Annotated in this window: 392 protein-coding genes, 4 tRNA genes and 2 pseudogenes (2 of these 398 cut by a window edge); 131 read left to right on the top strand and 267 right to left on the bottom strand. The window is 59.8% G+C overall.

Going from position 1 to position 461,373, the window contains the following annotated elements; translation table 11 throughout:
* Both MQW23_RS08625 and MQW23_RS08620 read left to right on the top strand, forming a co-directional pair.
* Positions 1-18 carry the 3' portion of a K+/H+ antiporter subunit F gene (locus MQW23_RS08625; protein WP_252107452.1) on the top strand. 252 nt of this gene lie to the left of the window's left edge, so the window shows 18 of its 270 coding nt (coding positions 253-270); its start codon lies off the left edge, out of view; the stop codon is at positions 16-18.
* Between the two features lie 31 nt (positions 19-49).
* Positions 50-436 carry a Na+/H+ antiporter subunit G gene (locus MQW23_RS08620; protein WP_252107451.1) on the top strand — a complete coding sequence of 129 codons (387 nt, stop codon included), beginning with the start codon at positions 50-52 and terminating at the stop codon, positions 434-436.
* Positions 437-513: 77 nt separating this feature from the next.
* Here the strand turns inward: MQW23_RS08620 and serB are convergent, their stop codons facing one another.
* From serB to pgi, 5 genes are all read right to left on the bottom strand, one after another.
* On the bottom strand, positions 514-1,443 hold the full coding sequence (gene serB, locus MQW23_RS08615) for a phosphoserine phosphatase SerB (protein ID WP_252107450.1): 930 nt from the start codon (positions 1,441-1,443) through the stop codon (positions 514-516).
* Between the two features lie 4 nt (positions 1,444-1,447).
* On the bottom strand, positions 1,448-3,694 hold the full coding sequence (gene parC, locus MQW23_RS08610) for a DNA topoisomerase IV subunit A (RefSeq protein WP_252107449.1): 2,247 nt from the start codon (positions 3,692-3,694) through the stop codon (positions 1,448-1,450).
* An 82-nt stretch (positions 3,695-3,776) separates the two neighbouring features.
* Complete coding sequence (locus MQW23_RS08605) at positions 3,777-5,747, bottom strand: methyl-accepting chemotaxis protein (protein WP_252107448.1); 1,971 nt, start codon at positions 5,745-5,747, stop codon at positions 3,777-3,779.
* A gap of 139 nt (positions 5,748-5,886) precedes the next feature.
* Positions 5,887-7,782 (bottom strand): DNA topoisomerase IV subunit B, encoded by a 1,896-nt coding sequence (gene parE, locus MQW23_RS08600; RefSeq protein WP_252107447.1) that lies wholly within the window; start codon positions 7,780-7,782, stop codon positions 5,887-5,889.
* A gap of 148 nt (positions 7,783-7,930) precedes the next feature.
* Positions 7,931-9,622, bottom strand: coding sequence for a glucose-6-phosphate isomerase (gene pgi / locus MQW23_RS08595; protein WP_252107446.1), 1,692 nt, complete (start codon positions 9,620-9,622; stop codon positions 7,931-7,933).
* 104 nt (positions 9,623-9,726) lie between these two features.
* Here pgi and cmoA point away from each other — a divergent pair, with 104 nt between their 5' ends.
* The gene (gene cmoA, locus MQW23_RS08590) at positions 9,727-10,470 is read left to right on the top strand and encodes a carboxy-S-adenosyl-L-methionine synthase CmoA (RefSeq protein ID WP_252107445.1); all 744 of its coding nucleotides are present in this window, start codon (positions 9,727-9,729) and stop codon (positions 10,468-10,470) included.
* A gap of 1 nt (position 10,471) precedes the next feature.
* A complete protein-coding gene (cmoB, locus tag MQW23_RS08585; RefSeq protein ID WP_252107444.1) occupies positions 10,472-11,485 on the top strand; it encodes a tRNA 5-methoxyuridine(34)/uridine 5-oxyacetic acid(34) synthase CmoB in 1,014 nt (337 codons plus the stop codon).
* A gap of 3 nt (positions 11,486-11,488) precedes the next feature.
* On the opposite strand, the gene MQW23_RS08580 is transcribed toward cmoB, so the two are convergent.
* The 9 genes from MQW23_RS08580 to MQW23_RS08540 all read right to left on the bottom strand — a co-directional run bounded on the left by MQW23_RS08580 (position 11,489) and on the right by MQW23_RS08540 (position 19,351).
* A complete protein-coding gene (locus tag MQW23_RS08580) occupies positions 11,489-12,163 on the bottom strand; it encodes a zinc metallopeptidase (RefSeq protein WP_252107443.1) in 675 nt (224 codons plus the stop codon).
* Between the two features lie 112 nt (positions 12,164-12,275).
* Positions 12,276-13,346 (bottom strand): App1 family protein phosphatidate phosphatase, encoded by a 1,071-nt coding sequence (locus MQW23_RS08575; protein ID WP_252107442.1) that lies wholly within the window; start codon positions 13,344-13,346, stop codon positions 12,276-12,278.
* A 62-nt stretch (positions 13,347-13,408) separates the two neighbouring features.
* Positions 13,409-13,972, bottom strand: a complete 564-nt coding sequence (locus MQW23_RS08570) for a type 1 glutamine amidotransferase domain-containing protein (protein ID WP_252107441.1) — start codon at positions 13,970-13,972, stop codon at positions 13,409-13,411.
* Between the two features lie 210 nt (positions 13,973-14,182).
* Positions 14,183-15,616: a sulfate adenylyltransferase subunit CysN gene (gene cysN / locus MQW23_RS08565; protein WP_252107440.1), complete on the bottom strand. Its 1,434-nt coding sequence runs from the start codon at positions 15,614-15,616 to the stop codon at positions 14,183-14,185.
* Position 15,617: 1 nt separating this feature from the next.
* Positions 15,618-16,580, bottom strand: coding sequence for a sulfate adenylyltransferase subunit CysD (cysD, locus tag MQW23_RS08560; protein WP_252107439.1), 963 nt, complete (start codon positions 16,578-16,580; stop codon positions 15,618-15,620).
* A 183-nt stretch (positions 16,581-16,763) separates the two neighbouring features.
* On the bottom strand, positions 16,764-17,501 hold the full coding sequence (locus MQW23_RS08555) for a metallophosphoesterase (RefSeq protein ID WP_252107438.1): 738 nt from the start codon (positions 17,499-17,501) through the stop codon (positions 16,764-16,766).
* A complete protein-coding gene (locus MQW23_RS08550) occupies positions 17,501-17,947 on the bottom strand; it encodes a DUF1249 domain-containing protein (RefSeq protein ID WP_252107437.1) in 447 nt (148 codons plus the stop codon). Before MQW23_RS08550 ends, MQW23_RS08555 begins: the two co-directional genes overlap by 1 nt.
* Positions 17,940-18,629 carry an NUDIX domain-containing protein gene (locus MQW23_RS08545; RefSeq protein WP_252107436.1) on the bottom strand — a complete coding sequence of 230 codons (690 nt, stop codon included), beginning with the start codon at positions 18,627-18,629 and terminating at the stop codon, positions 17,940-17,942. Before MQW23_RS08545 ends, MQW23_RS08550 begins: the two co-directional genes overlap by 8 nt.
* Before the next feature lie 80 nt (positions 18,630-18,709).
* On the bottom strand, positions 18,710-19,351 hold the full coding sequence (locus MQW23_RS08540) for a TRAP transporter TatT component family protein (protein ID WP_252107435.1): 642 nt from the start codon (positions 19,349-19,351) through the stop codon (positions 18,710-18,712).
* Between the two features lie 185 nt (positions 19,352-19,536).
* Between MQW23_RS08540 and greB the strand changes: the two genes are divergently transcribed.
* From greB to MQW23_RS08520, 4 genes are all read left to right on the top strand, one after another.
* Positions 19,537-20,070, top strand: a complete 534-nt coding sequence (gene greB / locus MQW23_RS08535) for a transcription elongation factor GreB (RefSeq protein WP_252107434.1) — start codon at positions 19,537-19,539, stop codon at positions 20,068-20,070.
* A gap of 83 nt (positions 20,071-20,153) precedes the next feature.
* Positions 20,154-20,513, top strand: coding sequence for an ArsR/SmtB family transcription factor (locus MQW23_RS08530; RefSeq protein WP_252107433.1), 360 nt, complete (start codon positions 20,154-20,156; stop codon positions 20,511-20,513).
* Positions 20,510-20,926, top strand: a complete 417-nt coding sequence (gene arsC, locus MQW23_RS08525) for an arsenate reductase (glutaredoxin) (protein WP_252107432.1) — start codon at positions 20,510-20,512, stop codon at positions 20,924-20,926. Before MQW23_RS08530 ends, arsC begins: the two co-directional genes overlap by 4 nt.
* Positions 20,927-20,932: 6 nt before the next feature.
* The gene (locus MQW23_RS08520) at positions 20,933-22,243 is read left to right on the top strand and encodes an arsenic transporter (RefSeq protein ID WP_252107431.1); all 1,311 of its coding nucleotides are present in this window, start codon (positions 20,933-20,935) and stop codon (positions 22,241-22,243) included.
* Between the two features lie 9 nt (positions 22,244-22,252).
* Here MQW23_RS08520 and MQW23_RS08515 read toward each other — a convergent pair whose 3' ends face one another.
* The 4 genes from MQW23_RS08515 to MQW23_RS08500 all read right to left on the bottom strand — a co-directional run bounded on the left by MQW23_RS08515 (position 22,253) and on the right by MQW23_RS08500 (position 26,480).
* Positions 22,253-22,978, bottom strand: coding sequence for an SIMPL domain-containing protein (locus MQW23_RS08515; RefSeq protein ID WP_252107430.1), 726 nt, complete (start codon positions 22,976-22,978; stop codon positions 22,253-22,255).
* Between the two features lie 84 nt (positions 22,979-23,062).
* The gene (locus MQW23_RS08510) at positions 23,063-24,049 is read right to left on the bottom strand and encodes a methyltransferase (RefSeq protein WP_252107429.1); all 987 of its coding nucleotides are present in this window, start codon (positions 24,047-24,049) and stop codon (positions 23,063-23,065) included.
* Positions 24,050-24,099: 50 nt separating this feature from the next.
* On the bottom strand, positions 24,100-24,903 hold the full coding sequence (locus tag MQW23_RS08505) for a methyltransferase domain-containing protein (RefSeq protein WP_252107428.1): 804 nt from the start codon (positions 24,901-24,903) through the stop codon (positions 24,100-24,102).
* A gap of 59 nt (positions 24,904-24,962) precedes the next feature.
* Complete coding sequence (locus MQW23_RS08500) at positions 24,963-26,480, bottom strand: amidase (RefSeq protein ID WP_252107427.1); 1,518 nt, start codon at positions 26,478-26,480, stop codon at positions 24,963-24,965.
* Positions 26,481-26,617: 137 nt separating this feature from the next.
* On the opposite strand from MQW23_RS08500, the gene MQW23_RS08495 reads away from it, so the two are divergent.
* The 4 genes from MQW23_RS08495 to MQW23_RS08480 all read left to right on the top strand — a co-directional run bounded on the left by MQW23_RS08495 (position 26,618) and on the right by MQW23_RS08480 (position 30,327).
* Complete coding sequence (locus tag MQW23_RS08495; RefSeq protein ID WP_252107426.1) at positions 26,618-27,619, top strand: LacI family DNA-binding transcriptional regulator; 1,002 nt, start codon at positions 26,618-26,620, stop codon at positions 27,617-27,619.
* Between the two features lie 18 nt (positions 27,620-27,637).
* Positions 27,638-28,609: a sugar kinase gene (locus MQW23_RS08490; RefSeq protein ID WP_252107425.1), complete on the top strand. Its 972-nt coding sequence runs from the start codon at positions 27,638-27,640 to the stop codon at positions 28,607-28,609.
* 72 nt (positions 28,610-28,681) lie between these two features.
* A complete protein-coding gene (locus MQW23_RS08485; protein ID WP_252107424.1) occupies positions 28,682-29,656 on the top strand; it encodes a 2-hydroxyacid dehydrogenase in 975 nt (324 codons plus the stop codon).
* Positions 29,653-30,327: an HAD family hydrolase gene (locus MQW23_RS08480; protein WP_252107423.1), complete on the top strand. Its 675-nt coding sequence runs from the start codon at positions 29,653-29,655 to the stop codon at positions 30,325-30,327. The genes MQW23_RS08485 and MQW23_RS08480 overlap by 4 nt, the downstream gene beginning before the upstream one ends.
* A gap of 99 nt (positions 30,328-30,426) precedes the next feature.
* Here the strand turns inward: MQW23_RS08480 and uxuA are convergent, their stop codons facing one another.
* The 8 genes from uxuA to MQW23_RS08440 all read right to left on the bottom strand — a co-directional run bounded on the left by uxuA (position 30,427) and on the right by MQW23_RS08440 (position 39,166).
* Complete coding sequence (uxuA, locus tag MQW23_RS08475; RefSeq protein WP_252107422.1) at positions 30,427-31,605, bottom strand: mannonate dehydratase; 1,179 nt, start codon at positions 31,603-31,605, stop codon at positions 30,427-30,429.
* 11 nt (positions 31,606-31,616) lie between these two features.
* A complete protein-coding gene (locus MQW23_RS08470; RefSeq protein WP_252107421.1) occupies positions 31,617-33,095 on the bottom strand; it encodes a mannitol dehydrogenase family protein in 1,479 nt (492 codons plus the stop codon).
* 2 nt (positions 33,096-33,097) lie between these two features.
* The gene (locus MQW23_RS08465; RefSeq protein ID WP_252107420.1) at positions 33,098-34,381 is read right to left on the bottom strand and encodes a TRAP transporter large permease; all 1,284 of its coding nucleotides are present in this window, start codon (positions 34,379-34,381) and stop codon (positions 33,098-33,100) included.
* A 2-nt stretch (positions 34,382-34,383) separates the two neighbouring features.
* Positions 34,384-34,962 (bottom strand): TRAP transporter small permease, encoded by a 579-nt coding sequence (locus tag MQW23_RS08460; RefSeq protein ID WP_252107419.1) that lies wholly within the window; start codon positions 34,960-34,962, stop codon positions 34,384-34,386.
* Between the two features lie 160 nt (positions 34,963-35,122).
* Positions 35,123-36,091, bottom strand: a complete 969-nt coding sequence (locus tag MQW23_RS08455) for a TRAP transporter substrate-binding protein (protein ID WP_252107418.1) — start codon at positions 36,089-36,091, stop codon at positions 35,123-35,125.
* Positions 36,092-36,174: 83 nt separating this feature from the next.
* Positions 36,175-37,197: a Zn-dependent oxidoreductase gene (locus tag MQW23_RS08450; protein WP_252107417.1), complete on the bottom strand. Its 1,023-nt coding sequence runs from the start codon at positions 37,195-37,197 to the stop codon at positions 36,175-36,177.
* 14 nt (positions 37,198-37,211) lie between these two features.
* Entirely contained in the window at positions 37,212-38,423 is a 1,212-nt protein-coding gene (gene manD / locus MQW23_RS08445) for a D-mannonate dehydratase ManD (protein ID WP_252107416.1), read from the bottom strand.
* The gene (locus tag MQW23_RS08440; protein ID WP_252107415.1) at positions 38,420-39,166 is read right to left on the bottom strand and encodes a GntR family transcriptional regulator; all 747 of its coding nucleotides are present in this window, start codon (positions 39,164-39,166) and stop codon (positions 38,420-38,422) included. Before MQW23_RS08440 ends, manD begins: the two co-directional genes overlap by 4 nt.
* Positions 39,167-39,277: 111 nt before the next feature.
* On the opposite strand from MQW23_RS08440, the gene MQW23_RS08435 reads away from it, so the two are divergent.
* Together MQW23_RS08435 and MQW23_RS08430 are read left to right on the top strand one after the other, a co-directional pair.
* Entirely contained in the window at positions 39,278-40,456 is a 1,179-nt protein-coding gene (locus MQW23_RS08435) for an alpha-hydroxy acid oxidase (RefSeq protein ID WP_252107414.1), read from the top strand.
* A 472-nt stretch (positions 40,457-40,928) separates the two neighbouring features.
* Entirely contained in the window at positions 40,929-41,483 is a 555-nt protein-coding gene (locus tag MQW23_RS08430) for a CAP domain-containing protein (protein WP_252107413.1), read from the top strand.
* 21 nt (positions 41,484-41,504) lie between these two features.
* On the opposite strand, the gene MQW23_RS08425 is transcribed toward MQW23_RS08430, so the two are convergent.
* Entirely contained in the window at positions 41,505-41,990 is a 486-nt protein-coding gene (locus MQW23_RS08425) for a CreA family protein (RefSeq protein WP_252107412.1), read from the bottom strand.
* Positions 41,991-42,123: 133 nt separating this feature from the next.
* Here MQW23_RS08425 and MQW23_RS08420 point away from each other — a divergent pair, with 133 nt between their 5' ends.
* The 5 genes from MQW23_RS08420 to MQW23_RS08400 all read left to right on the top strand — a co-directional run bounded on the left by MQW23_RS08420 (position 42,124) and on the right by MQW23_RS08400 (position 46,094).
* Positions 42,124-42,648: a hypothetical protein gene (locus MQW23_RS08420; RefSeq protein ID WP_252107411.1), complete on the top strand. Its 525-nt coding sequence runs from the start codon at positions 42,124-42,126 to the stop codon at positions 42,646-42,648.
* Positions 42,649-42,951: 303 nt separating this feature from the next.
* Entirely contained in the window at positions 42,952-43,860 is a 909-nt protein-coding gene (locus MQW23_RS08415) for a beta-keto acid cleavage family enzyme (RefSeq protein WP_252107410.1), read from the top strand.
* Positions 43,857-44,813 (top strand): L-carnitine dehydrogenase, encoded by a 957-nt coding sequence (locus tag MQW23_RS08410; RefSeq protein ID WP_252107409.1) that lies wholly within the window; start codon positions 43,857-43,859, stop codon positions 44,811-44,813. The genes MQW23_RS08415 and MQW23_RS08410 overlap by 4 nt, the downstream gene beginning before the upstream one ends.
* Positions 44,813-45,265, top strand: a complete 453-nt coding sequence (locus MQW23_RS08405; protein WP_252107408.1) for a thioesterase family protein — start codon at positions 44,813-44,815, stop codon at positions 45,263-45,265. Before MQW23_RS08410 ends, MQW23_RS08405 begins: the two co-directional genes overlap by 1 nt.
* Before the next feature lies 1 nt (position 45,266).
* Positions 45,267-46,094: an alpha/beta hydrolase fold domain-containing protein gene (locus MQW23_RS08400; protein ID WP_252107407.1), complete on the top strand. Its 828-nt coding sequence runs from the start codon at positions 45,267-45,269 to the stop codon at positions 46,092-46,094.
* On the opposite strand, the gene MQW23_RS08395 is transcribed toward MQW23_RS08400, so the two are convergent.
* The 6 genes and pseudogenes from MQW23_RS08395 to MQW23_RS19565 all read right to left on the bottom strand — a co-directional run.
* On the bottom strand, positions 46,085-47,062 hold the full coding sequence (locus tag MQW23_RS08395) for an ABC transporter substrate-binding protein (protein WP_252107406.1): 978 nt from the start codon (positions 47,060-47,062) through the stop codon (positions 46,085-46,087). The genes MQW23_RS08400 and MQW23_RS08395 overlap by 10 nt on opposite strands.
* A gap of 100 nt (positions 47,063-47,162) precedes the next feature.
* Positions 47,163-48,131, bottom strand: coding sequence for a GlxA family transcriptional regulator (locus tag MQW23_RS08390; RefSeq protein ID WP_252107405.1), 969 nt, complete (start codon positions 48,129-48,131; stop codon positions 47,163-47,165).
* A gap of 126 nt (positions 48,132-48,257) precedes the next feature.
* Positions 48,258-48,551 carry a hypothetical protein gene (locus MQW23_RS08385; protein ID WP_252107404.1) on the bottom strand — a complete coding sequence of 98 codons (294 nt, stop codon included), beginning with the start codon at positions 48,549-48,551 and terminating at the stop codon, positions 48,258-48,260.
* Positions 48,552-48,553: 2 nt separating this feature from the next.
* Positions 48,554-48,721 (bottom strand): hypothetical protein, encoded by a 168-nt coding sequence (locus MQW23_RS08380; RefSeq protein WP_252107403.1) that lies wholly within the window; start codon positions 48,719-48,721, stop codon positions 48,554-48,556.
* Between the two features lie 26 nt (positions 48,722-48,747).
* The gene (locus MQW23_RS08375; RefSeq protein WP_252107402.1) at positions 48,748-48,963 is read right to left on the bottom strand and encodes a hypothetical protein; all 216 of its coding nucleotides are present in this window, start codon (positions 48,961-48,963) and stop codon (positions 48,748-48,750) included.
* Between the two features lie 65 nt (positions 48,964-49,028).
* Positions 49,029-49,169 (bottom strand): annotated as a pseudogene (locus MQW23_RS19565) (BapA/Bap/LapF family prefix-like domain-containing protein); the annotation flags it as partial.
* Positions 49,170-49,766: 597 nt separating this feature from the next.
* Between MQW23_RS19565 and MQW23_RS08370 the strand changes: the two are divergent.
* Entirely contained in the window at positions 49,767-50,255 is a 489-nt protein-coding gene (locus MQW23_RS08370) for a pyridoxamine 5'-phosphate oxidase family protein (protein WP_252107401.1), read from the top strand.
* A gap of 76 nt (positions 50,256-50,331) precedes the next feature.
* On the opposite strand, the gene MQW23_RS08365 is transcribed toward MQW23_RS08370, so the two are convergent.
* The 4 genes from MQW23_RS08365 to MQW23_RS08350 form a co-directional block, all read right to left on the bottom strand.
* Positions 50,332-50,568, bottom strand: coding sequence for a DUF333 domain-containing protein (locus tag MQW23_RS08365; RefSeq protein WP_252107400.1), 237 nt, complete (start codon positions 50,566-50,568; stop codon positions 50,332-50,334).
* Positions 50,569-50,824: 256 nt separating this feature from the next.
* Positions 50,825-50,901 (bottom strand) — tRNA-Arg (locus MQW23_RS08360).
* A 60-nt stretch (positions 50,902-50,961) separates the two neighbouring features.
* Positions 50,962-51,909, bottom strand: coding sequence for an AEC family transporter (locus MQW23_RS08355; protein ID WP_252107399.1), 948 nt, complete (start codon positions 51,907-51,909; stop codon positions 50,962-50,964).
* Between the two features lie 119 nt (positions 51,910-52,028).
* Complete coding sequence (locus MQW23_RS08350; protein ID WP_252107398.1) at positions 52,029-54,014, bottom strand: sensor domain-containing diguanylate cyclase; 1,986 nt, start codon at positions 54,012-54,014, stop codon at positions 52,029-52,031.
* Between the two features lie 382 nt (positions 54,015-54,396).
* On the opposite strand from MQW23_RS08350, the gene MQW23_RS08345 reads away from it, so the two are divergent.
* From MQW23_RS08345 to rfaH, 7 genes are read left to right on the top strand one after another with little or no spacing between them, the layout of a single operon-like run.
* Positions 54,397-56,418, top strand: a complete 2,022-nt coding sequence (locus tag MQW23_RS08345; RefSeq protein ID WP_252107397.1) for a capsule polysaccharide biogenesis protein — start codon at positions 54,397-54,399, stop codon at positions 56,416-56,418.
* Between the two features lie 4 nt (positions 56,419-56,422).
* Entirely contained in the window at positions 56,423-57,655 is a 1,233-nt protein-coding gene (locus tag MQW23_RS08340; RefSeq protein WP_252107396.1) for a capsule polysaccharide biogenesis protein, read from the top strand.
* A gap of 8 nt (positions 57,656-57,663) precedes the next feature.
* A complete protein-coding gene (locus tag MQW23_RS08335) occupies positions 57,664-58,464 on the top strand; it encodes an SDR family NAD(P)-dependent oxidoreductase (RefSeq protein WP_252107395.1) in 801 nt (266 codons plus the stop codon).
* Positions 58,461-60,068, top strand: coding sequence for an LTA synthase family protein (locus tag MQW23_RS08330; RefSeq protein ID WP_319022799.1), 1,608 nt, complete (start codon positions 58,461-58,463; stop codon positions 60,066-60,068). Before MQW23_RS08335 ends, MQW23_RS08330 begins: the two co-directional genes overlap by 4 nt.
* Entirely contained in the window at positions 60,065-67,441 is a 7,377-nt protein-coding gene (locus MQW23_RS08325) for a type I polyketide synthase (protein WP_252107394.1), read from the top strand. Before MQW23_RS08330 ends, MQW23_RS08325 begins: the two co-directional genes overlap by 4 nt.
* Positions 67,438-68,772 carry an aminotransferase class I/II-fold pyridoxal phosphate-dependent enzyme gene (locus tag MQW23_RS08320; RefSeq protein ID WP_252107393.1) on the top strand — a complete coding sequence of 445 codons (1,335 nt, stop codon included), beginning with the start codon at positions 67,438-67,440 and terminating at the stop codon, positions 68,770-68,772. The genes MQW23_RS08325 and MQW23_RS08320 overlap by 4 nt, the downstream gene beginning before the upstream one ends.
* The gene (rfaH, locus tag MQW23_RS08315) at positions 68,769-69,293 is read left to right on the top strand and encodes a transcription/translation regulatory transformer protein RfaH (protein WP_252107392.1); all 525 of its coding nucleotides are present in this window, start codon (positions 68,769-68,771) and stop codon (positions 69,291-69,293) included. The genes MQW23_RS08320 and rfaH overlap by 4 nt, the downstream gene beginning before the upstream one ends.
* Before the next feature lie 34 nt (positions 69,294-69,327).
* Here the strand turns inward: rfaH and MQW23_RS08310 are convergent, their stop codons facing one another.
* From MQW23_RS08310 to MQW23_RS08100, 42 genes and pseudogenes are all read right to left on the bottom strand, one after another.
* Positions 69,328-70,245: a phytanoyl-CoA dioxygenase family protein gene (locus MQW23_RS08310; RefSeq protein ID WP_252107391.1), complete on the bottom strand. Its 918-nt coding sequence runs from the start codon at positions 70,243-70,245 to the stop codon at positions 69,328-69,330.
* Positions 70,246-70,488: 243 nt separating this feature from the next.
* The gene (locus MQW23_RS08305; protein WP_252107390.1) at positions 70,489-71,343 is read right to left on the bottom strand and encodes a UTP--glucose-1-phosphate uridylyltransferase; all 855 of its coding nucleotides are present in this window, start codon (positions 71,341-71,343) and stop codon (positions 70,489-70,491) included.
* Between the two features lie 85 nt (positions 71,344-71,428).
* Entirely contained in the window at positions 71,429-73,018 is a 1,590-nt protein-coding gene (locus MQW23_RS08300; RefSeq protein ID WP_252107389.1) for a phosphohexomutase domain-containing protein, read from the bottom strand.
* Positions 73,019-73,337: 319 nt separating this feature from the next.
* Positions 73,338-74,372, bottom strand: a complete 1,035-nt coding sequence (locus MQW23_RS08295; RefSeq protein WP_252107388.1) for a glycosyltransferase — start codon at positions 74,370-74,372, stop codon at positions 73,338-73,340.
* A gap of 60 nt (positions 74,373-74,432) precedes the next feature.
* The gene (locus MQW23_RS08290) at positions 74,433-76,670 is read right to left on the bottom strand and encodes a glycosyltransferase family 2 protein (protein WP_252107387.1); all 2,238 of its coding nucleotides are present in this window, start codon (positions 76,668-76,670) and stop codon (positions 74,433-74,435) included.
* A 105-nt stretch (positions 76,671-76,775) separates the two neighbouring features.
* Positions 76,776-78,167: an alginate O-acetyltransferase AlgX-related protein gene (locus MQW23_RS08285; RefSeq protein ID WP_252107386.1), complete on the bottom strand. Its 1,392-nt coding sequence runs from the start codon at positions 78,165-78,167 to the stop codon at positions 76,776-76,778.
* A gap of 20 nt (positions 78,168-78,187) precedes the next feature.
* A complete protein-coding gene (locus MQW23_RS08280) occupies positions 78,188-81,244 on the bottom strand; it encodes a glycosyltransferase (RefSeq protein WP_252107675.1) in 3,057 nt (1,018 codons plus the stop codon).
* Between the two features lie 137 nt (positions 81,245-81,381).
* The gene (locus tag MQW23_RS08275) at positions 81,382-83,187 is read right to left on the bottom strand and encodes a coiled-coil domain-containing protein (RefSeq protein ID WP_252107385.1); all 1,806 of its coding nucleotides are present in this window, start codon (positions 83,185-83,187) and stop codon (positions 81,382-81,384) included.
* Positions 83,188-83,313: 126 nt separating this feature from the next.
* The gene (locus MQW23_RS08270) at positions 83,314-84,012 is read right to left on the bottom strand and encodes a hypothetical protein (protein ID WP_252107384.1); all 699 of its coding nucleotides are present in this window, start codon (positions 84,010-84,012) and stop codon (positions 83,314-83,316) included.
* 150 nt (positions 84,013-84,162) lie between these two features.
* Positions 84,163-84,990 carry a glycosyltransferase gene (locus MQW23_RS08265; RefSeq protein ID WP_252107383.1) on the bottom strand — a complete coding sequence of 276 codons (828 nt, stop codon included), beginning with the start codon at positions 84,988-84,990 and terminating at the stop codon, positions 84,163-84,165.
* A 117-nt stretch (positions 84,991-85,107) separates the two neighbouring features.
* Positions 85,108-87,816 (bottom strand): glycosyltransferase, encoded by a 2,709-nt coding sequence (locus MQW23_RS08260; RefSeq protein WP_252107382.1) that lies wholly within the window; start codon positions 87,814-87,816, stop codon positions 85,108-85,110.
* A 252-nt stretch (positions 87,817-88,068) separates the two neighbouring features.
* Entirely contained in the window at positions 88,069-89,235 is a 1,167-nt protein-coding gene (locus tag MQW23_RS08255) for a nucleotide sugar dehydrogenase (RefSeq protein ID WP_252107381.1), read from the bottom strand.
* 76 nt (positions 89,236-89,311) lie between these two features.
* Positions 89,312-90,661, bottom strand: a complete 1,350-nt coding sequence (gene glmM / locus MQW23_RS08250) for a phosphoglucosamine mutase (RefSeq protein WP_252107380.1) — start codon at positions 90,659-90,661, stop codon at positions 89,312-89,314.
* A 247-nt stretch (positions 90,662-90,908) separates the two neighbouring features.
* Positions 90,909-91,655 (bottom strand): annotated as a pseudogene (locus MQW23_RS08245) (SIS domain-containing protein); the annotation flags it as partial.
* A 23-nt stretch (positions 91,656-91,678) separates the two neighbouring features.
* Positions 91,679-92,799 (bottom strand): IS3 family transposase gene (locus tag MQW23_RS08240; protein ID WP_252107379.1). Its coding sequence is split into 2 segments (ribosomal slippage): positions 91,679-92,541 and positions 92,541-92,799, totalling 1,122 coding nucleotides; the frame shifts between segments, so codons are not numbered across the junction.
* An 829-nt stretch (positions 92,800-93,628) separates the two neighbouring features.
* On the bottom strand, positions 93,629-96,160 hold the full coding sequence (locus MQW23_RS08230) for an FkbM family methyltransferase (protein ID WP_252107377.1): 2,532 nt from the start codon (positions 96,158-96,160) through the stop codon (positions 93,629-93,631).
* Positions 96,161-96,213: 53 nt separating this feature from the next.
* On the bottom strand, positions 96,214-96,864 hold the full coding sequence (locus MQW23_RS08225; RefSeq protein WP_252107376.1) for an HAD family hydrolase: 651 nt from the start codon (positions 96,862-96,864) through the stop codon (positions 96,214-96,216).
* Positions 96,861-97,601 carry a 3-deoxy-manno-octulosonate cytidylyltransferase gene (locus tag MQW23_RS08220; RefSeq protein WP_252107375.1) on the bottom strand — a complete coding sequence of 247 codons (741 nt, stop codon included), beginning with the start codon at positions 97,599-97,601 and terminating at the stop codon, positions 96,861-96,863. Before MQW23_RS08220 ends, MQW23_RS08225 begins: the two co-directional genes overlap by 4 nt.
* A 20-nt stretch (positions 97,602-97,621) precedes the next feature.
* Positions 97,622-99,223, bottom strand: a complete 1,602-nt coding sequence (locus MQW23_RS08215; RefSeq protein WP_252107374.1) for an aldolase catalytic domain-containing protein — start codon at positions 99,221-99,223, stop codon at positions 97,622-97,624.
* Positions 99,216-101,324: a DUF6270 domain-containing protein gene (locus MQW23_RS08210; RefSeq protein ID WP_252107373.1), complete on the bottom strand. Its 2,109-nt coding sequence runs from the start codon at positions 101,322-101,324 to the stop codon at positions 99,216-99,218. Before MQW23_RS08210 ends, MQW23_RS08215 begins: the two co-directional genes overlap by 8 nt.
* A 16-nt stretch (positions 101,325-101,340) precedes the next feature.
* Positions 101,341-106,578, bottom strand: a complete 5,238-nt coding sequence (locus tag MQW23_RS08205) for a glycosyltransferase (RefSeq protein ID WP_252107372.1) — start codon at positions 106,576-106,578, stop codon at positions 101,341-101,343.
* Between the two features lie 131 nt (positions 106,579-106,709).
* Entirely contained in the window at positions 106,710-107,990 is a 1,281-nt protein-coding gene (wecC, locus tag MQW23_RS08200; RefSeq protein WP_252107371.1) for a UDP-N-acetyl-D-mannosamine dehydrogenase, read from the bottom strand.
* 100 nt (positions 107,991-108,090) lie between these two features.
* Complete coding sequence (gene wecB / locus MQW23_RS08195) at positions 108,091-109,209, bottom strand: non-hydrolyzing UDP-N-acetylglucosamine 2-epimerase (protein WP_319022800.1); 1,119 nt, start codon at positions 109,207-109,209, stop codon at positions 108,091-108,093.
* Entirely contained in the window at positions 109,206-109,649 is a 444-nt protein-coding gene (locus MQW23_RS08190; RefSeq protein ID WP_252107370.1) for a hypothetical protein, read from the bottom strand. Before MQW23_RS08190 ends, wecB begins: the two co-directional genes overlap by 4 nt.
* 52 nt (positions 109,650-109,701) lie before the next feature.
* Complete coding sequence (gene rfbC / locus MQW23_RS08185; protein ID WP_252107369.1) at positions 109,702-110,247, bottom strand: dTDP-4-dehydrorhamnose 3,5-epimerase; 546 nt, start codon at positions 110,245-110,247, stop codon at positions 109,702-109,704.
* A gap of 116 nt (positions 110,248-110,363) precedes the next feature.
* Positions 110,364-111,260, bottom strand: coding sequence for a glucose-1-phosphate thymidylyltransferase RfbA (gene rfbA / locus MQW23_RS08180; RefSeq protein WP_252107368.1), 897 nt, complete (start codon positions 111,258-111,260; stop codon positions 110,364-110,366).
* A gap of 111 nt (positions 111,261-111,371) precedes the next feature.
* Positions 111,372-112,265, bottom strand: a complete 894-nt coding sequence (gene rfbD / locus MQW23_RS08175; protein ID WP_252107367.1) for a dTDP-4-dehydrorhamnose reductase — start codon at positions 112,263-112,265, stop codon at positions 111,372-111,374.
* Between the two features lie 75 nt (positions 112,266-112,340).
* Complete coding sequence (locus MQW23_RS08170; RefSeq protein WP_252107366.1) at positions 112,341-112,706, bottom strand: GxxExxY protein; 366 nt, start codon at positions 112,704-112,706, stop codon at positions 112,341-112,343.
* A gap of 108 nt (positions 112,707-112,814) precedes the next feature.
* Entirely contained in the window at positions 112,815-113,987 is a 1,173-nt protein-coding gene (gene rfbB, locus MQW23_RS08165; protein WP_252107365.1) for a dTDP-glucose 4,6-dehydratase, read from the bottom strand.
* A gap of 19 nt (positions 113,988-114,006) precedes the next feature.
* Positions 114,007-114,924 carry an ABC transporter ATP-binding protein gene (locus tag MQW23_RS08160; RefSeq protein WP_252107364.1) on the bottom strand — a complete coding sequence of 306 codons (918 nt, stop codon included), beginning with the start codon at positions 114,922-114,924 and terminating at the stop codon, positions 114,007-114,009.
* Between the two features lie 158 nt (positions 114,925-115,082).
* Positions 115,083-116,489: an MBL fold metallo-hydrolase RNA specificity domain-containing protein gene (locus MQW23_RS08155; RefSeq protein WP_252107363.1), complete on the bottom strand. Its 1,407-nt coding sequence runs from the start codon at positions 116,487-116,489 to the stop codon at positions 115,083-115,085.
* A gap of 261 nt (positions 116,490-116,750) precedes the next feature.
* Positions 116,751-117,848: a KpsE/RkpR family capsule polysaccharide export protein gene (locus MQW23_RS08150; protein WP_252107362.1), complete on the bottom strand. Its 1,098-nt coding sequence runs from the start codon at positions 117,846-117,848 to the stop codon at positions 116,751-116,753.
* Positions 117,849-117,851: 3 nt separating this feature from the next.
* Entirely contained in the window at positions 117,852-118,661 is an 810-nt protein-coding gene (locus MQW23_RS08145) for an ABC transporter permease (RefSeq protein ID WP_252107361.1), read from the bottom strand.
* A gap of 91 nt (positions 118,662-118,752) precedes the next feature.
* Entirely contained in the window at positions 118,753-120,513 is a 1,761-nt protein-coding gene (locus MQW23_RS08140; protein WP_252107360.1) for a polysaccharide biosynthesis/export family protein, read from the bottom strand.
* Entirely contained in the window at positions 120,510-120,917 is a 408-nt protein-coding gene (locus MQW23_RS08135) for an RT0821/Lpp0805 family surface protein (protein ID WP_252107359.1), read from the bottom strand. The genes MQW23_RS08140 and MQW23_RS08135 overlap by 4 nt, the downstream gene beginning before the upstream one ends.
* Before the next feature lie 266 nt (positions 120,918-121,183).
* Positions 121,184-122,176 carry a porin gene (locus MQW23_RS08130; RefSeq protein ID WP_252107671.1) on the bottom strand — a complete coding sequence of 331 codons (993 nt, stop codon included), beginning with the start codon at positions 122,174-122,176 and terminating at the stop codon, positions 121,184-121,186.
* A gap of 249 nt (positions 122,177-122,425) precedes the next feature.
* On the bottom strand, positions 122,426-123,514 hold the full coding sequence (locus tag MQW23_RS08125) for a porin (RefSeq protein WP_252107358.1): 1,089 nt from the start codon (positions 123,512-123,514) through the stop codon (positions 122,426-122,428).
* 262 nt (positions 123,515-123,776) lie between these two features.
* On the bottom strand, positions 123,777-124,607 hold the full coding sequence (locus MQW23_RS08120; RefSeq protein WP_252107357.1) for a ProQ/FINO family protein: 831 nt from the start codon (positions 124,605-124,607) through the stop codon (positions 123,777-123,779).
* 20 nt (positions 124,608-124,627) lie between these two features.
* Positions 124,628-125,164, bottom strand: a complete 537-nt coding sequence (locus tag MQW23_RS08115) for a dihydrofolate reductase (protein WP_252107356.1) — start codon at positions 125,162-125,164, stop codon at positions 124,628-124,630.
* Positions 125,161-125,937, bottom strand: a complete 777-nt coding sequence (locus tag MQW23_RS08110) for a thymidylate synthase (protein WP_252107669.1) — start codon at positions 125,935-125,937, stop codon at positions 125,161-125,163. Before MQW23_RS08110 ends, MQW23_RS08115 begins: the two co-directional genes overlap by 4 nt.
* Positions 125,938-126,685: 748 nt before the next feature.
* Positions 126,686-127,477 carry a prolipoprotein diacylglyceryl transferase gene (gene lgt / locus MQW23_RS08105; protein ID WP_252107355.1) on the bottom strand — a complete coding sequence of 264 codons (792 nt, stop codon included), beginning with the start codon at positions 127,475-127,477 and terminating at the stop codon, positions 126,686-126,688.
* 51 nt (positions 127,478-127,528) lie between these two features.
* A complete protein-coding gene (locus MQW23_RS08100) occupies positions 127,529-128,326 on the bottom strand; it encodes a sulfite exporter TauE/SafE family protein (protein ID WP_252107354.1) in 798 nt (265 codons plus the stop codon).
* Between the two features lie 213 nt (positions 128,327-128,539).
* On the opposite strand from MQW23_RS08100, the gene MQW23_RS08095 reads away from it, so the two are divergent.
* Positions 128,540-129,316, top strand: coding sequence for an NRDE family protein (locus MQW23_RS08095; RefSeq protein ID WP_252107353.1), 777 nt, complete (start codon positions 128,540-128,542; stop codon positions 129,314-129,316).
* 145 nt (positions 129,317-129,461) lie between these two features.
* Here the strand turns inward: MQW23_RS08095 and ptsP are convergent, their stop codons facing one another.
* Positions 129,462-131,723 (bottom strand): phosphoenolpyruvate--protein phosphotransferase, encoded by a 2,262-nt coding sequence (gene ptsP / locus MQW23_RS08090; protein ID WP_252107668.1) that lies wholly within the window; start codon positions 131,721-131,723, stop codon positions 129,462-129,464.
* A gap of 100 nt (positions 131,724-131,823) precedes the next feature.
* Positions 131,824-132,315 carry an RNA pyrophosphohydrolase gene (locus MQW23_RS08085; RefSeq protein WP_252107352.1) on the bottom strand — a complete coding sequence of 164 codons (492 nt, stop codon included), beginning with the start codon at positions 132,313-132,315 and terminating at the stop codon, positions 131,824-131,826.
* Between the two features lie 198 nt (positions 132,316-132,513).
* On the opposite strand from MQW23_RS08085, the gene MQW23_RS08080 reads away from it, so the two are divergent.
* Positions 132,514-133,170 carry a histidinol-phosphatase gene (locus MQW23_RS08080; protein WP_252107351.1) on the top strand — a complete coding sequence of 219 codons (657 nt, stop codon included), beginning with the start codon at positions 132,514-132,516 and terminating at the stop codon, positions 133,168-133,170.
* Positions 133,171-133,407: 237 nt separating this feature from the next.
* Here the strand turns inward: MQW23_RS08080 and MQW23_RS08075 are convergent, their stop codons facing one another.
* Positions 133,408-134,382 (bottom strand): malate dehydrogenase, encoded by a 975-nt coding sequence (locus tag MQW23_RS08075; RefSeq protein WP_252107350.1) that lies wholly within the window; start codon positions 134,380-134,382, stop codon positions 133,408-133,410.
* A gap of 200 nt (positions 134,383-134,582) precedes the next feature.
* Between MQW23_RS08075 and MQW23_RS08070 the strand changes: the two genes are divergently transcribed.
* Positions 134,583-135,698, top strand: coding sequence for an efflux RND transporter periplasmic adaptor subunit (locus MQW23_RS08070; protein ID WP_252107349.1), 1,116 nt, complete (start codon positions 134,583-134,585; stop codon positions 135,696-135,698).
* On the top strand, positions 135,699-138,785 hold the full coding sequence (locus MQW23_RS08065; RefSeq protein ID WP_252107348.1) for an efflux RND transporter permease subunit: 3,087 nt from the start codon (positions 135,699-135,701) through the stop codon (positions 138,783-138,785).
* 257 nt (positions 138,786-139,042) lie between these two features.
* Here the strand turns inward: MQW23_RS08065 and rsd are convergent, their stop codons facing one another.
* Entirely contained in the window at positions 139,043-139,522 is a 480-nt protein-coding gene (rsd, locus tag MQW23_RS08060) for a sigma D regulator (RefSeq protein ID WP_252107347.1), read from the bottom strand.
* Positions 139,523-139,835: 313 nt separating this feature from the next.
* Between rsd and MQW23_RS08055 the strand changes: the two genes are divergently transcribed.
* The 13 genes from MQW23_RS08055 (at position 139,836) to MQW23_RS07995 (ending at position 152,568) form a co-directional block, all read left to right on the top strand.
* Positions 139,836-142,121 carry a bifunctional salicylyl-CoA 5-hydroxylase/oxidoreductase gene (locus MQW23_RS08055; RefSeq protein WP_252107346.1) on the top strand — a complete coding sequence of 762 codons (2,286 nt, stop codon included), beginning with the start codon at positions 139,836-139,838 and terminating at the stop codon, positions 142,119-142,121.
* Positions 142,118-142,873, top strand: a complete 756-nt coding sequence (locus MQW23_RS08050) for an SDR family NAD(P)-dependent oxidoreductase (RefSeq protein ID WP_252107345.1) — start codon at positions 142,118-142,120, stop codon at positions 142,871-142,873. Before MQW23_RS08055 ends, MQW23_RS08050 begins: the two co-directional genes overlap by 4 nt.
* The gene (locus MQW23_RS08045; protein ID WP_252107344.1) at positions 142,870-143,322 is read left to right on the top strand and encodes a MarR family winged helix-turn-helix transcriptional regulator; all 453 of its coding nucleotides are present in this window, start codon (positions 142,870-142,872) and stop codon (positions 143,320-143,322) included. Before MQW23_RS08050 ends, MQW23_RS08045 begins: the two co-directional genes overlap by 4 nt.
* Positions 143,323-143,344: 22 nt before the next feature.
* Positions 143,345-144,157 carry an enoyl-CoA hydratase family protein gene (locus tag MQW23_RS08040; RefSeq protein ID WP_252107343.1) on the top strand — a complete coding sequence of 271 codons (813 nt, stop codon included), beginning with the start codon at positions 143,345-143,347 and terminating at the stop codon, positions 144,155-144,157.
* The gene (locus MQW23_RS08035) at positions 144,157-145,305 is read left to right on the top strand and encodes an acyl-CoA dehydrogenase family protein (RefSeq protein ID WP_252107342.1); all 1,149 of its coding nucleotides are present in this window, start codon (positions 144,157-144,159) and stop codon (positions 145,303-145,305) included. The genes MQW23_RS08040 and MQW23_RS08035 overlap by 1 nt, the downstream gene beginning before the upstream one ends.
* Positions 145,306-145,444: 139 nt before the next feature.
* Positions 145,445-147,106 carry a benzoate-CoA ligase family protein gene (locus MQW23_RS08030; RefSeq protein WP_252107341.1) on the top strand — a complete coding sequence of 554 codons (1,662 nt, stop codon included), beginning with the start codon at positions 145,445-145,447 and terminating at the stop codon, positions 147,104-147,106.
* Positions 147,107-147,132: 26 nt separating this feature from the next.
* Entirely contained in the window at positions 147,133-148,275 is a 1,143-nt protein-coding gene (locus MQW23_RS08025) for an ABC transporter substrate-binding protein (protein WP_252107340.1), read from the top strand.
* Between the two features lie 60 nt (positions 148,276-148,335).
* On the top strand, positions 148,336-149,256 hold the full coding sequence (locus MQW23_RS08020; RefSeq protein ID WP_252107339.1) for a branched-chain amino acid ABC transporter permease: 921 nt from the start codon (positions 148,336-148,338) through the stop codon (positions 149,254-149,256).
* Entirely contained in the window at positions 149,249-150,292 is a 1,044-nt protein-coding gene (locus MQW23_RS08015) for a branched-chain amino acid ABC transporter permease (RefSeq protein ID WP_252107338.1), read from the top strand. The genes MQW23_RS08020 and MQW23_RS08015 overlap by 8 nt, the downstream gene beginning before the upstream one ends.
* Entirely contained in the window at positions 150,285-151,037 is a 753-nt protein-coding gene (locus tag MQW23_RS08010) for an ABC transporter ATP-binding protein (protein ID WP_252107337.1), read from the top strand. Before MQW23_RS08015 ends, MQW23_RS08010 begins: the two co-directional genes overlap by 8 nt.
* Complete coding sequence (locus MQW23_RS08005; protein ID WP_252107336.1) at positions 151,030-151,710, top strand: ABC transporter ATP-binding protein; 681 nt, start codon at positions 151,030-151,032, stop codon at positions 151,708-151,710. The genes MQW23_RS08010 and MQW23_RS08005 overlap by 8 nt, the downstream gene beginning before the upstream one ends.
* Before the next feature lie 25 nt (positions 151,711-151,735).
* On the top strand, positions 151,736-152,158 hold the full coding sequence (locus MQW23_RS08000; RefSeq protein ID WP_252107335.1) for an acyl-CoA thioesterase: 423 nt from the start codon (positions 151,736-151,738) through the stop codon (positions 152,156-152,158).
* Positions 152,155-152,568, top strand: a complete 414-nt coding sequence (locus MQW23_RS07995; RefSeq protein WP_252107334.1) for a RidA family protein — start codon at positions 152,155-152,157, stop codon at positions 152,566-152,568. The genes MQW23_RS08000 and MQW23_RS07995 overlap by 4 nt, the downstream gene beginning before the upstream one ends.
* A gap of 53 nt (positions 152,569-152,621) precedes the next feature.
* On the opposite strand, the gene MQW23_RS07990 is transcribed toward MQW23_RS07995, so the two are convergent.
* The 5 genes from MQW23_RS07990 to MQW23_RS07970 form a co-directional block, all read right to left on the bottom strand.
* A complete protein-coding gene (locus MQW23_RS07990) occupies positions 152,622-153,470 on the bottom strand; it encodes an alpha/beta hydrolase (RefSeq protein WP_252107333.1) in 849 nt (282 codons plus the stop codon).
* Between the two features lie 51 nt (positions 153,471-153,521).
* Complete coding sequence (locus MQW23_RS07985) at positions 153,522-154,022, bottom strand: disulfide bond formation protein B (RefSeq protein WP_252107332.1); 501 nt, start codon at positions 154,020-154,022, stop codon at positions 153,522-153,524.
* Positions 154,019-155,659 carry a glutamate--cysteine ligase gene (gshA, locus tag MQW23_RS07980; protein ID WP_252107331.1) on the bottom strand — a complete coding sequence of 547 codons (1,641 nt, stop codon included), beginning with the start codon at positions 155,657-155,659 and terminating at the stop codon, positions 154,019-154,021. Before gshA ends, MQW23_RS07985 begins: the two co-directional genes overlap by 4 nt.
* A gap of 126 nt (positions 155,660-155,785) precedes the next feature.
* A complete protein-coding gene (locus MQW23_RS07975) occupies positions 155,786-158,125 on the bottom strand; it encodes a Tex family protein (protein ID WP_252107330.1) in 2,340 nt (779 codons plus the stop codon).
* 113 nt (positions 158,126-158,238) lie between these two features.
* Complete coding sequence (locus tag MQW23_RS07970; protein WP_252107329.1) at positions 158,239-158,478, bottom strand: DUF1127 domain-containing protein; 240 nt, start codon at positions 158,476-158,478, stop codon at positions 158,239-158,241.
* Between the two features lie 161 nt (positions 158,479-158,639).
* Here MQW23_RS07970 and MQW23_RS07965 point away from each other — a divergent pair, with 161 nt between their 5' ends.
* Positions 158,640-159,491 (top strand): LysR substrate-binding domain-containing protein, encoded by an 852-nt coding sequence (locus tag MQW23_RS07965; protein ID WP_252107328.1) that lies wholly within the window; start codon positions 158,640-158,642, stop codon positions 159,489-159,491.
* 122 nt (positions 159,492-159,613) lie between these two features.
* On the opposite strand, the gene MQW23_RS07960 is transcribed toward MQW23_RS07965, so the two are convergent.
* From MQW23_RS07960 to yrfG, 4 genes are all read right to left on the bottom strand, one after another.
* On the bottom strand, positions 159,614-161,170 hold the full coding sequence (locus MQW23_RS07960; protein WP_252107327.1) for a phosphoenolpyruvate carboxykinase: 1,557 nt from the start codon (positions 161,168-161,170) through the stop codon (positions 159,614-159,616).
* Positions 161,171-161,513: 343 nt separating this feature from the next.
* Complete coding sequence (gene hslO, locus MQW23_RS07955; RefSeq protein WP_252107326.1) at positions 161,514-162,389, bottom strand: Hsp33 family molecular chaperone HslO; 876 nt, start codon at positions 162,387-162,389, stop codon at positions 161,514-161,516.
* A 99-nt stretch (positions 162,390-162,488) separates the two neighbouring features.
* Positions 162,489-162,878 (bottom strand): RNA-binding S4 domain-containing protein, encoded by a 390-nt coding sequence (locus MQW23_RS07950; protein WP_252107325.1) that lies wholly within the window; start codon positions 162,876-162,878, stop codon positions 162,489-162,491.
* Positions 162,875-163,555, bottom strand: a complete 681-nt coding sequence (yrfG, locus tag MQW23_RS07945) for a GMP/IMP nucleotidase (RefSeq protein ID WP_252107324.1) — start codon at positions 163,553-163,555, stop codon at positions 162,875-162,877. The genes MQW23_RS07950 and yrfG overlap by 4 nt, the downstream gene beginning before the upstream one ends.
* 83 nt (positions 163,556-163,638) lie before the next feature.
* Between yrfG and nudE the strand changes: the two genes are divergently transcribed.
* The gene (gene nudE / locus MQW23_RS07940; protein WP_252107323.1) at positions 163,639-164,223 is read left to right on the top strand and encodes an ADP compounds hydrolase NudE; all 585 of its coding nucleotides are present in this window, start codon (positions 163,639-163,641) and stop codon (positions 164,221-164,223) included.
* A 167-nt stretch (positions 164,224-164,390) separates the two neighbouring features.
* Here the strand turns inward: nudE and MQW23_RS07935 are convergent, their stop codons facing one another.
* From MQW23_RS07935 to nrdR, 10 genes are all read right to left on the bottom strand, one after another.
* A complete protein-coding gene (locus tag MQW23_RS07935) occupies positions 164,391-166,496 on the bottom strand; it encodes a methyl-accepting chemotaxis protein (RefSeq protein ID WP_252107322.1) in 2,106 nt (701 codons plus the stop codon).
* A gap of 149 nt (positions 166,497-166,645) precedes the next feature.
* Entirely contained in the window at positions 166,646-169,099 is a 2,454-nt protein-coding gene (lon, locus tag MQW23_RS07930) for an endopeptidase La (protein ID WP_252107321.1), read from the bottom strand.
* Positions 169,100-169,240: 141 nt separating this feature from the next.
* A complete protein-coding gene (locus MQW23_RS07925) occupies positions 169,241-170,497 on the bottom strand; it encodes a DUF945 family protein (RefSeq protein ID WP_252107320.1) in 1,257 nt (418 codons plus the stop codon).
* 216 nt (positions 170,498-170,713) lie between these two features.
* Positions 170,714-171,187 (bottom strand): phosphatidylglycerophosphatase A family protein, encoded by a 474-nt coding sequence (locus MQW23_RS07920; RefSeq protein ID WP_252107319.1) that lies wholly within the window; start codon positions 171,185-171,187, stop codon positions 170,714-170,716.
* A complete protein-coding gene (gene thiL / locus MQW23_RS07915; protein ID WP_252107318.1) occupies positions 171,184-172,158 on the bottom strand; it encodes a thiamine-phosphate kinase in 975 nt (324 codons plus the stop codon). Before thiL ends, MQW23_RS07920 begins: the two co-directional genes overlap by 4 nt.
* 33 nt (positions 172,159-172,191) lie before the next feature.
* Positions 172,192-172,695, bottom strand: a complete 504-nt coding sequence (nusB, locus tag MQW23_RS07910) for a transcription antitermination factor NusB (protein WP_252107317.1) — start codon at positions 172,693-172,695, stop codon at positions 172,192-172,194.
* A complete protein-coding gene (ribH, locus tag MQW23_RS07905; RefSeq protein WP_252107316.1) occupies positions 172,692-173,177 on the bottom strand; it encodes a 6,7-dimethyl-8-ribityllumazine synthase in 486 nt (161 codons plus the stop codon). The genes nusB and ribH overlap by 4 nt, the downstream gene beginning before the upstream one ends.
* Positions 173,178-173,214: 37 nt before the next feature.
* Complete coding sequence (gene ribBA, locus MQW23_RS07900; protein WP_252107315.1) at positions 173,215-174,372, bottom strand: bifunctional 3,4-dihydroxy-2-butanone-4-phosphate synthase/GTP cyclohydrolase II; 1,158 nt, start codon at positions 174,370-174,372, stop codon at positions 173,215-173,217.
* A 130-nt stretch (positions 174,373-174,502) separates the two neighbouring features.
* A complete protein-coding gene (ribD, locus tag MQW23_RS07895) occupies positions 174,503-175,660 on the bottom strand; it encodes a bifunctional diaminohydroxyphosphoribosylaminopyrimidine deaminase/5-amino-6-(5-phosphoribosylamino)uracil reductase RibD (RefSeq protein WP_252107314.1) in 1,158 nt (385 codons plus the stop codon).
* The gene (gene nrdR / locus MQW23_RS07890; protein WP_252107313.1) at positions 175,660-176,151 is read right to left on the bottom strand and encodes a transcriptional regulator NrdR; all 492 of its coding nucleotides are present in this window, start codon (positions 176,149-176,151) and stop codon (positions 175,660-175,662) included. Before nrdR ends, ribD begins: the two co-directional genes overlap by 1 nt.
* Here nrdR and MQW23_RS07885 point away from each other — a divergent pair.
* The 5 genes from MQW23_RS07885 (at position 176,125) to MQW23_RS07865 (ending at position 182,570) form a co-directional block, all read left to right on the top strand.
* Positions 176,125-176,319 carry a hypothetical protein gene (locus MQW23_RS07885; protein ID WP_252107687.1) on the top strand — a complete coding sequence of 65 codons (195 nt, stop codon included), beginning with the start codon at positions 176,125-176,127 and terminating at the stop codon, positions 176,317-176,319. The two genes, nrdR and MQW23_RS07885, sit on opposite strands and share 27 nt — an antisense overlap.
* A 138-nt stretch (positions 176,320-176,457) precedes the next feature.
* Complete coding sequence (locus tag MQW23_RS07880) at positions 176,458-178,266, top strand: sugar phosphorylase (protein WP_252107312.1); 1,809 nt, start codon at positions 176,458-176,460, stop codon at positions 178,264-178,266.
* Positions 178,267-178,310: 44 nt separating this feature from the next.
* Positions 178,311-179,084: a thiol:disulfide interchange protein DsbG gene (gene dsbG, locus MQW23_RS07875; protein ID WP_252107311.1), complete on the top strand. Its 774-nt coding sequence runs from the start codon at positions 178,311-178,313 to the stop codon at positions 179,082-179,084.
* 122 nt (positions 179,085-179,206) lie between these two features.
* Positions 179,207-180,802 (top strand): methyl-accepting chemotaxis protein, encoded by a 1,596-nt coding sequence (locus tag MQW23_RS07870; RefSeq protein WP_252107310.1) that lies wholly within the window; start codon positions 179,207-179,209, stop codon positions 180,800-180,802.
* A gap of 151 nt (positions 180,803-180,953) precedes the next feature.
* Positions 180,954-182,570 (top strand): methyl-accepting chemotaxis protein, encoded by a 1,617-nt coding sequence (locus MQW23_RS07865; protein ID WP_286086885.1) that lies wholly within the window; start codon positions 180,954-180,956, stop codon positions 182,568-182,570.
* A gap of 79 nt (positions 182,571-182,649) precedes the next feature.
* Here MQW23_RS07865 and MQW23_RS07860 read toward each other — a convergent pair whose 3' ends face one another.
* The 3 genes from MQW23_RS07860 to MQW23_RS07850 form a co-directional block, all read right to left on the bottom strand.
* Positions 182,650-183,870 (bottom strand): glycosyltransferase family protein, encoded by a 1,221-nt coding sequence (locus MQW23_RS07860; RefSeq protein ID WP_252107309.1) that lies wholly within the window; start codon positions 183,868-183,870, stop codon positions 182,650-182,652.
* A 47-nt stretch (positions 183,871-183,917) separates the two neighbouring features.
* Positions 183,918-184,853 carry an HAD-IIB family hydrolase gene (locus MQW23_RS07855; protein ID WP_252107308.1) on the bottom strand — a complete coding sequence of 312 codons (936 nt, stop codon included), beginning with the start codon at positions 184,851-184,853 and terminating at the stop codon, positions 183,918-183,920.
* A 467-nt stretch (positions 184,854-185,320) separates the two neighbouring features.
* Complete coding sequence (locus MQW23_RS07850; RefSeq protein ID WP_252107307.1) at positions 185,321-186,358, bottom strand: OmpA family protein; 1,038 nt, start codon at positions 186,356-186,358, stop codon at positions 185,321-185,323.
* A 135-nt stretch (positions 186,359-186,493) separates the two neighbouring features.
* On the opposite strand from MQW23_RS07850, the gene MQW23_RS07845 reads away from it, so the two are divergent.
* Entirely contained in the window at positions 186,494-187,189 is a 696-nt protein-coding gene (locus tag MQW23_RS07845) for a hypothetical protein (RefSeq protein WP_252107306.1), read from the top strand.
* Between the two features lie 4 nt (positions 187,190-187,193).
* A complete protein-coding gene (locus MQW23_RS07840; protein ID WP_252107305.1) occupies positions 187,194-187,769 on the top strand; it encodes a FlgO family outer membrane protein in 576 nt (191 codons plus the stop codon).
* Between the two features lie 111 nt (positions 187,770-187,880).
* Here the strand turns inward: MQW23_RS07840 and MQW23_RS07835 are convergent, their stop codons facing one another.
* The 13 genes from MQW23_RS07835 to MQW23_RS07775 form a co-directional block, all read right to left on the bottom strand.
* Positions 187,881-189,389: a M14 family zinc carboxypeptidase gene (locus MQW23_RS07835; protein WP_252107304.1), complete on the bottom strand. Its 1,509-nt coding sequence runs from the start codon at positions 189,387-189,389 to the stop codon at positions 187,881-187,883.
* Positions 189,390-189,574: 185 nt separating this feature from the next.
* Positions 189,575-190,825: an O-antigen ligase family protein gene (locus MQW23_RS07830; RefSeq protein WP_252107303.1), complete on the bottom strand. Its 1,251-nt coding sequence runs from the start codon at positions 190,823-190,825 to the stop codon at positions 189,575-189,577.
* 350 nt (positions 190,826-191,175) lie between these two features.
* Complete coding sequence (locus tag MQW23_RS07825) at positions 191,176-191,388, bottom strand: DUF6447 family protein (protein WP_252107302.1); 213 nt, start codon at positions 191,386-191,388, stop codon at positions 191,176-191,178.
* Positions 191,389-192,335: 947 nt separating this feature from the next.
* Complete coding sequence (locus MQW23_RS07820; protein WP_252107301.1) at positions 192,336-193,139, bottom strand: SapC family protein; 804 nt, start codon at positions 193,137-193,139, stop codon at positions 192,336-192,338.
* A gap of 145 nt (positions 193,140-193,284) precedes the next feature.
* The gene (locus tag MQW23_RS07815) at positions 193,285-196,173 is read right to left on the bottom strand and encodes a DUF4214 domain-containing protein (RefSeq protein ID WP_252107300.1); all 2,889 of its coding nucleotides are present in this window, start codon (positions 196,171-196,173) and stop codon (positions 193,285-193,287) included.
* A 412-nt stretch (positions 196,174-196,585) separates the two neighbouring features.
* Complete coding sequence (locus MQW23_RS07810; RefSeq protein WP_252107299.1) at positions 196,586-197,476, bottom strand: NAD-dependent epimerase/dehydratase family protein; 891 nt, start codon at positions 197,474-197,476, stop codon at positions 196,586-196,588.
* Between the two features lie 31 nt (positions 197,477-197,507).
* Positions 197,508-198,539: a GDP-mannose 4,6-dehydratase gene (gmd, locus tag MQW23_RS07805; RefSeq protein ID WP_252107298.1), complete on the bottom strand. Its 1,032-nt coding sequence runs from the start codon at positions 198,537-198,539 to the stop codon at positions 197,508-197,510.
* A 114-nt stretch (positions 198,540-198,653) separates the two neighbouring features.
* Positions 198,654-202,157: a glycosyltransferase gene (locus MQW23_RS07800; protein WP_252107297.1), complete on the bottom strand. Its 3,504-nt coding sequence runs from the start codon at positions 202,155-202,157 to the stop codon at positions 198,654-198,656.
* The gene (locus MQW23_RS07795; RefSeq protein WP_252107296.1) at positions 202,157-203,473 is read right to left on the bottom strand and encodes an ABC transporter ATP-binding protein; all 1,317 of its coding nucleotides are present in this window, start codon (positions 203,471-203,473) and stop codon (positions 202,157-202,159) included. Before MQW23_RS07795 ends, MQW23_RS07800 begins: the two co-directional genes overlap by 1 nt.
* Complete coding sequence (locus MQW23_RS07790) at positions 203,470-204,264, bottom strand: ABC transporter permease (protein WP_252107295.1); 795 nt, start codon at positions 204,262-204,264, stop codon at positions 203,470-203,472. Before MQW23_RS07790 ends, MQW23_RS07795 begins: the two co-directional genes overlap by 4 nt.
* A 97-nt stretch (positions 204,265-204,361) precedes the next feature.
* Positions 204,362-204,733, bottom strand: coding sequence for a GtrA family protein (locus tag MQW23_RS07785; RefSeq protein ID WP_252107294.1), 372 nt, complete (start codon positions 204,731-204,733; stop codon positions 204,362-204,364).
* Between the two features lie 13 nt (positions 204,734-204,746).
* Positions 204,747-205,793, bottom strand: a complete 1,047-nt coding sequence (locus MQW23_RS07780) for a glycosyltransferase family 2 protein (protein ID WP_252107293.1) — start codon at positions 205,791-205,793, stop codon at positions 204,747-204,749.
* Positions 205,790-207,490 carry a DUF6311 domain-containing protein gene (locus MQW23_RS07775; protein ID WP_252107292.1) on the bottom strand — a complete coding sequence of 567 codons (1,701 nt, stop codon included), beginning with the start codon at positions 207,488-207,490 and terminating at the stop codon, positions 205,790-205,792. The genes MQW23_RS07780 and MQW23_RS07775 overlap by 4 nt, the downstream gene beginning before the upstream one ends.
* Before the next feature lie 155 nt (positions 207,491-207,645).
* On the opposite strand from MQW23_RS07775, the gene MQW23_RS07770 reads away from it, so the two are divergent.
* Both MQW23_RS07770 and MQW23_RS07765 read left to right on the top strand, forming a co-directional pair.
* A complete protein-coding gene (locus tag MQW23_RS07770; protein WP_252107291.1) occupies positions 207,646-209,049 on the top strand; it encodes an MBOAT family O-acyltransferase in 1,404 nt (467 codons plus the stop codon).
* 34 nt (positions 209,050-209,083) lie between these two features.
* A complete protein-coding gene (locus tag MQW23_RS07765) occupies positions 209,084-210,070 on the top strand; it encodes a hypothetical protein (protein WP_252107290.1) in 987 nt (328 codons plus the stop codon).
* 57 nt (positions 210,071-210,127) lie between these two features.
* Here the strand turns inward: MQW23_RS07765 and MQW23_RS07760 are convergent, their stop codons facing one another.
* The 7 genes from MQW23_RS07760 to MQW23_RS07730 form a co-directional block, all read right to left on the bottom strand.
* The gene (locus MQW23_RS07760) at positions 210,128-211,243 is read right to left on the bottom strand and encodes a glycosyltransferase (protein ID WP_252107289.1); all 1,116 of its coding nucleotides are present in this window, start codon (positions 211,241-211,243) and stop codon (positions 210,128-210,130) included.
* Positions 211,244-211,258: 15 nt separating this feature from the next.
* Positions 211,259-212,698, bottom strand: a complete 1,440-nt coding sequence (locus tag MQW23_RS07755; protein WP_252107288.1) for a mannose-1-phosphate guanylyltransferase/mannose-6-phosphate isomerase — start codon at positions 212,696-212,698, stop codon at positions 211,259-211,261.
* 47 nt (positions 212,699-212,745) lie between these two features.
* Entirely contained in the window at positions 212,746-214,122 is a 1,377-nt protein-coding gene (locus MQW23_RS07750; RefSeq protein WP_252107287.1) for an undecaprenyl-phosphate glucose phosphotransferase, read from the bottom strand.
* A 9-nt stretch (positions 214,123-214,131) separates the two neighbouring features.
* Positions 214,132-215,592: a TolC family outer membrane protein gene (locus MQW23_RS07745; RefSeq protein ID WP_252107286.1), complete on the bottom strand. Its 1,461-nt coding sequence runs from the start codon at positions 215,590-215,592 to the stop codon at positions 214,132-214,134.
* Entirely contained in the window at positions 215,592-216,971 is a 1,380-nt protein-coding gene (locus MQW23_RS07740) for an HlyD family type I secretion periplasmic adaptor subunit (protein ID WP_252107285.1), read from the bottom strand. The genes MQW23_RS07745 and MQW23_RS07740 overlap by 1 nt, the downstream gene beginning before the upstream one ends.
* A 1-nt stretch (position 216,972) precedes the next feature.
* Positions 216,973-218,733 carry a type I secretion system permease/ATPase gene (locus tag MQW23_RS07735; RefSeq protein WP_252107284.1) on the bottom strand — a complete coding sequence of 587 codons (1,761 nt, stop codon included), beginning with the start codon at positions 218,731-218,733 and terminating at the stop codon, positions 216,973-216,975.
* 153 nt (positions 218,734-218,886) lie between these two features.
* Positions 218,887-221,223: a DUF4214 domain-containing protein gene (locus MQW23_RS07730; RefSeq protein ID WP_252107283.1), complete on the bottom strand. Its 2,337-nt coding sequence runs from the start codon at positions 221,221-221,223 to the stop codon at positions 218,887-218,889.
* Positions 221,224-221,551: 328 nt separating this feature from the next.
* On the opposite strand from MQW23_RS07730, the gene MQW23_RS07725 reads away from it, so the two are divergent.
* Together MQW23_RS07725 and MQW23_RS07720 are read left to right on the top strand one after the other, a co-directional pair.
* Positions 221,552-226,330: an ExeM/NucH family extracellular endonuclease gene (locus MQW23_RS07725; RefSeq protein WP_252107282.1), complete on the top strand. Its 4,779-nt coding sequence runs from the start codon at positions 221,552-221,554 to the stop codon at positions 226,328-226,330.
* A 145-nt stretch (positions 226,331-226,475) separates the two neighbouring features.
* Positions 226,476-227,912, top strand: a complete 1,437-nt coding sequence (locus MQW23_RS07720; RefSeq protein ID WP_252107281.1) for a phosphomannomutase — start codon at positions 226,476-226,478, stop codon at positions 227,910-227,912.
* A 77-nt stretch (positions 227,913-227,989) separates the two neighbouring features.
* Here the strand turns inward: MQW23_RS07720 and glyA are convergent, their stop codons facing one another.
* From glyA to MQW23_RS07700, 4 genes are all read right to left on the bottom strand, one after another.
* Positions 227,990-229,255: a serine hydroxymethyltransferase gene (gene glyA / locus MQW23_RS07715; RefSeq protein WP_252107280.1), complete on the bottom strand. Its 1,266-nt coding sequence runs from the start codon at positions 229,253-229,255 to the stop codon at positions 227,990-227,992.
* A gap of 136 nt (positions 229,256-229,391) precedes the next feature.
* Complete coding sequence (locus MQW23_RS07710) at positions 229,392-230,789, bottom strand: hypothetical protein (protein WP_252107279.1); 1,398 nt, start codon at positions 230,787-230,789, stop codon at positions 229,392-229,394.
* A gap of 174 nt (positions 230,790-230,963) precedes the next feature.
* Positions 230,964-233,555, bottom strand: coding sequence for an ABC transporter permease (locus MQW23_RS07705; RefSeq protein WP_252107278.1), 2,592 nt, complete (start codon positions 233,553-233,555; stop codon positions 230,964-230,966).
* Positions 233,548-234,363 carry an ABC transporter ATP-binding protein gene (locus MQW23_RS07700; RefSeq protein ID WP_252107277.1) on the bottom strand — a complete coding sequence of 272 codons (816 nt, stop codon included), beginning with the start codon at positions 234,361-234,363 and terminating at the stop codon, positions 233,548-233,550. The genes MQW23_RS07705 and MQW23_RS07700 overlap by 8 nt, the downstream gene beginning before the upstream one ends.
* Between MQW23_RS07700 and MQW23_RS07695 the strand changes: the two genes are divergently transcribed.
* From MQW23_RS07695 to MQW23_RS07685, 3 genes are all read left to right on the top strand, one after another.
* The gene (locus MQW23_RS07695) at positions 234,362-235,018 is read left to right on the top strand and encodes an arylesterase (RefSeq protein WP_252107276.1); all 657 of its coding nucleotides are present in this window, start codon (positions 234,362-234,364) and stop codon (positions 235,016-235,018) included. The genes MQW23_RS07700 and MQW23_RS07695 overlap by 2 nt on opposite strands.
* Before the next feature lie 133 nt (positions 235,019-235,151).
* On the top strand, positions 235,152-235,856 hold the full coding sequence (locus MQW23_RS07690) for a transglutaminase-like cysteine peptidase (protein WP_252107275.1): 705 nt from the start codon (positions 235,152-235,154) through the stop codon (positions 235,854-235,856).
* A gap of 66 nt (positions 235,857-235,922) precedes the next feature.
* On the top strand, positions 235,923-237,833 hold the full coding sequence (locus tag MQW23_RS07685; protein ID WP_252107274.1) for an EAL domain-containing protein: 1,911 nt from the start codon (positions 235,923-235,925) through the stop codon (positions 237,831-237,833).
* 25 nt (positions 237,834-237,858) lie between these two features.
* On the opposite strand, the gene MQW23_RS07680 is transcribed toward MQW23_RS07685, so the two are convergent.
* The 8 genes from MQW23_RS07680 to MQW23_RS07645 form a co-directional block, all read right to left on the bottom strand.
* Positions 237,859-238,182: a tryptophan synthase subunit beta like protein gene (locus MQW23_RS07680; protein ID WP_252107273.1), complete on the bottom strand. Its 324-nt coding sequence runs from the start codon at positions 238,180-238,182 to the stop codon at positions 237,859-237,861.
* A 92-nt stretch (positions 238,183-238,274) separates the two neighbouring features.
* Positions 238,275-246,431, bottom strand: a complete 8,157-nt coding sequence (locus tag MQW23_RS19435; protein ID WP_286086884.1) for a retention module-containing protein — start codon at positions 246,429-246,431, stop codon at positions 238,275-238,277.
* Positions 246,432-246,619: 188 nt separating this feature from the next.
* Positions 246,620-247,249, bottom strand: a complete 630-nt coding sequence (locus tag MQW23_RS07670; protein ID WP_252107272.1) for a response regulator transcription factor — start codon at positions 247,247-247,249, stop codon at positions 246,620-246,622.
* Positions 247,249-248,676 (bottom strand): HlyD family type I secretion periplasmic adaptor subunit, encoded by a 1,428-nt coding sequence (locus tag MQW23_RS07665; protein WP_252107271.1) that lies wholly within the window; start codon positions 248,674-248,676, stop codon positions 247,249-247,251. Before MQW23_RS07665 ends, MQW23_RS07670 begins: the two co-directional genes overlap by 1 nt.
* Positions 248,676-250,844, bottom strand: a complete 2,169-nt coding sequence (locus MQW23_RS07660) for a type I secretion system permease/ATPase (RefSeq protein ID WP_252107270.1) — start codon at positions 250,842-250,844, stop codon at positions 248,676-248,678. Before MQW23_RS07660 ends, MQW23_RS07665 begins: the two co-directional genes overlap by 1 nt.
* Positions 250,845-251,162: 318 nt before the next feature.
* Positions 251,163-252,659: a TolC family outer membrane protein gene (locus MQW23_RS07655; protein WP_252107269.1), complete on the bottom strand. Its 1,497-nt coding sequence runs from the start codon at positions 252,657-252,659 to the stop codon at positions 251,163-251,165.
* Between the two features lie 285 nt (positions 252,660-252,944).
* Positions 252,945-253,820: a DMT family transporter gene (locus tag MQW23_RS07650; protein ID WP_252107268.1), complete on the bottom strand. Its 876-nt coding sequence runs from the start codon at positions 253,818-253,820 to the stop codon at positions 252,945-252,947.
* Positions 253,817-254,086 (bottom strand): Rdx family protein, encoded by a 270-nt coding sequence (locus tag MQW23_RS07645; protein WP_252107267.1) that lies wholly within the window; start codon positions 254,084-254,086, stop codon positions 253,817-253,819. Before MQW23_RS07645 ends, MQW23_RS07650 begins: the two co-directional genes overlap by 4 nt.
* A gap of 80 nt (positions 254,087-254,166) precedes the next feature.
* Here MQW23_RS07645 and MQW23_RS07640 point away from each other — a divergent pair, with 80 nt between their 5' ends.
* The 4 genes from MQW23_RS07640 (at position 254,167) to ettA (ending at position 258,284) form a co-directional block, all read left to right on the top strand.
* The gene (locus tag MQW23_RS07640) at positions 254,167-255,480 is read left to right on the top strand and encodes an MFS transporter (protein ID WP_252107266.1); all 1,314 of its coding nucleotides are present in this window, start codon (positions 254,167-254,169) and stop codon (positions 255,478-255,480) included.
* A 155-nt stretch (positions 255,481-255,635) separates the two neighbouring features.
* Positions 255,636-256,070 carry a PAS domain-containing protein gene (locus MQW23_RS07635; protein ID WP_252107265.1) on the top strand — a complete coding sequence of 145 codons (435 nt, stop codon included), beginning with the start codon at positions 255,636-255,638 and terminating at the stop codon, positions 256,068-256,070.
* 150 nt (positions 256,071-256,220) lie between these two features.
* Positions 256,221-256,433 carry a PA3496 family putative envelope integrity protein gene (locus tag MQW23_RS07630; RefSeq protein WP_252107264.1) on the top strand — a complete coding sequence of 71 codons (213 nt, stop codon included), beginning with the start codon at positions 256,221-256,223 and terminating at the stop codon, positions 256,431-256,433.
* A 189-nt stretch (positions 256,434-256,622) separates the two neighbouring features.
* On the top strand, positions 256,623-258,284 hold the full coding sequence (ettA, locus tag MQW23_RS07625; protein WP_252107263.1) for an energy-dependent translational throttle protein EttA: 1,662 nt from the start codon (positions 256,623-256,625) through the stop codon (positions 258,282-258,284).
* Between the two features lie 125 nt (positions 258,285-258,409).
* Here ettA and MQW23_RS07620 read toward each other — a convergent pair whose 3' ends face one another.
* The 6 genes from MQW23_RS07620 to phaR form a co-directional block, all read right to left on the bottom strand.
* Entirely contained in the window at positions 258,410-259,054 is a 645-nt protein-coding gene (locus tag MQW23_RS07620) for a 3-demethoxyubiquinol 3-hydroxylase (protein ID WP_252107262.1), read from the bottom strand.
* 31 nt (positions 259,055-259,085) lie between these two features.
* Entirely contained in the window at positions 259,086-259,427 is a 342-nt protein-coding gene (locus tag MQW23_RS07615; protein ID WP_252107261.1) for a histidine triad nucleotide-binding protein, read from the bottom strand.
* Positions 259,428-259,514: 87 nt separating this feature from the next.
* Positions 259,515-260,387 (bottom strand): phosphoribulokinase, encoded by an 873-nt coding sequence (locus MQW23_RS07610; RefSeq protein ID WP_252107260.1) that lies wholly within the window; start codon positions 260,385-260,387, stop codon positions 259,515-259,517.
* Positions 260,387-260,824, bottom strand: a complete 438-nt coding sequence (locus tag MQW23_RS07605) for an acyl-CoA thioesterase (RefSeq protein WP_252107259.1) — start codon at positions 260,822-260,824, stop codon at positions 260,387-260,389. The genes MQW23_RS07610 and MQW23_RS07605 overlap by 1 nt, the downstream gene beginning before the upstream one ends.
* Positions 260,825-260,879: 55 nt before the next feature.
* Complete coding sequence (purD, locus tag MQW23_RS07600; RefSeq protein WP_252107258.1) at positions 260,880-262,172, bottom strand: phosphoribosylamine--glycine ligase; 1,293 nt, start codon at positions 262,170-262,172, stop codon at positions 260,880-260,882.
* Positions 262,173-262,263: 91 nt separating this feature from the next.
* The gene (phaR, locus tag MQW23_RS07595) at positions 262,264-262,734 is read right to left on the bottom strand and encodes a polyhydroxyalkanoate synthesis repressor PhaR (protein ID WP_252107257.1); all 471 of its coding nucleotides are present in this window, start codon (positions 262,732-262,734) and stop codon (positions 262,264-262,266) included.
* Between the two features lie 131 nt (positions 262,735-262,865).
* Between phaR and MQW23_RS07590 the strand changes: the two genes are divergently transcribed.
* Positions 262,866-263,579, top strand: a complete 714-nt coding sequence (locus MQW23_RS07590) for a 16S rRNA (uracil(1498)-N(3))-methyltransferase (protein WP_252107256.1) — start codon at positions 262,866-262,868, stop codon at positions 263,577-263,579.
* 57 nt (positions 263,580-263,636) lie between these two features.
* Here MQW23_RS07590 and rloA3 read toward each other — a convergent pair whose 3' ends face one another.
* The 11 genes from rloA3 to hemH all read right to left on the bottom strand — a co-directional run bounded on the left by rloA3 (position 263,637) and on the right by hemH (position 274,676).
* Positions 263,637-264,194, bottom strand: a complete 558-nt coding sequence (gene rloA3 / locus MQW23_RS07585; RefSeq protein ID WP_252107255.1) for a retropepsin-like aspartic peptidase RloA3 — start codon at positions 264,192-264,194, stop codon at positions 263,637-263,639.
* A gap of 51 nt (positions 264,195-264,245) precedes the next feature.
* A complete protein-coding gene (locus MQW23_RS07580; RefSeq protein WP_252107254.1) occupies positions 264,246-265,499 on the bottom strand; it encodes a lytic murein transglycosylase in 1,254 nt (417 codons plus the stop codon).
* Between the two features lie 100 nt (positions 265,500-265,599).
* Entirely contained in the window at positions 265,600-267,153 is a 1,554-nt protein-coding gene (locus MQW23_RS07575) for a DASH family cryptochrome (protein ID WP_252107253.1), read from the bottom strand.
* A gap of 374 nt (positions 267,154-267,527) precedes the next feature.
* Positions 267,528-267,932: a monovalent cation/H(+) antiporter subunit G gene (gene mnhG / locus MQW23_RS07570; RefSeq protein WP_252107252.1), complete on the bottom strand. Its 405-nt coding sequence runs from the start codon at positions 267,930-267,932 to the stop codon at positions 267,528-267,530.
* On the bottom strand, positions 267,925-268,194 hold the full coding sequence (locus tag MQW23_RS07565; RefSeq protein WP_252107251.1) for an MrpF/PhaF family protein: 270 nt from the start codon (positions 268,192-268,194) through the stop codon (positions 267,925-267,927). Before MQW23_RS07565 ends, mnhG begins: the two co-directional genes overlap by 8 nt.
* Entirely contained in the window at positions 268,194-268,667 is a 474-nt protein-coding gene (locus MQW23_RS07560) for a Na+/H+ antiporter subunit E (protein ID WP_252107250.1), read from the bottom strand. Before MQW23_RS07560 ends, MQW23_RS07565 begins: the two co-directional genes overlap by 1 nt.
* Positions 268,664-270,265 (bottom strand): Na+/H+ antiporter subunit D, encoded by a 1,602-nt coding sequence (locus MQW23_RS07555; protein WP_252107249.1) that lies wholly within the window; start codon positions 270,263-270,265, stop codon positions 268,664-268,666. The genes MQW23_RS07560 and MQW23_RS07555 overlap by 4 nt, the downstream gene beginning before the upstream one ends.
* Complete coding sequence (locus MQW23_RS07550) at positions 270,262-270,609, bottom strand: Na+/H+ antiporter subunit C (protein ID WP_252107248.1); 348 nt, start codon at positions 270,607-270,609, stop codon at positions 270,262-270,264. Before MQW23_RS07550 ends, MQW23_RS07555 begins: the two co-directional genes overlap by 4 nt.
* A gap of 18 nt (positions 270,610-270,627) precedes the next feature.
* The gene (locus MQW23_RS07545) at positions 270,628-271,059 is read right to left on the bottom strand and encodes a Na+/H+ antiporter subunit B (RefSeq protein WP_252107247.1); all 432 of its coding nucleotides are present in this window, start codon (positions 271,057-271,059) and stop codon (positions 270,628-270,630) included.
* Positions 271,052-273,388 (bottom strand): putative monovalent cation/H+ antiporter subunit A, encoded by a 2,337-nt coding sequence (locus MQW23_RS07540; protein WP_252107246.1) that lies wholly within the window; start codon positions 273,386-273,388, stop codon positions 271,052-271,054. The genes MQW23_RS07545 and MQW23_RS07540 overlap by 8 nt, the downstream gene beginning before the upstream one ends.
* Positions 273,389-273,593: 205 nt before the next feature.
* Positions 273,594-274,676, bottom strand: a complete 1,083-nt coding sequence (gene hemH / locus MQW23_RS07535) for a ferrochelatase (RefSeq protein ID WP_252107245.1) — start codon at positions 274,674-274,676, stop codon at positions 273,594-273,596.
* 103 nt (positions 274,677-274,779) lie between these two features.
* Between hemH and MQW23_RS07530 the strand changes: the two genes are divergently transcribed.
* Together MQW23_RS07530 and MQW23_RS07525 are read left to right on the top strand one after the other, a co-directional pair.
* Positions 274,780-276,351 (top strand): cryptochrome/photolyase family protein, encoded by a 1,572-nt coding sequence (locus MQW23_RS07530; RefSeq protein ID WP_252107244.1) that lies wholly within the window; start codon positions 274,780-274,782, stop codon positions 276,349-276,351.
* Between the two features lies 1 nt (position 276,352).
* Positions 276,353-276,763: a thiol-disulfide oxidoreductase DCC family protein gene (locus MQW23_RS07525; protein WP_252107243.1), complete on the top strand. Its 411-nt coding sequence runs from the start codon at positions 276,353-276,355 to the stop codon at positions 276,761-276,763.
* A gap of 27 nt (positions 276,764-276,790) precedes the next feature.
* Here the strand turns inward: MQW23_RS07525 and MQW23_RS07520 are convergent, their stop codons facing one another.
* From MQW23_RS07520 to rnr, 9 genes are all read right to left on the bottom strand, one after another.
* Positions 276,791-277,093, bottom strand: a complete 303-nt coding sequence (locus MQW23_RS07520) for a DUF6482 family protein (protein ID WP_252107242.1) — start codon at positions 277,091-277,093, stop codon at positions 276,791-276,793.
* Positions 277,094-277,274: 181 nt separating this feature from the next.
* Positions 277,275-277,571: a hypothetical protein gene (locus MQW23_RS07515; RefSeq protein ID WP_252107667.1), complete on the bottom strand. Its 297-nt coding sequence runs from the start codon at positions 277,569-277,571 to the stop codon at positions 277,275-277,277.
* A gap of 153 nt (positions 277,572-277,724) precedes the next feature.
* Positions 277,725-279,110: a replicative DNA helicase gene (gene dnaB, locus MQW23_RS07510; RefSeq protein ID WP_252107241.1), complete on the bottom strand. Its 1,386-nt coding sequence runs from the start codon at positions 279,108-279,110 to the stop codon at positions 277,725-277,727.
* A gap of 300 nt (positions 279,111-279,410) precedes the next feature.
* Positions 279,411-279,857, bottom strand: coding sequence for a 50S ribosomal protein L9 (gene rplI / locus MQW23_RS07505; protein ID WP_252107240.1), 447 nt, complete (start codon positions 279,855-279,857; stop codon positions 279,411-279,413).
* A 15-nt stretch (positions 279,858-279,872) separates the two neighbouring features.
* Positions 279,873-280,724: a hypothetical protein gene (locus MQW23_RS07500; RefSeq protein ID WP_252107239.1), complete on the bottom strand. Its 852-nt coding sequence runs from the start codon at positions 280,722-280,724 to the stop codon at positions 279,873-279,875.
* A gap of 12 nt (positions 280,725-280,736) precedes the next feature.
* A complete protein-coding gene (rpsR, locus tag MQW23_RS07495; protein WP_009097135.1) occupies positions 280,737-280,964 on the bottom strand; it encodes a 30S ribosomal protein S18 in 228 nt (75 codons plus the stop codon).
* 34 nt (positions 280,965-280,998) lie between these two features.
* Positions 280,999-281,406, bottom strand: coding sequence for a 30S ribosomal protein S6 (gene rpsF, locus MQW23_RS07490; RefSeq protein WP_252107238.1), 408 nt, complete (start codon positions 281,404-281,406; stop codon positions 280,999-281,001).
* 228 nt (positions 281,407-281,634) lie between these two features.
* Positions 281,635-282,447 carry a 23S rRNA (guanosine(2251)-2'-O)-methyltransferase RlmB gene (gene rlmB, locus MQW23_RS07485; protein ID WP_252107237.1) on the bottom strand — a complete coding sequence of 271 codons (813 nt, stop codon included), beginning with the start codon at positions 282,445-282,447 and terminating at the stop codon, positions 281,635-281,637.
* 2 nt (positions 282,448-282,449) lie between these two features.
* On the bottom strand, positions 282,450-284,957 hold the full coding sequence (gene rnr / locus MQW23_RS07480) for a ribonuclease R (RefSeq protein ID WP_252107236.1): 2,508 nt from the start codon (positions 284,955-284,957) through the stop codon (positions 282,450-282,452).
* A 257-nt stretch (positions 284,958-285,214) separates the two neighbouring features.
* Between rnr and MQW23_RS07475 the strand changes: the two genes are divergently transcribed.
* The 3 genes from MQW23_RS07475 to MQW23_RS07465 all read left to right on the top strand — a co-directional run bounded on the left by MQW23_RS07475 (position 285,215) and on the right by MQW23_RS07465 (position 285,559).
* Positions 285,215-285,301, top strand: a tRNA-Leu gene (locus tag MQW23_RS07475).
* Between the two features lie 62 nt (positions 285,302-285,363).
* Positions 285,364-285,450: transfer RNA gene (locus MQW23_RS07470), tRNA-Leu, on the top strand.
* Positions 285,451-285,472: 22 nt separating this feature from the next.
* Positions 285,473-285,559: transfer RNA gene (locus MQW23_RS07465), tRNA-Leu, on the top strand.
* A gap of 166 nt (positions 285,560-285,725) precedes the next feature.
* Here MQW23_RS07465 and MQW23_RS07460 read toward each other — a convergent pair.
* Complete coding sequence (locus MQW23_RS07460) at positions 285,726-286,589, bottom strand: DNA/RNA non-specific endonuclease (protein WP_252107235.1); 864 nt, start codon at positions 286,587-286,589, stop codon at positions 285,726-285,728.
* A 76-nt stretch (positions 286,590-286,665) separates the two neighbouring features.
* A complete protein-coding gene (locus tag MQW23_RS07455) occupies positions 286,666-286,941 on the bottom strand; it encodes an Lrp/AsnC family transcriptional regulator (RefSeq protein ID WP_252107234.1) in 276 nt (91 codons plus the stop codon).
* Between the two features lie 274 nt (positions 286,942-287,215).
* On the opposite strand from MQW23_RS07455, the gene MQW23_RS07450 reads away from it, so the two are divergent.
* On the top strand, positions 287,216-287,530 hold the full coding sequence (locus MQW23_RS07450) for a high-potential iron-sulfur protein (RefSeq protein ID WP_252107233.1): 315 nt from the start codon (positions 287,216-287,218) through the stop codon (positions 287,528-287,530).
* An 84-nt stretch (positions 287,531-287,614) separates the two neighbouring features.
* Here the strand turns inward: MQW23_RS07450 and MQW23_RS07445 are convergent, their stop codons facing one another.
* From MQW23_RS07445 to MQW23_RS07435, 3 genes are read right to left on the bottom strand one after another with little or no spacing between them, the layout of a single operon-like run.
* Positions 287,615-289,192, bottom strand: coding sequence for a SpoVR family protein (locus MQW23_RS07445; protein WP_252107232.1), 1,578 nt, complete (start codon positions 289,190-289,192; stop codon positions 287,615-287,617).
* A gap of 28 nt (positions 289,193-289,220) precedes the next feature.
* Positions 289,221-290,510: a YeaH/YhbH family protein gene (locus tag MQW23_RS07440; protein WP_252107231.1), complete on the bottom strand. Its 1,290-nt coding sequence runs from the start codon at positions 290,508-290,510 to the stop codon at positions 289,221-289,223.
* 34 nt (positions 290,511-290,544) lie between these two features.
* Entirely contained in the window at positions 290,545-292,467 is a 1,923-nt protein-coding gene (locus tag MQW23_RS07435; RefSeq protein WP_252107230.1) for a PrkA family serine protein kinase, read from the bottom strand.
* A gap of 372 nt (positions 292,468-292,839) precedes the next feature.
* Between MQW23_RS07435 and MQW23_RS07430 the strand changes: the two genes are divergently transcribed.
* Positions 292,840-293,358, top strand: a complete 519-nt coding sequence (locus MQW23_RS07430; protein WP_252107229.1) for an invasion associated locus B family protein — start codon at positions 292,840-292,842, stop codon at positions 293,356-293,358.
* A gap of 52 nt (positions 293,359-293,410) precedes the next feature.
* Here MQW23_RS07430 and MQW23_RS07425 read toward each other — a convergent pair whose 3' ends face one another.
* Together MQW23_RS07425 and MQW23_RS07420 are read right to left on the bottom strand one after the other, a co-directional pair.
* Complete coding sequence (locus tag MQW23_RS07425; protein WP_252107228.1) at positions 293,411-294,460, bottom strand: threonine aldolase family protein; 1,050 nt, start codon at positions 294,458-294,460, stop codon at positions 293,411-293,413.
* Between the two features lie 163 nt (positions 294,461-294,623).
* A complete protein-coding gene (locus MQW23_RS07420; RefSeq protein ID WP_252107227.1) occupies positions 294,624-296,645 on the bottom strand; it encodes an NADPH-dependent 2,4-dienoyl-CoA reductase in 2,022 nt (673 codons plus the stop codon).
* A gap of 234 nt (positions 296,646-296,879) precedes the next feature.
* Between MQW23_RS07420 and MQW23_RS07415 the strand changes: the two genes are divergently transcribed.
* Both MQW23_RS07415 and MQW23_RS07410 read left to right on the top strand, forming a co-directional pair.
* Positions 296,880-297,794, top strand: coding sequence for a DMT family transporter (locus MQW23_RS07415; protein ID WP_252107226.1), 915 nt, complete (start codon positions 296,880-296,882; stop codon positions 297,792-297,794).
* 53 nt (positions 297,795-297,847) lie between these two features.
* Positions 297,848-299,416: a bifunctional GNAT family N-acetyltransferase/carbon-nitrogen hydrolase family protein gene (locus MQW23_RS07410; RefSeq protein ID WP_252107225.1), complete on the top strand. Its 1,569-nt coding sequence runs from the start codon at positions 297,848-297,850 to the stop codon at positions 299,414-299,416.
* Between the two features lie 230 nt (positions 299,417-299,646).
* Here the strand turns inward: MQW23_RS07410 and MQW23_RS07405 are convergent, their stop codons facing one another.
* Positions 299,647-299,949, bottom strand: a complete 303-nt coding sequence (locus MQW23_RS07405; RefSeq protein ID WP_252107224.1) for an MGMT family protein — start codon at positions 299,947-299,949, stop codon at positions 299,647-299,649.
* Between the two features lie 110 nt (positions 299,950-300,059).
* Positions 300,060-301,511 (bottom strand): alanine/glycine:cation symporter family protein, encoded by a 1,452-nt coding sequence (locus MQW23_RS07400; protein ID WP_252107223.1) that lies wholly within the window; start codon positions 301,509-301,511, stop codon positions 300,060-300,062.
* 380 nt (positions 301,512-301,891) lie between these two features.
* Here MQW23_RS07400 and MQW23_RS07395 point away from each other — a divergent pair, with 380 nt between their 5' ends.
* Entirely contained in the window at positions 301,892-302,629 is a 738-nt protein-coding gene (locus MQW23_RS07395) for a TVP38/TMEM64 family protein (protein ID WP_252107222.1), read from the top strand.
* Here MQW23_RS07395 and MQW23_RS07390 read toward each other — a convergent pair.
* Together MQW23_RS07390 and MQW23_RS07385 are read right to left on the bottom strand one after the other, a co-directional pair.
* Positions 302,611-304,854: a glycosyltransferase gene (locus tag MQW23_RS07390; protein ID WP_252107221.1), complete on the bottom strand. Its 2,244-nt coding sequence runs from the start codon at positions 304,852-304,854 to the stop codon at positions 302,611-302,613. The genes MQW23_RS07395 and MQW23_RS07390 overlap by 19 nt on opposite strands.
* A gap of 137 nt (positions 304,855-304,991) precedes the next feature.
* Positions 304,992-305,411: a secondary thiamine-phosphate synthase enzyme YjbQ gene (locus MQW23_RS07385; RefSeq protein WP_252107220.1), complete on the bottom strand. Its 420-nt coding sequence runs from the start codon at positions 305,409-305,411 to the stop codon at positions 304,992-304,994.
* A gap of 95 nt (positions 305,412-305,506) precedes the next feature.
* Here MQW23_RS07385 and MQW23_RS07380 point away from each other — a divergent pair, with 95 nt between their 5' ends.
* Positions 305,507-306,286, top strand: coding sequence for a M90 family metallopeptidase (locus MQW23_RS07380; protein ID WP_252107219.1), 780 nt, complete (start codon positions 305,507-305,509; stop codon positions 306,284-306,286).
* Between the two features lies 1 nt (position 306,287).
* On the opposite strand, the gene MQW23_RS07375 is transcribed toward MQW23_RS07380, so the two are convergent.
* On the bottom strand, positions 306,288-307,205 hold the full coding sequence (locus MQW23_RS07375) for a LysR family transcriptional regulator (protein WP_252107218.1): 918 nt from the start codon (positions 307,203-307,205) through the stop codon (positions 306,288-306,290).
* Between the two features lie 104 nt (positions 307,206-307,309).
* Between MQW23_RS07375 and MQW23_RS07370 the strand changes: the two genes are divergently transcribed.
* On the top strand, positions 307,310-308,383 hold the full coding sequence (locus MQW23_RS07370; protein ID WP_252107217.1) for a tartrate dehydrogenase: 1,074 nt from the start codon (positions 307,310-307,312) through the stop codon (positions 308,381-308,383).
* On the opposite strand, the gene MQW23_RS07365 is transcribed toward MQW23_RS07370, so the two are convergent.
* Both MQW23_RS07365 and wrbA read right to left on the bottom strand, forming a co-directional pair.
* On the bottom strand, positions 308,380-309,558 hold the full coding sequence (locus MQW23_RS07365; RefSeq protein ID WP_252107216.1) for an alpha-hydroxy acid oxidase: 1,179 nt from the start codon (positions 309,556-309,558) through the stop codon (positions 308,380-308,382). The genes MQW23_RS07370 and MQW23_RS07365 overlap by 4 nt on opposite strands.
* A gap of 117 nt (positions 309,559-309,675) precedes the next feature.
* A complete protein-coding gene (gene wrbA, locus MQW23_RS07360; RefSeq protein WP_252107215.1) occupies positions 309,676-310,275 on the bottom strand; it encodes an NAD(P)H:quinone oxidoreductase in 600 nt (199 codons plus the stop codon).
* A 170-nt stretch (positions 310,276-310,445) separates the two neighbouring features.
* Between wrbA and MQW23_RS07355 the strand changes: the two genes are divergently transcribed.
* The 7 genes from MQW23_RS07355 to MQW23_RS07325 all read left to right on the top strand — a co-directional run bounded on the left by MQW23_RS07355 (position 310,446) and on the right by MQW23_RS07325 (position 316,532).
* The gene (locus MQW23_RS07355; RefSeq protein ID WP_252107214.1) at positions 310,446-310,886 is read left to right on the top strand and encodes a hemerythrin domain-containing protein; all 441 of its coding nucleotides are present in this window, start codon (positions 310,446-310,448) and stop codon (positions 310,884-310,886) included.
* A gap of 237 nt (positions 310,887-311,123) precedes the next feature.
* Entirely contained in the window at positions 311,124-312,116 is a 993-nt protein-coding gene (locus MQW23_RS07350; protein ID WP_252107213.1) for a succinylglutamate desuccinylase, read from the top strand.
* 202 nt (positions 312,117-312,318) lie between these two features.
* A complete protein-coding gene (locus MQW23_RS07345) occupies positions 312,319-313,089 on the top strand; it encodes an ABC transporter ATP-binding protein (protein WP_252107212.1) in 771 nt (256 codons plus the stop codon).
* Between the two features lie 14 nt (positions 313,090-313,103).
* Entirely contained in the window at positions 313,104-313,805 is a 702-nt protein-coding gene (locus MQW23_RS07340) for an ABC transporter permease (RefSeq protein ID WP_252107211.1), read from the top strand.
* Between the two features lies 1 nt (position 313,806).
* Positions 313,807-314,538 carry an ABC transporter permease gene (locus MQW23_RS07335; protein ID WP_252107210.1) on the top strand — a complete coding sequence of 244 codons (732 nt, stop codon included), beginning with the start codon at positions 313,807-313,809 and terminating at the stop codon, positions 314,536-314,538.
* A gap of 121 nt (positions 314,539-314,659) precedes the next feature.
* The gene (locus tag MQW23_RS07330) at positions 314,660-315,430 is read left to right on the top strand and encodes a transporter substrate-binding domain-containing protein (RefSeq protein ID WP_252107209.1); all 771 of its coding nucleotides are present in this window, start codon (positions 314,660-314,662) and stop codon (positions 315,428-315,430) included.
* A 259-nt stretch (positions 315,431-315,689) separates the two neighbouring features.
* Complete coding sequence (locus MQW23_RS07325; RefSeq protein WP_252107208.1) at positions 315,690-316,532, top strand: TraX family protein; 843 nt, start codon at positions 315,690-315,692, stop codon at positions 316,530-316,532.
* Here the strand turns inward: MQW23_RS07325 and MQW23_RS07320 are convergent.
* From MQW23_RS07320 to purE, 3 genes are all read right to left on the bottom strand, one after another.
* Entirely contained in the window at positions 316,510-318,120 is a 1,611-nt protein-coding gene (locus MQW23_RS07320; RefSeq protein ID WP_252107207.1) for a diguanylate cyclase domain-containing protein, read from the bottom strand. The genes MQW23_RS07325 and MQW23_RS07320 overlap by 23 nt on opposite strands.
* Before the next feature lie 167 nt (positions 318,121-318,287).
* A complete protein-coding gene (locus MQW23_RS07315) occupies positions 318,288-319,403 on the bottom strand; it encodes a 5-(carboxyamino)imidazole ribonucleotide synthase (RefSeq protein ID WP_252107206.1) in 1,116 nt (371 codons plus the stop codon).
* A 10-nt stretch (positions 319,404-319,413) separates the two neighbouring features.
* A complete protein-coding gene (gene purE / locus MQW23_RS07310) occupies positions 319,414-319,926 on the bottom strand; it encodes a 5-(carboxyamino)imidazole ribonucleotide mutase (RefSeq protein ID WP_252107205.1) in 513 nt (170 codons plus the stop codon).
* Between the two features lie 205 nt (positions 319,927-320,131).
* On the opposite strand from purE, the gene MQW23_RS07305 reads away from it, so the two are divergent.
* Positions 320,132-320,410, top strand: a complete 279-nt coding sequence (locus tag MQW23_RS07305) for a helix-turn-helix domain-containing protein (protein WP_252107204.1) — start codon at positions 320,132-320,134, stop codon at positions 320,408-320,410.
* 62 nt (positions 320,411-320,472) lie between these two features.
* Here the strand turns inward: MQW23_RS07305 and chrA are convergent, their stop codons facing one another.
* Both chrA and ilvD read right to left on the bottom strand, forming a co-directional pair.
* The gene (gene chrA, locus MQW23_RS07300) at positions 320,473-321,654 is read right to left on the bottom strand and encodes a chromate efflux transporter (protein WP_252107203.1); all 1,182 of its coding nucleotides are present in this window, start codon (positions 321,652-321,654) and stop codon (positions 320,473-320,475) included.
* Between the two features lie 109 nt (positions 321,655-321,763).
* Complete coding sequence (ilvD, locus tag MQW23_RS07295) at positions 321,764-323,500, bottom strand: dihydroxy-acid dehydratase (protein ID WP_252107202.1); 1,737 nt, start codon at positions 323,498-323,500, stop codon at positions 321,764-321,766.
* A gap of 195 nt (positions 323,501-323,695) precedes the next feature.
* Here ilvD and MQW23_RS07290 point away from each other — a divergent pair, with 195 nt between their 5' ends.
* Both MQW23_RS07290 and recC read left to right on the top strand, forming a co-directional pair.
* Positions 323,696-324,058 carry a DUF5362 family protein gene (locus MQW23_RS07290; RefSeq protein WP_252107201.1) on the top strand — a complete coding sequence of 121 codons (363 nt, stop codon included), beginning with the start codon at positions 323,696-323,698 and terminating at the stop codon, positions 324,056-324,058.
* Between the two features lie 70 nt (positions 324,059-324,128).
* Positions 324,129-327,707, top strand: coding sequence for an exodeoxyribonuclease V subunit gamma (gene recC / locus MQW23_RS07285; protein ID WP_252107200.1), 3,579 nt, complete (start codon positions 324,129-324,131; stop codon positions 327,705-327,707).
* Positions 327,708-327,753: 46 nt separating this feature from the next.
* On the opposite strand, the gene pncB is transcribed toward recC, so the two are convergent.
* Positions 327,754-328,947, bottom strand: coding sequence for a nicotinate phosphoribosyltransferase (gene pncB, locus MQW23_RS07280; RefSeq protein ID WP_252107199.1), 1,194 nt, complete (start codon positions 328,945-328,947; stop codon positions 327,754-327,756).
* A 203-nt stretch (positions 328,948-329,150) separates the two neighbouring features.
* Between pncB and recB the strand changes: the two genes are divergently transcribed.
* From recB to MQW23_RS07265, 3 genes are all read left to right on the top strand, one after another.
* Positions 329,151-332,807 carry an exodeoxyribonuclease V subunit beta gene (gene recB / locus MQW23_RS07275; RefSeq protein WP_252107198.1) on the top strand — a complete coding sequence of 1,219 codons (3,657 nt, stop codon included), beginning with the start codon at positions 329,151-329,153 and terminating at the stop codon, positions 332,805-332,807.
* Positions 332,804-335,095 carry an exodeoxyribonuclease V subunit alpha gene (gene recD / locus MQW23_RS07270; RefSeq protein ID WP_252107197.1) on the top strand — a complete coding sequence of 764 codons (2,292 nt, stop codon included), beginning with the start codon at positions 332,804-332,806 and terminating at the stop codon, positions 335,093-335,095. Before recB ends, recD begins: the two co-directional genes overlap by 4 nt.
* Positions 335,096-335,212: 117 nt before the next feature.
* Entirely contained in the window at positions 335,213-335,968 is a 756-nt protein-coding gene (locus MQW23_RS07265; protein ID WP_252107196.1) for a phosphatase PAP2 family protein, read from the top strand.
* 187 nt (positions 335,969-336,155) lie between these two features.
* Here MQW23_RS07265 and MQW23_RS07260 read toward each other — a convergent pair whose 3' ends face one another.
* The 4 genes from MQW23_RS07260 to MQW23_RS07245 form a co-directional block, all read right to left on the bottom strand.
* Positions 336,156-337,094 (bottom strand): 5'-nucleotidase, encoded by a 939-nt coding sequence (locus MQW23_RS07260; protein ID WP_252107195.1) that lies wholly within the window; start codon positions 337,092-337,094, stop codon positions 336,156-336,158.
* A 280-nt stretch (positions 337,095-337,374) separates the two neighbouring features.
* A complete protein-coding gene (locus MQW23_RS07255; protein ID WP_252107194.1) occupies positions 337,375-338,187 on the bottom strand; it encodes an SIR2 family protein in 813 nt (270 codons plus the stop codon).
* Positions 338,184-338,729 (bottom strand): non-canonical purine NTP pyrophosphatase, encoded by a 546-nt coding sequence (locus tag MQW23_RS07250; RefSeq protein ID WP_252107193.1) that lies wholly within the window; start codon positions 338,727-338,729, stop codon positions 338,184-338,186. The genes MQW23_RS07255 and MQW23_RS07250 overlap by 4 nt, the downstream gene beginning before the upstream one ends.
* An 11-nt stretch (positions 338,730-338,740) precedes the next feature.
* Positions 338,741-339,748 carry an adenosine deaminase family protein gene (locus MQW23_RS07245; RefSeq protein ID WP_252107192.1) on the bottom strand — a complete coding sequence of 336 codons (1,008 nt, stop codon included), beginning with the start codon at positions 339,746-339,748 and terminating at the stop codon, positions 338,741-338,743.
* A 604-nt stretch (positions 339,749-340,352) separates the two neighbouring features.
* Here MQW23_RS07245 and MQW23_RS07240 point away from each other — a divergent pair.
* Positions 340,353-340,847: a hypothetical protein gene (locus MQW23_RS07240; protein WP_252107191.1), complete on the top strand. Its 495-nt coding sequence runs from the start codon at positions 340,353-340,355 to the stop codon at positions 340,845-340,847.
* 26 nt (positions 340,848-340,873) lie between these two features.
* A complete protein-coding gene (locus MQW23_RS07235) occupies positions 340,874-341,083 on the top strand; it encodes a hypothetical protein (RefSeq protein ID WP_252107190.1) in 210 nt (69 codons plus the stop codon).
* Between the two features lie 126 nt (positions 341,084-341,209).
* On the opposite strand, the gene MQW23_RS07230 is transcribed toward MQW23_RS07235, so the two are convergent.
* The 4 genes from MQW23_RS07230 to MQW23_RS07215 form a co-directional block, all read right to left on the bottom strand.
* On the bottom strand, positions 341,210-341,692 hold the full coding sequence (locus MQW23_RS07230; protein ID WP_252107189.1) for a hypothetical protein: 483 nt from the start codon (positions 341,690-341,692) through the stop codon (positions 341,210-341,212).
* A 123-nt stretch (positions 341,693-341,815) separates the two neighbouring features.
* On the bottom strand, positions 341,816-342,340 hold the full coding sequence (locus MQW23_RS07225) for a hypothetical protein (protein WP_252107188.1): 525 nt from the start codon (positions 342,338-342,340) through the stop codon (positions 341,816-341,818).
* Positions 342,341-342,433: 93 nt separating this feature from the next.
* Positions 342,434-343,777, bottom strand: a complete 1,344-nt coding sequence (locus tag MQW23_RS07220) for a carboxylesterase family protein (protein WP_252107187.1) — start codon at positions 343,775-343,777, stop codon at positions 342,434-342,436.
* Between the two features lie 153 nt (positions 343,778-343,930).
* Entirely contained in the window at positions 343,931-344,491 is a 561-nt protein-coding gene (locus MQW23_RS07215; protein WP_252107186.1) for an ankyrin repeat domain-containing protein, read from the bottom strand.
* 160 nt (positions 344,492-344,651) lie between these two features.
* Between MQW23_RS07215 and MQW23_RS07210 the strand changes: the two genes are divergently transcribed.
* Positions 344,652-345,620: a zinc-binding metallopeptidase family protein gene (locus tag MQW23_RS07210; RefSeq protein WP_252107665.1), complete on the top strand. Its 969-nt coding sequence runs from the start codon at positions 344,652-344,654 to the stop codon at positions 345,618-345,620.
* 109 nt (positions 345,621-345,729) lie between these two features.
* Here the strand turns inward: MQW23_RS07210 and MQW23_RS07205 are convergent, their stop codons facing one another.
* Complete coding sequence (locus MQW23_RS07205) at positions 345,730-346,518, bottom strand: hypothetical protein (protein ID WP_252107185.1); 789 nt, start codon at positions 346,516-346,518, stop codon at positions 345,730-345,732.
* A 61-nt stretch (positions 346,519-346,579) separates the two neighbouring features.
* Complete coding sequence (locus MQW23_RS07200; protein WP_252107184.1) at positions 346,580-347,476, bottom strand: LysR family transcriptional regulator; 897 nt, start codon at positions 347,474-347,476, stop codon at positions 346,580-346,582.
* 152 nt (positions 347,477-347,628) lie between these two features.
* Here MQW23_RS07200 and MQW23_RS07195 point away from each other — a divergent pair, with 152 nt between their 5' ends.
* Positions 347,629-348,588: an AEC family transporter gene (locus tag MQW23_RS07195; protein ID WP_252107183.1), complete on the top strand. Its 960-nt coding sequence runs from the start codon at positions 347,629-347,631 to the stop codon at positions 348,586-348,588.
* 10 nt (positions 348,589-348,598) lie between these two features.
* Here MQW23_RS07195 and MQW23_RS07190 read toward each other — a convergent pair whose 3' ends face one another.
* Genes MQW23_RS07190 through MQW23_RS07180 form a run of 3 tightly spaced genes read right to left on the bottom strand, consistent with a single transcriptional unit; the run spans position 348,599 to position 349,605 of the window.
* Positions 348,599-349,030 (bottom strand): GNAT family N-acetyltransferase, encoded by a 432-nt coding sequence (locus MQW23_RS07190; protein ID WP_252107182.1) that lies wholly within the window; start codon positions 349,028-349,030, stop codon positions 348,599-348,601.
* A 49-nt stretch (positions 349,031-349,079) separates the two neighbouring features.
* A complete protein-coding gene (locus tag MQW23_RS07185) occupies positions 349,080-349,364 on the bottom strand; it encodes a type II toxin-antitoxin system RelE family toxin (protein WP_252107181.1) in 285 nt (94 codons plus the stop codon).
* The gene (locus MQW23_RS07180) at positions 349,354-349,605 is read right to left on the bottom strand and encodes a type II toxin-antitoxin system Phd/YefM family antitoxin (RefSeq protein ID WP_252107180.1); all 252 of its coding nucleotides are present in this window, start codon (positions 349,603-349,605) and stop codon (positions 349,354-349,356) included. Before MQW23_RS07180 ends, MQW23_RS07185 begins: the two co-directional genes overlap by 11 nt.
* A 263-nt stretch (positions 349,606-349,868) precedes the next feature.
* Between MQW23_RS07180 and MQW23_RS07175 the strand changes: the two genes are divergently transcribed.
* The 3 genes from MQW23_RS07175 to MQW23_RS07165 all read left to right on the top strand — a co-directional run bounded on the left by MQW23_RS07175 (position 349,869) and on the right by MQW23_RS07165 (position 351,915).
* Positions 349,869-350,360 (top strand): GNAT family N-acetyltransferase, encoded by a 492-nt coding sequence (locus MQW23_RS07175; RefSeq protein WP_252107179.1) that lies wholly within the window; start codon positions 349,869-349,871, stop codon positions 350,358-350,360.
* Between the two features lie 88 nt (positions 350,361-350,448).
* Entirely contained in the window at positions 350,449-351,279 is an 831-nt protein-coding gene (locus tag MQW23_RS07170; protein ID WP_252107178.1) for a helix-turn-helix transcriptional regulator, read from the top strand.
* Positions 351,280-351,300: 21 nt separating this feature from the next.
* Entirely contained in the window at positions 351,301-351,915 is a 615-nt protein-coding gene (locus tag MQW23_RS07165) for a LysE family translocator (RefSeq protein ID WP_252107177.1), read from the top strand.
* Between the two features lie 54 nt (positions 351,916-351,969).
* On the opposite strand, the gene MQW23_RS07160 is transcribed toward MQW23_RS07165, so the two are convergent.
* From MQW23_RS07160 to MQW23_RS07150, 3 genes are all read right to left on the bottom strand, one after another.
* On the bottom strand, positions 351,970-352,437 hold the full coding sequence (locus MQW23_RS07160) for a 2TM domain-containing protein (protein ID WP_252107176.1): 468 nt from the start codon (positions 352,435-352,437) through the stop codon (positions 351,970-351,972).
* A gap of 199 nt (positions 352,438-352,636) precedes the next feature.
* Positions 352,637-353,101, bottom strand: coding sequence for a YpsA SLOG family protein (locus tag MQW23_RS07155; RefSeq protein ID WP_252107175.1), 465 nt, complete (start codon positions 353,099-353,101; stop codon positions 352,637-352,639).
* Between the two features lie 6 nt (positions 353,102-353,107).
* Complete coding sequence (locus MQW23_RS07150; RefSeq protein WP_252107174.1) at positions 353,108-353,761, bottom strand: TetR/AcrR family transcriptional regulator; 654 nt, start codon at positions 353,759-353,761, stop codon at positions 353,108-353,110.
* A 101-nt stretch (positions 353,762-353,862) separates the two neighbouring features.
* On the opposite strand from MQW23_RS07150, the gene MQW23_RS07145 reads away from it, so the two are divergent.
* Together MQW23_RS07145 and MQW23_RS07140 are read left to right on the top strand one after the other, a co-directional pair.
* Positions 353,863-354,918 (top strand): aldo/keto reductase, encoded by a 1,056-nt coding sequence (locus tag MQW23_RS07145; protein ID WP_252107173.1) that lies wholly within the window; start codon positions 353,863-353,865, stop codon positions 354,916-354,918.
* A 191-nt stretch (positions 354,919-355,109) separates the two neighbouring features.
* Entirely contained in the window at positions 355,110-355,844 is a 735-nt protein-coding gene (locus tag MQW23_RS07140; RefSeq protein ID WP_252107172.1) for an SDR family oxidoreductase, read from the top strand.
* On the opposite strand, the gene trpA is transcribed toward MQW23_RS07140, so the two are convergent.
* Together trpA and trpB are read right to left on the bottom strand one after the other, a co-directional pair.
* A complete protein-coding gene (gene trpA / locus MQW23_RS07135) occupies positions 355,841-356,692 on the bottom strand; it encodes a tryptophan synthase subunit alpha (protein ID WP_252107171.1) in 852 nt (283 codons plus the stop codon). The two genes, MQW23_RS07140 and trpA, sit on opposite strands and share 4 nt — an antisense overlap.
* A complete protein-coding gene (gene trpB, locus MQW23_RS07130; RefSeq protein WP_252107170.1) occupies positions 356,689-357,906 on the bottom strand; it encodes a tryptophan synthase subunit beta in 1,218 nt (405 codons plus the stop codon). Before trpB ends, trpA begins: the two co-directional genes overlap by 4 nt.
* A gap of 138 nt (positions 357,907-358,044) precedes the next feature.
* Between trpB and MQW23_RS07125 the strand changes: the two genes are divergently transcribed.
* Positions 358,045-358,944, top strand: a complete 900-nt coding sequence (locus tag MQW23_RS07125) for a LysR family transcriptional regulator (RefSeq protein ID WP_252107169.1) — start codon at positions 358,045-358,047, stop codon at positions 358,942-358,944.
* On the opposite strand, the gene mmuM is transcribed toward MQW23_RS07125, so the two are convergent.
* The 3 genes from mmuM to MQW23_RS07110 all read right to left on the bottom strand — a co-directional run bounded on the left by mmuM (position 358,936) and on the right by MQW23_RS07110 (position 362,126).
* Entirely contained in the window at positions 358,936-359,895 is a 960-nt protein-coding gene (mmuM, locus tag MQW23_RS07120) for a homocysteine S-methyltransferase (RefSeq protein ID WP_252107168.1), read from the bottom strand. The two genes, MQW23_RS07125 and mmuM, sit on opposite strands and share 9 nt — an antisense overlap.
* Positions 359,892-361,310: an amino acid permease gene (locus MQW23_RS07115; RefSeq protein ID WP_252107167.1), complete on the bottom strand. Its 1,419-nt coding sequence runs from the start codon at positions 361,308-361,310 to the stop codon at positions 359,892-359,894. Before MQW23_RS07115 ends, mmuM begins: the two co-directional genes overlap by 4 nt.
* Before the next feature lie 186 nt (positions 361,311-361,496).
* The gene (locus tag MQW23_RS07110; RefSeq protein ID WP_252107166.1) at positions 361,497-362,126 is read right to left on the bottom strand and encodes a LysE family translocator; all 630 of its coding nucleotides are present in this window, start codon (positions 362,124-362,126) and stop codon (positions 361,497-361,499) included.
* A gap of 155 nt (positions 362,127-362,281) precedes the next feature.
* Between MQW23_RS07110 and MQW23_RS07105 the strand changes: the two genes are divergently transcribed.
* Complete coding sequence (locus MQW23_RS07105) at positions 362,282-362,827, top strand: P-loop NTPase family protein (protein WP_252107165.1); 546 nt, start codon at positions 362,282-362,284, stop codon at positions 362,825-362,827.
* A gap of 16 nt (positions 362,828-362,843) precedes the next feature.
* Here the strand turns inward: MQW23_RS07105 and MQW23_RS07100 are convergent, their stop codons facing one another.
* Positions 362,844-363,917, bottom strand: a complete 1,074-nt coding sequence (locus MQW23_RS07100; RefSeq protein WP_252107164.1) for a zinc-binding dehydrogenase — start codon at positions 363,915-363,917, stop codon at positions 362,844-362,846.
* Positions 363,918-364,093: 176 nt separating this feature from the next.
* On the opposite strand from MQW23_RS07100, the gene soxR reads away from it, so the two are divergent.
* On the top strand, positions 364,094-364,537 hold the full coding sequence (gene soxR, locus MQW23_RS07095; RefSeq protein WP_252107163.1) for a redox-sensitive transcriptional activator SoxR: 444 nt from the start codon (positions 364,094-364,096) through the stop codon (positions 364,535-364,537).
* A gap of 95 nt (positions 364,538-364,632) precedes the next feature.
* Positions 364,633-365,559 carry a glycerophosphodiester phosphodiesterase gene (locus MQW23_RS07090; RefSeq protein WP_252107162.1) on the top strand — a complete coding sequence of 309 codons (927 nt, stop codon included), beginning with the start codon at positions 364,633-364,635 and terminating at the stop codon, positions 365,557-365,559.
* Between the two features lie 6 nt (positions 365,560-365,565).
* On the opposite strand, the gene MQW23_RS07085 is transcribed toward MQW23_RS07090, so the two are convergent.
* Genes MQW23_RS07085 through MQW23_RS07070 form a run of 4 tightly spaced genes read right to left on the bottom strand, consistent with a single transcriptional unit; the run spans position 365,566 to position 369,200 of the window.
* The gene (locus tag MQW23_RS07085; RefSeq protein WP_252107161.1) at positions 365,566-366,501 is read right to left on the bottom strand and encodes a LysR family transcriptional regulator; all 936 of its coding nucleotides are present in this window, start codon (positions 366,499-366,501) and stop codon (positions 365,566-365,568) included.
* A gap of 20 nt (positions 366,502-366,521) precedes the next feature.
* Positions 366,522-367,418, bottom strand: a complete 897-nt coding sequence (locus tag MQW23_RS07080; RefSeq protein ID WP_252107160.1) for a dihydrodipicolinate synthase family protein — start codon at positions 367,416-367,418, stop codon at positions 366,522-366,524.
* 38 nt (positions 367,419-367,456) lie between these two features.
* Positions 367,457-368,338: an SMP-30/gluconolactonase/LRE family protein gene (locus MQW23_RS07075; RefSeq protein WP_252107159.1), complete on the bottom strand. Its 882-nt coding sequence runs from the start codon at positions 368,336-368,338 to the stop codon at positions 367,457-367,459.
* On the bottom strand, positions 368,325-369,200 hold the full coding sequence (locus MQW23_RS07070; RefSeq protein ID WP_252107158.1) for an SDR family NAD(P)-dependent oxidoreductase: 876 nt from the start codon (positions 369,198-369,200) through the stop codon (positions 368,325-368,327). Before MQW23_RS07070 ends, MQW23_RS07075 begins: the two co-directional genes overlap by 14 nt.
* Before the next feature lie 166 nt (positions 369,201-369,366).
* Between MQW23_RS07070 and MQW23_RS07065 the strand changes: the two genes are divergently transcribed.
* Entirely contained in the window at positions 369,367-370,296 is a 930-nt protein-coding gene (locus MQW23_RS07065) for a LysR family transcriptional regulator (RefSeq protein WP_252107157.1), read from the top strand.
* Here the strand turns inward: MQW23_RS07065 and MQW23_RS07060 are convergent.
* The 6 genes from MQW23_RS07060 to MQW23_RS07035 all read right to left on the bottom strand — a co-directional run bounded on the left by MQW23_RS07060 (position 370,285) and on the right by MQW23_RS07035 (position 374,958).
* Positions 370,285-371,172: a hypothetical protein gene (locus MQW23_RS07060; RefSeq protein ID WP_252107156.1), complete on the bottom strand. Its 888-nt coding sequence runs from the start codon at positions 371,170-371,172 to the stop codon at positions 370,285-370,287. The genes MQW23_RS07065 and MQW23_RS07060 overlap by 12 nt on opposite strands.
* Before the next feature lie 28 nt (positions 371,173-371,200).
* On the bottom strand, positions 371,201-372,055 hold the full coding sequence (locus MQW23_RS07055; RefSeq protein WP_252107155.1) for a hypothetical protein: 855 nt from the start codon (positions 372,053-372,055) through the stop codon (positions 371,201-371,203).
* Between the two features lie 57 nt (positions 372,056-372,112).
* Entirely contained in the window at positions 372,113-372,520 is a 408-nt protein-coding gene (locus tag MQW23_RS07050) for a hypothetical protein (protein ID WP_252107154.1), read from the bottom strand.
* Between the two features lie 242 nt (positions 372,521-372,762).
* Complete coding sequence (locus MQW23_RS07045) at positions 372,763-372,912, bottom strand: NAD-dependent epimerase/dehydratase family protein (protein ID WP_252107153.1); 150 nt, start codon at positions 372,910-372,912, stop codon at positions 372,763-372,765.
* Between the two features lie 55 nt (positions 372,913-372,967).
* A complete protein-coding gene (locus MQW23_RS07040; protein WP_252107152.1) occupies positions 372,968-374,413 on the bottom strand; it encodes a sigma-54-dependent transcriptional regulator in 1,446 nt (481 codons plus the stop codon).
* Positions 374,410-374,958, bottom strand: a complete 549-nt coding sequence (locus MQW23_RS07035) for a heme NO-binding domain-containing protein (protein ID WP_252107151.1) — start codon at positions 374,956-374,958, stop codon at positions 374,410-374,412. The genes MQW23_RS07040 and MQW23_RS07035 overlap by 4 nt, the downstream gene beginning before the upstream one ends.
* Before the next feature lie 76 nt (positions 374,959-375,034).
* Here MQW23_RS07035 and MQW23_RS07030 point away from each other — a divergent pair, with 76 nt between their 5' ends.
* The 4 genes from MQW23_RS07030 to MQW23_RS07015 all read left to right on the top strand — a co-directional run bounded on the left by MQW23_RS07030 (position 375,035) and on the right by MQW23_RS07015 (position 379,351).
* Positions 375,035-375,313 carry a hypothetical protein gene (locus tag MQW23_RS07030; protein ID WP_252107150.1) on the top strand — a complete coding sequence of 93 codons (279 nt, stop codon included), beginning with the start codon at positions 375,035-375,037 and terminating at the stop codon, positions 375,311-375,313.
* 245 nt (positions 375,314-375,558) lie between these two features.
* On the top strand, positions 375,559-376,656 hold the full coding sequence (locus tag MQW23_RS07025; RefSeq protein WP_252107149.1) for a polysaccharide biosynthesis/export family protein: 1,098 nt from the start codon (positions 375,559-375,561) through the stop codon (positions 376,654-376,656).
* Complete coding sequence (locus MQW23_RS07020; protein WP_252107148.1) at positions 376,653-378,065, top strand: GumC family protein; 1,413 nt, start codon at positions 376,653-376,655, stop codon at positions 378,063-378,065. The genes MQW23_RS07025 and MQW23_RS07020 overlap by 4 nt, the downstream gene beginning before the upstream one ends.
* A gap of 35 nt (positions 378,066-378,100) precedes the next feature.
* Positions 378,101-379,351 (top strand): O-antigen ligase family protein, encoded by a 1,251-nt coding sequence (locus MQW23_RS07015; protein WP_252107147.1) that lies wholly within the window; start codon positions 378,101-378,103, stop codon positions 379,349-379,351.
* Here the strand turns inward: MQW23_RS07015 and MQW23_RS07010 are convergent.
* The 4 genes from MQW23_RS07010 to MQW23_RS06995 form a co-directional block, all read right to left on the bottom strand.
* Positions 379,308-380,333: a glycosyltransferase family 4 protein gene (locus MQW23_RS07010; protein ID WP_252107146.1), complete on the bottom strand. Its 1,026-nt coding sequence runs from the start codon at positions 380,331-380,333 to the stop codon at positions 379,308-379,310. The two genes, MQW23_RS07015 and MQW23_RS07010, sit on opposite strands and share 44 nt — an antisense overlap.
* On the bottom strand, positions 380,330-381,322 hold the full coding sequence (locus MQW23_RS07005; RefSeq protein WP_252107145.1) for a glycosyltransferase family 2 protein: 993 nt from the start codon (positions 381,320-381,322) through the stop codon (positions 380,330-380,332). The genes MQW23_RS07010 and MQW23_RS07005 overlap by 4 nt, the downstream gene beginning before the upstream one ends.
* 560 nt (positions 381,323-381,882) lie before the next feature.
* Positions 381,883-382,812 (bottom strand): glycosyltransferase family 2 protein, encoded by a 930-nt coding sequence (locus tag MQW23_RS07000; RefSeq protein ID WP_252107144.1) that lies wholly within the window; start codon positions 382,810-382,812, stop codon positions 381,883-381,885.
* Positions 382,805-384,085, bottom strand: coding sequence for an oligosaccharide flippase family protein (locus tag MQW23_RS06995; protein WP_252107143.1), 1,281 nt, complete (start codon positions 384,083-384,085; stop codon positions 382,805-382,807). Before MQW23_RS06995 ends, MQW23_RS07000 begins: the two co-directional genes overlap by 8 nt.
* Before the next feature lie 325 nt (positions 384,086-384,410).
* Between MQW23_RS06995 and MQW23_RS06990 the strand changes: the two genes are divergently transcribed.
* Complete coding sequence (locus MQW23_RS06990; RefSeq protein WP_252107142.1) at positions 384,411-385,790, top strand: WecB/TagA/CpsF family glycosyltransferase; 1,380 nt, start codon at positions 384,411-384,413, stop codon at positions 385,788-385,790.
* An 11-nt stretch (positions 385,791-385,801) separates the two neighbouring features.
* Here the strand turns inward: MQW23_RS06990 and MQW23_RS19430 are convergent, their stop codons facing one another.
* The 4 genes from MQW23_RS19430 to MQW23_RS06960 form a co-directional block, all read right to left on the bottom strand.
* Positions 385,802-387,547: a response regulator gene (locus MQW23_RS19430; RefSeq protein ID WP_286086882.1), complete on the bottom strand. Its 1,746-nt coding sequence runs from the start codon at positions 387,545-387,547 to the stop codon at positions 385,802-385,804.
* A complete protein-coding gene (locus tag MQW23_RS06970; protein ID WP_252107141.1) occupies positions 387,544-389,778 on the bottom strand; it encodes an ATP-binding protein in 2,235 nt (744 codons plus the stop codon). The genes MQW23_RS19430 and MQW23_RS06970 overlap by 4 nt, the downstream gene beginning before the upstream one ends.
* Before the next feature lie 506 nt (positions 389,779-390,284).
* Entirely contained in the window at positions 390,285-390,788 is a 504-nt protein-coding gene (locus tag MQW23_RS06965; RefSeq protein ID WP_252107140.1) for a hypothetical protein, read from the bottom strand.
* Between the two features lie 69 nt (positions 390,789-390,857).
* A complete protein-coding gene (locus tag MQW23_RS06960) occupies positions 390,858-391,124 on the bottom strand; it encodes a DksA/TraR family C4-type zinc finger protein (protein WP_252107139.1) in 267 nt (88 codons plus the stop codon).
* A gap of 367 nt (positions 391,125-391,491) precedes the next feature.
* Here MQW23_RS06960 and MQW23_RS06955 point away from each other — a divergent pair, with 367 nt between their 5' ends.
* On the top strand, positions 391,492-394,362 hold the full coding sequence (locus MQW23_RS06955) for a bifunctional diguanylate cyclase/phosphodiesterase (protein WP_252107138.1): 2,871 nt from the start codon (positions 391,492-391,494) through the stop codon (positions 394,360-394,362).
* Positions 394,363-394,372: 10 nt separating this feature from the next.
* On the opposite strand, the gene nfsA is transcribed toward MQW23_RS06955, so the two are convergent.
* The 4 genes from nfsA to MQW23_RS06935 form a co-directional block, all read right to left on the bottom strand.
* Complete coding sequence (gene nfsA, locus MQW23_RS06950) at positions 394,373-395,110, bottom strand: oxygen-insensitive NADPH nitroreductase (RefSeq protein WP_252107137.1); 738 nt, start codon at positions 395,108-395,110, stop codon at positions 394,373-394,375.
* 109 nt (positions 395,111-395,219) lie between these two features.
* The gene (locus MQW23_RS06945) at positions 395,220-396,626 is read right to left on the bottom strand and encodes a Na+/H+ antiporter NhaC family protein (RefSeq protein WP_252107136.1); all 1,407 of its coding nucleotides are present in this window, start codon (positions 396,624-396,626) and stop codon (positions 395,220-395,222) included.
* Between the two features lie 98 nt (positions 396,627-396,724).
* Positions 396,725-398,014: an NAD(P)/FAD-dependent oxidoreductase gene (locus MQW23_RS06940; protein ID WP_252107135.1), complete on the bottom strand. Its 1,290-nt coding sequence runs from the start codon at positions 398,012-398,014 to the stop codon at positions 396,725-396,727.
* 20 nt (positions 398,015-398,034) lie between these two features.
* The gene (locus tag MQW23_RS06935) at positions 398,035-398,832 is read right to left on the bottom strand and encodes an IclR family transcriptional regulator (RefSeq protein WP_252107134.1); all 798 of its coding nucleotides are present in this window, start codon (positions 398,830-398,832) and stop codon (positions 398,035-398,037) included.
* Positions 398,833-399,069: 237 nt separating this feature from the next.
* On the opposite strand from MQW23_RS06935, the gene MQW23_RS06930 reads away from it, so the two are divergent.
* Complete coding sequence (locus MQW23_RS06930; RefSeq protein ID WP_252107133.1) at positions 399,070-399,846, top strand: class I SAM-dependent methyltransferase; 777 nt, start codon at positions 399,070-399,072, stop codon at positions 399,844-399,846.
* An 81-nt stretch (positions 399,847-399,927) separates the two neighbouring features.
* Here MQW23_RS06930 and MQW23_RS06925 read toward each other — a convergent pair whose 3' ends face one another.
* Positions 399,928-400,983, bottom strand: a complete 1,056-nt coding sequence (locus MQW23_RS06925) for an NAD(P)-dependent alcohol dehydrogenase (protein ID WP_252107132.1) — start codon at positions 400,981-400,983, stop codon at positions 399,928-399,930.
* A 172-nt stretch (positions 400,984-401,155) separates the two neighbouring features.
* Between MQW23_RS06925 and MQW23_RS06920 the strand changes: the two genes are divergently transcribed.
* A complete protein-coding gene (locus tag MQW23_RS06920) occupies positions 401,156-402,043 on the top strand; it encodes an AraC family transcriptional regulator (protein WP_252107131.1) in 888 nt (295 codons plus the stop codon).
* An 8-nt stretch (positions 402,044-402,051) separates the two neighbouring features.
* Here the strand turns inward: MQW23_RS06920 and MQW23_RS06915 are convergent, their stop codons facing one another.
* Positions 402,052-402,477: a VOC family protein gene (locus MQW23_RS06915; protein WP_252107130.1), complete on the bottom strand. Its 426-nt coding sequence runs from the start codon at positions 402,475-402,477 to the stop codon at positions 402,052-402,054.
* A 117-nt stretch (positions 402,478-402,594) separates the two neighbouring features.
* Here MQW23_RS06915 and MQW23_RS06910 point away from each other — a divergent pair, with 117 nt between their 5' ends.
* The gene (locus tag MQW23_RS06910) at positions 402,595-403,464 is read left to right on the top strand and encodes a LysR family transcriptional regulator (protein ID WP_252107129.1); all 870 of its coding nucleotides are present in this window, start codon (positions 402,595-402,597) and stop codon (positions 403,462-403,464) included.
* 54 nt (positions 403,465-403,518) lie between these two features.
* Positions 403,519-403,752 carry a DUF3820 family protein gene (locus MQW23_RS06905; RefSeq protein WP_252107128.1) on the top strand — a complete coding sequence of 78 codons (234 nt, stop codon included), beginning with the start codon at positions 403,519-403,521 and terminating at the stop codon, positions 403,750-403,752.
* On the opposite strand, the gene MQW23_RS06900 is transcribed toward MQW23_RS06905, so the two are convergent.
* The 4 genes from MQW23_RS06900 to MQW23_RS06885 all read right to left on the bottom strand — a co-directional run bounded on the left by MQW23_RS06900 (position 403,749) and on the right by MQW23_RS06885 (position 405,915).
* The gene (locus MQW23_RS06900; RefSeq protein ID WP_252107127.1) at positions 403,749-404,087 is read right to left on the bottom strand and encodes a hypothetical protein; all 339 of its coding nucleotides are present in this window, start codon (positions 404,085-404,087) and stop codon (positions 403,749-403,751) included. The two genes, MQW23_RS06905 and MQW23_RS06900, sit on opposite strands and share 4 nt — an antisense overlap.
* A gap of 15 nt (positions 404,088-404,102) precedes the next feature.
* Positions 404,103-404,576 (bottom strand): metallophosphoesterase family protein, encoded by a 474-nt coding sequence (locus MQW23_RS06895; RefSeq protein ID WP_252107126.1) that lies wholly within the window; start codon positions 404,574-404,576, stop codon positions 404,103-404,105.
* Positions 404,577-404,582: 6 nt separating this feature from the next.
* Positions 404,583-405,212: an SDR family oxidoreductase gene (locus tag MQW23_RS06890; RefSeq protein ID WP_252107125.1), complete on the bottom strand. Its 630-nt coding sequence runs from the start codon at positions 405,210-405,212 to the stop codon at positions 404,583-404,585.
* An 88-nt stretch (positions 405,213-405,300) separates the two neighbouring features.
* Complete coding sequence (locus MQW23_RS06885; RefSeq protein ID WP_252107124.1) at positions 405,301-405,915, bottom strand: flavin reductase family protein; 615 nt, start codon at positions 405,913-405,915, stop codon at positions 405,301-405,303.
* Between the two features lie 176 nt (positions 405,916-406,091).
* Between MQW23_RS06885 and arfB the strand changes: the two genes are divergently transcribed.
* Positions 406,092-406,505 carry an alternative ribosome rescue aminoacyl-tRNA hydrolase ArfB gene (gene arfB, locus MQW23_RS06880; protein ID WP_252107123.1) on the top strand — a complete coding sequence of 138 codons (414 nt, stop codon included), beginning with the start codon at positions 406,092-406,094 and terminating at the stop codon, positions 406,503-406,505.
* A gap of 191 nt (positions 406,506-406,696) precedes the next feature.
* On the opposite strand, the gene MQW23_RS06875 is transcribed toward arfB, so the two are convergent.
* From MQW23_RS06875 to corA, 3 genes are all read right to left on the bottom strand, one after another.
* A complete protein-coding gene (locus tag MQW23_RS06875; protein ID WP_252107122.1) occupies positions 406,697-407,734 on the bottom strand; it encodes a proline racemase family protein in 1,038 nt (345 codons plus the stop codon).
* Between the two features lie 81 nt (positions 407,735-407,815).
* Entirely contained in the window at positions 407,816-408,982 is a 1,167-nt protein-coding gene (locus MQW23_RS06870) for an alcohol dehydrogenase catalytic domain-containing protein (protein WP_252107121.1), read from the bottom strand.
* Positions 408,983-409,080: 98 nt separating this feature from the next.
* On the bottom strand, positions 409,081-410,049 hold the full coding sequence (gene corA / locus MQW23_RS06865; protein WP_252107120.1) for a magnesium/cobalt transporter CorA: 969 nt from the start codon (positions 410,047-410,049) through the stop codon (positions 409,081-409,083).
* Positions 410,050-410,214: 165 nt separating this feature from the next.
* Here corA and MQW23_RS06860 point away from each other — a divergent pair, with 165 nt between their 5' ends.
* Complete coding sequence (locus tag MQW23_RS06860; protein ID WP_252107119.1) at positions 410,215-410,895, top strand: hypothetical protein; 681 nt, start codon at positions 410,215-410,217, stop codon at positions 410,893-410,895.
* Between the two features lie 22 nt (positions 410,896-410,917).
* Here the strand turns inward: MQW23_RS06860 and MQW23_RS06855 are convergent, their stop codons facing one another.
* On the bottom strand, positions 410,918-412,417 hold the full coding sequence (locus tag MQW23_RS06855) for a CoA-acylating methylmalonate-semialdehyde dehydrogenase (protein WP_252107118.1): 1,500 nt from the start codon (positions 412,415-412,417) through the stop codon (positions 410,918-410,920).
* A gap of 286 nt (positions 412,418-412,703) precedes the next feature.
* Here MQW23_RS06855 and MQW23_RS06850 point away from each other — a divergent pair, with 286 nt between their 5' ends.
* Positions 412,704-413,858: a zinc-binding metallopeptidase family protein gene (locus MQW23_RS06850; protein WP_252107117.1), complete on the top strand. Its 1,155-nt coding sequence runs from the start codon at positions 412,704-412,706 to the stop codon at positions 413,856-413,858.
* Here the strand turns inward: MQW23_RS06850 and MQW23_RS06845 are convergent.
* Entirely contained in the window at positions 413,855-414,856 is a 1,002-nt protein-coding gene (locus tag MQW23_RS06845; RefSeq protein WP_252107116.1) for an alpha-E domain-containing protein, read from the bottom strand. The genes MQW23_RS06850 and MQW23_RS06845 overlap by 4 nt on opposite strands.
* A 3-nt stretch (positions 414,857-414,859) precedes the next feature.
* Complete coding sequence (locus tag MQW23_RS06840; RefSeq protein WP_252107115.1) at positions 414,860-416,344, bottom strand: circularly permuted type 2 ATP-grasp protein; 1,485 nt, start codon at positions 416,342-416,344, stop codon at positions 414,860-414,862.
* Positions 416,345-416,603: 259 nt separating this feature from the next.
* On the opposite strand from MQW23_RS06840, the gene MQW23_RS06835 reads away from it, so the two are divergent.
* From MQW23_RS06835 to MQW23_RS19515, 3 genes are read left to right on the top strand one after another with little or no spacing between them, the layout of a single operon-like run.
* Positions 416,604-419,957: a transglutaminase family protein gene (locus MQW23_RS06835; protein WP_252107114.1), complete on the top strand. Its 3,354-nt coding sequence runs from the start codon at positions 416,604-416,606 to the stop codon at positions 419,955-419,957.
* Positions 419,958-419,998: 41 nt separating this feature from the next.
* A complete protein-coding gene (locus MQW23_RS06830) occupies positions 419,999-422,389 on the top strand; it encodes a circularly permuted type 2 ATP-grasp protein (RefSeq protein ID WP_252107113.1) in 2,391 nt (796 codons plus the stop codon).
* Positions 422,386-423,261: a transglutaminase family protein gene (locus tag MQW23_RS19515; RefSeq protein ID WP_252107112.1), complete on the top strand. Its 876-nt coding sequence runs from the start codon at positions 422,386-422,388 to the stop codon at positions 423,259-423,261. The genes MQW23_RS06830 and MQW23_RS19515 overlap by 4 nt, the downstream gene beginning before the upstream one ends.
* A 52-nt stretch (positions 423,262-423,313) precedes the next feature.
* On the opposite strand, the gene MQW23_RS06820 is transcribed toward MQW23_RS19515, so the two are convergent.
* Positions 423,314-424,021 carry a DUF3581 family protein gene (locus MQW23_RS06820; RefSeq protein WP_252107111.1) on the bottom strand — a complete coding sequence of 236 codons (708 nt, stop codon included), beginning with the start codon at positions 424,019-424,021 and terminating at the stop codon, positions 423,314-423,316.
* Positions 424,022-424,161: 140 nt separating this feature from the next.
* Between MQW23_RS06820 and MQW23_RS06815 the strand changes: the two genes are divergently transcribed.
* Entirely contained in the window at positions 424,162-427,053 is a 2,892-nt protein-coding gene (locus tag MQW23_RS06815) for a hypothetical protein (protein ID WP_319022803.1), read from the top strand.
* A 6-nt stretch (positions 427,054-427,059) separates the two neighbouring features.
* Here MQW23_RS06815 and MQW23_RS06810 read toward each other — a convergent pair whose 3' ends face one another.
* Positions 427,060-427,770 carry a trimeric intracellular cation channel family protein gene (locus tag MQW23_RS06810; RefSeq protein ID WP_252107110.1) on the bottom strand — a complete coding sequence of 237 codons (711 nt, stop codon included), beginning with the start codon at positions 427,768-427,770 and terminating at the stop codon, positions 427,060-427,062.
* Positions 427,771-427,918: 148 nt separating this feature from the next.
* Between MQW23_RS06810 and MQW23_RS06805 the strand changes: the two genes are divergently transcribed.
* The 3 genes from MQW23_RS06805 to MQW23_RS06795 all read left to right on the top strand — a co-directional run bounded on the left by MQW23_RS06805 (position 427,919) and on the right by MQW23_RS06795 (position 431,497).
* Positions 427,919-428,410, top strand: a complete 492-nt coding sequence (locus tag MQW23_RS06805) for an NfeD family protein (RefSeq protein ID WP_252107109.1) — start codon at positions 427,919-427,921, stop codon at positions 428,408-428,410.
* A gap of 2 nt (positions 428,411-428,412) precedes the next feature.
* Positions 428,413-429,474, top strand: coding sequence for an SPFH domain-containing protein (locus MQW23_RS06800; protein WP_252107108.1), 1,062 nt, complete (start codon positions 428,413-428,415; stop codon positions 429,472-429,474).
* Between the two features lie 244 nt (positions 429,475-429,718).
* Entirely contained in the window at positions 429,719-431,497 is a 1,779-nt protein-coding gene (locus MQW23_RS06795; RefSeq protein ID WP_252107107.1) for a GGDEF domain-containing protein, read from the top strand.
* A gap of 23 nt (positions 431,498-431,520) precedes the next feature.
* On the opposite strand, the gene MQW23_RS06790 is transcribed toward MQW23_RS06795, so the two are convergent.
* The 7 genes from MQW23_RS06790 to MQW23_RS06760 all read right to left on the bottom strand — a co-directional run bounded on the left by MQW23_RS06790 (position 431,521) and on the right by MQW23_RS06760 (position 438,317).
* Positions 431,521-432,825: a DUF2252 family protein gene (locus tag MQW23_RS06790; protein WP_252107106.1), complete on the bottom strand. Its 1,305-nt coding sequence runs from the start codon at positions 432,823-432,825 to the stop codon at positions 431,521-431,523.
* Between the two features lie 85 nt (positions 432,826-432,910).
* Complete coding sequence (locus MQW23_RS06785) at positions 432,911-434,386, bottom strand: sodium:solute symporter family protein (protein ID WP_252107105.1); 1,476 nt, start codon at positions 434,384-434,386, stop codon at positions 432,911-432,913.
* On the bottom strand, positions 434,379-434,606 hold the full coding sequence (locus MQW23_RS06780; protein WP_252107104.1) for a hypothetical protein: 228 nt from the start codon (positions 434,604-434,606) through the stop codon (positions 434,379-434,381). Before MQW23_RS06780 ends, MQW23_RS06785 begins: the two co-directional genes overlap by 8 nt.
* A 45-nt stretch (positions 434,607-434,651) precedes the next feature.
* Complete coding sequence (locus MQW23_RS06775) at positions 434,652-436,052, bottom strand: amidase (RefSeq protein WP_252107103.1); 1,401 nt, start codon at positions 436,050-436,052, stop codon at positions 434,652-434,654.
* 104 nt (positions 436,053-436,156) lie between these two features.
* Entirely contained in the window at positions 436,157-437,068 is a 912-nt protein-coding gene (locus tag MQW23_RS06770) for a LysR family transcriptional regulator (RefSeq protein ID WP_252107102.1), read from the bottom strand.
* Entirely contained in the window at positions 437,065-437,556 is a 492-nt protein-coding gene (locus MQW23_RS06765) for a GNAT family N-acetyltransferase (protein WP_252107101.1), read from the bottom strand. The genes MQW23_RS06770 and MQW23_RS06765 overlap by 4 nt, the downstream gene beginning before the upstream one ends.
* A gap of 32 nt (positions 437,557-437,588) precedes the next feature.
* Complete coding sequence (locus MQW23_RS06760) at positions 437,589-438,317, bottom strand: DUF1963 domain-containing protein (RefSeq protein ID WP_252107100.1); 729 nt, start codon at positions 438,315-438,317, stop codon at positions 437,589-437,591.
* A 203-nt stretch (positions 438,318-438,520) separates the two neighbouring features.
* Here MQW23_RS06760 and MQW23_RS06755 point away from each other — a divergent pair, with 203 nt between their 5' ends.
* Positions 438,521-440,026 carry a sensor domain-containing diguanylate cyclase gene (locus MQW23_RS06755; protein ID WP_252107099.1) on the top strand — a complete coding sequence of 502 codons (1,506 nt, stop codon included), beginning with the start codon at positions 438,521-438,523 and terminating at the stop codon, positions 440,024-440,026.
* Positions 440,027-440,072: 46 nt separating this feature from the next.
* Here the strand turns inward: MQW23_RS06755 and bluB are convergent, their stop codons facing one another.
* A complete protein-coding gene (bluB, locus tag MQW23_RS06750) occupies positions 440,073-440,780 on the bottom strand; it encodes a 5,6-dimethylbenzimidazole synthase (protein WP_252107098.1) in 708 nt (235 codons plus the stop codon).
* Positions 440,777-441,229: a GNAT family N-acetyltransferase gene (locus tag MQW23_RS06745; protein ID WP_252107097.1), complete on the bottom strand. Its 453-nt coding sequence runs from the start codon at positions 441,227-441,229 to the stop codon at positions 440,777-440,779. The genes bluB and MQW23_RS06745 overlap by 4 nt, the downstream gene beginning before the upstream one ends.
* A 178-nt stretch (positions 441,230-441,407) precedes the next feature.
* Here MQW23_RS06745 and MQW23_RS06740 point away from each other — a divergent pair, with 178 nt between their 5' ends.
* Entirely contained in the window at positions 441,408-442,364 is a 957-nt protein-coding gene (locus MQW23_RS06740) for an alpha/beta hydrolase (RefSeq protein ID WP_252107096.1), read from the top strand.
* A gap of 242 nt (positions 442,365-442,606) precedes the next feature.
* Here MQW23_RS06740 and MQW23_RS06735 read toward each other — a convergent pair whose 3' ends face one another.
* The gene (locus tag MQW23_RS06735) at positions 442,607-443,356 is read right to left on the bottom strand and encodes an NAD(P)H-dependent oxidoreductase (protein ID WP_252107095.1); all 750 of its coding nucleotides are present in this window, start codon (positions 443,354-443,356) and stop codon (positions 442,607-442,609) included.
* 104 nt (positions 443,357-443,460) lie between these two features.
* Between MQW23_RS06735 and MQW23_RS06730 the strand changes: the two genes are divergently transcribed.
* Positions 443,461-444,321, top strand: coding sequence for a LysR family transcriptional regulator (locus MQW23_RS06730; protein WP_252107094.1), 861 nt, complete (start codon positions 443,461-443,463; stop codon positions 444,319-444,321).
* Here the strand turns inward: MQW23_RS06730 and MQW23_RS06725 are convergent.
* Together MQW23_RS06725 and MQW23_RS06720 are read right to left on the bottom strand one after the other, a co-directional pair.
* Positions 444,309-444,650: a GlpM family protein gene (locus MQW23_RS06725; protein WP_252107093.1), complete on the bottom strand. Its 342-nt coding sequence runs from the start codon at positions 444,648-444,650 to the stop codon at positions 444,309-444,311. The two genes, MQW23_RS06730 and MQW23_RS06725, sit on opposite strands and share 13 nt — an antisense overlap.
* 12 nt (positions 444,651-444,662) lie before the next feature.
* Positions 444,663-445,166: a MarR family winged helix-turn-helix transcriptional regulator gene (locus MQW23_RS06720; protein ID WP_252107092.1), complete on the bottom strand. Its 504-nt coding sequence runs from the start codon at positions 445,164-445,166 to the stop codon at positions 444,663-444,665.
* Positions 445,167-445,251: 85 nt separating this feature from the next.
* On the opposite strand from MQW23_RS06720, the gene MQW23_RS06715 reads away from it, so the two are divergent.
* Positions 445,252-446,199: an EamA family transporter gene (locus MQW23_RS06715; RefSeq protein ID WP_252107091.1), complete on the top strand. Its 948-nt coding sequence runs from the start codon at positions 445,252-445,254 to the stop codon at positions 446,197-446,199.
* Positions 446,200-446,219: 20 nt separating this feature from the next.
* Here MQW23_RS06715 and MQW23_RS06710 read toward each other — a convergent pair whose 3' ends face one another.
* Genes MQW23_RS06710 through MQW23_RS06680 form a run of 7 tightly spaced genes read right to left on the bottom strand, consistent with a single transcriptional unit; the run spans position 446,220 to position 453,377 of the window.
* A complete protein-coding gene (locus tag MQW23_RS06710; RefSeq protein ID WP_252107090.1) occupies positions 446,220-446,645 on the bottom strand; it encodes a GNAT family N-acetyltransferase in 426 nt (141 codons plus the stop codon).
* Positions 446,642-447,127, bottom strand: coding sequence for a 2-thiouracil desulfurase family protein (locus tag MQW23_RS06705; RefSeq protein WP_252107089.1), 486 nt, complete (start codon positions 447,125-447,127; stop codon positions 446,642-446,644). Before MQW23_RS06705 ends, MQW23_RS06710 begins: the two co-directional genes overlap by 4 nt.
* 44 nt (positions 447,128-447,171) lie before the next feature.
* A complete protein-coding gene (gene astB, locus MQW23_RS06700; protein ID WP_252107088.1) occupies positions 447,172-448,527 on the bottom strand; it encodes an N-succinylarginine dihydrolase in 1,356 nt (451 codons plus the stop codon).
* Positions 448,524-450,011 (bottom strand): succinylglutamate-semialdehyde dehydrogenase, encoded by a 1,488-nt coding sequence (gene astD, locus MQW23_RS06695; RefSeq protein ID WP_252107087.1) that lies wholly within the window; start codon positions 450,009-450,011, stop codon positions 448,524-448,526. The genes astB and astD overlap by 4 nt, the downstream gene beginning before the upstream one ends.
* On the bottom strand, positions 450,008-451,051 hold the full coding sequence (astA, locus tag MQW23_RS06690) for an arginine N-succinyltransferase (protein ID WP_252107086.1): 1,044 nt from the start codon (positions 451,049-451,051) through the stop codon (positions 450,008-450,010). The genes astD and astA overlap by 4 nt, the downstream gene beginning before the upstream one ends.
* On the bottom strand, positions 451,051-452,124 hold the full coding sequence (locus MQW23_RS06685) for an arginine N-succinyltransferase (protein ID WP_252107085.1): 1,074 nt from the start codon (positions 452,122-452,124) through the stop codon (positions 451,051-451,053). Before MQW23_RS06685 ends, astA begins: the two co-directional genes overlap by 1 nt.
* Before the next feature lie 38 nt (positions 452,125-452,162).
* A complete protein-coding gene (locus MQW23_RS06680; protein ID WP_252107084.1) occupies positions 452,163-453,377 on the bottom strand; it encodes an aspartate aminotransferase family protein in 1,215 nt (404 codons plus the stop codon).
* A gap of 301 nt (positions 453,378-453,678) precedes the next feature.
* Between MQW23_RS06680 and MQW23_RS06675 the strand changes: the two genes are divergently transcribed.
* Complete coding sequence (locus MQW23_RS06675) at positions 453,679-454,473, top strand: SDR family NAD(P)-dependent oxidoreductase (RefSeq protein ID WP_252107083.1); 795 nt, start codon at positions 453,679-453,681, stop codon at positions 454,471-454,473.
* Positions 454,474-454,477: 4 nt separating this feature from the next.
* Here the strand turns inward: MQW23_RS06675 and MQW23_RS06670 are convergent, their stop codons facing one another.
* From MQW23_RS06670 to fabV, 4 genes are all read right to left on the bottom strand, one after another.
* Complete coding sequence (locus MQW23_RS06670; protein WP_252107082.1) at positions 454,478-455,455, bottom strand: GlxA family transcriptional regulator; 978 nt, start codon at positions 455,453-455,455, stop codon at positions 454,478-454,480.
* A gap of 158 nt (positions 455,456-455,613) precedes the next feature.
* Positions 455,614-456,609: a PRC-barrel domain-containing protein gene (locus tag MQW23_RS06665; RefSeq protein ID WP_252107081.1), complete on the bottom strand. Its 996-nt coding sequence runs from the start codon at positions 456,607-456,609 to the stop codon at positions 455,614-455,616.
* 130 nt (positions 456,610-456,739) lie between these two features.
* On the bottom strand, positions 456,740-456,952 hold the full coding sequence (locus MQW23_RS06660) for a hypothetical protein (RefSeq protein WP_252107080.1): 213 nt from the start codon (positions 456,950-456,952) through the stop codon (positions 456,740-456,742).
* A 75-nt stretch (positions 456,953-457,027) separates the two neighbouring features.
* The gene (fabV, locus tag MQW23_RS06655) at positions 457,028-458,230 is read right to left on the bottom strand and encodes an enoyl-ACP reductase FabV (protein ID WP_252107079.1); all 1,203 of its coding nucleotides are present in this window, start codon (positions 458,228-458,230) and stop codon (positions 457,028-457,030) included.
* A 187-nt stretch (positions 458,231-458,417) separates the two neighbouring features.
* Here fabV and MQW23_RS06650 point away from each other — a divergent pair, with 187 nt between their 5' ends.
* Positions 458,418-458,810: a DUF7079 family protein gene (locus MQW23_RS06650; protein ID WP_252107078.1), complete on the top strand. Its 393-nt coding sequence runs from the start codon at positions 458,418-458,420 to the stop codon at positions 458,808-458,810.
* Here the strand turns inward: MQW23_RS06650 and MQW23_RS06645 are convergent.
* The gene (locus MQW23_RS06645; protein ID WP_252107077.1) at positions 458,798-459,286 is read right to left on the bottom strand and encodes a glutathione peroxidase; all 489 of its coding nucleotides are present in this window, start codon (positions 459,284-459,286) and stop codon (positions 458,798-458,800) included. The two genes, MQW23_RS06650 and MQW23_RS06645, sit on opposite strands and share 13 nt — an antisense overlap.
* A gap of 51 nt (positions 459,287-459,337) precedes the next feature.
* Positions 459,338-459,961 (bottom strand): LysE family translocator, encoded by a 624-nt coding sequence (locus MQW23_RS06640; RefSeq protein WP_252107076.1) that lies wholly within the window; start codon positions 459,959-459,961, stop codon positions 459,338-459,340.
* 242 nt (positions 459,962-460,203) lie between these two features.
* Here MQW23_RS06640 and MQW23_RS06635 point away from each other — a divergent pair, with 242 nt between their 5' ends.
* Positions 460,204-460,935: a YebC/PmpR family DNA-binding transcriptional regulator gene (locus tag MQW23_RS06635; RefSeq protein WP_252107075.1), complete on the top strand. Its 732-nt coding sequence runs from the start codon at positions 460,204-460,206 to the stop codon at positions 460,933-460,935.
* Between the two features lie 7 nt (positions 460,936-460,942).
* Here MQW23_RS06635 and MQW23_RS06630 read toward each other — a convergent pair whose 3' ends face one another.
* Positions 460,943-461,373: the 3' portion of a mechanosensitive ion channel family protein gene (locus tag MQW23_RS06630; RefSeq protein ID WP_252107073.1), read on the bottom strand. It continues 418 nt past the right edge of the window; only the last 431 of its 849 coding nucleotides appear in the window; its start codon lies beyond the right edge, outside the window — the gene reads right to left on this strand; its stop codon occupies positions 460,943-460,945.

Here is a 461,373-nt window from a genome sequence, read left to right as displayed (position 1 = left end):
GGGGATATCATCGAATGAGGTTTCTTCCGACGTTACAAGGAGCGCTGATATGGCCTTTATAGCCGAAGCGCTGGTGTCGCTCATGCTGGTGACCGGCGGCGTGTTCGTGTTCATCGGATCACTGGGCATGGCGCACCTGCGAGACTTCTACATGCGCCTGCACGGCCCCACTAAAGCCTCGACGCTGGGCATCGGCTGTATGCTGGTCGCCTCGATGGGCTACTTCTGGGGCGTGGATGGCCATATCGACATTCAGGAGATGCTGATTACGCTGTTTTTGTTCATCACCGCGCCGGTCAGCGCCCACCTGCTGGCCAAGACCGGCCTGCACCTGCGCTTGAAGCACGCCAAAAAAACTGGCGGCGTGCCATTCGAGCTGCGCGACGAGGAAGTGGGCAAAAAGCCGGTCCCGCATCCGGATAAAGGCCACGGCTAGAAAAGCCTTCCCCCTTTCGCGAAAACGAAAAAGCGGCGCTCGAGGCGCCGCTTTTTTCATGAGCCGTTCAGCGTTGGTTAGCGCATCAGCGCGTCTTCCGCGTGGCCCAGAAGGTATAAAAGCCCGTCAAGCCCTACCGTCGATACCGCTTGGCGCGCCTCGGCGCGCACCAGGGGCTTGGCGTGATAGGCCACGCCCATGCCGGCCTTGGCGAGCATCTTCAGGTCGTTGGCACCGTCGCCCACCGCCACGGTTTGGGCAAGCGACAACTCTTCGCGGTTGGCGATCTCTTCCAGCAGCACCGCCTTTCGCTCGGCATCGACGATCGGCTCGCTCGTCTCGCCAGTGACCAGCCCCTCACGTATTGCAAGTTCGTTGGCGTGAATCTCGTCAAAGCCCAGACGTGTTTGAAGATGACGGGCGAAGTACGTAAAGCCGCCGGAGAGAATCGCGGTACGATAGCCCAGGCGCTTAAGGTTCTTCATCAGCCGCTCGACGCCGTCCATGAGCGGAAGTTCCAAAGCGATGCTTTCGAGCACGGTCTCGGACAGACCCTCGAGCTTGGCCATGCGCTCGCGAAAGCTCGCCTTGAAGTCGAGCTCGCCGCGCATGGCGCGCTCGGTCACCTCGGCGACCAGCTCGCCCACGCCGTGGCGCTTGGCCAGCTCGTCGATCACCTCGGCCTTGATCAGCGTCGAGTCCATGTCGAAACAGACGAGCTTGAACGAGCGCTCGCCGGCCTCAAACAACACAATATCCACCGGGTGCGCTTCGCTGACCGCGAGTGCGGCGTGTCTGAGCGCCTGCCACTGCGGGTCATCCTGCGCCACGGGAGCCTCTACCACGTATTCGAGAGCGTCCAGCGCGGCTCCATCCTTCTGACTCGCCAGGCGGGTGACGCTTTGCTCCGTGAGCTCAAAGCGCGCCATCAGCGCGGCCACTTCCGATTCGATGGCCGGTGTCAGTACCGGCGCCAGTACGGTCAGGCGTTTTTCGCTACGTGCCATGTGGCTACTCCCCTGCCTCTAGCCGATCCACTTTTTGAAAACCGCGGGGGAGCTTGCTGCCCCGGCGCCCGCGTTCGCCGCGATAGTATGCCAGATCGGCGCTCTTCAAGGTGAGCTTGCGCTTGCCGGCGTGGATGATGAGCTCGGCGGTTTCCGCCAGCACCACCACGTCGCGAACGAACTCTTCGCGCCGCGCGGCGCGGGCGCCGGGAATATCGAGCAGCTTATTGCCCTTGCCCTTGCTCATCTGTGGTAGCTGCTCCAACGGGAACAGCAGCAGCCGCCCTTCGTTGGAGACCAGCCCCACCCACAGTGCCTCGCCTTCCGGCACCGCCACTGGGGGCATGACGGCGCAGCCCTTGGGCAGGCTGAGCACCGCCTTGCCGGCCTTGTTCTTGCCGGTGAGATCATTAAGCGTTGCCACGAAGCCGTAGCCGCCGTCACTTGCCAGCACGTAGCGCTGGGTCGGCGGGGCGAGCATCATGCCGGCCATCTGCGCGCCGGCGGCGACGTTGGCGCGCCCGGTGATCGGCTCGCCCTGGCCACGAGCGCTGGGTAGATTGTGGGCGGAGAGCGTGTAGGCGCGCCCGGTATCATCGAGTAGCACCAGCGGCTGGTTGGTCTTGCCTCGGCTGGCCAGTTGGTAGCGGTCGCCGGCTTTGAACGAGAGCCCGGCGGGGTCGATATCGTGGCCCTTTGCGGCGCGAATCCAGCCCTTCTCGGACACCACTACGGTGATCGGGTCAGCGCCCAAAAGCTCTACTTCAGAAAGCGCTTTCGCCTCGGCGCGCTCGACCAGCGGCGAGCGACGGGCATCGCCGTGCTCCTTGCCAGCGGCGCGAATTTCCTTTTCGATCAGCGTGGTCATTTTGGCGTCGCTGCCCAGCACGCCGGTGAGCGTCTTACGCTCTTTTTCGAGCGCGTCCTGCTCGCCACGAATCTTCATCTCCTCGAGCTTGGCCAGATGGCGCAAGCGAAGCTCGAGAATCGCCTCGGCCTGGCGCTCAGTCAGCGCGAACGCTTCGATCAGCGCGGCCTTGGGCTCGTCCTCCTCGCGGATGATGCGAATCACTTCGTCCAGGTTCAGGTACGCGGTCAAAAGCCCTTCGAGAATATGCAGGCGCTCTTCCACCTTACCCAAGCGGTGCTCGAGCCGCCGTCTCACGGTGGCGCGGCGAAAGGTCAACCACTCCCCAAGCATGTCCGGTAGCGGCATCACCCGCGGGCGGCCGTCGAGACCAATCACGTTCATGTTCACCCGAACATTTTTTTCGAGGTCCGTGGTGGCGAACAGGTGCGCCATCAAGGATTCGACATCTACCCGGCTCGAGCGCGGCTCGATCACCAAGCGTGTGGGCTCCTCGTGGGTCGACTCGTCGCGCAGATCCGCCACCATGGGCAGCTTTTTGGCCTGCATTTGGGCGGCGATCTGCTCGAGCACCTTGGCGCCGCTCACCTGGTACGGCACCGCAGTGATGACGATGTTCGCCTCTTCGCGAACGTAGCGCGCGCGAAGCTTCACCGACCCGCGGCCGGCCTCGTAGAGCTTACGCAGATCCGCCGCCGGGGTGATGATCTCAGCGTCGGTGGGAAAGTCCGGCGCGGGGATGAATTCCATCAGGTCCGCGGTGGTGGCTTTCGGATTGCGCAGCAGATGGCAGGTCGCCTCGACCACTTCACTAACGTTGTGCGGCGGAATGTCGGTGGCCATGCCCACGGCAATGCCGGTGCCGCCGTTGAGCAGTACATGAGGCAAGCGCGCCGGCAGCACCACCGGCTCCTGCATGGTGCCATCGAAGTTGGGCGCCCACTCGACGGTGCCCTGGCCAAGCTCCGAGAGCAGCACGTCGGCGAATTTGGAGAGCTTCGCCTCGGTGTAGCGCATCGCGGCAAAGGATTTAGGGTCGTCGGGGCTACCCCAGTTGCCCTGGCCGTCCACCAGCGGGTAGCGGTAGCTGAACGACTGCGCCATGAGCACCATGGCCTCGTAACAGGCGCTGTCGCCATGGGGATGGAACTTGCCGAGCACGTCGCCCACGGTGCGGGCAGACTTCTTGTACTTGGCGTTGGCGTTGAGAGAAAGCTCGCGCATGGCGTAGATGATACGCCGCTGCACGGGCTTCATGCCGTCGCCGATATTCGGCAACGCCCGGTCGAGAATCACGTACATCGAGTAGTCGAGGTACGCCTTTTCGGTGTAGTCGCGAAGGGAGAGGCGCTCGACGTCGCCTTCCGCTACCTGAATATCCATATGATTCATACCCTGGCTGACAACAAGGCCGCCCTGCTCAGGGCGGCAAATGAGCGTGGACGTCGCCGGGTAAACCGGCGCGTCATGTTAATTGATAATGTCGAGCAGCGCCGTCCGCGGCGTCATCGTCGTGACCGAACGCCTGAGTGGCGGTGCCGTGAAACTCGTCAAGCAGGGCTTTTAACCGCTGCGCCTGGCCTGAAAGCTCGTTGGTCGCGCCGGCTGCCTGATTGACGAGACCCGCGTTTTGCTGAGTCACGCTGTCCATCTGCGTTACTGCTCGATTGATTTCGTCGATCCCGCTGGTCTGCTCGCTCGATGCCTGGCTGATTTCGCTAATCCGCGATGACACTTCGTCGATGGCGATAATGATCTCATTCATCGCCGATTCCGCTTCGCGGGCGTAGCCACTGCCCGAGGCAATTTGCTCGGAGGTATTCTTGATCAACGAGTTAATGCTTTTCGCTGACGCGGCGCTGCGCGATGCCAGCTGGCGCACCTCGCTTGCGACCACGGCAAACCCTCGCCCGTGCTCGCCGGCGCGCGCGGCCTCGACCGAGGCATTCAGCGCTAAAATATTGGTCTGAAACGCGATGTTTTCGATCACCTCGACAATTGAGGCAATTTCGCCGGAGCTTTCGTTGATCGACTGCATCGAGTTCGCCAGCCGCGATACCTGTTCACCGCCGCGTTTGACCCGGGTGGCAGACTCTTTCACGCGCTCTTCGGCTTTGCCTGCGTTGTCTGCGTTGCGCTTCACGGTTTCCGCCATCTCTTCCATGGTGGACGAGGTTTCTTGCAACGATGCCGCCTGCTGCTCGGTGCGGCTGGAAAGCTCGACGTTGCCTGCGGCGATCTCAGTGGACTCGCTAGCAATGGCGTCGGCGACGGTGCGTACATCGCTAAACAGATGCTGAAGCTTCTCAGCGTAGCGGTTTACCGCGTGGCGAAGCTGACCTATTTCGTCTTCACGATGAATCGTCAGCGCGCGATTCGCCCCCTCTTGCCCCAACTGGTCGATCTGGCGGGTGGTACTGCGGATCTGAGCGATCAGCGCGCGCCCGCCCAGCCAGCCGGCGAACAGCAACAGCGCCAAAAGCGGCATGATAAACAGCAGCAAGTCACGCGTTAGCGTGCGCGAAAGCGCCGTCACGCGCTCGCTCGGCGTCACCAGGCCCAGCGTCCAACCGGTGTTGGGCATATCGAATAGATGAATATCGGCCGGCTCATCGACCATGCCCGCACGCTCGACGCTGATTTGCGTTTCGCCGCTATCGAGCGCGGTCGAAACCGGCGCCAACCACGGCATGCTGGAGGCGACGTCACGTAAATTTTGCATCTCAGGCGAGGTCTGCTGCATACCGGGCAGGTCGATGATGTTGCGCTCTTTATCCAGCACGAAAGCGTAGCCGCCGGTGGCGCCGCCTGTTTCTGACAAAAGCGCAGCGATACCGCCGAGCTCCATGTCGAGAGTCGCCACGCCGGCAAAGTCACCTTCCAGATAGTAAGGGATGCTACAGGTCACCATCGCAACGCCGCTGGCCGGGTCACGATACGCCTCGGACCATACGCAGCGGCCCGGGGCCGCGCCGCGTGCACTTTCATACCAGGGCTCACGCTGGTAGGGCGAAGCATTCGGCGCATTGTAGTCATTTAGAAAATCAAGCCCCCCGCTTGCATTGCGCGCCCAGAAAAAGCTGGCTCGCTCGATACCGGGTAAAAAGGCGTTGGGTTCGGGCCACACGCCGCCCCCGGCGATGGCCTCGTTGCCGTTATCGTCGATCACGTTGGGAAGCGCCGCTTGGTATAGGCTTTCGTCCCGCGGTAGCGACTCGGCAAGGGCGGCGAGGCTCGCCGTATTGCCCTCTACACGGGCAAGCTCTCCGGAAAGCGCGTTGACGATCGAGCCCCCGGTTTGATCGATCAGTGAATTACTCGCCTGCATGGCCAGCGGCTGCCCCCGCCACGCCATCACGCCATAAATCCCCGCGGCCATCAGGAGTGTGAGTACCACCGCGGCAAACGTTAGCTGCCTGGAAATCGTCTTAAGCAAAGCTGTTCCCCTTATTTCCCGCCAATATCGTTGGTATGCGCCCCCATACTTTCGTATGAGCACCCAGCCGTATTCTATATTGGCGGATGGCTCGCTTACCCAAGAGGATCAAGCATTAATACGTCCATTTTGAGCGATATCACACCTCGATCTCGGCAAGATTGCCGTAATCTTCCAGCCACTTCTTGCGATCGCTGGCGCGCTTTTTGGCCAGCAGCATGTCCATCATCTCCAGAGTCCCGTCGCCATCAGTCAGGGTGAGCTGCACCAGCCGTCTGGTCTCCACCGCCATGGTAGTTTCCCGAAGCTGCAGCGGGCTCATTTCGCCCAGGCCCTTGAAGCGTTGAACGTTCGGCGTACCGCGCTTTTTGGCGAGGCTTTTGAGAATGGCGGCCTTTTCGCTCTCGTCCAGGGCGTAGTGCACCTCCTTGCCCAGGTCGATACGGTAAAGCGGCGGCATCGCGACGAACACGTGGCCGGCGTCCACCAGCGATGGGAAGTGCTTGACGAACAGCGCGCATAAAAGCGTGGCGATATGCAGCCCGTCGGAGTCGGCGTCGGCGAGAATGCAGATCTTGTGGTAGCGCAGCTTCTCGAGATCGGCGCTGCCCGGGTCGGCGCCGATGGCCACGGCGATGTCGTGCACTTCCTGGGAGCCATAGATGTCGTGGGTCTCGACCTCCCAGGTGTTCAGGATCTTGCCGCGCAGCGGCAAAATCGCCTGGGTTTCGCGGTTGCGCGCCTGTTTGGCGCTGCCGCCGGCGGAGTCACCCTCGACCAAAAACAGCTCGCTGAGCGATGGGTCCTGACCGGAGCAGTCGGCGAGCTTGCCGGGCAGCGCCGGGCCTGACGTCACTTTCTTGCGCGCGACCTTCTTGGCCTTTTTCTGGCGGCTTTGGGCGGCGCTGATGACGAGCTCGGCAAGCTGCTCGGCCTGGTCGACGTGGTGATTGAGCCACAGCGAAAAGGCGTCCTTGACCACGTTGGAGACGAACGCGGAAATGGTCCGCGACGAGAGCCGCTCCTTGGTTTGGCCGGCGAACTGCGGGTCGAGCATTTTGACCGAGAGCACGAAGGAGGCGCGCTCCCACAGATCGTCGGCGGTGAGCTTGATGCCGCGCGGCAGCAGGCTTCGGTACTCGCAGAACTCGCGCAGCGCGTCCAAAAGCCCGGAGCGAAAGCCGTTGACGTGGGTGCCGCCCTGGGGCGTGGGAATCAGGTTGACGTAGCTTTCCAGCAGCGCCTCGCCGCCTTCCGGCAGCCACTGGATCGCCCAGTCGACGCCGTGCTCATCGTCGCTGAAGTGGCCCACAAAGGGCTCACCCGGCAGCACCTCATAGCCATCGGTGGCCTGGGCGAGATAATCACGCAGCCCGTCCGCGTAGGCCCACTCGGTCTTGGTGCCATCGGGCTCGACCAGCGTTACCGCAAGCCCGGGGCAAAGCACCGCCTTGGCGCGCAGCAGGTGTTTCAATCGGCCAAGCGCGAGTTTGGGGCTATCGAAGTAGCTTTCGTCGGGCCAGAAGCGCACCAGCGTACCGGTGGCGCGTTTGGCAGCCTTGCCGATCTCGTGAAGCTCCTCGGCCTTTTCGCCGTGCTCGAAGGCGATGGCGTGGCGGGCACCGTCGCGGGTGACTTCGACCTCCAGACGCCGCGATAGCGCGTTGACCACCGAAACCCCGACGCCGTGCAAACCGCCGGAGAAGCGGTAGCTCGACGCCGAGAATTTGCCGCCGGCGTGGAGCTTGGTGAGGATTAGCTCGACCCCGGAGACGCCGTGCTCCGGGTGGATGTCGATGGGCATGCCGCGGCCGTTATCCTTGACCTCGATGGCGCCATCGCTTGAAAGCACCACCTCGATGGCCGTGGCGTGGCCCGCCAGCGCTTCGTCGACGCTGTTGTCGATGACCTCCTGGGCCAGGTGGTTGGGCCGCGAGGTGTCGGTGTACATACCGGGGCGCTTACGTACCGGCTCGAGCCCGGAGAGAACCTCGATCGAACTCGCGCCGTACTGAGAGCCGTCAAACTGGGTCATGGTGCATCAATTCCTGGGAAACGGTACTTGGGCCGCGCAAGGGTGAACGGCGCGGTGAAAAAGGCACAGGATAGCGTAAATGCAAACTACTGTATATCCAGCCATGAATGACCGACGATGCCGCCGGCCACATGCGCGATCGAATGGGTCAGGGTTCGCTTTGCTCGGCGGCCCAGAAGGCGCGAATCAGCCCCTGGCTCGAGGCGTCCAGCCGGCTCACGTCGCCCTTGCCTTCCATCAGCGCGCGGGTCTCCTTGGCGATCTCCTTGCCAAGCTCCACCCCCCACTGATCGAACGGGTTGATATCCCAGATCACCGCCTGCACGAACACCTTGTGCTCATAGAGCGCGATCAGCGCGCCGAGGGTATGCGGGGTGAGCTCGTCCATCAGCACCGTGGTCGAAGGCTGGTTGCCGCGATAGCGCTTGTGCGCCGGCGGTGCGCCCTCTTCGTCGACGGCGTCGTCGCCGAGCATCAGCACCCGCGACTGGGCAAAGCAGTTGGCCAGCGACAGCCGGTGCTGCGCTTTCAAGTGGCGCCGGGTATCCGGGTCCTCGACGTCGTCGTAGCGCTTGAGCGGGGCGATGAAGTCGCACACCACCGGCTGGGTCCCCTGATGAAGCAGCTGATAAAACGCGTGCTGGGCGTTGGGCCCGAGCTGTCCCCAAAGCACCGGGCAGGTCGAGTAGTTCACGCGCTCGCCCCGCCCCGTGACCGACTTGCCGTTGGACTCCATCTCGAGCTGCTCGAGATACGCCGCAAAGTACTCGAGGCGCCCGTCGTAGGGCAGAATTGAATGGGCGCGAATGTCGAGAAAATTGACGTTCCAGATGCCGGCAAGGCCCAACAGCACCGGCAGGTTCTGTTCAAGCGGCGCCTCGCGAAAGTGGTTGTCCATCGCGTGCGCCCCTGACAGCAGCGCGCGAAAGTGCTGCATGCCGACGATCAGCGCAATGGGTAGACCAATGGTGCCCCAAAGCGAATAGCGCCCGCCCACCCACTCCCAAAACATCAGCTGATGATCCTTAGCGATCCCCCATTCGCACATTTTCTCCGGGCTCGCCGAGACGCCGATGAAGTGCTGACGAACGATGAGCTCCGCGCTCACCGGTTTGGCGCCGGCCATATCATCGTGCTCGGAAAGCCGCCCTAAAAGCCAGTCCTTCGCCGTGTTGGCGTTGGAGAGCGTATCGATGGTAGTGAACGATTTCGACGACAAAATGAACAGCGTGGTTTCCGGATTGAAGCGGGCCAGATAGTCGGCGAGCTGCGAGCCGTCCATGGTCGAGGCGAAGTGCACGTCCACCGGGTGGATGTCCGCGGGCCGGTAATCCGCCAGCGCATGGGTGACCATCAAGGGGCCAAGGTCCGAGCCGCCAACGCCCAAGTTCACCACGTGGCGAATCGGCTTGCCGGTCGCCCCGCGCCACTGGCCGGCGTGGAGGCGCTGGACCAGCCGCTCCATCTGATTCAGGCTTTCATGAACACAGGCCACGACGTCTTCTCCCTCGACGTCGAGGGTGGCCTCCACTGGCAGGCGCAGCGCAGTATGAAGCGCCGGGCGGTTTTCGCTAAGATTGACCCGTTTGCCGCTCAGCAGCGCCTCGATGGCACTGGGTACGCCCGCCTCATCGGCCAGCGCCAGCAGGTGCACCAGGGTGTCGTCGTCAAAGCGCTGCTTAGAGAGATCGAGCGTGAGCCCGTGCACCTCGTGGCTAAACGACTCGAAGCGGTTTGGGTCGCCGAACAAATCCTTCAGGTGCATCGTTTTCAGCGTTTGCGCGTGCTGCTGGAGCGTTTGCCAGGCGGGCAGCGTATCGGGTGTGTCGTGTTGTGCCAAAGCCGTTTCCCTCTTTTTGGCGGGTATCCGAAAGCCCAGGACTGTCGCGTCAAAGCGCGGGGGCGTAAACTACGTCCCCTTCCACTTTTGATCCTGGCTTGCCCATGAGTACCGCATCTTACCGTGACGCCATCTTTTCGACACCCCTTGACCGCGTGGCGCGTTTCTCTTTCGACGAACAGGTAGTGGCCTGTTTTCCCGACATGATTCGAAGGTCAGTACCGGGGTACGGCCAGATTCTGGGAATGCTTGGCCTGATCGCAAAGCGCCACCTGCGCCACGGCGCCCACGTGTATGATCTGGGCTGCTCGCTGGGCGCCTCGGGCCTGGCGCTCGCCGGCGCCCTGCCCGCCGATGCGTTTCGCTATACCGGCGTCGACGTGTCGCCAGCGATGGTGGAAAAAGCGCGCCAGACGTTCGAAGCCGAGTGCCCCGAACACGCCATGACGGTGCTCGAAGAGGATATTCGAACCCTCGAGTATACAGGCTCAGGCATGGTCATCCTGAACTTCACGCTGCAGTTCCTGCCGCCTCAGGATCGAGACGCGCTGCTGGCGCGCCTCTATGCGGCGCTCGAACCCGGCGGCGTGCTCATATTGTCCGAAAAAACCATCGACCCGGACGAGCGCGACAACGCCTGGCGGGTCGAGCGCTATCATGACTTCAAGCGCGCCAACGGCTACTCGGATCTGGAAATCAGCCAAAAGCGCACCGCGCTCGAGAACGTGCTGATTCCCGACAGCCTCGACGGCCTGCACGAGCGGCTTTCCAAGGCGGGCTTCCCCCGCGCGGTGACCTGGTTTCAGTACCTGAACTTCGCCTCCTTGATCGCGTTCAAGGAGGGCTAACGTGGCCACCCCGCTACCCGACGACCACCAGGCGCTCTACCGGGCATTTCTCGACCAGGCCGCCCAAAACGACGCTCTACTCCCTTGGCTTGCGCGCCTGCCCGAGCAGCTCGCCCAGGGCCTGGATAAAAAGCGCCATGGCGATCTTTCCGCCTGGGAAAAAGCGGTCAAAAAGCTGCCGCCCCTGCCCCAAGCGCGAACGGTCGATCTCAACGCCGATTCGCTCATCGTGGACGTGGCGCTCGACGAAAGCCAGCGCCGCCAGTGCTTTAACCTTTTAAAGAAGCTCGCCCCCTGGCGCAAGGGCCCGTTCACGCTGGGCGGCATCGACATCGACACCGAGTGGCGCTCGGACTGGAAATGGCAGCGCGTGGCGCCGCACCTGTCGGATCTTCAATATCGCAAGGTGCTGGATGTCGGCGGTGGCAGCGGCTATCACGCCTGGCGCATGGCCGGCGCGGGCGCGGCTTTCGTGCTGGTGATCGACCCGTCGCCGCGGTTTTACTGGCAGTTTCAGGCGGTGCGCCACTTCGTTGGCGACGCCGATGGCAACCGCACCCACTTCCTTCCGGTGGGCATCGAGGACGTGCCGGAAAACCTGGGGTTTTTCGATACCGTCTTTTCCATGGGGGTGCTGTACCACCGCGCCTCGCCCTTCGAGCATCTCAACCAGCTAAAAGCCGCGCTGGCTCCCGGCGGCGAGCTGGTGCTGGAAACCCTGGTGGTGGAAGGCGACGAGCAGACGGTGTTCGTTCCCGGCGAGCGCTACGCGGCGATGCCCAACGTCTACTTTCTGCCCTCTTCGAAAGCGTTATGCCACTGGCTCGAACGCTGCGGGTTCACCAACGTGCGTGTCGTCGATGAATCGCCGACGAGCCTCGATGAGCAGCGCTCCACCGAGTGGATGACCTATCAGTCGTTGGCGGATTTTCTCGACCCCGAGGACCAAACGCGCACCATCGAAGGCTACTCGGCCCCGCGTCGTGCGGTGATCATTGCCAATAAGTCAGGCTAACACTCAGCGGCGTAGAATCATTAGCCAACGGCCCAGATTCAGAATACTGGCAAGCGATGCCGCCACGTAGGTGAACGCGCAGGCGGTGAGCACGTGGCGGGCGCCGTTCATGTCAGAAGGCGGGACATACTCTTTCAAAAGCGGCAGGGCTCGGTTGAAGCTGGCGTCGAACTCCACCGGCAGCGTGACCAGGTGCACTACGGCGGCGGTGCCAAAGCTGATCACCGCAACGGCGATTACGGCCGCGAGCCCGCCGGGAAGGCGCGTGAGAAGAAACAGAAACGGCGCGGCCATCATCAACAGCGCGCCGAGTTTCTCGGCTTTTTGCGCCACGCCGACCATACGGCTTCGGGCAATCAGCGGCGCATAGCCCTCGGCATGTTGTAGGGCGTGGCCCACCTCGTGAGCGGCCACCGTTACGGCGGTAAGCGAGCGGCCGTTGAAGTGATCCGGCGAGAGCCGCACCACGCGGTCGATCGGATCGTAGTGATCGCCCTGTTCGCTCACTTCCACACCGACACCGTTCAAATCGAAGCGGCGCAAAAGATGGCTGGCAAGTTCGGCGCCGGTGCCGGGGTAGTCATTGCGCCCTTTGGTGTGGCGCTTTAATACCCATTGCGCCCAGAGGTTGGGCAGGAGAAAAATAGCCAGCGCCAGCGCGATCAACAGTACGATCATGGTCGGATTTCCAAGTCAGCCGCTGGGTGATTGACCGTTGTACCATGACCGCGCCTGGTGTGCACTGGCGGTGGTTAGTGTGCAAAGCTGCTGCGACTTTTACTGACGGGGATTACAGGCTCGCTTCCTCTGCCTCTTCCTTGCGATGCTCTCGCACGTCGCGCTTGACCGCCTCGAGCCCGCGGGCGGAGATGCGGCCCTGCTCGTAAGCGTGCTCGGCCATCAGGACGCTGTCGGCGGCGAGGATCAGGTCGCAGTCGCTGCCTGTGAGCTCGTCGCGCAGGCGCTGAATCGCTTCCTGACGCTTGGGATCCTTATCCACCCGGCGAATATAGACCGCCTTGATGCGCCCGGGATAGGCCTTGACGACCTCAGTGTAAACTTCAGGATCGTGCTGGCCGCTGTCGCCGATCAGCACGCAGGGCATGTCGTCGTAAAGCGTCAGCATGCGGTCGATCAAGGCACGCTTGTGATCCTCGGCCTTACGCGGCCAGGGTTTGCGCCAAGAAATACCCCACTCACGTAAAAACAGAATCGGCCCGACCGGAATGCGGTTGAGCTGGAAAAAGGTTTCGAGCATTTCGTAAATCGCCCAGGGCCCGCGGGAAACGTACAAAATGGGCCGCTCGGCCTTGTCGCTTTTGCCGCGATAGAGCGACTGATAGAGCGACGCGACGCCGGGAAACGCGGTACGACGGTGGGGTTTGCGCACGAACAGCCGATAAAGCATCTTCAGCTTCTCCGCCACGCCGGTGAACATGACGGTATCGTCGATATCGCTGATCACCAGCAGATCCGCTTCCGGCGGCGGGACGTAAACTTCCGCACTGGTGCGCATGGGCGGGTGCCCTTCGGCGCGCACGAGAATATCGGCGCGATGCCAGGACACATCGATGGGAAGATCGTGTTCAATGGGAATATGAGCGTCGAAATAGCCATCGCGATCGGTGATCAGCGACAGCGCGTTTTCACCGATACAAATTTCGACCTGCGCCTCCTTGAAGCCGCGGCGAAAAATGCGTCGAGCCACGTCAGCGGTATCACGTAAAATGCCGCGCCGGGGAATGGCGCGGCCGAGTGCCGCCTGTCGAAAGACGCGGCCCATGACGAAGACTTCCTTTTGCGAACCGTAGCCGCGGTAAGGATGAACGACCATCCCCCCGCGGCCACTATCGCGCTTCATGGGCTTGGCGACAACGTGGACAAGCCGCTTAACGAAGCTTGCCCACGGGCTATACCATGGCATCAGGCGTGCTGGCCCGAGTGCTTGCCTTCCTGAATTTCTTCGAGAAGCTTGGAGCAGAAGGCGTCGAGGTCTTTCGGCGTACGGCTGGTGACCAGCGCTTCGTCGCAGACGACGGCTTCGTCGACCCAGTTCACGCCGGCGTTTTTCAGATCCTGAGCGATGCTGGGTACCGAGGTCATCTTGCGACCGTCGACCACGCCTGCGTTGATCAAAATCCAGGGTGCGTGGCAGATCGCGCCGACCGGTTTACCGGCCTGGAAGAACGCCTTGACGAAGCTCAACGCGTCGTCGTTGGTGCGAAGCTCGTCCGGGTTGAACAGACCGCCCGGCAGCATCAGGGCATGGTAGTCGGACTCGGAAACGTCCGATAACGCCTTGTCGGCCTCGTAGGTATCGCCCCACTCGGTTTCGGCCCAGGCACGGATGCCTTTGCCGTCCGGCGTCACGATGTGAACTTCGATGCCATTTTTTTGCAGCGACGCGCGCGGCACGCTGAGCTCGGACTCTTCGAAACCGTCCGCGGCCAGAATCGCGACGCGTTTACCATTCAGTGCTTGACTCATCGTGCTCTCCTTTTCGTGATGAACGTACCTTGGTGACACTGCGTTGCGCCATCTCCTACAACGCCTATCAAGTGTGGCTCATCCTGTACAATCGTCAAGCGCTCAAACCACTTAAACCGCGCCACCACCTCGTTATAAGTTGTACAAAAAAAGCCGGCCCTGTGCAAAAACGGGGCCGGCTTTAGCGCCTGAAACGAGCGCCTGCTTGCGTTAAAACAGCTTGCTGACGTCGCGGGCGTCCCAGTGCGGGAAGTGTTTACGCACCAGCGCGTTCAAATCGCGCTCGAAGGCGGCCCAGTCGGTGCCCTGATCCTGCTCGTTTTGGGCAGCCACGCCGCGAATCATGCCAGCCCCGACGGTGACGTTGGTCAGCCGGTCGATGATGATGAAGCTGCCGGTACCCGGGCTTGAGCGGTAGTCATCGAGCGGAATGCTCGCAGTGAGCTCGACTTCGCAGCGGGCGATCGCATTGAGTTCGAGCTGCTCGGCCGGATACTGCGCCAGCGTATTGACATCGACCTGATAGTCGATCGCGCGCACCTGGCCCGAGAGATCTCGGGTGGCGAGCTTGAAGTCATAAAGCTTGCCCGGCGTGAGCGCGTCTTCGTGCATCCACACGATGTCCGCCTTGAACGCGTTGGAAAGCGCGATATCGGCGTGCGCATCCACCAGCCAGTCGCCGCGGGAAATATCGATCTCGTCGTCGAGTGTCACGGTGATCGCCTGGCCCGGGTAGGCGGCGCTCAGATCGCCATCATAAGTGACGATGCGCTCGACAGACGATGTCTTGCCCGAGGGCAGCACCTTCACGCGGTGGCCCGGGCGCAAAATGCCTGCGGCGAGCGTGCCGCAGTAACCGCGAAAGTCGAGATTGGGCCGGTTGACGTACTGCACCGGCAGGCGCAGATCGGTCAGATTCTGGTCCTGGGTTAGCTCAACGCTTTCCAGAAGCTCGATCAGCGTGCGGGACTCGTAGCCGGGGCCGAAGTACCAGGGCGTCTGCGCGCTTTTGTTCACCACGTTGTCGCCGGTCAGCGCCGACAGCGGCACGAAGCGGATGTCCGGAGCGTTCAGGTTGGTGGCAAACTGCTGGTACTCGCGCTTGATCTCGTTGAAGCGCTCTTCCGAGAAATCGACCAGGTCCATCTTGTTGACCGCGATCACCAGGTGCTGAATACCGAGCAGGTCGGCAATGAAGCTATGGCGCTTGGTCTGGGTCTGCACGCCGTAGCGGGCGTCGATCAAAATCACCGCCAGACTCGCCGTGGAGGCGCCGGTGGCCATGTTGCGGGTGTACTGTTCGTGGCCCGGCGTATCAGCGATGATGAACTTGCGCTTGTCGGTGGAGAAAAAGCGGTACGCGACATCGATGGTGATGCCCTGCTCGCGCTCGGACTGCAGCCCATCGACCAAAAGCGCCAGGTCCACGGTGTCACCGGTAGTGCCGCTGGTTTTGGACGCTTGGGTGATCGCGGCGAGCTGGTCCTCGAAAATCATCTGCGAGTCGTGAAGCATCCGCCCGATCAGCGTGGACTTGCCGTCGTCGACGCTGCCGCAGGTGATGAAGCGCAAAAGGTCCTTGTTTTCATGCTCCTGCAGGTACTGCTCGATGTTGTCGGCGATCAAATTCGACTGGTGTGCCATGTTAGAAGTACCCCTCGCGCTTTTTCTTCTCCATCGACCCGACCTGATCGCGGTCGATCGCCCGGCCGCTGCGCTCGCTGGTACGCGTCAGCAGCATCTCCTGGATGATCTCGGGAAGCGTGGCTGCCGTGGACTCCACCGCCCCCGTCAGCGGGTAGCAGCCCAGCGTTCTAAAACGCACGGATTTCTGCTCCGGCACTTCACCCGGTTCCAGCGGCAGGCGCTCGTCATCGACCATTACCTGCATACCGTCGCGCTCGACGATCGGGCGTGGGGCGGAGTAGTAAAGCGGTACGATCGGGATCGACTCCAAATAGATGTACTGCCAGATATCGAGTTCGGTCCAGTTGGAAAGCGGGAAAACGCGAATCGACTCGCCCTTGTTGACCTTGGCGTTATAGGTGTTCCAAAGCTCCGGGCGCTGGCTCTTGGGATCCCAGCGATGATACTTGTCACGAAACGAGTAGACCCGCTCTTTCGCCCGCGAGGCCTCTTCGTCACGGCGCGCCCCGCCGAAGGCGGCGTCGAAGCCGTACTTGTCCAGCGCTTGCTTGAGCGCCTGGGTCTTCATGATGTCGGTGTACTTGGCGCTGCCGTGATCGAAGGGGTTGATGTTCGCCGCCCGCCCCTCTTCATTGGTGTGCACCAAAAGCTCCATGCCCGCTTCACTGGCCATGCGGTTGCGAAACTCGATCATTTCGCGAAACTTCCAGGTGGTATCCACGTGCAAAAGCGGGAACGGCGGCGGGCCCGGGTAGAAGGCCTTGCGCGCCAGGTGCAGCATGACCGAGGAGTCTTTGCCGATGGAGTACATCATCACCGGATTGCTGAACTCGGCGGCGACTTCGCGAATGATATGGATCGATTCGGCTTCGAGCTGTTTGAGGTGCGTCTGGCGCGCACTGTCGATCGCCACGGTGGGCGTGCGCCGTTCATCGACCGGCGCAGCGGTAATCTGGGTCATTGCCTACTCCCTCTCTAAGCACCGGGGTGCTCGCTAACGGTGCCTGCAAACGGTGTTTGCCTGATGATCGTCACTGCGGGTAGGGTAACGCCGAAAAGTAATAACCTGAAAGAATTAATAACTATCTTTTTATTCTTTAAAACACTATAGGCGCATGAGAAGACGAGCGCGAAACGGTGTGATCTACATGCCGACTCGCTCGATCCAGGTCTGCCATTCGCCAGCGGTGCGAAGCTCCACTACCCGGTATCCGGGTCTCGAGGCCTGGTCGACGGCGAACTCGAGGGCGCCGGGCATGAACTGATCCGCCAGCGCGGGGCAGCCATACACCGAGACCACGTGATCGCCAAGCGTACGTGTTTGCGCGAAGGCCTGGTGGGCGTGGCCAAACAGCACGAGGTGAACTTGAGGAAAGCGCTCGAGCGCCTGCCAGAAGGCGTCGCGGTCGAATAGACCGATGGCGTCCATCCACGCGGCGCCCACGTCGACCGGCGGGTGGTGCAGGCCGATCACCGTGGGCTGCTCGCTCGATTCGAGCCGCTCGACGAGCGCCTCGAGCTGCTCGGCACCCAGCTCCCCATGAGGCTTACCTTCAACCTGGGTATCGAGCAGCAGAAGTCGCCACTCGCCGAGCTCGACCTCGCTCAAAAGCGGGTGACACTCGGCCATGAACTCGACTTGATCGTGGTTGCCGGGAATCCAGAACCAGGGGCACGGCAGGCGCGCCAGTGCGTTGCAGGCGTGCTGGTAGGAGGCCAGCGTTTCGTCCTGACTGACGTCACCGCTTAAAAGCACAACGTCCGGGCGCTCACGGATGACCGCCTCCAGCACGCGCTCGAACTGACGCCAAGGGACGCCGGTGCGCGAGCGCGCGCGTTTATCGGCGTAAAGGTGGGCGTCGGTGATCTGGATCAGGCGCATCAAGGATACTCGGGGATATCGTAGGCGTGGCCGTGGGTCAGCCCGTGGGCCAGCCACTCGCCCAGAAAACGGTTGAGCTGCAGCTTCTCATCCGGCTGGTGCATTTTGGCATTGGGGTAGCGGTAGCGCCCGTTGAAGTGGCGCTCGCGCTGAAAGTCGGTGACCTCGGCCATGCGCACGTCGTGATAGAGGTGCACGCGCATTTTGGGCCCGTCCAGCACGCCGTCGAGCGGCCCGCTCTGGGTTACCTCGACCATCGTGGTGTAAGGGGCCTGCTCCAGCACGGCCAGGTGCAGCACACCAAGCTCCCGCCCGTCGCTGTGCAGGGTGATATCGCGCTGCTGGCCGGCGTCCATATCGCCCACCAGCCGCAGCAGGCGCGCGTAGTTGGCGCTGCACTCCCCTTGCAGAGATTTAAGGTCGGTGACGTAGGCGGCTCTAGCCATCTTCGCTCCTTTCGAATTCGTGGGTCGCGGGGGCCTTGGCAGTGGCGCGCAGCGAGGCGCGCTGGCCATTCAGCCAGTGAAGCCCGATCAGGCACATGGCGTTATCGAGTCGGCCCTGCTCCAAAAGCGCCCAGGCATCGGTAAAACTGACCACGTGAACGCGGATATCCTCGTGCTCTTCATCAAGGCCATGAATACCGCCCATGCCGACGGTGTCGACCAGCCCGCAAAACAGCGTGACTCGCTCGTTGCAGGCGCCGGGGCTTGGATAGTAGGTGTGAAGTTTGGTCAGCGCGCCCACTTTGCAACCCGCCTCTTCCTGGGATTCACGCCGGGCGACGTCCTCGAGGGACTCGTTCTTTTCGACCAGCCCCGCCACCAGCTCGAGTTTCCAGGGCGAGCGCGGGTCATCGATGGCGCCGGCGCGAAACTGCTCGACGAGCACCAGCGCGTCGCGGTGCGGGTCATATAACAGTACACCCACCGCGTCGAAACGGCTATGAATCTCGCGGCGCATGGTGGTGCTGTAGCCGCCCTCGAAAAGACGGTGGCGCAGCGTCAGCGCCTCGAGCCGGAAAAACCCTTGATAGAGCGTTTCCCGCGTCTCGAGCTCGACATCGGCACGTGTGAGTTCGGGGGCCGCAAGCTTGCTCGCCTGCGGCGACGTAAGGCTGGACGCCATAAGGCACTCCCGGTTGGCACAATCGCTCTATTATCAATGCTCGGTGCCGGGAATGCCAATTTGGGCGCGTTAGCGCGGGCTTACAGCGTCTGGAGAAAGGCCTGGGCTTCGCGGCGCAGCGCCTCATCGGAAAGCTGGCGGTTTTCGCGGGCGGTGCCCTCCACCGCGCGGGTGGCGTACTCGCGGGCGCCCTGGGTGTCGCCCTCTTCTTTTAGAAACGCCGCGTAGTAGAAGTTGACGTCGATCCCGTCCGGGCGGATTTCGAGCGCGCGCTGGAACATGCGCTCGGCGGTGTCGCTGTTACCGAAACCCAGCGGCCTGCCCGGCGCGCGGTCATAGAGCGCGCCCAACGTCACGTAGGCCGAGGCGTTGCTCCCTTGGGGGTCGAGCTCGATGGCACGCTCGAGCACGGCCCGCGCCTCCTTGGCGGTGCCCAGCGCCCCGAGCCCACCGCGTTCGCGCGCGTAGGACGCCAAAATGATGCCCTGCCACACCAGCACATCCGCCTCATTGGGGTTTTGGCTGGCAAGCGTCTCGGCTTCATCACTCAAAGCCTCCAGCGTGCTCTGGCGCTGGTTCGCCGGAAGCTCCGTCACGGTATGCTCCCAGCGGTTTTTGAGCGAAAAGAGTTCGTCCTGGTAGGCGCTAACGGTGAGCGGCGAAAGCGCGAGCGCCCCGCCAAGGGTCAATGCCAGCAGCCAGCGAGAAGTATGCGTGCGCATGAAAAGCTCCTTGGTTGTTTTTATTGCCTGATCGAGGCAGCCATCGGGCGGCCCAAACGGGCGCCCTGTCGAATAATGTAACGAACGTTTGAATGACTCGCCAGCGCTTTGCCCAGGATAATGCGATTGGGCGCATCAACACTTTCGATTAAGCTTGGGCACCAACACGCAAGGAGTGAATCGCGATGAAAGGCCGCAACATGACCCGCTGGCGCGACCCGGCCAAGGACCCGCGCCAGGAGCCCAAGAGCAACCTGATCACTGCTCAGGGCGCCGAGCGCCTGCGCGGTATTCTCGACCACCTTTCGCGGGTGAAGCGCCCGGCGCTTTCGACCAAAGTGGGCGAAGCCGCCGCGCTTGGCGACCGTTCGGAAAACGCCGACTACACCTATAACAAGAAAGAGCTCAACCGGGTGATCGCGCGCATCCGCTACCTGACCAAGCGCCTCGACGAGCTGCAGGTGGTCGACCGCCTGCCGGCGAACACCGACAAGGTCTTCTTCGGCGCCTTCGTCAGCCTCGAAGATGACGACGGCGAAGCGCTCGATATTCGTATCGTCGGCCACGACGAGATCGACACCCAAAAGCGCTGGATCAGCGTCGACTCGCCCATGGCCAAGGCGCTGCTGGGCAAGGAAGAAGACGATGAGATCACCGTCCAGACGCCCACCGGCGAGGCGTTCTACACCGTGACTGGCGTTCGCTACGCCAACCCCTGACTACAAACGCGAACCGCGCCATCGGTTCGTGAACATTCAATGACATGCTTGCCAACGCATAATATGTCCATAATACTGGACACATGGAAATAAACGATGCCACCTCAAGTTTTAGCGCGCTCGCCCAGCCCACTCGGTTGGAGGCTCTGCGTCTGCTGCTACGTCACGAGCCCGAGGGCCTAGCGGCGGGAGAACTCGCCCGGCGGCTGAACGTGCCCCACAACACGCTCTCAGCCCACCTTGCGATACTCGGTCGGGCGGGCTGGGTCAGTTCGCACCGCGAAAGCCGTTCGATCATCTATCGCGCAAGCCCTGGCCATATGCAACGCGTGGTCGCTTTCCTGATCGGCGACTGCTGCAACGGCGACCCCGCCCTCTGCGCGCCGCTCATCGATACCCTAACGACCTGTTCATCGCCCTCAACGAAGGAGCCAACACCATGACGTCCCTGATCTACCATAACCCCGCTTGCGGTACCTCGCGCAACACGCTGGCCATCATGCACGCCAGCGGCGAACACCCCGAGGTGATCGAGTATTTGAAAACGCCGCCCAGCCGCGAACGACTTTGTGATTTGATCGCTCAGATGGGCATTTCTGCGCGCGAACTGCTGCGTGCAAAGGAGACACTGTGTAAAGAGCTTGGCCTGGACGACCCCGCCCTCGATGACGCGGCGCTGATCGACGCCATGATCGAACACCCCCTTTTGATCAATCGCCCCATCGTCGTGACCGACAAGGGCGCGCAGCTTTGCCGCCCCTCCGAGCGCGTTCTGGCGCTTCTCGCGCGCCCCGTCGCTTCCTTCACGAAAGAGGACGGCGAGCGAGTGACCACCTCTTTCAAAGCCAGCGAGTAGGCCTATATGGTGGCACTTGCGATTTTTATCGCCACGCTGATTCTGGTCATCTGGCAGCCCCGGGGGCTTGGCATTGGCTGGAGCGCGCTGGGCGGGGCGCTGGTGGCGCTGGCGACCGGTGTGGTTGGGCTAACGGACGTGGGTGTCGTCTGGGCCATCGTTTGGGATGCGACGTTCACTTTCGTGGCGCTGATCATCATTTCGCTTTTGCTCGACGAGGCCGGCTTCTTCGCCTGGGCGGCGCTTCACGTGGCGCGCTGGGGCAATGGCCGGGGGCATCTGCTGTTTCCGCTGGTGGTCGTGCTGGGCGCGTTCATCGCAGCTTTTTTCGCCAACGATGGCGCGGCGCTGCTGCTTACCCCCATTGTGATCGCGATTTTACTGCGCCTTGATTTTTCGCCCCCCGCGGCGCTGGCCTTCATTATCGCCACCGGGTTCGTCGCGGACACCACGAGCTTACCGCTGGTGATCTCCAATTTGGTCAACATCGTCACCGCCAACTACTTCGGCATCGGTTTCGACCGCTACGCCCAGGTCATGGTGCCGGTCAATTTGGTATCGCTTGCGGCCACGCTGGGCGTGCTCTGGATCGCGTTCGGGCGCCGGATACCGGCCAGGTATTCAGTGGAAAAGCTCGAAGCGCCGCACGCGGCGGTGAAGGACCCGCTGGTGTTCAAGGCCGCGTTTCCGCTTTTGGCGCTGCTCATGGCGGCCTATTTCGTCACTGCGCCGCTGGGCGTGCCCATTGCGCTGGTCACCGGCGCGGCAGCGCTTTCGTTGATGGTGTTGGCCGGGCGCTGGTGGCGAGGCGGCCAGGGAGCCAGCGTGTCCGTTACTCACGCGCTGCGCGGCGCGCCGTGGCAAATCGTGCTGTTTTCGCTGGGCATGTATCTGGTGGTGTACGGGCTGGGTAACGCGGGTCTCACTGACCACGGCGTAAAGGCGCTGGAGTGGCTGGCGCGGCAAGGCCATTTAGTGGCCACGGTGGGCACCGGCTTTTTGGTCGCCCTCGTGGCGTCAGTGATGAACAACATGCCCTCCACGCTGGTGGCGGCGCTGGCGATCGACCAGGCCGAGCTTCCAGGACTGACCCAGGAACTCATGATCTACGCCAGCGTCATCGGCAACGACTTGGGGCCGAAGTTTACGCCCATCGGTAGCCTTGCGACGCTGCTCTGGCTGCACGTGCTCGCGGGCAAGGGGTATCGAATCGGTTGGGGGCAGTACATGAAGGTAGGGCTTTTGATCACCCCGCCGGTGCTGTTGGCAACGCTTTTGGCGCTGGCGCTGTGGTTACCAAGGCTACCGGCGGGCTGACGCTAGTAGCTACTCAAGGGCGTAGTCGACGGTGGTGACCACGCGCACGCGCTTGATCTGCGGGGTGTAGCTGTCGAGATCCTCGATCGAAAAGTAGCCTTGGGTGGCGCTGGTGATACCGCCCACCGCGCTTTGGGAGTCCTCGGCGAACTGCTGAGCGGCGCTTCTGGCATCCGCCGTGGCCGCGGCGATCATCTCCGGCTTGATCGCATCGAGCCCGGTGAACAGAAACTCGGTGCGGTACTCGTAGCTCGGCGAGAGCAGCACGCCGTCGCGCACCAGTCGCGTCGCCTCGGGTACCGCCTCGATGACCTCCTCTACTCGCTCGGTGCGCAGTAAAAGCGTCGCCTCGGCGCTAAAGCGCTCGTCCGGGCGCTCGCCGCCGTAGGTGTTGGCGTACTGGTCGGTGATGCGCGCCGGCGTCATGCTGATGTCGCCAGAATCGAAGCCGCGCTCAGCCAAAAAATCGCGCGCCAGCGCCTCGTCCTCGGAAAGCCGGCGCTCGAGCTCGGCCAGGGTGTTGGCGGTAACCGTATAGTTGAGCGGCCAGAGCACCAGGTCGGCGGGCACCTCCCGCTCGGCGAGCCCGCGTACGGTGACGCTGCGCGACGAGTGCTGCCAGACCTCGGCGGCGCTTTTCAGGTAGCTACCGCCCCAGCCAAGGCCCAGGGCGACCAGCCCGCCCAGCGCCACCGCGCTTGCCAGCGCTCCGATACCGCGCGTTTTCAACGCCATGCGTCACTCCTTACAGGGTTTAACACGTTCCGATCGCTCTTGGACCGCCGAATGGCTCAAAAGCGCCGCGCAGGCGCCTAAAAATCACGCTCCCGCACGGTAGACCCTGAAGCGGCGGTTATCCGCCAACGTCTCGAACTCGCCCATCGCGCGCTTTAAAAGCTCTGGGTACGGCAAAAAGCCGTTGGCCACCAGCACGAGCTCGCCGCGCGGGGTAAGGTGCTCGCGGGCCTTTTCGATCAGCCGGGCGCTCGGCCCGTAACTGATATCGCGCTCCTGGTGAAACGGCGGGTTGCTGACGATCAGATCAAAACGCTCGCTGTCGATGGCCGAGTAGACGTCGCTTTCGAGCACCCGCGCCGAGAGCGTATTGGCCGCAAGCGTCCGCTCGGTCGCCTGAACCGCGAAGGCGCTGACGTCGACGGCTGTCACCTCACAGCCGCGCTTGGCAAGCCAAGCGGTGATGATGCCGTCGCCGCAGCCCATGTCGAGTACGCGCAGCGGCGTTTTGAACCCGCGCGCATCGAGGACTTCGAGCAGCAGCGTGGTACCCTCATCCACCTTGCCGTGGCCGAACACGCCTGGGTGGCTAGCAAGCGTCAGCTCACCGGCAGCGAAGGTCGTCCAGGCGGCGTCCGGATCATTGAGCATCTTGGTGCGCGTGGAGTAAAGCGAGCAGCGCCGGGCGTTATCGAGCTTGTCCCACGTCAAGCCACGCTCATCGAGCCACTTGGGCACGCGCTTGATGCCGCCCTGATGCTCGCCGACGATATCGACGGCGGTGCCTTCGGGCAGCACCTGGCAGAGCCAGTCGAGCCACCAAAGTCCGAGCTGATGCGCCTTGGGCCAGAACAGCGCCACCTGGCCGTCGAGTTCGATATTTGGCGCGAACGGGCTAAACGCCGCCTTTTGGTGGGCCTGCCAGACATCGCGCAGGGCGACGCTGTCGCTGACCATGCTGGCGCTTTGCTGAACGAGCCACTCGTCGCTCCCTGGGGCGACCGGGCACAGCGCAGTTTGATCGCCGTAGTAGCGCTGTAGAAGCTGGCAAGCGGGAAGTTGGGCACTCATGAATCGGCCTCGGGTTGGGTCAATGTCTTGGTCACTGTCTTGATCACTGATTAGGTCAATGGTTTGGTCAACGTGTAGAGCAAATAGCGCCCCAGCCGCCAGTGCGGCTCGGCGCGGCAGTACGCTTTTTCAAGCGCCAAAAGCGTGGCCTGCTCCGCCTCGTTGACCGGGGGCTTGCGCAGGTAGTCCTGAAAGATGCGGATACCCGCCGCCTGTGAGAGCGAAAGGCCGTTCTCTTCGGCCCAGGCACTGATTTGTTCGTGCGTCACCGGCGAGATCGGCGTCAGCCGCTGGCGCTTACCTTTGCCTTCGAGCCGGTCGCTGAGCGCCTTTTCCAGGTTCCCCTTCACGGCGTTGGAAAAGCGCAGCGCGTCGCGGTTGAACACCATGAGACTCAGTTGGCCGCCGGGGGCCAGCAGCCCGGCCAGCGTTTTGATCGCGACTTGCGGCTCGCCCAGCCACTCGAGCACCGCGTGGCAAGTGATTAAAGGCCAGGGGCCGGGCGCCTCGAGCGCCAGCGCCTGAAGCGGGGCCTGAAGGTACTGGATGGCGCCGTCAAAAATCGCGTCGCGCTCGGCGTGCCAGCGCCGGGCGTAGTCGAGCATGTCGCCTGAAGGCTCGGCCAGCGTTACCCGGTGGCCGCGCTCGGCGAACCAGGCCGCCTGCTGGCCAAGGCCGCCGCCAACGTCAAGCACCGGCTGGGCCTCGAGGGTCAGCATGTCCGGCAGCAGGTGATCGAGCATTTTCAGGCGCAGCTCGCCGCGCGGGGCGTGATAGAGCGCGCGGGAGAACTTCTCGGTCATGCCGTCGAAGTAGCGATCGCCCGCCCCGGTCAATTCATAATGTGAGTGCATAGTCCAAGTACATAGTTTGACTGCATAAATTCCGACGAGCCGATTCAAAGCGGTGTAGTTTACGCTTGCTGCGCTGAAAACGCCTGGCATGGCAGGTGGCGCTGCCAGTTTTCGCACTCTTCGAGGTCATGAGCGAGCTGCAAAAGCGCCCTGTCATCACCAAAGCGGCCAACGATTTGCACGCCGATGGGCAGGCCCCCGGCATCGCGATGAAGCGGCAGCGACATGGCGGGCTGGCCGGTCAAATTCGCCAGTTGAGTAAACGGCGTGCGCGCGAGCGCTTCGGTCGCCAAATGCGTAAGCGCCCCGGCCCGCAGCGCCAGTCGGGAGAGCCCGGGTACTGCCAGCAGCGTCAAAAGCCGCTCTCTGGCAGCGGAAGGATAAAGCTCGCCCAGGCGCGGCGCGCTTGACGCCGTCACCGGCATCACCAGCGCGTCAAAACGCTGGTGAAATGCGCTCATTTGCTCTGCCGCCACGAACCACTCGCGCCGTCCAAGCTCGTACTCTCTGGCCGAGAGTTTGGCGCCAAGGCGGCCGATGGCCCGGGTGGCCGGCTCGATATCGAGCCGGCCAAGCGCTACTCCGGTTTCCCGGCTTACCCACTCCAGATCCGCGGCGACCTGGCCGAGATAAAGCGTCAGGTAGCTGCTGGCCAAACGGGCGCCGTCGACCGGCGGGTCGCACCAGCTCACCTCGTGGCCCATATCGGCCAGCGTTTTCGCGGCGTGTTCGACGGCCTTTCGCGTTTCTGGATCGAGCCGTGTGCCGAGGCTTTGGCTTAATGGGTCGCCAAAGGAGACCGCGATGCGCCGCCGCGGGCTGGGTGATGACAGCGCGGCCAGGTAGCCGGTTTCTCGAGCCACCGGGTAAGGGCCGCAGGGGCCTGAGCCGTTGATGTGCTCCAACAGCGCGGCGCTGTCGCGCACGCTTTTGGTGATGGCGTGCTCGACCACCGCGCCCTGCCACACCTCGGCCTGAGCGGGTGGAAGCGGCGTGCGCCCGCGGGTCGGCTTGAAGCCAAACAGACCGCAGTAGCTTGCCGGAATGCGGATCGAGCCACCGCCGTCGGCGGCCAGCGCCAGAGACACCAGGCCGCCGGCCACCGCCGCGGCGGCGCCGCCACTTGAGCCACCCGGCGAATAGCCGGCGCGCCAAGGGTTGTGCGGGTGGGGAAACGCTTTCGGCTCGGTAATGGCCATTAAGCCAAACTCCGGCGTGGCGGTTTGACCCAACACCACGAGCCCCGCCTGCCGCGCCCGTGTAATGAGCGGCGAATCCTCAAGGGGGCGCCACCCGGCAAGCGAAGCGCTTCCCGCCGCCAGCGGCTCACCGGCGATCGCCATCAACAGATCCTTGCCAAGAGTGGGCACGCCCGCAAAACAAGTGTTTTGATCCACGGCGCGGCTTTCGCGACGCGCCTGCTCGAAGCGGGTACGCACCACCGCGCGCAGCGCCGGGTTGCGCTGCTCGATCGCCTCGATGGCCACCTCGCAAAGCTCTTCACGGCTGACCTCACCGCGACGAACGAGCTCGGAAAGCCCCGTGGCGTCGAAACCCTGGTACTCCTCTACCCTCACCGAACGCCTCCCGGACCGGCCCGTTCACTTAAAAAGGCTACTCTACCACCATTGGCGATATTGCCCAGGGTGGGCGAACGCGATAACGTTAGCGCCATTAATGGGAACGTTCCCACACCCCTTTAACGGCCTTACGAATGACGATTCCCCGCGCTACGCTCATTGAAGTCGCCCGAGCGGCGAATACCTCGAAAACCAGCGTTTCGCGCTTTTTCGGGCCGGAGCGCGACAAGTTATCCCCAACGCTCAAAGCGCGTATCGACACCGCCGCGAGGGCGCTTGGCTATCAGCCCAACCTGATGGCACGCGGGTTGAAAGGCGGCGGCACCCGGCTTTTGGGCATGCTGGTGGCCGACATTCGAAATCCGTTTTCCGTCGCCGCCGTGCACGGCGTCGAGCAGGCCGCACGCACTCGGGGCTACTCGCTCATCGTCTGCAATACCGGAAATGACCCGGCCCAGGAGCAGCGCCACCTGGCGCTTTTGAGCGCCTACCAGGTGGAAGGTTTGGTGGTCAACGCCGTGGGCGCCCCTAACCAGGTGCTCGACTCGCTCACTCAAACCGGCGTGCCGGTAGTGCTGCTGGACCGAGAAATTCCCAGCGTCAGCAGCGCCGTGGTCGGGCTGGACAACGCGCTTGCCATCGATACCGCCCTGGATCATTTGGTCGCGCGGGGCTACCGCCAGGTACTCTACGTCACCAACGACCCGGCCACCGCTAGCGCCCGCCGGGAGCGCCTGGAGCGTTTCATCGACCAAAGTGCCAAGCGACAACTGACTGCGCACGTCCAGTCGAGTCTCGATCCTGCACGCCTTTATCCGGCGTTGAAGGCGCTCAAGACGCCGCCAGCGCCCACCGCGGTGCTCTGCGCCAACGGCACCGCGACGCTTAGCGCGGTGCAGGGCTTTCAGGCGCTGGGGCTCACCCTGGGTGCCGTGGGCCTGATGGGGATCGACGAGCTCGACTGGTGCGCCCTGGTCGGCCCGGGGATCACGACCCTGGCGCAGCCGTTTGACGCCATCGGCGAGGCGGCGATCGCGCGCCTGCTCGACCCGCTTGGCACACGCATTACCGATCGCCACGCGCCGCATCTGCTAGCGCGAGGCAGTACGATCCATCCCGATTTCCCCCTTATCTGACCCTTTGGAGAATCTCCCATGTCGACCCAATCCTCTGCGCTCTGTGTTCTCACCTTTGGCGAGGCCATGGGCATGCTCGTGGCCGACTCAACCGGGCCGCTGGCTACCATCGAGCACTTCCACCGCCGGCTGGCCGGCGCCGACAACAACGTCGCCATCGGCCTTTCGCGGCTCGGCTTTCAGGTCAGCTGGTTAAGCCGGATCGGCCGCGACAGCTTCGGCGAGTTCGTGCGCCAGACGCTGACCGCCGAGGGCATCGATGATCGCTATATCGTCACCGACCCGGAGCACCCCACCGGGTTGATGTTCAAGGAGCGCGCCGAGCACGGCGGCGACCCGCGGGTGGAGTATTTCCGCCGGGGGAGCGCGGCGAGCCATCTAAGCACCGTCGACGCCGACGCGGTGGATTTCGCGAGTCTCGACCATCTACACGTGACCGGCATTACCCCGGCGCTCTCGGATAGCGCCCTCGCGCTCACCCGCCGACTGATGGAGCGCGCCCGCGCCAACGGCGCCACCATCTCGTTCGACCCGAACCTGCGCCCGACGCTTTGGCAAAGCGAGGAGCAGATGCGTGATACGCTCAACGAGTTGGCGGGCCTGGCCGACTGGATACTGCCAGGCCTGGCCGAAGGCGAGCGCCTGACTGGCGAAAAGACGCCGGAGGCCATCACGGATTTCTACCTCGAGCGCGGCGCCAGCGCGGTCGTCATCAAGCTCGGGCCGCAGGGCAGCTACTATCGTGGCCGCCTGGGCGGGACGCTGGAAAGTTTGGACGTGCCCGGTCAGCCGGTAGCCCACGTGGTCGACACGGTCGGCGCAGGGGACGGCTTCGCCGTGGGTTTGATCAGCGCGCTGCTTGAGGGGTTATCGCCGGCACGGGCGCTGGCGCGCGGCAACCTGGTCGGCGCCCAAGCGGTGCAGGTCGTCGGCGACATGGAGGGGCTGCCCTCTCGCGAACGACTGCAAGCGCTCGAGGGTGACGTTTAAAAAATCGTTTACGAAAACGGTTTATAAAATCAATAGTCAGATAACGCGTACAGCCAAGCGACAGGAGAAAGCATGAAAAAACGCATCATTGTTCAGGGACGACTCAACGACGATCAGCTGGCAGAACTTAGTGAGCATTTCGAGCTGCTCGAGCCGCTTGGCTCTTTCGATCTGTCGGATGCCGGGGTACGTGAGACCCTTTCACAGGTTCATGGCATCATCGGTGCGAGCCTGCCGGTCACCCCTGAGTTTCTAGACGCCGCACCCAATCTCGAGGTCATCGCCACGGTGTCGGTGGGCTACGACACCGTTCCCGTCGACGAGCTGACCCGTCGCGGCATCCTCTTGTGCAACACGCCGGACGTGCTGACCGAAACCACCGCGGATACCGGCTTCGCGCTGATCATGGCGACCGCGCGGCGCATGGTGGAGCTGGCGACCTGGGTCAAGGCCGGTGCCTGGGAAGCCGGCGTGGGTACCGAGCTTTACGGCAGCGATGTGCACGGCAAAACGCTCGGCCTGGTGGGCTTTGGGCGTATTGGCCAGGCCGTGGCTCGGCGTGGGGCGCTCGGCTTCAACATGAAGGTGCTCTACTCCAATGCTTCGCCCAAGCCCGAAGTCGAACGTGAGCTCGGCGCCGAGCGCCGCGAGCTCGATCAGCTTCTGAGCGAAGCCGACTTCGTCTGTCTCACCGTGCCGCTGACCGAAGAGACCGAGAAGCTGATTGGCGCTAATGAGCTCGAGAAGATGAAGTCGTCGGCCATTCTGGTCAACATCGCTCGCGGCAAGGTGGTCGATGAAGGCGCACTGATCGATGCGCTGGAGCGCGGAGTCATTAAAGGCGCCGGGCTCGATGTATTCGAGAACGAGCCGCTTGGCGATACCTCGCCGCTGCCCGGCATGGCCAACGTCGTTGCCCTGCCCCACATCGGCTCGGCTACCCATGAGACGCGCACCGCCATGGCTCAGCGCGCCGTGGACAATATGCGCCTGGCGCTGACCGGCGAGCGCCCGCTAAGCCCGGTCAACGACGAGGTGCTGAAATGAGTGATGCGGGCCTGTGCCTGCTGTTCGACTCCGACGGCACGCTGGTGGATAGCGAGATTCTGCTGGCCGAGGTCATGGGCGAGCTGCTGCCCGAGTTCGGCTTGCCCTTCTCGGCAAACCAGTACATGGAGGAGTTTCGCGGCGTGCGCTTTCAAACCATCGTCAACGAGCTGGAGGCGCGCTTCACGCCGTTGACACCGGACCGGTTCGAGACGCTCGAAGCTGACATGCGTTCGCGCATGGAAGCGCGCATGCGCGCCGAGCTTGCGCCCGTGGCCGGCATGCCGGCCGCCCTCGATTTGCTTGCAAGCTACCCCAAGGCGGTGGTTTCCAACGGGCCGGAGCGCAAGATCCGCTGCGCGCTGGAGAGTACCGGCCTCGAACACCATTTCGCGGGCCGGCTTTTCAGCGCCTATACCCTCAACGTCTGGAAGCCGGACCCGGAGCTTTACCGCCAGGCGGCTACGGCCATGGGGTTCGCCCCACAGCACTGCATCGTGATCGACGACGCGGCGGTGGGCGTTGAGGCGGGGCTGGCCGCCGGCATGCGGGTGATTCATCTCAACCACTTTCCTGATGAGGAGCGCACCCCAAAAGGCGCGGTCGAGATTCGCCATGCAAGCGAACTTGCCGACGCCGTTCACCGGCTGCGCGAGGACATCGCGGTTTAGCACGCCCTGTTTCAAGAGCGCGCCGACAAAAAAGCCCCGCCGTAGCGAGCTCCGGCGGGGCTTTTTCGATGGCGTTCAAGGGCCTAACGCAGTAAAGGCCTATCTCGCCGTGAGGGCTTTCACCGCCACCTCCATGCCCCGAAGCTCGGCCAGGCCCCTCAGCCGCCCGTAGAGCGGGTAGCCCGGCGCTGTTTGGCGCTGCTGATCGTCGAGCATGTGGTGGCCGTGGTCTGGTCGGATCGGAAGGCGCGCCCCGCCTTCAACGTCGCGGCGGCGCTCCTCCTCGACCAGTGCCTGGACGACGCCGACCATGTCGACGTCGCCAGCCAGATGCGGCGCTTCATGAAACGAGCGCGGATCAGTCTCGCGCCTTGTCGAGCGCAGGTGAGCAAAATGAATATGTGGCGCGAAGTGGCGCGCCATGGCGACCAGATCGTTGTCCTCGCGCACCCCGTAAGAGCCGGTGCAGAAGGTGAGGCCGTTGGCCGGGCTCGGCGCGGAGTCGATCACCCACTGGGCATCGTCACGAGTCGAAACCACCCGCGGCAGGCCCAGAAGCGGTCGGGGCGGGTCGTCCGGGTGGATCGCCATGCGAATGCCGACCTCCTCGGCAACCGGAATCACCGCGCGCAGGAAATAGGCCAGGTGCTCGCGCAGCGCCTCGGCATCGATGTTCGCGTAGCCGTTTAGCGCTTCGCGAAACTGCGCCAGGGTGTAGTGCTCCTCGGCGCCAGGCAGCCCGGCGATCAGCGTGTCGACGAGCTTCGCGCGCACGGCCTCATCCAGGGTCTCGAGGTAGCGCTTGGCATCCCGCTGGTCGGCCTCGGAGTACTCCTCGAGCGCGCCGGGGCGCTCGAGCAGGTACAGATCGAACGCGGCGAAGGCGGTCTGATCGAAACGCAGCGCCCGGGCGCCATCGTTCAGGCGGTAGGTCAGATCGGTGCGCGTCCAGTCGAGAATCGGCATGAAGTTGTAGCAAACGATGTCGATCCCGCAGGCGGCCAGATTTCTGAGCGTCTGGCAGTAGGTGTCGATCAGCGCGTCACGCTCGGGTAGCCCCTTCTTGACCGCCTCGGGCACCGGCACGCTTTCGACCACCGACCAACTGAGCCCCGCCGCCTCGATCATCGCCTTGCGCTCGCGAATCGCCTCCACCGACCAGACCTGGTCGTTGGGCACGTCGTGAAGCGCGGTGACGATGCCGGTCGCGCCGGTCTGGCGAATCTCATCGAGTTGAATCGGGTCCTTGGGCCCGAACCAGCGCCAGGTATGTTCCATGAAATCTCCTTTTAGCAAACGCCCTGAGCGGCAAGCTCGGCAATGGCCGGCTCGACGCCGCGCTCGGTTAGCGTGAGATAAGCATCAAGCACCTGCTGCTTGAAGCGCTCGCTGCGCGCCAGGGCCTGGGACATGACCGCCTCAAAACCGAAGAAGGCGTCAACCAGTGCGCGAGGGTCGCCGCCGTGACGCTGATGAAGCGCTTCGAGCTGTTCGGCCATAGGATCGTCGACGCGAAACGCGCGACCGGCCAGCGTACTGCCTTCGGTGTAGCGAATCCAGCCGGCCAGGCCCAGCGCGACGCAGGCGGTGTCGCGCCCGCAAGCCAAATTGGCCTCGGCGACCTGCAGCCAGCGCTGGGGCAGCTTCTGGCTGCCGTCCATGGCGATCTGCTGAAGCTTGTGGCGCAGGCTGTCGTTGGCAAAGCGCGCCAGTAACGAATCTGCATAGGCGTCCAGGTCGATCTCTTTGGGCATATCCAGCGTCGGCGCGGCTTCCTGGCGCATGTAGGCGCTCAGAAGCGCCTTGTAGACCGGGTTCGAGACGGCGTCGAACACGGTATCGATATCGGCCAGCGACCCCAGATAGGCGAGCAGCGAGTGGCTGCCGTTGAGCATACGAAGCTTCATGGTCTCGAACGGCGCCACATCGGCGACCATGGTCACGCCCTCCTCTTCCCAGGCCGGGCGGCCCTCGGGGAAGTGATCCTCGACGACCCACTGGGAGAAGGCCTCGCACACCACGGCATTGGCGTCATCGACCCCAAGTGTCTGGAGCGCGGCGAAATCCTGCTCGGTCATTGCTGGCACGATGCGATCGACCATGCTGCAGGGAAACGCGACGCGCTCGAGAATCCAGTCGGCCAGCGCGGCGTCGTGAACGCGAGCAAACTGCGCCACCGCCTGACGGGTGCGCTCGCCGTTATCCGGCATGTTGTCGCAGCAGAGCACGGTGAACGGCGCCTGCCCTGCGTTCCGGCGCCGTTTGAGCGCCTCGACCAGAATGCCCGGCGCGGTACGCGGCGCTTGCGGCGCGGCGATATCCGCCTGAATCATCGGGTCATCGCGCAAAAGCTCGCCGCTGGCCGGGTTCAAAAAGTAGCCTTTTTCGGTGACGGTGAGCGTGACGATACGCGTTTTTACATCCGAAAGGCGTGCCAGCAGCGCCTCCAGGTCGCGCCCCCACTGCCCGTCCGGGCTCTGGCCGGTGAACAGCGTCTCCTCGATGGCGCCTACTTCGCGAACCGTCACGTTGTCGCTATCGCGGTACTCGGCCACGTGGTAGCGAAAGCCCGCCTCGGCCAGAGAATCGACCAGCGAGGCGCCGCGGCGCAGGTTCGCCGAACTCACGCCCCACTGACCGTCGCCGGTACGGCCCCGGTAGCGTTCGAGATACACCGCCTGGTGAGCGCGGTGAAACGCGCCCAGGCCCAGGTGGACGATGCCGATGCGGCCTTTTTGAGTAGCGGCGTCGATGCGTTGCGTCGTCACGGTTAGTTACTCCCCATCAACAAATTCGGCAGCCAAAGCGAAATGGCCGGTACGTAGGTGACCAGCAGCAGCACCGCCAGGTTGCAGAGCAGAAACGGGACGATGGCGCGGGCGACCGAGAGCATCGGCAGCTTACCGATCCCGGCGACCACGAACAGACACACCCCGACCGGCGGCGTGGTCAGGCCGATCATCAGGTTGAGTACCGCGATGACGGCGAAGTGCACCGGGTCAACGCCAACGCCGGTCGCCACGCCCACCAGCGCGGGAAACAGAATGATCAGCGCGGCGATGGTTTCCATAAACGCGCCGACGAACAGCAGAATCAGGTTGAGGATCAGAAGCACGATCAGCGGGTTTTCGCTGATCGACAGGATCAGCGTGGCGATCATCTGCGGAATCTGCTCGCTGGTCAGAATCCAGCCGAACAGGTTGGCAAGACCAACCATCAGAAGAAGCGACGACGAGGTCAGCACGGTGTCGACCAGAATGCCCGGCAGCTTGCGCCAAGTCAGCCCCTTATAGACGTACATGCCCACCGCCAGCGCGTAGACGCAGGCGACGATCGACGCTTCGGTCGGCGTGAAGAAGCCGCCGATGATGCCGTAGAGAATGATCACGGTCATCAGCAGCGCCCAAAACGCGGTTTTGGCCTCGCGCAGCAGCTGCAAAAACGGCACGCGCTGCTCTTTTGGATAGCCGCGGCGAACGGCGAGGATGTACACCGTGACCATCATTGCCACACCCATCAAAAGCCCAGGCACGGCGCCGGCCAGGAACATGCGGCCCACCGAGATACCGCTAAGCGACCCTGCGATGATCATCGGCACGCTGGGCGGAATGATCGGCCCGACCGTGGAAGACGCCGCGGTGACGGCGGCGGCGAAGGGTTTGTCGTAGCCCGAGCGCGCCATGCCGGGAATCATCACCGAACCGATGCTCGCCGAATCCGCTACCGCGGTACCGGAGATACCGCCAAAGATCATCGACCCGCCAACGTTGGCAAGTCCCAACCCGCCGCGAATGTGGCCCAGCAGCGCGTTGGAAAAGCGCACGATGTGCTCGGTGATGTTGCCCACGTTCATGAGATTGCCGGCCAGTACGAAGCCGGGAATGCATAGCAGCACGAAGGTATCGATACCCGCGAACATGCGCTGGGGCACGATGGTCAGCGAAATCCCCTCCATCAGCAGATAGGACATCGATGAGATGCCGAGTGCGAAGGCAATGGGCATGCCCACCACCAACAGCACCAGAAACACACTAAATAAAATGATGACTTCCATGCTCAGGACTCCTGTTCACGCACGGCGGGGCGACACATCGCCAACACCCCCTCGAGGGCACCCAGGGCGCTGTAAACCAGCAACAGCGCGTAGGTGACGACCGTCGAGAAGAAGATATACAGCATGGGCAGCTTGAGCGTCGGCGAGGTTTGCCAGGTGCCGTTCTGGGCGTACTGCCAGGCATAGGGCAGCACCATGAACGCGAACGCGCCGATCCCCAAACAGATCAGCGCCTGAAACAGTGCGCGCAGGCGCGGGCTCAGCATGTGATGGAACAGCTCCACGCTGATGTTGCGGTTCTGGCGCAGCACGACGCCAGCAGACAGCGACACCATGTAAATGAAGAGATAGCGCGAAAGCTCTTCGGTCCAGGAGATGGAGATCGGCAGAAACAGCCGCGAACAGATTTGCAGCAGGACGGTGCCGGCAATAGCGACCAGTGCCAGCACGGCGAGGGTCAAAAAGCAGGTATCGACCCAGCCGATCAGCCGACCCACCGGCCCCTGAAGTTTGGGTACCGTCGACATCGAATCCAGACTCTGTAGCGCTTCGTGCTCGAGCGCGTGTTGATCCGAGCTCATAAACGTATCCTCGAGGGGCTAGCCGCTCTAGAAGTTGAAACTCTTGCAATTCGGTTGTTGCAATTAGCTATCTTGCGATTCAGACGATTGCAGTTCTTGAGATGGCCTATACAAAAGTGGGCTGGCCTTGCGACCAGCCCACCTTGGTTGCCTACCGGCGTTACAGGTCCTGAATGGCCTCGAAGAGCTCACGCTGCTCCGGCGTCAGGGCCTCGAGCACCGCCGGGCGGGCCTGCTCGGCAAAGGCGTCGACGTCAGCCTCGATGAACTCCATACCGCGCTCGGAAAGCGCCTGCTCCAGACGCTCCTGGTCTTCGACGAACAGGTCGGCCTCGAAACTCTGCATGGTCTGCGCGGCGTCGCGTACGACGGTTTGCAGCTCATCCGGCATGCTTTCGAGCTGATTGCGGCCGATCACCACGTAGATCCAGCTACGCACGTGGCCGGTCATGTTCACGTAGTCCTGAACTTCGTTGAAGCTCGCGCTTTCGATCAGGCTCAGCGGATTCTCCTGACCTTCCAGCGTGTTTTGCTGAAGCGCGGTGAACACTTCGCTGAACGCCATCGGGGTCGGGCGGGCGCCGAGCGCCTGCCAGACATCGACGAACAGCGGCACGTTAGGCACGCGCAGACGCAGGCCGTCCAAGTCTTCCGGCGTGCGAATCGGGCGGTTGGAGGTCAGCTCACGCGGGCCGCGCTCGAACCAGGCCAGCGGCACCAGGTTGGTACGCTCGATGATCTGCTCTTCGATCTCGCTGCCGATTTCGCCATCGACTGCCGCGTGCAAATGCTCGGAGTCGCGGAAGGCGTAGGGCACCGCCATCATGGCCGCCTTCGGCGCCCAGTTCTGCAGGCTTTCGCCGGTGATGGTCATATCCGCAGTGCCGAGCTGGATGCTGTTGATCACATCCATTTCGTTACCCAACTGCTCGCTCGGGTAAAGGCGAACCTCGATCTGACCGTCGGAGTTGGCTTCCACCTCCTCCTTGAACTTCTCGGCGGCCTTGTGCCAGATGTTCTGCTCGTTGGCCAGATGGCCAAAGCGCAGCGTATAGTCCGCCGCCAGCGCCGACTGCGCGCTGAAAAGCATTGTGCCGATAACCGCGCTGGTGAGTAATTTCTTGATCATTTTCGTCACTCCTGCACTTTTGCGTTGTTGGTTGTTAATCGCGCGTGGGGTTGTTGAGTTAGCGTGATGGGTGCTCATATCCCTCAAGCGCCGATCTGAATCAGCACCTTGCGGGCTTCTTCCGGGCGATGGTCGAGCATCTCGATGGCGTCGGGCATTTCATCGAGCGGCAGCCGGTGGCTGACCAGCGCCAGCGGGTCCAGCTTACCGCTTGCCATGAGCTCGAGCACCTCCGGAAACTTGCGGTTGTTGAGCCGCGAGCCGACCAGGGTCAGCTCCTTTTTGATCACTTCGAGCTGCACTAGATCGCTTGGCTGAACGCTAAAGCCCAAAAGCCCGATGCGGCCAGCGGGCGACGCCAGGCGCAGCATTTGCGGCAAAAGCGCCGGCACGCAGGCGGCATCGGCGATCAACGGCACGCCCTCGCCTTTGGTCAGCGCCGTGATTTCCTGCTCGACGTCCTGGGTGCGGCTGTTGAAAACGTGGGTGGCGCCAAGGCTCTTGGCTGCCTCCAGTCGCTCGTCGATCACATCAGTAACGATGATCTCTTCGAGCCCCAGGGCTTTGGCCATCTGCAGGATGGTCATGCCGATCACGCCGGCGCCCAGAATCAGCAGGCGATCGCCCGGGTGCGGCTGCATACGATCCAGCACGTTGGCGGCGATGGTGTAGGGCTCGACCAGCGCGGCGGCGTCGAGGCCAATGTGCTCGGGAAGCTTATGCACGTTCGCGGCCGGCACGGCGACGAACTCCTCGAAGCCACCGTGACGGTGTACGCCGATCACTTCCAGCGCGCTGCACACGTTGGGGCGGCCAATGCGACACGGATAACATTCGCCGCAGCTGATGACCGGATCGACGCAGACGCGCTCGCCGGCACTCACGCCGTCGACGCCTTCGCCAACGGCTTCGATCACGCCGGCGAACTCGTGGCCGGTGATGCGCGGAAAGCGCACGAAGGCGTTGTCGCCGTGGATGATGTGCATGTCGGAGCCGCAGATGCCGGCGAACGCCACGCGCACCAGCACTTCACCAGCGCCGGGTGTCGGCGCGTCGATATCGGCGACGCGGTAGTCGTGGGGCGCGCTTACCTGAAATGCTTTCATGGGTAAAAAACTCCTTACCAGTGCCAGAGAGTGCCGTCTTCCAACCGGTTGACCGGCAGGCTCGCACGCTTGTAGGGGTACTGCTTGGCCAGTTCCTCGTCGATATCGACGCCGTGCCCCGGGTTCTCGCCGACGAGGAAGTGCCCATCCTCGAAGCGGTAATCGTGCGGGAACACCTCGTTGGTGGCGCTGGTGTGCGGCATGTACTCCTGAATACCGAAATTGGGCACCCAGGTATCGAAATGGATGGCCGCGCCCATGCAGACCGGCGAAAGATCCGTCGGTCCGTGGAAACCGGTGCGCACGTGGTAGAGACCGGCCAAATCCGCCAGACGGCGCACGTGGGTGATGCCGCCGGCGTGGGTGAGCGTGGCGCGAATGTAGTCGATCCACTGATTCTCGATCAGCGCCTTGGCGTCGAACAGGCTGTTGAACACCTCACCGACCGCCAGCGGCGTGGTGGTGTGCTGGCGAATCAGCCCGAAGCCTTCCTGGTTTTCCGCCGGCACGCAGTCCTCCAGCCAGAAAAGGTTATAGGGCTCCACCGCCTTGCCAAGGCGCGCGGCTTCGATGGGCGTCAGGCGGTGATGAACATCGTGCAGTACGTGCAGGTCGTCGCCAAAGCGCTCGCGCACGGCGGCGAAGAGTTTCGGTACGTGGTTCAGATATTTGGAGGTGCTCCAGACGTGCTCGGCGGGCAGGTCCGCATCCGCCGGCTCGTAGGGCTCGCCCTCTTTTTTGGCAACGCCGTAGATGCTGGCGATGCCCGGCACGCCAGCCTGAACGCGCACCGCCTTGTAGCCCTGCTCGACGTGGCGGGCAACCTCCTCTAGGCAAGCGTCGATGTCGCGGCCGGTGGCGTGGCCGTAAACCATCACCCGCTCGCGGCTCTTGCCCCCCAGCAGCTGGTAAAGCGGCATGTTGGCGAGTTTCGCCTTGATGTCCCAAAGCGCCATGTCCACCGCGGCGATCGCGCTCATGGTGACCGGCCCGCGCCGCCAGTAGGCGCCGCGATACAGATAGTGCCAGATATCCTCGATACGCTGCGGGTCACGGCCGATCAGCGCGGGAATGACGTGCTCGTCCAGATACGCGACCACGGCCATTTCGCGCCCGTTGAGGGTGGCGTCGCCGATGCCGTAGGTGCCCTCGTCGGTGACGATCTTCAGGGTAACGAAGTTACGCCCCGGGGAGGTAACGATGGTATAGGCGTGTTCGATCTTCATGGAGCTGCCTCTTCAATGAGGGATTGCGTTTCCTGAGCATCAAACATCTCGGGAAAGCGATGAACCAGGTCGGGTAGAGAAACGAGTATTTCGCGCAGGTGGCGCCGCATGGCCTGCTCGGCAAGCGTGACGTCGCGCTCTTCGATGGCGGATACGATATCAACGTGCTGGTCGACCAGCCGTGCGATGGGCGTGGTGTCGGGCACGCTCAGATAGCGCACGCGGTCGAGCTGTACGCGCACTTCCTCGATCACCTTCCAGGCCGCGTGCTGGCCGACGGCCAGCGACAGCGTTTTATGAAAGCGCTCGTCGAGCTGGTAAAAAAGCGTGGCGTCGTGGGGCTGAATGCAGCGGCGCTGACGCGCGATCAGCTCGTTGAGCTCGTCGATCACGGAGGCTGCAAGCCCCTTGGCGCTTGCCTGGCGAACCACGGCGACCTCGACGGCTTCGCGAACGAAGCGAGCCTCGAGCACCGCGCGTTGGGAAATCTTGACGACGAACGTGCCGCGCTGCGGGCGAACCTCGACGAGCCCTGACTCTGACAGACGAATGAAGGCCTCGCGTACTGGCTGGCGGCTCACCGAGAAGGCATCCGCCACTTCCTTTTCGGACAGCGCTTTACCCGGCGCCAGCACCATCTGAATGATGGACTGCCTGAGCACCTGGTAAAGGCGTTGACGTACAGACTCGGTTTCCGAAGTCTCCTGCCAAAGCGTTTGTAGCGTAAGATTGATGTCGCCCATGGATACCGCCTGAAAGAGGGTCTCGACCCAAAACCAATGGCGCTAGTATGGTAGTATGGCGAAACAAACAAAAGCCCCCGGACCCTATACTTTGGTTTAAGGTAAGCACACATGAAACGCCCGCGTTACACCGGCAGGAACTACAAAAAAGCGCTGAATATCGAGGATTTGGAGCGGATTGCGAAGCGTCGACTACCCAATTTCGTTTTCGAGTACGTTTACGGCGGAAGCGACGATGAGCATACGCTCAGACACAACCGCTCGGTATTCGACCAGTACCTGTTTGAACCCAAAACGATGACGAACGTCGGCCCGCGAAAGCTCGATACTACCCTTTTCGGGCACACTCATACCATGCCGCTGGCCATTGGCCCGACCGGGTTCAACGGTATGCTCACCCGCGACGGCGATTTAAAACTCGCCCGGGCGGCGCGAGACGCCGGCATTCCCTTCGTGCTTAGCAGCGTTTCCACCACCCGCCTTGAAGAGATCGCTGCCATCGAAGGGCTCACGGCGTGGATGCAGATCTACTTCTACCGCGACCGCGAGTTCGTCAAATCTATGATCCGGCGCTGCGCGGATGCCGGCTTCGACGCCATCGTGGTGACCACCGACAGCGCCATCTACGGCAACCGCGAGTGGGACGTGCGCAATTTCCGCCGGCCGATGAAACCCTCGCTTCCCAACCTGCTGCATCTGCTCACCAAACCCGGCTGGATGAGCGATGTCCTTTGGCCCGACGGCCTGCCCACGTTCAAGAACCTGGACGATCTGCTGCCGCCGGACAAACGCAACGCCCAGGGCGCCTCGCAGATCATCGGCCCGCAGCTCGACCCGACGCTCAACTGGGATGATATCGCTTGGCTTCGCGAGCTCTGGCCCGGCAAGCTCATGCTCAAGGGCATTCTCTCGCCGGATGAGGCCGAAGAAGCCGCTGAGCGCGGCGTGGACGCCCTTGTGCTTTCCAATCACGGCGGCCGCCAGCTCAACCACTCACTTTCGCCCATGGATACGCTGGCCGAGGTGAAGGCACGCGTGGGTGATCGCTGCCAGCTGTTCGTCGACAGCGGCTTTCGTCGCGGCACCGATATTATCAAGGCCCGCGCGCTCGGCGCCGACGCCGTTTGGCTTGGCCGAGCCACGCTGTATGGGCTGGCCTCCGGCGGTCAAGCGGGCGTGACACACGCTCTGGGGCTGCTCAAAAAGGAGATGGAATCGACGCTCGGGCTTCTCGGCCACACGCGCCTGGACGCGCTCGATGCCACGTGCCTGCGACAGCGTCACTTTTAATACCCACCCCGCCACCCGGTGCGCTGATCGCAAGAGTGCTGGCGCCCTTCGTTGAGGTCTGACAATTCCCCAATAAGCGGCTTTGAAGCCGCTCTTTTTTACGCCTGAACCTGCGCACCCTCTCAATTGCAGCCTCTGTTCTCAATGCCCACTTCACTGTTTCGAATTGCTAAAAGCCCTGTCGTTACGAGCTTTTGGGTGACTTTCAATCGCCCAAAAACTCATTAATTCGACTTACCCTCTTACCGTTCGAAACAAAGTCTTTCAACAAGGCAACTGACGCATCGAGCTTCAAAAAATTAATCTTCCGCCTCTAAACGCCGATTAAACGGGTATTCAAGGGCGTTCGTTAGTTATTTTCTATCCACCCATCGACTCGAAAACGTCTAATTAAAAAGAATTAGACATTGATATAGCCATCCGGTCGTGGACGAACACCTTGCCTGTTTCCACTCACTCAAGGTGTCGATACGTGAAGATCAAAAAGCTCGGCCTCTCCCACTGGATTTTATCCGGCGCCTGCGCGCTCACCCTCCTCACTGCCGGCAGCGCCGCCAGCGCAGAAGACTTTCTACAGAACAGCCGCGCGGAGAATCGCTGCGAGCTGACCGACCAGCAGCAGGAAATGCTGCGGCTGGTCAACGAAGCGCGAAGCCAGGCACGTCAGTGCGGTACCGAGTACTACCCCCCGGCCGCCTCGCTAAGCTGGAGCTGCCAGTTGGAAGTCGCCGCCGAAGGCCACGCCAAAACCATGGCCGAGTACGAATACTTCAGCCACACAGGCCTTGACGGCTCGAAGATTCAAAACCGCGCCGAAGCGACCGGCTACCGTTGGCGCGCGCTTGGCGAGAATATCGCCGCCGGCCAGCCTACCTCTTCGAGCGTGGTGATTGCCTGGCTCGAAAGCCCCAGCCACTGTCGCAACATCATGCTCGATGCATTTACCGAAATGGGCATGGCCAAGGTCGACAACACCCAGTCGCGCTATCTCACCTACTGGGCTCAGGCCTTTGGCAGCGCGCGCTGAGGCCAGCAGGCGCGTAATGGATCACTCGGTCGGCGTGAGCGCGCCGTAATGTACGGCGCTAATGGCGTTTTTAGGCGAGCCGTCGACCAGCCTGGTACTGTAGGTCAAATACACGAAGGTTTGAGCCTCGGCGTCGTGCATGCGTACGACGCGCATGTTTTTGAACAACGCCGAACGGCGCTGGGAAAAGACGACCTCCTGCTCGTCGACCTCATCCGGGTCGAAGGTTATCTCACCAACCTGGCGACACGCCACGCTCGCTTCACTGGCTTCTTCAGCCAAGCCTACCGCGCCGGAAATTCCGCCAATCTTGGAATAAGAGAGATAGCAGGCGATGCCCTGCACATCCGGGTCGTCGAAGCGCTCCACCTCGATGGTGTTGTTCGGCCCCAGCATACGAAACTCGGTGCGCACGCTGCCTATATGCGCATCCTGAGCCAGAACTGCCAGCGGCGATAGCGAGACAGCGATAGCAAGCGCGTTCAAAGTTAGGCGGATCTTGGTCATGGTAGCGAGCCTTTAACGAGTGACACAGGGTGATGAGAGGTCTTTGAAGAGAATCGATCTAGCATCCCATTGTTATGCGCTCGACCGCGTATAACAATGGCGGCGTCTATTATCCCGAGGAATACACGTCGCCATGATGCGTCGACTATCAACGCTTTTCGTTGTCTGTACCATGATTGCTCTGCCCGCTCACGCGGCGTGCCAGCGCGAGCCACAGCCAATCGAGCTATCCGCCCAGCCTCTCGGTAGAGCGCTCGAGCAGTTGGCCGTGCAAACGGGGTGTACGGTCGTGGGTGAATACAAGGGCAATCGCGCGCGCTTTTCTCGGCTGCACGCCTCGTCGGTTAGCGGCACTTACCGCCCCGAAGAAGCGCTCTGGGCGCTTTTGCAGGGCACGGGCTGGGAGGGCTATACCACCGACCAAGGGCTCGAGGTTTCAAAACGCCAGCAGCGCTGGGTGCTCGAACAAACGTCTGATCTGCGTGCGCGCATCGAGGAACACCCAGCGCTTTCACCGGACACGCGCCACGCCTACCTCGAGGAGCTCGACGCCGTCGAGCAAAGCGCGCAAGAGCTTGCTTTCGAACAGGGGTTCATCAGCGCCGCCGAGCAGGCAAGCTACCGCCGCAGCCTCTCAGCGATTCGTGGCGTTTTATAGTACCTAATGGTTAATCTCCACGCCCACGCGGCTGAAAAAGCCGCGTTTTTAATCAGCGTTTCAAACAGTATGCATAAATCAGCGCCGCGTGCCGGCGGAGGTTGGTAGCGCTTGGTCCGGGCTCAAGCATGAGCCATGAAAGATGAAAGGAGATCGAACGCCTTGAGCGTAGGTACTTTTATAGTGCGAGACCGCTTCATAAAAGTCTATTAATGCACACAAAACGTCGCATTTCGTCAACTCATCATCGTTCATCGCCCCATACTGTTGGCCTATTCGACAAAGCCAGCAAAGGAGCAAACGATGAACCAGAACGTCATACTCACCTGCGCGGTCACCGGCGCCGGCGACACGCCGGGGAAAAATCCCAACGTGCCGGTCACTCCCAAACAGATAGCCGATGACTGTATCGCCGCAGCCAAGGCCGGGGCGAGCATCGCCCATATTCACGTGCGCGACCCGGATACCGGTGGCGTAAGCCACGAGCTTGCGCATTTTCGCGAGGTGATGACTCGGGTGCGCGAGGCCGACGTGGATATCGTAATGAATATCACCGCCGGCGGCGGCGGCGACTGGATTCCCGATGCCGCTGATCCCACTCGCGGCGGGCCCGGCACCGACATTCAAACGCCGGCCGAGCGCCACGCGCCGGTGGGCGAGCTGCTGCCTGAGCTTTGCACGTTGGACTGCGGCAGCCTTAACTTCGGCGATATGGTCTACGTCAACCCCGCCGACTGGTTGCGCGAACACGCCCGCCTGGTGCAAGCCGCCGGTGTGAAACCAGAACTCGAGTGCTTCGATCTGGGCCACGTTTGGTTTGCTCGCCAGCTCCAGCAAGAAGGGTTGATCGATGGCGACCCGCTCTTCCAGCTCTGCCTGGGCATCCCCTGGGGCGCTGAGGCAGATACGGAAACCATGCTGGCCATGCGTAACAAGCTGCCGGACAACGCCCAGTGGGCGGCCTTCGGGATCGGCCGCGCCCAGATGCCGATGGTGGCGCAGTCGGCGCTGCTCGGCGGGCACGCCCGGGTGGGGCTCGAGGACAACCTCTATTTGAAAAAAGGCGTCATGGCGAGCAACGCTGGGCTGGTCGAGAAAGCCACCGCCCTGCTCGACAATCTTGGCGCTCGCGTCATGAGCCCGGCCCAAACGCGCACTGCGCTTTCACTCAATGCCCCGCACGTGAGCCAAGCTAAAGGAGGCACTCAATGAGCCATCGTCTCAGCGTCATCGGCACCGGCGTGATCGGCAACGGCTGGATCGCCCGGGCGCTGGCCCAAGGGTTCGACGTCGTCGCTTTCGATCCGGCCCCCGGGGCCGCCGAGCGTACCCGGGCTTTCGTCGACAACGCCTGGTCATCGCTTGCGCAGATGGGCCTCGCCCAAGGTGCGAGCGCCGACCGAGTGCGCTTCGCCGACACCCTGGAAGAAGCGATCGAAGGGGCGGATCTGATTCAGGAAAACGTGCCCGAGCGTTTGGCGCTCAAGCGCGACGTGCTCGCCCGGCTCGACCAGGCCGCCGATGAAACGGTTCTGATCGGCTCGTCGACCTCCGGCTTCAAGCCCAGCGAGCTGCAGGCCGAATGCACCCGCGCGCCGGGGCGCGTGATCGTCGCTCACCCGTTCAACCCAGTGTATTTACTGCCATTGGTCGAGCTTGTGGGCGGCAGCGCCACCACGAGCGAGCATCTCGACACCGGCCAAGCGCTCTATCAAACGCTAGCCATGCGCCCATTGGTGGTGCGCAAGGAGATCGAGGGGCACCTGGCCGACCGCCTGATGGAGGCGCTCTGGCGCGAGGCGCTTCACCTGGTCAACGACGGCGTGGCCACCACCGAGGAGATCGATGCCGCCGTGGTATACGGCTGTGGGCTACGCTGGTCGCTGATGGGGACGTTTCTCACCTTTCACTTGGCTGGCGGGGAATCGGGCATGCGCCACATGCTCGAGCAGTTCGGCCCGGCGCTGAAGCTTCCCTGGACAAAACTCGAAGCGCCGGAGCTAACCGATGAGCTGATAGAGCGCGTAGTCGAAGGCTGCGAGCATCAGGCCGCCGGGCGCAGCGTCGAAGCGCTGGACCGCCGCCGGGACGACTTTCTGGTCGAGCTGTTGGGTCTGGTACAAAAATATTGGCCCGAGGCCGAAGGCCTCGAAGGACGCATCTGATGCAGATATTCTCATCGCGCGTGGTCCCGGAATGGGTTGACTACAACGGCCACATGAACGACGCCGAGTACGCTCGGGTCTTCTCTCTCGCCGTCGATGAACTAATGGTGCATATCGGTCTGGACGCCGCGGGCCGGTTGCGCCATGGCTACACCCTCTACACACTGGAAACGCACCTTAGCTATCGCAAGGAGGCCCACGAAGGCCAGCCGTTGAGCGTCAACGTGTTACTGCTGAACCGCGACGCCAAGCGCCTTCACGTTTATTTCGAAATGCACTCTCACGAAGGCAACCTACTGGCTGCCAGCGAACAGATGCTGATGGGGATGGACAGCCTGAGCTCGCGCCCGGCGCCTTTTCCCGGGTCCGTGGAGGAAGCCTTGGGTCGACTTCCGAGGTGCGCGCCAGACGCCTGGCCTTCGCTGGCCGGGCGCAAGATCGGCCTCGGCTAACGTGGAGATCGCAACCTTCATTCGACACTTCGAGGCGGGGCTTAGAGCGCTGTCGTCACAACCGATGCCCGAGGCGCGCCGCAGCTATGAGGCGCTGTGCCAGCAATTCACGCCGCCAATCCCAAAAAGCATGCGGATCGAGGCGAGCACGCTTGCCGGCGTAGGCGTGACGCATTTCGTCCCCGCCCGCCGGGTACCGGGGCCGATAGTGTTTCTGCACGGCGGAAGTTTCACACTGGGCTCGAGCCGAAGCCATCGCGGCGTAGCCGCCAGTTTGGCCCAACGGCTAGCGCGTGAAGTGATCAGCGTGGACTACCCGCTCGCCCCGGAGGCCAACGTTGAGACGATGACCCAGCGCTGTTTGCTGGTTGTCGGGGCGGCCCACCCGGCGGCGCTGGTGGGCGACAGCGCCGGCGCGCGCTTGGCGATGGACCTGGCAACACGGCTGAATGGTGAATGGCCGCTTGGCTTGATCTACCCGCCGGTGAACGGCTTGAGTGAAGAGACGCTCGGCCCGGATGCGCCGTTGCTGAGTCGTCAGGACGTGCTTTCGCTAGGACTGCTGTATCCGGCGCTTCTTTCCCCTGCGCCAACGCCGCTGCCGGCCCGTGCGATCGAAGTATTGGCAGTAGAGAACGACCCGCTCACAGGCCCGCTCGAGCGCGACATTGAGCGGTGGCGCCAGCAAGGGGCTGCAATCGGCTATCGTTGCGCGCCAACGATGGTCCACGGCGCGCTTCATGCGCACGCCCTGCTCCCCAACATGCAAAGCGCTTGGCAGGATTTCTGCCAGGCGCTCGAGCAGCGGCTGCTCTTACGTCATTCGTAGGCGGCGCGAACGGCGTCGATGGCGGACGTGCCATCTTTAGCCTCGACGCCATCGAGCCAAACGCCGACCGTATCCAGATGGGCGGCAATCCACTCCGAGGCTACCTCGTCCGCCGGGCGATCGTCGAAACTATAGCCGTGCACCCACTCGTTTTGATCCTCGATGTCCACCGTGAACTGGGAAAAAAAGCGGTGAAGCGCCGGGTCCTCATCGGCAAGGGTGGCCGGCACGATCGTCCATACGGTGCTTTCGATCTGCGCGATTCCCGTGTCATCTGCATCAGCCAGATAGGCCAGATCGAAACTCACGTTCATCCAGTGCGGCTCCCAGCCGACGAACGTGACCCACTCCTCGTCATCCATTTTCTGTTCGGCCTGGGCCAGCATCGCCGAGGTCGAGCTTTCGCGCAGGCGCCAGTCGCCCAGGCCCGCCAAGTCGTTATCGATTGCGTTGAGCACCGCGTTATTGATCCCGGTGCCGGCTTCGATGCCCTGAATCTCGCCGTCGAAACGATCGCGATAGCGCTCCAGATCCGCCACGGAGGTCACGCCTGCCTCATAAACGTAGCGCGGCACGACGAGCCCCGAGTTGGCGCCTTCGATGTTGGAAACGAGCTTCTCGACCTTGCCCTGCTCGACCAACGGTTCGACCATATCGATCTGGACCGGATACCAGCCGCCCAGATAGACGTCAAGATCGCCGCGCGTCAGCCCTTCGAGAATCACGCTGACCGCGAGTTCTCGCTGACGGGTTTCATAGCCCATCGCTTCGATGAGCAGGGCGGCGACCTCGGATTTGACCGTTACCCCCGGCCAGGGCGGGACCCCGAAGCGTACCTCGTCGAGCGCGGCGAGCGCTGGTACGGAGGATATCAGACCGCCTAAACTCAAAGCGCCGACCGTGATGGCCTTGGGTAAAGCGTTTGAAAGAGAAAAAAGGGTAGGTAAAGCGGTACGATTGCCGGTCATACGCGTCTCCTGATTGAGGGTGAACCCTCGAGTATGACGCAACCCCGCGCTTTTAATCGACACCAAGCGACATATAACCGACACCAAGCGACGTTACTAGCTAAGGGTGCCCACGTCGGCGCCCTTCGATGGGTGAATAGCCGAACCGGGCGCGAAACGCGCGCGCAAAGCTCGAACTCGACCCGAACCCGCAGGCAACACCAATGGCCAGCACGCCCATGTCGGTGTCGATTAACAGCCGTTCGGCCCGATCCAGGCGAAGATTTAGATACCACTGACGTGGGGTAGCACCGAGCTGTCGCTCGAACAGCCGCTGTAGCTGACGCGTCGAAATATCGCTGCGCTTGGCGATCTCGATCAGCGGTAGCGGCTCCTCGAGATGGCGCTCCATCAGCGCGACGGCGTCGATCAGACGGCGGTTGTAGCTACCCAGACGCCTAGCCAGCGACATGCGCTGCTGGTCGTGATGGCTTCGCAGCCGCTCGTGAATGAGCTGCTCCGAGACCGCTACCGCCAAGCTCGCCCCGTGGCGCCTAGCGATCATTTCCAGCGACATGTCCATGGACGCCGCGCCGCCCGCGCAGAAAAAACGCCGCTCGCCGAGCTCAAAAAGTTCATCAGAGGTTTCGATCCAGGGAAAGCGTTCGCGAAAAACCGGCAAACTCTCCCAGTGAAGCGTCACGCGCTCCCCTTTGATCAACCCCGCCTCGGCCAGCAGGAAACCACCGGTATCCAGCCCGCCCAGCGCGCAGCCCGCCGCGTCCAGACGGTGGAGCCAGCCCGTCAGCGCCCGGTCGAGATTCCGGTCCGGCTCGAAGCCACTGCATAGCGCAAGCGATGAAAGCTCAAGCGTGCCGATGGGCGCATCGACCAGCAGCGTCATGTCGTTGCTGGCGGTGACAGGCTGACCATCCTGACTGAGTAGATGCCACTCGAACAGCGCCTCCCCACTAATGCGGTTGGCGATTCGCAGCGGCTCCACCGCCGAAAAGAACGCCATCATCGAAAAACGCGGAAACAATAGAAAGCCGATACGCTCGGGTAGCGGCCCGGAGTAATGAAGGCGCACTGGGGCTCCCTGAAGTGTGATGTAGTGAGGTGTTACAGCAAATAGCTGGATGATCACAGCGAAGAGACGCGAGCAAAACGCCGGCCCTCGCCTCTCGATCAAGGCCCCACCCTTTTTGCGTCGGTGCTAGTAAAGCCGCGCCTTGATCAGCGGTTTCAAAAGATAGCTCAAAACCGAGCGCTTGCCGGTATCATTGACCATCGCCACCTCCGTCGCGACCGGGGCGGTGGTGTCCACGGTGACAGTGCCAAGCGTCGAGGCCGCACTAGCCCGACCGCTGGCATCACTTTGGCGCCCCAGCACCAGCCCCGCGGGGTAGACGCCTTCGGGCAGCGTAAAGGTGTCGTCACTGCTCGGCAACCAGCTCGCGCCGCCGTTCAGGCTGTACTGCCAAGTGTCGCCTTCAAAGAGCCCGAGCACCTTTACCGGCCGTTTCTGGTAATACCGTCCACCACGCAAGTATCGGCGACCAGGGCCTGCGTCGGCACCTTGGGCGCGTCAGTAGGGGAAGGTTCAAGCGTTAAGTCCACCGTGATCGGCCCCAGACTCGCAGCCGGGCACGGGGTGCCGGTCGTGCTTAGCTGGCGCATCTGTATCTGACCTTCGGTGTAGCCCCCTATCCCAGCACGAAGGATTCGCCACCGCCGGGCTGCCAGCTAGCACCGCCATCGAAGCTAACTTCCCAGCGCGCGTTGGGCGCGAGATTACTCACCAAAACGGTGTCATCGACGACAACGCCTTCAATGCTCGGGGTTTCGACGAGTGTGAGCGTGGGGGTGGAAGGAATCGCCGTATCCACAACCACCCCATCCAGCGCCGCTGAATCCCCCACGTTGCCTGCCCTACCGGATACTGCGGGGCGAAGGACACCTCGCCACCGGAGAGCACCGTTTCATCGATCGGCAGAAACTGATCTTCCTCGCCGGTAAGGTAGAGCCTGCTTGACACATCTTCGGCAATGCTCGAATAAAAATCGGCAATGCGCAGGGTTTCTCCATTGGTCAACTCGATGATGAAATCGTTGCCGCTTCGCACCATGGAAGCAACGTCTTACGGTGCCACCTCCAAAAGCACGTGGCTGGGCTCGGACAACACCACATCGTTCGCAAACTCGAACGCTTGCGAAACTTGCACACTGTCATCTAATGGAGAAATTTTTGCCAAAAAAGAGCATTAAACCAACCTTTTATTTTCTCAAACACTACTGCTTGTAGAAGATAGCCACGAATCCATGTAGTGCTTAACCACCGGCCGGGATGCAGCAAACAAGCCTGCCTTGTATACAAAACTTGGTATTTAAACGCGTTTAGTCACGCAGTACTGCTGTTCTACTTATTAGAAAAAAATTAATTAGCGGAATAGCTAGTTATTTAAGCCAAATAAAATAATACTTTTAACCGCACCACCATGACGCTAATAAAGGTGATTTATAGCGTCAAATTAAAAGCCAAATAGAGAGAAATTTATGTTTAAAAAGCTTTCTAAATATATCTTAAGCTAACTTTAAGTATATGAATGTAACCTTGATAACATATTTTAAGAGGACGATTCCGCACGGCTCTTCTACACTCATGAGGAGCGAAGCGTGACACGGCCTTCGCTGTATCGAGAGCCATTCATAAGGAGTATGAAGCGATGTCGAGCCCCGAGCACAAGCAAAAAATCTGGTCAATGATCAAGGATATCAAGGTGGGTATGCTGGTCACCATCGATCACGATATGCCGCGCGCACGGCCTATGCACCTGGTACAGGAAGAGTACGATGGCACGCTCTGGTTCTTCACGCGCCGCAGTGCCGAAAAGGTTTTTGAGGCGGAAAAAGACCACGACGTCTGCTTGAGCTTTTCCGATCAGGAGCACGGCACCTACGTATCATTGTCAGGTACGGCCACTCTGTCAGATGACCGCGACCTGATGGCGAAGTACTGGAGCCCCTTCATCGCGGCATGGTTCCCGGAAGGCAAGGATGACCCGGACGTAGCGCTACTCCAAATCAAGATTCACATGGGCGAGCACTGGAAGGCCAACGAAAGCAAGGTGTATCAGCTTTACGAAATCGCCAAGGCCAACATCAAAAAGGATGAAACGCCGGACATGGGCGAGAACGAGAAGTTCGGCCACTAACGTCACCGCATGCAAAAACGCCAGCGAACGCTGGCGTTTTCGTTTTAAAGGCCGTCATAAACCGGGAGCATAGCGATCAATAAGGGGTCAATTCTTCGTCACGGTAATAGCGATTTACCTCCACTACCCGCCCTTCCATTAAATGACAGTACTGACGCGAGCCCGCCCCTTCCTGACGCGTAATCACTTCGCCGCCTTCACGCTCGCAAAAATTGACAGCGATTTGTTGCGCCTGCAGATCATTGCCATCACCGAGCGATGAACACCCTGAAAGGGCCATAAGGAATATGGCGAAAAGACTAAATCGCACCATTGCCTAACTCCTGTTTATTGAATTAAACCCTAGCCCTGGACATTTATTAATTCTTTACATTAATCATTTGCACACTCAATCAGCGTAAATGATTGATGAAGTAGAGCAAGGCCGATAACAAACGGACTATCTGGTCGGCATTAGATCCAGTTGGATGACGCGGGCTCTCCGTGGTATCGCTTGGTGAACAGCGAGAGCGTCGGCTGATTGACATGGGTATAAGGCAAACATCAGAAAGAGATGCAAATAATATTAATGGCGTCCCTGGCAGGAGTCGAACCTGCGACCTGCCGCTTAGGAGGCGGCTGCTCTATCCTACTGAGCTACAGGGACGTGGGCGGGTAAAGCGGCGCGTAGTATAGCGCGCCGGGGGAGTGAGGCCAACCGGCCCGCTTAAATCCAGCCCAATAGACGCAGTGCGAAGATGCCCAGTGTAATGGTCAGGCTCGCCATGATGGTCGTGAGCGCGATGATGTTCGCGGCAAGCGTCACATTGCCGCCCATGGCCTTGGCCATAACGAAGCTAGCAGCCGCGGTAGGGCTTGCAAAGAATAGAAATAGAAGACCCAGCTGCTCATTTGAAAACCCGCACAGCCAGGCCGCGACCGTCGATATCGCAGGCAGCGCGATCATTTTCATTACGCTGGAGCTCAGCGCAACGGCGCGGCCGTCGCGCAGGCTGGCCGCCGATAGCGTGGCGCCGATGCAGATCAGTGCCAGCGGCAGCGTCAGCGAAGCGAAGTAGTTGCCCGACGTCATGACCCAGCGGGGAAGCTCGACCGACAGCGCCGCAAACGGTATGGCCAGCAGCACGGCGATAATCAAGGGATTGGTGGCAATTTTTTTGAGCAGGCTGGGCCAGCGCGTGGTTTTGCCGGGCTGATAGGCCGAGAGCACCCATACTGACAGCACGTTATAGAGCACGATAACCAGCCCCAGCAACAGACTGCCCGCCGAGAGACCATAGTTACCGTACATGCCGGCGGCCAACGCCAGCCCTACCACCCCGCCGTTGCCGCGAAATGCCCCTTGCACATAGATGCCTCGCTCTTTATAGGGCACGCGGTAGCGCGCCCACAGCCAGCTGGCGAAAAATTGGGCGAGCGTGGCCAAGGCAAAGAACAGCAGCAACGGTATATCCAGCGCCACGCTCATGTCCGCTTTGATCAAGCTTAAAAAAATCAGCGTGGGGAGCGTGGCGCGAAACACGAGAGTCGACGCGGTGGAAACGAAGGTGCGATCGATCAGCCGGAGGCGTTTCAGCACGATGCCTAAAAACACCATGGCGAAAACCGGCAAGGTTATATCCAGCGTACGCGCAAATAGCTCTATCAGGTTCACGGATTCACTCTCATCAAGTGGCGCGCCGACGGCATGTTTTTAACGTTGCTCGTCGGGCCATAACATAGAATGGTCAACCGTACGCGCGATCCAACCCGGAAGAGGTCTACTCCCAGTCATCAAAAAAGCGTTATGGGATCGAACTCGCATGGGTTGCTCACAACCACATCGTTACGACCACGGTTCTTGGCTTCATAACTGGCGGCGTCGGCGCGGTTCAGGACGTCATCGATCGAGTCGTCGTCATCGTTGAAGCGAGTGACGCCCATGCTAAGCGTTACGTTATACACCTTACCGGCATGGGTGACCGATACTTCGCTAACCGCTTGGCGAAGCGACTCGGCGATGCGTTGTGCCTGCACGATCGTACAACTTGGTAGCAGTACGCCAAACTCGTCGCCACCCTGGCGCGCTACGTGATCACTGCGGCGAACCTCCCAGGCAATGACCTGTGCAACCCGACGAAGCATCTCGTCACCCAAGGCATGGCCGCCCTCATCGTTAATCGGCTTGAAGTGATCGAGATCGAACAACAACAACACAGAGGGCGTGCTGGTTTTTTGGAAATCGGCATAGGCTTCATCCAAGCGGCGCAAAAACCCGCGCCGATTCAGGAGGCCTGTTAGCGGGTCGTGCTCTGCTTCCCAGCGCTGGAGCGCCTCCTGTTGGCGGCGCTCGGTGATGTCCTTGACCACGCCAACCAGCCCCAGCGAGTGGCCGCTTTGCGATAGCATGACCACCCGGGCATGAATATCGAGCCAAAGGGTTTCGCTGTCGTTTTTAATGAATCGCAGCTGACGGATGTAATCCTGGCCGCTTTTAAGGCTATGCTGCCAAAGATCGATGGCGCCCTGATAATCGTCCGGGTGAATCTGTTTGAGCCACTCCTGCATGAGCGTCTCTTTGGGAATGTCCAGCATCGTCAAGAGCGCCGGGTTCATGTAAGTGATCGCGCCGTCGAAGTTGGCCACGAACATGCCTTCCGGGCTCGAGTTGAGCACCGAGTCCAAAAACGCCTCGCGCTCGTGGAGGTTTTTCAACAGCTGCTGGCGTTCGTCTTCGACGCGGTTGAAGGTATTCGCCACTTCCTGCAACTCGTGCATGCTGGTGGCGAGCTCCACATGGGAGCGCTCGGCGCGCCCAACTTCATCGATCTGCGCTTCCAGCCGATTCAGCGGTGACAGAATGCGCGCCAACAACCACCAAAGCAGCGGCATTAGCAAAAGCGCCAGCGCCACCCAGATCCACCATAGCCGATAGATAAAACCGGACAGCGGCGCCTGTGCCTGATCGACCGGCAAATAGAGCCCCACGATCCAGTTAGCGGGCCATACCTGAGAATAGGATTGGTAGGCGCTCTGGCCATTGAGAAGATCACCGAGACCGTCGCCCTCCCAGCCATCCAGCGCCAAATCGAGCCAGGGAAAATCCTCGAGGGAATTCACGGGTGTGTTCACGCGTGCGTTATCCGGGTGGTAGAGAATGTGTCCTGAGGCGGTAAAAATGGCCGAAAAACCGTTTTCTCCCAAGCGAATTTTGGCCAGCCGATTAAAAAGCCCGCCGGCATCGAGGCGTACAACGCCGCCCACCGTACCGCGAAAGTTACCGGCACTGTCCAGGCGCGGCACGCTGACCAATATCACCGGCGTATTGGTAGCCCGCCCCACGAAGGGCTCGCTGACGTAGGGGCTTCGCGTCCCCTGAAGCATCCTAAAATATTCCTGGTCGCGTGTTTCAAGACCTACCCGGCCGATCACGCTTGGCCAATCAGCGATGATCGTTCCGGCTTCATTACTGATCACGATACCTTCGAACCAGGAGAGCAGCGAGTCGTTTTTGGCCAACTCGTACTGAACCCAAGCGGGATCGTCAGCGGCACCAATGGCACTGCTGAACCGCTGCAGCGCATCGATGCGGTTCTCGACCTGCTGGGTCAGTTCATCGGCGAGAATATTGGCCTCGTAGCGCAAGTGGGTAACGTTGGACGCCTGAAGCATGTTCTTACCCACTTGCCAGGCAAGTCCCAACATGACGGCCGCCAGCACTAGCAGGGTGATGGAAAGCCCCATCAGCAGCCGGCCTTTTAGCGAGCGAAAGAGGGTCATTCTTGTTCGTAACGGGGCTGGCAGCACCGGGAATTCCTGCTCATTGATGAGTTTGACCGCCCTCTGATATAGGCGCTCGCGATAAAACGATGTGGCAAGGCGCATGGCAAGCGTTCGTTGGCCCAGCCAACTTTTCAACTGTCAAATAGATCCCATTGGTGAGATACCATGATAAACGTGCCGCAACTACCACATACCTTCTACTTTTATACTTACTCACGAGTGGTATATACCTTAATCGCTTATATGAGGAAGGTCACTAACCAAGCCATTGTTCATAAGATTCGTCCATCATTGTCATACACTCTCTGGCTTTCAAAGGGCCAAATTGCGTAACATTACACATTAACCAGCGCTTTTCATATTTAACTCATGGCATTTCATGGCAAAAAAAACAGCAGGATACACCTCATCAGGGATAGCCAACATCACCTCCCTTCATACGTTTTTGCCTGAATTCGATAAGTCCGTACGCCTTCGCCCTTTTATGCCCTTGCCAAACGCTGTAATGGGCTGGGGGCTCAAGCCTACCAGCCAAAAAGCCCGGCGCTTGGCAAGACGCCATGCCCTGCCCTACCTGTCGCTCGAGGATGGCTTTCTGCGTTCGCTCGGTCTTGGCGCGCACGGGTATCAGCCCCATAGCCTGGTCGTGGATTACAGCGGTATCTATTACGACGCTTCGCGTCCAAGCGATCTCGAAAACGCCTTGAACCATACCATTTTCGATGAAAGCGAACGGACCCTGGCCAAGCACTGCATGGCCCTGCTAAAGCGCGAGCGACTATCGAAATACAACCATGCCCCGGATACGCCTTTGGAAAGCGAACCAAAGGCCAATGTGCTGGTGGTGGATCAAACCAAGGGCGACGCCTCGATCAACTACGGCGGCGCGACGGCGGAAAGCTTTAATGAGATGCTTGAACGCGCGCTCGAAGAACATCCTCACAGCACGCTCTGGGTCAAGATTCATCCGGATGTCATCGCGGGTATCAAAGAAGGCCACCTGACACGCGCCATCGACCACCCGCGCTGTCGTGTGATCAGTGAGAACCTCAATCCTTGGGCGCTTTTTGATCGAGTACACACGGTTTACGTAGTGACGAGTCAATTGGGGTTCGAAGCGCTCATGGCCGGCAAAAAGGTGCACTGTTTCGGTTTACCCTTCTATGCTGGCTGGGGTTTGACGCAGGATCGGCTTACGTGCACGCGGCGACGCGTCAAGCGTCAACTGGATGAGGTATTCGCTGCGGCCTATCTGCGTTATTGCCGTTACGCCAACCCTTACACTGGCGAGCCCAGTACGCTGGTGGCCACGATCGCCCTGATCGCCGATCAGAAGCGCCAAAAGGAACGGCTGCAAGGCCAGTGGCAGGCTTGCGGCTTCTCACTCTGGAAGCGCGGTTTCGTCGCCGATTTTCTGGGCCCGGGTGCTGAAGTCGATTTTCAAAAAACACTTCCCAATGCCGCACATCCGACGGCGAATCGAGGCGCGACACACCTGCTGGTATGGTCGAGTCGTATCGATGAGGCGTTCAAACAGCGTCACCGCGCGCACCTCGATCGGCTATGGCGTATGGAGGACGGGTTCATACGCTCAGTAGGGCTCGGCGTCGATCTGACACGGCCACTGTCGCTGGTGATCGACCGCCAGGGCATTTACTACGATCCAGGCCAGCCAAGCGATCTGGAAACGCTTTTAAACGAAAGCGTATTCACCGATGCCGAGCTCGAGCGCGCCGCTACGCTCCGGGCACGGCTGGTCGCGCTCAAACTCTCGAAATATAATGTACCGGGAACCACCTCGCTCGAGCTCCCCGAGGGAGCGCACGCCATTTTAGTGCCCGGCCAAGTTGAGAGCGACGCCTCGATCGCCACGGGCTCGCCGCAGGTATCGACCAACAGCGCGCTGCTAAAAGCGGCGCGCGCCGCCTGCCCCAATGCGTTCATCATTTACAAGGCGCATCCGGATGTCCTCACCGGCGCTCGGGTAGGCAAACTCGATAAAGAAGCATCAAGCCTGTATGATCTCGACGCCAGTCAGCTGGACATTTCAGCTTTACTGGAATGTGTCGATGCGGTTCATACCATGAGTTCGCTGACCGGCTTTGAGGCTTTGTTGCGTGGCTGTCAGGTAACGACCTACGGGCTGCCTTTCTATGCAGGCTGGGGGTTGACCAATGACGCCATGCGCTGTCCCAGACGCAAACGGCGACTCGCTTTGAACGAGCTGGTCGCTGGTACGCTGATACGCTACCCCGTTTACGTCGATCCTCACACTCGTCAGCTCTGCAACGCCGAAACCGCAGTCACACTCATAGAGCAGGCGCGCAGGAAATCGACTGCACTTGGTATCAAGCAGCGACTCTATCGTTATTACCGTCATTTCTGGGTTGGAAGCCACTGAGTCCATGCAAAAGCGCGCGTTCTTATTTTTACAAGGCGTCTGTTCGCCCTTTTATCAGCGCTTGGCAAAAAAGCTTATCGATGACGGGCACCGTGTCGTCAAGGTGCACTTCAACGCCGGGGACATCGCCTACTGGCAAGGCACACTCGGCAAAAGCCATGTATTTCGCGGCCCCCTCGCCGAGCTGCCCGACTACCTTCGAACGCTCTGGCAGCGTTACGCCATTACTGACCAGGTACTCTTTGGTGATCGCCGCCCCGTTCACTTACCGGCAATCGAAAATGCGCAGGCAACAGGTATTCGCACCCACGTGTTCGAAGAAGGCTACTTTAGACCTTTTTGGATCACGCTAGAGCGCGAAGGTGTCAACGGTCATTCGCTGCTGCCCAAGGATCCGGCGTGGTTTTTCGAGACCGGCAAAATGCTTCCCGAACTGCCCAAACCGGTGCGCTTCAAATCCTCTTTCAAGCTCCGCGCTCGTCACGATGTGGCCTATCACTTGGCCGGGCTTGCCAATCCTATCGTTGCCCCGCGCTATCGTAACCATGCCGGCATCACCGCGCCCAAGGAGTACGCCGGCTACATCAAGAGGTTCACGTTGCTCAAGCGCTGGAAAAAACTGGACACCAAGCGTGTCAATCGCCTTATAGAGGGCAGCCGACCCTTTTTCTTGCTGCCGCTCCAGCTCAACACCGATGCCCAAATTCGCGATCATTCTCCCTACGCCGACATGGCCGAGGTCATGGATCACGTCATGGGCTCGTTTGCTGAACATGCCCCGAGCGATGCGCTTTTATGCATCAAAAATCACCCGTTGGACATGCTGCTGGTTAGCCATACGCATACCGTTCAACGATTGGCTCGGTTTTACGGTTTACAGGAGCGCATCGTCTATCTCGAATCCGGCGATCTCGAAGCGCTTCTTAGACATGCCGCCGGCACGGTCACGGTGAACAGTACCGTGGGAATCGTGTCTCTTGAAAACGCCTGTCCGACCTTTGCGCTGAGCGACCCAATCTATAATCTTTCGGGTCTCACCTGCGACGGTCTGTTGGATGAGTTCTGGCAGTCGCCACCCCCACCCAACGGCGAGCTGTTCGACCACTTCCGAAAGACAGTGATGCATACCGTTCAGGTCAACGGCGGTTTCTACTGCCAGCCCGGAATCGAGCTCGCGGTGAACAATTCCGCTAATACGCTTACAACCTGTCCGTCGCCGTTGGAGAAGCTGCTTTGAGCGACCCTATGCCATCTAACGCAAAAGATAATGAACACGCTGTTAACGCCACCCGCTGCGTGCTGATTACCGGCGCCACTGGCGCTATCGGTGGTGCGCTGGCAAAACTCTACGCCGCCCCGGGTTGCCACCTCGTGCTTCATGGGCGCCAGGCAACAGAGCTTTCTCTGGTCGCCGACAAGTGCCGGGCATCAGGCGCGCACGTTACCTGCTCAAGCATTGATCTGACCAATGAAAATGCCTTGGGCGAGTGGCTGCAGCACATCTGCGAGCAGCAGGTTCCAGACGTCATGATCGCCTGTGCAGGTAAAAACACCCACCCAACCGGCCCAGGCGAACTCGAAGACTGGGAAGACGTTTGCGCGCTATTGGATATCAACCTGAAAACACCCATCGACATGACACGTCACTTGGTGCCCGCCATGAAAGCGTGCGGCAAGGGACAGTTGGTTCTCATAAGCTCGCTCGCCGGTTGGCACGGGCTGCCCACTACGCCTAGCTATAGCGCCAGTAAAGCGGGCATCAAGGCGTACGGCGAAGCCCTTCGGGGCTTGCTGGCTCCTTACAACGTGGGAGTGACCGTGATCATGCCAGGCTACGTGACCTCGCGCATGTGCAACGCCATGCCCGGCCCGAAGCCTTGGGAGTGGCCGCCAGAGCGCGCCGCTCGCGTGATCAAGCGCGGTATCGACGCCAATCGCGCGAGGGTGAGCTTTCCCTTTCCCCTCAACTTCGGTAGCTGGTGGCTGGCAGTGCTGCCGGCGGGAATCTCGCAGTGGTTGGTCAAGCGTTTGGGGTTCGATCAGTGATCAGCGCTTTGATACACGATGTCGTTCTGGCGCTATGGGCGCCCTTTTTGATGGGATTGGTCGCAAGCTTCGTCATGGAAGCCTGCCTGCGCCCGCGGCCCACCTATTTTCTCAAGCGCTCGCTAGCGTTCAACGGCGTTCATGTGGGTAGCTGGTGTCTGCTCTTCGGCATTTTCAGCCTGGCGCTCCAGCGCCCCTGGTTTGCCGTCGTGCTTGCGCTGTCGCTGACGCTGGTGGTCGTACAGTCCAGCAACACCAAGTCGCGCACGCTCAAGGAACCTTTCATCTGCCATGATTTCGAGTACTTTTGGGATGCGATACGTCATCCGCGCCTCTATGTGCCCTTTTTCGGCATCGGCCTTGCCATTGCCGCAAGCACCGCCGGGGCGCTGGCCATCGCCGCGTTTTGGTATTTCGAGCTCCCGCTTGTCAGCCGTGCGAGCGCGCTGGCGGTACTGACTCCACTGCTAATTCTCACGGTAGCCGGTGCGTTTTTGGTGGTATGGGGATTGAAACAGTGCCCACCTCCCACCTTTGCACCCGAAGCAGACATGCACGCCTTCGGGCTCTTTACCAGCCTATGGCTATACGGCGTCGCGCTATTTCGCTCTCAGCCCCCTACCTCGACGCAGGCGCCGTTCAATCAACGGCCGATAAATCGCCGCGCTCAGCCAGAATGCCCTCACGTAGTGTTAGTGCAGTCTGAATCATTTTTCGATCCCAGGCCTTGGTGCGGCGAGATCCCTCAAGAGGTGCTGAGCCACTTCGACGAAACCCAAGCCCAAGCGTTGCAGCAAGGAGCGCTACGCGTACCGGCTTGGGGCGCCAACACCGTACGCACCGAATGCGCCGTGCTAACGGGCCTGCCCGCTAGCGCCTGGGGGGCACGCCAGTTCAACCCCTACCATACGCTCGCCCGCCAGGGTCTTCCCAGTCTCGCCTCGGCGTTCAAGGCCTGCGGCTATCGCACGATTTGCGTACACCCTTACCATTCCACCTTCTATAAGCGCGACCGAGTATTTCCCAATCTCGGTTTCGAAACCTTCATCGACGTCAGCGACTTCACCACCGAGGACAAGCTCGGTCAGTACACCGGCGACCTGGCCGTTGCACGAAAGGTTGGACGTCTGCTCGAAGATGACGATAATAGGCCGCTATTTATCTTCGTCATGACCATGGAAAATCACGGGCCGCTACACTTGGAAGCGCCCAACGAGCCAAGTGCCGCCAAACTGCTGCCTGCCGCTCGCTGGCCGCTGGCCACTCATTTGCGCGACCTTGCGGTCTACTTGAAGCACTTGAGCGAAGCGGACACGATGATCGAGCAGCTAAAGGCGTCGCTTACTCGCGCCCCACGCGCGGGCCTGTTGGCCTTTTACGGTGACCACGTGCCCATTTTACCCGAGGCCTACGCTCATTTTGGCGACCCTAGGGGTGAAACGCCCTACATGATATGGTCGACCGAGCGAAAGAGCCCTGTACATGGCTCCCCGGTCGATCTAAAGGCGCACGAACTGGGCTCTGCCTTGTTCGAGCGAGCAGTCGGGCGCGGTATGAGTAGCGAATGGAACAAGGCAGCCCCAGAACCGCAGGAGCAAGAATGACTAAACGCGTTGCCATCATTGGCGCCGCCCATCGTTTCCCCGGCACCACCCCTGAAACGTTCTGGCAAAATCTACAGGCCGAAAAAGATCTGGTAACACGCGTGGCACCCGACCGCTGGAGTCAGGAGACTTACTGGCACCCGGATAAACGCCACCCCGGTACCAGCGTGAGCTTCGCGGCGGGAAGCCTTGGCGATATCAGCGGTTTTGATGCGGACTTTTTCGGCATCTCCCCGCGCGAGGCGGCCAATATGGATCCGCAGCAGCGCATGCTGCTCGAACTTGCCTGGGAGGCCATCGAAAGCGCTGGCATCAAAGCCTCGACGCTTCGCGGCAGCGACTGCGGCGTGTTTCTGGGCGTGGCAAGTCTTGACTACTCATACCGCATGGCGGACGACATGGCGGCCATCGATGCCTCCACCGCGACCGGCAATACGTCGAGTATCGCCTCGAACCGGCTCTCCTACGTGTTCGACTTCCACGGTCCAAGCATGTCGTTGGATACCGCTTGCTCCTCCTCCATGGTGGCCTTTCACCAGGCCTGTCAGGCGATCAGAAGCGGCGAAACCAGCATGGCGCTGGCCGGAGGCATCAGCCTGCACCTGCACCCGTACGGGTTCATCATCTTCTCCAAAGCGAGCATGCTCTCGCCCACTGGGCGCTGTCAGGTGTTCGATGAGGCGGGTAATGGCTACGTGCGCTCGGAAGGCGCCGGGCTGTTCTTTTTGAAGGATTACGACCAAGCCCTGGCCGATGGCGACGACATCATGGCCGTGGTGGCGGGCTCGGCGGTGAATACCGATGGCTATAAATCGGGTATTACCGTTCCTAACCCCAGCGCGCAAGTCGCTTTGATGCGCCGCGCCTACGAACAGGCTGCCATATCCCCGGACGACATCGACTACCTCGAGGCGCACGGTACCGGCACCTCGGTGGGTGACCCCATCGAAACCCGTGCCATCGGGGAGGCGCTGGGCCAACGTCGTCGCACGCCGCTTTTGATCGGCTCGGTCAAGAGCAATCTGGGCCATTTGGAAACCGCCTCCGGGGTGGCCGGCCTGGCCAAGGCGCTGTATAGCCTCAAGCACCGCGAAGTGCCCGCTACCATCGGCATTCGCAAGCTCAACCCCAACATCAAGTTCGACGAGTGGAACCTAAGCGTCGTACAGAAGGCTCAGAAACTGAAGCCTGAAGGCCCGCTGGTGATCGGTGTGAACTCCTTTGGCTTTGGCGGCGCCAATGCCCATGTCATCCTGCAAAGCGCACCCGAAAAATCGGCGCGGGCCGCCACGCCAAACGAGGCGAGGCTACCCATTCGTATCAGCGCCAAAAGCGAAGAGGCACTGACGGCGAACGCCGCCTACCTGGCCGAGTACTTGAAGGGCTACGCTGAAAACGGCGAAAGCGATGCTAACGCACCCAGCTTCTACGATATTGCCCATACGCTTTTTCACCACCGCGAGCATCACCGTGCAGGCGCACTGTTCTTTGCCAGCAGCGCGGCCGAGGCTGAGCGCACGCTTCTAACGCTGGCCGAAGGCGCCCCACTGGGAATGGCCAAGCTCGACCGGCTCGAAAGCGCTAAAGGCCCGGTGTTCGTGTTCGACGGCAACGGCTGCCAGTGGGAGCGCATGGGCAAGGATTTGCTGGAGAACGCCACGTTTAGCGCTGCCATCGACGAGGTCGATGCGCTGTTCAAGCCGCTAGGCGGCTTTTCGCTGCGCAATGAGCTCAGCGGTCTTAATCCAGAGATCGACGAAGGCCAAAGCCGCCTGGAGCGCACGGAAATCGCCCAGCCGGCGCTTTTTGCGCTACAGGTCGCGCTGACCGAATGGTTCAAGGCCCATGGCATAACGCCTTCGGCGGTGTTCGGCCATAGCGTAGGCGAAGTCGCCGCAGCCTGGGCGGCCGGCGCCTTGAGCCTGGAAGATGCGGTTAAGGTCATCTACTACCGCAGCTTCTACCAGGGCAAGACCCGTGGGCTTGGCGAGATGAGCGCCGTGGCCATCAGCGCTGAGGAGATCGCCCCTTGGCTCGAGCAGCCCGAATTCGACCGCGTGAGCCTTGCTGGCATCAATAGCCCGAAAGGTATTACGCTGGCCGGCGATACTGAGCAGCTTGACGCCATCGAGCAAAGGCTCACCGATCAGGGTGTCTTCGCTAAACGACTGCCGCTGGATTACGCCTTTCACAGCCCGGCCATGGACAGTATTAGAGCGGGCGTCATCGATGCGCTAAGCGATATCAACCCTCAAGCGACGTCGATTCCGTACTACTCCACAGTGACCGGTGAGCTGTTTGAAGGAACTCGTTTAGACGCCCACTACTGGTGGCTCAATATCCGCGAACCGGTGCTGTTCGAGAGTGCCGCATCGAGCGTGATCGGGCAGGGTTTCAATGTGTTCGTTGAACTCGGCGCGCATCCCATTCTACGCCGCTATTTGAACGAAACGCTTCGCCAATGTGACGCCGAGGGGCTCGTGATGGGCTCGGTCGAGCGCCACAAGCCTGGTAATGAGATGCTCGAGAAGAGTTTGAGCGAGCTTCTCTTGAGCGGCCTGGTACTGGATACGCACACGTTCTTCCCGGTAGAGGGCCAGCGCGTCGCACTGCCTCGCTATGCCTGGCAGCGCACCTCCTACTGGGTACCCGGTACCAGCGATGGCCAAGGGCTGCTATCGCGCTACTATCAGCACCCGCTACTGGGTTATCGGATGGCGCAGCAAGCCAATACCTGGGAGAGCCAGCTCGACATCAAGCGCGAGCCCTGGCTTGCCGACCACGTGGTGGGTGAAGGCGCGGTATTCCCCGGCGCCGGCTTTGTCGAGTTGGCGCTGGCTGCCAGCGCTGCTCAACAGGATTTAAAGCGGCTTGATATCGAAGAGCTCGAAATTCGCGCCCCGCTTTTGCTGGACAGCCCCAACGGACGAACCGCGCGCACGCACCTTGACCCGGAAAGCGGCCACATCAGCATTCACTCTCGCGAAACCACCGGCGAAGGTGAGTGGCAACTCAACGCGGTGGCACGCACCATGCGCGAAAGCCGCGGCTTCATGCTCGAGCGCAAAGCGCCCGCCCGCCCGGAGCGCGATCCGGATTTCGATCTCGACACCCACCTGGCACTTGCGAATGCCATCGGGCTACATTACGGCCCTGCGTTTCAGGCCATCAAGCGCGGCTGGCTCGAGAACGATATGGTGCTTGGAGAGATCGAACTCGACGCGACACTGGATGCCCAGCGCGCGTCGCTCCACCTGCACCCGGGCATTCTGGATAGCGCCTTTCAGATGTTCATCCCGCTGCTTGCTCGTCACCAAGGCTTTGCCGACGGGCTGGCCTTCGTGCCGGTTCGCGTGGGCCGCATTCAGATCGATCTCGAAGCAGGCGCTCCTGCGCTCGCTCGGGCGGTCATGCGAAAGCGAGCGCCCCACTCCTTTACTGCGGATTTCGAACTCTTCGACGCGCAAGGTCGTGCGATCGCCGTGCTAAGCGAAACGCGCTTCAAGGCGATTCGCTTGAATCGCGCCCGACACCATCACCTGAGCTATATCGATGTTGCGCTGACTCCAGCGCCGTTGACGGCCGCCGCCCAGCCGCTACCCGAGCGAGCGCTAATCACGCTGACCGAACTCGGCCAGCGCTATCGCGATGCCACCGGCGAGCGCTACGCAAGCGAAGTCGCCCCGCTGCTGGATAGCTTGAGCGAAGCCTTCGCCGAGCCTGTGCCTTCCGAAGAGAGCCCCGCGCCGGAGGCTATCTGGCAGTTGCTGGTGCAGGACTACCCCGATTACTTTGCCCCGATTCATCTGGTAGGCCGCTTGGGGCTGCATCGCGAAGCGCTTGCCAGCGACCAGCAGAGCGCAGCGGCGCTCGATATCACCGCCGAACAGTTGATGGATCTCAACCGCGTGCTGATTAGCGAAAGCGGCTGGAATACGCTGGCAGGCAGCGTCGAGACGCTGCTCGAGGATGCGCTGAGCCAGCTGCCGGAAGGCCAGCGCCTGACGCTGCTCGAAGCCGGCCCCTGCGCGCCGGCACTGGGGCAGCGCCTGCTCGAAGCGCTGGCACAGCAACCGCACGCAAATGATCGCTATCACTACCGCGCGCTCACCACGACGGACAGCGCCAAACACCGCGCCCTGCAGCTTCAGGAGCGCTTTGCGCTGATCGATGTCGACGCACAGGGCGAAGCGCCCGCGCCCGCTACCCCGGCGCAAAGGGCACAGTTCGCCTTCGTCAGCGTCGATGTCACTAGCGCCGAACGCACCCGCGCACTGATCGATACGCTATCCGCACGCCTGGCACCCGGCGCTCAGCTGCTGCTGGTCGGCGTTAGCCCCAGCCGCTGGCTTGACGATGTGCTTGCAACGCCGGGGCTCAATGCCTCGCCGGTGGAGCCTGAGCAGTTGAGTGGCTGGCTTGCCGAGCAAGGTTTTGAGGTATCGCCGTCGATCGCGCTGGAAGAAGCCGAGGGCGGCGCCTACCTTCTACACGCACGCGTCGCGAGCACATCGCCTGAAGCCGCGCCGCCACGTAGTGCTCGCCACTTCATCGTCAGCGATAGTGAGACCCAAGCGCTCGGTACACGCCTACACGAGGCGCTGTCGATGGTGGGCACCGCATGGCATAGGCAAAGCGATCAGGCCCCGGATCAACTGCTCGAAAGCTTGTTGCACAGTGCGCTATCAAGTGAGCGGGCTGGCGTCACCGAGGCACCCACTCCGATCAACGTTATCGATCTACGCGGGCTCGGCGCCTCAAACACCGCGGCTCAAGCGGCGCGCTGTACTCGCGCACAGCAGTGGTCGCTCGCGCTCGAGGCCAGCGGCCTGGAAAGCCAAGGCTACCCACCGACGCTCTGGCTGATAAGCCACGGATTCGACACGCTGGGTGATGAGGGCTCGTTTGACGCAGCGCTTTGGGGCTTCGGCCGATCACTGGCTAACGAGGCGGTGGGTCACGGCGTCACTCTGGTAGACCTGCCAAGCCCTGTCAGCAAAGCGGCATTGGCCACGCTCGTTGAATCGCTCATGACACCTGACAGCGAAAACGAGCTGGTACTACGTGAAAATGGCGCGCGCTTGGCCACGCGCCTGCGCACGCTCGCCGCACCTCACCCCAAAGCCCACGCTGAAAGCGCACCGCGCCAGGCGATGACGCTGGGCTTCGCCCTGCCGGGCCAACTGCGCCAACTTCAGTGGCGCCCTCGCACGCTTCCCCAGCCAGGCCCGGACGAAGTCGAGGTGCGCGTCAAAGCGACCGGCCTCAACTTCCGCGACGTCATGTACACGCTGGGGCTTTTATCCGATGAAGCGATCGAGAACGGCTTCGCCGGACCCACGCTGGGGTTGGAGTTCTCCGGCGAGGTAGTGGCAGTGGGCGAACGCGTCACGCACCTGGTCCCTGGCCAAGCGGTGGTCGGCTTTGGCCCCGCCAGCTTCAGCGATAAGCTGATCGCAAGCCAGCACGCCGTTGCGCCGCTGCCCGAGGGCGTTGGCTTCGCCGCGGCGGCGACGATCCCCACCACCTTCTTCACCGTGTATTACGCGCTCAAACACCTAGCGCGGCTCGAGCCCGGCGAGAAAGTGCTGATTCACGGAGCCGCCGGCGGCGTGGGGATCGCCGCTCTGCAAATCGCGCAGTGGATGGGTGCACAGATTTACGCCACCGTCGGCTCCGAAGAGAAGCGCGACTTTTTACGCTTGATGAACGTCGAGCATTTGTACGATTCGCGCTCCCTCACCTTCGCCGAAGAGATCCTTAACGATACCCAAGGCGAAGGCGTGGATGTCGTGCTGAATTCGCTGGCTGGCGAGGCCATCAATCAGAATCTTCGCGCGCTGCGCCCCTTCGGACGTTTTCTCGAGCTCGGCAAACGCGACTTCTACGAGAACACCCATATTGGGCTGCGCCCGTTTCGCAACAACCTGAGCTACTTCGGCATCGATTCCGACCAGCTCATGAAGGTTCAACCGGCGCTGACCCAGCGACTGTTCGGCGAGATGATGGCGCTGTTCAACGATGGCACGCTGAGCCCGTTGCCCTTTACCGCGTTCAGCCACAGTCAGGTAATCGATGCCTTCCGCTATATGCAGCAGGCGCGCCAGATCGGCAAGGTAGTGGTCACCTACGACGCCCCTATCGCGGCGCCGAACGCAGACGCGCTTGGCAGCGAGACGCTCACGCTTTCCAGTGATGCCAGTTATCTGGTCACCGGTGGGCTTGGCGGCTTCGGCCTCAAGACCGCCCAGTGGCTGGTGAGCAAGGGCGCACGGCAGCTCGTCCTGCTTGGTCGTAGCGGCGCCGCTTCCGACGAGGCTAAGGCGGCTGTCGAGGCGTTCGAAACGCAAGGCGTCAAGGTACTGGCCGCTGCCTGCGACATCACCGATCGCGCCGCCCTCGAAGCGGTCATCGAGCGCGCAGCAATCGAGCTCGGCCCGCTCAAGGGGATCATTCACGCCGCCACGGTGATCGACGACGGTTTGATTCGTAATCTCGACTTTGATCGTATCCAGAAAGTGCTGGCGCCAAAAATCGACGGCGCCCGCCATTTGGACGCGCTGACCCGCGAAATGCCGCTCGACTTCTTCGTGCTCTACTCGTCGGCCACCACGCTGTTCGGCAACCCCGGTCAGGCCAACTACGTGGCCGCCAACCACTGGCTCGAAGCGTTCGCCGAGCAGCGCCGCCAAAGTGGCCGACCAGCGACGTGCGTTCGCTGGGGCGCAATCGAAGACGTCGGCTTTTTGGCGCGCAACACCCGTACCCGTGATGCGCTTCAGGAGCGCTTGGGCGGCTCGGCGCTGCGCTCCGACGACGCGCTGAAGGTGCTCGAGCAGATGCTGGTCAACCCGGGCCCCAGCCTAGGCGTTCTCGAGCTCGAATGGGGAGCGCTTGCACGCTTTTTGCCCACTGCGGCGGCGCCGCGCTTCGACGAACTGGCGCGCCAAAGTGACGATGACCACAGTGTTGAGGGCGACGATGACATCAGCGCGCTTCTCGCCGAGCTCTCACCGGAAGAGCTTCAGCAAACGGTGACCGAACTCCTGCGCGCCGAGCTTGCCAGCATCCTGCTGATCGACGAAGAGAAGATCGACGTCAACCGTTCGGTATACGACATGGGCTTCGATTCGTTGATGGGCGTGGAGCTGATGACCGCCATTGAAAACCGTTTGGGCGTTCAGGTGCCGGTCATGGTGCTCAGCGAAGCCTCGACGCTTTCGAAACTCGCTGATGTGCTGATCAAAAAGCTCAGCCAGGACGAGGACGTTGAAGAGTCGCCCCAGGATGCGCTAGCCTCTCTGGCCGCTCGTCACGGAGCGAGCGAGCTCGATCAGGCTTCGGCTTCCACTTCCGCCAGCGAGACACCATGACCGCCAAGCGTTCAGATTTGAAACGACAGCTTTTGGAAAAGGCACGCACGCGCCCCAGCGCCCGCACTCAGCGCCCAGCGCCGGCGACAGAAAGGGCGGGGGGTGCAGGTGCCCAACACATTCCCGAGCGTTTCACCCGTTTCGAAGAGCATCCCGGCGCGCAGCAGCTGACCATGATGCGCGACGCCGCCCGGCAGCTCGGCCTGGTGGATCCGTTTTTCAAGGTTCACGAAGGCCTGGCCGGCGCGACCAGCGTCATTGATGGCCGCGAGTGCATCAATTTTGCCAGCTACAACTACCTGGGCTATTCCGGCGATGCGCGCGTGGTCAAAGCCGCCGCTGATGCGGCCGCCCACTATGGTACTTCGGTATCGGCCAGTCGCGTGGTCTCTGGTGAGCGCCCTCTTCACGGCGAGCTCGAAAAAGCTATTGCCGAGACCTACGGGGTCGAAGACGCGGTAGCGTTCGTCAGCGGCCATGCGACCAACGTGTCAACGCTTGGCTATCTGCTGGGTCCGAAGGACCTGGTGCTCCACGACGAGTACATCCACAACAGCTCGCTGGTGGGTGCCCAGCTCTCAGGCGCCAAACGCATGTGGTTTAGCCATAACGACCCGGCGGCGCTCGACGCGCTTTTGGAGCGCCATCGTGGTCAGTTCGAGCGGGTGGTCGTGGTGATCGAAGGCCTCTACAGCATGGACGGCGATATCCCCGACCTTCCGCGCTTCATCGAGCTCAAAAAGCGCCACCAGGTGTGGCTGATGGTAGACGAGGCGCACTCGTTTGGCGTGATGGGAAAAACCGGCCTGGGGCTTCGCGAGCACTTCGCGATCGACCCGACAGAGGTCGATATCTGGATGGGCACCATGAGCAAAACGCTCTCGGGCTGCGGCGGCTATATCGCCGGTAGCAAGGCACTGGTGGAAATGCTGCGCTACTTCGCGCCGGGGTTTCTGTACAGCGTGGGCATGCCCGCCCAGGTCGCCGCTCCCTCGCTTAAAGTGCTGGCGCTGATGAAACAAGAACCCGAGCGGGTAACCCGACTTCAGGAAAACGCTTCTTATCTGCTAACCCGAGCTCGATCGCTGGGTATGGATACCGGACACAGCGTTGGCTCGGCGGTGGTACCGATCATCGTGGGAAGTTCCCCCAAGGCAGCGATGCTCTCCCACCGGCTTTTCGAGCAGGGAATCAACGTACAACCGATCCTCTACCCGGCGGTGCCGGAAAAGAGCGCGCGGATGCGTTTTTTCCTCTCCTGCGAGCATACCCACGCGCAGATCGATCAAACGCTCGACGCCCTGGCCGCGCTGCTCGACGAGGGCTCATGACCGTGGTGGGCACAAGCCCAGAGTCAGCGCACGCTTACTGGTACGTCATTCAGTGCAAGGGCGGCGAGTCATTTCGCGCCGCCGAGCACTTGGCTAACCAGGGCTTTGACGTATTTCACCCCGTGCTGGACGTCAAACGCAAACGTCAGGGCAAGCTTGTCACCGTTACCGAGCCGCTGTTTCCTTATTATCTGTTCATACAGCTGGATCACATCGCCAGCAACTGGCGACCCATTCGATCCACCCGGGGCGTGCTGCGGCTACTGACCTTCGGCAACACGCCGGTGTCGGTACCGGACGCCCTGGTTCAAGGCCTCTACGCCCAACCGCACCGTCAACACGGCAGCCATACCTACTTCAGCGCCGGCGAAAAGGTCACCATCAGCGACGGCCCGTTCAAAAACCTGGAAGCGGTATTCGAGCAAGCCAAAGGCGAGGAGCGCGCGATCGTGCTGCTTAATATGCTTCAACGACCGCAACATATCGAGGTCGATGTGAATAGCCTCGAGAAGTCGAATTAAACGCTTCTCGAGTCGAAGCCTCCTGTTTCCTGTATCACCTGGTCTCCTTTACCAAGTCCACGGTGGACGGCGTATCGATAATGCGCGTCTGCTCGATACGGTGCCAGGACGACTGCGTACCGCGGGCGGCCGCCTTTTTATCGTCTCGATGACGCATGCGAGTGAGCACCCGATACTGCAAGCGGTTGAAATACCCAAACCCAAAGCCGGGCAATGGCAAAAAGGGATTGGTGCGGCTCATGCCCCACAGTGCTAGCCGCGAACTACCGGGCTCGGCATCGCCCCGCGCGTGGATACCAAACGTGTTGGCGATCAATAGCGTATTGGCCTTGACGCAAAAAGCACGAGGCCCTTCGCTACCCAACCGCGCGGCATCTTTGGGCCCTACGCGAAAAGAGCCGCTGGCGGTGTAATGATCCGCGTGACGGCTCGCCTGAAGGCTCATCTCATATTCCCACTTCAAACGATCGCGGTCTGGGCGGTTGGAGCCGGGCACAAAAACGAACGGGCCGTTTTTTGCGCTCACCTCTTCAAGGTAGAGCCAGAATTTCATGGTCGGTTGGAAAGTGTCGATATGCAGATTTTTTTGCGGATCGCGCCTCACGCCAGGCTCGACCGGGTCGTTGAGCACGTTCTCGATATGGCAAATCGGCAGGCGTGCATGGCCGCTGCAGTAGCGAAAAAGACGCTTCAATGTGGGGTATTCCAGCACCTCCCTAACCTCGGGTACGGCGCTTAACACCTCAGGAGTCAGCAAGATTCGGTGAGTGCGGGCATCGCCCTGACAGCATTCACGAATCTCACCCTCGAAGCGGGCGATGGCATCGACCAGTGAGGTAAACTGCGCCTCAGAAAGATAGTTCTCCTTGAGCACGAAACCTTTATCGACAAACTGCTTTCGATCGGCTTTCGGAACGCCGGGAGCCAGCATCGCCATGCGCAGACGCGTCATCCAGTACCCGCACCAAACACGAGCAGCATGAAGCCCGTAGCGGTTTAGCCGATGACTACCCAGAACGGGATTCGCCTTAAAGGACTTGGCCCCGGTAAAAACCTCCCCACCCCATACCAGGTATCGCGCTAACGCCTTCATCACCACTTCCTTTTTTCTCCCGGGAAGGCTAATGCCTTGCCGGCCCTAAAACCCCCTACCCCCGTAGGAGCAGGCGCAAGCCAGCGACCTCTCAACGGCAGCTTAAATATCGAAGCCGGCTTCGCGGGCGAGCGTCGTATTGGCCTGCAGCCACCCTTCGATATGACCGCAGTCGAAAGTACGCCCATGCATACGAAATGCCTGAACGGTTTGCCCCTCCTGCATGAGCCGGTCGATGGCGTCAGTGAGCTGGATTTCGTTGCCGGCCCCGGGAGGCTGGTCGGCCAATAGCTCCATGATGCGGTACGGCAAAACGTAGCGGCCAATGACAGACAGCCGCGACGGCGCTTGTTCAGGCTTGGGTTTTTCAACCACACCGCGCATGTCGGCACTCTCCCCCGCTTTGGGTTCATCACAGTCGACGATACCGTAGCGGTACACCTCTTCCTGAGCCACGGCTTCTACCATGATCTGCGAAGCGCCTTGAGCGTCCCAGCGCTCGACCATGCTGCCCAAATCGCACTCTTGGCTGCCTACCTGAGGCTTCACCAGAACGTCGGGCAAGATCACCGCGAAGGGCTCACCGTCATCCAGCAGGTGGGCTGCGCAGTGAATGGCATGGCCCAGCCCCTTGGCGTTGGCTTGGCGTACGCTGGTGATCTTGAGCTTAGGAGGCGCGATGGCGGAAAGCGTTTCAAGCAGTGCATCCTTGCCCTTATCGGCCAGCGAGTGCTCGAGCTCGAAGTGGGCATCGAAGTGGTCCTCGATGGCTGATTTCCCCGTGCGGGTCACCAGAATAATCTCGTTGATTCCCGCCGCCAGCGCTTCTTCCACGACGTGCTGAATCAGCGGGCGGTCGACCACCGGCACCATCTCCTTGGGGATTGCCTTGCTGATGGGCAGCAGACGCGTTCCAAATCCCGCAACAGGAATAACGGCCTTACGGACCTGAGTCATCTAATCATCCTTTTTAATACGATTTTTTGACACGTTTAAAAATCATGTACGTTGATCCAACTGACGTAGCGCCCGGGGTGCTGATTTAACCTTTCAATACGCTTGATAGTAGCTCTTGGGCGCTTTGAATCAACTCATCCAGATGCGCTTCGCTTTTGAAGCTTTCCGCATACACCTTATAAAGCGACTCGGTGCCGCTGGGGCGCGCAGCGAACCAGCCACTATCAGTCATTACCTTGAGCCCGCCAATACTGGCACCGTTGCCCGGTGCCGTTACCAAAACCCTGGTTATGGCATCGCCCGCCAACATTTGAGCCTTGATGCTTTCGGCACTCAACTTTTTGAAGGCCGCTTTTTCTTCAAACGAACAGGCGGTATCGACCCGTTTATAGTGCGGAGTGCCCAAACGCTTAGTGAGCTCCGAGTAATAAGCGCTCGGTGTCTTACCCGTTACTGCCAGGATTTCCGCGGCCAGCAGGCAAAGCGCGATGCCGTCCTTATCCGTCGACCAGGGCCTTCCATCACGAGTGAGCAAGCTGGCGCCAGCGCTTTCTTCACCACCAAAACCCAAGTAGCCCTTATAAAGGCCGTCGACGAACCATTTGAATCCCACCGGCACCTCAAAAAGCTCGCGCCCGTGAGAAGACACGACTCTATCGATCATCGAAGACGACACCAGGGTTTTACCAATTTTGAGCGCGCCTTCCCCGTGACTGGGCCACTGCGGACGATAGCTCAAGAGATAATCGACACACACAGCCAGAAAGTGATTGGGGTTCATCAAGCCGCCAGCGTCGACGATGCCGTGCCTGTCGGCGTCCGGGTCGTTACCGAAGGCGATATCGAAGCGGTCCTTGATCTCGAGCAGGTTCGCCATGGCGGCCGGGCTCGAGCAGTCCATGCGCGTTTTACCGTCATGATCCGGCGGCATGAAGGAGAAGCTTTCATCCACGGTGGTGTTGACCACCTCAATGCTGATCGCGTAGCGCATGAAAATGGCCTGCCACACCGGCAGCGCCGTTCCACCCATGGGGTCTGCGCCCAGCAGTAATCCAGCCTTCTCTATCGCCTCGATATCGATGACCTGAGGCAGGTTGGCGACATACAGCCCGGTGAAGTCGAACTCGGTGGCGTGCGCCAGCGCCTCGTCGAGCGAAACGCGCGGAACGTCATCGATTCGTGTGAGGTACTCATTGGCGCGCGCTTCGATCCAGTCAGTGGCATCGGTATCCGCCGGGCCGCCGTGGTAGGGGTTATACTTGATGCCGCCATCTTCCGGCGGATTGTGCGAGGGCGTAATGATCAGGCCGTCGGCCCGGGGCGCGTTAACGTTAGCGTTGTGTTGCAAAATAGCGTGGCTAACGAGTGGCGTGGCGGTATAGCCACGGTCTTTTTCGACATTAACCTCCACATTGTTGGCCGCCAGCACCTGAAGCGCGCACTCCCAAGCCGGCCGAGATAGCGCGTGGGTGTCCAAACCTAAAAAAAGCGGCCCTTTGTAGCCGGCATCCGAACGGTAATCCACCACCGCTTGGGTGATCGCCCAGATATGCGCGGCGTTGAAGGTGCGATCCAAAGCGCGCCCCCGGTGCCCGGACGTACCAAAAGCCACCCGCTCAGCAGCCACCGCCGCATTCGGAGTTTCTCGATGAAATGCCTCGACGATAGCGTCCACGCGTGTCTCCTTAGCCTATAAAGTGTGGTAATCCAATGGGAAAGAGTTTACTACGAACGATACATGAAACCCTAAAACCCTTTGCCATTCCGACACGCCCTTGGAAGCAGGCTTCAACCAGTAAGATGGCGCACTCAAGGCGCCTGCCGGCGCCGTTCGCCCAATGAATTGGGCTCCTACAACAGCGCCCCATACACCCTTACCGTAGGAGCAGGCGCTAGCCAGCGACCTGCCTGGGGTGCCACCCAATTCAAACACTACACCTCAAGAAAAAATGTGGAGAGCTTCAGCTCGCGAACGCCTAGCAGATAGCGTAAACCTAAAAGTTCGCCCAGAAGTCAGCGGCACGGGCAGGATCACCAATATTACTGGCATCGATTGAGGCCTGGTGAGCCATTCGCGCGGCATCTCTGGGGTTATCCAGCAGATAGCTTATAGCGGCGTGCCATTGGTTAGCATCATCCTCCACCAATAGCCCGTTTTCGCCGTGACGCACCACTTCGGTGTAGGGATAACGATTGGAGTAGACCCCTACGCCCCCCATAGCGGCAATATCGAGAAACTTGATAAAGGACTTACCGGCATTGAAAGGCGAACCCCACAGCGGCGACAGCCCAATATGAAGGCGCCGGCTACGCTGGTAGGTTTGAAAGGCTGGCCAGCCCAACGGCTTGGGCGTTTCGACTCGGGGTAATTTGGCAAGTGCGCTGGGGGTATAGCTGCCTAACATGATTTCGAGCTCGGTATCGCGTCGCCCGGTTTGCAACTCAACAAGCGCGAGGGCGATATGTTCGAGATCTGACAAATGAGCGCGGGTGCCATGAAAGCCTATCCGCCACGGCGTTTCTCGACTCGGCGCGCTTTCGAAATGCGCGAGAGAAGGAAGCGGCGCCAGCAAGGGCGGCGTGAGTACCTGAACGTTGGTATGGGCAGTTGCAAGGCAACGCTTCAATTGAGGGCTACAGGCAACGACCGTGTCTGCCAAGGCGAACAACCGCGGCTGAAGCGCCGCAATGCTCGCCATTCGCTCTCGATAGGCCGGGGGCAACTGGCTGTCCGCCGCAGCGGCGGGTATATCATCATCGATGAGATAAACGATCGAGCCCAACCGGTGACGATAACGCTCCAACCACTCTATCCATGTTGCCGACAGCGAACGACATACAATCAAATGATGCCCGTTCAATCGCGACAGATAACGCCACCGCTGCCACCAAGCCAACGCCTTCGAACGTGAGGCGGTAACGCGCCGAACACGAGCATCGAGTCGCGGCGCCGCCGAGGCAAGAACGTAAACATCCTCGGTTGGCTTTGCCCCATCGCTCAACACACTCCAGCGCTTACCGCTCACCATACAAGACCCGCCATTCACGATTCACGATTCACAACTCACAACTCACAACTAACCAGGCAATCACCGCAGCGAAAAATCCTCATGCACCAGCGTCAAGTTGGGGTTATAGGCCGGGTCGCTGTCCAGAAGTTCGCCCCAGGACTTACGCATGTAGGCAAACTCCCTGAGCCAGCGGGCGCGTTTCTCGGGCGTGTTGTCCGCCCCACGGGAAATCGACTCGTGGTGATAAAGCGCGGCGTAAGGGGTCCACAGGTTGCGATAGCCCGCTTCGCGTACCTTGATACACAGATCCACATCGTTGTAAGCCACGGCTAGATGCGTTTCGTTAAGCCCGCCCACCTCATCGAAGACGGATTTACGTAGCAGCAGGCAAGCAGCGGTTACGGCCGATAGGTTCTGCGTGATTTTAAGGCGGCCCATGTAGCCGTCATCATCGCGCTGGAAAAACCGGTGCGAGTGGCCGGCCATACCGCCCAAGCCCAAAATGACGCCGCCGTGCTGAACGGTATCATTGGGATAATAAAGTTTGGCGCCTACGCAGCCGATCTCAGGGCGCGAAACCTGCTCGACCATTTCGGTCAACCAGGTGCCCTCGGTGGGCTCTACATCGTTGTTGATCAACCCGATGATGCTGCCCTTTGCCTGAGCGGCGCCGAAATTGTTGATCGAGGAGTAATTGAACGGGTGGTCATAATGAATCACCCTCACCCGCGAGTCACTCGCCTCAACGGCCTTCAGATAAGCAAGCGTCTCTTTACAACTGCTCTGGTTATCGAGAATTAGTAACTCGAAATGAGTGTAATCAGTACGTTCGAGCAGCGCATCCACGCAGGGACGCAGAATATGTACTCCATCGCGCGTGGGTACCAGTAGACTGACCAGCGGCTCGGGGGTCGGCATGGGCCACTGCACGCGCTGGGTTCCGGGTAATAGCCCGTCACTCACGCGGGTAGAAACCCCTAGTGCTTCAAAATGGTGCTTTATGAGCGCTACAAAGTTTGTGTCGAAACCGCTATGCGCGCCGTGGTATGCAATATGCGGCACGTGAGCAAACCAGGCCGGTTGGAAAGCCGTTTGACGCGTGATGCTTAAAAGCTGGGCATAATCGAGCCAATCCGGGTTTTGCGCGTTTTCCTCATCGGCCGCCAAGGGCGACGATTTCAATACCGTACAGCGATAGCATACTGCGCGCCCCATGTAAGGGGTGGAGTACAAGAAATCGACGTTGTATGCCGGCTTGAACTGAGGTGAGTGTCGAACGCCATGCTCATCCAAGCCGTCCTCATCGGCAACCAAGACCTGGGCGGCGGGGTTATCCGCCGCAATGCGAGCGGTTTGATAAAGTGCATTATCCGCCAAGCGGTCACCGGGGCGAAGAAAGTACACCCAGTCAGTTGCAACGAGCTGCAAGGCCTCACTGCGCTGCTGGGCGATCGACAACGACGACGTTTCGATGATCTCGACAAACGCCAGTTCGTGCTGCCACTCGCTCAACCAGGCTGCCAAGCGCCGATGTTGGCGCGGCGAAAGCAGCAAAAACGCCTTGTGGGGAGAAAGCGACTGTTCGGCAATACTGGCAAGGGTGGGGTATAGCATCTTTTTGAGCTGCTTGGCCGACTGCTTTTGGTCGTTGACACCCGCCACCACTACGCTACAGGCAAAGCTCTTGTAGGGTACTACCTCGTGTTCATCCGGCGCGCGGCGCTGCTCGATCTGTTGAATCCATTGTTGATAGTGGCGCCGGGTCGACATACTGATAAAGGTACTGTCGTAATCCTCACGCGCCAGCGATTGCCATTTACGGCTTTGCTTGCGAGCTTGCTGCTTGAGGCTAGCCTGCACCTCGTCCAGCGTCATATCCCGGTAATGCTGATGCGTACTGACCAAACGCTGTAACAATCGGTTGTAAGCGAAAGCAGGCGTTAACCAAACGAACCGAAAGTGGCTGTAGGAGAACCTGCAGGCTACATGGGAGGGCTTAAGGGTGACCTTTTTTACTCCCCAAGGCACGAACACCAAGCGTTTGGTGGTTTTACCCATACGCAAGGGAAAATCGATCGTAATGCTGCGACGAGAGGATTCGAAGGTCAGCGTAGCCACAATACCGCTAACATCACGATCGCAGGCGATTTCCAGCATGTTCCAGCCCGCCCAGGGTAGCTGCCCTTCCAGCTTGAACAGCGGCTCGCTGTCACTCGCCTGCCACTCACCCGGGCGTTGGGTAGGCGCCAGATGCTGTAAAGGAATAAAACGCAGAGGCGAGCGGTGATGCGGGTATCGTTTATCAAGTGATGCCATGAGATCCTTCTTTGCAGCGCTTGTTCATTGAACCGACACACCCCCTCACGATTGAAAACCCGCATGTTAACAGCCTGGCGCGGCCACTACACTCGAATGAACGCATCAAAGCGCCACCCAAGGGGAAAGCCCTAGTGAATCGACCAATTCGTCGCGCTCATCGACCAATACCTTCCGCTTGTCGACGAGTGCCTGCTCGTCCGAGGACAAGCGTGCACGCTTGTCCTCGATCAACGCCGCTAGCGATTGTTTAGCCTTGGGCACCTGCACGACAAAACGCGCATTGGTTTGCACGATCAAATAATCCGGCTGGAGGGCCCCCGTAAGCTCAGGGTCCAGGTTACCGGCGGTGTGCACGAATACCACGTGTGAAAATAGCCGGCAAAGGTAATTCAACATGGAGTAGCTCGACGAAGAACCAAATATCAGGCATGTCGCAGAGGCTAGCGCATCGGGGTTGACCATGATCAACCAGCGGCCAAAGTTAGGTAGCCCGTTATCGAAATGGCGAAACTTGACGTAATTGAACGACGTCAACGCCTGAATATCGCACTGACGCTCTGGCGAGAATTTGTTGCCAAGATCGCCCACCAACTGTCGCGTCTTATACTCATCGTTTTCAAACAGTGCATCGACCGCGTCAGGCTCGAGCCCCAAGGCTTTGGCCAACGCTTTCGTAGCCACCATGGCTCCCTGCTGCGCCCAATGAGTATCCGTTCGAATGAATGCACTGTCTCCCAACGCGGTCAAATCAGCAACGGGATAGACAGCCTTACTGGCCTCGGGCAGCGCCAACAGTTGGTAAATAGGCCCACCTTCGCCCTCCGGCAACGGATGATAGCGCGGCCCCATGACACTCTCCTTGGAAGGAGCAATCAGTAACGCAGCCGTTGCACCATGTTTTTTCACAAGTGCCTGGAACCCTTGGAGATAGCCCTGCCACTGCCGAAGACCTTGCTCGGTCAAACGCATGTGACCACGGTATTGATCGACGCTCCCGTTGGTATCGTTGTCCAGAAAAAGCCATCCTTCTTTGCCTTCCAGCACTTTCAACGTCGTGAGTGCGGGTACGTCACCGGCATCCACGTCGATACTCCTGAGAAGCCACCGCTCATCGCCTAGCTCCAGCCAGAGCTTGAAATTCGTCAAATGAAAAGGGACGGAAAAACGATAACCGCATTCATGCTGCGGATGAGCCGTGGCGTCTTCTTCCAGAATACGCTCGATGACGTCGGGCCGCTTCACTTTCAGAGGGTAGCGAAGCTCATAGGTATCATCCCACTGGGCCACGATCCGAAGCTCTTGTAACCGTGATAGATACGCATCACTCAACAGCACCCATCCCTGAACCAAACGGCCAGACGGCGAAAACTGCGCTTCGCGATCCGGGGAAGGATAATCAAGCTCCCAACGATATATCGGCGAGGCGTTACTACTTTCCAGGCTATCGAACCAATGCCGTTTCAACCACCGCTTAACTTCATCTGATGCACTCAAACTGATACTTCCTTTTAAAACTAAAACGGCAACTCACTTAGGGTGGAACGTGCATAGCTATCAAAAAGCGCGCTTTTTAAGCGCTCGGCGCTATAGAGCTTGACTGCCCGCGACCGGCCAGCCCGACCCATATGCAGGCAGCGCTCCGGTGAGCGGCTCAAGAAAGCGAGTTTACGGGCAACGGCACGCGCATTCCCAACCGGCACCAGAAAACCGGTTTCACGATTGACGACCAACTCAGGAATAGCGCCCCAACGATAAGCCACGACGGGCTTGCCAGCGGCCATGGCCTCGAGCACCGTGCGTCCGAAAGACTCTTGAAAGCGCGAAAGATTCATCACGATATCCAATTGGCTCAGGGCCTCATCGGGTGTTTCGACATAGCCTGCGTAACGAATATTGGCGGGTGCTTGGCCAATGCTCTGGCGCTTTTGCAACGATTCGATCAACGACGTCGCCGGGCCATAAAGCACCACCTCTACGTCGGGGGCTAGCGTTTGAAGGCGCCAAGCCATGACCTCAACGTCTTCGAGCCCCTTTTTAGCGACGTTGCTACTCAGCATCCCCACTCGGAAACGACGCGGGCCATCCACGATGCTTTCCGGCAGCGCGAGCAACGCGGTCATATCAATGGTATTGGGAACGACACGTACCGCAGGCGCTTGAAGACGCCGACCACCTCGTGGTTTGAATGCACGAGCGGTAAAGCGTGAATTGGCGACAATGATATCGGCGTGTTCATGAACGTGGGCGACCAGCTCCGCTGGTTGGGCGCCCAGTTGCTCACACAGAGAGCGATCATGGACGGGAAGCTCGCGCACATGAACGAGTGCGCTTATACCCTCGCGACGAGCGGCTACATAGGGTTCTTGCAGTACAGCCGTGTTCCCGTGAACGGCGCTCACGCCAAAGCGGCGAATCAGCGCTTGGAAATGGCCAACGGTGGCCTCGACGGCTAACCGCCCTACCTGCCACCAGCCGTAAGGCAGAATAGCCAACGCTTTACAGCGTTTCAAAAGTGCCTGCTCGTAAGCCAGGTTGCTTGCCTGGGGTAATGTCACTACTACATTCCAGCGCAGAGTGCGCATGGCATCCAGTACGTCGAGCAAGCTACGTTCGGCGCCGAACAGAGTGCTTCCCGCTTGATGACCGCAAAGCAGCACCGTCGGCCGGGCATCAAACGTACACTCCCCCGGCCATACGGGAAGTGCACGCTCCTCGCAGGCAGCGCCTTGAAGATAATGTTGTAAAGGGTTTAACCCTGCCGGCAACGCACAAGACAACCCGCGCAAATACCCGGTCGTGGAAAAGTGTGGCCCCGGGTCTCGGCCCTCGAATGCCCCAACCTCCCAAAAGTGGCGAAATGGCTCGATGGTCACTTGCTGCAGGTCGATATAGCGTTCCAGATACCAACCTGCATCGAACATCGATGATTCGAGCAGCGCTTCGTATCCATCGAGAGGCGGATTAGGCGGTGATGTAGAGCGCAACAGCACACTGGGCGCGCGAAAAGAACGCTGAGATGGCGCCATGGCCATATAGAGCGAATCATTGGTTTCATGCCAGTGCCTTGCAGCCTGCATGTAATCGAAACGGATACCGGTAAACTGGCTCGCCAAATGAGAACGCTGATGCTGACTAAGTGAGCCTTCATCTGCTCGGCCAAAGGAAAGCGGCACGCCCGGTAGCACATCTTTAAGCGCCAACTTCCCATAAGCAGCCTCTATACGCTGCCGATACTCGGTATCCGCATTCACGCTCACGTTATCCCAATACCCCAGCGTCTCGAACACGTCGCGCCGAAACATCAGTGACGACATGTTGGGATATACCCAGCCGAACTCGTCCAGCCGCCAGCGGTGAAAAAGAAGTGTCGGCGTAACCCGTACCCAATGAGAAAGACATGCCTTGGCTCGTGGGTGGCAACTCAACGCTTGGCTTTGCAACAATAGCTTCTGAGGATGTGACCAGTCGTCGCTATCATGCGTGGTGATGAGTTCCCCCCGAGCTTCTAGTAGCCCAGTGTTACGTGCCGCGTAAGCCCCCTGATTCACTGTATGGCGAATCAAGCGCAACGTTATATGGTCGGGGGTACGATGCTGGAACCGGGTAACCACGCGGGCACTCTCGTCACTGCTGGCATCGTCCACTACGATGATGTCCAGCCTGACCCCTACCTGAGCAAATAAGCTGGCAAGTGCTGTGGCCACGGTATGCTGTGCGTTGTATAGCGGCACGATGACGCTGACGAGAGGAGCACGACGAGAAACGAGAAGTGGAGTGCAGCTGTCGTTTGGTGTGCCTAGCGGCGTGAAGGTCGTATCGTGAGCAAGCGGCAAGCGCAAACATGAAAAAGCGCTGCGTGATGAGGCCCGGTCTTCCGTCGCCAGATTATCCAACCCCAAGGGCTGTACTGAATCAGCACGCGTCAACGACCTAAGGCCGTTGATTTTGAAGCAACGGTTGATGGTCGTTAGGCGCGAGCCTTCGCCGGCATGGACAAAAAGAGCCAGGTTGGCCTCGGCCAGCGGCGTATCCGGGTGATCGGGGAAGCGCGCATGCAGGAAACTCATTGCCTGACGTGCCAGCTTGGCGTAGCGCTTAAGGGGCAACTGACGACACACGATATCGATCACCCACAAGGCCGGCCCCGGATGCTCGTAGGCCAAAAACCTTCCCTTGGGCGCCAGCAACTCGAGCGCCGCTGGCCATTTTCCCTGCCAACCGGCCCACTGAGACAACGCCCAGCGGGCACAAAGCCGTTCCTGAACATTCGAGCTCGGGTCGGTCAACAGCCGCTCCAGCTTGGGTCGAACCACCGCATGGGCGCCCCGCCAAAGAGCCAGCTCCCACGCCAGCGCCATATTCCGTTGCCCCAAGCGCCCTTCCCGTTTGCCATGGTGCTGAAAATGCTCCCAGGGGTCGACACCTGCAGCAGCGACATCCGGATAAGCGGCCAGATACCACTGGGCATCGAACGTTTCGCTTGACGCATCCGCACATTGGTCAGCTGGGCGTTGACGCGTAACGCTGCCAGCCGTCCTTGAAAGCACTTCTTTGGGCCAACTGAAAAACATGCTCACCTACTCGATACTCGCCTTTCGCCTGTATGGCCAAAGGATAGGGCAGCCGACACTATAGCGTAAAAGCATCAACGTAAAAGCGGGGCCTGCACGATACAGAGCCCCGCTCGATCACTGCTTCAGACGTTTACTTAGGTTGACTCACCCGCACCGAATTTGGTGTCGGACCCGGCATCGTGCGGTCGGGCCAAGCGCTCTTCTCTGATGCCATCTCTTAAGTAATGCACCAAGGGGTTGATGCCGGTGGCCACCACATCGGGATAGGTTTGCAAATAGGCTGCACTATCGAAGTGTGGCGAGGGGTTGCGCCCTTCGAAACCGCCAAACTTCACGTAATGAAAAGCCGGGCGGCGGTTGAAGTTATCATCGCTTGCGATGTCCGGGTACTGCTGCAAGTACCATTGGGCGTCGAACCACTGGCTGGCTTCGACTTCGGCAATGGCTGTTTGCAACTTGCGCTGTTCGGCCTTTTTACCAAGGCGCTTGGAGGATTTCCCCACAGGCCGGGGCTGGCTTGGTTCGGCGCTCTTGGGCTGCGCGGCTTCAGCAAGTTTGAGCGTAAGCGCCTCGAGCTCTGCCTCTCTGGCTTCCATGGCCGCAGTCAAATCCCCCAGCTCTTCGAAGCGGTCAGCAAGCTCTTGATCGCGTTCCTGCAATTTGTCTTGCAGCTTACTCACTTGCATGAGTGCCTCATGCTCACGAGCGGTCGCATCGCCGTAGGCCGCCTCAGAGGCGTTGACGCTTTCGCGAAGCTCATGGATCTCGTCTTTACGCTGCGCGTCGCGCGTTTCGGCTTTAGCCAACTGGCGGCGAAACGCTTTGGCATCGCGCTTTTTCTCTTCGTTGCGCTCGAAGAGCCGAGCAGCTTTCTGCTCTAAAGCGTCGCGTTTTTTGTCCGCCTCTTCCAGCATGTCGGTCAGAATCGCCAGCTCATTAAAGCGGGTACTGATATTAGCGTCTTTCTCGGCGACCATGGCTTCCAGGGCCGCGTTCCGAGCGTTACTCTCTTCCAGCGTGCTCTGCGTTTCGGCAAGCGTTTTGCGCACGCTCGCCAACTCATCGTTGTTGGCTTTTAACTCACCGTGGGCATCCGCGAGTTTTTCATCCAGCAAGCGGTTCTCTTCGCTTAGCTTGGCAAGCGCCTGCTCGTTAAGATTCAACGTTTGGCGCAGCTTCTCGGCGCGTTCGCTGGTTGCATCGCGTTCCTGAACCACGTCCTCGAACTGCTGCTGCACGTGGCTAAGCTTTGCCTTGTGCTGGTCGCTTACGGCCTGGTCGGCCACGCCACGCCCCAGCCGTGCGAACACATCGCGTACGGCGCGGGCTGCGCTGGGCGTCTTCCAGCGTGCCAGCAGCGTTTCAATCAGCTCTGGGGGGGTGGATCCCACCACCACCACGCCCAAGCCATCACCGTGATGAAAAGATAGCGAGCGATAACGCTCTTGCAACGAAACAAACAGCTCGTAGTGAATGGGCGAGGCATCGCCACCGTTGATGCCGGAAAGCAACACGACGCCTTGATCTGACATCAACTCAAGCCACCGCTCAAGAACGAGATCCATGTTCTCGTCATCGCCGGCCAGGTCCAGTGCCAAAATATCGATGCCTGACTGCATACGCTTGGCCGCACGCGCCGGCGAGGCGCTGATCAAACGGTGGCAGCCGCCGTAGCGCCGCTCGGCCGCGGCGGCGATGTCTCTGGTTTCGCTGTCATCGCTGACCAGCAAGCATTCGGTATCCGGGTCAATACGCATCGCCGCCTGACAGAGTGCCAAATGAGGGCTACCGGGCCGAGCGCCTAAAGTGACGCAGCGGCGCGGGCGCATGGTTTCCATCAGCCAGAAGACCCAAGGCAGATGATCGAGCCAGGGCGACGCCTCTACGTGGTCGGGCTGCCAAAACATGGAGCCCTGAGCCAGCGACTGTAGCGGCGCCATGGAAGCTGCCGTCGTTTTTCTTTCAATTCTCATCAAATCGTTCCATTGCATTTAAGCACTACGTCATCGCCGCAAAACCCGAGGGGTTCACCCCATGACTCAATATCAGTCAGCGGATAGGCGCTGCTAGACCCGATACAAGACACCATCCCAATAGCGGCACGAAAAAGTATTTCTCAGGATGGTATCTCGCTGCGACAGCTTGAGACTTTTTTTCACAGCGTTCTCTTTCATGCCTTTTTTGGCATACTCGAGGCTATCTTCGTGATTCATGAGATAGATAATACTGGGTACCTCCAACAACATCACCGCGCGATCAAGCGCCTGACACGTTGTGTAAAACTCTTTATGACTATCGAACGAGGAAAACACCGTAGTTTCATCTTCCCAGGAATCCGGCAGCTCTTGCTTGTCGAATACGGGTAGAAAGCAAGAGCCACAGTGGCGCGAAAACTCGTCAGCGATAAGTTCCATATCGCCATTGCGCGCATCCAGCCGATAGCCCGCATCGATCACCACGGAGACGGCCGGATCGATTTTCGACACATCATCGATCAACGAAGCGCTAATCAGGTCATCGGCATCGGCAAACGCCAAACGGCACCGTTTTAGGCAGTGCTGCTTGACCCAGGCAGCGGCCAAGCGGCGTTTCTTGAGTTTATCCCACCCCTTGCCTCGGCTGCCTGGAGGCGCAAAAGGCGCTTGGAGAAACGTGATCGAGTCCCAGTCGACATTTTTCATATCGGGCATTTCATGCCCGGCTATCACGATATGAAACAGCTTGCTGGTCGAGCGTTGAATGGTCGTGACCGTAGTCTCGAGCATTTGACATACCCGCGGCCAGTCCGTCGCGTTAGAGGCTGATTTGAGCGATATACAAAATACAATTCGATCATCGACAATCATCAAAAATACCTAATAAAAAAAGCTCGAATCTAACTTTGTCTCTTTTATACATCTCTGTTATGCATATCTTTATGCATCGACTGAAAAAAACGCGAATCTAGCTTTCAAATCGTCATGATCGTCCTGGTCGAGCAGTACCATTTTGGCTTTATCACGCTCGCGGCCCCCGTGGGCCACCAGATCACTATGCGCGTGCTCGGTTCTAATGAACATCCGTTGTCTGGAATCCATCACCACCGGGTAACGCTTATCCACATTGGTGTGGTTACCCACCGAAAAAACCGTAATGGGGCTTTCGACTTTCTCTTGCGAGGTAAGCGTCTTGACCATGGCCAGGCCTTGGGCATTGTTTATCTGACGGTGCTGATAGTGGTCGGTGTAGCGGTTCTGCGCATAGACACTCAAAATCCCCTCGGGGAACGTGACGCAATAGTCTTCATCGTGAGGGTACATGTGCCGTTCGAGCACAGTGCAGTAATCACTGGCTAGGGCATCGTCGTCATCCAGACGTACCGACGCGCAGCAGATCGGGAACTCGAAACGCTCGAGCTCCTTGGCTACCCTAAGGTCGATTTGCCGATTCAGCGCTTTCTCGCTTCGAACCTTGACGATTTTAAGCCACGTACGCTGTTCGGAAAGCGCGCGCAGTCGTGACTCGAATTCTTCCGGAAGCTCTTCGGAAATGAACACCAGCGCCGTGGCGCGTTCGGCGTCCATCATGCTATCCAACCCCGGCAACGTCACCTTTTCAAAAATCGCCTGGTGCGTTAACAGCCGGTCTCGATCGAACAGGTTCTGCTTGTAGACCTCCATGTCCACTTTATTGCCAATGGCCCAAGCGCTTTTGCTTTTGGTAAAAACGCTGAATCGAATAAGGAAAAAAATATGTTTACGCAAGACTTGTTATCCTTCTCGTTTGATCAGCAAAACTTTTTACGTCGTTATGGCCCATGTTGGCATGGCCCATGTCGATTAGCCCTAAGTCATTATGACCCAAGCCGTATGGCTTTATAGTTAGGCAGAGACGGTTTTACCGATAAGCCCTAGGCGCTTCAAGTGAACGCGGTAGCCAAACAGGTTTCTGACCACCCCAAGAGCTAGCTCTACCTGCTGTTGATAACGCGCAGGATCATTGGCCATTGCTTCGATGACGGTGATGACCTCTTCCGGGCGCGCATAGACGGCGGCATCGCCGAATAACGGTTTGTATTTTGGGTCGATAATCACCGGCACGCCCACGGCCATGGCTTCGAACATGACCCGCCCAAACGCCTCTATCCAATCCGAGTGGGTGTAGTAGACGTAGAAATCCAGCTCGCGCAGAAACTGCGCCGGGTGTAGCGAGCCAAACTCGTGAACCACCCAGTTACCGGGTAAATGGCCCAGCACTTGCGTGGGTGACTGCGCACCGCCCAATACGTGGATCGCGAACCGTTCATCTTCGGGGTAAAGCGTCGAAAGCACTTGGGCGGATTCCGGCCACTTGACGTACTGATCACGCGAGTGGCGGCCAATACGAATGGGCGCGCCGTGCACGGTATGCGCTGGGCGCTGCCACTCATCCACGTTGATGATATTGACCCAATCCTCGTCGGCGAGGTCTACCCCGGCAAGCTCGCTTGCGTGGTGATCGTGAAGCGATGCCCGTACCAGCGGCCCGATAGGATACCAGCGCGCCTCTTTACCGAAGGCTTGAAGAATATGGCGGTTGCAGGTGGGAATATCATAAAGCGTGGCACCGGTTTCGCTGTATTCGCGTTTAGGCGGCTGGTTCACGATCACTGAAATACGCGCCGCCTCTACCTGAGGCAATCTATCTTGCAGGTGCTGTACCACCGGCGGGTGGCGAATCACCAGGTGGTCGCAGGTGACCCGCTCCCCGGCCACGATGAACGCCACGTTTTCACCATCTACCAAATCGCGCACGCTTTCGTTGATGGTACGGCCGGGATTCAGGTCGTAGCGTAGCAGGTTGAGCAACCCGGTACGCAGGCCGAAGTGGCGCTGCGCCTTGATCTCTTCGATGTTCGAGTGGCTGGTGCCGCCGGGCAGGCGAAAATCCGAGGCGATGATGACATCGAAATGGGTACGGCTTGCGCCTTTATCCGGCAGCATGGGGCTGGGCCGTGCGAACTGGCGCTCTGCGCCCTCTTTGCCATAGCGAAGCGGTGCCGTACTTTCGCCGGCGCGCTTGCGCCAATAGGCCGCCGATTCGTCGTACTCTTTACGCGCCCCGGTTTTGTACCCCAGGTAGCCAAAATCGCTGTCTGCGGTGAGCGAGCCCGCTGCCTGGCGCTGAAAGCAGAGCGGCGCCCCGCCCAACGTCACCACGGCCTGCTCACCAAATACCTGGCGCAGCCGGGCCAAAAATTCCGAATCCGCCGCAAACCGCACCTTGTCCCAGTACCCCAGCGCTTCACCGACCGGCCCGCGGCGGAACATCAACGATGAGAGGTTCATCAGCAGAAACGTTGTCGACTTCGGCCGCAGATAGATACCGCCATCTTCACGCAGGCGAATCTGCGACGAGCAGTTGGCGATGACATCCGAGTGAGCCTTCAAGTGCGCTACCTGAATTTCGATCTTGCGCGGGTGGGACCAGTCATCGGCATCGTGGGTGGTCACGAACTCGCCGCGGCACTCATCCAGCGCCCGGTTTCGCGCGGCATAGGGGCCTTCATTAGTAGCAGTGGTCAGAACACGCACCCGTGAATCCTGCGCGGCAAAACGCTTGGCTACCGCCACGGTATCATCGGTACTGGCATCGTCGCTTACCAGGATTTCCAAAGCCTGGTGCGACTGTGCCAGCAGCGATTCAAGCGCGGTAGGCAGCATGGTGGCCGCGTTGTACGCCGGAATGATCACGCTCACCAGCGTATTGGAAGGGCTAACGCCTTGAGTATCGGCGGTCACACGCTCATAAAAGCTTGCCGGCGCGTCTACCTGGGAGTGTTCGGGTTTGAAGCGTACGCCTTCCAGGCCGTGCTGTTGGTACATACTAGACAGCAGCTCCAAGCGGGCTTGGGAGGTAGTGGCCAGGTTCAAATGGCCAAGCAGCCAATCGTCATCACGCAGTGAAGCCGGTACGCTGGCAAGCACGTGCCGGCCTTCTTCAAGCTGCCCAAGCCGGGCATGAAGCTGAGAAAGCAACTTCTTTGCCGCTACCTGTGCCGCTTCTTCCTGAGTGGATTCAATATACGCCTGAAAGAACGCCACGGCGTTTTCCTGGGCGCTGGGCGCTTGCTGGCCGGCGTACCACAGCCCCAACTCCCAAAGAGCAAACTGGCGAGCCAGCCCGCTTTCATCCCGCGCAATGGTTTCAAGCTCAGGGATGGCCACATTGGAAAACTCGAGGTTATAGGCTCGCGCGACCAGGTCCTTGATGCGCTGCTGCTGTTTCTTCTTTGTACGCCGGCTTTTCATCTGGGCGGATTCCGCCGCGTTTAGCGTTATTTTCGATGCCGGAAGGCGATCTTCATGGATGCCGTGCATCAGATAATGTATTAGCGGGCTCTCACCAGACTGCGCCACATCCGGGTAGGTACTCACGTAGTAGCGGGGGTCGAAGAAGCGTGACGGCATGCGCCCCCAAGCCTCGCCGTACTTGACGTAGTGAACGACAGGATCCAGACCCGAACGCGCCACGTCCGGATAGCGCTTCATGTACCACTTTTCGTCCATGAAACCGGAATGGCGAATAAACTCGATACGCTTCCAATACATTAGCTTTCCCTGATATCTAGAACTCATCATGATGCAAGAACAAGGGGTATGACGATGACCGGTTCAACGGCGACCGGTTCAAAACAGTCGGTTCAACAACACTCGATTCAACAAAACACGATCACGAAGGCCGACGACCACCTACACATCGAAAAATGCTCGCAAATGCGAGCATTGATATCACTAAAGGTTCACTGTGCGCTTGCGGTACACCCTTGCGTCGTTATCGCAGAGCTACTAACGGGTACGGCCTCAATCCTGCCCGAACAGATCTCGCGTATAGACTTTCTCGCGCACATCGACGATGTCATCGACCATGCGGTTGGCAATGATAACATCGCAGCGCTGCTTGAACGCCTCTAGATCCTTCATGACTTCCGAGTTGTAGAAATACGCCTCTTCCAGTACCGGTTCGTAAACGACAACCTCGACTCCCTTAGCCTTGATGCGTTTCATCACCCCCTGCATGGCGCTAGCACGAAAGTTATCCGAACCAGACTTCATGATGAGCCGGTAAACGCCCACCACTCTGGGGTTGCGCTTAAGCACCGACTGGGCGATGAAATCCTTGCGCGTACGGTTGGCTTCGACGATGGCACCAATCAGGTTGTTGGGTACATTTTCGTAATTGGCCAATAGCTGCTTGGTATCCTTGGGTAGGCAGTACCCCCCGTAGCCAAAGCTTGGGTTGTGGTAGTGCATACCAATACGCGGGTCGAGCCCCACCCCTTCGATGATTTGCCGGGCATCCAGTCCATGGGTTTCGGCGTAGGTATCCAGCTCGTTGAAGTAAGCCACGCGCATGGCAAGGTAGGTGTTGGCAAACAGCTTGATCGCCTCGGCTTCGGTACTATCGACGAATAGTGTGGGGATATCCTGCTTGACGGCGCCGGCTTTCAACAGCCCCGCGAAGCGCTCGGCACGCTCGGAACGCTCGCCTACCACGATACGCGATGGGTGCAGGTTATCGTAAAGCGCCTTGCCTTCACGCAGAAACTCCGGCGAGAAAATCAGGTTGCGGGTGCCGAAGCGCTCGCTTGCCTCTTTAGTGTACCCCACCGGCACGGTGGACTTGACGACCATGACCGCCTCTGGATTGATGCGCATGACATCCTGGATTACCGACTCGACGCTGGAGGTATCAAAATAGTTGGTGACGGCATCGTAGTTGGTAGGCGTGGCGATGATGACGTAGTCGGCGTTGGCGTAGGCGAGTTCCTTATCCAGCGTCGCTGTCAGGTTCAATGCCTTATCCCGGAAGAACGCTTCGATTTCGGCATCTTCGATGGGCGATTGCCGGGCGTTGATCAGCTTTACCTTTTCAGCCACAACATCCACCGCCACCACTTCCTGATGCTGAGCCAGAAGCACCGCGTTGGAAAGACCTACATAGCCCGTACCGGCAACCGCTATTTTCAATTTGGACACCCCATTAAGCGCCATCTCATTACATCCATCCGTTTCAAGTATTTAAATAGTAACGGAACAGAACGGGCTAGCCTACCGACTCCCGAATCACATCGGCGATATCCGTGGCAGCGGCGTCAGCGGTTTGGGCGTTCGTGGCTTCCACCATCACGCGAATCATCGGCTCAGTACCAGATTTACGCAGCAACACCCGGCCACTCTCCCCCAGCTTGGCTTCGACATCCGCCACGACTCGTTTGACCGCTGGCGTTTCAAGGGGGCTTATTTCACCAACGGGCCTGAAGCGCACGTTAATGAGCGTTTGTGGAAGCTTCTGCATGCCCTGCTTGGCATCGAACAGATTCATTTGTTGCCGCAGAAGGCAAGTAAGCACTCGCAGCGAGGCGATCACCGCATCGCCGGTAGAGGCATGGTCCAGGCTCAAAAGATGCCCGGAGCCTTCACCGCCCAGCCGCCACCCCGTCGCTTTTAGCTGCGCCATCACATAACGGTCGCCCACTTTGGCACGTTGAAAGGGTACACCTAACGCATGCAAGGCGTGCTCGAGGCCCAAGTTGCTCATTTGAGTACCCACGACCCCGCCCGTATAGCCCGCGGCTTGGGCATCTTTTGCCAATAGATACAAAAGCTCGTCACCATCTACCACCGTGCCGGTGTGGTCGACCATCATCAGGCGGTCGGCATCGCCATCCAGGGCGATACCCACATCGGCTTTGTGTTCGAGCACTGCAGCGCGCAGGCTCTGCATGGAGGTAGCGCCGCACCCGGCATTGATATTCACTCCGTTGGGCGTGTCGTGAATGCTGATCAACTCTGCGCCGAGTTCGCGGTAGACGGCGGGCGCTACCTTATAGGCGGCACCGTTAGCGCAGTCCACTACGATCTTCAAGCCGTTAAGACTCAGCGCGCCGGGCAGGTTTGCCTTGCAGTATTCTGTGTAGCGGCAGGCGGCATCATCGATACGCCGCGCCTTACCCAACTGGCTGGACTCCACGCAGGTCATATCACCTTCGAGCGCTACCTGTAGCCAGCGCTCGATCTCCTGCTCTTGGGCATCGGTCAGCTTGTTGCCGCCCTGAGCGAATATTTTGATGCCGTTATCGTAAAACGGGTTGTGCGAGGCGCTGATGACGACGCCCGCGTCGGCCCGAAACGTAGAGGTCAAATACGCCACGCCCGGAGTAGGCAGCGGGCCCACCAGGGCCACATTGACCCCGGCGGCGGAAAAGCCCGCCTCCAATGCGGACTCCAGCATATAGCCGCTGGCTCGCGTGTCCTTACCAATCAAAACCTCTTTAATACCTTCCGCGCCCAGCACCTGGCCTGCGGCCCACCCAAGCTTCATGGCAAAGCTGGGCGTCATTGGGAATTCGCCTACACGGCCGCGTACACCATCAGTGCCGAAGTATTGTCGCATGCTGGGGTACCTAAATGATTAGTCGTGAGTCGTGAGTCGTGAGTCGTGAGTCGTGAGTCGTGAGTCGTGAGTCGTGAGTCGTGAGTCGTGAGTCGTGAGTCGTGAGTCGTGAGTCGTGAGTCGTGAGTCGGCAGAGTATAAATTTTGCTCTGCGTGCACTAACAATGGATGAATAGTCTTTAGCGTGTAAGAACGTTTTCAGGCAAGAGTAAGTGGCTTGGGGGCGTCGGAAAGACGCCACATTGCACTACTCGACGGTGACGCTTTTGGCCAGATTACGGGGCTTATCGACATCCGTGCCTTTTACGAGCGCTACATGGTAGGAAAGCAGCTGGAGCGCCACGACGTGCAACACCGGCGAAAGCAGGCCGTAGTGCTCCGGCATCATTAGAACGTTGATACCTTCGGATGCCTGCACGGCGCTGTCACCATCGGCAAATACATACAGCTGGCCACCCCGGGCGCTGACCTCCCGCATGTTGGTCTTGAGCTTCTCTAGCATTTCATCATTAGGGGCGACGACCACTACGGGCATTTCAGAATCGACCAGTGCCAAGGGGCCGTGCTTGAGCTCCCCCGCCGTGTAGGCTTCTGCGTGAATGCAGGAGATCTCTTTCAGTTTCAGCGCACCTTCCAGCGCAATGGGGTAATGCCGACCGCGGCCCAGAAACAACGCATGATGCTTTTCGGCAAACTGCTTGGCCCAAGCTTCGATACCAGGTTCCAACGCCAGTACCTTATCGACCGCGATAGGCAGATGGCGTAGTTCGTCCAGGTAGGCTTTTTCGTCCTCGTTACCCAAGCGCTGATGGGCCTTGGTCAGCAGAAGCGTTAGCAGAAACAGCGCGCTCAGTTGGGTGGTAAACGCCTTGGTAGAGGCTACGTCGATTTCAGGGCCGGCACGGGTAATGAAGCGCAGCGTAGTTTCGAGAAAGATGGCGGATTCCGGCACGTTTCAAATAGACAGCGTGTGGCAATGCCCAAGCGATTTGGCATGTTGCCGACGTCACCCCATCTTCAGTAGCACCTGGATTTAGAGTCTGACGTTACTTTATCGTTTTTTAACACCAGTTGCTCGGCATAGGCGGAAGGCGTTAGCCCGCCAAGACTCTTCTTCGGTCTTTCTTCGTTATACTCCCGTCGCCACGCCTCAATGATGACCCTCGCGTGATGTAGGCTGGTGAACCAGTGCTCATTTAGACATTCGTCTCTAAAACGCCCGTTGAACGATTCGATGTAGGCGTTTTGATTGGGCTTTCCAGGTTCGATTAAAAACAGGGCAACACCACGTTGATGAGCCCACGTCAGCATGGCGCGTCCGCAGAACTCCTTTCCATTATCCGTACGAAGGGCACTTGGAAGGCTACGTTGTAGCGCTAGATGGTCCAGAATCCGTGTTAACGACAGCCCGTCAATGGCACGGTCAGGCACGATAGCCACGGCTTCATGGGTGGCGTCGTCGACAATGGTGAGGTTCTTGATCACTCTCCCTTCCGCCGCGCGGTCAAACACAAAATCCATTGACCAGACCTGATTGGCAGCACCAGGGCGGCCCAGGGGCTTGCGTTCAGACAGAAGAATCTTCTTACGCTTGCGTCGCTTTACCTGCAACCGAGCCGCCGCGTAGAGGCGCTCGACGCGCTTGTGATTGACTTGTTCACCGGCTTGACGCAGCTTCAGGTAGATCATGCCCGCGCCGTAACGACGATGCCGGTGTGCCAAGGCAATAATGCGTTCACGCAATGCCGCATTGCGGTCTGGGGCCGGTTGGTAGCGCAATGCACTGGCACTCATACGAATGACACGGAGCGCTCGACGCTCACTCAGGCCACGTGACACCATAAAATGCACCACGTCTCGACGTGCCAGGGCGCTCACCACTTTTTTCTCAGCGCCTCGCGAGTGACCTCCATCTCCAATAGCGACTCCGCGAGCAGCTTTTTCAGGCGTCCATTTTCGGCTTCGAGCTCTTTCAGTCGCTTGGAATCGGGGACGCTCATGCCACCAAACTTGCTGCGCCAAAGGTAATAACTGGCTTCCGAGAAGCCATGCCGACGACATAGCTCCTTGATGGGCAGTCCCGCCTCCGCTTCGCCCAAGAAGCCAATGATCTGTTCTTCGCTGAAACGCTTCTTCATGTCCAATCTCCTTAGCATAGGATTGGACTCTAAAGTGTAGCGCTACTCAATCTGGGGGTGACGTCGGATGCATCGGAGGCCGCGTAATGGCCATCGTCAGCAATGCCCAACATCAACGGCGAGCCTTCACGCGCGACCACTAGACAATCCGGCTCCTCTTCACTGATCACGGCAAGAGCAAACGCGCCTTTCAAGTAAGCCACTGCGCACTACACGGCAGAAAACAGATTTCCGTCGGTTCGCCAATCTGGCCTTTGAAACAGGCTTGAATCAGGTGGACGATGGTATCGGTATCAGTATCGGAGGTAAATTCTTAACCCAAGCTCTGGAGCTGCTCACGCAAGGCTTCATAGTTTTCAATAATGCCGTTATGTACTACCGCCAACCCTTCAGATATATGCGGATGCGCATTACGCTCCGCGGGCACTCCGTGGGTGGCTCATCGGGTATATGCGATACCCACGTTACCGTTAATACTCTCCTCTTCTACCTTGCCCGCAAGTTCTGCTACCCGCCCCTTGATATGAGCACCCTTAAGGCTGCCGTTTACCTCATCTGACAACAGAGCAAGCCCTGACGAATCATAGCCGCGATACTCCAAGGTGGATAACCCAGAGAGTAGAAAGTTAGTACATTCCTTTGCGCTGATCGCGCCGACAATCCCGCACATAGATAGTCCTGAAAATGATTAAAACCTTGTGACTAGTAGATATAAAAATACTACTAATCAAGAAATAGACTAATGATATCTCAAATATGTAGAACGTAAGCATGTTACGGTTCTATCCTAGAAATTCATTATTGACCAGCGAAAATATAATCTCTTTTATTATTTTATTTTATTGAGTTGTTGCAATGTCTTTTTTAACTTTTTATGGTAATGACGCATCTGGTAAAACTCTCGTCCTTTAGCAAAAAACAAGTCTATCCAAGGGGAGCCAGCAACTTTATCTTGGTGAATAAAAAAATGTGTCGGCGTACCATTAAAAGAACTGCAATAAATGTAGTTATTTCTTTTAATAAAATTTTGCAGAGTATCATAATGAGCAACATCGACTGACTCAACCACTAACAAAGGCTGATCTTTTTGAATCAAATCCTCAGCGCCTTCAAGAACCGCTAACTCCATACCTTCAACATCTATCTTTATAGCAGCCACTGGTGACTCAAAAACTTGGTCATCTAAACGAACAACGTCAATACCTATACTGCCTTCATCTAATAATTCCAGTGACTGTGATCCCAAGTTACTTTCATTCAATTCTTTTAGTTTAGCTTTAGATGGCCCTCTACCAACCCCACAAGGGAATACTTGAACCAGTTCAGCAATACCATTTAATTTGACACTATTACTTAAAGGCTGATGCAAACGCTTATTAGGCTCGTAGGCACGTACTTGACAACCTAAAACACAGGCAAAATAAAGAGTGTGGTTACCAATATTTGCACCTACATCTAAAACCAAATCCATCGGATTTAACCCAATGGACATCGCCTCAAGCATTTCAGCTTCGTAGGGCTTCGAATTTTTAGCGATAGACTTTTGGATATAGTCAGTTTTAAAGTCAGGCAGATCAATCTTAAAAACCTTACCGTTTGTATAGACTTCATGAATCGTAGAAGCTGGACTCAAGCCGAGTGGATCCTCCAAAGCTAAAAACTCGAAAGCACTTTCAACGTCCAAAGAATATCGGCTTTTAAATACGACCCGTACCGCTTGAGAGTCGTCTAATGAATTAGCTTTATATGATATACAGCTATAAACCCTGTCATCTTTACGGCCTTTTAACAGATGAATCTCATCAGGCTGTTCATTTTTAAAAGTAAGTATACACTGATTTCCTGAAACAGAGGAAATACATACTTTTTTATCTATAACTGAAATAGTTTTATCGCTAGGAAAATGCCATTGTAAAACTATATCGCGTGCACACTCATCAGTAAATTTAAAATAATCAGCAATATTTAAGCGCTTAGATTCCGTTAAAAAATCAAACTTTCTTATTTGTATTACGGGCTCTAGAACTTGAAGCTTAAGAGTAACACCAGGATTCACATCGGATTCACTAAACTCCATCACTTGCCAATTATTTAAACGATGCTCAAACTCCGTTGAATAACGGGCACCATTTATTAAAGGTACATTATGGCCCACCCGTCCACGCATATATTTCCGAACTGGGTCAGTATTTATATAATTGTATAAACCAGAATCAATTAACCAGTCCTCGCCCCAACCATAAACAGATATATGCCCTTCATCTTGCTGATGATGATAACGACTCAAGCATCCCAATTTCATAATAATATGAAAAGCCTGCTCGAAGCATTCTGTTTCCGGCCATCTATCACGGAAGACCGCATAGCCAGAATTTGCATACACTTTATTTAAAGCTGATGGTGTGCCACCCTTTTTCCCTTGTGTTAAAGCATAGAGAAAATGCTTATATTCAAGCGTATGACCAAACATTTGCCGATAAGCATCAGAGGTCGGTAACTGTTCGGTATCGCCTATAGGGGGGAGGCTGCCATCTGGGCGCAAAACATAGGTAATAAAACTCAAAGCCTTAGCAGAAAATTGCTCAAACTTATCGGCTAAGTCACCCAGCATATCTGCTGGGTAATCTTTAATAATTCCTATAAAAACCTTGAATACAAAAACATGATAGGCGGGGCTGTTTTCGACATGAACACCTTCTTCAGTGAATGCGAAATTCAGTTCACTAGTGATCCTACGGATAGCAATTTGCTGCCATTCATGCGCATTCTGCCCTTCAAACACAGTTCCAAGAAGTAACAACACACGCGCTTGCTCCAAGCCATGATTAGTATGCTCGGAATAGAAGCTATCTTTAGCTAGCCACTGGGCGTGTACTACTAGCGCATGTTCAACATATTTTAGAAAATCATCGTGTTGCTCAGCCCATTCAGAAGCATTTTCACGACAATAATAAACAAACAACACTAACTGCTCAGCACGTAACGCAGTAGCATGATCGTGCCAAATAAACTCAAAGGGATAACTAGTGTCAGTTTTAAGGTAGCTGTCAAGCCAAGACTGAATAGCTATCTTTGAAAAACTCAACACATCATCATCTTTAGAAGTACAGTGATAGGCTATCAGATAGGAAAGAAAAGAAAGCCAGTTAAGCCGCCATTGCCAGCTGCGGTTAGAAAGTGGGTTTTTCTCCCACCCTCCCCAATTAAAGAAGTCGATTGATGAGAAAGGTGCTAATTCAAGCTTTTTATTAACAAAAAGTGTTTTGCCTAACGCCGTGTTAGATGAATTATTTGAAACTTGCTCTAGCTTGAGTTTCACACAACTTATAAGCTCAGGAGAGCTTAATTTTTTTAAAATCATAGTAGCCTGATTAATTAAATGGTTCCTGAGCTTACGCTCATCACATGAAATCTTTAATTGATGTGGGCAAGTGACAAAGCGTATTTTATTTTATTTTGCTTTGTCCAATTTTCCCAATCAGTGACCTCACTCCAATTATATAAAAAAACAAAATCTAGCTTTGCTGCCGAAGCTGCTTGCCAATCATATTTACTATCGCCTAAAAATAGTGCAGGCTGCTGAATATTTCCTTTTTTAAGCTCTCGTGTGAGTATTTCATCCTTAGTATCAGGGCTACCAAAGATGCCGCCATCAAACAGCTCAGCTAGACCTCTAGCGGCAAATACTTTCCGCAGCTCTGCTTGGTCGCCGCCAGAAACGATGAGCCAACGCGCATTGGCGGTAATTGCACGTAGCGTTTGCAGCCTTTCAGCAATATCACAACCCATCAAGCCTTCATACACTTCTGCGGCATAGCGGTCTAACAGCTCATCTAAAGCGGGCCCCTTTTGGCCGGGTACAAGATTTTCGAGAAAATAAGCAAACTTTTTGTAGCGAGAGATACCACCATTCTGTATATGGTAATCGACTAACGCTTGGGCAGCTGCATTGCCATAAGGCAACGCAGCTTGATAAAAGGCCTGGCTTTTAACCTGATTGGAGTTTAGAACGACACCATCGCAATCAAAAACAAGGGTTTCATAAGCGTTAAATGTTAGCTTCATCCTAGCCCTGCCTTACGCATCGCCGCCTCTACTTTCGCTACGTCTTCTGGTACGTCTACCGCTAAGCTACCGGGCTTAGTTTCTACTAAACGAACTGTTTTACCCATCTCGAGGAAGCGCAAAATCTCAATATCTTCGTAGTATTCCAATTCACTTTTACGCCCAAACGCACGGAATGATGCTAGCTCTTCACGGGTAAACGCATATATGCATACTTGTTTTTTATACCGCAAAGGAGCGTATTTAGGATCTTTAAAACCTGGCAGAGCAACGCGAGACATATAAACAAGCTTGTTATCTTCAGTCGTAATGACCTTTGGGATATTTACGCTATGCGGGTCTTCCTCACCGGATACCCAGCTAAAACCATTAATAACATCTCCCATATTTTCAAGCTTTGTATCACGTACTTTTAAAATATCGGCGGGGTCTACAAGCGCTTCATCACCCTGTACGTTAATATAAATATCTGCTTCCACTTTTTCAGCCGCTTGAGCAAGCCGGTCTGTACCGGTCAAGGCATCATCGGTTGTCATTACCGCATTAAAACCAGCGTCTTCGACTGTCTTGGCAATCCGCTCGCTTTCAGTGGCGACGTATACATTCTCTTTACCCACCGCCTTAGCCGATAACTCGGCTACCCAAAGCACCATAGGTTTATTAATCAGGTTTACTAACGGCTTACCGGGGTAACGGCTAGAACCGTACCGAGCAGGTATCATTACAACACTACGCATAATACTTCTTCTCTTTGGACTTATAGGGCGTAAACGGATTCTGTGTGAAGGCCATAACGGGTAGGCGTAATGGCAACGAGGTCTACCGCTTGCTCAGTGGCCTGATACTGTTCAAAAATCTGGCGCATTTCCTGACTACGTGGATCGTCTGCACCGTAACCATCAAAGCCGGCCATAAATACCTTACTGGCGTTACCACTTGTGATTGCCGCAAGTGCATAGGCGACCACTAGCGAACTAGGTAAGCCACAATGCATCGAGCCAAATACAAACTTTTCTGGAACGATGTTGAGCCCAAAATCAAGTACTTCCTTACCAGCAAGCGCACTACGAACATCATTCGGTAACATAGAGAATGGAGTGATCAGTGGTTGAGGAAGTCGGGTATGCTCTGCACAATCTGCGAGAAGGCGGACAGGATGGCACGCAACACGTAGATCAATCAGTTCAGCATCTAAAGCACTCTGGGTATTTAATGCAATAACGACGGGTTTTGCCGTGCGAATATAACGTTCAAGAGCTTTTCGGTGACGCGCAACTCCAGGCCCAGCGCCCAATAATAATACGTTACAGCCTGAAAAAGCCGTTTTAGGTGACCAACTACCTTGCGCATCTACGCAATAAAAACGCCGTGCAGCATCTAACGTATTTACACTAAATTTTTTCCCGCCCTCAACCCGCAGATGTTCGATGACGGCGAGCACATCTTCTTCATCGTAGCGGGAGTCGCTGAGCATTTCTTGAATATAGGTGGGGTGAATGCCGTACTTACCCGCTAAGTAGTAGTAAGGGTTAGTACCCCAGCCGTAATGTTCTTGCATTGGCTTAAAGTGCTTACGCAGCAAAGCCATTAGCGGAACCATGCTTACCTGTTTATTACGGCGTTCGGTAATTTCAATGGCAAGCTCTTCTGTACGGGCATTGCCAGGACCTCGTCCCATACCTGTCACGGTTGCATCTACCCAGGTAACACCTTCATCGATAGCGCGCAGGGTATTTGAAAGCGCTAGGCCCAAGTTATCGTGGGTATGAATGCCCATGGGGCCATCCCATTCAGTCCGCATCCACTGAATAATTTGTGCTGCTTGGTCTGGGTTCATGCTGCCCATACTGTCAGCAAAGTAAAGCGCATCCAGGGGATAGGCTTTTGCCTCACGTGCCAAGGCTTTTACTTCTTCTTCGGTCCGGTCGGCAACCTGCATAAGGTTGAAGCCGACCATAAAACCACGCTTTTTAAGCCACGTAACGGCAGGTAGCGAACCAGCAAACTCATGAACGTGGCAGGCTATGCGTACCAGTTCCACGGGGGAATGAGCAGCATCATTGGGAAACAGGCGTTCTAACGCGTCAATTTGGGGCACTTCTCCCACAAGCTCGCTGCCATTGACCATCACGCCCACGGTAAGCCCATCTGGAATGGTTAGTCCTCGAATAAACTCATCAGTGGTAAAGGCACAAGGGCCTTGAAACCCTGTGTTTTTAAGCGAGCGTAAGCCTAACTCTACAATATCGACACCGGCTGAGTGCATGGCTTCTAAATATTCATGGATTAGCTCTTCAGAAAAATCCCATGAATTATAATACCCGCCATCACGTAGCGTGCAATCCAACTGCTTAATCATTGGTAACCTCATTATCTAAAATCATCTTAAACTCTTTTAGCACATCACCAGATCTTATCGAGTAGCTTTGCCTAGCCCAGTTTTCATTAGTTTTTTTAAAAATTGACGCATCTCTTCTTCGATCACTTTTTATAAAGTGTGTTTTGGGATGGATGTGTTCTAAATATTTTTCTTTAGCTGCATATGAACCATGTCCTATACCAACTGCTTTAGAAAACCTAGCAGGATACATTGAGTCAGTCAGAAAACCTGTCAAAAATGCATCTACAAATTGCGAATATTTTATCTTTTCAACCGAGGTTTGATTAATTAAGCTAATAAATTTTATACTTTTATCAGTTTCAAACGGCAACTGTATTCTTTGCAAAATGTCATTTTCTTTATCGGCATTCAAGCTAACATTTTCTCCTGAAATAGGAGAAGTAAAACCGTCGACCAATACAACAACCGAAGAAAAACGCCGCCTTAACTCGCTAACACAAAGTGCTATACCTTTTTCCTGCTCTTTCCATCGCCGTTTTTCTCCGCATATACCAACCCAAAAAACAAACTCCGACTTATTCAGTTCATGAAAAATCGACAATGAGTCTCTCTGAACAATATTTAATAGCATTTCATCAAATTTTGAAATATACTTTAACCTAGAATTAAAATAGCCGTCTATTTTAGATAACAAAGAATTAGGATAACCCAGTTTAATAATAAAACCATTTTTAATAAGGTATTTATTTACACTAGCCTCAGATGCAAAGTCCTTCCCCCGAACACCATTAAAAAAACCAAGAAAATCTAAATTTAAAAAATCTGCGCCATTAATTCTAATTGGCGTCACAGAGTATTTTTCTTTTATACTCATTTTTTCAAGATTTAACTTTAATGCTGGAACCATGTCGTAGAAATAGTGGTACGGTCGAGAATAAGACACCAACACGCCTATATATGAATTATTCTTAACTTCGCTTTTGGCTTTTAGATCAAGGCAGAAAGACTCTACCAACTTTAAAGGAAATGTTGCTGCATCAAATTTATAAACTAATGAAAACTTCCTGAAATAAATAGCTGAAACATTTAAATGTCTTTGTTCTAGCACGATTTCAATTTCTTGCTCTTCATTAAAGAAACATAAATAATTTGACTGGCTAATTAGAAAAGAGCTATCGCAAGTTAGTTTTTTATTATTAAAATTGAAACTTATACAATTTTTCATGTTGGCTTGACGATAAAAATCCAAAGGATCATGATAGTATAAAAATTCAATTAAAGTTAAAATTTCGCTTCTAACTTTAGAACCAAGCCATTCAATCTCTTTAATAGCGTCAAAAGTGTGTATTACTGCACACTTCTTAGATTTTTCCGAACCACCTGAAGTGTAAGATGAACAAATTTCATTAAGCGTTTTAAGCTGTTGTAAAAAGACATTTCTAGAAAAATGGAAGGGTTCTAACCCCCATTTATGATTTTTATCAACAATCAAATCACCTGAGTTATAATTAATAAACTTGGCATCAGGAATAGAGTTTGCGATTTCATCATACATAACTTCAAGCTGAGCATTAGTCTCATAAATAGCCTCTTCTGTATAACGATCTAATAGCTTATCAGCTCCATCTCCTTTTAGAGTCCAGTATACTTTATTAATAACTACTTTTTTTTCAAGCATAGACTCTTTAAGCAAATCACTCAACACCTCCAAACCTTTTTTCCAAAGTTTTAATTTTTCCTTTGAACTTGCTTTCAAAAAACTATAACTATTGGGCTGGTATAAAGCTTTTTTATATTCATTAGATACTGTATGGACAGAATCACCCCTAACTGAAATATTAAATCTTTCATCTATTAAATCTATAAGCAATATATCGAAATTATTTTTTTTTATTTCTTCTAAAACACTTTTCTCCATATCTGCACGTACCATTTTACGCTGCCAATTTGACTTTATTTCCGATAAAATCTTTTGATCAACGTGCGGCTTAGCACCCAATGAAGAAAAACTTGACCTAGCATGATATGCTATAATTTCAAAGTTGTTTTTTTCTGCAATTTCAAAAGGATCTCTCGATACACAGCTTCCTAATACAAAAACTTTTATTGGCAATTCCATAAAACACCTGAATAAATTAATTTTTTTCAATAACTGCCTTAGCAACCACATCTATACTAAAATTTTCACTCGCAAAGTTTTTTATATTGACCTGTTTATTTTTATCGTGTTTTATACCTTTTGAAGCTGCTTTAGCATTCAAATATACCCATTCCTTTGGATATATTTCATTCGAACCCACCCAAGGTAAAACTATTGGCTGACAACCAGCAGCAGCCCCTTCAGCAACAGCTAAATGAAAACTCTCATGATCACTAACTGATAGAATATAATCGACGCCAGAGTACCACTCGGGCATATCATTACCCTGAGGATCAAAGAAAACAGCATGTTTTAACAGTGGATCCTCATCCATTCGACAATACTGTTCTTCATACCACGCCATTTCTTCTGATCGATTTACCATCCACGGATAATCTTCTGGCCGCTTGCCTTTAATGCGTAACGTATAGCCTTCGTCTTCTTTACGTAGTTCTTTAAGTATATCCAGTGCAAGATCAAACCGCTTACTTTGCGGCACCATACCGACTAAGCCTAAAACTTTACCATTAGTCACTTTTCTAGGAACAGCCTGCATAGCCTCAACGTCGACCCCGTTATATATCACTATCCCATTTTTATTCAGTGCTGGATTGCGTTTTTGAGCATTACGGAGCATATGAGGGCCAACAAAAATCACAGTATTAAAAGCTTTAAATGGTACTTTATCAAATAAAGCGCTGCGTAACTCTTGGGCATGTAAACGTCCTACCAGCTTCTGCCCCTCTCGCTTATGCTTGCCGTACCACATGGCATTGCCCAGCATCCATTCACAGAAAACAGTATCTGCTTGGCGTACTAACCGCTTACTGGCTATTTCATTGTGCTGGTTGTGGCCTGTCCAGAAGTCGAGCAACAACCGAATACCCGCATCAGTGAAGTAAGGGTAGAAGGGTTTAATGAATTTGAGATCGTGCCCGGCAATAACAACTGTCTTTTTGGGTTCTACATTGGGTGCCTGTTCGTGAATCTGCGGCGGTTTGCGTAGAGCTAAGGCCGGCTGGTTTGCAGCTTCCTTCACAAAAGATTCAAGCGGGCTGCTTTCAGTAGCGCGCACTAACTGTAGGCCATCATTTACCGCTATGCCTTCTTGGGCAACCCCAGGCCATTGGCCTTCACCCAGCACGGCATCTCGGCTGAAACCAATACGCGTCTGGGGCGCATAGTAAGTAGTCCAAGCTAAGTCTTCCAGATCTTCTGATTCCAACTCTTCCAACGCCCGGGAGGTAGCCAATAGCCAAAGGGAATTGGTTTCCACGCGCTGCCCTTCTGGGCTGCCACATGCAATGCCCGCTGCTTCCAGCTGTGCTTGTGTGCCATGCTGCCACTGGCTCGCAAGAACACGCTGAGGGCGAAGGGTTTGTGACATCAGCTGCTGGGCGGCGGTTTCGGTAATTTCGTCCGTCACCAGCGCTATATCGGGCGGTTGCGGAGCATCTACCACTACGCCAGCAGTACGCAGCATTTGCGATAAGCGCAGCTCGGTAGTGTGAGCACGCATGATAGCTCGCGCACCTTTGAGTGCATTGCGCCAGCGGTAAGCCGGGTGATGCATCAAATTTTCCAGCGCTTGCGCCGCTTCGCTTTCTGTACGCACCACATGCCCTGCCCCTTCAAGGTAGCGGTTCATACCGAGCGCAGGGCCAGAAATTAGCGGTGAGCCACAGGCAACTGTCTCTACTACCCGGCGCGAGAACATGGTGGGTGAATCCAGCACCGAGTTCACATTGATTTGTACCGGGTGGGCTTTGTACGCCTGAATCATCTCTTCGTACGTTAAGCTACCGGCCACATAGCTACCCAACCCGCCCGGGTATTTGTACGGCGATTCCGGGTCATCGTGCTGGCGATCGTAAATGGTAAGGCCAAGCGGTGCTGCGGCACTCATGATCTTATCCATATACTCGGTACGCTCGGGGTAGCGCTTGCCGTAATAGGTTCCACCATAGGCGGCGGTAGGCTGCCATTCGCGCGTGGAAGGCAGCAGATTATGGATCTTGGGTGAAGCGTAGAACGGCGCGCTGCTGGCGGTCTGGGTTAGCGCCCCCGGCGTGGACAAGTAGGGAATGATACGGCGGCTATCGGTAGTAAATACGTGATCACACAATGAGGCCGCTTTACGAAAGCGATTAAAATGAACCGGGTCTTCCTTGTTCCAGAATAACGATGGTATAGCCTGGGCACGGCAATGCGCTAACAGTTCGCTTAAAGGCGCAAACTCTTCATCGCTGTAATAACCCACCTTGCGATGCCACTTCCAGTCGTTGCCTTTCCAGGCCGACTCTACAAACATTGCGTCTATCGGCTGCTTGGCTAACTCTTCCCGCCAGTTCTCAGGTGAAAGCGGCACTACCTTGACGGCACTGGCTAGCGTATCGGTAGTGAATTGATCAGCAATCAAGCCAAGTGTTAACTGTTCCAATCGCTTGGGAGAAGCCTGGTGCTCTGCTTCCGGTAAAACACGTTCGGCTGAACGTACAAGCTCCAGGCTTTCAGCATAAAGACGTGTAACGTGGTTCCAGGTACGCTCCTGCTCTATCCAGGCGCGAGCCGCAAGCCCGAAGCGCTGACGCTCCTGGGGGCTATCAATCAGTGATTTCAGTACGCGGCAAAGGTCTTCCGCGCTGTCTTTCTGGAATAGCCGCGCGCGTTCGTTATCCCCCGCCATGGTCTTGTGCGGGGAAACATCTGAAAGTACCACGGCCTTACCCATGGCCATGGCTTCAAGGGGTTTGAGCGGCGATACCATTTCGGTAACCGCTGAAGATAAGCGCGGAACCGGCATAATATCCATGCAGGAAAGATACTTTGGCACCGCATCAAACGGTACACGCCCAGTGAAGCGGCAGTGCTTTTCAATACCCAGCGCTTTGGCTTTCATTTTTACGGTATCAATTACCTTGCCATCGCCCACCAGTACAAAAATGAAGTCTTGGCCTATAGTCTTAAGCTGGGCCAGTGCTTCCAGCAATAGCTCCAGCCCTTCATAGGCAACTGCACTGCCTGCGTAACCAATAACCGGCACGCCTGTCTTGAGTTTCAGTTCTTTTATTACTTTGGCATCGGGGGCGATGGGCTTGAAACGTTCAGCATTTACCGCGTTGGGTACCACTACAATCCGTTCATGCGCTACCCCCCAGGATGCCAGTTCAGCGGCAAGCTCATTGGTTAACGTGATGACCAGATCCGCCTCACGAGCTGCCTGCTGCTCGAGTTCGCGCATCAGCTCGTAACGCTCAGAGCCCGCCCATTCAGGCTGTGTCGAGGCTTGAGTTACTTCCCAAAGGCCGCGCACTTCATATACGAACGGCAGCCCCAAGCGCCTGGCGGCCATGAGCGCAGGCAGCGCCGTAATATGATTAGAAGCAGCAACGATAACTTCTGCGCCGCTTGTTTGTGCTTCGCGCACGTAATGGTCGGCGGCTTCAGCTAAATAAAAGTCCAGCGGCGTCTTGGCCAGATTCCAACCGGCGCAGGCGGCATACGTAATACCTTCAACTTCCGCTTCGTGATACCCCTTGTTAAGCCCTTTAACGTTCGCATCCCACGGAAAGCCTGGGCGAGTGGTGGCACGCACCTGCCAGCCCGCCTGTTTTAAACCTACCGCTACGCCATGGGAACGGGTGGAGTATCCATTGGTCGCATGGGGTACCGACTGGTGAAGGCAATAAAGAAGATGGTACCGACGCGACATGAGGCCCGGATTCGGCTGCCGGGGTGGCAGTTTCCAACCGCCCTTGAGACGGGCAAGCCCGCCCACAAACTCTTGGAAATCGCGCTTGGTCTTATCGAACTTCTTACCGCTTTTTTGCAAGCTATCCAAGGCGTTTAATGTATCAGTAAGCTTACCGTGCGTATAAAACCATTGGCTGATAGTAGCATAGCCCACTTGGCTGACATCACTAGCCGTTTCTTTTGGGATATTACTGCTGTCTAAAGGCTCGTCTTTTTGGTTTTGAAAAACATCACTCATTACCCGTGTCGAATTCAGTAGTTTCACAGCGCCATAATCAATCGCAGCCGGCTTTTGGCCCTGTGCTAGCTGCTGGAGTATGCCATCAGCCAGCGCTGTGGGTTGATCAGGCGCCACAAATACAACCGCGTTTCCTTCCTGACACACTGCACGCAGTGCAGGCAAATCTGATAACACCAACCGTTTACCGTAAGCCAACGCTTCGGCAGCTTTCATGGGCGGTACCAGTTCACAAACCGATAACCGCTTACGCGGTATCACGATGGTATCTACCAACGCATAATAGTCAGCCACCTGCTCGTGAGGTACACGGCCTACTTGAATCAGCCACGAGGCATGTTCTTCAACCTCTAGTGGTGTTCTGGATTTACTGAGCGCTCGTGTGATTGGCTGGTCATCACCTACCAGCAACAGTTTGATCTTTTCGCCCTGCTGCACCAGTTCGGCACAGGCTTTCAACAGTACATCCAGGCCTTCGTAAGCATTGAAGCTGCCTACGTAACCAACCACTTTATCGCCCTGCTCAATTCCCAGCTTTGCTTTCAGGGCAGTATCAGCGAGTTTGGTTTCAGGTAGCTTGCTTACCCCGTTAGGTACTAAAGCGATATTTTCTGCATTGACGCCGCGCTTTATCAGCGCATCCAGCATGGGCTGGTTCAAGGTAAATACTTTTTCAGCCTGTTGGGCTACAAAGCTATCGCGCTCAGCTTCAGCTCTAAATTCTTGGGTATCTTTATACCCTGGCTGTCGGGCATCTTGAGAAAGCTCCCAGAAACCGCGCACTTCATTATAGAAAGGCAGGCCCAACCGTTTGGCGGCTACCCAAGCGGGCAACCCTACGATATAGTTCGAGGCCGCCAACACCACGCTGGGCCGATAAATTCTGAAAAGCTCGGTAAAGTATTCAACGCTTTGTTCTAGATGTTCGATTTCATTTTTAGGCTTTTCACCCGCCAACCAGCGCCGATGAATATAGCGAACCCCATCAATATTGACTTCCGCTTGGGTACCTTTTTTTCCTGCCTTAAGTTCCCATGGCCTGCCAGGCCTTACAAAACACAGCGTTTCCAAGCCGTGCTGGTTCAAGGCGTGTGCAATTCCTTGCGTTCTGATTGCATAGCCGTTGCTTGCATAGCTTTGCCCATGGCTAACCAAATAGGCTACTCGGCCTGGAAGGGGTATCTCAATTGCCGAAGCTTTTTGACTTGCAAGTTTTGTGGCGTAGGTCAGCAGTGCGTCCATGAAAATCCGGAAGTAGAAGTTAAGTGGCGAGTGGCGAGTGGCGAGTGGCGAGTGGCGAGTGGTAAATTTAGATGCTTTTATGGCAGGCCTATATACGTACTGTCCCCCCTCACTACTTGATACTTATGCTGCTAGCCGAGCAGGCCAACCGCATCGATCACCGTTTCTTTGTCGCGCACAACTTCTAGATGCTCGATGAAGGATTTATGTTTCACCAGTACACACACTACATCCGCTTGCGTCAGCGCTTCTTCCAGGGTCTTCAGTTCAACGTTGGGCTGCTGAAGGTCTTCAGGCAATGCTTCAACATTGGGTTCTACTACCTGTAGGCGGCAACCCAACTGAGCAATTTGCTTCGTAATACCTAACGCGGGGCTTTCGCGCAGGTCGTCGATATCCGGCTTGAAGGCAATACCAAGGCACGCTACCGTTAGGTCGCTGCGTTTGGCGTCCGGATGCTGCTGATGGTAGTACTCAAGCCCTTCTTTTACGCGGCCTAGTACCCACTGCGGTTTGGCATCGTTCACTTCACGCGCAGCGCGAATGATCTTGGCTTGCTCCGGGCAAGAATCCACGATGAACCATGGGTCTACCGCTATGCAGTGGCCGCCCACGCCTGCACCTGGGGTAAGAATGTTGACTCGCGGGTGGCGGTTGGCCAGCGCAATCAACTCCCATACGTTGATATCCAGCTCGTGGCAAATGGTCGAAAGCTCGTTAGCGAATGCAATGTTCACATCACGGAAGCTGTTTTCGGTCAGCTTGGCCATCTCCGCAGTCCGGGCGGTAGTAGTTACACATTCACCCTCGACAACGAGCTTATAAAGCTTGCTGGCTACCTCGGCACATTTGGGGGTCATACCACCGATCACGCGGTCGTTTTCTACCAGCTCGCGAATGACGTGGCCGGGCAGTACACGCTCAGGGCAGTGCGCAATGCGAATATCCGAGGCTTCGCCGTGGGTTTGTGGGAAGGTTAGGTCGGGCCGCGCTTCGGCCAGCCATTCGGCCATTTTTTCAGTAGCACCAATGGGGCTGGTGGATTCGAGCACTACGAGGTTGCCAGGCGTTAACACGGTCGCAAGAGACTTTGCCGCCGCTTCGATGTAGCTAAGGTCCGCTTTGTGATTTTGGCCATGCTCATCGGTGTGAAACGGCGTGGGTACTGCCACCATGAATGCATCAGCAGGCTCGGGTGTGGTAGTTGCGCGTAAGAAGCCCTGTGTTACCGCCGCTTGAACGATGATGTCCAGCTCAGGTTCTACAATATGGATCTCGCCATTATTAATGGTGTCTACCGCGTGCTGGTTGACATCTACACCAATGACGTTTTGCTTACGTGAGGCGAATACGGCGGCAGTGGGTAAACCAATGTAGCCCAAACCGATCATGGAGATAGTATCGAATTTCATGAGTTTATCCGTAAATAGTAATTAGTGAGCGCTTCGCTGTTAGGAGTAAGCGCACTTTGCGCTGGTGAAGGATTTCTCCTCGCTCTTGCTCTCTTACAGTTTATAGTGCAGCGAGAACGTCGCGAATGCGCCGGCACGCTTTGCCGTCGCCGTAAGGGTTGTGGGCATAGCTCATGGCGTTATACGCCTGGTCATCAGTCAATAGCGTGTTCAGCGCTTCGGTTATTCTGGTTACATCCGTACCTACCAACTTCACCGTGCCTGCTTCCAGCGCTTCTGGCCGCTCGGTCGTATCCCGCATTACCAGTACGGGTTTGCCCAGAGAAGGTGCTTCTTCCTGGATACCGCCGGAGTCCGTCAAGATAATGGCGGCGCGATTCATCAAATAAACGAAAGGAAGGTAATCCTGGGGTTCTATCAAGTGAACGTTGCTGACATCAGCCAACAAACGATTCACCGGCTCGCGTACATTGGGATTGAGGTGCATAGGATAAAGAATCTGGACATCAGGGTGGGCTTTTGCTGTTTCAGCCAATGCCTGACAAATGCGCTCGAACCCGCCACCAAAACTCTCCCGACGGTGGCCTGTTACCAGCACCAGCCTTTTACTGCTATCCAGCATGGGAAAGCGCTCAGCCAGCTGTGCAGTTAAAGTGGTATTGTTTTGCAGCTTTTCGACCACATCCAATAGCGCATCGATTACTGTATTGCCCGTTACGTGAACCGTTGCAGGATTGATACCTTCGGCCAGTAAGTTCTGCTTCGAGGTATTGGTAGGGGCAAAATGAACGGCTGCTAGCGCACCTGTTAATTTACGATTACCCTCTTCCGGCCAAGGCGAGTACAAATTACCGGTACGAAGACCTGCTTCTACATGCCCTACCGAAATTTGCTGATAGTAGCATGCCAACGTGGTAGCCAACGTGGTGGCGGTGTCACCATGCACCAGCACCATGTCGGGCTTAAACTCCTCCAAAACGGGTTTTAGACCTTGCAATATACCGCACGTTACATCGTTCAGGTCTTGGCCCGGTTTCATTATATTCAGGTCGTACTCTGGCGTTAATTCAAATAACTCCAGTACTTGGTCCAACATTTCACGATGCTGAGCCGTTACGCATACTCTGGCGTCAAAGCGTTCATCCACAGCCAGCTGAAGGGCCAGAGGTGCCATTTTAATAGCTTCAGGGCGAGTACCGAATACGGTTAATACTTTCACGGGGACTCCGGTTTAATCTTTTGATCCAACGTTTGGCACTCGAGCTCTTGGCAACGCCTGTAATATTTTTCTAATAACGCTTGGGTTTCTGCCAATTGGCGTGCGACTTTTTGAGGCTCTAAACTAATTCTTGTTATTTTTGGAGCATTGAATTTTTCAGGCTGATAACTTGCTACAATTGATCTACCCTCGTTTTTACCTAGCTGTAGATAGTGCAAGAGAGGATTAACACTTTTTTTTCTAACGTCTTTATGAGCTTTTAAATAGCCGGCAGTCGAAAACTGGTTCGAAGGGTCACGCATCATTTTCCAGCCATACTTGTAAAAGTGATGGGCAGGATTCATCTTCGACGCTTCTACATCCGGGTAATGCTCTAAATACCAGCTGGCATCAAATAGCGATGATGCCTCGATAAGCTGAACTGCTTCATTCGACGTCACTGCAACGCTCCTACCTTAGTTACTTCGCTATAATTTATAAATTCATAACAACTCACAAAAAATAAGGCGCGGCCGTAAAATAAAGCCCGCTTTGATCTTTAGCGGAAAGCTGCGGTCCATTTTTCATGGTCGGCCATTCGATCGCTAGTGTGGGGTCATCCCATTGAATGGAAACTTCATCACCCGGCGCGTAGTAATCGGTGCATTTGTACTGAAATTCGGCCTCGTCACTTGTCACGTAGAAACCGTGCGCGAACCCTGGTGGCACCCATAGCAGTTGCTGGTTTTTAGCGCTTAGCGTGGCCCCTACCCACTGCCCGAACGTAGGTGAGCTTTTACGCATATCCACTGCCACATCGAACACTTCGCCTTGTGTCACGCGCACCAGCTTGCCCTGGGGCTGATCCAATTGGTAGTGCAACCCACGCAACGTGCCTTTGGCGGATTTGCTGTGATTATCCTGCACGAACGCGTAGTGGCCGCAGTGTTCTTCGAATTCGTTCTGGCGGAAGGTTTCCATGAAGAAGCCGCGCTCGTCGCCGAAGACCTTCGGGGTGAGCAGCACGACATCCGGGATGGCAAGAGGCTGGTAGTGCATGTTTAGTGACTTCCTTTTTTGCCACGAACGCTCACTGAAGGCACGGAAACGAAAACATAAAAAATTTTGTCCGTGCTTTCCGTGTTTTCCGTGGCGAGTTGATTTCCATTGCCTGCTTACTTTTTCGTTTTCTGCTTGAGCAACCGCTGCAGGTACTGGCCGTATTGAGTTTTCGCCAGCGGCTTGGCCAGGCGTTCCAAATGATCGTCGCTGATCCAGCCGTTTTGCCAAGCGATCTCTTCCAGGCAGGCGATCTTGAGGCCCTGGCGATGTTCGATGGTCTGCACGTACTGGCTAGCTTCCAGCAGGCTGTCGTGAGTGCCGGTGTCCAGCCAGGCAAAGCCACGGCCCAAGCGCTCGACACGTAGGTCGCCGCGGTTTAGGTACGCGTTGTTGATGCTGGTAATTTCAAGCTCGCCGCGCTCAGACGGCTGCACGTTTTTGGCAATGTCGACCACATCGCTATCGTAGAAATAGAGCCCGGTCACTGCATAGGCGGACTTTGGTTTTTTAGGCTTTTCCTCGATCGAGATGGCCGCTCCCGCTTCATCGAACTCTACTACGCCGAAGCGTTCCGGGTCCTTGACCAGGTACCCGAATACGGTAGCACCACTGGGCTGTTCACTGGCGCGCTTTAACTGCTCGGAGAAGTGTTGACCGTGAAAGATATTGTCGCCCAGTACCAGGCAAACGGGGCTGTCGCCAATGAAATCTTCGCCAATGATGAAGGCCTCCGCCAGGCCGTTGGGGCTGGGTTGTTCGGCATACTCGAATGCCAAACCGAAGTCATCACCGCTGCCTAGTAGATTTTCGTACTGCGGCAGGTCTTCCGGGGTCGAAATAATCAGAATTTCACGAATGCCGGCCAGCATGAGTACCGAGATCGGGTAGTAGATCATCGGTTTGTCGTATACCGGAAGCAGCTGCTTGGAGACGCCGCGGGTGATGGGGTGCAGGCGTGTACCGGAACCGCCGGCCAGGATAATGCCTTTACGTTGTGTGCTTTGGCTCATGAAAAGCCTCTTCCTTAAGTTTTCGCCACGGACACACACTGAAAACACGGACAAGGGACAAAACCCTGTGTTTGTTGTTCAAGCTTGGGTGCCGCTGTATTTCATGGTCGGTTAATTCTCGATGTACTCTGTAAGCGTCAGCGCTAGCTGGTTTTGCCAGTGCGGTAGTGTGACACCTAAAGCGGCCTCGAGTTTAGTCAGGCGCATGCGAGAATTGAGCGGGCGCTTTGCCGGCGTTGGGTAATCGGCCGTGGGGATGCCGGCCGTGTGCTCGGCGGTGATTGCCAGTGCCTGCCCTGCTCTGGCAGCTTGATTGAAAATTTCGCAGGCAAAGCCGTACCAGCTGGTTTCACCCCGGGGGGCTAAGTGGTAGATGCCAGATGTCAAGTGAGGTGTGAGGTGTGAGGTGTGAGGTGTGAAAGCAAGCGCTGAGACTTGGGCGATCAGGCGGGCCGGGGTGGGCGCGCCTATTTGGTCATTTACTATGCTTAACGCCTCGCGTTCGAGGCCCAGCCGTAACATGGTGTTCATGAAGTTGTTGCCGCGGGCGGCGTATACCCAGCTGGTTCTAAAAATCAGATGGTTGGCGCCGCTTTCCACAATGGCGTTGTCGCCTTCCAGCTTGGTTTGGCCGTAGATGCTTAACGGGCCGGTAGGGCTGTCTTCTTGCCACGGGGCAGCGCCATTACCGGGGTACACGTAGTCGCTCGAGTAGTGCACCAACGTAATACCATGTTGGGCAGCGTAGCGGGCAAGCTGAGCGGGTAGCTCCGCGTTCAAGCGCCAGGCCTTCTCGGGTTCGCTTTCGGCTTTATCCACGGCGGTGTAAGCGGCGGCGTTGAGGATCAGGGCGGGCTGGTGCTCGGCCAAATATGCCTCGACGGCCGACGTATTGGCCAGATCGAGCTCCTCACGAGACGGCGCCAAAATGTTGCCAGAAATAGCGAACTGGCGCTGGAGCTCGAAGCCGACTTGGCCGTTACCGCCAGTGATCAAAATATTCATAAAAACCTTTATTCGCCACAGACACTCACGGAAAACACGGAAAAAACACAAGGTAAAAAAGCACGAATTCACTGCTTAGACGGCAATTCGCTTTATCCATGCTTTGGGATAAATGAAATTGATGAGTAATCCTACAGGCATCCCGGTAGCCTTTAGGTAGTTAATTAATTGAGGCTCAGTTGATGGTGGCAACTGTTGCTGTGCTTTCAGTTCAAGAATTACGCTATTTTCAACTATTAAATCGAGGCGATGTTCACCAACAAGATGTTGTTTATAGTAAATATTAACGGGCTTCTCTATCTGTACATTAAGACCCGAACCTTGCAGTTCAATAGCTAGAGATTTTTGGTAAACACTCTCAAGAAACCCCGGACCTAACTGCCTGTTGACCTCGTAAATCGCGCCCCTAATCCGGTAGGTTAGTGCTTCTTCTTTGAGCATACGCACCTCATCATACTAACTACTTTCGCTGACTGAATGCAGGGGCTAAGCTTCAAATAATCTTTGGGTTTGTCCGTGTTTTCAGTGAGCGTCCGTGGCTAATAGCCCTTACAAACTACCCAAGCGTTCACCTTGATAACTGCCGTCTTGTACGCGTTGCCACCAGATTGGGTTAGCAAGGTACCACTCTACGGTTTTGCGCAGGCCGGTTTCGAACGTTTCTTCTGGAATCCAGCCCAATTCGCGCTCGATCTTGCTGGCGTCGATGGCATAGCGTATGTCATGGCCGGGTCGGTCGGCGACGAAGGTGATCAGTTCTCTGTAAGTCGTGAGGGGTGAGCGCTGCGTTTGTAGGGAGTTAGCGCTATTCTCCTCACTTCTCCCCCCTAACTCCTTACCTGGCACCAACTCATCCAGTATGTCGCAAAGGGTTTCGACTACGTGCAAGTTCGTCTGCTCGTTGTGCCCGCCGATGTTGTAGGTTTCGCCTACCTGGCCTTGCGTGGCGACCTTGATAAGCGCGCGGGCGTGATCTTCCACATAGAGCCAGTCGCGAATTTGCTGACCGTCGCCATAAACGGGTAATGGTTTTCCCGCCAAGGCATTGAGAATCATCAACGGTATGAGCTTCTCGGGAAAGTGGTACGGGCCGTAGTTGTTGGAGCAGTTGGTAACCAACGTGGGCAAGCCATAGGTGCGCTGCCAAGCGCGCACCAGGTGATCTGAACTGGCCTTGCTGGCAGAATAGGGCGAGCTGGGGGCGTAGGGCGTTTGCTCGGTGAATAACGAACGGTGAGAGGTCACTGGTGAGGCGGTTTCCTCACTTCTTGCGCCTAGCGCCTCACTCTCAGCAAGGTCGCCGTATACCTCATCGGTGCTGATGTGGTGGAAGCGGAAGGCTTGCTTGCGCTCCCCCTCCAAGCCGTTCCAGTAGCAGCGAGCCGCTTCCAGCAGCACGGCGGTGCCGACTATGTTGGTCTGAATAAACTCGGCGGGGCCGTCGATAGAGCGGTCTACGTGGCTTTCGGCGGCCAAGTGCATCACGATATCGGGCTGGTGATTGGCTAGCAGCCGCTGCATGGCGGCGGCATCATTAATATCCGCCCGCTCGAAGGTGTAGCGCTCGTTGGCTTCCACGCTTGCCAGCGATTCCAGGTTACCGGCGTAGGTCAGCTTGTCCACGTTGATAACGCGGTGTGGCGTGTGCTGAATGAGTTCGCGCACCACGGCGGAACCAATGAAGCCCGCGCCGCCCGTAATCAAAAAAGTTTTGGTTTTCATAGGTTCTCTGGCTGCGGTATCAAGCGCGCTTTTTCTTTTTTGATTGGCGTTCGTTTTCTTCCAGCGCTTCCAAGTGAAGGCGTGCCTCGCGGGCGCCTTTGCCCGCCGTGTTCACTTCCTGCTTGGCGGCGGTGATTTGCTCGGGTGCGGCACCCTGCTCTTCCAGCTCATTCAGCGTTTCCTGAGCGCCCTTCAAAATCAAATGGCGCTCGGCCAGGTAGTGGCGCGCCCCTATTATGTCCTTGGGTAATTCGCTTTCACCTGCGGATTTCTTGGCATCGACATCGACATGGTAGGCGGCAATGGCCTCGGCAATATCGTCGTACCAATAAGCGCTGCCGCTTTTGAGGTAGAGCCCGGCCTGGCAAAGGTCTTTCAGTATGCCTTCCGAGTGAGACACCATGATCAGTGAGGCTTCACCCACCTTGGATTGAAACAGCTTCTTGGCTTTATCCTTGAAGGCGCGGTCGCCTACGGCGGTGGCTTCATCGGAGATATAAACATCGAAGTCGAACGCGAAGGAAAGGCCGAAGGAGATGCGCGAGCGCATGCCGGAAGAGTAGGTGCGAATGGGCTCGTCGAAGGCGCTGCCGATTTCGGCGAAGTCTTCGACGAAATCGATAATACGCTGGACTTCCGTATCCGTGCTGCCCTGTACGCGGGCCACGAACTTGACGTTCTGGCGGCCGGTCATACTCGCCTGCATGCCGCCGGAAAGCCCCACGGGCCACGATACACGGCTATGGCGGATTACCTCGCCGCGCTCGGGTTTGTCCATACCGGCGATCAGACGCAAAAGCGTTGATTTACCCGCACCGTTGGCACCTATCAACCCAACGCTTACTCCCGCAGGAATAGTGACGTTAATGTCTTTAAGTACCCAGTCGCTGCCGTGGTGGTTGTGATAGCGCTTAAAGAGGTTTTTTACTTCGATCATGAGTGCTTATATGGGTAGTTTGGTAAGAAACAACAATAAAGTAAGATCGTTTAGCTAGCGAGAACATGCTGCTGGAGCAGGCGCTAGCCAGCGATCTGTCGAGAGCAACGCCAACTCCGGGAAGGCTGGCGCCTTCCTGCGCCCAATGAATTGGGCTCCTACAGGGTCTGTGCTTCGCCGTTCCTCACGGTCACCTTTTTGCCCTTACGCTCATACATCGCTTCAAGCTTTTGCTTGAGCACATACCGGGCGGTTTGCTCGCCGTGTACCAAGTAAATAGTTTGCGGCCAGTGGCGCATGCGTTTGACGAAGTCGAGCAGGTTTTGTTGGTCGGCGTGGGCGGAATAGCCGCTGATGCTGGTGATACCGGCGTTGATGTCGATGCGTTCGCCGTCTATTTCGACCCAGCCGCTTTTGGGGCCGTACTGTTGAATCGTGCGCCCGGGGGTACCGGCGCCCTGATAACCGACGAACAGCACCTGGTGGCGTTTGTCTGCCAGCATGGCTTTCAGGTAGTTCATGATACGCCCGCCGGCGCACATGCCGCTGGCGGCAATGACCACCGCAGGCCGGCCGGTGTTGGCCAGGTACTCCACGGTTTGCAGATGCTCTTCGTGGGAATCGACCGTGTAGAGGTTGGCAAAATCGAGCGGGTGGCGGCCCGCTTGAATCCGCGTTTGGGCCTCGGCATCCCAGCAGGGTTTGAGCTCTCGATAAACCCTTGTGAAGCGCGCGGCCAGTGGCGAATCGACGATGATTTCGAGCGCTTTCCAGCGTGATTTTTTGGCATCGAAAATAATGCCTTCGAACTCATATAGAAGCTCTTGCGTTCGGCCGATGCTGAAGGCTGGCACCATGACCGTACCGCCGTTTTCCAGCGCCCGTTCTATGGCATTTTTGAGCACCGCGCGGCGGTTTTCACGGTCAGGGTGGGTGCGGTTGCCGTAGGTGCTTTCGAGTACCAATTGGTGGCAACCGTGGGGTGACTTGGGCGCTGGTAGTAGCGGCGTGTGGGGTGCGCCCAGGTCGCCGGAAAACACTATGCGCTCTTTTTGTAGGGTAGCGTGGTTTTGATGGCTTACTTCCACGTAGCTCGATCCCAGAATGTGCCCTGCCCGCTTGAGCTTGATGCGGGTTGTGATGTGGTCATTTTCAACCACGCTGTGCCACTTGTCGTACGCCACGCTGACGATTTGCAATTCGAGCTGCTGCTGAAAACGCTCGATAAGATTCGCATTACGGGTGAAGCCTATCTTGAGCGCGTCTTCGATCACCAACGGCAGCAGTCTGGCAGAAGGTTTCGAGCAGATTATAGGGCCTTTGAAGCCGGCTGCCAGCAGGTACGGAAGACGCCCCACGTGGTCGATATGCACATGGGTGATCACCAGAGCCTTTATCGTCGAGATATCGAACTCGATTTTGAGCTGCTCGAAAGTGTCCGCTTCTGCATCCTCGCCCTGGAACAGGCCACAGTCGACCAGCAGCGAGTTTTCGCTATTGAGTATGAGCTGGTGACAGCTGCCGGTGACGCCAGTGGCGCCGCCGTGAAGGAGAATATCGAGCATGGGCTATATGCCCCGTTATTGCTTGGCAAGTGTATTGGTGAAGTTGCCTTGGTCTTGTGAGAGGTTACCTCTGTGAGTGAAAGCTGCGCCATCATTTCAACTTGATGGCTACCCCCGAGGCGGCTGACGCCGCCTTAGCCGAATGAATTCGGATCCTACAAAGCGGGGGCACTCTACACTCCAACCATTCACACCTCACACCTCACACCTCACACCTCACACCTCATCATTAACAACTCACCACTCACCACTCACAAACTATCAATCACGATGATCCTTCACGATCATGATGATCATGCTAAGGATGAAGGCGAGGAAGATAGTGATGATGGCGAACACACTGCTGTTGTAGAGGCGATCGGGCTCGGTGGGGTACTCGGGGTAGAGCGGGCTTTGTAGGACGCTGACCTGTTTGAGCTGGCGCGCCGCTTCCAAGCGTGTGTTTTCGAGCGCAGCCAAGGCGCTGGAATAGGTTTCCTGGGCAAACTGCGCTTGTAGCTCGAGGGTTTCATACTCGGCGGAAACGCGGTTAAGTGCGCCGCCGGCAGCCTGGGCCAAGCGCTCGCTCTGCTCGCTGATCTGGTCGCGCAGCGCGGTAATCTGACGCTCGACCTGGCGCAGTTCGGCGGATTGTGAGCTTTGGAAGCTGGCCAGTGCATCGCGCTGGGCCTGCAAGCGCGCGAGATCCCCTTCCAGCGTGGCCACTACCTGGTTCAGGCTTTCCACGGTGGCGGTGGGCGATATCAAACCGTACTCGTTTTGAAAATCCAGCAGTTCGGAGCGCGTTTCGCGAAAGCGCTCTTCCAAGCGGACCATCTGCTGCTCCAAAAAGCGAACCTGCTCATCGGCCAGGCGGTGGCCCATTTGGTTCATGTGCTCTTCGCCGGCTTCCAGCAGCATTTGCGTCATGTCGTGGGCGAACTCGGGCGTATAGCCCTGCACTTCCACGATGAGTACGCCGGCGTACTCATCGAGCTCGACGTTGACCCGGCGCAGGTAGTAGTTGTGCAGCTCTTCGATGGGGGCGTCGGCGTTCCACAAGGTGGAGAAAATATCGCCGTGTTCGCTGTAGTGCTCGCGAAAATCCAGCGCATCGTCCAGTTGGCGAAGCATATCCACGGAAAGCAGGTGCTCGCGTAGCAGCAGCAGATCGTGCGTATTGCCGCCTCCGCCGCCCCCCATGAGCGAGGCAAAGCTGATTTCCGGGGTGGCCACTTGGGGGCTGTCCAGCACCACCGTGGCGCGAGAAACGAAACGGTCCTGTGCCCAGACAAACCAGTAAAAGGTAACCAGAATGATGGCCAAAATAGCCAGCGCCCAGTGTGGCGATCTTTTAACGAAACGAGAGAAGCCTTGCATGAATTAGCTTGCCTTTAACCGGTCAACAAAACGCAGGTGCATGATAAGCCCTACCGTGATAAGCGAGAGCGTGAATAGCCAAAAGTAGAGCATGCTGGTGCCGTGAATGACCTTGTAATTTTCAAAAAAGCCCACGCGCAGTGTTTCCAACCCGTGTGGAATCGGGTTCAGCATCAGGTATTCGAGCAGCCAGTGGGGCAAGCTATTGAGTGGCAAAATAACGCCGGAAATAATAAGCAACGGTAGTGATATTATGCGAACTACCCGACCAATTTCCGGCACCAGAGTTGCGGCTACCGAAACGATCAACCCGAGCCCTAACCCCAAGCACCAAAGCGAGAGCCAAGCCGCCATCACCCGAATGGCGTTATCTGGATACATCTCCACCCCCAGCATTAGTCCGCCGACGATGAAGATGAGAAAAACGAAGGTGCGTAGCGTGCCTTCCAGAAAGTTGCGCACCAGTACTGGGTCTACGGGCTGAACCTGACGATAGGCAAATAGCGCTTTACTGGAATCCACCGCGCCCATACCTCGCATCATGCCTTCACGAACCAGGAAAAACCCCATGAGACCGGTAATCATCCAAGGAATGAACGGTGCGTTGACAATCAATTTATCGCCGCTAATAAAACTACGGATGGCCACCATGATGCCTACGAAAGCCACAGGCTCGAACACCATCCAGAACCAGCCCATGCGGTCGGACATCGTGCGCGAGATCGCCTCGCGCATGAACATGGCGTACCACACGCTACGGGTTACCTGCCACGGCGTACGAGCGCCACGCCGCGCCGTTGGGTTATTGGCCATTACCATTTTCCTTGCCGTTCGCCCACTCAATCATTGCCATTTACCATTAACCCATCACTACTCACTATTCACACCTCACCCTTCACCAAACTCAAAGATCCACAGCCACGCGCGTGGCAACGGCAACCTGATAGAGAATCTGCGTCAGAGTGGCAGCCAGCTGCAGGTTATGCGTAGGTGCGGCGGGCATGACCAGAATCTCGTCGCCCGGGCGTAGCGGTGAATTTTTGGCGTTTTCCACCGCGCCGTTCTGGCGTACGAGCAGGATATGGTCGTCATCGGCGCGGTTGGTGAAGCCGCCAGCGCTTTCGATGTAGTCGATCACGTTCATGCCTGGGCTATAGACAGCGGCCTGGGGTACGAGCACTTCACCGCTAACCAGCAACGAATCGCTGATTTCGGGAATGGTGATCACGTCGCCGTCCTGCAGGCGGATATCCGAAATATTGCCGTCGTGGGCAACGACCATTCGGCCGCTGGGCTCGAGCTCGCGGGCGCGTTCAACGAAGTTCTGGATCAGCTCGGCTTCCTGAGCGCGTACCTGTGCTTCCTCGTTGGTGCTTGAAGGCGCGCTCAGGTAGGTGGTTTCCAGCCGTCGCAGGCTGTCTTCCATGGACTGGCGCTGCTGCTCTTTCACGCTTTCACGTTGAATAGAAATACTCTCGACCGCGGTCATGCGCTCCGGTACGGCAATGGCGTCCAGCAACTCACTCAGGCGCGCATTGCGCGGTAGCGCGTAGCGGGAAGGCCCGTAGTAGCTGCCCTCCACTTCCACCACGATGGTTTCGCTACGCTGGTCGGCGCTGAAGGTAACCTCGTCACCGCTACGAATGGTTTGAACGGCGAAGCTGTCCAGCGGGTAATACTGCGCAATGGGGCCACTGGGGCGGCTACCGCGCAGCAGCACGTGGGAAACGCCGCTTCTCAGTCGCGCCAGGTTGACCAGCTCTGCCCCGCTCAGGGTGTTGCTGGTCAGCTCGTAGCGCAGCTCGCGGTGAACGTCGCCCACCACGGCGATGGCCGGGCCGCGTTCCTCGACGACGATGGTATCGCCATCCTGGAACTGCGGACGGGGAATGGTGCCGTTGATGAGAAAATCGTAGAGATCGACGGTGGCGATCTGGTTGCCGTTGCGCATTACGCGGACCTGGCGGTAGCTGCCCAGGTCCTGGTCGATGCCGCCGGCCTGATCCAGAAAATATAGCAGCGAGTCGTCCGGGGTACCCGCATAGCGGCCAGGGTTTTCCACGTAGCCGGTGACGTAAACGGCCACGGGCTGTACGCCCTGCAGGTTGGTATAGACCTCGACATTTTCCGGGTACACCGAGGTAATTGCCTGTCGTACGCTGTTGTCTACCTGCCGGCTACTTTGGCCCTCCACGTTGATGGGGCCAGAACCTGGAATGAAAATATTACCTTGGGCATCTACCGGCAGCACACGGTCGAGTTCTATCGCCCCCCAAGCGCGTACAGTGACCTGGTCGCCGGGTTTGATGCGGTAATCAGCGTTCAGGCCATCACCGATCGCGCCGCGAAAACCGCCGGTAAACAGGTTGAAACCAAACGGCGGCAGCATGTCCGGATTACGTGGCTGGCTGTTGGGTACCGGCCCATAGGTGCCGCTTCGCCAATCGGCGCGCGGAGAGTCGTCGATTTGACCTTGTGCTGGGCCCTGCTGGCCTTGGCGCTGTTGGCTATCGGTTGATGAGCTGCGTTGGCCGGCAAGCGTATCGTCAGGCAGGCTCAGTACCTGTGCATGCGCGGTGGCGCCCAGCGTCACCCAGCCGCTTAGCGAGACGATGGCCAGCGCTTTGATGGCGCGATGGGCGGTGTATTTTGTCAAAACGTTCATTGAAAACGCCCTTCTACTGATTGCGTGACCACGCGCTGTTCGACCCATCCGTTTGGCGTTTTGCACACCAATGCGCGGCGAGTGGCCGCCTGCGAACTAACGATTTGCAAGCGGCGGCATTCACGCCCACTCGCCGCCAGATAACGCTCGTCGGCCACGATTTCGACGTTGGGGCCCCAAGGACTCGAAGCCGAGCTCATGATGCCGCCGGTGGGCGAGCGATCCAAAAACGTATTTATCGTTTGATCATTAATCGCTTTGGCGCCGTCGTTACTGAGTACGTATTGAGGTGACTGGGTAGCGCTACTGGTGGGGTAGCTACTACAGCCGTTTAACAGCAGCAGACTTAAGGCGGTGAGCACCAGGCGAACCGGCACCGCGTGAATACGTAAGGTATGTGGCATTGTGATTCCCAGAAAAAAGGCACGCTACCGCCCGAGGATTGTTCCGGGCGCTTTCCCTTGCCCTGCACTTTACACGGTAAAAACGGTTGATGCGCTCATCAAGCACATCGTCTTGGCCCGCTATTGTAAGTGATTCCCTTTTGGCGCTCTACCTCAACGGCCTCTCTACAAATGCTATGGATCAATTTCTTTAAATAAACCTTGGATTTAACAAAAAAGCCGGCCCTCGAAGGGGCCGGCTTGAAGCACGATCAGATTGAGTATCGCTAGAAAAGATAGCGTGCGCCGGTAATCCAGTACACGTCATCAGAGGAGCTTCTTATGGCGGGTGAATCCGCTTCGGCCACTTCGAGGAATACATCGAAATCGCTAGTGATCGCATAGTACGACCCGATCGTCCAGGCGTTGCTGTCATCCTGCCCGTCACGCTCGACCCGGTAAGCATCGGCATTGAACGCCCAAGGGCCGGTGGTGTAGGTGCCACCCAAGCCAAAGGAATCGAAACCGCCGCCATACTCACTGCTATCACTTTGGGTTTCGAACCCAAGGCGCGCGGTAAGGTTATCGCGCAGATCATAAGAGCCAATCAAGCCATAAAGCACTTCGCCGTTACCGCCACCACGCACCACGTTTTCGACCGCTCCCAGCCCAATGCTAAGCGGCCCCTGCCGGTAACGCACGCCACCCTGCGCTGCTGTTACGCTTCCTTCGGGGCGCTGCTCTTCAAGCACTTGGCCGCGCTCACTGTAGTGCTTCACCTGCAAGAAACTGGTAAATCCGTTGACTTCCGGCGTGTAGTAGCCAATCGAGTCACCACGGGATTGGAGAGCGGTCGAGTTAAACAGCAGGCCGCGATCCAGATAAACGTCGAAAGGAGCGGATACGAACTGGTAGTAGAGGCTATCGAAGTTGCCGGCTAGCACCGTACCGAAGCGCTCGCTTTCAAGGCCGATAAAGCTTTGGCGCGTTTCCCTGAAGGATTGGCCGCTAATGCGCTCGTCACCGGCGAAGCGCCACTCGAGTCGTCCAAATGCAGCCAAATCACTGTTGATCTGCTGGCGCATGCGAAAGCCAAGGCGGGAGTAAACATCCACGAACTCAGGATCGTTATTAATAGAGCGGCCCAGGCTATCTTCGTCCGGCCCGCCGCCTGCTATCCCAATGGAGATACGTCCATAGACACTCAGCTGAGTACCATCTTCGTCGTAAATAGGCGTTGTTGCCTGAGCTGACCCTGCCAACAAAATGCCTGCACCCATGAGCGCCGACTTAAATCCTGAATTCACCCTCATTGCCCGCCCTTGCCTTTTTAATTGATTGAGTTCAAAAGTGAAATAGCAACCGGGCATAATGTTACACTATAACAAAATAGAAGTAAACAAGATAATGATAACCATTACTAATAAAATTTACCAGACAAATTCATACGGCCACAAAAAAACCGGCTCCATAAGGAGCCGGTTCTATTTGCTGCAGGGTTACTTTCTAACTCGGATATTGGCCCGAGCTTAGAAGAAGTAACGCGCGCCTGTCAGCCAGTAAACGTCGTCAGTCAGACTGTCGATGGTGTCACCGAAGTCGTCGTTACGGTTGATGCGCGGCGCATCAGCGTCAGCCACTTCCAGGAACACGTCGAAGTTGCTGGAGAGGTTGTAGTACGCGCCAGTCGCCCAGGAACGGCTGGTGTCGGCATCGTCACGCTCGATGTTGTAGTAATCGACGTTGAATGCCCAAGGACCAGTGGTGAAAGTACCACCCAGACCTACTTTGTCGAAGCCGCCGCCGCGAGTTTCGCCGCCAGGACCTACGATGTCGCCGTTGTTATCACGACCTTCGTAGCCCAAACGTGCAGAAACGTTATCGGTGAAGTCGTAAGAGCCGATCAAACCGTAACGCATTTCGCCGTTACCGCCGTCGCCACGTGCTACGTCGTCAACCCAACCAAGACCCACAGTGACCGGACCTTCAGCGTAACGAACACCACCTTGGGTGGCTGTCACGTTACCGTCTTCAGACGTAGTAGCCTCGAGCTGACCGCGCTCGCTGTAGTTCTTTGCCTGCAGGAATACAGTGAAGCCTTCCAGATCCGGCGTGTAGTAACCGATAGAGTCGCCGCGAGACTGAGTCGGGTGACCACCGAATTCGAAACCACGGTCAATGTAAACATCGAACGGCAGGCTTACGAACTGGTTATAGAAGCTATCGAAGTTACCAGCTTGAACAGTACCGTACTGGTTACTAGTCATACCCAGGTAGGCTTGACGAGTTTCAGAGAACGCGTCGAAGTCGTTGCCGTTACGAGTGCCAGACTCGTCAGCACGGAAACGCCACTCGAGACGGCCGAAAGCGGTCAGGTCACGGGTGATTTCTTGGCTCAAACGGAAGCCTAGGCGAGAGTAAACGTCAACGAATTCAGCATCGTTGTTGATTTCTTGCTCAGCACCGTTGTACTCGGGGCCGCCGCCAGCAACACCCAGCGCGATACGGCCGTACAGGTCAACTTTGGTGCCGTCTTCGTCATAAACGGTAGCGGCTTGAGCGGCAGCAGAGGCGCTCAGAGCACCGATGACAGCAGTCGCTAAAAGTGTCTTTTTCATGAGGTAGGTTCCTTTACTAGCTTACTGTTTCGATCGTATCTGCCGGGCTTTTTATAAGCCTGCAGGTTGGCCAATGGGTCATGCTCTTTTTTCATCCACCGTGTAATTCGATGGTATGCGGCATGTCCTCGCTTGGGCCTTGTTATAGTCCAATGCTCGCAAGTCAAACTCTATACCGGGATCCGAGGGAACGCAATAGAAAAAAACAGTGTTCTTTTACTATTTACGCTTTTATGCGGAACCCATGAAGCGTAAGCGGGTCTCAGTGGCCTTCGAACTTCTGGAGCAACCCCTTTATCTTCTCTTCCATGCTAAGCGGTTTCTTATCTTCATGTTTTTGAGATGTATTGTTTGAAGAAGACGCTTGCTCATGAGAATCCTCTGCACGCTTTACCGACTTTCGCTGTGTCTGATTCGGCCTGTGGACGGCTTTATTGCGCTCCTCCCGGGCTCCTCTTTTAGATGGCTTTTCACCAGCGGAGTCTTTGCGCCGCTCATTTGCGTGTTGCGAGGCTTCCTTGTCCACCAGGCCGGCCGGCATGCCATCCAGATCGACCCGCTCGGCGCCCTCGCGCATGGATTTCACATAGCGCGGCAGGTTGACGTAGTTGGCCAGCGCGCGACGAATCAACTTGCCCGACCAAGGCTCGCGCTCGGCCAGATCGTGATGAATACCCACCTTGAGCGGCTTCGTATGACCGGTGAAAAAAGCGTGAGGGTAGCGCTCGTACCACTGCTTCAAGAGTGCGTGCGGAGAAGGAGGCGTAGGCGCAGCGGTAGCTTCTTCGCTCTTTAGCTCTGTGGAGTCGATCGGACTCGCCTGCGTCTGGCCTTCGGTTACCGAGGAGTGCATTCCCTCTTCACCTGGAGCAGCGACCGATTCAGCAGGATCCAGCGTTGTCTGCTTGTCGACCGGCTGGACTTCAGCGTTTTCTACTCGGGCCACATCCTGAAAGCTTTCGAGTGACAGTTGCTGCTCGCTAACCGTCTGCTTCAGCCGAGTATTCTCCTGACGGAGCTGCTGGAGTTCGTGTTGGGTACGCGCCAGATGCGCTTCCAGTGATTCGATGAGTTCTTGTACGCTGGCGGCCATGGCGCCCTCCCTGGAGCTGGTCAGTCGGCGGTGCGATCAAATACGACAAAATCGTAGTGGGGCTGCCCCTCAGCAGGCATACCTGCGACGCGCTGCACCTCTTCGAACGTATTCGGCGGCAGCTCCGGAAAGTGAGTGTCGCCTTCTACCTCTACATCCACTTCGGTAATATAAAGCCTTTGAGCGTAAGCCATGGCCTGACGGTAGATTTCGCCGCCGCCCATCACCATGATCTCCTCTGCCGCTTCGATCGTGGCGTGCTGGTCGGCCAGCGCCAGCGCGCTTTCCAGGTCATGGCAAACGCGTACGCCTTCGGCCTCGAAACTCTCGTCCCGGGTCACCACGATATTGAGCCGATTGGGCAAGGGCTTTCCAATCGAGGCGAACGTCTTGCGCCCCATCACCAGCGGCTTTGCCTGCGTCTTACGTTTAAAGAATTTCAGGTCTTCAGGCAAGTACCAGGGCAAATTGCCTTCAACGCCAATGACGCGATTTTTGGCCATGGCGACGATCATGGCGACCGGTACCAAAGGTTCAACGATGGTCGACTGGCTCATACGGCTACCTTCGCCTTGATGTGAGGATGGCTGGTGTAATCGTCGATACGAATATCGTCGAAGGTGAAGTCAAAAAGGTCGGTGACGTTTGGATTCAACCAAAGCGCGGGCGGCGCGTAAGGCGCGCGCGCCAGCTGCTCTTGCGCCTGCTCGAAGTGATTGCTGTAAAGGTGAGCATCGCCTAGGGTGTGAATGAATTCTCCCGGCGCTAGCCCCGTCACTTGAGCAACCATGCACGTCAGCAGCGCGTAGCTTGCGATATTGAACGGTACGCCCAAAAAGATATCGGCGCTGCGCTGGTAAAGCTGGCACGACAGCCGGCCATTGGCCACGTAGAACTGAAACAGGCAGTGGCAAGGCGGAAGCTTCATCTCATCCACCTGGGCCGGGTTCCAAGCCGACACCACGAGTCGGCGCGACTGCGGATTATGGCGAATCTGCTCGAGTAAGTTGGTGATTTGATCGACGCCTTCTCCGCCTTTGGGGTCAGGCCAGCTGCGCCACTGGTAACCATAGACCGGGCCTAAGTCACCGTTTTCGTCGGCCCACTCGTCCCAGATGCGCACACCGTGCTCTTTCAAATAGCCAATATTGGTATCGCCCTTGAGAAACCATAAAAGCTCATGGACGATGGAGCGTAAATGCAGCTTCTTGGTAGTCAGCAGCGGAAATCCGCGGGCCAGATCGAAGCGCATTTGGTGGCCGAACAGTGAACGGGTGCCCACACCGGTGCGATCGCTTCGATCGACCCCCTGCTCCAGCACGGTACGCATCAATTCCAGATAGGGCTGCTCCAGCGCGCTAGAAGTGGCTTTCGGGTCAGTCGTTGCAGGCGTTGAAACGGTCACGGCGCGTCCAGAGTTGCGGGTTAGAAGTGCAGTTCAGTAAAGGCTGTATTCTAGGGCGGCGGCGTGCATCAGGCAACGCCGCTGCTTTTGCAACGTGCTTTAGTTTGCCTGGGGCGGCCCAACCCGAGCGCCTTGTCAGGCGCTTTCGCCTACTAAAGTGGGCTCCTACGAGGGGCCCTGCAACACCCTTCATTATGCTGTGGGCTGTAGGAGCAAGCGCTAGCTAGCGACCTGCCGAAAAAGCCACCGGGCGAAATTGCGGTGCCCCAATCAGGGCGCCTTGTCAGGCGCATCGCCCACTGAAGTGGGCTCCTACGAGGGGCACTGCAACGCCCTTCATTGTGGGCTGTAGACTGTAGGAGCAAGCGCCAGCTAGCGACCAGTCGGGAAAGACACCGGGCGAAATTGCGGTGCCCCAACCAGGGCGCCTTGTCAGGCGCATCGCCCACTAAAGTGGGCTCCTCGAGGGGCAACGCAACACCCTTGATTATGCGGACTGTAGGAGCAAGCGCCAGCTAGCGACCTGCCGATGCGTGCACAAAGCTAACACTAGCTAGCGCGCTTTGGGTGACCCTATCAGGGCGCTTTATCAGGCGCCCACCGTCCACTGAAGTGGGCTCCTACAAGTGTGCAGGGGCGAGTGTGCTGCACTCGGCTCTATTAGCTGCAACAGCTACGTTGCTTTGGCATCAATCGGCTGGGTACGCGACCACGCCATGAACGCCAGGCCCAGCGCGATCATCGGAAGCGTCAGCAGCATGCCCATGGTCACCCAGCCGAAGGCGATGAAGCCGATGTGGGCGTCCGGCATGCGTACGAATTCGACCAGAAAGCGGAACACCCCGTACCCCAGCAGAAATAGCCCCGACACGAACCCGCGGGCGCGCGGCTTGGCCGACACCCACCAGAGAATCACGAACAGCACCAACCCTTCCAGCAACGCCTCGTAAAGCGCCGACGGGTGGCGTGGCTCGGGCCCCATACCGGGAAACGGCATGCCCCAAGGCAGTGAGGTCAGCCGCCCAGGTAGCTCGTGGTTGATGAAATTACCGATACGCCCGGCACCCAGCCCGATCGGCACGAGCGGGGCGATAAAATCGGTCAACGTGAAGAAAGCCAGTTGCTTGCGCCGGGAGAACAGCCATGCCGCCAGCAATACGCCGATCAGCCCGCCGTGGAAACTCATACCGCCATCCCACACGCGAAATACCCACAAAGGGTCGGCAAGCCACTGATCGAGGCCGTAGAAAAGCGCGTACCCCAGGCGCCCGCCGGCCACCACACCCACGGCGCAGTAAAACAGCAGATCGCTGATGTCATCGTTGTTCAAACCAATACGCGCGGCGCGTTTGCAGCCTAGCCACCAGGCGGCGACAAAGCCCACCACGTACATCAAGCCGTACCAGTGAACCTGCAAGGGCCCAAGTGAAATCGCTACCGGGTCAATCGTGGGATAGTTGATCATCAAACGTCTCTAAGTAAGCAAACCAGAATCACCGCGGCGCTGCCTGGTTCGTTACGTCAACACGAAACGAAGCCCCACCACGGCCAACAGCAGCGCAAAGGATAACCGCAATACGCGCGCTGACAATACGTGCGCCAGCTTAACGCCTACGCGGGCAAAAGGAACGCTGGTCACGATAATCGCGAAAAACGCCGGCCACAGCACGAAACCGGTGGACCAGGCCGGCAGCAGGGGGTTGCCCCACCCCACCACGATGAACGTGAGCGCCCCCACCAGCGCGATCGGTAGCCCACAGGCCGCCGAGGTGCCCACGGCCTGGGTCATGGTCGCACCGCAGCGTGAAAGCCAGGGCACGGTCATCGCCCCACCGCCGATGCCGAACAGCGCCGATATTCCACCGACCACACCGCCCGCGACGACCATGGCACCCTTGCCGGGCGCCACCGTACCAGGCTTGGGCTTGAGCCCGAATGTCATCTTGGCGGCCAGCATCAGCACGAACACCCCGAACAGCGTGCCCAGCACGGTACCGGAAAGATTGCCGGCAATGAACACGCCGCCGATAGCGCCGAGCATCAGCCCCGGAAGCAGCGCCATGAACCAGGGCCGATGAATGCTGCCCTTGCGGTAGTGGCCCAGCGCCGAGGAGGCACCGGTCACGACGATCGTGGCAAGCGACGTCCCTACGGCCAGGTGCATGGCGATCTCCGGCGAGACGCCTTTCAGGTTGAAAGCGAAGACCAGCACCGGAACGATGATGATGCCCCCACCCACGCCGAAGAGCCCGGCCATCGTACCGGCGGCGGCGCCGAGAGAAAGATACCCCAGTAGCGTGATCGCAATAGTCATGTGAAGCGTTCTCAGCGATTGTTAGGCGTGCAAAAGTACGTGAGCGAAAGTCGAGGCTCTTGAAACGCTTGAGCCTGGCATCATTGAGGTGTTACGGCGCATCGCCGCACGGTCGCCTAATGGTAACATCAAGGATCGTTTTCCGCGGGCGCGGTCAGGCCATGGGCCGGTTGACGAACGCGTCGTTTCTTATTCACACAAGGTATCGATTTCATGTGCCTACTCACCTTCGCTTGGTTTCCGGACAGCGCCACGCCCTTGAAACTGGCCGGCAACCGCGATGAGTTCCACGCCCGCCCCACGGCACCGCTTCATTACTGGGAAGATATGCCCGGCCTTCTGGGCGGGCGCGACCTGGAAGCCGGCGGCACCTGGCTTGCGGCCAACGACCGAGGCGTGGTGGCCGCCCTTACCAACGTGCGCGAACCCGCAGCGCCGCCTAGCATTCCGGCACCCAGCCGCGGCGAGCTTATCGCGCGCGTGTTACGCGAGGATGATGTTCAGGGCTGGCTCGAGCGCCTGGTCAAGCAAGAGGCCACACGCTTTGCCGGCTTCAACCTGCTGGTCGCCCATAACCGCTCGCTTTGGCATCTGCACCGAAGCGCATCGAAGGTTTATCTCGAGCGCGTGGCCCCGGGCGTGCACGGGCTCTCCAACGCAAGCCTCGATACGCCCTGGACCAAACTTTGCGCGGCGCGTAAGGCACTAAAAGAGGCAAATGACGATTGGCAGAGCGCCACGAAACGGGCGCTGCACGACCCTACGCTTGCCCCGGACAGCGCCCTGCCGGATACCGGCATTGCGATTGAACTGGAGCGCCGGCTTTCGGCGGCGTTCATCGTTGGCGACGAGTACGGCACGCGCGCCACGACCTGGCTAAGCTTGGAGGCGTCCGGGCGCGCTCAGATCACCGAGCAGCGCTTTGGCCCGATGGGTCGTTTTGAAGGCGAAAAGACGCTCGCCCAGCCTCACGCGTTAGGCTCTGTCTGAAAAGTGTCTGCGCTCGACAATACGGCGTTAAAAATTGACTCAGAATGCTCATTTACTTAACGTAAACTCCGCTTCTTCCCCAATTTTTGCCTTGTCTTGCCTTCGCTCGTCGACTTTTCAGACAGACCCTAGCCTAACGTGTCGATCAATCCCGGGGCGGTAGCAGATGGCTCAGTTGCCACTCGTCCATGCGCAGGTTCAGGTGCTTTCGCACCTGCGCTGGCGTGTCCAGCGCCATGATCTCGCCGAGCAGCGTTTGCGCATCGCTAAACGGGACCCGGCGAATCGCTGCGCGCACTTTCGGCAGGCTGGGCGCATTCATCGATAGGCTCGAAAACCCCATGGCCATGAGCAAAAGCGCCCCAGCCGGGTCGCCGGCGAGTTCCCCGCACAGCGAAATCGGCTTGTTCAAGCGTTTCGCATCCTGAGAGATCTCCTGAAGTGCCCCCAACAGCGCCGGGTGCAGCGCGTCGTAAAGGCTCGACACCCGCGGATTGTTGCGATCTACCGCCAACAGGTACTGAGTCAGGTCGTTACTGCCCACCGAGAAGAAATCCACCCGCTTGGCCAGCGCGTCCATCTGATAGATGGTCGCGGGTACCTCGATCATCACGCCCACTTTGGGCCGGGTCACCGCGATATCCTCTTCGCCGAGCTCGATGATGGCGCGATCGAGAATCTTCAGTGCCTCGTCGACCTCTTCGACGTTGGTGATCATCGGAAACAGCACGTACAGGTTATCGATACCCTGTGAAGCCTTGAGCATGGCGCGAAGCTGCACCATCAGCACTTCCGGGTGATCCAGTGTCACCCGCATGCCGCGCCAGCCCAGAAACGGGTTGGCTTCGTCGATGGGAAAATAGGGCAGATCCTTGTCGCCGCCGATGTCCAACGTGCGCATGACCACCGGCAGCGGCGCGAAGCCTTCGAGCTGCTCGCGGTACATGCGCATCTGCTCTTTCTCGCCGGGAAAGCGCTCGGCGATCATGAACGGCACCTCGGTGCGGTAAAGCCCCACCCCGCCGATCCGGCTTTTGAGCAGCGCGCTTGCGTCCACCGCCAACCCCGTATTCACCATCAGCGGCACGTGATGGCCATCCGGCGTTTCGCTGGGCAAATCCTGCTCGTGTTCGAGCAGTTCGCTCAGCGCCTGCTCTTCGGCGATCAAATTCGCATAGCGCGTTTTGAGCTCCGGAGACGGGCGCACGAACATCCGCCCACGGTGGCCGTCCAGCACCACCGGCGCGCCGTTGAGCCGTGGTAACGGCAAATCGACCATGCCCAGCACCGTGGGAATTCCCATGGCACGGGCCACGATCGCCACGTGCGACGTGCTCGAGCCGCGCACCGAGACCAACCCCTTGAGCTTGCCCCGAGGCACCTCGCCGAGCATCGCTACGCTGATTTCGTCACCAACGAGTATGGCGTTGTCCGGGTAGTTTTCCGGGGTCGAGGGCGTATCCTGCTGTAAGTGCGAAAGCACCCGGCGCCCCAAATCGCGAATGTCAGCGGCCCGCTCGCGCAGGTAATCATCGTCGACGCGCTCGAGATACTGCACGTGGCGGCGCACGACGTCCGCCAGTGCTCCGGGAGCCCACTGGCCTTCGCGTATGCGTTTTTCGACCTCTTCAGAAAGCGCCGTTTCGCCCAGCATTTGCTGATAAACGTCAAAGAGCGCCAGTTCCTGGGCGGAAATGCGGCTCGCCAAACGCTCGGCAGCGGCGCGGATCTCGCGGCGGGTTTGGGCGATCGCCTCCTTTAACCTGGCTACCTCGAAATCCTGGTCGCTGGGAATCAGGTCCGGCACGCTGTTCAAGTCCGCCGGTGGGCTAATGACCACCGCTTCACCCATGGAAATACCGGGCGATGCCGCCACGCCCTTGAACATCGCCTGCCCGCCGGGCAGCGCCGGGCGCGTCAGGTTGCCGGTGGCCAACGCGTGCGCCAATACGCCCGCCAACTGGGCGGCCATGGTGACCAAAAAGGCTTCGTCTTCGTCGTCGTAGCGGCGCTTTTCCGCCTGCTGTACCACCAGCACGCCCAGCATCAAACGCTGGTGAATGATAGGTACACCGAGAAAACTTGAGTAGCGCTCCTCGCCGGTGGCCTCGAAATAGCGAAACTGAGCGTGGGCCCGGGCATCTTCCAGGTTCAGCGGTTCGCTGCGCTTGGCCACCAGCCCCACCAGCCCTTCGCCCAACGGCAGTACGACCCGCCCTACCGCTTGAGTGCGCAGGCCGATGGTTTCCATCAGCACGAGAGAGTCAAGATCACGATCGAAAAGATAGAACGAGCAGACATCGGTCTGCATCGCCTTGCGAATACGGCGCACCATGGTAGACAGGGCCGCATCCAGCGTTCGCGCACCATTCACCTCTTGAATGACGCGTCTCAATACCTCCAGCATGGATGCTTTAGATTTCACTGTTGTTATCCTCGCTGAGAAGTGGGCGACACGGCGGCTTTGGATTCAAAGCAGGGCGCGGTCAATGGCGCCCCACATCACGCTATTCGTCACCCAAGGCCAAGCGCTGTACGCGAGGGGAAAGCTCGCGCAGCGCTCGCCGGTAGACTTCGCGCTTGAATGGCACCACCTGACCAAGTGGGTACCAGTAGCTGACCCAGCGCCAGCCGTCGAATTCGGGTTTAGGCGTTGCCGTCATGCAGATCCGGTTCTCCTGACACCGAATCCTGAGCAAAAACCACTTCTGCTTTTGACCGATACAAACCGGTCGCGAGTGGGTACGAATCATGCGTCGTGGCAGGCGGTAGCGCAGCCACCCCCGGGTGCAGGCGACAATATCAACATCGTCGGCGGTCAGGCCGATCTCCTCAAACAGTTCACGATAGAGCGCTTGTTGTGGAGTTTCGCTTGCTTTAATGCCTCCCTGGGGGAACTGCCACGCATTTTGTCCTACCCGACGCGCCCAAAGCAGCTGCCCCTGGCTGTTGACGATAATGATGCCAACATTGGGGCGAAAGCCGTCAGCGTCGATCACGGACTTCACCTTCTTGAATTTTCAGTTGTCCCCATTTTTCCACAAGGCAGACAAGCGTATCAATACAATATAACGCTCGCCGCCAATAACGCCTGTATTCCCCCACTACGGTGGGCAAGGGAGAGGGTCTCTGACATAATTCGCCGCGCTTTAGTTGGCAACCATCATGAGCGATACATCAATTACAAGGGGAACGCGGTGAGCCTGGCCATTTTCGATTTGGACAACACATTACTGTCGATTGACAGCGATCATGCCTGGGGCGAGTTCCTGCTGGAACAGGGCGCCGTGGACCCGGTTGCCTACCGCGAGGCCAACGACCGCTTCATGGCCGATTACGAAGCCGGCACGCTGGACATGGCGGCGTTTCTGGAAGTGGCGCTAAAGCCTTTAGCCGAACACTCCCCGGAGCAGCTAGCGTCCTGGCATCAGCAGTTCATGGCCAGCAAGATCGAACCGCATATTCTGGCCAAGGGCGAGGAGCTTCTGGCCCGCCACCGCACCCAAGGCGATACACTGTTGATCATCACCGCCACCAACCGCTTCATTACCGGCCCGATCGCCGAGCGCTTGGGTGTGGATGCGCTGATCGCCGTCGAGCCGGAGAAGATTGACGGCCGCTACACCGGCAAGGTAACCGGCACGCCCAGCTACCGCGAAGGCAAGATCACCTGTCTGGAAGAGTGGCTCGAAACGCAAGACCACACCATGGAAGGCGCCTGGTTCTACAGCGACTCCCACAACGATCTGCCGCTGCTCGAACGCGTTGACAACCCAGTTGCCGTCGACCCGGACGCAACGCTTCGCCAAGTCGCCGAAGAGCGCCAATGGCGCATCATGAGCCTGCGAGACTAACGCCCGCCTCAAATCTCGAGAACTCATCGCTAAGACCAGGGAAGGCTAGCGCCTTCCTTCGCCCAATGAATTGGGCTCCTACGAGTGATGTTGCCACGGTAGGAGCAGGCGTGAGCCAGCGACCTATCGCTGGCGGTACCACACATGGAAAAGCTTACGTCTCTCTGCGCCGAAATAACCTCATAAAAAACCCCGCAACCATAGGTGCGGGGTTTTGCTTAAAGCCGGGCGGGCCGATTAGCCGAGCAGGTGCTCGACGGCGGCGCGCTCTTCGCGCAGCTCTTTTTCGGTAGCCTGGACTTTCTCCTTGCTGAATTCGTCGAGCTCGTAGCCCTGAACGATTTCATAGTTGCCGCCTTTGCAGCGAACCGGGTAGGAGAAGATGATGCCTTCTTCGATGCCGTAGCTGCCGTCAGACGGAATCGCCATGCTGACGATGCCGTCAGAGCCCAGCGCCCAGTCGCGCATGTGGTCGATGGCGGAAGACGCAGCAGAGGCCGCCGAAGAGGCACCGCGCGCCTTGATGATCGCTGCACCGCGCTGCTGAACGGTCGGGATGAAGTCGTTTTCGTACCAGTCGCGCTCGACCAGATCACTTGCGGCTTTACCGTCGACGGTGCACTGGGCGATATCCGGATACTGGGTCGCGCTGTGGTTACCCCAAATGACCATGTTCTCGATATCGGTGACGTGCTTGCCGGTTTTCTGGGCCAGCTGCGTCAGCGCGCGGTTGTGGTCCAGGCGCGTCATGGCGGTGAACTGGCCCTTGTCGAGATCCGGCGCGTTGCAGGAGGCGATCAGCGCGTTGGTGTTGGCCGGGTTACCGACGACCAGCACTTTCACGTCGCGGCTGGCGTGGTCGTTCAGCGCCTTGCCCTGGACCGAGAAGATCGCGGCGTTGGCCTCCAAAAGATCCTTACGCTCCATACCCGGGCCGCGCGGGCGGGCGCCGACGAGCAGAGCGAAGTCCGCGTCCTTGAACGCCACGTTCGGATCGTCAGAGGCGACGATGTCCTGCACCAGCGGGAAAGCGCAGTCGTTGACTTCCATCACCACGCCGTTAAGCGCGTCCATGGCTTGGGGAATTTCCAGAAGCTGGAGAATGACGGGCTGATCCGGCCCCAGCATGTCGCCGGCGGCAATACGGAAAATGAGTGAGTAGCTGATCTGGCCGGCACCGCCGGTAATCGCAATACGTACGGGATCTTTCATCACTGCTCCTTGGTTGATTCGCCTTGGGGTGGGTCGACAGAACTCAAGACGCCAAGATGGTATGCCCAGCGAGAAAAAAACTCAATTAGACATGCGCCGCTCGCCCGCTTCACCGCCTGCCGGCACTCGCCGCCGCGCGTCGAGTACGCTATGGTGAAGCCACTTCCAACGCCTGTTTGATATCGAGATCGATCCTCCTCATGCGACGAATTCCCTTCTCCTACGCGCTAGCGCTTTTATTCGTTCTTGCGCTGACCGTTTGGCTGGCGTTTGGCGATTTTCAGCGCTTTCAAAGCGCCCCGCCAGACGCCGCCGCCGAGCAAGACGTACAGGCGCCGCGGGTGGAAGTCACCCGCCAGCAAAGCACGCCCTACGTGCCCCAGGAAGTCTTCCAGGGCCAGCTCGAAGCACGCCAGGAGACGCTTCTGCGCGCCAATGCTGCGGGCTACGTGGTGGAGAAGCCGGTCGCCCAAGGGGATGCCGTCACGTCGGGGCAGACGCTTTTAGTGCTGGACAACCAGGCCCTGCCGGAGCGTTTGCAGCAGGCTCGCGCCGAGCTCGCCGTGGCCGAGGCCGAGTACGCCGGCGCCCAGGATCTACGCCAGCGCAACTTCATCTCCCAGCCGGATCTTTTGCGCCTGCAAAGTGGGGTCAGCGCCAGTGCAGCGCAAGTAGCCCAGCTCGAACGCGAGCTGGCCGACACCCGCCCCACCGCGCCGTTCGACGGTGTGCTCGATCGCGTACAGGTCGAACTGGGCGATTTGCTCCAGCCCGGCGAAGAGTGGGGCCAGCTAATCGACGACCGCACGCTGACCGGAACGGCTTGGGTCTCCCAGCAGCAGATCAACGCGATCACCCTGGGGCTACCGGTCACCGCGCGGCTATTGAACGGCGAGACGCTCGAGGGCGAGGTCTCCTTTATCAGCAGTCGTGCCGAGGAGCAGACCCGCTCGTTCTACATGGAAGTGACGCTCGACAACCCGGAGCGTAAGCGCCTGGCCGGCAGCAGCGCCGAGTTCACCCTGATGCTACCGCCGCGCCCGGCCCACGCTCTGTCGCCGGCGCTTTTGAGCCTGGACGATAACGGCGAGCTTTCGGTCAAGCACTTGGGTGAAAACGACACCGTTGTGCAAACACCGGTGACGCTGCTCAGCGCCACGCTCCAAAGCGCGTTTGTGGCAGGGCTGCCCGAGACGCTGGAGCTGATCACGCTTGGCGCCGGGCTGGTCGAGCCGGGCGAGACGGTCACGCCGGTGCGCGCGGAGGATACCGATCAACGCGCGCCGGCCACCGGCACCGTCGCGGCGGGGACTTAAATGCGCACGCTGATTCACGCCGCGCTCACCCATACCCGCACCACGCTGCTTCTGCTGGTGGGGCTGCTGCTCGCCGGCATCACGGCCTGGCAGGTGATCCCCAAGGAAGCGAACCCGGACGTCACCATTCCGCTCATCTATGTCTCGCTGACGCTTGAAGGCGTCAGCCCCGAGGACGGCGAGCGGCTGCTGGTACGCCCCATGGAGCAGGAGCTTCGAGGCATCGAAGGGCTTCGCAAGTTCACCGCGCAGTCAAGCGAAGGCCACGCGTCGGTCACGCTGGAGTTCGACCCGGGCTTCGACCCGGATACGGCGCTATCGGATGTGCGCGAGCGGGTCGATATCGCCCGGGCGGAAATACCGGACGAGGCTGACGAGCCGCGGGTCATGGAGGTCAACGTTTCCGAGTTTCCGGTGCTCAGCATCGGGCTTTCAGGCCAGCTCGACACCCGTGAGCGTATTGCCATTGCAAGGCGGCTCAAGGAAGAGATCGAAGGCGTGGCCAACGTGCTCGAAGTCGAGATCGCTGGCGAGCAGGAGGATCTACTGGAGATCGTGGTCGACCCGCTGGTACTGGAGAGCTACGGCATCGATTTCGACGCGCTGTTCAACCAGGTCTCGCGCAATAACCGGCTGGTGGCGGCGGGCAGTCTGGATACCGGCGCCGGGCGGCTGGCGCTCAAGGTACCCGGCGTCATCACCTCGCTCGAAGACGTGATGAACATGCCGGTCAAGATCGACGACGACCGGGTCGTGACCTTTGGCGACGTGGCCTGGATTCACCCCACGTTCAAGGATCCAACGGGCTTTGCACGCATCGACGGCGAGCCCGCGGTGGTGCTGGAAATTTCCAAGCGCGCCGGCGCCAACATCATCGAAACCATCGATGCGGTGCGCGAGCGCTTCGACCAGGCGCAGGCGTTTTTGCCCGAGCAGCTCCACGTCACGACCATTCTGGACGAGTCGGCTACCGTGGCGGACATGCTCTCGGAGCTTTTAAACAACGTGCTGACCGCTGTGGTGCTGGTGCTGATCGTAGTGGTCGCGGTCATGGGGCTGCGCATGGCCCTACTGGTGGGGCTGACCATTCCCGGCGCATTTTTGACCGGCATTTTGCTGGTCTGGGCGTTCGGGTTCACGCTCAACATCGTGGTGCTGTTTGCGCTGATTCTGGTAGCGGGCATGCTGGTGGACGGCGCCATCGTGGTCAGCGAGCTGGCGGATCGCTACCTGCGCGAGGGCAAATCCCCCTTTAACGCTTGGCTAGACGCCGCCTCGAGAATGAGCTGGCCGGTCATCGCCTCGACGGCCACCACACTTGCGGTGTTTTTTCCGCTTCTGTTCTGGCCCGGCGTGGTCGGCCAGTTCATGAAATACCTGCCCGCCACGGTGATTCTTTGCCTGCTGGCATCGCTTGTCATGGCGCTCATCTTTCTGCCCACGCTTGGCCGCCTGTTTACTCGCCAGGTGAGCGACCCGGCCAGCCAAGCCGCCGCGCTCGGGCAAAGCACGGCGCTTGGCCGCGGCTACCGGCGCGTGCTTTCGCGGCTACTCGTGCGACCGGGCTGGGTACTGGCGCTGGCGCTGGTCGTCATCGCGCTGCTGTACACCGGCTACGCCCGCTTCAATCACGGCGTCGACTTCTTTCCCAACGTCGAGCCGGATAGCGCTCAGGTGCTGGTGCACGCTCGAGGCGATTTCTCGGTGCATGAGGCGGATGCGATCCTTAAGCGCGTGGAAGCGCGCCTCGGCGCCATGAGCGAAGTCGAAGCGCTCTACGCGCGCTCGTTCATCGCCGACGAGCAGGTCGGTGACGACGTCGTCGGCGTGCTGCAGTTCCAGTTCATCGACTGGTACGCGCGTCGCCCGGCGCGCACCATTTTAAGCGAAATGGCCGAGCGAACTCGGGATCTTCCCGGCATCACGCTAGAGTTTCAGGAGCAGGAGCAGGGCCCCGGCGGCGGCAAGCCCATCGTGCTTGAGGTCAGCGCCACCGACCCGGATATCGCCGATGCGGGGGTGGACCAGCTACGCGAGCTGATGCAACGCCTTGGCGGCTTCACCGATATTCAGGATAACCGCAGCCTACCGGGTGTGGAGTGGCAGATCGACGTGGACCGCGAAGCCGCCGCGCGCATGGGCACCGATATCACCACCATCGGCAGCGCCGTACAGCTGCTGACGACCGGCCTTCAGGTCGCAAGCTACCGCCCACCGACGGTCAGTGACGAGGTGGACATTCGCCTTCGCATGCCAGAGCGCTATCGTACGCTGGACCAGCTCGAACGGCTGAGTATCAACACCCAGCGCGGTCAGGTGCCCATTTCGAACTTCGTGACGGTCACCCCAGCGCCAAAGGTCGGTACGCTCAACCGGATCGACGGCCGCCGAGCGATCACGCTGGAGGCGGATCTGGCGCCTGGCTATCTCGCCGATGAGCGCCTGGGCGCGTTAATGAATGAGGCTCAGAATGAGCTGCCAGAAGGCTTGATGATCAACGTGGCCGGCGAGCAGGAAGACCAGCAGGAGTCGATGCAGTTTCTCGTCGGCGCGTTTCTCATCGCCCTCGGTCTAATGGCGCTGATCATGGTTACCCAGTTCAACAGCTACTACCAGGCCGCGCTGGTGCTCTCCGCGATCGTATTCTCCACTGCGGGCGTGCTGATGGGTCTTCTGATCACCGGCCAGGCCTTCGGCATCGTCATGGTCGGCATGGGCGTGATCGCCCTCGCCGGCATCGTGGTGAACAACAATATCGTATTGATCGATACCTACAATGAGCTGCGCGGCCAGGGCATGCCCCCCGGTGAGGCGGCGCTGGAAGCGGGCTGCTTACGCCTTCGCCCGGTGCTGCTCACGGCGATCACCACAGTGTTGGGGCTTTTACCGATGGTGCTGGGCATCAACGTCAACCTTTTCGCCCCGACACTTGGGTTCAACGCGCCCTCGGCCCAGTGGTGGACACAGATGTCGAGTGCGATCGCCGGCGGCCTCACCTTCGCCACCCTGCTCACCCTGCTGTTGACTCCATGCATGCTGGTGATAGGTTCAAAGAGACATAACACCGGGGGTACGGCTTCATCGTAGGCGCCTAATTTTATTGGGCGATGTCGGTGATAGCCACCGTTGGCATTACAGGCACTTTATGTGACTACTCCGCCTGACCCCGGCAGCGCTTTGCGCTGCGTCGCTGGCTGAAGCCTGCTCCTACATGAGGTTGGGCAAAATATCGGGAGTGCAATTTCATCGTAGGAGCCCAATTCATTGGGCGATGGCGGCGACAGCCGCCCTTGGGTGATAGCGGCTCTTTGGCCAGGTATCCCGCTTAACTGGTAAGCTGTTGCTTAAGAGGTAGTCTGCGGGCTGTGGGCGGCGTGCATGCGTGCGATGAGCTGATCTTCCAACGCAAAGCGCTCGGCCAACCCCTTGGCGAGGCGGTCGAGCCAAGCCGGTAGCCGGTTAAGATTCGTCTGGCAGTGTTCGACGGTGGTGAAGTCTTCGTCGAACTCCAGCACCATGGCGGTCGACATTTCCAGGCGCTCAAGCAGCTTGCTGGCGATTTCAAGAGCGCTATCGTCGTCGAAGGCCTTGGCTTCGCGGGCGAGTTCCGGGTAGATCTCGAAATGCCCGGCGCTGATGTAGTCCATCAACAGTTCGCTGAAGGTATCGATGCGCGTCTTGTTAACCGCCTCGAGCTCCGAGTCGCACGCTTCTTTCAACTCGATGAAACTGATCAAAAAGGTTCGGCGCTGCTCCAGCCAGCGATCGATTAGGCTATGCACCCCGCCCCATCGCTCCTGAGCGTTTTTACAATTCTCCAGCATGGCGTTCTCCTTGCCATTTTTCGTGAACTCTAGACTCTCTTTTCGGTATACGTCTGTCAATCCCGCCAGGAGTGGTTTTACGTGAAAATCCAGCACTACCTTTTTGGCACTTTTAGAAAGCTGCTAACCAACCCACCAGAAAAAGCTCTCCCGGCTTCAACCGACGCCAGCCGCTGCCGATGCGTTTCAAATTCCAACACTGACTGTTCACTGACCCACACACTCACAGAAACTTTAAGTCTAAAAAATTTAAGCTTGAAGTTTCTATAAAGGCTCTTTACCTTGAAACAAGAATCCACAGGGAGAATAAAAAATGAAAGTTGCCTGTTTAGGTGGAGGGCCCGCCGGTCTCTATTTTGCTATTAGCATGAAATTGCGCAATCCGGATCACGAAGTGGTCGTCATGGAGCGCAATCGACCCGACGATACCTTTGGCTGGGGCGTCGTACTGTCAGACGAAACCCTTGAGAACCTGACGACGAACGACCCAGTGAGCGCCGAGCGCATTCGCGAGCATTTTGCTTACTGGGATGACATTGCGGTTGTTCATAAAGGTGTTAAAACCGTTTCTACCGGCCATGGGTTCTGCGGCATCGGTCGCAGGCAACTACTCATCCTGTTACAGGAGCGTGCCCGGGAACTGGGTATCGAAATGCGCTTCGAAACGGACGTGACCCAAGCGGTTATCGACCAATGCCAGCGTGACTATGACCTCGTTATCGCCTCCGATGGCCTCAACTCCCGAACCCGTCAGATCCATGCCGAGCACTTCAATCCCGATATCGACGTCAGGGCGTGTAAATTCGTTTGGTTAGGCACTCACCAAACCTTCAACGACGCCTTCACCTTCATCTTCGAGAACACCGAGCATGGCTGGGTGTGGGCGCACGCCTATCAGTTCGATAGCGACACCGCGACATTCATCGTCGAGTGCAGCGAAGAGACCTGGCAAGCGTTTGGTTTTGGCGAGCTTAGCCAGCAGGAATCGATCGCGGTTTGCGAGCGTATATTCGCGCGACACCTGAACGGTCATGCCTTAATGACCAACGCCAATCACATCCGTGGTTCTGCCTGGATCAACTTCCCTCGCGTTTTGTGTGAGCGCTGGAGCTATCAGAATATCGTGCTCATGGGGGATGCGGCGGCCACGGCCCACTTTTCGATCGGCTCGGGCTCCAAGCTGGCTTTGGAAAGCGCTATTGCGCTGGCCACGTATCTACATAGTGAGAGCGACAGTAAGGCAGCGATCGCCCGCTATGAAGAGGAGCGCCGTTTCGAGGTATTGAGGCTTCAGTCGGCGGCGCGCAACTCGACGGAGTGGTTCGAGCAGATCAAGCGCTACCTGGATCTCGACCCGGTGCAGTTCAACTACTCGCTGTTGACCCGCTCGCAGCGCATCAGCCATGAAAACCTGCGCGCCCGCGACCCGCAGTGGCTGGAAAGCGCCGAGCGCTGGTTCCAGACGCAGGCGGGCAACCCGGATAGCGCGCGAGCGCCCATGTTCGCCCCCTACCAGCTTCGCGACATGCACCTGATCAACCGCGTGGTGGTCTCACCCATGGCGCAGTACAAGGCCGTCGACGGCTGCCCCACCGACTGGCATTTCAGCCACTACGCCGAGCGCGCCAAAGGGGGCGCGGGGCTTGTATATACCGAGATGACCTGCGTCAGCGCCACCGGTCGCATCACGCCCGGCTGCCCGGGGCTCTACGCACCGGAGCACGAGGCGGCGTGGAAGCGGCTTTGCGACTTCGTTCATCAGGAGACCCGCGCCAAACTCTGTGCCCAGATCGGCCATTCGGGCCCCAAGGGCTCTACCCAGCTTGGCTGGGAAGAGATGGATGCGCCGCTCATCGAGGCCAACTGGCCAATCATGGCGGCTTCCGCGATTCCTTGGTCGGAACGCAATCAGGTGCCACGCGCCATGACGCGCGAGGACATGGACCACGTGCGCGACGAGTTCGTCGCGGCCGCCCGCAGGGCCGAGCGCGCCGGGTTCGATATGATCGAGATACACGCGGCCCACGGCTACCTGCTCTCTTCCTTCATCACGCCGCTGACCAACCACCGCGATGACGAGTACGGCGGCTCGCTGGACAACCGTCTGCACTACCCGCTCGAAGTGATCCAGGCGGTACGCGATGTCTGGCCCGCAGAGAAACCGCTCGCCGTACGCATTTCCGCCAACGACTGGCGCGGCGACGAAGGCGTGACGCCGGACGAGGCGGTCGAGATCGCCAAACGCCTGCGAGAGGCCCACGTCGACATCATCGACGTGTCCGCCGGGCAGACCTCGACCCAGGCCAAGCCGGTATACGGGCGCATGTTCCAAACCCCCTTCTCCGATCGCATCCGCAACGAGACGCCGATTGCCACGATGGCCGTCGGTAATATTTACCAGGCCGATCACGTGAACTCGATACTGATCGCCGGGCGAGCGGATCTGGTGTGCATTGCCCGCCCGCACCTGGCCGATCCTTACTGGACGCTTCACGTAGCCGCCGGGCTCGGGGATGACGACGTCGCGTGGCCGGCCCCCTACCAGGCGGGCGGGGCTCAGTTCAAACGCCTGGCCGAACGCAACGAGGGGTGGATATGAGCCACTTTAGCGAGCACCTGAGCGGCAAGCGCGTTGTCATCACCGGTGGCGGTAGCGGTATCGGCGCCGACATGGCGCGCGGTTTCGTTGAGGCGGGAGCGCGTGTCACCGTTACCGGCCGACGGCGCGAGCCCCTCGAAGCACTGGCCCAGGCGCATGACGGTCTCGCGTTCGAGGTAGTAGACGTAACCGACGAGGCCGCAATGGTGGCGCTGTTCGAGACGCTCGAAAGCGTGGATATCGTGATCGCCAACGCCGGGGCCGCCGAGAGCGCGCCTTTCGCCAAAACCTCCCTCGAGCAGTGGCAGCGCATGCTCGACGTGAATCTGAGCGGCGTATTTCTCACCCTTCGTGAAGGGCTCAAGCGGCTCAATGATGGCGGCCGATTGATTGCCGTGGCCTCAACCGCGGGGCTCAAGGGCTATGCCTACGTTGGCGCGTACTGCGCAGCCAAGCACGGCGTGGTGGGTTTGGTGCGCGCGCTCGCGGCGGAAACCGCCAGCCGCAACGTGACCGTCAACGCGCTCTGCCCGGGCTTTACCGATACGCCGCTGCTCGCCGCAAGCGTGGAGAACATCGTCGCCAAAACCGGGCAGTCCCTGGAGCAGGCCACCGAGCACTTTCAGTCGACCAACCCGACCGGGCGGCTGGTGGCTCCTGCCGAGGTGACTGCCACGGCGCTTTGGCTGTGCGGGCCCGGCAGCGGGGCCATTACCGGCCAGGCCATTTCCATTTCCGGGGGCGAAGTATGACCGCCCAGAGCCTAAGCAAGGAGCGCCTGCGCCTGTGGCTGCGCATGCTGCGAGTGACCCGTCAGACCGAGTCCATCCTGCGTGAGCGCCTGCGTACCGAGCACGATACGACGCTTCCTCGCTTCGACGTCATGGCAGCGCTGTACGCCGACCAGGACGGGCTGAAGATGAACGAGCTTTCCAGGCGGCTGCGGGTATCCAACGGCAACGTCACCGGCATCGTCGACCGCCTCGTGGAAGATGGCAACGTCGAGCGGATCGCCATCGAGGGTGACCGCCGTGCCACGCGGGTGTGCTTGACCCGAACCGGTCGCGAGGTATTCAGCGCCATGGCCGTCGAGCACGAACGCTGGATCAACGCCCTCTTCGAGGGCGTAGGCGAGGAGGACGCCCACCATATCGGCGAGCTGCTCCACAGCTTGCCTACCGCTACCCGCGACACCGATTAACGATTGAGGCGAGAACAACAACATGACGCGCATGGCTGATTTGAAACCCGAACACTTTATCTGGGAAATGCATGACGGCGTCGCCGTCATTCGGCTGAACCGTCCCGAGCGTAAGAACCCACTGACGTTTGAAAGCTACGCCGAGCTTCGCGATACCTTCCGGGCACTGCCCTACGCCACCGACGTCCACGCCGTGGTGTTCACCGCCAATGGCGGCAACTTCTGCTCCGGCGGCGACGTACACGAGATCATCGGGCCGCTGGTGGGCAGGGAGATGAAAGAGCTGCTCGAATTCACCCGCATGACCGGGGATCTGGTCAAGGCGATGCTTCACTGCGGGAAACCGGTCATTACCGCGATCGACGGTATCTGCGTTGGCGCCGGGGCGATCATCGCCATGGCCTCGGACATACGTTTTGCCACCCCCCGCGCCAAGACGGCCTTTCTGTTTACGCGGGTGGGGCTGGCGGGCTGCGACATGGGGGCCTGCGCCATGCTGCCACGCATCATCGGCCAGGGCCGCGCGGCGGACCTACTCTACAGCGGGCGCAGCATGAGCGCCGAGGAAGGCCTTCACTGGGGCTTCTATAACCGCGTAGTCGAGCCCGAAGCGCTTGAGGAAGAAGCCCTCGCCTACACTACACGCCTGGCCGAGGGACCCACCTTCGCTCACGGCATCACCAAGACACAGCTTAACCAGGAGTGGTCGATGAGCCTCGATCAGGCCATCGAATCCGAAGCCCAGGCCCAAGCGATCTGCATGCAGACCAAAGACTTCGAGCGCGCCTACCGGGCTTTTGTTGCCAAGCAAACACCTGAGTTCAAGGGGGACTGATGAGCGATACACGTTTTCTCCAATGGCCTTTTTTCGATGCGCGCCACCGCGAACTGGCCGAGCAGCTTGAAAGCTGGTGCCAGCGGGAGCTGCCCCGCGCGCATGACGATGTGGATGCGACCTGTCGGCAGTTGGTGAAGGACCTGGGTAAGGCGGGGTTTTTGAAGGGCACCGCGGGCGCGGATATCGACGTGCGCAGCCTGTGCCTGATTCGTGAAACGCTTGCCCGCCACGACGGGCTTGCCGATTTCGCCTTCGCGATGCAGGGACTCGGCACCGGGGCCATCAGCCTTTATGGCAGCGATGAACAGAAAAAGTGGCTGGACAAGACGCGACAAGGCGAAGCGATTTCGGCCTTTGCGCTCAGCGAGCCTCGCTCCGGCTCGGACGTGGCACAGCTGGATACGATCGCCGAACGTGATGGCGACGGCTATCGGTTGAACGGCGAGAAGACCTGGATCTCCAACGGCGGCATCGCCGATATCTATACGGTGTTCGCCCGTACCGGAGAAGGCCCGGGGGCGAAGGGGCTTTCGGTCTTTCTGGTACCGGCGGACACCCCAGGGCTCGAGATTCGCGAGCGCCTCGAGACGGTGGCGCCGCATCCGCTGGCCCGCCTGGGGTTCAACGACATGCGCCTGCCGGCAAGCGCCTTGATCGGCAAGCCAGGCCAGGGCTTTCGGATCGCCATGTCGGTACTGGACGTCTTTCGTTCAACGGTCGGCGCGGCCGCTTTAGGCTTTGCTCGCCGAGCGCTGGACGAGTCGGTATCGCGCGGCCTCTCCCGCGAGCTTTTTGGGGCGGCGCTGGCAGATCTACAGATGGTGCAAGGCCACCTGGCCGATATGGCGCTCGATGTAGATGCCGCCGCCCTGCTGGTCTACCGCGCGGCCTGGACCAAGGACCAAGGCGCCAAGCGCGTGACGCGGGAAGCCGCCATGGCGAAGCTCTTCGCCACCGACCAGGCGCAGAAGGTCATCGATCAAGCCGTACAGCTTCACGGCGGAGACGGCGTGCGCAAGGGGCATATCATCGAGAGCCTCTACCGCGAAATTCGCGCGCTGCGTATCTACGAAGGCGCGTCCGATGTTCAGAAAGTGGTCATCGCTCGCAGCGTGATGGCAGAGGCGTCATCGAGCACCGGATAGGCTGACTATCGCGCCACTGAAACAGTCAAAATAAAAAACAAGAACAATCACGCATTAAACGCCAGACACCGTATCCCCGGAAGCGCCCGATCAAGGCACAGCCGGGAATAAATAACGACACTAAATACGGAGGTTGGTCATGTATACCGAGTCGGCCCATCTGGACACGTTTCCACGGGACAATCTTCCACCTATCGAGAAGCAGCCCGAGTTTCTGCTCGGCAGCCACGACTACCCAAAACGCTTCAACGTCGGCGTCGAACTCTGCGACCGGCTCGTGGCTCAAGGGCACGGCCAGCGCACGGCCCTGGCGGGCAACGGCCGCCGCCGCTCCTACCAGGAGCTTTGTGAGTGGACGAATCGCTTGGCGCATGTTCTGGTCGACGACCTGGGCATCGTTGCCGGCAACCGTGTGCTGATTCGTTCGGCCAACAATCCGGCCATGGTGGCCTGCTGGCTGGCGGCGACCAAGGCGGGCGCCGTCGTGGTGAACACCATGCCGATGCTGCGCGCAAAAGAGCTTTCGCAGATCGTCGACAAGGCCGAGATCAGCCTTGCGCTATGCGACACTCGCCTTCTCGACGAACTCCATGAGTGCCAGAAGGCAAGCCCCGGACTTGCACGTATCGTCGGCTTCGACGGCACGGCCAATCACGAGGCGGAGCTCGATCGCCTGGCACTTTCAAAACCCGTGACGTTCAAGGCGGTAGACACCGCCGCCGATGATATCGCGCTGATGGGATTTACCTCGGGCACCACGGGCTCACCCAAGGCCACCCTGCACTATCATCGCGATCTGCTGGTGATTGCTGACGGTTACGCCAGGGAGGTGCTCAAGGTCAGCGCCGATGACGTTTTCGTGGGCTCGCCGCCGTTGGCATTCACCTTCGGCCTTGGCGGGCTGGCGGTGTTTCCACTGCGCTTTGGGGCCTGTGCCGTGCTGCTCGAGCACGCCTCCCCGCCCAACATGATGGACATTATCCGTGAATACCAGGCAACGGTCGTCTTCACTGCCCCGACCGCCTATCGCGCGATGCTCGCCTCCCCCACCCGCCATGACGACCTGGGCAGCCTGCGCGTGGCGGTCTCCGCCGGCGAAACTCTGCCGGCGCCCATCTATCACGACTGGATCGAGCAAACCGGTACCCCGATCATCGACGGCATTGGCGCCACGGAAATGCTCCACATCTTCATTTCTAATCGTCTGGACGATCACCGCCCCAACTGTACCGGTAAACCGGTAGCCGGCTACCAGGCCCGAATCGTCGACAGTGATATGCAGGAAGTACCTGCGGGCACCGTTGGACGGCTCGCCGTGCGTGGCCCAACGGGCTGTCGCTACCTGGCGGACAAGCGCCAGCAAAACTACGTCGTCGATGGTTGGAACATCACTGGCGATGCGTTTTATCAGGACGCGGAGGGCTACTTACACTTTGCCGCCCGCAACGATGACATGATCGTCTCCGCCGGTTACAACATCGCCGGCCCCGAGGTGGAGTCGGCCCTGCTTGCCCATCCCGCGGTCAAGGAGTGCGCGGTGATCGGCGTTCCCGATCTCGAGCGGGGGCAAATCGTCAAGGCGTTCGTGGTATTAAACGCAGGATTTGAAGAAGATGAGGCCTGCGGAAAAATGCTTCAGGACCATGTCAAACAGACGATTGCGCCCTACAAGTACCCGCGCTCGGTCAGCTTCATCGATCAACTGCCCAAGACGACTACCGGTAAGGTGCAGCGTTTTCGGCTGGCGAAGCCTTCGCAAGACGACACACCGAGTATCCACGAATCAGCCTCTCAGCAATAAAACGACCAATACATGAGGGAACCGACATGAAACAGATCACCCGCTTTGGCCTCGGCCTGCTTCTTTCATCGAGCGTGCTGGCAGCGCAAGCCGATGACGTTAAGATCGGCATGATCACCACACTCTCCGGAGGGGGCTCGCACTTGGGTGTGGACGTTCGCGATGGCTTCATGCTGGCCATCGAGCAATCCGGCCGCGACGATATCGAGGTCCTCATCCAGGATGATGCCAATCGCCCGGACCTTGCACGCAGCCTGGCCAATGAATTCATGCAGCGCGACGACGTCGATATCATGACCGGCATCATCTGGTCCAACCTGGCCATGGCGGTGGTACCGGCGGTGACTCGCCAGGGCACTTTCTACCTTTCGCCCAACGCCGGGCCTTCCGACCTTGCCGGGCGCATGTGCCATGAAAACTACTTCAACGTGGCCTACCAGAACGACAACCTGCACGGTGCCATGGGCGCCTACATGCGCGAACAGGGTTACGAGCGACCGATCATCATGGCTCCCAACTACCCCGCGGGCACCGATGCGCTGGCCGGGTTCAAGCACCTTTATGAAGGTGACGTCGTCGACGAGCTGTACACCCAGATGGGCCAAACCGACTACGCCGCCGAGATCGCGCAAATCCGCGCCAGCGACGCGGACAGCCTGTTCTTCTTTCTGCCCGGCGGCATGGGCATCTCGTTCATGAAGCAGTGGGAAAGCTCGGGGGTGGATATCCCCATTTTTGGCGCGGCGTTCTCCTTTGATGAAATCCTCATCAAGGCCGTGGGCAGCGCGGCGATTGGCGCACGCAACACCTCCTTGTGGGCCTATGATCTCGATAACGAGGCCAACCACCGCTTCGTGGACAGTTTTCGCGAAACCTACGACCGCACACCGACGCTCTACGCGGCACAAGGTTATGACACGGCCAACCTGATCCTGAGCGCGCTCGATAGCGCCCACCCTGATGACGCGGACGCCTTTCGTGAAGCGCTGCGCGCCGCCGATTTCGACAGCGTGCGCGGTGAGTTCCGCTTCGGCCCCAACCAGCACCCCATTCAGGACATCTACGTTCGCGAGGTCGTTGAGGGAGACGACGGCCAGCCGACCAACCGCTTGATCGGTGTCGCCATCGAAGATATCCAGGATATCTATTACGAGCAGTGCCAGATGTGATCCCGCCGGGCCGGGCGCAAATGCTCGGCCCTTCTCCTCACTCGGTCAAGGATACCCAACGTGTCCGTTACTCTGCTAATCGAGCAATTACTCAACGGTCTGCAGCTTGGCACCATGCTGTTTTTGATGGCCAGCGGCCTAACGCTAGTGTTCGGGGTGATGGGATTGATCAACCTCGCCCACGGCTCCTTCTACATGGTCGGGGCCTATGCCACGGCGGCGGTCGCCGCCTCGACAGGCTCTTTTCTGACGGGGCTGGCCGCCGGCATGGCGGCGGCGGCCGTCGCCGGCGCGTTGGTGGAGCTGATCGTAATACGAAGGCTCTACCATCGCTCCCATCTTGATCAGGTGCTGGCCACCTTCGCGCTGATACTGATCTTTTCCGAAGGAACGCGCTGGCTTTTTGGCTCCTCCCCTCTGCGCTTGAGCCCGCCTTCCTGGCTGACCGGTTTCGTGACCTTGCCCGGTGACACCCGCTACCCCACCTATCGGCTGATGCTGATCGGTGTGGGAGTCGTCATTGCCATCGCACTTTATCTGCTCATTTCGAGAACGCGCCTTGGTATGCGTATTCGTGCCGGCGAAAGCGATCGCGAAATGATCGGTGCGCTGGGAGTTAACATTTCGAAGCTCTATACCGTGGTCTTCGCCCTCGGTGCAAGCCTTGCCGGACTTGCGGGCGCGCTGGTCGGCGCGCTGCAGTCGGTGCAGGTAGGCATGGGCGAGCCGGTGCTGATTCTGGCCTTCGTGGTGATCGTCATCGGCGGAATCGGCTCGATCAAGGGAGCGCTTTTCGGCGCCTTGCTGGTCGGCGTGGTGGACACCCTGGGGCGTGTCTATCTGCCGATTCTCTTTCGTGCCTTCATGCCGCCTTCGGAAGCGGCCGGCGTCGGTGCCGCCCTGGCAGCCATGCTGATCTACATCCTCATGGCCATCATCCTCGCGTTCAAGCCAAAGGGGCTCTTCTCCGCTCATGATTAACACGACTTCCCGATCCGCGCCCGAGGTGGCGCCGACGCCTCGAAACGAGCGTGCCCTCGACCGCAAGGGCGTGGTGCAGATCGCGCTTTTGGCGGTGCTGCTGATTCTGCCGGTGGCTGCCTATGTCATGGGCGAGTTCTACTACGTCAACCTGGCTTCGCGAATCACGATCATCGCCATGGCGGCGGTGGGGCTGAATCTGGCCATCGGCTATGGCGGCATGGTGAGTTTTGGTCATGCGGCCTATTTCGGCCTGGGCGGCTACGTGGCCGGTATCGGTGCCTATCACGCGTTCGATGCAACGCCGTTCATGACCTGGCCGATCAGCCTGCCGGGTAGCGACAACCTGCTGGTGCTGTGGCTGGCGGCGGCGCTGCTTTGTGCTCTGCTGGCGCTGGTAATCGGGGCGATTTCGCTGCGCACGACTGGGGTGTACTTTATCATGATCACCCTCGCCTTCGCCCAGATGATCTACTACTTCGCCAACTCCTGGCCTACCTATGGCGGCGAGGATGGCCTGCCTATCTACCTGCGCAATTCGCTTCCCTTTGTGGATAGCAGCGATCCACTGAACTACTTCCTGATCTGCTTCGTCGGCCTGCTGCTCGCCATGGCGTTGACCTCCCGACTGATGAAGTCGCGCTTCGGGGCCGCGCTCACCATGGCCAGGCTCAACGACGTGCGCCTGGCCACCTCGGGTATCAACCCGTATCCGGTGAGGCTGGTCGCTTTCGTCATCTCGGCGGCCATTACCGGGCTTGCCGGCGCTCTCTATGCCGACCTGAACGGTTTCGTAAGCCCGACCGTGCTGAGCTGGCATTTCTCCGGTGAGCTGATGGTGATCGTGATTTTAGGCGGCGTAGGGCGTCTTTACGGCCCGCTGGCCGGTGCGATCCTGTTCGTCATGATGGAGACCTTCCTGGGCGGCATCACCCAGTACTGGCAGCTCTTTTTAGGTCTCGTACTACTGGGCGTGGTGCTGTTCGCCAAACACGGCGTCATGGGGTTTCTGGCCGGGAGGGAGCGCAATGAGTGACGCCGTTCTTTCACTAACGCATCTGCACAAGCACTTCGGCGCGCTGCAGGCGACCAACGATGTCTCACTGGCGCTCGAACCGGGCGAGATCCACGCCTTGATTGGCCCCAACGGAGCGGGGAAATCGACGCTCATCGGCCAGATCGCCGGCCACATACGCCCCGACCAGGGAAGCATTGAGCTGGGTGGTGAAACGGTCACCAATCTGAGCGTAGCCCAGCGTGCCCGCCTGGGGCTGGGGCGCAGTTTTCAGGTCTCTTCGCTGGCCGAGCCGCTATCGGTCATGCGCAACGTGATGATGAGCGTACAGGCGCTGCAGGGCCACAGTTTCCGGTTCTTCAAACCCGTTGCCCGAGACGAAGCGCTGCTTGCGCCCGCCCTGGAGGCGCTTGAGCACATGCAGCTTGGCCATCGCGCGTGGACGCCGGTATCGGAGCTTTCCCACGGCGAGCGCCGCCAGGTGGAGGTTGCCTGCGCGCTGGCCCTCAAACCGCGCGCCCTGCTGCTCGATGAGCCCATGGCGGGTCTCGGGCCTGAAGGGTCGGCCAGGCTGACCGAGCTGCTGGAGGCGCTCAAGCGTGACGTGCCAATCCTTCTGATCGAACACGATATGGAAGCGGTATTTCGACTGGCCGATCGAATCTCGGTGCTGGTATCGGGCAGCATCATCGCCCAGGGCGATAGCCACGCGATCCGCCACGACCCGCTCGTTCGGGAAGCCTACCTGGGAGACTGCGATGCTTAAGGTTGCCGAAATCGAAACGTTCTACGGCCCTTCACAGGCACTTTTCGGCGTAGATCTCGAGGTCAATTCGGGTGAGATGGTCGCGTTGATGGGCCGCAACGGCATGGGCAAAACCACGACCATCCGCTCGATCTTTGGCCTGACGCCCGCAAGCCGGGGCTGCATCGAGTTCGAATCGCAGAATTTACGCCGCCTTCCCGCTTACCGTATCGCCAAAGCGGGGCTCGGGCTGGTGCCCGAGGGACGACGCTGTTTTCCCAACCTGTCGGTGCGCGAAAACCTGCAGGTCACGGCCCGCCCGGGCGAGTGGACGCTCGCAAAGGTGGAAGCGCTGTTTCCTCGCCTGGAGGAGCGCCGCTCTCAAAGGGCGAAAACTCTGTCCGGCGGCGAGCAGCAAATGTTGGCCATCGGTCGAGCGCTGATGACCAACCCCCGGCTGCTGGTGCTTGACGAGGCGACCGAAGGATTGGCGCCGGTCATTCGCCAGGAAATCTGGCGGGCGATCCGGCTGCTCAAGGACCAAGGGCAATCCACCCTGCTGGTCGACAAGTCGTTGAGCGAAATACTACCCATCGCCGATCGCTGCACCATTCTGGAAAAAGGGCGCACCGTGTGGAACGACCGGCCCGCAGCGCTGGATGGCGCTGTCCGCGATCGTTACCTGGGCGTGTAGCGCGAGTTCAAAGAAGAGACATACCATGCCATTCAGCACACAGCGAAAGATCCGTTTTCAGCACTGCGATCCTGCCGGGATCGTGTTCTATCCGCGCTACTTCGAGATGATCAATTCGGTGATCGAGGACTGGTTTGCCGACGTCGTCCACCACGACTTCAACCGCCTGCACGTGGAGGATATGACCGGCGTACCCACCGCCTCCATCGAAACCCAATTTCATGCACCGAGCCGCCTGGGCGAGGTGCTTCATTTCGAGCTCTCGGTTCACGCCATCGGCCGCAGCAGTCTCACTCTCGAGATCAGCGCCCGATGCGGCGAGCAAAAGCGCTTGACCAGCCGCTCGACTCTGGTTTTCATGGATTTAAACAGTGGCAAATCAATGCCCTGGACAGATGCAATACGCCAGCACATCACCGTCGACAACGTACAAGGACAGCCCTCATGAGCGACGCCACGCTTCACCAACTTCTACACCCTTCTCACTGGAAATCCGCCGTCGGCTACGCCAATGGTGTGATGGCCTCGGGCCAAACCGTGTTCGTAGGCGGGCAGATCGGCTGGAACGCCGACCAGCTATTCGAAACCGATGATTTCGTCGGTCAGGTCCAACAGGCACTGACCAATATCGTGACGGTGCTCGAGGAAGCCGACGCGGGCCCGGCGCATATCGTGCGCTTGACCTGGTACGTCACGGACAAACATGAGTACCTGGCGCGTCTCAAGGAGGTGGGCGCGGCCTATCGCAACGTGCTCGGCAAGCATTTTCCGGCGATGACCATGGTGCAGGTGGCGGGCCTGGTCGAGGACCAGGCCAAAGTGGAAATCGAGGCCACGGCGGTCATCCCAGGCCCCTGAATACCCGCCGTGACGGTCCTGATTAGCGTTCGTCAGAGCGTCACGGCTTTCCGTTAGAGCGCGTGAAACGCTTTTATCCAATCCACAAAGCGGCCATCGAGGTAGTGCTCGAGCACCGAGAAGTGGTCATCCTCTTCCAGCAGGTGCAGCTCGACCGAGAGGCCTTCCTGCTCCAGATGACGCGCATATGCCGTCGTCTGGCGCTGGAACTCTTCAGTTTCCTGGCCGCCGACCACCAGGTGCATGGGCGCCTGAACGCAAGGCGAGCGCCACAAGGGGCTGAACTCCTCGACATCCCGGCCGGTCAGTTGAAGCTTGGGCTGAAGTCCGGACCAGGGGAAGGGACGCAAATCGAAAAGTCCGCTGATACATAGCGCTCCGCGAATCACGTCGGCGGGCAGTCCGAACATCCCCTCCCAATCCGTGGTGACCAGCATGGCGCAGATATGCCCCCCCGCCGAGTGGCCCGAGATACTCAGCTGATTCGGGTCGATTTGAAGCTCGTCGGCGTGTCGATGGATGTGTGCCAGAGCCGCCTGATTTTGCCGAACCAGCTCACTGAAACGCACCTGCGGACACAGCGCATAGTTGACCACCGCCACCGTGATCCCGGCCGCCACCAAACTATCGACGACAAAACTGAACTCCCGATGGCTTAGTGCGCGCCAAAAGCCGCCATGGTAGAAAATATGCACCGGGGCCGCGGGACCTTCTGCATGAAAGATATCCATGCGCTCGGCCAACGAGGGGCCATACGCGCGATCCAGCGTCACACGATGGCGCGACCGGGAAACGTCGCTGCGCTCAAGCCACGCCTTGGCGAGCTGGCTAGGGTCGCGCCCCTGCATGGTATCGTAAGCCCGGTCGATTTCTTCCTGCGTAGCAAAATCGCGATATGGCACGCCACGTTTCCTTTTGTTGGTTGTTGTCGATTCATCAACCCGGCCGGTCGATCAGCGCTTATAGGCCAACCACAGCATGCGCAGCGGCGCGATGGCGAGGATCAGAAAGCCGATGAGCGTCCAGGCCGGTAGCGAGAGCCCCAAAAAGGTGAAGTCGATATTGGCACACTCGCCGGAGCCGGTGAGCACCATGGAGACGACCTCCCGCATTGGCAGGATGTCCATCATGTAATCGAGCCCCGGCCCGCAGGAAGGCACTTCGCTGGGCGGCAGGTGCTGAAGCCACACGTGGCGCCCGGCGATGAACGCCCCAGTGGCCACGGCGGCAAGGCCCAGCACGCCGTACACGCTCTTGCCCACCGTGCCTTTCGGGTTGTGCAGCGCGGCCAGCAGCAGCACTAGCCCCGCCGCGATCACCGCTACCCGTTGAAAGATGCACAGCGGGCAGGGCTCGAGCCCCACCACGTGCTCCAGCATCAGCGCCACGGTCATCATGAGTACGCAAAAAGCGACACCGGCCCAGGCAGTGGGCCGAATGAAGGAAGGGGTCATTCCAGTTCCTCGGACGTAATCGACGAAAAGCCTCGCATTTCGCGCGCTTTGGTGAAGTAGTGCTCGATGAAATCGCTAAACGATTCGGTTTCGGCGGCTTCGATATCGCGCTGCTGCTGGTGCGAAGTTTCGATCAGCTGATCCAGCAGCGCCTCGCGCGAGCGCAGCATGGGGCTTGAGCCCAGCGACTGTTTCTGCTCCTTGGCAAGTGACAGCAGCGTATCGCTGAGCGAACCGTTGCCCTCTTTCAAGCGCGCCAGCAGCTGCCCTGACGGCGTGAGCTCGGGATTTCGCAGCCTCGGCGCCAACGCATCCAGCGCGGCCTGATGCGGCGCGCTCTCCTCCACCGCGTCGAGCAGGCGCGCGACCTCACCCATCTCGGCGACAATCTGCTCGCCCCAGTCAGGTAGCGAAATCGATTCACCGTCGCGCGTAAGCGTTAGCGCCGGGTCGCGGCCGCGCTCGACCACCAGCCGGCGGTTGTCATCTAGGCGGTCGCACTCCTCATCGGAAATCCAGGGGCTGTCGCTCAAAAGACACCACAGCAGGAACACGTCGACGAAGCGCATCTGATCTTCGGTCACGCCGAGGGCATCGAAGGGGTTCAAATCCAGACAGCGCACTTCGATGTACTCGACGCCACGCGCCTCGAGCGCCTGGCTCGGCGTTTCGTTGTGTTTGGCGACACGCTTGGGGCGAATATCGCTGTAGTACTCGTTCTCGATCTGCAGGATATTGGCATTGAGCTGGCGCCAGTCGCCATCGACGTTCACACCGAGCTTCTCGTAGTCCGGCCAGGGCGAGGAGATCGCGTGACGCAGCGTGTTGACGTAGTTCGACAGCGAGTTGAAGCAGATCTTGAGCTGCTCCTGGACCTTGTTCTGATAGCCCAAGTCCGACATTCGAAGCGTCGTGGCGTACTCGGCGAAATAGGTGTCGTCACCCAGCGGGGCGAGCTTCTCCGGTACCTTGCCTTCCGGTAAAAAGCTCTTGTCGATCGCAGGCGAGGCGCCGAACAGGTACAACAGCAGCCAGCTATGGCGGCGAAAATGGCGGATCATGCCGAAATAGCGCGTCGAGCGGTAGTCGTTGAACGGAATGTTCGTCGCTTTCTCGAGCTCGCGCAGCGCGTGCCACATGTCCTCGGGCAGCGACACGTTGTAGTGCACCCCGGCAATGGCTTGCATGATGCGCCCGTAGCGCACGTCCAGCCCCTTGCGATAGACATGCTTCATCGTGCCGACATTCGAGGTGCCGTAGTCGGCGATGGGAACGCTGTCGTTACCCGAAAGCCTGGACGGCATGCTGCCCGGCCAGATCCATTCGTTGTCCAGATGCTGGTAGGTAAAGGTGTGCAGATCGGATAAAAACGCCAGCGCCTCGCGCGGCTCTGTATAGACCGGCGTGATGTACTCCAAAAGCGATTCAGAGTAGTCGGTGGTGATGTGCGGGTGGGTCAGCTTCGAGCCAAGCCCGGCCGGGTGCGGCGTCTGAGCGATATGGCCCTCTTTATCAACCCGCAGCCCTTCTTTTTCCAGTCCACGCCGCAGCCGCCCCAACCGCCCCAAGCGTGCGCTTGGCAACAGGCGCTCGATCTGGGCGGTCAGCGAGGTAGGCACAGTGAGTGGCTCAGCCAAAACGAACACTCCTTGTCGAAAGGCCCCATGATCGGGCCCTGGTAAAGTCTACGGGTATTGCCATCAGGCTAGCCCTCAATAGCACCAAGAATATGGCGCGATGAGCGAATTATTCAAGGCGCGCGACTATTTGCCCTGCTTCGCTTTCAAAAGCGCCGCCCCGAGCGCGCCCATCGAGTTATCAGAGGCGGGCTTATCACGTTGATTGCGCCCGCCTTTTGGCGCCCTCAAGGCTTTTTTCTCACGCAGCTCGCTCGCGCCACCCTCGCTTTCGATTTCATCGCTTAAGCGCATGGAAAGCCCGATGCGCTTTCGTGGAATATCTACGCTCATCACTTTTACGGTGACGATATCGCCGGCCTTCACGACGGTTCTTGGGTCTTCGACGTATTTATCCGAAAGCGCCGAGATATGCACCAAGCCATCCTGATGCACGCCGATATCCACGAACGCGCCGAAGTGGGTAACGTTGGTGACCGTGCCTTCGAGAATCATGGCCGGTCGAAGGTCGCTGAGTTTCTCGACGCCTTCGCGGAACTCCGCGGCCTTGAACTCCGGGCGCGGGTCGCGGCCAGGCTTGTCCAACTCCTTGAAAATGTCACTGATCGTCGGCACGCCGAAGCGCTCATCGGCGAAGGTCGCCGGGTTCAACCCCTTGAGCGTCTGGCTATCGCCGATCAGCCCTTTCACTTCGCGCCCGGTTTCGTGCGCGATGCGCTCGACCACCGTATAGGCCTCCGGGTGAACGCCGCTGGCGTCCAGCGGGTTCTCGGCGCCGTGAATACGCAGAAAGCCGGCGCACTGCTCGAAGGTTTTCGGCCCTAACCGGCTGACGTCCAGTAGCGCCTTGCGGCTCTTGAACGCCCCGTGCTGGTTACGCTGGGAAACGATGTTTTCGGCGATCACCGCGGAGAGCCCGGCCACCCGCGATAAAAGAGCGCTGGAGGCTGTGTTGAGATCCACCCCGACCGCGTTCACGCAGTCCTCGATCACGGCCTCCAGGCTTTTGGAGAGCTGCACTTGTGAGACATCGTGCTGATACTGGCCCACGCCGATCGACTTAGGCTCGATTTTCACAAGCTCTGCGAGCGGATCCTGAAGGCGCCGGGCGATGGAAACCGCGCCGCGCACGGTGACGTCGAGCTCCGGGAGCTCGCGCGAGGCGTACTCGGATGCCGAGTAGACCGAAGCGCCCGCCTCGGACACCATCACCTTGCTCAGGCGCTGGTTCGGCGCCAGGGCTTTCACCAGCTCGCCGGCGAGCTTGTCGGTTTCGCGGCTGGCGGTGCCGTTGCCCACCGCGATCAGCTCGACATTATGGCGTTTGATCAGTTTAGTGAGTTCTGCCAGCGACTCGTCCCAACGGTTTTGCGGCGCGTGAGGGTAGATGGTCGCCTGATCGACGAACTGGCCCGTAGCGTCCACCACTGCGACCTTGCAGCCGGTGCGCAGGCCCGGGTCCAGCGCCAGCGTGACCTTCTGCCCCGCCGGGGCGGCCAGCAGCAGATCCTTGAGGTTAGCGGCGAATACGTCGATGGCGGTCTGTTCGGCCTGCTCGCGTAGCCGGCCCAAAAGCTCGGTCTCGAGTGCGGTGTAGAGTTTCACCCGCCAGGTCCAGCGCACCACCTCCATCAGCCACTTGTCCGCCGCGCGCCCTTCGTCACGAACGCCAACCTGCTTCGCGATAGCCACTTGGGCCGGGTGCACCGGCGCCTCGTCTTCACCCGGCAGACGAATGGCGAGGCTCAGCACGCCTTCGTTGCGCCCGCGGAACATGGCAAGCGCGCGATGGGAGGGCACCTTGGCGAGTTTTTCGTCGTGTTCGAAGTAGTCGGAGAACTTGGCGCCTTCGTGCTCCTTACCGTCGAGCATCCGCGCGCTGAGCTCGCCCTCGCTCCAAAGCCGCTCTCGCAGCTGGCCAATGAGTTCCGGGTCTTCGGCAAAGCGCTCCATGAGGATCTGCTTGGCGCCGTCGAGGGCGGCCTTGGCGTCTTCGATGGCCGGCGTTTCACCCTCGGCGGCGCGCAGATAGCTCTGCGCCTCTTGCTCGGGGTCAAGCGTCGGATCGGCCAGCAGCGCGTCCGCCAGCGGTTCGAGCCCGGCTTCGCGGGCGATCTGCGCCTTGGTGCGGCGCTTTTTCTTGAACGGCAGGTAAAGGTCTTCCAGCCGCTGCTTGGTGTCCGCGGCGTCGATGCGCGCTTTCAGCGGGCCATCGAGCTTGCCCTGCTCGTCGATGGCACTGATCACCGCGCTACGGCGCTCCTCGAGCTCGCGCAGATAGCGAAGCCGCTCATCGAGGTTTCGAAGCTGGCTGTCGTCCAGCGCCCCGGTGACTTCCTTCCGGTAGCGGGCGATAAAAGGAACCGTCGCGCCTTCGTCCAAAAGCGCCACCGTGGCGCTGACCTGCTGCGTTTTCACGCCAAGCTCGTCGGCCAAGCGCGAAATAATCCGTTGATTAACATCCATACGTGCCACTAACTCATGCCGGCTTTTAAATGCCGACACGGTATCACAAAGCCATGGCGCTGGCATGAAATGTCGAGCTCGCGGCAACGCCTCCGCCCGCCATAACGGGCTTGCTACCAGCGCTGTGTTCCGCGGCACGTATTCGTTCGCCAAAAAGGCCGGCTCGTTTCCTGGCGCACCTGTTGGCGAGTCAGGCCAATATCTTTCAAGGTGGCGTCACTTGCCTGCTTTAGTGCGATTCGCTCCTGGCGTAGCTGACACCAAAGACGCCACCGCCTTTTAAGCGCCTCTACTCTGCCCTGTTTTTGACAGTTGCCTTGATTGTCGGTCGGCTTGTCTTGTGTCGCACTCATCATGATTTCTCCTGTTAATTAACGTGGAGAAATTATTTAGCACGCTCTAAAATCAAGCCAACGAATAGTTCTAATGCTCTTTATCATTTAAATTGATAGCACCTTTGCACCGTTCCTCTGTTTTTGTTATCCGCTTTTACTATTTGCTTGCGAGACCAGCCGTGCTCCCCACCCTCGATTCCGAATTACTGCGAACATTTATTGCGATCGTCGATCAAGGCAGCTTTACACGCGCGGCCAATGCGGTAAATCGCACCCAGTCGGCGGTAAGTATGCAAATGAAACGCCTGGAAGAAGATATTATCCAGCGACCGCTGTTCGTTCGCGCCAGCAAGCCTCTGACGCTTACCAGCGAAGGCCAAACCCTCTTGCGCTACGCCCGCCGGATTCTCGATTTGCAAAGCGAGGCGCTTAACACTCTGCGCCAGCCGGATATGGTGGGGCGGGTTCGCCTGGGCGTACCCGATGACTACGTGATGCGTTTTCTGCCCGGTATTTTGAAATCCTTCGCCCGCGCCTGGCCGTTGGTGGATGTCGATGTACAGTGCGCGCCCTCCTCGGTCCTGCTTCAACAGCCTACCGAAGAGCTCGATATGCGCATCGTTACCCGTGAGATAGGCGATGAGATTGGCACCGTACTACGGCGAGAATCCACGGTGTGGGTCGCAGCGGCCAGCCATAGCGTTCACCTTGCCTCGCCGGTGCCGCTGGCCATGTTCGACGCGCCCTGTGCTTGCCGCCGCCACGCCTGCAATGCGCTGGACCGTGAGGGGCGCCCCTATCGCATCGCCTACAGTAGCCCAAGCCTTGCCACGCTTCAGGCGGTGGTCAGCGAAGGTCTGGCGGTCTCCGCCTGGATGCAGAGCCTGGTCACCGAGGACATGCAGATATTGGGCGACGATCTATTCCCTACATTACCGGAGGTCTCGATCGTACTGGTGCGCTCAACATCCGCTCACTCCCCGATCATCGACAGTCTGGCGGAACATATTCAGGAAGGGTTTCGGCTGTAATCGAGGCGACGCTCGCCCTTGCAGGTGCCGTCCGGTAGCGCGGCTTAACGAGCGCCAGTGAGACACAATAAAAAAAGGGGCGGCGCGAGTGCGCCGCCCCTTTTGGGTATCGAGTCTTGCGATCAGGTCAGTTGGGGGCCGGCCTTGATGATCGCCTCGTCCACGCCTTCGAACTTCTTGAAGTTCTCGACGAACTTGGTGGCGAGCTCTTGCTGATGGCGATCAAAGGCGCTCTGATCTTCCCAGGTGTCGCGCGGGTTCAGAAGGCTCGAATCGACGCCGGGAACGGCGGTGGGCACGGAGAGGTTCAGGCCGTCGATGTGGCGGGTGTCGATGTCGCGCAGCACGCCGGACTGAATCGCGCTGATGATCGCGCGCGTTGTCGGGATCGAGAAGCGCGAGCCGCCCTCGCCATAGGCGCCGCCGGTCCAGCCGGTGTTGACCAGATACACCTGGGCGTCCTTCTTCTCGACGCGTTTGATCAGCAGATCGGCATACTCACGCGCCGGGCGCGGGAAGAACGGTGCGCCGAAGCAGGTGGAGAACGTTGCAGCCAAGCCCTCGGAAGACCCCATCTCGGTCGAGCCCACTTTAGCGGTGTAGCCGGAGAGGAAGTGGTACGCCGCGGCTTCCTTGGAGAGGATCGACACCGGCGGCAGTACCCCGGACATATCGCAGGTCAAAAAGACGATGGCGCTCGGCTCGCCGGCCAGGTTTTCCGGTACACGCTTCTCGACGTGCTCCAGCGGGTAGGCGGCGCGGGAGTTCTGGGTCAGGCTGTCGTCGGCGTAGTTCGGTGTGCGGCGATCATCGAGCACCACGTTCTCGAGCACGGTGCCGAACTTGATCGCGTTCCAGATGACCGGCTCGTTCTTCTCGGAGAGATCGATGCACTTGGCGTAGCAGCCGCCTTCCATGTTGAAAACGATGTCGTCACCCCAGGCGTGCTCGTCGTCACCGATCAGGTAGCGGCCCTGGTCGGCGGAGAGCGTGGTCTTGCCGGTGCCGGAAAGGCCGAAGAACAGACACGTCTCGCCATCCTCGCCCACGTTGGCCGAGCAGTGCATCGGCAGCACACCGGAGGCCGGCAGCAGGAAGTTCTGAACCGAGAACATCGCCTTTTTCATTTCACCGGCGTAGCGCATGCCGGCGATCAGCACCTTCTTCTCGGCGAAGTTGATGATCACGGTGCCGTCGGAGTTGGTGCCGTCGCGGCTCGGGTCGCACTCGAAACCTGCGGCGTTGAGAATCGTCCAGGCCTCCTTGCCCGCCGGGTTGTAGGCGATGGGGCGAACGAACATGGTGCGACCGAACAGGTTTTGCCAAGCGGTTTCGGTGGTGATGCGTACCGGCAGGTAGTGGGTGGTGTCGCTGCCCACGTGAAGCTCGGCGACGAAGTGCTCGTCACGGCCCAGGTACTCTTCCACTCGCGTCCAGAGCGCGTCGAACTTGTCGGCGTCAAAAGGACGGTTGACGCTGCCCCAGTCGATTTGATCGCGGGTGGATGGCTCATCGACGATGAAGCGGTCCTTGGGGGAGCGACCAGTGCGCTCGCCGGTGTTGACGACCAGGGCGCCGTCCGCCGAAAGGCGGCCTTCTCCCCGGGCCACGGCGCGCTCGATCAGTTCGGCACTGCCAAGGTTGATGTGGGCGTTGGGAGCGGCTTGAGTCGTGGTCATGTCAGTTCCTGGGCCAGGGGCCGATTCTCGGTATGAATGCTCGGCGCGAGTGTTGGATGCACAGCCATATAAGGCTGGATCTTGCGCTGAAAGGGGTCGCGTAGCCGCTCAATGAGCGGGCCGAGCGCTAAAGACCGGCGCATTATGGCAAAAAGAAAGCCCCCGTCAAACGGGGGCTCGGCGCGCCTTTTTTGTAGTTAAACTACTACAATTCGGGCAATTTTCGTGCTGCACTGCAGTAACTTTTCAAACGCGCGTTCGCCTTTAGTCGTGGATGCCGCTTGTTAGCTGGGCCGCCACCGATTGACCGAGTGCGGCCCCTTGAATCAATGCGACTACACGATCAGTGAATGACCGGCGCCGAGCTTCCGGGATCGTCGATCAACGCCTCGATTTCTGCCGCAGTGTAGTGATATTTCGTGTGACAGAAGTGGCACTGCGTCTCGATCGAGCCCTGCTCCTCGAGAATATCCTTGAGCTCCGCCTCGCCCAGAGAGTAAAGCGCATGGCTCATGCGCTCACGCGAACAGGTGCAGCCAAAGCGCAGGGCCTTGGGATCGAAGACCCGCACCGTCTCTTCGTGATAGAGCCGGTAGAGCACCTCGCGCTGCTCCAGCCCTAAAAGCTCTTCGCGCTTGATCGTTTCGGCCAAGTGCACGCTGCGCTCCCAGGCATCGATATCCTGATTCTGCGAGGCGTCCGGCAGGCGCTGGAGCAGAAGCCCGCCCGCTCGCTGCCCGTCGGCGGCAAGCCACAGCTTCGTCGGCAGCTGCTCGGACTGACTGAAGTAGGCTTCCAGGCACTTGGCCAGCGTGTCGAACTCCAGCGCCACGATGCCCTGGTAGCGCTTGCCCTCTTTCGGGTCGAGGGTGATGACGATCTGGCCGTCGCCGACCAGATCGCGAAAGCAAGCCGAGTCATCGGGCAGCGCGCCCTCTTCGCTTAAGCGCGCAATGGCGCGAAGCTCGCCGCCGGGGTTGGATTCCGCCATCAGAAGCGATAGATCGCCCTGGCCGCGCACTTCGATACTGAGCGTACCGTCGAGCTTGACCGTATCGGTCAACAGCGCCACGGCAGCCAGGAGCTCGCCGAGCAGCGCGTTGACCGCGGTGGGGTAGGCATGGCGGCTCAGCACTTCGTGGTAAGTGTCGGCAAGGGTAACGATCTCGCCGCGCACGTTGGTTTGGTCGAACATGAAACGCTGGATCTGATCAGACATAAAAGGCCATCGAAGGAGTAGTTAAAAGAGTAGTTAAAAAAGCGGGAAAAGAGTCTAGAGCGTAAATGGGTGGGGCGGGCAGACGAGCGCCGCCAAGAGTTACTCGCCCTGGTTGCGTTGAAAGCGCTGGATCTCGCGGCGCTGCTTTTTGTCCGGACGCTTCAAGGGGTGCTGCATGACCTCGTTGTTGAGGCGGCGCGCTTCGGTCTCCTTGGCGCGTCTGGCCTGGCTCTGCTCGGTTTCGGCGTAAAGCGTTTGCGCCTCCGGGGCGCCGCGGCGCTGATCCGAGAGCTTCACCACTTCGACCTCGTAAATGTCCCAGCCTTGGGGCACGCGAATCAGCGCGCCTACTTCCACGTTTTTGCTGGTTTTCACGCGGTCGCCGTCGTAGTGCACCTTGCCCCCTTCGATGGCTTTCTTGGCCAGTGCCCGGGTCTTGAAAAACCGCGCGGCCCAGAGCCACTTGTCCAGGCGAACGCTATCATTCATTGAGGCTCTCCTTGCTGTGCCGGTAAGTCGTTGGGCAGCAGTTGGGCGAATCGGTCCAGGGCAACGAACTCTTGAAGCTCTTTTTCAGGGCGCTGGCTATCGGGCTGCTTGATCCCCATCAGGTACTTGATACCGAACTCCCGGGCGCTTTCGAGCACGCTCGGGTTGTCATCGATGAACAGCGTACGCTGCGGGTCGAAAGGCTCGCGCTCTTGAAGGGCAAACCAGAACGCCTGCTCCTCCTTCGCCGCCCCCACGTCTTCCGATGAGATGATGGCGTCGAGATACTTTTCCAACCCCGTCAGCGGCAGTTTCAGGCTTAAACTGGCCCGGTCGGCGTTGGTGGCCAGCACTACCCGCGGGTGGGCGTTTTTGAGCCAGGTCAGAAAGTCCAGCGCGTCGCTGCGAAAACCGATCAGATGCTGAATTTCGCGCTTGAGCGCCACCACGTCGACGTCGAGCTCCCGGCTCCAGTAAGCGAGACTGTACCAGTTGAGCGTGCCCTGCTCGCCGATGATACGCGCCTTCAGCGTGTCCTGAGTGGCCTGGTCGAGCTTGTGCAGCTCGCCATAGCGCTTGGGTAGATGCTCGAGCCAGAAGTGGCTGTCAAAGTGCAAGTCCAGCAGCGTGCCGTCCATATCGAGCAGGACGGTGTCGATCTCGCGCCAATCAATCATGGCCACTCCGGTGTTGAAAAGAGAGTCGAAACAGTAAGCGTGCTATTGTAGCGCACGGCGTTTTTTCCAGCCACGGAGGCCTTATGTCCCATCAGGATCCTATTAAACCGCACATTCTGGGCCGCGAAAGCGTCGCGAAAAGCCGGCTCTTTCACGTCGAAGCGCTGGATTTACGCTTCTCCAACGGCGAAGAGCGCCGCTTCGAGCGGCTAAGCGGCAGCGAACGCCCCGCCGTGATGATCGTTGCGATGCCCGACCCGGACCACGTGCTGCTGATACGCGAATACGCCGCCGGTTTCGAGGAGTACGTATTGACCCTGCCCAAGGGGCTGGTCGACCCAGGCGAGGACATTCTCACCGCGGCCAACCGCGAGCTGATGGAGGAGTGTGGCGTCGGCGCGCACCAGCTGGAGCCGCTGGTCGAGCTCTCCCTGGCACCGAACTACATGCGCCACCGTATCCAGGTGGTGCTGGCCACCGACCTGTTTGAAAAGCGCCTGCCAGGCGACGAGCCCGAGCCGCTCATTGTGGAAACGCACGCCATCGAAGAGCTGCCCGCGCTTCTCTTACGCGAGGATTTTCACGAAGCCCGCGCCATCGCAGCGCTCTACATCGCCCGCGACAAACTGCGCGACGAAAAGCGCTTCAACGGCACGGAGCTGATTTAGCACCGACAGCACAATATTTTTGAAGGCGGGTTTTGAACGTGAATACGGGGGAGCAGCCACCGCTCGCGCTAGCACAGGATTACGCACCCGGTAGGAGCAAGCGCCAGCTAGCGACCTCTCGAATCGGGCACATATCCTTATGCCCGACTCATGCAGGGCGCGCCCGTCTAGTAGGCGGGCAGCGCAGGGCTCGATTTTTTCAGCGACTGATTAACCCGCGCCAGCTTTTCGAGCGAGGTTTGGATGTTTTCTTCCTGAGCGCCCTTCAAGCGGAAGGCATCGACCACGTTGGCAAGCTCGAATACCTCGACGGTGAGATTATCGGCGGAGTCGGCGATCATCTGCACCTTGTGGGCGTTTTGCTGAGTGGTGCTGTCCATTTCAGCGATCGCGCCGTTGATCTGACTGATACCGCTACTCTGCTCGTCCGAGGCGCTGGTGATCGAGGCCATTAGCTCGCTGACCCGACTCACCTGGCGCATGACGTTTTCGATCGAGTTTTCCGCCTGCTGCACCGCGGTGCGCCCGCCGTCGACTTCCTCGGTGGCGCTGTCGATCATGCGACGAATCTCCTGAGCGGCGTCGGCGGAGCGTCCGGCAAGGTTTCGCACTTCGCTTGCCACCACCGCAAAGCCGCGGCCGTGCTCACCGGCTCGAGCCGCCTCAACAGAAGCGTTGAGCGCGAGAATGTTGGTCTGAAAGGCGATGCCGTCGATCACGCCGATCATTTCGGTCATCTTGTCGGCGCTGTCGGCGATGCGCTGCATGCGCTCGACGAGCTGCTCCATCTGTTTGCGCGTGTCGCGGGTGCTGGTGGCGTTTTGCTCGGCAAGGTCGCTTGCCTGTCGGGCGTTTTCGGTGTTTTGTGCCACGGTCGCCGTCATCTGCACCATGCTGGAGGCGGTCTCCGCCAGCGAGCTCGCCTGCTGACCGGTGCGCTGGGAAAGCACGTCGTTCTCCTCGGCGATCTGCTCGACCGCCGGCGTTACCGAAGAGACGCGGCTTTCGACCTCGCCGACCACCGCCGCTAGGCTAAAGCGCATCGTATCCAGCGAGTAGAGCAAATTGCCAAGTTCGTCACTTCCCTGCTTTTGGGCACGCGCAGCCAGGTTACCGGCCGCCACCTGGAACGTCATGTGGCGGGCGCCTTCCAGCCCCTTGAAGATCGAGCGAAGAATCAGAACGCTGAGCCCCACCAAAATTAAAAGCCCCACCACGAGCAGCACGAGCTGGGCAACGAGCATCTGCTCACGGTCGCGGTGTGCTTCTTCGACCAGCGCCTGGGCGTCGGTACGCTCCAGCTCGACGAGCTGAACAGAAAGCTCGCGCAGCGTGCCGGTGACTGGCAAGGCGGTATCGTTGAACGCTTCAAAAGCGGCAAAGTTGCTGCCGGCGCCGAGTGCCGCTAACGTCTGATTCAGCGCGGCGCTCCATTGGCTCAGCGCGCCATCGAAGGCTTGTATGACCGGCTCTGCGGCATCCTCGGCGGCCAGATACGCGTTCCACTGGCTGTCGATTTCAACCAGCTGCTCCTGGGCGCTCGCCGTGATGGCCGCAATGTCTGCCCCCCTGGGGTTGCGCACGGCGGGCTCCACCTGCTGCACGGTTTCGCTCACCCACCGCTCAATGTTTTGTAGATTGGCGATCGACTGCAGTCCGCCGTCGTCGAGCCGCGACAAGCGATCGCCGGCGTTGACCAGCCCGTATACGCCTAGCGCCCCGCCAAGCCCCAGCAGCACCATTGCCACGACCACCATGCCGGTCAGCCGCGCTCTCAGGCTTCCGAGCTGAAAGCGGCCGAGCAGGCCCATCACGCCCTTGCGCTGTATGGCGCCACCGCTCACCCGGTAGCGTCTCGAGGCGCCCTTTTCACGTAGCTCGGCGTAGACGCTTTCTGCAAGCGCAATGGCGTCAGGCTGCGCCTTACGCCGCACCGAGGTGTAGCCAACGATACGGTCGCCGTCGCGAAGTGCGGCGACCGTGGCGTTCACCCAGTAGTGGTCGCCATTTTTACGCCGGTTTTTGACGTGGCCCTGCCAGGTGTTGCCCGCTTTGATGGTGTGCCAGAAATCCTTGAACGCCGCCTCGGGCATGTCCGGGTGGCGAATCATGTTGTGGGGCGAGCCCATCAGCTCGTCACGCGAGTAGCCGCTGACCTCGACGAACGCGGCGCTGGCGTAGGTGACGTTCCCCTCGAGATCCGAACGGGAAATCAAAACGGTCTCGTCGCCGAGCACGTACTCTTTCTGAGTCACAGGTTGATTATTTCGCACCTTGGGGTCCCGTCAACAATTATTAAAGTGAGGTTTGCGCCATTATCCTGATCCCACCAAAATTTAATTCGCCGAATAGGCATAAAAAACGCCACCCTTTTTGATGAGAGTGGCGCATTAAAATTATCAGACTAACGTTCTGTCGCTATCTACTTGAAGACGATATTGGCCACATCCTTATAGCGATTGGCGAAGTGGACGGTCATGCCCTCTTTCAGGTAGTCCGGCAGCTCGTCGTAATCGCGACGGTTGGGCTCAGGCAGGATCACCTCGAAGATATCACTGCGCCGCGCGGCGATCACTTTCTCGCGAATGCCGCCCACCGGCAGCACCTGCCCGGTCAGCGTGAGCTCGCCGGTCATCGCCAAGGGCCGATCGATTGCTTTGTTAGTGGCTAGCGACAAGAGCGCGGTGGTCATGGTCACGCCGGCAGACGGCCCGTCCTTCGGAGTCGCCCCTTCCGGCACGTGCAGGTGTACGAACGCCTTGTCGAAGAACTCGGGGTCGGCACCGTACTCCTTCAAATGCCCCAGCGTGTAGCTGTAGGCGATGTTGGCCGACTCCTGCATCACATCGCCAAGCTTTCCGGTCAGCTTGAAGCCGCGGTCCAGCGAATGCACCTTGCCCGCCTCGATCGGCAGCGTCGCCCCGCCCATGGAAGTCCAGGCAAGGCCCGTCACCACGCCCTGACCCTTGAGTACCTTCTCCTTACGGAACAGCGGCGCGCCGAGAAACTCCTCGAGGTTCTTGACCGAAATCTTCACCGTCTCTTCCGGCGACTCCAGAAGCTTCACCGTCGATTTACGCACGATGCGATGAAGCTGCTTTTCGAGCTGGCGCACCCCGGCTTCGCGGGCGTAGCCTTCGATCACCTGCTTGAGCGCGGCGTCGGTCAGGTTGATGCGCTTTTTCGGCAGCTTGTTACGCTCGAGAAGCTTCGGCCACAGGTGGTGCTTGGCAATGTCCATCTTCTCTTCGGCGATATAGCCGGACAGGCGAATCTGCTCCATGCGGTCCAGCAGCGGCCCCGGAATCGAATCCAGCGTATTGGCGGTGCAAACGAACAGCACTTTCGAAAGATCCATGCGCACGTCGAGGTAGTGGTCGAGAAAATCGACGTTCTGCTCCGGGTCGAGCACTTCCAGAAGCGCCGAGGCCGGATCGCCCTGGAAGGACTGTCCGAGCTTGTCGATCTCGTCGAGCATGATTACCGGGTTCTCGACCTCGACCTCCTTGAAGGCTTGCACGAGTTTGCCCGGCATCGCGCCGACATAGGTACGCCGGTGGCCCTTGATCTCGGCTTCGTCGCGCATACCGCCGACAGAGAAGCGATAGAATTTGCGCCCCAACGCCTCGGCGATCGAGCGGCCCACAGAGGTCTTGCCCACCCCGGGCGGGCCGACCAGCAGCACGATCGAGCCGCCTACATCGCCCTTGAAGGTACCTTCGGCGAGAAACTCGACGATGCGCTCTTTAACATCCCCAAGCCCGTCGTGGTCGCGATCGAGCACCTGACGGGCATGGTTCAAGTCCAGCTTGTCTTCGCTGGTGATGCCCCAGGGGAGCGAGGTCAGCCAGTCGAGGTAGTTGCGGGTGGTGCCGTACTCCGGCGAGCCGGTTTCCAGCACGCTGAGCTTGTCGAGCTCGTCGTCGATACGCCCCTGGACGCGCTCGGGCACCTTGAGCGCTTTCAAGCGTTCGCGGAAGGTATCGACATCGTTTTCCCGGTCGCCCTTGGAGATGCCCAGCTCGCGCTGAATGACCTTGAGCTGCTCGCGCAAAAAGAACTCGCGCTGGCGCTCCTGCATCTGCGCGTTGACCTGCTCGCTGATCTCGCTTTGCAGCTTGGCGACATCGATCTCCTTGCGCAGAAGCGGCAGCACCTTGTGCATGCGATCCGCTACCGGCAGGGTCGCCAGCGCGTCCTGTAACTCCGGGCCCTTAGCCGAGGTGATCGCCGCGGCAAAGTCGGTTAGCGGTCCCGGCTGGTTGGGACTAAAGCGGTTGAGGTAGTGCTTGAGCTCCTCGCCGTAAAGCGGGTTGATCGGCAGCAGTTCCTTGATGCCGTTGATGATCGCCATGGCGTAGGCGCGCGTCTCTTCGTCCTCGGCGTCGACCGGCTCCTTGGGATAGCTCACCTCGACCAGATACGGCGGCTCTTTCGAGAGCCAGCGCTGGATCTTGAAGCGGCGTACGCCTTGGGCGATGAACTGGATCTGCTGATCTTCGCTTTTGAGCTTGTGCACCTTGACCGCAGTGCCGATGGCGGGAAAGTCGCCTTCGGTGAGCGAATCGATGCCCTGCTCGCCTACGAAAGCGACGCCCAGCGTGTGGTGCGGTGTATTACCGACCCGGCGCATGGTCTCTTCCCAGCGGTCCTTGTTGATGACCAGCGGCTGCACCTGAGCGGGAAAGAAGGGGCGGTTATGGATCGGGAGCAGATAGATGCGCTCCGGGAGCATGTCGCTTGCTGAAACGAGCGAATGAACCCGCTCGCCGTCGGAGCGATGCTCATCGTTTTGGGCGGTATCGTCATCGGCGACGTCTTCGTCGGTCAACCAAACGGGTGAATCGTTATCGTGTTCATGATCCTGGTCGCTCATGCGCCCTCCATCGACTGAGACTGACGGCTGCGCCGTCTTGCATTTTCAATGGAATGTGGGCAGCGCGGGGAAACTTCAACCCTTTGGGCAGATAACCGTATCGCTCGAGAGGCGCCCCCGCGCCGGTCAGCGCAGGGCGCGCTACTGGGGCAATAGCTCGGGCAGCGGGCGCCCGTTGACCCGCCAGCTGCCGCGAATGACGTCGAACTGCAGCTCCTGGGTGCCCAGCGGCAGGCCTAGCCACAGGGCGGCAACCGTGGGCGCGTCGTACCAGACGAAATCCCCATCGAGCCGGTCGCGCCAGCGCCAGCGCGTTTTGGCATCGCTTAGATCCTCGAGACTGAGCGCATCGAGGCGGCGGCCGTCGAAAAAGAGCGCGCCGTCGGCGGCGACGTCGATACCCAGCAGCGGGCTTTCGAGCTGGATGCGAGTCACGTCAAGGCGTGGGGAGTCGCTTAGAAGCGAGAGTACTTCCGGCTCCAAACGCGCCATGACGCCTTCGGCCATCGGCCGCTCCGGGTCGCCCCAGGCGGCTTCCTGACGCAGGCGGCGGATGATCTGGCGCACCGCGTCGGCGTTGAGCCTTGAAAGCTCCGCCTCGATCTCGCCGCTCACAAGCGGCGTATCCGGCGCTTCGCTGGGTACGTGCACATTTCCCAGCGCCAGCCGCCCTTTCAGGCGCAGCTCGCTTTCATCCAATACCATCTGGCTTTGCACGTCGGTAGAGGCAACGGTGATCTCGTACCCCGGGTAAGAGAGCGTGGTGGATTCGACGGTAAGATGATCGCGCTGGGCGAAGTGGTAGGCGTCTTCGATATAGGTGTAGCGGCTTTCGAGCACGGTCGGGCCAAAGCGCAGGTAGGCCGGCCCGTCGCTCAGCGTGAGCTGATCGAACAGCGCGCGAAGGCGCCAGTCGCCGAATACTCCCTCCAGACGCAGGCGCGCGCCGCGCACGTCGAGCTCGCGCCCGCTTTGCTGAATGACGAACGGCGCCAGCGCCAGGCGCAATTCGCTCTTGCCACTCAGCGTGTGGTAGCGCCCCTGCCAGCGCGGCAGCGACAGCGCCGAGACCTCACCCACCGCCTTTTGCAACGCGCTTCCAAGGCGCGGCACCAACGTGCCCTGAACGTCGGTGCTCAAAAGCCCGTGACGGGCATCATAAGTGACTTCCAACTGCCAGGGCCGGCCGAGCAGCGGCGACAGCAAAAGCCGCCCCTGGGAGGAGAGCCACCCGGGGCTGCTCTCGGGGCGGCTTACGCGCCACTCGCCGCGCGCTTCCAAATCCTCCAACGCCTGGCTTAGGCTGCGCTCGAACAGAACGCTCGAGATCAACTGCGCAACGGCCCAAACGAGCGCCGCCACGACGATGATCGGGACAATAAGACGTTCCTTGCGCATGCCATCTCCCTGGATAGCCGAAATCAGGCGCCCTCTTCCAAATTGCCGGGCCGCTGCGTCACCGTGCTGTTTTATTGCTTGTTGCTTTTATTACGCGCTGCTTTAGGTAATCACCTTATTGCTTTTACACGCCAAGGCCAAACGCATCACCCTGAACGCGACGCTTAAAAGCGTAATACCGCCCCATGACATCGATGTGAAAGACCAAGGCTTGGCCTAGTGCAGCCAGAACCACAGGTGCATGGTGCTCCAAGCGTAAATGCCGGCCATGACGTCGTCGATCATGATGCCAAAGCCGCCGGCGACGCGCCGGTCGGCCCAGCGGATCGGCCAGGGTTTAAATACATCGAAGATACGAAACACGATGAACCCCCAAAGCGCCGCCTCCCAGGAGAACGGCACCGCCGCCATGGTGATCCAGTAGCCGACGAACTCGTCCCAGACGATGCCGGAGTGGTCGTGAACGCCCAGATCGTGAGAGGTCTTGTCGCACAGCCAGACGCCCACGATGAAGGCGACCAGCACTATGCTCAGATACCAGCCCAGCGGCAGATCCGCCATGATCCAGTAAAACGGAATGGCCGCCAGCGTGCCGAAGGTACCCGGCGCCCAGGGCACCATGCCGCTGCCAAGGCCGAAGGCGAAAAAGTGCGTGGGGCGTCGCCAGACGCTCGACGGAGCCTTGATCATGACTGCCCCCGGTGAAAATGCTGCCAGCCCTGGGCCGCCTCAGCCGGCACCCCTTGAACGCCCGGCGCCTCGCAGCAGCGCCCGATCACAGAAAGCGCAAGCCCTAACTCCGCCAGCACCTGCCGCGCCTTTTCAAGCTCACCGGGCGCCAGCGTCACCAGAAGCTCGTAGTCGTCGCCGCCGCCAAGCATGGCGGCCTGCGCATCATACTCGCCAAGTGCCTCGATCAGGCCTTGAGCGACAGGCAGCGCATCCATATCGAGCTCGGCGCCGACGTTGGATGCTTGGCGCAAATGGCCGAGATCCGCCAGCAGCCCATCGGAAATATCCAGCGCCGCACTTGCGATGCCGCGCAGCGCAACACCTGCCTCGAGCCGAGGCTCGGGCAGCAGGTAGCGCGTTAGCAGCGGGTGCGCCAGGTCGCGCTCACCGCGCTGCCAAAGCGTAAGCCCCCCGGCACCGCCGCCAAGCGCCCCGGTCACGGCGATCAGGTCACCCGGGCGGGCGCCGGCGCGGGTGAGCGCCTGGCCTTTGGGCACCTCGCCCATCACGGTCACACTGATGCCAAGCGGCCCGCGGGTCACGTCCCCGCCCGCCAGCGCCGTCTGGTGGCGCTCGCAAAGCGCGTGAAAGCCGCCGCCAAAGTCCTCAAACCAGCGCGCGGCGGCGGCTTCGTCTTCAAACGCATCGCTTGGGTGAGTCAACGCCATCAAGCACCAGCGAGAACGCGCGCCCATCGCGGCCAAATCGCTCAAGGCCACCGCTAGCGCGCGATGGCCGACGGCCCTTGCGGGAGCCTCGGACGGGAAATGAACGTCCGCGTTCGAGGTGTCCACGCTTACCGCGAGTTCAAAGCCCGCCTGCGGGATCAAAAGCGCCGCATCGTCGCCGCCGCCCAGCGCCACGCCGCGATCGAGCGCGGCGGGCGCAGGCTTTAGAAACCGTTCAATGAGTTCGAATTCGCCAAACACAATGGCCCCTTAACGCAATTCAAGCGCTGCGCCTTACAGGCGGCGAGCGCTGACCTCGGCACTGCGTAAGCGATTAGCCAGCTTATCGAGGATGCCGTTGACGTACTTGTGGCCGTCGGTCGCGCCGAAGGACTTGGCAAGCTCCACGCCTTCGTTGATCGCCACGCGGTAAGGCACTTCCGGGCGCTTGGCGAGCTCATACGCGCCCAGGCGCAGAATGGCCAGTTCCACCGTGTCGAGATCTTCCAGCCGGCGGTCCAAGAGCGGGGCGATTTCGCGGTCGAGCTCGGACTTGTGGCGCACGGTTTCGTGCAATAGCGTATGGAACAGCGCCTTGTCGGCGATCTCCATCACTTTGACCCAGTTTTCGTGGTCTTCCAGGTCGTCGTCGGCGAGCTGGCTTCTAAACTCCGCCTCGACGGTGGTGGCGGACTTGCCGGTCATGTCCCACTGATAAAGCGCTTGAACGGCCAGTTCGCGCGCGGCGCGACGGGCCTGTTGGGCGGCGCTTTGCTTACGCTCCGGACGCTCGCTCATGAGTCGTCTCCGGGCAGAGCACGCAAGAGCGAGACCATTTCCATGGCGGCCATCGCGGCTTCGGTGCCCTTATTGCCCGCCTTGGTACCGGCGCGCTCGATCGCCTGCTCTATGGACTCCACGGTCAATACGCCGTTGGCTACCGGCGTATCGAATTCGAGCTGCAGGTGGTTGATGGCCGTATTGCAGCCGCCAGCCACGTACTCGAAGTGCGGCGTGCCGCCACGAATCACCGCGCCCAGCGCGATGACCGCCTCGGGCTTCATGGTCTTGAGCACGCGCTTGACCGCCAGCGGAAGCTCCCAAGCGCCGGGCACGTGGACAATATGGATATTGTCGGCATCGACACCGTGACGCGTCAGGCTATCGACCGCGCCTTCGACGAGGCTGTCGACCACGTGATGGTTGAACCGCCCAACGACGATTACGTAGCGCCCGTCGACATCGACGAAGCTGCCTTCAACTTGCATAAGGGATTGCATCTTCTTTCATCCTACTCAATAAGCGTATCAGGACGTCTCACTCGGACGCTGAATCGGTGCTGCTGTCGGGGCTCACCAGCTCGACCACTTCCAGGTCGAACCCCGACAGCGCTGAAAACTTCCACGGCGAGCTCAAAAGGCGCATTTTGCCGACGCCCAGATGGCGCAGAATCTGCGACCCGGTGCCTATGGTCAAATAGTTGCCGGAGCCGTCGGAGTCGCTGGTGCGCGGCGGCTGCACGCGACCCAAAAAGACATCCAGTTGATCTTTCAAACCCTGGGCCGGGTGGCCCTCGTCGATCAGCACCAGCACGCCGGCCTCGGCCGCCGCGATCTCCTCGAGCGCCCGGTGGGCGTGCCAGCGCGAAGAGGCCTCGTGCTTGAGCCCCAGCACGTCTCTGAGCGTATCTTCCAGGTGAACGCGCACCGTCGTCGTGGTTTCCGGGGATGGGCGCCCTTTCACCAGCGCCAGGTGGTGGCCGCCCTGCAACCGGTCGCGAAACACGTGCAGCGCCAGCGGGCCGTGAGCGGTCGCCACTTGAGTGGTTTCGACCAGATCGACGGTCTGCTCGTTGACCATGCGGTAGTGAATGAGCTCGGCGATGGTGCCCATTTTGATCCCGTGAGCCTTGGCGAACACCTCGAGTTCCAGGCGGCGCGCCATGCTGCCATCGTCGTTCATGATCTCGCAGATCACTCCGCTCGGGTCGCACCCGGCGAGCGCGGCCAGATCGCAGGCGGCTTCGGTGTGACCCGCCCGGCGCAGCACGCCGCCGGGCTCGGCCATCAGCGGAAAGATGTGGCCGGGCTGAACGATATCCGCCGCGCGGGCGTTGGGCGCGGCGGCAGCCTGCACGGTGCGCGCGCGGTCGGCGGCAGAGATACCGGTGGTGACCCCTTCCCGCGCCTCGATCGAGAGCGTGAACTTGGTGCCAAACCCGGAGCCGTTGTTACCCACCATCAGCGGCAGGTTCAGCCGCTCGCAGCGCTCACGCGTCATCGGCATGCAGATCAACCCGCAGGCGTGGCGCGCCATGAAGTTGATATGCTCGGCCTGAACCTTCTCTGCCGCCATGATGATATCGCCTTCGTTTTCGCGATCCTCATCATCCATGAGGATCACCATCTTACCCTGGCGGATATCCTCGACCAGCTCGCTGATCGGGGACAAACCATCAAAAGAGGGTTGCACCATGGAAACTCCCGTAAAGTAGCCGCACCGTCGTGCGATGTTGCGCGCAGGGTACCGTGGCTGGCCCCGGCGCGCCAGATTTAGCGCGCGGGGGCCTTGGCCTGCGCATGTAACGTTCTCTAAAATTACGCGTTTAAGACGCCACCGCGCGGGGCGTGGCGATGATGCGCCAATCACTGCCGACCGCGCGAATATCCTGAATATCGAGGCGCTTTTGGTCCGCCATTTCGCTCAAGCCCTGAAGAGCGAAAAGCGGCCGCGCCTCTCCTCCTAAAAGCGTCGGCGCGACAAATAGCTGCAGCTCGTCGATGAGCGCTGCGTCGAGCAGGGCGCCGGCCAGGGTCGCGCCGGTTTCGACCAACACTTCGTTGACATCATACTCGCTCGATAAAAAGCTGAGCATATCGGAGAGCGACACCCGCCCCGCCTTGACGGCGGGCATGACGTGAATTCGCGCCCCCGCCGCTTCGAGTTTCTGGCGCTTCTCATCAGAGTGCGCCTCGGTGGTGATCACCAGCGTCTGGCCCGGCTCCTGCAGGCAGGCCGCGGCCAGCGGCAAGCGAAGCGTGGAGTCCATGATCACGCGAAGCGGCTGGCGGGCCACGACCGTCTCGGCGTTGTCCAGGCCCAGCTGCTCGGCGCGAACCGTTAGGCGAGCATCGTCCAGAATGATCGACTCGACACCGCTCAAAATGGCGCTCGAGCGTGCGCGCAGCCGCTGTACCTGCCGCCGCGCCTCGGGCCCGGTGATCCACTGCGATTCACCAGAGCCCATGGCGGTGCGCCCGTCCAGGCTCATCGCCATTTTCAGGCGCACGAAGGGCGTGCCGCGCTCCATGCGCGAGACGAACCCTGGGTTGAGCGCGCGGGCGTCCGCCTCCAAAAGCCCAACCTCGACCCGAATGCCCGCCGCTTTCAAGCGCTCGATACCCCGCCCGGCCACTCTAGGATTGGGATCGACCATGGCGACCACCACGCGCGCCACGCCGGCATCGACCAGCGCCTCGGCGCAGGGTCCGGTGCGCCCGGTATGCGAACAGGGCTCAAGCGTCACGAAGGCCGTCGCGCCGCGGGCGTTGTCGCCCGCGGCGTTAAGCGCGTGCACCTCGGCGTGGGGTTCGCCGGCGCGCTCGTGAAAGCCTTCACCGACGACGCGGCCGTGTTCGTCATTGCTTTGAACGATCACACAGCCGACCCGCGGGTTGGGGTCGGTGGTGTAAAGCCCCTTTTTGGCCAGTGCAATGGCGCGGGCCATGTGCACGTGGTCAGCATTGGAAAACGGCGCGTCCATCAGCTCTCCTCGCGGGGCTTGCCGGATTCGCCCTTGGCGCCCTGAGGCGCCAAGCGATCGATCTCGGCGCGAAACTCGTCGAGATCCTGAAACTTGCGATAGACCGAGGCGAAACGAATATAGGCCACCTGGTCGAGCCCGCTGAGCGCGTTCATGACCGCCTCGCCAATATCGCGGGCGTTGACTTCGCGATCGCCCCGGGCGCGCAGCTGCTGGCGAATACGCTCGACCGCCGCTTCGATCGCCTCGGCGCTGACCGGGCGTTTCTCAAGGGCGCGCAGCATACCGGCGCGCAGCTTGACTTCGTCGAAGCTTTCCCGCGAGCCGTCGGATTTCACCACCCGCGGCATGATCAGCTCGGCGGTTTCGTAGGTCGTAAAGCGCTCCTGGCAGCTGGCGCACTGACGCCGCCGGCGCACCTGATCACCGTCGGCCACCAGGCGCGAATCGGACACCCGCGTATCGTGAGCACCACAAAAAGGGCAATGCATGGCCGTTCACCTATGGTTGAAGCAGCGGTCGAAGCAGCAGCTATGGTTAAAGCAGTGGCTATGGTTAAAGCCATGGCAATGGTTAAAGCCGTCGCCATAGTTAAAACAGTAACAACGCAGCTATCAAAAAACGCATCAAAACCGCTACATCGACCGACACATGATTAAAAAAGCGCGCTGCATGACGCGCTTTTTTAATCAGGGGCGCCGTAAAGCCGCGCTAACGGGTGCGGGCATAACCTAGCATTGTAACGATTTGGCACACAAGCTGCAGCGTTTGTGACAGTTTACCCGGAAGGAGGCGCCATGACGCTTTTCGAACAGACACTTCACCGCTACCTGACCCACCTTTACGGCCACCGCGCCGGCGAGGTCACGCGGCGGGTCAAACAGCACCTGGAATATTATCAAAGCGCGCGTGGGCGCGGCGAAAGCCAGGACGGCACGCCGGTCGCTTGCGTGGCCAGCACACCCGCTGGCGCACCACTTTGGAGCGAAAAGGATCAGTGGGTGATCAGCTACGGCGACTCGATCGTTCAGGGCGATACGGCGCCGCTGACCGTGCTGAGCGACTTTCTGCGCGCGCGACTAGGCGACTGCATCAGCGGCGTACACGTGCTGCCGTTCTTCCCCTGGAGCAGCGACGACGGCTTTTCGGTCATCCATTATCGTGAGGTCAATCCGTCGCTTGGCGACTGGTCGCACATTCGCGAGCTTGCCAGCCACTTCGACCTGATGGGTGATCTGGTGCTCAACCACGTTTCCCGCGAGTCGCTCTGGTTCGTCGACTATCTGACCGGCAGCCTTCCTGGGCGCGATTTCTTTATAGAGGTCGACCCGGATACCGATGTCTCCCAGGTCACCCGTCCGCGCAGCAGCCCGCTGCTGGTACCGGTGGCCACCCGCCGGGGCACGCGCCACCTGTGGGCCACGTTTTCCGACGATCAGATCGATCTGAACTTCGAGAACCCGGACGTACTGCTTGAATTCGTCGGCATTCTACTGTTCTACCTGCTGCAAGGTATCCGCATTATCCGCCTCGACGCGGTGGCCTTTTTGTGGAAGCGCTTGGGCACGAACTGTATTCACCTGCCCGAAACCCATACCGTAGTGCGGCTTTTGCGCGCGATCGTCGACGAAATCTCTCCGGGAACGCTGCTCATTACCGAAACCAACGTGCCCCACGCTGAGAACATCAGCTACTTCGGCCTCGACCGGCTGGCGCCCAATGCCCCGGAGCGCGCAAGCGCCGCAGACGAGGCGCACATGGTCTACCAGTTCGCCCTGCCGCCGCTGCTGCTTCACACTCTGACCCGCGGCGAAACCGCGACCCTGCAGGCCTGGCTTGCGAGTCTGCCGCCGCTGCCCGATAACTGCACCTACCTGAACTTCACCGCCAGCCACGACGGCATCGGCGTGCGCCCGCTGGAAGGCCTACTGCCGGATCACGAGCGCGATGCGCTATTGGAGCTAATGCACCGCTTCGGCGGCTTCGTCAGCATGCGCAGCAACCCGGACGGCACCGACACCGCTTATGAAATCAACATCACCTGGTTCGAGGCGATGCGCGGCACCCGCCGCGGGCCGGACCCCTGGCAGATCGCTCGCTTTCTTTGCAGCCAAGCGATCATGCTCACGCTCAAAGGCATTCCCGCGCTCTATATCCATACGCTGACCGGCTCGCTCAACGATCACGAAGGCGTCGAGCGCAGCGGGCGACTACGCTCGATCAACCGCCACCGCTGGGCGCTCGACGAGCTCGACCTGCTGCTCGAAAGCCCGACCACGCCGACCCATGATATATTCTTCGCGTTACGTGACTTTTTGCGCCAGCGCCGCGCCGAGCCCTGCTTTCACCCGGCGGCGGCCCAGCAGGTACTGGCCACCTCTGACAACCTGCTGGCGATCACGCGCGGCCCGCTCGAGGATGGCCGCACGCTGCTGGCGCTGTTCAACGTGACCGACCGGCCCGCCCCGCTTTGCGAGGCCGGCGCGGAGCTAACGAAGGCGCTCGCCGCGCACCGCTGGCGTTTACTGATTGATGCCACGCCCTGGACGCCGGAAAACGCCCTGCCGCCCTACGCCGTTCGTTGGCTAGTGAGCGAGGGCGAATAAGGCCGCCAATCCTTCCGCTTTTCCACTCAGACAAGAGACTCACCATGGCGACTTTCTGCAAGACCGTCTCATTAGCCGCGCTAACACTTGCCGTTCTCGCAGCGCCCGCCGGCGCCTCGCCGCTGCCCGCGCCCATCGAGGCGCTCAAGGCTCAAGGCATCGCCATTCACGAGCGCATCGATGCGCCCGGCGGGCTAACGGGCTTTGGCGCGAGCCGCCAAGGCCAGGAGATGATCGTCTACCTGACGCCGGACGGCGAGCACGCCGTGATCGGCACGCTTTTCGATCAAAACGGCGAGAACCTGACCGAGGCGCAGCTCGAGGCCGCGGTGCGGGTGCCGCTGGAGGCGCAGACCTGGCAGCGCCTGGAGCAGAGCCATTGGATTCAGGACGGCGATGTCGACGCCCCGCGCACGCTCTACATGTTTACCGACGCCAACTGCACCTACTGCAAGCGGCTTTGGCGCCAAACGCGCCCCTGGGTCGAGGCCGGCCAGGTGCAAATTCGCCATATTATGGTTGGCATTCTGGCGCCCACGAGCCCGGCGCTCGCCGCGACGATTCTGGCCGCCGACGACCCCTCCGCCGCACTGACGGCCCACAGCGAAGGCGAACCGCTAGAACCCAGCGCCCAAGACATCGAGATCGAGGAGCAGGTCTACGCCAACAACCAGCTCTTCGAAGGGTTAGGCCTGATCGCCACTCCCACCACCGCCTTTCAGCGCGAAACCGAGGACGGCCACACGCGCCTGGACCGTATCGAAGGCTTGCCGAGCGAGCAGCGCCTGATCGAGCTGATGGGCGGTGAGGCGCCCTAAGCCGCGATGCTCTTTCAGGCGCCCCAAAGCCGATTCCTCTACGACTAAAGAGTGCCCTCTCGCTTCTAATGCGCCCCTCAAGGAGGTCGATAAAAGACACATCAACAATAAAAGGATCTTCCATGAAGCGTTTAACAACGACACAAAAGCTTTGGGGCACGCTGGCGGTGATTTGGGTATCGATGCTGCTGCTCGTGGGGTGGCTGGCCTGGGATAACCGCCAGACGCTCACCGACGAACGCCAGGCCAGCATCCGATATATCGTGACCGGCGTCCAAAGCCAGGTACAAGCGCTACAGGCGAGGGCAAGCCAGGGCGAATTCGATCAGCAGGAGGCGCAGCGACGCGCCGTCGAACTCATCTCGAGTCTCCGTTACAACGACGGCGAATACCTGTTCGCCTTCGACGATCAGCTTCGCGTCATTTCACATCCGACGCGGGACAGCGGCACCGATATGAGCGGCTACGAAGACGCCAACGGCGTGCGGCTCTACGCGGATCTGCTCGAGGCCGCCCAGAACGGCGGCGGGCACGTTTACTACGCCACTACCCGCCTCGGTGAAGACGAGCAGATTCCCAAGATGAGCTACGTAGCCTACGTACCCGAATGGGGCTGGGGCATCGCCACCGGTGTCTATATCGATGACATCAACGCGGCGTTTATCGATAGCCTGATCAAGGCCGCGCTGGCACTGCTGCTACTGGGGCTGCCCATGACGCTGCTTATGGGCTGGGTGATTCGCGATATTGCCAAACGCCTGGGCGGAGATCCGCGCTACGCCGCCGACGTCGTGCGCCACATCGCCGATGGTGACTTGACCGTCAGCACACGGCTCACCCGTAGGGATCAGCAGAGCCTGTTGTTCGACATCAACCGTATGCGAGAAAGCCTGGCCAACACCATCGGCGAGATTCATCAGGGCGCCGATGAGGTCAACGGCAGCGTCGTGCAGATCGCCGGCGTCAACGAAGAGCTCTCCACGCGCACCGAGCAACAAGCGGCCTCACTTGCCGAAACCGCCTCCAGCATGGAGGAGCTGACCGCCACGGTGAAACAAAACGCCGAGCACGCCGATCACGCGCGCAAGCTCGCCTCCTCGACCGCGGAAAACGCCCAGCGCGGCAGCAGCGCCATGCTGAGTGTGGTGAGCACGATGGAGGCCATCAGCGAAAGCTCGAGCCAGATGAGCAGCATCGTCAATACCATCGACACCATCGCCTTTCAGACCAATATTCTGGCGCTTAACGCCTCCGTCGAGGCGGCGCGCGCTGGCGAGCAGGGCCGCGGCTTTGCCGTGGTCGCAAGCGAAGTACGCCAATTGGCCAGCCGCTCCGCCGCGGCGGCCCAGGAGATCAAACAGCTAATCGAGGACTCAGGCGCGAAAGTCTCCAACGGTAGCCAGCAGGTGCGCACTACCGGCGAAGTCATCGATAGCGTGGTCGGCGACATTCGCGAGCTCAGCACGCTCGTCAAGGAAATTGCCGCCGCCACCATCGAGCAGAGTAGCGGAATCGAGCAGGTTAACGACGCTGTAACCCAAATGGATCAGATGACCCAGCAAAACGCCGGACTGGTCCAACAAAGCAATCACACCGCTCAAAAGCTTTCTGAGCTCAGCCATCAGCTGCGAGAGGCGGTCGCTAACTTCCGCATTGCTCCTACTACCGCGGCCCAACTGCCCGAGCCATCCGGCGACGCCCCTGCCCCTTCCTTCTAAATAGCGATAGCGCTTTAAAAGCCTGATACGACTCAAACGAATCCTGTTGAACCGCTTGTCTACGAGCGGTTTTTTTATTAATGCGCTCTTCAATCCAGCCGATATAAACAACCGCGTTTCCCTACTTCTACGAGGCCACACCGGTAAGATCATGACACGACTAACGACGAACCAACGCCTTTGGGGCATTCTTGCGGTGATATGCCTGGCCATGTTGATCCTGGTAGGCTGGCTGGGCCTGGAAACCCGTCAAACCATCGAGCAGGAGCGGCGCAACAGTATCAAGCAGGTGGTGGAGAGCCTGGGCACCCAGCTGGAATCGCTTCAGGCGCGCGCTCGCAGCGGAGAGCTTACGCTTGAGCAAGCCCAGCAGCGCGCCATCGAGAGCATTGCCAACGCTCAATTTGGTGACGGCGAGTATATTTTCGCCTTCGACGATCAGCTCGATATCGTCTATCACCCGCGACGCGAGCGAGGCGATGACATGAGCAGCTTTCAGGATAGTAAAGGCATGCACCTTTATAGCGCCCTGCTCGAAGCCGCCAAGGGTGGCGGTGGTTACGTCGATTACTACTCACGTCGCATTGATGCCGGCGACAAGCAGTTTCCCAAGATCAGCTATTTCGGTTATTTGGCCGACTGGGGCTGGGCTTACGGCGCCGGGGTATATGTCGACGACATTAACGCGACCTTCATTTCGAGTTTGATTCGCTCGCTCGTGGCGCTTCTGATCATCGGCATCCCCGTCACGCTGCTGATGGGCTGGGTCATTCGCGACGTCGGCCGTCGTTTGGGTGGAGACCCCCGCTACGCCGCCGGAGTAGTCAGCCACATCGCCCAGGGCGATCTCACTCGGGAAACGACACTGGGCCGGGCCGACCAGGCAAGCCTTCTGTACAACATCGACCGCATGCGCACGAATCTTGCCGAGACGATCGGCGGCATTCACCATAGCGCCGATCAGGTGAACAGTGGCGTCGAGGAGATCGTTGGTGTCAACGAGGAGCTCTCGACGCGTACCGAACAGCAGGCGGCTTCGCTGGCCGAAACCGCCTCGAGCATGGAGGAGCTAACGGCCACGGTTAAACAAAACGCCGAGCACGCCGATCATGCCCGCCAGTTGGCCTCGTCCACCGCCGATAACGCGCGACGCGGTAGTGACGCCATGACCACCGTGGTCAGCACCATGAGCAGCATCCACGAAAGTGCCGCACAGATGAGCAGTATCGTTAACACCATCGACGGTATCGCCTTTCAAACCAATATCCTGGCGCTCAACGCCTCGGTCGAGGCAGCGCGCGCCGGCGAGCAGGGCCGCGGCTTTGCCGTGGTGGCCAACGAGGTGCGTCAACTGGCCAGCCGCTCCGCCGCGGCGGCCCAGGAGATCAAGAAATTGATCGAGACCTCCGGCGTGAAGGTTGCAGAAGGCAGCACTCAGGTACGCAGCACCGGCGATATCATCAATAGCGTTGTCGACGATATCGCGCAGCTCAGCACGCTAGTGGAGGAGATCTCCGCGGCCACGCGTGAACAGAGCAGCGGAATCGAGCAGGTCAACGAGGCGGTGACCCAGATGGACCAGATGACCCAGCAAAACGCCGGTCTGGTGCAGCAGAGTAACCACGCCACTCAGACGCTCGCCGAGCTGAGTACGCGCTTGCGCGATCGGGTCGCCAACTTCCGTATCCCGTCCACGGCGACCGCGACACCGGTGCTATCGTCTCCTGTTGGTGGCGCGCCCCGCTTGACACATTCGCAGGACTTTTAGGCGCGCACCGTATCATGATGAAAAAGCGCCCGCGCCGTTTCACGGCGCGGGCGCTTTTGTTATTGCGCCGCGCGAGTGACTAGACATCGCCCTGATTATCCAGCTCCACCGCCTCGCGCATGCGCGGGAGCAGGTCGGGAATGGCGGCCTGCACGCGGTTCCAGCTGGGGATGAAGGGGCGCTCGCGCGGGTTATCAAGAAACAGGTTGCCCGCTTCCAGCAGGTTGCTGGCGAAAAGCTCGACGGCCTGCTCTTCGCTATGGCGATCCAGACTCAGCCCGTTCATGGTGGCGTCGTGGTCGTAGGCTTCGATCAAATCCAGCGCCAGGCGGTAATAGGTCGCCTTCAACGTGCGAAAATCCTCGCTGCTGAAACTCACGCCTTGGGTGGCGAGCTTGCGATAAAGCGCCTTGGCGATGTCGAGGCTCATGCGGTTGAGCCCCCCGCTTGCGTCCTCTTCGCTGACCGGCTGGTGCTTGTGATCGTAGGTGTCGGCGATATCGACCTGGCAGATCTGGCGCATCGAGTAGTTGCGCTGAAGCTCTGACAGCACGCCGATTTCAAGACCCCAGTCCGCCGGAATACGAATCCCTTCGAGCACTTCGCTACGCATGGCGAACTCGCCGGAAAGCGGGTAGCGAAAGCTGTCCAGGTAATCCAGATACGGTAGCGGCCCGCACACGGTTTTCAGCGCGCGTAAAAGCGGCGTTACCATCAGCCTGGAGACACGCCCGTTGAGCTTGCCCTCGGCGATACGCGGGTAGTAGCCCTTGCAGAAGCTGTAGTTAAAGCGCGGATGGGCCAGCGGGTACATCAGGCGCGCCAAAAGCCCGCGGTCGTAGGTCAAAATATCGCAGTCGTGTAGACCGATTACTTTCGAGCGGTTCGAGGCCAGCAGGTAACCCGAACAGTACCAGACGTTGCGCCCCTTGCCCGGCTCCACCGCCCCCAGGCCGTGGGCTTCGAGCTCATCGTGCAGCGCAGTCAAGCGCGGGCCGTCGTTCCAGAGAATGCGGGTATGCTGCGGCAGGCGCGAAAAGAACTCGCGAGCGAAGAGAAACTGCTGACGGTCGGCACGGTCGAGGCCGATCACGATTTCGCCCAAATAGGGGACGTCCTTGAGCTCATCGATGATCGCCGAAAGCGCCGGGCCCTCGAGCTCGGAAAACAGCGACGGCAGAATCAGCCCCATGGGGCGGCGCTCGGCAAATCGGCAAAGATCCGCCTCCAGCTCCTCGACGGGGCGGCGGGTCAGGTTATGAAAATCCGTGATCAAACCGTTTTGATGAAAATCGCTCATATGCCCTCTCTGGCGTAGCGCCTGGGTGTTCGTTTGTCCACGTTCGGTCAGGGCGTGTCGGTTTCAACGCCTGGCCGCACATTCTCGGCCCCCCACCAGTGCGCAAGGCCTTCAACCCAACCGGCGGGCCCAAAAGCATCGGTGCGATAAAGCGCGGCGCTTTGGGGCTCGACCGCCAAATCGTGGCGGCCCTTGATGACCACCGCCTGATCCACCGCTTCGAGCATTGCAATATCGTTTGGGCCGTCGCCCAGCCCCAAGGTCAGCGGGCGGCTGCCTCTTAGGGCGCTAAAGCGCTTGATCAGCCACTCCACGGCGCTACCCTTGTTAGAAGACGCGCCCATCACGTGATAAAACCGCCCGCCCTGGGTCAACGTGAGTCCGTCGCTTTCCAGCGCTAAACGAAAGGCGTCGAGGGCGATATCGTTGTCCTCCCACATAAGCGGCTCGCTGCCTTCGCGCTGGCGCGCGGTGAGTGCGCGTGGCTCATCGAGCCCGGTTAGCGCCATCAGCTCCTCGATGGACATCTCCCCCATTCGGGTAAAGCGAATGCCCAAGCGCTCGCGCCAAACGTTCAAGCGCGCGCGAATGAAGCGGCTATCCACGCCGGTATGTTTGATGACGAGGCTGTCGCGGGCACTACCGGGGCGATCCAAGCTCGGGTGGCACCAGCCCGGCGGTAACCCAATGACCGCGCCATTTTCGGCGACAAAGGGTGTCGCGGTGAGATCCAGCGCTTGGCGAAGCGCGACGAGCTCGGCGCGGGTTTTACTGGTCACGGGGATGACCGGCACGCCGAGCACGCGAAGCCTTGCGAGCGTGGCGCGGGCAGGGGAGAAATCGTAACTGTCATGATCGAGCAACGAGCCGTCCAGGTCGGTGACCACTAGGCGCGGCTCGAAAGCGGGGTCCAGCGCCGGAGTATCTGCCGTTGACGCTTCACGGGGGGGCGCTTGGTGGCTCGAAGAGGCATGTTCCGTCATGGCACTACCTGCTTTGGGTTGAACGGCGCGCAAGCCAACGAGGCGATGGCCTGGAATGAGCCCTGATCGATCGCGGCTCATTGGCATATCTCTAATCCAAGCAGATTGCGTGCCACTCGCTGAAACGCTTTGTTTATCAGCACATTGTCGAGCAGGTGAACCAAAGGATGGCAGAAGGCACTAGAAGAGCGCACGCTTTAAGCTCTATTTTGGTGCAGAAAAAGCGCGGTTTTGAGCGGGCCGAAAGGCAGGAAAACGCGAAGTTGGACAAGCCTTAACTCGGCGTATAAAAATTTTTGAAAAAATCCTTGGCAGAAGCGTGAAAATGTCTATACTCAAATTGTACCTGCTGGTGGCCTTGTACACCCCTCACCTGACACCAGCAGACTACACCGAGCCAAGCCCTAGCTGACCCGCCCACCCCCGGCGGGTCTTTTTTTGGCCGTTATTTCGTTAACACCCGCTCTCTATTCGACATGAATGACGACCTCGACGCGGCGGTTGCGCGCGCGACCCTCGGCAGTCGAGTTATCCGCTAGTGGGCGCGTAGCGGCGAGCCCAACCGCGCGGAGTCGCGACGCATCGACGCCGGCCGCCTGCAGCGCCTCGACGATGGCGATCGCCCGGGCGCTGGAAAGCGCCCAGTTCGAAGAGTACTCCGGCGTATTGATCGACTGGCTATCCGAGTGGCCCTCGACCGATACCTCACCATCGAAGCGCTGAATGGTCTCCAAAAGGCTCCCCACCAGCGAGGTGCCGTCATCGGTCAGCTCCGCCGTGGCGGAAGGAAACAGCAGCCGATCCTGCACGCGTAGACTGATGCCTTCGGGCACACGCGCAACTTCTACCCCCTCCAGGCTAGGCAAGTAAAGCGATTCATTCAAACGCTCCGCCACACTCACGGCGCCGCGCACCGCCTCTTCGCTGATGGGCACCGCGTTGACCGGCGGCTCGTCGGTCAAAATCACCATGTAGTCGGCAAGCGGCGCCGCACCCAAAGGGCGAAGCGTCTGGCTTGCGCGCTCGGCAAACAGCGGCGCGGGCAGCAGCCACTCGAAGGCAGGCGCCTCGGGCACTTCCTCAAGCTCCACCGACGCGGGCGTGTGGGCCAAAAGTGCCGGCGGCGGCACAATGGCCGGGGCTAGCGGCGCGATCCGGCTACCCGGCAGCCCCGCCACGCCCAGCGCGGCGCTGATCGCCCTCGGGCTCAACTCGTCAGGGTTCGGGATGGGAAGCTCAGTGGCGGCACGGGTGAGCGGTGCGGGCAGCGGCACGTCGAGGATTGATTCCAGCACGATGGGGCCGTCGAAACTGGAAAGATCGAGCGGCTCATCGCTTGAGAAGCCCGGGCGTATGTTGGCCGCCGCAATGATGACGACGAACAGCGCGACCAGCAGCGTCATGATGTCGAGATAGCTGATCATCCAGCCGCTGTTGCCGTCTTCCGTCGGATACGCGGACAAAAGCGTGTCGTGGCGCGAGCCGCCGCGGTGATCTTCAAGCATGGGCGTGATTACTCATTCAAGTGTTCGAGCGATTGGCCGATAAGTACTCGTATGCAAGCCAGTTTATCAAAAACCCCTTTTGCGAAGAGAAGGAACTAGCCGTTGTATACCCGTCTTTTAGCTGGAACGACGCGCGTGGCAGGCGCACTCGGCGTAGGGCTTTTGAGTCTTGCATTGAGCGGCTGTTTTTATGCCAACACCTCCCAAGCTCCGATTGCGACGACCTATCCCTACTCGGAGCAGCAGCGCATGCAGGCCGCCCACCACTGGGAGATCCTCGCCCGTCACGAGGCCAGCCAGATTCTCCAGCGCGAGCGGGTGCGCTTTCGCGACCTGCACATTAAAAACCCGCACCCGGATGGCTACGTTCCCTATAGCGGCGGGGAGTTCGATCGCGGCTTTCGCACCTTCTTGACCAGCGAGCTGGTGACCCGCGGCGCCAACGTTACCACCGCCCCCGGGGGCAACAGCGTCGACGTAATCGTGGATGTAGAAATCGTCGAGCACCGCGACCGAGGCTTCATTCGTCCACCGACCGGCGCATTCACCGCGCTGACCGCGGGAATCGCCGTAGCGACCATTCCCATCAACCACTGGGCCGAGCCGGCGCTGGGGCTGATTCCTGCAGGCATCGCCGCGGACGTCTTTAGCGGTAGCTGGACATACACCGGCAACGAAGAGATCATCATTACCACGCAGGTCATCGATGACGACCGCATTCTCTACTCGTCGTCGAACATCTACTACATCAACGAGGGCGACCGGCGTCAGTACGCGCCGCAACGGGTGCACTACCCGGACCCCGCCATTCCGCTCACCGATACCTGGTAAGGCCATGCCCACACGTATTCCGACTTCGCTGCTACTTCATCTGCGCCACGCCCTACTTGTCGCCTGCGTGCTGTTAATGGCCGGGTGCGCGGGAATGAACCAGCGCGGCCCCACGCCCGCCCTGCCGGAGCCGGATCTTTCGGAACTGGCCCACGAAGCGGCGGCGCGCATGGTCGCCAGCAACCCGGACATGACCCGCTACAGCCCGATGATCGCGGCCACGTTCGTCAGCATCGACAACCTGACCCAGTCATCCACGTTTGGGCGCATCAGCTCGGAGATCATGGCCTCGGCACTGGCCCAGCAGGGCATGCAAGTGCGCGAGGTCAAGATGCGCGACAGCATGTTCGTCGAAGAGAACGTCGGCGAGCTGATCCTGTCACGCCAAGTACAGCGCTTGGGCGCCCAGAGCAACGCCCGCTCGATTCTGATGGGCACTTACGCTCAGGCGCAGAACTATATCTATGTGAGCACCCGGGTCGTTCGCGCCGGCGACGCCATGGTACTGGCCACCGCCGACTTCAAACTGCCGATCAACAACAACACGCTGAGCTTGCTGGAAAGTCAGGGCGGCTGGTAGCGGCTAAAGCGTTTAAGCGCCTGCCAGCCAACAACCAAAAAAGCGGCGCGCTACTCGGTAGCGCGCCGCTTTTTTTCTGACGTAACGGTACATTTAAAACGGTGAAACGGCTCAGGCCACCTGATACTCTGCCATCGGGGCATCCGCTACGCCGGCCAGCGTCAGCGGTGTGACCGGCTCGTTCATCGCCGCCATGGCGGTCGCGTCGAGCGTGGCGGCGGCGCCCCCCCATTCGATCTCTTCGCCGTAAAGCTCTTCGAACGGGGTACGCTCTCCGCGCTCGGGAATCTCCAACGCCAGCGCCGGGTCGAAGCCGGCAAAGCCATCATTGCCAAGTGCCCGCGCGATCTCCAGCATCCCCAGGATGCCTTCAAGGGTCAGCGCGCTTGCCACCGCGTCGAAATCAAGCTCGAGCCCTTCCAGCGCTTTTAGCTCGAACTCTTCGAGCCCGCGCTGCTCGACCAGCAGCACCGGCGTACCGTCGATGCCGATCCCGTTACGGCCGATATCCGCCGCGTCACCGCCGGGGAAAAGCGACAGATAGCCATAGTCGAACGCCTCGAGCCCCTGGGCAAGCGCTAGGGCGGCCTGCTGGGCTGTGGCGGTAATGCCCGGCGCGACGCTGTCATTGGTCGGCCACAGAACCGATTGGGTTTCAAGCTCGCCGGCTGCGTTCAAATAGTTATTCTGGTTGTGATAATCGAGCAGCATCTCCGGCTCGAAAGCAGCCAGCACGGCGCGGATCGCCGCGGTTTCCGGCGCTTGGGTGGCATCGAGGGGCTGAGAGGAGTCCCAAGTGCGGTTGAGATCGATATCGGCGGCGTTGCGGCGCGGGTCCAGCGTCGTTTCCGGGTCGAGATTACCGGCAACCAGCTGCTCCCAGCGCGCGAAGCCGTCCGGGTTGACGCGCGGCATCACGGTCACGCTCACCTGCTCACGAAGCGCCGCAGCAGCGTCGCTGTCGCCGCTTAGCCACTCGAGAAAATGCATGGCGGCCTCGGTACCCACCGGCTCGTCGCCGTGCTGTTGGGTCACGATCATCAGCTTACGCGGCCCATCACCCACGCTTGCCGCATAAAGCGGGCTCCCTTCGATCGACTCCCCCGCCTGGGTCAGCGACAGCGTGTCGAAGCGCGCGTCGAGCGCCTGCAGGTCGGCATAAAGCTGCTCGTTGCTGCGAAAGCCGTCCTGCACCAGCGGCTGGTCAGCGTCGTAGTCCGCATCACTCACGTTTTGGGAATAGAACTGCGCTACCGACGTATAGGCATCGAGGGCTTCCAGATCAGTTTTGCTGGCCGAGGCCATGATGGACTCCATTAATGCTTGAGCCGTAGCGCCCTCCGCGGCGCGCGCGTTCCAGTATTCGACGCCCGCAGGTTCGGCGTCGCGGGCAAAGAGTCGTTGGTAAATTTCGTGAACCCAGCCGCTATCCTCCGGGTCGAACAGTCCGGACGTACCTGCCAGAAACTCCTCCGACTGTAGCATATTGAACAGCACGCCTTGGGGGGCGAGCGCACCGCTATCCAGCTGCGCCTGCCAGTGGGCAAGGCCGGCGGGGTCGGCGGCGCGGCTAAAAAGCGCCAGATAGTAGGACTGTATGGTTTGAGTCGGTGTTAGCATCGGTTATGCCTCCCAGCATTATTGTTGCAGCTCGTTTTCCCTGCTTGTTGTTGCGCTCGAGCGGCCATCGCGTGCTCTTCGGCCCGCTTTGCGAAAACTACGACTCCCTCGCCCGGCGGCCACCTTTTAGCTATAACGCATCCAACCGCGTTAAGCCAGACCCGGCTTTTTAATGCGAGTAGGGCTCAGTGCGTGAAAGACGCGGCGACGGCGGCTGACTGGCGCCGGTAGGCGCTATACGCGCCCCACCACACCGCTAGCCAGAAGGCGTAGAACATGGCGCCGCTGTTGTGCGCCATGAAGGTTTGCGAGAGGCCAAAATCGATATAGGCCACGGGCAGCAGCGTACCCGCCACCGCTATCGAGCGAACGCGGTAGTTTTCGTGAGAAAGCCCAGAGGCAAACAAGCGCATCGGTACTAGATAAAGGGCCAGCAAAATAGTGAGTCCTACCACGCCGCGTTTGGCGGTGGCATCGATAAAATCGTTGTGCGCGTGGTCAAACCCGGCCGCTGCCGGATTGATCTGGCCACTTTCGCCCAGCGCCTGCATCGCCTGGACGTAACCAGTATCGCCCCATCCCAACACCGGATGCTTGGCAATAAGGAGCCCGGCGCCTCGCCACATCTGAAAACGAAGCCCCAGTGAAGTGTCACGATCGCCTCCACCGACATACTGAGTTACATCGTTAATACCAGCTTGAATGCGCTCCTGAACCCCGGTTTGCGGGGTCACGTACATAATCGCGGCAATGGCCAGTATAAGCCCTACCGCCACCGCCCTGGTTTTGAGCGAGAACCCGCGACCATAGCTACGATAAAGCACGAAAGCGATGAAAGGTAGGCCGATCCATCCGCCGCGACTACCTGACAAAAGTGAGCCCAGCATCCCTAAACATGCGCCAGCCAGCAGCAGCGCAAACCACAAAGCTCTGCCACGGCGACCTAAAGCCCAGCCCAATCCAGCCAAACTAAAAACGCCCATTAGCATGCTTAAATTGCCAAACTGAATAACGTGCACAAAACCGTCGGCGCGCTCCACATTCAAAACTAAATTTTGCCAGAGTGCCCAGCTGCCAGCGCCGATGGCGCCAAGCGCCAATCCACCCCAGAGCCACGAAAGTAAGGGAGGGTAATGCAAAATTAAAAGCAGCACAGGAATCGCTAAAAGAAAGCGTGATGGACGATCAAACCCGGGCGCCCCTGCCTCCATACCCCCAAGCCCACCAACCACGGCACAGTATGCAAAAAGCACTGCAATGATCCATTTATCCTGACGGGTCAACGTAATTGAGAGAGGCTGAAGTAAAAGAACAGGCGAAGCCAGCAACAGCAACCCCGCGCCGATGGAGTAGCCAGAAGGCGCAATCAACGCAATCGCGCCCATCATAAAAACAGCAACACTGACAAAAAACGTTAAAGGTTTGCTACCGACCATTCTGCCGTCCAGCCAAAACAAGGGGCAGAAATAGTAGCACAACCGTTGGCATACATTTTCAGGAAACCCAGCCTCTCTTTGGGAAGGGTTTGGGAAGAGAGCGTTCAAGCAAACCCTCAAAAAAGGATTATCTCGATACATAACTTACGTTAAGGCAGGCGCGCCCCGACCCGGGCGATAGATGCACTTTTTGGTATGCGCATAAAGCGAAAATAGTTAGACGGGATCAAAAAAACCGCCTGGTGCCAGTGCGCCACTGAAACCAAGCGATTAAATCGTTAGCTAAATAAGGAACAGCTTGACCGTCGAATATAAACAGCCAAGCAATACCTTGTCGTTCAAGAAGGCACTCAGTGGGTTTGCTTTTCAGGTAACTCGGCTTTAAGTGCATTGGCGTAGGCAGTACGAGCTGTCTGAGCAATAGCCAACTGCTGATTGAGGCGCTGAATTTCCTGATCCGTTACGCGTAGGTTCACTAGCTGAGCACGCGCGTTTTCAGATAGATCCGCCATATTATATTCCTGACCATCGATAGTGACGGTCTGGGCTTTCTCCTGCGCCATAAAGTACTCCTTAGGGGTCGTTAATACTTAAGAGCGGATTATTACAGGTGTTTGTTCAAATGTCGAAGCTCTCTCACATCACGGCGTGAAAGCGGGCCTTTTCTCGAGCGCTGTCAAAAGCGCCGGTACTCCAGATGGTGTAGGTAGCAATTGAGAAGCGCGATTAGGATGGCGAAGACCTAAACCCCTAAGTGCTTTGGCAGACAGCGCATCTTTTAGGGTTGCCACTCTAAAGCGCCAAACCAGGCAACGCATGGTGGATAGCGCCTCGGTTTCAACTTGCCCCCATCCCACCACTCCGTGCCCTTTGACGTATATCAGCACCTGGTCACCTTCACGATAATGAATTGCATCACCTAGTAGGCGTAGCCTCAATGAGGAAGAACGGGGTGGCCATTCAGCGCGTGCCCATTCGAGCGGCGCAGTTTGCCAGTAGCTTCGCTGAGCAGGTAACGAGCTCTTGGGCAGCGCATCCAACAAGTGCCTCTGACATAGATCACGCGCGGACGTATAAAACGACAGCCGATCATTCAACTCCTCGATATACGCATCCACACGATGGAGATTAGCGAGCTGCTCACGCGCCCGTACGCTTAGGGTCCACGTGGGATATCGATAGCCATTCAGCACGATACTCTTGGGTAATTCGGACATCCAGCGCTGCTCTAGTGGCCTATAATAGGCGCGATATTCTACTGAAGTTGGACCCTTGGGTAAAAGTTGTTTCGATCACCCAAGGAACCCGTGTCGGGAACGCGTCTTTGCTTAGTGTATCGATCGCTGGCGCCTCGTAATAAGCATCGTCCTACGCACACCACCTCCCCAATATCGCCCACTCTTTAAAATAAACCAGGTGACAAAACAATCATTGAAACACCTTCTCAACGGCATTTTCAATGATTCACACAGGTGTTTGAAAAGCATTTAAAACATGCAAATGTCACGTTTTAGCTATCAAAGTCGAAGGTAAAATCATCATCACCTTCTTTGAAAAGAGAATCCACATCACTTTCGCTAAACGGCGTATCCGTATTTTTTGCGTGCATACTATTGAGACGCGTAAGTACGGCAATTCTGTGCTGTGAAAAAAGCTGAGCATACGCGACGGGTAGCGCATTCACCTGCCTCAAGGCTTGTATCTTTTGGCTGGATAACGCATTCAAAACGGCCTCGTCTACTCGATAAAAACCGTCCAGTGCTGAGATGGTTTCACCATTATGCTGCTTTATATGCAATGTCCAAGGCACGATCACTCCCAAGCTTGAAAGCATGTCTACTGCCTTCTGAATGACCGCCCTCTGTTTCTGCCACCGAGTCAAAAACTCTTTTATTTTGGTGAGCTGTTCGCTCGGCTTTCCTGTGTCATCGAAGAAAGGAGTACCCTGCTGACTAGCATCGTCAATTACTAAACCACTACTCTCATCCACACATAGCACGTGCCGGTTTTGAGCATTATCGTATTGGGTTAAAAACGGATAAGAGCGCAACAGCGCAGGCTTGTAGCTCGCCAGCCAGCGGCCATCCGCATGGACGAACAAGTTTCGCTCATTGCCCAAGGCGCAAATAGCAACCAGCTCGTAGCGCCCGTCTTCCAGCTTACGGAACCCTACTGGCATGGTGGGGATTGCGTGAGGAAGCTCTTGAGCGACAAGCGCAATGGCGCTCTGAGTAGAAACAAAATTGAAATCAGGGGTATTTAACCAGCGTTTATTCTGGAACTCACTGAAAGAAAGCGGTGCAAAGCTAGACATGAGGCCTCTTAAATGTCGCGTTACAAACATTCATTACTGATGATAAATATGACAAATCCGTAGTCCGCGTGTTCAAAAATCTTTGCTACAAATAAAAAGCCCCCAGCCGAAGCTGGGGGCTTACAAGGCTTTTAGCTGCTAAACGTTATGCAAAGTTAGCGGCATTAAAGTCTTGAGTAGCGCCGAAGTCGAGCACGCCCAGAAGGTCAACGCTTACGTCTTCGCTACCATCGGTAGAGCTAACGTGGAACGCTTTGTACTGGCCAGCACCGCCGCCTGTAGCTTCAACCATTAGGATGCTATCGAAGTCAGAACCAGCCTGGTCTTCGTACTCAGCAGCAACGTCGCTTTCGCTCAGAGAGCCCCAGGAAACGCCGCTTTCGTAATCGAAGTCATCGGTTACAACTACGCTGCGGTCATCGCCGATTGCATCGCCGAAGTTGGCAGAGCCGCCCAGGTAGTTGGTGAAGTCCAGGATATCGTAGCCCGCATCGAAGCTATCGTCGTCTTCTGAATCGCTACCCGCGATGAAGTTGACGATGCTGTTACGACCGAAGTTGTCTTCCAGAACGATGGTGTCGTTGCTGTTCTCGCCGGTGCCAAGAACGATAACGTCGTTGCCGTTGCCAGCATTGATGGTGTTATCGCTTTCAACGGAACTGTCAACACCAGCTACTTCACCTACGACGCTGTCGGTTGCGTCATCACCAGCACCATCGGCGGTGTAGATGTCACGAATCGCGTCGAGGCTGTCGGTATCGAAGTCATCGTTGTCTTCCGGACCGCGGAAATCGATAGTCAGGTCAGACAGGTTATCGCCATCGATCAGAGAAACGATATCAAGGATGTTACCGTTGCCGTCGTTGGCTTGGATCAGGTGCTGAAGAACGGCGTCATTGTTGACAGCGTCCTTGATAGCCTGGTTGACTTCAAGCGAAGTGGTCTGGTTGCCAGCGTGCGGAACGTTGATCCAAGAAGATTCGAAACCCTTGAAATCCACACGGACTTGCAGGTCGAACGCATCGCTGAATACTTGCTCGGTACCGTTGGCGCCGTCAGACAGATCAGCATTGCTGTTGGAAACGCCAGTGGGTGCATCGCCAGAAGCAGTTGAATTGAACTCCCAACGAGTAGCGCCATCTTCGAGCGGAACGCCGTTTACGCCCAGCAGACCAGAGTTGTCGGCGTAGATTACGTCGTTACCAGCACCAGTGTTGATGGTGGCATCGCCCGCACCCCATGTACGTACAACGTCATCGCCGTTACCGGTTACAATGGTCACCTGCTCGGCACCAAAGTCCTGGTTCAACTGCTGGTTAACGCTTTCAACTGCGCGACCAGTCTCATCAACGATCAGGGTTTCAACAACGTTATTGCCGTTACCTGCGTTGATGTTCAGCAGAGCGTCTTCACGCTGTAGAACGCCTTCTTCAACGATCAGAGAAATCTGGTCGTTGCCACCAGCTGTCTGGTAGGTGTAGTTGACGTTGTCACCAGCCGGATCCGCCTGGTTGTCCTGCAGGTTCATGTCACGTTCGATCACGTCGTCAGTGAGGTAAGCGTTGAGCTTGACTTCACCTCCGAATTCCTGAGCGTTGACTTTCTCTACATCGACCAGACCTGCTGAAGCTTCGAGGCTTTGTGCAAGTGCTACGCCAGAAACCGCAGCCTGAGTCATCAGCTGAGCGATGTTAAATACGTTTTGATCGCTCTGCTGACCGACGCGGAAGTAGCCGCTGCCATCCAGGTTGATTTCTTTCAGCGCCTGAGTACCAGAAATGGTCTGGGATTCAAGACGTGTCAGCCATACGCCGTCTTCAGCATCGACGTTGAACTCTTCAACGCCTTTATCGGTGTTGGACTCACCGGCCAGGTTGATAGTACCGCCTTGAGAACCGTAACCAACGTTGTCCAGATCCAAGTTGGTAGAGATCAGTTCACGAACGGACTCAGGTGCTTCGGTAGACAGATCGCCATACAGAGTGAAACCGCCGGTTTCCTGATCGCTGTAAGTGAACGAACCGCCAGAAATTTCACGACCTTGAGCATCGGTCAGGATGATCGTGCTACCTACGGCACCCGGGATCGGCTCACCACCGTCAGTCGCGGTGAAGCTGGAACCGATTTCTGCGGTGAAGCCAGCCAAGTCATCGTTATCGATGATGGCGTCACGAATAGCAGATAGCAGCTCGGGGTAGGTCTTGGCGTTGAAGATATCGTCAGAGCGCAGAACAGTCTCTTCGCCGTCGACCTGGAAGCGGATACCGTCGATAGGCAGGTTACCCAGCGGCTCGTCGGTGCCTGCGGCACGAATATCGAGCAGCTCGATGAACAGCTGAGAGTCGGCGCTGCGCGACTCGGAGGTCAGCAGCGGGCTCAGGAACTCACCAGTGTACTCTTTGCCAGCGCCCAACTGGTTGGACATGTTGAACGTGTAGTCGGCTGAAGTCGTTACCACTTGGCCAGCTTCGTCCCACTCGGCTTTGCCGATAGAGGTAACGGTCTGCTGCTGATTAGGGATAGCCAAGGACGGCAGCGCGATTTGTACCAGTTCGCCGTCTGTAGTGGTTTCGAACGTACCGAAGATCTCTTCAGAGTTACCAGTGGTACTGGTATTGAAGGTTACGTCGATAGTGTCAGTAGCTTCGGGCGCTTCCGGCGCATTGATGCTATCGATGTCGTCGCTGACACGCTCATCGAATGCGGCGCGGTCTTCTTCAGACGCGGCAGAGATGAACAGCTGCTGCAGTTCGCTGGCCGGTACGGAAGCGCCGTCACCGTTCACCCAGTAATCCAAACCTTCTTCATCGGCATCGCGGCCAAACATGTTCTGATAGATGGATTCTACCAGTTCGGCGCGCGTACGATCGCCGTACATTTCGACGTACTCGGGCTGGTTGTCGTTGGCCAGGTTAGCGCGCAGTTCGAATTCGCTAACGTTCTGTTCTTGCCAGTAGTCGATACCGGCACGATCAGCGGGACGACCCAGATAGGCCGTATAAAGCTGCTGAATTTCAGTGACTGACAAAGCCATTGATGTAACTCCTTATTTAGACGTCGAATCGACATTAGCCACGAGAGCTTGATAGAGCAATCGCGGCAGTGAGCGAGGCCTCGCTCTTGAGATCAGCTTGGTGATAGCACCAATTCCAATACTCATCCCTTTCGCCCGGGCTTAAAACATGAGCACACTTAGTGTATCGCTCAAGGCCGGTACGTGTATATGACCGCTACGTTGTACTCGCAGACCCCAAGGTAAGTCAATAGCATCTGCATGGCAAACACCTTGTTAATACCTCGTTTTTTGAGCGCGAGCCCAGTAGCTATCTGGTTCATTGGCTCAAACATCAATAGGTTAAAACTATTAATTGTTCAAGCTGTCCTGAGCTTGCCATACCTTCCTACCACTTGCCAATAAAAAACAGTGTTTTGCTACCATGGTCATACTAGCTGGACAGCATCCATTCAAGCGTTTGCTTGAGCGGAACCCGGCTTAACCCCGGAGCCCAGCGATCCAGTCGGCTCGTACAGGCTTTTAGCTCTGAAATTTCGTTTGAGCGCACGAAATCCTGATTGACCATCACTTTTATTTCATGACCAGAGATGGATTGAAGGTCGTCGATCAAGCCTTTGAGCGATACCGCACGTCCAGAACCAATGTTGACGATGTCACCGCTTTGCGATTCGGAGGGCCATTGATGTAAAAGGCATGTATAAGCATTGCAGACATCCCTCACATCGCTGAAATCACGGCTAACGTGAACATTTCCAAGCTCAATAACACTTTCCAAATTCTTGATATGCTGAACTATTTTAGGAACTAGAAAGTGTAGTGCCTGCCCTCGCCCGGTATAGTTAAAAGGACGCGCAATGAGTAGCGGCATTCGCTGGGCGTAGGTTGTCGCTACATGCTCCATCGCCAATTTGGAGTGAGCGTAATGATTAACGGGAAGCGGCGTAACGTTTTCATCGATGATGGCTTGGGCGTTGGCTCCATAGACGTTGGCGCTGCTGGCAACCAGCACGCGTGGGGGCTGTATAAGTTTGCTAAGTGCCTTAAACAGTACATCGGTACCCAATGTGTTGACACGGTAAAAATCAAGCGGCGTAGGGTGGCCTACGAAAGAGAGCGCCGCGAGATGGTAAACCTCTTCCGGTGCGATCTCTTGGATTACATCGACCAGGCTTGCTTCATCATTAAGGTCAACGTGGTGCGTTTCGTCTGCACCGCAGGGCTGACTAGCCAGAGCCACTACACGGTGGCCCTGGCGTTTCAAGAGAGCGATTAAATAGCGGCCGGTAAAGCCGCTACCTCCCGTGACCAAACATGTTTTCATGAGGGCTCCTTATAGTAAAAAGGTTTGGCGCCTAGGCGCCAGTGCCCTTTTCCACGTGTACCAAGTCCGCATCGACCATCATTTTGCACAGCTCTTCAAGACTGGTAGTAGGCTGCCAGCCTAATTGCTGACGCGCTTTATCCGGGTCACCAATCAATAATTCGACCTCGGCCGGGCGATAGAAGCGTGGGTTGATGACGACGACTTTTTTACCGGTTGCCGTATCTACTGCAAACTCGTTTTCTCCCTCGCCTTCCCAGCAAAGTTCGATATTGGCGGCCTTGAATGCCAAGGTCACGAAGTCGCGTACCGTCTCTGTCCGATTGGTGGCCAGCACATAGGTGTCGGGCGTATCCGCTTGAAGCATCCGCCACATGCCCTCTACGTACTCTTTTGCATACCCCCAGTCGCGCTTGGCATCCAAATTACCGAGCTCCAAATGGCTTTGCTTACCCAATTTGATACGGGCAACGCCATCCGTGATTTTACGCGTGACGAATTCGCGACCGCGTAACGGCGACTCGTGATTGAATAAAATACCGCTGGTCGCGAACAGACCATAGGATTCACGGTAATTAATCGTCATCCAGTGAGCGTACAGCTTGGCGACGCCATACGGACTACGAGGATAGAAAGGCGTTTTTTCGGTTTGTGGCACTTCCTGCACTTTTCCGAACATTTCGGAGGTAGAAGCCTGATAAAAACGAATAGAGCTATCCACGATGCGGATGGCTTCCAATAGATTAACAGCGCCAATGCCGGTAATTTCAGCCGTAGTTACAGGCTGATCGAAGGAGACACCCACAAAACTTTGAGCCGCCAAATTATATACCTCGCGCGGCTTGCACTGTTGCATCAGTCGAATGCTTGATGAGAGGTCGGTCAAATCGTACTCAACCAGATGCAAGTTTGGGTGATCCTGAATTCCAAGCTCTTCGATACGCCAGAAATTGACCGAGCTGGTACGACGATAGGTACCGAATACGGTGTAGCCCTTTTCGAGCAGCAACTCAGCTAGATAAGCGCCATCCTGGCCTGTTATCCCTGTCACGATCGCATTCATGACGCATTCCTTCTCTTCAAAATTAATAAATGGACACGAAGTGGTCGTGCCCTTTCACGGTTAACAATGGCCCGCCAATTCCTTGACGCTATCGTGGCGAGCCGCCCCGAGGCGTCAAAGGGCTTCATCCACGCCAAGCGACAGCCTTTGATCGATCAGCGCAGCGCTGAAAAGATCGTGGTAACGGCGCCCCAGCGAAGACCAGCGCCGTTCCAAAAGCCATTGTTCTCGCGCCTTTTGGTACATGCTGCACTGCTCGTCAGATGCGTTTAACACCTGCGTAATCGCTTCAGCGATATGGTCACGTTCAAAACCTTCGGTCTGCCAAACTACGCTCGCGACCTCATCAAAAATAGGCGCTGGCGTCGTCAAAACGGTCGGACATGCGGCAACGGCTGTGCGTACCGCAGCGCTGCTGGATTCCTGAGTGTACTGGTAAGGCAAAACCACGACGCTGCATTCAGACAGACGTTGCTGCGCCTCTTCAAGCGGTAAAAAGCCGGTATACCATTCGATATGCTCTGCCACATCTAAACGCTCGGCCGTCCGCTGGCAGCGCCCCAACTCCTCCAGGGAGCTCGACTCGTCCCGAACGGATGTTACCAGTCGCAATATCGCTGACTCGGGTAACGCATGACGCTTGCGCAGGGCGGCGAAAGCTTCAATTAGAGTATTTACGCCTTTATGAGGCAGTAAAAAACCAAAGCAGCCGATGATCGGCGACGACTCTTTTACCTGACTAACCGGCAATTGAAAGGCATTGTCGCTGACTACTCCTTGATGCATCCGGGTCACGTTGTCGGTGAGGCCAATACGCTTGAGATAGTTAAGATCGTCTAGCGTATGTACGAAAACGCGGTCAAACTCAGCCAGGGTCGCGGCGACCATGCGGCGACGCGAAGTTTCGAAATCCACTACTGGCCGGGTCGTGTGAAGGGTGATATAAACACGCTTGCCCAGTTGACGACAGTGCTGCACCTCTTGCCCCAGCGCGCGGTCGAGTTCATAAAAAGCAAAGTGATGCTGTAGCCAGATTATATTTCCGCGAGCGCTAGCTAAAGAGGGGCTGCTGCCTTTGTGCCAGCTCTTGCCGATAACGTTTAGTGGCTCTGAACGCGTGGCTTGCGGCTGGGTAGCAGCGTGTACTTCGATTTCGACCGGCTCGCCCGCCGCCTGCACGCCTTCTAGCAAGTGATCGCTATACTGCGCGATGCCGCAGGGCTCGCCCCACGTGGAGTACAGGCTTATTGAAAGCGTGGGAAGCGGTGTTTGGGGCATCGCTTTTAAACGGCTAAGCGATGACAACAGCGATGTGACGGCCGAAGGTGAAAAGAAACGTGCCTGAATAGCATCGTGTAGATCTTTGGCGGTTTCCTCAGCGCGCTCGCCACCAAGGCGTAGTGCTTCGATACGATTTTTGATTTGCTCAGCGGTACCGCTGACGCTTGGCTCGACCCAAAGGGCCTCGCCGCTTTTAAAATGGGATTGGGCGTGATCGAAGCAGTAATCTACCCAACCGGCATACGCAGAGGAAATGAAGTCGGTATGGGCGCCGTAACCGGTGACTACCAAGGCTCGCGCAAATTCCCCGGCCTCGATGGCGGGCATATTGAGCCCTTCTCCCCGGGTAGGTAGCACGACGATATCGGCTTGATGATAGAGCGCGGCCATCTGTTCGGCAGAGTAATCTTCCATTATGAGCGTAAGCCGGTGGCGATGCTGCTTGCTTACGTATGCCTCGACCCAAGCCTCGGTTTGATTATGCGGGTTGGGAAAGGTTTTGAGCGTCAGCGTCAGCTCAGCGTCCTGCTGAGCCAACTGCTCGAATGCCTGAAGCAGTATATCGACGCCCTTTCGAGGGAACGCCGAGGAGACATGCAAAAGATGAACGGCCCGACCCTGGCCTACCCTCAAAAGGTCGCTAACATGGCTTTTACGGGCGTTTGAATTGGCGACCAACGGCAGAGCTACTACGTGAATCGGTCGCTTGCAGCCGCTATCCATGAGCACTTTTTTAACGAACCAGGCGGTAACGATCACACCGTGGTAGTGGCGATTGAGCGTCTCTACCATGTCTTTGGGCACCGACGACTCTTCCCAGAAAAACAGTGCCACAGCGTTGCCGTGGTGGGGATCAGGTATGATAAGCGGATAATGGTGATAAAGCGCGATTCGTTGCTCGGCCGGTAGACTCTGCCAAGCGGCAGGATCGACCAGTGTATTCAATCGGGCAACCTCTTCCTCGCCACCGGGCACCGTACTTACCTGCCCCGTCGGCGAGCCCTCGTGAGGCGCCAGCCAAAGTACTGGCGAATTGTCGTTTTGCTGCAACCGGGTTAGCAGATGGCGGTTTACCGATGCCAAGCTATAGCTGCCATTGATGTGCCCTTCCAAGCGTATACCTTGCACCATTTGGGCTTCAAAAGGCGTATCACGCAGCGACAAAGCCTCAAGCCGTACTCGGGCACGGGTATCGGCATTCAGATTAACGAAGTCCTCGGCACTAAACTGCCCTTTACGGCTAAATAGGCTATCGCTGGCGGCCATGTGCTTTAGCACACGTACCTTCAGGCCGGGAAAGCGGTTTAAAACCTTCAACGCCAAACGTTTTAGCCAAGGAATCTGCGCCATTTTGCGTAGCAGCTTGCCACGGGCGACCGTGGAGTGGCGATGAAAGTGCATAACACCGCGAAGGGGCTTCGTAACGCGCCAGGAACGGCTATGGTAGAGGCCATTGAGCTCTTGCAGTAGTTGTTCAGCTTTCTGTTGGAAGTAGTCACGCTCCTGAAGCGTCTGCTGGTGCTTTTGCGTAGCGTCGGCCAGCTCATGTTCTGATGTTTCGATCTGGTGTCTTGCTTTTTCCAACTGGTCGGCTTGCTGTTGGATTTTCTCCGCCAAGGTGTCGAGGCTGCCCTGCTGGAACTCAGTCAACTTATCCAGATACTCGAACCAGGGAGCGCTAGCTCCATCAGCGTCCTTGTGAGCGATCAGCGCGTAATCCGGATAGGCTGAGACGGCCCAGTTCAAATACTCATGGACAGCGTTATCTTTTTCCGGCGGCTTGGGACCGTTTAAACGCAGAATATCGGCTTTCGCATAACCTGCGTCGGTAGCTACGAAATGCAGCAGCGGGGGCGGCAGCGGATGCAGGTGCGTGGGGTCCAGGTAAAAGCTCCAAAGACCCACGGTGAGATTCTCTGGATTAGGCGTTTCAAGGATCAGTACCCCGCCAGGCACTAGAACGCGCCTAGCTTCCTGAATCAGCTCTACCAAGCCATCAAAGGGTATATGTTCAGCGATGTGAAAACCGGTAATGGCTGCCAACGAGTCACTTTCTGTCTGCCTTAATCCGTCGAGCGCATCGTTGACCTCGACTAGGAGTCCGTTTTCATTACACGCTTGCGCCATGCTTTCGTTGGTATCGATTCCCTTGGCGGGCCAACCGTTTTCACGCATCAACTCGAGCCACTCGCCACGCCCTGAACCGAGGTCTACGACCGTCGCTTCAGGGTAACGCGCCATGATGGGGCTCAACATCGGAATATAGACTTCGAGCCGCTGTTTGATGTCGTCTTTTTCACCGCGAAAATGGTTGGTAAAACGGGTATAAAAATCCATTAAGTCGACTCGTTGAATTCTGAACGGGATGCGGCTTCACGCTCACAGTCAATGATCGGCATGATCCAACTGCTGCCCAAAAAGAAGTCTTTTTCCATATTGACGACCTGAAAGACCAGAGCGTGGTCTATCCACTGATAATTGCGGGTAAGATGCGTATCACTGCTGTGAAGTGACAGTGACACGGAGTAGCTGCCGGGCCCCAGATTGGCGCTAAAGCGCATGTGATAGGTCAGCCTCTCGCCAGCCACCAACTCCTTCTCTATCTGGTGAGTGTGCCAAGTATTCGTTCCAAATACGTCCTGACCCACGCGGTCCTTTATCTTGTACCCCACCACCAGCTCTGGCAAATCGACATGAACGGCTACCGTTACTCTGAGTTCGACCGGCTGCCCCACATCGACTACATCAATCGCGCCGCTGTTTGCCGCGTGCAGGCTGACTTGGACGATACTAGCTTCGCCCGTGCCGGACTGCGTCTGAATTTGGCCGCTATCCAAGGGCTTGATCTCGACCCTGGCGTTCTCCTTTTGCGCTATCAGAGCGTTGTAGTAGTCCATAATGTCCTGCGGCAGACCATCCTGCAGTATCTGACCCTGCTCCAGGAGGATGGCGCGATCGCAAAGGCTTTGTATGGCCGCCTTATCGTGCGAGACGATTAACAGTGAGGTACCTTGACGCTGGAACTCGCGGATACGATCGAAGCTTTTGTGCTGAAAGTAGGCATCGCCAACCGAGAGCGCTTCATCGACAATCAGGATTTGTGGGCGAAACGCAGTCGCCACCGAAAAGGCGACGCGCATCTGCATACCACTGGAGTAAACGCGCATAGGCTTATCGAAGTAGTCACCGATTTCGGCAAAGGCTTCGATATCATCCATCGCTTCACTGATCTGCGCATGCGTGAAGCCCATCAGACCTGCCGAGTGCAGCACGTTCTGGCGCCCGCTTAATTCTCCATTGAACCCCATACCAAGCTCCAGTATCGCGGCTATTCTACCGTGGGTTCGAATGTAACCTTCCGTGGGCCGCAGGGTACCGGTAATCATCTTTAACAGCGTGCTTTTGCCCGCGCCGTTTTGTCCAACGATTCCGACCGCCTCGCCCGGCGCGATATCGAAATTGATATCGCGCAGTATCCAGGTTTCATCCTTAGGCTTTATGGGCGTAAACCAGCTGACAACGCGTGCAAGCTCGTTACGGTAGCGGCGATAAGCTTTGCCCAACTCGCGCACTTCCAGCAGCGCATGCTTGCTGGCCGATGCATGCGTTGCTGAGACACTCCTGGCGGAGGCGTTAGCGGCTGAGTGACTCATAGCGCATCCACCATTTCCGGGCTTGCCTTGCGAAACAAAAGCGCACTAACCAGAACCAGACCACCGCCCAAAAGCATTAGTGCCATAAGCACCGTCAAGGAAGGCGGCTGTCCGTAGGCCAACACATCGTGATAGGCACCTATCAAATGAAAAAGAGGGTTGAACGCGATCAATGTTTGCAAAGATGCCGGCACGATCTCGGCGGGATATACCACCGGAGTAAACCAGAACAAAAACTGTAACACTATAGGCATAAGCTGGCCGATATCGCGGATGAAAACGTTCAAGACGCCAAGTATGAGGCCAAGCCCCAGCGCCAGCAAAACGGTGATACCAGTCAGCACCAGCACCCATGGCAGCGTGGCCGGGGTAAAGTGGCCCAACAGGGCAAATACGATCAGAATTACCATAAAAAGCGCCAGGTTATTGATTAGGCAAGAGCCCGTAATGATCACGGGAAGAGCAATCTTGGGAAACACCAACTTTTTCATCAAATTGGCGTTCTCTATAAAGACACCCAAGCAGCGGTTGAGAATTTCGCTAAAAAGGCTCCAGCCGAGCATACCGGCCGTCAGATAAATCGCGTAGGCGTACTGACTTTCAATACCAGGAAGTTTTGCAGAAAGCACCGCAGAGAGCACTAACGCATAAATCAGCACCATCGATAGTGGATGAATGATCATCCAAGCGCCGCCTATACGGCTGCGGGCAAAACGCGTCACCAGTTCGTGGCGAATGGAAGTGGCAATGAACTGGCGATAACGCCAAGCGCCTTTGAGGGATGTTAGCATTCCGTTACCTTTTCCCGTGCTGATGAGGGTCCCAAATAGGGCGCCATGTTAAGCCAAGCGATGGGTCCGCACCACCGTTACCAATGGGAAAGCCGCCTTACTTGCGCCCGACAGCCCCGGCAAAGGTATGATATTTTGCCAATAGATAAGTACTCATGGCGGCGCCCGCAATAGCTAGCAGCATGGCCAACAAGGGCAAAAGCGGCGTCTGCAATAGCGCGCCCAGTAGCGCATAGTTAATGGCCAGCCCCGAAAGTGACATCAACAAAAAGCGCCCAAACGTGGTCGAGCGCTTGAACGTCACCCGCTGGTGACCCCAAAACGACACGACAAATGCAGTAAGCCATGCCGCAAAATTGATTACGGGGATCGCACGGCCGTTCAAAAATGCGTAAAGCAGGGTTGCTACCAGCATATGGGTCGCGGTGGCAGTAGCGCCAACGGCGATAAAACGCAGCGCCTGCCACATTTCGGCGCGTGTTTTACTCATTACCGGGCCATTGCTTGAAGACCGATTTAGCCGAAGACCGAGAAGACGTCTTGAAATCCTCTTCGTCGCCTACGTCCGTGTTCGATTGCTTCGCTGGGGCGAGTGACGACGCCTCCGCCACGATATACAGCGGACGGCCTTTGACCTCAATGAATAACCGCGCGATATACTCCCCCAAAACGCCAATCGATAGAAGCTGCATCCCGCCGAAAAAGAGCACGACGCTCATGAGGGAGGCATAGCCTGGCACGTCGCGACCATTGACCACCACTCCCAGCATGACAATTGCCATATAAATGAAAGCAACGAACGCAATACAGGCGCCTATATAGCTCCAAACTCGCAGGGGAATCGTGCTAAAACCTACCAAACCGTCAAGAGCGAAATTCCATAGTTTCCAGAAGCTGAACTTGCTCTCACCGACTTGGCGTGCCGGACGCTGATACGACACGCCAATGGTTTTGAAACCCGCCCAAGCGTAGAGGCCTTTCATGAATCGGTTACGTTCTGGCAGTTGCAATAGCACATCGACTACCCGCCTCGACATGAGTCGATAGTCACCCGCATTACCCGGAATAGGCGAGTGAGTGATACGGTTAAACAGTTTATAAAACCCCTTGGCAGTCGTGCGTTTGGCAGCGGAGTCTTCAGGACGTGAAGCTCGAACGCCATATACCATGTCATAGCCCTCTTCGCGCCAGTAACGGATGAATGTCGGGATCAGCTCCGGCGGATCCTGAAGATCGACATCCATGGGAACAACGGCATCGCCTACGGCATGAGCAAGCCCTGCCGTTAACGCCGCCTCTTTGCCAAAGTTACGACTAAACGACACATAGCGCAGACGCTCATCGTCAGCATTCAGCGATTTGAGCTCCACCAGGGTATCATCCGTGGATCCATCATCGATAAAGATAATTTCAAAAGCCGGCACGCACCGGCTCAGCTCGTCGAGCATGCGTGTGACAAACGGCGCCAAGGACTCTTGCTCGTTGAGTACCGGAACGATGATACTCAAACACCAGGGGGCATTTCTCATTGCGCTTCCTTATCGGTGGACTGCCAGGCAAAGGTTGCCAGCGCGGTCGTGATGCACTGCATGTCAGGCAGCGCGCAGGCGCGCTCGATCATATCCGAATCAATCATGGCGTAGACAACGTTCGACGATGGATGGCCCGACAACAGTGCTTGGCGAGTGGGCGCGACGGCGGCGCTAATCGTTTGTTCGGTAATGCGAGCCACGTAGGCCACATTGATCGACATATGGTACTTCCCTGCCAACCAAGCCAGCGGCAGCATGGCTACGATGTCGCTGGCATAGGTAAGTTCCAGCGACTGATGCTTTGCAAGCGCCGCCGTTAACCGTGGGCTGGACCAGCCGTTAAAGCGCGGGTCTTCTTCAAGGTGATAGCTAGCAGCCTGCTCGCTTTGGACGTGAAAATAGTGATGCCATCGGCTTAGATCGATGGCTTGAACCGCGAGTACAACGCTTGCCGTCAATATTAATGCACGCTTTTTTAATCGGCTCACCAGTACATGGATGGCGGCGAAAATTGCGAGGTACATAAGTACCCAGACCATGCGCCCACTGGCACGTAACAAACCGCGCAGAGATTCCGGCCAGGGCACGGGCAACTCAAAAGCCAAGCGACCCAACACTAGCGTATCGCTTAACGCAAAGATGAAAAGCACTCCTGCTACCAGGACCAGCGCACCAGCTCTAAAGCGATAATACCCGGTGATGCACAGTGGCTGGCGAAGGAAGAGCACTAGCGCTGTGCCCCAGAGAGCAATAACACCTAACCCCACATAACTCATCCCTTCATACTGACCTGCTATAGAAGGATGCCATGCAAACCATAAAAAGGATGATCTATCGATTTCCGCAAGATAACTGTAACCGTTAAAAAAGCTCAGCAACTCAGAAAGATAAAAGCCAAAACCATCCGATCCCGGCGACCCTTCGCTAGTATGCAGGTAGCCCACCGCCCACATCACCACCAGCACCGAAAGCGGCTGAAAAAGCGTATACAGCAGCCACCCGCACCACCAGCGGGGCGCGGCGGCTAGAGAGGTAATGCAGCAGCGCTTTAGTGTCACCAGCAGCCACCAAAGCGCCCAGCACAAGCCCGCCAGCAAAAAAAGATAAAAGTGAACGAGAACACTTATTGTGAGAAGTAGCGCCCAATGTACGCAGGCTTTTACGTTCGGGACCGGGCGAAAAAGAACCAGATAGATCGCCAACAGCAGTATCCAGTGCGCCATCAACGTCTCGTGGCCAGCTCCTCCTGGCCCACGAAAAATCGCGGCAGGCATTACGGCGATCACAAGGCTCATTGCGATTGTTACGATCATCGGCGTTTGGATACGGGTCAAAAGCAGACAAGCCGCGATGCCGTTGAGCACGACATGAGCCAACGCGGCTAGACCTTGATACTGAAAAGGGTCGGGTAGCCACCCTTCGATAAGCTTCAATGGAAGCGCTAATAGCGGTAAAGAGTCGGTGAATACGATGCTGGTACGTACTTCGCTACCAAAGGTGTGTAGCGCGCCCAGGGGCCATCCCCAAGCTTCGTGACGAAAAAAGTGCCAACCCAGAAAATGTTGAAGCAGATCGCCTTCGTTGAGAAGCCACTCTGTATGGGTCGGATCGAGAATCCCCTCGTAGAGGTAGCTGCCCATCAAGGTAGTCAGTAGCGCTACCTGTATTAGCGTAGTTAGACGATAACTTTCCATGTACGCCCTTTATCCGCAGTGATATAGATCCTGATGACTTGGCAGAGAGCGACTTTATCTGGCTCTTCCCCTGCTCTTGAATGATCGCGACTATGGTATGCTCACACTGGCGCTTTCTTTAGCGCTTACCCCCGCGACCGTTCGAGCGCACATGCATGGTTTTTAGCACTCCACAATTTTTATTGTTCTTTTTACCCACTGTTTGGCTGATATTCCTACTGCTGGCGCTCTATGCCACACCGCGCTTGGTGCTTGCATGGCTAGGTCTTGCTTCGCTGGTCTTTTACGCAGCTTGGGATATTACATTGCTGCCCCTGTTGCTGGCGAGTATCGCCATTAACTATTGGCTTGCCGGACGTGTCGACGAGCCACACCCAGGATGGCTATGGCTGGGAGTCGCCTTCAACCTTGGACTTCTGGGTTGGTTCAAATATTCGATTTTTCTATTCTCGGTGATTCATCCCACCTCCGAGGTTTTCAGCCCCTTGGTATTGCCTTTAGGCATCTCGTTTTTTACCTTTCAGCAAATCGCTTTTTTGGTAGACGTACGCCAAGCAAAGGTCACGCGCGGCCCCCTGTCGCTCTACGGCGTATTCGTCAGTTTTTTTCCCCAGCTAATTGCCGGCCCTATCGTTCACTACCGCAACCTGGCACCTCAGTTAGCAAGCCTCAAACTGCCCGACGCAGCCTTGATTCGCTGCGGAGTGGTACTACTTTCCATCGGACTTGCGAAGAAGTTGCTGCTCGCCGACAACCTTTCGCCCTTCGTGAACCAGCTTTTCACCTTGCCGCCTGGAAATATTGCCGCTGGCGATACGCTATTGGCGGGCTGGTCCTATGGGCTGCAGCTCTATTTTGATTTTTCAGGCTACGCGGATATGGCGCTGGGTCTAGCACTATTGTTCGGTATCAGGCTACCCGAAAACTTTGCCTCCCCCTATCGTGCGAAAGATATCCAGACATTCTGGCGTCACTGGCACATTACACTTTCACAGTTTCTGCGTGACTATCTGTATGTGCCGCTAGGGGGTAGCCGGCACGGTCTGCCACGTCATTTGAGCGCACTTATGGTCACCATGTTGCTGGGCGGGCTATGGCACGGCGCCGGTTGGCAATTTCTGTTATGGGGCGGGATGCATGGCCTACTGTTGATCATCTTCGTGGTGTGGCGTCGATTTAGCCCCCTGCGCCTATCCAGCGGGATAAGCTGGGCTTTGACGTTGACGCTGGTAATGCTAGCCTGGGTGCCCTTTAGAGCGACCAGCCTGGAACACGCTTGGGCGCTGTATGCAGGTCTAGGTCACTGGGAGTGGGGCGCGATTGGCGATGTCTACCACACCTTTAGTCAAGGCATCTGGGCGCTACGCTCCCCAGGGTCGGTATTACTACTCGGTTCTTTCATTGCCCTTGCCATGCCCAACAGCATGCGCCTGTCGCAATGGCTAGCGGCACCCTCGCGCAGCCTCTGGCAGGGCATCATTGCAGGTGCACTTTACGTGATGGTAGCCAAAGCCATGATCGACCTGCCCAGCCAAGCATTTTTATATTTCAACTTCTAAGCGCGACGCGCATGTTTAAAGAGAGCAAAGAGTTATGCTGCGTTTTTTAGCGGGAGTGCTGGCAGGTGGTTTAACCATCCTCTGCCTATGGCTGGTTTTCTGGGCGGGCCAACTGGGTCGGCCGCACCCTAACAACGCGTGGATCGAACAAGCGATCAGCTACAAGCAAACTATAGCCAAAGCGCTCGACTCTCCCAAAATCGTTGTGGTGGCTGGATCCTCGGCGATGTTTGGCATTGAAAGCGAAGCGTTAGAGGCGGCTTACCGGCGCCCCGTCGTTAACCTGGGGGTCAATGCTGGCATCTCACTGCCTGCCATACTAGCCAGCGCCGAACCCATTATTCAGTCAGGTGATCTGGTACTTCTACCATTGGAGTATCCACTTTATAATCAAGATGAGCCTATCTCGAGCTCATTAATCCACTGGGCGAACAGTCACCCTGAAACGTTTATACAGCTTCCTTTAAAGCGGGCCTTGGGCGTTATCGCCAAAACATCGCTGACACGCATTCTTGAAGGTTACCGAGGAATGCCCGAGGGCTTCACCGTGAGCGGTGACTACGGACCGCATAACCTGGATAGCCATGGCGATCAAATCCATACCGCCAGATCGCTACGCGAAGCGCGTCATTGGGATTTTCTTACCTCGCTACCGCCGGAAACTTACGGAGAAGCCGCCCGCCAAGGCCATTTTGCTGAGGCGCCGCTGAGTGCATTTCGCGACCGACTACTATCAAAAGGCGCTTGCCCGATCTTTATGCCTCCACCGCTTCTTTATCAGTCGGTCTATACCGAGTCACCGATCGAAGCGCGCTTTTATGCTTCTTTAGCGAACCGGGTAAAGGCCGCCGGTCTTCTGTGGATCGGTAGTCCCATTGACGTCATGTACGAAGCCGACGACTTCTTCGATACCAACTTTCATCTCGTCGATGAAGCGCGCCATCGCTACACCCGCCAACTCATCACTTGGCTAGGCGAGCAGCCGATGACGCAGTGCCAGAGTCATTACCAACACCTTTAATAGACCACTACCAACACCTGCCATCAACGGTACGGAAAGACACCCTCAGAAAACGCATCAAGTGGCCAAGTGCTTGTCGACTAGCGACTGAATGGCACTGGTAAAGTTTGCGGTAGAGAAGCGTTCGGCGTTTTTCCGGCATATGGAGGCCGCGAAAGATTCCGGGTCGGCTTCACGCCGAATTTCGAAAGCGTTCACCCGCTCGATCAATGCCTCACTGGTTTGTTCGGCAACCCAGAGCCCGGAGATATCGTCAGGTATGGTTTCAGCCATGCCCCCGATGCTATAGCCGATAACCGGCGCGCCTGCTGCCTGAGCTTCTACAGGCAAAATACCGAAGTCTTCTTCGGCCATAAACAGGAAGGCACGGGTACGCTCCAAGTGGTCGATTAGCACTTCATCCGGCTGGTAGCCCATAAGCGTTACGTTCGCCCCTGCTTGCGCACTTAGCTTGGAATAGTCCGGCCCATCGCCAATAACGATGAGCTGTTTGTCAGGCATACGATTGAACGCCTCGATCACCAGATCGATACGCTTGTAAGGCACCATTCGCGAGGCGGTCAAGTAGAACGCCTCTCGGGGCTGATCGTGACGAAATTTATCGACCTCAACCGGCGGGTAAATAACATCGGCCTCACGGCGGTAACAGTTAGCAATGCGCCGCTGAATATAGCGTGAAATGGCAACGAAATGATCTACGCGCTGGGCGCTTATATAATCCCACTGCCTGAGTCTGTGCAGCTGCCAGCGCATAATCCAACTCATTACACCACGGGCCTTACCAGACTCACGCAGATACTGATGCTGCATATCCCAAGCATAGCGCATTGGACTATAGCAGTAGCAGATATGAACTGCGTTTGGGTCGGGGAGCACCCCTTTGGCAACAGCGTGGCTGCTGGAAAGGACCAAATCGAAACCTTTTAAATCGAATTGCTCTACGGCAAGCGGCATTAGCGGCAAATAGTGGCGATAGCGCTTTCGCACAAAGGGCAGGCGCTGAATAAAGCTCGTATGTATAACCCTATTAGTCAGCGCGGGAATATTGCGTTTTTCCAAAAAATTGACCGTTGTAAAAAGCTCAGCCTGAGGAAAACAGTTGAGCAACTCGGCCAGCGCTTTTTCCGCGCCGGCCCAAGTGGTCAGCCAGTCGTGAATAATGGCGACTCTCATTACAGTGCGGAACCCCTACTCACGACCATATTTATCGGTGTAGCGAACGATATCGTCCTCTCCCAGGTAAGAGCCCGTCTGGACCTCGATCAACTTCAAGGGAATGACGCCCGGGTTTTCCAGCCGATGCACTGTGCCCAATGGTATATACGTCGACTGGTCCTCGGACAGTAAAAAGCTTCGTAAACTGGAGGTATCGCCATGCCCTTCCCCTTGGGTAACCCGTGCGGTGCCTTCTACGACGACCCAATGTTCGGCGCGATGATGGTGCATCTGCAGCGAGAGCGTTCCTCCCGGCTTGACCACGATTTCTTTCACTTGGAAGCTGTCGGTCAATACCATCGTGCGGTAATGGCCCCAAGGACGATATACCTGCTGGTGCGACTGAAACTCTTTGCGTCCGGCGGTTTTCAAGGCATTGACGATAAGCTTGGTATCCTGAGCGTGGCGACGGTCGGCAACCAGGACAGCATCATCGGTTTCAACGATCACTAGATTGCTCACCCCAACAGCAGCAACCAAGCGCGAGTCACTATATACCAGGCTATTTTGGGTTTCATGAAGCATGACGTCGCCGTGTATCGCGTTGCCGCTGACCGGGTCTTCGCCAGCCCTAAGCTCATGCAACGCATCCCAAGCACCAATATCGCTCCAGCCCGGCGACATCGGCACCACCGCTGCCCGCCGGGTATGCTCCATTACGGCGTAGTCGATCGACTCGCTGCGACACTGGGCAAAGGCGGCCTCATCGATACGCAAAAAGTCCATGTCTTCGCAGCGGGCCTCGAACGCAGCTTGGCAGCTTTCCAAAATGTCCGGGGCATGTTCACCCAACGCCGCAAGAAAGCTGCTCGCTTTGAACAAGAAGATGCCGCTGTTCCAAAGATAATCGCCACTTTCCAAGTACTGCTGTGCGGCTATCGCGTCCGGCTTTTCGACAAAGGCTTCGACCATGAAACCGTTGGATAACGCCTGACCACGCTTGATATAACCATAGCCTGTGTGCGCGCCCGTTGGCGTAATACCAAACGTTACCAGCTGCCCTTTTTGGCTTAGCTCGAGCCCCTGTTCGACGGCTCGGGCAAATGCCTGCGTATCCTTGATGACATGATCGGCGGGCATGACCAAAAGATCGGCCTCGGGATTGGCTTGGCTTGCGGCCAACGCCGCCAGGGCCAAGGCCGGGGCCGTATTGCGCCCGCAAGGCTCAAGGAGGATCTGGCTATTTTTGAACCCTATTTGTTGCATCTGCTCGGCAACCAAAAAGCGATGCTCTTCGTTGCAGACGATGAGCGGCTCACCGGAGTCAGCGACATCATCAAGACGCAACGCCGCTTCCTGCAGTAAACTTGCATCATCGCGGTGTAAATTTAAAAACTGCTTGGGGTAATGCTCACGTGAAACAGGCCAAAGTCTGGACCCGGCGCCCCCTGACAAAATAACTGGTAAAATCATCCTTCCTCCTTGAAACAAATCACCAGGCATATCAACGACCAGCCGTATTAGGGCTGACCATTCACAAACCCTCGTGTGAGCGTCATCGTCAAAATTTGCAAATCAAAACCCAAAGACCAGCGCTCGATATAGTAGAGGTCGTATTCTACCCGTTTTGCCATCAGCTTGACGTCATCGGTAATCCCTCGCAAGCCATTCACTTGTGCCCATCCGGTCATGCCTGGCTTTACGCGATGGCGCTGCATATAAATGTCGATATGGTCCTTATAGTGGTCATTATGATCCATCGCGTGCGGCCTTGGCCCTACCAGTGACATACGCCCCTGCAACACGTTATAGAGCTGGGGCAATTCATCCAGGCTGGTTCGACGCAAAAAACGCCCTACGCGCGTCACGCGCGGGTCCTGATGAGAGGCCTGCTGAATGTGAGTACTTTCATGCAGGTGCATGGTACGAAACTTGTAGATCTTGAATCGTTTGCCATCAAGGCCGTGGCGCTCCTGCTTGAATAGCACAGGCCCGCCCATGCTCCAGCGTATGGCGACGGCAATAGCAATCATCAGCGGACTAAATAGCACGAACAGCGCTAGTCCCAGCACGCGGTCTTCAAGTGCCTTGATGACTTTCATGGGGCCATTGAGTGGCGTGTAGTTCAGCTCTAACGAGTAAAGTCCCGCTACTTGAGTAATGCGGTGGTTGAGCAACCGAACATCCGGTAAATCGGGAAAAAAACGAATGCTGGCCGGAATACCCGCCAGCAGGCGCGTCAAATGGCGGACGCGGTTGCCCTGCTCTAACGGATAGCCCAGCCAGATCTCATCGAAGTTACGCTGAAATATGTTGGACTTTGCAAACGCCGCCATGCGCTGAAAAAACGCGCCGCCCCCCTCATCAGGATGATGTTCGATCACTTTGTAGCCAGCCTGGGGCATCGATGCGATCTTCTTCTCCAGCTGGGTGATGTTTTCCCGTTTTCCAACCAGCAGCACACGCTTGAGATTGTGGCCCTGAGCACGCAGTCGACGCAGATAAATATAGAGTAGCGTGCGCATGGCGCTACCCACGCCCAGCACCGCTAGGGCGGAAACGCCCATCCATAGCCGTGAGAAGCTATGTGTCTCCTTGATGGCTACCAACAGAAGGCTAAGCAGCCCAATGGTTGCAAGCCAAGCAACCAGATAGATGCCTAGCATGGTATAGAGACTGCGACCGCGCCAAGGCTGATAAAGCTCGAAAAGCTCACCTACCGCCGGAAACAATAGGCTACCAATGAGAATAAAAAACAGATAATCATTACCCTCGATATCAATATGTGGCATCGAAGAGAGCACGACCAGTGATACCATTACGGCAATGCTGGCATCGAAACAGCGCATAGCGCGGCGCAGCCATTCACTACCTTGACTTGCTTTTATGACGGCCATAGCGGCTGGCTACCGAGCGACCTGTGCAACGGTGGACATGGAGGCGAGCAGCGTCATGATCCGATCCAGATCCTGACTCTCCAAGCTGCCGACGGCTGCGTGCAGCGATAACAAATCCAGAGCATAGTTACCTACGGTATCGACATACTGAATGCGCTGATCATAAAAGCTCGAACGCGCATCCAAAACGTCGACCAAATCCCGAAGGCCCAATTGCTCGCCGCGCTCAGCGGCGTCCAAGAAGAGTTGACTCGATTCAATGGCACGATTCAGGGCCTCGAGGCGGCGCTGACCACCATTGAGCGCTCTCACTCGTCGACGCACCTCTTGAATGGCCAGGTTGCGCTCGTTGTCAACAGTGGCCTGGCTTGCTTCAATCCGTTTTTCACCCTGGCGAACACTGGCGTTGGTATAACCGCCCCGATAGATAGGTACGCTGACTTCGACACTTGCCCGGTAATCTTCGCTTTCGCGGTAAGGATCATCGCTATCGCGATCAGAATAGCTAACGTTGAGGTTGAGCTCAGGATAGTAGCCCGAGCGGCTGACACTTGCGTTTGCCTGCGCAACCTTCTGCTGTTCATCGGCCAGCAGTACGTTCAAATTCTGCCCGGTACGCGAAAGCCAACCATCCACCTCGCCGATTTCGTCAGTAAAGGTGACATCACCAAGCTCACCCGGCGAGCCACTGGCAAAAGTCGGCATCACGCCGGTTAACCGTTCAAGCTCGCTCAAAGCATTATCCAACTCGTTTTCTGCCTCGACCGCATCGGAAACCGCTTGGTCGTAGCGCGACTGCGCCTCTAAAAGGTCCACGCGATTACCGATCCCCAAATCGAAGGCACGATCGGCCTGGCGGACCTGCAAATCCAGCGACTCTTGCTGGGCTTCCAAAAGCCCCAACCGTTGGGCAGCCAAGTAAGCGGTGACATACGCTTCACTGACCTGAAGCGCCAGCTCCTGTTCGACGACGGCCAAGCGCAGCTCGGCGGCACTGACCTCAGCGTCGGCGACATCGACGCCCCGCCACCGTTCGAGACTAAACAGAGGCTGCTGCAGTTGCACTTGGTAGAAGGTTTCGTCGACTTCTTGAGGCCGATCTGGATTTTGGGGAATACCCAGCTCCTCATCACCAACAGTTTGCAGGTTGGTAGAGTCTTGCCAAAGATAACCGCCGCTTGCCGAAACCTGGGGCAATAAACGTGAGCGGGCCATGGGAATTTCTTCGCGCGTGGCCTCGAGTTCCAACCGCTGCCTGGAGAGGTCCGAGTCGTGTTGGAGTGCACGTACGAACAAGCCGGGTAAAGATGGCAGCGTCTGAGGCTCATCGGCGCCGGCATCGGAAAGCGTTGAAAATTCACTCAATGCTTGCGGGTCAGCGGGCGTATCAATTTGCGCAAGTGCTGAGTAGCTAGTCAGCGCGATGGAAAACGCAAGTGCACTTAGCGTAAAACGTGATGTTTTTATCATTAGTCCTCCCTGATGGCACGCGCTAGCATATCGGTAACCGGCTTGGCGATATAGCTTGCAAAAGTCCGCTCACCAGTACGAATCATCACTTCTGCTGGCATGCCCGAGAGCAGCTGCATTTGCTCGGTCATATCTTTTTGACCTTCATCAGTAACCTTGATGCGCGTTTTATAATAGCGCTGGCCAGTCGCTTCATCTTCGAAACTGTCGGCACTGATATGAATGATTTCACCGTCGACCTGGCTTGTTAACCGCTGATTGAACGCCGAAAAACGGATTTCGGCAAATTGACCTATGAACAGACTATCGATTTCCCGGGTGGGCACGCGTGCCTCCACCACGAAGCCGTCGTTGGAAGGCACGACGTCCATGATCGTATCACCGGGACGAATGACTGCCCCAATCGTGTGAACTTGCTGACCCACTACTGTTCCGGAAACCGGTGCGCTAACGACCGTCCGGTTCACCTGATCTCTCAACGAGGTAATTTGTTCTTCCGCCTCGGCGATTTGAGACTGTGCAGTACGCAGCTGCTCACCGATTTCAGCCTGAAACTCCTGCCGAGTGGTTTCCTTTTGTAGTCGGTTTTCGCTGATTTGAGAACGCAACTGAGCGATGTTCGCATGGAATTCGGCGTTATCGCCTTCGTACTGCAGTATCAGGCGCTCGAGCTCACGAAGACGCTGATTGTCCCCCAACCCTTCACGATATAGCGAGCGGAAATCCTCAGCTTCGGCGCGCAGAGAACTGATCCGCTGATTATTCACACGAATACGCGACTCGAGACCTTCTATCTGCTCCTGCATCTGAACGATCTGCTCGTCCATCGCTTCCATCGAGCTATTAAACGACTGGCGACGTGCCTGGAAGAGGCCTTGCTGTACTGCGGTTACCCTCTGCACGCGCTCGATATCGATGCTGCTGAGTTCTTCGGGCATTTCCAGTATGTCCTCGCCTTGTTGTTCGGCGAGTAACCGCGCTTCCATGGCGCGGTTGATATAATACTGGGACTGGGCAATTTCCAGCTGAGAGCGAACCTGCGTATCGCTTAGTACCACTAGCGGCTGCCCGGCCTCGACATGGTCGCCATCGCTGACCAAAAGCTCGCGCACGATACCACCTTCAAGATGTTGGACGGTGCGCTTGAACGACTCCATGGAGACATTGCCAGGTGCTACCACGGCAACGGCGAGAGAAGCGGTCACCGACCACAGTACGAACCCGCCCAGGGCAATAATCAAAATGGCGTAGCCAAGCTTGCGATAGCCCTTGTCGCTGGTAGGCAGTACCTCTTCAGCTTCACCGTCTATGGTGGCAGGACCTTGCGGCGTGACATCTATTTCATTTTTTGCCGGAAGCTGCTCGTTGTGTTTGCTCATCCTACGACTCCTCGCTGCCACCGTTGCGACCGCCAGAAATCGCAGAGAGACGTGTCGAGCTCTGCTGGCTTACCTGGGGGCGCGATTTTTTGGCAAACTGGGCAAGTACCTGGTCTCTTGGACCAAACATGCTCACTTGCCCCTCTTTCATGACCAATAGTTTATCCATAGACTTGAGCACGCTGGTGCGGTGGCTGATCACAAACAGCGTAGTGCCTTCCCGTTTCAGGCTAGCAATGGCGTCACTCAAGGCACGTTCGCCGGCATCATCGAGATTGGCGTTGGGTTCGTCCAGCACCACCAAAACTGGATTGCCGTAGAGCGCACGCGCCAGCCCCAGGCGCTGACGCTGCCCTCCTGACAATGCACCGCTATTAGAAGAAATGACGGTGTCATAGCCATTGGAAAGTTCAAGAACCATTTCGTGAACGCCCGCTTTTTTGGCCGCCGCTACCACTTTCTCGGGGCTGACTTGGCCAAAGCGAGCAATATTTTCACTGATTGTGCCATCGAAAAGCTCGATATCCTGGGGTAGATAGCCAATATAGGGGCCAAGCTCATCGCGGTTATACTGATTGATTTCGCCGCCATCCAGACGCACGTCACCAATCTGAGTTGGCCAAATACCCAGCAGTACCCGAGCAAGTGTTGACTTGCCCGCAGCGCTAGGGCCAATGATACCGACGTGCTCGCCCTGGGCGACGCTGAAGTTGATTCCACGAATCGTTGCCATACGCGATCCAGGAGGCGCGGCGGCAACGTTTTCGAGATCGATAACGCCTTGTGGGGCAGGTAGCGGCATGTGCCGATCTTCGCTGGGGATTTGCTCGAGCAGGTCGTTCAAACGGCTATAAGCTCCCCGGGCTGCCACAAACCCTTTCCAGCCGCCGATCATCTGATCGATAGGCGCGAGCGCGCGCCCCATCAAAATCGAGCCGGCAATCATCATACCCGGACTCATATCGCCATTGAGGACCAGCAAAGCACCCAGACCAAGAATCAGCGACTGAAACATCAGACGCAATACCTTGGACGTATTGGTCAAAGCGCCAGCGCGGTCACTGGCTTGGGATTGTTTGGCTAGAAACTCGTGATGGCGTTTGGACCAGCGCCCCATAATGCCAGGCAGCATACCCATGGCGTGAAGCACTTCCGAATTTCGCAGATTGGAGTTCGCCAGATTCTGTGCCTGAATTTGTTCGCTATTAGCTTCAGCTAAAAGCTTTTTAGTCGATTTTTCGTTGACGACCGCCAAGACAAATAAAATGATACCTGCGCAGGTAGCGAAAATACCGAGCCAAGGGTGGAAAACAAACAAAATTCCCAGATAAATTGGCACCCAAGGCGCATCGAAGAATGCAAACAACCCGTTGCCTGTTAAAAACTGACGCAAACTGGTCAAGTCATTTAGCGGCTGAGCACTTTGAGCACCCGAAGCTACCAGGCTGCGCCGAAACATGGCGCTGTAAAGGCGCTGGTTGATCGTAGTATCCAAGCGGTTACCGATTCTCACCAGCATGCGGGATCTTACTAATTCCAGCCCACCCATGACCATAAAGAGAAAGACGACTACCAGCGTCAACATTAACAAGGTGTCAAAACTTCGGGTGGTTAAAACGCGATCATAGACTTGGAGCATGTACATCGGTGGGACAAGCATCAGTAGATTGACAAACATACTGAAAAAGCCCACCGACACGAACGAACCTTTACAGGCGCTCAGAGCACGCTGTAGATCCGTTGCTTCCTGTTGATTTGCCATGGAGGGGTCACCGTAAAATCAATAAAATCACGCGAGTTAGAATCGCGGAAGCATAACAGAAACGCCCCTGCCAGGGGTAGGGGCGTTGCGTTTGCGGGCTCGAGCCGAAGAGCGTAGCAAACTCTTGGGGAGAGGAACGTTTAGCTAAACGCTTTATCCAAACAGCATCATGCTCTCCTCGGACTCTATGAAGCCAACCATTACGTTGCCTTGATCGACTCCATTAGCCATCTCATCGAGCCAGTATTGCTTGCCGGCCGCATCCGATTCGCGTTGGAGTACGTTAGTGTACATCAGTTCAATGAACGCATCATTTTGAATGCCGGAGTTCTGAGCCGCAAACTCCCGGGAAGCTACGAAACTGTTGGCGATATCACCAAGCCCTGCGGTTTCGCTGACGTCAAGCCAGTAGCCCAAGCCGGTACCGTCCGCTTCGCGATCAAAAGCGGCATCGTACAGGCGTAGCAGCGGGTCGACCGTATCGCCGAGCACGGCATCGTCGCGGAAAGCCAGATTTTGAATGCGCGTATCTTCACCGACCGGTGTTTCGGCTTCATTAAAAGGCGTTTCGCTGTACATCGCCCCCATGTACTCGGCAAAGGCGTCCTGCTCGGTACCTTTGTCGGCGAAGTCGAACTTACCATCCAGGTCATAGGCTTCGACAAGATCGACGCGGTCGAGATAGTTGCCCTCGAGCGGGTAGTCATCGCCACCATCAGCCATAAAGCCAAGCGTGACCACCTTCACACTCTCTTCGGCGTTACCCACCAAACGGCCGTTGGCGACCAGAACATCGTGAATCTGACCATCATCGTTCAAGATAGCGGCGCTTTGAATGCGCTCTCCGGCGGGCTGCTCCCAGTCGAAGCTGTACTGGATACCGCCCACTTGGGCAAACTGACCGGCGGTGACATTCGGCGCAGAAGCTGCGACGGCATGCTCGAGCACATCCAGCAGCGTGCTACGCGTCAGCGTCAAAATGGCAAGGTCATTATTGAAGCGTAGCGCCGAGCCAGCATCGAGCTGGGATACGCCGCCTTCCGGCTTACCGATTGCCGGATTCGCACCCGGCGGCTGGTAACTGGGCTCGCTATCGCCCCCTTGCACCACGACGTCACCAATGGGCTCGCGGATGCCGCCACTATTTTTGAAAGAGACCATGACATCGCTGTCGACCTGTTTGGCATACCAGAGATTGGCGTCAGCCGTCAGGTTACCAAGGTTGGACTCTTCGGTTCTCACTGTACCTCGGTCACCGTTCAAGTAAACATCGGTGAGCCCCAGAATATTGCCATCCTGCACTTCGACGAAATCACCGACAGCACCGACCAAATCTTGTGCAACCTGCCCCTTGGTGCCTTCTGCAAACGCGGCCTCGAGGCTGCCCCATAGCGCTTCGACCTGCTCGTCGGTAGAGGCGTAAATACCAGAGGTCGCCGGGTCAATCGACTCAGGAATGATGTTGCCGTTTTCATCAAATTCGACCACGAGTTGCGCCACGTAGCGCCAGCCCGCATCAGTATTAATGACCACGACGTCATTACCGGAGGCATCCTGGGTCAGGATCGGGTAGGACTTGTAAGGCTCGCCGGCGCCGGGGAAAAGACCACGGTCGATATCCTGCTCATTGGCGAGCAGAGTATTAGACCCCCCCGCAATCACGACATCCACACCATCCAGCAGCGTGGCAAGCTCTTCTTCGAACTGAATCTGCTGCAGGTGCGAGCTTAAGATGATCTTGTTGACACCACGCGCCTCGAGCTCGTCGATCACCGGCTGAATCACACCCGCCAGCTCCTGCATGTCGTTGCGTCCACCGGTAATGACATCGACATCGCCCGTAGATGAGATGCTCTCGAGGATCTGCGTCGTGATACCAATAATACCAATTTGCTCACCACCGCTTTCAGCAATGACCGCCGGCGCAAGCTTGGGCTTATCGGCACCGGCTAACACTTCCTCCAGCGTGGACTGAAACGCTTCGCTGGAAAAAATTTCGTTGGTTGCCAGGCCGCTGAGCGCCACATCGTTGGAGAAGTCCAGGTTGGCGGAAAGATAGGGGAATTGAGCCCCCAGCCACTCGACATCCGCAGCGCTGTCGCCGTTAGTGACCGGCGCGATCATGTCGGCAATCAACCCCGTGCCCAGGTCGAATTCGTGGTTACCAAGAGCAACGGCTGCAGCGTCGATCAAGTCTATCAATAGCGTCTCGACACGGCCCGATGCGGCTGTTATACCGCCCATGGAGCCCGCTTCCAGCCCATACACATCTTCCACCGCCGTTTGAAAGGCCGACTGCAAGCTCTCTTCCGCCGCCGCGTTCAGGTAAGGCCCCGGCAAAACCAGATCGCCCGAGCTCACAAACAGGCTATTAGCGTACTGATCTTCCAGATGATCGACTATCGAGATGAAGTTCGGCGCATTTAGTAGATCGCCCCCACCCCCTTCCATATCCGAGGCGTGCAGAAGCTGTAGCTGAAAGTTGCTCATGTTCGATCCCTTCAATTTTTAGTAGCGGTTTTTAGCGGCGGTTGGCCAAGCGAACTTACAAAGCAAAGAGATATTAGCGAGCCAACAATGACGAAAAGATGACGCTTTCGATAAATCTCGTTCGATACACACCTAACCATACGGCGGAGAATGCTTTGATATTCATCCGCTTGAAATAAAACCCACACGATCGCGTCACGATATCGCCATATTAAAGCGATACGTTATTTCACTTACTGGTAACAACTAGAAACCTTAGAGCAATAAAAACGGAAATTATTTTTTTCGTTTTTCCAACTCCTGCGTAACTGCTGCAAGGGCTTTCTCGATGGAATATCAAACGATCGTTACGTCGCTTTATCAAACGCTTTTACTGCGTGAACCCGATGAAGCCGGGTTGAGCTATTGGGTCGAGCTGTTGGAAAACGGCACGCTCGATACCGGCGGCGTCGCGCAGAACCTGATGATGGGCAACGAGTTCGATAGCGCTATTCAGCCGATCGTCGACCTTTACAAAACGTACCTGCTACGCCCCGCCGACATCGACGGCCTCACTTACTGGGTCGACATGCACCGCCAAGGGTTAAGCATCGATGAGATCGCCGCCAGCCTGCGAAGCTCTGCGGAGTTTGAGTCGATCGCCAATCAGGATTCGACGATCTGGTTGAACCAGGCCTACTCGACCTTTTTGGGGCGCTCGCCGGATGCCGAAAGCACCGATTTTTGGCTTGCCCAGTTCGCCTCGGGCGTCTCCAGGGTGGACGTTGCGCAAACATTGGCTCAAAGCCATGAAAGCCAGCAGCTAAAGTCTGCTCAAACGCTTTCTGCCTTGAGTAACGTTGATGCCTCCGGTGCCGACTTCGAAACAGTGTTGGGCGATATCACACGCCGTATCGAAAATGAAGCCGAGACTCCCGAAGAGCCCAACGAGCCGGTCGAGGAACCCGAAGCTCCAATAGAAGAGCCTGGGGAACCGACTGAAGAACCCGATGCACCGGTCGAAGAGCCCGACGAGCCAACCGAGGAGCCCGAAGCGCCGATCGAGGAACCCGACGAACCGATCGAGGAGCCTGAAGCGCCGATCGAGGAGCCTGAGGAGCCAATCGAAGAACCAGAAGAACCGATCGAGGAGCCTGAGGAGCCGATCGAAGAACCCGAAGAGCCAGTTGAAGAGCCAGAGGAGCCAGTTGAGGAGCCCGAAGAGCCCGAACAGACGCCACAGCCCGGTTTTCAACTCGGCGAACGCTACTTCCAGGGCGCGTCCGACGCTTCCGCCGCCGTCGCTATTAGCGAAACGCTCATGCTGGTCGCCGACGATGAGGACCAGATCCTTCGTCTTTATGATCGCGACGCTGGGGGCGAGCCGGTCAAGTCGTTCAACCTCAATCAAGCACTTGGCCTAAGCGAGGGCCAGGAAGCGGACCTCGAAGCTGTGGCGACTCATCAAGGAGTTCAATACTGGCTGGGCTCGCACCAGAGCGGCCAGCGCTCGATGGTGTTCGCAACCGAGGTTACCGGCAGCGGCGACGATCTCGAGATCAACGTGGTCGGTCAGTTCACGGATCTCAGTGAGCAGCTTTTGAGCTGGGACAGAGGCAATGGCCACGGGCTTGGCGAAAGCGCGCTGAAGCTCGACCTGGGCATCAACGTCGAAGGCGCGGTGTTCATCGACGACGCGCTCTATCTTGGACTACGCGCTCCGCTGGATGACGGCTTTGCGCAGCTTATCCCGGTCGATAACGCCGTCGAACTCGTTAACGGCTCGGCGTCAGAGGCCGGCTTCGGCACCCCGCTTCGCCTGGATTTGGACGGCCGCGCGGTGCGTGCCATCGAGCCCGCCGGCGATCAGGGCTACCTGATTCTGGCCGGCCCGGAAGACGACAGTTTGGAAACCGGTTTTAGCCTGTATTTCTGGGACGGCGATCACGCGGTGCGTGAAATCGAAGGCGTCGATCTCAACACGATTCCCGGGGCTATTGGCGCCAAGCCCGAAGCGCTTTTCGATATCGCGGTCAGCGATGAAGGCGTCTCCGCGAGCGTGCTGTTCGATAGCGGCACTGTCGACTGGTTCGAAGATGGCCGCGAATCCAAGGATCTCCCGGACGCTCAGCAGCAATTCATCGGCCTCGATATCGCCTTTGATGCCCTGCCAGATACGACCCCTCGCCCCGGGGATATCGCTATCATCGCGGTCAGCGGCAGCGACAAAGAGTTCCAGTTCGTTGCGCTCAGGGGTATCGCTGAAGGCGCCGAGATTACCTTTACCGATTCCGGCTGGCAGGGGGATGGCTTTCGTGCCAATGAAGGCGCCGTCAAATGGACCGCCCCGGAAGGCGGCGTGGCCCCGGGTACGGTAATCTCTGCTCTCGAAAACGCCGATCAGTTCACCAACGCCAACAGCCCAGCCGTGGGTAACAACGGCTTCAATCTGTCGACCAGCGGTGACCAGGTCATCGCTTTCGTCGGCGAAGACATCGATCCCTCATTTATCTACGCGGTGCAAACCAATAGCGGCGAGTGGCAGGAAACAGCTTCAAGCTCCAACGACTCCGGCCTGCCCTCGGGTTTGGAAGAGGGTGTTACCGCGGTCGCGGTCGGCCAGGTACGTAACGCCGCCTTTAATAGCGACGGCTACGGCACCGCCGAGGAGCTTTTGACAGCCATCGGCAACCCCGATAACTGGGAATTCGCCAGTAATGCCATGCCGGAAGGGCTGACTCAGACCTTCCGCATCGGCACCATGGAAACGCCCTACGTACCGGGCGAGGCCGATATCGGACTTGCGATCACCGAAATCTGGCCCGGCCAATCCGGCTCGGACATCACCGAAGACTGGTTCGAAATCACCAACCGCTCCGATGAGACGCTGGATTTCACCAGCTCACCGCTTTACTACGACGATGACAGCGCCTCGCCTCAGGATGCCGTGCGCATCGAAGGGCTGACCACGCTGGCGCCGGGGGAATCCGCCATCGTTATCGTTGACGGCGGTGTTGAGGCGGTCGCCGAGTTCCGCACCGCCTGGAGCAATTTGGGCGGTATCGAGTCGCTCAAGATCGGTTTCGCCGATGACGCCGCGGGCCTTGGCAGCGGCGGCGATGCGGTCACGCTTTGGCAAGGCGACCCGCGTATCGATGGCAACCGCATTGGTTTCGAAGCCTACCCGGATACGTCTGACTACGATGCGGCGTCCTGGAACGTCGACCGCCAAGCCTTTACACAGTCGGATGAAGAAGGTGCGCTCCCCTCCAACGCATTGGGAGGTGACGCTAATGATGTGCCCGCCCTCGCCTCGCCGGGTGCGGCGGTCGAGCCCGAGGTCGCGCTTACTCTGATCTCGACGGTACAAGGTGAAAGCGGTACCAGCTCGCTGGACGGCGAAAGCGTCACGCTGGAAGCGATCGTCACCATGGTGACACCTGGTCTTGACGGCTTCTTCCTGCAGGAGGAGGACGCAGACAACGACGATAACCCGAACACATCGGAGGGAATCTTCGTCTACGCCGGTAGCGGCAGCGCTGAATGGCTGGCTACGCTTTCGGCCGGCGATCAAATTCGAATCGGCGGCACGGTGTCAGAGTATTACGACAAAACCCAGCTGACCGCCGACAGTTCGAGTCTGAAGATTCTTCAACACGATCAGCCCCTGCCGCAAAGCAAGGTCATCAAGCTTCCGTTCATCAATAAGCAGGGGTTGGAAGCGTTCGAGGGCATGCGCGTCGCCATCGAAGCGATGGACGGCCAGCCGCTGGTCGTCACCGAGCTTTATGAGCTAGGCCGTTACGGCACCGTCACGCTTTCCGCGGGCGGGCGTCTGGAGCAGTTCACCGAGGTCAACGCGCCGAGCGTCGAGGGCTATCAGGCGTGGCTTGACGACGCCGATGCACGCACCATCAAGCTTGATGACGCCAATTCGGCTCAAAATCCGGACCCGGTCATTTTCGGACGAAACGGCGAGGAGCTTTCGGCGGATAATCCGCTACGCGGCGGTGACACGCTGGACACGCTCGAAGGCGTGCTGGATTTCAGCTTCGACGACTGGAAAGTGCAAAACGTGGACGGCCTGGACTTTCAAGGCACGGAGCGCCCGGCAATGCCGGATGCGGATGCGCTGGGCGATGCAACGGTCAAGGTAGGCTCGTTCAACGTGCTCAACTACTTCAATACGCTGGGTGATAGCGGCCAATCCACGCGCACACTGGATGGCACCACGCATTCGCCGCGAGGTGCCGACAACGCCGAAGAATTCGCCCGTCAGGAAGCCAAGATCGTCGAAGCGATCAACACCAGCGGCGCTGATGTGCTTGGGCTGATGGAGATCGAAAACAACGGTTATGGCGACGATAGCGCGCTGGCAAGTTTGGTCAACGCGCTCAACGCCGACAACGCAAAAAAAGGCATCGAAGGGGTCACCTGGGCGTACAGTATTCCACGGGATGCCAATGGCGATATCGTCAGCGCCGGGGACGATGCCATCACCGTGGGCGTTATCTACAATAGCCAGGCGGTCACGCCCGAAGGCGCCGCCGCCACCAAAATCGATGGCGCGTTTGGTTATGGCAATCGCCCGCCGGTAATGCAGACGTTCAGCGATGAAAACGGTGAGCAGTTCTCGGTGGTCGTTAACCACTTCAAATCCAAGGGCAGCGTGATCAATAACGAGAACGCCATTGGAGATGGCCAAGGCAACAACAACCCGACCCGCGTCGAGGCAGCGAAAGAGCTAAAGGAGTGGCTGGCAAGCAATCCTACCGGCAGCAGCGATCAGGACGTGTTGATTCTGGGCGACTTGAACGCTTATGCCATGGAGGATCCCGTCACGACATTGGTCGATGGCGGCTTCGAGCTGCTCGACGAAGACTATAGTTACGTCTTTGACGGTTTCTGGGGCTCGCTTGACCACGCGCTGGCAAGCGAGTCGCTGGCTCCCCAAGTCACAGGCACCACGACCTGGCACATCAACGCGGACGAAGCGAGCGCACTGGATTACAACACCGATTTCACCAGCGACCGCCAGGATGCAAACCTGTACGCGCCGGATGCGTTTAGAAGCTCCGACCACGATCCCATTTTGGTCGGTCTGAATCTGGAAAGCGGTGAGTTCTAACCCCCTCTTTGGCTCCATCATTGGCCCCCGCACCCGCGGGGGCTTTTTTGTCTTTGGGGTTATAAGAGGCGCTTTGCTTCGATAGCAAAATGCTACCATTGCGCACTATTATTTGCCCTGTGTCATTTCTAAAAGGAGCGCACTCTTGAATTCCCCCCTTTTCACCTCATACGTTATCGAACAGAGCGGTATCGCCTTTGGTACCAGCGGCGCGCGCGGCCTGGTCGAACAATTTACCGATGAGGTTTGCGCCGCCTTTACCGCTGCTTTCATCAACGCTATGCAGGGCTCATTTCGCTTCGAGCGCATTGCTATTGGAATGGACCGCCGCCCCAGTAGCCCAGCCATGGCCGCTGCCTGCACTAGCGCCGCCAAAACACTCGGGCTTGCAGTCGACGATTATGGGGTATTGCCGACACCAGCACTAGCGCTTCAAGCGATGAAGGATGGAGTGCCTTGCATCATGATCACTGGTAGTCATATTCCGTTTGATCGTAACGGTATCAAGTTCTATCGCCCGGATGGCGAAATCACTAAGGCCGAGGAGTCCGCTATTTTATCGGCGAAGGTCGAATTGCCTTCTTTTTCGGCGCCTGCCCGTGAGGCGCTTTCTGACGCGGCGAACGAAGCCTACGCCGAGCGCTATACCCGCTGGTTCGTTGATCAGCCGCTCAAGGGGTGGCGTGTAGGACTTTACCAACACTCCGCAGCCGGACGAGACTTGAGCGCCTATATTCTAGATGCCTTGGGCGCCGATGTCGTCGTGCTAGGTCGTAGTGATGCGTTCGTACCGGTCGATACCGAAGCCGTCAGCGCTGACGACCAAGCCAAGGGGCGCGCCTGGACACAGCAGCACGGCCTGAACGCGCTGCTTTCAACCGACGGTGACGGTGATCGGCCGCTTTTGGGCGATGAAACCGGCAACTGGCTCAGAGGCGATATCGTGGGGCTTTTGTGCGCAAGAGCGCTGGGTATCGAGGCGCTGGCAGTACCGATCAGCTGCAACACAGTCATCGAAGCGTGTGGGGCGTTTAAAAAAGTGGTCCGCACGCGCATTGGCTCACCGTTCGTGCTCGAAGGCATGGCATCGTTGTCGGATACGTTCTCAAGCGTTGCCGGGTTCGAAGCCAACGGCGGCTTTTTGCTTCAAACCCCATTACAAAAAGAAGGCCGTACGCTGGCCGCCCTGCCCACTCGCGACGCGTTGCTACCGGCGCTTACACTGATGGTAGAATCCGCCCGAAAAGGCCAAACGCTTTCGGCGCTCAATAAAGCGCTACCCGAGCACTATACCGCCAGCGACCGGCTCAAGGCGTTTCCCGTGGACAAGAGCCGAACCTTACTGGAGCAGTGGTCTGAATCGCCGCAAAAACTGCAGCGCTCGCTCGGGCTTTTGGGGGACATCACCGCTATTGATACGACCGATGGCCTGAGGGTGACGTTTTCAAACGGTGAGATCGTTCATTTGCGCCCTTCCGGCAACGCGCCGGAGCTTCGCTGTTACGTTGAGGCAGGCTCTTTCGAACGCGCAGAAAAACTAGTAAAGCAAAGCCTCTATAAGCTTTCTACGCTTGGCGCATAATTAAAATGGGTGCCGACCAGCGGCACCCATCATATTTTTAGCACTGTCAACGCACGTTGCTAACAGCCTTTCAAAGCTTATTTATAAACCGGAAGCTTCGCACACACCTTGGCCACTTTGCCGGCGATTTCTTCCTCGACGGCGGTAGTATCGTCACCGGATGCGAGTACGTCGAGCAGATCGCAGATCCAACCAGCAAGCTCGGTGCACTCTTCTTCCCCGAAGCCGCGAGTGGTGACCGCCGGGGTGCCGATGCGCAGGCCCGATGTGACGAAGGGGCTTTGCGGGTCGTTGGGCACGGCGTTCTTGTTGACGGTGATGTGCGCACGGCCAAGCGCGGCGTCGGCATCCTTACCGGTCACGCCTTGCTTGACCAGCGAGAGCAAGAACAGGTGATCTTCGGTACCGCCGGAGACGATATCGAAACCGCGGTCGATGAACACCTTCGCCATGGCCTGGGCGTTTTTGACCACCTGCTGCTGGTAGGTCTTGAACTCCGGCGCCATCGCTTCCTTGAAGCAGATCGCCTTGGCGGCAATGACGTGCATGAGCGGGCCGCCCTGGCCGCCGGGGAACACTGCAGACTGCAGCTTCTTCTCGATCTCGGCGTCGTTTTCGGCGGAGAGAATCACGCCGCTACGCGGGCCGCGCAGGGTTTTGTGGGTGGTCGAGGTGACCACGTGGGCGTGGGGCAGCGGGCTTGGGTAGACGCCTGCAGCGACGAGCCCTGCCACGTGGGCCATGTCGACCAGCAGGTAGGCGCCCACTTCATCGGCAATTTCACGGAACTTGGCCCAGTCAATGATCTGCGAGTAGGCGGAGAAGCCGGCGATGATCATTTTCGGCTGGTGCTCGCGGGCAAGCTTGGCCACCTGGTCATAGTCGATCAAGCCCTGGTCGTTCAGGCCGTACTGAACGGCGTTGTAGTGCTTGCCGGAGAAGTTCGGTTTGGCGCCGTGAGTCAGGTGGCCACCAGCGTCCAGGCTCATACCCAGGATGGTGTCACCGGGGGTGACCAGCGCCTGGAATACGGCGCTGTTGGCCTGAGAGCCGGAATGCGGCTGGACGTTGACGTAGGTGGCGCCAAAAAGCTCCTTGGCGTAGTCGATCGCCATGTTTTCGGCGATATCCACGAACTCGCAGCCGCCGTAGTAGCGTTTACCCGGGTACCCTTCCGCGTACTTGTTGGTCAACTGGCTGCCCTGGGCCTCGAGCACGCGCGGGCTGGCGTAGTTTTCGGAGGCGATCAGTTCGATGTGATCTTCCTGACGCGCCACTTCCTTTTGCATGGCGTCAAAAAGCGCATCATCGAATCCGGCAATGGTCATATCGCGGCTGAACATGGGGCAAACCTCACAGGCTAGGGCATCGAAAAAAGCAAGGCGGCCATGATACCTCAGCCAGACACGACTTTCATCGCATCCGCCTCACGGCCATGATGAGCAAAGCTCATACAGACCCGGTAGCGCTTAGCTGGCTTTACTCGAGCTCGACGCTGATATCGTATCTTTCATTCCAATAGTGTGGGCCCATCAACCACTCGCTCACAAGGATACCCTTAGGAAAGATCATATCAATCGTCATACGCTCGGCGTCTTCTTGCATGAGAGTGAGCATCGCAAGCAAAATTTCATCAATCCCGGGAGCGGCTTCTTCAGCTATGAGCATGAAGTCTCGACGATGCAGACGCAGCGCTTCTTCGGTACTTATTCCCAGACTGTCTGATAGCAATTGAAGTATTCGAGGAAGCAGGCCTTCATCGTCATAGGTCAGTGAAGCGTTTCCACCATTGATCTGCGCCAAATCGAGGTACTGATTATCATCGAGCACAAAATTCGGTTCGATGCCGTCCGCCAATTGCAGCCGGGCACCCAAGTCGTACTCCACTCTGCCCGCGCCGGGTATGAGAATATTACCCGCGGTGTCCAGCACTCGCTTGTTGCCCTCGCCAAGACTTGAGTGATGCTCAATGGAAAAGTGCAGCTGGTCACGCTCGCCGACGAACGCGTTATAAACCATGCTCAACTGTTCGCCTTCCCTGGCAGGTAGCTGCTCGAGCCATGGCCTCAAGTCGGCAAAGCCTCCATACACCCCCATAGCACCATCGAACGGATCACCGTCCAGCCAGAGTCGATCAAAGCCAACGTGCCAAAGCTCACTGTCAAGCTGCATCTGACCAACCTCAAAGTTACCCATATGATCAACGTGCTGGCTTGGCCATTCGAAGTCCTGAAGGCCCAGCGTTTCGATACTCAGCTCGGTGGCGCTACCGCTTTGAGAGTCCAGTATGATATGAGACTCTATCCCATGCGCATTCAACTGCTCCACACCTTGCTGCGTGACGCCCGAGGCCCTTAGGGCATCGATGACGATGTTCTGTGCCGAGACATTAAAAGGTCCATCACCGAAAGATTGATTGGGCACGCTCATCCGAAACCCCGTTGCCTCGATGTCATCGAATCTGAAATCCGGCTCATCCAGTACGCTTAAAAAGCGCACGGCATGTTCCGGATGGACAATACGAAGCGTCTCGAGTGTCACCCCGTCTTCACCGATCGCCGGATCGTTCAAGACAACGTCCTGCAACGAGATCGCCGCCGGCGCGTCGTAATCGCCTTCAACGGTATAGCGGCCGATAGAGACTGAGGTTCCATCGGGCCGCTGTGCCGCAATATCCTCGGCGACATGAGTCCCCTGTTCGGCATCTTCGTAAACGCGCGAGAACGTGACTTCGCCCCCGTCACGGCTCAGCCGCTCGCGTAGATCGCCCTCGAATGCTTGAGACGATGCATTGGCCAAGGTCGAAACACCCAGCAGTGCAGCAGCGCTCCAGTACATCCACGCGCTGCGTTTCGAACTATTCCTTTGTACCTGCATGCCGTGTCCTCGTTTGATCCCGTGTCTCGAACGATCATCATCGTTATTAACCAAGCGCTTATATTGCCAAGCGCAGCGGCGTTGTCAAAGAGCACCACACAACCCCGGCTAGCCAACAGGCTGAAAGGAAAATTAATTCAACAAAAGAGTTTGGCCAAAGAGTCAGGCAAGCATTCAGGACTCCCCCATAAGCCCCAAACTCGCCGCTGGCGCCTGACGGCGAAGGCTGTGCGACAACGCGTGGCCGATCAGGCCGATCAGGGCGGCACCGCCCAGCGGCAGCAGGAGCCATAGCGTCAGGTGCAGCCGCGGGGTCAAATCGAGCCAGAAGAGATAAAGCGCGGCGCTGGCCACCTCGGCCAGAAACGCGCCCATGAGGCCGCTTGCAAGCCCCAGTAACGCATACTCGGCGCCCTGCACGCGGGAAATCATCTTATTGCCCGCGCCGAACACGCGTAAAAGCCCGCTTTCGTGGGCGCGCACCGGGCGGCTGGCGGTCAGCGCCGCGTACAGCACGCTGACGCCGGCCAGCAGTACCAGCATAAGAATCAGCTCGACGGCGCGAGTGACCTGCCCCAGCACCTCACGCACCTGCCCTAAAATTGCATCGACGTTCAAAAGCGATACCCCGGGAAAATCGCGCACCAGTTGCGTGATTAAATCCTGTTCGCGCTCCGGCAGATAAAACGCGGTGATGTAGCTGTGGCCAAAGGCTTCCAACACGCCGGGCGGGAAGATGACGAAGAAGTTGGGCTTGAAGCTGTCCCAGTTGAGGCTTCGAAGGCTTTCGATGCGGGTGTCGATCGTCTCGCCGCCAATGGAGAAGGCAAGCGTATCGCCCAGCGTCAGCCCTAGCCGGTCGGCCAAGCCCTGCTCGACGGAAATCGGTACGGTGGTGCCCTGCTCGGCGGTGCCCGGCATGGAAGCGCTCGCGGGCCTGGCGTCGACTTCGCTCAAAAACCCCTGAGGCTCGCTGCGCTGGGCGTCGAACCACTGGCCGGCGATTACCTCGTTGCCCTCGGGTAGCGTTGCCTGCCAGGTCAAATTTAGCTCACGACGCAGCGCGCCGTCTCCGCGGGCCTCGACGGGCACGGCCTCTCGCGGTGGCGCGCCGTTGATTGCCGTGATACGCCCGCGCACCATCGGATAAAGCGCGCTCTGGGTATCCACTCGGGGCGTGATGGCGGCATCAAAAGCGTCGCGCTCGCTGGGCTGAATGTTGATCGCAAAATAGTTGGGGGTTTCATCCGGCAGTTGATCCTGCCAGGTCGTGAGCAGATCGCCGCGCACCAGGGCGATCATCGCCATGGCAAAAAACGTGACGGAAAACGCCAACAGCTGGCCCATGCCCGCTTGTTTACGCCGAGCGAGCTGGCGACCGCCAAGGCGAAATGCCTGGCTCCAGGGCGTTGCGCCGGAGAGCCTGGCCACTGCTTTCAATACCAGGCTGAGCACCAAAGCGCTGGCCGCCCACAGCACGCCAAGCAGCGCCCCACCGCCGAGCAGCAACCCGGCCGCCAAGGGTAGGCTTCCGGAATACAGCCACAACAGCCCGCCAAACACCACGCCGGCGACACCCACAACGAGCCAGGCCGCCGGCGGCAGCGGGTCGAGCTCGCGACGCAGCACTTTTAGCGCGCTGACCTGCTTGATGCGCAAAAGCGCCGGCCCGGCAAACCCGACCAGCACGGCCAGCGCGGTCAGCACGCCAAGGCCCAGCGGCATCACTCCGGGTGGCGGCAGCGTTAGCGGCAAAAACTGCGCGAGTAGCCATAAAAGTACCGCTTGCCCCACTAGCCCGATCAGCGCGCCCAGCAGCGAGGCGATCAGCGCAAGGCCCAGTAGCTGAAGCGCGAAAATAGTGACGAGCTGCGCCTGGCTTGCGCCAAAGCAGCGCAGGAGTGCGGCGGTATCCAAGTGGCGCTCGACGTAGCGCCGGGTCGACATGGCCACCGCGACGCCGGCCAAAAGCACCGCCACCAGCCCCGCCAGCCCCAGATAGCTTTCTGCCCGGGCCAGCGCGTTGCCCAGCTGCGGCCGGTCGACCCGCACGTCGCGCACCTCGACCCCCGCTTCACGCAGCTCGTCCAGCAGCGGCTGAACGCGCTCGAGCGCGGCGGGCGGGCCGGCGGCCAGCAGCTCGAATTCGATACGCGAACCCGGCTGGAGCAGGTTGGTCGCCTCGAGATCCTGAGTGTTGAGCATCAGCCGCGGGTTGAAGCTGCTAAAACCGGCGGACTGGTCGGCCTCGCGCTCGACGATCCCGGTCACGGCAAGCGTTAGCTCGCCGACCTGAACACGCTCGCCCAACTCAAGCTCGAGCAGCTCGAACAGGCGCGGGTCGGCCCAGGCCTCGCCAGGGGCGGGGCCGGCGGGTATTTCCTCGGTGCCGTTGCCCCGGTCCACCAACGTGGCGCCATAATGCGGGTAGACCTCGTCGACCGCCTTGAGGCTCGCGGGTTGAAACCGCTCCCCCTGGCTGATCATCGACACCAGATCGACTTGGTCGCTGAGCGAAAAGCCCGCTTGCTCGAGGGTTTCGCGCAGCGCATCGTCGAAGGGTTCGCGCTGCTCGAGCACCAGATCGCCGCCCATCATCTGGCCCGCTTGGCGCTCCAGGCCGCGCTCCAGCCGATCCAGGAAAAACGCGATCATGGTGGACGCCGCCACGGCCAGGACCAGCGCGATAAAGAGCGCGCGTACGTCCGAGGCGCGTAGATCGCGTTTGAGACTACGCGCGGCCAGGCGCCAATTGACGTTACTCATCGCCACCGCCGGACAGGGCCTGTTCGGGCTCGAACGCCGTGAGCCGCCCGCCTTCCAGCCGCAGGCAGCGGTCGCAGCGCCGCGCCAAGGCGTAATCGTGGGTGACGAGAATCAGCGTGGTATGCGCCTGGCGGTTCAAGCTGAACAGCAGATCGATGACCTGAGCGCCGGTGTCCGGGTCCAGATTGCCGGTGGGCTCGTCAGCGAATACCAGCTCCGGATCGGTCACGAAGGCGCGGGCGATGGCCACGCGCTGCTGCTCACCGCCGGAGAGCTGTTTCGGCAGGTGCTCGACGCGCTCGGCAAGCCCTACTCGCTCAAGCCAAGCGTGCGCCGCTTGGGTTTCACCGGCGCGAATCGATAGCTCCAACGGCAACAGCACGTTTTCAAGCGCGCTAAGCGTGGGCAGAAGCTGAAAGTTTTGAAATACGAAGCCCACCCGCCCGGCGCGCAGCGCCGCGCGGCCATCCTCGTCCAAACGGCTCAAGGGGTGGCCGAACAGGCTCAGCTCGCCGTCGCTGGGCGTGTCGAGCCCGGCTAAAATGCCTAAAAGCGTCGATTTCCCGGCACCGCTTTTACCCAAAATCGCTACCGTTTCGCCGTGGGCCACGCAAAGCGAGAGATCCTTTAAAATGGTCAGCGCCCGTTCGCCGCTTTTGACCTGTTTGCAAAGGCGCTCGGCGAGCAGCACCGGCGGCCCCTGATGCGTATCGCGGGCGTGTGCCTTGGCCGTCTCATCGGTTAAGCTTGAGCGCTCGGCTTCCGGTTGAGAGGAAGTCGTCGAATCCTTGTCAGAGGAGTAGGACATGAAGCGTGGCATCCCTTTAATGTGGCATCGGCTTACCTGCATGGTAACCGCCGGGCTGGTCGCACTGATAGTGCTCTTTCACCCCGGTCTTGCCGGTGCCGAGTCGCGCCCGACGCTTCTGGTGATGGGTGATAGCCTGAGCGCGGCCTACGGGATCGAGCAGGACCAGGGTTGGGTACGACTACTTGAGCGCCGCCTTGAAGATGAGGCGCAGGTGGTGAACGCCAGTATTAGCGGTGAAACCACCGGCGGCGGCCTGGAGCGTTTCGAAAACGTGCTTGACCAGCACGCCCCGGACATCGTGCTGCTGGAACTGGGCGGCAACGACGGCCTGCGCGGGCTACCTCCGACGCAGATGCGCGAAAACCTGGCCGGAATGATCGAGCAAAGCCAGTCCGCCGACGCCCAGGTGCTGTTGCTGGGCATCGATATCCCACCCAATTACGGCCAGGCTTATCGCGACGCCTTCACCGGCGTGTATCGCACGCTTGCAGACGAGTACGACGTGACGCTACTCCCCTTTTTGTTGGAGGGCATCGCCCTGGATCGCGCGATGATGCAAAGCGACGGCATTCACCCGACCGCTGAGGCCCAGCCGCTCATTCTGGAGAACGTATGGCCGCTGCTCGAACCGCTGCTTGAGCAGGAGCATTAGCAAGTGCCTCGACGCCTTCCATGGCACTATCACTAAAATATTAATTTTTTCCGTCATTTTTATAATGAGTTATATAGCACTGATGCACGCCAGCTTGTAATCTTAAGCTTCATTCGACGATAGCTGGGCGTTTATGCCTCGATGCTCCTCCTCTACCCATGCGGGCCTGACCCGGCGGACGTTTCTGGCGTCCGCCGGGCTTTTGGCGCTGGGCGCGGGGCTAGGCCTGTACCCTTTTCAGGCATCGGCGTTCGACCCGACGCGGCTGCGTGAGCGTATGAGGTCGATGTACGGCCAAGCGGGGCTCAATGTCCTCGAGGGATGGTTTGCGCTTTTGCAGCGCGCTGCGGGCCAGGATATTCAAACGCAGCTTCGTGAGGTGAACGATTTCTTCAACCGTAACGTCCGCTGGGTTGACGATATCGTCGTTTGGGGGCAGGAAGATTACTGGGCCACGCCGCTCGAGGCTATGGGTAAGGGCCAAGGCGACTGCGAGGATTATGCGATCGCCAAATACATTACGCTCAAGCAGCTCGGGGTTCCCGGCGAGCGTCTTCGCATGATTTACGTACGCGCCCGTATTGGCCGAAGCAGTATTACCCAAGCGCACATGGTGCTGGGTTACTATGATACCCCAAGCGCTGTGCCGTTGGTTCTCGATAACATGGCGCCATCGATTTCGCCCGCGTCACAGCGTACCGATCTCGACCCGGTATTCAGCTTCAACAGCGAAGGCCTCTGGGCCGGCGGCTCGTCGCAATCGCGCGCGGATCCCTTGGCGCGCCTTTCGCGCTGGCGTAGCGTGTTGGAACGTATGCAATCTCAAGGCTTTCTCTAAAGACCGCGCAGGAAGGTTTTTCATAAGGGCTTTTAATAAAAGCTTTCAATAAAAGGACGTGCCGTTATGTCGCTTATCAAACAGCTTTGGCTGGCCATCACCGGGCTTTTGCTGCTCTCCTTTGTTGGAAGCCTTGCGATCAGCATCACCACTAGCCGCGCTTACATCGAGCAGGAAATCAGCATCAAGAACGAGGATAACGCCACCGCTCTGGCGCTCTCCATGACGCAGCTCGATAAGGACCTGGTGATTCTCGAGCTACTGATCTCGGCGCAGTTCGACACCGGCTATTACCAGCAGATCGTACTGCGCGACACCGACGGCAGCGTATTGGTCGAGCGTGTGGCAAGTGAGTACCAAGGCCACGTGCCCGGCTGGTTTCGCCACCTGATCGACTTTGACATTCCGCCGGGCACCGCCACCATTCAGGAAGGCTGGCAGCAGTACGGAACGCTAACGTTGCAAAGCCAGTACAGCTTTGCGTACCGGGCACTGTGGCGAAGCTTCATGGAGCTGGCGGCCTGGTTCATCGCGGCAGGGATAGCAAGCCTGGCCGTGGCGGCGGTGATCGTCAGTACCATCAAGCGCCCGCTCAGTCGTGTAGTTGAACAGGCGCGCAATATCAGCGCGCGACGCTTTACCACCATCAAGGAGCCGCGTACCCGCGAGCTACGCGAGGTAGCGCGTGCCATGAACGTGCTCTCTCACAACGTGCGCCAGATGTTGACCCACGAAAGCCAAAAGCTCGATGAGTTACGCCGCGACCTACAACACGACGCACTCACCGGCGCGCTCAACCGCGGGGTGTTCATGACCCGACTGGCGGCACTTTTGGATAGCGACGATGCGCGGGCGACAGGGCTTATGGCGATCGTTCGCGTGGAGGATCTGGTGGATCTGAACGACCGCCTCGGCCACGATGCCACGGACAACCTGTTGAAGGGGTTGGTGGGTCAGCTGGCTACACTCGATACTACTTCTGAAGAGACGTTGATCGGCCGGCTCAACGGCAGCGATTTCATACTGGCAGTACCGTTTCAAACCGACGCCGACGAGCTCAGCACTCGCTTAAAACATGCGCTTGCGACGCTAAGACCGGCGAGTGACACGATAGAACTTCGCCTGCCGGCGGCGATTACCAGTTACGCATCCAACGATGAACGCAGCGACCTGATGGCCACGCTCGACACGGCGCTGGCAGAGGCGGAAAGCGCTCAAGGGAGGTTGCCGGTCGTGGTGCGCGAACGCGAGCGTCAGCCGCTTTTTGCCACCCACGCGGCGTGGCGCACGGCGCTGGACGCGGCGCTGCTTCAAGGCCCCGAGCTTGGCCGCTTCCCGGTGTTGGACGCTCAGCAAAATGTCCTGCATTACGAAAGCCCGGCCCGGCTGCAATTGGCCGAGCAGTGGCAAAGCGCTGGGGTCTTCATTCCTTGGCTTGCGCGCTTTAATCTAGAGCCTGCGCTGGATATGGCGGTCATTAAGCAGGCGTTGGAGCAGCTTCGTCAGGACCCGGATCAGTGGCTGGGCATCAACCTTTCGATCGCCGCCATCACCGACGCTCGTTTCGTCAACGAACTACGTACCCTGCTGGAGAAAAACGCCACCCTCGCCCCCAGACTCTGCTTCGAAATCCCCGCGACCCTCGATTCGCGTGCGCTGGCGAGTATGCGCGGTTTCTGCGCCACGCTCAGACACCTTAACTGCCAGTTCGGTATCGAGCATGTGGGATCAGAGTTCACCAAGCTTGCCGAGCTTCACGATGTGGGGCTCTCCTACCTGAAGGTGGATTCGAGCCTGGTGCGCGACATTCACGCCTCCTCTGAGCAGCAGAGCATTCTGCGTGGCCTGACCACGCTTTGCCACTCATTGGGCATCGTGGTCATCGCCGAGGGCGTGAAATCCGAAGAGGAACTGGCCCAGCTTTTGCGCATGGGGATCGACGGCGTTACCGGACCGGCAATACGCGCGCCGGCCTGACCACGCCGCAGTTATGGCGGCGGTATCAGATGATCCCGCCGTCCTCGCCGATCAAATTGATGTTGTTCTTGGCCCGCAGCGATTTACGCTGCATCACCTTGTTCTGAGCCGCCTGGGGCAGGTCGGTGAATGAAATCACCCCCTTGTCCAGCAGTACCTCCATCAAGTCCTCAACCACACGCACGAAAGCCAAATCCGAGGCGAGAAAGTTCGCTTTTGCACCGGGCTCGTTGGCCAGAAACGCCAGCACCTGCGGGTCGTCCGCGCTCACCTGCTCAGAGGATTCGCTGGTCGCTTCCTTACTTAGTGTCACGATGTCGCCGTCGGCATTGCGTTTGATATAGAACATGGCAACCCCCTTCTTTCGTTAAACAGAATTCAAGGTTAAAAAAGGCCGCCCGGAGGCGGCCTTTGTTGTTACACAACCCGTGATGTGACGTCTTACTGGTCGATCTTAAGCTGGTGGTCCTGCAGCATGCTTTGCAGGAAGTCCGACGAGCTTTCGCCTTGAGGCATCGATACATCCTTGAGTACCACGCGCTGGTCGGCATTACTGTTATCTTCTGCCAAGCCGCCTTGCGACTTGATGTGCAGAATCGTATCGCTGCCGTCCTGCTCCGCGTGAATGAACTGATCGATGGTGTCGCTGCTTTCGCCCTGGAGCAGGTCAGCCAGGTCCAGACGATCGGCTTGATCCTCTTGACCAAACACACCTCGCGTGAAATCCATTACTTGATCTTCGGCCGGCTTATTCACCGTGCCTTGGTCAGCGAATTCCCACTTGAAGGTGTCGGCGCCTAAACCGCCTATCAGCATGTCGTTGCCCGGGCCGCCAATCAGAGTGTCATCGCCGCCCTTCTGTGGATCCGGATCGATCAAACTCTCGAAGTTCTTGGAAATGTAATCATAAAGCTCGGCATTGCCCGGGGCGCGGCCTAGCTCATGCTCAAGATAGGCTGTTAGGGCTTTATAACCAGAGCCTTCGGGCATGTCGCCATTCCAATCCCGGCCTTCCCAATCAAGATGATCAGTATAGATGGCATCGCCAAACAAGAGGTCGTCACCTTCACCACCATTTAGAATGTCGTCCCCCACTTCCGCTCTTTCCAGATCTTCCGAGCCCTGCTTCAGAGCCACGTCTAGTTCATCAGCGGTATTGACTATCTGAACCTGGCCAGCGGGTGCTTCCAATACATTTGGCTGTGACAGTTTTACATGATCGATCCAGAGGTTCGAAGTAGTGCTGCTGTATTGGTTATCCACAGCAAAAACCACCCTATAAGTACCCGCACCAAGCTCACCGCTCACGACCTCCTTGAAACTAGCCGTTCTATCAAGATAATCGTATTGAGAGGCATCGACCCAGCCCTCTTTACCCAATTGCTGTATTTTCCAAGCAAACGTGTCAGCGACATTGGAATTCGACGTTCTGTAACTCACTTCGATCGTGCTTCCGCTTTCAGATACCCTGAAACCGTCGCTAGCGATAAAGGTAGAAGCATTTCCGGCACCATCGAATATCTTCAACAGGCCGTCATTGACCTCATGCCTGCCCCACCGATCACTTCCACCCAGCTTGTTCCACTTGCTTGAGCTATCCAACGGGTCGCCATACCCTTGGAAATCGGCCAGTGTATAGCTTGAGGGCGCGATGACAGTTTCATTGCCTATAAAATCGGTATTATCAAAGAGCTGCAGATACTCTTTATTAATATCCTGACCAATGCCGATCGCATGAACCTTGTTGCTAATAGACGTCAGTTGGTTGAACGCGTCCAGTGAGGCGCGCAGTGTTGCCAAGTCAGTGCTGTTTGCCGGGCCTTCGTCGTGCTCTCCATAAAAAGTTGGATTGCCGTCAGTCAAGAAGAATGTCAAATTTTCGTAGTCACTATTGGCATCATCGCCGTTAAACCACTCAAGCGCTTTATTGAAACCAGCCGAGTAGTTTGTACCGCTTTCAGCGTAGAGGTCGTCAATCGCGTCCAATAGTTTACCCATAGCCGCATCGTTGCTTAGACCCTTTACCGATGCCTCGATACGCGTTGCTTGCCCACCCCACTGATTCGATGCCCTGGCAAACGGTATCAGACTGATATTGATTGCACCTGCGTGCTCTGACAGCTGATTGACCAGGTTTGTCAGGGCCAGCTTGGTCAGGTCAATGCGACTCAATCCGTCGGTGCCAGAAAGATTATTCATGCTCGCTGAAACATCCACGACCAGCGCGATATTGTAATTACCCCCGGGCTCGACGTTAAGCTTCGCCCCCCCCGTATCACCGATAAGAATATCGTCGCCCGATCCGCCTTGAATGTCACCGGCAGAAGTCGCATCGGGGTTAGGTGTATGATGCTGCGGCGGCGCTGTTTGACTGCTGTCATCATCAAGGTTGCTGCCTACCACCAACTTTGGCCCATCCACGCTGAAGTCGATAGCTAATGTTGCTGTAGCGATATCACCATCACCATCGGTTATCTGGTAAGTGAAGGTATCTTTCACGCCATCTACAGCTTTCCCGAACGTTTCATAGGTATAGGAACCGTCAGGACTAATCGTCAGCTTTCCATACTCACCGGTGATAGCAATCGTTTCTCCATTTAGCATGAGTGTCAGGCCGTTAAACTCCACGGAACTAACCGCCCCTTGTTCATGCGCCCCATCAGCGCCCAACGTATCGTGCTCCGTTACGTTGCCGGTAACGGTGGTGGCACTTGCGCCAATGATGGTTTGCTGTTCATCCACGGCCACAGGCACATCATCAATGACTGTCACGCCAATAGCCCCGCGGGAAGATTGCCCAAGCGCATCCTTGACGGATACCTCAATTGCTGGCTGGGTAAACTCATCCGGGCCTAGCTCTGTATGGCGAACCGTATTTTCCAACACAAACTCGTATGAGACAGTGCCGCCTTTCTGGTCTCCTTCATAACCAGTGATGACCAGCCTGTTGCCTTCAACAGTTACAATTTCCGTGCTTCCCGCCTTTCCGATAGCTTGCAAGGTGGCGATGGACACCGCTTTGCCTGCAATCGTTACTTCGGCAATACCTACCGCAGATGAAATGGTAAAGCTGCCTTGCGCTTTTGCCTCGCCGTCTCCCTCTTTTGTGCCGTCTTCAAGATAGCTTTCGCTAACTGCGAGCGAGTTATCAAGGCCAGTGACGGTGGGAGGCGCCACTGGTGCAATTACAACGGTGCCTTGATCATTGCCTGTGGCGGTGTCAATACCTTCCAAAGCGACAGCGTTACCATCGGAGTCCTGGTAAACCTCGGTAGACGTTGCTTCGGCCTTAATGTCAAAAGGCTTCGTACCAAAAGGTACGCTTAGTTTCAGTTGGATGTTCTCTACATCTGACTCACCTGGATTCGTGATCAGCCATTCACCGTCTTTGTCGATTAACTCGATACCTTCAGCGGCGTTTACAAGTTCGACAACCGAGCCCTGAGGGATAGCGCTTAGCGTGATACCCGATAGAATTTCGCTGCCATCGTCATCAGTTAAACTCGCCGACACCCACACATCAAACTGCTGTACAGCAGAAGAATTATTATCCGAATCAATATCAATTTTATTCGGAGTCAGAACGCTTCCATCACCTGTAATGGCACCCTCAAGGTGATTATTCCCCCCCGTCAGGAACTTGCCATTGTATGTGATACTCAGTGACTCAAGCGTGTTGTACTGAGTATCTGTATTATTTGGATCGGGGTGGCTAACTCTGTAGTGGTTCGCATCGCTACCCGCCAGAAAGATGACATCCTTGAGCCCTTCTCCATTTGCTTGGCTAACCCGATTACCATGCACTGCGTGGATGACATCTGAAAAATCATCAGCAGAACGAACGAATTTGCTTCCTTCATGAAGTACGAATACATCCGCGTACTCCGAAGAGCCATGGGCATCGGACTCGTAGTAATAAGTAACTTTACCGTTACCCATAACCTCAGGCTCGGGATCTCCTTTAGAGAGCCATATCTGCACGCCATCGCCGATCTTGACGATTTGCCCATCCTGAACATCGAATCCACCACGCTTACCACTGCCGCCATTGACCTGGATGACCTCACTACCGCCACTGCCGGCATTGATATCCCCCGCAATGACTTTCAAATCAACGTCCGGCTTATCAGCGACCGGGCGAATGTCGATGGTAAAGCTCGCTTCCTGGCCGTCGTTCAAAGCATCCGTGGGTTTGAAGCCGAATTTGGCGTAATGCGCCTGCTTATTACCGACGCCTTCGCCGCCATAGCCGCTGAAACCGGATTCGTTAGCGACGGGCATAAAACGAAGATCGCCTGCTTCGATCTGTGCCTGGCTGAACTGGTTTCCCACTTCAACATCAGTCCATTCATTACCATCGCGGAACTGCAGTTTCCCATCAGCGGGAAGGCCCGTGATTAATACGCCCAGTTCGGATTCAGGCGAATCCGTGTCCTTGATATCGAAGTCATTCCACTTCAAGACGCTGGAACTATCCTCCTTACCAATCGCGTAGCCACCTTCTGATTCAGGAGCAAAGTTTACCGTGTAATCCGCGGTGTCGGTGTCGCCGTAGGGGTTGCCCACGCCGTCGGTGCCGCTGACCGTGGCGCTGATCTCGCCGCCGGTCAGGTCGCCCACTGCGTTTGCCGGTACCTCCACGCTCCAGGTCTCGCCGTCGTCATTGACGGTGGTCTCGTACTCCACTCCACCGATGGTCACGGTGACGGGGTCATTGGCCTGCGCCGCGCCGTCCACGGTGCCGTGGACGCTCTGCGCCTGCTGGGACTCGGCGTTGTTGATCACGTTGTCGCCACCGAACAGGTCGTCGGCGATGGTGATCGTGGCCTTCGGCAGGTCGGTGCTGACGCCGTACTCCGCGGTGTCGGTGTCGCTGTAGGGGTTACCGGCGCTGTCGCTGCCGCTGACCGTGGCGCTGATCTCGCCGCCGGCCAGGTCACCTACCGCGTCCGCCGGTACCTCCACGCTCCAGGTCTCGCCGTCGTCGTTGACGGTGGTCGGATACTCCACGCCACCGATGGTCACGGTGACGGGGTCACCGGCCTGCGCCGCGCCGTCCACGGTGCCGTGGACGCTCTGCGCCTGCTGGGACTCGGCATTGTTGATCACGTTGTCGCCACCGAACAGGTCGTCGGCAATGGTGATCGTCGCCTGCGGCAGGTCGGTGCTGACGCCGTAATCCGCGGTGTCGATGTCGCTGTAGGGGTTACCGGCGCTGTCGCTGCCGGTGACCGTGGCGCTGATCTCGCCGCCGGTCAGGTCGCCCACTGCGTTTGCCGGTACCTCCACGCTCCAGGTCTCGCCGTCGTCATTGACGGTGGTCTCGTACTCCACTCCACCGATGGTCACGGTGACGGGGTCATTGGCCTGTGTCGCGCCGCCCACGGTGCCGTGAACGCTCTGCGCCTGCTGGGACTCGGCGTTGTTGATCACGTTGTCGCCACCGAACAGGTCGTCGGCGATGGTGATCGTGGCCTTTATTTCTTCTTCCTCTTCCTCCTCTTCTGGGCCATCAGGGTCGTTATCCGAGTCCGGATCGTGATCACCGTCCGAGTCGGAATCACTGTCAGAGTCCGAGTCGCTGTCCGAATCCGAATCACTGTCAGAGTCCGAGTCGCTGTCCGAATCGGAATCACTGTCGGAGTCCGAATCGCTGTCGGAGTCGGAGTCGCTATCTGAATCCGAGTCGCTGTCGGAATCCGAATCGGAGTCGCTGTCGGAGTCCGAATCGCTGTCAGAATCCGAGTCACTATCGGAGTCCGAATCGCTGTCGGAGTCGGAGTCGCTGTCAGAGTCACTGTCAGAATCAGAGTCACTGTCAGAGTCCGAGTCACTGTCGGAGTCCGAATCGCTATCAGAATCGGAGTCGCTATCAGAGTCCGAGTCACTGTCAGAGTCGGAGTCGCTATCGGAGTCCGAGTCACTGTCGGAATCCGAATCGCTGTCGGAGTCTGAATCGCTATCGGAGTCCGAGTCACTGTCAGAGTCGGAGTCGCTATCTGAATCCGAGTCGCTGTCGGAATCCGAATCGCTATCAGAGTCGGAGTCGCTATCGGAATCGGAGTCACTGTCAGAGTCCGAATCACTGTCGGAGTCGCTATCTGAATCAGAGTCACTGTCGGAGTCGGAGTCGGAGTCGCTGTCGGAATCCGAGTCACTGTCGGAGTCGGAGTCGCTGTCGGAATCCGAGTCGCTATCGGAGTCCGAATCGCTGTCGGAGTCCGAGTCGCTGTCCGAATCGGCATCACTGTCGGAGTCCGAATCGCTGTCGGAGTCCGAGTCGCTGTCCGAATCGGAATCACTGTCGGAGTCCGAATCGCTATCAGAATCGGAGTCGCTGTCAGAGTCCGAGTCACTGTCAGAGTCGGAGTCGCTATCTGAATCCGAGTCGCTGTCGGAATCGGAATCACTGTCGGAGTCCGAATCGCTATCCGAATCGGAGTCGCTATCAGAGTCCGAATCGCTGTCAGAGTCCGAGTCACTGTCAGAGTCGGAGTCGCTATCTGAATCCGAGTCGCTGTCCGAATCGGAATCACTGTCGGAGTCCGAGTCGCTATCGGAGTCGGAGTCACTGTCAGAGTCCGAATCACTGTCAGAGTCCGAATCACTGTCGGAGTCCGAGTCGCTGTCCGAATCGGAATCACTGTCGGAGTCCGAATCGCTATCAGAGTCCGAATCGCTATCAGAGTCGGAGTCGCTATCTGAATCCGAGTCGCTGTCCGAATCGGAATCACTGTCGGAGTCCGAATCGCTATCAGAATCGGAGTCGCTGTCAGAGTCCGAGTCACTGTCAGAGTCGCTATCTGAATCCGAGTCGCTGTCCGAATCGGAATCACTGTCGGAGTCCGAGTCGCTATCGGAGTCCGAATCGCTGTCGGAATCGGAATCGCTGTCGGAGTCGCTGTCCGAATCAGAGTCACTGTCAGAGTCGGAGTCGCTATCTGAATCCGAGTCGCTGTCCGAATCGGAATCACTGTCGGAGTCCGAGTCGCTATCGGAGTCGCTGTCGGAGTCCGAATCACTGTCGGAGTCGCTATCTGAATCCGAATCGCTGTCCGAATCTGAGTCACTGTCGGAGTCGGAGTCGCTATCCGAATCGGAGTCGCTATCAGAGTCCGAATCGCTGTCAGAATCCGAGTCAGAGTCGGCATCCGCGTCGGCGTCAGCGTCCGCATCAGCATCAGCATCCGCGTCTGTATCGGCATCAGCGTCGGCGTCTGCATCCGCATCGGCATCCGCGTCTGCGTCTGCATCGGCATCGGCATCGGCATCGGCGTCAGCGTCCGCATCAGCATCGGCATCCGCGTCTGTATCGGCATCAGCGTCTGTATCGGCATCAGCGTCTGCGTCTGCGTCGGCATCCGCATCCGCATCCGCATCCGCATCAGCGTCCGCATCGGCATCCGCGTCAGCGTCAGCGTCAGCGTCAGCGTCAGCGTCAGCGTCAGCATCCGCATCGGCGTCAGCGTCTGTATCGGCATCAGCGTCTGCGTCCGCATCAGCATCGGCATCGGCATCGGCATCCGCGTCTGCGTCTGCGTCGGCATCCGCATCAGCATCAGCATCAGCATCAGCATCCGCATCGGCATCCGCGTCTGTATCAGCATCAGCATCAGCGTCTGCGTCTGCGTCTGCGTCGGCATCCGCATCGGCATCCGCATCGGCATCCGCATCGGCGTCCGCATCAGCGTCCGCATCGGCATCCGCGTCAGCATCGGCATCGGCATCGGCATCGGCATCCGTATCGGCATCGGCATCGGCATCGGCATCAGCGTCTGCATCCGCATCAGCGTCTGCGTCGGCATCCGCGTCCGCATCGGCATCCGCATCCGCGTCAGCGTCAGCATCGGCATCGGCATCCGCGTCAGCATCGGCGTCAGCATCTGTATCGGCATCAGCGTCTGCGTCTGCGTCGGCATCGGCATCTGCGTCTGCGTCGGCATCCGCGTCCGCATCGGCATCCGCATCCGCGTCAGCATCGGCGTCAGCATCTGTATCGGCATCAGCGTCTGCGTCTGCGTCTGCATCGGCATCTGCGTCTGCATCACCGTCATCTTCACCGGGAATCAGGGGCTCATCCGGGCTTAACGGAATATCGGTATCGGGGGTAGCGTCGTCCGGGCCGGGGGGATTGAGCGTAAAGAGAACAGGGGGTGTCTCCGCCGTGGAGCCAGCGGTGGTGAAGCTCAGGGGGCTTACGTCTTCGGAGATACGCGCCACGCGGACGAAGCTATTGCCGCCGCCGCCGCCGCCACCTGCGCCACCGGCAGCGGTAGGATCGAGCAGATCCAGCAGGTCGATATCGTCGTCATCCAGGGCGGCCAGCAACGCCTCTATATCGTCATCCAGCACGCTGGCTTCATCGGAAGATACAACGGTTTCCCGGTCGAGGTCCGGCGTCAGCTCCATGGCCTGGCCGCCTTCGACCACGTCTGTCCCTGCGCCATCGCCAAAATCGAGTTCGACTCGTCCACCGTCCGAGGTAATCAGCGTTTCGCCTTCGATAAGCGTATCGCCGATTTTGACCTCGTGCCGGTTGCCCTTGCCATCCGTGACCCAAGCGTCCCCGGTGATAGCGATGACCGTTGCTGTTGCCATTTAGGTAAATCCCCGATGAATATTAGTGGCCGCCCGCTCACTCGTCGTGCGAATGGAAACTGCGGCTTATAGCGCAATAGTAAGGGATTTAGCGACCCCTCCCTATTGTACTGAAGGACAGTAAAGGAATGTAACTTGCCACCCGCAGTGCGGTGCTCATGCACTGCGGGTAACGCCTGAGCGTTTGCTCAGGAAAGGCGTTTTTCGGCGTCCGAAGAGAGCTTCAAAATGAGCTGCAGGCGATCGCGCACGGCCAGCTTTTTGAAGATGGCGCTCAGGTGCGCTTTTACCGTGCGCTCGGTGATCGTAAGCTCTCGAGCGACTTCCTTGTTAGCGGCTCCCCGGGCAACAGCCAGCGCTACCGCTCGTTCACGCTCAGTCAGCGTGGCAAGAGTCTGCAGGCCCTGGCGGGTGATTTCGTCACTGGTTCGCTGTTGAAGTGCCTGCACAGAGCCCGTGAGAACACGCGATAAAAGCGACTGGCCTACCCAAACCCCTTGATGGGTAACGACCAGCGCGATCTGTTTGAGCACTTCCGGCGCAGAAAACGTATGGGTATAGCCACGGGCTCCCAGCTCGAGCGCCAGCAGCGCCTCGCGGTCATTGGGGGCATAGCTCATGACCACTACGCTCACGCCCTGACGGCTGATCGCCGTGGTCTGTTCGCGCCAATCATCGACGGTCGTGGTGATCCACACCACATCCTCAGGCTCTGAACGTGTGATAGCCTGGCCAGAGGTAACGCCTATCGCGTCGGGTAGAGCGTCTTGCCAACGCGCCTTGAGGCTCCCATCACGTGTGATAAAAACATGTTTCATTAGCGCTCTCCCATTGAGTCACGCCACGCTCTTAAAACGGGCTTCAGCAAAAACTGCATCACCGTTCGCTTACCTGTCACGATATCGACCTGTGCTGTCATGCCCGGAATGACCTGAAGCCCTTCGGTGGCGTTTTCGTCCTGCAGGCTGCGTACGCGTACCAGATAAAAGGTGTTGCCATCGTCATCGGTGATCGTATCGGCGCTGATATGCTCGAGCTCCGCCTGCAAGCCGCCGTAAATGGCGTAATCGTAAGCGGTGAGCTTGATGGTAGAAGCCTGCCCCGGATGCAGAAAGGCGATGTCCTGGGGCGCAATACGGGCCTCGACTAACAGCTGGTCGTCGCTTGGGATGATCTCGATGACTTCCTGGCCGGGCTGCGCTACCCCGCCGATGGTATTGATATGGATGCGCTGAATGACGCCATCGACCGGCGAGCGGATCTCGGTCAAGCGTACCCGATCCTGTAGCCCGGTGCCGGACTGCTGCAGCGCGTTCAAATCACCGACGGCCTGGGCGAGGTCACTGCGCCACTGGCTACGCCGCTCGGCGCTTTGCTCGCGAAGCTGGGTCTGCGACTCTTCAACGGCGGCTTGCAGACGGGATACCGAGGCATCGGCCTGGTTGCGCTCGCCGGTCGCCCGGGACACTTCGCGTTGAAGGCGCAGCACCTCGACCTCGGACACCGCGCCGGACGCCAGCAGTGGCCGAGTCAGGTTCAACTCCTGGCTGGCCATACTGGCTTCACGCGCCGCCGTATCGCGCCGCGCTTGAGCCTCCCTGAGTTCCTCCTGGCGCTGGCGAACGCGATCCTCGAGCACGTTCTCCTGCTCGCGAAGCTCCTCCAAACTGCTCTCGTAGGCCTCGCGCTCCTGCATCACGATATGCGGCACTTCCTGGCGAAGCTCTTCCGAGGGCTCGAACTCGGTGCCGGTCGCCAGCGCCCGCAGACGCTCGGCGCGTGCTTCCAAGGCGTAGCGCTGAGCACGGTTCTCGCGAAAATCGGAGACGAAGCGCGTGGGGTCGATCTGCATCAGCACTTCTCCCTGGCTTACGACCTGACCCTCGCGCACGTTGATCTCTTCGATCACACCGCCATCGAAAGACTGAATGCGCTGAAGGTGGCTTGCCGGAATCACGCGCCCGCTACCGCGCGTTACCTCGTCGATGGGTGCGAAATAGGCCCAGACGAGGACGGTAATGAAGGCCAGCAAGGTCACGTACAAAAACAGCCGTGCGCGGATGGGCTCCTGCTGCATGCGCGCCCAGTCGGTGTCGCTGGCCCAATCGCGGTTGAGATGAGCCGAACTCACCCGGCGCGCAAACAGGCGGTCCATAAACGGTCGAAACGGCTTTTGCCCCTTTTCGGAAAACCGGCCGATCGCCTCGAACCCTTTTTGTTCGCTGGTGGAGGATTTCTTCGCCATTACGATGCCCTCCCGATCTGGCCGTTACGCAGCGCCTCAACCACGCTATCGCGCGGCCCATCGGCGACCACCTTGCCCGCATCCATGACGATGATGCGATCGACGAGGGATAGAAGAGACGTGCGGTGAGTAACGATCAGCATGGTTTTACCTTCACCGATACGGGTCAGATTCGCCTTGAAAGCCTCTTCGCTGGCGTTATCCATCGCACTGGTCGGCTCATCGAGCAACAGTACCGGCGGATCCTGTACCACCGCCCTGGCAATCGCGACCGCCTGCTTCTGGCCACCGGATAGCGCCTGCCCGCGCTCACCTACCTGCAGATCGACTCCCTTGGGGTGACTATTCACCAGCGTTTCCAGCCCGGCGATCTTGATCGCTCGCAGCAGCGCGTGGTCATCCACATGATCGCTTCCACCGCCGGCTACGATATTGTCACGGAGCGAGCCGGAAAACAGGCTGACCTCCTGAGGCACGTAGCCCAAATGGCGCCGCAGTTGAAGCGGATCCAACTGACGAATATCCACGCCGTCGAGCATCACAGCGCCGGCGCTGGGCTGATAGAAGCCCAGCAGCAGCTTGTTGAGTGAGGATTTGCCGCAGCCAACGCGCCCCAAAAGCGCGACCTTCTCGCCTTCCTTGATGGTAATGGAGACGTCGCGCAGCGCATCGCGCTCCTCGTTTGGGTAGCGAAGCGTGACTTTGTCGAGCTCCAAATGGCCGGTCACACTGGGCTTTTCCACGTAGGCCTTGCCTTCGTGGCGCTCCTCTTTTTTCTCCATGACGCGGTTGAGCCCTTCAAGCGCCGTAGAAGATTGGTGATACTGGGCCAACAGGGCAGCAGCCTGGCTGACCGGCGCCATCGCGCGTGACGAAAGCATATAGCAAGCGATCAGTCCGCCCTGAGTCAGATTGCCCTGAACGATTTGATAAACCCCAACGATGATGACACAGACCGCCACGCTGTTTTGCGCCCAGAGAGCAACGCTCGACACCGAGGAGCTCACCAGTTTGAGCTGTGCGCTGGTACGCGAAAGAAACGCCGTGGCTTTTTCCCAATGGCGCTGGATGCGGCTCTCCGCACGCAGCGCCTTGACGTTTTCGAGCTGCGAAACCGACTCGACCAGCAGCGCATTACGCTGAGCACCAACCTCCCACGTGGTTTCGGAAAGCTCGTGCAGCTTGCCTTGGGCGGCGAGCGCGTAGAGCAGCACGAAAAGAATCCCCACGATGACCGGCAGTACCAGCCACGGGTTGATCAGCGCGATGATCCCCGCGAACAGCAGCACGAATGGCAGATCGACGATCCCGACGATAGTGGCCGATCCAATGAAAGCGCGTACCGATTCGAACGATTGAAGCGTCGAGGTGAACGACCCGGTGGAGGCCGGACGCTCTTCCATGCGCATGCCCAGCACCTTGCTCATGATCGAGGACGACAGCTTGACGTCCGCACGGCTGGCGGCAAGGTCTACGAAACCGCTGCGCATCAAACGAAGAACCAGATCGAAACAAAGTACGATGAAAACACCGGCCGCCATGACCCAAAGGGTTTCGGTCGCCTGGTTGGGCACAACGCGGTCATAAACATTGAGTACGAACAGCGGCATGGCCAGCGCGAAAATATTAATCGCAATCGATCCGCTGATGATATCGCGGTAAAGCCGGCGATTTTCCTTGATGACGCCCCAGAACCAGTGCTGGCCGCGCTTTTTCGCGACGCCGGGTTCGGAGGCGTTGTCAGCCTGAAACCGGGGGCGAACGTAGATCGCTTCACCGCTATAGCCACCGTTGAGCTCATCGAGCGCAACGTCGACGGCAGACTCGGAAAGCTCGGGAAAAATGACGCGCGCTTTTTGCTGCTTTGTATCCAGCCCCAGCAGCACGCAGGCTCGTCCCGGCTCCAATAACAGTAGCGCTGGAAAGAGCGACGGATTGAGGCCCAACAGCGGGCTTTTGACGATACGCGCAGTGAGTCCGGCACGGTGAGCCGCCCGGCCAAACACCGACGGGGTCAAATTGCCTTTTTCAAGCGGTAGTCCCGCCTTTAGCGCCTCTGGGGATACCTCGTGCTGGTGGTAAGAAGCAATCGCTTTTAGACATTCGAGAAGCTCGTCGTCCGAGCGTTCGCGGGTAGGGGTAGAGACGACCTGTTTATCCTGAGCCACTAAAACCTGATCTCCTGTCCGTCGGCTGCCGCAAGCATCGAATCGTTCGGTGCCGATGGACCCAACCGACCGTTGCAAAACCTTCGCCGCAACGTATTCAAGCCGAAAATTTCGGTATATTTAATACCATCGGCCGCCGGGCAATAAGCTTAATACAGCGGTATAAAATACGTATTTGACTAAACGAAAGGCTGATCCTCGTGAGCATTACGCGTCTGTAAGCGCCGGACCTTCTCCCCACGCCCCGCCACCCAAACGGCAGGCGAGGCGAAAGGTACGCACAGGCACGAGAAAAGAGCGCCTGACCCGAGTCCGAGCTCAATATGCGGGAGTCGCCATCGGGTCGTCAGAGATCGCCGGCTCGGAGTAGGCCGCCGCGCCAGGAGAAGCCTGAGGCGCCGGAGGTACCGAGATACCACGGGTAAAGTCCTCCAGCGTAAACCCACGTGGGCCGTCGAGGGCGCAGGTTTCGGCGGAACTCAAGGTAGCACCGTCATAACCAAGCTCATCAAGGCTTGGGATATCTTCGCGCGTCACGTTGAGCGCTGGCATCAGTTGGCCCATGGACGCCAGGGTACGCGCTTGGGCGAGCGTCAGGTCGAATTCGGCATTGGCGTAGGCGCGGCTAGCTTCGAAATACTCGTTTTCACTGTCGAGCACGTCCAGCAGGGTGCGCTGGCCAATATCGAACTGCTGCTGATAGGCGCCGCGTACGCGGTCGATGGACTGACGGTGCTCGTTGAGGTAGTTGAGCTGCTCGCGGATACGCTGGGTATCGTTGTAGGCAATTTGCGTGGTCTGACGCACGTTGGTACAGGCCAGCTCGCGCTGGCTCTGCGCCTGCTCGATACGTGAAGCGGCCGCGTTAAAGCTTGCCAGATCAGAGCCGCCGCGATACAGGTTCATGCTCGCTACAAGCTGAATACTGTGCTGGTCGGTACGCCCAACGATCGTACTGTCTTCATTGTTGGTGCCCGTACGGCCCTGGATATCCAAACGCGGCATGAAACCGGCGCGAGCGCTCTCCTGCTCGGCGCGGGCCACAGCGATGTTTTCGATTGCGGCCTGGAAATCCGGATTGCCTTCGAACGCCATTCTCACGGCCTGGGCCACATCAGCGGGTACGTTGGCCTCGAGTGACGGCGCCGGCGCCATGTTTTGCGCGGGCAGTTGGCCCACGATGCGCTGATAGCGCGCCGTCACATCGTGAAGATTCGACGCCTCGGTCATCAGGTTCGACTCAGCCAGCGCCAGGCGACCGCTAATTTGTTCGAGATCGACTCCGCGGCCGGCGCCGGAAAGCGTGCGCTCTTCGATTTGACCGAACACGCGCTGATGCTGGGCATAGTTGTCCTGGGCCAAACGCACCATTTCGCGGTAACGAAGTACGTCGAGGTAGGTACGAAACGCTTCCAGCGCGACTTCTTCACTCGCCCCCAAGAGCTGGAAATAGGCCACCAGACGAGCGCGATCCAAACGCTCGACGTCGCTGCGCGTTGCGAAACCGTCGAACACCATTTGATTCAGCGTTAGTTCGGCAAAGTCGGAATTATAGCTTCCCCGACCGTCGTTGCTTTGATCCTGAATTCCTACTCCAGCGCGCACATCGATGGTGGGCAGATAACCGCCCTGCGCGGCACGAATGTCGCTGCCCGAGGCGTCGAAATTTGCCCAAGCAGCATTGACCTCAGGGTTGGTGATGATGGTTTGCTGAATGGCGCTTGTCAGGTCGGTCGAGCCTGGCGAGTAGAGAGTAGCTGGCAGAGACTGAGCCAATGCGGAGAGCGGTAGGCAAGCCATGGTCGTTATGGTCAAGGGACGAATCGCCCGCGCAGAGAAGAAATGCTTAAGTTTGTTTGTAACGTTGTCTTTCATATCCATGAATCCCCAATGAGCGTTCCACTCGAACGTTGAAACCACGACAGCCCTTGCCGCTTGCTTTCTACACCGACCCAAATGCTGAGCTCGCTTTTAAAGCCAAGTGTCAAGAATTACTTCCCAACTTTGCTGAATTTAAGTAAATAAGCGTTAGACACAAGCCATCAAAACAAAAGTCACAAATATTTACAATTAAGAACTACAAAACCTCTACGGCTTTTTTCATGCTTTTTTGTGGCTCGGTAGTTGCTGCAGCGCTAGCCCGATCAAAATTAAGGCAAGTCCCGTAAAGGTAGAAACCAAAAGCGGCTCGCCCACCACAAAATGCAGTAGGAAAAGCGAGACCGGCGGCGATAGAAAAATCAGGTTAGTGACACGCGATGCGCGCGATACGCGATGGATCGCCAACTGCCACAAAATGAACGCGATACCCATCTCGAACAGCCCAACGTAAACGCCAGCGCTTAGTGCAGCAAGGCCGTGCCATGTGATCCCCGGGCCTAAAAGTAGTAGGAATGTCAGTATTGGCAAGCCTACGGAGAAATTTTGCCACTGCCCTACCAGCGGCTCGCGCGCATCGCGCGTGTTGAGCAGCCAGTAGAGAGCCCAGATAAGCGTCGACCCCAGTGCCAGCGCCACACCCAATGGATCCTCGAAGGCGACATCGAACACCTGCCCTCGTGTGGCGATCACCCAGACCCCAGCGTAGGCCACGCACCCGGCGGCAAAATCAGTCACGGACAATCGCTGACCCAAAAGAGGAACGGCGAGCAGCGCCATGGTCAGCCCCCAGGTATAGTTGAGCGCCATGGCTTCCTGGCCCGGCAGGCGATCATAAGCGGCGAACAGCACGAGATAATACGCCACCGGGTTCATCAATCCCGCCCAAACTGCCGTTCTCCACCCGTTTGCCGCCTGCCGAAAAAGCCCGCGCTTGATGACCAGCGCCCCCATCAATAGCCAGGAGACCAGCGTAGCGATCCACATCAGCTCCAGCGGGCTCATGAATCCGAGTGCCACCTTGAACGCCGTGGCCACGGTGGACCAGAGCGCTACGGCGCCTACCCCACAAGCAATGGCGTTTCGGTCCTGACTCATCGGTCGATATGCCCAAGATTCTGGTCGGGGCTTACGATGTCGCGCACGCGCTTTTTGAGCTCCTTGCTGTCCGGGAAGCCGCCGTCGCGCTTTCGCTCCCATAAAAGCGTATCGTTACACCAGATTTCAAACGTGCCGCCGTGCGAAGGCGAAAGCGCAACCTCGTCCAGCTGCTCGCCGAAGGTCGACAGCAGCTCCTGGGCATACCAAGCGCTGCGTAAAAGCCAATGGCACTGGGTGCAGTAACGAATGTTGATGCGAGACATGAAGTAACCCTTTGAGCTTTGACAAACTGCAATTAACCGCCATTCTGTCACCCTGATTCAACAACTTCCAAGGAATCGAGATGGTCGAGTCGCCCATTTCCCAGACCCGCCTGTTCGAACGGCTGACCGGTGATGACGATAGCCGGATGTGCGACGACATTCCGGAGCAGGCGTGCAAGGAGCAACCGCGTAACTTCTTCTTGCATCTATTTGCCGCGCTGGGTAACAAGCTCGCCGACGAGCTCTCCAGCGCTCGACTGGTGCTGCCCTGGCTGATGGGACTGATCGGCGCGCCGGTTTGGATGGTGGGATTGCTGGTACCGATTCGCGAAGCTGGCGCCCTGCTGCCCCAGATTTTCGTGGCCGGTTTCATTCGCCCGAAACCCCAGCGCAAATGGGTCTGGGTCGCCGGCGCCCTGCTACAAGCGATCTGCGCCGGCTGTTTAGCCTTACTGGCACTGTGGGGTGAAAGCACGTTTGGCGGTGCGCTGGTGCTGGCGGCACTGGCGCTGCTTTCGCTTTCGCGGGGCGTCTCCTCCATCGCCACCAAGGACGTGATGGGTAAGACGATCGCCAAGCGCCGCCGCGGAACGCTAATGGGCTATAGCGGCAGCATCGCCGGCGCGGCCACGCTGGCGGCGGGCGGCGTACTGGTATTGATGGGAGACCGCCCGGGCGAATGGGTGCTGGCGGCGCTTTTGGGCGTGGCCGCGCTCGGCTGGTTGCTCAACGCGTTTTGCGTGGCGCGCATCAAGGAGGAGCCCGGCGCGGTCGAAGGCGGGGAAAACGCCTGGAGCAGCATCAAGACGGGGGTATCGCTGCTCAAAAGCGATCGCGCCTTTTTACACTTCAACGTATCGCGGGCGCTGTTACTCTCGAGCGCTCTAGCGCTTCCTTACCTTGCGCTGCTTGGCCAGCAGCAAAGCGGCGATGATCTGGGCAACCTTGGGCTACTGGTGGTGGTGTCGGGGCTTGCGGCCATGGTCGCAAGCCCGATATGGGGTAAACTGGCCGACCAGTCCAGCCGCCGTGTCATGTGCTACGCCGCGCTGGGTACGACGGCTTGCTGCGCAGTAGGCGCAAGCCTGGTCGGGCTACCCGGTGAATGGGCGCAAAGCGTGGTGCCTTACGCACTGGTGTACGCGCTTTTGACGATTGTCCACCACGGCGTGCGGCTGGGTCGCAAGACGTATCTGGTCGACATAGCGACTCAGGATAACCGGGCGCTTTATGTGGCGCTTTCCAACACGCTGACGGGTATCCTGATGCTGGCCGTGGGCGGGCTGGTGGGAGCACTATCGCAGTGGCTGGGCAGCGCCTGGCTTTTGCTGATACTGGCGATGACGGCCTTCTTTGCGCTACTCAGCGCTTATCAATTGCCTGAAGTGGAGTAACCACGCGTGCAAGTGCGTGGAACGAACGAGATAATTTGCCAGCGTGTACGTTGCTGCCTATGTTAATGCTGGTTGAAGTGTTTATACACCGTTGTTGTCCGTGCTGATGCACAGCGCCTGGCAACGGATGAGCGACAAGCAACAGGAACCCTTTTATGAAACGATCTCCTCTCATCAACCCCGAACTCCTCGAACGGATCGTAGACGCCTCTGACGACGGTATCGTCGTATCCGAACAGGAAGGCGATGAAAACATTCTCATCTACGTCAATAAAGGGTTTGAACGCTTGACCGGCTATACCGCCGACGAAATTCTTTATCGCGACTGCCGTTTCCTCCAAAACGATGATCGTGACCAGGACGCCCTCGATAATATTCGCGAAGCGATCAGTAGCGGCCGCCCTTCCCGCGAAGTGCTCCGAAACTATCGCAAGGATGGCACCATGTTCTGGAACGAGCTCTCCATCACGCCGGTATACGATGAAAGCGATAACCTGATGTACTGCGTTGGCGTACAAAAGGACGTGACCGAGCGCGTCGAGGCACAGATCGCCCTTAGCGAGCTTCAGAAAAAGCACGAAAGCGCCTGATCGCACCCACCGACATTTAAAAAGCTTGAACTTCGACCCAAGCGGCGCTATATAGCGCCTAAGCGCAAACGTCGCGCTTGGGCGCTTAGCCAAATGACAACGCTAAGCCGTTACAATGCCGGTGCGCCGGCTTGGGTTGGAGGGCCTCTCATGAGCCGTGACCCCCTGAATCGCGATTCCTTCGCCGCCTCGACACTCGACGCCGATGAATTCGAAAACCTCGACGCGGTCAACGACGACTCCTATAGCAAGCAAAAAGCCAGCAAGTCCGATACCCTGCGTGCCCGCCGCCAGGTGGAAGCGTGGCTCGAGGAGCGAAGCCTCAAACGCGCCATTGAGGACGATTGGGACGAAGAAGAGTAGCGGTTAACGACGCCTCTTTTAATGCGCTTTGTTTAACGCGCTTTGCCGTAAGTTTCGGGCTTGCCGGTTCCGCCGCCTTTACTGATGACTCGCAACGGCGGCTCGCTTTCTGGCCTTTGCGCGTTCTGGGCACTATCATCTAGTCCCACGTCGCTTCTGACACCACTCTCAACAACCTAACGGATTTCCATGGCGCAATACGTATTCACCATGAACCGGGTTGGCAAGGTCGTGCCGCCCAAAAAGCAAATTCTCAAGGACATCTCCCTGTCGTTCTTCCCCGGCGCCAAAATCGGCGTACTGGGTCTCAACGGCGCGGGTAAGTCCACACTGCTGCGCATCATGGCCGGTGTCGATACGGAGTTTGAAGGTGAAGCTCGCCCGATGCCCGGCATCAACGTGGGCTACTTGCCCCAGGAACCGCAGCTGGACGATGAGAAAAACGTTCGCGAGACCGTCGAAGAGGCGCTGGGCGAACTAAAGGCCGCTCAGGAGAAGCTCGACGCGGTCTACGCCGCCTATGCCGAACCGGATGCGGACTTCGACGCGCTGGCAAGCGAACAGGCGCGCCTTGAAAATATCATCGAAGCCGCCGACGCCCACAACATCGAGCGCAAGCTCGAGGTCGCCGCCGACGCGCTGCGCTTGCCGCCCTGGGATGCTCAGGTCGGAAATCTTTCCGGGGGCGAGCGCCGCCGCGTTGCGCTTTGCCGGCTGCTGCTGTCGAACCCGGACATGCTGCTGCTCGACGAGCCGACCAACCACCTGGACGCCGAGTCCGTGGCGTGGCTCGAGCGCTTTTTGCATGACTATAGCGGCACCGTGGTCGCGATCACACACGACCGCTACTTCCTCGACAACGTCGCCGGCTGGATTCTCGAGCTCGACCGCGGCCAGGGGATTCCCTTCGAGGGCAACTACTCGCAGTGGCTGGAGCAAAAAGAGCAGCGCCTGACCCAGGAAGCCAAGCAGGAAGCCTCGCGTCAAAAGGCGATCAAGCAGGAGCTCGAGTGGGTGCGCAGCAACACTAAGGGCCGCCAAGCGAAAAGCAAGGCGCGCCTTAATCGCTTCGAGGAGATGCAGTCCGGCGATTTCCAAAAGCGCAACGAGACCAACGAGATCTACATTCCGCCGGGGCCGCGCCTGGGCGACAAGGTCATCGAATTCCATAACGTGACCAAGCGCTTTGACGACAAGCTGCTTTATCAGGATCTCTCCTTTAGCGTACCGCCCGGCGCCATCATCGGTATCGTGGGCGGCAACGGCGCGGGTAAGTCGACGCTGTTCAAGCTGGTCACCGGCAAGGAGCAGCCCGACGAAGGTGAAGTAGTCATCGGCGACACCGTCGATATCGCCTATGTCGAGCAGCTGCGCGACGCCCTGGATGACAAGCAGACCGTCTGGGAAGCGGTGTCCGGCGGTCAGGACATTCTCAATATCAACGGCTACGAAGTATCGTCGCGCGCCTACGTTGGCCGCTTCAACTTCAAGGGCAACGACCAACAAAAACGCCTCGATGAGCTCTCCGGCGGCGAGCGCGGTCGCCTGCAGTTGGCGCAAACGCTCAAACAGGGTGCGAACGTGCTGCTGCTCGATGAGCCGTCGAACGACCTGGATATCGAGACCCTGCGCGCGCTGGAAGAGGCGCTGCTCGCCTTCCCGGGCTGCGCGATGGTGATCTCACACGACCGCTGGTTTTTGGACCGGATCGCCACCCACATCCTCGCATTTGAAGGCGAGTCGGAAGTGGTCTTCTTCGACGGTAACTACACCGATTACGAAGAGGATCATAAAAAACGGGTGGGCAACGATACCCCCAAACGCATGAAGTACAAGCGCATCGACGCCTAAGGCCGACCATGCAAAAAGCCCCTCGCGAGGGGCTTTTTTATGCGCGGTCGAGCAACGGCTGAACACGAACGTTCAAAGTTCGAGCGCAGGCCTGGGTCTGGATACGCAGGCCTGAGTATACAGGCTCAGGTATAGCGCGCCTTTTTTAACGACGCCCCACCCAGCAGCCCCATCCCCCACTTGATCGGCGCGGGAAAGCGCATGCCGCCGGCTTCCAGTGCCAGCTGCGCGTGGTGAGTATTATCCGAGACGACCTGGCGCAGCAGCGTGCGTGAACGCTGGTCATCCGTGGGTAGATAGTTCATCTGCTCGTTGGCCTGGCGCCCGATGAGCTCCTTGGTCGCCGCGACCACGCCCAACCCGAAGCGGTCGTTGATCAGCCCGGTCACGATGCCAAGCCCTACCCCGGCACCGTAGTAGACCGGCGTAAAGTAGCTGGTGCGGCTTTCGAGCTGCTCCAGGCGCTGTTGACACCAGGCCAGATGGTCGGTGGCTTCGCGCTGGGAGTGATCAATCTGCTGACGCGCGCGGGGCAGCATGACCAACCCCACCTGCCCTTGGCAAAGCCCCTGCACGCCGGCGGTGGCCACGTGCAGCACGCGCAGCGTGCTCGCCGCGTGACGGCGCTCGAGCTCGCCAAGCTCGGATTCCGCCATACTGGCCGACGGATTGACCCGCTGCGCTCCACGGGTATTGGGGATCAGCGTGCGCAGGGCGCTATCGATGTGCGAAATAAAGCGATCTGAGCGGCTAAAGTGGCGTTCGCGCATCACGGTAACCTCGATTGTCCGATAGTCAGACTTAGCCGGCCGGCCAGGTAAACTGGCGACCGCCCATCAAATGCATGTGAATATGATAGACCGTTTGGCCGCCCATGCCGTTACAGTTCATCACCACGCGATAACCGTCCTCGGCAAAGCCCTGCTCTTTTGCCAGACGCGCCGCGGTGTACTGCAGCCGGCCGACCACGGCCAAGTGCTCGGGGTCGATATCGTTGAGCGTGGCGATGTGCTGCTTGGGAATGATGAGCTGGTGGGTTGGCGCCTTGGGGTCGATATCGTTGAACGCCAGGACATGCTCGTCCTCATAAACGATATCAGCGGGGATTTCGCGGTTGATGATCTTACAGAAAAGACATTCCATGGCGGGCTCCTGTTGAGTGAGACGACGACACTAAACGATCAATGAAAGGCCAGAAGGGATGGCGCTTAACACCTGAGACCTCCAGCCCTAACGAAAGCGGCGCTGAGCGAGCAAATGGCGCACCAGCGGCGCCAGAATCAACTCCATGGCCAGCGACAGCCTGGCGCCAGGGACGACCAGCGTGTGCGGTCGCGTCATGAAGGCATCCTTAATCATGGCCAGAAGCCAGGGAAAATCCACCGTGGAAGGGTCGCGAAAGCGAATCACCACGAAGGACTCCGCGTCCGTGGGAATGTCCTGCACCTCGAAGGGGTTAGAGGTATCCACGGTGGGCACACGCTGAAAGTTGATGTGCGTACGCGAAAACTGCGGCTGGATATAGCGCACGTAGTCGTCCATGCGCCCAAGAATCGTATCGATCACCGCTTCCTGAGAATAGCCTCGAAGCTTGGTATCGCGGTCGATCTTTTGAATCCACTCGAGGTTCATGGTGGGGGCCACGCCGATCAAAAGATCCGCGTGGCGAGCGATGTCGTACTCTGGCGTTACGAGCCCGCCGTGCAAGCCTTCATAAAAGAGCAGATCGGTGCCGCAGGGCAGCGGCTGCCACTCGGTGAAGGTACCCACGCGGTAGCCGGCTTCGATCTTCTGCTTGTCCTCGGCGTGGATGTAGTGACGAAACGTGCCCGAGCCGTGCTCGCCGTACTCGGCAAAAAGCCCTTCGAGCCGGTCGAGCAGGTTGGCCTCGACGGCGAAGTGGGAAAGCTCGTCCTTGCGCTCCGGCTCTTCGCGAAAAATGCGCTGCAAATCCTCGCGGGTATAGCGGTGAAAGGCATCGCCGTCCACGACCGCGGCGTGCACGTCCTCACGCAAAAACATACGCTCGAAGCTTCGTCGCACCGTAGTGGTGCCCGCCCCGGACGAGCCGGTCACGGCGATAATTGGATATTCACGTGACATCAGTCACCTCGAGCGGCGTCTAGCGCGCGGGTAAGCTCGGCGGGGATCGCCACGGGCTTGCGCGCCGTCGTATCGATCAATAAAAGCGTAACACGCGCCGTTGCCACCGGTTCTTGGCGATGATTCAATATTCGATGATACACCACCAGCGCTTTACCCTCGGGGTCGGGCACCGCGGTTTCGATGACGAGCTCGTCGGGAAAGCGCGCTTCGCGCTGAAACATTACGCTCAAATCCGCGACCACGCTTGGGTAGCCACCCATATCCCACTCCGGCCACGATAGCGAGGCAAACGCCTGCGCCCGCGCTTCCGCCAGCAGCGTCACTACGGCGTCATGGGCCAAGTGGCGCCCATAGTTCATGTCCGTGATGCGCACCGACAGGGCGTGGCGATGAACGATCATCGCCTCAGGGAATTCCAGCGTTACGCGCTCCATACCCGCCTCCCGGCCAAGTCATTAATGAATGAGACCTGGGTTAACAAGTCCCAGGTTAAAGTGACTGCTCGCGAGCAATAGCCCGGTGCGCGATGTCGCGCCGGTACTCCGCGCCCGCCCAGCGTATTTTTTCTACGCCCAGATACGCTTGGGCCTGGGCCTCCAGCACGCTGTTGCCAAGCGCGGTCACACACAGCACGCGCCCGCCAGCGGTCACGGTGTGTCCGTCGTCATCTTGCGCGGTACCGGCGTGAAACACTTTGCAGCGCTGCGCTTCGGCCGCCGCCAGCCCTTCGATAGTGTCGCCCTTTGAGTAGCTACCGGGATAGCCGCCGGCGGCCATGACCACCCCGACCGCGGCGCGGGAATCCCACTCGCAGGTAAGGCCGGCAAGCTCGCCCTGGGCGCCGGCCAGGCAGAGCGCGGCGAAATCGGAGGTAAGGCGCATCATGATCGGCTGAGTTTCCGGGTCGCCAAAACGGCAGTTGTACTCGATCACTTTAGGGTTGCCCGCCTCGTCGATCATTAGCCCCGCGTACAAAAAGCCGGTGTAGGCGTTACCTTCGTCACGCATGCCGCGCACCGTGGGCAGTATCACCTGCTCCATAATGCGGGCATCGACCGCTGGGGTGACCACTGGCGCCGGCGAGTAGGCGCCCATACCGCCGGTGTTGGGGCCGGTATCGCCATCGAAGGCGCGCTTGTGATCTTGGCTGGTCGCCATGGGAACGACGTTGTCGCCATCGACCATGACGATGAAGCTCGCCTCCTCGCCTTCGAGAAACTCCTCGATAACCACGCGGGCGCCAGCATCGCCAAAGGCGTTGGCTTCGAGCATATCGCGAATGGCGGCCTCGGCCTCGGTCTCACTCATGGCAACGATCACGCCCTTGCCCGCGGCCAGGCCATCGGCCTTGATCACGATCGGCGCGCCGACTTCCGTCAGATACTCAAGCGCCGCGTCCACCCGGGTAAAGGTCTGATAGGCCGCTGTGGGAATCTGATGGCGGGCGAGAAAATCCTTGGTGAAGGATTTGGAGCCTTCGAGCTGAGCCGCCGCTTGGGTGGGCCCAAAGATGGCAAGCCCCGCTGCCTGAAAGCGGTCGACCACGCCCAGCACCAGCGGCGCCTCGGGGCCCACGACGGTCAGTTTGATGTTCTCGCGCTGGGCAAAGGCCAACAGCGCGTCGATATCGGTGGCGTCGATGGCCACGTTTTCAAGCGAAGGTTCAGTGGCGGTGCCTGCGTTGCCCGGCGCGACGAACACCTTCTCGACCAGGCTCGACTGCGCCAGTTTCCACGCCAGGGCGTGCTCGCGCCCGCCGCCACCTATCATCAAAACGTTCATGTATTTCCTTCTCAAACGGGTGCGTTACCTGGACGCATTATGCCACACCTGTTCACCCGGTGGGCGGACCCGGCAGTGCCTTTACTCATACTCACGAGCGCTTGCTATCGTCGTCTTCTTTTGGGGGCTCGGTCGGGTTGGGCTTGTTGAGTGCGCTTTGCCAAAAACGCATGTTCTCTTCGGCCAGCTCGCGCATCAGCTCCATGGGCGAGTTCTTGAGCGCCTGCTGCCACTGGTTCTGCATGCGCTTTTGCTGTTGCAGCATCAGCTGCGTGCCCTGCTCCAGGTAGCGCGCCAGCGGCAGTGGAGACGACATATCGTAGACGCGAATCAGCTGGGCCAACAGGTCGTTGGAGAACACTTCGGCATCACTGTCGGCCTGTTCCTGCTCGATGATGATCGACAGCAGGATCGTGCGCGTTAAGTCCTCACCGCTTTTGGCATCCTCGACGCGAAAAGGCTCTTCGTCGATAATCAACCGCCGCAGGTCTTCAAGCGTTACATAGCGGCTTTGCTGAGTGTCGTACAGCCGCCGGTTGGCATATTTGCGAATCACGCGCACAGCGCATCTCCTTAAACGCGGTAAAGGCCTTGTAGCCGTTGCCCGTATTGTGCCTGCAACGCGCACGCATGCAAGCCGAGTCGGCCAACTCCGCCTTAGGCCCTTTCATTGACGAGTATTTAACGAACCTCATGAACCTGATACTACTGGCCCCCGACGAGCTCGACTCTGACCGCCGCGCCACCCTGACCGACACCCGACGTCTTGAGCACCTGATCCGCGTTCACCGGGCGAAGGTCGATGACATCTTCACCGTGGGCGTACTGGGTGAAGGCGTGGGCAGGGCGCGCCTGGTCGCACTAGATCATCAGCGCGCGGTCTTCGAGGTCCCCGTATTGACCCAGCCACCTCCCCCTGCACTTCCCGTGCATCTGGTGCTGGCGCTACCGCGTCCGCGCATGCTCGCACGCACGCTCGAGCACGTGACCGCGCTGGGGGTAAAAGCGCTGACGCTGCTGCATACCAATCGCGTCGAGAAAAGCTACTGGCAGTCGCCGGAGCTTCACCCGGATAAAATACGCCAGCATTTCATTTTGGGGCTGGAGCAAACCCAGGACACGATCCTGCCCGAGATCACTCTCTCCAAGGGGTTCAGGCCCTTTCTGGAAGATCAGCTTCCTGCACTGCTCAACGGCCGGCGCGGGCTATTGGCCCACCCGGGCATGCCTAACGCCTGCCCGCGCGAGGTCGACGAGCCAACGCTTTTACTGGTTGGGCCCGAAGGCGGATTCATCCCCTGGGAAGTGGAAAAGCTGCGGGAGGCTGGCTGCGAGGGCATCCATCTGGGCCCTCGCATTTTGCGGGTCGAAACCGCGGTGACGGCGCTACTATCGAAGCTATTTTGATTCACTCAAACTTTCTTGATTCGCTCAAAGCGCTTTGATTCGCCGCCGCGCTCGGGGTTAGTCCTGATCGTCTTCGGGATCAAAGGCGACGTACTCGGCGTCCTCAGAGCACTCGGGGTCTTGCAGGAAAGTGTTTTCCACGTCGAGCAGGCCCAGATGGCTGATGGTGCGCCGACCCAACAGCATCGGGTAGATCATCTCTTCACGGTCGCGAAGGCTAAACTGCTCTTCATAGACCGTGTTGCCCATGCAAATATCCAGCAGCACGACCGGGCGCTCGTCGCTGCCACCCGCGCCGCGAACGGTCTGCTCACGGTGAAGCGGGCGCTCAATTTCATCGCTAAAGGTTTCGCCGCTGCCCTGGTCCTCTAGCTGGAGACGAAAGCGTACCCACTCCTCGCCCTCTTTTTCGAAGGTTTCGATATCGCGAGCGTCCAGCGACGAGGTGAGCGCGCCGCTATCGAGCTTCGCCTTCACCGTGATGTCCCAGTGATCGATCACGGCGTTCTCGACCCAGCCGTAGACGTCGCGCTCGTCGGCCAATGTGGCGCTGCTCGCTACCAATGCGCCGGAAAGTGCGCATAGTCCCAGTACGTGTGAAAAAGCCTTGCTCATTGACAGTCATCCTTGATGAAAAAACAGTGGCGTTCGTTGATGGATCGAGCGCTAACGAAGGCGCTCGAGCAGCGACTGCGTGGCGAAGCCATCCGGCGTCAACCCCTGGTCGCGCTGGAAGGCGCGCAGCCCGCTTTGCGTGTTGGGCCCCATGATGCCATCCGGCGTGCCCACGGAATATCCGGCAGCATTGAGCCGCTGCTGAAGGCTTCTGACATCGTCGCGCGTCAATGGTGCCTCGTCGCGCGGCCAGGCCTGGGAAATGCCCGGCCGCCCGGCGATGGCGTCACCCAGCGTTCCCACGGCGAGCGCGTAGCTAGTGGCGTTGTTGTAACGCAAAATGGAGCGAAAGTTGGGGCCGACCAAAAAGGCGGGCCCCTGAGCGCCGGCGGGCACGATGATCGCGGCGCTGTCAAAGTCGGGAAGCTCCCCGCTGACTGCGCGTACGCCCTGGCTGGCCCACTCGCGGGTCGAACGGCGCTCGGTCTGGGCGTAGTCAAAGTTTTCGGGCAGTACGACTTCACGCCCCCAGGGCTCGCCCGGCTGCCAGTTGGCCTTCGCAAGATAGTTGGCAGTCGAGGCCATGACGTCGGGAATACTGCCCCAGATATCGCGATGACCGTCGTTGTCGCCATCGACGGCGTAGGCTTCGAAACTCGAGGGGATAAACTGGGTGTGGCCCATGGCTCCGGCCCAGGAGCCCTTCATGCGCTCGGCGGTGATGTCGCCTTCATCGATGATACGAAGCGCGGCCAGAAGCTCGCCTCGGGCGAAATCGCGGCGCCGGCCGTCGAAGGCGAGCGTAGCGAGCGACTCGAGCGTCGAAAAGTCGCCAAAGTTGCTGCCGTAGTTACTCTCGATTCCCCAGATCGCCACGATGACTTCGGCCGGTACGCCGAAGCGGCTCTGCATCTCGGCGGCGGTTTGACGGTGTGATTCGAGCTTTTCACGACCGTTACTGACGCGCGTATCGGATACGGCGGAGTCGAGATATTGCCAGATCGGGCGCACGAACTCGGGCTGGTAGCGGTCGAGCTCGATGACGCGCTCGCGATAGCGAATATTGTCGAAAGACGAGGCTAGGGTCGCTTCGCTAACGCCTTGGCTTTTCGCGTAGCTTCGAAATTCGTCGCGCCACTGCTCGAAACTGGCAAAGCGAAGCTCTTCGGCACCGCGGGCGTCGACTTCGCTCATTAGCTCAAGGTTGGCGTAGGCGGGAGTGGCGAGCATCAGGCCCGCCGCGAGACTAATGGTACCGAGCTGAACGCCTCGATAGCCTGCAAACATACTGGTTTTCAACGACATGGTTTCAATCTCTTGGCTATCCTTGGCAGAGACTGATAATGGCCTGGAATCGCGTGGCTTGCCAGCGTGACCGCTTGAATCCATCAACGCGAATCAATCGCTACTCTTCGGCCTCTTCAATCTCCTCGATCGAGAGTCTGGACGCCTGAAGCGCGCTCTCAGAAGCGGACACCTTCGAGTCGTTACGCGCAATCTGGCGCTCCAGCGGGCTCTTGATCCGAATGGCGTCATCGCCCTTATCTGCGCTATTGGAGGCAGGCTTATCCATCAGCCAGCGCTCCCACTCCTGGGGCTCGACACAGGGTGGGTCAAAGCTTTCCGGCGCGCTGCGCCAAGGCTGATGACGGTCGACTCCAAAATCGAGCTTGTCGAGCTCAGGAAGCCAGTGAGCTACATAAAGCCCTTTTGGATCGTACTGTTTGGCCTGCTTTAAAACGTTGAAATAGCGATCCTTTCGTCCATCGCGGCCGGTACCGGCGATATGGCTCCAGTTGCCCCAGTTGTTGGCCGCATCGTAATCGATCAGGCAGTGCTCGAACCACTGCGCTCCAAGGCGCCAATCGACTCCCAAATCCCTGACCAAAAAGCTTGCCACGTTCTGTCGCGAGCGGCTCGAAATCCAGCCGGTATGGCTAAGCTCGTGCATGGCAGCATCGACGAACGGCACGCCAGTTCTAGCTTCGCGCCAGCGGTCAAAATTTTCACACGGTTTCGATAGCGTTTGCTCCCCAAACAGTTTGGGGCCTTCCACTTGTGCATTTCGGTGAAAATAATCGCGCCACATCAGTTCGAACACGATCCACTGGCTCGACTCGCAGGTTCCGTTGACCGCCTCCCAGGCCTTGACCTCTTCGTACACCTGCCGCGCGGAAAGGCAACCACAGGCAAGCCAGGGTGAAAATCGTGTTGAAAAGGTGTCACCCAGAAGACCATTGCGGGTCTTTTTGTAGGACCAGGCGCCGTTGAGCTGCCAAAAATAGTCGTGAAGTCGGTCGCGCGCGGCGTCCTCACCGCCGATGAAATTGAATCCCTGGCGGTCGTCGGGCTGCCAGAAAGCGCTCTCTTCACTCACTTTTTTAAGCGGTGGAAAGCCACGCGAGGCATTTTCAGGCCAGCAAGGCAAGGTATAGGGCGCTGCGAGCGCTTCGCCAAACGACCACTGTTTTTCGATCCGCTGGCGAAACGCCGAGAAGCTACCGGGCATGTCATCGAGCTCGAAAGGAAGCTCTTCACGATCGAAAAGATAACCGCTTTCGATACGCTCGAGCGTCGTTTCATCAGGCAGCGCACCGTCGATTTGATCGATCAATCGCGCCTCTTCGACGCCCGAATGCTCCATCGCTCGCACGCTACGCGCGCAGTATTGATTAGCAAGCTGTACAACTATTTCTGCCGGTTCACCGATACGCACAAGTAGATCGCTGCCGCGGTGTAGAAGCTCACCGCGAAGCGCCATTAGGCTTTGCCATAAGAACCGCAGCCGCGCAGGCCCCAATCGCGGCGTCGCTTCTCCGGGCAAGGCCGGCTCAAGCAGTCGCTGGTCGAGCACGAAAAGACAGATAAGCTGATCGGGACGGGAGTCGAATCTCAATAACGGATTGTCTGATACCCTTAAGCTATTGTTTATCAAGACAATATCGGTAGTCGCTTGCATCAAGAGTCTCCTGGCGTACCTTGCTGGCTGGGTGTGCATGGGCGGAGTAACCGCTTTAGCGCTCCACATCAGCTGTGCGTCCATCCTCGATACGACATGAACGCGGGTATAGAACGCGGTCTTCGTAGGCTTTTAACCAACTCCAGGGCGCAGCAGTAACGGGTTTAAAAACGTTTACAGCGTAATAACTGAACACATTATCTTATACAATACAATTATTGTACATTAAATAACCATCCTTTTTGCAAGCCGTATCAGCCAAAAACAAAAAAGCCGCCCTCAAAAAGGCGGCTTTTTTGATAACACAGGTTATTAAAATACTGTTTTAAAACCGTTAATAAACGAGTGGTACAATTTTTGACGATTGATTTTGACTACTCTGAACTCTCACCTTTTACCGGTCGCTTGGCGTTCTCTTCGGTTTCAAGGCCGCTTTTGAGCTCATGAGTCAATGGATCGTAGTTGGGCTTTAATTCGTCCTTCACCGTACCGCTCCAGAGTTTTGAGCCCACGAAGTACCCTGCCCGCCCAATGACGTGAGCCGCGACCGGCGCGGTCATGAGAATGAACAGGATGATGGCGAAAGAGCGGGCCACTACGCCAACTTCAGCAAAATGCATGGCCGAGGCCAGCATGATCAGTATGACGCCAAGCGCGGCGGCCTTGGTGGTGGCGTGCATGCGCGTTAGTAAATCCGGCAGACGCAACAGGCCAATGGCGGCCAGCAAAATGAATAGTGAGCCGCTGAGCAGTAGCGCCCCCTTGACGAACTCAATCATCCCTTGGCCCTCCTCGCTCCAAAAACCGGGCAAAGCCGATCGCGGCCAGAAATCCCATTAGCGCGATGACGATGGCCGCATCCAGAAAGCTTGCGACACCGGACTGCACGGCGTACACCCCAACTAGCCCGACGACGGTGGTCGAGAAAAGCTCCAGCGCCACCACTCGGTCGGGAAGGCTTGGCCCTCTTACCACCCGCACGAACGTCAGCACCAGCGCCAGGCCCATGATGATCTGACAAAGTAAAATGACGGTATCCATTAGCGAAACAGCTCCAGTGCGCGATGCTCCATTTCCTTGAGGTTGCGCCGCAGCTCGTCCTCGTCGTCCAGGAACATGGCGTGAATGTAGAGCACCCGGCGATCGTCAGAGACGTCCAGGCTCAGCGTCCCCGGCGTCAGCGAGATCAAATTGGCCACCAGAGTGATCTCCATTTCGGTGCGCGCCGACAGCGGCATGGCGATGACGCCGGGTTTCATATGCCAGGGCGGCGTCAGGATGTCGAAAGCAACGCGAAGATTCGCCTGAACCAGCTCCTTGATGAAAAAGCCAAGAAAGCGAAGGATACGCGGAATGCGTGCCGGATAGCCCTTTAATGCGTCCACCTGATGCTCGATTAGCACCAGCGCGATATAGCCAAAGATCATCCCAACCAGCAGGTTCAGCCCGGTAAAATCGCCACTCAACAGCACCCAGGCAAGGCCCAGCAGCAGGTTCCAGATAGCACCAGTCATGGCAACTCCTCCCCGGGGGCGTCGGAGGGCTCGGCGTCAAGTTCCAGCGGCTCCACGATACTCGCCTCGGCGCCGTCAGGGCTTCCCAGCACCGCCTCCACGTAGCCCGCCGGGTTGAAAAGCTGCTCGCCAATCAGCGTCATGACGCGCATGATCGGCTCGGCGAACACGCCAATCAAAAGAGTCACGGTCGCCAGCACCACCACGGGCAGGTACATCAGCCAAAGGCCTGGCTTTAACAAACGCCCGTCATCGCCTACCGGCGTGGGCGCTTCGGGCACCCGGTTGTCTTCAGGCAGCGCCTTCCAGAACACTTCGTTCCAGATTTTCACCATCGAGTAGAGCGTCAACAGCCCAACTGCCAGCGCAATGCCCGTCGCCACATAGGCCTCGGCCTCGAAACCCGCGCGAATGAGCACGAACTTGGCGAAAAACCCGGACAGTGGCGGCACCCCGGCCAGCGAAAACGCCGAGACGAAAAACGCGATGGCAAGCCCCGGCGACTGGCGATAAAGCCCGCCCATCTTTTTTAGCTGGTAGGTGCCCTGCAGCCGATGGGTAATGCCGCTGATCAAAAAGAGGTTCGTCTTCACCACGATGTTGTGCACGATCGCCAACACCCCACCGGCAATCGCCAGGGGCGTGAAGATCGCAAGGCCCAAGAGCATGTAGCCGATCTGGCTAACGATATGAAACGACAGAATCCGGCGAAACTCGTACTGCGCCGCCGCGCCGAGCACCCCGGTCACCATGGTGAACACCGCGCCCCACAGCAGGATGTCCTGAAGATACCCCATGGTTTGATCGAAAATCAGCGTGAACACGCGAAAAAGCGAATAGACCCCCACCTTGGTCAGCAGGCCGGCAAACAGCGCCGACACCGCGACCGGCGGCGTGTGATAGGAGGCGGGCAGCCAGAAAAAGAGCGGAAACGCCGCGGCCTTGATGCCGAAAGCGACCATGAACATCACCGCCAGCACCTCGACCATGCCGGTGTGCTCCATCTGCTCCACGCGCACGGCGATATCCGCCATGTTGAGCGTGCCGACGCTACCGTATAAAAGCCCGATCGCGGTGAGGAAAATCACCGATGCCAGCAGGTTGAGGGTGACGTATTTGATCGCCCCTTCCATCTGCGCGCGCTCGCCGCCCAGGATCAACAGCGCAAAGGAGGCCACCAGCATGACCTCGAACCAGACATACAGGTTGAAGATGTCGCCGGTGAGAAACGCCCCAGCAACGCCCGCCAACAGCAGGTGCATGAGCGGGTAGTAGCCGAACTTCTCATGACCGTGACCGGTGGCGGCCAGCGAATAGATGCCCATTGCCAGGCCGATGAGGCCGGTCATCAGAATCATGACCGCGCTCAGCGTATCCGCGATCAGGGTGATGCCAAACGGCGCCGGCCAACTGCCCATCTGAATGGTGACATAGCCGTCTTCGAGTACCGAAACGAACAGCCACACGCTGACCAGCAAAAGCGCGGCGTTACCCGCCACGGCGAGAAAGCGCTGCATCGGCCGCGAGCGCCAGAACAGCAGCGAAAGCGCCCCGGAGAGCAGCGGCAGCAAAACGGGCAGAGCGACTTCGGGCCTCACGTGTCGGTATCCTTCATCTTGTCCAGATCGTCCGCCTTGACGATTTCATAGGCGCGGCGAATCAGCACCACGGCGAAGGCCAGCACGCCAAAAGCGATGACGATGGCGGTCAGCACCACGGCCTGGGGCAGCGGGTCGGCCACCTCGCCAAGCGGCTGAGACATGCCTTCGGGAATCAGCGGTGGCGCGCCGCGGGTCATCCCGGCGGCGGTGAAGATCAACAGGTTCGCGGCGTTGGAGAGCAGCAGCAAACCGATCACGAGCTTGACGATCGAGCGTCTAAGCATCAAAAAAATGGCGGTGGCGTACAAAAGGCCGATCGCCAGGGCCATTATCGGCTCCATGGGAAACCTCCGTGCGAGTTAGGGTTCATCCTTGTCCACCTCCATCAGCGCCATGACCATGCCGATCACCGAGCCCAGTACCGTCAGATACACGCCGATATCGAAGATCAAGGGGGTCGACGCCTTGAACTCAATCACCGGAATGGTCCACCACTGGGCGGTCAAAAAGGGCTGATCCATGAACCAGGCGGGCACCACCGAGATCATGCCGAGCAGAAGGCCAATGCCGATGAGATCCCGCGGGTCGAGCATGCGCAGCACCTCCCGCGTGGCGCTGACCCCGAAGGCGAACAAATAAAGCGTGAAGCCCCCCGCCGCCACCAGCCCGGCGATGAAGCCGCCGCCGGGTTCATCGTGGCCGCGCAGCAGTAAAAACACCGAGAACATCAGCTGCAGCGGCATCAAAAAGCGCGCCGCGGTGTTGAGGATGATCGTGCCGGATTTAACCATCGTAAGGCTCCCTGGGCGCTTTTTTGCGCTTTGCACTGGGGGCGCCGTGGTTGAACTTGAGCATGGCGATCACGCCGATTGCGGCCAGCGCCAGTACAAACATTTCGCCCAGCGTATCCAGCGCTCGGTAGTCGACCAAAATGACGTTGACGATATTGCGACCAAACGCCAGCGGCGCGCTGTTTTCCACCATATAAGTGGAGATCGGTTCGAACTGGTCGATACTCCAGGCAGTCATCACCAGCAAAAAGATCAAAACGCCCATGGCCGCGGCGACGGCGCCGTCGCGAAAACGCTCGAGGCTAGTGGAAAGATGGGAAAAACGCGGCAGACGAAACAGCACCAACACGAGCAGGATGACCGTCAGCGTTTCGACTAAAAGCTGGGTAATGCCCAGATCCGGCGCGCTGAAGAGAATGAAGATCAGCGCGATCGAAAACCCCATGATGCCCACCGACACCACCGCCCCCAGCCGCGAGCGCGAGATAGTCGCGAACAGCGCCCCCATCGCCATGGTGCTGACCACGATGACCTCGTGAAAGCGCGCATCGAGCTCGAAGCGCAGCACCGGCGCGTGGCGTACCAAAAGCGAATACCCCACGAGCGCGATGAGCACCACCAGCATCACAAGAATGTAGTTACGCATGTAGCCGTTTTGCAAAAGCCGGGTCTGCCAATGTGAGACATGCACGATGGCATTCAAGACCCCTTCGTAGCCCGCTTCCGGGCCGCGTCGCTGAATCGGCGCCAGCACTGAAAGCCGGCCACGCACGCTGTCCCAGCGCTTGAAGAGTAAAAACCCCAGCGCCAAACTTACGATCGATAAAATCAGCGCAGCGTTGACGCCGTACCAGAGCGACAGCGACACCTCGAGCGTCTGGCCCACGATGGCGCTGGCCGCCGCGGTCAGCAGCGCGTCGATACCAAAAAACGCCGGCGCTAGACCAAAAAACAGCGAACCGAACGCCAGCAGCCCTGGGCCCACGAGCATACTAAACGGCGCCTCGTGAGGCGTGAGAGGCGTTTGCCGGACCTTGCCAAAAAAGGGGCGTATGGCCACGATCGCCGCCACCGCGATCGTCAGGATGGCCGAGGCGAAAGCGAGCCCTAACAGCACCGCCTGAAAACCCTCGGCGCCGAGCACCGCCTCAAGCATCAGCTCCTTGCCAATGAAGCCAAACAGCGGCGGCACGCCGGAAAGCGATAGCGCCGTGACGAAAGCAATGACCGCAGTGACCGGCATGACTCGGCACAGCCCGCCCATTTCGGTCACGTCCTGGGTGCCGGTCTCGTGATCGAGAATGCCCGCCACCATGAACAGCGCCCCCTTGTAGAGCGAGTGGGCCAGCATAAAGGTGACGAAGGCGGTCATGGCGTAGTCGCTGCCAATGCCGAGCAGCATGGTCAGCGTGCCCAGCGCCATGATGGTGGAGTACGCCAGAAGCTTTTTTATATTGGTGTGGTGAATGGCCAGAAAGGCGCCGGTGAACATGGTGAGCGCGCCCACCAGCGACAGCGTCCAGACCCAAAGCTCGGTACCGCCCAGCTCCGGCTGCAGCCGCGCCATTAAATAGATGCCCGCCTTGACCATGGTAGCGGAGTGCAGGTAGGCCGACACCGGCGACGGCGCGGCCATGGCGTTGGGAAGCCAGAAGTGAAACGGAAACTGCGCCGATTTGGTAAAGGCGCCGAGCAGCAGGCAAACGACCATCGGCGTATAGAGCGGATGCTGGCGAAGGTCCTCGCCCCCGGCCAGCACCTCGGAAAACGACCAGCTACCGCTTGCGATACCCAGCAGCACCAGCCCCCCCATCAGCGCAAGCCCCCCGGCCACGGTGACGAACAGCCCTTGGCGGGCGGAGTTGCGCGCTTTTAGATCGGTATGGTTGAAGCCGATGAGCAGATACGAGGTAACGCTGGTGAGCTCCCAAAACACGAACAGCGTCAAAAGCCCATCCGCCATGACCAGCCCCAGCATCGACATCATGAAAGCGAGCATGGCGACGTGAAAGCGGGCGATATCCGGGCTGCCTCTCAAGTAGCCCCCGGCATAGACCAGCACGCAGGTACCGATGATGGTGATCAACAGGCCAAACAGCAGCGACAGCCCGTCGATCATGAAGGTAAGAGTAATGCCGAGGGAAGGAACCCAGGCCCACTCGAGCAGCAAGGGCTCGCCGGCCACCACGGTACCGGCCTGACTCAAAAGCCAGGCGGCGATGGTGGCGGGAAACAGCGCCAGTATGAAGCTCGCCTGCTCGCCGAACCAGCGATTGATCAACGGCGCCGAGGCCGCCAGTAGAAAACCCAACAGGATGGCGAGCTGCATCTGACACGATCTCCCTGAGTGATGACCGCCCAAGTAATGGGCTCGACGCGGCGACACATCCATGTCGGCTGCGTTGAATAACTGTGATTGGTATCTGTCACCTTATAGCAGCCGTGGCACCGTTTCCACATTGCCCGCTCTCAAGCGGGGCCGCCACTTTACTTAGCCTGCTATTTTAGCGATTGAAATCATTAACATTATTTCGTCACTCGCGCGTTGAAAGCCAGCCCCCCAGCTCGTTTTGGATGATTTCGACCAGCGCATCTACGTGATCGTCGCGGTCGTTCAAACAAGGGATGTAGCTAAAGGTTTCGCCGCCGGCGTGGAGAAAGCTTTCGCGAATCTCCTCCTGAATCTCCTCCAGCGTTTCGACGCAGTCCGCCGAGAACGCCGGTGAAAGCACGGCGATATGCGTATGCCCCTGACGGGCAAGCTCGGCTACGTGGTCGACGGTCGCCGGCCCCACCCACTTCTCCGGGCCGAACTGGGATTGAAAGGCGGTATCGATATCGCTTGCGTCGAACCCAAGGGTTTCGCGCAGAAGCCGCGTGGTTTTCTGGCAGTGGCAGTGGTAGGGGTCGCCTTCGAGCAGATAGCGCTCGGGCACGCCGTGATAGCTTGCGACCAGCTTGCTGGGGCGCGTCGCAAACCCTGCGTAGGCCTCCTCGACGGAGTTGGCCAGCGCCCTCAAGTAGCTCGGGTGGTCGAAATAGGCCGGCACGGTGCGAAGCGCCGGCTGCCACTTCATCTTCATCAGGCTGCGAAACGCCTGGTCGTTGGCGGTCGCCGTGGTGGGCGAGCCGTACTGCGGGTAGAGCGGAAAAAAGACGATCCGCTCACAGCCCTTTTGCTGCATACGCTCGAGCACGCTGGACGTGGAAGGATTGCCGTAGCGCATGCAGTAGTCCACTTCGACGTCGTCGCCGAACAGCGCTTTCAAGCGCGCCGTGACTTTCTCGGTCTGAGCGCGCGTAATGGTGCGAAGCGGGCTTTCGTCGCGCTCGGTGTTCCAGATGCTTCTGTACGCTTTACCCGACGAGAACGGCCGCTTGGTCAAGATGATGGTTTGTAAAAGCGGCTGCCACTTCCAGTCGGCGTAATCTACCACCCGCTTGTCCGAGAGAAACTCGTTGAGATAGCGGCGCATGGACCAGTAGTCGGTATTGTCCGGCGTGCCCAGGTTGGCCAGCACCACGCCAACCCGTTTGCGGGCCACCGGCGGGTGTGAGGCCGGCGCGTGGGTCAAGCGCCCTTCGCCGGGTGCGTCTTTCGAAACGGTGTCGCTCATGGCCATCTCCTGCAGATTGAGTCGATAAAGCTTATCACTTTTCAGCAAAGTGGCGGCATGAAGTTATACTATGAACACTATTCGTATAACTATGGATCAATTTATGTCCAAGCCGCTGCTGCTGGTCTTTGGCGACCAGCTGTCGCTATCGCTTCCGCTGTTACAAAACGCCCCGGACAACGCCGTCGTGGCGCTTTGCGAGGTAAAGGAAGAGGCGCGCTACGTCCCCCACCATATTCACAAGATCGGCCTGTTTTTAGCGGCAATGCGCCACTTCGCGAAAGCGCTCGAAGAGAAAGGTTTTCAGGTGGCCTACAGCCGTCTCGACGACGAGCAGAATACCCATTCGCTGCTCGATGAAGCCGAGCGGCTGGCGCGCGCTCACGGCTGCGACGAAATCCACGCCACCCGCCCCGGCGAGTGGCGCCTTTGGGAGGCGATGCAGGATCGCCAGAACGCGAAGCTTCCCTGGCTGCTCGGTGAGGACACGCGCTTTTTCACCACCCCGGACGAGTTCGCCGAGTGGATCAGAGGGCGCAAGCAGCCGCGCATGGAGTACTTCTACCGCGAGCAGCGAAAGCGCACCGGGCTTTTGATGGAAGACGGCGAGCCCGCCGGCGGTCAGTGGAATTTCGATCACGACAACCGCGAGCCGTTGAAAGGCCAGAAAAGCTTTCCCACCCTGCCCCAGCACGGTCAGGATGAGATCACTAAAGAGGCGCTGGCCGATGCCGCGCGCCATTTCAGCGATCACATGGGCAGCATCGATAACTTCAACCTGCCGGTCACGCGCCGCCAGGCGCTGGCAGATATCAAACACTTCATCGACGAGGCGCTGCCGGATTTCGGCCGCTATCAGGACGCGATCAGCGACAGCGACCCGCTGCTCTACCACTCACGGCTCTCGGCAGCCATGAACATCGGCCTACTGTCGCCTTTGGAGGTGTGCGAGGCCGCCGAAAAAAGCTACGTCGAAGGCAACGCGCCGATCAACGCCGTGGAGGGGTTCATCCGTCAGATACTGGGCTGGCGGGAGTACGTGCGCGGGCTCTACTGGACGCAGATGCCAGGCTACAAGCGCGAGAACCGGCTCAACTTTCGCCGCGAACTGCCGGATTTCTACTGGAACGCGCAGACGGACATGCGCTGCATGAACCGCGCGATTCAGATGACCATCGACAACGCCTACGCCCACCACATCCAGCGGCTGATGGTCACGGGCAATTTCGCGCTTTTATGCGGGGTCAAGCCGGAGGCGCTGTGTGACTGGTACCTGGCCGTTTACGCCGACGCCAGCGAATGGGTCGAGCTTCCCAACACGCTCGGCATGGTGCTGCACGCCGACGGCGGCCTGATGGGCTCCAAGCCCTACTGTGCCTCGGGCAAGTACATCGATCGCATGTCGGATCACTGCGCCAACTGTCGTTACTCGCCCAAGCAGATGACCGGTACCCACGCCTGCCCGTTCAACAGCCTCTACTGGCATTTTCTCGAGCAAAACGCGAAGCGTCTGAGTCAGAACCCGCGCATGAAGCTGATTTACGGCTCCCTCAATAAAATGGGCGACGAAAAGCGCGACGCCATTCGCCAGCAGGCCGAAAGCTTTCTGCGCAAGCTCTCGGTAAGCCAGGGCTATGGTCAGAAACACCACACCCAAGGATACAAGAGCCATTAACGTGAACAGCCAACGCTTTAAAAGTCTTAACGCCCGCGCGCCGGTGACGCTCTACTACGACGGCCACTGCCCGTTTTGTCTGAAAGAGGTCGCTTGGCTGGAAAAGCATCCGCGCCGCCAGCGCATCGAACTGGTGGATATTCAGGCCAGCACGTTCGACGCCGCCACCGTGGGGTGCAATTTCGATGACCTGATGGGCAAACTGCACGTCAAGGATCGAAACGAGCAGTGGTATATCGGCATGGAAGCCAGCCGGGCCCTGTATGCGGTGCTGGGCTACCGGCGGATGGTAGGGATGTCCTGCTTACCGGGCCTTCGCGGGGTGATGGATGCAGGCTACCGTTTGTTTGCCCGCTACCGCGTACGGCTGGGGCGGTGGGTGGAAAAGCGCCAAACGAGACACTCTCGGTGAGAAACCACTTGAGGCTCTAACGCCGCGTTAGAAAACGAGCGGCATGCGCGAGGCCAAGGGCTCGCTGTAGTGCGCGGCGCGGCCGATCATCTCGTCGTGGGGTACGTGCTGCACCAGATACGCGCGGTGAATGTCGGCCCGCTTGAGCTCGAGATAGACGTCGTCCAGCGAGCGAAACAGCATCGGCTTACCGCGCTGGGTCAACATGTGTCGGCTACCCTCGACATCCTCGAGCTCGACTTGATAAAAGCGGCTGCCCGAGTGGGTAATTACCCGTATCTCGAAATTGCTGGAGCCTTCAACAAAGGTTTTCAGTTCGTTCAAATCCATGAATCTCTCCTGTTATTAGTGGTCATGAGGCACAGCCTGACGCCTCCCCATGACAGTTTTATTACCCTATCAGGGTAACAGTAGCGCAAATTTCGCCGCTTCACTAAGGCGCCCAAGCGCCAACGTAACAAAAGAGTTTTTTATCAGAGACCTGGCTCACCAAAAGCCCTTTTTGGCCTGCCTACTGATACTGGGAAGGATCGATGGCCTTGCCCAGAGAGTTACGGTCTATCCAGTTGCCGCCCTTGGTTTCTTTGTATCGAAACACGACCTTGTCGCCGATTTCTACGGGCAGCTCGCCGTCTTCGGTCTGGTAGCTAAAAGCTTCGCCGTTGACCACCAAGTGGTAGCGGTAAAGATCCGGCATGCCCAGCCACTCCTTGAACGGCCCTTCGCGCTCCAGCGACTCGAGTTCACCCCGGCCTTCGAGCTTGGGAAGACGCTTCTTGTTGCCTCGCTTAAAACCACCACCAGCCATGCGCTGCTCCTGTCGATTGAACGTTTGATCGAACGTGGTCACGCCGAGATCAATGAATAAACTCGGTCGTGCCGCCCACGCTGATATCACCCTACACATCGGTTTTCACGTTGAAGGGGTCGGCATTATACGGGCTGCGCCCCGTGGCTCAAGTCATTCGCCGAAGGCCTGGCCGTAGCTGTCCGGGGCCAGATCCTCGAAGCGGGTGTATTTGCCGATGAACGCCATATGGACCGTGCCGATCGGCCCGTTACGCTGCTTGCCGATGATCAGTTCGGCGAGCCCCTGGTTATCCGGGTTATCCGGGTTGTATACCTCATCGCGGTAGACGAAGGCGATAACGTCGGCGTCCTGCTCGATGGCGCCGGATTCACGTAGATCCGACATGACCGGGCGCTTGTTGGGGCGCTGCTCCAGAGAGCGGTTGAGCTGGGAAAGCGCCACCACCGGGCAGCCGAACTCTTTCGCCAACCCCTTGAGCGAGCGTGAAATCTCCGAGATCTCGCCGGTACGGTTTTCCGAAAAGCCGGGGATCTGCATCAGCTGAAGGTAGTCGATCATGATCAGCGCCATGTTGCCGTGTTCGCGCACGACGCGGCGGATCCGCGAGCGCATCTCGTTGGGCGAAAGCGCGGCAGTGTCATCGATGAACAGCTGCTTGTCCTTGAGAAGGTTCACCGCCGAGGTCAGCCTCGGCCAGTCCTCGTCCTCGAGCTGACCCGAGCGCACGCGGGTCTGATCGATGCGCCCAAGTGACGAGAGCATCCTGAGCATCAGGGACTCTGCGGGCATCTCCATGGAGAACACCATCACCGGCTTGTCGCTCGAGATTACCGCGTGCTCGACCAGGTTCATGGCGAAAGTGGTTTTACCCATCGACGGGCGCCCGGCGATGATCACCAGATCCGAAGGCTGCCAGCCCGAAGTCATCTCGTCGAGATCGCGAAACCCGGAGGAGAGCCCGGTCATCTCGCCTTTCATGTTGAAAAGCTCGTCGATACGATCGACGGCCTTGGTCAGAAGCTCGCTCATGCCGATCGGCCCACCGGTCTTGGGGCGCTCCTCGGCAATCTGAAACACCAGCCGCTCGGCTTCGTTCAACAGCTCGTCCGCCGGGCGGCCCTGAGGCGAGAAGGCACCGTCGGCGATCTGATTGGCCGCGCGAATCAGCTTTCGAAGCGTGGCCCGCTCGCGCACGATATCGGCGTAGGCGCGAATGTTGCTCGCCGACGGCGTGTTGCGCGCAAGCTCGGCCAAAAACCCGAGCCCGCCGACGCTGTCGAGCTGGTCGCGCGCCTCCAGCGCCTCGGACAGCGTGATCACATCCAGCGGCTGGCCAGACTCGGCCAGGTGGATCATGACGTTGAACACCAGCCGGTGCTCGTAGCGGTAGAAATCGTCCGCGGCCAGGCGCTCGGCGACGTTGTCCCAGGCCTGATTGTCGAGCATCAGCCCGCCAAGCACCGACTGCTCGGCCTCGAGCGAGTGCGGCGGAAGCTTTAGCGCCGCCGTTTCCTGATCCGCAGGGGACTCATCCATCCCGGGCTCCTTTCGATAGCGTCTTACGCGGGCAATAGTGTCCTGGGCGGACAATCGCCCTGCGCGGGGTCACTGACAAGCGGCCCCATGTTACTCACGAGCCCGCCAGGCGCTTGGCGCTTGGCGGTGGCGAAAACGATTTTGCAAGGCAGCGCCTTGCAAAATCGACTCCTTACGCCCCTAAAGCGGTATAAAACGGGGCAAAAACACGAGTCTAAAAAACGAGTTAAAAAAACAAAGGGCGCGGGATAACCCGCGCCCTTTTCGGCGTCACCGGAGGTGGCAAAGCATCCGTTGGGATTACTCTGCAACCACCACTACGCGTACGGTTGCATCCACTTCGGCATGCAGGTGCAGGGCAATGTCGTATTCGCCAGTTTGACGAATCGGGCCCTCGGGCATGCGAACTTCGCTCTTGGCGACATCAATGCCGGCAGAGGAGATCGCATCGGCCAGATCGCGCGGACCGATCGAGCCAAACAGCTTGCCTTCGTCACCGGCTTTGGAGACCAGCGACAGTTCGATGTCGTTGAGCTGCTCAGCGCGCGCTTCGGCTTCTGATTTACGCTCGGCGGCTTGAGCTTCGAGCTCGGCACGCTGCGCTTCGAACGCTTCAACGTTCTCTTTGGTTGCCGGTACGGCCAGGCCGTACGGTACCAGGTAGTTACGACCGTAACCGGGCTTTACAGTGACCTTGTCACCCAAGCCTCCCAGCTTACCAATCTTGTCGAGCAGAATGACTTCCATCTCGTAAACCTCTAGTCAATTGCTGCGGGTAAGGCGTGCGCGAACGTTCGCGAAAGTATCAATCAGCCCCAACAGCAGCACAATGAGAATCGTGGGCAAGGTTGTGATCAGCAGCACATAAAATACCGCCAGCCACAGCCCGTTCATCCCCTTTAGTCCAATAAATCCGTGCACTAACGCAATGCCGGCCACTAACAGCGGCACCCAGCCAACGATCAGGAGCGCCTCGCCTCCGAGCACCAGCGCCACGACGCCAAGAATCGCCAACAGCGCGAACTCTTTAGGGCTCAAGCGCAGCGCGTGAAACTCTTCACGAAAGCCGCCCGGGTTATAAAGCCCGGCCTGCCAGCTGCGCCCCAGGGCCAGACAGGCGATCGATGCCAACAGCACGATCAGCCCGGTGACCCCGCCGACCACCAGCGCGGCTAGCGCTTGGGTGTCGTACCCCTGGCGGGCGAACTCGGTGAGCATGTTGTCCACCTCTGCCGAGCTCTGCCTGAGCTGCTCGAGCATCAGCTCCGACCCACCGGGCAGGCTGAAGATACCGAGCTGGATCATGAAGGCCGACGCCAGCGTGCCGACGATCAGCGCTTCGCTCCAACGCATCCGCTCGCGCAGGATGACGGCCATCAGCGTCACCAGCAGCACACTGGCTAACGGAATCACGTCGCCCTGCATCCACCAAAAACCGGCGGGGATGGCGGCGGCGAGAATCACCGGCAGCGCCGGGGCGAACCCGCGACGAAGCGTCACCAGAGCGGCAATGGCGGCTCCCAACCAAAAAAGCCAGGGCACCAGCGTTGCAAGTGACGCCACGCCAACGGCGTAAGGCGTTTTTTGCATCAGCCATCGTGCTAGTGCCAGCATCACATCAAGCGCTTACTGGTGGCTATCGGAATAGGGCAGTAGTGCCAGGTAGCGCGAACGCTTGATCGCGGTCGCCAGCTGGCGCTGGTAGCGTGCTTTAGTACCGGTGATACGGCTTGGAACGATCTTGCCGGTTTCGGTGATGTAAGCCTTCAGCGTGTCCAGATCCTTGTAGTCGATCTGCTTGACGCCTTCAGCGGTGAAGCGGCAAAACTTACGGCGACGGAAAAAACGTGCCATGGAGTAGCTCCTTTAAAACGTGCGGTGAATAAACTTAGGCAGTTTCTTCGGTTTCTGCTTCGGAGTCGGCATCAGCATCAGAGTCGTTGCGCGGCTTGTCTTCGCGACGCGGACGCTTCTCTTCTGCTGGCTTCATCATCGGCGAGGCTTCGGTGACCGCTTCCTTGCAGCGGACCACGAGGCTACGGATGATGGCATCGTTGAAACGGAAGATGTTTTCGATCTCTTCCAGCGTTTCACCGGTGCACTCGACGTTCATCAGCACGTAGTGAGCCTTGTGGATCTTGTTGATCGGGTAAGCCAAGTGACGACGGCCCCAATCTTCAAGGCGATGCACGGTGCCCGAATTTTCGGTCACGATGCTGGTGTAGCGCTCGACCATAGCCGGCACTTGCTCGCTCTGATCCGGGTGGACCATAAACACGATTTCATAATGACGCATGGAATCTCCTTGCGGTTTGACAGCTTCCGGTGCGCACCAATAAGGCTTGGCAGGGAAGCAAGGAGTTAACTGAATGCCCTACGCAAACGCGCTTTCACCATCGTGGAGACCACGATGAAGCGTCGTTCAATCGCCTTGGCATCAAGCAGAACTTTCATGGTGTGAGGGAAAAACCCTCAAGGCGCCCGCAACGAATAAACGGGCGAGCGCATTTTAGAAGCGTTGGGGTCAACTTGCAAGCTGGCGCTGGCGAACCGCCTCGAACAGGCAGATCCCCGCGGCAACCGAGACGTTCAAACTCGACACCTGGCCGGCCATGGGCAATTTCGCCAGATGATCGCAGCCCTCGCGAGTCAGCCGGCGCATGCCCTTGCCCTCGGCGCCCATGACCAGCGCCGTGGGACCCTTGAAGTCGAGCTCATAAAGCGAGGAGTCGGCCTCTCCGGCGGTGCCGGTGATCCAGACGTTGTACTCCTTGAGCTTTTCAAGCGTGCGGGAGAGATTGGTGACCTGGTAGACCGGCACGACCTCCGCCGCGCCGCAGGCGACCTTGCGCACCGTGGCGTTGAGCGGCGCGGCGTTGTCCTTCGCCACGATCACGCCGTGCGCGCCGGCGGCATCGGCGCTACGCAGGCACGCGCCGAAGTTGTGCACGTCGGTGACGCCGTCGAGCACCAGCAAAAGCGGCGGCGCATCGGCCTGCCAGGCACGCAGCTTGAGCCAAAGCGACTCCTCCCCTTCCGCCGTCAGCGGCGCGCAAAACGCGACTACGCCTTGGTGGGCGGCGCCGGCGGTGAGCTGGTCGAGAAGCTCTCGCGGCTGCTCCTTGAGCCGAGCGCCCTGAGTACGGGCGCGCTCGATCAAAAGATTCAAGCGCTTGCCCGCGCCCTGCTGAATCCAAAGCTCGCGCGGGGCCTCGCCCCGCTCCAGCAGACTTTCCAGGGCGTGAACGCCGTAGACCTGGTCGAGGCCTTCCGGCACCGGTACCGGCGCCGCCCCTTTTGAGCCACCACGCGTACCGCGTCTGGACGATGACTTCATCCTTATCCCTTATTTAGCGGTGGTTTTTTAGGGGCGCGGCGGCTGCGCTGCGGGCCGCTTTTAGCCGCCGGCGCCTCACCCGCCGATTCAGGTTTGGAATCGGCCTTACTTGCTGGGACTTGCGAGCGCTCATTTTCCCTGGCTTCAGCCCTGGGCTCGGCCTTGCCTTCCGAGGCCTTGCCACCGCCACGTTTGGATGGCGAACGGCGCGAATTCTCGGAAGCATCACCGCCGCCGGGGCGCTTGCGCGGCTGGCGGCGCGGGCGCGGCTTTTCGTCGCCGAGCGCGAAGTCGATCTTGCGATCGTCCATGTCGACCCGAGCGACCTGTACCGTCAGGCCATCGCCCAGGCGATAGGTGGCACCGGTGCGCTCGCCCTTCAAGCGATGCTTCTCGGCTTCGTAGTGATAGTAGTCCGAGGGCAGCGAGGTCACGTGCACGAGACCTTCGACGAAGAAGGTGTCCAGGCGCACGAACAGCCCGAACTGGGTCACCGAGGCGATGGTGCCGTCAAAGGTTTCGCCAAGCTTGTCGGACATGAACTCGCATTTGAGCCAGCTTTCGACGTCGCGAGTCGCTTCATCCGCGCGGCGCTCGGTCATCGAGCAGTGCTCACCAAGCTCAAGCATCTGCTCGAAGGTGTAGGGGCACCACTTGCTCGGCGGCTCGACCGGGCCGCCTTCGACGCGCACCACGGTGCTGGTCTGGCGGGGTCCGCGAATCACCGAGCGAATCGCGCGGTGCACCAGCAAATCGGGGTAGCGACGAATCGGCGAAGTGAAGTGGGCGTAGGCCTGGTAGGCCAAACCGAAGTGACCTTCGTTTTGCGGCGAATAAACCGCCTGATTCATCGAGCGCAGCATGACCGTTTGAATAATGTCCGCATCCGGTCGGTCGCTGATCGCTTCTCTGAGCGCCTGATAGTCCTGGGGCGTGGGCTCGTCGCCGCCGCCAACGGAAAGGCCCAGCTCGCTCAAGAACAGACGCAGCTTGTCCAGACGCTCCGGGATCGGGCGCTCGTGGATGCGGTAAAGCGCCGGCAGGTCGTGCTTGTCCAGAAAGCGTGCGGTCGCCACGTTCGCGGCGAGCATGCACTCTTCGATCATCTTGTGCGCGTCGTTACGACTTCTGGGCACGATCTCCTGAATCTTGCGCTCTTCATTGAACACGATCGCGGTTTCGGTGGTATCGAAGTCGATCGCCCCGCGCTCTTCGCGCGCCTCACGCAGAAGCTTGTAAAGCGCGTGCAGGCTCTCGATCGGCTTGACGAGATCCTTGTGCTCTTCACGAAGCTTTTGTCCCTGCTCGCTCTCCGGCTCCAGCATTGCCGCGACCTTGTTGTAGGTCAGCCGCGCGTGGGAGTTCATCACCGCCTCGTAGAACGAGTAGCGGCTGATCGCGCCGGTTTTGGAGATATTCATCTCGCAAACCATTACGAGACGATCCACGTGCGGGTTCAGCGAGCAGAGCCCGTTGGAGAGCAGCTCCGGCAGCATGGGGACGACCTGGCCGGGGAAATAGACGGAGTTTCCGCGGGTGCGCGCCTCGTCGTCCAGCGCGGTGCCCGGACGCACGTAGTGGGATACGTCGGCGATCGCAACGATCAGCTTCCAGCTGCCGGATTTGGTCTTCCAGGCGTACACCGCGTCGTCGAAATCCTTGGCCGACTCATCATCGATGGTGACCAGCGGCAAATCGCGCAGATCCACCCGGTGCTTCTTGTCCTCTTCCAGCACCTCGGCGGAAATGCCGCTGGTCTGATCGAGCACTTCCGGCGGAAACTCCGCGGGGATCTCGTAGCTTCGAATCGCGATGTCGATTTCCATGCCCGGGTCCATGCGCTCGCCCAGCACCTCGATCACCTCGCCCATCGGCTGCACGCGGGTCGCGGGCTGCTGAGTGATGCGGGCCGAGATTACTTGGCCATCCTTCGCGCCTTCGCTGGCGGTATGGGGAATCAACACTTCCTGGGTGATCCGCGGGTTTTCCGGAATCAGAATGCCGAACTCCGGCGTATTGCTGCGATACACGCCCACCAGGGTTTGGGTGTTGCGCCCGATCACCTCGGCGATGGTGCCTTCGTCGCGCCCGCGCCGGTCGCGCCCGCTGACGCGCACCAGTACGTGATCGCCGTGGAAGACGCGGCGCATCTGGCGCGCGGGCAGCACGATATCCGGCTTTTTGCCGTCGTCGCGCAGCACGAAGCCGAAGCCGTCGCGGTGGCCCTGCACCTTGCCTTTGATCAGATCGAGCTTGTCGATCAGCGCATAGGCACCGCGGCGGTCGCGCAGCACCTGGCCGTCGCGCTCCATCGCCGCCATGCGCCGGCGCACGGCTTCGAGGTGGTCTTCGTCTTCGATGCCCAGCATCCGGCTCATGTTTTCATGAGTGATCGGCTTGCCGTAGCTTTCGAGCGCGGCCAGCAGATACTCACGGCTGGGCGCGGGGTTGTCGTATTTATGCGCCTCGCGCTCAGCGTGCGGGTCATCACTTAACGTCCAGTACTTCATGCGTTCGTCGTCCCTGATGGCGTGTGCGAAAGGCAAGGAAAAAAGGCCGTGCAAAAGCACGCCTTGGATAGAGAGGCGGGCGCTTTGAATAGGCAAAACGCGCCGAAAATAGTCATGGTGTCTTTGGTCATCGGTGCAGTATAGCGCCGCCGCTTCAATCACCCAACCGTCGGCGCGCCCATTCGATCGATTTTTGATTCAAAAATGCGCCTGAACACTTGCATTTAGGCTTGGGCCTGGTATTATACGCGCCACTTGCCCAGATGGCGGAATTGGTAGACGCGCTAGCTTCAGGTGCTAGTGTCCGTATGGACGTGGAGGTTCAAGTCCTCTTCTGGGCACCAATCGATACCGTGTTATCCCCTTTTCACGAGATCGAGCGGTGTAAAACAAGCGGTTCGTATTCGCCCGGGTGGCGGAATTGGTAGACGCGCTAGCTTCAGGTGCTAGTGACTGTATGGTCGTGGAGGTTCAAGTCCTCTCCCGGGCACCAATCGGATACGAGCACATGATGCGCCCAGGTGGCGGAATTGGTAGACGCGCTAGCTTCAGGTGCTAGTGTCCGTATGGACGTGGAGGTTCAAGTCCTCTCCTGGGCACCATCGAGGTGTCGTCCGCATCATTATCAGGCCTTCCCGCTTTTTTAATTCCTCGTATTTTTTTAATAAGCCTCTGCAATGTTCCGATTATCGCGCGCTACTTAAGCCGTGCTCGAACCGACGCCGTCTTCCAGCGCCCGTCGATTCCCCTCTATTATCTGTTATGCCCTTACTGAAACCGCCCCGGCCGTTTCGAGACTTCCTCGAGCGCCCAGCCTTGGGTGTTGACCTCGCCTTCCAGTACCGATTCCACCGCTGGCGATAGCCGCGGGAAGAAATTAAGCCCGGTGCGCGCCTCTACGTCGTCGATGGTGACCAGATAGTCCGCGAGCGGTTCGTTGCCGCGCACGTCCTGGGGCATGATGAAGGCCAGCGCCAGCGGGGCGTCGGCGTGGGGGGCGACGATGATCTTGTAAAACGCCTCGGGCACTTCGACCAGGCCCACGCGGTTCAGGACGTTATCGGTAAAGCGCTCGGGGAAGATCGGGCCGGTGATGACCTGTAACACGTCAAAGCGCGGCGCGAAGTGATCCATTACCGACTCCTCCAGGCGCTGCCAAAGCTGGCGGTTCAGATTTGGCTTCTGAGGGCTCATGTTGCTCATCAGGAAGGTATCGAGCTGGGCGCTTCGGCCGTGAACCGCGGCGATTGCATAGTTGGGCGCCATGTGGCCGCGATCATAACCGCTGCCGGAGTAGCTGTCGGTACCGACCGGCCAGAGCGTTCGCCAGTCCGGTCGAAAGCCCGGCCGCGAACCGATACGGGTATCGTCGGCGACTGCGGTGACCTGGTAGCTGACCCAGAGCGGGTTGACGCGCACGTCCGACCAGCCGACAACGAAGCCGTCGTTTCGCAAAACGCGATGAAAGCTGGTGAAGCCGAGCTCGTTCCAGGTCGGCGCGCCCATCCAGACGACGTTTTGCAGCGCGTGGCGCTCCTGGTACTCCCAAAGCCCGCCCCCCACCACCACGAACAGCAGCGCAATGCCAAAGCGCCGACCCTGACGGCGCCAGCGCGCAAGCGATTTTCCCAACGACTCTCTCCCCACGTTCCCTTGTCGTCGCTGCTCGCGCGACACTTATCGTTCTTCGGTTATCTACCCGGCGCGGCTACCAGCCCAGGGAAAACATGGTTTCCAGATCGTGGCGCGAGTGAACCTGCATGGCGTTCAACGTTTCGGTGTCGCTGATACCCTCTACAGCGTTCAAGCGCTCGGTGACGAGCTCGGCAAGGCTTTCGAAGTCCCGGGTGCGGGCGATGGCGACCAGATCGTAGCGCCCGCAGGTCGAGTACACCTCGCTGATGCCCTCGACCTCCGCCAACCGCTCGGCCACGCCTTTTACCTGGCCCTTTTCGGTATTAATCAAAATGACAGCGTTTTGCATGGCGCCCTCGTTGGTCAACGTAATGAAAGTCTGCGTATTCAGGCCTGCGAGTATACCAGCCCCGCTCGGCGGGCCAAACGCTGCGATTGACGCGGTCTATTGCCGCGCATCCCAGAACCCATTAGAGACGCCTGCCCGCATGGGTTAAGATGCGTCATCGGTGAATGTTTTATCATGAGGCGATACCCAGAGCGCTATAGCGCCTCGCCCGCGACCTACCCGTGACAGCTCGCCCCGGATGACGGGCTCTTCGTTAGCAAGATCAGGAGATACCATGGCCGATCAAAGCCGCCGTACGTTCATGCGCAACAGTGTACTGGGCCTGGCTGCCCTGCCGCTGGGCGCCGGCGTTTTATCGAAAACCGCGTTCGCCCAGTCGCTGCCCCGGCTCGACCCGAGCGCCCCCGCCGCCCAGGCGCTCAACTACGTGGAAGAGGCGCAAAGCGCCAGCGACCACCCCGCCTTCAGCGAAGGCGAGCTCTGCTCCAACTGCATGTTCTTCACCGAGTCCAACGAAGGCTGCCAGCTCTTCCCGGAAAACAGCGTCGCTCCAAACGGCTGGTGCCAGTCCTGGACCTCGAAAGGGTAATCGCAAAAGTTCAAACCAGACGCTTTTAAACAGAGACCCCGCCACTTGTTGGGGGGTCTCTGTTTGAGCCGGGTTCAAAACGCACTACGCGCCTTCGCCATCGCCCTCCTCTACCGGCCAGCGGTAGCGGTGCGTGACGCGCCCTTCGTCCATCGACACCAGATGCACCGGAAAGCCCCACAGCTTTTGCAGGTGGCGCATGACCGGGTAGACGCTGCGCTCCAGCGGCCGGCGGCTTTCCTGCACATGATGCAGCGTCAACGATCGGTCGCCGCGAATGGCCGCCTCGAACACCTGGATGTTGGGCTCGCGAAGCGACAGCGCGTACTGGGCGGAGAGCGCGTTGCGCACCCGACGGTAGCCCTGCTCGTTGTGAATCGCGCCCACGGCGAGCGTATCGCTTTGATCGTCGTCCACCATCACGAACAGTTTTAGATCGCGAATCACCTTCGGCGAGAGAAACTGCTGGATGAACGACTCATCCTTGAAGTTGCGCATGGCGAACTCCAGCGTCTCCCGCCAGGGCGAGCCCGCGATATCCGGAAACCAGGCGCGGTCCTCTTCTGTGGGCGCGGTGCAGATGCGCTCGATATCACGAAAGATCGCAAAGCCCAGCGCGTAGGGGTTGATCCCGCTGTAGTAGGGGCTGTCAAACTCCGGCTGATTGATGACCGCCGCGTGGGACTGCAAAAACTCGAGCATCAGGCCTTCGTCCACGTGGCCATCGTCATAGAGCCGGTTCATCAGGGTGTAGTGCCAGAAGCAGGCCCAGCCCTCGTTCATTACCTGGGTCTGGCGCTGCGGGTAGAAGTACTGGGCGAGCTTGCGCACGATGCGCACGATTTCGCGCTGCCAAGGCGCGAGCAGCGGCGCGTTTTTCTCGATGAAGTAGAGCAGGTTCTCCTGAGACTCCGGCGGGTAGCGCCCGCCCTCGTGCAGACCCAGCGGGTCGTCCTCGTCAAAAAACCCGCCCGGCAGCGTCTCGCTCTTCTCGAGAGGTTTAGGGATGGTGCGCCAAAGCATGTTGACCTGGGTTTGCAGGTAGGCCTCACGCTCCTGCTGGCGGGCGGCTTCCTGGGCAGCGGAGATTCTCGAGGGCCGCTTGTAGCGGTCCACGCCGTAGTTTTGCAGCGCGTGGCAGGCGTCGAGCAGTTGCTCGACGGCGTGAGTACCATGGCGCTCCTCACACCGGGCAATGTACTTTCGCGCAAACACCAGGTAGTCGACGATGGAGTCGGCTTCAGTCCAGGTACGAAACAGGTAGTTGCCCTTGAAAAAGGAGTTGTGGCCGTAGCAGGCGTGGGCCATGACCAGTACCTGCATCATCAGCGTGTTCTCTTCCATCAGGTACGCGATGCAGGGGTCGGAGTTGATCACTAGCTCATAAGCCAGCCCCATCTGGCCGCGCTTGTAGGCCTGTTGCACGGCGAGAAACTGCTTGCCGAAGGACCAGTGGTGATAGCCCACCGGCATGCCGACGCTGGCGTAGGCATCCATCATCTGCTCGGTAGTGATCACCTCGATCTGATTGGGGTAGGTATCGAGCCGGTACTCGTCGGCGAGTGCTGCCAGCACCTCGTCGAAGCGCTCGAGAATGTCGAAATTCCAGTCAGAGCCCGTGGCGATGGGGCCAGACGCGGGTGCATCGGAAGAGACTCGCATCGCGTACTCCTCGAAAAACAGGATCGGATCAGGACGACGTGGTCAGCCGGCGTTTGAACAGCTCGCGAAAGACCGGGTAGATATCGCCGGCTTCGAAAATCTGGCGCATCGCGAAACGCTCGCTGAACCGCTTGGCCACAGTTTCGTACTCGTGCCAGAGCGACTGATGCTCGTGCGGGGTGATCTCCACGTAGGCGAAGTATTGAAGGTTCGGCATCAGCTCCTTGATCAAGAGATCGCGGCAGATCGAGGAGTCGTCATCCCAGTTGTCGCCGTCGGAAGCCTGAGCGACGTAGAGATTCCATTGACTTGCCGGGTAGCGCTTCTCGACGATGCCGTGAACGAGCTTCAAGGCGCTCGAGACGATCGTGCCGCCGGTTTCCCGGGAGTAGAAAAACTCCTCCTCGCTGACCTCGCGAGCGGCAGTGTGGTGGCGCACGAAAACGAGCTCCACCTTCTCGTAGTGCTTCTCCAAAAACAGGTACAGCAACAGGAAGAAGCGCTTGGCGATATCCTTGTGGTTCTGGGTCATCGAGCCGGAGACGTCCATGACGCAGAAAATCACCGCTTGGCTCGAAGGCTGGGGCTCAGGGGCGAGCTGGTGATAGCGAAGGTCGACGGTATCGATGAACGGCACCGACGCGATGCGCTTTTCGAGCCGCTTGATCTCGGCCTCAAGCTCAGCGATGCGCGCCGGATTGCGCAGAATCGAGTCCTTGCCGAGCTCCTCGGCCAGCGCTAGCTGCGCCTCCATCAGCGCGCGCTTGATCGGCGCGCGCATGGCAATGCGCCGGGCGTAGGCCTCGCGCATCGAGCGGGTCACGCTCATGCGCGAAGGCACGCCGTCGCGGGCAAGCCCGGCGCGCACCATCTTGATCTCCTCCATGGTCTTGAGCGGCTTGCGCTGCAGGTGGGGAAGCTCAAGCCCATCGAACACGAACTCCAGAAACTCCTCGCGGCTCAGGGTAAAGGCGAACTCGTCATCGCCCTGGCCCTGATTGCTCGCCTTGCCCTCGCCGGCCCCGCCCCCTCCGCCGCCGCCTGGCGGGCGGCGGATCCGGTCACCTTCGAGAAACTCCTTGTTGCCGGGCGAGACGATACTTCGCTTGCCGCCCGGGCCGTGCTGAAAAACCGGCTCGGAAATGTCGCGGGTCGGAATGGAAACGCTTTCGCCGCGCTGCATATCGGTGATCGAGCGGCGGTTGACCGCCTCCTCCACCGAGCGCTTGATGTGGTGACGATAGCGCTCGAGAAAGCGCTGCCGGTTGACCGCGCTTTTGTGCTTCGCATTGGGCCTACGATCGATGAAGTAGGTCATACGACCTCCTTGAACCGGGCTACAAAAACCAGCGCTACTGAGATTTACGTACGCGCAAGTACCACTCCGACAGCAGGCGCACCTGTTTCTCGGTATAACCCCGCTCGACCATGCGCTCGACGAAATCCTCGTGCTTTTTCTGATCCGATTTCGACGCCTTAGCGTTGAAGGAGATCACCGGCAAAAGTTCCTCGGTATTGGCGAACATCTTGTGCTCGATCACGCCTCTGAGCTTTTCGTAGGACTGCCAGCTCGGGTTCATGCCGTTGTTCTGGGCACGCGCGCGCAGCACGAAGTTGACCACCTCGTGGCGGAAATCCTTCGGGTTGGAGATGCCCGCCGGCTTCTCGATCTTTTCGAGTTCCTCGTTGAGCGACTGGCGGTTCAAGAGCTCACCGGTTTCCGGGTCGCGGTACTCCTGGTCCTGAATCCAGAAGTCGGCGTAGGTCACGTAGCGGTCGAAAATGTTCTGGCCGTACTCGCTGTAGGACTCCAGATACGCGGTCTGAATCTCCTTGCCGATGAACTCGACGTAGCGCGGCGCCAAAAACTCCTTGATGAACCCGATATAGCGCTCGAACACTTCGGCGGGCAGCTGTTCGCGCTCCAGCGCCTGCTCCAGCACGTACAGAAGATGCACCGGGTTGGCGGCGACCTCGGTGCTGTCGAAGTTGAACACTTTCGACAGGATCTTGAAGGCAAAGCGGGTCGAAAGCCCCTGCATGCCCTCATCCACCCCGGCGGCGTCGCGATACTCCTGGATCGACTTCGCCCGCGGGTCGGTGTCCTTCAGGTTTTCGCCGTCGTAGACGCGCATCTTGGAGTAGACGCTGGAGTTCTCCGGCACCTTGAGCCTTGAAAGCGTGGTGAACTGCGCCAACATACGCAGCGTGTCCGGCGCGCAGGGTGCCTGGTTGAGCGAGGACTCCTCGAGAAGCTTTTGGTAGATGCTGATCTCTTCGGAAACGCGCAGGCAGTACGGCACCTTGACGATGTAGACGCGGTCGAGAAACGCCTCGTTGTTACGGTTGTTGCGAAATGCCTGCCACTCGGACTCGTTGGAGTGGGCGAGAATCACACCGTCGAAGGGGATCGCGCCCATGCCTTCGGTGGGGTTGTAGTTGCCCTCCTGGGTCGCGGTCAACAGCGGGTGGAGCACCTTGATCGGCGCCTTGAACATCTCGACGAACTCCATCAGCCCCTGGTTGGCGCGGCAAAGCCCGCCGGAGAAGCTGTAGGCGTCCGGGTCGTCCTGGGAGAAGAGCTCGAGTTTGCGAATATCGACCTTGCCCACCAGCGAGGAGATATCCTGGTTGTTCTCGTCACCCGGCTCGGTCTTGGAGATCGCGATTTGATTGAGCCGCGAGGGATACAGGCGCACCACGCGAAACTGCGAGATATCGCCACCGTTCTCCTTTAACCGCTTGGCCGCCCAGGGCGACATCACGCTTTTTAGATAGCGCCTGGGGATACCGTACTCCTGCTCCAGAAGCTCGCCATCCTCTTCCGGCGAGAAAAGCCCCAGCGGGGACTCCTGCACCGGCGAATCCTTGATCGCGTAAAAGGGAATGCGCTCCATCAAGAGCTTCAAGCGCTCGGCAAGCGACGACTTACCGCCGCCGACCGGACCCAGCAGGTAGAGGATCTGCTTGCGCTCTTCAAGGCCTTGGGCGGCGTGGCGAAAGTAAGCCACGATCTGCTCGATGGCATCTTCCATACCGTGAAATTCAGCAAACGCCGGGTAGCGGCGGATCACCTTGTTGGAAAAAATGCGTGAAAGGCGCGGGTCTTTGGCGGTATCGATTACCTCCGGCTCGCCGATCGCCTCGAGCATACGCTCGGAGGCGCTGGCGTAGACCTTCGGATCGCGTTTACAAAGGGCGAGATACTCCTCGAGGGTCAACTCTTCCTGCTGAATACGGGCGAACCGGTCTTGAACGTGATCAAAGATGCTCATTGAACTCTCCTGTGGCCCAGCCTCAGGTATACCGCTCAACCACCCTGTCAGTGCGGTGTACCAAACGAGGTATCGCTCTATTAGCGTAGACAGCATTAATCGAAAAAGAGTGATAAAAACTTCAACGCTAGAATGAATTTCGGGTTGAAAACAGGATGTTTCGCCTACCGCTTTTACGCGGTACTGGAACCCGGGGGGCGGCTCATGTTCGAATGGGAAGCACTAACTCAGGTCACGCCGAAAGGCGCCTACCTGACCGTTGATACGCTTGCTTTCTATGCCTGCTTTTACAACACTGGCTGTTCCAACATTTGCTTTTCTGACGCTTGCTTTTACAACACTTGCTTTTACAACACCCGGAGATATGAACGTATGCCGATTCGTCGCGCGCTGATTACCGCTTTACTTCCCCTGCTGGCGGCCACCGCCGCTTCAACGGTTCAGGCCCAGCAGAGCGCCCCGAACGTCGATACCCAGCGCTTTCAGGATTGGGAAGTGCGCTGCCCTGCCGGCAATACCGGCCAGCAGAGCTGCACCATGAACCAGATCGTCAACAATCCGGACAGCAACGAGCCGCTGATGCGCGCCATGGTGGGCTACCCACCCCAGGCCCAGGGCATGGCGGTGATGGCCTTCGTCATGCCGCTGGGCGTTAACCTGGCGCCGGGCATGCAGCTGCAGGTCGACAGCAACGAGCCGGTCGGATTTCCCTACCAGTTCTGCCAAGAGCAGGGCTGCCGGGCGGATCTGCCGCTGGAAGCAAGCCTTCTGCAGCAGCTTCGCGGCGGCTCTACCGCGACCGTCAGCGCCATCGCGCCGGACGGCCAGCGTCTGGATCTGAACCTGTCGCTCATGGGCTTTACCAGCGCGAGCCAGCAAATCTCGCCCTGATCCCGCCTTCCCCGCACCGCACGCCGCACTTTCATGTGCGGCGCGCGCGTTTCTAGCGTGCGCTCATTGCCTCGCTGACATCGGCCAGAAGCTGGTCCAGAAGCTCGACGGTGGTGTTCCAGGCGCATACGAAGCGCGCCCCGCCGGCGCCGATGAAGGTATAGAACGTCCAGCCGCGGGCTCTTAACGTCTCGACCACGTGGGCAGGAAGCTCGACGAACACGCTGTTGGCTTGGGTGGGGAACATCAGCGATACATCGGGAAGCTGCTGCAAGCCCTCACTGAGATAGCGCGCCATGGCGTTGGCGTGCTGGGCATTGGTCAGCCAGGCGCCACTTTCCAAAAGCCCAAGCCAGGGGGCGGAGACGTAGCGCATCTTGGAGGCGAGCTGGCCGGCCTGCTTGCAGCGATAGGAGAAGTCCTCGGCGAGCTCGCGGTTGAAGAACAAAATCGCCTCGCCAAAGGCCAGCCCGTTTTTGGTGCCGGAAAAGCAGAGCGCGTCCACGCCCACCTGCCAGGTCAGCTCCGCCGGGCTTGCGCCCAGGCTTGCGCAGGCATTGGCGAAGCGCGCGCCGTCCATGTGCAGGCGAAGATCATGCTTGTCCGCCACCGCGCGAATGGCTAAAAGCTCCTCACGCGAATACACCGTCCCCACTTCGGTAGCCTGGGTGAGCGAGACGACTTTGGGCTTGGGATAATGGATGTCGGAGCGCTTGGTGACCAGCGCCTCGATGCCGTCCGGGGTGAGCTTGCCGTTGGCGCCGGGCGAGGTCAAAAGCTTGGCGCCGTTGGAGAAGAACTCCGGGCCGCCGCACTCGTCGGTTTCGATATGGGCGAGCTCGTGGCAGATCACGCTGTGGTAGCTGCGCCCCATGGCCGAAAGCGCCAGCGAGTTGGCGGCGGTACCGTTGAACACGAAAAACACGTCGCAGTCGAAATCGAACATTTCGCGAAATCGATCCGCCGCGCGCGCGGTCCAGGTATCGTTGCCGTAGGCCAGATCATCGCTATCGTTGGCCTTCATCAGGTACTGCATCGCTTCCGGGCAGATACCCGAGGTGTTGTCGCTGGCGAGAAACCGGGGGGTGCACTCCGAAGGCATGTTGGATGGGTCCTTGTGGCTGACGAGCGCGGGCGAGCTGGGTGCCACTCACCGGACGCTGCGGTACGAAAACGCCCGCGGCGAGCGGTACGCGCGCCGCGGGCAAGAGGGTCTCAGTCTAGCGCTAATCCAATGAAAGCGTCATACGGGCTCTAAACGCCGCCTAGAGCGTCGCCGCCAAGCGCATGCCCTGATCGATCGCCCGCTTGGCGTCGAGCTCGGAAGCTTCATCGGCGCCGCCGATCACGTACACCTCGCCCCCAGCGTGTTCAAGGGGTGTGACGAGATCGCGCACCGACTCCTGCCCGGCGCAGACCACGATGCTGTCCACCTTCAGCACCTGCTCTTCGCCGTTTTGGCGAATGTGCAGCCCCTCGTCGTCAATGCGCAGATATTCGCAGCCAACGAGGGTTTTCACTCCGCGCGCCTTGAGCGCGGCGCGGTGCACCCAGCCGGTGGTCTTGCCAAGGCCCTTGCCGGGCTTCGAGCTTTTACGCTGAAGCATGGTGATGCGCCGGGCCGGTACCGGCGGGTTGGGTGCCGTGAGGCCGCCACGCTCGCTGACCTTCAAATCCACGCCCCACTCCTGGCACCAAGCGTCTACATCGAGCGCCGGATGCCCCACGTGGGACAAAAGCTCGGAGACGTCGAAGCCGATGCCGCCGGCGCCGATCACCGCCACCTCGGGCCCGACACGGTCCGGCTGTTCAATCGCATCGGCGTAGCTAAGCACGCTCGGGTGATCCGCGCCGGGAAGATCGAGCGCGCGCGGCGTCACGCCGGTGGCGATCACCACCGCGTCGAAATCGGCAAGCGCCTCGGCGGTGGCTTCCATGTTCAGGCGCACCTTAACGGCGTATTTATCCAGCATGACGTGGAAGTAGCGCAGCGTTTCGTCGAACTCCTCCTTGCCGGGAATCTTGCGCGCGTAATTGAACTGCCCGCCAAGCTCGCCCTGGCGCTCGAACAGCGTCACCGCGTGGCCGCGGCCGGCCGCCGCCACCGCCGTGGCGAGCCCCGCCGGGCCGCCGCCGACCACCGCTACCCGCTTGGAAGTTTCAGTGGGTGCAAGGCTGAACTCGGTTTCGTGGCACGCCCGCGGGTTGACCAGACACGATGTCAGCTTGCCGGCGAAGGTGTGATCCAGACACGCCTGGTTGCAGGCGATACAGGTATTGATCTCATCGCTCTGGCCCTGGGCGGCCTTTTGCACCCAGGCCGGGTCGGCGAGAAACGGGCGCGCCATCGAGACCATGTCGGCGTGGCCCTCGGCCAGCACACGCTCGGCCACCTCCGGCATGTTAATGCGGTTGGTGGTGATCAGCGGAATCGACAGCGCCGAGCGAATCCGCTGGGTCACTTCGGTGAACGCCGCGCGCGGCACGCTGGTGACGATGGTCGGCACCCGCGCCTCGTGCCAGCCGATGCCGGTGTTGATCACGTTGGCTCCCGCCGCCTCGATCGCCTGGCCAAGCGCCACGACCTCCTCCCAGCTGCTGCCCTCTTCGACCAGATCGATCATCGAGAGGCGAAAGATGAGCAGAAAGCGCTCGCCCACCGCCTCGCGAATGCGCTTCACGATCTCCACCGGAAAGCGGATCCGCGCCTGAAAATCCCCGCCCCACTCATCATCGCGCTGGTTGGTGCGTCGGCAGATGAACTGATTGATCAGATACCCTTCCGAGCCCATCACCTCGACGCCGTCGTAGCCCGCTTTTTGGGCGAGCAGCGCGCAGCGCACGTAGTCGTCGATCTGCTGTTCGACCTCGTGGGTATCCAGCGCTCTTGGAGCGTGCGGGTTGATCGGCGCCTGCAGCGCCGAGGGCGCGACCAATTTCGGCGAGTAGGCGTAGCGCCCGGCGTGCAGAATCTGCATGCACAGATGCCCGCCCTCGGCGTGCACGGCGTCCACGACCTGGCGGTGCTCGGAAAGCTCTGACTCATCGACCAGAGCGCTCGCGCCTTCGAACACCGCGCCTTCCGGGTTGGGGGCGATGCCACCGGTGACGATCAAACTCACGCCCAAGCGAGCGCGCTCGGCGTAGAACGCCGCCAACCGGGCGAAGCCGCCACGGGTCTCCTCGAGATTGGTGTGCATCGAGCCCATCAGCACGCGGTTGGGGAGCGTCAGATGGCCAAGCGTTATGGGCGTGAACAGGTGCGGATAGGCGAGCGGCTTTGTCATCACGGTCTCTCGGCGTTGTTGAAGTCGTTATTAAAATCGTTGCTGGAATCGTTGTTGAAATCGTAGCAAGCGCTTTTACGGCGCGTTCTAAACAATATTCAAACAAGCGTATGACATTGGCCGGCCGGCGTACAGCGTCGGCGCCCTGTGGCGGCGCAAGGGTTTTGGTTTTGCCCTCTTGCCCACGCGCCAAAAGCGCGTCACATTAACCGGCTAACGAACAAGGAACCCGCTATGCCGTTGATTTACTTCCTCGCTCCGCTGGCCACGGTGATGATCTGGTCGGGCAACATGACCATCAACCAACTCACCGTCGGTACCATCGCGCCGAGCAGCATCGCCTTTTTGCGCTGGTTTCTCGCTTTGCTAGTCATGACGCCGCTGGTGCTGCCGGCCACGCTCAAGCATCTTCCGGAGATTCGCCGCAACTGGCCAAAGCTTGCCACGCTAGGGCTACTCGGCATGGGGCTTTGGCAGGGTCTTGGGTACGTGGCGGCGGAAACCACTACCGCCACCAACATGGGAATTCTCGCCGCCATGGTGCCGCTTTTGACGGTGCTTTTGAGCGCGCTGATTCTGCGCGAGCCGCCCACGCTTGGCGGGGTGATCGGCGGGCTGTTGGCGTTTGTCGGCGTGAGCATTCTGCTCGGCCAGGGCAACCCGCTGTCGCTTTTGAAGCTCGAGGTCGCCTTTGGCGATGCGCTGATGGTGATCGCCGCGATCTGCTACGCCCTTTACGGGGTGATGCTCAAGCGCTGGCAGATGAACCTGCCGCCTTGGGTGATGCTTTACGCCCAGGTCTGCTTTGCGGTGCTGTTTTTGCTGCCGCCCTATCTTCTGGGGCCGATGACGCCGATCGACGGCCAGAACGTCTGGCTGATTCTCTACGCCGGCATTCCCGCCTCGATCATTACCACCTTTTTGTGGATGCGCGCGGTGCGCCAGATCGGCGCCAACCAGGCGAGCATCTTCATCAATTTGATGCCGCTTTTTAGCGCGCTGATCGCCATGGCGTTTTTGGACGAGCGGATTGCAAGCTTTCATCTCTACGGCGGCCTGCTGATTCTGGCCGGCGTGATCATGGCGCAGACGCTCACCCGCCCGCTGGTCGGCATGGCCGGCAAAAAAGCCCGCAGCGCGCAGCAGTGATACACTAGTCACACTCTTTTTCACGTCTTTCTCAACGGTGGGTACCCACGACTATGTCCCTTGAAGAGCTGCATCTCAATCTTCGCAACCTGACGAGCGACGACTACGACCAGCTGAAAACGCTGATGGACGCGGTTTATCACGACATCGGCGGCGCCTGGCCCAAGCACACCATCGACAAACTGATCCAAGCCTTCCCCGACGGCCAGATCGCCATCGAGGACGACGGCGTGCTGGTGGGCGTGGCGCTCACCGTTCAGGTGGATTACGACGAGTTCTCCAATCCCCACCGCTACGACGATTTGATCGGCCACCGCGAAGTCATCCTCAATGACGAAGAGGGTGACGCGATGTACGGCCTCGACGTGCTGATTCACCCGGATTATCGCGGCTACCGGCTGGGCCGGCGCCTTTACGAGGCGCGCAAGGAGCTCTGCCGCTCGCACAACCTGCGCGCGATTCTCGCCGGTGGGCGCATTCCGGAGTATCATCAGTACGCCGACGAGCTGACACCGGCCCAGTACATCGACAAGGTCTCGCGCAAGGAGATCTACGATCCGATCTTATCGTTCCAGCTGGCCAACGACTTCCAGGTCAAGCGGCTGTTGCGCAAGTACCTGCCGGAGGACGCCCAGTCCCGCGGCTACGCTACGCTTCTGGAGTGGAACAACATCCTGTTCGAGCCCGCCGACAGCGTGCTCGATACCCGTCCCACTCAGGTACGCGTCGGCGCGGTGCAGTGGCAGATGCGTGAATTCTCCTCGGTGGAGGCCGCGCTTCAGCAGATCGAGTACTTCGTCGATGCGCTGTCGGATTACCAAAGCGACTTCGCCGTGTTCCCGGAGCTTTTCAACGCGCCGCTGATGGGCCTACAGGACCGTGCCGCCCAGCAGGACCAGATGGCCGCGGTGCGTTTTCTCGCCGGCTTTACCGAGCGCTTCAAAAGCGAGTTGTCGCGTATGGCGGTCTCCTACAACATCAACATCGTTGGCGGGTCGATGATCGAGGCAGGTGCAGACGACCGCCTCTACAACGTGGCGTACCTCTTTCACCGCGACGGCGAGATCGAAAAGCAGGCGAAGCTGCACATCACCCCTCAGGAGCGCCGCGACTGGGTAATCGAAGGCGGCGATGATCTGCAGGTGTTCGACACCGACGCCGGCCGCGTGGGTATTTTGATCTGCTATGACGTCGAGTTTCCGGAGCTTGGCCGGCTGCTCGCCGATCAGGACATGGACATTCTGTTCGTGCCCTTCTGGACCGACACCAAAAACGGCTACCTGCGCGTGCGTCACTGCGGCCAGGCCCGGGCGATCGAAAACGAGTGCTACGTGGTGCTATGCGGGAGTGTGGGCAACCTGCCGTCGATCGAGAACCTCGACATCCAGTACGCCCAGTCGGCGGTATTCACGCCCTCGGACTTCGCCTTCCCCCACGACGCGGTACTGGCGGAAACCACGCCCAACACCGAGATGATCTTCTTCTCGGATCTCGACCTGACGCGACTCACGGTGGTGCGCGCCGAAGGCTCGGTCACCAACCTGAAAGACCGCCGCAAGGATCTGTTCGACCTGCGCTGGCGCGACTGGTCCTGGAAGTCCGGGGCGAATCTGGACGATTGAGATAAAACAGACCATAACGCCGCCCCGGCCAACCCCGGCAGCGCTATGCGCTGCCGGGGTTGGCTAAAGCCTGCTCCTACGGTAGGTAGAGTTACAGCACTATTGTAGGAGCCCAATTCATTGGGCGATGGCGGCGTTAGCCGCCCCCGGGTGATAGCGGCCCGTTATGTGGCCATCCCGCCTAACACACCGGCAGCGCTGCGCGCTGCATCGCTGGCTGACGCCTGCTCCTACGGGGTGTCCGGCCATACCAGATGGCGCGGCACCCGGCCCTTGTCGTCGAAAGCAACCCCTTCGGCGCGCAGCTTTTCGTGCTGGCGGGCCGCACCGCCGTGGTCGGCCAGCGCAAGGCTTGCCGAGATCACCCGGTGCCAGGGAAGCTCGTGACCCTCGGGCAGATGCCGCATGGCGGAGCCGACCGAGCGCGCCGTGGCGCCTTCGGTCATCGCCGCGATACGCCCGTAGGTGGTCACCCGCCCTTCGGGAATTTGGGCCACGATGGTGTAGATCTGCTCCAGGATCACAGAGCGCATGAAGTAACCTCTTGGAGAGACATCAAGGAACGGCCGGTTCAACGCCGATCTTTTTAGCGCTAAAAGATGGCGCTGATCCCGGCAGTGCGGGGTCAGCGAGCGCTAGCGCGCTAGTCGCGGTCCGGCCAGGCGTTGGGGTCGACCTTGTGCGCGAGTTTCGGGAAGTCGCGAGGTCTGAACACCGGCTCTACCCCCGCCTTGAGCTGGGTTTCGTAATCGCGAAACAGCGCAAAGGCGATGGGCGACAGCATCAAAATCGCGACCAGGTTGATGATCGCCATGGTGCCCATGGAAAGGTTAGCGAAGTTCCAGATAGCCTCGAGACTCGCTCTCGCACCAATCATGATCATGCTAAGCACGGCGATACGATACACAAACACAGCTATGGTAGCGCGCCCCTTGGCGAGGTATTCGATATTGGACTCACCATAGGAATAATTGGCAATGATCGAGGTAAAGGCAAAGAGCAAAATACTCACGGCCACAAACATGCCGCCCCAATCGCCTACGTGGATTGAAAGCGCCATTTGAGTGAGCTGAATACCCTTGTTTTCATCGCCAGCTAAAAGCTCGGGGCCAGCCATGATGATGATCGCCGCCGTCGCGGTACAAATGACCAACGTATCTAAAAACACGCCGAGCATTTGAATGAATCCTTGGGCAGCCGGATGATCAGGCCGAGTGCTGGCAGTAGCCGCGGCGTTCGGCGCCGAGCCCATACCCGCCTCGTTGGAGAACAGTCCCCGCTGAATACCATTCATGATCGTTTGCGAGATCGCATATCCAACCACCCCGCCCGCGGCCTGATTCAGGCCAAATGCGCTTTGCAAGATCGTCATCAACGCAGCAGGAAAATCCGCTATGTTGAGACCAACTACCACTAGTGCCAGTATCAGGTATAACAGCGCCATCAACGGGACAACGAGCTCGGCCACCTTGGCAATCGATTTTAAACCACCAAAAATAATCGGTGAGACCACTACCACTAGCACAACGCCCATCACCCAAGTGGGAACATCGAAGGCCTGCTCCATTGCTTGGGCAATGGCATTTGACTGAACGCTATTGAAGGCCAAACCAAAGGCGATGATCAGACAGACCGAGAAGAGCACCGCCATCCAGCGAAGGCCAAGACCTCGCTCGATATATCGGGCCGGCCCGCCTCTAAAAGTGTTATCACCATGATCGGTCTTGTAAGCCTGGGCGAGCGTAGATTCAATAAAGCTGGTGGACATGCCGACGACGGCCGTCATCCACATCCAGAAGACAGCACCCGGGCCACCGTAGTAGATCGCGACCGCAACACCTGCCAGATTGCCGGTTCCTACTCGGGCTGCAAGGCTTGTCGAGAGTGCCTGGAAAGAGGAAACACCACCGTCAGCATGACGTGAGTTTTTAAGCAACTTGAACATGTGGCCAAAGTAGCGCGCCTGAATGCCACCAGTTCGTAACGTAAAATAAAGACCGGCGCCAAGTAGCAAATATATGAGCACATAGTCCCATAACAGCCCGTTGCCGAGCTCAACCGCCGAGTTCCAAAGCGGCGCAAAAGAGAAATCCATACAGGCACCTTTAATAACGTTTAAGCCGGGCCATTCTTCATGGCCAAGTGAAAATGGCAAGCAAATTCATTATTTCTTTAGTCTCACTGCTTGAATCGTTAAAGCGTGAGACGGCTATTCACAGCATCGTATTAGGCCTTAACCCCAGGCTCGCATGACACAGACATCATGCGCTTCGGTTTCTCTACCCAGTGATCGAACAAGACGTAAGCCGCCATTGAACGTCTTAAGACGGACAAAAAGCGATCCATGCAGATGCTCATCGTGGATAACAGGAAGGACTGGGCTATCGTTGAAGCGCAACTTGATGAGCGCCATCTTCAACCCACCGGCCGGCTAGCGTATGCTGACGCTCTTTGAAACGGCCGGTGATCAACAGGATGTCACGCACGCTTTTAAAGGGCCTGGGCCTGGTCGCCCTGCTTGTTACGCTCGCCTTCGGCTGGCGCTGGCTTCAGCACTCCGGGTACATGAGCGCCCAGGGGCTCAACGATGCCATTGAGTACGTCAGCCGGTGGCGCGACGCGCCCTGGATGTTCGCCGCGGTGCTGGTGGTGTACAACGCAACGCTTCTGGTGATGTTTCCGCTAACGCTTTTGGTGGTGGCCACCGGGCTTTTGTTCGGCCCGGCCTGGGGGCTTTTCTACGCCACGATCGGCACGCTGAGCTTTTCGGTACTCTCCTACTGGATCGGTCACTGGCTGGGGCGCGACGCGCTGATGGACTACGGCGGGCGCCACCTGCGGGGGCTGTCGGGCTATCTCTCCAAGCGCGGCATTCGCACCATGATCGTGATCAACGTGCTGCCGCTGGCGCCGTTTCCGCTCACCAACATGCTGGCCGGCGCCTTTCACCTGCGCTTTCGCGACTACATGATCGGCTCGACGATCGGCATCGTGCCGGGACTGGCCGCGGTGATTCTGCTGGGCAGCCAGCTCGGCGCGCTTTTGACCGCCGCCAGCAAGCGTGAAGTCGCCTTTGCGCTCGGCGGGCTGGCGCTGGGGGCGGTGCTTCTTTACGCCCTGAAGCGCTACGCCGATGCGCGGGCGGCGCGGCGCAAGGCTCAGCGTGCAGCACAAGACGAACCAACGCGTGAGGATCAGCGCGACGGCGTGTGATGCTGGGCCAGGGTTTGGGCGTAGAAGTGGGTGATTGCGTCGGCAAAGCGCTCGACGTCGTAATCTCTGGCAAAAGTCCTGGCCTGATCGCCAAGGGTGCGCCGTAGCGCGGCGTCCTCACCAAGTTCGAGCACCCGCTCGCCCCATACCCGCAGATTTTGCGGCGTCTTGAAGCCGTTGTAGCCGTCGCGCACCACGTCGTCGATACCGCTGGAGCGCACCGCCACCACCGGCAGCCCCGCCGCCATCGCCTCCAGAATCACCATGCCTTGGGTTTCCGAGGTCGAGGCGAACACGAACAGATCGCCTAGGTGGTAGTAGCTCGCCATCGCCTCCGGCGCAACGGCCCCCGTAAGCGTCACCCGATCCGTCAGTGCCAGCTCGTCGATGCGCGCCTGCAAGCTCTCCCGGTCCGGCCCGTCGCCAATCAGCAAAAGCCTTAGCCGCTCGCCGCCCTGGCCTTGAAGCTGCGCCAGCGCGTCGAGCATGAAGCCGATGTTCTTCTCACGGCTCACCCGCGAGACGCTGATCAACACCCGCTCGTTTTCGTCGATCTTCCAGCGCTCTTTGAGCGCCTCGACCTCACCGTCGTTCGCTTTCGCGTAGCGGCGGGTGTCGATCCCTGTGGGCTGCACCAGCGTCGGCGTTTTCACGCCGATCATGCGCAGGTACTCCTCCGCCGAGTAGGTCGGCACGATCACGCCGTCGCAGCGGTTGGAGAAGCGCTTGATCAGGTAGTGAGAAATCAGGTTGCGAAACAGCGCCCCAGGCAGCGGCACGAAGTGAGCGTAGTGTTCGAGCCGAGTGTGGTAGGTGTAGATCACCGGCACGTTCAAACGCCGCCCCATCCAGAGCCCCATCGACCCCAGCCAGAACGGGTGGTGAACGTGGATAATGTCCGGGCGAAACGCGCGAAGGCGCTGACGAAAGCGGCGGTTGAACGGGTTGGTGAGCCGAAACTCACGCTTTTCACCAAAGGCGATGAGCGTGGGCAGGCGCTCCACGCCGTCGTCGTCCTGGCGCTGCTCGGCGTAACGCGGCACCAGCAGCGTAACGCGATGGCCAAGCGCTGCCAGGCTTTTGCGCAGCCGCTCGACGGAGATCGACACACCGGAAACGAACGGAAAGTAGTTGTTCGACACCATCGCCACGCGCAGGGGCTTGCCAAGATAGGGGGTCGGGTCGAGATCGAAGTTCGGGTAGTAGTCGCGCTCTTCGAAAATCAGCCGGTAAAGGCGCATCGCCAGAAGCGTCAACAGCCCCACGATCAACAGAAAGCGCGGATAGCTGACGTAGAAAAACGCATAGATGGTCGAGGCGATACTGCCCAGCAGCCGCCACCAGCCGGGCTGGTCAACGTTCAGGCGAACCGGCGTGATCTTGACGCCGTCCTTGCCCACCTCGACCACCACGTAGTGGTGAAAGCTGCCCTGAATATCCATCAAAATACCGCCGGCGCCGCCGGTGGTGACGTAATCCACGCCGTCCAGCGTCTGGTGCGAATAGAGCGACAGGTTGGCCGAAAATAACGCGTCCACCCGGTAGCGCTCGGCAAGCGATTGAATGCCTTCGCTCAGACGCGGATCGTTCAAGTAGTTATCGGCCTCGAAAAGCGGCGCTTCGCTGATCACGTTGTGAAGCGGCAGCCCAACGAAAACGAAGCGGTGCGCGGCGGTCGAGGCGGAAAGCTCGCGCTCGAGCCAGTCGAGCTGCCAGGAGGTCGAGGATTTGCCCGTCCCGTCGAGGAAAATGAAGTGGCTGTCACCGGCCACGAAGGCGTAGAAGTGCGGGCCGAAATACTCGTAGAACAGGTAGCTTCCGAAGTCGCTGTCTTCGTTGTCGCCGTAGGTGAGTACGAAGGGCATCGTAAGCTTAGAGAGGCTTTCGTAAATCGCCCGGTAGCTCTCCTGCTGGCCGCTCGCCACGGCGTTGCCCGCCGAGACCATGAAGTCGAGCCCGCTTTCGTTGAGACTCGGCACGATCGTCTTGCCAAACACGTTCACCGAGTTATTGATGTTGCCCACCACCGCGAAACGGTAGTGATCGCGCCCGGTCAGCGCCGTGCGGATCTTCGACACCTCCAGCGTGTGAAGTGATTCGAACTCCGGCTCGCCGGCGTAGAGCCACACCTGGTGGATCACCAGCCCCGCGACCAGCGCCAGGTTGAGCGTAAAGGCAAGGCGCAGCCAGCGCTTGCGAGACAGACGAAGAAAACGTGGGACCATGGCGCTCGAGATGTTCGACAGGAAGGTGGACGTTGATGAAGCTGTCTTTGAAAAGCGGTCTTTAAAAATCGAAACAAAAACGGCCAAGCGTAGCACAGCCAAGGCGTCTCAGTGCTCAAACCGCTTCAAGGCAGCGGTCACTCGCCCTGAAGCGTTAGCACCAGCCGGCGGCGACCGCCGTGGTCGCGATGCTCGCACAGATAGATCCCCTGCCAGGTGCCCAGGTTCAATCGCCCGCGCGTCACCGGCACCTGCACGCTGGCGCCTAAAAGGCTCGCCTTGAGGTGGGCGGGCATGTCGTCGCTGCCTTCGAACACGTGCTGGTAATACGGCGCGTTTTCCGGCACCGCGCGGTTGAAGTGGCTTTCGAAATCCGCGCGCACCGTAGGGTCGGCGTTTTCATTGAGGGTGAGCGAGGCCGAGGTGTGCTGAATGAACACGTGTAAAAGCCCCGCCTCGACCGGTGGCATGTCATCGAGCGCGCGGGTAATTTCGTCGGTGATCAGATGAAAGCCGCGCGGGTGCGCCGCCAAGGTGATGTCACGCTGTTGCCACATGAACGTTCTCCTGTTCCGGATGGGCCTTGGGTCGAATTGGTGAAAGCTGATCGATTCCGCCACAATACGCAAGTTGCACGCCACTAAAGAGCCCCATGTTCAAACGCTGGTTCACCCGCACCCCCGCCTCGCCGCCGGCGGATAGCTGGCGTAAGGCCCGTCAGCAGACACCGCTTCTGGCTGCGCTTGCGCCGATGGAGGCCGAGCTTCTGGCCGAGCGGGCTTGGCAGTTTCTTCGCACCAAGCGCCTGACCCGTCACGCCGAGCTTTCAAACGCGCCGTTTGACGATGCCGACCGGCTGGCAATCGCCGGCCAGGCGTGCCTGCTCACGCTTGGCTGGAGCGATGCGGAACACCGCGAGGCTTTCGCCAACGTTCACGAGATCGTGATCCTGCCGGAAAGCTTCACCCGCGAGGTAGAAGAGATGGACGAGTTCGGCGTGGTGCATCAAGGCATCGACGAGCGCGTCGGCGAAACCTCCTACCAGGGCCCGGTCGTCATCGCCTACGCCGATCTGATCGAAAGCGGCGACTTCGTCGGCTTCAACGTGCTCATCCACGAGCTCGCCCACAAGCTCGACATGGGCAACTCCATGGATATCGACGGCTTCCCGCCGCTGCCCCGCTCGCTCTCGGCCAAGCGCTGGCACGCGGTGTTCTCGAGCGTCTGGGAGGATCTCAACGCCTGCCTCGAAAAGGGCCTCACCCCGCCCATCGACGACTACGCCGCCAGCCACCCCGGCGAGTGCTTCGCGGTGTGCTGCGAGTACTTCTTTACCGCGCCGGATCACCTGGTCGAGGCCTATCCAGCGCTTTATGAGCTGCTGTGCGACTACTTCAACCAAGCACCTTTGGGGCGGACTGAACGCCCCTGAATTAGGGTAGCGGCGGCACGCGCCCGGCCATTTCCCAGGCCAGCAAGTCGATGAACGCGCGCACCCGGGCGGGTACGTGACGCCTGGCCTGGTACACCGCGTAAAAATCCGCGCGCACCCCTAACCATTCGGGCAAGAGTGCGACCAGCGCCCCGCTCTTTAGATGCGCGTGCACGTCCCACCAGGATCGCAGCATGACGCCATGGCCGTCCAGCGCAAGCCTGGTGATTACCTCGGCATCGTTGCTCGAAAGCCGCCCGCTCACCTTCACCGACTGCGCCGGGCCGCGTTTGCACTTGGGCTCGAAGCGCCAGAGCGGGAAATCGGTGTCGTTCTCCTGCACCACCAGGCACGCGTGGCGGGTCAAATCCTGCGGGGTGTTGAGTACCGGCATGCGCTTGACGTAACCCGGTGCGGCGCACAGCACTCGGCGGCTTTCGAGAATCGGTCTTGCGATCAGCCGTGAATCCGGCGGCTCGCCGACGCGAATGCCAATATCCAGGCCGTGATCGGCCAGGCTCAGGGGAAAGTTGGTCAACTCCAGCCAGCCGTTCACGCCGGGGTGAGCGTGGCAAAACGCCGACAAAAGCGGCGCGACGTGGGCGCGGCCAAAACCGAAGGTGGCATTGATTCGCAGCGCCCCGTTCAGCGTTTGGCCTTGCGCCTCGTTGAGCGTGCCTTCGAGCTCGGCAAGCTCCTCGAGAATCAGCGAACCGCGCGCAAGGTAGCGCTCGCCTTCTGGTGTTAGCGTCAGCCGCCGGGTAGTGCGTGCGGCCAGGCTCACGCCCAGGCGGGCTTCGAGCTGTTTCAGGCGCTTGCTCACCGCCGACAGCGAAAGCCCAAGCGTGCGCGCCGCCGCGGTCAAGCTACCGGCTCGGGCCAGGTGCTGGAAAAAGGCAAGATCATCAAAAGCGGCCACGTATTCTCCACTCAAAAGCAACAATGGCTTGCAGTGTAGCCCGATTAATTCCCGCGCCAAAGCCGCTACACTCGGTTAAATATCCCAACACCGAGGAGCTCTTCATGGCCCACACCATTGCAGTGATTGCCGGCGACGGCATCGGCACCGAAGTCATGCCCGAAGGTATTCGCGCGCTCGAGGCCGCAGCGAAGCGCTTCAGTCTCGATCTGGACTTCACCACTTTCGAGTTCGGCAGCTGCGACTACTATTTGGAGCACGGCCAGATGATGCCGGACGACTGGTTCGAGCAGCTCAAGGGCTTCGATGCGCTTTTCTACGGCGCCGTCGGCTGGCCGGAGAAAGTGCCGGACCATATTTCGCTTTGGGGCTCGCTTTTGCAGTTTCGCCGCCGGTTCGACCAGTACATCAACCTGCGACCCTGCAAGCTGATGCCCGGCATCCAGAGCCCCTTGGCCGGCCGTAAGCCCGGCGACATCGATTTCTACGTGGTGCGCGAAAACACCGAGGGCGAGTACTCGAGCATCGGCGGCAAGATGTTCGAAGGCACCGAGCGCGAAATCGTAATTCAGGAAACCGTGATGAGCCGCACCGGCGTCGACCGCGTGCTGAAGTACGCGTTTGATCTCGCCAAAACCCGCCCGCGTCAGAAGCTCACCTCGGCGACCAAGTCCAACGGTATATCGATCACCATGCCCTACTGGGACGAGCGCGTCGCCGAGATGGCCAAGGCGTACCCGGACGTCAGTGTGGACAAGTTCCATATCGACATCCTGACCGCCAACTTCGTGCTTCACCCGGACTGGTTCGACGTGGTGGTGGGCAGCAACCTGTTCGGCGATATCCTCTCGGACCTGGGCCCGGCCTGCACCGGCACCATCGGCGTTGCCCCCTCGGCGAACATCAACCCGGAAGGCCATTTCCCGAGCCTGTTCGAGCCGGTCCACGGCAGTGCCCCGGACATCGCGGGTAAAGGCATCGCCAACCCGATCGGCCAGATCTGGTCCGGCGCGATGATGCTCGAACATCTGGGCCATGAAGAGGCCGGCAAGGCGGTGATCGACGCCATCGAAGCGGTGCTCGAAGAGGGGGATCCGCAGGTCTTGACGCGGGACGTCGGCGGGCAAGGCACGACCGAGACATTGGGCCGCGCGATCGCCGAGAAAATCGCGGGCTAAACCGGCGCTGTAAAGGAGTCGACGCGCCGGTCGATCAGGTGCTCGCGGCAAAGGTAATTGATATCGGTCACGCCCATGAGCGCAAGATCCCGGGTCAGTTCCTCCTTAACCAGTCTCAAGGCGTGGCGCACCCCGGCCTCGCCGGCGAAGGCGGCAGCGTAGTTCATCGGCCGGCCGATGAACACGAACGCCGCCCCCAGGGCGAGCGCCTTGATCACGTCGGTGCCGCGGCGAAAGCCGCTGTCGATCATCACCGGGATGTGCTCGACCGCTTCGACCACCCCAGGCAGCGCCTCGAGCGCGGCCGGGCTGTAGTCGAGCTGGCGCCCGCCGTGGTTGGAAACGATTACCGCGTCGCCACCCAGCGCCTCGACCCGCCTCGCATCCGCCGGGTTGAGAATACCCTTGACGATCAGCTTGCCGGGCCACAACGCCCTGACCCGCTCGAGATAGTCCCACTGCAGATGGCTGCGTCCGGAGAAGTCGCGGGTGACGTTTTTCGACATCACCGCGATGCCGCGGGTGGCGTAGTTGTTCTCGAAGTGCGGCATGCCGTGGCGGTAGATCGTGCGTAGAAAGGTGCCGAACAGCCAGCGCGGGCGCGTGATGCCATCAAGCGCCAAGCGCAGGCTCGGGCGCAGCGGCGACGAAAACCCGCTCTTGCGGTTGTTGTCGCTATTGGGCGGCACCGGGTAGTCCACGGTGATCACGAGCTTTTTGTACCCTGCGCGCTCGACGCGCGCCAGCAGCGCCTCGATCTCTTCGAACGTGCCGGGCAGGTAGGCCTGAAACCAGTCGGTCTCCCCCACCCGCAGCACCTCTTCCAGTGGGATCAGCGAGCTTCCGCTGAGAATCATCGGCACGCCTTCGCGGGCCGCCGCCCGGGCCTGAACGATATCGCCCCGGTAGGCGGACAGCGCGCTAATCCCCATCGGCGCGATGCCGAAGGGCGCGCGGTAGGTATCACCCAAAAGCTCGGTTTCAAGCGAAATGGCCGACACATCCACCAGCGCCTGAGGCATCAGCCCGAGTTGATCAAAGCAGCGGCGGTTCGCCGCGTGGGTATGGCCCTCCTCGGCGCTGTTGGCGATGTAGCCAAATAGCGGGCGCGGTAAGTGGCGGCGCCCCAGCGCTTCGAAGTCGTGCAGGTTGCGGGCTTTGTCGAGTCGGCTCACGCGAGATTCCTTGGAGGTGGATGCCCTAAAACGCGCAAACCCCACGGGCGTGGGGTTTGCGGGGCTAACGGGCACTATAGTAGCGCCTGGCGGCTTTCAAACAATTAGCCCATGGTCTCAGCGGGCGAGCTTCGCGGTAATGCCCGCCACGTGCTTGCCCTGAAAGCGCGCGAGCTTCAGTTCGCGCTCGCTGGGTTGGCGGGAGCCGTCGCCGCCGGCCAGGGTGGCCGCGCCATACGGGTTGCCGCCGCTGACTTCGGAAATATCGAACTGCTCTTCGATACCGTAGCCGATCGGTACGATCACCATGCCGTGGTGGGCAAGCGTGGTCCAGGTGGAGGTGACGGTCATCTCCTCGCCGCCGCCGGTACCGGTAGAGGTGAACACGCTCGCCACCTTGCCACGCAGCGAGCCGTTGGCCCAAAGGCCACCAGTCTGATCAAAAAAGGTGCGCATTTGGCCGGCCATGTTACCAAAGCGGGTGGGCGTGCCGATGATGACGCCGTCATAGTCGGCGAGTTCGTCGGGTTTGGCTTCCGGCGTGGTAAAGTCCTGCTTGCCGCCAGCGTTTTTGTAGGCCTCCTCCGGCATGGTTTCCGGCACGCGCTTGACCGTGACCTCGACGCCCTCCACTTCCCTGGCGCCTTCGGCGACGGCCGCGGCCAGCGTATCCACGTGCCCGTACATGGAATAGTAAAGTACCAGTACCTTGGTCATTGCTCTCTCCGTTTGAGTCGACAGATAAACCACCCCTTTAGCCTAGCGGAAAATTAACCCAAGTGAAGGTCGCGGTGGCGTCGCTTGAATTGCCGGCGTTTGTCTCTTGCGCTTTTGGTCATCCCGCACTAGTTTTCAATGCGACCGTCACAGCAAAAAGGGAGTTTTACATGACGATTTTCGAAGCGCTTCGTAAGGACCACGACATTCAGCGCGACCTGCTGGCCAAACTGGTAGAAACCCACGGTGATAGCAGCGAGCGCGATACGCTCTATCAACAGATCCGCGCCGAGCTCAAGTACCACGCCAACGCCGAAGAGCGCGCGCTGTACATGCCGATGATGGACATCGACCTCACCCAGGAGAAGGCTCGCCACAGCGTCGCCGAGCACCACGAGATCGACGAGCTGATCGAGCTTCTCGACGAAACCGACTACAGCGCCAGCAACTGGCTGGTGCACGCCAAGGAGCTTCAGCACCTGGTGACCCACCACCTGGACGAGGAAGAGCAGGAAGTCTTCCAACTGGCCGGTCGTGGCCTGCCGGAACAGCAGAAGACCTCACTTGCCGGTGAGTACCAGGACGAGATGCAGCGCCAGCGCGCCGAGTAATTCACGCCGTCCAAAAGCGCCTGCCCTCGAAGGGCAGGCGCTTTTTTTATGCCTGTTCAATGCGACTTTGCTGCCAGGCGGGCGTTGGCTTACACCTACGCCCGCCCCTTTTACAGCCTGGCGACACGGCTTTTTGTTTAGCCCGGCCCAACGTGATACATCTTCTGGATCGAAAACAAATAGCTCGAACAACAGATAGCTCGAACAACGAATATCTCGAAAAAGGGAGAATCGCGCATGCTGAGCCAGTGGCTGGACGGGGCGCTCGATGACGACATGCCCGCCAAACGCGAGGGCCGCTTTGCCAGCGGCCGCTACCGCCTTGGCGCACCGGGGGTGCTGGAACTCATCCCGAACGCCTCAAACACCGATGCCCACGCCTGCGTTTTTTCCGCTGCGATTCACGGCAACGAAACCGCACCGGTGGAGCTTCTGGGCCAGTGGCTCTGCGCGCTGGAGGCGGGTAGCGCGCCCCTCAAGGCGCCGGTGCTGGTGATACTGGGCAATATTCCCGCCCTCAAGGCGCAAACCCGCTTTGTAGAGACCAACCTGAACCGGCTTTTCGAGCGCGGCCTGACAAAACAAGGCCAAGAGGCCGACCGGGCTCGCGAGCTGATGCGCGAGGTGGATCGTTTCTTCGAGCGCTATAAAGGCCGCCCGCGGCTTCACTACGACCTGCACACCGCGATCCGCCAAAGCCTCTATCCGCGCTTTGTGGTCGAGCCCTTTGGCGAAACGGCCACCCATGCCCGCCAGTGGGCCTGGCTTGCCGGCGCCGACATGCAGGCGGTGCTGCATCAGCACCAGTCGAGCTTCACGTTCTCCCACTACAGCAAGCACTACCACCAGGCCCAGGCGTTTACCTTCGAGCTTGGCCAAAACGCGCCCTTTGGCCAAAACGATCTGGCATCGCTCACCCCCATGCTTGAGCTCATTCAGGCGCTCGGCGCCGGCGAAACGCCACAAGAAGGCGCCGAGCCTCCGCGCTTTTTCGAGGTCGAGCACGAGCTGATGCGCCGCTCGCAGGCGTTTACGCTCTGCTTTGACGAAGACGTGGCGAACTTTACCCGCTTCTCCCCCCACACCAAACTCGCCCAGGACGAAGAGGCCGGCGACTTCATCGTCGGTGAAACGCCGCTTCACGTGGTGTTTCCCAACGCCCGGGTGGAGATCGGCGCGCGGGCGGCGCTGCTGGTCACGCCGGTCGCCACGCAAGCAGCCAGACCATAAACGCCCTACACTAGGCAAAACCGTTGAACATGATCGAAGGCGGCGCTCACAGGCCGCCAGGATCAGCGCATTAAATCGCATAACAACGAGCGCATCGGGTATAAGGCCTGATAGAATCGCTCCCTTTTTCGCGCCAGCCGCTACGAATATCCGTATCGACACCGTTCGCTTAAGCGGCAACTCTGCTCTGGAGCCTGGTTATATGGCCACAACACCCACCCCTCTCGAAGTGCGCAATATCAAAAAGCGCTTCGGGGATACCGAAGTTCTCAAGGGACTTTCACTCGAAGCCCACAAGGGGGATGTCATCACCCTGATCGGCGCTTCGGGCTCGGGAAAAAGCACCTTTCTTCGCTGCATGAACCTGCTGGAGCAGCCCGACGAAGGCGAGCTGATCGTCCACGGCGACCCCATTCGCTTCAAGCAAACGCGCCAGGGGCGCGAGCCGGCGGATAAAAAGCAGGTCGTCGCCATGCGGGCGAAGCTTTCGATGGTGTTTCAAAGCTTCAACCTCTGGGCGCACATGACGCTTCTGGAGAACATCATCGAAGCCCCCGTACACGTTTTGGGCCAATCGAAAAAGGAAGCTACCGAACACGCCTACGCGCTGTTGGAGCGCGTAGGCCTTACCGCGCGCGCCAAGGCGCACCCGGCGCAGATGTCCGGCGGCCAACAGCAGCGCGGCGCGATTGCCCGGGCGCTGGCCATGGACCCGGACGTGATGCTGTTCGACGAGCCGACCTCGGCGCTGGACCCGGAGCTTGTCGGCGACGTGCTAAAGGTCATGCGCGACCTGGCGAAAGAGGGCCGCACCATGATCGTTGTCACCCACGAAATGAACTTTGCCCGCGACGTCTCGAGCCAGGTCATCTATCTGCAGGAGGGGCTAATCGAGGAATCCGGCACGCCCGCTGAGGTGCTGGACAACCCGCGCTCGCCCCGGCTTAAGCAGTTTCTCACCCCTAACCACTGACCGACGAGGCGACCATGCTGGATTTGCAAGGCTACGGCCCGCGCCTTTTCGAAGGGGCGCTCGTCACCGTCGAGCTCGCCGCGCTTTCGCTCGGGCTTGCGATCATACTGGGGCTGATCACCGCCACGGCCAAAATGTCGCGCAGCTGGCTTCTGCGGCGCGTGGCCGGCGTCTATACCACGCTGATTCGCGGCGTGCCGGATCTGGTGCTGATGATGCTGCTGTTCTACGGCGGCCAGATCGGCGTCAACGCCATTAGCGACGTGCTCCTCTACGACTACGATATCGACATCTATATCAGCTTCAACGCCTTTGCCGCCGGCGTGCTGACCATTGGGTTCATCTTCGGCGCCTACATGGGCGAGACCTTTCGCGGCGCCTTCATGGCCGTGGACGCGGGCCAGATCGAGGCGGGCAAGGCCTACGGCATGGGCAGCGCCCTGCTCTTTCGCCGCGTGCGCTTTCCGCAAATGATGCGCCACGCCCTGCCCGGGCTCTCCAATAACTGGATGGTGCTTTTAAAGACCACCGCGCTGGTCTCGGTGATCGGGCTGACCGACATGGTGCGCGTGGCCGCCGAGGCCTCGCGCGCGACCCACGAACCCTTCGTCTTTTTGATTCCCGTTGCGGTGGCGTACCTGCTCATCGCAAGCGTCACCGAGTGGATCTTCGCGCGCCTGCAAAAGCGCTACGACATCGGCTTCGGGGAGCACTGACATGTTCGATCTTTCTACCTGGTATCATGAGCTGCTCGACGACAACGCCATCTTCACCCCGGCCACCATGGCCCACTACTGGGAAGGGCTTGTCACCACCACGCAGCTGGTGTTTCTTTCGCTGGTAGTGGGGCTGGTGCTGGCGGTGCCGCTGGCGATTCTGCGAAGCTCCAAACGCAAGTGGATTAGCCTGCCGATCTACGCGTACACCTACGTGTTTCGCGGTACGCCGCTTCTGATCCAGCTCTATATCATCTACTACGGCGTGGTGTTTTTCGACGGCATTCAGGAGAGCTTTCTGTGGCCGGTCTTTCGCGACGCCTTCTATCCGGCGCTAATCGCCTTCACGCTCAACACGGCGGCTTACACCACGGAGATCTTTCGCGGCGCGATCAAGGCGACCGCCAAGGGGGAGATCGAGGCGGCGCGGGCCTACGGCATGTCCGAGTCCTTGATGATGCGGCGCATCGTGATTCCCAGCGCCTTTCGCCGCGCCCTGCCCGCCTACGGCAACGAGGTGATCTTCATGCTTCACGCCAGCGCCATCGCAAGCGTGGTGACGCTGATGGATTTGACCGGCGCGGCGCGCTACGTCTACTCGCGCTTCTACACGCCCTTCGAGCCGTTTCTGTTCGTGGCGCTGATCTATCTCTGCCTGACCTTCGCGATTCTGTTCTTTTTCCGCTTTTTGGAAAAGCGGCTACTAGCGCACCTGAGCTCGCCGTCGCTGTAAGCGGCGGCTGCGTCAAACGAACGTTGGTTTTTAATGCGTTTTCGACTTTGCGCTCGCCCCTGCTTGGGTTACGTTAAAGAGGATCACTGAATACACCCGTTCACGACAGTGGAGTTTGATGATGAAAAAACTGCTTTCGCTCTCTTTGTTAGGCCTTGCGGTCGCCGCCGCGTCCTCGGCCCAAGCACGTGACTACGACACCGTGCGTATCGGTGTGGACGTTCCCTACGTTCCCATGGAGTACCGCACGCCGGAAGGCGATCTCACCGGCTTCGACATCGAGCTGGGCAACGCGCTGTGTGAAGAGGTCGGCGTGACCTGCGAGTGGATCGAGCAGGAGTGGGACGGCATCATTCCCGGCCTACTGGCGCGCAACTACGACGCCGTGATGTCGTCGATGACGATCAACGACGAGCGCCGCCAGCAGGTGCTGTTCTCCGAGCCCTACATCACCATGCCGTCGGCCTGGTTCGCGGCAAGCGATCTGGACATCAGTGAGGCCAACGAGCAGACGCTCGACGGTCTGACCATCGGCGTTCAGCGCGGTACGCTGCAGGACAACTACGTCACCGACAAGTACGGCAGCGTCGCCGACATCAGCCGCTACTCCACCGCCGATGACATGGTGCTGGACATGGACGCCGAGCGTCTGGACATCGTTTTCCTCGACTTCCCGATCGGCCAATCCACGCTGGTCGAAAGCGACGAAGGCGACTACACCATCGTCGGCGAACAGATCACCGAGCCCAAGGAGTACTTCGGCGACGGTTTCGGTATCGCCTTCCGCCAGCGCGATGAAGACTTGGCCGAACGCTTCAACGAAGCGCTCGCAACGCTGCAGGAAAACGGCACCTACGACGAGATCCACGCGCGCTACTTCGACGGCGAGTAATCTCTTTTCGTAAGCGTCTCGTCATTAAGCAAAACCCCGGCAAACGCCGGGGTTTTGCTTTTTGGGGCAACGCCCGGAAGCTTTGGGGTATAGTACGGATAGATAGTACGTATGGATCGTACGTGCGGATCGAGCGCATGGATGATACGTGCGGATACGCAAGAGCGGCGAACGCGCCGACCGCGAAAGCGATCGGGCTTGAACTCGACGCGACCGTTCAAGTCTGAAGCCATTCAAGCCATGTCAACACGGAGGTTTTATGGCACATATTCCCGGCGACACCGCCCACGCCCACCTGACTTCTTCGCCGCGTCCTGCGGCGATAGCTCCCGAGCGCCCGCTATCACACTGGACGGCTTGGGCGCAGTGGCTCGCGCTTTTGACCATGACCATCGATCACCTGGTGCGCTACGTGCTGCCGCACAGCTGGGATCTGGGCTGGGCGGGATCGTCCATCGGGCGCATCGCCTTTCCCCTGTTCGCGGCCATGGTGGCTTGGCACGGGCTGTTCAATACGCGCAATCCGCTGCGCTACGCCCGGCGGGTACTGGTGATCGGGCTCATCGCCCAGGTGCCGTACATGATGATGCCCCGATCCAGCGACGCCTTCATTCTCAACGTCTGCTTTACGCTGGCAAGCGGCTTGGCGTTCGGGGCGTTGGCGCGTCAGGGCTGGCAACACTACCGTCAAGAAACACTCGGGTTTGGCTGGCTGCTACTGGGGGCGGCGGTGGCGGTAACGCTTTGGTATCTGCTTGGCTTTTGGGTGGAGTATGGCCATAACGGCCTGATGCTTATCCCACTTTTCATGTTCGCCATGTACGCGCTCAACGACACTGATAACGCGCTTAAATCGAGGCTATGGGCGGGGCTGGCCGCGTTTCCGGTACTGTGGATCGCTGGCCAAATGAACGCCTCGGACATGTCCAAGTCGTTCACCGTCGGCACCTGCATCGTCGTTCTCATCCTCGCCGCCGGCGGTGCCCGCTACGTTCCCCAAGTATTTAAAACCATGCCGAGGCGGCTCTGGCTTGCTTGGTATCCTGGCCACTTCGCGCTCATCGCGCTGTGGGTGGTACTTAGCGGTCAATTAACGCTGTAACGCGGTCAGGTAGCGCGGCCTTCTTTAGTTGGTCGCGCATTTCCGGGCGGTAGCGGCAAAGCCGGCCGCGACCTTGCGCCTTGGCCTGATACATTGCGATATCGGCCTGCTTGAGGATCTCGGCATGGTCGCACTCGGCGGCATTGAAGCACGTGTAGCCCATGCTTGGCGTCACATCCACCTGCTGGCTCTCCAAATGATAAAACCCGCCAAGCTTGCCTCTCAATGTTTCCATGCACGCCTTCGCCATCTCTTCGGCCCGATCGTCGAAGGGCCAGTCGAACAGTTTGAGCATCACGAACTCATCGCCACTTAGCCGTGCCGCCATGTCGTCGTCGCCCAGGTGGGCCTCCAAGCGCTTGGCGACCTGTATGAGCAGATCGTCACCGGCGGCGTGGCCGAAGGTATCGTTGATCATCTTGAAGCGGTCCAGATCCAGAAACATCACCACGCCGGTTCGCTTGCGGTTCGATGACTCCTCGCACAGCGCCATCAGCCGTTCGATGAACAGACGCCGGTTGGGCAGATCGGTCAGCGAGTCGTAGTAGGCCTGCCGGTAGATAGTCGCTTCATGTTGAGTGCGCTCGGTGAAATCCTCGACGATGGCCATACCTCCGATTCGCTGATTATTGACGCAATTCACGCCGTTAAAAATGGCGCGCAGCGGCGTGCCCTTCTCAGCGCCGGGCAGATAGAACGTGCCTTCGAAATAGCCCGAGCCCTTCTCGAGGCTGTCGCGCACCCCTTGGGCCACCTGTTGATTCGCCGAGCGGTCGAGCATGCGATAGCCGACGAAGTCCTCGCGCGTGCCGCCCAAAATCCGAAGTAGCTGCTCGTTGCAGTCGGTGATCATTCCATTACGGTCGAAGTGCAGCACCCCCAGCGGTGAATGGTCGAAGATCGAGCGGTAGCGGTTTTCACACTCCTGCAGCTTCGCTTTGCGCGACTCGATATTCACCTTCAACGCGATGTTATCGTGAATGATGCGGTGAAACCGAATACAGGTCGTTAGCATCAGCGCCAAAAACACCAGCACGACGACGCCCATCAGTATCGATTGCATCGTCGCTTGTAACAAAAAGACGGCGGCTAGTGGCAGCAAAATGAGGCTAATGAACCCAATCCCGACCCACTTGACCGGCGACAGTGTGGTCGTGCCGCCAGCAGCGATACCGCAAACAATGACCGCTAATGCCGCTGTTTGAGTGGGATTATCGGGGGAATAAAATAGCCCCCCCGCAGCTCCCCAGAGTGCCGCCGAACCAAGCGAACCCGCGCTAAAAATGTAGAGCCATATTTTTTGATGGGCGTTGGCCGCATCCTGTTGGTACCAGCGAGCCAATACCAGCCGCAAAATCGTTATGACGCCAAATGATAATAACCAAACCGAGATAGCAACCGGCGGATGCGCCGACCATAGGATCGCGGCGGTAAAGGCCGCCACGACCAGGCTGCTGATAACGGGCTGCCATAGCTTTTCGTATAGAAGTGCGACCTTCGCCGCTTCAAGATCGCATAGCGAGAGCGACTCATCGGCATCGCCGGCGCCATATCGAGCGGCCCCAGCGGGTTTGAGCTTCCACAGCATGTCCATTCCCTGCGCTTTTGGGTCGCCTAAATTAAGGCAACCTGTCTTCGTTCAATGAAGTCTTATGCAGTAGTTGTAAACGAATTATCTCATTAAAGCGAATACCAAAATCGACTTATAAAAAAAACCGCCTGACAGAAGGCGGTTAATGACATTCATTTCGTTACTTAAACCTTAAAACTCCACTGTACCGGAGGGGCTTCGGGTAAAAGCGCTTGGCACTGGCGCACTTTATCCAAAAGCTCGGCATGTGAATCGGCCAGCACGTTGATGTGCGCAAGCTTGCGCCCGGCGCGCTCGTCCTTGTCGTAGCGGTGCAGATGAGTATGCGGGATCGCCAACAACGCGGTGTTGTCGCCTTCGCGGCCGATGACGTTGACCATACAGGTCGGCGCAATGGCCTCGGTCGAGCCAAGTGGCAGCCCTTGAACCGCCCGCAGGTGATTTTCGAACTGGCTGGTCGCGGCGCCGTCCATCGTCCAGTGGCCGGAGTTGTGCACGCGCGGCGCCATCTCGTTGGCCAGCAGGCTTCCATCGGTGGCTTGAAAAAGCTCCAGCGCCAGCACGCCAACGTAGTCGAGCTCGTCGAGCAATTGACGAATATAGCCGTCGGCCAACGCCTGAACGCTGTCGTCGAGATCCGGCAGCGGCGCGACCGAGTAGCGCAAAATGCCGTCTTCGTGCTGGTTCTCCGCCATAGGGTAGAACACCACCTCGCCATCACGCCCGCGCACGGCGATGATCGACACTTCGCGTACGAAATCGACGAACGCCTCGACGATCAGCTGAGAGTGCCCAATCGACGCCCAGGCATCTCGGGCCTGATCGGCGGACTTGAGCACGGCCTGGCCTTTGCCGTCATAGCCCTCGGTGACGGACTTGGCGACCACCGGGCAGCCAAGTTCCTCGGCGGCCTGGGCCAGCGCCTCGGCGCTCTCCACCACGCGGTAGGCCGGCGTCGGAATGGAGAGCCGGTCGAACAGCGCCTTCTCTTCTACCCGGTTTTGGCACACGGCGATCGCTTTACTGCCCGGGTAGACCGGCTTGTGCTTCTCGATCTCGCGCACGAGCGCCACCGGCAGATGCTCGAACTCGTAGGTCACGACATCGACTTTTTCGAGAAATGCGGCCAAATGCTCGTTGTGCGGATCGACGATCACCTCGCCAATTCCCGCGCTGGGGCTACCCGTGGTGTCCAAAAAGGTGAAGCGGTTGCCGAGCGGATAGCCGGCCAAAGCGAGCATGCGACCCAGCTGGCCGGCACCCAAAACGCCAATGTTCATGGTGGTCTCCTTAGGCCTGGTCGCTATCGATGCGGGGGTCCGGGTTATCGAGCACGGCTTGGGTCTGCTCGGCGCGGAAAACCTCGACCGCCTCGCGCACGGCGCTGTCCTGAAGCCCGACGATCTGCGCGGCCAGAAGGCCTGCGTTGGTCGCTCCGGCCTTACCGATGGCAAGCGTTCCCACGGCGATACCGCCGGGCATCTGGGCAATGGAGAGCAGTGAATCGAGCCCCTTGAGCGATTTGGACTCCACCGGCACGCCGAGTACCGGAAGCGGCGTTTGAGAGGCCACCATGCCCGGCAGGTGAGCAGCCCCCCCCGCGCCGGCCACGATCACCTGAAGGCCGCGCTCCGCCGCGCCCTTGGCGTAGTCGAACAACAGATCCGGCGTGCGGTGGGCCGATACCACTCGGGTCTCAAAAGCAACGCCCAGGCGCTCGAGCATTTGGGTGGCGTGTTCCATCACGGGCCAGTCGGATTTGGATCCCATAATTACGCCCACTTGGGGTGCGCGGCTGGACATGGATTCGCTCCTCGGCCGAAGGCCATCAATCGGTAAAAGACGAAAAGCCGCAAGGCTTGGCTATCATTTTTAAAGGCGCATAGTTTACCAGAGCGGGCCGAATTAGGGGCTTCGATCGGTGGAGGAAATTTTAGCCGAATCAGGCATTGAAAAGCGCCCCCGATAGCGGCATTGTGTAGGTGTCACTTTTGACCCATGGAGTCACATGAGTACGGCAACGTCGACTGCTCACGTAGAAACGCTGGACCCTCCTCGAAGCAGCCCTGACCTCGACGTCAGGGAATTGGAAAAGCGCACGCGCTTGATGCGCATCATCACTCGTCTGGTCGCCGTATCGGATCTGGGAAGCCGCGAAATCGCCCGTCGGGCTGGCCTACCCGTCCAAAAGATCAGCGACCTGCTCGCCGGAAGGCTCGAGCATCTGGACCTGGACGAACTCAACGTCCTGCGCCGCACACTAGAGCTGGAGGCGCCAACGCCATAGCCTCCAGGTTTGAACCGATAAACGCCTCGCCAAACGCGAGGCGTTTTTTTATAGCGCAACCCTTACCCGAGCGCCACCCCGCCCAGCGTTACGATCAACACCACCGCCCAAACCGGCAGGCGCCACACGCTCAAGAGCAAAAACCCGGCCAGCGCCAGGGCGAAATCCAGGGGCTTAAACACCGCACTTGTCCACACCGGGTCGAAAAGCGCGAGCCCCAGAATCCCCACGACCGCCGCACTGGCCCCTCGCAGAAGCGCCTGAGCCCATTGGCCGCGGCGAAAACGGTGCCAAAACGGCAGCACCCCCACCAGCAGCAAAAAACCGGGGGCGAAAATCGCCACCAGCGCCAGCGCCGCCCCCATCCAAACACTCACGCCCGGCCACAGCGCGCCGAGGTACGCGGCAAAGGTAAAAAGCGGCCCCGGAATTGCCTGGGCGGCGCCGTAGCCGGCCATGAACGTTTCGCTTGAGATGATACCTGGCTGAACCGTCTCGGCGCTCAAAAGCGGCAGCACCACGTGGCCACCGCCAAACACCAGCGCCCCGGCGCGATAAAAGGCATCGACCATATCGAGCCACGCCGCCATTGGCGCCAGCAGCGGCAGCGCTCCCAACAGCAGCGCGAAAAGCACAAGCGCGATGCCACCGGCCCGGCGCGACACGCCAAAAGAGAGCGTGTCGAACTCGGCACTACTCGGGTGCTGCCGGCAGAGCCAAAGCCCCGCCGCCGCGCCGAGCACGATGGCGGCGACCTGCCCCGCCGGGCCGCCTGAGAGCGCGGCCACGAACACCGCGCCCAGCGCAATGCCCGCGCGGGCTCTATCCGGGCAGAGGTTTTGCGCCATGCCCCACACCGCGTGGGCGACCACCGCCACGGCCACGAGTTTCAGGCTATCAATCACGCGCTCGAAAAGCGGGCCGTCGAGTGCCGCCGCGCCCAGCGCGAACAGCACCAGTAAAAGCGCCGAGGGCAGCGTAAACGCCACCCACGCCGCAAACGCCCCCCTCGGGCCGGCGCGCAGGAGCCCGAGCGCAAAGCCCACCTGGCTGCTCGCCGGGCCGGGCAGAAACTGGCAAAGCGCCACCAGCTCCGCGTAGGCCGCTTCCGTCAGCCAGCGCTTTCTTACGACGAATTCGGTATGGAAATAACCCAGATGCGCGACGGGGCCGCCGAAAGACGTACAGCCCAGCCACCAAAACGTTCGAAAGACGTCGAAAACCCGCCCACGCCGGCTCGTCATTGAAAGGCCCTCGCATAAAACGAAAGCACCACTCTAGCCGAGCCGTTTGACGCGCACGTGACAAAAAAAAGGGCCGCGAACGCGGCCCTGGAGGTTGCCCTGAAGGGGCTTAGTCGTCCTGGTCGGTGACCGCACCGGTGCTGGCTGAGCTAACGTGGCGAGCGTACTTGGCGAGCACGCCGCGGGTGTAGCGCGGCGCGGGCTGCTGCCACTGGCTCTGGCGGCGGGCCATCTCGTCGTCGCTAACGTCGATATCGATGGTGTCCGCGTCGGCGTCGATGGTGATGAGATCGCCGTTTTCGACCAGCCCCAGCGGGCCGCCCTCGAAGGCTTCCGGCGCGACGTGGCCGACCACGAAACCGTGGCTGCCGCCGGAGAAGCGCCCGTCGGTGATCAGCGCGACGTCATTACCCAAGCCGCGGCCCATGATGGCGGACGTCGGCGTCAACATTTCACGCATGCCCGGCCCACCCTTCGGGCCTTCGTAGCGAATCACGACCACATCGCCGGCGACGACGGTGCCGTCGTTGATGCGCGCCTGGGCTTCCTCTTCCGAGCCGAACACCCGCGCCGGGCCGGAAAAGCGCGTGCCTTCCTTGCCGGTAATCTTGGCCACGGCCCCTTGCGGCGCCAAGTTGCCGTAAAGAATGCGCAGGTGGCTCTGCGCCTTGATCGGCTTATCCAGCGGCGCGATGATCGACTGATCCATCGGGTAGGGCTCGACGCCCGCCAAATTCTCGGCCAGCGTTTTGCCGGTGACGGTCAGGCAGTCGCCGTGCAGAAGCCCGGCCTCGAGCAGAATCTTCATTAGCGGCTGAATGCCGCCGATGGCGACCAGCTCGCTCATCATGTAGTGGCCGCTGGGGCGCAGATCCGCCACAACCGGCACGCGCTTGCCGATCTCGGTGAAGTCGGACAGCATGAGCTCGACACCGATGGTGCGCGCCATGCCGATCAGGTGGAGCACCGCGTTGGTGGAACCACCCAAGGCGATGATCACGGTGATCGCGTTCTCGAAGGCCTGGCGGGTCATGATGTCGGAGGGCTTGATGTCGGCTTTCAAAAGCTCGAGCACCGCCTCGCCGGCCGCTTTGCAGTCGTCGCGCTTTTCTTGCGAGATGGCGTTCTGCGCGGAGCTTCCCGGCAGGCTCATGCCGAGCGCCTCGATCGCCGAGGCCATGGTGTTGGCGGTGTACATGCCGCCGCAGGAGCCGGGGCCGGGAATCGCGGTCTCTTCGATCTGCTTGAGCTCGATCAGGTCCATGTCGCCGCGCGAGTGCGCGCCCATGGCCTCGAACACCGACACGATATCGGTGTGGCCCTTGCCCGGCATGATCGTGCCGCCGTAAACGAACACGCTGGGGCGGTCGAGCCGCGCCAGGCCCATCACGCAGCCGGGCATGTTCTTGTCACAGCCGCCGATGGCGACCAGTCCGTCAAAGCCCTCGCAGCCGGCCACGGTTTCGATGGAGTCCGCGATCACCTCGCGCGAGACCAGCGAGTACTTCATGCCCTCGGTGCCGTTGGCGATGCCGTCACTGATGGTGATGGTGTTGAACACCACGCCCTTGCCGCCGGCGGCGTCCGCGCCTTCGCGGGCAAGCTCGGCCAGCTCGCCGATATGGCTGTTGCAGGGCGTCACCATGCTCCAGGTCGAGGCCACGCCCACCTGAGGCTTTTTGAAATCCTCGTCGTTAAACCCTACCGCGCGCAGCATCGCACGGCTGGCCGCCTTGCCCGGGCCGTCGACGACCGGGGCGGAGTGGCGGCGCGAACCTTGCGCTACGTCGTCTTGCGACGTGCCGGTTTGTGAAGCGTTCTGCGAAGGGCTAGTCGGCTCGGTCATGGCGGGCTCCTTATGTTTTTCGTGTTCTAAAAAACGTCATAGCTTGGCGATGCGCGGGCCTCACTGCAAGATGCACGGAGTAATTATCCGGCAAAATTCCACTCACACGGCGAGTAAAGACAAACGTGTCGAAACTCATTAAGATCATGACCTTCCAACAACGTATTGATTTTCAAACGACACTGCGAGGACGCCATGGAACCGCATGAGAAAAACGAGCTATTGAAAAGCATAGCGGAGCCGCTTTACCGCGGTAAACTCTGGATGCAGCTGATCGGCGTCATGCTCATTCTGGGTGGGGTGTTAACGGCGATTACCGTCGTCGGCATTATCGTTGCCTGGATTCCCATCTGGGCAGGTGTGGTGCTCTTTCAGGCGGCCAGTGCCAGCCAGCGCGCCTATCAAAGCGGCGACGAGCGCGAGCTGCGCTTTGCGCTTTCAAAGCTCAAGACCCACTTCACCATCTTCGGCGTGCTGGTGCTTTTGTACCTGCTGCTGTTCGTGGGCATGACGTTTTTGGGGCTGATGGGCATCGGCAACGTTACGCTCTCCTACTAAACGTCATGCTCTTCTACTAAATGAGCGTCGGCGTTAGCCGACCTCGCTCTACCGTTTTCCGGGGGTGTCCATGTCGAGCCTATCTGCACCGCCGCTGACGCCGGGTTTCATGGTGGTTCACGCCAACCGTTTGGAAGACCTACGCGCGGTGGCGATCGAGTGGATGCGCCTGCACCCGCTTGGCCCGCTGGAAAACGAAACCATTCTGGTACAGAGCAACGGCATCGGCCAGTGGCTAAAGCTGGCCCTGGCCGAGGACCCGGAAAACGGCGGCGCAGGCATCGCCGCCGCGCTCGACGTTACTCTCCCCGCCCGCTTTCTCTGGCAGGCTTACCGCACCGTGCTTTCTCATATCAGCCACGATGCCGACGCGGTGCCGGAAACCTCGCCTTTCGACAAGTCACGCCTGGTGTGGCGGCTGTTGCGCCTGCTGCCCACCCTGGTAGCGGACCCGACGTTCGAGCCGCTCGCCCGCTTTCTGGCGCTCGACCGCGACCAGCGCAAGCACTATCAGCTCGCCGAGCGGTTGGCGGATCTGTTCGACCAGTACCAGGTGTACCGGGCGGACTGGCTCGATGCCTGGGCCCAGGGCGACGACGTGCTCATCGGCGCCCGCGGCGAGCATCGCGCGTTGGAAGAGCACCAGCGCTGGCAGCCCGCGCTTTGGCGAAGGCTTAGAGAGGACGTGGCCGCCACCCAGGGGCACAGCGGGCTCGAAAGCAGCCGGGCGAGCGTTCACCAGCGCTTTCTCGAGGCCACCGAACATCTGGAAGGCCAGGCCTGCCCCCCGGGCGTGCCCCGGCGGCTGATCATCTTCGGCATTTCGTCGCTACCCAGCCAAACGCTCGAGGCGCTCGCCGCGCTTTCGCGCTGCTGTCAGATCGTGCTCTGCGTGCATAACCCCTGCCAGTACTACTGGGCGGACATCATCGAGCACAAGGATCTACTGCGCGCCAGCCGCTACCGCCAGCGGCGCAAGGAGGGCATGCCGGAGGCGCTCGACGTACTCGGCACCGGCGACGCCGAAGGTGCGCTGCACCTGCACGCCCAGCCGCTGCTCGCCGCTTGGGGCAAGCAGGGCCGCGACTACCTGCGCCTGATCGACGAGCACGACGACACCGGCGATTATCAGAGCCTTTTCGAGCAGCGCGCGCTGCGCATCGACATGTTCGAGCCCTTCTCGCTGGAAGGTGGCGGCACACTCTTGAGCCAGCTTCAGGACGATATCCGCGAGCTGCGCCCGGTGTCTGAGACCCGCGAGCACTGGCCAGCCCCAGGTGATACCGACGACTCGATCGTCTTTCACATCGCCCACGGCCCCCAGCGCGAGGTCGAGATTCTGCACGACCAGCTGCTGGCCGCGTTCAGCCGTGATCCGAACCTGCGCCCGCGGGACATCATCGTCATGTTGCCGGACATCGACCGCTACGCGCCGCACATCGAGGCGGTGTTCGGCCAGCTCAGTCAGGACGACCCGCGCTTCATCCCGCATACGCTGTCGGATCAGGCCAGCCGCCACCGGCTGCCGCTGATGATCGCGCTGGAGAAACTGCTGCGCCTGCCGGAGCTTCGGCTTTCCACCAGCGACGTGCTGGACCTGCTCGACGTGCCGGCGCTGCGCCAGCGCTTTGGGCTCGAGGAGCGCGACCTGCCTACGCTGGAGCGCTGGATGGAAGGCGCGGGCATTCGCTGGGGGTTGAACGCCCGCGCCAGAGCGCATCTGGAGCTGCCCGGCGGGCTCGCCCAGAACACCTGGACCTTTGGCCTTCGACGGCTTTTGCTGGGCTACAGCGTGGGCGAGGCCGGCGCTTGGCAGGGCATCGAGCCGTTTGACGATATCGGCGGGCTGGAGGCGCGCCTGGCCGGGCCCCTGGCCACACTCTTGGAAAAACTCGAAGCCACTTGGGAGCGCTTTTGCGAGCCGGCAGACGCCACCACCTGGGTGGCGCGACTGCGCGCGCTGTTGGAAACCTTCTTTCTCACCGACGACCCGGCGGAAAGCGTCATGCTGGCAAAGCTCGAAAACGGCCTGCAGCAGATGCTCGAGAGCACCCAGGAAGCCGCGCTCGATGATGCGCTTCCGCTCTCCATGGTGCGCGAACACTGGCTGTCGCAGATCGACGAGCACAGCCTTTCCCAGCGCTTTCTAGCCGGCGCCGTCAACTTCGCAACGCTGATGCCAATGCGCGCCATTCCCTTCAAGCGGGTGTGCCTGCTGGGGATGAACGACGGGGAGTATCCGCGCTCCCAGCCGCCGCTGGATTTCGACCTGATGGGCGGCGACTACCGCCCCGGCGACCGCTCGCGGCGCGAGGACGACCGCTATCTGTTTCTCGAAGCGCTGCTTTCCGCCCGCGACCAGCTCTATGTGAGCTGGGTCGGCAAAAGCCAGATCGATAACGCCCCGCTTCCGCCGTCGGTGCTGGTCGGCCAACTGCGCGAACATGTGGAAGCCGGCTGGCAGCACGACGGCAATGACCTTCTAGCGCGGCTGACCACCGAGCACCCGCTGCAGCCCTTCAGCCGGCGCTACTTCGTCCAGGACGATGCGCTGTTCACCTACGCCCACGAGTGGCGCGAGGTGCACACTGCGCAGAGCGCCCGTCACACGCCGCCACTTCCGCCTCCCGCCGAGAGCGAGCCGGCTACGCTCAACCTCGCCCAGCTGGGCAGCTTTCTGCGCGAGCCGGTGAAGAGCTTTTTCAATACGCGCTTGGGCGTCTACTTCGAGCAGGAAGCGATTGCCGAGCTCGATGCCGAACCCTTTGCGCTGGACGGCCTGCAGAACTGGCAGCTTCAGGACCGGCTGATCGCCGCCCAGCGCCGCGCGGTCGACAGCAATGAGCCGCGCATCGAGGCGCTCAACGAGCAGCTCTCGCGTTTTCAGGGCCAGGGCGTGCTTGCGATCGGCGCCTTTGGCGAGCGCATGCGCGCCTCTCTCGCCGAGCCGATGGAGGCGCTGTTCGAACAGTACGAGCAGATGCTGGCCGCCTGGCCGTACCAACAGAGCGCCGCCCAACGGGTGTGGCTCGCCCCGGATCAAAGCCCAACACTCGAGGACTGGCTGGGCGAGGTGCGCGTGAACGACGTCGATGAGCGCTGCCGGGTGCTGCTTTTAAGCTCGAGCCTTGTAAAGCAGAGCAAATACCAGTGGCACCACCTGCTGCGCCACTGGGTCGCGCACCTGGCGGGCAATTTGGACGCCCCCATGACCACCGAGCTGATCTCGAAAGCCGGTAGCGTCACATTCGAGCCGGTAGCGCGCGACACCGCGAAGGCGCACCTGGCCACCCAGCTCGACGCCTGGCGCCAGGGCCAGCAGGGGCCGCTGCCGCTGGCAACCCAAGCCGGGTTCGAGTGGCTGGGCAAACTCGGCACGGTAGAGAGCGACCGGGACAGCCCCGCGTACGCCGCCGCCGAGAGCGCCTATGAGGGCGGGCGTTACCTCAGAGGTGATGTGTCCCAAAGCGCTTATCTCGCCCACCAGTGGCCGAGCTTCGAGCAGCTTTACAGCGCCCGTACCGCCATGAATGAGGGGTTTGCTGAGCTGGTCGAGCATCTCTACGCCCCACTATTCAAGGCGGTCAAGGGTGACAAGAGAAGTGGCGAGAGAAGTAGCAAGAGCAGCGATAAAAAAGGCGGGCGTTAAAAGCCCGCCGCGTGGCGTTTCAAAGTGCGAGCCGCTTTCGGCTCGATCAGGGGCAGGTTTCCGGCGTGGCGTGGCTTAGCGACAAAATGCGTTTGGCCAGAGCGATCATGTCCGGGTCCCCGGTGTGCTTGTCCGGCACGTCCGAAAGCTTGATGACCGGCAGCCACCCTTGCCCTTCCGGGCGCGCCTTGACCATCTTGATCACCATGTTCATCGGCTCGACGCCGACATCGTTGGTGAAGTTGGTGCCGATGCCAAAGGCGGTGCCAATGCGCCCCTGGCAGAACGCCTGGATGCGCTCGACCCGCTCCGGCGTCAGCGCATCAGAGAAGATGATCGTTTTGGTTTGCGGGTTCACGCCCAGGCGCTTGTAGTGCTCGATGGTCGCCTTGGCGAACTCCACCGGGTCGCCGCTATCGTGGCGCACGCCGTCGAAGAGTTTGGCGAACTTCTTGTCGAAGCTTTCGAAAAACGCTTTCGAGGTGAAGGTATCGGTCAGCGCGATGCCGAGATCGCCGCGGTAAACGTCCACCCAGTGCTCGAGCGCCAGACTGTTGGCCATTTTGAAGCCAAAGCGCGCACCGTGGAACATGAACCACTCGTGGGCATGGGTGCCGATCGGCTTCACCCCGTGGCGCATGGCCAGCAGCACGTTGCTGGTACCGGTGAAGGTATCGCCGCCGTAGTGGCGAAGCGCGCCCACGACCCGGTCGTGCACCGCAAACGAAAAGCGCCGGCGGGTGCCGAACTCGGCGATCTTGAGGCCCAGATCGCGGTAGTGCTCGATCTTCTCCCGGGTGCGCTCTTCGATCAGCTCTGCGGTGTTATCCGGGGCGTGCTCCTCGCGCAGCACGTACCAAAGCTCGCTGATCAGCGCCATCAGCGGCACTTCCCACAAAATGGTGCGATACCAGGGGCCTTCGATGACCACCGATACCTCGCTGCCCTGCTGCTCGACGATCACCTCGGAGGGGTCGTAGCGAAACCCGGCGAGAAAATCGAGATAGGTGGGATCGAGATACGGGCAGGTGGTTTCCAGATAACGCTTCTCGTCCTCGGTAAGCGCAAGCGAGGCCATCTTGTCCACTTCCCGGCGAAGTGCCGCGCCGAACCCGTCAGGGAAGCGATGCTCGCCCCGGTTGATGAACGCGTAGTGCGCGTGGGCGTAGGGAAAGCGCTTGATCACGGCGTTTTGCATCGTGATCTTATAAAAATCGTTATCGAGAAGCGATGTCAGCATGGGGTCTCATCGTCAGCATGAACCAGGTGCCCCCGCGGCATTTCAGGACCGGACTGGCGGGGCTGGCCGACAAGATTAGCAGGTGACGGGCCTTACTCACAGCCCGGGCAAGCGCTGCCCGCCTTTTGATCCCCTCAAACCATCGCGATATAGTGCCAAACCTGCGCCTCCGGGCGCCTTTTCCCGCCGCGCCCGGAGACCTCATGAGCCAACCCGCCCCGCTCGACCCACTGCGCCTGCCGCTACACGGCAGCCGCTTGATCGAGGCCAGCGCCGGCACCGGCAAGACCTTCACCATCGCGCTTTTATACGTGCGCCTGGTGCTGGGCGGGCACGCCACCGACGACGACACCGCCTACCAGCGCCCGCTCACGCCGCCGGAAATTCTGGTGGTCACGTTCACCAACGCCGCCACCCAGGAGCTTCGCGAGCGTATTCGCGCACGGCTGGTAGAAGCCGCGGCAGTGTTTCGCGGCGCCCAGGACGACGACCTGCTGTGTGAGCTTCGCGCCCAGTACGATGAAGGCGCCTGGCCCGCCTGCGCCCGGCGGCTGGAATTGGCCGCCGAGTGGATGGACGAAGCGGCGGTATCGACCATTCACAGCTGGTGCTACCGGATGCTGCGCGAGCACGCCTTCGACAGCGGCAGCCTCTTCTCGCTGAACCTGGAAAACGACCAGCGTGAGCTCGAGCAGGAGGTGGTGCGCGACTACTGGCGCACCTTCTACTACCCGCTGGATGTCGAGGCCCTGGGCCATATCACCCGCTACTGGGCATCGCCGAAAGCGCTGCATGAAACCCTTACACGGCTGCTGGCGGAGTGCGAGGCGCTGGGAGAGCCGCGCCCGGCCCCCGAAGTGACCCTGGCCGCGGTGGAGGCGCAAAAGCGCGAGGCGTTGGCGGCGCTAAAAGCCCCATGGCCTGAATGGCTCGACGAGCTGGTGCCGACACTGGAAGAAGCAGCGAAGGCCAAGGCGTTCAAGGGCCAGAGCTTCAACGCCAAAAGCCGCGCCAACTGGCTGGGGGCACTCAAGGAGTGGGCCCAAAGCGACCAGGAGCGCCCGGCGCTGACCGATGCCGCCTGGAAACGCCTGACGCCGGAAGGCATGGCGGAGATCTGGAAAGAGGGCGAGCCGCCCTGCGGAGAGGCCTGGCAGGCGCTGGGGGCGCTCAAGCCCGCCCTCGATACATTACCCGAGCCCCACAGCGATCTTCTGATTCACGCCGTGCAGTGGTGCAAGGTGCGCCTGGAGCGCGAGCAGCAGCGCCGCGCCGAAATGGGCCCTACGGAGCTTTTGACCCATCTGGACCGGGCACTTCAAGGCCCCAACCGTGAGGCGCTGGCCGCCCAGATCCGCCGCCAGTTTCCGGTGGCGCTGATCGACGAGTTCCAGGACACCGACCCGGTGCAGTACCGTATTTTCGACGCGGTCTACCGGGTAGCGACCCCAGGCCGCGACAGCGCGGTTCTGCTGATCGGCGACCCCAAGCAGGCGATCTACGCCTTTCGCGGCGCGGATATCTTCACCTACCTGCAGGCCCGCCAGGACACCGACGGCCGCCACGTGACTCTGTCGACCAACTTTCGCTCGACCCGCGCCATGGTCGAGGCGGTCAACCACTGTTTCCGCTACGCCGACGCGCACCCGCGCGGCGCGTTTTTGTTTCGCGACGCGCACGGCGACAACCCGCTGCCGTTTCTGCCGGTGGACGCCCGGGGCCGCAAGGAGCAGCTGGTGCACGAAGGCACCCCGCTTGCCGCGATGACGCTCTGGCCGCTTTCAAGGGACGAGCCGCTGTCCAAAACCGCCTACCAGACCGAGATGGCCGAACGCTGCGCCTCTCATATGGCTGCGCTGTTGGACGCGGGCCGCCGCGGCCAAAGCGGCTTTGAGAGCGAGCAGGGCCTGACGCCCCTGAAGCCCTCCGACATGGCGGTGCTGGTCAACGGCCTGAGCGAGGCGCGCGCGATTCGCCTGGCGCTTGCGAGCCGCGGGGTGAAAAGCGTGTACCTGTCGGACCACGACAAGGTGTTTGCCTCACCCATGGCCGCCCAAGTAGAGCGGTGGCTGCGCGCCTGCGCCGAGCCGCTGGCAAGCTCGCGCCAGGCCGAAGCGCACCTGAGAGCCGCACTGGCCACGCCCGCGCTGGGGCTGTCACTATCCGAGCTCGACCACCTGCAGCAAAACGAGCTGGCCTGGGAAGCCCGCGTGGTGCAGTTCGGCCACTACCACCGCCTGTGGCAGCGCCAGGGGGTGCTTCCGCTGGTGCGCCGCCTGATGGCGGACTTCGAGATCCCCGCCCGGCTTCTTGCCGAGTTCGAGGACGGCGAGCGCTTACTCACCGACCTGCTCCACTTGGGCGAGCTTTTACAGCAGGCAAGCCAGGAGCTCGACGGTGAGCACGCCCTGATCCGCTTTTTGATGGAGGCCATTGCCGACCCGGATAGCCAGAACGACAGCCATAAGCTGCGCCTGGAAAGCGACGCGGACCTGGTCAAAGTGGTCACCATCCACAAGTCCAAGGGCCTCGAGTACCCGCTGGTGTTTCTGCCCTTCATCCAGAACCACCGACCGGTGAAGGCGGACGACCTGCCGCTTCGCTGGCACGATGCTGACGGCCAGCTGCGGCTCAGCCTGAACGCCGACGAGGACGTACTGGCCATTGCCGAGCGCGAACGGCTGGGCGAGGATTTACGCAAGCTGTACGTGGCGCTGACCCGCGCCCGCCACGCGACCTGGCTGGGCCTGGCGCCGCTGAAGGAGGGGGAGGCGAGCGCGGTGGGGTATCTATTGAACGCGGGCGAGCCCATCGACCCCGCCGCGCTGGTCACGGCGCTGGAAGCGCTGGCGAAAGGCAGCGATATCCACGTGGCCGAGCCGCCGGCGCCCACCGCGCTGCGGCTGGCCCCGGCGCTGGATAGCGAAACGCTGGGCCACGCCCGCGTGCCAACGCGACCGGCCCGCGAGCACTGGTGGATCGCCAGCTATTCGGCGCTGCGCCTTTCCGGCACGCTCACCGCGCCTTCGAGCGCGCCGCTGGAGCCCACCACCGCCCAGGAAGCCACCGCGTTCGAGGTGCTCGATGAACCCCAGGACCTGGCCGAGCCTCAGGCCTTTCACCTGCACAAGTTCCCCCGCGGGCCTGGGCCTGGCACCTTTCTGCACGGCCTTCTGGAGTGGGCGGGCCGCACCGGCTTCTCTACGGCGCTGGAAAATAGCGAGGCCTTCGAGGACATGCTCTGGCGCCGGGTGCAGCTTCGCGGCTGGCAGGTGTGGCAAGCGCCGCTTTCCGGCTGGCTAAAGGCGCTGTTGGCCACGCCCCTGCCGCTTGGCGGGGCGCAAAGCGTGGCGCTGACCGAGCTTAGTGATTATCAGGTGGAGCTGGAGTTCTGGCTGGCCGCGAAAGCGGTGGATACCCGCCGGATCGACGCGCTGGTGAGCCGCCACCTTTTGCCCGGCCACGCCCGCCCGGCGCTGGACCGAGACACGCTCAACGGCATGCTCAAGGGGTTCATCGACCTGGCCTTCGAGCACGACGGCCGTTTTTACGTGCTGGATTGGAAATCCAACTACCTGGGGCCGACGGACGCCGCCTACGAGCAGGAGGCACTACGCCAGGCGCTGCTGGAAAAACGCTACGATCTGCAGGCCGCGCTCTACCTGCTCGCCCTGCACCGGCTGTTAAAAGCGCGCCTGAGCGACTACGACCCGCACCGCCACTTGGGCGGCTCGCTCACCGTATTTTTGCGCGGCAGTTTAAGCTTGGGCCGTGGCGTTTACGCCGAGCCCGCGCCCATCGCGCTGATCGAAGCGCTGGACGCCCTGTTCACCGGCGCCCCCCTGGAGGCCACCGCATGAGCCGCAAGGACACGCAAACCTTCGATCTTTTCGATGCGCCCCAAGCGGACGAGCCCGCCCCGCGCGAGCCCAGCGCCGATGCCGCGCCCGCCGCAACCACCGCGCCGCACGCCGCCCTTGTTGAGCCCCAGGCGCTGCTCGATCTGCTCGAGCGCTGGGTGGCGCGGGGCTGGCTGCGCGATCTGGACCGGGCGCTGGCGCGCTTTCTGCTGACCGAAGCGCCAGACGCCCCGGCGCTTTTGCTGCTGGCGGCGGCACTTGCCAGCCATCAGCTCGGCCGTGGACACGTGTGCCTGGAGTTGGCCGCCACCCTGGAAGCGCCGGATTTCGCCCTGTCGCTGCCGCCGGAAGGCGACGACCTGATCGAGCCGCCCCTGCTGCCAAGCGCGCTGCTCGACACCTTGACGCTTGCCGAGTGGCAGGCCGCGCTCGATCACCCACTGCTGGTAAGCACTGGCCCCGGCAACACCCCGCTGGTCGTAAGCGACACGCGCGTGTATTTGCGCCGCTACTGGCAGTACGAGCAAACCCTGCACGCGGAAATTGCCACCCGCCTCACCGCAAACGAAGATGTAGTTGAGCTGGCGAATACGGGTAGGAGCCCAGTTCACTGGGCGATGGATGACGCCAGTCATCCCGATCACGCCACAGCAGCCAACCTTCTTCCCCGGGCCCTAAACACCCTCTTCACCAATACCCAAACCCTGGACTGGCAAAAAACCGCCTGCGCGCTGGCCGCTCGCCGCCGCTTCGCCGTGATTACCGGCGGCCCCGGCACCGGCAAAACCACCACCGTGGTGCGCCTGCTTGCGCTGCTGCAAACCCTGCGGCTTTCACACGCCCCGGAAAAGCCGCTACGTATTCGCCTGGCCGCGCCCACCGGCAAGGCCGCCGCGCGGCTCAATGAATCCATCGCCGGTCAGGTCAGCGGCTTGCCCACCGCCGCGCTCGAGACGCTGCTGCAAGAGCAGGTTGAAGGCGCTCTTGAAGGCGCTATTCCCGTCGAGGTCACCACCCTTCACCGGCTATTGGGTGCGCGCCCCGACACCCGCCACTTCCGCCACGGCCCGCACAACCCGCTGGCGCTGGACGTGCTGGTGATCGACGAAGCCTCGATGGTGGATATCGAAATGATGACCGCCGTGCTCAGCGCCCTGCCCTCGAACGCGCAGCTGGTACTGCTGGGCGATAAGGACCAGCTCGCCTCGGTGGAAGCCGGCGCGGTGCTGGGCGAGCTGTGCCGCCGCGCCGAGGCTGCCCACTACACCCCGGCAACCGCTACCTGGCTTGAAACCGCCACCGGCCAGCCGATACCACCGGAGTACATCGACGAACACGGCCAGTCGCTGGACCAGGCGATCACCATGCTGCGGGTCAGCCACCGCTTCAATGAGCAAAGCGGCATCGGCCAGCTGGCGAAGGCGATTAACCAGCCCGGCCACGCCATGAGAGAGCGTGACAAACAGCAGGCGGTGAACCAACTACTGCGCCAGGGCTACCCGGATTTACAGCACCGCGTGCTGGGCGGCGCGAGCGGCCAGGGGGACGCGACGCTGGACGCGCTGGTGATCGACGGCAGCCCCGCCGGCTTTGCGCAAAACGGCGAAGGCCGCACCGACCACAAGGGCGCGCCCGTGGCCCCGCCCACCGGCTACCGCCACTATTTGAACGTGCTGAACACCCAGCGCCCCGAAGGCGCCTCCTTCGAGGCTGACCCGTACGCATTCGACGCCTGGGCCGGCCAGGTGCTGGCCGCCTACGGCCGCTTTCAGCTTTTATGCGCGCTGCGCAAGGGCCCCTGGGGCGTGGAAGGTTTGAACCCGCGCATCGCCCACACCCTGCGCCGCGAAGGCTGGCTGAGCGCCAACGACGTCACGCTGGAAAAAGGCTGGTACGAGGGCCGCCCGGTGCTGGTCACCCAGAACGACTACGCGCTAAAGCTGATGAACGGCGACATCGGCATTACGCTGGCCGTGCGGGACCCGCGCGCGCCCGGCCAGTCGCTGTTACGCGTCGCCTTTCCGACGAGCGACCCGGCACACCCCATCCGCTGGGTGCTGCCTTCGCGCCTGCACTCGGTGGAAACCGTGTTCGCGATGACCGTGCACAAATCCCAGGGCTCCGAGTTCGTGCACACGGCCCTTCTGCTGCCCGCCACGATCAACCCGATTTTGACGCGCGAACTCGTCTATACCGGCATCACCCGCGCCCGCGAGTGGCTGACCGTGGTGGAAGCCAAGCGCGGCATTTTGAATGAAGCGGTGGTGCGGGAAGTCATGCGGGCTTGATCCGGCCAGGTAGACAAGTTAAAACCCCACGACCGAATTCAAGCAAGACAACGTTCGGCCACAAAAAAACCGCATCGATGGAGGCGGTATAACATTATCAACGCAAGGGATTTGCCAATGACGTATCAAAAACGAATGGGCCACATGGGGCGACAGGCCTTTTCCATGTTGTCTCGGCTCGGCCGCCACGAACTCGCCCTGCTGCTGTGCCTGGCGGTCATTTCCGGCGGCATTTGGGGCTTCGTCGCGCTGGCCGGTGAAGTCATCGAGGGCGACACCCAGAGCTTCGACGAGCGCTTGCTGCTCGCCCTGCGTAATCCCGCCGACCTGAACGACCCGATCGGCCCGGGCTGGGTCGAGGAAATGGGCCGGGACTTCACCGCCCTCGGCGGGGTGGGCGTGCTGGTAATGCTCACGCTGGGGGCGCTGGGGTATCTGCTACTGGCCAGGCACTTTCGCGCCGCCCTGTTTGCGCTGGTGGCGGTGCCCGGCGGCATCCTGCTCAGCACCGTGATGAAGATGGGTTTTGATCGCCCCCGGCCGGATCTTGTGCCGCACGAAGCCATGGTCTACACCGCGAGCTTTCCCAGCGGCCACTCCATGATGTCCGCCGTGACCTACCTGACGTTGGCCGCACTCCTCATCCGCATCCAGCCCGCGCTACGCTTAAAAGCGTACCTGCTGATTCTGGCGATACTGCTGACCCTGCTGGTGGGCGTGAGCCGCGTCTATTTAGGCGTTCACTGGCCAACCGACGTGCTCGCCGGTTGGACCGCCGGCGCGAGCTGGGCCGCGATCTGCTGGGGCGTGATGCACTGGATGCAGGGGCGTGGGCAGATTGAGGCGGCTGAGAGTGAGCCGAGTACTGAATAAACCGTTTCTAGTGTATATAGGGCAACGTAATGTGTGTTGCCCTATATTTGGAAGCATGAATATTTGAGGCGAGTATTTCTTAAAGGGGATCAGCTATCGGCTAAGAGCGGACATCAGACGATAGTAATATAACATCTGAGTTGATACACAAAGTGAAGAAGCAGCGACTTAAATCCATTTTTAGCAATTACTCTTTAGACTTATTTGTAATACCAAAAGGTATGTGCACTGAAGGCGCAACTTCACTTGCGGTAGCCAGATGACCTGATTGATCGTCAAAGAAGATGTGCGGCTGAAGGACGTCTAACACCAGTTTTTTCTCAACGCCACCTAAAAAGAATGCATCATTCGCCATCACACCCCAGCTCTTCAGAGTATTAATGGCACGTTCGTGGGATGGAGCATTTCTCGCTGTGACAATAGAGACACGCAAACGATTCTTGTAAGTAGGATCGATTTTTCTCTTTTTCTCCTCGGCTATTTGGATCTTTGATATTCGAAGCAAGAACTCTTTGAGAGGGCCTCCGCCATGTGGCTCCATCACGTTAGCAGTTTCATGATCATGAAACTCAGTTAGATTTCGTTGTTGCATTACTGTTTCTGACGCGTCGTCAGCAATCACGCCATCAAAGTCGAAAGCGATTCGAAGGGTAGTGTCATTCGGATCATCAATCTTTTTAGACTCCATTACATAGCCAGCTGGAAACCCCTTGGCAATTGCCTCAAGAACATCACTTTTATTTGCCGAGAGAAATAGCGATATATTTAGAGCCGGAATGTAATCGTAGGGCGATAGACCCTGCTGAAATATTGCACGAGAAATAGAAAGCCCATGATGTTCTATGGATTTCATAACTCTAAGCCCTGTATCCGGGTCATTGCGAGACAGCAAAACCACTTCAATTAGTGGTCCAGCATCAACTGTGCTCAGGTCATTTAAGGAAAGAAGTCGCTTGATAAAAGAGAAGGAAAGCCCCTCGCCAAGAGGTTCGTCCTTATGGGCTTCTTGGTATTCTCGATATTTTTCTTCACCTTGAGTGCGGAAGACTTTGTCTGATTCAGACAAGTCAAACATGGCGCTTGATGCTACTCCTACAACAAGCCGATCTTTTAATTCGTAAGGCACAGATTCCCCCTTGATCGCTAACAGGTATTAGACGGCGCGTATTTTGATTAGATTGAAATGTCGGATCTTTCCTTAATTTCATATCCCATACTGCTCACAATATATTTTAAATGAGGTGTATCAAGACTGCTCAACAACAAAAATCAATCATGTTTCCGGCTATATAACATCAATTAACAGGCTGACTGGCTTTGGCGGATCGGCTACTTTGGGTTGGCACCTAACCACTTCGATCCATAGCTACCGTTCGCAAGCTCAGCATCGCCATATCGAATGGGTATTAACCGTTCAGATCGTGGCTGGTAACCAATTCTTGAAGAAAATCCGTGAGCGCTTTCTTGGGATTATCCTCTTCCGAGATGATCATCTCGATACCCCACTGTCCTAATACCTCCTGTGCTACAGGATTAGGTTTATTCGTAAAAACGTAAGACTTTGGCCTTGCAGATGATAGAACAGATCGTCCCCACATTTCCGTCAATCGATAAAACAAGAGTCGAATATTGATATCCGAGATACTGTATCCAATAAAAAGAACAGAATTCCCCAAAACGTCATTACTGAGTTTTATATCCAGCGGAGAGTCATAATTCAGTCGCTGAAAATAGCTGGTTTCATCGAGTACGATTGAATTCTCGTCATCGAAGTCTCCGTGGAATTTCACGATCTGACGCCGGCCTTCAGTGGCAGTTACGAGGTCAGCAACTTTTGCGATCTTGTCGTACGGCACATTGAACTTGTCATGGGCCATTTCAAGCCACCTATCATAATTGGTGGTGTAAATCCGTGAGAATCTTCCAATAGTAATCAGTCGATGAATCTCGGAGTTTGAGATGTCTTCACTGGGCCTGTCCCACTCGCGATCCATCCAGCTTCGAAGCGGGCCCAGAGTTCCCTTCTTTCTCTTGTAGTACTCCGCAAGCGCAAGCGGAGTCCCATAAGTGGAGAATATCTTCGGGTCATAACCCAGGTCTTGAGCAATGCGTTCGATTAGCTCGCTCCAAGTGGGTAAACCAAGGTTGGCAGACACTCCTGCGCCTACAAAAAGCATAAGTTTGCCGGCATGATGTGAACGCAGCAACTCGTCGTTCATCTTATTCCCCTATAATTTCTGAGGTATTCGGCAAACTGATCGAGAGCTTTGCGACGCATTGAAATTTTGTCTTTAGCCGGCCCCATTTCGGCGAAGGTTTTGTTGTGCCCTTTCGGGACAAAAACACAGTCCCATTGGAAGTCCGTTGGGCCAGCCGGTACGGGAGGAACAGTTCCTTCAATGGAGCCTGAGAAGAGGCGGATTTCACGTCCATCGCAATACCCAAGTACCGTTTTTGCGGTTACTTCGGCGTCGCCGAGACCTGCTACAAGCTTAACTAATCTATCTGCTTCCAGCTTGTCCCAGAATATTTGGGTCAACCCTGCAGGTAGCCCGTTAAGACCGTTTAGGTAGAGTCCTGTGTGCTCAACGAAAAGAGGCCGACCTATAGCTTCGAAGGCCTTGATCAACTTATCCCGCACCAAGCGCTCGACGTCTTCCGTCTGCAACTCTTCAATTTTCCGCGACACCGGCACGACATCTACCCCAACAGGGGCAAGAATTCGCTGCACCTCGTTGACCTTATGCTGATTACCGGACATGAATCGGATTTTCAATCTAGACCCTCTATGAATGAGAACCTTTTGGCAACCTCAAACTGTTGGTAGATATCACTAGCAGATAGTCCCTCAGTCATCGCTGCAGCATCATCGTCTGTAAGGCCTCGCTGATGAATTGCTGGGTTGTCCGAGCAAATGACAAAGGGAACTTGGTGACGTCGAAACTCTAGCAGAGGATGTTCCTCATCGTCAGGGACAGCTCCGGTGAGCCTGTTGCTTATTGGGCATACTTCGATGCAGATATCTCGCCTCGCCAAGAGATCTAACAAGTAAGGATCCTTGCTAGCGGCTGTTCCATGGCCAATACGGTCTGCACCAAACAATTTCACAGCTGCCCTAACGTTGTCCACGCGTCCGGTTTCGCCGGCATGTATAGTGATGCCTAGTCCAAACCTGTCTTTCGCCTTCCGATATAACGACGGCAATTCGCTGGGATAAGCAATTTCCTCGTCACCCGCCAGATCAAGCCCTACCACATCCTCTGGCTCACCAAGATTTTGATATGCCTGCAAAAGTGTGGACAGGGCAACCGAGCTGTAGTCGCCCCGGGTCACCGTGAGGATCAAACCTAGACGCATGCCAAATTGGTCAGCCGCGGCTCTGGACGACTCTATAAGGCGTTCCAGAGCTTGAGTAGGAGAGCTATTTTGCAGACTCGCAAGGTACAAAACGCTGCTGCGAAGTTCCACAAAGCGCACATTGTTTTCCGCGAGACTCGCAACGACCGCTAAGGTAAGACGATCCAAATTCTCGCGCTTTTTAGGAAAAAGACGCAAAACCTGCCAAGGAGTCAGGTATGACGCAAGTGACTGACATGGGGTGTACCGCACCAAGTCCCGCTCAATTAAAAAATCAGGCGGCAGCTCAGTTGATTCGTCGGCAAGGATGTTTTGAATGATCGACAACGGGATCGCTCCGTTCATGTGCACATGAAGTTCTCCGCGATCTCGCTCACAAAGTTTTGCAGTCAAGCTCTGGCGCAGCATCCCGTGCTCAATCATGTAACTCTGCATTTTTGCTGGGTCAACCTGCCTCTGATTCAATCGATACTCTTAGTCGCTAGCCATGAACACCGCGCAGAAAAGCTCGTTGCGGCGATGCTCGGAACTACCTGATCGTGGTCGGCTCTTTTGGGTCGAAATACGACATTTTCTTGAAGCTTTGTTCTCTCTAATAATCCAACACTATCAGTTAACTTAGGTTAGTCCTAGCACAGCGACCTAGCTTTTAGTCGATAGCAAACGCTCTACGGCGCGAGTGAAGCCCCGCTTCAGTGCTATCGCTTACCTCACTATAATTCATGTGGCCGTACTCACCTGCGCTTTGCCTACTGGTTGATGGCGAAGACACAATAGGTGAGCCAAAATCCGCAGCTTCCTCACACGACGCTAGCTCTACTATCCAGCTGAATCGCTTACCAAGCACAGCTAATGAAGCCCACCCTGAAGGCACTACACTAGCGTTCCATTGAATATATTAGCCCCATCTATATTATGTTCTGGTTTCACCGGATCACGATGATGCGGGCCGTTTTGCTGTCGGTGCATTGAGTACGCTGCGCCAACAGCTTCGACCTACCGTCAAAACCACTAAGGAAACCCCGCAATGAAACCCTTCGTGATAGCAGTGGGCCTGCTGGCGTGCTCCACCACTACCGCTTTTGCGCAGGACCGTATGGATAGCGGTTTGGCCTATTTTCGGGACTACTGCCTGAAACCCGGCGGCAATCTGGAAAAGTCGATAAACCGGCTGTCCAGCTCTGATATTTTCGGCGATAAACTCAGCATGGGGTCGGACCTCACCTATGTCAGCTACACCGGCCCAAACGGCATCAACGCCTCGGTGCTGATCGGCGCCTCGTTTACGAACGATAAATGCACCATCATCATGACCAGCGTGGACGAGCCGATGGCGCAGAGCGAAGCGCTGGCGGCCGCCCTGGCGCAGGCCGCCGGTGCCGAGTTCACGCAGTGGGAGGCGTTCGAGGATTTTGGCAACGGCGGCTTTGGCTACAGTGATGCCCAAGGGGATGTGGTCGTCGCGCCAGTGACCACCGGTATTACGGGCGACTATGTGCACCTGAGCTTCTACCCACAGTGATTCCGATCTCGCAAGCGCCTCTAACCGTGCTACTCGTCATCTGGCAGATCATCGCGGCAATTGGCGTTGTCGTTCTTGCACTGGCGCACAAGGATGGAGCAAAACGTCCGTTCTTCCGACGCCATACGATTGTTTATGGCCTGATCTGGCTGATCGTCACGCCCGTGGCGGGCACCTATCTGCTGCTGACGCTGGCAGGGTGGGCGGCAATGCTATGGATTTGGATTCAGCGATAACGTCAGTTGAGCCTCTGATGACGCATTCACGACCTGCCTCGGGCGCTTTACCGAAGCAGATCCATATCAATAAGGCTCGCTCGAAGCTTGAGACCTTGCATAGTTTTTTGGGCTTGGCAGCGGTACTTAGCCTGCCGCGTTGATGCTGGGCATTTCGCCCACCAGGCGATAATGCTCGTTGTTCACCAGCTCGACGAAGCGCTTGCCGTTTTTCACGTGGCGAATGTTGATCTCGCTGTCCTTGGTGTAGCGGTGGCCAATGGTGATTGCGTAGGAGTTGAACGCCCAGCTCACGAAGCCCTTGAAGAACAGCGCGGTATCCAGGTCGCGCCACTTCACGCCACGGCTGCCCTTCTGCCAAGGAAACACGCCCTCGTCGATCCACACGCCGGCCTCATCCACGAAAAGCCGTACGCTCCTCACGTAAATGACGTTGTAGATAAAGCTTACGATAGCCGCCACCAGCGCCACGTAGCTAAGCCAGGGTTGGTTCGCAAAGCCGGTAATGAGAAGCCCGATAGCCCCGACCACCAGCGCCATCAAGAAAGGCCTGAAATAGGCGAGCCACGAGAGTTTATAAACGTTCGAGCGATCGATGGTGTCCTGCATGTTCGTTCCTGGTTGCTTTAGCGTTGACTGTATTATTTTACCTGAATACAAACAGCGCAGTCGCGTTGAGCTGCATAACGCTAAAGAGCGCGGCGAACGCGCCGCGGCGAGCGGCGCATTGACTCACTCAGGATGACACAGGCGCTCGAGCTCTTCGGTAAAGCCCGGGTAGGTAAGGTGGGCATTATCGATGACTTCGAACACGCTCTGCTCGCGGGAGTGCGCGTGCTGGTGGGCAAACGCCTGAAAGGCGGCATTGGGCGTAGCGTTCGCATCGGGGTAATCCAGCGCCTCACGCGGGCCAAGCCCGCCGGCCAGCAGCCACAGAAAGTCGTCAAGATCCCGGGCGATCACGCCGCTTTCGCCTTCCGAGCCTAAAAACACGATCGGCTGCTGCTCGATGGGCGTTTGCGGCAGCACCATCCAGAACGCGGCGTAGCCGCCGCTGCCGTCCTGGCCGAAAACGCGAAACTGCGCGCCGGTGGCGTGCGGGTTGTCGGTCCAGGCCTGTAGCCACTCGGTGGTTTCCTCGGCGGTCAAGAATCGCGCGTAGGGTTCAAAATCAAAACCTTCGTCGATATCGAAACTCAGCTGATCGAGCATGGCCAGCCGTTCCGGTAACTCGGTATCCCAGTTGTCGATGCTCATGGTGTGCTCCGTTCGGTGGGTTATTTTTTGAGCCTGCGGTGGTGCGTAGGTTCATCAAACTCGATCAACGCCAGCGCCTCAACAACAGCGCCATTACTGCGCCTTCCACCACGCCAGTAGCTTAGGCTCCAGCTCGCCCTTCTCCGGCAGCTGGCCGCTTCTAGCAAAATTCGCCCAGAGCGTGCGCAGGCGCTGGCCGCACGCGTGAAGCTCATCCTCCGCCACGCCCTTGATGATATCCGCATCGCGCCAGCTCTGCGGCTCGCCCAACAGCAGCGGAAGCTCCAGCGTGTGGGCGGCGCCATAGGGCGCGCGGCCCTTGTTCCAGTCGAACCGGTAAACGAAGGCACGGCCACCGGCTTTGGCGTGGCGGCGGGCAAAGGCGTGGGCGTCATACCGGTACACCTTGCGCGTAGTGGCAGCGACCATGGCGCCGGTGAGCGGCGCGCCCAGAAACGGCATGTGGCGCAGGCGCGTCAGCCCCGGCGACATGACCAGAAACAGCGCGGTTTCTTCACAGGTGGTGCCGATGAACACATCGATATTCGCCGCTGCGCGCTGCCAGGCGGCGGGCGCCTGCTTCTCCTTCGGCAGCGGGTAGTGGCCGTACTGGGTCGAAAACGGCATGGCGGATTTAAGCCCAAAGCCCTGGGCGGTCTTGACGACCTTCGTTTGCAGGGCGAGCACCTCGCCCAGCGGCATGTCATCGGTGGCCGCGGCGGCCTGCTGGAACATTTTGGCGTTCATTTTCGCCCGTCCCCGGCTGATGCCGAGCGGCGCGCTCTGGATGATGGCACGCTGGAAAAGGCCTTCGGCGCCTTCGGCAATCATCAGGTGCGCCGCGGCGTCGCCCCCGGCGGAGTGGCCGAACAGCGTCACGTTGTCCGGATCGCCGCCGAAGGCTTCGATGTTGGCGTTAATCCAGCGCAGCGCCGAGATCAGATCGAGCAGCCCCAGGTTCGCCGGGCGTCCTTCCCCGCCGATAAACCCTAGAAGCCCCAGCCGGTAGTTCACTCCCACCACGATCACATCGTTTTCAAGTGCCAGCGGGCGGGTATCGAACACCGGCAGATCCGCCGTGCCGAACACGTAGGAGCCGCCGTGGATCCACACCATGACCGGGCGCGGCGTGCTGGAGGGGCTTTCCGGCAGCGTTACGGACAGGTGCAGCGCCTCTTCACTAACGACGAACTCCCCCGCACTCACGCCCAGGGCGTGGTTGAGCTCCGGCACGATATTCTGCGGCGCGGCGGGCGACCATTCGGTGGCGTGAATGGGCGCGCTCGAAGGCGGCTCGTCCACCGGCGGGCAGAAGCGTTCAACGCTTGCGTAGCGGATGCCGGTGGCGCGAATCGCGCCGCGGTCAGTCCAGCCGATGATCTCGCCGGCGGGGGCGGTGAAGCACGGGGCGTCTTGCAGGGTATCAGTCGTCGGCATGGGCATCCTGTTAGGCTCTGTCTGAAAAGTGTCTGCGCTCGACAATACGGCGTTAAAAATTGGCTCAGAATGCTCATTTACTTAACGTAAACTCCGCTTCTTCGCCAATTTTTGCCTTGTCTTGCCTTCGCTCGTCGACTTTTTAGACAGACCCTAATGAGTGTCTTCGTTGACCAGCGGCCAGCCGCCCATGTCCATCGGCGGATCAAAAGTGCCGTGCCAACCCACCAGCACGCGCTCGAACGCATCGACGAAGTAGCGCTGCCCGGCATCGATGGCGACGATGCTGTCACCGTAGCCAACCAGCAGGCCTTGTTTTGCACGCCGTGCGTGGCAGGGGTGCCAGTGGCCGCTGGCGGGGTAAATGTCAGGATCAGTTGGGGCTTTCCAGTGGCCGCCCGCCTTGGGTGCGGCTTGGGCCAGCCACTCGCCAAGCGCCGTATGGCCGCGCCGGGTTGCGATCGCGTCGGGCGTTTCGCCCTCCTGGGTGCGCGCTTCGAGACACGCGCCGAGGGGGATCAGTTCGCGGCTGGCGTCTTCCCGGCCGAAATAAGCGGCCTGATGCAGAAATCCCCAGTTCGATCCCGCCTTTCGATAACGGCTGCAGCGCCGGGCCAGCACTGGAAACGCCTGCCACTGGTCGAGCACGCGCGGCCACTCGCCCTGTTTGGCCTGGCGGTAGAGCGTGTCGATCAGCGGCGTGAGTTCGTTCATGGGCGCGCGTCCAGTGGCGGTCATCGACCGGGAATGAAAGCGTTATCTTAGCGGGGCTGCGCCAGGCTGACAAAACGGCGGGCGCGGGCGCATTCTTTATTGGACGCCCTGGTCGATCACTACCTAGACTCAAGGCTTCTGCCTTTTGAGTGCCCTGCCCATGCGCGTTTTCTCCAATCCGGTCGGTGCCGGCTCCTTGTGGTTCGACAACCTGACCACGGCGGACGGCGTGCCGGTCGCCTACGATCCGCAAGCCCGCGCGTTCATCCCCATGCCGCCGTTTTGCGCCAATCGCGAGGTGATCGGCTGCAACTGGATCGCGCCGCAAAAAGGTCAGCTTTGCCGCGCCTGCGCGATGACCGCCGTCGCACCCGACCCGAGCATTCCTAACGCCACCGCCAACTGGGCACAAACCGAAGCCGCCAAGCGCTGGGTGATCGACAACCTGGGCCGCTGGAACTGGTTTCGCCCGGAAGACCCGGGCGCGCCGCCGGTGTTCCACCTGCTGGCGGAAGGCAAAAAACCGGTGATGATGGGACATGTGGATGGCGTAGTGACGATCAGTATCGCCGAGGCCGACCCGGTGCTGGTCACCACCCGGCGCGAGGCGCTGGACGAACCCTACCGCACCATGATCGGCCACATGCGCCACGAGATCGCCCACATGCTGTGGTGGCGGTTGAGCCTGCGCGAAGACTTTCTAAAAGCGTTTCGCGACATGTTCGGCGACGAGCGCGCCGACTACGGCGAGGCGCTCCAGCACCACTACAACGAAGGCCCGCCGGAGAACTGGCGCACGAATTTCGTCTCGACCTACGCCTCGGCCCACCCTCATGAAGATTGGGCAGAAACCGTCTCGCACATTCTGCACCTGACCGACATCACCGACAGCTTCGTCTCCTCCGGCATGGATTCACCGGAGCTGCCCCGCGATCACAAGTGGGACGCCTACGCCGAGCCGGACGCCGAGCGGCTGATTCATATCGCCACGGCCCTGATCGCCGGGGTAAACCACGTCAACCGCGCGATGGGGCTGTCCGATGTCTACCCCTTCATGCTGACCGAAGTCACGCTCGAGAAACTCGCGTTCGTGCACGGCTGGCTGCGCCGGGGGGCGCAGGGGCTTTAGCGCGTCCAGACGTCACTATCAATTTAGGCGCTAGCCGCTGGGAGCAACTCTGAGCCCTGGATACGACGTTACACCGAGGGGTGTGGCCAAACCGTTCGGCAAGAGTTGCTCAAGGCCAAGGATCAGGAACGTTTCCATTTGATGCGGCCTCAAGTTCTGCATGGAATGAGGGGTCCTCAAGTACTTCTTTCGCCTGAGACATAATGTCTTCGGCTTCAGAAACGCGACCATTAACTGCGAGCATTGCCACCAGCGTAGCTGCTTTATTGCGAAATGAATTAATTGAAAATTCAGTTCTGGAAGCAGAAAAATCAGGATCTTCCGCGTTCAGCATGCTGTGTTCATAGCTATTTTTCATGAGTAGAAAGTCACGTTGGGGAGATACGTATTCCCCATACAGAGCATACTCCTCCTCTTTAATCAGTGCGGCATCTGCAAAGTTAAAGGCTCTGCGTGCTGCTTCCGGATTTGTTGAATCAAGATATTTAAAGGCCTCTATGGTTAGCGAATCTTCATCGAGTATTTGATTCATGGCCACCAGGTCATGAAAGCTATCTGAATCATACGCTCCATCCATTATTTTGGTTAAAAGCTCGTCTCTTGTCTGGCAAAGCTTTTCTAACGCCGGCTGATATTCTTGTCCCAGCCTTACCCAGTCGGCAAGAGCAGAGGATCGGCGTACTGCTGACACACTTTCATCTATCAGCGTCGCCTTATCATAAAACCAGATATGTTTTTCTAATGCCTCTTCATACCGACCGGCCATTGCATCTAAACGAGCCTCATTTAGAACCTCAAGTACATCCGGATTTTCAGGAGCCGCCCAGTCATCAGCTACTGTTGGAGACACTAAAGTAAAGCACGCAGAAAAGAACAGTATCACTCGCCATAAATGCATGGTTGATCCTTGGTGGAAGAGTGTATTTCCCAGAGTGGGGCCGCTTTGCTTTGCAGCGCGGCTACTCGCCAAGCGCGCGGCCGAGATAGCCGGCAAAGCGCTCGCACAGCGCACGGGAGCTCGAGGCGCTAAGCACCAGCTGGATGGCGGGCAGCGTCGGCACGCCGTTGCCTTCATCGAGCACGACCAGCTCGTCTGTCAGCGCGCTTTGGGGCAGAATGCCCACGCCCAGCCCGCTCGCCACCGCCTTTTTGACGTTATCGAAAGAGCCGCTGACGTAGGCAAAATAGTGTGGCCGCCCCACCGCGTTAAGGGCGGCCACCGCGCTTTGGCGAATCACGCAGCCCTCCATGAACGTTGCCAGCGGCACCTCTCCCATCTCGTCGAAATGCGCCGCCCCGGCGCTCACCCAGTAAAGCGGCTCCACCTGAATGACGCGCTCGGCGCTCGACACCACCGGCTGACCGGCGATGCCCTTGAGAATTACCACGTCCAAGCGCTGCTCATCCATCATGTGCGACAGCACGCTGGACGAGGCCGCCGTCACCTCAACGCGCAGCCCCGGGTTTTCGGCCAGACAGAGCGAAATCACCCGGTGCAGGTTGTGGATGGCGAAGTCGTCCGGCACACCGAGTGCGATGCGGCCTTCCAGTGAAGGCGTTTTCAGCGCGCCGATCGCCCGGCTGGTGCGCTGAAGAATGTCTCGGGCGGCGGGCAGCAGCCGTCGCCCCTCGTCGGTCAGGCCGATCACGTGGCCCTGGCGGCGCTCGATTAGCCGACACCCCACGTCCTCCTCCAGCCGCTTGAGCCCCGCACTCAGCGTTGACTGCGTGCGCGCCAGCACCTCGCTTGCCCGCCCAAAGCCGCCTTCCTGGGCAATGCACACGAAGGTGCGCAGCTGCTCCAGCGTAATGCCGCGTTCACTCAGCCGCTGCTCATCCTGCTCCGTCATTGCCATTCAAGCCCCGCCTCAACTCCGCAATCGATTTTGTCGATTATAAGCAGACCATAATTCATTTAACAAATAGCCGATGTAACGGAAGAATCGGGTCGCCGGGTTCCCCGCGCCAAGCGCTGTCCCGACGCCTCCATCCATCAAGAGAAAACCCTATGTTCATGATCGTCGTCCCCATCTTCATGGTCATTTTGCTGGGCTACGGCTTTGGCAAGGTGAAACCGGAAAGCGGCAATGCCGACAAGCTGATCAACGACTACGTCCTCTTCGTCGCACTACCGGCGCTGCTCTTTCTGGCCATCGCCCGTGCCGAGCTTTCCGAGCTTGCGCAGTGGGGCTTTATCGGCGCCTCGCTGCTGGGCATCGTCGTGATCTATCTGCTCGCCGGGTTGATCGCCCGCGCCCGCGGCGTTGGCCTGCCCCGCTCGTCGATTCTGAGCATGGGCGCCTGCTACGGCACGACCGGCTACATGGGCGTGCCTATCCTTATCTCCGCTTTGGGGCCGGAGGCCGCCCTGCCCGCCGCCATCGCGACCATACTGCACAACATTCCCGCCATCATGGCGGTCATCATCAGTTGGGATCTGTTCGCTGGCCGCGCGCAAGCGGCCCGGCCCTCGGCGGCGGCGAGTCTTTGGAAAGCCTTCAAGGCGACCTTCACCAACCCGCTGACCGTCTCAGTACTCGCCGGTCTCGTTTTCGTGCTTCTAGGGGTGCCGGTGCCCGCGTTTCTGGCCACGTTCGCGGACTTTCTGGGCAGCGCCGCGGGGCCCACCGCACTTTTCGCGCTGGGGCTAGGACTCTCGCGGTTGAACGTCCAAGAGCACGTGACGCGCGAGGCGCTGGGGGTCGTCGCGCCCATGCTGCTGCTCAAGATCGTGCTGCAGCCGCTCGTTACCTGGCTTGCCGGCGTGTATCTGTTCGGAATGGGACGCGACCATGCGCTGTGGCTCGCCGCGGCAGTGGTCATGGCGGCGCAGCCCATCGGCGCCGGGGTCTACGTGTTTGCGAAGAAATACGACTACCACCAGGAAACGGTGTCGCTGGCGATCATCGTGTCGCTATTGGTATCGCTCATCACGCTGCCGCTCATTCTGGGATGGATGAGTCGCTAGGCCGGGCGTTTCAAGCGGTGGGGCTCTCGCTCAACACGAAAGAGTGAAGCTCGATATCGGTACGAAACTGCCATCCCAAGCGTTGCCAGAAGCGTTTGCCGGCGTCGTTGTCTACCAGCAACATCAGGTGCGCCTTGTCGATGCCCTCCGAGCGCAGGGCATCCAGGCAGCGGCTGACCAGCGCGCTGCCAATGCCTTGCTTGCGCTGATGCGCGGCCACCGCCAGGTGCTGGATGAACCCACGGTGGCCGTCGTGGCCCGCCATGATCGTGCCGATGATCTCCTCGCCCTGCTCGGCCACGATACTCAACCCCGGGTTGCGCGCAAGATAACGCGTGATGCCCTCGAAGGAATCCGCGTCGCGCAGGCGCACGCCCGGCGTTTGCTGCCAAAGCGCCACGGCGGCGGCGTAGTCGTCGAGGGTCATGGGGCGGTAGTGCATGGAGCATCTCGAAGAATATGATCAAAAAATGAAGCGTTTCAGGTAGGCATTATCGACGCTGTTTGAGCGTTGCGTACACCTTTCCTCTGTCGCGTTTTCCTACGGCCAATACATAGACAAACAGCTCGTCGTCGATGACTTCATACACCAAACGATACCCGGCCGAGCGCAGCTTGATCTTGTAAACGGCCTCGTATCCGCTGAGCTTATCCGCCGGTACCCGAGGATTTTCAAGTCTCTCCGCCAGCTTCTTTTTGAGCTGGTTTTTGACTGGCGCTCCCAGCTTCTCCCACTCCTTTAACGCAGCGGGTACGAATCGAAGCCTATAGGTCATCCAACTCGACCGTGACCGCTTTATCCTTGTCACCTCGACGCTGCTCTACCAACTTGGCAAGCTCGTAATCCTCGAGCATTTCCATCATGGCCTCAAAGGTATCGGCCGGGATCAAATAAGCAGCGGGCTTGTTGTGATTCAACACGGCAATAGCGGCGCCGTCGGCCTGCGCCAGCAGCGAAGAAGGATTCTTCTTCAATTCAGAAATACTGACGGACAGTGGGGCCAATACCTGATGCATGATCAAAAGCTCCAAAAAAAGGGCTAATTCAAGCCCTGATTTTAGTATCTAATTTAAGCTCTCGCTATCGCTTTAGGCAACCTTCACACAATATAAGTCGGTCGATAAATTCACCGACACCTGGAACCCGGCTCTCTAACCGGCTTTCTGGCGATTGCGCGTCGCGCTGATTTTTGATCGCTTTCGTTTCATTGCCTCGAGCGTAGGACACTGATTTTCTTTATGCTTCCTTCACCCCACTTATCACGAGAGGAGCCTGCCCCATGAATCATCCCGCCCTGCGCGCCGCCACCCCTGCCGATGCCCAGCGCTGCTACGACATCGAAGCCGCCGCCTATGAGGGCGACGAAGGCGCCACTCTGGAAAAGATCGCTACGCGCATCGCGCGCTACCCCGAAGGATTTCTGGTCATGACGCGGGAAGACGAGGTCATCGGCTTTATCAACAGCGGCTGCGCGCATGAAGTCGTCATGTCCGACGAGGCGTTCAAGGAGCTGGTCGGCCACGACCCCGCCGCGCCCAACGTGGTCATCATGTCGGTAGTGATCGACCCCGCCCACCAAGGCAAGGGCTATGCCACCACACTGATGCACGCTTTTGTCGAGCGCATGAAGGCGCTTGGCAAACAGACCATTCATCTGATGTGCAAGGAGCGCCACGTCGAGCTCTACCGGCGCATGGGGTATCGCTACGTAAAGCCTTCTGACTCCGACCACGGCGGCATGGCGTGGCACGAAATGGTCATGGCGCTGTAGCTTGTCGACCCGAATGTGAGCAATTCTGTACAAGCATTCGAAGGGTCACCTGCCTTAAGCTTACCGGGTGACAGACGAGGAGCGCGGTATGCGAAACGCCAGCCGGTTTGAATTCATCAAGAGCCAGCACGTGCCGAGTTTGACCGTGCTGCACGCGGCGATGGAAGATTTCAGCTACGACCGCCACGCCCACGAAGAGTACGCCTTTGGCGTGACCCTGGGCGGGCGGCAGGATTTCTTCAGCGGCGGGCAGTTTCACCAGAGCCCGCCGGGCAATGTGATCGTGTTCAACCCGGAGGAGGTGCACGACGGCCAATCCGGCGGCGAGCACACGCTGGATTACCTGATGCTGTACGTCGACCCGGACCAGTTGGCGCCGCTGTTCGCCGAGGCGCTGGGCCGGCCGAGCGGCGCGGGCTTTCGCTCGCCCACTACGCTGATGCATGACGCCAAACTGCGCACGTCAATCCTGGAACTGGCGCGTTTGGTCACCCAGGGCATCGGTAGCTGCATCGACCAGGAGAACGCGCTTTACCGTATCGCGGAGCGTACCGCGCAGCTCGGCGGCGCGGTGGTCGATAAGCCCCGCGCCACCCGGCCGGAGGCGATGCTGGAGCGCGCCAAGGCGTACATTCACGCCCACCTGGAGCAGGACATCTCCCTGGATGCGATCAGCGCCGCCGCGCACCTCTCCCGGTACCATTTCCTGCGCCTTTTCCGCCAGCACTACGGCATTACCCCGCACCAGTACGTGATCAACTGCCGCATCAATGCGGCGCGGGCCGCCCTCACTGAAGGCGCCTTGCCCAGCGACGTCGCGCTGCGCTACGGCTTCAGCGATTCGAGCCACTTCAATCGCCGCTTCAAGCGCATCTACGCCGTGACGCCGAGCCAGTACCGGCGCGATATTTCACGCTAAATCCCCCTCCGAGGTTTTACCATGCTGGGAATCATCCTGTATGGGCTGGGCATCATGTACACGCCCGGGCCCGTGAACCTGCTCGGCCTTAATCTGGGCATCAATGGCCGGGCCAAATATTCCATTGGCTTTTGCCTGGGCGTGGGCAGCGCGATGCTGTTCTACCTGGTGGTACTGGGCTTCGCCGGTGCTGCGTGGATCGACGGCCAGATTCTTGTGGTGCTCAGTGCGCTGGGCTGCGGCTATATTCTCTATCTCGCCTGGAAGATCGCCCGCGCCAGCGCAGAACTCGAAACCGATGACGCGCCCACGCGGCTTTTCAGTTTCCGTGACGGGGTGGCGATGCAGCTTTTGAATCCCAAGGCCATGGTGGCGGTGTTGCCCATCGTCACGCTGCAGTTCCCGGCGGCGGGTATCGACGGCGTGAGCCTGGTCGTTTGGGCCGTGGGGCTTTCGCTGCTTGCTGCCGGCGCCCCCGGCAGCTACATGCTGTTGGGCCGCCTGGTCGGCCAGCGCATACAGCAACCGCGCCTGGTGAAAGGCTTCAACCTCGCCATGGCCGCACTGCTGGCAGCCGTGGCCGTGTCAATTGGCGTCGAGCATGTGTGGGAGCCGCTGGCTTCAGCGCTTAACTGATCGAACCCGCGTGCGGCCGGGGCCCGCTGGTTCGGATTCGGGCTCGACGCTATATCAAAGCTTGCGACCCAAGCGCTTCTCGATCTGCTTTTTCTCCCACTCTGGCCCGAAGAGGTTTAGCACCTCGAAGGCGCTCAGGCCGTGGCTGATAATCCCGATGCCCCACCCCATGGCCGGCCACCACGCCCACATATAGCTCGAACCGCTCATGAGATTGATAGCAAACAGAAGTGTGATGACGAGCACGTAGGAGATGAGGTGAGCGTAGAAATCCTTGATCGCTTTAACCTTCTCGATCACGGCTTTCTCTTCGTTGGTGATGTGGATTTCGCTGTTCATGTCGGGCACCCCTTCAAGGTCCGAGACGTCGATTTCAAATACAGCGGCCAAGGATTTAAGCGACTCCAAGCCTGGCTTCTGCCCGCCCTCGATTCGCTGAACGGTTCTCACGCTCAACCCACTGAGTTGAGACAGCTGATCCTGCGACCAGCCTCGTTGTAACCTGAGCTTCTTGACGATCATTGTTGAATCCCTTTCCGCTGTTCCAGACCTCATCATCCAGGCCGGGCTACTTTCAAATCAACGTCACGAACACGACATCGGCCTGACACTTGTTTTATTTCAGACACTTGAGAAATCCCTAATCTGGTTTCGGCCAGCCGCTTAGGCAACACCCTACGTCCCTTTTACCAGAAATCTTTAACGCAATTCGCCTTCTTCTTTATACCTGCCGTCCTAACAGAAGACGAATCGAGCGGTTCACCGGCGCATAAATAGAGGGGCAATGATGGGCACTGGGCCCGGCAACGTTCAGCACTCGGACATCGAACTCGCGCACGAAGTCGTCCAGCAGCGTAGCTGCCGTCTCATACGTTACCAGGTCGATATCGATCAGTTTGTAAGGTTTAGCTTGGCGAATACAGAAGAGCACCGTCGCCTCGGTGCCGCCGCGCGGGTAAGCGCTATAGAAAATGGCGGTGCCGTCGGCGTCCTGCACGTTGCGTTTGGTGCGCTGACGGTAACCGCCGCCGATTTCCGTCAGTGTATAGATAGGGTCAAGCGGTCCATCTTCGGCCACCCGCCCTACCGGGCAGGCGCCGCCAATGGGAAAGCCCGTGTCGAGCGCAGCATCGAGTGCCGCCCGGTCGGCGCCGGTCTGGCCGCCGCTGATAATCTTTTCCAGCATCTGTCGTTATCCGTCCTGGCCCATTCCATCTTGCGAGGGCGACGGATTAAAAGAGCTCTCGCCCAGGGCTGGCAGCACCACCTGCTCAACCAGACGCTCCAGCAGATCACGATCAATCGCGACCCTCAGAATCAGGGCTCGATAGGCCGCCATGGAGGGGATGATCTGGGCGGCGAGGGCAATATCTGCCGTTGGCGGAATTTCACCTCGCGCTTGGGCGCGCTCCATCAGCACCGCATTCGCCGTGATCCATGGCTCGAAAATCGAGTAGTCGCCCGTGTCTGCCAATCCCGGCACCTGGCTGATCATCGATACCACACCCGCCATGGCGCGCAATATCCGGTCCACCTTCGCGCCGTCCTGTGGCCGAAACATCGCCAGAAGATCGCCCCGTAACGAGCCGGTATCCGGCAGCGCTTCCAGGTCGATCTGTTGCGCCTTCATGTGCGCGACCGCGTCCAGTACCAGATCGGTTTTCGTCGGCCAGCGGCGATACAGCGTGCCTTTCCCGGCCTGCGCGCGATCCGCCACCTTTGCCGTGCTCAGCCCGTCATAGCCGACCTCCGCCAGCAGGTCGATCGTCGCCTCCAGAATGGCGACGTCACGTTCGGGGTCGCGTTTGCGTCCTCGCGCGGCAACAGGAAGATCATTGTTAGTCATTGACATTTTTAATCCGATACTACATGGTTCCGATACCGCTCAGTTCCGATACTATTAGGTATCGAAATTATCGAGTGGCTTGATCATAACCGGAGCTTATCATGCGCTACAACCTTCTGGGCCGCACCGGCCTCTTCGTTTCCGAAATGTGCCTGGGCACCATGACCTTTGGTCAGAGCGGCGGCCCCTATGCTGCCGCCAGCGGCGTCATGCAGGACGAGGCCGAAGCGATCCTGCGCCGTGCTTTTGATGCAGGCATCAACTTCATCGACACGGCCAACGTCTATGCGGGCGGGCAGTCGGAAGAGATCGTGGGTCGCGCCCTGTCCTCGCTCGGTATCGCGCGCAAGGACGTTGTGCTGTCGACCAAGTTCGAGCATGGCACCGGCAAAGGTCCGAACGATGGCGGTGCCTCGCGCCAGCATATCCTGAACGAGGTGCATGGCAGCCTGAAGCGTCTCGGCACCGACTATATCGACCTTTACCAGCTGCACGGCTTCGACCCCGCCACCCCGGTCGAGGAAACGCTGCGCACCCTGGATGATCTTGTCCGCCAGGGCTTCGTCCGTCATATCGGCGTGTCGAACTGGGCCGCGTGGCAGCTGGCCATGGCGCTTGGTGATGCCAAACGTCTGGGACTGGAGCGGTTCCAGAGCTATCAGGGCTACTATTCGCTGGCCGGGCGCGACGTGGAGCGTGAGATTACCCCGCTCTTGCAGGCCGAAGGCCTGGGCCTGATGGTCTTCAGTCCGCTCGCCGGGGGCTATCTGACAGGCAAGTATCGCAACAGTGATGAAGGCCGCCGCGCCACCGTTCCATTCCCCCCGGTGAACGAAGCGCGCGGCGCGCCGCTTCTGGACGTGATGGACGGCATCGCTGCACGGCATGACACCACCCTCGCGGCCATCTCGCTGGCGTGGCTCTTGCACCAGAAGGTCGTCACCAGCGTGATCCTCGGCCTGAAACGGCTCGATCAGTTGGAGGACAACCTGAAGGCCGCCGAGGTGGCGCTTTCCGAGGACGACCTGGCCGCCCTGAATGCGGCAAGCGCCCTGACGCCGGAATATCCTAGCTGGATGATGGCCTCGGGTGAGGGGCCGCGCCGCAGCCTGATGGAGACCGGCAAAATGCCCGAGACGCAGTGGGGTGCCCAATGACGATTCTTGTCACCGGCGTGGGCTAGTATTTCACGCCTGACGCCTCGGCCCGGCCCTTCTGACCCTTTTCGTCACGGTCTCTCCCCGGCTTTCATGGCTTATTTTGAAAGTGGCCGAAACGCGGCAGGTTATAAAGCGCGATATTTGCTCTAAGCTGTTGGTCGACATGCCCTATCAGGAGGAGACAACGCATGAACGCACAGAAAGTGGCGCTGGTCACCGGCGGCTCGCGCGGTATCGGCGCAAGCATTGCCCAGAAGCTTGCCGAGGATGGCTTCGCGGTCGTGGTCAATTACGCGAGTAACGTCGAGGCGGCGGCAAACGTGGTCGAGGAGATCGAGGGTCAAGGCGGCAGCGCCAAAGCGTTTCAGGCGGATGTGGCGAATGCGGGCGCGGTGCGCCAGCTCTTCGACGAGATCGAAGCGCAGTACGGCCGGCTCGACGTGCTGGTCAACAGTGCCGGGATTCTGAAGCTCGCACCGCTGGCCGAGTGCGACGATGCGCTGATCGACGCCCACATCGATATCAATCTGAAAGGCTCTATCTACACCATGCGCGAGGCAGCCAAACGCCTGCAGAACGGCGGGCGAATCATCAACCTGTCGACCAGCGTGGTGGGCCTGAAGCTCGAGAACTACAGCGTGTACGCGGCGACCAAAGCGGCGGTGGAAACCGTGGGGGCGATTCTCTGCAAGGAGCTTCGCGGACGCGAGATCACCGTCAACAGCGTCGCCCCCGGCCCCACCGCCACGAAGCTCTTTTTCGACGGCAAGTCCGACGAGTTGATCGACAAACTCGCCAAAATGCCGCCGCTGGAACGTCTGGCCGAGCCCGAGGACATCGCAAGCGTGGTGGCGTTTCTCGCCTCGCCCGCCGGCGGCTGGATCAACGGCCAGACGCTCCGCGCCAATGGCGGCGTTATCTAGCTAACCACCTCCTCTTCACGGCAGCGCCGCACGCTCTGGGCCAGCTCGCGGACCAAACCGTGCACGCGCGACACGCTTTCGTCGGGTGTCGCGGCTTGCTCGATATGGTCCACCAGCGCTGAGCCCACCACCACCGCATCGCTGAAACGGCCGATAGTCGCGGCCTGTTCCGGCGTGCGGATACCGAAGCCAACACCGATGGGGAGCCGGGTATGGCGTTTGAGATCGGCGACTGCGCGCTCGACGCTGTCCGGCGTGGCCGCCCCCACACCGGTTACCCCGGCCACCGAGACGTAGTAGATAAACCCGGAGGCGTTGGCCAGCACCTGCGGCAGGCGCTTGGCGTCGGTGGTGGGCGTGGCCAGGCGGATGAAGTCGATGCCGTGGCGGGCGGCAGGCGTGCAGAGCTCGTCATCGTGCTCGGGCGGCAGGTCCACCACGATCAGGCCATCCACGCCGGCCCGGGCGGCGTCTTCCAGAAAGCGCTCGACGCCGTAGCAGTAAATGGGGTTGTAGTAACCCATCAGCACGATCGGCGTGTCCTGGTTCTTCTCGCGAAAGCGATTCACCATGGCAAGGGTTTTGGCCTGGGTCTGGCCTGCGTCCAGGGCGCGCAGGGCCGCTTTCTGGATCGCCGGGCCGTCGGCCATCGGGTCGCTGAAGGGCATGCCCAGTTCGATGATATCCACCCCCGCTTCCGGCAAGCCATCAAGCAGGCGCTGGGAGGTATCCGGGTTCGGGTCGCCGGCGGTCAAGAAGCTGACCAGCGCCGGGCGGTCTTGCGCTTTCAGTGCGGCAAAGCAGCGCTCGATACGTGAGATGCCGTCAGTCGAGTTGGCTTGGCTCATTGGAACTTGTCTCCTAGATAGTGAGCGACGCTCATCATGTCCTTATCGCCACGGCCGCTTAAGTTGACGACCATCAGGTGATCGCGGGGTAGCGTGGGCGCGCGCTTGGCCACTTCGGCCAGGGCGTGGGCGGTTTCAAGCGCCGGAATGATGCCCTCTTCGCGACAGCAGATCTGAAACGCCTCGAGCGCCTCGTCGTCGGTGGCCGAGACGTACTCGACGCGGCCCTGCTCGTGAAGCCAGGCGTGCTCGGGGCCGATACCCGGGTAGTCGAGCCCCGCCGAAATCGAATGGGCGTCGATGATCTGGCCATCCTCGCTTTGCAGCAAGAAGGTGCGGTTGCCGTGAAGCACGCCAGGAGTGCCGCCGTTCAGGCTCGCCGCGTGCTGGCCTGTCGCCACGCCCTTGCCACCGGCTTCGACGCCGATCATCTGCACGCTTGCATCTTCAAGGAACGGGTGGAAAAGCCCCATGGCGTTGGAGCCGCCGCCGATGCAGGCGACGAGCGAATCCGGCAGGCGCCCTTCTTTCTCCTGCATCTGGCGGCGGGTTTCATGGCCGATCACCGCCTGGAAATCGCGCACCATGGCGGGGTACGGGTGGGGGCCAGCCACGGTGCCGATGATGTAGAAGGTGTCGTCGATATTGGTCACCCAGTCGCGCAGCGCCTCGTTCATGGCGTCCTTCAGCGTACCGGTGCCGGAGGTGACCGGCACCACCTTGGCGCCCAAAAGCTTCATGCGGAACACGTTGGGCTGCTGGCGCTCGATGTCGGTAGTGCCCATGTAGATCACGCACTCAAGGCCGAAGCGCGCCGCCACCGTGGCCGTGGCCACGCCGTGCATGCCCGCGCCGGTCTCGGCGATGATGCGCTTCTTGCCCATCTGTTTGGCCAGCAGTACCTGACCGATGCAGTTGTTGATCTTGTGCGCGCCGGTGTGGTTGAGCTCTTCGCGCTTTAGATAGATCTTCGCGCCGCCGAAGTGCTCGGTGAGCCGCTCGGCAAAATAGAGCGGGCTTGGCCGACCCACGTAGTCGGTTTGAAAGTAGGCGAGCTTTCGCTGGAATTCGGGGTCCGCCTTGGCCGCGGCGTATTCATCGCGCAGCTCATTGATCAGCGGCATCAGCGTTTCCGCCACGAAGCGCCCACCGAAGCGGCCGAACATGCCGTTGCCATCGGGCAAGGCGGTCGAAGGAGTAAAAGGCTGGTTCATCGCGACCTCGAAGGGCTGGAAAGACGTTGCCTGGTAAGGCGTTCATTGATGTCTTCACGTTATCCGAGACGCGAGGGACAAAAAATCGATAAGATAGCGGCTATCTGTGAGTTTTAATCAACTATCGAGAATCCCTTCATGCAGAACAGCCTTCCGCCGCTGAGTGCGCTGCGTGCCTTTGAAACCACCGCCCGGCTTGGCAGCGTGAGCGCCGCCGCCGGTGAGCTCAGCGTGACCCACGGCGCGGTCAGCCGCCAGCTCAAGACGCTGGACGAACATTTCGAGACGGCACTGTTCGCCAAATCCGGTCGTCGCCTGGTGCTGACCCCGCACGGAGAAACGCTACAGCGCGGCCTTGGCGAGGCCTTTGCGCAGCTGCGCGATAGTTGCGCATCGCTCAAGCGTGAGGTGGAGGGCGCGCCCTTTACTCTGGCCTGCCCCGGCAGCCTTCTGGCGCGCTGGCTGATTCCTCGGCTCGAACCGCTGCGCCGGGCGCTGCCCGAGCTCAACCTTCAAGTGGTGGTCAGCGACACCGAGCAGCCCGGCGGACAGCAGAGCGCCAGCGCCACCCTTGCGTTTCTGGAGCCGCCCTGGCCCGTGAGTGGTGAGGTGATCGAGCTAATGGCCGAGGAGATCTGCGCGGTGGCAAGCCCGGCACTTGCCGCGCGTCTTGACGCCGATGCACCGGCGTCGCTGTTCGAACAGACGCTTCTGACGACCGCCTCGCGCCCTCAGGCGTGGCCGGCCTGGGCCCACGCCCAGGGGCTCGATGAAAGGGCCCTCAACAAGGCGCTGGAACACAGCCTGGGGTTCGACCACCTCTACTACCTGATGGAGGCCGCGGTCGCGGGGCTCGGGGTCGCGATCGCGCCCCGGCTGCTGGTGAAGGATGATCTTAAAAGCGGGCGGCTGGTCGCGCCCTGGGGAAGTGTCGCCACCCCCGCCCGCCTCTGCCTGTGGCTACCGGACGAGCGCCGTACCGGCGCGGGAGAGCAGTTGGCAGCGTGGCTCGAACGGGAGCTTGACGCGTCACGCTAGCGTTTGGCGGTACTCGGCCAGCGCTCGGATATCCGCAGGCGTGGTGCGACAGCACCCGCCGATACCCGCGGCGCCGGCAGCGCGCCAGATCGCCGCGCCCTGAACGAGCCCGGAGGGCCCGCCGCTGTGGTCGCAGGCCGCCGAGTGCCAGGTTTTGGTGGTCGGGTCGTACTGTTCGCCGGAGTTGGGGTAGACCAGTACCGGCAGGTCGCACGCCTGCTTGATCGCCTCGATCAGCGGCGCGATATGGGCAAGCGCGGTGCAATTGATACCGATGGCCGCCACGCCCGGGCGCCCTGCCAGGGCCCTGGCGCACTCGGCAATCGGCGTGCCGTCGCTGATGTGCGCGTCATCCTTCGCCGAGAACGTGATCCACGCCTGCGCCCCGGGGTGCTCGGCGAGCAGGTCGGTGATCGCCAGCGCCTCGTCGAGCGACGGCAGCGTTTCCGCCGCCAGCAGGTCGGCGCCTGCTTCCAACAGCAGTGCAAAGCGCTCGCGGTGAAACTCGACAAGCCCTGCACGGTCCAGGTCATAGCCGCCGCGATACTCGCTGCCGTCGGCAAGATACGCGCCATAGGGCCCCACAGAAGCCGCTACCAGCGGTTTCGGGCGCCCGCTATCCGGCCGCCAGACGGCGTCGCGGGCATCACACGCCAGCGTCACCGAGCGCGTGATCAGCGCGCGCGCCTCCCGCTCGGAGAGCCCCGCCTGTACGAAGCCGGCAATCGTCGCTTGATAGCTTGCGGTGATCGCACAGTCGGCGCCGGCCTCGAAGTAGGCCTGATGCACCTGGCGGATCTTCTCCGGCGCCTCGTTTAACAGCCGCGCCGACCAGAGGCTGTCGTTGAGATCACAGCCCAGCGCTTCGAGCTCGGTGGCCAGCGCGCCGTCGATCACCATGAAAGGCACGTCGCGAAGCAGAGTCTGGAGTGGGTTGGCGTACTGGCTCATGCGGTGGTCTCCCTGGCGGTGCGGGCACGTTTGGCCGACTGGCGGCGGTGCAGGTAGTGAATCAGATAGCAGAGCGCGATGAACGGCACGCCGAAGTAGAGTGCGATGCGCTGCTGCGGATCAAACGCGATGCCGATACAGGCGGCAAGGCAGGCGCCGAAGGCGATCAACGGCACGAACGGATAGCCCGGCGTGCGGTAGACCAGATCCTCGAGCCGGCCGCCTTCGCGCAGATACTGGCGGCGGAAGTTGAACTGGCTCAGCGCGATCGCCATCCACACGATCACCACCGCAAGCCCGGAGATCGACACCAGCACCAGATACACGGTTTCCGGCGCGTAAACGCTCGAGAACAGCGCCCCGAAGCCGCCGATCATGCTCAAGAGCAGCGCGTTCATGGGGATGCCGCGCTTGTTGAGCCGGCCAAGCGATTTAGGCAGCGTGCCCTGATCCGAGAGGGTCCAGAGCATGCGCGCCGAGGCGTAGAGCCCGGAGTTGGCCGCCGAGAGCAGCGCGGTGATGATCACGAAATTCATGATGTCGGCCGCCCCCGGCACGCCGATGCGCTGGAAGACCGCGACGAACGGGCTTTGGCTGAGCCCGGCCTCGGTGTGAGGCAGGAGGGCGGCGATCACCACCATGGTACCGACGAAGAACAGAATCAGCCGCCAGAGCGTGGCGCGAATCGCCTTGGGGACGTTGCGCGCCGGGTCCTCGGCTTCACCGGCGGCGATGCCGATCAGCTCGGTACCGGAGAAGGCGAACATCACCGCCAGCAGCGTCATGCCGATCGTCAGAAGGCTTGGCGGCATCGCGCCCTCGCCCCACAGCGCCGAAAGCCCGGGAGAGGCCACGGCGGCGCCGGTGTCGTCCTGCAGCGGCACGAAGCCAATGATCGCCGCGGCGCCGATCAGCACAAACGCCACCACTGCCAGCACCTTGATCAGCGAAAGCCAGAACTCGGATTCGGCGAAAAAGCGCGAGGTGAAGGCGTTGACGCCGAACACGATGGCGGCAAAAAGCCCACTCCAGTACCAGCCGGGAATATCGGGAAACCAGCGCCCCATGAACACCGCCGCCGCGGTGAACTCCGACCCCAGCGCTACCGTCCAGGTGAGCCAGTACATCCAGGCGACCATGTAGCCAGTGCCGGGGCCGATGTAGCGCGTGGCGTGGGCGCTGAACGCGCCGGAGTCCGGCATGTGCACGGCAAGCTCGCCCAGGCACATCATCACAAGCCAAGCGACGATACCGCCCACCAGGTACGCCAGCACCGCGCCCATCGGGCCCGCCTGCTGCACCGTATAGCCGGAGCTCAGAAAGAGCCCGGTACCGATCACCCCGCCAAGCGACAGCATCACCAGGTGCCGCGTGCTCATACTGCGCTTGAAGTGCGCGCCCTCTTGGTCACTCATGATACGTCCTGAAAATTGCCTGTTCGGCCCATCGGGCTCGCGATCCCGCTCAGCGGGCGCGCCATTTTAGTGCAAACTCAGGACGACAAAAAGAAATTAAAAAGCAATCATCTATATTTTAATGGCATATAAAGGCGCGCAGTGCAGTGACCGAGAATGATGCCACGCCAAAGAGTGAGCCCAGCGCTACTGGTTCGAGGCGATCAGCGTCCCGCCAGCGGCCATGAACAGCCCCCCGGTCGCCCGGTTGAAGCGCTTGTAGCGCCGCGGTGTCTGAAACCAGCGGCTGATGCTGGCGCCCAGGCCCGCGTAGGTCGACATCAGGGTGAAATCGATCACCAGCCAGCTCAGCGCCAGGATGACGAACTGGAGAAGCTGCGGCTGGCTCACGTCGATGAAGTTAGGAAACAGCGCGGCGAAAAAGAGCAGATCCTTGGGATTGCTGATGCCCACGGTAAAGCCGCGGCGAAAGCGCGTTGTGGCGGATACCTTCGGCCCTGCGGCCACGTTCGGGCTTGCCATTGCCGGGCTGGACGTATCGCGCCAGGCCATGACGCCCAAGTAGATCAGATACGCCCCGCCCACCATCTTGAGCGCGTAAAAGGCGGTTTCGGACGTGGCGAGCACGGCGCCGAGGCCCAATGACGAGATCACCATCAGCACCAGCGAGGCCATAATGCCGCCCAGCACGGTGGCAGTTGCCTGGCGGCGGCCGAACTGCAGCCCGTGGCTGGTGCACAGAAGCGCCACCGGCCCGGGAAAGATGATCAGGGCGAAAATGACGCCGACATAGGTCAGCCACGTTAGTGCATCCACGGGATATTTCCTTTTTTATCGGTGGGTGGTGACCCTGCTGGCCGCCGACTGAATTCAGAACGTCTTATTCAATCATAGTCCGGCGTCTCGCGCCTCCAGGTTGCCAGGTTAAAGGCACCTGCGTAGACTGGCGCGCCGTTTTGAAGGCCGGCACCATGAAAATCAACGTCGTGGGTACCAGCGGCAGCGGCAAGAGCACGCTGTCGAAAAGACTTGCCGAGGCGCTGGACGTCCCTCATATTGCGCTCGACCAGCTCTTCTGGCGCCCCAACTGGCAGGAAACGCCGGACGATGCGTTTTTCCCCAAACTCGAGGCGGCGCTGGCCGACGCCCCTGATGGCTGGGTGCTGGACGGCAACTTCAACCGCACCCGCGCGATCAAGTGGCGCGAGGTGGATATGATCGTCTGGCTCGACTATGGCTTCTGGCGCACCTTTCGCCAATCCTTACAGCGGGCGATCATGCGCATCGTCACCCGCCGCGAACTCTGGCCCGGCACCGGCAACCGCGAAACCTTTCGCAAGACCTTTCTAAGCCGCGACTCGATTCTTTTATGGATGCTGACCTACTGGCGCCGCCAGCGCCGGCGCTACCTGCTGGATACGCTGAATCCTGAGTACCGCTCAATACAGATCGTTCGCTTGACCCACCCCAACGAAGCAAACCTGTTGATCGAGCAACTGGCCAAGCGACGCGACTAGCCGCGCCGCTTGCGCGTCAGGGTCTCAGTGACACGAAGTTGAGCCCGGTCGTTTTGGTGGCGGTTTCGATGGCGGCTTTCGGGTCGTCGATGCCTACCTCGACCATGCCTACTTTATCCAGATCGATCAGCCCGGCCTCGATCAGGCGCCAGATCGACAGCACCGTTTCCGATCGGTAAATGCGCGACCCGCGGATCGTCAGCCGACGGCGTAGTACCTCGCCATAGGGAAACGGAATGTCCTGGCGCACGCCGCCCATCAGCACCAGGGTGCCGCTATCCCGGAGCGCCGCAAAACCGGCCAGCAGCGGATTGGCGCTATAAGCGTCTCCCATGGTGTCGATCACCACATGCGGGGCCCCTGCCACCGCCGTGATGGCCGCGGCGTCCTGGTCGATGTCGCCAGTCAGACGGACGGGTACGACACGCGCATCCAGCGTGGCCAGTTTTTCGAGCGCGGCTTGATTGCGACCCAGCGCGATTACCCGCGAAGCGCCTTTGGCCAAAGCGACCAGCACCGCCGCGCCGCCCATCTGCCCGGTGGCGCCCAGAATGGCCACGACGTCGCCCGGTTGTTGGCCGGACTGCACGACACCCTCCCCGGCGATGCCGAGCCAGGTAAGAAACGCCAGCCGGCCGGGGTCATCGAAATGCTCCGCCCCGGGCAGCCGGGTGACGGCTTCTTTCGGCAGCAGCGCCTTTTGCGCCATGGTGCCGTTTCGCCACCGCGTGCGCATGGCGTCCACTACCTCGGTGTCCTCGCCCCGCCCGCCTATCTCGCCCAGCCCCATGAGCACGTCTTCGGGGTGGTCGATATCACCGGACTCCACCAGCGAGTCGAGGGCCACGACATCCCCAACCTCCACGTTGAAGACGTCATCGGCCTTTTCCCGCACCACGCCGACGCCGCCGGCGCCCAGCACCAGCGGCACGGGCAGCGGAATATCGGTGCTGTCGACCATCGCCATCAGATAGGCGGGCACGTGGACCGCCCGCACATCCACGACGACGGCCCCTGGCCGGCATTCGGGATCCGGGCGTTCGACACAGGCAAGCGGCGTTTGAAGGGTTTCCTTGTACCAGGCTTTCATCAGCCGTCACTCCTTTGGGTGAAAGACATACAGATTGAATGTGGCGACGACAGCCACGGCACAAGGCTAAGACCTCGACCATAGTTGAGGTCAACAGGTTTATTTTTGACCCGAACTGCCTTATTAAAGAGGCATTGCTCAACATACCTTTATTAAACTCGAGGTTTTAACATCTCATGGCTACCGACTTATCCGTTGGCGACGTCGCCAAGCGCAGCGGCGTGCGCGTATCGACGCTTCACTTCTACGAGTCCAAGGGGCTAATTCAGTCTTGGCGAACCAGCGGCAATCAGCGCCGCTACCCGCGTAGCGTACTGCGCCGGGTCGCGGTGATTCGCATCGCCCAGCGAGCCGGTATTCCGCTGGCAATGACCAAGGCGCACCTGGATTCGATTCCCTCCGATCGCCCGCTGAGTGCAGCGGACTGGCAGGCGATCACCGCCGCCTGGCGCGAGGAGATCGATCGCCGGATGGAAAGCTTGATGCAGCTGCGTAACCAGATGGACCGGTGCATCGGCTGCGGCTGTCTGTCTCTCGCCGACTGCCCGCTGCGCAACCCGGACGACCACCTGGCCGAAGAAGGCCCCGGGGCGCGCTTGCTGGTCTCGTCCGGCGCCTAGACGCGACACGCACGTTCGGTGGCGACCCCACGGTTTGGAATCGCCCGGGAAAAGGGGTAGGGTTATTGATCAAACGTTCAATAAAAGGAGTGTCCATGCAACGCCTTCCTTCTCTAGGTGCGCTGTCTCTAGGTCTTTTCGCTGCCGCCTCTTGCGTGCAGGCTCAAACGCCGCTGGAGCAGCAGCTAAAGGATCTCGAGTCGTTTCAGGTGATCGCCCACCGCGGCGCCAGCGGCCACGCGCCGGAAAGCAGCATGGCGGCGCTGGAGCTCGCCCACGCGTGGGGCGCGGACTACCTGGAGCTGGACGTTCAAATGACGTCTGACGGCGAGCTGGTCGCCTTTCACGACGACACCCTGGAGCGCACCAGCAACGGTGAAGGGCATATCAACGATTACTCGCTTGCCGAGCTGAAGGAGCTGGATACCGGCAGCTGGTTCAACGAGGAGAACCCCGCGCTTGCCAACGAGGCGTTTGAAGGCGCCCACATCCTGACGCTGGAAGAGGTATTCAACCGCTTCGGCCAGGACGCGCGGTACTACCTGGAAACCAAGTCGCCGGCGCTCAACCCGGGCGTGGAAGAGGGGCTGGTGCGCCGGCTGGAAGCCTATGACATGATCGAGACCGGCCGCGTGCTGATCCAGTCCTTCGATCAGGAAAGCCTTTTGAAGATCCACGACCTGAACGCGGACATCCCGCTGATTCAGCTGGTGTGGTACTCCCCGGATGACGAGAACGAAGGCCATCTGACGGAGTGGACCGGCGTCACCCCAGGCCCGGACGAGATTACCGACGCGGACTTCCAGGTCGTGGCGGATTACGCCGTGGGATTGGGCACCAACTACCTGTTTGATGACGAACCGGTCATCACGGAAGAGTTCGTTCATCAGGCCCAGGAGAACGGCCTGGCGGTGCATGTCTACACGGTCAACGACGCGAACGAAATGCAGCGCCTGCTCGACTGGGGCGTCGACGGCCTGTTCACCAACTACCCGGACCGCTTGCTCGAGCTGACCGAATAGACCCGGCTAGCTCGCCGCCCCCCGCCCGCTGAGGCGTTCCTGGTGGCGGCTGACGAGCTCTGCCAGAAAATCCGCCACGGCGCGTATTCTCATCGACGATGCGATATCGGTCTGGCTCACCAGGTAGATCGGCTGGGCCACGTCGATATCGATTGAGAGGCACGCAAGCCCTGCGCGCTGAGCCACCAGGTGCGGCAGCGCCGCCACCCCGATGCCCGCCTGCGCCGCTGCCACTTGGGTCGCCACCGAGGTCGTCGTCAATACCGGCGCGCGGCCTTTCAGCACGGCTTCGCACCACCTGGCCACCGGCAAATGGGCGTACTCCTCGCTCCAGGCAATGATCGCGTCTTCGTCGAAGTCTGCGCTTGCTTCTCGCCTGGCGGCGTAGTCGGTACTCGCATAGGCGCCGTAGCCCAGCGTGCCCAGCCGCCGTAGCGTCACGTTACCCCGCGTAGGCCTGACCATGCGCAGCGCCAGATCCGCATCGCGGCGGTGCAGGTTGACCGTGGTGATATCGGTGACAAGCTCGAGGGTGAGCCCCGGGTAGCGGCGGTACAGTTCTGGCAGCGCCGGCAGCACCAGCTCGGTCGCCAGGTTTTCCGCCGTGGCCAAGCGCACCCGGCCGGTGGGTAGACGCATCTGCCCGGCGCCGAAGGCGATGGCCGCGGCGGCGGCCTCCATCGCCTCAGCGTTTTCCACTAGCGCCGTACCCGCCTCGGTCAACCGGTAGCCCGACTGAAGCCGGATGAACAGCGCCACTTCGAGCGAACTTTCGAGGCGCTCGATGCGCCGGGAGAGCGTGGCAATGCCGAGCCCCAGCGCCCCCGCCGCCCCGCTCAGCGTTCCGTGGCGCGCCACGGCCAGAAAAGCGCGGGTATCGTCCCACACCCAAGCGGTGGCGGCGCTTTTCTCCGCCGCGGCCGGCGTTTTCTCGTTTGGCATCGAGCGCTCGTCCAAATTATCTAGCGCGTATGATCCAGCGCGAGGTCGCAAAAGCGCTCGACGCGTTGGCGCGCCTCGCCCGTCAGCGTTTTGAGCGGCAGCGGTAGGCACGGCGCGCTCGCAAGCCCCAGCACCTCGGCCGCGGTGGCGATGACGCGCAGGCTGCCGTGCTCGCGATACAGCGCCCAGAGCGGCTCGAAGGTCGCCGACACACGCCGGGCATCCTCGATGTTGCCGGCCTGGGCGGCGCGGGTGATCGCGAGTGCGGCGTCGGGAAAGAGTCCGCCCAGCACCGAGTACCAGCCGTCACAGCCAGCCGCCAGGGCGGTGGCCGCCGCCGGGTCGCCGCTGATGCCGATGGTGACGTCATCGGGAATCAGCGCGCGCAGCCGCTCGATGCGCGTTTGGGCCGCGTCCCGATCCAGCGGCACCGGCGGAATCTTGATCGAAGCCACCCGGGGAAGCGCTGCAATGCGGGCGTGCAGCGCGTCGCTGAAAGCGAAATGCGTGGTGCCCGGGTTGTCGTAAACGCATAGCGGCACATCGAGGGTGTCGCACACCGCCTTGTAGTGGCAGAACGCTTCTTCCTCGGTCAGCGTTTGATACGACACCGGCGCCAGCAGCACCCCGCTCGCCCCGGCCTTCTGAGCATCCTCGGCCAAGCGGATCACCTCGCGGGTGGAAAGCGCGCCGATGCCGGCCACGACCGGCACGTCACCGGCACTGTCCACTGCCAGTCGCGTGACCCGGGCGCGCGCCTCGCGAGACAGGTACATGTAGTTGCCGGTCGAGCCCAGCACGCCGATGGAATCCACCCGCGCGCTCGCCAGCCGCGCCACGAAGTGCGTGAATTCATCCTCGCGAACGCCCTGTTCGCTTACGGGCGTCAAGGGAAAGGCACTCAGGCCGGTGAACATGGGCGACTCCTTTTCGAAAGCGGGGTAGAAATCGACGCTCACGCTATGCTGCCACGATAGCGCGGCAGGCCGGCAACCGGCAGGCGCCCCGTGAAAACGTCGCCGGAGGCAGGATAACGCGCAAGCTCGTCATTGCGCATGCCAAAACGCGCCGAGGTCACGAAGAGCGTTCTCATGTCGGCACCGCCAAAGCAGGCGCTGGTGGGCCGAAGTACAGGCATCGAAAGCCGGTCGGTCAGTTCACCACAGCCGTTAAAGCGCAGCAAGCAGGCCCCGCCAAACTGGCAGACCCAGAGCCCGCCCTCCTCGTCCATGGCCAGCCCGTCCGGCCGCCCAGGGTGCGCGGAGGTATCAACGAAGGTGTCCACGCGGTCAAGCGCCCCAAATCCCGGTGAGTACGACGCTTGCAAAATTCGCCGTGCGATCGAGTCCACGAAATAAAGGCGCTCGCCATCCCGGCTCCATGCCAGGCCGTTCGGAAGCCCCATTCCCTCGTACAGCGGTGTGGCAGAGAAATCGCTTTCGAAGCGGTAGAGCCGGCCGCTTTCGCTTGCATGGTGCTCATCCATCAGGCCGCTGACGAAGCGCCCCCGCGGGTCAAAGGCGCCGTCGTTGAAGCGCCGGCTTGGCGCCAGGCTCACCGGCCGGGAGGTTCGCTCGATGCGCCGCGTACCGGGGTCGAACAGCGCCACTCGCGCGCCTTCGGCCAGCAGCAGCTTCCCGGACTCGGTAAGCGCCAGCGCGCCCAAGGGTGCCCTGGACGAATAGAGCGTTTCGAGGCGGCCTGTCGCATCCAGCGCGTGAAGCTTGCCGCCGCTGATATCGACGAAGTAGAGCGTTGCGGTGCGCGCCTCCCACACCGGGCTTTCGCCAAGCGCCGCCTGCACGCACGCAAAGCGCCTGACCTCAGCCCGGTACATGAGCGCCACCGGTAGCGTGCGCTTGCTTGATCTGTGCCCAGCAACAAGCCACCTCGTCGAGGCTCGCTGCGCTGACGCGGTTCAGGTCGCGCGGGTAGTCCACTCCCGTGTTCTCCTCGAACCGGGTCGCGCTGAACTGGCCGTTGCTGGCGCGCAGGATATAGCCGCTCTCCTGGCACCGCTCGCTTGCCAGATACAGCACGCCCGGCGTCACCCACTCGGGCTTGAGATCCGAAGGCTCGCCGGTTTCGCCCCACATGCGCGTTCTGGCCACCGGCGAAACGGCGTTCGCCCGAATGCCGTGTTCGGCGCCCTCGAAGGCCAGCGCGTTCATGAGGCCTACCTGAGCCATTTTGCCCGCCGCGTAGGCCCCAAGCCCCTTCTGCCCGTAGCGCAGGTACATCGCGCGATCAGACGTGGTGAACACGATGCGCGGGGCCCTGGACACTTTGAGCGCGGGCCAGGCGTATTTGGCAAGCCAGCTCGGCGCCCAGACGTTGACCGAAAGCGAACGCGCGAGAAACGCCGCCTCGGCGTCTTCGATGCGCTGGTAGCCGACCCAGCCGGCGTTATGGATGACGATATCCAACCCACTGAAGGTGGCCAGGGTGCGCTCAACTAGCGCCTGGCACTCGGCTTCCTCCTCCAGCGCCCCGCCGTGGGCGATGGCGCGATGCCCTTCCCGCGTGAGCGCCGCCGCAGCGTGATCGGCAATGGCGGTATCCGCGCCGCTGCCGTCACGGTCGGCGCCGCTGTCGCTGATCACGACGTTTGCCCCGGCGCGGGCGAGTGCCGCCGCGTAGGCCCAGCCGAGCCCTCGGCCGCCGCCGGTGATGATGGCCGTCTTGTCTTGAAATGACATGGTGCGCCTCCTCGAAATGGCGTGGGTGAACGCCTTTCAAGGTACGCGTTGAATCATTTTTATCTAATACTGTTCGAGCGCGACTATGATAGGCAACACGTATTACCGGCCTGCCCCGCGTTGGTTTAAAGTATCAGAACGTTTCGCCTGACGCCGAGGCCCTGCAATGATCGAGACCCGACTGCTCAGGCAGTTCATCGTCGTGGCCGAGGAGCTACACTTTCACCGCGCCGCCGCGCGCCTGCATATGGCGCAGCCGGCCTTGAGCCAGGCCATCGCCAAACTCGAGGCGCGTTTGGGGTTTGCGGCGCTGACCCGCAGTCGGCGAAGTGTTGCTCTGACCCCGGCCGGCCGCGCCTTTCTGGAAACCGCCTACGCCACGCTCGACACGCTTGATGCCGGCATCGGCCGCGCGCGCCGCGTGGCCGACGGCGTCGCGGGCCGGCTGACCATCGCCACGCTATCGCTGGCCGGCTATACCCCGGTCCTCGAGACGCTGCGCGCGTTTCGCCGAGCCCTTCCCGAGGTCGAGCTCGACCTGCGCGAGATGCCCTCGGCGCGTCAGCTCGAGGCGCTCGTTGCCGGCGAGGTCGACGTGGCGCTGATGCGCGAGCTGGCGCTGCCGGCGGTCATCGAAACCCGACAGGTGCTGACGGAGGCCATCCTGCTGGCGCTGCCCACCGACCACCCCGGCGCGAAGAGCGCGGCCAGCAATGAGCCGGTCGCTCTGGGCGATTTTGCCGAAAGCGACTTCGTCTTCACCCCGCGCGCTCTGGGGCCGGGCTATCACCACCAGCTGATGGCGCTGTGCCAGGCAGCGGGATTTACACCGAATATCCAGCAGGAGGCGGCTCAGCTAACGACGCTACTGGGCCTGGTGGCGAGCGGGCTGGGCGTGGCGCTGGTGCCCGCCTCGATTGCGCGATCACTACGCCTGGACGGCGTGGTATTTTGCGCGCTGGCGCCGCTGCCCGGCAGGCCCGACGCGAGCTTGGCGCTCAACGTGAACTGGCACCGCGAGAACACCTCACCGCTGATCGAGGACTTCATCACGCGACTCAAGTCTCAAACGCGCAACGAGACGCTACCCCTTTAGCCGCTCTTCGTGGCTTTTAACGTAATCGGGATCGATCAGTTTGCGCAGCTTCTGGCAGAGGAAGTAGGCCAGCGAGCCGATGGCGAAGGCGATGGCAATGGGCACGATGATGACCAGCATGACGGTAAAAAACCCGAGCCCGTAAGACCGGGCGAGCGGGTCGGCGTAACCGATCATCAATACCAGGCTCAATAGTATTGAAGGGCCAACGATCAACGCGTGGGCAAGAAAGTAGCGGTAGAAATAGCCGCGGCCGTATCGTTTGTAGACGCCGTCGATATCGACCTTGGTCTCGCCCTCCTCCTCGCTTTCGAGCTTGAGCAGGATGGCCTCGCGCTTTTTCTTCAGCGCCAGCGGCGTCCCATCGGACGTTTCAAAAGAGAGCTCGACCACGTGCGCCTCGAAGGGCTTCCCGACAAAGGGCACGAAGGTGTATTCCGTATCCAGTGGCCTGATGAACTCGACGTCACCAATGCTATGGAAAAACAGGATGGTTCTGCCGTTGGGGGTGGAATAGCCGACCGCCTCCTGCTCCATCACGCCTTTGATCATCGTCACTCGAGCCGCCGTTTTGAGCCTTCGCTTGGTACCTTCACGGATCATCCCTCGTGAAACATACCCCAGAAGCCCCGTCGTGGCCGCCGCGATCAAAACGCCCACGATCTGGAAGCGAATCAAAAGCCCCAGCGTGAGCACTAAAAGCGCGATGCCCATTAGCCCGAACACGGCGCCGACGATGGCCGTTACGTGAAGCCCCATACGCTTGTAAAGCGCCACCTGACGAACGTGAAACCGCTCGTTAGGCGTCATTTCGCGCTCACCGACCGTGCTTGCCTCGTGGATGACGGCCTCGTCCTCTTTTAGCTTTTTAGTCACGGTCTCTTATGTCCTCTTACTTTCTACCCTAGCCCTTGAGAATCTCTTCCGGCGTCAAACTGTGGTAATCAGGGTCCAGCCCCTTTCTCAGTTTCTTGTAGAGAACCTCGAGCAATTCGTACATCAAGCCTCCGGCGATGATGGATGCCACCAAAACGCCCATGAACGCCCAGAACGTGAAGAGCTCGAATTTCACGATGAAATAGAACGCGAGCCCGAGGCACAGGAGCATGGGCGGGAGGCTGAGAAGATTGAAACGCCAGGCCTGGCGTTTGAACACCTTTCGCCCGTACTTCTCGAAGGCGCCGTCGAGGTTGATACGGTCGCTCGCGTTGTCCCGGTCTTTCAAATTGAAGAGCAGCGCCTCGTCGATCCCTTCATAGCGCTTGCTCAAATTCAGCGGCGGATACATCCGTAGAAAGAGGGCGTGAACCTCGATGACATGGGCATTCAGCTTCTCGAGAAGGTCATACGACCCCGGTGGGCCGTGCAGTAGCGCGTTGCCGATGTAATATTCGTTAACGTAGTTAACGCCGCCGGCGTTGCTGGGCACGCGCTTTTTGCGAACGGTCAAAACGCCGCGAATGATGGCGACGCGCGGATCGATGCGCAGGCGGCGCTTATAGCCCAGCCAGAAGATAAAGGCCCCGCCCAGCATCTGGCCCACCACTAAAAAGACGATCAGAAGCCACGCGACCGTCTCCATCCACGGGTCATCCAAATAAATGACGACGCCAAGCCCTACTCCCGAACAAAAAAGCAGTACGCCCACCCCCATTAAAAACCAGAAGAGATAGCGGTGCGTCGCGACCACTTTTTTCGCGTAGTGATACTCGTGGCGGGTGATTAGCCGCTCACCGACGATCGCGCCATGAACCTCCATGCGGGTGCTCTCCTTTAACGCTATTGCGTGATATCGCCCACGAAGAGGGCGGCCGGGTCAGCGCTTGAACGGCCGGTGTTTCTCATGAATGAACTCAACGGAGTGCTCAAAAAGCTCCCGAAGGTGCTCCTTGGCGGTATCGGCGGTGACGATGTGAAAGTCGCGGCTCATGGAGCGGCGGCCCAGCAGGTTGAACATACCGGTTTTGGCCACGACATCGAGATGCAGAGAGCCTCGGCGCTCCGCCTCGATCGGGGTGAGCATATAGATCGCGTGGGGGCCCTTGCGATCACCGAGCAAGAATTCGAAGCCGCCGGCCGAGCCCAGCTCTTCGAACAGCGCCACCTCGCGCGCCCAGGGGTACTGGTCGATGATCTCGCACGCCTTGTCGTAACTATCGGTGTTGATCCGGCGGTTAACGAACTCGCGGTTGTCGGTGTAGTGGGAATAGAGGATTTGAACCATCGAGCGGCCTGCGGGTGGAAATAATTAAGCGCCTAATTATATACCACTCCAACCCGCAGGCCGAACCGGGTTCAGGGGTGGCCGCCACCGCCCCCCCCCGCGCCGTAGACGTGACCGGTAGTGAAGCTAGATTCCTGAGAGGCCAGCGCGTAGACGCCGGCAAGCTCCACCGGCTGACGAGGCCTTTGCTGTCTTAGTGGTGCGGCAGGCAGCGGCAGCGGTTTGCGCAATGGCGCCCGGCTCTAAGCGCCCACCGCGTCGCGATGGCCATTGGAAATATTATCCAGCACGGTAACGACGTATTTCGCTCGGCACAGACGTTTGAGCTTGTACGAACCAATAAAGCGCGCCCCACCGACCACCAGGATACGCCCTTTAGCATGCCTCATCATGATGACCGCTTTTTATTGTAATGGCGGGATGCATGCAACAGTTCATGGCCACCTCTTAAGCCCACTTCTCCAGCTTGCGATAAAGTGTCGAGGGGCTGATGGCAAGCACTCGAGCGGCCGCTGGAACGCTGCCGGCGTGACGCGCGATTGTGGCTTCGATGATCCAGCGCTCGATTTCAGCCAGCGTCATACCCTCGAAAAAGGCTTCGATAGTGTGCGCTGAGACGGCTTCATGTAGTGCCGTCGCGGATGACTCCTCCATCAACGCGGCGCTCGAGGTCGTCGTTACCGAGGTATATGTGGATCTTACCGGCGTATTAGAGGAAGGCTCGTTGCTTTTCAGCGGCGGTAGCGTCAAGTCGTCACCCACGCTCATGACCACCGCGCGCCGGATGGTGTTTTGCAGCTCGCGCACGTTGCCGGGCCAGTCATGGCCATTGAGCTTGGCGATGTTGTCAGCGTTCAGGGCGTTGAAGGCGCGGCCCTCCTCTTCGGCGAAGCGCTGCAGGAAGGTCTCGGCCAACAGCACGACGTCCTCACCGCGCTGGCGTAGTGCCGGCAGTTCAATGGGCAGCACCGACAGCCGGTAAAACAAGTCTTCGCGAAAGCGCCCGGCACGCACCTCTTCGGCGGGGTCGCGGTTGGTGGCGCAAACTACCCGAACGTTGACGGCTTCCGGCCGGCTGCTGCCGACCCGCTGCACCGTGCCGGTCTGCAAAAAACGCAGCAGCTTGACCTGGAGTTTGAGCTCCATTTCGCAGATTTCATCCAGAAAGAGCGTGCCATTATCCGCCTCTCGCGCCGCCCCTGCGCGATTTTCCAGCGCGCCGGTAAAAGCCCCTTTGACGTGGCCAAAAAGTTCGGACTCTAATAGATGCTCGGGAATGGCGCCGCAGTTGATGGCCACAAAGCGCCCTTGGCGCCGGTCGCTCAGAGAATGTATCGCTTCGGCGGCCACCTCCTTACCCGTTCCGCTTTCTCCGGTAATAAACACCGTGGCGCGAGAATTGGAGACGTTTTCGATCGCCCGGTAGACCACCTGCATGGCGTCCGAGCGGCCCACGAAACCCTCGAACTGGTCACGTTTTTGCAGTTTGCGGGCGATCATCACCTCGCGCTCGAGCATTCGACGTTCGCCGGCTCTGAGCACCGTGGTGGTCAACCGCTCCGGCGAGACCGGCTTGACCATGAAGTCATACGCCCCGGCGCGCATCGCTTGAATCGCCCGGTTGATCGAGCCATCAGCGGTAATCACCACTACGCTCGACTGTGCCAGAAACTCCGGCGCCGACTCCAACAGCGCCAAACCGTCGCCATCAGGTAAGTTAAGGTCGAGTAGAATGACGTCAAACCCACCAGGTGATGCCGAGAAGCGCTCACGGGCCTCTTCACCGCGCTCGGCAAGCGTAGTGGTACAGCCTACCTTTTCAAGCTGACCGGCGTAGGTAAGTGCCAAGGATATCGTGTCTTCTACGATCAGAACGCGAGGCTTTTCGGTCATTCGCTACTCCGGTTTATTGCGGTAATTAAAAATCGGGCCTCGCCGGGGTGGCTGCTATCGCGCCAACTAACCTCACATGCCTCCCCATAGAAAATGATGCACTGCTGAACGAGCCCAAACGCAATGTGGGCAAATGCCCGATGCGAGCGATAGAGTACCTCAAAGCCCTCCTCACACTCTCGGGTTGTCACGCTGGGCGGATTAGCACCCGGATAGATAATTTTAACCTCTTCGTGAATGTGGCTCTGAACGTGATCCAGCATCTCTCTTGTCGAGCCATAACGCCCCATAAGGTCGGGAAAACGTATCTCGAAGCGTTGAAACAGAAAGCGTCCAAAGGCTTCACACACTTCTGTGGCATTAGCATCGGCTAAACGCGAGGCTGCCGTTACCAGTTGCCCGGCATATTCACTTGGGTAAAACCCCACCGCTGTAAAAGCGGCTTGATTGGGCAAATTGGCCTCTTCGATGACCTGCTCGGTAAAGTCGCCACCAAAGGTTTCATCCATAAAGTTGATCAGCTCTACAAAGATTACGCCTTTCATATCGGTCGCTCTTGTTATTCATACCGTTAAGTCCGGCCATCCGAACGCCTTCCCGTCACTCTTTTTTAGTGCCGCAATGCCTGACACTCGCCTGATCACCACTGCTTTCTCTTTTGCCTCGCCCTTTAAAGGTGGCCTCAATCTGAATGAGCAATTTACGTGCCAGCCAATAATCTCGGCACAAGCGGTTCCAGGGGAACAAAAATTGCAAAATGCAAAAAAATATTCGCAAAAAAAGAAAATTAATTCGCATTCTGCAATTTTACGTTGTCTGGCGCTTGGATCTTACGCATGGACTACTGAACCAGTTTCATTATATTTATCATCGAACGAACAACCCAATACGCTTAATTAACGTCCAATAAAGCGCTAGATCAATAAAATCAAATTAAAAATAAAGCATTACCATTATCCTTCAGTGAGTGGCCCATATTTTGTATCTCGTTAACTACCTGACACCGCCGATAGTCAATTAAAGGTATCATCATGAGACCTACGAGGCGTCACACAATTTGGCTTATGAGTCTGGGCATCCATGCTGTGCTACTCGCGGGATGCTCTTCTGCTCCGACCCCGCATAACCCACCGGGCGCGGCCTGGATGCCCGAGCAATTGGAGGATGAGACGACGCTCGCTTGTCACCCCACTACGTCTGTCGCCACCTCGCTTCCCGAAGAGAACTACGTCTTCGCACATCAACTGTTAACCGACACCCATAGGCTTTCTCCCGGCGACCGCATGAAAGTGCAGGTGATCGGTGACGACGAGATGTTATCGGGTAATTACGTGATCGACGATACCGGCCAGCTCGTGATTGCCGGCATGGGTCGAGTGAACCTGCAAGGCATGACGATCGACGAGGCCGCTCAGCGCGTGCGCGAGCAGCTCATTGCGCGTGGGCTGGTACGGGACCTGCCCCGCGTCGTGGATATCAATTTGATCGAGAGCGCCGGGGTGTCAGTGGTCGTCAGCGGAGCGGTCTTCAACCCTGGGCCTGTTAGGGCGGGTGAGCGTGGGCCCGAGGCGCGGGCGGGCCTAACGAATAACGTCAACAGCGGCGATGCCAATGTCGGCCGCAGCTTGTCGACGGCGATTCGCGCGGCAGGCGGCATACGGCCCGACGCCTCGGTAAGCGATGTGGTGCTCCAGCGCGGCGATGCCTGGACCCGGGTGGACCTGAGCGGCTTGATTGATGGCACCCGGTTCACGGATATGCGTGTTACCCACGGGGACCGTATTACGATCCCCAGCACCGGCTGTTTCGATGCTCGCTTGGTAAGACCCGGATCGCTCACCATTCCGGGTATTCGAGTGTACATGTCCAATCTTTCTCGCCCCGCGGCGAGCAATGCCACTGCGGCGATCGGCAAAGATACCACCAGCCTACCCTACGGAACACGGCTGCTGCAGGGGCTGGTGTCCGCCAACTGCGTGGGGGGCTCGGCCATGAACTCCCATCGCAAGGCGATCCTGATTTCAAAAAACCCGATCAATCAACAGAGCGTGGTGATTAACCGCGATATCGAAGACATGCTCACCAGCGCCCAGCGCGACCGCATCAATCCTTACCTGATGCCCGACGACGCCATCGCTTGCTACGACAGCCGAATGATGAACTTCCGCGACGCCTTTTCGCTACTCGGCGAGATGGTCGGCCCGGCGGCGACCGCGATTTTAATCAACGACGTGGCCCAATGAGCAGCCCAACCCAAAAGCAACCGCGACGCCTTGTCCGGGTCTGGTATTTCATTAGGGACGGGCTCCCGTCCGCCGGCCGCTATCGCCGCTACATCATCGCTATTGCCCCTTTTTTGATTGGGATATGGGCGCTAGTGGCCTGCTATATCGTGCTGGCGCCGGTGACGTATAAAAGCTCCATGTCGCTGATTCTGCCAGGCTCCGGCGTCGGCGGCATGTTAAGCCTGGAAACCATCGGCCAAGCCTCTTCGCAGACCTCCTCGGCGTTCTCGAGCCCCTCGCTTAGCCCCACCCAAAATTACAAGCGTCTGTTGACGGCAGATTTGACCCTGCGAAGCGGCGCCGAGCTATTAAACGATGGCAGCGACCGGCTGCCATCGCCAACGATTAACCTGATCGACCAGACCAACCTGATTCTGGTCTCAATCAAGGGAAGCAGTCCCGAGCAGGCCCAGTCACGCCTGGAGGCGCTTCGGCGTGCTTTCTTAACGGTGCTTGACCAGCTGCGTGAAGATGAGGCCGCGAGGCGCGAAGCGGCGGACCGCGACCGTCTCGATGAGCTTCAGCAAAAGCTGCAGGAAGCGCAGCTTCGAGTGATCCGGTTTCAAGGCGACACCGGCCTTGCGACCATGGACCAGTTCGGTAAGCGAATCAGCGTCGTCGACGCCCTGCGCGCCACGGAGCGCGAGCTTCAGCAGGCGCTGTCGGAAAAGGAGTCGGTGACTCGCTCGTTGAGCGATTTGCTGGCACTCAGCGTCGACCAGGCGCGCTCAGCCCAACTGCTCAAGGCCGACCCGCTGTTTCAATCACTTTTAGAGAGCTACGCCGATACCCTGTCCGAGTGGACGCAGGCTCAGGCAACGCTGGGCCCTAATCACATAACGCTGGCCGAGCTCGATGCCCAGCGCGTGAGCCTGAATCAGGCCATGCTACAACGCGGTCAGACGCTGACCGATTTGCCACTCGATAGCCTAAGAGAGTTCGTCGACCTGTCCGTGAGCGACAGCCGCGAGCGCTTGCTGGATGCTTTCCTGGCGGAAACCTCCGGCGTAGTGGGTCTTCAGGCGTCGCTCGAGCAGGTGCAGGAGCAAATCAAACTGCATGACGACGACATGGAGGCGCTGGTGCAAACCGCCGCCAGGCTGGCGGACTTTCTGCGCGAGCAGCGCGTGGCCCAAGCGGTCTTCTCCTCCGCCCTGGCACGCCTTGATACCAACAAATCGGACCCGTTTGCCTCTTATCCGCTGGTACAGACGTTCGAAACTCCCTCCCTGCCCGGCGCCCCCTCTTCGCCGTCGCTCCCGCTGGCAATCGTTGGCGGCGTATTGGGCTCACTGCTCGTCACCATGGGCTTCTTACTGTTATGGCTGCGTCAACCTATCATCCAGCTAATCCTGCCGAAAAAATAATCTCTGTCGCCATCCAGAGCACTTGGCTACTCTGGATGGTTGGCGGGCTCTACATTGCCGGTCCGGTGCTCGCTTGGCTGCTGGCCCTGCTAGCGGCCGCGCAGCTCTACATCGCGCCGGGGCTTCCCGAGCACAAGCGTCCCCCGCCGGTTCATCCCTGCATCTGGCTCTGGATGCTTGGCATGCTGGCCATGCTGATCATTCTGATCGTGGGTCATCTGCTCAATGAGCTCGGCACCGGCAAGACGATCAAGTCATCCATTGGGTGGGCCAAAGGGTGGGCACTGATTGCACTCTTTCCATTTATTGGGGCGGTACTCGATATCCGGCCCGAGATTATCTACCGCGCCGTATGTCGACTTGGCGTGCAAACGCTCCTATTGATTCCACTTTTTCTAGTTGCGCCGTTTATCGGCCTGCCCGGGCTTCTCTACGTATCTCCCCTGAAAGTCGTCGGCGGTTCGGGCCCCGAGTATTTCGCCGTGATTCTCTACACCATCGAGCCGGGCGTGGGCACACCGCGTTGGCAATTTTTTGCTCCGTGGTCGCCGGCAGCAGGGCTGATCGCCGTGGTGCACACGCTGTGCGCGCTGGAAGAAAAAAGCTGGAAGTGGAAAGTGATTGGCGTCACGGCGAGCTTGATGATTGCGCTGCTTTCTCAGTCACGGCTGGCGCTGGTAGCTCTTGCCGTGGTCTGGCCCGCGGCGTTTGGCATCAGCCAGCTACGCAAGCCCTGGGCCTGGTTTACCGCGGCCGGACCCGTGCTGGTGGCCACCATGGTTGCCGGGCAACTACTCGAGCTCATGAACCAGGCGGTGGAAAGTTTCAAAGGGGCCCGGGCGGACTCGAGCCGGGTCCGTGCGGCGCTGGGTAGAATTGCGGTGGAGCGCTGGCAAAACGAGGCGCCCTGGTTTGGCCACGGGGTAGTCGAGCGCGGGCCGCATTTGGTTGAGTACATGCCGATTGGCAGCCACCATAGCTGGTACGGCCTGCTGTTCGTGAAAGGTATCACCGGGGTGGTCGCCCTGCTGGTACCGCTGGTGGCCACCCTGCTGGTGACGGCGAAGCTCTCCTTGCACGACCCGGTCGGTCGGGTGGCCTTCTCGCTGCTGCTTTTGCTGACGCTCTACACCTTTGGCGAAAACCTCGAAATTCTCAGTTATCTTTACTGGCCGGCACTCGTGCTGGTGGGCATCGCCTGCCGCCGCGCCGTCGTTTTTCGCCAGCGGCGCTTGGCCCACGCTAGCCGGCAAGCGCCACCCCCTGACGCCAGCGAGAGAGTCTGAACAGCTTTTTCCAGGCCAGAACGCGCTGAGTCTGGAGCCCTTCTACAGAGAGCTTGCCTTCGCGAGACATGCGCGCAAACGCCTTCGGCGTCAGTGCCTCCAGGGCTCTGGATAACGCGCTCTCCGAGCTAAAATCCAGCGCGATCCCCGCACGTCCCTGACAGGTCTGCTCGGGCAGGCCATCCACATCGGCGACGATAATCGGCCGTCCGGCCTGACGCGCTTCGGTCGCAACCAGCCCGTAAGCCTCAAAATGCGAAGGAACCACGACGATATCGCAGCCAGCCAAAAAGCTGGCCCGATTGGCGACATGGCCGTAGAAATGCACGTTGGCAAGGCCGTAACTTAGCGCTTGCAGGCTCTGCGCCTGCTCTCCAAACCCACCGAGCACCAGCTCGAAGCGCTCGGCGGGCAGCGTTTTAAACTGCTTCAACAGCCGATCAAAGCCCTTCATCTGCGTAAAGCGACCATAGGCGCCGATCACCAGCGGCCGTTCACCGTTCCAAGTGGGCAGTGGCAATGCTTCGAGGCTATCCACAAGGCTCAATGGTGGGATGATGCTCAAACGATTCTCCAGACCGCCTACTACCTGATTCAACCACGCGGCTTGGCCTTGCGACACGGCCACGACATCGTCAAACAGCCGGTAGGCGATGCGAAGCATGGTGCGAAACCTGAACCGGTGCGCCACGCACTGCTCCTCCCAGCCGCCGGTGTAGCTATGTTCGATATGCACCAGCTGAGCGTGGGGGTTGCGGCGCTTTAACGCGGCCAGAAACGTCAGCGCACGCCAGCGCGGTGGAAAATGGGTCATGATAATGTCGGCCTCCAGCGTCGGCGCAGCGTCGGCCTCCGGGTTGATCTGCAGAATACGGCAGGCGAGCCGCTCAGCCAGTTCGGGCAGATCAAACACGGCAAGTGCCTGCATTACGCCGCCGGGCGCGACATCATCGAGCAGGTGGACAACGTTCAAACGGTTCATGTCGGTTCTCCTGTGCCAAGACGATACGCCGCCAGTTTGCTAAACCACTGACGCGGCATGAAGCGGGCAGCGACTGCGGCCAGCCCGGTCTCCAGGGTTTTGTAGGGCTCAGAGACAATAATCGACAAACTGGAGCCTAACGCGTCCTTGAACAGCGAGAGCGCAAAGGCGCCATCACCCATTTGCACCGCCCGCCGCGCCAGATAGCGCAGCTGGTAGGCGCGCGCCTTCTTACCATGACGGTCCACCAAGGCCGGTGCATACTGTCTGGCTTTTTCCATCACACGCTCCCAGCTCTCGAACTGGCGCACCATGTTGGCGGACAAGCCACCGTCCACGATGCGGTAGTCAGTCAGAAGCCCTTCGATCCCCTCGAAGGTGCAGCCGTGTTCGGCGCTCATACGCAGCCAGAGTTCGATGTCTTCAGACTGGCGAAAGCTCTCATCGAACCAGCACTGACGGCCCGGCTCCTCGGGATGGGCAAAGCTTGCCCGGTACAGCGCGCGGCGGCGAATCACCGGTGCGGAGCCGTTACCGACCGGGTTGCGCATCATTATGTGGCTCGAGCGTATACCCGTCAGGCGAGGCGCTTGCACAATGCCCATGGGCTTGCCTTGCGAATCGATCAATTGCGAGCCGCTGTAGCTCACATCAACCTCGGGGCTCGCCGTCAAGTGGATGAAGTGCAGCGCCAGCTTGGTCGGGTGCCAGCGGTCGTCGGAGTCGAGCAGCGCAATGAATTCGCCCCGAGCTGCGGCGATACCGCTGTTACGCGCTCCGGCCAAGCCGCGGTTTTGCTGGGTCACGATACGAATGCGCGAATCGTCGAAGCTGCGGCAGATATCCATGCTGCTGTCCGCCCCACCATCGTCGACAATGATAAGCTCAAAGTCGGTGAAGGTTTGCGCCAGAACGGACTCGACGGCTTCGGCAACGAAGGCTTCGACGTTGTAAACGGGCATGATAACGGAGTAGGTAGGGTTGTTCATGGCAGTAGCCTCGATGCGTTGGGTTTATGAACTTTCACAGTCAACTTACGGGCCATGTTTTTTTATTTACATATAATTCAGCAACATAAATAAAAACTAGTGTGCCAATCACCTGATATTTAGAATGCCGTATTGCAAAATGCAATGCCCTTCATGAGTCTTCTGCTGGCATTTTTGCAAAATGCTATGCAATTGGCATAACGCTAAATGCCTCCTTTACGGCTTGCGCTGGCGTTCGGGCGTCACGGGCTGGCTTAGGTGTTGAAAACCTAAAAGCAACGGCGACATAAACGCAGGCATTGGCGAAGAGGCAGCGTAGTTTACACAGGGAAGTTACAAGGAAGTTCGTGCAAGGGGAAAACAGGTAGTCTGGAGCGACTCAACGAATATTGTCGAGGCCTGGCACTTGTCGAACAGCGCCTTAAACAGGCGAAGCCGAGCACGTTTAATCTCATATCGGCTCGCTACGCTCAAGGGGGAACCACCTACGGGATGAAACCCCATGGAAAGCGGTGATTGGCGTTCTTTTACCGGCAGTCTCTTACTCGCCCATAGAGGCCTCAAGCAAAGATTCTGGCTCGTAAACGCCGGGTCATCATGGGGCCCAGCACCACCCCTGCCAGCGTTAGCGCGCCGCGCTTGGGGTGATTGAAAAAACCGCTCGGTGAGTGTTTCAGGCCATCCAAGGCGTAGTGCCACGCCACGCGATGAGGCAAGCCCGCTCTGAGCGCACGGCGCGCCAGGTAGCGGCAGTAGATGGCGCGCGCGCGATCAACGTTACAGTGCGCCTTGTACTCGAGCGCCAGCGCCCACCAGCCATTGAACATCGCCTCCAGATTGACCGACAGCCCCTCCTCAGACATGCGGTAACCTACCAGCACCTCGGCGATCCCCTGGAGTACCCACCCTTGAGAGACGCAGCGCGCCAACCACTCCTGATCTTCGGCGTGATTCATGCCAATCCGAAAGCCTCCGCTTTGCTCCCAAGTCTGACGGCTAACGACGATATTAGAGCTGGTGCAAACGGGGTTTTCGCCCAGCACGCGCTCCAGCGTCACCGGACCGGTGGGCACCGTCGACCATGCCCGGGCGTCGGCGAACGCGTGAGCGTCAGAAGGTAAAAAAGCGATGCCGGCATAGCTGATTGACACCTGAGGGTGTTGCTGATGAAAACGTTCGTGGGCGAGCAGCTTATCGGGATGCCATAGATCATCGGCATCGAGAAAGACGATCCATTCCCCCCTGCTCGCGCTAGCGCCCTGGTTACGTGCGGCGGAAACGCCGGCATTGGCCTGGTCGATCACCCGGATACGCGAGTCCTGGGCTTGCCACGCCTCGAGCCTTGCCAAGCTGGCATCCCTGGAGCCGTCGTTAACCGCGATCAATTCGAAGGAGGCTTGGCGCTGAGCGAGTACTGACGCAATCGTGGCATCCAACGTCGCGGCGCCATTGTAGACCGGCATCACAATGGAGAAGAGTGGATCAGGCATGCGCAGCCTCCAGTATCGGTGCGGGATGGTGCCGGGCCCTGAACAGCGCACCAAGCGTCACCGGTATCATGATGACCGCCATGCCGACCACATAGGCCACGGCGACCATCTCGAGCCCCAATGAAGAGAATAGCAAAATCGCTCCCAAGCAAACGGCGGTCACCACTGAATTCCACTTGGCTTCCGTCGCGGGGGATTCGTTGGCACGCCACCAAGCGCTTGCACAGGCTGCGAACACCATCGGCACTCCCCCTAGCACAAGAATGGCGACTAGCGGGGCGGCGTCACGCCACTGCTCACCGAACACCAGAGGCACATACCAACCGGCCAAGCCCGACTGCAGCGCCAGTAACGGGGTAAATACGGCCAGTCCCAGCAACAAGCCTACGCGGCCCCGACGCAAGCATTCAGTCGCGTGACCCGCCTTACAAAGGTAGGGGAAGAGCACTTGGCCCAATGCCATAATGAAGGAGGTCGTTAACCCTAGACCCGCGTTGAAGGCGAAGTAGTAGATCCCCAGCGCTTGAACGCCGAACAGCCATCCCACGATGAGTTTATCCAGCTGGCCCCGCGCTACGACGAGTATTTCGGAAATGAGCACGCCTAGTGCAAAGCCGGTGAATTGCTGCCAAGCGGTGTAACCCGCCGCAGGCTCGGGGCGCCAAGCCATGCGCTGCCTTGCCAGCACCAGCCACAGCGGCGCGGTAAGTAGTTTCGGCAGAACGATCGCCCAAGCGCTCGGCCATACCAGCACCAGTACCAGCGTCAGCAGATGATCGCTGATGGTTTGGGCAGCTCCAATACTGGCAATGGCGCCAAACCGCTGGGCCCGCATGAGCAGAAAAACTTGTACCAGGCCACCGGGCATCAGCAGGTACATCCCGGCCAACACCGCCAACATGGCGGCAATATCCGGTTTGTCAAACAGTGCCAGCCCTCCGGCAATCGAGAGCTGTATAGCGGCTACCACGAGGCACCAGAGCCAAAAAAGGCGGTGTGCCGTATTACAGGTCGCCTGCAGGTTTTCCTCGGATTCGGCGATGATACGTTGCCCTATGCCAGCGTTGGCCAACACCCTCACCATTTCGAAAATACTCAGCGCCAGCGCTGCCAGCCCCATCATTTGAGGTGAAACCTGCCGGGCAATGATGACGATAGAGAGTATGCGCACGACGCGCGTGATCATCTCGGCGCTTCCAAAACAGGCGAGCCGCCGCACCAGCAGATTCGCCTCCCCTCTTGTACTGCGCGATAAAAGCGTGCCCATTTTCATGTCGATTCCTCGTAGTTAAATAGAGCCACTAATGACTGGAACCAGAGCCATAATCGCGCCAACCCGAGTAAAGTCCTTTTATTTCATAGACTTGATAAATATTTAGTAAGCGTAAATAGCTTGACCGAGTGTTTTTTAGCTTTTTGCAATGACGGCATTAGCAAAATGCAAAGAATTTTGCGAACACTCCTTATTCAAACCCCACTTGGCGTCCCAAAAAATAACATAAGAGACTGATAAAAATGGATAAAAAATATATGGCACGAAAAATGTAGTACTCCAGGCACAGACCCAAATCCGGTCTTGACCCCCAAGGAGCACTGTCATGAACGCCATCAACCATGCCCTTCACACTCCGTTGACCACCCGCCTTTTCGGTCTTCCTCTGGTTAATGCCACGCGCATCGCCGCCGTGGAGGATATCCTGAGCATGACCCGGCTGCGCAAAAAATCCACGGTCAACTTCGTCAATGCCCACTGCATTAATACCGCCATGCGCCACCCCAAGTACCGCGCCGCGCTGGAAGCGTCCGACCGCTTGCTGCCCGACGGCTCGGGCATGCGAATCGCTTCTCGCTGGGCCAACGCCCCCTTTGGCGAGAACTTGAACGGTACCGATCTTTTCCCGATCATTTGCCAGCAGGCAGCGCAGCGAGGGCTCTCAATCTACTTACTGGGCGGTCGCCCCGCCACCGCCGAGCGCGCCGCGGCCAGAATGGTCGAACGCTTCCCGGCGCTCAAGATCGCGGGTACTCAGGACGGCTACTTCGATGCCGACGACAGTGAACGCGTTATCGCCACGGTAAACGCGAGCCAGCCCGACCTCGTGCTGGTCGGATTCGGTGTCCCGACGCAAGAACTCTGGATCAACGCTCACCGCGACGCCATCGATGCACCGGTGGTGATGGGCGTGGGCGGTCTCTTCGACTACTACGCTGGCAATATTCCCCGGGCGCCGAAAGCGATGCGCCGGGTGGGCTGTGAATGGATTTGGCGGCTCATGCAAGAGCCTCGCCGTTTAGCAAGCCGCTACCTCATCGGCAACACGCTATTTTTGGCACTGGCGCTGCTGCACGCCTTGAGCCTGCATCACCCGATGCGCCTCTTCCAGGCGTTTCTCAAGCGCGCGCTGGATATCACCATCGCAGGCTCGGCCGTCGTGATGCTGTCACCTGCCATCGCCTTGATCGTAGCCTGCATTCGCTTGGAAGACGGTGGGCCGGTACTCTTTAGTCAGCAGCGAATCGGCGCAAAAGGCAAGCCGTTCAAGATGTTCAAATTCCGCTCCATGGTTCAAAACGCCGAAGCTCGCCGGGCCGAGCTGATGGCCCAAAGCGAGCGTGAAGGCGCCTGCTTCAAAATGAAAAAGGATCCTCGCATTACCCGTGTGGGCGCCTTGCTTCGCCGCGCATCGCTGGACGAACTGCCTCAGTTGCTCAACGTGCTTCGCGGCGAGATGTCCATCGTTGGCCCGCGCCCGGCACTTCCCGATGAAGTGGTTAACTATCAAGGCCAGAGCTGGCTGCGCTTGATGGGCAAACCGGGTATTACCTGCATTTGGCAAGTGTCTGGCCGCGCCGATATTCCCTTTGATCGCCAAGTCGAGATGGATGTGGAGTATCTGCAAAACCCCTCCCTTTGGCAGGATATCAAGCTAATCTTCAAAACCATTCCCGCTGTCATCACTGCACGGGGCGCCTATTGATAAACCTCTCTTTACTCAGCGGCATTGATCTCGGCGAACAGGGTGTGAGAGCGAGCAATCACTTTCACACCCTGTTCGCGTATCTGTTTAAGCAGTGTTTCCGCTAGTGGTGGAGAGGCCTCCCTGAACGCTACGATGGTTTGAAACAGCGCCCGAGCGCCAAAATTGCCCGCGACCCCCTTAAGACTGTGCGCCGCCTGCTGCAGGGTATCGCTATCGCCAGCGGCATGGGCGTGGGTCATCTCATGGGTCAGCCTTTCTATATCGGCCACCGCTGCGTTGAGCAGCATGGCCCGGCGATCGGCGGGCAACGACGCGAAGATAGCGCGAAAGTAATCTTCATCCAGTACATCCGCTTCATCTACGTTAGCTGTCGCTTTTTCGTCGGACGTGCCCTCAATGGCCGGTCGCAGGGGCTCGATAAACGCGGTCAATTGACTGGCCAACAGCTCGGCTACCTCCGTGCGCATGACCGGCTTGGTCAAAGCCGCCGTAAAGCCCTTTCTTACTAAATCATGGAGTTCACGACGATTGGCGTGGGCGGTCACCGCAGTGATGGGTAGCGTTGCAAATTGTGGCTGACGTCGAACGGCCTCGACGACTTCCCGCCCCGATAACCGGGGCATCAAAATGTCCAGCATTACCGCATCAAAGCGCTCGGTCTGAATCATCTCGATCGCTTCGTCACCATCGCAGGCAAGCTCAACGCGACATCCCAGAACGTCGAGCATTTGTGCCAGCACGATGCGGTTAGTCTCGATATCATCGACTACCAATACCAAAGGCCTCTGAACACCGCTAAATACCCGCTCATCAGACATTGTCGATTGTAGTGACGCCGCTTTTTCGCAGCTTTCGACACCGTGCCCTGATAGGCTGGTCTGCGGCGGCTGGTAGGCGGCATCGGCATTGGCCATATCGATGATATCCTCGATATGGCTTTTTAATTGAACTGCCGACAGCTGCGCGATGCGCAAGCGCTCTTGCTGCGAGGTATCAAGTGATCCCAGCGACATCAAATCCATCATGCCCAGCAGCCCGTTGAGCGGCGTACGAATATCGTGGCTCATCGCTGCAAGAAACTCCGAGCGCACCCGGTAGGCATCGCTGGTGGCCTTTCTGCTCGCCTCGAGCTCTTCACTCAAGCGGGTCAATTGCTTCACACGGCGATCGGCGACCAGCGCCAGCGCTCGGGCGCGTCGGTCGGCCGCGCGTTGCTCGGTAATGTCCTGCACGGTGCCCAAAAGCGATTGAAACGATCCCTTATCGTCATTTTCACGCCGTAGTACCCAGCGCACCCAACGCACCTCGCCATCGCGCAATATACGGAACTCGTATTCGTGGTCGACCTCGGCCTGCCGGTGGCGATAGAAGTCCTCCTCGAAGCCTCTCACGCGCTCTAAATCGAGCGGGTGAATGGTTTTTAGCATGGTCTCTTCGTCGACCTTTGCCGCCGGGTCCAAGCCAAGTAACCAACTAAACTCGGGGGATGTCGAAAGCCTGCTACCGCGGTCGCGGTGAAAGGTGGCGATACGGGCCGTGCGCTGGGCTCTAAGCAGGTACTGGCTCTCTTTTTCCAGACGTTCACGCAACTGCGACTCGCGCTCCATGAGCTGCTCGTTGGCCAGCATTAGCTCGCGCCCGCGCCGCTCAAGAATCTGCTCGGCTTCCTCGCGGGCAAGTTCAGCACGCGCTAAACGTCGTTGAAGCCTCTCGATGACCTGCGGGGCGTTGGCCGCCGCTTCTTCGCGACTCAATGCTGCCCCTCCCCCTGTTGGGGTGAAGCACCGCTATCAAGCGCATGACGCCGATCGATAGCTCTCAACAACCCAAGTACCTGCTGTTGATTGAGCGTGGCGACACAAGCGGTTAAAAAGCCAAACAGCGCTTGCGCCTTTTGATCCCCGTTGTCACGCGCCTTTTGTTGCAAGCTCTCTAGAAACCGGATTCTTGCTGTTGGGTCACTTTCTTCCAAAACAGTTACGACACTCGACAGCATCGTGCGTACGTCAGGGGGGAGCTCATGGCGATATTGAGAACAAGGAGGCGTTGTCTCACCAAACAGGTAATTAAGCGTTGTATAGAGCTTTTCGCGACTTAGTGGTTTCTCGAGAATGGCATCAAACGTTGCGGCCAGATATGTTTCGCGAACATCGGTTTGACGATGGGCGGTATACGCAATCACTGGAATGCGGCATAACGGCTCCGGCAGTTGGCGAATCAACTCGATACAGCGCTCCCCATCCATTACCGGCATGCTGCTATCCAGGAGTACTGCGTCAAAGGATGAGGTCAGCAAGGTTTCAAGCGCGTCCAGACCATTCTCCGCCTCTTCACAGGTCCCCCCGATGGCCCGCAGCATTCCCTCAGCGATCAGAACGTTGGTTTTATTGTCGTCAACTACTAACACATGCGGGGCGCGGGAGCCGATAAGGGGTAAAACCATTTTGCCATCCGACGCCTTTTTCTGGGACTTGACTCGACGCAGCGGCAAACGTACCCAGAAACAGCTGCCCACGTCGGGTTTACTCTTCACGCCCAGGCTACCCTCCATGGCTTCTGCCAAGCTGCGGCATATAGAAAGCCCAAGACCGGTACCGCCAAACCGACTATATATGGAGTCGTCCGCTTGCTGAAAAGGGGTGAAAAGTTTTTTCTGATCCTCTTCGGCAATCCCCACCCCTGAATCGGCTACCTCGATCAATAGCTGACCATCGGGCTCTTCACTCAACGAAACCTTTATGAAGCCTTGCAAAGTGAATTTAACGGCGTTGCTCAGGAAATTCGCCACGATTTGCTGAATGCGTTTAGGATCTCCTACGACGTCGACCGGCCCCATGACCGAACGCTCCAAACTGAGCTTTTTATCTATTACGCTGGGCTGGAAAAGATCCGCCGTCCCATTGATGACATCGGCCAAATCGAATTCGAAGTCGTCGAGCTGGAAATGGCCGCTCTCGATTTTGGTATGGTCCAGCACATCATCCAGGGTAGCCATCAGCGATTTCGAGGCGCTGCTGATGGCCCGCAGTCGCTTAAAATTTTCTTTTAAATCGAAGGTGGTTTTCACCCAAGCATCTTCGACCAGCAGCGCATCCAACATACCGATGATACCGGCCAGCGGCGTACGAATCTCATGACTCATGGTGGCCAGTAGCATCTTGTTGGCTTGAGCTTCGGCCAGCGCCTCATCACGAGCGGCAATCAGTTGACGCGTCACCGTATTTTCCTGCGTGCAATCGTGAATCACACCAAATACGGACACCGGCTGCTGTGCTTTGTCCAGCTCGATATTCCACTGTACGTCGACGGCTCGAAACACCCCGTCCGGCCGACGGATCGAGGCCTTGAAAGCCGTGCCCTCCTTACGTGCCACCGACTCCGCCAACAGTTGATTAACCCGCTGTCGGTCATCGGGCAGGTAGGCATCCATGACTTCTTCCAGGGAGACGTCGCTTCCCTCTTCAAAGCCATGAATGTTGTATACCCCTCGGGACCAGATGATGCTTTGGTCGCTGAGCATGAGTCGCCAATGGCCAAGCCCTGCTTTTTGCTCGGCGTCATTGAGCATACGCAGGCTCTCTTTTAGCTGCGCCTGAGCCTGATGTGCCGTTGTAACATTCTCGACAGAAACGATAAAACGGTCAGGGGTTTCAACTTTTTCTGGCAGATATTCGATTTGGATATCGAGCCAAATACCCTCACGCTCGGTACGGTATTGATAGCTCGAGTCTTGCTCAGCAGCCTCCCTTGCGCGCGACAGTAACTGCGCGACAGTACAACCATCGCTATCATCAGGTTCACGTGGAAGCGGAAGCAGGCTGCAAAGAGGCGTACCAATGCCGATGTGGCGCTCGACGCCGAGCAATTTCCACGCTCCTCGACTGCCAAGGCGGATGGTGCCAGATGTATCCAAGAGCAAAAGAGCTTGATGCGAAATCAGACTAAATAGATTCGCCGATTCGGCATCGAAGACTGGCTGCTGCATGAGCGCCCCCACCCACTTTGTAATTTGTTTGACTACATTATCGCGTTGTCGCTTCAAGCAATTTCACAAAATACGCTACTACTAAAAGGTTAATACTAGAATAGCGGCCAGATGATCACTTCTCATAAAAATGTACCACACCGTAGCCATGGGGCTAGAGGGTCAATCAACTAATAAATATGATCAAAACGACAATTGAAAAAGTGGTCTGAGCCGACCTGGTTTCCATTTCGATTGATAAAACAAGCGACTTAACGTAACCGAAAAAACATCGAATACGCCTACTGTAGTGGGGGCCGGTGTGCATCGCGAATGCGCTTGGGGTTGTCGGTAGCAAAGCATTTTTCAGTTGGTATTATCCGCAAAAGCCGTTCGGGCCGCTCGGTGAAAAAGCTAGCCTCGGGGATGCTCGAGGCCCTCGCATACGGTTTCCAACCGGTAGCCGACTGGCGCTTGCTCTTAGGCCCGTGCCCAGGGCGGGGTCGTTGACGCCACACTTGCCGCCATCAGCGCGACGGCGGCTCGGTGGCCGTCGTCGCGCGGTGCGCGTGGTGTCGCCCGCGACCGCGCAGCAGCGCCAGTGTCAGCCCGGCGGCGCCGGCGCTTGCGAGCATCGCCACGAACCCAAGCGTGGTGCGGGTAGCAGCCATGAGCGTGGGCATCGGGGCAAACCGGTCGACCAGATGAAAGGTCAAAAACAGCGCGATGATGGCCAGCAGCGGACAGAGCAGCAGCCGATAGCGCCCGGCCAGCGCCAGCCGCGATATGAAAAGCGCCACGCCCTGAGAGACGGTGAAACCCACTGAAAACAGCAGCGCGTAGATCGGTGAGAAGGTGACCAGATCCCAGAGCGTGGTCATCACGCGGCGAAACGCTGAGACCTCGACGCCCATGGTCGAAAGCGCCGCCAAATTGGCTTGGGTCTGGATGATGCTGCCAAGCACCATGCCCACCAACAGCGCGATCGCAACATGCAGGCTGACGGTAAACCAGGGGGATCTTTTTTGCATGAAAACGCTCTTCCCAACGTGAGGTGCCAGAACAGGGGGGCCGCGAAACGTACCATCGACCAAGGCACTCTAACGCAGCTGACTATCCTTGCTACCGCGGCGGTTATAGCCGCTGGTGCGGCTGGCGTGCTTGTCCTGCTCGGTCTGGCAGGCGACACAGAGCCTGACGCCGGGCAATGCCTTGCGCCGCGGCTCGGGAATCACCGCCTCGCACTCTTCGCAGTGATGGCGGCTTTCGCCGCTGGGTAGCTGGCTGCGCGCCCATTCCACCCCCTCTTCGAGCGTGCTCTCGATCTGCTCCTGCTCGGCGCCATCCTTTGCCCATCCACCGGCCATGTGACTCTCCTTGACTGTGTGCAGACAGCGCATCCGCGCGCCGTACTTTTTGTGACCTTCGCCATGAGTATAGTGCCCTTGGTGCTTGGCTGCCTTTGGCAAAAACGCCGCCGATGCGCTTTCCCGCGCCGTTTTTCGCCGTGCACCGAGATAGCGCGGTTTTATCCGCTATTGAAGGTTTTAGCCCTCCTCGAAAGCCGATAAGCTCGCCTTATGAAAAGCGTCTAATAAAAGGCATTTGGCCTGACTGCGCTTGGCTCACCTGCATTTAAATGAACAGGTTTTGACAGGCAAGCGACAACGGACACATGCTTTCATCATCACCTTCATACGTTTTTAAGCGTTATTTAACGGGAAACATCTATTCATGCAGCCTACGGCAAACTGCCAGTCGCCTCGCTGGCTGAGCCTGACTTGGCGTGTACTGGCGCTGAGCAGCCTTTTGCTTATGGTACTGGTGGTGCTTTTCGTTTGTTTGGGTCAGTACTATTTGACCCAGCAGCTGGAGTCGACCCGCTATCAGCATCACGAGCGCCAGCAACGCGAAATTCATCTGGCCATGCAGCGCTCCAGCGATAGTCTGCGCCAGCTGGCCGGGCTTGCCACCACCACCCCGGAACTGGGCACCGCCCTTGAAAACGATGACCTGCCCACGCTTCGCTCGCTGCTGGGCGCCCAGTGGCCAACGCTGCAACTCGAAGGCGGGGTGGATAACATTTTCGTGTTTAACCGCCTTGGTGATCAGGTCGTGCATCTGGGCCACGGCGACGAGATGCCGATTTTCCCCGCTCGACGCTGGATCGATGACGTGCTGCAAACGCAAACGTCGATGTCGCGGCTTCGCTGCGCGCTGACCTGTCATCAGTTCGTCGCGGTACCGGTGCTCAGCGATGGTGTCAACCAAGGGGTGATGATCCTTTCGCGCAACCTCGCCGAGACGATGCGCGAGGTCAAGGCGGTCTCGGGCAGCGAGATCGCCTTGATGGTGACTAGCAGCGACGACCGCGATAGCGCGCAGCAGTTGAGCATCCCCGAGTGGGAAGGCTACATCGTCGCGCTGACACGCCCGGAGCAAGCGATGCCGGTTTTGCGAACGGCTGCAAAAGATGTTTCGATTCATCAGCTGGTCAACGCGCCCTATAGCGTGTCCCGTGAGAACCGCCAAATCGAGGTAAGCGCCGTCTACATGCAGGATGACGGCGACTGGCGAAGCGCCGGCTACTTTCTGCTGGTGGCCGACACGTCGCTTCAGATGATCGCCATTGAGTCAGCCACCCGCACGCTGATGCTGACGGGGGTGGCCGGCGGGATACTCGCCGAGCTTCTGCTACTGCTCATTCTTTTTGGGCCGATGGCGCGGCTTCGCCACGTTTCCGAGCTGCTGCCCTCTCTGGCGCGCGGAGAGTTCGACAGCGTACAGCGCCGGCTATCGTTTACCCACTCGCCTTGGCGTAACGAAATCGACGTGCTCGAAGAAGCCACCCGCGATCTGGCCCTGCAGCTCAATACCCTCGAGGATGATGCCAAAGAGCGCAGTGTCGAACTCTCAAGCCGCATCGAGGAACTCGCCGGCGAGCGCGACTTCGTCAACAGCCTGCTCAACACCGCCCAGATGTTCATCATCGCCCAGGATGCGCTGGGCTATATCCGCCTGGTCAACGGCTACACCTGCAAGGCACTTGGGCTCGAGCAAGACGATCTGATCGGGCGTCGGTTCGGCGAAGTGTTCAATCACCCCTACCCAATGATCCTACCGCTGGTGGAGCGCCGCCGCCCGCTAAGCGGTGAGCCGCTTAGCGTCGAGCGGCCCGCCCCGGAGGAGAGCACGTTCGAGACGGCCAACAAGCAGCGCTCTACCGTTGCCTGGTATCATGCGCCCTTGAACCAGGCGCACAACGGCGGGCTTTCACGCATTACCGTGGGGCTGGACATTACCGAGCGCAAGATTGCCGAGGCGCGCCTGACCTGGCTTGCCGAGCGTGACACCACCACCGAGCTCTACAACCGCCGCTACTTCCAGGATGCGCTGCAGCTCTCACTTAAGGAGCATGCCGAGGTGGCCGTGTTGCTACTCGATCTCAACCAGTTCAAGGAGATCAACGAGCTCAGTGGTCATCACGTCGGCGATTCGCTGCTCAAAGAGGTCGCCTTCACGCTCAGCGCCAATCTGGGACAGCGCAGCACCATCGCACGCTTGGGTGGCGACGAGTTCGCGCTACTGATGACCGATATCGGCAGCGACCAGTCCATTGGGGTCGCTCAGTATATCGTTCAGCTCATCAATGCCATCGACTTCAGCGCCGGTGGCCGCAAGCACCACATTGGCGCCAGCGTCGGCATCGCGCTCTACCCGCTGCACGGCAATACGCCAGAGGATCTGCTGGCCAGCGCCGATATCGCGATGTACAAGGCGAAAGAGCGCGGTAACCCCTACTGGCACCTGCTGTCGATGGTCGACAATGCGAAAAGCGAGCTTCAGGAGCGGGTCTACTGGATCGAGCGGGTGCGCACGGCGCTGGAAAACGACGAGTTCGAAATCTGGGTTCAGCCGATCATGTGTCTCAAGGATCACTCAGTGAAACACTTCGAGGTGCTTTTACGCCTGAGAAACGCCGACCAGAGCCTTGTGCTCCCGGCGCACTTCATTCCCATTGCCGAGCAGAGCGGGCTGATTACGCAAGTGGACCGGTGGGTGATTCACCAAAGCCTGCAGGCGTTGACCATACTGCAAGGGCGCGGCATTTCGCTGGCGCTCAATCTGTCCGGGCAGTCGTTGCACGACCATGGCTTGCGCCAGTATCTGACCCAGGAGCTTCAAACCCACCGGATCGATCCATGTCGACTGATTCTCGAGGTGACCGAAACCGCCGCGATCACCGACTTTTCGATTGCCCACAACGTGCTACAAAAGCTGCGCGAACTGGGCTGCAAAACGGCGTTGGACGATTTCGGCGTGGGCTTTAGCAGCTTCCACTACCTGGGGCAGTTGCCGGTGGATTACATCAAGATCGACGGGTCGTTCATCCGCAACCTGCTGACCGACAGCGACAGCCAAACCATCGTCAAAGCCATTGCCGATATCGCTCGTGGTTTCGGTAAACAGACCATCGCCGAGTTCGTCGATCAGCAGGCGCTCGTGCCCATCCTGCAGTCACACGGTATTAATTACGCCCAAGGGTATCATTTGGGCAGGCCCATACCGCTGAAGGAGCTGCTCAACGACGCCATCCAATGGTGAGGGCCAAGCCCTATTTCATTTCGAAGCCGCGCTCGATGAGAAACTCGCGCATGTGGGCGCGCAGCTTGGTTTCGAACAGCGGGGTTAAATTGTGCGACCAGTCGGTGTCCTTGTTGGCGCTGCTGCGTGCCTGGTAGTAGGCGCGCATGGTCTCGTCGAAAGCGGCGACCTGCTCGCGGTCATCCTGGTAGACGTCCTGCTTGAGGATCGCCTCCACCGGTAGGCGCGGCTTCACTTCAGGCAATTTGTCCGGCTCCGGATAGCCAAGGCAGAGCCCAAACACCGGATAGACCTGGTCGGGCAGCGCTAGAAGTTCACTGACCGCTTGGGGGTTATTACGAATACCGCCGATATAGCAGATCCCCAGGCCTTCGGACTCCGCTGCGACCACCACGTTCTGAGCGACCAGCGCCGCATCGACGGTGGCAACCAGCAGCTGTTCGGTCATACCCGAGACCACCTCGGCCCCGGCGCGCTCGGCGGCCTCGAGCGGACGCTTCATGTCCGCGCAGAACACCAGAAAGTGGGAGGCGCTGGCGATATAGGGCTGTCCGCCGGCAAGCTCCGCGAGCTTTTCACGCTTTTCCGGCGCTTTCACATCGATGATGCTATAGGCCTGCACATGGCTCGAGGTCGCCGCCGCCTGGCCGGCCTCGATCAGCTCCAGCAAAAGCCCCTGCGGGATGCTCTGATCGCGAAATTTACGCACCGAGCGGTGGCTCATCATCTGCTTGATCGTGTCGTTCATGGGGGCTGTTCTCTCAAATGTGTTTCGAAAAGCGCCCTAGCATCGCACACTTCTACGCCCGACTCCTACCACGCGTTGCTTGCAGCCCCCCTGCCCTCGCCGTATACCCTCAAAACGAGGCGCCCAGCGCCAAGTAGATCAGAAACGACGGCAGAGCGACGGCCAGCGCGAAGGGAATCTGAGTCTTGATATGATCGATATGATCCGACGCTGCCCCCGTGGATGCCAACACCGACGTATCCGACAACGGGGAACAGTGATCGCCGAAAACGCCGCCTCCGGCAACGGCGGCTACGGTGGCATAGACCAGTGGCGTCAAGTCATCTGCGCTGAAGTTGAAAGCTAGTGGTACCGCCAGCGGCATGACGATCGCGAAGGTGCCCCACGAGGAGCCGGTCGAGAAGGCGACGAGTGCGGCGATCAGGAAGGTCACGGCGGGCAGCAGGGACGGGGTCAGCCAACTGCGCGAAGCCTCGACGATATAGCTGGCGGTGCCCATGTCCTTGGATAGCTGGTTGAGCGAATACGCCAGCGCCAGGATGATGATAGCGGGCATGACCCCTTTCATGCCGGAGATGGCGGTCTTCATGATGTCATCAAAAGGAATGCCTTGCAGTCGCATGACCACTCCCAAAAAGATCGCCGCGGCCAGGAAGGCCTCCATCGTCTTGGCCGAGTCGAGCACGATGAAGGTTCCCACGGCGATACCGATGACGATGAGCACTGGCGCAAAGAAGTTCAGAAAAAGGCTGGTCCGCGCACCTTCATAGGCGGGAATATCCGTCAACTCTTCGCCTACCAGCGGTTCGGCCCCGTCGCGCAGAACCTTGCCCTCCTCCATTGCCCGGCGTTCGGCACGCCGCATTGGCCCAAACAGAGGTACGACGCCCACGATGACCAGCCCGACCACGAGCACAGAGAGCCAGGCATAGAGATTGAAAGGGATCGCCTTGAGGAACACGCCCATGGCCTGGCCTGCCGTCTCGATGGGTCCCATGCCGATCAGAAGCCCGGAGATGAACACTGCCCAGCCGGTGATCGGCACCAACACGCTGACCGGTGCCGAGGTCGAGTCCGCGATGTAGGCAAGCTTCTCCCGCGAAACTCTGTAGCGGTCGGTCAACCCGCGCATGGTGCTGCCCACGAAGAGCGGGCTGAAATAATCGCTGAAAAAGACGAACATGCCCATGACCCAGGCGATGAGTTGCACTTTCATTCGCGTCAATGCTCGGCGTTCGACCCAAGCGGTAAAGTTCTGGATCGCGCCGGTCCGCTGAAAGAAGGCGATCACGGTACCGATGAAAAGCTCGAGCAGCAGTATCCAGGAAAAGCTCGTTGTCCCCAGGGTTTCCTTGAGCAGGGTCGGAAACCCCATCAACCCTTGGCCAAGGGTCAAAACGCCCACAAAACAGGCGACCGCGAGCGAAAATACCGTATTACGCGTCACGAAAGCCAACAGGATGGCAAGCGTCGCGGGCAGGATCGAAAGCACTCCAATATGCGCATCAGGGGGCATGGCAATATCTCTTCTTGTAGTGGGACGTATCGTTTCTTGTAGTGGGACGTATCGTTTCTTGTAGTGAGGAATGTCGTTACGTGAAGCGAAGCGGTGGCTCAGGTTTCACTGATGGCCTTACGCCGCTCCATGCGACTTTTGATATGAAACCCCAGCCGGCGAAGCGGCTCGGGCGGCATCCAGCTCGCGGTGCCGAACAGGGCCTGAACGTCTTCTACCTCGAGCCCCATCGCTCGACGTGCCAAGGCATCCCCCAGATAAGTGCCTTTAACGATGCCACCGCCGTTGCAACCCGCCGAGACGTGAAGCCCTGGGGCGATCTCGCCCCAGAGCGGCGCACCGTTGTAGGTTAGGCCGGTAGTGCCTCCCCACAGGCTTTCGAAGCGAATGGGCGCAAGCTCCGGGTAGCGTGCTTCGAGGCTCGCCTTCAGCTCGGCTTCTATGCGATCGTTATCGGCTTCGCGCTCATAGCTGTAGCGCGAACGAATCATCAAGCGCCCGTCTTCGGTGGTACGCAGCGTACAGCCGAGTCGGTGAGCCGGCAGAAGCCCCCAAGGCTCGCGCGCGATACGCAGCCGGTGTTGTTCGGGCAGAAGCTCGGTCAGCGCGGCATAGGTATAGATGGCCACCAGACGCGAGGTATCGGCGCCCAGGGCCCGCGAGAAGGCATTGTTGGCGAGCAGAACACAGGGAGCGCGGACCTCGCCTTGCGCGGTGGAGACGCGCCAGTCGCTGCCATCGGCGATGATATCGCGCACCGCCGTCTGCTCGTAAAGCTCTACGCCAGCGGGCAGTCCCTCCACCAGCGTACGAATCAGCGCCGCCGGCTGAACCAGGTAGCAATCCGGCGAGTAAAGCCCTTCCAGGTAATACTCGGTTCCCAAGCGCTCTGCGAGCTCGCCCTGGTTCAGCGCTTCATAACGAAGCTTCGCTGCGTCGAGAAACCCTCGATACTGAGCGAGCGAGCGTCTGCCCACGTCACTGCGTGCGGCCCGGTAGGTACCGCTATGCTGTAGCTGGCAGTCGCCACCCAGCTCTTCGACACGTTGGCGCAGCGTGGCCATCGTCTGCCGACTGAGAGCGTTGAGCTGTGACATACGCGCCAGCTCGTCGGGATGCGCATCGTTGGCCAGGGCTACCTCCAACATGAAACCCGAGTTTCGGCCGGGACTCCCCTCGCCCACCTGATCGGCTTCGAGGAGCAAAATGCGATCCCCCGGGCGCTGGCGATGCCACGCCAGGGCGGCAGCCACGCCGGTATAGCCTGCACCGACGATGACCACGTCGGCACGCTCCGGGCCCACAAGCGATGGACGCGGCGTCCGCGAGGGCAGCCAAGCGTTCCAGCCGCAACGGCGTTGATGAGTCGGATGTGTAGCTAAAGGCATGGGGTATCAGTCCCGTCGGATCATTCGAAAAAGAGCAGACCGTGCGCTTGATTGACCAGCTCGAGGGTTTCTTTTTTCATATGTGCCAGCACATCCTGTCGATGCGCATCGGTCATGCGTGACTTAAGCATCGAGCAGCTCAAGGCCCCCAGCGGATGCCCGCTGTGATCGAGAATGGGCACGGCCAGCCCCGCGAACTCGGGTAGCAGCGAGCCTTCTACTCCTCGCGAGAAACCGTGTTCATGCAAATGATCGATCTCGGTTTTTACAGCGCAGATCGAGATCGCATACTCACGCTCGAGCAGACTGGCGTTGATGGCGAGGATCTCGTCGCGTTCGCCCTCTGGCAGGCACGCCAAAAGCGCAATGGATGCCTGACCAACGCCCAGCGGTACGCGGCCACCGGTCGCTCTAACGAAGCTTCCCACCGGATAGGCACCGTTCTGGACCTCGAGGCAGACGGCATTGACGCCATCACGAGCGAACAGGTAAAAACTGTCTCCCAGCGACTGGGCCAGAGAGAGCATACGAGGCCTCGCCAAATCGCGAAGGCCCGCACCATTGCCCGCCTGGGCGCCCAATACGAGCAGTTCATACCCCAACAGATATCGCCCCCGCTGGGTGGAGGAGCGCAGAAAGCCTTGCTCCTTGAGACTTTTGAGCAAGCGGTAAAGCGTTGGGCGGCTAACGTTAAGCGCATCCAGATAGTCGTCGATGCCGGCGCCGCGATGTGCTCCCTGCGCCGTTACTTGCAGTATCTGCATGGCGTGAAGAAGCGTCGAGGGGCCCGAGGTGAGCGTAAGCTCTTGGTTGGCCATGGCTGTCTTTATGCTTGTCGTTATGAAAGGGATGTCTAACAAGCTATCAAGACAAAATACTGATTTCATCTCGCATAATGAGACAACAGACGGAGCATTATCGACATGACGCTTTTACATACCTGAGCAATCGATTTATCTTTGCCTATGACTTAGCGATACAGCAGCGAGCTGGACCGGGTGCCAAGCTATACTGGATAAGTCTATTGCCCTTCTCAATGACGTCAGGAAACAACCATGACCGATATTTCGAATAACACCTCTGGGCAAACCTGGGATGCTACCAGCTACTCGCAGCATGCCGATTATGTCGTGACTTACGGCAAGGATGTCGTCAAGTTGTTATCGCCGAAGCCGGGCGAAAGAATTCTCGATTTAGGCTGTGGAGACGGCGCACTAACCGAATACATCGGCCAAACGGGCGCCGAGGTGGTCGGCGTCGATGCCTCCGAGGAGATGATCAAGGCGGCTCTGGCCCGAGGCGTGAACGCGCGGCGCATCGATGCTTACCAGCTTCCCTTCGATCAGGAGTTCGACGCGGTGTTCAGCAACGCCGCGCTGCACTGGATGCTCGACCCGCAAACGGTGCTGGCCTGCATCAAGCGCGCCCTAAAACCCGGCGGGCGCTTCGTGGCGGAGTTCGGCGGGCACGGCAACGTCGCCGCTATCTGCACCGCGCTGATCGCCTCATTACAGTTTCGCGGCATCAGCGCCAAGCACCGCCATCCCTGGTACTTCCCCACCGTCGAGGAGTACGCCCACCTGCTCGAAACCGTTGGTTTCAAGGTCGATAGCATCGAGCTGATCGCTCGGCCCACGAAGCTTCCGACCGGCATGGCCAACTGGCTCGATACCTTCGCCAGCCCCTTCTTCCACGGCCTTGATGACGACATCAAGGAGACGGTGATGGACAACACGCTGAATTTGCTCTCCCACAGCCTGAGCGACGGCCAGGGTCACTGGAGCGCCGACTACGTGCGCCTGCGCGTGACGGCCCACCTGCCCACATCCTAGTTTGGGCGCAGCGCACCATGCGAAAACGCCGCACGCAGTGAGCGGGCGGCGAGTATCAAGACGCGATGTCCAACACCAGGTTTAGGCGTTTTTCAGCGTCGCCATGTCGATTACGAAGCGGTAGCGCACGTCGCCTTTCTCCATCCGCTCGAAGCCTTCGTTGATGTCGTTGATATCGAGCATTTCGATATCGCAGCTGATGCCCTGTTCGGCACACAGCGTCAAAAGCTCTTCGGTTTCAGCGATGCCACCAATTAGCGAGCCCGCCACCACGCGACGCTTGAACACCAGATTGAAGGCTTCGATGGCCGGCTCGATGGGCTCCAGCAAACCTACCAGAATGTGCGTGCCGTCGTACTTGAGCGAGGCGAGATACGGGTTCAGATCGTGCTGGACCGGCACGGTGTCGAGCATGAAATCGAACGTCTCTGCCACCGCCTCCATCTGCGCCTGGTCGCTCGAGACTACGACATGATCGGCACCGTTACGCTTGGCCTCCTCGACCTTGGCGCTGGAGCGCGTGAACACGGTGACTTCCGCGCCCAGCGCCTTGGCAAGCTTCACGCCCATGTGACCAAGCCCGCCCATGCCGATCACGCCCACCTTGTGGCCCTTGCCCACACCGTGATGCTTCAACGGAGAATAGGTAGTGATGCCGGCGCACAGAATGGGCGCGGCCGAGGCCAGATCGATGCCGTCCGGCATTCTAAGCACGAAGTGTTCGCTGACCACGATGGAATCCGAGTAGCCGCCCTGGGTGATGGTGCCGTCCTGCCGGTCGGGGCTACCGTAGGTCATGGTAAAGCCTTCGAGGCAGTACTGCTCCACGCCGTTCTTACAGGCACTGCAGGTGCGGCAGGAATCGACCATGCAGCCCACGCCGACCAGATCACCTGTCTTGAAGCGGCTGACCTTGTCGCCTACCGCCGTGACGCGGCCGACGATCTCGTGCCCCGGCACGACCGGATACTGGCTCATGCCCCAGTCGTTGCGCGCGAAGTGAAGATCGCTGTGGCAGACGCCGCAGTAAAGAATCTCGATGGCGACGTCATCGGCGCGCGGCGCACGGCGATCGAAGCTGAAGGGGGCCAGCGGCTGATCGGCGGCAAACGCGGCAAAGGATTGTGTCTGACTCATGAGTACTCCTGAAGGGTCAATCGTGGGTGCTGATTATCGCCCACCAGGTAGGGCTTTACGATGCAGAAAGCTACGCAGTTTTTGCTCGTTTCTCCAAAACCGAGTGATCAAGTAACAATAAAGCGGTCAAAAATGGCACAATCTTTTGAAACCACCCGCCTGGAGACTCTCCATGGTCACCCCTTTTCATACCTCGACGACGCTTTCCGGGCTCATTGCGGCGCTGATTCGCCACGACGGCTTTAACGCCACGCCGCTTGAGCAGGTGTCGCTTTTGTATCTTGGCCGCCACCAGCCGCGCACGCCGCTGATGTACGAGCCCAGCCTGATCGTGATCGCTCAGGGGCGTAAGACCGGCTATCTGGGCGACCGTGAAATCCACTACGATCCGGGGCAGTACCTGGTGCAAACTCTGCCGCTGCCATTCGAGTGTGAAACCTACGCAAGCTCCACGGCGCCGCTGTTGGGCGTGTCGATCAAGCTCGACCCGGCGCTTCTGGGTGAACTGACCAGCGCCATGGGTCAACCTGCGCCGGTCGAGGCGTTTCCTCAGCCCATGGCCTCGGTGGCAATGAGCGCGACCATGCAGGGCGCGATTCTTAGGCTGGCCGAAACGCTGGGGGATACGGGAGCGTGCCGGGCGATGGGCGCGGCGCGCATTCGCGAGGTCGTGTTCGAGGCGCTCAACGGCGAGCAGGGCCCTGCGCTGCGCGCGCTGGTGCAAGGCCACGGGCATTACGGGCGTATCGTGCAGGCATTGTCGACGCTGCACGACCACTTCGACCAGGAGGTGAGCGTCGAGGCACTGGCGCGGCGGGTGAACATGTCCGGGTCGGCGTTTCATCAGCACTTCAAGCAGATCACACGCACCTCGCCCGGTCAGTACGTCAAACGCCTGCGCTTGTTGAAAGCGCAGGCGCTACTGGCCGGCCAGAGTCATAACGTCAACCAGACGGCGCTCGCAGTGGGCTATCGCAGCGCCGCCCAGTTCAGCCGCGACTACAAACGCTACTTCGGTCATACGCCGTTGGCGCACCGCCAGCGAGAACGCCAAACCTGAGCGCGGCCCTATTTAGCGAAAATCTGGCTCTTGTCCTTGAAGGCCTTGAACTCGAGGGCATTGCCGCAGGGGTCGAGCAGAAACATGGTGGCCTGCTCGCCGACCTGACCCTTGAAGCGCACGTAGGGCTCAATGACGAACTCGATACCCTGGTTTTTCAGCCGCTCGGCCAGCGCCTCCCACTCGTCCCACTCCAGCAGCACGCCGAAGTGCGGCACCGGTACATCGTGGCCGTCCACCGGGTTGGTGTGGGCGTTCTCTTGGCCCGGGGTTTTCGGGTGGCCGTGAATGACCAGCTGATGGCCGAAGAAGTTGAAGTCTACCCAGTTGTCGCTGGAGCGGCCCTCTTCGAGACCGAACACGTCGTTATAAAACGCGCGTGCCAGCGGCACGTCATAAACAGGAATGGCGAGATGAAAGGGGGAAAGGCTCATGGCAGGCTCCTCTATAAGGTCATGAGTGCGTCGATTGCGCGTAAAATCCATGCTAGGCCGCTTTATGCCAAAATAAAATCAATATTTTTTTGCCCGATTCACAACAAGGATTGATCAATGATCCGCGAACTCACAACGCTTTTGGCGGTGGCCCAAGAAGGTACGTTCGCCGGCGCCGCGCAAAGGATCGGCCTGACCCAGGCCGGCGTCAGCGCCCAGATCAAGCGGCTCGAGGAGCATTTAGGGGTAGCGCTGTTCGAGCGCCAGGGGCGAAATTCCCAACTTACTCATCAGGGCCAGGAAGTGCTGAGCCAAGCGCAGGAGCTGATCGCCCTTTACGGCCAGCTCGGCCTTGCCGGCGAGCGAGCCGAGACGCAAACCGTGGCCATCGGGGCGATCGCCTCGATGCAGCGGCTGATTCTGCCCCAGGCACTGGCCCGCTTTCACCAGGCCCACCCCGCGTGTAAAACCCGCGTGCTGCCCGGACTCTCCATGGCGCTGTTGGATCAGGTGGACATTGGGGAGCTCGATATGGCGATCATCATTCGCCCGCCCTTCGCGCTGCACCGCGGCCTTTACTGGCACACCCTGGCACAAGAGCCGTTTCAGCTGCTGGTGCCTGCCGGAATCGAAGGCGATGATTGGCGCGCCCTGCTCACCCGCCACCCGTTTATCCGCTACGAGCGGACGTCGTTTGGCGGGCGCCAAGTAGAGCGCTTTCTGCGCGAGCAGCACTGCCAGGTGGAAGACGTGTGCGAGGTGGACGAACTCGACGCTATCGTTGCGCTGGTGGCAAGCGGCGTCGGCGTGGCGCTACTGCCCGCCTCGAAATCGCTGACGCGCTGGCCCGCTAAAGTGCGCGCAATCGAATTGCCTGCGCCGGACTTCTATCGAGAGATTGGCTTGGTCCACCGCGGCGCCGGGCTCTCCACGCCCAGCGCCCGGGCGCTGGCCGATATACTGGTCGCCAGCGCCGCCGCCACGTAAGCTTTTGGCTATTAAATTCCCCACCGGTCAATCACGACCAATACGGAGCGCGCTGTGAACCCGGAAGATCTGGAAAAACTCGTTACCTACCCCATGCCGTTTGGCAAATACCAGGGCTGGCTCATCGCCGACCTGCCGGGACCTTATTTGAACTGGTTCGCGCGGGAAGGCTTTCCCAACGGTGAGATCGGTACGCTACTAGCGCTGATGCACGAGATCGACCACAACGGCCTGAGCGAGCTTTTGACGCCACTTCGAGAGCGCCCAGCCGTTTCACATGGCCGCTAGCGGTTAGCCAATGCCTGCGCAAACTCGTCGCGGTAGGCGTCCTGCTGAAGAGAAAAATCTGAAGGAAAGCGCTCAAGCGTGCGCGCCAGCTCGAAAAAACCCTGGCCGGGCACGGCGTCGCGCCGGCTTACAACGAGAGCGGCGATAAAGGGCCGACCGCTGGCCGCGTCTTCATGCATGAGCGCTTCAAGGGCCTGGGTGACCCGAGCAATGGTGCGCGGCGGCTCGAGCCCGAGCGCCGTGGCGACCTGTTGATAGGTTAGCGGCAGCGCGCTTGCCGGGGTAGCTGTCAGCAGGGTTCTAACCGCAGCGGTCAGCGAATCGGATGATGCCATGGTCTACTCCAGGTGCTAAACGGGCAGATGAAGGATGGCATGGCGCAGACGATGCTCGTCACACCAGAGTTTTCCAAGCGTCAGCGGAAGCTTGAAGCGGCGCTTGCCCGCCGCGCCCGGGTTGAACAGCAAACGGCCACCGCGCCATGCGTGAAACGGCTTGTGAGAGTGGCCGTGAAGCACCGCGTCACAAGCGGTGGCCTCATTGAAATCCTTGAGCCGATGCACCAAGTGCAGGCGCCAGCCGCTGACCTCAAGGTTTTCCGTCATGGGCAGCCGCCCGGCCCACGGGGCGGTGTCGATGTTGCCGCGAACCGTGTAAACCGGCGCAAGCGCTTGTAGGCGTTCGAGGATCGTTTCGTGCTCGGGTTTATGGCCCACGTCGCCCAGGTGCAGAATCAGCCCGCAATCGTCGAGCAGCCTAAGCGCTTCGTCGCGCAACAGCCCGTGGGTATCGCTGATCACCCCGACCGGGGCGTCGAGTTTCATCCACGCCTACCCGAAAAGCTCGCCGATGGAGCGCTCGCCGTTCAAGAGCGTTACCGAGCGATTCTCGAGCGCCGGGTGCTGGCTAACGTGAACGAGGGCATAGGCCACATCCGCCCGGGTGATCGAACCGCTTGGGGAGTCCTCTTTTGAGTCGGCGAACCCGTGGGTCGGTGCCTCATCAGTGAGCGGGCCGGGCTTCAATATCACGTAGGGCAGCCCGGAATTTTCCAGGTAGCGGTCGGCGGCGAGCTTGGCGGCCATGTAAGGGCGCATTTTCTCCGGGGCCTCCAGCGGCTTCTCGGCGCGAATGGCGCTGACCATTAAAAAGCGCTTCAGGCCCTTCTCCTTGGCGATATCGACGGTACGCATCGCGCCGTGCAGATCGATCAACAGCGTCTTGTCCGGGCCGGTATGAGGCCCGGAGCCTGCGGTAAAAACCACTTCGCTGCAGCCATCGAAGGCGTGGGCCATCTCGCCTTCCAGATCGCCGATTACCACGTCGATGCCGCGCTCGGTAAACCAGACGGCTTGGTCCTCACGGCGCACCATGGCTCTCACGGCGATGCCGTTACTGTGCGCCTGCTGGCAGTACTGCTTGCCGATCTGGCCGTTCGCGCCGACTACGAGTGTCGTCATGGTGCCTCCTTGGCGTTTGCCTGAAGATGTTGATTTAAGCGCTGATGCTTGCCTATAGCCGTGTAAATGCCGACGCCGAACGCTGAATTCAACCCGGCCGCTCGATCACGAAGCGGTCGGTGATGCGCACGTAGTCGTTGCCCGCCAGCCGCCCGGTCGGCTTGAGCGTTTCCATGTCGACGTGGCGGCCGTCCCAAATGTTTTCGTCCACGTAGATGCTCTCGATGCGCGCCAGCACCAGCGACCCGGCCAAGGGGTTGTCGCCAAAGCGCACGATATCGAACAGCGTGCAGCCAAACGCGACGGGCGCGGCCTTGATACGCGGCACGCTGAGTCCCGGCATGTCGGCCTTTTCGAGCCCAGCGTGCTCGAACTCGTCTTCACCGGCGTCCAGGGTGGCACTGGTGGCGTTAAGCGCCTCGATCAGGTCTTCGCTGCCGACGTGCACCACGCACTCGCCCACCGCGTCGAGGTTGTTCACCGTGTCCTTGGCCTTGCCCTCGCCATCCAGAAGCGGCGAAAACGCCAGCACCGGCGGGTCGATGCTGGCGACGTTGAAAAACGAAAACGGCGCCAGGTTGGCCCGGCCCTCGGCGTCGCGGGTGGCGACCCAGGCGATCGGCCGCGGGCAAACGGTGCCGGATAACAGCCGGTAAATCTTGCCCGCGCTCAGCTCGTTGTCATCGATCGCGTAGTGTGGCATTGCATGCTCTCCGGTAAAGCTCGTTGACCAAGTCTCGTTGAATGAGGCTCGTTGAGTAACGCAAATCGCGTCTTGAAAACCGTTTCAAGATAGCAGGTGATCAAAAACCGCGAATAATCCGACCCAGCGACTGTGTTTTAATGGCGCTATATCAATGAACGATTCAGGGAGCCCTCATGCTGACGCTTTCCAACAACGTGACGCTTGCGGACTGGGAGATCACGCTCACCCAGATTCGCGCTCAGGGCGCCGGCGGGCAGAACGTCAACAAGGTCGCCTCTGCGGTGCATCTACGCTTCGATATCCAGAGCTCGACCTTGCCGGCGATCTACAAGGAGCGGCTGATGGCGTACTCGGATCAGCGCATCAGCAAAGAGGGCGTGATCATCATCAAGGCCCAGAGCCACCGCACGCTGGAGCTTAACAAGGAGGATGCGCTGAACCGGCTCAAGGCATTGATTCTGGAAGCGGTCACGCCGCGTAAGGCGCGCCGCCCTACTAAACCGAGCAAGGGTGCCAAGCGCCGCCGAGTGGATAACAAAACGCGCAAGGGCGCGGTCAAATCGCTGAGGGGGAAAGTATCGCACTAACGCGCTTTTGACCTCGATGGGCAGCGGTGCGCCGCAACACCGGCGCTCGCAAGTGACCCGGGGCGGGGGTCTTTCGCCAGGGAAGGCGAAAGTAGCGTACAGGGAGGTATTCACAGCGCCCCCGCCCCGTGTGGCTTGCGAGCCCACCGACGTTAATCATAACGCCAAGCGATGCGATCAGTTCATTGGCCTCAATGCCGGTCACTTAGAATATGGTGCAGCCCGCCACAGGCCACCATGGGGTCGTCGCAGTTGATGACGATGCGCGACTCGGCCAGCACGTAGCTGCGCCCGGTGATGGTGTTCTCGACCACCTGATACGCCCCCTCCTGATGCGTGCCGGTAAAGGTGCCGATGAAGCCGGTTTCGCGCAGCGACACCGTTTCGAGCCTGTCGCCTACGTTGAGCCGCCCCTCGAAGTTCATTAGCGCAAGCCTGGCCGAGGTGCCGGTGCCGGTGGTGCTTCGGCAAATCACGCCAGGGTGCACGTAGGTCGTCGAGCGCGAGCGAATGTAGTCGTCGGCGACCGGCTCTTCGGGCCCCATGAAGTGCAGAAACGGCAGCGGCCCCACGTCGCCCAGGGTGTAGTGGGAGAAGCCGCGCTTGGCCTTGATCGCCTCGACGATCTTGTAAGCACAGGCGGCAAGCTTCGCCTCCTCCTCGCGAACCAGTTTGAAGCCGAGCGCCTCGGCGTCGACCAGCGCGTAGAAGCCGCCGCTGTAGGCGATCGAAAACGTCACCTCTCCAATGCCCGGCACGGCAATGGTCTCGCGGTAGGTATCGATATAGCTTGGCAGCCCCTCACAGGTGACCCACTCTACTACGCCGTCCCGAACCAGCGCCTCGATCTGAACGAGCCCCGCCGGCGCCTCGAGCTTGAAGCGCTGAAGGCCCTCCCGCTTGGGCACCAAGCCGCTTTCGAGCACCGCCGTGGCGGTACACAGCGTGTTCGAACCGGAGTAGATGGGATAGCCCATCACCTCCATGATGATGTAGCCCGCCACCGCCTCCGGGTGCGTGGCGGGCACGATCAGATCCACCGACATCTCGGGAATGCCGTAGGGCTCACCCAGCAATAGCTGACGCAGGCCATCGGCGTCGTCGCGCAGGTACTCCATTTGCGCGCGTACGGTGTCCCCAGGCAGCGCATCGATGCCACCGGTGACGATCCGGCTGACGTCGCCGCCGGCGTGGGTGTCCATCAGCGCGATGGTATGGCGATTTTTCACGGGCGGCTCCGGTCAGTGAGTAAAGGCAGTGAGGGAGGTGATCGAACGTCGTTACTCTCGAAATCGCTACTTTCGAAATCGTTACTTTCGATCGAGCGCGTAGGCCGCGCCGTGGGCGTCCCACTGGGCGTCGGGCACTATTACGACCTTGCCAAGGTAGTCGCTCCCGCGGCTGACGAAGTAGCGCTCGGCGTCGTGAAGCTTCGAGAGCTTGAACGCGGCGTGCAGCACCGGCTTGAGCGCGCCGCTTTCGATCCAGTCCATCAGCTGGGCCGCCTCCTCCCGGGTGCCGTGGGAGACGCCGAAGATCTGCACCTGATAGAGATAGATCCGCGTCCACATGATCTCGCTCACGTTGCCGCCGCTGGCGCCGGCGATCGAGAGCCTGGGGTAGGTGGAGCGTGCGCTCATGTCGGCAATCATGGTGTCGATGAACCGGTCGGTCATCTCGCCGCCGACCAGATCCATCACCGCGTCGATCGGCGCACCGCCGGTGGCCTCGAGCACGCGCTCGACGAAAGAATCGAGATCGCTTCGGTCGATCACCGCCTCGGCGCCGAGTGCTAAAAGCGCTTGCACCTTGTCCGGTTGGCTGACGGCGAAGGGCACCGCGCCGACGACCCGGCAGAGCTGAATCAGCGCGGTGCCCACGCCGCCGCTGGCGCCGCTGACCAGCACGCGCTCGCCCGCGCATACGCCTGCGGCGGTCATCATGTGATAGGCGGTCTGATACGAGCACATGCCCATGGCGGCAAGCTCGGCGTCGTCGAGCGCCGGGTTAGGGATGTGGTAGAACTGATCGGAAGGGACGGCAACGTACTCGGCAAAGCCGCCGTCGGCGCCATGGCCGTAGTAGTCCGGCGCCAGGTTGATGTCGGCACGGGCGTCCGGGTAGAGGTTGAAGTCCAAAAGCCCGCGCTCGCCAAGGCGCGCCTCGCTGACACCTTCGCCCACGGCCACCACCCGCCCGGCGATGTCCGCACCCTGAATGCGCGGAAAGGTCAGCGTCGGCGTCCCGCCCATGGCAAAGGAGGTCACCTCTTCCTTGCCTTTGGTCGGGTAGAGGCCTTCCCGCGCCTTGCGGTCGGTGTTGTTCTTGGCCGTGGCGGTGACCTGCACCAGCACTTGGCCGGGGCCCGGGCGCGGGGTCGTCACGTCCTCGCGGTACTCGAGCTTTTCGACATCGCCGTGCCCGGTCAGGAGCATCGCTGCCATGGTATCGGGAACGGTTGAGCGCGCGTTGACCATAAAAGGCCTCCTGTCTCGGTACGTGAGGTGGGTTTGAATGACCATATCAAACTTTCCACCCCGCTCAATCCCCCGGCCGGACCATTATTTAGCGCAGGTCAAAACCACTTCTTGCGCTGGAAGTACCAGACCAGCATGCCGGCGATGAAGAGCATCAGCGCCCAGACGAAGAAGTAGCCGTAGCGCCAGCCAAGCTCCGGCATGTTCTCGAAGTTCATGCCGTAGATACCGGCGATGAAGGTCAGCGGCACGAAAATCGCGGTGATCACCGTCAGTATTCGCATGGTGATGTTCAGCTGGTGCGAGGAGATCGAGATGTAGCCGTCGACCAGGTCGCCGCAGATGTCGTAGTACATCTGGGTCAGGGTGTAGAGGCGCTCGAAGCGCTCGGCCACGTCGTTGATCGCGTGCAGGGTTTCGCTTTGATCCCGCGGCAGGTGCTCGTAGTCGTAGGCGGTCAGCTCCTGGGTGATGCCCTTGTGGTAGCTGAATATGCGCCGCATTTTGACCAGCTTCGAGCGATAGCTGATGATCTTGCGCATCAGCACATCGTTGCCGTCTTCCAAAAGCGCGTCTTCCAGATCGCTCAGCGCGGTCTCGAACTCCAGCAGGCTGTCACTGTAAAATCCGGCGGAGGTGTACATCACTCTGAGCGCCGCGCGCTCCGGCGACTGCGCCAGCAGCGCATGGCCCTGGGCGTTGAAAAGCCGCTCGACGCTCATCGCCTCGCCCGGATGCAGGGTGATCAAAAACCGCTCGCCGATGAAAAACGCGATCTGCTGAGGTACAAAGTTGAGCTCGGCATCGAAGGACGAAATGCCGCGGTAGATGATTAGCGTATGGTGCTCGAACTCCTCGATCTTCGGCGGGTGGCGATCCTTGTGGGCGTCCTGAATGGCCAGCGGGTGGCACTCGAAGCGCTCCAGCAGGCCGCGCTCGACCTCCTGGGTTTCGCCCTGAAGATCGATCCAGATATGGCTATCCGGGTTACTGCGCCACTGCTCGATGAGCTCTTCGCCGCCGACCAAGAGCGCGCTGCCCGGCGTCGTCAACATGGTGCGAATCATCGCCTGCTCTTCCTTAAAACGTTTAAAACCGTGCCGTTGCGGGCCCTAGAGGCTGAATACTTTAGCCTACGTTGAATTAAAGCGTTAACGCGACCGGCAATAATTAATGCTAACCCGGCAAAAAAGCCATACTTTTATATCAGACGCTCACCACGAGGAAACACCATGAATCAGACCGAGGCCAAGGAACATGTGCAAGGCCGACTGCACGCGCTGTTTGCCGACCCCTACCGCGCCTTCGACAACGATACGTCTGAGCGCGAGCTGCATATCAAGGTCGCGCTCTACGTGCTGCTCGCCCGCCCCATCGCGCGGGGGTTGATAACGCTTAGAATCGTCCACGGCTGGGAAAACGGCAACGACGACCCGGCGGCACTCGCCCATATCGACTACCCCCTGGCCTCGCTCGATGAATTTCGCGCGGCGGCGAGCGGCTTTAAGGGCGCCCGCCCACCTGCGCCTTCAAACGCCGGCGCCCTGCTGGCCGAGCCGCTGGCCGACGCGTTGAGCCATGCCCGCGAGCAAGGACTCACCTTAGAGCCGGGCATCGAGCGGGCCCCGGCACGCTGGCCGGCGTTCGAAGGCGGGCTCACGCTTTATACTCAGTTCAAGATGTACCACCGTCTGGTCTACGGCGAAGACGACAGCTACCGCTGCTCGCTGTGCCAAACAGCCCAAGGAACACTTGAGATTCACGAATTTCATCTCGAGGAGGGAGAGTTCGCGCTGCTCGCCCCGCAAAAGAGCGAAGCGTACAGCGCGAAGACGCTGCTGATTCTGCACGAAAGCCAACTCGATCAAATCGAGCGGCTTTTCGAGCAGTGCCTGCCGCTGGCAGACGATTGAGCGTGTTTTCGCCCGGCAGACGTTAGCCGAGCGAAATGGTGCTGTTGATGCCGCCGGAGACGTTTTCTGGCTCGAACCAGCGAGCGGTGACGGTTTTGGTCTGCGTCCAGAACGCGATCGCCTGTTTACCGTTGGGGCCCAAATCGCCCAGTTTCGAGCCTCTGGAGCCGGTGAAACTGAAGTACGCCACCGGCACCGGAATCGGCACGTTGATACCGATCTGACCGACATCGATATCGGTCTCAAAACGCCGGGCCACCCAGCCGGAGCTGGTGAAGATCGAGGTACCGTTGCCGTTGGGGTTGGCGTTGATGAACGCGATCGCCTCCTCCAGGGTGGCCACGTTAACCACGCACAGCACCGGGCCAAAAATCTCTTCCTGATAGATACGCATCTCTGCGGTCACGTCAGAAAACAGCGTCGGGCCGACGAAGTTGCCTTCCGGGTAGCCTTCCACCGCGTAGCCGCGCCCGTCGAGTTTGAGTGTGGCGCCCTCGCGCTCGCCCTGCTCGATCAGCCCCTCGACCCGCGCTTTTGCCTGGGGTGACACCAGCGGGCCGAGATCCGCGTCGCGCTCGGTGCCGGGGCCCACACGCATGTTGCGCGCGCCGTCGACGAGCTCGTCGAGCCAGGCCTGTGCCTCGCCGACGAGTACCACCACCGAGTTGGCCATGCAGCGCTGACCCGCCGCGCCAAAGGCGGAGCCCAACAGGCTATTGATCGCCTGGCTCTTGTTGGCGTCGGGCATCACCACGCAGTGGTTTTTCGCCCCCATCATCGCCTGCATGCGCTTGCCGGCCTTCGCCGCCCGCTCGTACAAAAGCCCGCCCACGTGAGACGAGCCGATGAACGACAGCGCCTTGATACTCGGATGATCGGCGATCAAATTGGCCACTTCCGGCCCGCCGTGCACCACGTTGAGCACGCCCGGCGGCACGCCAGCCTCATGGGCGAGTTCGACCAGGCGCATGGTGGAGCTCGGGTCCTGTTCAGACGGCTTCAACACGAAGGTGTTGCCGGTGGCGATCGCCAGCGGAAACATGAAGCACGGCAGCATGATCGGAAAGTTGAACGCGGTGATGCCCGCGCCGACGCCGAGCGGCTGTTGCATGGTGTACACATCCACTTCGTTGGCCGCGTTCTCGGCCAGCTCGCCCAACTGAAGCGAGGTGATCGAACAGGCGTGCTCCACGACCTCAAGCCCGCGGCCGACCTCGCCTTCGGCGTCCGGCAGGGTTTTGCCGTGCTCCTCGGTGATCAGTGCGGCAAGCTCGCCAGTGTGCTCGCGAATCAGCGCGGCGAGTTTCATCATGATGCGCATGCGCTTGTTCAGCGGTGTCTTGCGCCATTCAGGAAAGGCCCGTTGCGCGCTTTCGATGGCGCGCTCGACTTCATCATGGGTGCAAAACGGCACGCGGGCCACGACCTCTTGGGTCGCCGGATTCACTACGTCGCGCCACTCGCTGCTTTGCGAGGTGACGGCGGCGCCGTCGATGTACAGGGGGATATCGCGTAGAGCCACAGCGTCTCTCCTTGGCTTTTATTATTGCTTTATCGAAGGTAAGCGTACCGGCCAAGATATAGCAGCAAGTTGACGTAAACGTCAATTAGCCTTGACGCCCTGAGAGAGTCCGCACCCGCCATAGCGGCTTTACCCGGGCCCGACTATGCTGCGAGGTACTGCTTTGGGGTGTACTGCTTGCAAGGTACTGCTTGTAAAGTACTGCTTGCGAAGTACTGCGCGCCTTGTAAAAGGACGTCATTCAGGCGCGGGAGAAAGAGTAAAAGGTCGTTACCAGGAGGTACTCATGCAGACCTTTAGCTGTGGCTGTGGTAATCCGCTGTTTTTCGAAAACACCCGCTGTGTCGCCTGCGACTCCGAGGTGGGCTGGTGCCCGTCGTGCCGCGCCATCGTGGCGCTCGACCCGCTCGAACAGGGCGGCTACCAGTGCACGACCGCCGGCTGCGACGCGCACCTGACCAAGTGCCACAACTACGCCGTCGAGAACGTTTGTAACCGCATGGTGGTGACCGCCACGGTAGAGGATGCGCCGATGGATGAGGCATCCGGCAACGGCTTTACGCGGGCTTCCCCAGACGGCGATACAACCGGTACCGACGTACTCGGCAGCGACCCGCTGTGCGACTGCTGCCGCCACAACGACATGATTCCGGATCTTGGCGTCGAGGGCAGCCGCGAGCGCTGGGCCGCACTGGAGGCGGCAAAACGGCGGCTTTTCTACACGCTGGATCTCTTGAAACTGCCCCACGGCGCCACGCCCGAGGAGACGCACGTGCCGCTGCGCTTTTCGTTCATGGCCGACGCCCTGCCCGACCAGGGGCTTTGGCGCTCGGTGGCCGGTCAGCAGAAGGTGTACACCGGCCATGCCAGCGGGCTGATTACCATTAACGTGAAAGAGGCGGACGCGGTCGAGCGCGAGCGCCTGCGGGTGGACATGAACGAATCCCACCGCACGCTGATCGGTCATTTCCGCCACGAAGTGGGCCATTACTACTGGGATCTACTGGTGAAGGATCAGGATGAGCAGGCGTGCAAGGCGGTCTTTGGCGATCATGAAAACCCGACCTACAGCGAAGCGCTGGAGCAGTACTACCAGCAGGGCGCGCCCCAGGACTGGGCCGAGCGCCACATTTCCGCCTACTCCACCATGCACGCCTGGGAGGATTTCGCCGAAAGCTTCGCCTACTACCTGGATATGGTGTCTGTGCTCGATACCGCGCTTCACATCGGCCTCTCCCGCGCCGAGTACGACGGCACGCTGGATAGCATGCTGCTGGCTTACCACCAGGTGGGCCAAGCCGTGAACGAGCTCAATCGCGACATGGGGCTTTTGGATTTGGCCCCGGCGGTACTCGCCCCGCCGGTGCGTGAAAAGCTCGACTACCTGCACGCGCTGATCGCGCGTGCAGGCACCCAGCAGTCCACGCCGCCTACCGACTAGTCGTTATCCTGTTCCCCGCTGAAGCTGCCTTGCGACTGGCTTTGGGTGACGCGGGGAACGTCTTCGCTGTTGACGAAGTAGGTGGTGCTGAGCGTGTCATGAATTTTGGCAAAGCCCACCTGCAGCTCGTCGACGAAAGCGTGCAGCTTGCTCGGCGAGTGGGCGAGCGCCTGAATATCGGCGTCGACCACGTCCGCGCGCACCAGCGATACCGTCGCCACCACCCGGTCCTGGCGCGGCAGCCACTGAAGCTCGTGGGCCAGAATCTCCAGGCTGCAGGCGATCGCCCGCGGCAAATGGCTATCCTGAAGTAGAAAGCGCAGCACATCCGGACCACGCACGCGCAGGCGCACCTGCTGGCGATACATCTGGTAGGCGGTCAGCGATTTCAGCACGCTCATCCACTGCAGGTTCTCAAAGGGCAGAAGCTCCTCCGGGTTTTGCGGCAACAGACTCGCCGAGCGCACGTCGAGAATCCGCGTGGTCATATCGGCGCGCTCGAGCTGGCGACCCAGTTGAATGAAGGTGCGCGCCGGGCCATAGCTCAGCGTGCCTTCGATCAGCCCGGTCAGGGTCTGGCAGCTTCGAATCACGTTCTTCAAAAAGGTGTCGCGCCGGCGCGGGCTGACGCCGTTTTCGGCGTGATCCGCCACGCTCAGATAAAGGTGATTCACCTCCTCCCAAATCTCGCGAGGCACCACGTCGCGAGTGGTGCGCAGGTTCTCCCGCGCGCTGGCGAGCGCAGCGAGAATGGAGCTTGGATTTTCGGTATCGGCGCAGAGAAAATGCACCACCGCCTGCTCGTCGAAGTGATCGAAACGCGCGCGGTACTGCTCGAGCGTACCAGTCATTTCAATCAATGGTGCCCAGCCTAGCGGCAGGTTGCGCGGCAAATCGAGCATCAGGTGGCTATTGACGCTCAAAAGCCGCGCGGTATCCTCGGCGCGCTCGATGTAGCGCGCCATCCAGTAAAGATTTTCAGCGACCCGTGACAGCATGGCTCAATCCCCCTTTTGATCGGCGTGGGCCGGGTCGAGCTCGTCGACCTCGACGATCCAGGTATCCTTGCTCCCTCCACCCTGGGAGGAGTTGACCACGAGCGACCCTTCGACCAGCGCGACCCGCGTCAGCCCCCCGGTGGTCACGTGGATATCCGGGCCGGAGAGAATGAACGGGCGCAGGTCGACGTGGCGCGGCTGCGGAAGCCCGCCGGCAAGCGTCGGCGTGGTGGACAGCGCAAGCGTTGGCTGCGCCATGTAATTGCGCGGGTTGGCGCGAATCAGCTCGGCGAACTCCTCGCGCGTCTCTTTGGTCGAGCGTGGGCCGATCAGCATGCCATAGCCGCCGGACTCGTTGGCCGGCTTGACCACCAGCTCGTCCAGATGCTCGAGCACGTAGTCGCGGTCCTTGTCGAACATGCACAGATAGCTCGGCACGTTGGGTAGAAGCGGCTCCTCGTCCAGGTAGTAGCGAATCAGCTCCGGCACGAAGGCGTACACCACCTTGTCGTCGGCCACGCCCGCCCCCGGGGCGTTGGCCAGCGCTACGTTGCCCGCCCGCCAGGCGCGCATCAGCCCGGCTACGCCGAGCTTCGATTCCGGGTTGAAGGCTTCCGGATCGAGAAACTCGTCGTCGACCCGGCGATAGATCACGTCCACCCGGCGACGTCCTTCCACCGTGCGCATGTAGACCACGTCCTTGTCGTCGACCAGCAGGTCGCTGCCCTGAACGAGCTCCACGCCCATCTGCTGGGCGAGATAAGCGTGCTCGAAGTAGGCGGAGTTGTAGATACCCGGGGTGAGCACCACCACCTGGGGGTCGTCGCCGGGTCGAGGCGACATCGCCGCCAGCATGTCGTAGAGCTGGGCAACGTAGTCGTCCACCGGCAGGATCTTGTTCGAGGCGAAAAGCTCTGGCAGCACGCGTTTGGTCACGTTGCGGTTTTCGAGCATGTAGGAGACGCCGGAAGGAATACGCAGGTTATCTTCCAGCACGTAGAGCGTGCCGTCGCCGCCGCGCACCAGGTCCGACCCGCAGATGTGCGCCCAGACCTTGTGCGGCGGGTTGATCCCCACGCACTGCGGGCGAAAATTGACCGACTGCGCTAGCACCTCCGCCGGCAGCACCTTGTCCTTGACCACTTTCTGGTCGTGGTAGAGGTCATCGATGAACAGGTTCAACGCCTGCACGCGCTGCTTGAGCCCGGCCTCGGTCTTGCGCCATTCGCTGGCCGAGATGATGCGCGGCACAATGTCGAAAGGCCAGGCGCGGTCGATCATCGCGCCTTCTGAGTACACCGTGAAGGTAATACCCATGGTACGAATGGCGATTTCAGCAGCGGTCTTGCGCTCGGCGAGCTCATCGGCGCTAAAGCGGGCAAGCATGTTGCAAAGCTCGAGCGCCGAGGCGCGGGGTTGGCCGGGCGCGGCGATGAGCTCGTCGAAAAAATCCCGGCAGGGGTAATGATTCCAGTTCACTTGGCTCATGGGGCGCTCTCCTGGCGCAGCGAAGGACCACGGGTCCGATAGCTTCAGTTTAGATCCTTCTTTTTTAATCGCACTCTAACGAGTAACGCTCTGTAAACGTTATTCAACTCTCGACACCTCATGAAACATTCAACGCAAATAGTGCTGCAAAAAAAGCGACCCAGGGCGATACTTCACTTCATTCAGCGATGATCCGCCGCGGTGCCGGTGTCAGGGCCTGGGCGACTCGATCGAACTTCGTTTCAACCAAGGGTGGCCCATGACCATTCGCGTTGCCTTGCACCACCGTACCACCTACCGCTTCGATCGCGCGGTGGCGCTTTCGCCGCACGTCATTCGCCTGCGCCCGGCGCCGCACTGCCGTACCCACATCGAGGCGTACTCGCTGGACATCTCCGGCGACGATCACTTCGTCAACTGGCAGCAGGACCCCTTCGGCAACTTCAACGCGCGAGTGGTGTTTCCCACGCCGCGGCGCGAGCTCACCATCGCCGTCGAACTCATCGCCCCGATGACGGTGATCAACCCGTTCGACTTCTTTCTCGACGATATCGCCCAAACCGCGCCCTTCGTCTACCCGGATGGACTCAAGGCCGAACTTGGCCCCTACCTCGAGGTAGAAGAGCCGGGGCCAAAGCTTGCCGAATGGCTAAGCGAGGTAGACAAAACGCCGATCACGACGGTGGATTTTCTGGTCGCGATCAACCAGCGCCTGCAGCGTGACATCAGCTATCTGGTGCGCATGGAGCCGGGGGTACAAAGCTGCGAAGAGACGCTGACGCTGGGCAGCGGCTCGTGTCGCGACAGCGCCTGGCTTCTGGTGCAGATCTTTCGCCATCTGGGGCTGGCGGCGCGTTTCGTTTCGGGCTATCTGATCCAGCTGGTGCCGGACGTCAAGGCACTGGACGACGGGCCGAGCGGCACCGAGGTGGATTTCACCGACCTGCACGCCTGGACCGAGGTCTTTCTGCCCGGTGCAGGCTGGGTTGGGCTCGACCCGACCTCGGGGCTGTTCGCCGGCGAAGGCCACATTCCGCTGGCGGCCACGCCCACCACCGGCAGCGCCGCGGCGATCACCGGTTTTTCGGAGAAGTGCGAGGTCAGCTTCGACGTCGAGATGCGCGTCGAGCGCATTCACGAGGACGCTCGGGTCACCAAACCCTACAGCGATGCCCAGTGGGCAAGCATCGTCGCGCTCGGCGACCAGGTCGACGCGGAGCTGCAAAAGCAGGACGTGCGTTTGACCATGGGCGGCGAGCCGACCTTCGTCTCGATCGACGACATGGAGAGCCCGCAGTGGAATACCGAGGCTCTAGGCGCCCACAAGCGCGAACGCGCCGAGGCGCTGTTGACCCGGCTGCAGGCGGCCTATAGCGACGGCGGCGTGGTTCAGCAGCAGCAGGGCAAATGGTACCCGGGCGAGCCGCTGCCGCGCTGGGCGCTGGCCTGCTACTGGCGCAAGGACGGAAAGCCCTTGTGGCGCGATCCGAAATGGCTCGCCTGCATGGCGGATGCCCCCAATGTCCACGCCAACGAAATGCTGGCAAAAAGCTTCACCCACGCGCTGGCCGAGCGGCTCGGGCTCGACCCGCGCTTTTGGATTCCAGCCTTTGAAGACGCCTACTACTATCTGTGGAAAGAGCAGACACTGCCGGTCAACATCGACCCGCGCCAGACCAACCTGAAAGACGACGCCGAGCGGCGCCGGCTGGCCAGGCTACTGGAGCGGGGCCTGGGCGAGGTGGTGGGCTACGCCCTGCCCCTTCGCCACTCCGTGAGCCAAAGCCACCGATGGGAAACCGGTCGCTGGCCGATCAAGCGCGATCATCTCTATCTCACCCCCGGCGATTCGCCCATGGGCCTGCGTCTGCCGCTGTCGGCCCTGCCCTGGGCGGACCCGGATGATCAGCCCAAGGCTCAGTCGGTGTTCGCCCCACGCGACGAGCTTGGCGACATTCACGGCGAGGTGGCGCGGCGCCACGCCGAGCAGCACAGCTTTAGCAGTGCCGAGCGTTCCGGCCAGAGCACTCATACAAGCTCGAGCCACCCGGAGGGCGAGTCGGTGCAGCAGCAGCCCAGCGCCGAGGAGGACCGCGGCAAGGGCGTGGTGCACACGAGCCTCTGTGTCGAGCCGCGCGACGGGCGCCTGCATATCTTTTTGCCGCCGCTGACGCACCTGGAGCACTACCTGGATCTGATCGGCAGTATCGAGGATTGCGCCAAAGAGCTTGGCTGCCCGGTGATGATCGAAGGCTACGCGCCGCCCCGCGACCCGCGCCTGGAGAGCTTCATGATCACCCCGGACCCGGGAGTGATCGAGGTCAACATCATGCCCGCCGCCAGCTGGCAAACCCTGGTGGCGCAAACCGAGCGGCTTTATGAAGAGGCGCGCCTGTCGCGGCTGGGCACCGAAAAATTCATGCTCGACGGCCGCCATACCGGCACCGGGGGCGGCAACCACGTCACCCTTGGCGGCATGACCCCGGACGACTCGCCGTTTCTTCGCCGCCCGGACCTGCTGGCAAGTCTCGTCACCTACTGGCAGCACCACCCAAGCCTTTCGTACCTGTTCTCCGGGCTCTTCATAGGCCCCACCAGCCAGGCCCCGCGGGTGGATGAGGCACGCCACGAGGCGCTTTACGAGCTCGAGATCGCGCTGTCTCAAATGCCGGTCGGCGAAGTGGTTCAGCCTTGGCTGGTCGACCGGCTGCTGCGCCACCTGCTCACCGACTTGACCGGCAACACCCACCGCGCCGAATTCTGCATCGACAAACTCTACTCGCCGGACAGCGACAGCGGCCGGCTGGGGCTTTTGGAGCTTCGCGGCTTCGAGATGCCGCCCCACGCGCGCATGGGATTGATGCAGATGCTGTTGATCCGCGCGCTGGTCGCTCGCCATTGGAAAGCCCCCTACCGCGCCAAGCCGGTGCGCTGGGGAAGCGCGCTACAGGATCGCTGGATGCTGCCCCACTACCTGTGGGAAGACTTGAACGACGTGCTTGGCGACCTGCGCCACCACGGCTTTCACTTCGAGCTCGACTGGTTCGAGGCGTTTCGAGCGTTTCGCTTTCCCGTCCACGGCCGGCTCACGACGTCGACGCTCGACATCGAGCTTCGCCAGGCGATCGAGCCCTGGCACGTGCTGGGTGAAGAAGCCACCGCCGGCGGCACTGCGCGCTATGTCGACTCCTCCGTCGAGCGCCTGGAGGTCAAGGTGACCGGCATGAGCGACGAGCGCTATATCGTCACTTGTAACGGGCGCCGCGTGCCGCTCAAGGCAACCGGTCGCAGCGGCGAAGCGGTCGCCGGGGTGCGCTACCGGGCTTGGCAGCCGCCCTCGGCGCTGCACCCGCACATTCCGATTCACGCGCCGCTGGTGTTCGATGTGATCGATACCTGGAACGAGCGCAGCGTGGCGGGCTGCACTTACTATGTGGTTCACCCCACCGGGCGCAACTTCGAACACTTCCCGGTCAACGCCTTCGAGGCCGAGGCGCGAAGGCTCGGGCGCTTCATTCCCGGCGGCCATCGCCACGGCTTTCAGATGCCCGGCGAGGAGCTGCCAAGCCAGGAGCTGCCGCTGACGCTGGATTTACGCCGCCGGCCCAGCTAACGGGTTATCATCCACACTCAATCGCCGTTTTGGAACACTGTATGACTGCCTCTGTGACGCCCTTGCCCACCGCTACCGGGCTGGTCGAGGGCTATATTGAACAGCTAGGCAAGGGAATGCCCGCACCGTTCGACGCCATGGTCGACCGCCACGGTCAGCTGCGCCCGGGCTGGCCGGCGCTGCTTTCGTGCCTGGACGCGCTGGGTGCGCCGGGCCGCTTTCGCCAACAGGAGGATTTGAAGGGCCTTTTGGCTGAAAACGGCGTGATCTTCAACATGCACGACGAGCATCAGGGCCGCGCCTGGCGGCTCGACCCGCTGCCCTGGGTGATCCAGCCCAGCCAGTGGCAAACCCTGGAAGCGGGGCTTGTGCAGCGAAGCCGGCTGTTTAACGCCATCTATCACGACCTTTACGGCCCGCGTACGCTGTTCGATGCAGGCCTTTTGCCCACCCAGGCGCTGCTCGCCTCGACGGATTTTCTGCTGCCTGCCCACGGCGCCCACCCGGCGGATCGCGCGCCGATCAACTACCACGGGGTCGATGTCATTCTCGACCGCGACGGCCGCTGGCGAGTGGTGGGCGACCGGCTTCAGGCCCCGTCGGGCACCGGGTTCGCGCTCGAAAACCGCATCCTGATGGCCCGCGCCCTGCCGCAGATGTACCGCAACGCTCCGCTCAAGCGCCTGGCGAGCTTTCTCGACGCTCACCACCGTACGCTTACCGTGCTGGCCTACCAGCACCGCGACAACCCGACCGTGGTGCTTTTAAGCCCGGGGCCACAAAGCCCGCGCTACTTCGAGCACGCTTATCTGGCCAACTATCTCAACATCGCGCTGGTCCAGGGCCAGGACCTGGTGGTGCGAGAGAGCCAGCTCTGGCTTCGAACCCTTGGCGGGCTCAAGCCTGTCGACGTCGTGCTGCGCCACTGCCGCGACGCCGAGTGCGACCCGCTGGAACTCAATGGCGACTCAGCGACCGGCGTACCCGGGCTTTTACAGGCCGCGCGCACCCGCGGCGTGGCGCTCTCCAACGCCCTGGGCGTCGGGGTATTGGAAAGCCCGGCGCTGACGAGCTACTTGCCCGCGCTTTGCGAGCACCTGCTCGGTGAGCCGCTCAAGCTCACCGCTGCGACCGCCGACACCGCCTCTGCCACCATGCCGGTGTTCGATGAAACCCTCGCGACACTAAGCCCGGCAACCTTCAACCTGCGCTGCTTCGTGGCGCGCACGCCCAAAAGCGTGACAGTGCCAAAGGCCACCGACGAGGATTACCAGGTGCTGCCCGGCGGGCTTGGCTGGCTTGGCGAGCCGGGCTCGCCGTCGCTTCAAAGCCCGGTGGTCAAGGACGTGTGGATCACCGCCGACAGCGCTCAGCCCCACGTCAGCCAGTTCAAGCAGGCGCATGGCCCGGTTGTGGTCACTCGCGACAGCGAAGATTTGCCGAGCCGCGTGGCGGAGTGCCTGTACTGGCTGGGGCGCTACGGCGAGCGCCTCGATAGCCGGACACGGCTATTGCGCGAGGCGCTGATGCGGCTGATGGAGTACGACCAGGATGATATCGCCGACCAGGTGCTGGACGAGCTTCTTCTGGCGCTCGATTTGTGCGATCCCAAAAGCGCCGACGCCGAACTGCCTCAAGGCTTTGGGCCGAAGCGGGCGGCACTTCTGACCCAATTCGACGGGCGCGATCCGCGCGCGCTGCAGCCGCTTTTCTCGCAGCTTTTGCATAACGCCCGCAGCGTGCGGGACCACTTGGGCGACGACTCCTGGCGGGTCGTTCACCAGCTTCGCCAGCAGTTCGACGCCTTCGACCTGGATATCGATACCAGCGCTGCTCGCCGCGCCTGCGAAGGCGTGTTCGCACAGCTCGCCGGCTTTTTCGGGCTGTGCAACGAGACCATGCCGCACCATTTTGGCTGGCGGTTCATGGATATCGGCCGGTTTCTGGATCGGGCACTGGGGCTTTTGACGCTGTTGAAACTTACGCTCAATGCGCGCCCGGAGCGGCGCCTGGCGCTTTGGGAGGTCGTACTGGCCACCACCGACAACTTCACCGCCTACCGGCGGCGCTACCGAAGCGAGCTTCATCCGGCGGCGATCATCGATCTTCTGCTCTTCGATGAAACCAACCCGCGCTCGGTGGGCTATATGCTCAAGCGCCTGCACAAGCAGGTCGAACGGCTGCCCGGCAGCGCCACGCCCTATCGCAATGCCGAGCGCAGGCTTTTGATTCAGGCCAACGCCGCGCTGCACCTGGCCGACATCGACCGGCTAAGCCACGTCAACGACACGCCGGAAGCCCAGCAGGCACTCGCCCAGCTGTTCGATGAACTGCTCGCACCGCTCAACGCGCTTTCCGATGCGATCAGCCACAGCCACTTCAGCCACGTCGAGCGCGCGCGACTGCTGGTCAGCGTAGAGATCGCGCCGTGAAATACACCCTTCGTCACACCACGCGCTACCACTACGGCGCGCCGGTCACACTGTGCCATAGCGAGGCGCGCGTGCTGCCCCGCAAGGCGCAGTATCAGCAGTGCGGTGCCTCGACACTCACCATTACCCCAACGCCGCACTATCAGGCCGAGCGGCGCGACGTGTTCGGCAACCGGGTGCTCTATTTCGCGTTGGAAGAGCCTCACCAAACCCTCGACGTGACCGTCACCACGCCCATCAACACTTGGGCAATGAGCCCGCTGCCGCCGTCATCGAGTAGCTGGGAGCACGTTGCGGCGCTACTGGACGCCGACGCGCGCTTCGAGACCCAGCTCTACCGCATGGATTCGCCCTTCGTGCGTAAAAGCGACGCGCTCGCCGTCTTTGCTAAACAGTGCTTTACCCCCAACCGGCCGGTGGTGGAGGCTGCCCAGGCGCTGACGGCGTACGTACACGCTCATTTCGAGTACGACCCAAGCTTCACGACCCTCGCCACGCCGCTTTCCGAGGTGCTGGCCAGCCGCCGCGGGGTTTGTCAGGATTTCGCCCATCTAATGATCGGCGCGCTGCGCTCGATCGGGCTCTCGGCGCGCTACGTCAGCGGCTATCTGGAAACCGAGCCGCCGCCGGGCAAGGCGCGGCTGATCGGCGCCGACGCCTCGCACGCCTGGCTTGCGCTATGGGTACCTGAGTGGGGGTGGCTGTCGCTGGACCCAACCAACGGGACGCTGGCCGGCGAGCGCCACCCGGTACTGGCCTGGGGGCGCGACTATTTCGATGTGACCCCGCTGAAGGGGGTGATGAACGGCGGCGGCGGCCACCATTTGGAAGTCGAGGTCGACGTGATTCCGTTCAAACGCAGCGCGGTTTGACCCTTCTACTTACCTGAACCCGGCGCCGAGCGGCGAGGCGCTCGGCCGCGTCTCAGGCAGCCTCATAGGCGGCTTTGAGCCGGTAAAACTCGTCGACGATCGCGGACATCTGGTGGTCGTCGTAGTCGCAAAGCCCGCTGACCACGAGTTTTTTCGATCCCACCCCGACCGATTCGCCGGCGGATTCGATGGCAAACTCTAAAAGCGCCTCGGCGCGTTTGCCCTGAACGCTCAGGGAGGAGTCGGTCAGCGCCAGGTTGGGCGTGAAGCCATCCAGACGTGTCAGCGAAAAGCCCATGCTGTCGTAGATGACCAGCGGACGCTTGGGGTTGAACATCACCCCGTGCTCCTCCATGAGCGGCTTCAGGTAGTGCGGGAAGTTCTTGCCCGAGAAGGCCACGTAGCAGCGCGCGAAATTCTCGATCACGTCCGGCTCGAACGTCGTTTCGCCCGAGCGCGTCACGTGCAGGTAGCACTTGCCGCTGTCATCGCACACGTGAAGCTTGCCGTCGTCTTCTTCGCTGAACTTGAGCGGCGTGTCCGCCGCGACCATATTGGTAAAGCGAAATTCCATATGGCGCGAGAGCCCGAATTTGGCCAGCACCAGGGTAAACAGCAGATCCCCTGGCACGCAGAAGCGCCGCGCGTCCGGATTATGGATCGGGTTGTAGTCACCGGCGACGCCCTTGGCGAAACGGCTGGCCTGCTCCGCGGAGATCACCACGTGATCGCCGCGCTGCGTGTAAAAATCCTTGAACATGGCTTTGCTGCCTGCCTAGCGTTGAAGTCGAAAACCCATATCAGTCCCTTGTCGCGCATAATGCCATAAAATATGCGCCAAAAGGAGCCATTATCAAAAGCCGTATGTTGCCCAAAACCACCCTGTTGCCCAGATGGCTAGTGCTGACACTGAGTATAGTCCTGATCCTGGCCATCATACTTTCGATGGCGTGGTGGCTGGTCAATTCCATGCTTCTCAACAGCCAGTGGATGTCGGACCGGCTATCGAAAATCGATGGCGTCGAGGTGCGCTGGGAGCGCGCTCACAGCCAGCACCCCGGCCGCTGGGAAGTAGACCAGCTGACCCTGACGCGCCAGGACGCGGCGCTACCGGTCAGTATCAGCGTCGAGCGCGCTACGCTCTCTCTGTCACTCGCCGCGCTGCTGCGCGGAACGCTGCATATCCAGGCGCTCGAAGCCGACGGCATCCGCCGCTTTCGCGTGGGCGATATCTCCCTGAACGCCGAGGGCAACCTTCGCCTCGATGACGCCACGTTCAGCGGCGACACGCTCAGCGCCACCAACCTCATGCTAGCAGTCGAGCAAGGCCGACTGGTGCGTGCAAGCGATGGCGCGATACTCGCCCGCGACATCGCCCTGGACGCCGAGGCCACGCTCGCGCCGCTGCTCACCCGAAAGCCAGACGGCGCCTCGCTCACCCCCGCGTTGTTAGAAGCGCTCACCGCAAGGCTCGACGCCTCGGCGCGTGCGGATGCCTGGGACGTTTTCATGCCCTACCTCGAAGCCCTCCCCTGGCTGGACCTGGCCGGTAATGGCGACCTAAAAGTGGACCTCGCGTTGGAGAAAGGCACGCTCCGTGAGGCAAGCGAGGTAACGCTGCGCGCCCCACGGCTTACACTTGGCGTCGATACGGCAGCGCTTTCGAGCGCGCCGCAGCCTGCCAGGCTTTCGCGGCATAACGCGACGGGCAGCGGACAGGTACGGCTGAACGTCAGTGACGACGCGCTGCACTTCGCCGCCGCGCTCGAGGACGTCGTGCTGGCCGACCGCACCCCCTACGCCGAGCAGGCCGCGCTCTCAATCACCGCCGAGGTCCCCAACCGGCGTTTGGATCAGCTCGAGCCCCCGAGCGGCGCCGAGGTCGAACTCGACGGCCGGGTCACTCGCCTGGATATGCTCGACCGCTACCTGCGCCCCTCGACGCCGGGGGCGCTTGCGCTGAGCGGCCAGGGGGGGCTAAGCCTGCGCGCCACCGTTCGCCAAAGCGAGCTCCACCGCGGCCGGCTCGATATCCAGGCCCAAAATCTCGGCGCGACCTACGACGATGTCACCGCTCAGGGCAACGGCACGCTAAGCGCCGAGCTTGCCCCAAACGCGCCGCTCGATGCTCATCTCGCGCTGGAAAACGCCTCGCTGACGCATCAAAACCGCACGCTGCTGGCCGATGGCGATATCACTCTCGATCTGGAAAGCCCGATCGACAATACGCGTATCGAGGACGCCACCGCCCAGCTTGGCTGGCAAAACGCGACGCTCCCCACTATCGCCGCCCTCACCCCCTACCTGAACGCGGCGCTTCCCACTCCCGAGGCGCTTGAGCTCGTCAGCGGCCGGGCCCGAAGCCAAGGGGCGCTGTCGTTAAGCGGTGGGCACCTTGCTGGAGAGATTACGCTTTCCGGCGAGCGCTGGGTGACCCGCTTGCCCAGCGAGCGCCAACCCAAAACGCTTGAAAGCGACGCCCAAATAACGCTCAACGTTCGACATGCCGCGCTCGACGGCTCGACGTTTGATCTCGGCGGCTCTTCACTTCGCTGGCAGGTGGCCAGCCGCGAGGCCCAGGCCGAGCGCCTGGAGAGCGTGCTGGTGCTCAGCCAGGGACGCTTTCGCCGTCAAAACGGCGTGCTCGGCGGCGAGCTGTCGCTGGAAGGCGAGGTTCAGCGGCTCGGCTTTTTGAACGCCTTTCTGCCCGAGGGGCCGGGGCTTTCCGTGGCGGGAAGCGGCGAGCTGTTGCTGGACGGCGCTTTTCTGGGCAGCGATCTTCTACCTCCAACCCGGCTGCAGGTGAACGCCAACGACCTGGAGGCCCGCTTTCTGGATTTCGCGGCCAGCGGCCGTGGTGAGCTTCACGCCGCGCTTTCAAGCCGCGACGACGCCTCGCTGACGCTTTCGATCCCGCGCTTCGCGCTGACCCGCGAAGGCGATGACCGCGCGGCGCTCGCCGGGCGCCACCTCACGCTTACGACTCAAACGTCGCGCTTTCGTCAGGCGCACGAGGCGCCATCTCCCGAGCACTTCACCACCCGTGTCGAGCTCCCAATAGTCGAGGTACCGGACATCGCCCGCTACAACGATTTTCTTCCGGACACCGACGGCGTGACGCTGTTAGGCGGCCAGGCAAACCTTGAAAGCCAGTGGCGTTTGCAGGGCTACCAGGTGGAAGGTGAGATCACGCTGCGCGCTTTTCAAACGGAGCTGGCGCTTTTGGAGCAGCGCCTGCGCGGCGACCTCGAGCTGCACCTGGCGCTGACCGAAGGCGACTGGCAAACCCGGCGCTTTCGCGCCGACGACTCCTGGGTCCGGCTGGAAAACGTGTTTCGCCTGAGCGGCGAAGGCCGTCAGGACGCCGGCTGGTGGGTACGTCTCGAGCTGTTCAACGCCGCGCTGACCATGGCCGAACCCGTCGAACTTACCAGCACGCTGCGCCTTGGCATGCGCGACACCGGCCTGCTGGCGCGGCTATTTTTGGCCCGCGCCCGGGACAGCGACTGGCTGGGGCGGCTTTTGAACGTGCACGGCATCGAAGGCAGCGCCGAGCTCTCCATGAGCGGCGAGCGCCTCGCGCTTAATGACCTAACGCTTTCTGGCGGGCCACTGTGGCTTTTATCGGATGTTTGGCTTGAAAAGCGAAGCGTCAACGGTGCGCTCTACGCAAGCCTGGGAGCGCTAGGGCTCGGCGTCGAGCTCGTCGACAGTGAGCCGAGCCTGCGCCTTTTACAGCCCAAACGCTGGTTCGACCGCTGGCGCCAGGCACAGCGCTATCCACGCCCGTAAGCGGCGCTAGCGCCGGCGCTGGCGGCGGATCATGCGCACCCGCTCCTTCGCCTTTTTAGGGGTGGAGAGCGCGCTGTCGCTTGGTTCGACTTTTGGCGCCACCTTCACCCAAGCGAACTGCGGCAGCGCCAGGCGCCAGCGAATCGCGGCCAAGCGCAGCCCGAGCGTAGCGCCCAGCGAGGCGGCAATAGCAGCGTAGAGCGGCGCGCCCAGCGTGTAGAGCCCGGCGTAGACGATGCCGCCGGCCATCGCCGCGGTGGCATAGATCTCCTCGCGCAGCACCATCGGCACCCGCCGGGCGAGCACGTCGCGCAGCATGCCGCCGGCCACTCCGGTCATGATGCCCATCACCACCGCCACCACGGCGGAGGTGCCGAGCAGCAGCGCCTTATGCGTGCCGATCACCACGAACAGCGCAAGGCCAAAGGCATCGGCCACGGGCAGAAACCGGCGCGACAGCCGGTGAATGTAGTGAAAGCCTAAAAGCGCCACGCCCACCGTGGCTAGAATCACCCACAGGTAGGTGGGGTCGCTGACCCAGAACACCGGGCGAATGCCGAGCACCAAATCGCGCAGCGTGCCGCCGCCGATGCCGGTGACCGCGGCGAGCACCAGCATGCCGAACGGGTCCATCCGCGAGCGACACGCCAGCACCACGCCGGACAGTGCAAAGACGATCACCCCAATCATATCCAGCCAGTAGACCACTCCTGACACACGACTCCCCTTTCATTCGATGCGCTTGAACGGGGCGCGCTGCACCCCCTTATTGCGGTAAGCTAGCATCAATGTGCGTTATTACATATGGATTGCCGCCGTCGACGTTGGGTCGTCACGCGGCGGCGTCTCAAGGGAGGAACGCCCCATGGAGTGGAACCCCGCTTACACTTGGCTCGTGCTGGCACTGCTTTTGAGCTTGGCCGAGCTGACCTCCGGCGCCATGCTGCTACTGGCGCTGGGCGTAGCCGCCGCGCTCACGGCGCTGGTCACCGCGTCGGGGCTCGGTCTTGCCTGGCAATTGGTCTGCATGGGCGTTTTCTCCGGCGTGCTGGTACCAGTCGGCATCTGGTACATTCGCCCGCGCTTTTCACCCCGCGGTGTGGCCTACGGCACCACCGGCACAGGGGTCGAGAAAGGCAACCGTTACACCACGCTCAAGCGCGATTTCGACGGCGCCACCGGCATCAAGGTCAACGGCGATTTCTACCGCCTGCGCGTGCTCGAAAGCAACGACAACGAGCTCCCCGAAGGCAGCGTCGTGCTATTCAAGCGCTTCGAAGGAACGACCGCTCTGGTCACCCGCGATACCGATGCGCCCCCTGCTCCCGTAGAACCCACCGAGTACAAGGAACCCTGAACATGGATCTACCCATTAGCCCCGGTCTGATCATTAGCCTGATCGTCGTCGTCATCGGCATTACGATTATCGCCAAGGGGCTGGTGATCGTGCGCCAGTCCGAAGTCATGGTGGTCGAGCGCTTGGGCTCGTTCCACCGGGTGCTGGAAAGCGGCATCAACGTGATCATCCCCTTCATCGAGCAGCCCCGCGCCATCACCATGCTGCGCTATCGTAAGCTCGGCGATGAGTACCAGGCGATCACCACCGACGAGATCCGCATCGACCGCCGCGAGACGGTGATGGACTTCCCTGGCCAGCCGGTGGTCACTACCGACAACGTCACGGTGCGCATCAACGGTGCGCTCTACTTCCAGATCATCGACCCCAAGCGCGCGGTGTACGAAGTGGAGAATATGAGCCAAGCGGTCGAGGTACTGGCCAAGACCACGCTACGCTCGGTCGTGGGCAAGATGGAGCTCGACAAGCTGTTCGAATCCCGCGCCGAGGTGAACAACGAAATTCAGGCGGCGATGGAAGAACCCGCCTCCAAGTGGGGCGTGAAGATCTCCAGGGTCGAGGTGCAGGACATCGCCATGCCCGAAGAGGTGGAGTCCGCCATGCGCCTGCAAATGGCCGCCGAGCGTAAGCGCCGCGCCACGGTGACCGAAGCCGAGGGCGAGAAGTCCGCGGCGATCGCCATGGCCCAGGGCCAGCGCGAGTCCGCGATTCTCAACGCCCAAGGCGACAAGGAGTCGGCGATTCTGCGCGCCCAGGGCGAGCAGGAATCGATCAAGCTGGTGCTCAATGCCATCGGTGAAAGTGAAGACGACAAGCGCACCGTGGTTGGCTATCTGCTGGGCCAAAGCTATATCAAGGTGCTGCCCAACATGGCCAAGGACGGCGAGCGGGTATTCGTGCCCTACGAGTCTTCGGCGCTTTTGGGCTCGATGGGCATGTTCCGCGAAATGGCGGGCTCACCGGAAGATACGGTCGCCAATCACCTGCGCGGGAGCGATACCCACCGCGGCACGCGTCCAAACGCCTTTCAAAGCGGCGTGGTAGGCGGCGTCGCAGGCCAGTAAGCGCCCTTCACTCGCCTCACCTTTCAAACGCCGAGCCGCCGCGCTCGGCGTTTAACGTTAAATGCCGCCGTTTAACGCTTTTGTAGCGTTAATTGGGGTATATTGCTTTCACCGTTGCATGTACTGCTTAAAGTGCTTATTAAAGCACTTGTTTATGCACTTCATTACGTACTCCTGACGTGGCGCTCAAGGATGGCGAGCCGGTCAAGCGCCGGCATGCTGCGTATCGGTCAAGAGACTCACGATGCGTTCGTTTGCTTTTTTTGCTCGCTACGGCTGGCTAGTGCTTTTACTGCTCGCACTGGCTCAGACGGCCCAGGCAGCCAGCCCACCTGCCCCGCTCACCCAGTGGGAGTACCGCTATGGCGAGGCGCCCATTGCGCGAAATGGCGCCACCGGCACAGAAAACGATCCTTCGGCTTGGCAGCCGGTCACCTCGCCCTCCAACCCGCCGGGGCGAGGTGACAAGCGCTATCTCTGGCTTCGCACGACCCTGCCCCAGGGCGAGTGGCACGACCCGGTGCTCTATATCACCAGCATCAACCTGGTCGGGCGGGCCTATCTCGATGGCGAATTGATCTACCAGCACGGCGCGCTCGACGCCGAGGGGCGCGGCCCCTTTGCCGGCTGGCCCTGGCACGTGATCACGCTACCCCCCGACAGCGCTGGAAAGACACTCGTCTTCGCGCTCTACTCCGACTACACCAGCATTGGCCTTTGGGGCCAGGTCCAGGTCATGGAGCGCTTCGATGTATTCCAGCAGGTGCTTCGCAACTCGGCCCAAGCGCTCGCGGTCAGCGCGCTGGTGCTCGTACTGGCGCTTCTATCTACCCTTTTCATGCTGATCGGCCCGGAGCGCCGCGGTTTTGGCGCCCTTGCGCTGTTCGCCTACGCCGGCGGGCTCATGCTCGTCGCCGAATCGCCGGCGCGCCAGCTCTTTTTCACCAACGCCCTGGTGTGGGATACGCTGCGCGCCGCCAGCTATTTCACCCTGCCAATCGCGCTGGCTCTGTTGCTCGGCCACTGGCTCGAAGGCCGCGCACGGCAACTCATGCCGTGGATCTGGCAGCTGCACCTACTCTACCTGGCCACCTCCATGGTCGCGGTGGCGCTTGGACTAGTGGCGCTGCCGCTGACGTTTCCGCTGTTCGATGCACTTTTGCTCGTCACGCTGCCCCTCATGCTGGCGCTTTCGTACTGGCGTTTTTCGGCGCTCGCCCTGGAACAGCGCCTTTTGATCATGAGCATTACGCTGTTCGCGCTGTTGCTGGTGCTCGATATGCTGGTCGCTCACGGCTTCATCGGCTGGCGCCTGGTGCCGCTGAGCAGTGGCCTGCTCGCGTTTACGCTGGCCAACGCGGCGATCTTTCTCTGGCACTACCGGCACACCCAGCGTCAGATCAGCCGTGCCAATGAAACCCTGGAGCAGGAAGTCGCCAGGCGCACCGAGGAGCTCGATCGGTTGGTCGCCAAGCTTCGCGGACTCTCCTACAAGGATCCGCTAACCGGGCTTTACAATCGCCGCCATTTCGACCTCTTGTTCGCACGGGAATGTCAGCACGCCAGCACCAAAGAGGAGCCTCTGACGCTTTTGATGCTCGATCTCGATCACTTCAAGTCGATCAATGATCGTTACGGTCACGCCGTTGGTGACAGGGTGCTCACCGACATCGCCGACCATTTAAAGCGGCATTTGGCCGAGATCGCCACTGTCTGCCGCTTTGGTGGGGAGGAGTTCGTCGCCGTCATTCCTGGCTTGGCCGCGCATAAGGCACAGAGCTTTGCCGACTCGTTGGTGAGCACGATGGCCAACGTTAAGCTTGGTCGAGATGAGCAGCCCACCCTTCAGGTCACGCTTTCCTGTGGGCTCGCAAGCTACCCGGACGACGCATCAGAGCCCACGGCGCTGCTGTCACTGGCCGACCAAGCGCTTTATGCAGCCAAACGCGGCGGACGCAACCGCTGCGTGCGCTATACACCGGAGCCGTCTTTTGGAAAGCTGCCAGGCTTCGACGCCGGCTAAACGGGCGTCACAACGCGGCGGGCTTAGCTGGCCCCGCCCATGAAGTGCTCGGTGAACAGACGATAGTCCTGTTCGACGCAGTCGGCGTAGCGCGTTGCAAACCCGGCCACGCTTTCGCAAAACGCCTCTTCACGGCCATCGATGCGCCGACACACCGCGTCGGCAAAGCGCGCCTCGTCCCGATTGAGCGCCGCCGCCCCCTTCACGTGGTGCTCGGCGAGCAGCCCGCCCCACTGATGCGCCAGCCGCCGGTAGGCCTTGGCACTTTTGAGCTTGTACACCGGCAGGCGTTTCTCGAAGCCTGCCACCCGGCGCACCGCGAAGATCCGATCATTGAGCGTCAGCCAGCCAAGATACGGGTCGGCGTGGGGCATCAACGCGTGAAACGCGGCGGCGTGGCGAAGCGCTTCGTTGGGAAAGAGCTTGCGCCAGCCCTGCTGGTCGGCGCGGCTTAACAGATGAAACGCCGCTGGCGGGGCCTGCTCGACGACCTCGATGATCACGTCATCGTGCTCGCCCTCGACGCCGCCTTCCAGCAGCGCGTAGTAGTGCTCTACTCCCGACGTGTTGAGCCGACGCGCCGTGTCCTTGACGCGAAAGTGGCCCTCGTCGCCCTCCTTGACCGGTTTGGGCAGGGTTTTCGGGTAGTCGTTCTCGATCAGCCGTTTGAGCCGGCTTGCCACATCTGCCGGCAGGTTGGCGAGCTTATTCGGTCGCGGGGCGAACCTTCGCCCCTGCTGCTCGGTGAGTTCGGTCCACTTGTCCAGCGCGCGGCCGGGGTGCTGCTTGTCCACCACCTTGCCTAAAAACGCCTTGAGCGGGCCCTTAGCGTTTTTGAGCTCGCTCCCTTTTGCCGATTTCCCGTCGCTCATACGTACCAGCGCCGCCCGATAGCCTTCGGCCAGCGCCCACAGCGCGCGGTCGAGCGCTTTCGAGGAAAGCTCACCATGCTCGCGTGCGTTCAGCGCAATGCTTGCGGCCAAGCGCCACAGATCGAGCTGATAGTCACCGATCAGCGCGCGATCCACGCCAGTTAAGCCGTAGTGAATCGGCTGGCCCGGGTGGCCCACCGCGGCAAACGCATCGACTCTTGCATCGCCGTGCAGCCAGGTCTGCGTTTCCGGCCAGCCCCCGAACAGCGCCAGCCGCCACTCCGGCCACACGTCCTGCCAATAAAGAGACGGCGTGGCGTCGAAAAAGCGCCGCGGTGACGCCGCCATACGCGCGAACCTCGCCTGGCGCTGCGCTGCGGGAAGCGACTCACTGGCAACGTGAAGCGCTTCGATAACCTGTTGAGGGCGGTTACGCCCGACAAGCCGATGACTCATTGCGCGGCTCTCCTGAATGGATGCAAGCCTCTCAGTCTGGCCGCGCTTCGTTAAAGGATTAAGACAGTGAAGGATTAAGACAGTGCTAGGCGCGTTTGAACCCGCGCGGCGCCGAAATACGGAAAAATCGCTCGACCACGCTCGCCTCGACGGCGGGGGTGGCCAGCGATACCGCGACGAACACCGGCAGGTTGAACATCAGCCCCCAGAAGCCGGCGTGAATACCCAGCGGATGCGACCACACCGTGGTGAACGCCACGGTCACCGCGAACCCCGACAGAATCCCCGCCATCACGCCAAGTTTGGACGCTCGCGGCCAGAAGAACATGCCGATGAACGCCGGCAGCACTTGCGAGGCAAATCCCAAGCCCACCAGCAAAATCATCACCAGACTCCCCGGCTCGGCGATCGCCAGCGGCGCGATAATGAGCGCCATGACCGGTAGCAGCAGCCAGCGGGCGAGCTTCGCGGTAAACGCATCCGATAGCTTGAACAGCGGCTGCAGCACGTCCTTGGTCGCCGAGAGCGCCACCGAGTGGATGAACGGCTCGCTCGAGGACATCGAGGCGGCCAGCGTTCCGGCGCCCAACAGCCCCACCAGCACCACCGGCAGGTTCGCCATGGCGTACTCCAGCACCACCGTATCGGCGCGAGCAAGATCCGGCAGCGAGTAGATACCGATGAACCCGACCACCACTACGGGCAGGATCACCACGTAGTAGGTGGGAAGCCAGGTGGCGCTGCGGCGAATGGTGCGCGCCGAAGAGGCACACATCCACTGCGTCCACACCGGCGGCATGAACGAAAACATCGACACGATGATCGAGGTGGTCCAGAAGCTAAAACTCATATCACCCCGGGCGCCAGGCAGCGTCAGAAACTCGGCGTGGTCCTGCTGGATGCGGGTGAACACCGCGGACATGTCGAGCCCGCCGGTGGCACTATGCACCGCCCATAGCCCGACCGCCCAGGCAACCACCAGCATCAGCGCGCCCTGAAAGGCGTTGGTGCGCCCGATCGCGCGCTGGCCGCTGATGTAGAGATACACCGCGATACAGGAAAGCACGATGATCACCCCGAGCCACACGGGGATAGCGCCGCCGCTCATCACGAACAGGATGTAGGCCGAGCCCACGGTCTGGAGCACCGCGACGGCGATCGACCCCACCGCCATCACTAGCGATGCCAGCGCGCCGAGCGTCGGGCTTTGATAGCGGTCGGCGATGGCGCTTGCCTGAGTGACGTGACCAAACTGCTCGCCGAACTGCCACACCTTGGGCCCGAAATACCAGGCCACCAGCGCCAGGTAGGCCAGATACACCGCCACGTAGAACACCGCCACGCCTTTCGAGTAGGCCCAGCCCGGCGCCCCCATGAAGGTGTAAGCGCTCACACTACCCGCCGCGATCAGCAGATAGAGTGTGACCGGCCCCATGCTGCGCCCGGCCACGCCCCACTGTTCCAGCGTGTCCATGCGATGCCCGGCGCGCGCTTTGAGCCCAATAGCCATTGCGATGGCGACATACCCCAGTGTGATGACGAGCGGCCAGAAACTATTCATGCCCATCTCCCTCGACGATATGGTTACCAACAAGCATGACACCTACACAGGAAAAGATAACGACGTAGCTCCAGACGATCATTAGCGGCAGGCCGAATACCAGCGCCGCACGATTGACGAAGCCGATGACCGGCCAAATGCCGGCTAATACCAGCATGACGAACGCAGCGAGCAGGACCCACCCTGCGCGCGAGGTGGGTAGTACGAAAAGATGGCGCATGGCAATTCTCTTGGGATTGTTGGAAAACAGGTCATTTTTTATGATTCAAGCGGCGCGCGTATCCAACAGCGGCCAACGCACGGGCAGAGCCAGTTCGGTTTCCAGTTGATAGGCCAGCTTCAACACTCCGTGGTCGTTAAACCGGGGTCCGATCAGCTGCACGCCGATGGGCATTCCCCCCTCGCTGTAGCCCGCATTGAGCGAAATAGCCGGCTGCTCGCCCATGTTCCAGGGCACGGTGTAGGCGATGTGCTCGAAGGGTCGGCAAGGGTCGTCGGTCGGTGAAATCCACTCGGCAGGAAAAGAGACGTTGGGTGTGGTGGGCGAAATCACGAAATCCACCTGATCAAAGATAGCCTCGCTTTCGCGACGCATTGCCATGGTCTGCTGGAAGCCGCTCACAACATCCAGCGCGCTCGACTCACTTGCACCGCGGGCCCACTCAATAATCGCGGGCAGAACCCGGGCGCGCTCCCCGTCACTTAGTTTCTCGAGCTCGCCTTGCTGGCGCGCCTGCCAGAAGCGATCCAGGCCATCAAGCATTTCGCGCGTCAGCACGGGCGCCACGGGTACCAGCGTTGCACCGCGAGCCTCCAGGCGCTGGGCGGCGAAGGTCACCGCCGCCTCGATGTCCGGCTCAAGCGCCAATCCGCACCCCGCGTCCATCATCACGCCGATGCGCAGGCCGTTCAGATCCAGCGTCAGATCCTGCCAGTCGATGCGCTCCGGTGGCAGACGCATGGCGTCGCGCCGGTCGGTACGAGTCAAAGTCGGCATCACTAGCGCGACGTCTTCGACACAGCGCACCATGGGGCCGGCGCAGCGGCCAACGTAGTAGGGGTCGATCGGGATACGCCCAAGCGTAGGTTTGAAGCCCACGACCCCGCACCAAGCGGCGGGTAGGCGCACCGAGCCGCCGATATCAGTGCCGATGTGCACCGGCCCGAATCCGGCCGCCGCCGCCGCACCGGCGCCGGAGCTGGAACCACCGGTGTTGCAGCTCAAGTTCCAAGGATTGCGGGTAAGTCCGTGAAACGAGGAGAGTCCCGACGAGAGCATTCCGAAATCCGGGCAGGTGGTCTTGCCAAGCAGCACCGCGTTAGCTTCGTTTAAACGCGCCGCGGGCGGGGCATCTTGCGCCGCCGGCGTTTGATCCCCTAGCCCCGTGCCGACGGGGACAGGCTGTCCACGGGTAGCTACCAGCTCCTTCAACGTCACCGGCACGCCGTCAAGTTCCCCAAGGTGTTCACTTTTTGCCCAACGGGCGGTCGAGGCATCCGCCGCCTGCAGAAAACGCTCGGGGGTGTAGGCGTAAAGCGCATTGAGACACGGCTCGTGACGCTCAATATGATCGATCAGCGCTTTCGCCACGTCACTTGGTGAAAATGCCTTATCGCGGTAGCCGTTTAATAGCTGAGTTGCCGTCAATTGATGAAGCTCGAACATGCCGTCGTCCTTTGGGTTGTTATCGACGCTTTTAGAATGGCGTTAGTCAGCGCTACATACTATTTCAATTTGGACGACAGCGTGTCCACTTTTTGTGTGCGCTTTCAACGAGGCGAGCTGTCATGAGCCTGTAAGGCCTTGGCCAGTAGTGAAAGACACGCTTCGACGGCGAAGCTTCGAGTGCGGTGACGAAAGATGCAGAGATCCATCCGCGCCGGCTCGAGCTCGTCCGAGGCAAGAGGAATGCTCTTGAGCTCGCCCTGACGACACTCCCGAGCTACCGCCATGGGAGGAAGAATGAGCACACCGGCGCCGTTCAGGGCCAGCGCCTTCTGAGTCTCAAGCGACGCGGTATCGAAGGTGGGCATGAGCTTGATACCCGCCCGGTGGGCACTGCGCTCGAACGCCTGACGCGCCCCGAAGGATTCACCTGGCAAGATGATGCGATGTTCGGCAAGTGCTTCGAGCGTTACCTCGTGAACGGCGGCAAGCGGATGCCTTGGTGCCATAACCGCATGGTGTTCCAGCCGCGCACTTTCCAGGATAAGGATATCCTCATGACGCGGCATGAAGAATGAAAGGCCGATATCCGCGGTGCCAAGGCGCAAGCCCTCTACCATTTGCCCTGCGCTGGCGATGCCGATATCGAAATTGAGTCTTGGATGGCGTTCGGCCATATCAGCAAGCGCCGGGGCCAGAAGCCCCGCCACCACGCCTTCGGCCACCTGCAGACGCACTCGTCCGGTACGTAGGCCCTTGAGGTCGGCGATATGCTCCTGAACACGCTCCAGGTCGCGCAGGGTGTGCTGCGCCTGAGCGGCCAGAAGTTCCCCGGCGGCGGTCAGACTGATGCCGTTGGGCCCGCGCTCCAGCAGTGGCGCGCCCAGTTGATGCTCCAGCAGATCGATCTGGCGGCTGATCGCCGTAGGCGCGATGTGCAGCATGGCCGCCGCCTGGCGCAGCGAGCGACACCGCGCCACGGTATCGAAGTAGTGAAGCGCGCGGCCGCTGATCATTGGGCGTCTCCGTGCTGGTCAAAGGTGCGGGACATGATGGTGACATCCTCCCCGCGGTACTGGTCGCGCTCCACGGGTTGCCAGCCCAAACGCTGATAAAGGGCTTGCTGGTCTGGCGTATAGAGATACAGCCGCTCGATGGCGTTGGCGCGAGCCTCCTGCTCCACGCGTCGTACCAGCTGTGAGGCAATTTGGCGGCCCCGCCTGGACGGCACGACGAAGACCGAGGCAAGCCAGGGCGAAAGTTCCGGTCGATGGGGCATATCCTCGGCGATCAGACTCGCCGTGCCCACCGGCTCACCGTTTTCCAGCGCTACGAACAGAGACGGCACGCCGCGAGCCCCGCATTCACCGCGCGTCTCGTCCAGCGCCTGTTCGAACGTTTGCCCCGGGTGCAAGTGTCCCCACATGGCGAAGGTCCAGGCGGTGACGGTCGGCAGTTGCGGGCTATCGGCGTGAAGACGCTCGATTGAAAAGGGGTCGGACATGGGGTGTTCTGATTCCTGTTGAGCAAACGGACCTAAGTGTTCTGCCGGACGAACTCCACGCTCTGCGGATGTCGCTCGCAGCAGAAGACGTAGATGAGACCGACCGCGGCCCAGTCCAGGTTCGCCTCGCCTTCGGAGTCGATCTGGGCGAAGAACGTCATGGGGTTCGAACAATGGGGGCAGTCGGGCACGTGCTCGCCCTGCAGGTAAAGCGGGTAGCCGCCCTGCCAGCTTTTCAGATCATCAATACAGCCCGCCCGCGCTACTGCCTGATCCAACGCCTGCCAGGGCCTTTCCGGATCGAGCTCGCAACAGAGCGCTTCGGCTTGCGTACTTTGGGTATCGAGCCCCTCCCAGCCGGGTAGCGAGCGCACCACTTGGCGCGTGATCCGACACGGCGTGATTGCGTTGCGATCGGTGTCGGGGCGCTCCAGGCGAATCTGCTTGTCGCTTGCTGGTGCGTGAAACCACTGTGCGTGCCAGAGCCCCCGGTCGCGCGGGTCGTCGCCGGCGGGCAGGCAGTCAAAGCAGTAGTAAAAGGCGAACAGCGCGTTCGCCCTCTCCTCAAAAAGCTGAAACACGAAAGTGAGCGGCTGGGTGCAAAGCGTGCATACAGGCCACGTTGCCCCCGCTTCACAGTAAGGCAAACCGCCGAACTTGCTGGCAAGCGAGGGCTCCATTGCGCTCGGGTCGGCGTGGGGCGTCAATACCTGCGCCTCTTTGATCAGCGGGGCGAGCAGCGCGTCGAGTCGGTCTTCCATGAAACGATTCCTTTGTCGATTAGACGACTCTAACCTAAAACCCGACGAGCGATAAGCGCCGCCCTATCGTGAAGCCTTATCCTGAAAAGCTGTCGTGACGCTCGCTAGATGCTGACTAGTACTTTCCTACGGTTAATGAATAAGTCCTCTTAAATGACACGCATGCTAACCTCATACAAACAATGATCCGAGGGACCCACGGCATGCCATTTCCCCTACCACTCCCTCGTTCCAAGCGATTACATCGCCTGACGCTCGCCACGACCGGCCCACGGGTGTTTGCCTTTGTGCATGCGTTCGGCCTCACGGTATGGATTGCGCGGGTGGAGGGAACACAGTGGCAGCTGATATTGCCCGGCGTAATTCTGCTGATTTGGCCGGGGATCGCCTACTGGCATGCAACGCTTGCCAAAAATACCAAACGCGCCGAGTTCAAAAATCTGCTTTTCGATACGCTGCTGTTTGGTATCTGGTGCAGCGTGCTGGATTTCTATGTGCTGGGTACCATCACGCTGGCGCTGGCCTGCCTGTTGAACAACCTCGTGGTGGGCGGGCCACGCCGCATGCTGATATCGGCGCTGGTTTTTACCTTTTCAGCGCTGGCCGGCGCGTTGGTCACCGGCCCGGACTTTCGCCCCTACGTCAATGTCTGGGTCGATATCTATCAATGGACGGGGGCCGTGGTCTATTTCATGGTGATGGGCCGCGTTACCTACCAGCAAAACCGTCAGATCGGCCGCAGCATGCGCGCCATCGAGATGCAGAATCGCTTCTTTCAAACCCTGCTCGACCTGACCTTGCTCAGCCATCACACGATGACAATTCCCGCCTTGCTAGACCAGTTTATCGATCACCTTCGCACCCATTTTCCGGATTACGGGTTCGCCGTGATCCTCCATGAGCGCGCGCGGCCGGATACCGTTTCGTTCGCGGCCACCGCCAACTTGACCGCCGACGACCAGCATCAGTTGAGGACACTGACCGCCGACCTCTCGGCGGAAAAAACGGGCCGTACCCTTGTCCGCCAAAGTGACGATGACGCCACGCTCTATTTAACCCCTATGCATAACCGCTCTGGCCTTTATCTGGGCTGGCTCATCGTCAAGGCACCCGAGGGCAACAGCGGGCTCGAGCAGATCCTGCCGCTGTTCGCTGATCAGCTGGCCGGCGCCACCGAAAACAAGCTGCTTCAGCTCGAGCTCACCCGGCTTGCCGAACGCGATGCTCTCACAGGCCTATATAATCGCGGCTTTTTCGACTCGGCGCTGCACGCCTGTATCGCCAACAAGGAGCGCCTGTCCGGCGCCGATTTTGCCGTCATCGTGATGGATATCGACCGCCTGAAAGAGTCAAACGACCGCTACGGCCACGAGGCAGGCGACGAGCTGATTACCTGCGTTGCCCAGCATCTGCAGGCCTGTACCCGGGAGAGCGACATCCTTGCTCGTTACGGCGGCGATGAGTTCATATTCCTGCTGCCGGCAACCAGCCTCGACGCGGCTCAAACGTTGCTCAAGCGAATTCGCTCTCATCTCGCCGAGCAGCAGTGCGTGCTCAACCTTCCCACCGGCCCGCTTAGCTTCGCCATCGAGCTTAGCCTGGGGTGCGCCTGTTCAAGCGAAGCCCCCTCTCAAGAGGTGCTGGCGCTGGCCGACGAACGCATGTACGCCGACAAGCGCGCGAACCGGGAGCGCTGTGATCAGCGATAAGGCGTTGATTGCGCGCTAGCCACCGCCGGGCCTGCGACCTTGAAAGCTACGCGGGTTGCTCGTCATCAAAAGAGCCGGCCAAACCGTTGGCCGGGCGCTGCCCCCAGAGATCGGCATGCACGAGCGACGCCAGCGGAAGCCTGGAGCGCCAGCCCTTCGCCTCCAGCTCCGGCTTTTCCAGAAACTCACTCACGTAGCCAAGGCAAAGATAGGCCAGCGGATAGACGTGCTCGGGAAGCCCGAGAGTGTCGCCAAGCTTTTGCGGGTCGATGATACTCACCCAGCCCACGCCGATGCCTTCGGCGCGGGCGGCGAGCCACAGGTTCTGCACCGCCAGGCAGGTGCTAAACAGATCCGTTTCGATGACGCTGTCGCGCCCCAGCACGTGCGGCCCACCGCGAGTACGATCGCAGGTGATGCAGAGATTGATCGGGCTTTCGAGAATGCCCTGAAGCTTCAGGCCGCGGTAGAGCGCTTGGCGCTCGCCGCTAAAGCGCGTCGCCGCCTCATCATTGGCCTCGTTGAACAGCTCGAGAATCGAGGCGCGGACTTCCCGGCTCTCGATGACGATGAAGTCCCAAGGCTGCATGAAGCCCACCGACGGCGCGTGGTGCGCCGCTTCAAGAAGCCGTTTTAGCACCTCTTCCGGGACCCTGTCGGGCAAAAATTGCGAGCGCACATCGCGGCGCTCGAACATGGCGCGGTAGACGCCGCGGCGCTCGGCCTCGCTAAAGCGGTAGCTCGAGGCCGTCATGGCGCGAGCTTGATCATTTCAATGTGCGGGATGCCGTCTTCATCGAAGGGCTCACCTACGGCGTCGAAACCGAGCGAGGCGTAAAAGCTCGCGAGGTGCGCCTGGGCGCCGATACGAATGCCCTGACCCGGGTAGGCAGCTTCGGTAAAGCGAATCGCCTCCGCCATCAGCTCACGGCCAAGCTCTTGGCCGCGAAAGGCCGCTACGGTCATTACCCGCCCGATCGACGGCTCAGCGAACTTCTCCTTTGGTCCCACCACGCGCACGTAGGCGGCAAGATCACCACCTTTGGTGGCGCGCAGGTGCCAGGCCGTTAGATCGAGCGCGTCCAGCTCCGGGTAAGCACAGGCCTGCTCGACCACGAACACCGCCTCGCGAGCGCGGGCGATCTCGAAAAAGGCGCGGGTGTCGAGCTCATCAAAGCGCGACCAGTTAAAATCCAGTGACATAACAACTCTACCCTTTCGATCGTGGCGTTCAAGCCGCCAGTATATCGTGATGGGCTGCTCGTGTGGTCACACACGTTTGAGACGCGACCTCATGAGTCTACCCGGTTGCCTTATTAGCACGACATCAATTAATATCAATTATCATTAAGATTAACGTAAAGCTCGCGACGGACCCACCATGTCGAACCGTTCATTGAAGCACCTGCGTCAACGCGTGGTCGTCTCGTTTATTGTCTTCATCGTTTCATGGAGTAGCGCTACCTTGGCTCAGCAACGCGACCTTCAACAGACGCTGGGACACACTGTGTTCGACGAGCAGCTGGCAAGCTACCGCTTCGAGCGCTTCACCGTCGAAAGCCAGACGCCCGAGCGGCACTGGCGAGTCACGCTGGGGATTCCCCGGCAGGCACCGCCGGACCAAGGCTATCCCGCCTTCTGGATGCTCGACGGCAACGCGGCACTGATGGAGTTCGACGCTGCGCTGCTCGAGTCGATCGAAGACCAATCCGCACCACCAGTGCTGGTGTTTCTGGGCTACGACAACGACCTGCGCATCGACCGCACGCGTATACAGGATTACACCTATACCGCCTTGGCGGATGACGAAGGCCGAGGCGGCGGCGCGAAGGCGTTTCTGGCCGCGATCGAGCGTCACATCCGCCCGGCGGTCGAGCGCCACGTTCATACCGACCCGCACCGCCAGACGCTCTGGGGTCATTCGCTCGGCGGACTCTTCGCGCTATATACCCTTTTTACCCAGCCCGACGCGTTCAGCACCTACGCCGCGGGCAGCCCGTCGCTCTGGTGGGGTGAAGGCGCGCTGCTCGACGCGCTCGACAGCGACAGCGCCGCCTACACAACGAGCGAGCTGCGCGTGCTGCTCAGCCTGGGCGGCGGTGAGCGCGAACGCGACACCTCTCACCGCGACATGAGCGACCCGCGGGTCCGCGCGCACCTGCAACGCGTGTCGAGCGTACCGCCGGAGGCCGTCGAGCAACTGGCCGAGCGCCTCGACGGCTTCGATGGCGTTACCGCCGACTACCGGGAATTCCCCGGCCTGAGCCACGGCGAGACCTTTCGCGCCTCGCTAATGGCGGCGCTTGGCGACGTGACGGGTATGTCACCCATCGACTAATACAAGGCAATACCGCAGCGGCCCGCCCCACCTACCTTCAAGGAGAGAACACCCTGCCATCCTCACTTAAACGCCACCGGAACACACCGTTGGCCGTGGCCCAGAGCGCCCACGGCCAAGGCCACGTGTTTGCCGTCAACCAGTTCCAGGGCGAGGACGACCCGGAAGGCAACCACCTGCGCCGCCTACAGCCCGCCGAAGGCTAACTCCCGGCCTGCCGCCGCCGCTTGGGGCGGCGGGCCTCACCCCAAGCGCCAGCGAAGCGGCGCCGCCTCCCGCAGCACGCCCGCCTCGTCCCAGTCCTGCCAGCCGGCGAAGGGAATCGGGTCTTCGCTTTCAAGATGCCCCAACCGTTCGGCCCAGCGACGCTTGCAGTCCGCGAGATGCGCCTCAAGCGCCTCCTGCTTCTGGTACTCGATACCGCCGCCCTGCACGCCGTAGCTTACCTGGGGTGCCAGCACATCGAAGCCTACGTAGTAAAGCGACGAATGGATCGGCCAGAGCCAGGCGGCCATGTCACCGGCGCGGCCAAAGGGCTGAAAAGCTTGCCGGGGCGAGCCTGCGGTGACCGAGAGCAGCGCGCGTTTGCCCTTGAAATAGCCATGGTCGTAGCGCATACGGCTCGAGTAGCGCCCGCCGTAGACCATCACGCGATCGAACCAGCCCTTGAGAATCGCCGGCTGGGCGTGCCACCAGAGCGGAAACTGGAAGATCACCAGATCCGCCCATTCGAGCCGGTCGAGCTCGCGGGCGACCTCCTCGGGCAGCGTCTGGCGCTTTGCGTGGTCGCGCTGCGCGTCCAGCGGTTTGAAGACGCCGTCGTCGATATCAACATAGTGGCTCGCCCGCTCGACCGGGTCGAAGCCCTCGGCGTACAAATCACTGACCGCTACCGCGTGCCCCGCGCTTTCAAGGCGGGCAACGGCGGTTTTCATCAGCGCGGCGTTGAACGAGCGCGTCTCAGGGTGGGCCAATACGATCAAAACGTTCATGGAATACCTCTGGCTGTCACGACATCAGCGTACAGGCTACCCTGTACGATATTGCAACAACATTCGCCAATTTAGACAATCGGGTTTGCATGAATGTACAGCACATGAAGTGGGATGATCTGCAGCTGGTGCTGGCCGTGACGCAGGCGGGCTCGCTTTCCGGCGCGGCCCGCGCGCTTCGTTTAAGCCACGCCACCGTGTTCAGACGGCTCGCCGCGCTCGAACAGCGCCTGAGCGTTACCCTGTTCGAGCGCCATCGTCACGGCTATACGCCGACGCTTGCCGGCGAGGAGCTGGCGGCCAGCGCCGAGCGGGTACGAGAGGAAATTCACCGCGCCGAGCGCCGGCTCACCGGCCAGGATTTAAAGCTTTCGGGCAGCCTGCGCGTGACCACCACCGACACCCTTTTCGCCGGGCTGCTGAGTCCGATCTTCGCTGACTTTCGTCGAGCGTTCCCGGAGATCCGCCTGGAAGTCGCCATCTCCAATCAGCGTCACAGCCTTTCGCATCGCGAGGCCGACATCGCCCTGCGCCCGACCCACGCGCCGCCGCCAACGCTGGTCGGCCGCCAGTTAGGTACGCTGGCGCTGGCGGTCTACGGCCAGCGCCAGCGTTGGGAACCCGTCTCGAGTGACAGGCTTGCCGCGGCGCGCTGGATCGGGCCGGATGCTCATATGGGCGACACCGCGCTGGAAAAATGGATGACGGACAAGCACGTTGTCTACCGGCTGGATAGCCTGTTGGCGATCCAACACGCGCTGCGCTTGGGCAACGAGGTGGCGGTGCTGCCCTGCTACCTGGGCGACGCCGACCACACCTTGTTACGCCTCGGCGAGCCGGTCGCAGCGCTTGCCACGCCGCTTTGGCTGCTCACCCATCCGGACCTTCGCCACCTAGCGCGGGTGCGCGCCTTCATGGAAGCGGTCACCGACGGCGTGCGCCAGCGCCTCGCTCAGCCGGAATAGAAGCGCGTCCAGCCCCACAGTAAAAGCAACGCGAAGAGCAGCCAGACCAGAGTAGCGGCGGTCAGCGTGCCGGTCAGGGTGAGCCGGTAGCTGGCGTAGTAGATGGCGGCGAGATAGGCCGCGTAGGGAATCAGCGAGCAGAGGCCGAATAGCGCGGTGGTGCGCAGATCCGCCATGCCGCGCTCGGAGCCGACGATGTAGTGCGCGATCAGCGCAAAGGTGGGAAACAGCGGCACCAAACCGGCGATGAAAAAGCTTTTGGTCCGCGATAAAAGCGCAATGAGCAGCACCGCCAGCGCGCCGAGCAGACATTTCAACAAAAGCGCCATCGCGCTCACTCCTTAATCGTCATTTCCGGTGGACGCTTCAACGCTGGCCAGCATCTGCTTGAGCAGCGCATCGAGCTCGCCGCGCTGCGTGTCAGTCAGCCCGCTGACCAGCACCTGCTGCGTTTCGACGTGGGCGGTCACGGCCTCGTCGATCAGCGCGAAGCCCTCGCTTGAGAGCGAAATCAGAAAGCCGCGCCCGTCCTCGGGGTTTTTCACCCGCTCAATGAGCCCGGCTTTTTCGAGCTGCTGAAGGCGGTGGGTCATGGTGCCGGAGGTGACCATGGTGGAGGCCATCAGCGCGCTCGGCGACAGCGCAAACGGTGGGCCTTCGCGCCGGAGCGTGGCGAGCACGTCGAAGCTCGACTCGCTTAGCCCAAACGGCTCCCAGGTTTTCTCCATGGCGCGCATCAGCACCTGGTTGAGCCGCTTGAGGCGGCCAAGCGTGCCCATCGGCGCCACATCGAGCTCAGGGCGCTGGCGCTGCCACTGCAAAAGTATTCTATCGACATGATCCATGGCTGCGAGCTTACGACTTTTTATCTTGACGTCAAGATAAAAAAACAGATATCTTGATATCAAGATATTTGAACAGGATGTCCTCGTGCCGCCAATCCGCTCCGATTTTACCGATAAGGCCTTTTCCTCAAGACGTTTCGCCCCGCTCGTCTATCTGCTCGCCGGGGGTTCACTGCTGGGTCTTTCCACCAATCTGGCCAAGCAAGCCGGCGAGATGGCGCTGTCGCCGCTAGCGTTTCTGTTCTGGTCACTTTTCGGGGCGGCGCTGATTCTGCTGGCGCTGGCCGCCGCGCGCGGCCGGCTGCCGCCGGTCAACGCCCGCACGCTCGAGTACTACACGGTGTCGGCGCTGGTGGGGGTGGCGGGCTCCAACCTGCTGTTCTTCTCGGCCATTGCGCATATCGGCGCCGGTTTCGTGGCGTTGGTCATCACCCTGCCACCGCTTTTGACCTATCTCGGCGCGCTGGCGCTAAAGATGGAGCGCTTTCAGCCAAGCCGCGGCCTAGGCGTACTCGCCGCGCTCGCCGGGGCGCTCATTCTCGCCGCGCACAAGATCGCCACCCCGGAGGCAGACGTTCGCTGGATACTGCTTGCGCTGCTCGGCCCGGTGCTGCTGGCGATTGGCAATCTTTACCGCACGCTGCGCTGGCCGCCGGGGGTAGCCGGCGAAACCCTGGCACCGGGCATGCTGGTGGCCGCGGTAGCGCTATTGCTGGGAGTGAGTCTACTGCCCGGCTTTACGCTCGCCGTGCCCGCCCAAACGAGCGTGGCGCTGTTGATCGCGCTGCAGGCAGCGGTGTTCGCCGGGCAGTTTCTGCTGCTTTTCTTGCTACAAAAAAGCGGCGGCCCGGTGCTTTTGAGCCTGTTGGGGTCGGTAGGGGCGCTGTTCGGCGTGCCGGTGGCCATCCTTGTTCAGGGCGAAAGCGCCCCGGATGGATTACTGATGGGAGCGCTGCTGATCGCCGCGGGAATTGCGCTCTTGAACCTCGGCAAGGCGGGAATTTGGCCCCGCTTTGCCAGGCCGGGTCGATAGCTCGAAAGTCTTAACGGCGTTTAGACGAGGCGACGCTGCATGAAGTGGACATTGGCCTCGGTCTTGACGATACGAAACCCGTGACGCGTGTAAAACGCGACCGCCGGATTGATGCAGAACACCTTGAGGCGCAGCGCGGCGCTGCCCGCCTGTCCCGCCCGCGAAAGGGCAAAATCGAGCGCCGCCGCGCCTAGCCCGCAGCGCTGCCACGCCGGGTCGATTTGAAGCTCGCGGATATGGCACGCATCATCAAAAGCGTCGAGACACAAAAGCCCGACTGGGCGGTCGTCGAGCACGAGCTGGTAGCTTTCCATCTCGCGCCACTGGCGCTCGAACAGCGCCTCCTCCCAGTGCATGTCCAGCGCCTCGTAATAATCGGCCATGTTGCGCTGAATGAGCCTGGAGGCGAACGCTCGGTCGCGGGTGGGCTGGATGAGCGGCGTCACGCGTCGAGCAGCGCCAGATGCGCGCGGGCGATGTCGTACTGGCTGAACACGCGCACGCCGTGCTGGCATAAAAGCGCGGCGGCCACGCCCATGCCGGCTACCTTGTGGCCGGCAAAACGGCCGTCATAAATAGACGTGCTGCCGCAGGAGGGGCTGGACTCGGCCAGCACGGCAACCTTTATACCGAACCGTCGGCACCTTTCGAGCGCTATCGACGCCCCCTCGATAAAATCGGCGGTAACATCGCGCCCCTCGTTTTCCCGCACCTGGGCTTCGCCCGCCAGCACGCTCGCGCCGTCGCCGGCGATGATCTCCGCCGGCGGTCGCGGTGTGCTCATGCCCGCCTCGACCTCGGGGCACACCGACACGATGCGCTTTTCAGCTCGCCACTGCTCGAGGATTTCATCGGCAACCGTCAGCGCCTGACCGTCGTAGCGGACCTTCTTGCCCAGCAGGCAGGCGCTGACCAACACGTAGTGCACGTTCACTTCTCCAAAGCGTTTTTCGATACAGGTTTGCCGACGCGCTACCCCAGCTGAAACGGATACACCGATCCCATTTCGAGCAGTTTTGTAAGCTCATCGAGGGCGGTGAGCGACTCGCGTGCAAGCTGCGGGTCGGCCAGATCCTTGGGTGCCAGCCGGTCGCGGTAATGGTGCTCGACCCAAGCGGTCAGGTCCTCGAACAAAGCGGGCGTCAGCAGCACGCGGGCATCGATCGCCTCGCGCTCGGCGCTCGAGAGCGCCACGCGCAGGCGCAGACAGGCCGGGCCGCCGCCGTTTTGCATGCTCTGCTTGACATCCTTGACGAGCACCTCGGAAATCGGATTATAGCCCGCAAGAATCAGGTCCTGAATCACGCGCCATACCGTTTCGTTCTCCTGACACTCGCCGGGGACCACCAGCGTCATGCTGCCGTCCGGGTTGGAAAGCAGCTGCGAGTTGAAGAGATACGAGCCGACGGCGTCGTCAAGGCTGATCGCCTCGACCGGCACGCGCACAGGGATCAGGGGCGTGGCCATTTTGTCGCGCAGCGCCTCCAGAGTGCCCTCTTCGTCCAGAAAGGCCAGCTCGTGATAGAGCAGTACCGGGCCGTTGCCCACGGCGATCACGTCGTTATGGAACACGCCAGCGTCGATCGCCTCCGGGTGCTGCTGGGCGAACACGGTTTGCGCCTCACTCAGCCCGTGCTGTCGGGCCACGGCCTGGCTTGCCTCAAGCGTTTGGCGCGCCGGGTAGCGACTCGGCGCGCGCGCACCGGCATCAAACGCCTTGCGGCCGTAGACGAATAGATGCACGCCGGCTTCGCCGTGCTCACCGCAAAGCCTTGTATGGTTCGCCGCGCCTTCATCGGAAAACGCGGGCGTGGCCGGAAGCGCTGGATGGTGGGCGAAGTGGCGCTCGTTTTGAAAAACGGCCTTCAGCACGCGAGCGGTGGTGTCCGGCTCTAGAAAGCGGTGAAAGCTGGACTGCAGATTGGCCGGGGTGAAATGAACGCGGCCGTCCGGCGCGTCGATGCCGGGGGTAACAGTGGCGGCGTTGGCCGTCCACATGCTGGAGGCCGAGCACACCGCGCGCAGAAGCTGTGGGGCGTCGCACGCGGCACGCGCCAGCACGTTTTCGTCGCTTCCGTGAAAGCCCAGCTCGCGCAGCGCGCCGATGTCTGGGCGCTGCTGGGGCGGAAGCACGCCCTGAGCGTAGCCTGCCTCCATCAGCGATTTCATCTTCAAAAGCCCCTGCAGCGCACCCTCTTTCGGGTTGGCGGTGAGCCCGCCGTGGCGCTGGGAGGCCAGGTTGCCGGCGGCCAGGCCCGCGTAGTTGTGAGTTGGGCCGACCAGTCCGTCGAAATTGATCTCCCTGACGCTTTCATCCCCGCGGCTCATAATGTGATACCTGGCGGCAGCGTTTCCGGCATCTCCAGCGACTCGGCTTCCATCGAGGCCACCGGGTAAGCGCAGTAATCCGCCGCGTAAAAGGCGCTGGGGCGGTGGTTGCCGCTGTCGCCTACGCCGCCAAAGGGCGCATCACCGGAGGCGCCGGTGGTTTGGCGGTTCCAGTTGACGATACCCGCGCGAATACGCAGCAGAAAATCGTCCCAGTCGGCCTGGTCGCCGCCGATCAGCCCGGCGGAAAGCCCGTAGCGGGTGTCGTTGGCAAGCGCAATCGCCTCGTCCCAGTCATCGAAGCGATGAACCTTTAGCAGCGGGCCGAAGTGCTCCTCGTCGGGAACTGTAAGTCCGGTTACATCAATCAGTGCCGGGCTTAGAAGGCTCGTGTTTTTTTGGGTACGCTTCATGCGGTTGATCACGCGCGCGCCATGGGCCTCTAACGCTTTTTGGGCGTCAAGCAGGCCGTCGGCGGCGGCCAGACTAACGAGCCCGCCGTAGAACGGCGCCGGGTGCTCCTCGAACTGCCCGGCCACGTGAAGGTTATCGATGGCGTTCGAGAGCGCCTTGATCAGGCGATCGCCCTCCGCTCCCTTGGGCACCATCAGCCGTCGGGCGCAGGTGCAGCGCTGGCCGCCGGAGAGAAACGCCGACTGCAATATGGTCAGTACGGCGGCGCGCTCGTCCTGCACATCCTTGACCACCAGCGGGTTGTTGCCGCCAAGCTCGAGCGCGAGGATCTTGTCGAGCTGGCCGGCGAACTGCTGGTGCAGCATTCCCCCCACCTTGGCGCTGCCGGTGAAAAGCAGCCCGTCGATGCGGTCGTCGCCGGCCAGCGCCTGGCCCACCTCGACACCGCCCTGCACCAGGTTGATCACCCCATCCGGCAGTCCCGCCTCTTGCCAGCACTGCAGCGTCAGATCCGCGGTGAGCGGGGTCTGGTCGCTGGGCTTGAAGACCACGGCGTTGCCTGCCAGAAGCGCCGGCACGATGTGGCCGTTGGGCAGGTGGCCGGGGAAGTTGTAGGGGCCGAACACCGCCATCACGCCGTGGGGCCGGTGGCGCAGCACGGCACTGGCGCTTCCCACCGTTTTTTCGCGCTCGCCAGTGCGCTCCTGGTAGGCCTTGGCCGACAGCGCGACCTTGCCGACCATGGCGCCGGCTTCAGTGCGCGCCTCCCAAAGCGGCTTGCCGGTTTCCGAGGCGATCGCCCAGGCAAGCTCTTCGCTTCTCTGCTTGAGCACCTCGGCGAAGCGCTCGACCAGTGCCAGGCGCTGCTCAAATGGCGTGCGCGCCCAAGCGTTGAACGCCGCGCGCGCCGCCTCGACGGCCTGGCCGACCTGGGCGGGGCTTGCGGCTTCGCCCTGCCAGAGCGTCTGCCCGCCGACCGGGTCCGTTTTGCTAAAGCGCGCGCCGTCACCGGTAAGCCAGCGGCCGTCGATCAACTGCTGCGCCTTTGCGCTTAATGGTTGTGCGGTCATGACGCCTCCTGAGTATCGAGTAGTCTGAGCGTGTCGCCAGCGCCGACGTCCAGGCGTCGCGCTTCCTCTTCGCTGAGCACGATCGTGCCGCTGTCATCCGGGCCGCGGCCAAGCCAGGCGGCTCGAAACGCGCCGATCGTGGTGGTGGCCGCCAGCCAGCGGCTAACGCTTTGGGCGCCCGGGTCGCGCGTGATCTCCACCGAGTAGACCTGGGAGGTGCGCACCGCGCGTACGTCGTCGATATAGGCCTCCACGGTCGGGCCGCCGTCGAAAATATCGATATAGCCCTCCCAGCGTAGCCCCTCTTTCTTGAGCATTTCGAGCGCCGGGCGCGTGTCGCGGTGAACCTGGCCGATACAGGCGCGCGCCTTCTCGGACATGAAGGTGGTGTAAATGGGAAACTTCGGCATCAGCTCGCCGATGAAGCTTTTCTGGCCAAGCCCGGTGAGCCGGTCGGCCTCGTTGAAATCCATCGGAAAGAAGTGCTTGCCCAGGCTCTCCCAGAACGGGCTCTGGTGGTTCTCGTCGAACACGCCGCGCATCTCCGCCAGCACCTTGTCCGGAAAGCGGTCGCGAAACTCGGCGATGAAAAGCCAGCGTGCCTTGGAGAGCAGCGCGCCGCAGCGCAGGTGCTTGTTCGCCTCGCCGCGGTACTCCGGGCGCACGTAGAGCGAGCACACTTCGGCGTCGCCGGTGTGGTCCGAGCTCAAAAACAGCGTGTCGATGGTGCGGTGCAGATCGAGCTGAATCGAGGAGTGCGCCAGCGTCCCGAGGCGGTAGTGATAAAACGGCACTTCACGGCCGACCTGACCTTCGATGGCGCAGCAGCCGGCAAGCTCGCCGGTGGCGTCGTCCTCGAGCACGAAGAAGTAGAGCCGGTCGTCGACCGGGGTACGCTCCTCAAACGCGCGGGCAGCGGTTTCGATCTTGCCCGACAGGAACTCGCGGTTATCCGGAAGCGACGTAAAGCCAACGCCGGTTTGCTGCGCCAGCATCTGCAGGCCGTCGATATCGCCGCGGGCGATGGGTCGAATGCGCATTACATCTCTCCCTCGTCGAGAACGTCCTGAGCGCCTGGAAGCGTCAGCGGCGCCACCAGCACCGCGCGCCCCTCTTCCACGCCGAGCCTTTCGGCGTGCTCGGGGCTAAGCATGAGTTGGCCGGTGGGCGAGAGTGCGTAGCGCGCCACCAGACAGCGAAACGCCGCGCTCTGGTTGGCGATCAGCGCGGGCTCGGCGTCCGGCAGGGTGTGCTCTGGGCGGATACGCACCGGGTGCCAGCTGGCCTGGCGAAAGGTTTCGAGGCGCTCGCGCTCGGCCTTGACGATCGGGCCGGCGTCGAAGATATCGACGTGGCGCGAGCGCGCGAAGCCTTCCGCCAGCATCTCCTGCAGCGGGCCTTCGTGGGCCGGGTGCTCGCGGCCGATCGCCGCGCGGGCCTGGGGCGTGAGCAGCGGCAGATACAGCGGAAACTGCGGCATCACCTCGGCAATAAAGCTTTTCGAGCGCATGCCGGCGATGTGGTTGATCTCCTGAAAGCTGCGCGCAAAGAAGTGATTGCCCACGCTCTCCCAAAACGGCGATTGCTGCTGGCTATCGAGATAGCCCGGAAACGCTACCGCCAAAATGTTGGAGAAGCGCTCCGGGTACTGGGCGATAAACAAAAGCCTAGCGCGACGCAGCAGGCTCTCGGCGCTGGTGCCCTGATAGCGCGGGTTCAGCGAGAACGCGCATAAGAGAGTGGCATCCGACACCTCGTGGGAGAGCGCCAGGGTTTGTACCTCGCGGCGCACGTTGAGCTGCTGGGAGGCGTGGATCAGCGTCTCCTGGCGGTAGGTATAGTAGGCATCCGTCGCCCCGGCCTGGGCGCGGATAGTGGCGGTGCCCAGCACCCGTTCGGCCTCGTTCTCGGCGCCGGTGTCCTCCAGCACGAACATGTAGTGTTCGTCGCCGGGAAACTCCGCCTCACGAGCAAACGCCTCGAGCGAGCGCGTGATGCGCTCCTCGAGGCGCGCCCGGTTGGCCGGCAGGTTGGTTAGCCGCGGCACCGCGTTCTCGGCCAGCGCCATCAGCGCGTCGAGATCCTTCATCGCCACCGGGCGCACGATTCGCATACTCAGCCTCCTTGGCGTCAGGGCCTGCCCGGCCCCGCTCATGACTGCGCGACGAGGCGTTCGATCGCACGCTCCAACCGCGCCATGGCCTCCTCGATATCCGCCTCGGGGATCACCAGCGACGGCGCCAAACGCAGCACGTTGGGCCCCGCGATCAGCGCCATCAGCCCCTCTTCGATGGCCAGCGGAAGAATATCCTTGGCACGGCCCTCGAAGGCGTCGCTCATCTGCGCGCCCATCAGCAGGCCCATACCGCGAATCTCCTTGAACACGCCGTACTTCTCGTTGATCGCCTCCAGGTGCTTTCGAAACAACTGGTGGCGCGCCTGGACGCCGTCGAGCACTTCCGGATTATCGATGATCTCCAGAGCAGCGAGTGCGACCGCCGAGCCCAGGGCGTTGCCACCGTAGGTCGAGCCGTGAGTGCCGAAACCCAGCGAGGCGCCGATTTTGTCGGTGGTGAGCATGGCCGCCATGGGGAAGCCGCCGCCCAGGGATTTGGCGGTGGTCAAAATGTCCGGCGTAACGCTAAAGTGTTGGTAGGCGTAGAGCTTGCCGCTACGCCCGACCCCGGTTTGCACCTCGTCAAAAATCAGCAGCGCCTGGTGTTCGTCGCACAGCGCGCGAAGCCCTTCCAAAAATTCCTGGGTGGCGGGAATGATGCCGCCTTCGCCCTGCATCGGCTCGACCATCACCGCGCAGGTATCGTCGTCGATCAGCGCGCGCACGCTCTCCAAATCGTTGTACTCGGCGTGCTGGATGCCGCCGGGGATCGGGCCGAAGCCTTCGGAGTATTTCGGCTGGCCGCCAACGGTGACGGTAAAGAGCGTGCGGCCGTGAAACGACTGGCGAAAGGAGATGATCTTGTCCTTTTGCTTGCCGAAGTGGTCGAAGGCGTAGCGCCGGGCCAGCTTGAGCGCGGCTTCGTTGGCCTCGCCGCCGGAGGAGCATAGATACACCTTCTCGGCGAAGGTACTGTCGACCAGCTTGCGGGCAAGCGCCAGGGCCGGCTCATTGGTGTAAATGTTGGAGAGGTGCCAGAGCTTTTCGCCCTGCTCCTTGAGCGCCCCGACCAGCGCCGGGTGGCAGTGGCCCAGCGCGTTGACGGCGATGCCGCCGGCCAGGTCGATGTACTCACGCCCCTCCTGATCCCACAGGCGGCTGCCTTCGCCGCGCACCGGCACCACCTGCTGCGGCGCATAGTTGGGCGTCATGTAGGTGTCGAAATCCTGACGGCTGGGCGTGTGGCTCATGTGACTCTCCGGTTGGGGCAAAAGAGTTCCAGTATACGCAGCCGGCTACGTTTCGCACTTTCACGAATGAGACGGTTAATTATGTAAAGCGGCGCTGGCGCTACGTTCTTCGCTCACGGCGCAGCGTTTTTGAAAGGATGACGGAAAGGCTGCTTGAAAGAGTGCCAGAGACATTGTGAGAGAGTGCCAGAGAAAGTGTCGGCTTGATTTTCCCGCCTTAGCGACCATAGTGATTAACGCGATGATTAGCCGGCTAATACGACGGCCCGAGCCATTTTGACGACCCATCCAGGAGAAACGCATGCAGATCGATTTGAGCGGTAAACGCGCAGTAATCACGGGCTCTACCGGCGGCATTGGCTACGCGATCGCCAAGGGGCTCGCTGCGGCGGGCGCCAGCGTCGTGGTGACCGGGCGCAGCAAGGAGCGGATCGACCAAGCGCTCGAAACGCTCGGGCGCGACGTCGAAAACGCCAACGCCACCGGCGTGGCGGTGGATTTGAGCACCGCGGACGGCTGCCAGAAACTGATCGAGCGCGTACCGGAAGCCGACATCCTGATCAACAACGTCGGTATCTTCGAAGCCGGCGACTTTTTTGATACCGACGACGACACCTGGCAGCGCTTTTTCGACACCAACGTGATGAGCGCAGTGCGTCTTTCGCGCCACTACGCCCGCGGCATGCGCGAGCGCAACTGGGGCCGGATCCAGTTCATCTCCAGCGAATCGGCGCTGAATATCCCCACCGAGATGGTCCACTACGGCATGACCAAGTCCGCCCTGCAGTCGGTGTCGCGGGGGCTCGCCAAGGTGCTCACCGGCACCCAGGTCACGGTGAACGCCATTCTGCCCGGGCCCACCCGCTCGGAAAGCGTCAACGCCATGATCGAAGAGCAGGCGCGCGAGAAAGGCGTGTCGATCGAAGAGGCGGAGGCGCGCTTCATCGACGAGAACCGCCCCTCGTCGATCATTCACCGGCTTGCCGACACCGACGAAGTCGCGAATCTGTGCGTCTACGTCGCCTCCGAGCAGGCCAGCGCCACCACCGGCGCGGCGCTGCGGGTCGAAGGCGGTATCGTGGATACCATGGCGTAAGCGCTTAGGGCACCAGCCGCTCCTCTCGGGGCGTCAGGCCGAAGTGGTTGCGGTAGGCGGTCGAGAAGTGCGCCCCGGAGGAAAACCCCACGGCCAGCGCGATCTCGCCGATCGGCTGGTCGCTTTCGCGCAGCCGCGAGCGCCCGGCCTGTAGCCGCAGGTCCAGATAGTAGCGGCTTGGCACCGCCTGCAGGTACTTCTTGAACAGCCGTTCGAGCTGGCGGCGCGACACGCCCAGATGCTCGGCAAGCTCCAGCGTCGAAAACGGCTCTTCGATGTTCGCCTCCATCAGCGCCACCGCGTCCACCAGGCTTTGCGGCGCGTGGCCCAGGCGGCTTCGAAGCGGCACGTGCTGGGGCTCGTCGGCGGTGCGCACGCGCTCGTAGGCGAACTGCTCGGAAACCCGCTGGGCAAGCTCGGCCCCCAGCTCGCGACGAATCAGCGTCAGCGCCATATCGAGCGCGGCGGTGCCGCCGGCCGCGCTCAGGCGGTCGCGGTCGATCTCGAACAGGGTCTGGGTGAAGGTGACCGCCGGGTAGGCCTGGGAGAGCGCGGCAAAGCGCTGCCAGGGAAGCGTTGCCCGGTAGCCGTCCAAAAGCCCGCAGCGCGCCAGCACCTCACTTCCACCGGCAAGCCCGCCCAGCGCCGTTTTGGAAGGAAGCGCGCGCAGCCACCCGACAAGCGCCGCGCCGAGCGGATACGGCAGCGGCGAAGGCGCGGCGATAAAAACGCAGTCAAAGGCCTCTGCGCCGTCGTCGAGTTTGAGCTCGACCTCGGCGCTGAGCGCGGCGGCGCTGCGCACGCTGCCCTTTTCAAGACCGAGGGAGACCACCTGATAGCGGCGCTGGCCGCTGAGCTGGTTGGCCAGCAGCAGCGGCTCGACCAGGCAGGCGTGGGAGAGCAGTGAGAAGCCGGGCAGCAGCAGCACGCCGAATCGCTTCGGAGTGGACGAAGGAGCATCGATGGGTGACGCGTGCGCCATGAAAACGACCGGTTGAAAACAAAGGGCTATCTTAACCAATAACGCTTGGGGAATCAGCGCAGCCTAATGATAAAAGCCGCCAACGCAAACAGGGCAAGGGGAAGCCCCTTGCCCTGCGTGTTTTAGCGCCAGCGTGCGCTGACTATGAACGCGGCGTGTTACTGGCCGCGGTTCGGATGGTTGGCGAGCTCGCCTACCTGCATGTCGCCGTCGACGTCGCTGTAGTTGTCCTCGTTGTACTCTTCGGTCGCGGACTCGATTTCGTCGCTACCGTAGGTGGTCTGCATGACGAGCTGGTCGTCTTCGAGGTTGATCTCCTGCAGTGCCAGCGCGACGTCGGTGGCACCAAAGCCCCAGAAGCCGCCGATGGAGACGACGGCGTAAAGGTCGCCGGAGTCGTTGTGCTCGACCACGTTATCGACCTCACCGATCTCCTCGCCTTCCTGATTGACCACCGTCATGCCTTCGACATCGCTGATCGTCAGCGACATCAGACCGCCCTGGGTGTCGTTTTCGGCGAGCGTTTCGTCGGGCTCCAGGTTATCCGGATCCTCCATGGCGTTCGGGCTACGGTTCTGGTTGCCCTCCTCCATCTGACCCTCGCTGTCGTCGGCGGCCTCTTCGGTCATGGACTCATCCGCCGGCATGGCTTCATCTGCGGTGGCGTCGTCGGAGTTGATCGAGGGCTGGCTCTCCATCTGGCCGTCGCTTTCGGTGTCAGCGTCTTCTGCGGTGTCAGTGTCGGTGTCAGTATCCATGTCGCTACCCTGATCACCGCTCATCTGACCCATGGTGTCGTTGTCGGCGCCAGAGGCACTGCCGGTGCCGCTGTCGGTATCCGCGTTGGCATCAGGCTCGGCCGCCGTGCTCATGTCGGTGTCCGATTCCATGTCGCTATCCGACTCCATATCGGTATCGGTATCAGCATCCGATTCCATATCGGTATCGCCGCTTTGCACGTCGCTGCCGTCGGTGTCGTCTTCGGTGCTGGTCTGGCTTTGCGCACCCTGCGCGCCCTGGGCAGCCGCCCCCGAGGTCTCCTGCTGCTCGTTGGAACCGCCGGACGTCGCCGGGCTCTCTTCTTCGGCCAGTGCGTTAAACGACATGCCGGTACAGATCGCTGCGATGGCGACCGCCAGTGCTGTCCGTTTCATGGGGTGACTCCTTGTAGTTGATCGACTCTATTGAAGCTAGTGAGCAAAGTGGCGATACGCAATTTATTTTGCGCACGCAAAGTCAACGACACCAGGCGAAATTAGGTGCCGTTTAAAGAGTCGGTGAGGGTCACTTGCCAGCGAGTATGCCCGCGATAATGAATAGCGCGAGCGCTACGGCAAGTAGTGAGACGACAATGGGCAGGAGTTTATAAAACCCTTTGGGGGAGCGCCGGGCTTCGGGCTGTCGATGGGCGGGCATTTGCGGCGCCCTTTCCGGTTGACGCTGGCCCAGTACGTGCTCTTTTTCCTGGCTGCGGGTTTTGCTTTCGCGGGTATCCATGGCCTCGCCTTTTGAGCGGGCGCCCGGTATGGGCGCCCGCTCTCATGGACCTCGAGCCTTTTTGAAAAAACGCCGTTAAAGCGAGACAACGTCGAAATCGACCTCCGGGTCGACGTCGGCGTCGTAGTCGACATCCTCACGCTCGAAGCCGAACAGTTTCAGGAATTCGTGCTTGTAACCAGCATAGTCGGTAATCTCGAAAAGATTCTCGCTGGTGACTTCCGGCCACAGGTCCTGACACGCCTTTTGCACGTCGTCGCGAAGTTCCCAATCGTCCAGGCGAAAGCGCCCCATCTCGTCGAGGCCCTGGGCGCTCTTGTCGGCATAGAGACGCTCGCCGAACAGGCGGTTGAGCTGGTCGATGGTGCCTTCGTGCACGCCCTGCTCTTTCATGATGCGATACACCATGGCGATGTAGAGCGGCATGACCGGAATGGCCGCACTCGCCTGGGTGACCACGGACTTGAGGACCGCCACGTTTGCCTGGCCGCCGGTTTCACCGAGCGCGTCGTCGATCGCCGTGGCCGCGCGGTCCAGGTCCTCTTTCGCCTTGCCAAGCGCGCCGTGCCAGTAGATCGGCCAGGTGATCTCGGTGCCGATGTAGCTAAACGCCACGCTTTTCGCGCCCGGGGCCAGCACGTCGGCCTCCGCCAGCGCGTTCATCCAGAGCTCCCAGTCTTCGCCGCCCATCACGGTGATGGTGTCATCGATCTCGGTTTGCGTGGCCGGCTCGACTTCGGCTTCGATGATGGTGTCCTTGTTGGTGTCGATCGCCGTGGCACGGTAGGTCTCGCCGATCGGCTTCAGGCTCGAGCGCTTGAGTTCACCGGTATCCGGCAGCTTGCGCACGGGTGATGCCAGCGAGTAGACCACCAGATCCACCTGCCCCAGGTCCTGTTTGATCAGCTCGATGGCCTTCTCGCGGGCTTCATGGGAGAAGGCGTCGCCGTTGATCGCCTTGCTGTAGAGGCCTTCCTCTTTAGCGAACTTGTCAAACGCCGCGCTGTTGTACCAGCCGGCGGTGCCGGGCTTTTTCTCGGTGCCGGGCTTTTCGAAGAACACGCCCAGCGTGTCGGCACCATAGCCAAAGGCGGCGGTGACGCGCGCCGCCAGCCCGTAACCGCTGGAGGCGCCGATCACGAGCACTTTTTTCGGCCCCTGGCTTTTATCGAGCCCGCGAGCCCGGGTCGCCTCGATCTGCTCGCGCACGTTCGCCTCGCAGCCCTTGGGGTGCGTGGTGGTGCAGATAAAGCCGCGTACTTTGGGTTTGATAATCACTGGGATCTCCTTATCGAAATCGGGGTTCATCGACGGGCAGGCCCGTGGCGTTGACGCCTATTCTAGCGGGCCGAGGCGGCGCTGTCCGCACTTGAGCCTGGCGGGTTTTCGCGTCAGGATACCCGGGTGAACGTATCCGGCCCTGTCAAGGCCGATGCCCGGACGGCCAACCCGCAGTGATGACCCAATGAACGCACAGCAGTTAGTGGATGAACGCGGCGACGTTTGGCTCGCCCTCGCTCCGCTCTGGCTCGACCGCGAGCCTAGCGAGCGCGACTACGCCCATATGATCGAGATGATCCAGGCGCACGATTTGTCGCTCAAGGAGCTCGAGTGGATGTTTCGCATCGAGCTTGCGCCAGTGATGGCGCGCCACCAGCTATCGATTGCCAGCGAATGGCGAGCGTTCGACGATCGCAAGCTGATGCAGCAGCTCGTCTCGCACAACCTGCGCCTGCGCGGCTGGCGACGCAAGAGCTGGGCGCTGTTTTCAGGGCTGACCACGATGATGGTGCGCCACCGCTGGGGCGCGCTAATGCAGCGGCTGATGGTCGCGCGCGGTGACGTTCAGGGCTCCTGATCGAGTGCGGCTTCCACCGCCCGGCGCAGCGTCAGGCCGCGCTCCTTGGGGCCGAAGCGCGCAATCACCTGGCCGTCGCGGCCGACCAGAAACTTGGTGAAATTCCACTTGATCATGCGGGTGCCCAAAAGCCCCGGCGCGTCGCGCTTGAGTGCGTCAAACAGCGGGTGAGCGTCGGGGCCGTTGACCCGCACCTTCTCCATTAGCGGAAAGTGCACGCCGAAGCGCTGCTCGCCGAACTTACAAAACGCCTCGGCGCTCTCCGGCGACTGGCGGCCAAACTGGTTGCAGGGAAACCCCAGCACGGTGAAGCCGCGGTCGCGGTAGCGCTTATAAAGGCTTTCGAGTTCCTCGAGCTGCGGGGTGAAGCCGCACTGGCTTGCAACGTTCACCACCAGCAGCACCTGCCCTTTCAGCGCGCGCAGGTTGAACGGTTCGCCCTGGTGGGTATGGCAGTCCTGCTCGAAAATGGTCATGGCAAAGCCCTTGTCGAAAACCCGTTGAAAACGTTTACGTTACCCGGCGCGTCACGCCTCGACCAGCGGCCCCATCACCACGCGCAGCGCCAGCAGTAAAAGCAGCACGCCGGTCACCCGATTGATCCAGTGCGAGCGGCGCTGAAGCCAAGGCAGCACGGAGGTGTGCGAAAGCCCCAGCGCGACGATCAAATACCACCCGCCATCGATCACCACCGCCGTCATCACGATGATCAGCTTGGCCAAAAGGCCCATCTCCGGCGACACGAACTGGCTCAACAGCGCCACGAAAAAGAGAATCAGCTTGGGATTGACCAGCGCCACCAGCAGCCCCTCTTTCGCGGCCAGGCGCCGAGTGCTGGCCACGTGACCCGGCGAGAGCACCCCGGCGCTTCCGGCGCGCAGCGCCTTGATGCCAAGCCAGGCCAGATAGGCGGCGCCGAGCCAGGTCACCCACTTGAAAAGCTCCGGGTGACTCACGATCAGCGCGCCAAGGCCCAGCACCGTCAGCAGCGCGTAGATCCCCACGCCGAACGCGTGGGCCAGCGCCGCGGCTACCCCGCTTGGCCGGCCTCCGCCCAGCGTGTGGCGCAAGATGAGCGCCAGGCTCGGCCCGGGCGACATCGCCCCCAGGCTACAAATGGCGGCCAGCGACAGCCAGAGTGACAGCGGCATGCGTGCTTCCTTTTCGTTTTTATCGTCGCCAAGGGCGGCTTTCAAGCGGGGCCAAAACCTCTTTGTCCCGCGGTCTTAAATAACGCTGTTAGCATGTTACGCTGTTGGGTAAAATTTTTCCCTTTTGATGAACCATGGCGTTGATCGACCCGGGCTCTACGGCCCGCAGTGTCGATCCACCATGGCGTTGATGAATCTAGCGCCTGACGTTCAGGCGGCTTTGGCGATGAAAGGACGTTAACATGGGTAGGGCGTTTCAAAACCGCAAGGAATCGATGGCCAAAACGGCCGCAGCGAAAACCAAGGTGTACAGCAAGTACGGGCGCGAGATCTACGTCGTCGCCAAGTCTGGCGGCACCGACCCCAACGGCAACCTGGCGCTGCGTGGCTTGATGGAGCGCGCCAAAAAGGATCAGGTGCCTTCGCACGTGATCGACAAGGCCCTGGACAAGGCCAGCGGCGCCGGCGGTGAGGACTTCGCCACCGCCCGCTACGAAGGATTTGGCCCGGGTAACGCCATGGTGATCGTCGAGTGTCTGACCGATAACCCCAACCGCACCTTTGGCGACGTGCGCGGCTGCTTCACCAAGACCAAAAGCAAGATCGGCACGCCCGGAAGCGTCAGCCACATGTTCGACCACTGCGCGATTTTCTCCTTCAAGGGGAAGGACGAGGAAGCGGTGCTCGAGGCGCTGATGGAAGCCGACGTCGACGTCACCGACATCGAGCAGGAAGAGGAGCGCATCACCGTTTTCGCTCCGCACACCGACTACGCCAAGGCCAAGCAGGCGCTGCTCGACGCCTTTGGCGAGCTCGATTTCGAAGCCGACGAAATCCAGTTTTTGCCCCAGACCACCACCCCGGTGGAAGGCGATGACGCGGTGATGTTCGAGAAGTTCTTCGACATGCTCAACGACCTGGACGATGTGCAAAACGTCTTCCACAGCGCGGAGCTGCCTGAGCAGGCAAGCTAACCCCGCGCTAGCCGCGCGGCTTGCTCGGCCCCGAGGTCACCTCGCCGGCGTCAAGTGCGGTATCCGGCGGCAAGTGCGCGGTTTTAATCCCGGCCTGACCCAGCACCTGTTTGGCGCGCACGGTCAGGTCGGTGATGAACAGAAACTGCTGGCGCGGGTCGACCGGGTAGGCGCGAATGCGGTAGTGCGTGCCCCAGGGTTTCTCCTCGGCCACGACAATGATCGGCGCATCGAATCTTAAATACGCGCTGGTCAGCGCCACGTCCTTGAGCGCCTGACGCACCCATCCCGCGGCGTCCTCCACGCATAGATAGAAACTCGCCACGCACTGCAGTGACGGCCCGCCGTTGTTGGCGTTATAGACCGGCGTATCCCACAGTTTCAGGTGCGGCATGGCCACCAGATCGTCGTCCGGGGTCTGGATGTGCACGGTGCGCA

The sequence above is a fragment of the Halomonas sp. S3-1-1 genome (assembly GCF_023757625.1).
In the GTDB taxonomy this organism is placed as follows: Bacteria; Pseudomonadota; Gammaproteobacteria; order Pseudomonadales; family Halomonadaceae; genus Vreelandella.
This window is presented reverse-complemented; position numbering and strand designations above follow the sequence as displayed.

Bases quoted from the DNA above. Each gene is read 5' to 3' on its own strand.
- MQW23_RS08620 (WP_252107451.1), top strand. From the start codon at position 50: ATGGCCTTTATAGCCGAAGCGCTGGTGTCGCTCATGCTGGTGACCGGC.
- serB (WP_252107450.1), bottom strand. From the start codon at position 1,443: ATGGCACGTAGCGAAAAACGCCTGACCGTACTGGCGCCGGTACTGACA.
- parC (WP_252107449.1), bottom strand. From the start codon at position 3,694: ATGGATATTCAGGTAGCGGAAGGCGACGTCGAGCGCCTCTCCCTTCGC.
- parE (WP_252107447.1), bottom strand. From the start codon at position 7,782: ATGACCCAGTTTGACGGCTCTCAGTACGGCGCGAGTTCGATCGAGGTT.
- cmoA (WP_252107445.1), top strand. From the start codon at position 9,727: ATGAGTACCGCATCTTACCGTGACGCCATCTTTTCGACACCCCTTGAC.
- MQW23_RS08580 (WP_252107443.1), bottom strand. From the start codon at position 12,163: ATGATCGTACTGTTGATCGCGCTGGCGCTGGCTATTTTTCTCCTGCCC.
- MQW23_RS08575 (WP_252107442.1), bottom strand. From the start codon at position 13,346: ATGAAGCGCGATAGTGGCCGCGGGGGGATGGTCGTTCATCCTTACCGC.
- MQW23_RS08570 (WP_252107441.1), bottom strand. From the start codon at position 13,972: ATGAGTCAAGCACTGAATGGTAAACGCGTCGCGATTCTGGCCGCGGAC.
- cysN (WP_252107440.1), bottom strand. From the start codon at position 15,616: ATGGCACACCAGTCGAATTTGATCGCCGACAACATCGAGCAGTACCTG.
- cysD (WP_252107439.1), bottom strand. From the start codon at position 16,580: ATGACCCAGATTACCGCTGCGCCGGTCGATGAACGGCGCACGCCCACC.
- MQW23_RS08555 (WP_252107438.1), bottom strand. From the start codon at position 17,501: ATGCGCCTGATCCAGATCACCGACGCCCACCTTTACGCCGATAAACGC.
- MQW23_RS08550 (WP_252107437.1), bottom strand. From the start codon at position 17,947: ATGGCTAGAGCCGCCTACGTCACCGACCTTAAATCTCTGCAAGGGGAG.
- MQW23_RS08545 (WP_252107436.1), bottom strand. From the start codon at position 18,629: ATGGCGTCCAGCCTTACGTCGCCGCAGGCGAGCAAGCTTGCGGCCCCC.
- MQW23_RS08540 (WP_252107435.1), bottom strand. From the start codon at position 19,351: ATGCGCACGCATACTTCTCGCTGGCTGCTGGCATTGACCCTTGGCGGG.
- greB (WP_252107434.1), top strand. From the start codon at position 19,537: ATGAAAGGCCGCAACATGACCCGCTGGCGCGACCCGGCCAAGGACCCG.
- MQW23_RS08530 (WP_252107433.1), top strand. From the start codon at position 20,154: ATGGAAATAAACGATGCCACCTCAAGTTTTAGCGCGCTCGCCCAGCCC.
- arsC (WP_252107432.1), top strand. From the start codon at position 20,510: ATGACGTCCCTGATCTACCATAACCCCGCTTGCGGTACCTCGCGCAAC.
- MQW23_RS08520 (WP_252107431.1), top strand. From the start codon at position 20,933: ATGGTGGCACTTGCGATTTTTATCGCCACGCTGATTCTGGTCATCTGG.
- MQW23_RS08515 (WP_252107430.1), bottom strand. From the start codon at position 22,978: ATGGCGTTGAAAACGCGCGGTATCGGAGCGCTGGCAAGCGCGGTGGCG.
- MQW23_RS08510 (WP_252107429.1), bottom strand. From the start codon at position 24,049: ATGAGTGCCCAACTTCCCGCTTGCCAGCTTCTACAGCGCTACTACGGC.
- MQW23_RS08505 (WP_252107428.1), bottom strand. From the start codon at position 24,903: ATGCACTCACATTATGAATTGACCGGGGCGGGCGATCGCTACTTCGAC.
- MQW23_RS08495 (WP_252107426.1), top strand. From the start codon at position 26,618: ATGACGATTCCCCGCGCTACGCTCATTGAAGTCGCCCGAGCGGCGAAT.
- MQW23_RS08490 (WP_252107425.1), top strand. From the start codon at position 27,638: ATGTCGACCCAATCCTCTGCGCTCTGTGTTCTCACCTTTGGCGAGGCC.
- MQW23_RS08485 (WP_252107424.1), top strand. From the start codon at position 28,682: ATGAAAAAACGCATCATTGTTCAGGGACGACTCAACGACGATCAGCTG.
- MQW23_RS08480 (WP_252107423.1), top strand. From the start codon at position 29,653: ATGAGTGATGCGGGCCTGTGCCTGCTGTTCGACTCCGACGGCACGCTG.
- uxuA (WP_252107422.1), bottom strand. From the start codon at position 31,605: ATGGAACATACCTGGCGCTGGTTCGGGCCCAAGGACCCGATTCAACTC.
- MQW23_RS08465 (WP_252107420.1), bottom strand. From the start codon at position 34,381: ATGGAAGTCATCATTTTATTTAGTGTGTTTCTGGTGCTGTTGGTGGTG.
- MQW23_RS08460 (WP_252107419.1), bottom strand. From the start codon at position 34,962: ATGAGCTCGGATCAACACGCGCTCGAGCACGAAGCGCTACAGAGTCTG.
- MQW23_RS08455 (WP_252107418.1), bottom strand. From the start codon at position 36,091: ATGATCAAGAAATTACTCACCAGCGCGGTTATCGGCACAATGCTTTTC.
- MQW23_RS08450 (WP_252107417.1), bottom strand. From the start codon at position 37,197: ATGAAAGCATTTCAGGTAAGCGCGCCCCACGACTACCGCGTCGCCGAT.
- manD (WP_252107416.1), bottom strand. From the start codon at position 38,423: ATGAAGATCGAACACGCCTATACCATCGTTACCTCCCCGGGGCGTAAC.
- MQW23_RS08440 (WP_252107415.1), bottom strand. From the start codon at position 39,166: ATGGGCGACATCAATCTTACGCTACAAACGCTTTGGCAGGAGACTTCG.
- MQW23_RS08435 (WP_252107414.1), top strand. From the start codon at position 39,278: ATGAAACGCCCGCGTTACACCGGCAGGAACTACAAAAAAGCGCTGAAT.
- MQW23_RS08425 (WP_252107412.1), bottom strand. From the start codon at position 41,990: ATGACCAAGATCCGCCTAACTTTGAACGCGCTTGCTATCGCTGTCTCG.
- MQW23_RS08420 (WP_252107411.1), top strand. From the start codon at position 42,124: ATGATGCGTCGACTATCAACGCTTTTCGTTGTCTGTACCATGATTGCT.
- MQW23_RS08415 (WP_252107410.1), top strand. From the start codon at position 42,952: ATGAACCAGAACGTCATACTCACCTGCGCGGTCACCGGCGCCGGCGAC.
- MQW23_RS08410 (WP_252107409.1), top strand. From the start codon at position 43,857: ATGAGCCATCGTCTCAGCGTCATCGGCACCGGCGTGATCGGCAACGGC.
- MQW23_RS08405 (WP_252107408.1), top strand. From the start codon at position 44,813: ATGCAGATATTCTCATCGCGCGTGGTCCCGGAATGGGTTGACTACAAC.
- MQW23_RS08395 (WP_252107406.1), bottom strand. From the start codon at position 47,062: ATGACCGGCAATCGTACCGCTTTACCTACCCTTTTTTCTCTTTCAAAC.
- MQW23_RS08380 (WP_252107403.1), bottom strand. From the start codon at position 48,721: ATGCGCCAGCTAAGCACGACCGGCACCCCGTGCCCGGCTGCGAGTCTG.
- MQW23_RS08370 (WP_252107401.1), top strand. From the start codon at position 49,767: ATGTCGAGCCCCGAGCACAAGCAAAAAATCTGGTCAATGATCAAGGAT.
- MQW23_RS08365 (WP_252107400.1), bottom strand. From the start codon at position 50,568: ATGGTGCGATTTAGTCTTTTCGCCATATTCCTTATGGCCCTTTCAGGG.
- MQW23_RS08350 (WP_252107398.1), bottom strand. From the start codon at position 54,014: ATGACCCTCTTTCGCTCGCTAAAAGGCCGGCTGCTGATGGGGCTTTCC.
- MQW23_RS08345 (WP_252107397.1), top strand. From the start codon at position 54,397: ATGGCAAAAAAAACAGCAGGATACACCTCATCAGGGATAGCCAACATC.
- MQW23_RS08340 (WP_252107396.1), top strand. From the start codon at position 56,423: ATGCAAAAGCGCGCGTTCTTATTTTTACAAGGCGTCTGTTCGCCCTTT.
- MQW23_RS08335 (WP_252107395.1), top strand. From the start codon at position 57,664: ATGCCATCTAACGCAAAAGATAATGAACACGCTGTTAACGCCACCCGC.
- MQW23_RS08325 (WP_252107394.1), top strand. From the start codon at position 60,065: ATGACTAAACGCGTTGCCATCATTGGCGCCGCCCATCGTTTCCCCGGC.
- MQW23_RS08320 (WP_252107393.1), top strand. From the start codon at position 67,438: ATGACCGCCAAGCGTTCAGATTTGAAACGACAGCTTTTGGAAAAGGCA.
- rfaH (WP_252107392.1), top strand. From the start codon at position 68,769: ATGACCGTGGTGGGCACAAGCCCAGAGTCAGCGCACGCTTACTGGTAC.
- MQW23_RS08310 (WP_252107391.1), bottom strand. From the start codon at position 70,245: ATGACGCGTCTGCGCATGGCGATGCTGGCTCCCGGCGTTCCGAAAGCC.
- MQW23_RS08305 (WP_252107390.1), bottom strand. From the start codon at position 71,343: ATGACTCAGGTCCGTAAGGCCGTTATTCCTGTTGCGGGATTTGGAACG.
- MQW23_RS08295 (WP_252107388.1), bottom strand. From the start codon at position 74,372: ATGGTGAGCGGTAAGCGCTGGAGTGTGTTGAGCGATGGGGCAAAGCCA.
- MQW23_RS08290 (WP_252107387.1), bottom strand. From the start codon at position 76,670: ATGGCATCACTTGATAAACGATACCCGCATCACCGCTCGCCTCTGCGT.
- MQW23_RS08280 (WP_252107675.1), bottom strand. From the start codon at position 81,244: ATGTTTTTCAGTTGGCCCAAAGAAGTGCTTTCAAGGACGGCTGGCAGC.
- MQW23_RS08275 (WP_252107385.1), bottom strand. From the start codon at position 83,187: ATGGCGCCGCTACAGTCGCTGGCTCAGGGCTCCATGTTTTGGCAGCCC.
- MQW23_RS08270 (WP_252107384.1), bottom strand. From the start codon at position 84,012: ATGCTCGAGACTACGGTCACGACCATTCAACGCTCGACCAGCAAGCTG.
- MQW23_RS08260 (WP_252107382.1), bottom strand. From the start codon at position 87,816: ATGTATTGGAAGCGTATCGAGTTTATTCGCCATTCCGGTTTCATGGAC.
- glmM (WP_252107380.1), bottom strand. From the start codon at position 90,661: ATGCGACAATACTTCGGCACTGATGGTGTACGCGGCCGTGTAGGCGAA.
- MQW23_RS08230 (WP_252107377.1), bottom strand. From the start codon at position 96,160: ATGATTTTAAAAAAATTAAGCTCTCCTGAGCTTATAAGTTGTGTGAAA.
- MQW23_RS08225 (WP_252107376.1), bottom strand. From the start codon at position 96,864: ATGAAGCTAACATTTAACGCTTATGAAACCCTTGTTTTTGATTGCGAT.
- MQW23_RS08220 (WP_252107375.1), bottom strand. From the start codon at position 97,601: ATGCGTAGTGTTGTAATGATACCTGCTCGGTACGGTTCTAGCCGTTAC.
- MQW23_RS08215 (WP_252107374.1), bottom strand. From the start codon at position 99,223: ATGATTAAGCAGTTGGATTGCACGCTACGTGATGGCGGGTATTATAAT.
- MQW23_RS08210 (WP_252107373.1), bottom strand. From the start codon at position 101,324: ATGGAATTGCCAATAAAAGTTTTTGTATTAGGAAGCTGTGTATCGAGA.
- MQW23_RS08205 (WP_252107372.1), bottom strand. From the start codon at position 106,578: ATGGACGCACTGCTGACCTACGCCACAAAACTTGCAAGTCAAAAAGCT.
- wecC (WP_252107371.1), bottom strand. From the start codon at position 107,990: ATGAAATTCGATACTATCTCCATGATCGGTTTGGGCTACATTGGTTTA.
- rfbC (WP_252107369.1), bottom strand. From the start codon at position 110,247: ATGCACTACCAGCCTCTTGCCATCCCGGATGTCGTGCTGCTCACCCCG.
- rfbA (WP_252107368.1), bottom strand. From the start codon at position 111,260: ATGAGCCAAAGCACACAACGTAAAGGCATTATCCTGGCCGGCGGTTCC.
- rfbD (WP_252107367.1), bottom strand. From the start codon at position 112,265: ATGAATATTTTGATCACTGGCGGTAACGGCCAAGTCGGCTTCGAGCTC.
- MQW23_RS08170 (WP_252107366.1), bottom strand. From the start codon at position 112,706: ATGCTCAAAGAAGAAGCACTAACCTACCGGATTAGGGGCGCGATTTAC.
- rfbB (WP_252107365.1), bottom strand. From the start codon at position 113,987: ATGAAAACCAAAACTTTTTTGATTACGGGCGGCGCGGGCTTCATTGGT.
- MQW23_RS08160 (WP_252107364.1), bottom strand. From the start codon at position 114,924: ATGATCGAAGTAAAAAACCTCTTTAAGCGCTATCACAACCACCACGGC.
- MQW23_RS08155 (WP_252107363.1), bottom strand. From the start codon at position 116,489: ATGCTCGATATTCTCCTTCACGGCGGCGCCACTGGCGTCACCGGCAGC.
- MQW23_RS08150 (WP_252107362.1), bottom strand. From the start codon at position 117,848: ATGCAAGGCTTCTCTCGTTTCGTTAAAAGATCGCCACACTGGGCGCTG.
- MQW23_RS08145 (WP_252107361.1), bottom strand. From the start codon at position 118,661: ATGGCCAATAACCCAACGGCGCGGCGTGGCGCTCGTACGCCGTGGCAG.
- MQW23_RS08140 (WP_252107360.1), bottom strand. From the start codon at position 120,513: ATGAACGTTTTGACAAAATACACCGCCCATCGCGCCATCAAAGCGCTG.
- MQW23_RS08135 (WP_252107359.1), bottom strand. From the start codon at position 120,917: ATGCCACATACCTTACGTATTCACGCGGTGCCGGTTCGCCTGGTGCTC.
- MQW23_RS08130 (WP_252107671.1), bottom strand. From the start codon at position 122,176: ATGGGTGCAGGCATTTTGTTGGCAGGGTCAGCTCAGGCAACAACGCCT.
- MQW23_RS08125 (WP_252107358.1), bottom strand. From the start codon at position 123,514: ATGAAAAAGACACTTTTAGCGACTGCTGTCATCGGTGCTCTGAGCGCC.
- MQW23_RS08120 (WP_252107357.1), bottom strand. From the start codon at position 124,607: ATGGCCGCCAGCGTACAAGAACTCATCGAATCACTGGAAGCGCATCTG.
- MQW23_RS08115 (WP_252107356.1), bottom strand. From the start codon at position 125,164: ATGAGCCAGTCGACCATCGTTGAACCTTTGGTACCGGTCGCCATGATC.
- MQW23_RS08110 (WP_252107669.1), bottom strand. From the start codon at position 125,937: ATGCGTACCGTGCTGGAGCAGGGGGTCGATCGAAGCGATCGCACCGGT.
- lgt (WP_252107355.1), bottom strand. From the start codon at position 127,477: ATGATCAACTATCCCACGATTGACCCGGTAGCGATTTCACTTGGGCCC.
- MQW23_RS08100 (WP_252107354.1), bottom strand. From the start codon at position 128,326: ATGACTATTGCGATCACGCTACTGGGGTATCTTTCTCTCGGCGCCGCC.
- MQW23_RS08095 (WP_252107353.1), top strand. From the start codon at position 128,540: ATGTGCCTACTCACCTTCGCTTGGTTTCCGGACAGCGCCACGCCCTTG.
- ptsP (WP_252107668.1), bottom strand. From the start codon at position 131,723: ATGCTGGAGGTATTGAGACGCGTCATTCAAGAGGTGAATGGTGCGCGA.
- MQW23_RS08075 (WP_252107350.1), bottom strand. From the start codon at position 134,382: ATGAAAGATCCCGTACGTATTGCGATTACCGGCGGTGCCGGCCAGATC.
- MQW23_RS08070 (WP_252107349.1), top strand. From the start codon at position 134,583: ATGCGACGAATTCCCTTCTCCTACGCGCTAGCGCTTTTATTCGTTCTT.
- MQW23_RS08065 (WP_252107348.1), top strand. From the start codon at position 135,699: ATGCGCACGCTGATTCACGCCGCGCTCACCCATACCCGCACCACGCTG.
- rsd (WP_252107347.1), bottom strand. From the start codon at position 139,522: ATGCTGGAGAATTGTAAAAACGCTCAGGAGCGATGGGGCGGGGTGCAT.
- MQW23_RS08055 (WP_252107346.1), top strand. From the start codon at position 139,836: ATGAAAGTTGCCTGTTTAGGTGGAGGGCCCGCCGGTCTCTATTTTGCT.
- MQW23_RS08050 (WP_252107345.1), top strand. From the start codon at position 142,118: ATGAGCCACTTTAGCGAGCACCTGAGCGGCAAGCGCGTTGTCATCACC.
- MQW23_RS08045 (WP_252107344.1), top strand. From the start codon at position 142,870: ATGACCGCCCAGAGCCTAAGCAAGGAGCGCCTGCGCCTGTGGCTGCGC.
- MQW23_RS08040 (WP_252107343.1), top strand. From the start codon at position 143,345: ATGACGCGCATGGCTGATTTGAAACCCGAACACTTTATCTGGGAAATG.
- MQW23_RS08035 (WP_252107342.1), top strand. From the start codon at position 144,157: ATGAGCGATACACGTTTTCTCCAATGGCCTTTTTTCGATGCGCGCCAC.
- MQW23_RS08030 (WP_252107341.1), top strand. From the start codon at position 145,445: ATGTATACCGAGTCGGCCCATCTGGACACGTTTCCACGGGACAATCTT.
- MQW23_RS08025 (WP_252107340.1), top strand. From the start codon at position 147,133: ATGAAACAGATCACCCGCTTTGGCCTCGGCCTGCTTCTTTCATCGAGC.
- MQW23_RS08015 (WP_252107338.1), top strand. From the start codon at position 149,249: ATGATTAACACGACTTCCCGATCCGCGCCCGAGGTGGCGCCGACGCCT.
- MQW23_RS08010 (WP_252107337.1), top strand. From the start codon at position 150,285: ATGAGTGACGCCGTTCTTTCACTAACGCATCTGCACAAGCACTTCGGC.
- MQW23_RS08005 (WP_252107336.1), top strand. From the start codon at position 151,030: ATGCTTAAGGTTGCCGAAATCGAAACGTTCTACGGCCCTTCACAGGCA.
- MQW23_RS08000 (WP_252107335.1), top strand. From the start codon at position 151,736: ATGCCATTCAGCACACAGCGAAAGATCCGTTTTCAGCACTGCGATCCT.
- MQW23_RS07995 (WP_252107334.1), top strand. From the start codon at position 152,155: ATGAGCGACGCCACGCTTCACCAACTTCTACACCCTTCTCACTGGAAA.
- MQW23_RS07985 (WP_252107332.1), bottom strand. From the start codon at position 154,022: ATGACCCCTTCCTTCATTCGGCCCACTGCCTGGGCCGGTGTCGCTTTT.
- MQW23_RS07975 (WP_252107330.1), bottom strand. From the start codon at position 158,125: ATGGATGTTAATCAACGGATTATTTCGCGCTTGGCCGACGAGCTTGGC.
- MQW23_RS07970 (WP_252107329.1), bottom strand. From the start codon at position 158,478: ATGAGTGCGACACAAGACAAGCCGACCGACAATCAAGGCAACTGTCAA.
- MQW23_RS07960 (WP_252107327.1), bottom strand. From the start codon at position 161,170: ATGACCACGACTCAAGCCGCTCCCAACGCCCACATCAACCTTGGCAGT.
- hslO (WP_252107326.1), bottom strand. From the start codon at position 162,389: ATGTCTGATCAGATCCAGCGTTTCATGTTCGACCAAACCAACGTGCGC.
- MQW23_RS07950 (WP_252107325.1), bottom strand. From the start codon at position 162,878: ATGAATGATAGCGTTCGCCTGGACAAGTGGCTCTGGGCCGCGCGGTTT.
- yrfG (WP_252107324.1), bottom strand. From the start codon at position 163,555: ATGATTGATTGGCGCGAGATCGACACCGTCCTGCTCGATATGGACGGC.
- nudE (WP_252107323.1), top strand. From the start codon at position 163,639: ATGTCCCATCAGGATCCTATTAAACCGCACATTCTGGGCCGCGAAAGC.
- lon (WP_252107321.1), bottom strand. From the start codon at position 169,099: ATGAGCGACCAGGATCATGAACACGATAACGATTCACCCGTTTGGTTG.
- MQW23_RS07925 (WP_252107320.1), bottom strand. From the start codon at position 170,497: ATGCGCAAGGAACGTCTTATTGTCCCGATCATCGTCGTGGCGGCGCTC.
- MQW23_RS07920 (WP_252107319.1), bottom strand. From the start codon at position 171,187: ATGATCAAGGCTCCGTCGAGCGTCTGGCGACGCCCCACGCACTTTTTC.
- nusB (WP_252107317.1), bottom strand. From the start codon at position 172,695: ATGAGCGAGCGTCCGGAGCGTAAGCAAAGCGCCGCCCAACAGGCCCGT.
- ribH (WP_252107316.1), bottom strand. From the start codon at position 173,177: ATGCAATCCCTTATGCAAGTTGAAGGCAGCTTCGTCGATGTCGACGGG.
- ribBA (WP_252107315.1), bottom strand. From the start codon at position 174,372: ATGGTGCAACCCTCTTTTGATGGTTTGTCCCCGATCAGCGAGCTGGTC.
- ribD (WP_252107314.1), bottom strand. From the start codon at position 175,660: ATGGACGCGCCGTTTTCCAATGCTGACCACGTGCACATGGCCCGCGCC.
- nrdR (WP_252107313.1), bottom strand. From the start codon at position 176,151: ATGCATTGCCCTTTTTGTGGTGCTCACGATACGCGGGTGTCCGATTCG.
- MQW23_RS07880 (WP_252107312.1), top strand. From the start codon at position 176,458: ATGACGCTTTTCGAACAGACACTTCACCGCTACCTGACCCACCTTTAC.
- dsbG (WP_252107311.1), top strand. From the start codon at position 178,311: ATGGCGACTTTCTGCAAGACCGTCTCATTAGCCGCGCTAACACTTGCC.
- MQW23_RS07870 (WP_252107310.1), top strand. From the start codon at position 179,207: ATGAAGCGTTTAACAACGACACAAAAGCTTTGGGGCACGCTGGCGGTG.
- MQW23_RS07865 (WP_286086885.1), top strand. From the start codon at position 180,954: ATGACACGACTAACGACGAACCAACGCCTTTGGGGCATTCTTGCGGTG.
- MQW23_RS07860 (WP_252107309.1), bottom strand. From the start codon at position 183,870: ATGAGCGATTTTCATCAAAACGGTTTGATCACGGATTTTCATAACCTG.
- MQW23_RS07855 (WP_252107308.1), bottom strand. From the start codon at position 184,853: ATGACGGAACATGCCTCTTCGAGCCACCAAGCGCCCCCCCGTGAAGCG.
- MQW23_RS07850 (WP_252107307.1), bottom strand. From the start codon at position 186,358: ATGCTTGAAGATCACCGCGGCGGCTCGCGCCACGACACGCTTTTGTCC.
- MQW23_RS07840 (WP_252107305.1), top strand. From the start codon at position 187,194: ATGCCCACACGTATTCCGACTTCGCTGCTACTTCATCTGCGCCACGCC.
- MQW23_RS07835 (WP_252107304.1), bottom strand. From the start codon at position 189,389: ATGCTAACACCGACTCAAACCATACAGTCCTACTATCTGGCGCTTTTT.
- MQW23_RS07830 (WP_252107303.1), bottom strand. From the start codon at position 190,825: ATGGTCGGTAGCAAACCTTTAACGTTTTTTGTCAGTGTTGCTGTTTTT.
- MQW23_RS07825 (WP_252107302.1), bottom strand. From the start codon at position 191,388: ATGGCGCAGGAGAAAGCCCAGACCGTCACTATCGATGGTCAGGAATAT.
- MQW23_RS07820 (WP_252107301.1), bottom strand. From the start codon at position 193,139: ATGTCTAGCTTTGCACCGCTTTCTTTCAGTGAGTTCCAGAATAAACGC.
- MQW23_RS07815 (WP_252107300.1), bottom strand. From the start codon at position 196,173: ATGGCTTTGTCAGTCACTGAAATTCAGCAGCTTTATACGGCCTATCTG.
- MQW23_RS07810 (WP_252107299.1), bottom strand. From the start codon at position 197,476: ATGAAAACATGTTTGGTCACGGGAGGTAGCGGCTTTACCGGCCGCTAT.
- gmd (WP_252107298.1), bottom strand. From the start codon at position 198,539: ATGAATGCGATCGTGACAGGGATAACAGGCCAGGATGGCGCTTATCTA.
- MQW23_RS07800 (WP_252107297.1), bottom strand. From the start codon at position 202,157: ATGGATTTTTATACCCGTTTTACCAACCATTTTCGCGGTGAAAAAGAC.
- MQW23_RS07795 (WP_252107296.1), bottom strand. From the start codon at position 203,473: ATGAGTCACTCAGCCGCTAACGCCTCCGCCAGGAGTGTCTCAGCAACG.
- MQW23_RS07790 (WP_252107295.1), bottom strand. From the start codon at position 204,264: ATGCTAACATCCCTCAAAGGCGCTTGGCGTTATCGCCAGTTCATTGCC.
- MQW23_RS07785 (WP_252107294.1), bottom strand. From the start codon at position 204,733: ATGTGGCAGGCGCTGCGTTTTATCGCCGTTGGCGCTACTGCCACCGCG.
- MQW23_RS07780 (WP_252107293.1), bottom strand. From the start codon at position 205,793: ATGAGAAATGCCCCCTGGTGTTTGAGTATCATCGTTCCGGTACTCAAC.
- MQW23_RS07775 (WP_252107292.1), bottom strand. From the start codon at position 207,490: ATGGAAAGTTATCGTCTAACTACGCTAATACAGGTAGCGCTACTGACT.
- MQW23_RS07770 (WP_252107291.1), top strand. From the start codon at position 207,646: ATGGTTTTTAGCACTCCACAATTTTTATTGTTCTTTTTACCCACTGTT.
- MQW23_RS07765 (WP_252107290.1), top strand. From the start codon at position 209,084: ATGCTGCGTTTTTTAGCGGGAGTGCTGGCAGGTGGTTTAACCATCCTC.
- MQW23_RS07760 (WP_252107289.1), bottom strand. From the start codon at position 211,243: ATGAGAGTCGCCATTATTCACGACTGGCTGACCACTTGGGCCGGCGCG.
- MQW23_RS07755 (WP_252107288.1), bottom strand. From the start codon at position 212,698: ATGATTTTACCAGTTATTTTGTCAGGGGGCGCCGGGTCCAGACTTTGG.
- MQW23_RS07750 (WP_252107287.1), bottom strand. From the start codon at position 214,122: ATGGCCGTCATAAAAGCAAGTCAAGGTAGTGAATGGCTGCGCCGCGCT.
- MQW23_RS07745 (WP_252107286.1), bottom strand. From the start codon at position 215,592: ATGATAAAAACATCACGTTTTACGCTAAGTGCACTTGCGTTTTCCATC.
- MQW23_RS07740 (WP_252107285.1), bottom strand. From the start codon at position 216,971: ATGAGCAAACACAACGAGCAGCTTCCGGCAAAAAATGAAATAGATGTC.
- MQW23_RS07735 (WP_252107284.1), bottom strand. From the start codon at position 218,733: ATGGCAAATCAACAGGAAGCAACGGATCTACAGCGTGCTCTGAGCGCC.
- MQW23_RS07730 (WP_252107283.1), bottom strand. From the start codon at position 221,223: ATGAGCAACTTTCAGCTACAGCTTCTGCACGCCTCGGATATGGAAGGG.
- MQW23_RS07725 (WP_252107282.1), top strand. From the start codon at position 221,552: ATGGAATATCAAACGATCGTTACGTCGCTTTATCAAACGCTTTTACTG.
- glyA (WP_252107280.1), bottom strand. From the start codon at position 229,255: ATGTTCAGCCGCGATATGACCATTGCCGGATTCGATGATGCGCTTTTT.
- MQW23_RS07710 (WP_252107279.1), bottom strand. From the start codon at position 230,789: ATGCAGGTACAAAGGAATAGTTCGAAACGCAGCGCGTGGATGTACTGG.
- MQW23_RS07705 (WP_252107278.1), bottom strand. From the start codon at position 233,555: ATGAGTAACGTCAATTGGCGCCTGGCCGCGCGTAGTCTCAAACGCGAT.
- MQW23_RS07695 (WP_252107276.1), top strand. From the start codon at position 234,362: ATGAAGCGTGGCATCCCTTTAATGTGGCATCGGCTTACCTGCATGGTA.
- MQW23_RS07700 (WP_252107277.1), bottom strand. From the start codon at position 234,363: ATGTCCTACTCCTCTGACAAGGATTCGACGACTTCCTCTCAACCGGAA.
- MQW23_RS07690 (WP_252107275.1), top strand. From the start codon at position 235,152: ATGCCTCGATGCTCCTCCTCTACCCATGCGGGCCTGACCCGGCGGACG.
- MQW23_RS07685 (WP_252107274.1), top strand. From the start codon at position 235,923: ATGTCGCTTATCAAACAGCTTTGGCTGGCCATCACCGGGCTTTTGCTG.
- MQW23_RS07680 (WP_252107273.1), bottom strand. From the start codon at position 238,182: ATGTTCTATATCAAACGCAATGCCGACGGCGACATCGTGACACTAAGT.
- MQW23_RS19435 (WP_286086884.1), bottom strand. From the start codon at position 246,431: ATGGCAACAGCAACGGTCATCGCTATCACCGGGGACGCTTGGGTCACG.
- MQW23_RS07670 (WP_252107272.1), bottom strand. From the start codon at position 247,249: ATGAAACATGTTTTTATCACACGTGATGGGAGCCTCAAGGCGCGTTGG.
- MQW23_RS07665 (WP_252107271.1), bottom strand. From the start codon at position 248,676: ATGGCGAAGAAATCCTCCACCAGCGAACAAAAAGGGTTCGAGGCGATC.
- MQW23_RS07650 (WP_252107268.1), bottom strand. From the start codon at position 253,820: ATGAGTCAGGACCGAAACGCCATTGCTTGTGGGGTAGGCGCCGTAGCG.
- MQW23_RS07645 (WP_252107267.1), bottom strand. From the start codon at position 254,086: ATGTCTCGCATCAACATTCGTTACTGCACCCAGTGCCATTGGCTTTTA.
- MQW23_RS07640 (WP_252107266.1), top strand. From the start codon at position 254,167: ATGGTCGAGTCGCCCATTTCCCAGACCCGCCTGTTCGAACGGCTGACC.
- MQW23_RS07635 (WP_252107265.1), top strand. From the start codon at position 255,636: ATGAAACGATCTCCTCTCATCAACCCCGAACTCCTCGAACGGATCGTA.
- MQW23_RS07630 (WP_252107264.1), top strand. From the start codon at position 256,221: ATGAGCCGTGACCCCCTGAATCGCGATTCCTTCGCCGCCTCGACACTC.
- ettA (WP_252107263.1), top strand. From the start codon at position 256,623: ATGGCGCAATACGTATTCACCATGAACCGGGTTGGCAAGGTCGTGCCG.
- MQW23_RS07620 (WP_252107262.1), bottom strand. From the start codon at position 259,054: ATGCGCGAACGCCACTTTAGCCGCTCAGATCGCTTTATTTCGCACATC.
- MQW23_RS07615 (WP_252107261.1), bottom strand. From the start codon at position 259,427: ATGGAATGTCTTTTCTGTAAGATCATCAACCGCGAAATCCCCGCTGAT.
- MQW23_RS07610 (WP_252107260.1), bottom strand. From the start codon at position 260,387: ATGTCACGTGAATATCCAATTATCGCCGTGACCGGCTCGTCCGGGGCG.
- MQW23_RS07605 (WP_252107259.1), bottom strand. From the start codon at position 260,824: ATGGAGCGCGTAACGCTGGAATTCCCTGAGGCGATGATCGTTCATCGC.
- purD (WP_252107258.1), bottom strand. From the start codon at position 262,172: ATGAACGTTTTGATGATAGGTGGCGGCGGGCGCGAGCACGCCCTGGCG.
- MQW23_RS07590 (WP_252107256.1), top strand. From the start codon at position 262,866: ATGAACCTGATACTACTGGCCCCCGACGAGCTCGACTCTGACCGCCGC.
- rloA3 (WP_252107255.1), bottom strand. From the start codon at position 264,194: ATGAGCAAGGCTTTTTCACACGTACTGGGACTATGCGCACTTTCCGGC.
- MQW23_RS07580 (WP_252107254.1), bottom strand. From the start codon at position 265,499: ATGTCGTTGAAAACCAGTATGTTTGCAGGCTATCGAGGCGTTCAGCTC.
- MQW23_RS07575 (WP_252107253.1), bottom strand. From the start codon at position 267,153: ATGCAAGCGACTACCGATATTGTCTTGATAAACAATAGCTTAAGGGTA.
- mnhG (WP_252107252.1), bottom strand. From the start codon at position 267,932: ATGATTGAGTTCGTCAAGGGGGCGCTACTGCTCAGCGGCTCACTATTC.
- MQW23_RS07565 (WP_252107251.1), bottom strand. From the start codon at position 268,194: ATGGATACCGTCATTTTACTTTGTCAGATCATCATGGGCCTGGCGCTG.
- MQW23_RS07560 (WP_252107250.1), bottom strand. From the start codon at position 268,667: ATGACTGGTGCTATCTGGAACCTGCTGCTGGGCCTTGCCTGGGTGCTG.
- MQW23_RS07550 (WP_252107248.1), bottom strand. From the start codon at position 270,609: ATGGAGCCGATAATGGCCCTGGCGATCGGCCTTTTGTACGCCACCGCC.
- MQW23_RS07545 (WP_252107247.1), bottom strand. From the start codon at position 271,059: ATGGTTAAATCCGGCACGATCATCCTCAACACCGCGGCGCGCTTTTTG.
- MQW23_RS07540 (WP_252107246.1), bottom strand. From the start codon at position 273,388: ATGCAGCTCGCCATCCTGTTGGGTTTTCTACTGGCGGCCTCGGCGCCG.
- hemH (WP_252107245.1), bottom strand. From the start codon at position 274,676: ATGAGCGACACCGTTTCGAAAGACGCACCCGGCGAAGGGCGCTTGACC.
- MQW23_RS07530 (WP_252107244.1), top strand. From the start codon at position 274,780: ATGTCCAAGCCGCTGCTGCTGGTCTTTGGCGACCAGCTGTCGCTATCG.
- MQW23_RS07520 (WP_252107242.1), bottom strand. From the start codon at position 277,093: ATGGATTTGAACGAACTGAAAACCTTTGTTGAAGGCTCCAGCAATTTC.
- MQW23_RS07515 (WP_252107667.1), bottom strand. From the start codon at position 277,571: ATGGCTGGTGGTGGTTTTAAGCGAGGCAACAAGAAGCGTCTTCCCAAG.
- dnaB (WP_252107241.1), bottom strand. From the start codon at position 279,110: ATGGATGAGTCCCCTGCGGATCAGGAAACGGCGGCGCTAAAGCTTCCG.
- rplI (WP_252107240.1), bottom strand. From the start codon at position 279,857: ATGGAAGTCATTCTGCTCGACAAGATTGGTAAGCTGGGAGGCTTGGGT.
- MQW23_RS07500 (WP_252107239.1), bottom strand. From the start codon at position 280,724: ATGCTGGCACTAGCACGATGGCTGATGCAAAAAACGCCTTACGCCGTT.
- rpsR (WP_009097135.1), bottom strand. From the start codon at position 280,964: ATGGCACGTTTTTTCCGTCGCCGTAAGTTTTGCCGCTTCACCGCTGAA.
- rpsF (WP_252107238.1), bottom strand. From the start codon at position 281,406: ATGCGTCATTATGAAATCGTGTTTATGGTCCACCCGGATCAGAGCGAG.
- rlmB (WP_252107237.1), bottom strand. From the start codon at position 282,447: ATGAAGTCATCGTCCAGACGCGGTACGCGTGGTGGCTCAAAAGGGGCG.
- rnr (WP_252107236.1), bottom strand. From the start codon at position 284,957: ATGAAGTACTGGACGTTAAGTGATGACCCGCACGCTGAGCGCGAGGCG.
- MQW23_RS07455 (WP_252107234.1), bottom strand. From the start codon at position 286,941: ATGCAAAACGCTGTCATTTTGATTAATACCGAAAAGGGCCAGGTAAAA.
- MQW23_RS07450 (WP_252107233.1), top strand. From the start codon at position 287,216: ATGGCCGATCAAAGCCGCCGTACGTTCATGCGCAACAGTGTACTGGGC.
- MQW23_RS07445 (WP_252107232.1), bottom strand. From the start codon at position 289,192: ATGCGAGTCTCTTCCGATGCACCCGCGTCTGGCCCCATCGCCACGGGC.
- MQW23_RS07440 (WP_252107231.1), bottom strand. From the start codon at position 290,510: ATGACCTACTTCATCGATCGTAGGCCCAATGCGAAGCACAAAAGCGCG.
- MQW23_RS07435 (WP_252107230.1), bottom strand. From the start codon at position 292,467: ATGAGCATCTTTGATCACGTTCAAGACCGGTTCGCCCGTATTCAGCAG.
- MQW23_RS07430 (WP_252107229.1), top strand. From the start codon at position 292,840: ATGCCGATTCGTCGCGCGCTGATTACCGCTTTACTTCCCCTGCTGGCG.
- MQW23_RS07425 (WP_252107228.1), bottom strand. From the start codon at position 294,460: ATGCCTTCGGAGTGCACCCCCCGGTTTCTCGCCAGCGACAACACCTCG.
- MQW23_RS07420 (WP_252107227.1), bottom strand. From the start codon at position 296,645: ATGACAAAGCCGCTCGCCTATCCGCACCTGTTCACGCCCATAACGCTT.
- MQW23_RS07415 (WP_252107226.1), top strand. From the start codon at position 296,880: ATGCCGTTGATTTACTTCCTCGCTCCGCTGGCCACGGTGATGATCTGG.
- MQW23_RS07410 (WP_252107225.1), top strand. From the start codon at position 297,848: ATGTCCCTTGAAGAGCTGCATCTCAATCTTCGCAACCTGACGAGCGAC.
- MQW23_RS07405 (WP_252107224.1), bottom strand. From the start codon at position 299,949: ATGCGCTCTGTGATCCTGGAGCAGATCTACACCATCGTGGCCCAAATT.
- MQW23_RS07400 (WP_252107223.1), bottom strand. From the start codon at position 301,511: ATGGATTTCTCTTTTGCGCCGCTTTGGAACTCGGCGGTTGAGCTCGGC.
- MQW23_RS07395 (WP_252107222.1), top strand. From the start codon at position 301,892: ATGTCACGCACGCTTTTAAAGGGCCTGGGCCTGGTCGCCCTGCTTGTT.
- MQW23_RS07390 (WP_252107221.1), bottom strand. From the start codon at position 304,854: ATGGTCCCACGTTTTCTTCGTCTGTCTCGCAAGCGCTGGCTGCGCCTT.
- MQW23_RS07385 (WP_252107220.1), bottom strand. From the start codon at position 305,411: ATGTGGCAACAGCGTGACATCACCTTGGCGGCGCACCCGCGCGGCTTT.
- MQW23_RS07380 (WP_252107219.1), top strand. From the start codon at position 305,507: ATGTTCAAACGCTGGTTCACCCGCACCCCCGCCTCGCCGCCGGCGGAT.
- MQW23_RS07370 (WP_252107217.1), top strand. From the start codon at position 307,310: ATGGCCCACACCATTGCAGTGATTGCCGGCGACGGCATCGGCACCGAA.
- wrbA (WP_252107215.1), bottom strand. From the start codon at position 310,275: ATGACCAAGGTACTGGTACTTTACTATTCCATGTACGGGCACGTGGAT.
- MQW23_RS07355 (WP_252107214.1), top strand. From the start codon at position 310,446: ATGACGATTTTCGAAGCGCTTCGTAAGGACCACGACATTCAGCGCGAC.
- MQW23_RS07350 (WP_252107213.1), top strand. From the start codon at position 311,124: ATGCTGAGCCAGTGGCTGGACGGGGCGCTCGATGACGACATGCCCGCC.
- MQW23_RS07345 (WP_252107212.1), top strand. From the start codon at position 312,319: ATGGCCACAACACCCACCCCTCTCGAAGTGCGCAATATCAAAAAGCGC.
- MQW23_RS07340 (WP_252107211.1), top strand. From the start codon at position 313,104: ATGCTGGATTTGCAAGGCTACGGCCCGCGCCTTTTCGAAGGGGCGCTC.
- MQW23_RS07335 (WP_252107210.1), top strand. From the start codon at position 313,807: ATGTTCGATCTTTCTACCTGGTATCATGAGCTGCTCGACGACAACGCC.
- MQW23_RS07330 (WP_252107209.1), top strand. From the start codon at position 314,660: ATGAAAAAACTGCTTTCGCTCTCTTTGTTAGGCCTTGCGGTCGCCGCC.
- MQW23_RS07325 (WP_252107208.1), top strand. From the start codon at position 315,690: ATGGCACATATTCCCGGCGACACCGCCCACGCCCACCTGACTTCTTCG.
- MQW23_RS07320 (WP_252107207.1), bottom strand. From the start codon at position 318,120: ATGCTGTGGAAGCTCAAACCCGCTGGGGCCGCTCGATATGGCGCCGGC.
- MQW23_RS07315 (WP_252107206.1), bottom strand. From the start codon at position 319,403: ATGAACATTGGCGTTTTGGGTGCCGGCCAGCTGGGTCGCATGCTCGCT.
- purE (WP_252107205.1), bottom strand. From the start codon at position 319,926: ATGTCCAGCCGCGCACCCCAAGTGGGCGTAATTATGGGATCCAAATCC.
- MQW23_RS07305 (WP_252107204.1), top strand. From the start codon at position 320,132: ATGAGTACGGCAACGTCGACTGCTCACGTAGAAACGCTGGACCCTCCT.
- chrA (WP_252107203.1), bottom strand. From the start codon at position 321,654: ATGACGAGCCGGCGTGGGCGGGTTTTCGACGTCTTTCGAACGTTTTGG.
- ilvD (WP_252107202.1), bottom strand. From the start codon at position 323,500: ATGACCGAGCCGACTAGCCCTTCGCAGAACGCTTCACAAACCGGCACG.
- MQW23_RS07290 (WP_252107201.1), top strand. From the start codon at position 323,696: ATGGAACCGCATGAGAAAAACGAGCTATTGAAAAGCATAGCGGAGCCG.
- recC (WP_252107200.1), top strand. From the start codon at position 324,129: ATGTCGAGCCTATCTGCACCGCCGCTGACGCCGGGTTTCATGGTGGTT.
- pncB (WP_252107199.1), bottom strand. From the start codon at position 328,947: ATGCTGACATCGCTTCTCGATAACGATTTTTATAAGATCACGATGCAA.
- recB (WP_252107198.1), top strand. From the start codon at position 329,151: ATGAGCCAACCCGCCCCGCTCGACCCACTGCGCCTGCCGCTACACGGC.
- recD (WP_252107197.1), top strand. From the start codon at position 332,804: ATGAGCCGCAAGGACACGCAAACCTTCGATCTTTTCGATGCGCCCCAA.
- MQW23_RS07265 (WP_252107196.1), top strand. From the start codon at position 335,213: ATGACGTATCAAAAACGAATGGGCCACATGGGGCGACAGGCCTTTTCC.
- MQW23_RS07255 (WP_252107194.1), bottom strand. From the start codon at position 338,187: ATGAACGACGAGTTGCTGCGTTCACATCATGCCGGCAAACTTATGCTT.
- MQW23_RS07250 (WP_252107193.1), bottom strand. From the start codon at position 338,729: ATGTCCGGTAATCAGCATAAGGTCAACGAGGTGCAGCGAATTCTTGCC.
- MQW23_RS07245 (WP_252107192.1), bottom strand. From the start codon at position 339,748: ATGATTGAGCACGGGATGCTGCGCCAGAGCTTGACTGCAAAACTTTGT.
- MQW23_RS07240 (WP_252107191.1), top strand. From the start codon at position 340,353: ATGAAACCCTTCGTGATAGCAGTGGGCCTGCTGGCGTGCTCCACCACT.
- MQW23_RS07230 (WP_252107189.1), bottom strand. From the start codon at position 341,692: ATGCAGGACACCATCGATCGCTCGAACGTTTATAAACTCTCGTGGCTC.
- MQW23_RS07225 (WP_252107188.1), bottom strand. From the start codon at position 342,340: ATGAGCATCGACAACTGGGATACCGAGTTACCGGAACGGCTGGCCATG.
- MQW23_RS07220 (WP_252107187.1), bottom strand. From the start codon at position 343,777: ATGCCGACGACTGATACCCTGCAAGACGCCCCGTGCTTCACCGCCCCC.
- MQW23_RS07215 (WP_252107186.1), bottom strand. From the start codon at position 344,491: ATGAACGAACTCACGCCGCTGATCGACACGCTCTACCGCCAGGCCAAA.
- MQW23_RS07210 (WP_252107665.1), top strand. From the start codon at position 344,652: ATGCGCGTTTTCTCCAATCCGGTCGGTGCCGGCTCCTTGTGGTTCGAC.
- MQW23_RS07205 (WP_252107185.1), bottom strand. From the start codon at position 346,518: ATGCATTTATGGCGAGTGATACTGTTCTTTTCTGCGTGCTTTACTTTA.
- MQW23_RS07200 (WP_252107184.1), bottom strand. From the start codon at position 347,476: ATGGCAATGACGGAGCAGGATGAGCAGCGGCTGAGTGAACGCGGCATT.
- MQW23_RS07195 (WP_252107183.1), top strand. From the start codon at position 347,629: ATGTTCATGATCGTCGTCCCCATCTTCATGGTCATTTTGCTGGGCTAC.
- MQW23_RS07190 (WP_252107182.1), bottom strand. From the start codon at position 349,030: ATGCACTACCGCCCCATGACCCTCGACGACTACGCCGCCGCCGTGGCG.
- MQW23_RS07185 (WP_252107181.1), bottom strand. From the start codon at position 349,364: ATGACCTATAGGCTTCGATTCGTACCCGCTGCGTTAAAGGAGTGGGAG.
- MQW23_RS07180 (WP_252107180.1), bottom strand. From the start codon at position 349,605: ATGCATCAGGTATTGGCCCCACTGTCCGTCAGTATTTCTGAATTGAAG.
- MQW23_RS07175 (WP_252107179.1), top strand. From the start codon at position 349,869: ATGAATCATCCCGCCCTGCGCGCCGCCACCCCTGCCGATGCCCAGCGC.
- MQW23_RS07170 (WP_252107178.1), top strand. From the start codon at position 350,449: ATGCGAAACGCCAGCCGGTTTGAATTCATCAAGAGCCAGCACGTGCCG.
- MQW23_RS07165 (WP_252107177.1), top strand. From the start codon at position 351,301: ATGCTGGGAATCATCCTGTATGGGCTGGGCATCATGTACACGCCCGGG.
- MQW23_RS07160 (WP_252107176.1), bottom strand. From the start codon at position 352,437: ATGATCGTCAAGAAGCTCAGGTTACAACGAGGCTGGTCGCAGGATCAG.
- MQW23_RS07155 (WP_252107175.1), bottom strand. From the start codon at position 353,101: ATGCTGGAAAAGATTATCAGCGGCGGCCAGACCGGCGCCGACCGGGCG.
- MQW23_RS07150 (WP_252107174.1), bottom strand. From the start codon at position 353,761: ATGACTAACAATGATCTTCCTGTTGCCGCGCGAGGACGCAAACGCGAC.
- MQW23_RS07145 (WP_252107173.1), top strand. From the start codon at position 353,863: ATGCGCTACAACCTTCTGGGCCGCACCGGCCTCTTCGTTTCCGAAATG.
- MQW23_RS07140 (WP_252107172.1), top strand. From the start codon at position 355,110: ATGAACGCACAGAAAGTGGCGCTGGTCACCGGCGGCTCGCGCGGTATC.
- trpA (WP_252107171.1), bottom strand. From the start codon at position 356,692: ATGAGCCAAGCCAACTCGACTGACGGCATCTCACGTATCGAGCGCTGC.
- trpB (WP_252107170.1), bottom strand. From the start codon at position 357,906: ATGAACCAGCCTTTTACTCCTTCGACCGCCTTGCCCGATGGCAACGGC.
- MQW23_RS07125 (WP_252107169.1), top strand. From the start codon at position 358,045: ATGCAGAACAGCCTTCCGCCGCTGAGTGCGCTGCGTGCCTTTGAAACC.
- mmuM (WP_252107168.1), bottom strand. From the start codon at position 359,895: ATGAGCCAGTACGCCAACCCACTCCAGACTCTGCTTCGCGACGTGCCT.
- MQW23_RS07115 (WP_252107167.1), bottom strand. From the start codon at position 361,310: ATGAGTGACCAAGAGGGCGCGCACTTCAAGCGCAGTATGAGCACGCGG.
- MQW23_RS07105 (WP_252107165.1), top strand. From the start codon at position 362,282: ATGAAAATCAACGTCGTGGGTACCAGCGGCAGCGGCAAGAGCACGCTG.
- MQW23_RS07100 (WP_252107164.1), bottom strand. From the start codon at position 363,917: ATGAAAGCCTGGTACAAGGAAACCCTTCAAACGCCGCTTGCCTGTGTC.
- soxR (WP_252107163.1), top strand. From the start codon at position 364,094: ATGGCTACCGACTTATCCGTTGGCGACGTCGCCAAGCGCAGCGGCGTG.
- MQW23_RS07090 (WP_252107162.1), top strand. From the start codon at position 364,633: ATGCAACGCCTTCCTTCTCTAGGTGCGCTGTCTCTAGGTCTTTTCGCT.
- MQW23_RS07085 (WP_252107161.1), bottom strand. From the start codon at position 366,501: ATGCCAAACGAGAAAACGCCGGCCGCGGCGGAGAAAAGCGCCGCCACC.
- MQW23_RS07080 (WP_252107160.1), bottom strand. From the start codon at position 367,418: ATGTTCACCGGCCTGAGTGCCTTTCCCTTGACGCCCGTAAGCGAACAG.
- MQW23_RS07075 (WP_252107159.1), bottom strand. From the start codon at position 368,338: ATGTACCGGGCTGAGGTCAGGCGCTTTGCGTGCGTGCAGGCGGCGCTT.
- MQW23_RS07070 (WP_252107158.1), bottom strand. From the start codon at position 369,200: ATGTCATTTCAAGACAAGACGGCCATCATCACCGGCGGCGGCCGAGGG.
- MQW23_RS07065 (WP_252107157.1), top strand. From the start codon at position 369,367: ATGATCGAGACCCGACTGCTCAGGCAGTTCATCGTCGTGGCCGAGGAG.
- MQW23_RS07055 (WP_252107155.1), bottom strand. From the start codon at position 372,055: ATGGAGGTTCATGGCGCGATCGTCGGTGAGCGGCTAATCACCCGCCAC.
- MQW23_RS07050 (WP_252107154.1), bottom strand. From the start codon at position 372,520: ATGGTTCAAATCCTCTATTCCCACTACACCGACAACCGCGAGTTCGTT.
- MQW23_RS07045 (WP_252107153.1), bottom strand. From the start codon at position 372,912: ATGATGAGGCATGCTAAAGGGCGTATCCTGGTGGTCGGTGGGGCGCGC.
- MQW23_RS07040 (WP_252107152.1), bottom strand. From the start codon at position 374,413: ATGACCGAAAAGCCTCGCGTTCTGATCGTAGAAGACACGATATCCTTG.
- MQW23_RS07035 (WP_252107151.1), bottom strand. From the start codon at position 374,958: ATGAAAGGCGTAATCTTTGTAGAGCTGATCAACTTTATGGATGAAACC.
- MQW23_RS07030 (WP_252107150.1), top strand. From the start codon at position 375,035: ATGCCTGACACTCGCCTGATCACCACTGCTTTCTCTTTTGCCTCGCCC.
- MQW23_RS07025 (WP_252107149.1), top strand. From the start codon at position 375,559: ATGCCCGAGCAATTGGAGGATGAGACGACGCTCGCTTGTCACCCCACT.
- MQW23_RS07020 (WP_252107148.1), top strand. From the start codon at position 376,653: ATGAGCAGCCCAACCCAAAAGCAACCGCGACGCCTTGTCCGGGTCTGG.
- MQW23_RS07015 (WP_252107147.1), top strand. From the start codon at position 378,101: ATGGTTGGCGGGCTCTACATTGCCGGTCCGGTGCTCGCTTGGCTGCTG.
- MQW23_RS07010 (WP_252107146.1), bottom strand. From the start codon at position 380,333: ATGAACCGTTTGAACGTTGTCCACCTGCTCGATGATGTCGCGCCCGGC.
- MQW23_RS07005 (WP_252107145.1), bottom strand. From the start codon at position 381,322: ATGAACAACCCTACCTACTCCGTTATCATGCCCGTTTACAACGTCGAA.
- MQW23_RS07000 (WP_252107144.1), bottom strand. From the start codon at position 382,812: ATGCCTGATCCACTCTTCTCCATTGTGATGCCGGTCTACAATGGCGCC.
- MQW23_RS06995 (WP_252107143.1), bottom strand. From the start codon at position 384,085: ATGAAAATGGGCACGCTTTTATCGCGCAGTACAAGAGGGGAGGCGAAT.
- MQW23_RS06990 (WP_252107142.1), top strand. From the start codon at position 384,411: ATGAACGCCATCAACCATGCCCTTCACACTCCGTTGACCACCCGCCTT.
- MQW23_RS06970 (WP_252107141.1), bottom strand. From the start codon at position 389,778: ATGCAGCAGCCAGTCTTCGATGCCGAATCGGCGAATCTATTTAGTCTG.
- MQW23_RS06965 (WP_252107140.1), bottom strand. From the start codon at position 390,788: ATGCAAAAAAGATCCCCCTGGTTTACCGTCAGCCTGCATGTTGCGATC.
- MQW23_RS06960 (WP_252107139.1), bottom strand. From the start codon at position 391,124: ATGGCCGGTGGATGGGCAAAGGATGGCGCCGAGCAGGAGCAGATCGAG.
- MQW23_RS06955 (WP_252107138.1), top strand. From the start codon at position 391,492: ATGCAGCCTACGGCAAACTGCCAGTCGCCTCGCTGGCTGAGCCTGACT.
- nfsA (WP_252107137.1), bottom strand. From the start codon at position 395,110: ATGAACGACACGATCAAGCAGATGATGAGCCACCGCTCGGTGCGTAAA.
- MQW23_RS06945 (WP_252107136.1), bottom strand. From the start codon at position 396,626: ATGCCCCCTGATGCGCATATTGGAGTGCTTTCGATCCTGCCCGCGACG.
- MQW23_RS06940 (WP_252107135.1), bottom strand. From the start codon at position 398,014: ATGCCTTTAGCTACACATCCGACTCATCAACGCCGTTGCGGCTGGAAC.
- MQW23_RS06935 (WP_252107134.1), bottom strand. From the start codon at position 398,832: ATGGCCAACCAAGAGCTTACGCTCACCTCGGGCCCCTCGACGCTTCTT.
- MQW23_RS06930 (WP_252107133.1), top strand. From the start codon at position 399,070: ATGACCGATATTTCGAATAACACCTCTGGGCAAACCTGGGATGCTACC.
- MQW23_RS06925 (WP_252107132.1), bottom strand. From the start codon at position 400,983: ATGAGTCAGACACAATCCTTTGCCGCGTTTGCCGCCGATCAGCCGCTG.
- MQW23_RS06920 (WP_252107131.1), top strand. From the start codon at position 401,156: ATGGTCACCCCTTTTCATACCTCGACGACGCTTTCCGGGCTCATTGCG.
- MQW23_RS06915 (WP_252107130.1), bottom strand. From the start codon at position 402,477: ATGAGCCTTTCCCCCTTTCATCTCGCCATTCCTGTTTATGACGTGCCG.
- MQW23_RS06910 (WP_252107129.1), top strand. From the start codon at position 402,595: ATGATCCGCGAACTCACAACGCTTTTGGCGGTGGCCCAAGAAGGTACG.
- MQW23_RS06900 (WP_252107127.1), bottom strand. From the start codon at position 404,087: ATGGCATCATCCGATTCGCTGACCGCTGCGGTTAGAACCCTGCTGACA.
- MQW23_RS06895 (WP_252107126.1), bottom strand. From the start codon at position 404,576: ATGAAACTCGACGCCCCGGTCGGGGTGATCAGCGATACCCACGGGCTG.
- MQW23_RS06890 (WP_252107125.1), bottom strand. From the start codon at position 405,212: ATGACGACACTCGTAGTCGGCGCGAACGGCCAGATCGGCAAGCAGTAC.
- MQW23_RS06885 (WP_252107124.1), bottom strand. From the start codon at position 405,915: ATGCCACACTACGCGATCGATGACAACGAGCTGAGCGCGGGCAAGATT.
- arfB (WP_252107123.1), top strand. From the start codon at position 406,092: ATGCTGACGCTTTCCAACAACGTGACGCTTGCGGACTGGGAGATCACG.
- MQW23_RS06870 (WP_252107121.1), bottom strand. From the start codon at position 408,982: ATGGTCAACGCGCGCTCAACCGTTCCCGATACCATGGCAGCGATGCTC.
- corA (WP_252107120.1), bottom strand. From the start codon at position 410,049: ATGATTCGCACCATGTTGACGACGCCGGGCAGCGCGCTCTTGGTCGGC.
- MQW23_RS06860 (WP_252107119.1), top strand. From the start codon at position 410,215: ATGAATCAGACCGAGGCCAAGGAACATGTGCAAGGCCGACTGCACGCG.
- MQW23_RS06850 (WP_252107117.1), top strand. From the start codon at position 412,704: ATGCAGACCTTTAGCTGTGGCTGTGGTAATCCGCTGTTTTTCGAAAAC.
- MQW23_RS06845 (WP_252107116.1), bottom strand. From the start codon at position 414,856: ATGCTGTCACGGGTCGCTGAAAATCTTTACTGGATGGCGCGCTACATC.
- MQW23_RS06840 (WP_252107115.1), bottom strand. From the start codon at position 416,344: ATGAGCCAAGTGAACTGGAATCATTACCCCTGCCGGGATTTTTTCGAC.
- MQW23_RS06835 (WP_252107114.1), top strand. From the start codon at position 416,604: ATGACCATTCGCGTTGCCTTGCACCACCGTACCACCTACCGCTTCGAT.
- MQW23_RS06830 (WP_252107113.1), top strand. From the start codon at position 419,999: ATGACTGCCTCTGTGACGCCCTTGCCCACCGCTACCGGGCTGGTCGAG.
- MQW23_RS06820 (WP_252107111.1), bottom strand. From the start codon at position 424,021: ATGTTCAAGGATTTTTACACGCAGCGCGGCGATCACGTGGTGATCTCC.
- MQW23_RS06805 (WP_252107109.1), top strand. From the start codon at position 427,919: ATGGAGTGGAACCCCGCTTACACTTGGCTCGTGCTGGCACTGCTTTTG.
- MQW23_RS06800 (WP_252107108.1), top strand. From the start codon at position 428,413: ATGGATCTACCCATTAGCCCCGGTCTGATCATTAGCCTGATCGTCGTC.
- MQW23_RS06795 (WP_252107107.1), top strand. From the start codon at position 429,719: ATGCGTTCGTTTGCTTTTTTTGCTCGCTACGGCTGGCTAGTGCTTTTA.
- MQW23_RS06790 (WP_252107106.1), bottom strand. From the start codon at position 432,825: ATGAGTCATCGGCTTGTCGGGCGTAACCGCCCTCAACAGGTTATCGAA.
- MQW23_RS06785 (WP_252107105.1), bottom strand. From the start codon at position 434,386: ATGAATAGTTTCTGGCCGCTCGTCATCACACTGGGGTATGTCGCCATC.
- MQW23_RS06780 (WP_252107104.1), bottom strand. From the start codon at position 434,606: ATGCGCCATCTTTTCGTACTACCCACCTCGCGCGCAGGGTGGGTCCTG.
- MQW23_RS06775 (WP_252107103.1), bottom strand. From the start codon at position 436,052: ATGTTCGAGCTTCATCAATTGACGGCAACTCAGCTATTAAACGGCTAC.
- MQW23_RS06770 (WP_252107102.1), bottom strand. From the start codon at position 437,068: ATGATCAGCGGCCGCGCGCTTCACTACTTCGATACCGTGGCGCGGTGT.
- MQW23_RS06765 (WP_252107101.1), bottom strand. From the start codon at position 437,556: ATGTCCGACCCCTTTTCAATCGAGCGTCTTCACGCCGATAGCCCGCAA.
- MQW23_RS06760 (WP_252107100.1), bottom strand. From the start codon at position 438,317: ATGGAAGACCGACTCGACGCGCTGCTCGCCCCGCTGATCAAAGAGGCG.
- MQW23_RS06755 (WP_252107099.1), top strand. From the start codon at position 438,521: ATGCCATTTCCCCTACCACTCCCTCGTTCCAAGCGATTACATCGCCTG.
- bluB (WP_252107098.1), bottom strand. From the start codon at position 440,780: ATGACGGCCTCGAGCTACCGCTTTAGCGAGGCCGAGCGCCGCGGCGTC.
- MQW23_RS06745 (WP_252107097.1), bottom strand. From the start codon at position 441,229: ATGTCACTGGATTTTAACTGGTCGCGCTTTGATGAGCTCGACACCCGC.
- MQW23_RS06740 (WP_252107096.1), top strand. From the start codon at position 441,408: ATGTCGAACCGTTCATTGAAGCACCTGCGTCAACGCGTGGTCGTCTCG.
- MQW23_RS06735 (WP_252107095.1), bottom strand. From the start codon at position 443,356: ATGAACGTTTTGATCGTATTGGCCCACCCTGAGACGCGCTCGTTCAAC.
- MQW23_RS06730 (WP_252107094.1), top strand. From the start codon at position 443,461: ATGAAGTGGGATGATCTGCAGCTGGTGCTGGCCGTGACGCAGGCGGGC.
- MQW23_RS06725 (WP_252107093.1), bottom strand. From the start codon at position 444,650: ATGGCGCTTTTGTTGAAATGTCTGCTCGGCGCGCTGGCGGTGCTGCTC.
- MQW23_RS06720 (WP_252107092.1), bottom strand. From the start codon at position 445,166: ATGGATCATGTCGATAGAATACTTTTGCAGTGGCAGCGCCAGCGCCCT.
- astB (WP_252107088.1), bottom strand. From the start codon at position 448,527: ATGAGCCGCGGGGATGAAAGCGTCAGGGAGATCAATTTCGACGGACTG.
- astD (WP_252107087.1), bottom strand. From the start codon at position 450,011: ATGACCGCACAACCATTAAGCGCAAAGGCGCAGCAGTTGATCGACGGC.
- astA (WP_252107086.1), bottom strand. From the start codon at position 451,051: ATGCGCATTCGACCCATCGCCCGCGGCGATATCGACGGCCTGCAGATG.
- MQW23_RS06685 (WP_252107085.1), bottom strand. From the start codon at position 452,124: ATGCGAATCGTGCGCCCGGTGGCGATGAAGGATCTCGACGCGCTGATG.
- MQW23_RS06680 (WP_252107084.1), bottom strand. From the start codon at position 453,377: ATGAGCCACACGCCCAGCCGTCAGGATTTCGACACCTACATGACGCCC.
- MQW23_RS06675 (WP_252107083.1), top strand. From the start codon at position 453,679: ATGCAGATCGATTTGAGCGGTAAACGCGCAGTAATCACGGGCTCTACC.
- MQW23_RS06670 (WP_252107082.1), bottom strand. From the start codon at position 455,455: ATGGCGCACGCGTCACCCATCGATGCTCCTTCGTCCACTCCGAAGCGA.
- MQW23_RS06665 (WP_252107081.1), bottom strand. From the start codon at position 456,609: ATGAAACGGACAGCACTGGCGGTCGCCATCGCAGCGATCTGTACCGGC.
- MQW23_RS06660 (WP_252107080.1), bottom strand. From the start codon at position 456,952: ATGGATACCCGCGAAAGCAAAACCCGCAGCCAGGAAAAAGAGCACGTA.
- MQW23_RS06650 (WP_252107078.1), top strand. From the start codon at position 458,418: ATGAACGCACAGCAGTTAGTGGATGAACGCGGCGACGTTTGGCTCGCC.
- MQW23_RS06645 (WP_252107077.1), bottom strand. From the start codon at position 459,286: ATGACCATTTTCGAGCAGGACTGCCATACCCACCAGGGCGAACCGTTC.
- MQW23_RS06640 (WP_252107076.1), bottom strand. From the start codon at position 459,961: ATGCCGCTGTCACTCTGGCTGTCGCTGGCCGCCATTTGTAGCCTGGGG.
- MQW23_RS06635 (WP_252107075.1), top strand. From the start codon at position 460,204: ATGGGTAGGGCGTTTCAAAACCGCAAGGAATCGATGGCCAAAACGGCC.